Source organism: Rufibacter soli (genome assembly GCF_054781795.1).
Genome location: NZ_BAAGTS010000002.1, coordinates 2,292,433 through 2,746,225 on the forward strand (window position 1 = coordinate 2,292,433; position 453,793 = coordinate 2,746,225).

General features: G+C 49.8%; 376 protein-coding genes, 4 tRNA genes, 1 rRNA gene and 1 pseudogene (1 of these 382 cut by a window edge). 118 read left to right on the forward strand and 264 right to left on the reverse strand.

Annotation, left to right across the window (positions count from 1 at the left end; translation table 11 throughout):
- Both ACYVJQ_RS11445 and ACYVJQ_RS11450 read left to right on the forward strand, forming a co-directional pair.
- Positions 1-300, forward strand: the 3' end of a protein-coding gene (locus tag ACYVJQ_RS11445; protein WP_460893208.1) for a cellulose synthase family protein. 1,161 nt of this gene lie to the left of the window's left edge; 300 of the gene's 1,461 nt are visible here — the last part of the coding sequence; its start codon lies beyond the left edge, outside the window; the stop codon is at positions 298-300.
- Positions 297-1,679 carry a hypothetical protein gene (locus tag ACYVJQ_RS11450; RefSeq protein WP_460893209.1) on the forward strand — a complete coding sequence of 461 codons (1,383 nt, stop codon included), beginning with the start codon at positions 297-299 and terminating at the stop codon, positions 1,677-1,679. The genes ACYVJQ_RS11445 and ACYVJQ_RS11450 overlap by 4 nt, the downstream gene beginning before the upstream one ends.
- Positions 1,680-1,822: 143 nt before the next feature.
- Here ACYVJQ_RS11450 and ACYVJQ_RS11455 read toward each other — a convergent pair whose 3' ends face one another.
- From ACYVJQ_RS11455 to ACYVJQ_RS11490, 8 genes are all read right to left on the reverse strand, one after another.
- Positions 1,823-2,521, reverse strand: coding sequence for a DUF2461 domain-containing protein (locus ACYVJQ_RS11455; RefSeq protein ID WP_460893210.1), 699 nt, complete (start codon positions 2,519-2,521; stop codon positions 1,823-1,825).
- Positions 2,522-2,707: 186 nt separating this feature from the next.
- Positions 2,708-3,394, reverse strand: coding sequence for a TIGR04283 family arsenosugar biosynthesis glycosyltransferase (locus ACYVJQ_RS11460; protein ID WP_460893211.1), 687 nt, complete (start codon positions 3,392-3,394; stop codon positions 2,708-2,710).
- Positions 3,395-4,009: a TIGR04282 family arsenosugar biosynthesis glycosyltransferase gene (locus ACYVJQ_RS11465; protein WP_460893212.1), complete on the reverse strand. Its 615-nt coding sequence runs from the start codon at positions 4,007-4,009 to the stop codon at positions 3,395-3,397.
- The gene (locus ACYVJQ_RS11470; protein WP_460893213.1) at positions 4,002-4,529 is read right to left on the reverse strand and encodes a rhodanese-like domain-containing protein; all 528 of its coding nucleotides are present in this window, start codon (positions 4,527-4,529) and stop codon (positions 4,002-4,004) included. The genes ACYVJQ_RS11465 and ACYVJQ_RS11470 overlap by 8 nt, the downstream gene beginning before the upstream one ends.
- On the reverse strand, positions 4,529-5,581 hold the full coding sequence (gene arsS / locus ACYVJQ_RS11475; RefSeq protein WP_460893214.1) for an arsenosugar biosynthesis radical SAM (seleno)protein ArsS: 1,053 nt from the start codon (positions 5,579-5,581) through the stop codon (positions 4,529-4,531). The genes ACYVJQ_RS11470 and arsS overlap by 1 nt, the downstream gene beginning before the upstream one ends.
- 116 nt (positions 5,582-5,697) lie before the next feature.
- Positions 5,698-6,033 carry an arsenosugar biosynthesis-associated peroxidase-like protein gene (locus ACYVJQ_RS11480; protein WP_460893215.1) on the reverse strand — a complete coding sequence of 112 codons (336 nt, stop codon included), beginning with the start codon at positions 6,031-6,033 and terminating at the stop codon, positions 5,698-5,700.
- Between the two features lie 140 nt (positions 6,034-6,173).
- Positions 6,174-7,010, reverse strand: a complete 837-nt coding sequence (locus ACYVJQ_RS11485) for an anti-sigma factor (protein ID WP_460893216.1) — start codon at positions 7,008-7,010, stop codon at positions 6,174-6,176.
- A 2-nt stretch (positions 7,011-7,012) separates the two neighbouring features.
- Entirely contained in the window at positions 7,013-7,558 is a 546-nt protein-coding gene (locus ACYVJQ_RS11490; protein WP_460893217.1) for an RNA polymerase sigma factor, read from the reverse strand.
- 220 nt (positions 7,559-7,778) lie between these two features.
- Here ACYVJQ_RS11490 and ACYVJQ_RS11495 point away from each other — a divergent pair, with 220 nt between their 5' ends.
- A complete protein-coding gene (locus ACYVJQ_RS11495) occupies positions 7,779-9,158 on the forward strand; it encodes an NAD-dependent succinate-semialdehyde dehydrogenase (protein ID WP_460893218.1) in 1,380 nt (459 codons plus the stop codon).
- Here the strand turns inward: ACYVJQ_RS11495 and ACYVJQ_RS11500 are convergent.
- The 3 genes from ACYVJQ_RS11500 to ACYVJQ_RS11510 all read right to left on the reverse strand — a co-directional run bounded on the left by ACYVJQ_RS11500 (position 9,149) and on the right by ACYVJQ_RS11510 (position 13,054).
- Positions 9,149-9,913 (reverse strand): YdcF family protein, encoded by a 765-nt coding sequence (locus tag ACYVJQ_RS11500; RefSeq protein ID WP_460893219.1) that lies wholly within the window; start codon positions 9,911-9,913, stop codon positions 9,149-9,151. The two genes, ACYVJQ_RS11495 and ACYVJQ_RS11500, sit on opposite strands and share 10 nt — an antisense overlap.
- Before the next feature lie 85 nt (positions 9,914-9,998).
- Positions 9,999-10,223 carry a DUF2905 domain-containing protein gene (locus ACYVJQ_RS11505; RefSeq protein ID WP_460893220.1) on the reverse strand — a complete coding sequence of 75 codons (225 nt, stop codon included), beginning with the start codon at positions 10,221-10,223 and terminating at the stop codon, positions 9,999-10,001.
- Positions 10,224-10,579: 356 nt separating this feature from the next.
- Positions 10,580-13,054, reverse strand: a complete 2,475-nt coding sequence (locus ACYVJQ_RS11510) for a type IA DNA topoisomerase (protein ID WP_460893221.1) — start codon at positions 13,052-13,054, stop codon at positions 10,580-10,582.
- A gap of 311 nt (positions 13,055-13,365) precedes the next feature.
- On the opposite strand from ACYVJQ_RS11510, the gene ACYVJQ_RS11515 reads away from it, so the two are divergent.
- Complete coding sequence (locus tag ACYVJQ_RS11515) at positions 13,366-14,736, forward strand: hypothetical protein (RefSeq protein ID WP_460893222.1); 1,371 nt, start codon at positions 13,366-13,368, stop codon at positions 14,734-14,736.
- Between the two features lie 105 nt (positions 14,737-14,841).
- On the opposite strand, the gene ACYVJQ_RS11520 is transcribed toward ACYVJQ_RS11515, so the two are convergent.
- From ACYVJQ_RS11520 to ACYVJQ_RS11575, 12 genes are all read right to left on the reverse strand, one after another.
- Positions 14,842-15,501 carry a carbonic anhydrase gene (locus ACYVJQ_RS11520; RefSeq protein ID WP_460893223.1) on the reverse strand — a complete coding sequence of 220 codons (660 nt, stop codon included), beginning with the start codon at positions 15,499-15,501 and terminating at the stop codon, positions 14,842-14,844.
- A 16-nt stretch (positions 15,502-15,517) separates the two neighbouring features.
- Positions 15,518-17,077, reverse strand: coding sequence for a SulP family inorganic anion transporter (locus tag ACYVJQ_RS11525; RefSeq protein WP_460893224.1), 1,560 nt, complete (start codon positions 17,075-17,077; stop codon positions 15,518-15,520).
- A 341-nt stretch (positions 17,078-17,418) separates the two neighbouring features.
- The gene (locus ACYVJQ_RS11530; RefSeq protein WP_460893225.1) at positions 17,419-18,804 is read right to left on the reverse strand and encodes a sensor histidine kinase; all 1,386 of its coding nucleotides are present in this window, start codon (positions 18,802-18,804) and stop codon (positions 17,419-17,421) included.
- Positions 18,801-19,484 (reverse strand): response regulator, encoded by a 684-nt coding sequence (locus tag ACYVJQ_RS11535; RefSeq protein WP_460893226.1) that lies wholly within the window; start codon positions 19,482-19,484, stop codon positions 18,801-18,803. The genes ACYVJQ_RS11530 and ACYVJQ_RS11535 overlap by 4 nt, the downstream gene beginning before the upstream one ends.
- A 51-nt stretch (positions 19,485-19,535) precedes the next feature.
- Complete coding sequence (locus tag ACYVJQ_RS11540) at positions 19,536-20,243, reverse strand: hypothetical protein (RefSeq protein WP_460893227.1); 708 nt, start codon at positions 20,241-20,243, stop codon at positions 19,536-19,538.
- Between the two features lie 9 nt (positions 20,244-20,252).
- Positions 20,253-20,612, reverse strand: a complete 360-nt coding sequence (locus tag ACYVJQ_RS11545) for a hypothetical protein (RefSeq protein WP_460893228.1) — start codon at positions 20,610-20,612, stop codon at positions 20,253-20,255.
- 2 nt (positions 20,613-20,614) lie between these two features.
- The gene (locus ACYVJQ_RS11550; RefSeq protein WP_460893229.1) at positions 20,615-22,060 is read right to left on the reverse strand and encodes an FAD-dependent oxidoreductase; all 1,446 of its coding nucleotides are present in this window, start codon (positions 22,058-22,060) and stop codon (positions 20,615-20,617) included.
- Between the two features lie 180 nt (positions 22,061-22,240).
- Entirely contained in the window at positions 22,241-23,752 is a 1,512-nt protein-coding gene (locus ACYVJQ_RS11555) for a polyamine aminopropyltransferase (RefSeq protein ID WP_460893230.1), read from the reverse strand.
- 12 nt (positions 23,753-23,764) lie between these two features.
- Entirely contained in the window at positions 23,765-23,983 is a 219-nt protein-coding gene (locus ACYVJQ_RS11560) for a DUF350 domain-containing protein (RefSeq protein ID WP_048920834.1), read from the reverse strand.
- 5 nt (positions 23,984-23,988) lie between these two features.
- Positions 23,989-24,159, reverse strand: coding sequence for a hypothetical protein (locus tag ACYVJQ_RS11565; RefSeq protein ID WP_460893231.1), 171 nt, complete (start codon positions 24,157-24,159; stop codon positions 23,989-23,991).
- A 12-nt stretch (positions 24,160-24,171) separates the two neighbouring features.
- Positions 24,172-25,488, reverse strand: a complete 1,317-nt coding sequence (locus tag ACYVJQ_RS11570; protein WP_460893232.1) for a DUF4178 domain-containing protein — start codon at positions 25,486-25,488, stop codon at positions 24,172-24,174.
- On the reverse strand, positions 25,475-26,122 hold the full coding sequence (locus tag ACYVJQ_RS11575) for a hypothetical protein (RefSeq protein ID WP_460893233.1): 648 nt from the start codon (positions 26,120-26,122) through the stop codon (positions 25,475-25,477). Before ACYVJQ_RS11575 ends, ACYVJQ_RS11570 begins: the two co-directional genes overlap by 14 nt.
- Positions 26,123-26,591: 469 nt before the next feature.
- On the opposite strand from ACYVJQ_RS11575, the gene ACYVJQ_RS11580 reads away from it, so the two are divergent.
- Entirely contained in the window at positions 26,592-29,156 is a 2,565-nt protein-coding gene (locus ACYVJQ_RS11580; protein ID WP_460893234.1) for an XrtN system VIT domain-containing protein, read from the forward strand.
- Positions 29,153-30,511, forward strand: coding sequence for an exosortase N (gene xrtN, locus ACYVJQ_RS11585; RefSeq protein ID WP_460893235.1), 1,359 nt, complete (start codon positions 29,153-29,155; stop codon positions 30,509-30,511). The genes ACYVJQ_RS11580 and xrtN overlap by 4 nt, the downstream gene beginning before the upstream one ends.
- On the opposite strand, the gene ACYVJQ_RS11590 is transcribed toward xrtN, so the two are convergent.
- The 4 genes from ACYVJQ_RS11590 to ACYVJQ_RS11605 all read right to left on the reverse strand — a co-directional run bounded on the left by ACYVJQ_RS11590 (position 30,469) and on the right by ACYVJQ_RS11605 (position 33,481).
- Entirely contained in the window at positions 30,469-31,695 is a 1,227-nt protein-coding gene (locus ACYVJQ_RS11590) for a Bcr/CflA family multidrug efflux MFS transporter (RefSeq protein ID WP_460893236.1), read from the reverse strand. The two genes, xrtN and ACYVJQ_RS11590, sit on opposite strands and share 43 nt — an antisense overlap.
- Positions 31,696-31,950: 255 nt before the next feature.
- The gene (locus tag ACYVJQ_RS11595) at positions 31,951-32,412 is read right to left on the reverse strand and encodes a hypothetical protein (RefSeq protein ID WP_460893237.1); all 462 of its coding nucleotides are present in this window, start codon (positions 32,410-32,412) and stop codon (positions 31,951-31,953) included.
- Positions 32,409-32,936 carry a hypothetical protein gene (locus tag ACYVJQ_RS11600; protein WP_460893238.1) on the reverse strand — a complete coding sequence of 176 codons (528 nt, stop codon included), beginning with the start codon at positions 32,934-32,936 and terminating at the stop codon, positions 32,409-32,411. Before ACYVJQ_RS11600 ends, ACYVJQ_RS11595 begins: the two co-directional genes overlap by 4 nt.
- On the reverse strand, positions 32,933-33,481 hold the full coding sequence (locus tag ACYVJQ_RS11605) for an RNA polymerase sigma factor (RefSeq protein ID WP_460893239.1): 549 nt from the start codon (positions 33,479-33,481) through the stop codon (positions 32,933-32,935). Before ACYVJQ_RS11605 ends, ACYVJQ_RS11600 begins: the two co-directional genes overlap by 4 nt.
- Before the next feature lie 329 nt (positions 33,482-33,810).
- Here ACYVJQ_RS11605 and ACYVJQ_RS11610 point away from each other — a divergent pair, with 329 nt between their 5' ends.
- A complete protein-coding gene (locus tag ACYVJQ_RS11610; protein WP_460893240.1) occupies positions 33,811-34,410 on the forward strand; it encodes a hypothetical protein in 600 nt (199 codons plus the stop codon).
- 148 nt (positions 34,411-34,558) lie between these two features.
- Here the strand turns inward: ACYVJQ_RS11610 and glgP are convergent, their stop codons facing one another.
- On the reverse strand, positions 34,559-36,256 hold the full coding sequence (gene glgP / locus ACYVJQ_RS11615) for an alpha-glucan family phosphorylase (RefSeq protein WP_460893241.1): 1,698 nt from the start codon (positions 36,254-36,256) through the stop codon (positions 34,559-34,561).
- A 353-nt stretch (positions 36,257-36,609) separates the two neighbouring features.
- On the reverse strand, positions 36,610-37,113 hold the full coding sequence (locus ACYVJQ_RS11620) for a cupin domain-containing protein (RefSeq protein ID WP_460893242.1): 504 nt from the start codon (positions 37,111-37,113) through the stop codon (positions 36,610-36,612).
- 291 nt (positions 37,114-37,404) lie between these two features.
- Between ACYVJQ_RS11620 and ACYVJQ_RS11625 the strand changes: the two genes are divergently transcribed.
- The gene (locus ACYVJQ_RS11625; protein ID WP_460893243.1) at positions 37,405-38,034 is read left to right on the forward strand and encodes a tetratricopeptide repeat protein; all 630 of its coding nucleotides are present in this window, start codon (positions 37,405-37,407) and stop codon (positions 38,032-38,034) included.
- Positions 38,035-38,346: 312 nt separating this feature from the next.
- On the opposite strand, the gene ACYVJQ_RS11630 is transcribed toward ACYVJQ_RS11625, so the two are convergent.
- Both ACYVJQ_RS11630 and ACYVJQ_RS11635 read right to left on the reverse strand, forming a co-directional pair.
- Positions 38,347-39,471, reverse strand: a complete 1,125-nt coding sequence (locus tag ACYVJQ_RS11630) for a site-2 protease family protein (RefSeq protein ID WP_460893244.1) — start codon at positions 39,469-39,471, stop codon at positions 38,347-38,349.
- Complete coding sequence (locus tag ACYVJQ_RS11635; protein ID WP_460893245.1) at positions 39,461-40,105, reverse strand: HAD family hydrolase; 645 nt, start codon at positions 40,103-40,105, stop codon at positions 39,461-39,463. The genes ACYVJQ_RS11630 and ACYVJQ_RS11635 overlap by 11 nt, the downstream gene beginning before the upstream one ends.
- Positions 40,106-40,179: 74 nt before the next feature.
- Here ACYVJQ_RS11635 and ACYVJQ_RS11640 point away from each other — a divergent pair.
- The 5 genes from ACYVJQ_RS11640 (at position 40,180) to ACYVJQ_RS11660 (ending at position 42,900) form a co-directional block, all read left to right on the forward strand.
- Positions 40,180-40,253: transfer RNA gene (locus tag ACYVJQ_RS11640), tRNA-Ile, on the forward strand.
- A gap of 158 nt (positions 40,254-40,411) precedes the next feature.
- The gene (locus ACYVJQ_RS11645; RefSeq protein WP_460893246.1) at positions 40,412-41,767 is read left to right on the forward strand and encodes a hypothetical protein; all 1,356 of its coding nucleotides are present in this window, start codon (positions 40,412-40,414) and stop codon (positions 41,765-41,767) included.
- A gap of 161 nt (positions 41,768-41,928) precedes the next feature.
- Complete coding sequence (locus tag ACYVJQ_RS11650) at positions 41,929-42,153, forward strand: hypothetical protein (RefSeq protein ID WP_460893247.1); 225 nt, start codon at positions 41,929-41,931, stop codon at positions 42,151-42,153.
- Positions 42,153-42,335: a helix-turn-helix domain-containing protein gene (locus ACYVJQ_RS11655; protein ID WP_460893248.1), complete on the forward strand. Its 183-nt coding sequence runs from the start codon at positions 42,153-42,155 to the stop codon at positions 42,333-42,335. The genes ACYVJQ_RS11650 and ACYVJQ_RS11655 overlap by 1 nt, the downstream gene beginning before the upstream one ends.
- A 10-nt stretch (positions 42,336-42,345) precedes the next feature.
- Positions 42,346-42,900 (forward strand): hypothetical protein, encoded by a 555-nt coding sequence (locus tag ACYVJQ_RS11660; protein ID WP_460893249.1) that lies wholly within the window; start codon positions 42,346-42,348, stop codon positions 42,898-42,900.
- Positions 42,901-42,931: 31 nt separating this feature from the next.
- On the opposite strand, the gene ACYVJQ_RS11665 is transcribed toward ACYVJQ_RS11660, so the two are convergent.
- The 9 genes from ACYVJQ_RS11665 to ACYVJQ_RS11705 are packed head-to-tail and all read right to left on the reverse strand — an operon-like array spanning position 42,932 to position 50,388.
- Positions 42,932-43,432 carry a hypothetical protein gene (locus ACYVJQ_RS11665; RefSeq protein WP_460893250.1) on the reverse strand — a complete coding sequence of 167 codons (501 nt, stop codon included), beginning with the start codon at positions 43,430-43,432 and terminating at the stop codon, positions 42,932-42,934.
- The gene (locus tag ACYVJQ_RS11670) at positions 43,429-43,635 is read right to left on the reverse strand and encodes a hypothetical protein (protein ID WP_460893251.1); all 207 of its coding nucleotides are present in this window, start codon (positions 43,633-43,635) and stop codon (positions 43,429-43,431) included. The genes ACYVJQ_RS11665 and ACYVJQ_RS11670 overlap by 4 nt, the downstream gene beginning before the upstream one ends.
- A gap of 11 nt (positions 43,636-43,646) precedes the next feature.
- Positions 43,647-44,237, reverse strand: a complete 591-nt coding sequence (locus ACYVJQ_RS11675) for a hypothetical protein (protein WP_460893252.1) — start codon at positions 44,235-44,237, stop codon at positions 43,647-43,649.
- Positions 44,238-44,240: 3 nt separating this feature from the next.
- Entirely contained in the window at positions 44,241-44,603 is a 363-nt protein-coding gene (locus ACYVJQ_RS11680) for a hypothetical protein (protein ID WP_460893253.1), read from the reverse strand.
- Position 44,604: 1 nt separating this feature from the next.
- Positions 44,605-44,946, reverse strand: coding sequence for a hypothetical protein (locus ACYVJQ_RS11685; protein WP_460893254.1), 342 nt, complete (start codon positions 44,944-44,946; stop codon positions 44,605-44,607).
- A gap of 54 nt (positions 44,947-45,000) precedes the next feature.
- Positions 45,001-46,521, reverse strand: a complete 1,521-nt coding sequence (locus tag ACYVJQ_RS11690; protein ID WP_460893255.1) for a hypothetical protein — start codon at positions 46,519-46,521, stop codon at positions 45,001-45,003.
- A complete protein-coding gene (locus ACYVJQ_RS11695; protein ID WP_460893256.1) occupies positions 46,518-48,134 on the reverse strand; it encodes an Ig-like domain-containing protein in 1,617 nt (538 codons plus the stop codon). Before ACYVJQ_RS11695 ends, ACYVJQ_RS11690 begins: the two co-directional genes overlap by 4 nt.
- Positions 48,134-48,820, reverse strand: coding sequence for a SprB repeat-containing protein (locus tag ACYVJQ_RS11700; RefSeq protein WP_460893257.1), 687 nt, complete (start codon positions 48,818-48,820; stop codon positions 48,134-48,136). The genes ACYVJQ_RS11695 and ACYVJQ_RS11700 overlap by 1 nt, the downstream gene beginning before the upstream one ends.
- Positions 48,820-50,388: a hypothetical protein gene (locus ACYVJQ_RS11705; RefSeq protein ID WP_460893258.1), complete on the reverse strand. Its 1,569-nt coding sequence runs from the start codon at positions 50,386-50,388 to the stop codon at positions 48,820-48,822. The genes ACYVJQ_RS11700 and ACYVJQ_RS11705 overlap by 1 nt, the downstream gene beginning before the upstream one ends.
- A gap of 333 nt (positions 50,389-50,721) precedes the next feature.
- Here ACYVJQ_RS11705 and ACYVJQ_RS11710 point away from each other — a divergent pair, with 333 nt between their 5' ends.
- The gene (locus tag ACYVJQ_RS11710) at positions 50,722-51,030 is read left to right on the forward strand and encodes a hypothetical protein (protein WP_460893259.1); all 309 of its coding nucleotides are present in this window, start codon (positions 50,722-50,724) and stop codon (positions 51,028-51,030) included.
- Between the two features lie 230 nt (positions 51,031-51,260).
- Here the strand turns inward: ACYVJQ_RS11710 and ACYVJQ_RS11715 are convergent, their stop codons facing one another.
- From ACYVJQ_RS11715 to ACYVJQ_RS11770, 12 genes are all read right to left on the reverse strand, one after another.
- Entirely contained in the window at positions 51,261-53,519 is a 2,259-nt protein-coding gene (locus tag ACYVJQ_RS11715) for a tape measure protein (RefSeq protein ID WP_460893260.1), read from the reverse strand.
- Positions 53,516-53,842, reverse strand: a complete 327-nt coding sequence (locus ACYVJQ_RS11720; protein ID WP_460893261.1) for a hypothetical protein — start codon at positions 53,840-53,842, stop codon at positions 53,516-53,518. The genes ACYVJQ_RS11715 and ACYVJQ_RS11720 overlap by 4 nt, the downstream gene beginning before the upstream one ends.
- A gap of 8 nt (positions 53,843-53,850) precedes the next feature.
- A complete protein-coding gene (locus ACYVJQ_RS11725) occupies positions 53,851-54,261 on the reverse strand; it encodes a hypothetical protein (protein WP_460893262.1) in 411 nt (136 codons plus the stop codon).
- Between the two features lie 4 nt (positions 54,262-54,265).
- Positions 54,266-54,682 carry a phage tail tube protein gene (locus ACYVJQ_RS11730; protein WP_460893263.1) on the reverse strand — a complete coding sequence of 139 codons (417 nt, stop codon included), beginning with the start codon at positions 54,680-54,682 and terminating at the stop codon, positions 54,266-54,268.
- 12 nt (positions 54,683-54,694) lie between these two features.
- On the reverse strand, positions 54,695-55,144 hold the full coding sequence (locus tag ACYVJQ_RS11735; RefSeq protein ID WP_460893264.1) for a hypothetical protein: 450 nt from the start codon (positions 55,142-55,144) through the stop codon (positions 54,695-54,697).
- Positions 55,141-55,494 carry an HK97 gp10 family phage protein gene (locus ACYVJQ_RS11740; protein WP_460893265.1) on the reverse strand — a complete coding sequence of 118 codons (354 nt, stop codon included), beginning with the start codon at positions 55,492-55,494 and terminating at the stop codon, positions 55,141-55,143. The genes ACYVJQ_RS11735 and ACYVJQ_RS11740 overlap by 4 nt, the downstream gene beginning before the upstream one ends.
- Positions 55,495-55,821, reverse strand: coding sequence for a phage head closure protein (locus tag ACYVJQ_RS11745; RefSeq protein WP_460893266.1), 327 nt, complete (start codon positions 55,819-55,821; stop codon positions 55,495-55,497). It lies immediately after the preceding gene.
- Positions 55,821-56,426 carry a head-tail connector protein gene (locus tag ACYVJQ_RS11750; protein ID WP_460893267.1) on the reverse strand — a complete coding sequence of 202 codons (606 nt, stop codon included), beginning with the start codon at positions 56,424-56,426 and terminating at the stop codon, positions 55,821-55,823. Before ACYVJQ_RS11750 ends, ACYVJQ_RS11745 begins: the two co-directional genes overlap by 1 nt.
- Positions 56,426-56,653, reverse strand: a complete 228-nt coding sequence (locus tag ACYVJQ_RS11755) for a hypothetical protein (RefSeq protein WP_460893268.1) — start codon at positions 56,651-56,653, stop codon at positions 56,426-56,428. Before ACYVJQ_RS11755 ends, ACYVJQ_RS11750 begins: the two co-directional genes overlap by 1 nt.
- Complete coding sequence (locus ACYVJQ_RS11760; RefSeq protein ID WP_460893269.1) at positions 56,650-56,856, reverse strand: hypothetical protein; 207 nt, start codon at positions 56,854-56,856, stop codon at positions 56,650-56,652. Before ACYVJQ_RS11760 ends, ACYVJQ_RS11755 begins: the two co-directional genes overlap by 4 nt.
- Positions 56,857-56,945: 89 nt before the next feature.
- The gene (locus tag ACYVJQ_RS11765) at positions 56,946-58,157 is read right to left on the reverse strand and encodes a phage major capsid protein (RefSeq protein ID WP_460893270.1); all 1,212 of its coding nucleotides are present in this window, start codon (positions 58,155-58,157) and stop codon (positions 56,946-56,948) included.
- A gap of 1 nt (position 58,158) precedes the next feature.
- Entirely contained in the window at positions 58,159-58,818 is a 660-nt protein-coding gene (locus ACYVJQ_RS11770; protein WP_460893271.1) for an HK97 family phage prohead protease, read from the reverse strand.
- A gap of 273 nt (positions 58,819-59,091) precedes the next feature.
- Between ACYVJQ_RS11770 and ACYVJQ_RS11775 the strand changes: the two genes are divergently transcribed.
- The gene (locus tag ACYVJQ_RS11775; RefSeq protein WP_460893272.1) at positions 59,092-59,310 is read left to right on the forward strand and encodes a hypothetical protein; all 219 of its coding nucleotides are present in this window, start codon (positions 59,092-59,094) and stop codon (positions 59,308-59,310) included.
- Positions 59,307-59,528, forward strand: a complete 222-nt coding sequence (locus tag ACYVJQ_RS11780) for a hypothetical protein (RefSeq protein ID WP_460893273.1) — start codon at positions 59,307-59,309, stop codon at positions 59,526-59,528. The genes ACYVJQ_RS11775 and ACYVJQ_RS11780 overlap by 4 nt, the downstream gene beginning before the upstream one ends.
- A 175-nt stretch (positions 59,529-59,703) precedes the next feature.
- On the opposite strand, the gene ACYVJQ_RS11785 is transcribed toward ACYVJQ_RS11780, so the two are convergent.
- Complete coding sequence (locus ACYVJQ_RS11785; protein WP_460893274.1) at positions 59,704-60,027, reverse strand: hypothetical protein; 324 nt, start codon at positions 60,025-60,027, stop codon at positions 59,704-59,706.
- 37 nt (positions 60,028-60,064) lie between these two features.
- Between ACYVJQ_RS11785 and ACYVJQ_RS11790 the strand changes: the two genes are divergently transcribed.
- From ACYVJQ_RS11790 to ACYVJQ_RS11800, 3 genes are read left to right on the forward strand one after another with little or no spacing between them, the layout of a single operon-like run.
- Positions 60,065-60,502 (forward strand): hypothetical protein, encoded by a 438-nt coding sequence (locus ACYVJQ_RS11790; protein WP_460893275.1) that lies wholly within the window; start codon positions 60,065-60,067, stop codon positions 60,500-60,502.
- Position 60,503: 1 nt separating this feature from the next.
- Positions 60,504-60,644 carry a hypothetical protein gene (locus ACYVJQ_RS11795; RefSeq protein ID WP_460893276.1) on the forward strand — a complete coding sequence of 47 codons (141 nt, stop codon included), beginning with the start codon at positions 60,504-60,506 and terminating at the stop codon, positions 60,642-60,644.
- 11 nt (positions 60,645-60,655) lie between these two features.
- Entirely contained in the window at positions 60,656-60,862 is a 207-nt protein-coding gene (locus ACYVJQ_RS11800) for a hypothetical protein (protein WP_460893277.1), read from the forward strand.
- A gap of 181 nt (positions 60,863-61,043) precedes the next feature.
- Here ACYVJQ_RS11800 and ACYVJQ_RS11805 read toward each other — a convergent pair whose 3' ends face one another.
- From ACYVJQ_RS11805 to ACYVJQ_RS11990, 38 genes are all read right to left on the reverse strand, one after another.
- Positions 61,044-61,562 (reverse strand): hypothetical protein, encoded by a 519-nt coding sequence (locus ACYVJQ_RS11805; protein WP_460893278.1) that lies wholly within the window; start codon positions 61,560-61,562, stop codon positions 61,044-61,046.
- Positions 61,563-61,597: 35 nt separating this feature from the next.
- Positions 61,598-62,347 (reverse strand): phage minor head protein, encoded by a 750-nt coding sequence (locus ACYVJQ_RS11810; protein ID WP_460893279.1) that lies wholly within the window; start codon positions 62,345-62,347, stop codon positions 61,598-61,600.
- Positions 62,348-62,534: 187 nt separating this feature from the next.
- On the reverse strand, positions 62,535-62,741 hold the full coding sequence (locus ACYVJQ_RS11815) for a hypothetical protein (RefSeq protein ID WP_460893280.1): 207 nt from the start codon (positions 62,739-62,741) through the stop codon (positions 62,535-62,537).
- A gap of 13 nt (positions 62,742-62,754) precedes the next feature.
- Complete coding sequence (locus ACYVJQ_RS11820; protein ID WP_460893281.1) at positions 62,755-64,095, reverse strand: phage portal protein; 1,341 nt, start codon at positions 64,093-64,095, stop codon at positions 62,755-62,757.
- Positions 64,092-65,333: a phage terminase large subunit gene (locus ACYVJQ_RS11825; RefSeq protein WP_460893282.1), complete on the reverse strand. Its 1,242-nt coding sequence runs from the start codon at positions 65,331-65,333 to the stop codon at positions 64,092-64,094. Before ACYVJQ_RS11825 ends, ACYVJQ_RS11820 begins: the two co-directional genes overlap by 4 nt.
- Positions 65,334-65,810 (reverse strand): terminase small subunit, encoded by a 477-nt coding sequence (locus ACYVJQ_RS11830; RefSeq protein ID WP_460893283.1) that lies wholly within the window; start codon positions 65,808-65,810, stop codon positions 65,334-65,336. It lies immediately after the preceding gene.
- Positions 65,811-65,843: 33 nt separating this feature from the next.
- On the reverse strand, positions 65,844-66,164 hold the full coding sequence (locus ACYVJQ_RS11835; protein WP_460893284.1) for a hypothetical protein: 321 nt from the start codon (positions 66,162-66,164) through the stop codon (positions 65,844-65,846).
- Positions 66,165-66,408: 244 nt separating this feature from the next.
- A tRNA-OTHER gene (locus ACYVJQ_RS11840) sits at positions 66,409-66,538 on the reverse strand.
- Positions 66,539-66,809: 271 nt separating this feature from the next.
- Entirely contained in the window at positions 66,810-67,115 is a 306-nt protein-coding gene (locus ACYVJQ_RS11845; protein ID WP_460893285.1) for a hypothetical protein, read from the reverse strand.
- Between the two features lie 175 nt (positions 67,116-67,290).
- On the reverse strand, positions 67,291-67,611 hold the full coding sequence (locus tag ACYVJQ_RS11850) for a hypothetical protein (protein ID WP_460893286.1): 321 nt from the start codon (positions 67,609-67,611) through the stop codon (positions 67,291-67,293).
- Between the two features lie 2 nt (positions 67,612-67,613).
- Positions 67,614-67,961: a hypothetical protein gene (locus ACYVJQ_RS11855; RefSeq protein ID WP_460893287.1), complete on the reverse strand. Its 348-nt coding sequence runs from the start codon at positions 67,959-67,961 to the stop codon at positions 67,614-67,616.
- A gap of 6 nt (positions 67,962-67,967) precedes the next feature.
- Complete coding sequence (locus ACYVJQ_RS11860) at positions 67,968-68,240, reverse strand: hypothetical protein (RefSeq protein ID WP_460893288.1); 273 nt, start codon at positions 68,238-68,240, stop codon at positions 67,968-67,970.
- A 197-nt stretch (positions 68,241-68,437) separates the two neighbouring features.
- Positions 68,438-68,758: a hypothetical protein gene (locus ACYVJQ_RS11865; RefSeq protein ID WP_460893289.1), complete on the reverse strand. Its 321-nt coding sequence runs from the start codon at positions 68,756-68,758 to the stop codon at positions 68,438-68,440.
- A 219-nt stretch (positions 68,759-68,977) separates the two neighbouring features.
- On the reverse strand, positions 68,978-69,403 hold the full coding sequence (locus ACYVJQ_RS11870) for a hypothetical protein (RefSeq protein WP_460893290.1): 426 nt from the start codon (positions 69,401-69,403) through the stop codon (positions 68,978-68,980).
- A 65-nt stretch (positions 69,404-69,468) separates the two neighbouring features.
- The gene (locus tag ACYVJQ_RS11875; protein ID WP_460893291.1) at positions 69,469-69,714 is read right to left on the reverse strand and encodes a hypothetical protein; all 246 of its coding nucleotides are present in this window, start codon (positions 69,712-69,714) and stop codon (positions 69,469-69,471) included.
- A 1-nt stretch (position 69,715) separates the two neighbouring features.
- Positions 69,716-69,889, reverse strand: coding sequence for a hypothetical protein (locus ACYVJQ_RS11880; protein WP_460893292.1), 174 nt, complete (start codon positions 69,887-69,889; stop codon positions 69,716-69,718).
- Entirely contained in the window at positions 69,886-70,065 is a 180-nt protein-coding gene (locus tag ACYVJQ_RS11885) for a hypothetical protein (RefSeq protein WP_460893293.1), read from the reverse strand. Before ACYVJQ_RS11885 ends, ACYVJQ_RS11880 begins: the two co-directional genes overlap by 4 nt.
- Before the next feature lies 1 nt (position 70,066).
- Positions 70,067-70,444 (reverse strand): hypothetical protein, encoded by a 378-nt coding sequence (locus ACYVJQ_RS11890; RefSeq protein ID WP_460893294.1) that lies wholly within the window; start codon positions 70,442-70,444, stop codon positions 70,067-70,069.
- Between the two features lie 10 nt (positions 70,445-70,454).
- Positions 70,455-70,904: a hypothetical protein gene (locus ACYVJQ_RS11895; RefSeq protein ID WP_460893295.1), complete on the reverse strand. Its 450-nt coding sequence runs from the start codon at positions 70,902-70,904 to the stop codon at positions 70,455-70,457.
- Positions 70,901-71,113 (reverse strand): hypothetical protein, encoded by a 213-nt coding sequence (locus ACYVJQ_RS11900; RefSeq protein ID WP_460893296.1) that lies wholly within the window; start codon positions 71,111-71,113, stop codon positions 70,901-70,903. Before ACYVJQ_RS11900 ends, ACYVJQ_RS11895 begins: the two co-directional genes overlap by 4 nt.
- Positions 71,110-71,346, reverse strand: a complete 237-nt coding sequence (locus ACYVJQ_RS11905; RefSeq protein WP_460893297.1) for a hypothetical protein — start codon at positions 71,344-71,346, stop codon at positions 71,110-71,112. The genes ACYVJQ_RS11900 and ACYVJQ_RS11905 overlap by 4 nt, the downstream gene beginning before the upstream one ends.
- Before the next feature lie 2 nt (positions 71,347-71,348).
- Positions 71,349-71,792, reverse strand: a complete 444-nt coding sequence (locus ACYVJQ_RS11910) for a hypothetical protein (RefSeq protein WP_460893298.1) — start codon at positions 71,790-71,792, stop codon at positions 71,349-71,351.
- Complete coding sequence (locus ACYVJQ_RS11915) at positions 71,785-71,991, reverse strand: hypothetical protein (RefSeq protein WP_460893299.1); 207 nt, start codon at positions 71,989-71,991, stop codon at positions 71,785-71,787. Before ACYVJQ_RS11915 ends, ACYVJQ_RS11910 begins: the two co-directional genes overlap by 8 nt.
- The gene (locus ACYVJQ_RS11920) at positions 71,967-72,785 is read right to left on the reverse strand and encodes an adenine nucleotide alpha hydrolase family protein (protein WP_460893300.1); all 819 of its coding nucleotides are present in this window, start codon (positions 72,783-72,785) and stop codon (positions 71,967-71,969) included. The genes ACYVJQ_RS11915 and ACYVJQ_RS11920 overlap by 25 nt, the downstream gene beginning before the upstream one ends.
- Positions 72,782-73,042 (reverse strand): hypothetical protein, encoded by a 261-nt coding sequence (locus ACYVJQ_RS11925; RefSeq protein ID WP_460893301.1) that lies wholly within the window; start codon positions 73,040-73,042, stop codon positions 72,782-72,784. Before ACYVJQ_RS11925 ends, ACYVJQ_RS11920 begins: the two co-directional genes overlap by 4 nt.
- On the reverse strand, positions 73,011-74,462 hold the full coding sequence (locus ACYVJQ_RS11930) for a toprim domain-containing protein (RefSeq protein WP_460893302.1): 1,452 nt from the start codon (positions 74,460-74,462) through the stop codon (positions 73,011-73,013). The genes ACYVJQ_RS11925 and ACYVJQ_RS11930 overlap by 32 nt, the downstream gene beginning before the upstream one ends.
- Positions 74,463-74,718: 256 nt before the next feature.
- On the reverse strand, positions 74,719-75,405 hold the full coding sequence (locus tag ACYVJQ_RS11935; protein WP_460893303.1) for a Lin1244/Lin1753 domain-containing protein: 687 nt from the start codon (positions 75,403-75,405) through the stop codon (positions 74,719-74,721).
- 9 nt (positions 75,406-75,414) lie between these two features.
- Positions 75,415-75,627 carry a hypothetical protein gene (locus ACYVJQ_RS11940; RefSeq protein WP_460893304.1) on the reverse strand — a complete coding sequence of 71 codons (213 nt, stop codon included), beginning with the start codon at positions 75,625-75,627 and terminating at the stop codon, positions 75,415-75,417.
- Between the two features lies 1 nt (position 75,628).
- Positions 75,629-75,880 (reverse strand): hypothetical protein, encoded by a 252-nt coding sequence (locus tag ACYVJQ_RS11945; RefSeq protein ID WP_460893305.1) that lies wholly within the window; start codon positions 75,878-75,880, stop codon positions 75,629-75,631.
- The gene (locus ACYVJQ_RS11950) at positions 75,858-76,490 is read right to left on the reverse strand and encodes a phage replication initiation protein, NGO0469 family (protein WP_460893306.1); all 633 of its coding nucleotides are present in this window, start codon (positions 76,488-76,490) and stop codon (positions 75,858-75,860) included. The genes ACYVJQ_RS11945 and ACYVJQ_RS11950 overlap by 23 nt, the downstream gene beginning before the upstream one ends.
- A 92-nt stretch (positions 76,491-76,582) precedes the next feature.
- Entirely contained in the window at positions 76,583-76,780 is a 198-nt protein-coding gene (locus ACYVJQ_RS11955) for a hypothetical protein (RefSeq protein ID WP_460893307.1), read from the reverse strand.
- Positions 76,777-77,079 (reverse strand): hypothetical protein, encoded by a 303-nt coding sequence (locus ACYVJQ_RS11960; RefSeq protein ID WP_460893308.1) that lies wholly within the window; start codon positions 77,077-77,079, stop codon positions 76,777-76,779. Before ACYVJQ_RS11960 ends, ACYVJQ_RS11955 begins: the two co-directional genes overlap by 4 nt.
- The gene (locus ACYVJQ_RS11965) at positions 77,076-77,315 is read right to left on the reverse strand and encodes a hypothetical protein (protein WP_460893309.1); all 240 of its coding nucleotides are present in this window, start codon (positions 77,313-77,315) and stop codon (positions 77,076-77,078) included. Before ACYVJQ_RS11965 ends, ACYVJQ_RS11960 begins: the two co-directional genes overlap by 4 nt.
- Before the next feature lie 89 nt (positions 77,316-77,404).
- Positions 77,405-77,959 carry a hypothetical protein gene (locus ACYVJQ_RS11970; RefSeq protein WP_460893310.1) on the reverse strand — a complete coding sequence of 185 codons (555 nt, stop codon included), beginning with the start codon at positions 77,957-77,959 and terminating at the stop codon, positions 77,405-77,407.
- A 49-nt stretch (positions 77,960-78,008) separates the two neighbouring features.
- Entirely contained in the window at positions 78,009-78,371 is a 363-nt protein-coding gene (locus tag ACYVJQ_RS11975; RefSeq protein WP_460893311.1) for a hypothetical protein, read from the reverse strand.
- A 130-nt stretch (positions 78,372-78,501) separates the two neighbouring features.
- Positions 78,502-78,837: a hypothetical protein gene (locus tag ACYVJQ_RS11980; protein ID WP_460893312.1), complete on the reverse strand. Its 336-nt coding sequence runs from the start codon at positions 78,835-78,837 to the stop codon at positions 78,502-78,504.
- Between the two features lie 2 nt (positions 78,838-78,839).
- Positions 78,840-79,607 carry a phage antirepressor KilAC domain-containing protein gene (locus tag ACYVJQ_RS11985; RefSeq protein ID WP_460893313.1) on the reverse strand — a complete coding sequence of 256 codons (768 nt, stop codon included), beginning with the start codon at positions 79,605-79,607 and terminating at the stop codon, positions 78,840-78,842.
- 56 nt (positions 79,608-79,663) lie between these two features.
- Positions 79,664-79,888, reverse strand: coding sequence for a hypothetical protein (locus ACYVJQ_RS11990; protein WP_460893314.1), 225 nt, complete (start codon positions 79,886-79,888; stop codon positions 79,664-79,666).
- Positions 79,889-80,053: 165 nt separating this feature from the next.
- On the opposite strand from ACYVJQ_RS11990, the gene ACYVJQ_RS11995 reads away from it, so the two are divergent.
- Complete coding sequence (locus ACYVJQ_RS11995; protein WP_460893315.1) at positions 80,054-80,704, forward strand: S24 family peptidase; 651 nt, start codon at positions 80,054-80,056, stop codon at positions 80,702-80,704.
- A 22-nt stretch (positions 80,705-80,726) separates the two neighbouring features.
- Complete coding sequence (locus ACYVJQ_RS12000) at positions 80,727-81,323, forward strand: hypothetical protein (protein WP_460893316.1); 597 nt, start codon at positions 80,727-80,729, stop codon at positions 81,321-81,323.
- A gap of 371 nt (positions 81,324-81,694) precedes the next feature.
- Here ACYVJQ_RS12000 and ACYVJQ_RS12005 read toward each other — a convergent pair whose 3' ends face one another.
- From ACYVJQ_RS12005 to cysM, 3 genes are all read right to left on the reverse strand, one after another.
- Positions 81,695-82,126: a transposase gene (locus tag ACYVJQ_RS12005; RefSeq protein ID WP_460893317.1), complete on the reverse strand. Its 432-nt coding sequence runs from the start codon at positions 82,124-82,126 to the stop codon at positions 81,695-81,697.
- A gap of 741 nt (positions 82,127-82,867) precedes the next feature.
- Complete coding sequence (locus ACYVJQ_RS12010) at positions 82,868-84,370, reverse strand: T9SS type A sorting domain-containing protein (protein WP_460893318.1); 1,503 nt, start codon at positions 84,368-84,370, stop codon at positions 82,868-82,870.
- Between the two features lie 877 nt (positions 84,371-85,247).
- Positions 85,248-86,126 (reverse strand): cysteine synthase CysM, encoded by an 879-nt coding sequence (gene cysM, locus ACYVJQ_RS12015; RefSeq protein ID WP_460893319.1) that lies wholly within the window; start codon positions 86,124-86,126, stop codon positions 85,248-85,250.
- A 393-nt stretch (positions 86,127-86,519) separates the two neighbouring features.
- Between cysM and ACYVJQ_RS12020 the strand changes: the two genes are divergently transcribed.
- The gene (locus tag ACYVJQ_RS12020) at positions 86,520-87,203 is read left to right on the forward strand and encodes a phosphatase PAP2 family protein (protein ID WP_460893320.1); all 684 of its coding nucleotides are present in this window, start codon (positions 86,520-86,522) and stop codon (positions 87,201-87,203) included.
- A gap of 402 nt (positions 87,204-87,605) precedes the next feature.
- Here ACYVJQ_RS12020 and ACYVJQ_RS12025 read toward each other — a convergent pair whose 3' ends face one another.
- Positions 87,606-88,964 (reverse strand): T9SS C-terminal target domain-containing protein, encoded by a 1,359-nt coding sequence (locus tag ACYVJQ_RS12025; RefSeq protein ID WP_460893321.1) that lies wholly within the window; start codon positions 88,962-88,964, stop codon positions 87,606-87,608.
- Positions 88,965-89,002: 38 nt separating this feature from the next.
- Positions 89,003-91,807: a TonB-dependent receptor gene (locus ACYVJQ_RS12030; RefSeq protein ID WP_460893322.1), complete on the reverse strand. Its 2,805-nt coding sequence runs from the start codon at positions 91,805-91,807 to the stop codon at positions 89,003-89,005.
- Between the two features lie 413 nt (positions 91,808-92,220).
- Between ACYVJQ_RS12030 and ACYVJQ_RS12035 the strand changes: the two genes are divergently transcribed.
- The 6 genes from ACYVJQ_RS12035 to phoU all read left to right on the forward strand — a co-directional run bounded on the left by ACYVJQ_RS12035 (position 92,221) and on the right by phoU (position 98,183).
- Positions 92,221-93,438: a porin gene (locus ACYVJQ_RS12035; protein ID WP_460893323.1), complete on the forward strand. Its 1,218-nt coding sequence runs from the start codon at positions 92,221-92,223 to the stop codon at positions 93,436-93,438.
- A gap of 47 nt (positions 93,439-93,485) precedes the next feature.
- Complete coding sequence (locus ACYVJQ_RS12040; RefSeq protein ID WP_460893324.1) at positions 93,486-94,391, forward strand: phosphate ABC transporter substrate-binding protein; 906 nt, start codon at positions 93,486-93,488, stop codon at positions 94,389-94,391.
- 27 nt (positions 94,392-94,418) lie between these two features.
- Positions 94,419-95,624, forward strand: coding sequence for a phosphate ABC transporter permease subunit PstC (gene pstC, locus ACYVJQ_RS12045; RefSeq protein WP_460893325.1), 1,206 nt, complete (start codon positions 94,419-94,421; stop codon positions 95,622-95,624).
- 3 nt (positions 95,625-95,627) lie between these two features.
- Positions 95,628-96,512, forward strand: a complete 885-nt coding sequence (gene pstA, locus ACYVJQ_RS12050; protein ID WP_460893326.1) for a phosphate ABC transporter permease PstA — start codon at positions 95,628-95,630, stop codon at positions 96,510-96,512.
- Positions 96,513-96,585: 73 nt separating this feature from the next.
- A complete protein-coding gene (gene pstB / locus ACYVJQ_RS12055; RefSeq protein WP_460893327.1) occupies positions 96,586-97,338 on the forward strand; it encodes a phosphate ABC transporter ATP-binding protein PstB in 753 nt (250 codons plus the stop codon).
- Between the two features lie 131 nt (positions 97,339-97,469).
- Complete coding sequence (phoU, locus tag ACYVJQ_RS12060) at positions 97,470-98,183, forward strand: phosphate signaling complex protein PhoU (RefSeq protein ID WP_460893328.1); 714 nt, start codon at positions 97,470-97,472, stop codon at positions 98,181-98,183.
- A 566-nt stretch (positions 98,184-98,749) separates the two neighbouring features.
- On the opposite strand, the gene ACYVJQ_RS12065 is transcribed toward phoU, so the two are convergent.
- The 4 genes from ACYVJQ_RS12065 to ACYVJQ_RS12080 are packed head-to-tail and all read right to left on the reverse strand — an operon-like array spanning position 98,750 to position 104,379.
- Positions 98,750-99,058: a rhodanese-like domain-containing protein gene (locus ACYVJQ_RS12065; protein ID WP_460893329.1), complete on the reverse strand. Its 309-nt coding sequence runs from the start codon at positions 99,056-99,058 to the stop codon at positions 98,750-98,752.
- The gene (locus ACYVJQ_RS12070) at positions 99,055-100,881 is read right to left on the reverse strand and encodes a T9SS type A sorting domain-containing protein (RefSeq protein ID WP_460893330.1); all 1,827 of its coding nucleotides are present in this window, start codon (positions 100,879-100,881) and stop codon (positions 99,055-99,057) included. The genes ACYVJQ_RS12065 and ACYVJQ_RS12070 overlap by 4 nt, the downstream gene beginning before the upstream one ends.
- A gap of 3 nt (positions 100,882-100,884) precedes the next feature.
- A complete protein-coding gene (locus ACYVJQ_RS12075) occupies positions 100,885-101,676 on the reverse strand; it encodes a PASTA domain-containing protein (RefSeq protein WP_460893331.1) in 792 nt (263 codons plus the stop codon).
- Between the two features lie 3 nt (positions 101,677-101,679).
- On the reverse strand, positions 101,680-104,379 hold the full coding sequence (locus ACYVJQ_RS12080) for a D-alanine--D-alanine ligase family protein (protein WP_460893332.1): 2,700 nt from the start codon (positions 104,377-104,379) through the stop codon (positions 101,680-101,682).
- A gap of 363 nt (positions 104,380-104,742) precedes the next feature.
- On the opposite strand from ACYVJQ_RS12080, the gene ACYVJQ_RS12085 reads away from it, so the two are divergent.
- The 13 genes from ACYVJQ_RS12085 to ACYVJQ_RS12145 all read left to right on the forward strand — a co-directional run bounded on the left by ACYVJQ_RS12085 (position 104,743) and on the right by ACYVJQ_RS12145 (position 121,106).
- On the forward strand, positions 104,743-105,333 hold the full coding sequence (locus ACYVJQ_RS12085) for an HD domain-containing protein (RefSeq protein WP_460893333.1): 591 nt from the start codon (positions 104,743-104,745) through the stop codon (positions 105,331-105,333).
- A 150-nt stretch (positions 105,334-105,483) separates the two neighbouring features.
- Positions 105,484-106,611, forward strand: coding sequence for an ankyrin repeat domain-containing protein (locus ACYVJQ_RS12090; protein ID WP_460893334.1), 1,128 nt, complete (start codon positions 105,484-105,486; stop codon positions 106,609-106,611).
- Positions 106,612-107,070: 459 nt separating this feature from the next.
- Positions 107,071-107,832, forward strand: coding sequence for an SDR family NAD(P)-dependent oxidoreductase (locus ACYVJQ_RS12095; RefSeq protein ID WP_460893335.1), 762 nt, complete (start codon positions 107,071-107,073; stop codon positions 107,830-107,832).
- A 249-nt stretch (positions 107,833-108,081) separates the two neighbouring features.
- Positions 108,082-109,782 carry an arylsulfatase gene (locus ACYVJQ_RS12100; RefSeq protein ID WP_460893336.1) on the forward strand — a complete coding sequence of 567 codons (1,701 nt, stop codon included), beginning with the start codon at positions 108,082-108,084 and terminating at the stop codon, positions 109,780-109,782.
- Between the two features lie 10 nt (positions 109,783-109,792).
- Entirely contained in the window at positions 109,793-110,683 is an 891-nt protein-coding gene (locus ACYVJQ_RS12105) for a bile acid:sodium symporter family protein (protein ID WP_460893337.1), read from the forward strand.
- 60 nt (positions 110,684-110,743) lie between these two features.
- Entirely contained in the window at positions 110,744-112,534 is a 1,791-nt protein-coding gene (locus tag ACYVJQ_RS12110) for a SulP family inorganic anion transporter (RefSeq protein WP_460893338.1), read from the forward strand.
- Between the two features lie 307 nt (positions 112,535-112,841).
- Entirely contained in the window at positions 112,842-113,633 is a 792-nt protein-coding gene (locus tag ACYVJQ_RS12115; protein WP_460893339.1) for a glucose 1-dehydrogenase, read from the forward strand.
- Between the two features lie 66 nt (positions 113,634-113,699).
- A complete protein-coding gene (locus tag ACYVJQ_RS12120) occupies positions 113,700-114,266 on the forward strand; it encodes an NADPH-dependent FMN reductase (protein WP_460893340.1) in 567 nt (188 codons plus the stop codon).
- 154 nt (positions 114,267-114,420) lie between these two features.
- Positions 114,421-115,920 (forward strand): MFS transporter, encoded by a 1,500-nt coding sequence (locus tag ACYVJQ_RS12125; RefSeq protein WP_460893341.1) that lies wholly within the window; start codon positions 114,421-114,423, stop codon positions 115,918-115,920.
- 10 nt (positions 115,921-115,930) lie between these two features.
- The gene (locus ACYVJQ_RS12130) at positions 115,931-117,091 is read left to right on the forward strand and encodes a M20 aminoacylase family protein (protein WP_460893342.1); all 1,161 of its coding nucleotides are present in this window, start codon (positions 115,931-115,933) and stop codon (positions 117,089-117,091) included.
- 173 nt (positions 117,092-117,264) lie between these two features.
- Positions 117,265-119,049 (forward strand): SulP family inorganic anion transporter, encoded by a 1,785-nt coding sequence (locus ACYVJQ_RS12135; protein ID WP_460893343.1) that lies wholly within the window; start codon positions 117,265-117,267, stop codon positions 119,047-119,049.
- 128 nt (positions 119,050-119,177) lie between these two features.
- Positions 119,178-120,443 (forward strand): amidohydrolase, encoded by a 1,266-nt coding sequence (locus ACYVJQ_RS12140; RefSeq protein WP_460893344.1) that lies wholly within the window; start codon positions 119,178-119,180, stop codon positions 120,441-120,443.
- A gap of 18 nt (positions 120,444-120,461) precedes the next feature.
- Positions 120,462-121,106: a trimeric intracellular cation channel family protein gene (locus tag ACYVJQ_RS12145; RefSeq protein WP_460893345.1), complete on the forward strand. Its 645-nt coding sequence runs from the start codon at positions 120,462-120,464 to the stop codon at positions 121,104-121,106.
- 224 nt (positions 121,107-121,330) lie between these two features.
- Here the strand turns inward: ACYVJQ_RS12145 and ACYVJQ_RS12150 are convergent, their stop codons facing one another.
- Positions 121,331-121,672: a hypothetical protein gene (locus ACYVJQ_RS12150; RefSeq protein WP_460893346.1), complete on the reverse strand. Its 342-nt coding sequence runs from the start codon at positions 121,670-121,672 to the stop codon at positions 121,331-121,333.
- 9 nt (positions 121,673-121,681) lie between these two features.
- On the reverse strand, positions 121,682-122,962 hold the full coding sequence (locus ACYVJQ_RS12155) for a hypothetical protein (protein ID WP_460893347.1): 1,281 nt from the start codon (positions 122,960-122,962) through the stop codon (positions 121,682-121,684).
- A gap of 527 nt (positions 122,963-123,489) precedes the next feature.
- Between ACYVJQ_RS12155 and ACYVJQ_RS12160 the strand changes: the two genes are divergently transcribed.
- The 3 genes from ACYVJQ_RS12160 (at position 123,490) to ACYVJQ_RS12170 (ending at position 126,698) form a co-directional block, all read left to right on the forward strand.
- Positions 123,490-124,356, forward strand: coding sequence for an alpha/beta hydrolase (locus ACYVJQ_RS12160; RefSeq protein ID WP_460893348.1), 867 nt, complete (start codon positions 123,490-123,492; stop codon positions 124,354-124,356).
- A 323-nt stretch (positions 124,357-124,679) separates the two neighbouring features.
- Positions 124,680-125,273, forward strand: coding sequence for a hypothetical protein (locus ACYVJQ_RS12165; RefSeq protein WP_460893349.1), 594 nt, complete (start codon positions 124,680-124,682; stop codon positions 125,271-125,273).
- A 216-nt stretch (positions 125,274-125,489) separates the two neighbouring features.
- Positions 125,490-126,698, forward strand: a complete 1,209-nt coding sequence (locus ACYVJQ_RS12170; protein WP_460893350.1) for a phosphoglycerate kinase — start codon at positions 125,490-125,492, stop codon at positions 126,696-126,698.
- Positions 126,699-127,002: 304 nt separating this feature from the next.
- Here ACYVJQ_RS12170 and ACYVJQ_RS12175 read toward each other — a convergent pair whose 3' ends face one another.
- From ACYVJQ_RS12175 to ACYVJQ_RS12185, 3 genes are all read right to left on the reverse strand, one after another.
- A complete protein-coding gene (locus tag ACYVJQ_RS12175; protein WP_460893351.1) occupies positions 127,003-128,916 on the reverse strand; it encodes a RecQ family ATP-dependent DNA helicase in 1,914 nt (637 codons plus the stop codon).
- An 871-nt stretch (positions 128,917-129,787) separates the two neighbouring features.
- Positions 129,788-130,603 carry a hypothetical protein gene (locus tag ACYVJQ_RS12180; RefSeq protein WP_460893352.1) on the reverse strand — a complete coding sequence of 272 codons (816 nt, stop codon included), beginning with the start codon at positions 130,601-130,603 and terminating at the stop codon, positions 129,788-129,790.
- 1,028 nt (positions 130,604-131,631) lie between these two features.
- Positions 131,632-132,321: an ABC transporter ATP-binding protein gene (locus ACYVJQ_RS12185; protein WP_460893353.1), complete on the reverse strand. Its 690-nt coding sequence runs from the start codon at positions 132,319-132,321 to the stop codon at positions 131,632-131,634.
- 238 nt (positions 132,322-132,559) lie between these two features.
- Here ACYVJQ_RS12185 and ACYVJQ_RS12190 point away from each other — a divergent pair, with 238 nt between their 5' ends.
- The 3 genes from ACYVJQ_RS12190 (at position 132,560) to ACYVJQ_RS12200 (ending at position 135,830) form a co-directional block, all read left to right on the forward strand.
- Positions 132,560-133,606 carry a glycoside hydrolase family 113 gene (locus tag ACYVJQ_RS12190; RefSeq protein ID WP_460893354.1) on the forward strand — a complete coding sequence of 349 codons (1,047 nt, stop codon included), beginning with the start codon at positions 132,560-132,562 and terminating at the stop codon, positions 133,604-133,606.
- A 74-nt stretch (positions 133,607-133,680) separates the two neighbouring features.
- The gene (gene sucC, locus ACYVJQ_RS12195; RefSeq protein ID WP_460893355.1) at positions 133,681-134,880 is read left to right on the forward strand and encodes an ADP-forming succinate--CoA ligase subunit beta; all 1,200 of its coding nucleotides are present in this window, start codon (positions 133,681-133,683) and stop codon (positions 134,878-134,880) included.
- A 110-nt stretch (positions 134,881-134,990) separates the two neighbouring features.
- Positions 134,991-135,830: a transglutaminase-like domain-containing protein gene (locus ACYVJQ_RS12200; protein WP_460893356.1), complete on the forward strand. Its 840-nt coding sequence runs from the start codon at positions 134,991-134,993 to the stop codon at positions 135,828-135,830.
- 162 nt (positions 135,831-135,992) lie between these two features.
- Here ACYVJQ_RS12200 and ACYVJQ_RS12205 read toward each other — a convergent pair whose 3' ends face one another.
- Positions 135,993-136,412 (reverse strand): organic hydroperoxide resistance protein, encoded by a 420-nt coding sequence (locus ACYVJQ_RS12205; RefSeq protein WP_460893357.1) that lies wholly within the window; start codon positions 136,410-136,412, stop codon positions 135,993-135,995.
- 180 nt (positions 136,413-136,592) lie between these two features.
- Here ACYVJQ_RS12205 and ACYVJQ_RS12210 point away from each other — a divergent pair.
- The 4 genes from ACYVJQ_RS12210 (at position 136,593) to ACYVJQ_RS12225 (ending at position 138,269) form a co-directional block, all read left to right on the forward strand.
- Positions 136,593-136,664, forward strand: a tRNA-Arg gene (locus tag ACYVJQ_RS12210).
- A gap of 172 nt (positions 136,665-136,836) precedes the next feature.
- Entirely contained in the window at positions 136,837-137,157 is a 321-nt protein-coding gene (locus ACYVJQ_RS12215) for a hypothetical protein (RefSeq protein WP_460893358.1), read from the forward strand.
- A 306-nt stretch (positions 137,158-137,463) separates the two neighbouring features.
- On the forward strand, positions 137,464-137,940 hold the full coding sequence (locus tag ACYVJQ_RS12220) for a hypothetical protein (protein ID WP_460893359.1): 477 nt from the start codon (positions 137,464-137,466) through the stop codon (positions 137,938-137,940).
- A gap of 77 nt (positions 137,941-138,017) precedes the next feature.
- Complete coding sequence (locus ACYVJQ_RS12225; RefSeq protein WP_460893360.1) at positions 138,018-138,269, forward strand: hypothetical protein; 252 nt, start codon at positions 138,018-138,020, stop codon at positions 138,267-138,269.
- Between the two features lie 212 nt (positions 138,270-138,481).
- Here the strand turns inward: ACYVJQ_RS12225 and ACYVJQ_RS12230 are convergent, their stop codons facing one another.
- On the reverse strand, positions 138,482-139,069 hold the full coding sequence (locus tag ACYVJQ_RS12230; protein ID WP_460893361.1) for a YqaE/Pmp3 family membrane protein: 588 nt from the start codon (positions 139,067-139,069) through the stop codon (positions 138,482-138,484).
- Positions 139,070-139,333: 264 nt separating this feature from the next.
- Positions 139,334-140,428 (reverse strand): PAS domain-containing sensor histidine kinase, encoded by a 1,095-nt coding sequence (locus tag ACYVJQ_RS12235; RefSeq protein WP_460893362.1) that lies wholly within the window; start codon positions 140,426-140,428, stop codon positions 139,334-139,336.
- 118 nt (positions 140,429-140,546) lie between these two features.
- Between ACYVJQ_RS12235 and ACYVJQ_RS12240 the strand changes: the two genes are divergently transcribed.
- The gene (locus ACYVJQ_RS12240) at positions 140,547-141,026 is read left to right on the forward strand and encodes a response regulator (protein WP_460893363.1); all 480 of its coding nucleotides are present in this window, start codon (positions 140,547-140,549) and stop codon (positions 141,024-141,026) included.
- A gap of 528 nt (positions 141,027-141,554) precedes the next feature.
- On the opposite strand, the gene ACYVJQ_RS12245 is transcribed toward ACYVJQ_RS12240, so the two are convergent.
- From ACYVJQ_RS12245 to ACYVJQ_RS12265, 5 genes are all read right to left on the reverse strand, one after another.
- Positions 141,555-141,947: a response regulator gene (locus ACYVJQ_RS12245; RefSeq protein WP_460893364.1), complete on the reverse strand. Its 393-nt coding sequence runs from the start codon at positions 141,945-141,947 to the stop codon at positions 141,555-141,557.
- 165 nt (positions 141,948-142,112) lie between these two features.
- On the reverse strand, positions 142,113-143,303 hold the full coding sequence (gene nhaA, locus ACYVJQ_RS12250) for a Na+/H+ antiporter NhaA (protein ID WP_460893365.1): 1,191 nt from the start codon (positions 143,301-143,303) through the stop codon (positions 142,113-142,115).
- A gap of 167 nt (positions 143,304-143,470) precedes the next feature.
- On the reverse strand, positions 143,471-145,003 hold the full coding sequence (gene treF, locus ACYVJQ_RS12255; protein WP_460893596.1) for an alpha,alpha-trehalase TreF: 1,533 nt from the start codon (positions 145,001-145,003) through the stop codon (positions 143,471-143,473).
- Between the two features lie 277 nt (positions 145,004-145,280).
- Complete coding sequence (locus ACYVJQ_RS12260) at positions 145,281-145,967, reverse strand: potassium channel family protein (RefSeq protein ID WP_460893366.1); 687 nt, start codon at positions 145,965-145,967, stop codon at positions 145,281-145,283.
- 9 nt (positions 145,968-145,976) lie between these two features.
- The gene (locus tag ACYVJQ_RS12265; RefSeq protein ID WP_460893367.1) at positions 145,977-147,800 is read right to left on the reverse strand and encodes a TrkH family potassium uptake protein; all 1,824 of its coding nucleotides are present in this window, start codon (positions 147,798-147,800) and stop codon (positions 145,977-145,979) included.
- Positions 147,801-147,952: 152 nt separating this feature from the next.
- Between ACYVJQ_RS12265 and ACYVJQ_RS12270 the strand changes: the two genes are divergently transcribed.
- Positions 147,953-148,249 (forward strand): sll1863 family stress response protein, encoded by a 297-nt coding sequence (locus ACYVJQ_RS12270; protein WP_460893368.1) that lies wholly within the window; start codon positions 147,953-147,955, stop codon positions 148,247-148,249.
- A 192-nt stretch (positions 148,250-148,441) separates the two neighbouring features.
- Here ACYVJQ_RS12270 and ACYVJQ_RS12275 read toward each other — a convergent pair whose 3' ends face one another.
- On the reverse strand, positions 148,442-148,852 hold the full coding sequence (locus ACYVJQ_RS12275; protein ID WP_460893369.1) for a response regulator: 411 nt from the start codon (positions 148,850-148,852) through the stop codon (positions 148,442-148,444).
- Positions 148,845-150,704: a PAS domain S-box protein gene (locus ACYVJQ_RS12280; RefSeq protein ID WP_460893370.1), complete on the reverse strand. Its 1,860-nt coding sequence runs from the start codon at positions 150,702-150,704 to the stop codon at positions 148,845-148,847. The genes ACYVJQ_RS12275 and ACYVJQ_RS12280 overlap by 8 nt, the downstream gene beginning before the upstream one ends.
- Positions 150,705-151,187: 483 nt before the next feature.
- On the opposite strand from ACYVJQ_RS12280, the gene ACYVJQ_RS12285 reads away from it, so the two are divergent.
- Entirely contained in the window at positions 151,188-154,010 is a 2,823-nt protein-coding gene (locus tag ACYVJQ_RS12285; RefSeq protein ID WP_460893371.1) for a S8/S53 family peptidase, read from the forward strand.
- Between the two features lie 109 nt (positions 154,011-154,119).
- On the opposite strand, the gene ACYVJQ_RS12290 is transcribed toward ACYVJQ_RS12285, so the two are convergent.
- Positions 154,120-156,393: an aconitate hydratase gene (locus tag ACYVJQ_RS12290; RefSeq protein ID WP_460893372.1), complete on the reverse strand. Its 2,274-nt coding sequence runs from the start codon at positions 156,391-156,393 to the stop codon at positions 154,120-154,122.
- Between the two features lie 151 nt (positions 156,394-156,544).
- Between ACYVJQ_RS12290 and ACYVJQ_RS12295 the strand changes: the two genes are divergently transcribed.
- A complete protein-coding gene (locus ACYVJQ_RS12295; protein ID WP_460893373.1) occupies positions 156,545-157,792 on the forward strand; it encodes a peroxiredoxin family protein in 1,248 nt (415 codons plus the stop codon).
- A gap of 128 nt (positions 157,793-157,920) precedes the next feature.
- Here ACYVJQ_RS12295 and ACYVJQ_RS12300 read toward each other — a convergent pair whose 3' ends face one another.
- Positions 157,921-158,457, reverse strand: a complete 537-nt coding sequence (locus tag ACYVJQ_RS12300; protein ID WP_460893374.1) for a GNAT family N-acetyltransferase — start codon at positions 158,455-158,457, stop codon at positions 157,921-157,923.
- A gap of 166 nt (positions 158,458-158,623) precedes the next feature.
- The gene (locus ACYVJQ_RS12305) at positions 158,624-159,601 is read right to left on the reverse strand and encodes a polyprenyl synthetase family protein (RefSeq protein ID WP_460893375.1); all 978 of its coding nucleotides are present in this window, start codon (positions 159,599-159,601) and stop codon (positions 158,624-158,626) included.
- A gap of 104 nt (positions 159,602-159,705) precedes the next feature.
- Between ACYVJQ_RS12305 and ACYVJQ_RS12310 the strand changes: the two genes are divergently transcribed.
- Complete coding sequence (locus tag ACYVJQ_RS12310; RefSeq protein WP_460893376.1) at positions 159,706-160,563, forward strand: alpha/beta hydrolase family protein; 858 nt, start codon at positions 159,706-159,708, stop codon at positions 160,561-160,563.
- Positions 160,563-161,048, forward strand: coding sequence for a 2-amino-4-hydroxy-6-hydroxymethyldihydropteridine diphosphokinase (gene folK / locus ACYVJQ_RS12315; RefSeq protein ID WP_460893377.1), 486 nt, complete (start codon positions 160,563-160,565; stop codon positions 161,046-161,048). The genes ACYVJQ_RS12310 and folK overlap by 1 nt, the downstream gene beginning before the upstream one ends.
- A 670-nt stretch (positions 161,049-161,718) precedes the next feature.
- Here the strand turns inward: folK and ACYVJQ_RS12320 are convergent.
- The 3 genes from ACYVJQ_RS12320 to ACYVJQ_RS12330 form a co-directional block, all read right to left on the reverse strand.
- Positions 161,719-163,626 (reverse strand): polysaccharide biosynthesis protein, encoded by a 1,908-nt coding sequence (locus tag ACYVJQ_RS12320; RefSeq protein WP_460893378.1) that lies wholly within the window; start codon positions 163,624-163,626, stop codon positions 161,719-161,721.
- Positions 163,627-163,665: 39 nt separating this feature from the next.
- Positions 163,666-164,541, reverse strand: coding sequence for an ACP S-malonyltransferase (gene fabD / locus ACYVJQ_RS12325; RefSeq protein WP_460893379.1), 876 nt, complete (start codon positions 164,539-164,541; stop codon positions 163,666-163,668).
- Between the two features lie 153 nt (positions 164,542-164,694).
- Positions 164,695-167,412, reverse strand: coding sequence for a T9SS type B sorting domain-containing protein (locus ACYVJQ_RS12330; RefSeq protein ID WP_460893380.1), 2,718 nt, complete (start codon positions 167,410-167,412; stop codon positions 164,695-164,697).
- 348 nt (positions 167,413-167,760) lie between these two features.
- Here ACYVJQ_RS12330 and ACYVJQ_RS12335 point away from each other — a divergent pair, with 348 nt between their 5' ends.
- From ACYVJQ_RS12335 to ACYVJQ_RS12350, 4 genes are all read left to right on the forward strand, one after another.
- Positions 167,761-168,453 (forward strand): succinate dehydrogenase cytochrome b subunit, encoded by a 693-nt coding sequence (locus ACYVJQ_RS12335; protein ID WP_460893381.1) that lies wholly within the window; start codon positions 167,761-167,763, stop codon positions 168,451-168,453.
- A 9-nt stretch (positions 168,454-168,462) separates the two neighbouring features.
- The gene (locus ACYVJQ_RS12340) at positions 168,463-170,376 is read left to right on the forward strand and encodes a fumarate reductase/succinate dehydrogenase flavoprotein subunit (RefSeq protein ID WP_460893382.1); all 1,914 of its coding nucleotides are present in this window, start codon (positions 168,463-168,465) and stop codon (positions 170,374-170,376) included.
- 122 nt (positions 170,377-170,498) lie between these two features.
- Positions 170,499-171,251: a succinate dehydrogenase/fumarate reductase iron-sulfur subunit gene (locus ACYVJQ_RS12345; protein WP_460893383.1), complete on the forward strand. Its 753-nt coding sequence runs from the start codon at positions 170,499-170,501 to the stop codon at positions 171,249-171,251.
- 184 nt (positions 171,252-171,435) lie between these two features.
- Positions 171,436-171,960: an NADPH-dependent FMN reductase gene (locus ACYVJQ_RS12350; protein WP_460893384.1), complete on the forward strand. Its 525-nt coding sequence runs from the start codon at positions 171,436-171,438 to the stop codon at positions 171,958-171,960.
- A gap of 195 nt (positions 171,961-172,155) precedes the next feature.
- On the opposite strand, the gene ftsZ is transcribed toward ACYVJQ_RS12350, so the two are convergent.
- The 13 genes from ftsZ to mraZ form a co-directional block, all read right to left on the reverse strand.
- Positions 172,156-173,658 (reverse strand): cell division protein FtsZ, encoded by a 1,503-nt coding sequence (gene ftsZ / locus ACYVJQ_RS12355; RefSeq protein WP_460893385.1) that lies wholly within the window; start codon positions 173,656-173,658, stop codon positions 172,156-172,158.
- A gap of 25 nt (positions 173,659-173,683) precedes the next feature.
- Positions 173,684-175,009 carry a cell division protein FtsA gene (gene ftsA / locus ACYVJQ_RS12360; protein ID WP_460893386.1) on the reverse strand — a complete coding sequence of 442 codons (1,326 nt, stop codon included), beginning with the start codon at positions 175,007-175,009 and terminating at the stop codon, positions 173,684-173,686.
- 8 nt (positions 175,010-175,017) lie between these two features.
- A complete protein-coding gene (locus tag ACYVJQ_RS12365; RefSeq protein ID WP_460893387.1) occupies positions 175,018-175,779 on the reverse strand; it encodes a cell division protein FtsQ/DivIB in 762 nt (253 codons plus the stop codon).
- The gene (gene murC, locus ACYVJQ_RS12370) at positions 175,766-177,175 is read right to left on the reverse strand and encodes a UDP-N-acetylmuramate--L-alanine ligase (protein ID WP_460893388.1); all 1,410 of its coding nucleotides are present in this window, start codon (positions 177,173-177,175) and stop codon (positions 175,766-175,768) included. Before murC ends, ACYVJQ_RS12365 begins: the two co-directional genes overlap by 14 nt.
- Positions 177,172-178,278: an undecaprenyldiphospho-muramoylpentapeptide beta-N-acetylglucosaminyltransferase gene (gene murG / locus ACYVJQ_RS12375; protein WP_460893389.1), complete on the reverse strand. Its 1,107-nt coding sequence runs from the start codon at positions 178,276-178,278 to the stop codon at positions 177,172-177,174. Before murG ends, murC begins: the two co-directional genes overlap by 4 nt.
- Positions 178,271-179,434 carry an FtsW/RodA/SpoVE family cell cycle protein gene (locus ACYVJQ_RS12380; protein ID WP_460893390.1) on the reverse strand — a complete coding sequence of 388 codons (1,164 nt, stop codon included), beginning with the start codon at positions 179,432-179,434 and terminating at the stop codon, positions 178,271-178,273. Before ACYVJQ_RS12380 ends, murG begins: the two co-directional genes overlap by 8 nt.
- A complete protein-coding gene (murD, locus tag ACYVJQ_RS12385; RefSeq protein WP_460893391.1) occupies positions 179,431-180,780 on the reverse strand; it encodes a UDP-N-acetylmuramoyl-L-alanine--D-glutamate ligase in 1,350 nt (449 codons plus the stop codon). The genes ACYVJQ_RS12380 and murD overlap by 4 nt, the downstream gene beginning before the upstream one ends.
- A 59-nt stretch (positions 180,781-180,839) precedes the next feature.
- A complete protein-coding gene (gene mraY / locus ACYVJQ_RS12390; RefSeq protein WP_460893392.1) occupies positions 180,840-182,057 on the reverse strand; it encodes a phospho-N-acetylmuramoyl-pentapeptide-transferase in 1,218 nt (405 codons plus the stop codon).
- Between the two features lie 86 nt (positions 182,058-182,143).
- On the reverse strand, positions 182,144-183,607 hold the full coding sequence (locus tag ACYVJQ_RS12395) for a UDP-N-acetylmuramoyl-L-alanyl-D-glutamate--2,6-diaminopimelate ligase (protein WP_460893393.1): 1,464 nt from the start codon (positions 183,605-183,607) through the stop codon (positions 182,144-182,146).
- The gene (locus ACYVJQ_RS12400; protein WP_460893394.1) at positions 183,546-185,699 is read right to left on the reverse strand and encodes a penicillin-binding protein; all 2,154 of its coding nucleotides are present in this window, start codon (positions 185,697-185,699) and stop codon (positions 183,546-183,548) included. The genes ACYVJQ_RS12395 and ACYVJQ_RS12400 overlap by 62 nt, the downstream gene beginning before the upstream one ends.
- Complete coding sequence (locus ACYVJQ_RS12405; protein WP_460893395.1) at positions 185,689-186,120, reverse strand: FtsL-like putative cell division protein; 432 nt, start codon at positions 186,118-186,120, stop codon at positions 185,689-185,691. Before ACYVJQ_RS12405 ends, ACYVJQ_RS12400 begins: the two co-directional genes overlap by 11 nt.
- 39 nt (positions 186,121-186,159) lie before the next feature.
- Positions 186,160-187,086 (reverse strand): 16S rRNA (cytosine(1402)-N(4))-methyltransferase RsmH, encoded by a 927-nt coding sequence (gene rsmH, locus ACYVJQ_RS12410; RefSeq protein ID WP_460893396.1) that lies wholly within the window; start codon positions 187,084-187,086, stop codon positions 186,160-186,162.
- Between the two features lie 7 nt (positions 187,087-187,093).
- Complete coding sequence (gene mraZ, locus ACYVJQ_RS12415; RefSeq protein WP_460893397.1) at positions 187,094-187,561, reverse strand: division/cell wall cluster transcriptional repressor MraZ; 468 nt, start codon at positions 187,559-187,561, stop codon at positions 187,094-187,096.
- A gap of 329 nt (positions 187,562-187,890) precedes the next feature.
- Here mraZ and ACYVJQ_RS12420 point away from each other — a divergent pair, with 329 nt between their 5' ends.
- The 4 genes from ACYVJQ_RS12420 (at position 187,891) to ACYVJQ_RS12435 (ending at position 193,210) form a co-directional block, all read left to right on the forward strand.
- On the forward strand, positions 187,891-188,319 hold the full coding sequence (locus ACYVJQ_RS12420; protein WP_460893398.1) for a hypothetical protein: 429 nt from the start codon (positions 187,891-187,893) through the stop codon (positions 188,317-188,319).
- A gap of 84 nt (positions 188,320-188,403) precedes the next feature.
- Positions 188,404-190,617 (forward strand): TonB-dependent receptor, encoded by a 2,214-nt coding sequence (locus ACYVJQ_RS12425; RefSeq protein ID WP_460893399.1) that lies wholly within the window; start codon positions 188,404-188,406, stop codon positions 190,615-190,617.
- 173 nt (positions 190,618-190,790) lie between these two features.
- Complete coding sequence (locus ACYVJQ_RS12430) at positions 190,791-191,141, forward strand: heavy-metal-associated domain-containing protein (RefSeq protein WP_460893400.1); 351 nt, start codon at positions 190,791-190,793, stop codon at positions 191,139-191,141.
- Between the two features lie 194 nt (positions 191,142-191,335).
- Positions 191,336-193,210: a M1 family metallopeptidase gene (locus ACYVJQ_RS12435; RefSeq protein WP_460893401.1), complete on the forward strand. Its 1,875-nt coding sequence runs from the start codon at positions 191,336-191,338 to the stop codon at positions 193,208-193,210.
- A gap of 108 nt (positions 193,211-193,318) precedes the next feature.
- On the opposite strand, the gene ACYVJQ_RS12440 is transcribed toward ACYVJQ_RS12435, so the two are convergent.
- The 13 genes from ACYVJQ_RS12440 to ACYVJQ_RS12500 all read right to left on the reverse strand — a co-directional run bounded on the left by ACYVJQ_RS12440 (position 193,319) and on the right by ACYVJQ_RS12500 (position 206,003).
- Entirely contained in the window at positions 193,319-194,023 is a 705-nt protein-coding gene (locus ACYVJQ_RS12440; protein ID WP_460893402.1) for a fatty acid desaturase, read from the reverse strand.
- 202 nt (positions 194,024-194,225) lie between these two features.
- Positions 194,226-195,071: a 4-hydroxy-3-methylbut-2-enyl diphosphate reductase gene (locus ACYVJQ_RS12445; RefSeq protein WP_460893403.1), complete on the reverse strand. Its 846-nt coding sequence runs from the start codon at positions 195,069-195,071 to the stop codon at positions 194,226-194,228.
- Positions 195,072-195,076: 5 nt separating this feature from the next.
- The gene (locus ACYVJQ_RS12450) at positions 195,077-195,784 is read right to left on the reverse strand and encodes a lycopene cyclase domain-containing protein (protein WP_460893404.1); all 708 of its coding nucleotides are present in this window, start codon (positions 195,782-195,784) and stop codon (positions 195,077-195,079) included.
- Positions 195,781-196,311: a hypothetical protein gene (locus ACYVJQ_RS12455; RefSeq protein ID WP_460893405.1), complete on the reverse strand. Its 531-nt coding sequence runs from the start codon at positions 196,309-196,311 to the stop codon at positions 195,781-195,783. The genes ACYVJQ_RS12450 and ACYVJQ_RS12455 overlap by 4 nt, the downstream gene beginning before the upstream one ends.
- A 1-nt stretch (position 196,312) precedes the next feature.
- A complete protein-coding gene (locus tag ACYVJQ_RS12460) occupies positions 196,313-197,158 on the reverse strand; it encodes a phytoene/squalene synthase family protein (RefSeq protein ID WP_460893406.1) in 846 nt (281 codons plus the stop codon).
- Complete coding sequence (locus ACYVJQ_RS12465; protein WP_460893407.1) at positions 197,158-198,675, reverse strand: phytoene desaturase family protein; 1,518 nt, start codon at positions 198,673-198,675, stop codon at positions 197,158-197,160. The genes ACYVJQ_RS12460 and ACYVJQ_RS12465 overlap by 1 nt, the downstream gene beginning before the upstream one ends.
- A 150-nt stretch (positions 198,676-198,825) precedes the next feature.
- Entirely contained in the window at positions 198,826-199,341 is a 516-nt protein-coding gene (locus ACYVJQ_RS12470; protein WP_460893408.1) for a sigma-70 family RNA polymerase sigma factor, read from the reverse strand.
- Between the two features lie 453 nt (positions 199,342-199,794).
- Positions 199,795-200,709, reverse strand: coding sequence for a MerR family transcriptional regulator (locus ACYVJQ_RS12475; protein WP_460893409.1), 915 nt, complete (start codon positions 200,707-200,709; stop codon positions 199,795-199,797).
- Positions 200,710-200,738: 29 nt separating this feature from the next.
- Positions 200,739-201,188, reverse strand: coding sequence for a sterol desaturase family protein (locus ACYVJQ_RS12480; RefSeq protein ID WP_460893410.1), 450 nt, complete (start codon positions 201,186-201,188; stop codon positions 200,739-200,741).
- A gap of 147 nt (positions 201,189-201,335) precedes the next feature.
- Positions 201,336-202,148 carry an enoyl-CoA hydratase/isomerase family protein gene (locus tag ACYVJQ_RS12485; protein ID WP_460893411.1) on the reverse strand — a complete coding sequence of 271 codons (813 nt, stop codon included), beginning with the start codon at positions 202,146-202,148 and terminating at the stop codon, positions 201,336-201,338.
- A gap of 207 nt (positions 202,149-202,355) precedes the next feature.
- Positions 202,356-204,464, reverse strand: coding sequence for a ComEC/Rec2 family competence protein (locus ACYVJQ_RS12490; RefSeq protein ID WP_460893412.1), 2,109 nt, complete (start codon positions 204,462-204,464; stop codon positions 202,356-202,358).
- Complete coding sequence (locus ACYVJQ_RS12495) at positions 204,457-204,888, reverse strand: GNAT family N-acetyltransferase (RefSeq protein ID WP_460893413.1); 432 nt, start codon at positions 204,886-204,888, stop codon at positions 204,457-204,459. The genes ACYVJQ_RS12490 and ACYVJQ_RS12495 overlap by 8 nt, the downstream gene beginning before the upstream one ends.
- A 71-nt stretch (positions 204,889-204,959) precedes the next feature.
- Positions 204,960-206,003 (reverse strand): PhoH family protein, encoded by a 1,044-nt coding sequence (locus ACYVJQ_RS12500; RefSeq protein ID WP_460893414.1) that lies wholly within the window; start codon positions 206,001-206,003, stop codon positions 204,960-204,962.
- A gap of 112 nt (positions 206,004-206,115) precedes the next feature.
- Here ACYVJQ_RS12500 and ACYVJQ_RS12505 point away from each other — a divergent pair, with 112 nt between their 5' ends.
- The 4 genes from ACYVJQ_RS12505 to ACYVJQ_RS12520 all read left to right on the forward strand — a co-directional run bounded on the left by ACYVJQ_RS12505 (position 206,116) and on the right by ACYVJQ_RS12520 (position 208,099).
- Positions 206,116-206,895, forward strand: a complete 780-nt coding sequence (locus ACYVJQ_RS12505; protein WP_460893415.1) for an SAM hydrolase/SAM-dependent halogenase family protein — start codon at positions 206,116-206,118, stop codon at positions 206,893-206,895.
- 170 nt (positions 206,896-207,065) lie between these two features.
- The gene (locus ACYVJQ_RS12510; RefSeq protein ID WP_460893416.1) at positions 207,066-207,356 is read left to right on the forward strand and encodes a putative quinol monooxygenase; all 291 of its coding nucleotides are present in this window, start codon (positions 207,066-207,068) and stop codon (positions 207,354-207,356) included.
- Between the two features lie 81 nt (positions 207,357-207,437).
- On the forward strand, positions 207,438-207,977 hold the full coding sequence (locus ACYVJQ_RS12515; RefSeq protein ID WP_460893417.1) for an iron-sulfur cluster co-chaperone HscB C-terminal domain-containing protein: 540 nt from the start codon (positions 207,438-207,440) through the stop codon (positions 207,975-207,977).
- 41 nt (positions 207,978-208,018) lie between these two features.
- A tRNA-Leu gene (locus tag ACYVJQ_RS12520) sits at positions 208,019-208,099 on the forward strand.
- A gap of 580 nt (positions 208,100-208,679) precedes the next feature.
- Here ACYVJQ_RS12520 and ACYVJQ_RS12525 read toward each other — a convergent pair.
- The 9 genes and pseudogenes from ACYVJQ_RS12525 to ACYVJQ_RS12565 all read right to left on the reverse strand — a co-directional run.
- Positions 208,680-209,651: pseudogene (locus ACYVJQ_RS12525) on the reverse strand (recombinase family protein); the annotation flags it as partial.
- A 359-nt stretch (positions 209,652-210,010) separates the two neighbouring features.
- On the reverse strand, positions 210,011-211,162 hold the full coding sequence (locus ACYVJQ_RS12530; RefSeq protein WP_460893418.1) for a phospholipase D-like domain-containing protein: 1,152 nt from the start codon (positions 211,160-211,162) through the stop codon (positions 210,011-210,013).
- A 53-nt stretch (positions 211,163-211,215) separates the two neighbouring features.
- Complete coding sequence (locus ACYVJQ_RS12535; protein WP_460893419.1) at positions 211,216-211,563, reverse strand: hypothetical protein; 348 nt, start codon at positions 211,561-211,563, stop codon at positions 211,216-211,218.
- A 17-nt stretch (positions 211,564-211,580) separates the two neighbouring features.
- Entirely contained in the window at positions 211,581-212,126 is a 546-nt protein-coding gene (locus tag ACYVJQ_RS12540; RefSeq protein WP_460893420.1) for a DUF4365 domain-containing protein, read from the reverse strand.
- 48 nt (positions 212,127-212,174) lie between these two features.
- Positions 212,175-215,414: a DEAD/DEAH box helicase family protein gene (locus ACYVJQ_RS12545; RefSeq protein ID WP_460893421.1), complete on the reverse strand. Its 3,240-nt coding sequence runs from the start codon at positions 215,412-215,414 to the stop codon at positions 212,175-212,177.
- Entirely contained in the window at positions 215,414-218,365 is a 2,952-nt protein-coding gene (locus tag ACYVJQ_RS12550; RefSeq protein ID WP_460893422.1) for a site-specific DNA-methyltransferase, read from the reverse strand. The genes ACYVJQ_RS12545 and ACYVJQ_RS12550 overlap by 1 nt, the downstream gene beginning before the upstream one ends.
- A 1-nt stretch (position 218,366) precedes the next feature.
- On the reverse strand, positions 218,367-221,201 hold the full coding sequence (locus ACYVJQ_RS12555; protein ID WP_460893423.1) for an SNF2-related protein: 2,835 nt from the start codon (positions 221,199-221,201) through the stop codon (positions 218,367-218,369).
- 104 nt (positions 221,202-221,305) lie between these two features.
- The gene (locus tag ACYVJQ_RS12560; protein WP_460893424.1) at positions 221,306-221,680 is read right to left on the reverse strand and encodes a hypothetical protein; all 375 of its coding nucleotides are present in this window, start codon (positions 221,678-221,680) and stop codon (positions 221,306-221,308) included.
- Between the two features lie 327 nt (positions 221,681-222,007).
- The gene (locus tag ACYVJQ_RS12565; protein WP_460893425.1) at positions 222,008-225,487 is read right to left on the reverse strand and encodes a helicase-related protein; all 3,480 of its coding nucleotides are present in this window, start codon (positions 225,485-225,487) and stop codon (positions 222,008-222,010) included.
- 735 nt (positions 225,488-226,222) lie between these two features.
- Between ACYVJQ_RS12565 and ACYVJQ_RS12570 the strand changes: the two genes are divergently transcribed.
- The 3 genes from ACYVJQ_RS12570 to ACYVJQ_RS12580 are packed head-to-tail and all read left to right on the forward strand — an operon-like array spanning position 226,223 to position 235,518.
- Positions 226,223-230,086, forward strand: a complete 3,864-nt coding sequence (locus ACYVJQ_RS12570) for a DEAD/DEAH box helicase (RefSeq protein ID WP_460893426.1) — start codon at positions 226,223-226,225, stop codon at positions 230,084-230,086.
- Positions 230,073-234,836: a DarT ssDNA thymidine ADP-ribosyltransferase family protein gene (locus ACYVJQ_RS12575; RefSeq protein WP_460893427.1), complete on the forward strand. Its 4,764-nt coding sequence runs from the start codon at positions 230,073-230,075 to the stop codon at positions 234,834-234,836. Before ACYVJQ_RS12570 ends, ACYVJQ_RS12575 begins: the two co-directional genes overlap by 14 nt.
- 4 nt (positions 234,837-234,840) lie before the next feature.
- Positions 234,841-235,518, forward strand: a complete 678-nt coding sequence (locus ACYVJQ_RS12580; protein ID WP_460893428.1) for a macro domain-containing protein — start codon at positions 234,841-234,843, stop codon at positions 235,516-235,518.
- 123 nt (positions 235,519-235,641) lie between these two features.
- Here the strand turns inward: ACYVJQ_RS12580 and ACYVJQ_RS12585 are convergent, their stop codons facing one another.
- Complete coding sequence (locus tag ACYVJQ_RS12585; protein ID WP_460893429.1) at positions 235,642-236,733, reverse strand: hypothetical protein; 1,092 nt, start codon at positions 236,731-236,733, stop codon at positions 235,642-235,644.
- A gap of 206 nt (positions 236,734-236,939) precedes the next feature.
- Positions 236,940-237,509 (reverse strand): recombinase family protein, encoded by a 570-nt coding sequence (locus ACYVJQ_RS12590; protein ID WP_460893430.1) that lies wholly within the window; start codon positions 237,507-237,509, stop codon positions 236,940-236,942.
- Between the two features lie 642 nt (positions 237,510-238,151).
- On the opposite strand from ACYVJQ_RS12590, the gene ACYVJQ_RS12595 reads away from it, so the two are divergent.
- From ACYVJQ_RS12595 to ACYVJQ_RS12610, 4 genes are all read left to right on the forward strand, one after another.
- Positions 238,152-238,442, forward strand: a complete 291-nt coding sequence (locus ACYVJQ_RS12595; RefSeq protein ID WP_460893431.1) for a hypothetical protein — start codon at positions 238,152-238,154, stop codon at positions 238,440-238,442.
- 5 nt (positions 238,443-238,447) lie between these two features.
- Positions 238,448-239,038, forward strand: coding sequence for a hypothetical protein (locus ACYVJQ_RS12600; RefSeq protein ID WP_460893432.1), 591 nt, complete (start codon positions 238,448-238,450; stop codon positions 239,036-239,038).
- A gap of 87 nt (positions 239,039-239,125) precedes the next feature.
- Complete coding sequence (locus ACYVJQ_RS12605) at positions 239,126-239,737, forward strand: hypothetical protein (protein ID WP_460893433.1); 612 nt, start codon at positions 239,126-239,128, stop codon at positions 239,735-239,737.
- Positions 239,738-239,992: 255 nt separating this feature from the next.
- Positions 239,993-240,358: a hypothetical protein gene (locus tag ACYVJQ_RS12610; RefSeq protein WP_460893434.1), complete on the forward strand. Its 366-nt coding sequence runs from the start codon at positions 239,993-239,995 to the stop codon at positions 240,356-240,358.
- 20 nt (positions 240,359-240,378) lie between these two features.
- Here ACYVJQ_RS12610 and ACYVJQ_RS12615 read toward each other — a convergent pair whose 3' ends face one another.
- Positions 240,379-240,633, reverse strand: coding sequence for a hypothetical protein (locus ACYVJQ_RS12615; protein ID WP_460893435.1), 255 nt, complete (start codon positions 240,631-240,633; stop codon positions 240,379-240,381).
- A 109-nt stretch (positions 240,634-240,742) separates the two neighbouring features.
- Positions 240,743-240,937 carry a hypothetical protein gene (locus ACYVJQ_RS12620; RefSeq protein ID WP_460893436.1) on the reverse strand — a complete coding sequence of 65 codons (195 nt, stop codon included), beginning with the start codon at positions 240,935-240,937 and terminating at the stop codon, positions 240,743-240,745.
- Between the two features lie 120 nt (positions 240,938-241,057).
- Here ACYVJQ_RS12620 and ACYVJQ_RS12625 point away from each other — a divergent pair, with 120 nt between their 5' ends.
- Positions 241,058-241,453, forward strand: a complete 396-nt coding sequence (locus ACYVJQ_RS12625) for a hypothetical protein (protein ID WP_460893437.1) — start codon at positions 241,058-241,060, stop codon at positions 241,451-241,453.
- On the opposite strand, the gene ACYVJQ_RS12630 is transcribed toward ACYVJQ_RS12625, so the two are convergent.
- Positions 241,440-241,766, reverse strand: coding sequence for a hypothetical protein (locus ACYVJQ_RS12630; protein WP_460893438.1), 327 nt, complete (start codon positions 241,764-241,766; stop codon positions 241,440-241,442). The genes ACYVJQ_RS12625 and ACYVJQ_RS12630 overlap by 14 nt on opposite strands.
- Before the next feature lie 262 nt (positions 241,767-242,028).
- Here ACYVJQ_RS12630 and ACYVJQ_RS12635 point away from each other — a divergent pair, with 262 nt between their 5' ends.
- Entirely contained in the window at positions 242,029-242,445 is a 417-nt protein-coding gene (locus ACYVJQ_RS12635; RefSeq protein ID WP_460893439.1) for a hypothetical protein, read from the forward strand.
- Between the two features lie 326 nt (positions 242,446-242,771).
- The gene (locus ACYVJQ_RS12640; RefSeq protein WP_460893440.1) at positions 242,772-244,373 is read left to right on the forward strand and encodes a hypothetical protein; all 1,602 of its coding nucleotides are present in this window, start codon (positions 242,772-242,774) and stop codon (positions 244,371-244,373) included.
- Positions 244,374-244,967: 594 nt separating this feature from the next.
- Here ACYVJQ_RS12640 and ACYVJQ_RS12645 read toward each other — a convergent pair.
- The gene (locus tag ACYVJQ_RS12645; protein ID WP_460893441.1) at positions 244,968-245,279 is read right to left on the reverse strand and encodes a hypothetical protein; all 312 of its coding nucleotides are present in this window, start codon (positions 245,277-245,279) and stop codon (positions 244,968-244,970) included.
- Between the two features lie 10 nt (positions 245,280-245,289).
- Complete coding sequence (locus tag ACYVJQ_RS12650) at positions 245,290-245,682, reverse strand: hypothetical protein (RefSeq protein ID WP_460893442.1); 393 nt, start codon at positions 245,680-245,682, stop codon at positions 245,290-245,292.
- Between the two features lie 582 nt (positions 245,683-246,264).
- Between ACYVJQ_RS12650 and ACYVJQ_RS12655 the strand changes: the two genes are divergently transcribed.
- Positions 246,265-247,743, forward strand: coding sequence for a recombinase family protein (locus ACYVJQ_RS12655; protein ID WP_460893443.1), 1,479 nt, complete (start codon positions 246,265-246,267; stop codon positions 247,741-247,743).
- 516 nt (positions 247,744-248,259) lie between these two features.
- Here ACYVJQ_RS12655 and ACYVJQ_RS12660 read toward each other — a convergent pair.
- Positions 248,260-249,096: a hypothetical protein gene (locus ACYVJQ_RS12660; protein ID WP_460893444.1), complete on the reverse strand. Its 837-nt coding sequence runs from the start codon at positions 249,094-249,096 to the stop codon at positions 248,260-248,262.
- Positions 249,097-249,099: 3 nt separating this feature from the next.
- The gene (locus ACYVJQ_RS12665; RefSeq protein WP_460893445.1) at positions 249,100-249,924 is read right to left on the reverse strand and encodes a HipA family kinase; all 825 of its coding nucleotides are present in this window, start codon (positions 249,922-249,924) and stop codon (positions 249,100-249,102) included.
- Positions 249,925-250,814: 890 nt separating this feature from the next.
- Here ACYVJQ_RS12665 and ACYVJQ_RS12670 point away from each other — a divergent pair.
- From ACYVJQ_RS12670 to ACYVJQ_RS12680, 3 genes are all read left to right on the forward strand, one after another.
- Positions 250,815-251,867, forward strand: coding sequence for a LamG-like jellyroll fold domain-containing protein (locus tag ACYVJQ_RS12670; RefSeq protein WP_460893446.1), 1,053 nt, complete (start codon positions 250,815-250,817; stop codon positions 251,865-251,867).
- Positions 251,861-253,858: a glycoside hydrolase family 127 protein gene (locus ACYVJQ_RS12675; RefSeq protein WP_460893447.1), complete on the forward strand. Its 1,998-nt coding sequence runs from the start codon at positions 251,861-251,863 to the stop codon at positions 253,856-253,858. The genes ACYVJQ_RS12670 and ACYVJQ_RS12675 overlap by 7 nt, the downstream gene beginning before the upstream one ends.
- A gap of 148 nt (positions 253,859-254,006) precedes the next feature.
- Positions 254,007-256,769 carry a DUF5695 domain-containing protein gene (locus tag ACYVJQ_RS12680; RefSeq protein ID WP_460893448.1) on the forward strand — a complete coding sequence of 921 codons (2,763 nt, stop codon included), beginning with the start codon at positions 254,007-254,009 and terminating at the stop codon, positions 256,767-256,769.
- Positions 256,770-256,942: 173 nt separating this feature from the next.
- Here ACYVJQ_RS12680 and lacZ (ACYVJQ_RS12685) read toward each other — a convergent pair whose 3' ends face one another.
- Positions 256,943-260,116: a beta-galactosidase, LacZ type gene (lacZ, locus tag ACYVJQ_RS12685; RefSeq protein WP_460893449.1), complete on the reverse strand. Its 3,174-nt coding sequence runs from the start codon at positions 260,114-260,116 to the stop codon at positions 256,943-256,945.
- Positions 260,117-260,257: 141 nt separating this feature from the next.
- Complete coding sequence (locus tag ACYVJQ_RS12690; protein ID WP_460893450.1) at positions 260,258-262,471, reverse strand: S9 family peptidase; 2,214 nt, start codon at positions 262,469-262,471, stop codon at positions 260,258-260,260.
- Positions 262,472-263,016: 545 nt separating this feature from the next.
- On the opposite strand from ACYVJQ_RS12690, the gene ACYVJQ_RS12695 reads away from it, so the two are divergent.
- Positions 263,017-264,525, forward strand: a complete 1,509-nt coding sequence (locus ACYVJQ_RS12695; protein ID WP_460893451.1) for a glycoside hydrolase — start codon at positions 263,017-263,019, stop codon at positions 264,523-264,525.
- 266 nt (positions 264,526-264,791) lie between these two features.
- Here the strand turns inward: ACYVJQ_RS12695 and ACYVJQ_RS12700 are convergent, their stop codons facing one another.
- The 4 genes from ACYVJQ_RS12700 to ACYVJQ_RS12715 form a co-directional block, all read right to left on the reverse strand.
- Positions 264,792-265,781 carry a glycoside hydrolase family 43 protein gene (locus tag ACYVJQ_RS12700; RefSeq protein WP_460893452.1) on the reverse strand — a complete coding sequence of 330 codons (990 nt, stop codon included), beginning with the start codon at positions 265,779-265,781 and terminating at the stop codon, positions 264,792-264,794.
- 120 nt (positions 265,782-265,901) lie between these two features.
- A complete protein-coding gene (locus tag ACYVJQ_RS12705; protein WP_460893453.1) occupies positions 265,902-268,019 on the reverse strand; it encodes a family 43 glycosylhydrolase in 2,118 nt (705 codons plus the stop codon).
- A 288-nt stretch (positions 268,020-268,307) separates the two neighbouring features.
- Positions 268,308-273,509 (reverse strand): LamG-like jellyroll fold domain-containing protein, encoded by a 5,202-nt coding sequence (locus tag ACYVJQ_RS12710; protein ID WP_460893454.1) that lies wholly within the window; start codon positions 273,507-273,509, stop codon positions 268,308-268,310.
- Between the two features lie 535 nt (positions 273,510-274,044).
- Entirely contained in the window at positions 274,045-279,000 is a 4,956-nt protein-coding gene (locus ACYVJQ_RS12715) for a glycosyl hydrolase (RefSeq protein ID WP_460893455.1), read from the reverse strand.
- 767 nt (positions 279,001-279,767) lie between these two features.
- Here ACYVJQ_RS12715 and ACYVJQ_RS12720 point away from each other — a divergent pair.
- The 3 genes from ACYVJQ_RS12720 (at position 279,768) to ACYVJQ_RS12730 (ending at position 283,990) form a co-directional block, all read left to right on the forward strand.
- Complete coding sequence (locus ACYVJQ_RS12720) at positions 279,768-280,769, forward strand: glycoside hydrolase family 43 protein (RefSeq protein WP_460893456.1); 1,002 nt, start codon at positions 279,768-279,770, stop codon at positions 280,767-280,769.
- A gap of 181 nt (positions 280,770-280,950) precedes the next feature.
- The gene (locus ACYVJQ_RS12725; RefSeq protein ID WP_460893457.1) at positions 280,951-282,990 is read left to right on the forward strand and encodes a DUF2264 domain-containing protein; all 2,040 of its coding nucleotides are present in this window, start codon (positions 280,951-280,953) and stop codon (positions 282,988-282,990) included.
- Between the two features lie 118 nt (positions 282,991-283,108).
- Entirely contained in the window at positions 283,109-283,990 is an 882-nt protein-coding gene (locus ACYVJQ_RS12730; protein WP_460893458.1) for a glycoside hydrolase family 16 protein, read from the forward strand.
- Positions 283,991-284,149: 159 nt separating this feature from the next.
- On the opposite strand, the gene ACYVJQ_RS12735 is transcribed toward ACYVJQ_RS12730, so the two are convergent.
- From ACYVJQ_RS12735 to ACYVJQ_RS12860, 26 genes are all read right to left on the reverse strand, one after another.
- Complete coding sequence (locus tag ACYVJQ_RS12735; RefSeq protein ID WP_460893459.1) at positions 284,150-285,301, reverse strand: glycoside hydrolase family 88/105 protein; 1,152 nt, start codon at positions 285,299-285,301, stop codon at positions 284,150-284,152.
- A 70-nt stretch (positions 285,302-285,371) separates the two neighbouring features.
- The gene (locus ACYVJQ_RS12740) at positions 285,372-286,736 is read right to left on the reverse strand and encodes a BNR repeat-containing protein (RefSeq protein ID WP_460893460.1); all 1,365 of its coding nucleotides are present in this window, start codon (positions 286,734-286,736) and stop codon (positions 285,372-285,374) included.
- 53 nt (positions 286,737-286,789) lie between these two features.
- Complete coding sequence (locus ACYVJQ_RS12745; RefSeq protein WP_460893461.1) at positions 286,790-287,992, reverse strand: glycoside hydrolase family 43 protein; 1,203 nt, start codon at positions 287,990-287,992, stop codon at positions 286,790-286,792.
- Positions 287,989-291,048: a beta-galactosidase, LacZ type gene (gene lacZ, locus ACYVJQ_RS12750; RefSeq protein ID WP_460893462.1), complete on the reverse strand. Its 3,060-nt coding sequence runs from the start codon at positions 291,046-291,048 to the stop codon at positions 287,989-287,991. The genes ACYVJQ_RS12745 and lacZ (ACYVJQ_RS12750) overlap by 4 nt, the downstream gene beginning before the upstream one ends.
- Positions 291,049-291,570: 522 nt before the next feature.
- Positions 291,571-292,809 (reverse strand): DUF2264 domain-containing protein, encoded by a 1,239-nt coding sequence (locus ACYVJQ_RS12755; RefSeq protein ID WP_460893463.1) that lies wholly within the window; start codon positions 292,807-292,809, stop codon positions 291,571-291,573.
- Positions 292,810-293,033: 224 nt separating this feature from the next.
- Entirely contained in the window at positions 293,034-294,782 is a 1,749-nt protein-coding gene (locus ACYVJQ_RS12760) for a RagB/SusD family nutrient uptake outer membrane protein (protein ID WP_460893464.1), read from the reverse strand.
- A gap of 14 nt (positions 294,783-294,796) precedes the next feature.
- Positions 294,797-297,925, reverse strand: coding sequence for a SusC/RagA family TonB-linked outer membrane protein (locus ACYVJQ_RS12765; RefSeq protein ID WP_460893465.1), 3,129 nt, complete (start codon positions 297,923-297,925; stop codon positions 294,797-294,799).
- A gap of 16 nt (positions 297,926-297,941) precedes the next feature.
- Positions 297,942-299,636 carry a RagB/SusD family nutrient uptake outer membrane protein gene (locus ACYVJQ_RS12770; protein ID WP_460893466.1) on the reverse strand — a complete coding sequence of 565 codons (1,695 nt, stop codon included), beginning with the start codon at positions 299,634-299,636 and terminating at the stop codon, positions 297,942-297,944.
- A 14-nt stretch (positions 299,637-299,650) separates the two neighbouring features.
- Positions 299,651-302,770 (reverse strand): SusC/RagA family TonB-linked outer membrane protein, encoded by a 3,120-nt coding sequence (locus tag ACYVJQ_RS12775; RefSeq protein ID WP_460893467.1) that lies wholly within the window; start codon positions 302,768-302,770, stop codon positions 299,651-299,653.
- Positions 302,771-302,953: 183 nt separating this feature from the next.
- On the reverse strand, positions 302,954-303,232 hold the full coding sequence (locus ACYVJQ_RS12780) for a hypothetical protein (protein ID WP_460893468.1): 279 nt from the start codon (positions 303,230-303,232) through the stop codon (positions 302,954-302,956).
- Positions 303,233-303,382: 150 nt separating this feature from the next.
- Positions 303,383-304,000 carry an RNA polymerase sigma factor gene (locus tag ACYVJQ_RS12785; protein ID WP_460893469.1) on the reverse strand — a complete coding sequence of 206 codons (618 nt, stop codon included), beginning with the start codon at positions 303,998-304,000 and terminating at the stop codon, positions 303,383-303,385.
- A gap of 786 nt (positions 304,001-304,786) precedes the next feature.
- On the reverse strand, positions 304,787-306,001 hold the full coding sequence (locus ACYVJQ_RS12790; protein ID WP_460893470.1) for a DUF4861 domain-containing protein: 1,215 nt from the start codon (positions 305,999-306,001) through the stop codon (positions 304,787-304,789).
- 92 nt (positions 306,002-306,093) lie between these two features.
- Entirely contained in the window at positions 306,094-306,885 is a 792-nt protein-coding gene (locus ACYVJQ_RS12795) for a gluconate 5-dehydrogenase (protein WP_460893471.1), read from the reverse strand.
- Positions 306,886-306,896: 11 nt separating this feature from the next.
- On the reverse strand, positions 306,897-307,739 hold the full coding sequence (gene kduI / locus ACYVJQ_RS12800; RefSeq protein WP_460893472.1) for a 5-dehydro-4-deoxy-D-glucuronate isomerase: 843 nt from the start codon (positions 307,737-307,739) through the stop codon (positions 306,897-306,899).
- A gap of 94 nt (positions 307,740-307,833) precedes the next feature.
- Entirely contained in the window at positions 307,834-308,901 is a 1,068-nt protein-coding gene (locus ACYVJQ_RS12805; protein WP_460893473.1) for a LacI family DNA-binding transcriptional regulator, read from the reverse strand.
- A gap of 873 nt (positions 308,902-309,774) precedes the next feature.
- Complete coding sequence (locus tag ACYVJQ_RS12810) at positions 309,775-310,182, reverse strand: ester cyclase (RefSeq protein WP_460893474.1); 408 nt, start codon at positions 310,180-310,182, stop codon at positions 309,775-309,777.
- A gap of 13 nt (positions 310,183-310,195) precedes the next feature.
- The gene (locus tag ACYVJQ_RS12815; RefSeq protein WP_460893475.1) at positions 310,196-310,984 is read right to left on the reverse strand and encodes an MBL fold metallo-hydrolase; all 789 of its coding nucleotides are present in this window, start codon (positions 310,982-310,984) and stop codon (positions 310,196-310,198) included.
- Between the two features lie 135 nt (positions 310,985-311,119).
- Positions 311,120-311,992, reverse strand: a complete 873-nt coding sequence (locus ACYVJQ_RS12820; RefSeq protein ID WP_460893476.1) for a helix-turn-helix domain-containing protein — start codon at positions 311,990-311,992, stop codon at positions 311,120-311,122.
- Positions 311,993-312,563: 571 nt separating this feature from the next.
- Positions 312,564-312,791 (reverse strand): hypothetical protein, encoded by a 228-nt coding sequence (locus tag ACYVJQ_RS12825; protein WP_460893477.1) that lies wholly within the window; start codon positions 312,789-312,791, stop codon positions 312,564-312,566.
- Positions 312,792-313,400: 609 nt separating this feature from the next.
- Complete coding sequence (locus ACYVJQ_RS12830) at positions 313,401-314,147, reverse strand: alpha/beta fold hydrolase (protein ID WP_460893478.1); 747 nt, start codon at positions 314,145-314,147, stop codon at positions 313,401-313,403.
- A 200-nt stretch (positions 314,148-314,347) separates the two neighbouring features.
- The gene (locus tag ACYVJQ_RS12835; protein ID WP_460893479.1) at positions 314,348-315,691 is read right to left on the reverse strand and encodes a family 1 glycosylhydrolase; all 1,344 of its coding nucleotides are present in this window, start codon (positions 315,689-315,691) and stop codon (positions 314,348-314,350) included.
- 5 nt (positions 315,692-315,696) lie between these two features.
- On the reverse strand, positions 315,697-317,238 hold the full coding sequence (locus ACYVJQ_RS12840) for a GMC family oxidoreductase (protein WP_460893480.1): 1,542 nt from the start codon (positions 317,236-317,238) through the stop codon (positions 315,697-315,699).
- A complete protein-coding gene (locus ACYVJQ_RS12845; RefSeq protein ID WP_460893481.1) occupies positions 317,238-317,855 on the reverse strand; it encodes a gluconate 2-dehydrogenase subunit 3 family protein in 618 nt (205 codons plus the stop codon). The genes ACYVJQ_RS12840 and ACYVJQ_RS12845 overlap by 1 nt, the downstream gene beginning before the upstream one ends.
- 6 nt (positions 317,856-317,861) lie before the next feature.
- Positions 317,862-318,737: an SDR family oxidoreductase gene (locus tag ACYVJQ_RS12850; protein ID WP_460893482.1), complete on the reverse strand. Its 876-nt coding sequence runs from the start codon at positions 318,735-318,737 to the stop codon at positions 317,862-317,864.
- Between the two features lie 304 nt (positions 318,738-319,041).
- Positions 319,042-322,677 (reverse strand): M1 family aminopeptidase, encoded by a 3,636-nt coding sequence (locus ACYVJQ_RS12855; protein WP_460893483.1) that lies wholly within the window; start codon positions 322,675-322,677, stop codon positions 319,042-319,044.
- A complete protein-coding gene (locus ACYVJQ_RS12860) occupies positions 322,674-323,603 on the reverse strand; it encodes an ABC transporter ATP-binding protein (RefSeq protein ID WP_460893597.1) in 930 nt (309 codons plus the stop codon). Before ACYVJQ_RS12860 ends, ACYVJQ_RS12855 begins: the two co-directional genes overlap by 4 nt.
- Positions 323,604-324,006: 403 nt before the next feature.
- Between ACYVJQ_RS12860 and ACYVJQ_RS12865 the strand changes: the two genes are divergently transcribed.
- From ACYVJQ_RS12865 to ACYVJQ_RS12875, 3 genes are all read left to right on the forward strand, one after another.
- Positions 324,007-325,047 (forward strand): sensor histidine kinase, encoded by a 1,041-nt coding sequence (locus ACYVJQ_RS12865; RefSeq protein ID WP_460893484.1) that lies wholly within the window; start codon positions 324,007-324,009, stop codon positions 325,045-325,047.
- A complete protein-coding gene (locus ACYVJQ_RS12870; protein WP_460893485.1) occupies positions 325,016-325,744 on the forward strand; it encodes a LytR/AlgR family response regulator transcription factor in 729 nt (242 codons plus the stop codon). The genes ACYVJQ_RS12865 and ACYVJQ_RS12870 overlap by 32 nt, the downstream gene beginning before the upstream one ends.
- Positions 325,745-326,404: 660 nt before the next feature.
- A complete protein-coding gene (locus ACYVJQ_RS12875; protein ID WP_460893486.1) occupies positions 326,405-327,679 on the forward strand; it encodes a hypothetical protein in 1,275 nt (424 codons plus the stop codon).
- A 340-nt stretch (positions 327,680-328,019) separates the two neighbouring features.
- Here the strand turns inward: ACYVJQ_RS12875 and ACYVJQ_RS12880 are convergent, their stop codons facing one another.
- The 14 genes from ACYVJQ_RS12880 to ACYVJQ_RS12945 all read right to left on the reverse strand — a co-directional run bounded on the left by ACYVJQ_RS12880 (position 328,020) and on the right by ACYVJQ_RS12945 (position 346,260).
- Positions 328,020-328,607 (reverse strand): LutC/YkgG family protein, encoded by a 588-nt coding sequence (locus tag ACYVJQ_RS12880; RefSeq protein ID WP_460893487.1) that lies wholly within the window; start codon positions 328,605-328,607, stop codon positions 328,020-328,022.
- Positions 328,600-329,985 (reverse strand): lactate utilization protein B, encoded by a 1,386-nt coding sequence (locus ACYVJQ_RS12885; RefSeq protein ID WP_460893488.1) that lies wholly within the window; start codon positions 329,983-329,985, stop codon positions 328,600-328,602. Before ACYVJQ_RS12885 ends, ACYVJQ_RS12880 begins: the two co-directional genes overlap by 8 nt.
- Positions 329,982-330,725: a (Fe-S)-binding protein gene (locus ACYVJQ_RS12890; RefSeq protein ID WP_460893489.1), complete on the reverse strand. Its 744-nt coding sequence runs from the start codon at positions 330,723-330,725 to the stop codon at positions 329,982-329,984. Before ACYVJQ_RS12890 ends, ACYVJQ_RS12885 begins: the two co-directional genes overlap by 4 nt.
- Positions 330,726-330,728: 3 nt before the next feature.
- Complete coding sequence (locus ACYVJQ_RS12895) at positions 330,729-332,120, reverse strand: FGGY-family carbohydrate kinase (RefSeq protein ID WP_460893490.1); 1,392 nt, start codon at positions 332,118-332,120, stop codon at positions 330,729-330,731.
- Between the two features lie 110 nt (positions 332,121-332,230).
- On the reverse strand, positions 332,231-333,505 hold the full coding sequence (locus tag ACYVJQ_RS12900) for a sugar isomerase (protein ID WP_460893491.1): 1,275 nt from the start codon (positions 333,503-333,505) through the stop codon (positions 332,231-332,233).
- 268 nt (positions 333,506-333,773) lie between these two features.
- Positions 333,774-335,900, reverse strand: coding sequence for a bifunctional aldolase/short-chain dehydrogenase (locus ACYVJQ_RS12905; protein WP_460893492.1), 2,127 nt, complete (start codon positions 335,898-335,900; stop codon positions 333,774-333,776).
- Between the two features lie 100 nt (positions 335,901-336,000).
- The gene (gene rhaT, locus ACYVJQ_RS12910; RefSeq protein WP_460893493.1) at positions 336,001-337,053 is read right to left on the reverse strand and encodes an L-rhamnose/proton symporter RhaT; all 1,053 of its coding nucleotides are present in this window, start codon (positions 337,051-337,053) and stop codon (positions 336,001-336,003) included.
- A 382-nt stretch (positions 337,054-337,435) separates the two neighbouring features.
- Positions 337,436-338,950, reverse strand: a complete 1,515-nt coding sequence (locus ACYVJQ_RS12915; RefSeq protein ID WP_460893494.1) for a sialate O-acetylesterase — start codon at positions 338,948-338,950, stop codon at positions 337,436-337,438.
- Between the two features lie 103 nt (positions 338,951-339,053).
- Positions 339,054-339,992 (reverse strand): glycoside hydrolase family 43 protein, encoded by a 939-nt coding sequence (locus ACYVJQ_RS12920; protein WP_460893495.1) that lies wholly within the window; start codon positions 339,990-339,992, stop codon positions 339,054-339,056.
- Between the two features lie 118 nt (positions 339,993-340,110).
- Positions 340,111-341,412, reverse strand: a complete 1,302-nt coding sequence (locus ACYVJQ_RS12925; RefSeq protein ID WP_460893496.1) for a rhamnogalacturonan acetylesterase — start codon at positions 341,410-341,412, stop codon at positions 340,111-340,113.
- 166 nt (positions 341,413-341,578) lie between these two features.
- Complete coding sequence (locus ACYVJQ_RS12930) at positions 341,579-342,727, reverse strand: glycoside hydrolase family 88/105 protein (RefSeq protein WP_460893497.1); 1,149 nt, start codon at positions 342,725-342,727, stop codon at positions 341,579-341,581.
- A gap of 79 nt (positions 342,728-342,806) precedes the next feature.
- Positions 342,807-343,640 (reverse strand): rhamnogalacturonan acetylesterase, encoded by an 834-nt coding sequence (locus ACYVJQ_RS12935; protein WP_460893498.1) that lies wholly within the window; start codon positions 343,638-343,640, stop codon positions 342,807-342,809.
- Between the two features lie 62 nt (positions 343,641-343,702).
- Positions 343,703-344,491: a rhamnogalacturonan acetylesterase gene (locus tag ACYVJQ_RS12940; RefSeq protein ID WP_460893499.1), complete on the reverse strand. Its 789-nt coding sequence runs from the start codon at positions 344,489-344,491 to the stop codon at positions 343,703-343,705.
- Entirely contained in the window at positions 344,491-346,260 is a 1,770-nt protein-coding gene (locus ACYVJQ_RS12945; protein WP_460893500.1) for a rhamnogalacturonan lyase, read from the reverse strand. The genes ACYVJQ_RS12940 and ACYVJQ_RS12945 overlap by 1 nt, the downstream gene beginning before the upstream one ends.
- 574 nt (positions 346,261-346,834) lie before the next feature.
- Here ACYVJQ_RS12945 and ACYVJQ_RS12950 point away from each other — a divergent pair.
- Together ACYVJQ_RS12950 and ACYVJQ_RS12955 are read left to right on the forward strand one after the other, a co-directional pair.
- Positions 346,835-348,283, forward strand: a complete 1,449-nt coding sequence (locus tag ACYVJQ_RS12950) for a glycoside hydrolase family 28 protein (protein WP_460893501.1) — start codon at positions 346,835-346,837, stop codon at positions 348,281-348,283.
- Between the two features lie 112 nt (positions 348,284-348,395).
- Entirely contained in the window at positions 348,396-349,487 is a 1,092-nt protein-coding gene (locus ACYVJQ_RS12955; RefSeq protein ID WP_460893502.1) for a PKD domain-containing protein, read from the forward strand.
- A 74-nt stretch (positions 349,488-349,561) separates the two neighbouring features.
- Here the strand turns inward: ACYVJQ_RS12955 and ACYVJQ_RS12960 are convergent, their stop codons facing one another.
- Both ACYVJQ_RS12960 and ACYVJQ_RS12965 read right to left on the reverse strand, forming a co-directional pair.
- On the reverse strand, positions 349,562-352,513 hold the full coding sequence (locus ACYVJQ_RS12960) for a glycosyl hydrolase 115 family protein (protein WP_460893503.1): 2,952 nt from the start codon (positions 352,511-352,513) through the stop codon (positions 349,562-349,564).
- A 301-nt stretch (positions 352,514-352,814) separates the two neighbouring features.
- Positions 352,815-354,611 (reverse strand): rhamnogalacturonan lyase, encoded by a 1,797-nt coding sequence (locus tag ACYVJQ_RS12965; RefSeq protein WP_460893504.1) that lies wholly within the window; start codon positions 354,609-354,611, stop codon positions 352,815-352,817.
- Positions 354,612-355,232: 621 nt separating this feature from the next.
- Here ACYVJQ_RS12965 and ACYVJQ_RS12970 point away from each other — a divergent pair.
- A complete protein-coding gene (locus ACYVJQ_RS12970; protein ID WP_460893505.1) occupies positions 355,233-356,489 on the forward strand; it encodes a glycoside hydrolase family 28 protein in 1,257 nt (418 codons plus the stop codon).
- A gap of 454 nt (positions 356,490-356,943) precedes the next feature.
- Here ACYVJQ_RS12970 and ACYVJQ_RS12975 read toward each other — a convergent pair whose 3' ends face one another.
- From ACYVJQ_RS12975 to ACYVJQ_RS13010, 8 genes are all read right to left on the reverse strand, one after another.
- The gene (locus tag ACYVJQ_RS12975) at positions 356,944-359,862 is read right to left on the reverse strand and encodes a glycoside hydrolase family 2 protein (RefSeq protein WP_460893506.1); all 2,919 of its coding nucleotides are present in this window, start codon (positions 359,860-359,862) and stop codon (positions 356,944-356,946) included.
- 246 nt (positions 359,863-360,108) lie between these two features.
- Positions 360,109-361,521 (reverse strand): family 43 glycosylhydrolase, encoded by a 1,413-nt coding sequence (locus ACYVJQ_RS12980; protein ID WP_460893507.1) that lies wholly within the window; start codon positions 361,519-361,521, stop codon positions 360,109-360,111.
- The gene (locus tag ACYVJQ_RS12985; protein WP_460893508.1) at positions 361,518-364,400 is read right to left on the reverse strand and encodes a glycosyl hydrolase; all 2,883 of its coding nucleotides are present in this window, start codon (positions 364,398-364,400) and stop codon (positions 361,518-361,520) included. The genes ACYVJQ_RS12980 and ACYVJQ_RS12985 overlap by 4 nt, the downstream gene beginning before the upstream one ends.
- Before the next feature lie 277 nt (positions 364,401-364,677).
- Positions 364,678-365,694, reverse strand: a complete 1,017-nt coding sequence (locus ACYVJQ_RS12990; RefSeq protein ID WP_460893509.1) for a GntR family transcriptional regulator — start codon at positions 365,692-365,694, stop codon at positions 364,678-364,680.
- Between the two features lie 702 nt (positions 365,695-366,396).
- Positions 366,397-367,608: an acetate/propionate family kinase gene (locus ACYVJQ_RS12995; RefSeq protein WP_460893510.1), complete on the reverse strand. Its 1,212-nt coding sequence runs from the start codon at positions 367,606-367,608 to the stop codon at positions 366,397-366,399.
- Positions 367,609-367,619: 11 nt separating this feature from the next.
- Positions 367,620-369,725 carry a phosphate acetyltransferase gene (pta, locus tag ACYVJQ_RS13000; RefSeq protein WP_460893511.1) on the reverse strand — a complete coding sequence of 702 codons (2,106 nt, stop codon included), beginning with the start codon at positions 369,723-369,725 and terminating at the stop codon, positions 367,620-367,622.
- A gap of 39 nt (positions 369,726-369,764) precedes the next feature.
- Positions 369,765-370,193, reverse strand: a complete 429-nt coding sequence (locus tag ACYVJQ_RS13005) for a hypothetical protein (protein WP_460893512.1) — start codon at positions 370,191-370,193, stop codon at positions 369,765-369,767.
- Between the two features lie 214 nt (positions 370,194-370,407).
- A complete protein-coding gene (locus ACYVJQ_RS13010; RefSeq protein ID WP_460893513.1) occupies positions 370,408-371,061 on the reverse strand; it encodes a dienelactone hydrolase family protein in 654 nt (217 codons plus the stop codon).
- A 622-nt stretch (positions 371,062-371,683) separates the two neighbouring features.
- Between ACYVJQ_RS13010 and ACYVJQ_RS13015 the strand changes: the two genes are divergently transcribed.
- Positions 371,684-372,046 carry a hypothetical protein gene (locus tag ACYVJQ_RS13015; RefSeq protein WP_460893514.1) on the forward strand — a complete coding sequence of 121 codons (363 nt, stop codon included), beginning with the start codon at positions 371,684-371,686 and terminating at the stop codon, positions 372,044-372,046.
- 164 nt (positions 372,047-372,210) lie between these two features.
- On the opposite strand, the gene ACYVJQ_RS13020 is transcribed toward ACYVJQ_RS13015, so the two are convergent.
- The 3 genes from ACYVJQ_RS13020 to ACYVJQ_RS13030 all read right to left on the reverse strand — a co-directional run bounded on the left by ACYVJQ_RS13020 (position 372,211) and on the right by ACYVJQ_RS13030 (position 373,636).
- Positions 372,211-372,606 carry a cupin domain-containing protein gene (locus ACYVJQ_RS13020; protein ID WP_460893515.1) on the reverse strand — a complete coding sequence of 132 codons (396 nt, stop codon included), beginning with the start codon at positions 372,604-372,606 and terminating at the stop codon, positions 372,211-372,213.
- 157 nt (positions 372,607-372,763) lie between these two features.
- Positions 372,764-373,201 carry an RrF2 family transcriptional regulator gene (locus ACYVJQ_RS13025; RefSeq protein WP_460893516.1) on the reverse strand — a complete coding sequence of 146 codons (438 nt, stop codon included), beginning with the start codon at positions 373,199-373,201 and terminating at the stop codon, positions 372,764-372,766.
- A 39-nt stretch (positions 373,202-373,240) separates the two neighbouring features.
- Positions 373,241-373,636 carry a group III truncated hemoglobin gene (locus ACYVJQ_RS13030; protein ID WP_460893517.1) on the reverse strand — a complete coding sequence of 132 codons (396 nt, stop codon included), beginning with the start codon at positions 373,634-373,636 and terminating at the stop codon, positions 373,241-373,243.
- Positions 373,637-373,964: 328 nt separating this feature from the next.
- On the opposite strand from ACYVJQ_RS13030, the gene ACYVJQ_RS13035 reads away from it, so the two are divergent.
- Positions 373,965-375,221 carry a PQQ-dependent sugar dehydrogenase gene (locus ACYVJQ_RS13035; protein WP_460893518.1) on the forward strand — a complete coding sequence of 419 codons (1,257 nt, stop codon included), beginning with the start codon at positions 373,965-373,967 and terminating at the stop codon, positions 375,219-375,221.
- 121 nt (positions 375,222-375,342) lie between these two features.
- Here ACYVJQ_RS13035 and ACYVJQ_RS13040 read toward each other — a convergent pair whose 3' ends face one another.
- The 11 genes from ACYVJQ_RS13040 to ACYVJQ_RS13090 all read right to left on the reverse strand — a co-directional run bounded on the left by ACYVJQ_RS13040 (position 375,343) and on the right by ACYVJQ_RS13090 (position 390,469).
- On the reverse strand, positions 375,343-376,257 hold the full coding sequence (locus ACYVJQ_RS13040) for a DUF5777 family beta-barrel protein (RefSeq protein WP_460893519.1): 915 nt from the start codon (positions 376,255-376,257) through the stop codon (positions 375,343-375,345).
- Complete coding sequence (locus ACYVJQ_RS13045; RefSeq protein ID WP_460893520.1) at positions 376,254-376,832, reverse strand: YceI family protein; 579 nt, start codon at positions 376,830-376,832, stop codon at positions 376,254-376,256. Before ACYVJQ_RS13045 ends, ACYVJQ_RS13040 begins: the two co-directional genes overlap by 4 nt.
- A 6-nt stretch (positions 376,833-376,838) precedes the next feature.
- Positions 376,839-377,228, reverse strand: a complete 390-nt coding sequence (locus ACYVJQ_RS13050) for a hypothetical protein (protein ID WP_460893521.1) — start codon at positions 377,226-377,228, stop codon at positions 376,839-376,841.
- Positions 377,229-377,280: 52 nt separating this feature from the next.
- On the reverse strand, positions 377,281-377,745 hold the full coding sequence (locus ACYVJQ_RS13055; RefSeq protein ID WP_460893522.1) for a CHRD domain-containing protein: 465 nt from the start codon (positions 377,743-377,745) through the stop codon (positions 377,281-377,283).
- 191 nt (positions 377,746-377,936) lie between these two features.
- Positions 377,937-379,277, reverse strand: a complete 1,341-nt coding sequence (locus ACYVJQ_RS13060; protein ID WP_460893523.1) for an outer membrane beta-barrel protein — start codon at positions 379,275-379,277, stop codon at positions 377,937-377,939.
- Positions 379,255-379,821, reverse strand: coding sequence for an RNA polymerase sigma factor (locus ACYVJQ_RS13065; protein WP_460893524.1), 567 nt, complete (start codon positions 379,819-379,821; stop codon positions 379,255-379,257). The genes ACYVJQ_RS13060 and ACYVJQ_RS13065 overlap by 23 nt, the downstream gene beginning before the upstream one ends.
- A gap of 258 nt (positions 379,822-380,079) precedes the next feature.
- The gene (locus ACYVJQ_RS13070) at positions 380,080-383,058 is read right to left on the reverse strand and encodes a PAS domain-containing sensor histidine kinase (protein WP_460893525.1); all 2,979 of its coding nucleotides are present in this window, start codon (positions 383,056-383,058) and stop codon (positions 380,080-380,082) included.
- 336 nt (positions 383,059-383,394) lie between these two features.
- Positions 383,395-384,693 carry an amidohydrolase family protein gene (locus ACYVJQ_RS13075; protein WP_460893526.1) on the reverse strand — a complete coding sequence of 433 codons (1,299 nt, stop codon included), beginning with the start codon at positions 384,691-384,693 and terminating at the stop codon, positions 383,395-383,397.
- Positions 384,694-384,750: 57 nt separating this feature from the next.
- Positions 384,751-387,804, reverse strand: a complete 3,054-nt coding sequence (locus ACYVJQ_RS13080; RefSeq protein WP_460893527.1) for an amidohydrolase family protein — start codon at positions 387,802-387,804, stop codon at positions 384,751-384,753.
- 268 nt (positions 387,805-388,072) lie between these two features.
- On the reverse strand, positions 388,073-389,623 hold the full coding sequence (locus tag ACYVJQ_RS13085; RefSeq protein WP_460893528.1) for an amino acid permease: 1,551 nt from the start codon (positions 389,621-389,623) through the stop codon (positions 388,073-388,075).
- 225 nt (positions 389,624-389,848) lie between these two features.
- The gene (locus tag ACYVJQ_RS13090) at positions 389,849-390,469 is read right to left on the reverse strand and encodes a hypothetical protein (protein ID WP_460893529.1); all 621 of its coding nucleotides are present in this window, start codon (positions 390,467-390,469) and stop codon (positions 389,849-389,851) included.
- 183 nt (positions 390,470-390,652) lie between these two features.
- Between ACYVJQ_RS13090 and ACYVJQ_RS13095 the strand changes: the two genes are divergently transcribed.
- From ACYVJQ_RS13095 to ACYVJQ_RS13115, 5 genes are all read left to right on the forward strand, one after another.
- Positions 390,653-391,912, forward strand: a complete 1,260-nt coding sequence (locus ACYVJQ_RS13095; protein WP_460893530.1) for an exonuclease SbcCD subunit D C-terminal domain-containing protein — start codon at positions 390,653-390,655, stop codon at positions 391,910-391,912.
- Positions 391,913-392,245: 333 nt separating this feature from the next.
- The gene (locus ACYVJQ_RS13100) at positions 392,246-395,536 is read left to right on the forward strand and encodes a T9SS type A sorting domain-containing protein (protein WP_460893531.1); all 3,291 of its coding nucleotides are present in this window, start codon (positions 392,246-392,248) and stop codon (positions 395,534-395,536) included.
- Between the two features lie 371 nt (positions 395,537-395,907).
- The gene (locus ACYVJQ_RS13105) at positions 395,908-397,515 is read left to right on the forward strand and encodes a catalase (RefSeq protein ID WP_460893532.1); all 1,608 of its coding nucleotides are present in this window, start codon (positions 395,908-395,910) and stop codon (positions 397,513-397,515) included.
- A 227-nt stretch (positions 397,516-397,742) separates the two neighbouring features.
- Positions 397,743-398,678, forward strand: a complete 936-nt coding sequence (locus tag ACYVJQ_RS13110; protein ID WP_460893533.1) for a pyridoxal-phosphate dependent enzyme — start codon at positions 397,743-397,745, stop codon at positions 398,676-398,678.
- 187 nt (positions 398,679-398,865) lie between these two features.
- Positions 398,866-399,924: an NAD(P)-dependent alcohol dehydrogenase gene (locus tag ACYVJQ_RS13115; RefSeq protein WP_460893534.1), complete on the forward strand. Its 1,059-nt coding sequence runs from the start codon at positions 398,866-398,868 to the stop codon at positions 399,922-399,924.
- Between the two features lie 96 nt (positions 399,925-400,020).
- On the opposite strand, the gene ACYVJQ_RS13120 is transcribed toward ACYVJQ_RS13115, so the two are convergent.
- Positions 400,021-400,983: a WD40 repeat domain-containing protein gene (locus ACYVJQ_RS13120; protein WP_460893535.1), complete on the reverse strand. Its 963-nt coding sequence runs from the start codon at positions 400,981-400,983 to the stop codon at positions 400,021-400,023.
- Positions 400,984-401,417: 434 nt separating this feature from the next.
- On the opposite strand from ACYVJQ_RS13120, the gene ACYVJQ_RS13125 reads away from it, so the two are divergent.
- Positions 401,418-402,209 (forward strand): transporter, encoded by a 792-nt coding sequence (locus tag ACYVJQ_RS13125; RefSeq protein WP_460893536.1) that lies wholly within the window; start codon positions 401,418-401,420, stop codon positions 402,207-402,209.
- A gap of 213 nt (positions 402,210-402,422) precedes the next feature.
- Here the strand turns inward: ACYVJQ_RS13125 and ACYVJQ_RS13130 are convergent, their stop codons facing one another.
- From ACYVJQ_RS13130 to ACYVJQ_RS13150, 5 genes are all read right to left on the reverse strand, one after another.
- On the reverse strand, positions 402,423-403,334 hold the full coding sequence (locus ACYVJQ_RS13130) for an EamA family transporter (RefSeq protein ID WP_460893537.1): 912 nt from the start codon (positions 403,332-403,334) through the stop codon (positions 402,423-402,425).
- A 3-nt stretch (positions 403,335-403,337) separates the two neighbouring features.
- On the reverse strand, positions 403,338-404,183 hold the full coding sequence (locus ACYVJQ_RS13135; RefSeq protein WP_460893538.1) for a universal stress protein: 846 nt from the start codon (positions 404,181-404,183) through the stop codon (positions 403,338-403,340).
- A gap of 118 nt (positions 404,184-404,301) precedes the next feature.
- On the reverse strand, positions 404,302-404,691 hold the full coding sequence (locus ACYVJQ_RS13140) for a hypothetical protein (protein WP_460893539.1): 390 nt from the start codon (positions 404,689-404,691) through the stop codon (positions 404,302-404,304).
- Positions 404,692-404,807: 116 nt separating this feature from the next.
- Positions 404,808-405,872 (reverse strand): DUF6687 family protein, encoded by a 1,065-nt coding sequence (locus tag ACYVJQ_RS13145; protein ID WP_460893540.1) that lies wholly within the window; start codon positions 405,870-405,872, stop codon positions 404,808-404,810.
- Between the two features lie 105 nt (positions 405,873-405,977).
- The gene (locus ACYVJQ_RS13150) at positions 405,978-406,286 is read right to left on the reverse strand and encodes an HNH endonuclease (protein ID WP_460893541.1); all 309 of its coding nucleotides are present in this window, start codon (positions 406,284-406,286) and stop codon (positions 405,978-405,980) included.
- 161 nt (positions 406,287-406,447) lie between these two features.
- Between ACYVJQ_RS13150 and ACYVJQ_RS13155 the strand changes: the two genes are divergently transcribed.
- Positions 406,448-407,671, forward strand: a complete 1,224-nt coding sequence (locus tag ACYVJQ_RS13155) for an MFS transporter (protein ID WP_460893542.1) — start codon at positions 406,448-406,450, stop codon at positions 407,669-407,671.
- 103 nt (positions 407,672-407,774) lie between these two features.
- Here ACYVJQ_RS13155 and ACYVJQ_RS13160 read toward each other — a convergent pair whose 3' ends face one another.
- Entirely contained in the window at positions 407,775-408,980 is a 1,206-nt protein-coding gene (locus ACYVJQ_RS13160; protein ID WP_460893543.1) for an alpha/beta hydrolase family protein, read from the reverse strand.
- 187 nt (positions 408,981-409,167) lie between these two features.
- On the opposite strand from ACYVJQ_RS13160, the gene trxA reads away from it, so the two are divergent.
- The 5 genes from trxA to ACYVJQ_RS13185 all read left to right on the forward strand — a co-directional run bounded on the left by trxA (position 409,168) and on the right by ACYVJQ_RS13185 (position 415,283).
- A complete protein-coding gene (gene trxA / locus ACYVJQ_RS13165) occupies positions 409,168-409,476 on the forward strand; it encodes a thioredoxin (RefSeq protein ID WP_460893544.1) in 309 nt (102 codons plus the stop codon).
- Positions 409,477-409,795: 319 nt separating this feature from the next.
- Positions 409,796-411,661 carry a M61 family metallopeptidase gene (locus tag ACYVJQ_RS13170; RefSeq protein WP_460893545.1) on the forward strand — a complete coding sequence of 622 codons (1,866 nt, stop codon included), beginning with the start codon at positions 409,796-409,798 and terminating at the stop codon, positions 411,659-411,661.
- Between the two features lie 89 nt (positions 411,662-411,750).
- Positions 411,751-412,065: a hypothetical protein gene (locus tag ACYVJQ_RS13175; protein WP_460893546.1), complete on the forward strand. Its 315-nt coding sequence runs from the start codon at positions 411,751-411,753 to the stop codon at positions 412,063-412,065.
- Positions 412,066-412,131: 66 nt separating this feature from the next.
- A complete protein-coding gene (locus tag ACYVJQ_RS13180) occupies positions 412,132-414,447 on the forward strand; it encodes a TonB-dependent receptor (protein WP_460893547.1) in 2,316 nt (771 codons plus the stop codon).
- Complete coding sequence (locus tag ACYVJQ_RS13185; protein WP_460893548.1) at positions 414,447-415,283, forward strand: DUF4249 domain-containing protein; 837 nt, start codon at positions 414,447-414,449, stop codon at positions 415,281-415,283. Before ACYVJQ_RS13180 ends, ACYVJQ_RS13185 begins: the two co-directional genes overlap by 1 nt.
- A 127-nt stretch (positions 415,284-415,410) precedes the next feature.
- Here ACYVJQ_RS13185 and ACYVJQ_RS13190 read toward each other — a convergent pair whose 3' ends face one another.
- Both ACYVJQ_RS13190 and sppA read right to left on the reverse strand, forming a co-directional pair.
- Complete coding sequence (locus ACYVJQ_RS13190) at positions 415,411-416,226, reverse strand: purine-nucleoside phosphorylase (protein WP_460893549.1); 816 nt, start codon at positions 416,224-416,226, stop codon at positions 415,411-415,413.
- A gap of 189 nt (positions 416,227-416,415) precedes the next feature.
- Complete coding sequence (sppA, locus tag ACYVJQ_RS13195) at positions 416,416-418,182, reverse strand: signal peptide peptidase SppA (RefSeq protein ID WP_460893550.1); 1,767 nt, start codon at positions 418,180-418,182, stop codon at positions 416,416-416,418.
- Positions 418,183-418,511: 329 nt separating this feature from the next.
- Here sppA and ACYVJQ_RS13200 point away from each other — a divergent pair, with 329 nt between their 5' ends.
- Positions 418,512-419,090: a hypothetical protein gene (locus ACYVJQ_RS13200; protein ID WP_460893551.1), complete on the forward strand. Its 579-nt coding sequence runs from the start codon at positions 418,512-418,514 to the stop codon at positions 419,088-419,090.
- 65 nt (positions 419,091-419,155) lie between these two features.
- Here the strand turns inward: ACYVJQ_RS13200 and ACYVJQ_RS13205 are convergent, their stop codons facing one another.
- The 5 genes from ACYVJQ_RS13205 to ACYVJQ_RS13225 form a co-directional block, all read right to left on the reverse strand.
- Entirely contained in the window at positions 419,156-420,436 is a 1,281-nt protein-coding gene (locus ACYVJQ_RS13205; protein ID WP_460893552.1) for a replication-associated recombination protein A, read from the reverse strand.
- Positions 420,437-420,540: 104 nt separating this feature from the next.
- The gene (locus ACYVJQ_RS13210) at positions 420,541-420,879 is read right to left on the reverse strand and encodes a hypothetical protein (protein WP_460893553.1); all 339 of its coding nucleotides are present in this window, start codon (positions 420,877-420,879) and stop codon (positions 420,541-420,543) included.
- Positions 420,880-421,086: 207 nt separating this feature from the next.
- Positions 421,087-421,716, reverse strand: coding sequence for a hypothetical protein (locus tag ACYVJQ_RS13215; RefSeq protein ID WP_460893554.1), 630 nt, complete (start codon positions 421,714-421,716; stop codon positions 421,087-421,089).
- Positions 421,717-421,765: 49 nt separating this feature from the next.
- Positions 421,766-422,383, reverse strand: a complete 618-nt coding sequence (locus tag ACYVJQ_RS13220) for a NuoI/complex I 23 kDa subunit family protein (protein ID WP_460893555.1) — start codon at positions 422,381-422,383, stop codon at positions 421,766-421,768.
- 4 nt (positions 422,384-422,387) lie between these two features.
- Positions 422,388-423,491, reverse strand: coding sequence for a complex I subunit 1/NuoH family protein (locus ACYVJQ_RS13225; protein WP_460893556.1), 1,104 nt, complete (start codon positions 423,489-423,491; stop codon positions 422,388-422,390).
- 288 nt (positions 423,492-423,779) lie between these two features.
- Between ACYVJQ_RS13225 and ACYVJQ_RS13230 the strand changes: the two genes are divergently transcribed.
- Positions 423,780-424,382, forward strand: coding sequence for a DUF1801 domain-containing protein (locus ACYVJQ_RS13230; protein WP_460893557.1), 603 nt, complete (start codon positions 423,780-423,782; stop codon positions 424,380-424,382).
- 133 nt (positions 424,383-424,515) lie between these two features.
- Here ACYVJQ_RS13230 and ACYVJQ_RS13235 read toward each other — a convergent pair whose 3' ends face one another.
- From ACYVJQ_RS13235 to murI, 4 genes are all read right to left on the reverse strand, one after another.
- Positions 424,516-424,911 carry a flavodoxin family protein gene (locus ACYVJQ_RS13235; protein ID WP_460893558.1) on the reverse strand — a complete coding sequence of 132 codons (396 nt, stop codon included), beginning with the start codon at positions 424,909-424,911 and terminating at the stop codon, positions 424,516-424,518.
- A gap of 84 nt (positions 424,912-424,995) precedes the next feature.
- The gene (locus tag ACYVJQ_RS13240) at positions 424,996-426,177 is read right to left on the reverse strand and encodes a glutathionylspermidine synthase family protein (RefSeq protein WP_460893559.1); all 1,182 of its coding nucleotides are present in this window, start codon (positions 426,175-426,177) and stop codon (positions 424,996-424,998) included.
- 165 nt (positions 426,178-426,342) lie between these two features.
- Positions 426,343-426,972 carry a hypothetical protein gene (locus tag ACYVJQ_RS13245; RefSeq protein WP_460893560.1) on the reverse strand — a complete coding sequence of 210 codons (630 nt, stop codon included), beginning with the start codon at positions 426,970-426,972 and terminating at the stop codon, positions 426,343-426,345.
- A gap of 88 nt (positions 426,973-427,060) precedes the next feature.
- The gene (gene murI, locus ACYVJQ_RS13250; RefSeq protein ID WP_460893561.1) at positions 427,061-427,879 is read right to left on the reverse strand and encodes a glutamate racemase; all 819 of its coding nucleotides are present in this window, start codon (positions 427,877-427,879) and stop codon (positions 427,061-427,063) included.
- Between the two features lie 154 nt (positions 427,880-428,033).
- On the opposite strand from murI, the gene ACYVJQ_RS13255 reads away from it, so the two are divergent.
- Together ACYVJQ_RS13255 and ACYVJQ_RS13260 are read left to right on the forward strand one after the other, a co-directional pair.
- On the forward strand, positions 428,034-428,435 hold the full coding sequence (locus ACYVJQ_RS13255) for an SPW repeat domain-containing protein (RefSeq protein WP_460893562.1): 402 nt from the start codon (positions 428,034-428,036) through the stop codon (positions 428,433-428,435).
- A gap of 130 nt (positions 428,436-428,565) precedes the next feature.
- Complete coding sequence (locus tag ACYVJQ_RS13260) at positions 428,566-430,467, forward strand: ABC-F family ATP-binding cassette domain-containing protein (RefSeq protein ID WP_460893563.1); 1,902 nt, start codon at positions 428,566-428,568, stop codon at positions 430,465-430,467.
- A gap of 209 nt (positions 430,468-430,676) precedes the next feature.
- On the opposite strand, the gene ACYVJQ_RS13265 is transcribed toward ACYVJQ_RS13260, so the two are convergent.
- The 4 genes from ACYVJQ_RS13265 to ACYVJQ_RS13280 form a co-directional block, all read right to left on the reverse strand.
- Positions 430,677-431,357 (reverse strand): hypothetical protein, encoded by a 681-nt coding sequence (locus tag ACYVJQ_RS13265; RefSeq protein ID WP_460893564.1) that lies wholly within the window; start codon positions 431,355-431,357, stop codon positions 430,677-430,679.
- Positions 431,358-431,444: 87 nt separating this feature from the next.
- Positions 431,445-432,659, reverse strand: a complete 1,215-nt coding sequence (locus ACYVJQ_RS13270; RefSeq protein ID WP_460893565.1) for a CaiB/BaiF CoA transferase family protein — start codon at positions 432,657-432,659, stop codon at positions 431,445-431,447.
- Between the two features lie 159 nt (positions 432,660-432,818).
- Positions 432,819-434,390 (reverse strand): T9SS type A sorting domain-containing protein, encoded by a 1,572-nt coding sequence (locus tag ACYVJQ_RS13275; RefSeq protein ID WP_460893566.1) that lies wholly within the window; start codon positions 434,388-434,390, stop codon positions 432,819-432,821.
- 1,162 nt (positions 434,391-435,552) lie between these two features.
- On the reverse strand, positions 435,553-437,124 hold the full coding sequence (locus tag ACYVJQ_RS13280) for a T9SS type A sorting domain-containing protein (protein WP_460893567.1): 1,572 nt from the start codon (positions 437,122-437,124) through the stop codon (positions 435,553-435,555).
- A gap of 577 nt (positions 437,125-437,701) precedes the next feature.
- Between ACYVJQ_RS13280 and ACYVJQ_RS13285 the strand changes: the two genes are divergently transcribed.
- Entirely contained in the window at positions 437,702-439,237 is a 1,536-nt protein-coding gene (locus tag ACYVJQ_RS13285; RefSeq protein ID WP_460893568.1) for a DEAD/DEAH box helicase, read from the forward strand.
- A gap of 92 nt (positions 439,238-439,329) precedes the next feature.
- Here the strand turns inward: ACYVJQ_RS13285 and ACYVJQ_RS13290 are convergent, their stop codons facing one another.
- The 4 genes from ACYVJQ_RS13290 to ACYVJQ_RS13305 form a co-directional block, all read right to left on the reverse strand.
- Positions 439,330-440,268, reverse strand: coding sequence for a 1,4-dihydroxy-2-naphthoate polyprenyltransferase (locus ACYVJQ_RS13290; RefSeq protein WP_460893569.1), 939 nt, complete (start codon positions 440,266-440,268; stop codon positions 439,330-439,332).
- A 10-nt stretch (positions 440,269-440,278) separates the two neighbouring features.
- Positions 440,279-440,770, reverse strand: coding sequence for a glutathione peroxidase (locus ACYVJQ_RS13295; RefSeq protein ID WP_460893570.1), 492 nt, complete (start codon positions 440,768-440,770; stop codon positions 440,279-440,281).
- Between the two features lie 206 nt (positions 440,771-440,976).
- Positions 440,977-442,773 carry an arginine--tRNA ligase gene (gene argS, locus ACYVJQ_RS13300; protein WP_460893571.1) on the reverse strand — a complete coding sequence of 599 codons (1,797 nt, stop codon included), beginning with the start codon at positions 442,771-442,773 and terminating at the stop codon, positions 440,977-440,979.
- A 7-nt stretch (positions 442,774-442,780) separates the two neighbouring features.
- Positions 442,781-443,761: an arginase gene (locus ACYVJQ_RS13305; RefSeq protein WP_460893572.1), complete on the reverse strand. Its 981-nt coding sequence runs from the start codon at positions 443,759-443,761 to the stop codon at positions 442,781-442,783.
- Between the two features lie 83 nt (positions 443,762-443,844).
- On the opposite strand from ACYVJQ_RS13305, the gene ACYVJQ_RS13310 reads away from it, so the two are divergent.
- Entirely contained in the window at positions 443,845-445,245 is a 1,401-nt protein-coding gene (locus ACYVJQ_RS13310) for a type III PLP-dependent enzyme domain-containing protein (protein ID WP_460893573.1), read from the forward strand.
- Positions 445,246-445,332: 87 nt separating this feature from the next.
- The gene (locus tag ACYVJQ_RS13315; RefSeq protein ID WP_460893574.1) at positions 445,333-445,497 is read left to right on the forward strand and encodes a hypothetical protein; all 165 of its coding nucleotides are present in this window, start codon (positions 445,333-445,335) and stop codon (positions 445,495-445,497) included.
- Between the two features lie 151 nt (positions 445,498-445,648).
- Here ACYVJQ_RS13315 and ACYVJQ_RS13320 read toward each other — a convergent pair whose 3' ends face one another.
- Entirely contained in the window at positions 445,649-446,194 is a 546-nt protein-coding gene (locus ACYVJQ_RS13320; RefSeq protein ID WP_460893575.1) for a D-glycero-alpha-D-manno-heptose-1,7-bisphosphate 7-phosphatase, read from the reverse strand.
- A 130-nt stretch (positions 446,195-446,324) separates the two neighbouring features.
- Between ACYVJQ_RS13320 and hemG the strand changes: the two genes are divergently transcribed.
- The 3 genes from hemG (at position 446,325) to ACYVJQ_RS13335 (ending at position 449,587) form a co-directional block, all read left to right on the forward strand.
- Complete coding sequence (gene hemG / locus ACYVJQ_RS13325; RefSeq protein WP_460893576.1) at positions 446,325-447,665, forward strand: protoporphyrinogen oxidase; 1,341 nt, start codon at positions 446,325-446,327, stop codon at positions 447,663-447,665.
- 24 nt (positions 447,666-447,689) lie between these two features.
- Positions 447,690-448,421: a polyprenol monophosphomannose synthase gene (locus ACYVJQ_RS13330; RefSeq protein WP_460893577.1), complete on the forward strand. Its 732-nt coding sequence runs from the start codon at positions 447,690-447,692 to the stop codon at positions 448,419-448,421.
- 203 nt (positions 448,422-448,624) lie between these two features.
- Positions 448,625-449,587, forward strand: coding sequence for a TerC family protein (locus ACYVJQ_RS13335; RefSeq protein ID WP_460893578.1), 963 nt, complete (start codon positions 448,625-448,627; stop codon positions 449,585-449,587).
- Between the two features lie 187 nt (positions 449,588-449,774).
- Here the strand turns inward: ACYVJQ_RS13335 and ACYVJQ_RS13340 are convergent, their stop codons facing one another.
- Complete coding sequence (locus tag ACYVJQ_RS13340; RefSeq protein WP_460893579.1) at positions 449,775-451,778, reverse strand: transglycosylase domain-containing protein; 2,004 nt, start codon at positions 451,776-451,778, stop codon at positions 449,775-449,777.
- Between the two features lie 226 nt (positions 451,779-452,004).
- On the opposite strand from ACYVJQ_RS13340, the gene purB reads away from it, so the two are divergent.
- A complete protein-coding gene (gene purB, locus ACYVJQ_RS13345; protein WP_460893598.1) occupies positions 452,005-453,357 on the forward strand; it encodes an adenylosuccinate lyase in 1,353 nt (450 codons plus the stop codon).
- 352 nt (positions 453,358-453,709) lie between these two features.
- Here purB and rrf read toward each other — a convergent pair.
- A 5S ribosomal RNA gene (rrf, locus tag ACYVJQ_RS13350) occupies positions 453,710-453,793 on the reverse strand; the annotation flags it as partial.

Genomic DNA, 453,793 nt, shown 5'->3' on the forward strand with positions numbered 1-453,793 from the left:
CTGGGCTTGTCTCTGCATAACACGGTGGCCGTACTGGAAGGCTACGCAGGCCGAAAAACGCCTTTTGTGCGGACTCCAAAATTCAACCTCACAGACCATAAAACCAACTGGCGGCAGAACCGGTACCGGCTAACCCAGATTTCTCCGTTAATCTGGGCCGAGGGGTTGTTGTGCGCCTATTTCATAGGCGGTATTTATTTGGGCTTCGCACGCGGCGATTACGGGTTTCTGCCTTACCACTTAATGCTTCTGCTGGGTTTCGGGCTGGTGTTTCTTTATTCGCTGCGGCACCGGTCATGAATAGTCGCGCGGGTATTTCCTTGACTTTGCCTGCCTGGCTGCTGTATGGCTCTGTAGCGGTTTCGGGGCTAGCCGTGTATACGCTGGGCTACCACACGCCCCGCTCCCATTTTGGGGAACTGGTGCTATGGTTTGCGGTGGCGTTTCTAGCCTATTTTTTGCAAATCAGGTCTAAACTGAGTGTAAGGCAAGGCATAGGACTGGCACTGGCGTTAAGGTTTATATTGTTGGTGGCCACGCCGCCCCTCTCAGATGATTATTTCCGGTTTCTTTGGGATGGGCACCTGCTGCAGAATGGGCTTAACCCCTACCTAAGTTTGCCCAGCTCCTGGATGTCAAGTGGACAAGCCCTTCCTCCAGGCCTCATTACGGCCTTGTACAAAGGCCTCAACTCTCCGCATTACCACAGTGTGTACCCACCCGTGAGCCAGGCAATCTTCTGGCTCAGCACCTGGTGGTCAGACGCCACCCTCCCAAGCATTATTATCATGCGGGTTTGTCTGCTGTTGGCCGAGGGAGGTACTTTATGGCTCCTGCCTAAGGTATTGCAGCGGTTGGGCCTTCCGGCCAGGCAGTCCTTATGGTATGCCCTCAACCCTGCCATCATCCTTGAACTTACCGGCAATCTTCATTTTGAGGCCGTCATGGTTTTCTTTCTGGTGGCGGCGCTGAATCTATTGGCTTCCAACCGCTGGAAAGCGGCCGCTGTGCTCTTTGGGTTGGCTGTGGGAAGCAAGTTGGTACCTTTACTGTTGCTGCCGCTGCTGCCCCGGTACCTGGGTTGGCGCAAGGCCATTTGGTTTGGCCTGTTGGCCGCGCTGGTGGTTTTGCTTTTGTTTGCCCCCTTTCTCAGCCAGGACCTGCTCCTGCATTTGAGCTCCAGCCTGAACCTCTACTTTCAGAAGTTTGAGTTCAACGCCAGCGTTTACTACCTGTTGCGCGCCCTGGGAAGCTGGGTTGCCGGGTATAATCTGATAAGCTTTTTAGGACCTGCCTTGTCCTTCCTTACCTTTCTGGCGGCCCTCTGGTTCGGCTTTTTTTTCCGGCGGCCGTGCCATGACCTACGGTGGCTTCTATTTTCCAGCTTGGCGCTTTTTACGCTGTACCTGCTTTTTGCCACCATTGTTCACCCCTGGTATGTTAGCACCTTAGTGGCCTTGGCAGCCTGTACCCGATTCAGGTTTCCTATGGTGTGGTCTGGGATGGGCGTGCTTTCCTATGCGGCTTACCAACAGGCGTCTTATCAGGAGAACCTCATGCTGGTGGCGCTGGAATACGCAATAGTGCTTGGGGCCTTGGGGTGGGAACTAATGCGTTATAAAAGCAATTCCCAGCCCCTGCCGGAGGATGGAGCAGCAATACCTAGATCTCCTGAGTAGCTGAAAGTCTTCGGTTAAATTTCTTGTCCCACTAAATTTCATTTAGGCTTTAAACGACAGAAGCGTTTCCCTAAAGTAAGGGAAACGCTTCTGTCGTTTTCTGTTTTGGGCCTAGTTTTGCGAAAACAGGCCCAAAACAGAAATTACACCTCTTCGGCTTTCAGCTCCTTCAACTCTTTCATGGGTCTCAGGAAAAAGTCATTGAGAGGTTTTACGGCTTTCATGGCTGCCAGGCACTCGTCATACAGACGCTCACTGGTCACCACGTCATCTGTTAGCATGTAGGTGGTGTTCCAGCTTTTATGGCGGAGCAGGTCGATGGCGGGGTTGTCACTTTCGTATCCTTTGGGAGTGGTCTTGAGTTTATCGCCGCCCAGGCCACCGAAGTATTTTTTGAAATCAGGGCTATTCAACAAGGCTTTCAGTTCCTCATAGTTGTAGTCTATTTCCTGCCGAATGGCTTTTAACTCAGGGGCCGGGGGCATCCAGACGCCACCAGCCAGGAAAGACCCGTCATTGGGGCTGATGTGCAGGTAAAACCCAGGGTTAATGGTCTTGCGGCCGCCTTCGGCCATGTAAGCACAGATATGGTCTTTGTAAGGGCGCTTGTCATGCGAAAACCTCACGTCACGGTAAATCCGGAACATTAGGTCTTTAGGCTGCTGGCCCTCCAGGGCGGGTTCAAAAGCAGCGGCGCCTTCCAGTAAGGTAGTCAGGAAGGAGATAAAATCTTTTCGAGCGTCCTCATACCGGGAGCGGTTCTGCTCAAACCATTCCCGCTGGTTATTCTGGCGCAAGTCACGGACGAAGTCTAGGGTAGATTGATCTAGGTATTTTTTCATGCGGTCTTATGTGGTTGGCTTTGTGCCGAGAAAAGAACAAGCCCAGGGGCGAGTAAGTTCTGCGCAAGTTATCAAACCCTTTTGTAAAAAGGGTACTGGCGGCATCTGCCGACAGCCGTGCCCAAAGGTTGGACCTGTTGATTTCCGTTTTGAGGCTGTTTTCAGAAAAACGGGCCCAAAACAGCCTTAGGCCACCAGGGCCCTATACACCTTCATAAGCCTCTGCTGCGAAGCGCCCAGAAAGAAGAGCAGCATGACTAGCCCGTAGGCCATTTGCAGCCGCAGGGTTCCGTTCTGCTCATACCTGCGCGCAGAAACCAACACCTCCTGGGGCAATACCTGGAATTTGCTTTGCCGGCTTAGGCGCCTGATAAGGTCATATTCTTCCATCACCAGCAGGTGTTCTTTATATCCGTTCAGGTTTTGGAATAATTGGCGTTCCGTAAAAAGCGTCTGGCCGCCACCCCTGAATACGAGTCCGGGAAACCGGGTGAAATAGGAATTCAAAAGCAGGAATGTGTTTTGGGTTTGGAAACGGCTTCGGAAACAACCGCACTGCTTACCGGCCGTTACCGCCTTTACCACCGCCACATCAAAGCCGGCGGGAGGCCAGGAATCTGCATGGATGAAATGGAGAATATGGCCGCTGGCCGCATGGGCGCCCACATTCATTTGCCGGGCTCGGCCTGGCGGGCTACAGGCCAGGACTTCCGCGCCCGCTTCCTGGGCTCTTTGTACGGTTTGGTCCTGGCTTCCGCCGTCTACCACAATCACTTCCTGCAAGAAGCCTACAGATTGCTGCAACAGGTGCGTCACCAAAGGCCCTATCAGGTTCTCTTCATTAAGGGTGGGTATAATGACGCTTATCTTCATTTAAGCCACCGGTTGAGACAATTGGGGCCAATGCTTAAGATCCTCGGCCTCGTCTATGTCTGCCAATACCGGAAACTGGGCTACCTGAAGGTGCAAATTAGCAGCGGTCTGAAGGGTTTCCGGTAAAACGGCTGGTGTACTCCAATGAATGCCCGTGAATAACTCGGGTACCAGAAAATTGAGGCCCAGCAGGTAGTACCCGCCGTCCTGTGCCGGCCCCACCACTACGTCATGGGTTTCTAGTTGCCGGTACGCTTCTTCTATAAGCGTAGCGGAAATATCAGGGCAGTCGCTGCCAATAATCACGATGGGCGAAAACCCTTCCACCAACCCTTTGGCAAAGAGATGGTGCATCCGGTAACCCAGGTCAGGGACCTGGGGCTGTTCCTGTGGCACAAAGCCTTGCCGGGTCCAGGCATCTTCTCCTGGAAGGATTTCATCTGCGTAGCAAATCCATTTGGTGGCTTGTACCGGGGCGGCGGCGGCCTGCGTGAGCTGTAGCAACTGCTTATAAATATGCAGAGCCTGCTCATCTCCCAGGGTTTTGGCCAGGCGGGTTTTCACTTTGCCCAGCTGGGGCGTGCGGGCAAACACCAACAGCAACCGATTATTCATAGACTTTTTCTCCTTTGTTTAGCCAGACACCCCAGGTTCTGGAATAGGCATGTACCTTTTGGGTGGGGCCTTGTGCATTGACAATGGGTTTCCCCTGGTTTACCCACTCAAAAATACCGCCGTACAGGTTATAGACGTTTTTAAACCCCAGCGCCTTTAACCTTTCTCCTACCCGCTCGCTTCGGTACCCTACGCTGCAGTACACTACCAAAGTTTTGTCTTTGGGCAGCCTTTTCAAGTCTTGGTCCTTGAGGGCATCATAATTGATAAAGGTAGCGCCTTGTAAATGGCTTACCTTGAATTCTTTAGGAGACCGGGCATCCAGGACCAGGATATCTTCTGGCTGGGTTTTAAGCTTGGCAGAAAGCGCTGCCGGGGAAAGGGTGGGCACGGTATTCTTGTACAGCGAGGAGAGCATGAGCGCATAACCTTTGCTGGTTTCCTGCGCGAGGGCTGGGCTTGCCAGAATCAAAGGCAAGGTTATCAGAAAAGGCCACGTGAAAGCAAGAAATCTTTTCATCAACTAACGGTTTCTCCCCCACAACTAGAACCTGCCCCAGCGGTACAGCCGTAGCAATGTTGGTTAATTACAATGGTCCTTTGGGTAAGACTAGCCAAATCAAAATCCTGGATATGCCGGGGAGCGGTGGCAGCCACCGGTAAATCCAGCATCTGGTTGAAGTCACAGTCATACAAGGTTCCTTCCCACCCCACTGAAAGCGTGTTACGGCACATGACCTTGGCGGCCGCCGCCGGGTTGTAGGCATTGACCAACTTTTCCATGTACCCTTCATAATTGCCAGAGGAAATAAGGTAGTCCAGGTAACGGCTAATAGGCAGGTTGGTGATGGCAAACAGGTTGTTAAAGACAATATTGTAACCTTGCAGCAACCGGCGCTTGAATTCTGATTCCAGGGACTGCTGGCTTCCTGGCAAAAAAGCCCCGGCCGGATTAAACACCAGATCTAAGGTCAGTCCGCTTCCTTCCTGGCCATAGCCCACGGCGTTAAGCATCTGCAAGGCCTTGATGGATTTCTCAAATACGCCTTCGCCGCGTTGGGCGTCTGTACGCGAAGCGGTGAAATAAGGCAGGGAGGAGACTACCTGAACTCGGTGTTGCCTAAAGAATTCTGGCAAATCATGGTATTTTTTGTTGGCTAAAATAATGGTCAGGTTGCACCGTACCATTACTTGCCGGCCCAACTTAGACAGTTCTTCCACAAACCACCTGAAATGAGGGTTCATCTCTGGGGCGCCGCCGGTTAGGTCCACCACCGGAATGTCGTTCTGGGCCAGCGCATCCAGGCATAACTGCATGGTTTCGCGGGTCATGATCTCCTTACGGTCCGGCCCCGCGTCTACATGGCAGTGCTTGCACACCTGGTTACACATTTTGCCCAGGTTAACTTGCAATATGGAAATTTGCGTGGGTTTTAAGGGCCACAATCCGCTCTCCTGCAGCCGCTGCCCAAAGGCCGGAAAGGCTTTGCCCTGCGGAAGCGGCTGCGAGAGCACGTCCAGCTGAAAGGCTGCGTTTGCCAGTACACTATGTTGCGCGGCTAGGGATTTCATTGGGTAATGTGCTAATTTTTAATGTGCTGATGTGCTGGCGGGAATAGGTGTGATCTGAATAGTTGGCTAATATCAAAAATAGCATATCAGCACATTATTTAATTAGCACATTACCCTTACATCATCACTTCTTTGGCTTTGTTCATCATCTGGACGCCATGCACCAGGGCGGCCCCGCCTTTTATGGCGGCGGCTACGTGAATGGCTTCCATCATCTGCGCCTCATCTGCACCTTTCTCCAGAGAACCGGTGGTATAGGCATCTATGCAATAAGGGCACTGCACGGCATGAGCCACTGCCAGGGCTATGAGGGCTTTCTCTCTTTCGGTGAGCGCCCCTTCTTTGAAGACCTCTCCGTAATAGTCAAAGAACTTGGAAGCTAACAGGGGCTGAAACTCAGCAATATTGCCAAACTTGGCTAGATCCTTAGGATCATAATAGGTCTTATCCATAACTACACGTTGTAAAGAGGTACAAATAAAAGCAAACTACTTTTCCGTTTTGAGGGTGTTTTTCAGAAAAAGCCCTCAAACCAGCCAGGAAGAATTCTTTAAAGGAAAACAAGAGAAATAGAAAAGGAGTTCTTAGGAGATTAGCGCGTGGCGTTTCCCATGGCATACATCTCATCCAGGGTAGGGTTTACGCTACCGCCTTCAGGTTCAAGGGTCACGGCAAAGGCCTGAGCCTCTTCTACCTGTTTCATGCGGTGCAGCGTTGGATCAGATGATTTCACTACCCCTGCATCTATCGGTTTGCCCTGGGCCAGGGCCCAAAGCTGGTACTGTTTCCCGGCGGGGGCGGCAGGCAATTGGGTAGGGTCCAGGTAAACTTCCTTCGTTTCCTGGTTCCAATATACCTTGGCCTGGGCCTCGGTGTGCTTGGGTACCCCTTTTAATTGCACGGCCAGGGTGCGTGGATTACGGAGCATCCCCAATTGGTTCTCAGACTGTAGGCTTCTCTGCTCCAGGTGGTTTACCTGCAAAGCATATTGCCGCACCGACTGTTGCGTACTGGCCAGCTCATTTTTGGTTTGGCGCAGGTTGTTGTAGAGGTAAACGTTAATGGCGGCACTGATTACCAAAAGGATAACGGCTGCTATCTGCCACCAGCGCTGGGCTGGAGCTTCTACTTCTTCTCTTTCTCGGTTCACCAAAGGCACCACCTTGGCCTCTGCCCCCGGAGCACTTTCAACTACAGGGGCGGTGCCAGCCTGTATATGCTGTATGATTCTTTCTTCCAGTTCAGGCCGTGGGGCCCGGGCGTGGATCACCGCATAGGCTTCCATGGCCCTCAGGCACTCTTCCAGGGCAAGGCGCACATCGGGGAATTGGGCAGCCATGTCCTCCACCTCCTGGCTTTCAGCCGGGGTGAGCCCGCCGGCAGCGTACAACTCCAGTGCTCCTGAATCTATATACTCCTGTGTATTCAACTCTATTTAATTAGTTTGCTCAAAAACTTGATGGCATTGCGGGCCCTGGTTTTCACCGTTCCCAGCGGAATCTGCAACTCGTCTGCCACCTCGCTTTGCGTATAGCCGTTAAAGTACATCAAATCTATGATTACTTTTTGGTCTGGGCTCAATTGTTCCGTCATTTCCTGGATACCAATGTGGTCTGGTTTGATCCCATCTGAGCTTACCATATGGGACGTCACAGACTTTTCCATGGGCTGTGTTCTGGAACTTACGCGATATTGTTTTGAGCGGATTTTATCAATAGCCAGATTTCTGGAGATGTTGAGCATCCAGGTGAAAAGGCGGCCTTTCTGCTCATCATAGGTAGAAAAGGCAGACCAGATTTTCACAAAGCTCTCCTGCAGCACATCCTCGGCCACTTCCTCCTGCTTGACAATACGCAGGATAACCCCGTATAAGGCAGCAGAGTAATTTCTGTAAAGAAGCGTGATGGCCCGCTGGTCCTGAGCCCGCAATTGGGCAATGAGCGCTTCTTCAGATGAATTATGTAACGTTGTATCCAACAAATAGAATGCGTTAAGCCAAATAGAATAGATTGGCGGTGTAGACTAAGCAGGGGCTAGAAACAAGTCATGCCTTTCATTTCTCCTTAACACGCCAAAGATGAGAATGTTTAAATAAGAAACAGCATTGTTTGTAGACAAACCGCGTATTAATACGGAAACCACCCCGGCATGTTACCAGACAGACCTAAAGAAATCACAAATAAAAAACAATTTTAAAATGCCTATCCAAACCCTCAACCCCTATACCAATAAAGTAGAGAAAACCTTTGAGCCAGCTACCGCCCAGGAAATAGAGGCTGTGCTCCAGAATGCGGCTTCCACCTTTGAATCATGGCGCGCCACGTCCTTTGAGGAAAGGAGTGCCCTCATGCAAAAGGCCAGCGATGAGTTGGCAGGAAACACGGAACATTACGCCCGCCTAATCTCCCTTGAAATGGGTAAACCCCTAAAGCAGTCCAGGGCCGAGGTCCAGAAATGTGCCAAGGTCTGCCATTACTACGCCCACCACGCCCAGGAATTCCTGAAAGACGAACTCATCCCCACCGGGGCCCTACGCAGCTTTATCTCGTTTGAGCCGCTGGGACCGGTTTTGGCGGTCATGCCCTGGAACTTCCCTTTCTGGCAGGTCTTCCGGTTTGCCGCCCCTGCCCTTATGGCCGGCAACGTGGGCCTGCTCAAACACGCCTCCAACGTTCCGCTTTGCTCTTTGGCAATCCAAGAGGTATTTGAGAAAGCTGGTTTCCCTTCGGGCTGTTTCCAGTCGCTTCTCATTGATTCTAAAGCGGTGGAGCAACTCATTAAAGACGAACGCGTGAAAGCCGTCACATTAACGGGCAGCGAGGCTGCGGGCGCCAAGGTGGCATCAGTGGCGGGTCAGGAAATTAAAAAGACGGTACTGGAATTGGGCGGCTCAGACGCGTTTGTAGTCTTAGCGGATGCCGACCTGGAAGCCGTTGCCCAGAAGGCGGCCCAGGCCCGGCTCATCAACACCGGCCAAAGCTGCATTGCCGCCAAACGCTTTATTATAGAAGAACCCATTGCCGAGGCGTTTCTAAGCCATTTTTCCAAAAACCTGCAAAAACTGCGCACCGGTAACCCGCTAGAGGACGAAGACATTGACTATGGCCCACTGGCCCGCGTAGACCTGGCGCAGGAACTTACCGAACAGGTGGAGCGCTCTTTAAAAGCTGGGGCCAAACTTTACCTGAAAGGCGGCCAACCCGACCATGACAAAGCACTGTTCCACCCAGCTATTCTCACTGATATAAAACCGGGCAACCCAGCGTATGAGGAAGAGTTCTTCGGGCCGGTGGCGCTGGTGTTTGTGGCCAAGGATGCCGACGATGCTGTCAGGATTGCCAACGACTCTCCTTTTGGCCTGGGTGGCTCCATCTGGACCAATGATATTCAGCGGGGTCAGGAACTAGCCAGAAAGGTAGAGGCCGGGGCCGTATTTGTGAACGCTATTGTGGCCTCAGACCCGGCACTTCCATTTGGGGGCGTGAAAAAATCTGGCTACGGCCGCGAGCTGTCTTATTTGGGCATCAGGGAATTCGTGAACCAGAAAACCATTTGGGTAAGTGAGCCTCAGGAATAACCTAGCAACTTATAGGTGAGATACCCCACCCATTCATGAATAAGGCGTGACCATTTTAAAAGGGACTCAGGATCAGGAATCACTAAATCATCCAGGTGGAAGGACCGGTCGTGAGTATGGAAATCGACGGGAAAGGTACTGAAGGCTAGCCCCAGTTTCTCAAAGCAACCCTGGGCACGGCGCATGTGAAACGCCGAAGTAATTAGTAGTAATTTCTTTAGCTCAGGATGCTTCTGGAGCAGTTCTTTGGTGTAAAGGGCGTTCTCATGGGTATTGCGGCTGCGCTCCTCCAGTAGAATATCCTGGGCAGGTACCCCGGCGTATAGCGCCGTCTGCTGCAGATTACTGGCTTCGGTGCGGGTTACCTGTTTCAAAGCCCCAGAGCCACCCGTGATGATGACCTTCCGCACCTTCCCCATTTTATAGAGCTGAATGGCATCCAGAATGCGCTCAGACCCCTCGCGGTAATGCACCCGGTCATGCGGCGATTTGTTGACCTCAGTTACCCCGGTGAGCACAATGGCCGCATCATACACGGGCACGTCCTTCATGAGCACCGGTTCCGGCTCCCAAGCCAGCATAGCTTCATTAATCAGAAACGGGTTGGTAAAGAAAAGCAACAACCCTATACCCACCGCAATGAAAATCGTGTTTTGGGGCCGTTTTTTCAAAAACAGCCCCAAAACGAAAAACGCGATAATCCAGAGTAAAGGAGAAGCCAGGTATTGTAATAGCTTAGAAAGCAGAAAGAACATAGTAATTCAATAAAACATCTTGGCCCGGCATCTGTCTCTTACAAGTACCAGCGGGATTTTGGCGGAAACAACTTTATATAAAAGGTTATCCAAAGAAACGCCGGAGGAGCCAAAGGGCCAAACTCAGCAACAAACTCACCAACAGCATGGAGGTGAGTGGGGCGTAAAACCTAAAGCCCGGCCTCTCTACCCTTATGTCGCCGGACAGTCGGCCAAACCAATCTAGCCTAGGCCCAGCCAACCAGAGTACTAACCCAAGTAGGACAATGGCTGCGCCTATGATCACTAGATATTTACCGAGGGGTTGCATAGGTGTAATAAAGCTGGAATAAGTAAGTGTAGTTAGGTTTCTAAACCAGAGGAATCCTGGGATAAACTGTTTTAAAACATCCTCTCTAATATCCTGAATAGCGTCCACTAAACGCAGACTCTCCCCTTGAGGGGAGCGCAGAGGGGTGTCTACAAAGGAGAGCCTATTTTGCCGATCAGCTCAATAAATATCCATATCGAATTTCTTATAAAAGATTGCCAAGAATACGTGCATCAGCAAATGCAAACACCCCTCTGCGCTCCCCTCAAGGGGAGAGTCTGCGACTTCAACGGTATTTTACATTTGGCAGGCTGGGAAGTGCAGCTAAAGCGATACACCTCCCTATCAGACTTTACTTAATCAAAGAGATACACCACCTTATACTCCTCATTCAGTTTTAATGCGGCTTCAAACTTGTTGCCGGTTTTGGGGGATGTAAAGCCTTTGATTTTAGGCGTTTTGCCTTTCAAGATCAGGGCCTGGATGTTGCTATCAGATAATGCCTTGCCATGGATTTCAAAGGGCACCATGAACTGGCACCCGTCCCGGAAGCGGCTGCACCCGTAGGCGGTTTTGCCTTTGAGCATTTGGCCCTGGCTGCATTTGGGGCAGATTAGCACCACTGGTTTCTTTTCTTTCGCTTCTGCTTTCTCTGCCTGCAGTTCATGGTTTGAAGACAGCACCAAAGCACCGTCAAATTTCTCGCCGGTTTCCTCGTCCACCAAGCCTTTTACCACCGGGGTCTTGCCTTTCTTTAGCAGCGCCTGCACTTGTTTCTCCGTGAGCGGTTTTCCTTTAAAGGACATGGGCAACCTAAACTGGCAGCCTTCCCGGAAGCGGACGCAACCGTAGGCCTGGCTCCCTTTCAGGATTTTACCGGTACCGCAGGCAGGGCAGTTGCCTAAGGAGCCGTCAGTGGCAGCCAGCGAGCTTTTAGGCTCTTTTTTGGTTTTTTCCCCTTTCTTGGCCGGTTCGCTTTCCGTTGGTTTGCCGGCTACTTCGGTGGGTTGAATGGTCACGCGGTTGTTGTCCTGCTTTACTTCCTGCACCATTTCCCAGACCAGTTGCTTAAGCTCATGCAGGAATTCTTCCGCCGCGAACTCGCCAGCCTCAATCTGCCTTAGTTTCTTCTCCCACTGACCCGTCATTTCCGCAGACTTGAGCGTGGGGTTTTTGATTACTTGAATCAGGTCAATGCCAGTCTGGGTAGGCAGAATCTTCTTTTTCTCTTTGCGTATGTAATTGCGTTTGAACAGCGTCTCTATAATAGCCGCGCGGGTAGAAGGCCGACCAATGCCGTTTTCCTTCAGGGCTTCCTTTAGTTCATCGTCTTCCACTTGCTTACCGGCGGTCTCCATGGAGCGTAGCAAAGTAGCCTCGGTATAATCCTTGGGCGGACTAGTGGCTTTGCGCTCCAGCAAGGGCTCATGAGGACCGCGCTCGCCGGCTTCAAAATGAGGCAAGACCGCCAACACTTCCTCTTCTTTTTCCTCGCCATCAGCAGCAGGTTTAGCAGCTGGTTTTGGGGTGGTGGCCAGAGGTTCTTCGGGCCCGTAGACTACACGCCAGCCCGGGTCCAAAATTTGCTTGCCTTTTGCCCTAAAAGCATGCTGCGCCGCCTCACCATTTACCACTGTGTTGCTGACAATACAGTCTGGGTAAAAGGCGGCAATAAACCGTTTGGCAATGAGGTCAAAGACCTTAGCCTCGGTACCGTACAATCCACGGGCATCGGTACCGGTAGGGATGATGGCGTGGTGATCCGTGACTTTGTTATTATTGAAGACCTTCGCCGATTTCCTGATCTTCTTGCCCAACAATTCCTGCGTGAGGTGCTGGTAGTTATGTAGTCCGCTCAGGATACCCGGAATCTTTGGGTACTGGTCATCGGGTAGAAAAGTGGTGTCCACACGGGGGTAACTCACTACCTTTTTCTCATAAAGGCTCTGAACCGTTTTAAGGGTCTCATCTGCTGATAAGCCAAACTTGTTGTTGCATTCAATCTGCAGTGAAGTCAGGTCAAAAAGGCGGGGCGAGCTTTCGGTGCCTTTCTTGGTTTCTACGTCCTTCACCTCAAATTCAGAAGGCTTGATCTGCTCCAGCAGGGCCATAGCCTTGGCTTCCTCTTTAAACCGGCCCGAGGTGCTGCTAAACGTCACGTCACGGTAAACGGTCTTCAGTTCCCAGAAAGGCTCTGACTTGAAATTCATGATTTCCAAGTGCCGGTGCACAATCATGGCCAGCGTTGGCGTCTGCACACGGCCCAGAGAAAGCAGTTGCCGGCCCTGCGCGTATTTCATAGTGAACAGGCGCGTGGCATTAATACCCAGCAGCCAATCACCGATGGCGCGGCTTTTGCCGGCCTGGTACAACTGGTCAAATTCCTTGCCCTCGCGCAGGTGCTGAAACCCTTGCCGGATAGCGTCTTCGGTCAATGACGAAATCCAGAGACGCTTAAATGGTTTGCGGTATTTGGCCTGGTGCAAGACCCAGCGCTGAATCACTTCTCCTTCCTGCCCGGCATCCCCGCAGTTGATTACTTCCTCGGCCTCGTTCAGGAGTTTTTGTATGACTTTGAACTGCTGCTCCACACCCTTGTTGCCTATCAGTTTAATGTCAAACCGTTCGGGCAGCAAAGGTAGATCTGGCAGGTACCAGCGTTTCCAGTTGGGGTTGTAATCATCTGGCTCATTGAGTTGGCAGAAGTGCCCAAAGGTCCAGGTTACCTGGTACCCGTTGCCCTCAAAGTAGCCGTCACGCTTTGTTTTTGCGCCAATCACGTGGGCAATTTCACGGGCTACACTAGGTTTTTCGGCGATGCAGAGTTTCAAGGCTATTTTGGGAAAATCAGGTCAAAAACAGAAGGCAAAGGTACGCATTTATGGCCGCTATCGCTAACCCCAGGGGATGTTGTCAGATATAGGAAGTTATTAATATATTAAGAATTCCCTAATAATCTAACGCTTTCCATTATCATTTCATTATCAAACATTTACCCTTATTTCAACACTTACCAACGGCTCCTGCTCTTTTTCTTTAAATGGATTTTAGAGTTAACCAAGGCAAAAGGGGCTCGTATAAAGTAACCGGTGCCTTTGGTGGCATCTACGAAATCCATCATTCACCTTAACTAAAAACAACTATGAGAAATCACGAGAATTCAGGGTACGATAATTTCAACACGTACCGCTCTGGACACGAGAACACCAACCGTAGCGAGTGGGGTAGTATGGGCAACCGTACCGAAGGATATGGCAACAAAGATTACCAGTCTTACGGGGGCAGCAATAACCGTGGCAACTCCGGTGATAGAACCGAAAGCCCTTATAGCAGCCACTCTTCTAACTACGGCGGTAACCAATATCGCTCTGGCAACCAAGACCCCTACAGATCACAAGATCAAAACAGATCCAGCATGGGAGGCCAGCAAGGCAGCACCAGCGGCTGGAGCGGACACTCTATGCAAAACAGAGGCGGCTCTTCCAACATGGGGGGCTCATCTTATGGCTCAGGCTCTTCAAACATGGGAAGCTCTTCGTATGGATCAGGTTCTTCCAATATGGGAAATTCATCATACGGATCTGGTTCTTCCATGCGCGGTCAGGGCAGCATGAACCAAGGTAGCTCCGGCTCCTACGGATCTGGTTCTTCTTCCAGCTACGGCTCTCCTCGTAGCAGCTCTGAGCATTCTTATGGCTATGGCCAAGGCAGCTATTCCAGCGGCGCCGGTTCTACGCCGTCTTCTAACATAGGTACCTATGGTGGCGCCCGTTCAGGCTACGCCGGGTCTTCCTCTGGCATGAACCCACAAGGCGGCGCCATGGACAGAGGCAATGCCTACAGCAACTACGGCGGCTCTAATGACTACCGCGGCTCTGGCTCAGGATATGGTTCTTCTGGCCAAGGTTCTTCTAACTATGGAAGCGCCCGCGGCGGACAGTCTTCTGGTTCTTCCAACTACGGAGGTTCTTATGGACACAGCGGTTCTTCTTATGGCTCCGGATCCGGCTCTTCTTACGGACAATCGTCCAGAGGTGGATCTGGCTATGGCATGGGCCAAGACTCAGGCAGCCGTCACATGTCCAATAACTGGGACCGTGACCGTTACAACAGCGGCTCTTCCAACATGTACGGAACCAACAACCAAAGCAACCACCGCAGCAACAACAGCTGGATGGACGATGATGAAGACCATGCCCGTTTCAGCCATGGCAACGCCAGTGAAAACCGATACTCAGACGACTATTCCCACCCGAGCAACGCGGGACGTGGCAGCAGCATGAGCAGCATCCATGATGAGGATAGATACAGCTATACCCGCGACAACGATAATAACCGTGACCGCGAAGACGAAGGATTCTTTGAAAGAATAGGCCACGGCATTAAAGACGCCTGGAACAGCATTGCCGGCGACGATGATGACCGCGATGAATATGGTAACTCCCGCAGAAGCTCTTCAGCGGGCAGCCCTCCCTATAACTACGGATCTGGGTCTAACAACGCAGGTTGGTAATCCTTTCAGGATGTAATAAAAAGAAAGCCCCGCCAAAATGGCGGGGCTTTCTTTTTATTAAACCAAACTAAAACTAAAAAACTAAACGAAAGGGTAAGGTGAGATTTATTGCATGCCGTAAATGTGCTCAAACCGTTTTATGAGGTTGGTCTGCACATTGAGGTTATGAAGGATACCATCATGCAGGTCATACACCAAGCCATGCAATTGCGGCGGCTCTTCGTATTTCATGGCATTCTGGATGATAGAGGTTTTGGAAAGGTTGATCACCTGCTCTATCACGTTCAGTTCTACCAATCTCCTGAATCTTTTCTGCTCATCAGTGATCATGTTGAATTCGCTTTCATGCAGCCTGATCACATCCTTGATATTGGTAAGCCAGTTGTCAATCATTCCAAACTGCTTGTCACTGATGGCGGCGGCTACGCCTCCACAGCCGTAATGGCCTACCACCATGATATGTTTCACCTTCAATACCTCTACGGCGTACTGCAACACAGACAACAGGTTCACGTCTGTGTGCACCACCATATTAGCGATGTTGCGGTGCACAAACATCTCGCCGGGCTCTGTGCCGGCAATCTCATTGGCAGGTACGCGGCTGTCTGAGCAGCCAATGAATAAGTACTTGGGGGCCTGCCCTTTGGAGGAGCGCTCAAAGAAACCGGGGTCAGATTCATTCTTTTGTTCCACCCACTTGCGGTTGCCTTCAAAAATGCGTTGAATATCTGGATGTTCCATCTGCGTTTGATCTATAGGTGCCATGTTATTTAAAGTAAATTTAGTGTCCGTTGGAAGAGACCACTGAAGGGATATCCTGCAGGGTTAACCTGATATCGCGTTCATGGGCTACTGTTTTAAAATTCTGGATGGCCTCCAGCACATCATAATCGATGTAGGTAGACTGAGAGCCGTCAATCAACACCTCACTGTTTTCGGGTAAGTGGTCCAGGGTGAGGGCCACGCTTGCTTTGTTCAGAAAGGTGACGTTCTCGCTCAGCTTGATATGGATTTTCTCCTGCCCTCCGTCTTTCGTTTTCTTATAGAAGTAAGGAGATTTGTAGTTCGCCTTCAGGATGTAGAATATGCCCACAACCAAGCCTATGGATATACCTTTGAGCAGGTCTGTGAACAGAATGGCCAGGATAGTGATGATAAACGGCAGGAACTGGTCCAGCCCTAACTTCCACTGCGTTTTGTAGAGAACCGGCTTCGTTAACTTAAAGCCCACCATCAACAACACCGCCGCCAGGGCCGCCAAAGGCACCAGCCTTAACACGGTGGTCAGGAACAGCACGCTCAACAACAGGAAAACCCCATGTAAAAAAGAGGACAGTTTAGATTCGCCGCCGGCATTCACGTTGGCCGATGACCGTACAATCACCGCCGTAAGCGGAATACCGCCTATCAAGCCACTTAACATATTGCCTAGGCCCTGAGCCTTCAGTTCCCGGTTGGTGGGGGTGCGGCGCTTGTGCGGGTCTAATTTATCTACCGCCTCTACACTTAGCAGACTTTCCAAACTGGCCACAATGGCCAGGGTAATGGCCAGCACCAACACCTCTGGGTTAGAAATAGCCGACCAATCCGGGAACCGCAGTTCTGCCAGTAAAGAGGACGGGCTTGAGATATCTGGCAACTGTACCAGGTGCGAGGCCGCAATAGTCAGCTCCGGGAAACTTGCCTGGAATAACAAATTCAAACCAATGGCCACCAGCACGGCTATCAAGGCGCCGGGCACCAGTTTCAAGGCCTTATTGGCCTGCACAAAAGGTCGTTCCCACAGAATAAGGATAGCCAAGGATACTACGCCTACTATCAAGGAACCTATCTGAAAACGGCTCAAGGCATAGCCAATCTCAGAAAAGGTATTGCGGCCATCAGACTGCAAAAAGTTAAGGTCACCCAGGAAATCTTCGTCGGCGCCCAGGAAGTGCGGTATCTGCTTCAGGATCAGGATCAACCCGATGGCTGCCAGCATACCTTTGATTACCGAGGATGGGAAATACAGCCCAATGATACCAGCCTTCAGATAGCCTAAAATAATCTGGAAAACACCGGCCAGCACTACGGCCAGCAAAAAGGCATCAAAGCTACCCAGGGTGGTAATACCGTTCAAAACAATGACGGTAAGTCCGGCGGCGGGACCACTCACACTTAACTGCGAGCCACTTGCCCAGGATACTACCAAACCTCCTATGATACCGGCAATAAGCCCTGAGAACAAGGGAGCCCCAGAAGCCAGTGAAATGCCCAAACAGAGGGGCAATGCCACCAGAAACACCACCAATCCGGCAGAAAGGTCTTTTCCTACTGTGTTAAATAATCCTTTTTCTTTCATATGCGCGTGTCTTCTTTGAGAAAACGTAGTCCAGTAACTGGAGGAGTTACCTTTACTTAGTTTTCACAAAGGTGCCGCCGCGCCATTAAGACGGTATTAAAACCAGATTAAAATCTGATTAAAATTGAAAGTTTGTGGAAGAAAAACCCTTTTAGGACGAAAACTGATAATGAACGAACCGCAATTATACCAGGCACTGCGTTCTACAAAGTCGCCCTTTCCGTTTTAAGCCTGTTTTTAGGAAAACGTGCCTAAAACGTCTTTACTAATTATGCCCTGCGTTTTGAGCCTGTTTTTTAAAAAACAGGCTCAAAACGCAGGGCATAATAACATCAGGTAGTTTACACTTTTACCGTTCTGTACAACTTAGGTAAGGTGATGGCAACTTCGGTGCCCTGGTTCAATTGGGAATGCACGGCAATGGTGCCTCTATGGGAATGGATAATCTTTTCGGCTAAGGGAAGCCCTATGCCGTGGCCTGAGATTTCACGCACGTTTTCGGCCCTGAAAAACGGCACAAACACCTTGCGCACATCATCTGGTCCCATGCCAATGCCCTGGTCCCGTACCCTGAATACAAGTGACTGCGGCAGCACCTCAATAGAAGCAGAGATGGTGGGTTTTTCGCCGGAGAATTTGGCTGCGTTTTCCAACACGTTTACGGTGGCAATTAACAGGAGGGCTTCATTGCCCTGGATAAGGAGCTCTTTTTCATCTTCGGGCAGGTTGGTGAATTCCACGTCCAGCACCATGTTGGGCTGGCGTTTGCGGGCCTCGGCGCAAGCCTGCCATACCAACTCATCCATGCGCAGCTCCGTCATCTGTATCTTAGAGGAATCTGAGCTGGCCTGTACCATTTGCAGTAACCCATTACTCAGTTGGGTAAGAAGACGGGCATCATCCAGAATGGAATGGAGCACCCGCTCGTATTCCTGGGCGGACCGGTCTTTCATCAAAGCCACCTGCAGTTCGCCAATCATGGCCGTCAGTGGGGTTCTTAGTTCATGCGAGGCGCTGGAGACGAAGGTTCGCTGCGCCTCAAAGGCGGTTTCCAGGCGGTCCAGCAGGCTGTTGAACGTCTGGGCCAATTGTGCTACCTCATCAGATCCCTCGGCCTGCGAGAGCCGCCGATGCAGGTCTGAGGCTTTGATCTTCTCTACCTCAGACACCACCTTAAGGAAAGGACGAAGCGCGGCCCTTGAAAAGACCATGCCACTCAAGACCACAATAATTACGGCCACCACAAAGCCCGTAATCAACAACGTGCGCAAATGCTGTAGCTTGTTGAGGTTGTACAGGTCAATGGAAGAAGCGAACACAAAGAAATAGGATTTCCGGTGGAGATACTTAATACCCACCAATTGCCGGTCCCCTATCTCCAGACGCACCTCTCCCTCCCGGCGCAGGGTTTCAAGCAGATGGTGGGAAAGATTAACCTGCTCATCGCCTTCACTGAAAACCAGTTTGCCTTCATGGGTATATACGCTTACAACCTCGCGGGGCAACATCTGGTAATACAGGCGCTGGTCCAGGGCGTGCTGCTGGGGGTTTACTGTATCAGCATCCAGCACATAATGCGCGGTGGCGTAGGCCCGGTTTAAGATACGGCCGTAATAATCTGTCTTGCGGTAAAGCGAACTGAAATAGTACACCGACAAGCAGAAGAACAGCAGGATCACCGTGAAAATGGCCGTAAACTGCAGGGTAAGCCTGGTCTTTATTTTCATTTTTCCTCCATCTCCTTCAGCACGTAGCCCATACCCACCAGCGTATGGATGAGCTTGGGGTTAAAGTCTTTGTCAATCTTCTTGCGCAGGAAATTAATATACACATCAATGACGTTGCTGCCCGTGTCAAATGAGGTTTCCCAGACCTGCTCAATGATATCTACCCTGGAAACCACCCGCTCTTTGTTGCGCAACAGGTATTGAAGCAAGGAAAACTCACGGGCTGTTAGAAAGATGGCCACCCCTCCCCGGTGCACGGTCTTTTTCTGCACATCCAGTTCCAGGTCGGCAATCTTCAATACCTCGGTGCCTACGCTTTCCTGTGACCGCCGGGTAAGTGCCCTTAGGCGGGCCAGCAGTTCCTGAAACTCAAACGGCTTCACCAGGTAATCATCGGCTCCAGAGTCCAGCCCCAAAATCTTATCTTCGGTGCTGCCAAGAGCGGTAAGCATAAGAATAGGCAAAGTGAGGTTCTGCTGCCGGATGATCTTGCACACCTCCACCCCATTCATACGCGGTAGAATCACGTCCAGAATGATCAGGTCATACTCGTTTTCGGTGGCCAGCTTGGCGCCATAGAACCCGTCATAGGCCTGTTCCACCTCATGCATTTGCTCCTCCAGCCCTTTCTTGATGAAAGCGCTTACTTTAGGTTCGTCTTCAATGAGGAGTATTTTCATGGGGCTAAGTTAGCAACAGGAACAGCAAAAACAGAAGCAGAAGCTAGAGACTTACGTTTTAAGTGGGCTGCCCGATGATCTCCAGATAAAACCGTCCAGAATGTAATGGGTCATCTGAGGAAGCGCCAGGAGCGGTACCAACACAGAAAGCAGTAATTTATCTTCTACCTGAGGTAGCATCTGAAAGAAGGTAAACACCTTTGGGTGATCTCGCCAAACCAAAGCATCCCACAAACCTTCCTCTATATACGCCAAGGCCACCACCAAGCCTACAAAAAAACCAATTCCCACCAACCCTAGAGACCAACGCTCCTGCCAGGCTGATTTTCTTTCTAAGGTCTTTGCTTGCCGTTTGTGGCCGTAAATCCAAACCAGGGCCAGGTAGGGAATTCCGTGCGAAATCACGTTGAAAGAGGTAAAGATCAGGTCGCCGTTATAATAAACTATACCAATGTACCAGGCTAGGAATGTTCCTAGAATAACCAGATTACGGGGAGCGTTAAAGGTTCTGGTTTGGTAAAACACATAACCCTCCTTTAGCAGGAATACCCCAAAAACCAGCCCATTAAAAGCGGCAATGTAAGGAGCAGCCTCAGGGAAGGACAGGTCCACAAAATCATTATCAATAAACCAATTGAAATCCCGTTCTCCCTCCACATGCCAGAATAACAGTGGAAGTAAAGTGGCCGCATAAATGCAGAAAGTATCCAGGTGGCGTTCCCAGGCCGGTCGTTTCTCCAGCCTGGAATAAAGGCGCATAAACCCATATTACTGCCTGATAAAATGAAAAACCGCCATGTACGCCAACACACTCCAGAAAACTCCTCCGCCCAACGTATAAAGGAGCATGCCGCCTATCCAGGCACCAAACGGGGCCCACACCAACAATTGCCGCTTCTGCGCCAGAGTTTCTTTTTCCAGATAGGTTCGGAACAAGGTGCTGTACACGTGCCCCACGTCAATTAAGAGGATAAGCAGGACCCAGGCAGGCACTGGTAGGTTGTGCACATGCTGCTGGAAAAAACCGGGGAAAAGAACAATGGCCAGCAGACACAGAAAGGGTGGCGACAGGATAAAGACCGTGTCTACCCAAGTAGAGTGAAGCCATGGCTGTTTTGATGGTTGCATGGTTAAGACAAGAGTTGTTGGGCCGCTTTTATGCCTTGGTAAAAAGCCTCCTCAAAAATTGAGATCCCGCTCAGGTCTGAGTGCGCAAAAGCGATTTTCCCTTCCAGAAGCGCTCCCGCTTTCTGCCTGTCCTCTCCCCAAATAAAGCCTGGCACCGGTTTTATCATGCCATGGCCCCACACCCACACGTTTAGCTCCTCAACCTCTTCCCTTATAGTAGGGTGCGCCTTTTCTAATTCCTGAAGAACCTGCTCGGCCCATTGTTCCTGCTTCTTCATGAAGACTGCTTGCCGGCCTGCAGTTGAGGAATCTGCCAAGGGTAAATAAAAGGTAATGACCTGCTTTTGGGGAAACCCTTCTACGCTTTGTTGCTGGGCATTCACATACCCCAATGACTGGCTGCCATAAATCACATTATCCCAACTAAGAGCAGTTCCTTTCCCTTGCGGAACTTGTTTTAAAGTAAGGTTGGCCACCACCCAGGGCGTATAGGTAAAGGACTTTTTGTTGCCTGTTGGTGAAATCTGGGGCAGGTTTTTTAAGAGTTTTTCCCTGACAAATTGCGGCGTAGCCATAACACATTTCTGCGCGATCAGGCGCGTGGCCTGGTCGTTTTGCAGATTAAGGTAATCAATAATGACTTTGCCGTTTGAGAATCCTACATGGTATACCAAAGATCCGGTTCTAATGTCAGGACCGGCCTGATCCCGTAGCTTTTCCGCTAGCCAATGGTTTCCCTCAGGCCAGGTAAGGACCCGGTCAGCGTCTGAGTTTGCTGCTTTTGCTTTCCGGCCGGCAAAGTAATGGATACCGGCCCAGGCGGAGGTCTGTTCTAAGGTAGCCCCGAAATCGTCCAGGCAGCAATATTCCACATACCAGCGTAAGTAGGGAGAGGTAAAGTCTTGCTGAATCATCCACTCCTGCATGGTAAGCGCATCCAGTTTCCGGAAGCTGGCATCTTTAGAAGAATGATCCAGAGGGATGTCAAAAGCGAAGCGACCATCCGCTCCTTTTGCTTTCTTCATTTCCTCCATAAGCGATAGAAACCTCTCTATCTGTTTTAAATCTGCCTGAGGCACTCCCCAGGCAGGCACTAATCCTTCCTGCCAAAAGCCATTGATAAAAAGCCGTTCCTCCGGGTCAAAATTGAGATGGTATTCATTGTACACCGGCAAACCGGCCTCATCAAAGCTGGTGATCACCTTGGTCTCCGCCAAAAAATCTAAAAGATCTTTATTGTCATTATTGGGCAAGGGCAAATAATGGGCTCCCCACGGAAAAGCGCTTTGCTCATTTCTCCCTGACTGGCTATTACCGCCGGTTCTGTCTTCCAATTCTAACAAGCATACCTGGGCCGTTCCGTTTTTTCTAAGCCACCGGGCTGCCGACAGACCGGAGATGCCTCCCCCAATGACCACTGTGTCTACTTCTTCAATGTAAGAAGGCACAGTGTTAATACCTTTTCTTAGCAAATGACCCGCTTTGAAAGAAGGGCCGAACAGCCGTCCGGCGGGAGCCTTTTTAGTTTCTCCTACGCAACTAACTAGGGAGGGACCCACCAGGACCAGTCCTCCCAATGCCAGGGCACCTTGCTTAAAAAATCTTCTCCGCTCTTCCCGTTCCCGCATTTAGTTAATGTAAGTAGCCCATTCGTCTTCAAAATAGCGGACCAGGGCCTGGTTGTTCAACTTATTGATTTCGGTTTGGCGGGCGGGCATGTCTTTAGGAAAGGTGCGCATCTGTTCAAAGGTGGGGCCGTCCAAAAACTTAAGCTGCGCCATAAACTGACCATTCACCTGCACCTTTTGCTCCGGTGTTACCAGCACAAATCCCCAATCCCCAAAAGAAGGGACATGGGCGTGATACGGAAGCGTGGCAAACCCGCAACTAGTTAAAGTATTCACCACGCACCAGTACGCATTGGGGGCCACAAACGGGGAAGTGGCCTGAATCACGGCCGCTCCGCCGGGTGCTATGGCCTGGCGCAATACTTTGTAAAAGGTGTTAGTGTAAAGCTTTCCTATAGAATAATTGGCGGGGTCTGGGAAGTCAATCACCACAAAATCAAACTGCTCCTTGTTGTTTTTGAGCCACTGGAAAGCGTCTGTGTTAATGACCGTTACTTTTTTAGACAGCAGGGCCTGCTGGTTAAGGTTTTTTAAGACTTCATGGCTAGTAAAGAGCTCGGTAACGGCTTTATCTAAATCTACAAGCACTACTTTCTCAATGCTGGGGTACTGCAGAACTTCCCGCACCGCCAAACCATCTCCCCCACCCAACACCAGTACCCTTTTTGGGTTGGCTACTGAGTTCAATCCCGGGTGTACCAAAGCCTCATGATAGCGGTATTCATCAACGCTGCTGAACTGAAGGTTCCCGTTCAGGAACAGCCGGAAGCCTTGGTCATTTTTGGTGAGCACAATCTTTTGATACGGTGACTGCACTGAGTAAATGATCTTATCTGCGTAAGAAAGGCTTTCGGTGAAGGCCAGAATCCGGTCACTCATGATAAAACCAGCCACTAAAGAAAGGATGGCCGCCGCGCAGGAAGCCCTGAGATAATAAATGCCCCTAAGCTCTTTTGTGAAGTAGAAACACAACCATAAGGCCACACCCGCATTGAGCAAACCAAAGAAATAGGAGGTCCGGAGCAGCCCGAGATGCGGCACTAAAACTAAAGGGAAGATGACAGACGCGAGAAGGGCCCCTATATAATCAAAGGTGAAAATTTTGGATACCAGTTCCTTGAACTCAAACCGGTCCTCCAAGATACGCATGATCAACGGGATCTCCAGACCAACCAAAATTCCCGTGAGCGACACCAACAGATAGAGCACCATCTGAAAAGAGGCAACCCGGTCAAACAATAAAAACAGGATAGTAGAGCTGAAACCGCCCACCAATGCCACCAACACCTCTATCTGGATAAACCAGGCAATCAGGTTCTTGTTAAAGAACTTTGAAAGGTAACTACCTATGCCCATAGAGAACAGGTACAACCCAATAATGGTGGAGAATTGCGTGACAGAATCTCCTAAAAGATAACTGGCCAAGGTACCCGCCACCAACTCATATACCAACCCGCAGGTAGCCACCACAAACACTGAAAAAAGCAGGAGGGCCTGTACGCTAATTCGCATGTAACGTTGGGCTTAACCGTGTACAGATGCGCCAATGATAATGGCAATGGCAATAATGAAGGCCGCAAAAATGGTGGCCAGCGCCATGTTCTGTTTCTCCAGAATCTCCTTCCAAAGGTTTTCTGGGGTTACCTTCTCCAGTAGCCAGAAGGTGAAAAACAGAATAGCAATCCCAATAAAGGAATAAAGCAAAGAAGCCGAAACCAGCTTGTAGTTGATGAGTGATTCCATAGTTTTTATTTGTGGTAATAACGGTGGGTGCGATAAGTGCCAGTTCTGGAGCCGCCGGCCTCAGACTCTTCTTTATCGTCTCCCAAAAAACGGGTGCCTGATAGGCCGGCATAGGTGAAAAAGCCTACTACCAATGCCAGGTAACCCAAAAACAGAAGCTTTAAGCTTTTCTTCATAATGGGGTATAGCTATTCGTCATAAGGAGAGTAATCACTGCTCATCCAGCGGCTTCGTTCAAAGGAATATTCCCTAAACCCCTGTACCGCTGGCACTGCCGCCAACAATAACAATGAAATCCAGAAGTTAGACCAGATGGGCACATCCTGCACCAAGCGTAAATGGAATGTATCTGGTACCCCACTCTGGAACGGCTGCATGTCACGTGACGGTTGCAGGTAAACCTGATAAGTGCCGCTTGGAATGGCAGAAAGAATCTGGTCCGTATCTGGGCTGCCCTCGCTCCAGCTTTCGCCTCCTTCCACGCCATTGTAAAACTCCACGCCCACTTCTACATAATATTCGCGGCCGGTTTTGGTATTCAACAGGGAGATACCGGTGGCAAACCAGGAGTTTTCAACCGGGGCCCGCAGGCGCACTTCCAGGTTGGTGCTTCCTAATAACGAGGACTCTATATCAATAGTAGGGCCAGGAAGGGCCATTAAAGTGCCTTTGCCTTCTTCTTCCGTGAGCAGGTAGGTTTTATCTAACAAGACTTTATTCTGGTGAAAGACAGAGAGAAGCACCTGAATACCAAGTAACACTGCAGCCGCCACCAAGGCCAGATTTCTGACTTTAGGAAAGGGAAAATCCTGGGAGAAGGGTTCAGCGCCGCCTACCCCAATCTGGTAGGGCATGGGACCATCTAGGGAGAAAAGTTCCTGCACTAGTTCAGGCTCCATGTGCTCGCCAAACATGTAGCTTTGCTCCTCTCTGCCAATAGACATGGTTAGCATGTAAGGGGCCGCCACATATTCACTATACTGGTTTTCATCTTCCGTGATCTGCCAGAAAAACTCGCCGCTGGCATGAGTAACCGTAGTACGGTATTTATTATACAGCTTGAAGTTTTTGTCCAGGTATCTTATATCTGATGAAATGTGTTTGTTGCCATTTATGAAATCAGAGATAAACCGGAAAAAGGTCCAGTGACCGTCAGATTCTGCCAGAAAAGCATACCCCTGCACCGGATTGAACAGCACATATTCGCGCCACCGGTATTTTAGATTACGTTCTTTGAAGACCAAAAACCCCACCACTGCATACAGCACCCCATTTATTCGGCCCTTTCTGCCAATGGGCAATAGGGGCTCCTGCTTTTCTCTGCCAACAGATTGAATGGGAACAAGCCCCTTCTCCTGCAGTTCTGACAAATGGGAACAGTGCGGGCAAACCACGTTCTTAGCCTGGGCATGCGTGATTAGGTGCAGTTTCTTTTTACAGGAAGGGCACGCCACCTCTAGGGTACCGGGCAGCTGCTCCTTCTCTATTAACTTAAAGCCATTCATTGTGCGTGCGGGTCCCTTGTAATGACATTTCGTTTAACTCCACATAAGTGCCCAGGTAGGCATGTGGCGCCCTGGAATTTGTAACCTGAAGAATTCCCATCTGCCCATCTGTCCGGAACAGTTCTACCGAGGCAAAACCCAACTCCTGCAGCCCTTGTTCGGGCACCTCTCCCTCCCAGAAAATTTGCTTTACTTTATCTTTCACCTCAATACTAAGCATAACGGTCCCTATAGTAGCCGTATCACCTATTTTTAGGGAACCCACCGGGGAAAGGCAGGTGTAATTGGACTCCTGGAAAAAGCTATAGTTGCCAGCCCAATCGCCTAGCCAGCCGGTAAGACCGGTCTCATACAGAATAAACCAGTGGTTGCGGTACCCTTCCTGAAAGAAGTACTGGATTCGGCCTATCAACTCAAATTTTTCCTCTGCCCTGGAACCTGTCACGCCTACCCGAAGAATGCTCATGACTTCCCGCATTGGGACCTCCTTTTGCGGAACGGCCCCAGGCACCATGGTTTTTCTTACCACAGACAAGCAGGAAGGGCATACCTGGGCCAGGCTTACTTCAGTCCGGAAAACCAAAGGAGTTTGACACGAAGGACAAGGGAAAGGGGTGGCTAGGGGGGCCATCATAGAATAAAGAAGCGGGCTAAAAAATGAGTTAGCGGTAAACTGTTTTAAGGTTGATTTCAGGAAAACATGCTAAAAACGGAAAGTTATATCACGTAGCCAGCTTTGAGAAACCAAATTACAGCTTACATTCCATTTTCCAACTATTTACCTGTCCCTTCTTCTCATAAAGGGTTTCTACTGTTTCGGGTCAGCAACAAACAGCCTGGAAAAGAATGGTTCCCGCAACGTGGAAATCTGGTTTAGTCCTCTTTTTCTAAAAACACCTATAAACAGGAAATGCTTTAGGAAGTAATAATTGCGTACCATTCCTTCTTCAAAAAATTTGTAGGCAACCTATTGCATGCTTCAAAAGTATATCTAACTTTGAAACACAAAGTACTTTACAATCAATACACTTTCATACTCACCTCTACCATAAATCACTATCCTTTATTTATAGGCCTAATCTCCAACCAAAATTTTTTTAACTATGAACTTTGAAATACAAAGTACTTTACAAGAAAATAAACTAGATATTATCCCCCAACGTCTCTCCCTCAAACCGCTCCTGGTCACGGGGCTTGTCTGCATTGTGGTCTCCTTCAGTATTTTCCTGTTGCAGGACCTTGACCTGTTAACGCAGGTAGACAATGCCGAAGGGATGTTTCTATTCAACTACCTCATTGCGGCCGGTTACTTTTTAACTATTCTCCTCCGGAAGCGCTTCAGCAAAAGCAAGCCTCTTCCCTTTCTGGACCACCTAATGCTTTTTCTGGTTTTGGGGTTGATTAGTGACTTTGCCCTGAACAAAAGCATGTCCATTTTTCAACCGTCGGTGCCGTGGTTTTCCGGGTGGCTGGTAGTGGTGTCCTGCGCCATGGTGGCGTTTCCTTTCCGGCAGTTTTTACCCAAGGCCTTGCAGTATGTGATGGTGTTTTTGCTGGGCACGGGCGTGGTGCTGTTTGGGTATTTTGCACTGTATCTTTTGCCGTTTTATGCCATTGGGGCTGTAGGAGCTATTGCGCTGGGGATAGGCCTGCACATTTTTATTCCGCTGGCGGCCGTGCTTTGCCTGTTGTGGACCGCCCGGCGGTTAGCCAAAAAAGACGAGACTATTAAAAGGGTTTTCGCGGTGGGCGTGCTGGTGCCAGTGCTATTTTCCCTGGTGTATTTGAGCGTTTGGCAAGCCGGACTGGAAAAGATAAACCGATTACTGGGTTCTTATCAGGTGCAGGACCAGCAGGATTTGCCACGGTGGGTTTTTCTGAGCCAGCGCGTACCGGCCACTCCCATCTTTGAGCGACTGGTGCAGACTGATTTGGTGTACCAATCAGCGTCTACTGACGGTTTTGACTTCTTTGGCATGCCCAACCGAACCTTTTCCGAACTGCAGCGCCATGACCCATTAGTGATGTTGGCCACCCGCCTGTTCCGGAAACCCGAGTTAACCACCCAGGAGCGCATCAAAATCATGGAAAGTCGTCTGCAGTTGCGCCATCAGGCGCAGGAACGGCTGTGGTCGGGTACGCACCTGTCTACCAGTAGTGTCATTACCCAGGCCCAGATTTTTCCCCAGTACCGACTCAGCTACACCGAGAAAATCCTGAATGTCTATAATAACCGGCCCGGCAGTTGGGGTCAGGAAGAAGCCATTTATACCTTTCACCTCCCCGAGGGCAGCGTAGTTACCTCCCTCTCCCTCTGGATCAAAGGCCAGGAAGAAAAAGGCTACCTCACCACCCAGAGCAAAGCCGAAAAGGCCTACAAAACCATTGTGGGCGTGGAGTCCCGGGACCCATCGGTGGTACACTGGCAGGAAGGCAATACGGTGAGCGTGCGCGTATTCCCCTGCACGCCCCAGGAAAGCCGCCAATTCAAAATAGGCATCACCTCCCCGCTGCGGTTGGAGAACGGGCAATTGCTCTACCAGAATATTCCCTTTGACGGACCATCGGCTAGAAGCGCACAGGAAACAGCGGTAATCCGGGTTGAAGACCCAGGCGCCAAAATAGAGGCTCCCCAGGATTTCACGCTTATCGGCGCCAACCGATATGAGCGCCATGTCTCCTTTGATCCTGACTGGAATTTCAAACTTCCAGCTCCGCCCTTAAGTACCCAAGGCTTCTCTTTTGCCGGCCATACGTACCAGATGGCGCCTTATACCCCAACCTTTGCTCCATTCAGCCCTACCCGTATTTACCTGGACCTGAACAAGGCCTGGACCGAAGAAGAATTCACCGCAGTTTGGCAGGCCGCTAAAAAGGCAGAGGTCTTCGCCTTTACAGGGACAGAAATGACCTTGCTCACAGACCAAAACCGGCAGGAGATTTTCCGGCAGGGCCAAACGCTTACCTACTCGCTGTTCCCCTTGCATTTGGTATCAGAGCCCGAAAAAGCCTTGATCATCAGCAAGGGCACCGAAAACTCGCCTAACCTCAAGGATTTGCAAGGCAGCCGTTTTGCAGACGATTTTGCAAAAACGTCCCCACAACGCCAACCCATCCGGTTTTTCCAGGTGGGCACCCTTACCTCACCTTACATTAAAACCCTCAAGGAACTCAGCGTTATCCAGCATACCCATGGTACCACTGCTGATCTGGCTACCATGCTCCGGCGGCAGCGCTTTCCGGAGCCGCAGCAAAATGACAATACCGTGGTGCTGGAAGATGCAGAAGTAACCATTACCCGCACCAGCCAGCCAGAAACAGATCCCACAAAGGCGACAGCCCCAACTTCAGACCACCTGCTACGGCTCTTCGCTTATAATCACCTCTTGCAGCAAATAGGTCCCAAGTATTTCCAGAAGGAGTATCTGGAAGAGCACCTGATAGAGGAGGCGACCCAGGCCAATGTAGTGAGTCCGTTGTCAAGTTTAGTGGTGCTGGAAACCAAGGAAGACTATGAGCGCTTCGGGATCACGGAAAGCAAGAACAGCCTGGGCAATGCCAGTTTGAAGTCTTCGGGCGCCGTGCCTGAGCCGCACGAATGGGTGCTGATCATTCTGGTTATTGTAGTGGTGGCTTTCACATTGTTGAAGCAACGATTGATTTCATGAATAGGTCCCTTTTCTCTTTAATGCACATCCTGCAGGCCCGGCGTCTTTCCCTGGCGCTGGGCCTGGGGTATGCACTGGTAGCCGCCATCTTCCTGAAGGAGTATCTACTCTGGGACTTGCCATGGCTTCTAAGCCTGGCGCTAGTTCCGCTGGTGGCGCTGCCGGCCCAATCTCTGGCCCGGGACTGGCCTTTGTTCCTGGGCGCGGCCGCCCTTGCTGATCTGGCGGCCTATACCCAGATTGCCACGCTCTACTTTTTTGCCATGCTGTTGACCGGTTGGTGGGCGCTGCAGACCTTGGGCGGCAGAAACGGGCTTTACCCACTGTTGTTGCTGTTGATTGCCTCCCCGCTTTTCTCTTACCTGGCCGATGTCTGGAGTTTTCCATTGCGGTTACAGCTTAGTCAGGCCGCGGCCCATTTGCTGCAGTTTATCTACCCCAAGGTAGAGGCCGCGGGTAACCTTATTCTGGTGGAAGGCAAGGAATTCTCAGTGGACCCTGCCTGTGCCGGGCTGAGCATGTTGTCTTTTTCGCTGCTGTTAGCGGTTTTTTTGATGGCACGGCTGGCGCAGCAAAATTCCCTGCCCGGTTGGGCGCACGGCGTTTTACTCTTGCTCATGCTGGGGTTGAATTTGGCCTGCAACCTGATCAGGATTCTGCTATTGGTGATTTTTCAAATCGGGCCTGATCAGGTAATGCACGAGGTAGTGGGTCTGTTGTGCCTTCTCATATATGCGGTGGTTCCCTTTTATTTTGGCAGTAGGTTTATGGCCCGTTTTTTCCAAAACAGCCTCAAACCAGAAAAGGCCACATCCCCTGCCCTTCCTCCCAGACAATGGAAATTACATGTTTTCCTGCTGTTACTACTCACTGGGGCGGGCCTTAGGATTATGTGGAAAGAAGTGATTCCGCAGCCGGCCGCGCCTTTGCAGGTAGCTGGGTTCCAGACCCAGGTGCTGCCTGACAACGTGCACAAGTTCACTAACGCCCAGGCGCTTATTTACATGAAACCCGTGCGGGGCTTTTACTCTACAGAGCACCACCCGTTAATCTGCTGGGAAGGCAGTGGGTACCAGTTCAGGAAAGTGCGCCAGGTACAGGTAGCTAACCGGCAGGTGTTCATGGGTACGCTGGTGCGGGGCAAAGACCGCCTGCAAACCGCCTGGTGGATGGACAACGGGCAGCACCAGACCATAGCGCAGTCAGATTGGCGCTGGCGCATGTTCAAAGGCGAACCGGCCTTTCACCTGGTCAATATCACCACGGTCTCTGAACCAGAACTTCGTCGGCAAATAGTTGCTTTGTTTTCCGGTTACAGCTCTGCCACTGTGCCGGCCAGAACCGCTTCCTGGTAATTGGCGGCGGCCCGCTGGCCCATGAAAAAGAAGAGAATGCCTAACAGAGTGCAGGACGCCATTATGCCCACCATAGGCAAGGCCGTTCCGTCATGGAAAAGACTTACTGATCCAGAGACCAACGCTCCTATGCCCATCCTGAAACTCCCGCCCAGTGCCGAGGCACTTCCGGCAAACCGTGAAAACGGGGCCAGTGCCAACGCTGAGGCGTTAGGGGCGGTAAGCCCCTGCCCTAACAGGAACAGGAACAACACCACAATAAGGCTGTTTTTCCCGTACCACCCCAAATACATGCCTAACACCATAAAGGCCCCAATCACCAACTGGTACACCAAAGCGATGTTGATGATCTGCTCACTTTTCAGGCGCCGTAGCAACAAGTGGTTGAGCTGGGGGGAGCCGATCATGGCCACCGACAAAATGGCGAAGATCCAGCCGTATTCCTGCTCACTCACCTTGTAAATGTTCATGAACACGTCTGGTGAACCAGAGATGTAGGCAAAGGGAGCCGCCGAGGCAATACCCCCCACCAGGGTAAACACCAGAAACTGCGGATTGCGTAAAACGGCCAGGAAATTACGGAGCACCGGTTTAGGCTTCAAGGACATGGAAGGATCTGGCTGCTTGCCTTCCGGTAGGGCAAAAAAGACGCCTATCAGCATGACCAACGTAATTACGGCCAGGGCAATGAAAACTGAGTGCCACCCAAACGCCGCCGTCATATACCCACCCACGGTAGGCGCCACCATAGGCGACACGGCAATGACCAGAATAAGCCAGGAAAAAACCTTGGCCGTTTCTGTCACCGGGAACAGATCGCGCACCAGGGCTTGGGCAGCTACCATCCCCGCGCAACCTCCTACCGCCTGCAAAAACCGCATGAAAATAAGCATGTCTGCCGAGTTGGTGAAGGCGCAGCCAATAGAAGCGGCAATGTACACGCCCAACCCCGCGTACAGCGGGTACTTGCGGCCAAACCGGTCCAGCAGCGGACCATACAGCAATTGGCCCACTGAAATACCTACCAGATAAGCCGTAAGGGAAAGCTGGACCTTGGCAATGGTAGTATTCAGATCTTTGGCAATGGCCGGAAAACCCGGCAGGTACATGTCAATGGAGAAAGGACTGATTGTGGAAAGGGATCCCAGAATCAGGATGATGATAAAATATTGTTTACGCGTCATGAGGAAAGGCAAACCGCAAAGGTACTACACCAGCCTCATTTAGGCCCAGGCCGTTTCCCTTTTTTCAGGCTCAAAAGTATACCTAGCCTATACTTGCCTGGGTGGATTTGTGTTTCCTTTTTATCCTGGGCTGCTCCAGAAATGCTGAAAGGTGCAGGCAAAGCATATAAAGGCCACTCCACCCGGACCTTGGAGCCTTTTGGTCTAAATGCGTTTCGGGCCTGTTTTCTGAAAAACAGGCCCGAAACGCATTTTTTATTTTACTGCATTGGTTTGGCGCTTTCTTACCTCATTCATGACCCGGCGTCGCATCTGGGCCTCAGACCTGAACATGGCCATAATCTGTTGGGGCGTCAGCACGGTCCTGAATTCCTGGTAGTAATTCTTCCGGAGGGTGCTCATTTTAACGGCATTGTCCAATTGGGCCACCACCAGCTTATCAGCCTCTTCCGCGGTCAGGTCTTTAGGTGATTTGCCGGGCGGCAGCGTGGGCCTCCCAAAATGGATGGCGGCCAGTTCAGCGTCATAGCGTTGGTAAATGGGACTCAGGGCTTTCAGCTTATCCTCGGGCAGGCCCAGGTGTTTCTGGATCTCCAGGAGTTTAGCCTGCGTGACTCTTTCCCGCAGCTTCGCGTTCCGACTCAAGTCCTGGGCCGGGGCCTGAAAAGAGAACAGAAGGGTGGCACTGATAATTAGTATTCTAAATAAAGGGTTCATTGTTCTATGGTTTCTCCGTAAACGAATTCCTCAGATTCAGCCAGAGCGGCCAACTGCTGCAGGTCATCATCTGAAATGGAAGCTAAAAGTTGGTCCAGGGTTTCTGTTTTTTCTGGCTTGGCCTTTGGGGGCACCGGTGCAGGTAAAGCCAATTTGGCTGGTTTCTTTGTTTGGGCCGGTTCAGAAACCGCTGCCACCTCTGGGCTGGCCACTACCGGAGGCGAAGGGGTGGTTTCCGTTATTTCCGGGGCCTGCGGTACCGTCATGGCTGCCGGGGCCACCTGGGCTACATGAGGGGTCTGGTTCCGGGAAGCTGGCAGGAACAGGTAACCCGCCAAAAGCAGCAGCACCACGCTGGCCGCTATGGAAAGCACTTGCCATGAGACTATGGAAAAAGCACGGGTGCTATGGGAGCGCCTTTTGGCCTCCGCCAGGGTTTGGGCCGAAATCTCCTCAAAGAATCCGGAGGGCACCTGGTACGGCATATTTTTGCCTATTTTGTTTAAATCAAATTCTTCTTTCATATTTCCTGCATCATAAATTCCTTGACCTTACCGCTGGCGTAGTGGTAATTGGTCTTAAGCGTAGAAACAGAGCTATCCAGTATCTGGCTTATCTCTTCGTAAGGCAATTCATCATAGTAGCGCAGCGTAAAAACTAAGCGTTGCTTTTCGGGGAGTCGTAAAATGGCTTCTTGCAGCCTAACCAAAATCTTATCGCCGTCCTGGGGGCAGGAGTCATGCAGGGTATCTACCAGTTTCTCATTGATCTCTTCCTTAGACACCAAAAACCGTTTCCGTTCCTTAAACACCCGCAGGCATTCATTAGTAGCAATGCGGTAAAGCCAGGTATATAATTTACTGTCGCCGGCAAAATTGTTCAGGTGCTTGTACACGTTGATAAAGGTTTCCTGCAGGAGGTCTTGCGCATCTTCATGGGTAACCACCAACCGCCTTATATGCCAATAGATCCGGGTCTGGTACTGGTTCATTAACATGGTGAAGGCTTTGTCTTTGGTGCGGGGGTCATGAAACAAGGACAATATCTCCTCATCTGTCGGTTCTGTCATTCCATCTGGGTGGTGTAAATTTCAACCATGCTTCTTAGAGGCGTAAAAAGCGCAAAAGTTAAATAACGAGCAATAAAATCAATTTATCCCGGCGTTTTCACTATACAACACATTAAATATCAATCTTTTGCAGATGGTGAGAAATATTTTTTTGAAAGCCTTTTAACTTTCTCAGCTTTCGTGGCTCTTAGTGACATGTTCCGGAACTTCCCTTTACCATCGGCTGGAAAGGGAAACCAAGCGGAGCAGCCCTGCTTGATGGTTGCTACCCTTGTGAACCGGCCACTAGTGCGCTTTTAACCTTATATTTTTAACCAAAACCTACTAACATGAAGAACTTGAGACTCACTTGGGGGATGCTGGCTTTTTCAGTGTTCCTGACTTTCACCGCCTGCCAGAAAGAAGAGCTGGAACCCACCACAGAGCTAACCGGCACTGAATTCCAGTTGGCAGATTTACCTGACCTAGAAGCCCCATCGGTAACTGGCCAAACTGAAACAGACGAATTTAGGTGCAAGCCTGGCGACTCCACCAGGGTACACGCCTTGGTTACCATCCTCAAGCAGCTTAACCTGGATGAAAACCAAAGGAAAGCCATTAAAGGATTTGCCCGCCAGCACCAGCAATGCGTGGCTGAGCACCTGATCAGAATTAACCTGCTGCACAAAGAGCTGCTGCAGAAAGCCAACCAGGCCCGCGAGGAAAAGCTGAAAGCGTTTAAGGAAGGAAAAATTACCAGAGCCCAGCTAGAGGAAAGATTGACCGCCATTAGAACCGCGGTGCAGGAAGAGCTGGCCAAACATGAGGTGAAGCAACTGCACATGCGCGCCGTACGCAAATGCAGGCTGGAATTGGTTTCCAAAATTGAGTCAGTCCTGAACCAGCAACAGCTCCAGAAATGGAATACCTGGAAGGCCAGCCTAATTTAATCTAAACCCTTTATTTCCATACACAAGAAGAGCGAAGCCTAAGGCTTCGCTCTTCTTGTTTTCACGGGTTTCTCATGTCACTTCTGCCGCCAGAGACTAATTGGCCAAACTTTGATTTTTTTAAGCCTGAAATATCCCTCTACCCTACTTAGGGGGTAGGCACGTCCCTTTTAGTTGGATAAGTAGCCGCGGCCATTTCCTGGTACAAGATGCGGTAGTACTCATCGGCCATGCGTTCAGAACCGAAATAGGCATTTACTTCCTTCATGCTGTTCTGCATGATTTCCGCCCACTTGTCCTTGTCCTGGTAATAGGTGGGGATCACCTCATTTTCCAGGATTTGCATCATGTTATCATAATCTTTCTGGTCCTGCTCATAGTCCGGCAGCGTAACGTCTACAATGGGGAACAGGAAGCTGTTATGGCCGTGCTCCCCAAATTCAGGCAGCCAACCGTCCTGCACCGAGAAGTTGATGGCCCCATTCATAGCCGCCGTCATGCCACTGGTACCGGATGCTTCCCGCGGCCGGCGGGGAGTGTTGAGCCACACGTCAGCGCCTTGCTTCAATTTAGCTGATAGGTCCAGCTCATAGCCTGTCAGGACGGCCACGTTGCTTTTATGCCGGGAAATTTCCACCAGCTTGTTAAACAGGTTAATGGCGCCAAAGTCAAACGGGTAAGGTTTCCCGGCCCAGATGACCTGCACGGCCTGGCCTTCGCGGTTAATGAGTTCAAAGAACCGGTGGAGGTCAAGTAGCAGCAAATCAGCCCGTTTATAGCCGGCAAAACGGCGCGCCCAGACAATAGTGAGCACCTCAGGCTTGAAAAGCTTGCCGGTTTGGTCGGCCACTACGTCAAACAAAGGCTTTTTCATTTCGGCCTTCAATTCCAGCAAACGGGTTTTATCCTGGGCCTCCAGAGCTTGGGCGAGGGCAGGGTTTTGCCAATAGGCTATGTTCTGGGCGTTGGTAATGGACTTAATCTCACAGACCCCGTCAAAGCCGTACCACATTTCCTGGGCCACCTCGCCGTGCAGTTTGGAAACGCCGTTGGCCACCTTGGCCAGGCGCAGGGCGGCAAGGGTATAGTTTAAAATGCCGTCATGGCAACCCACCAACTGGCAGGCCTCCTCTACCGGCAACGTCCCGAAAAAGGACATCTGATTCAGCAACCCTACCTCCTGCTCTTCGTTTCCGGCTTTCTCTGGGGTGTGGGTGGTAAACACAAAGCGTTTCTTCACCTCCTGCACATCCCGGTACTTGTCAAACAAATGGAACACCAGGGGCAGGGCGTGCGCCTCGTTCATGTGGTACACCGCGGCCCCGCCCAGAGCTTCTACCACCTTAGCGCCCCCTATGCCCAACACAATGCTTTGGGCAATACGGGCGGGCAGTTCAGGGTCATACAGCCGGTGGGTGATGGTGCGGCTCAGGTAATCGTTTTCGGGGATATCAGTGGTCAGGAAATACATGGGCGCCGTCCCGAAGGTCTCTGCCGGAAGCACCAGCGCCTTCACCCATACGGGGTTGTTATGGATGGTCACCTGCACCGTAATACCGGTATCTTCCAGAAAGGTGTAGTACTTTTTCTGGAACTGCACCCGCATGGAGGTATCATCGTTCCGGACCTGGTCATAGTAACCATACTTCCAGAGGATGCCAATGCCAATCAGGTTCTGGCGCAGGTCAAAGACGCTGCGCATGTGGGAGCCCGCCAGGTAGCCTAAGCCCCCGGAATACGTTTTCAGGGCCTGGTCAATGGCAAATTCCATACTGAAATACGCCACGCGCTCACTGTACTTCTCATTGATGGTATACGGATGATACCACTTGCTGTAATTTCCCATAATCCTTACTTCCTTTTTACGACCCGGCAGCTGCTATTTGTCACGCTGCCCGCCAGGCATTTACCGGCCAGCCGGTAGATGCTCCGCTAAATATCAATTGAAATTAATGATAGAAATTATATGCAAGAGAAGCAAACCCGATAGGACAGCACTCTTCCATTCGGCCACCTTCCTATTTGACCCTTCAGCTTAACTCTTTCTGTTTTATCAGGCAATGCCTCCCCAAAGGGTGGAAAATGGATAATAAACCGCCAAAAATCAAGGCAAGCATACCGAAAAAACCCGTTTTGAGGCCGTTTTCTGAAAAACGGCCTCAAAACGGGTTTTAGAAAAATAACGAAATACTTTCCGGTTTACCGGCCGAAGTCATCCTGTACCCGCACAATATCCTCTTCATTAGACGGATGCTCTGCGTCTGTATGCTGCCAGATTTCAGCCAGCACGGCCCAATCTTCCAGGCCTACTAGCCGGTGACGTTCAGATTGCCGCAAGGTGATTAAAGCACCGGGCTCCAGGCGCTGCAACTCCCCTTCCTGATCATTAGGGCTGGTCACGACCCCTACTTTTCCCTTGATCACTTTCCAGATTTCGGCGCGGCGGTGATGGTACTGCCAGGAAAGGCGTTTCTGCGGGGCCACTACCAGAATTTTAGGGCTTAATTTACCTGAGATTTTCAGGTCTTCTATGGAGATGCCCTCAAAATACGTATTGGCGAACTGCTGGGCCTGGCTCTCGTCTATCACAAAGAAACCTCCCCAGGGCCTGGTCTGGTCTTGGCTGGCTATCTTGAAACCTTTGTTGGTCAACTCTTCTTCTATTTCCTGAAACAGGGCTTGTTTCTGCTGGTCTAGGGACATAGGATCTTCAAAAACTAGTGATCTCAAATGTAGACCGAAGCTGGCACTTCCTCAAATAAACTTGCCAAAAATGCCAGTTGGCCTTTTGGCACAACGGTTGCCCAACCTTTTCCTGCCTTGTGAATTCTATCTTCCTTAATACTATTTAGCAGTGCCCAATTTGGCCTTCCGTAACCCATCTGTCTTATACTTTCCCAATTCTATATTGCTTACAAAACATTTTTATAATAATTTTAGTACTTAAATATGTCTATATAGTATTTAAATCAATATTCTATCTTTACAGCCCATATGAGAAACCTTTCGCTGCTATTCTTCTGCTTTTTAATTCTTAGTAGCCAGGTAAAGGCCCAGACTGTGGCCAGCCTTTCCAAAAAAGCCATTGAAAGTTTCAACAACGCTGATTACAGGCAAGCCATCCAGGCGTACACCAAGGTGATTGAGGCCAACCCCAAGGATTATATGGCCTACCAGTACCGCGGCGAAGCCAAGTCTAACTTGGGGGAAGATAAAGCGGCCATCCTTGATTTTGATGAGGCCCTCCAGTTAAATCCCTCCTTAGCCTCGGCCTATGGCTTACGCGGCGATTCAAAAGCTTTTGTTGGTAATGACAAAGGCGCCATTGAAGACTATACCCTGGGTTTAAAACACAACCCCAAAGACATTCTCCTGTATTTTCACCGGGCCACCGCTAAATTCAACCTCCAGGATTACAAAGGTACTATTGAAGATTACACCGCCTTTCTGGCCCACAGCGACGAGTGGTACAGCGTCACTGAACTATCAGATGCCCTTATTAACCGCGGCCTGGCTAAAGAGAAACTGTCTGACCAGGCTGGAGCCTGTGCCGATTGGGAAAGCGCCCTGGTGCTGGGCGGCTACGACGCCCTTGGTTTCCTGAAGAAGAAATGCGGCAAATAGATTCTTGAAAAGAGGGTCAAATCACCATTTGATAAGGATTAAGCCTAGCCAATTAACCCTCCTTGTTTAAGATATTCTCAAAATCCTGACTTCCGTGTCTTTCTGCTTGCGGATGAAAACCAGCAGGTAGGATGATGGTGGATTGGTTATCACTTTCCTTACCAGATTGACAGATAAGCCAAAAGCGTTTCGGGCCCGTTTTTCAGAAAACAGGCCCGAAACGCTTTTACATTTAATTTCTTTTTAGGGAAAGGCTATTGTGAAGCTCTTGCGTTTCAGGCCCGTTTTTCAAAAAACACCCTTAAAACGCAATTAATCAATCACAAAAGGCGCCGGGCTGAAACACAGCACAAATACCAGCAGGGCCAACCAGCCCAGGAAAATACGGCCCTTGCCTAGTGGGCGCTCATCGGGGCAATGCGGGTGAAAAATACCCATGGCCCGCGCCAGCACCAGGCCAAACACCAGCCAGCCGTGATAGCCGCTCACCTGGGGCCACAATAACTGCACGGCCAACTGCGCACTAAATACCCCTGCCGCCACCAGCACGCTGCGCTTTACCTCCGGAAACATGGGTTTAAAGACAATAAGCAGGTACAGCACATACCCTCCCCACAGCCACCAATATTCCAGCAGGTCCGTGTCCAGGGGAATCAGGCCCAGGCCGGCATAGAAAATGAACAGCGTGAACAGCATAGGCGAAAGCCGGTTAAAGCGTTCGTACCCCATCATGCCGTACAGAATATGCCCCCCGTCTAACTGCCCGATGGGCAGTAGGTTGAGCGCCGTAAAAAAGAGCGCCAAAAACCCGGCAAACAGGAACGGGTAATGGATAATCTCATAGCGGTTGGGCAGCAACGCCGGGTCCGCTACCACTTGCTCGAAAAACCAGAACAACAGATTACGGCCCAAAGACAGGTTCCCGGCCTCCCGGTACACGTACTCCGCGTAACGGCTGCCAAGGAACTGGTATTCCGGGTGAATCTGGTAAATATAGTCGGTGGGGGGCAAATGGGTGAACCCGTACCAGAGCAGCGGCACTGCCACTGCAAAACCCGCAAACGGACCGGCAATACCAATGTCAAAGAATTCCTTGCGGGAAAAGATGCGCTCCTTGATCCTGATAAAAGCGCCCATGGTGCCAATACTGGAGGTGACCCCTAGCCACATGGGTATGTAATACGGCAGCGTGACCTTTACCTTGTAGTACCGCGCCGTGAAGTAATGCCCGAACTCATGTACCGTAAGCACCCCCAAAAAGGCCAGCGAAAACGGCAGCCCCTGCAGGATCTGGTCCCAGGAAAGCGAACCCGCCCAGGTGAAGCCCTGCTGGTCAAAGAAGTAAGACTTCCCGAAGCGCCACTCGGCCCCGGCCAGCGTGGTGGTGACCAGCGTGACCAGAAACAGGAGCGCGTGCAGCAGGTGCCTAGGCTTCATGGGCCGGCAACGCGTCTTTCAAGGCCTGGTTTATAGTAAGCGGCGGCGCCAGATGTATGGTCTGCAACCCTACTTCTTTGGCCCCCACAATGTGCTGGATGCTGTCATCAATGAAGAGGGTTTCCTCGCGGTGCAAACCATTCTCTTCCAGGATATGTTCAAACACAGCCGCGTCTGGCTTGCGCTTGCCCACCAAATGCGAGTAATAGGCTTTCTCAAAGAGGCTGTCCAGGCTGGGGATATGGAAACTGGTGGCCATAATCTCATTAAAGGCCAGCATGTGAATGGCGTTGGTATTACTAAGCAGAAACAACCGGTAGTGCTTGCTCAAGGCCCGTAGCAGTTCAATGCGCTCCGCAGGGATGTCCAGGAGCATGGCATTCCAGGCCTCGTCAATCTGGGCGTCTGTGGCGGTGATGCCGTATTCTTTCCGGAGGCCTTCGCGGAAGTCTTGGGAGGAAATGTCGCCGCGCTCATAGAGGTCAAAGAGTTCTGACTGAGCTTTTTGGCTGAAATCTACGGTAGTATCTGCCGGCGCGAAGGTGCGCAGGGCGTCTGTACTCTTGGCGTAATCTATGTTGATGATGACGCCGCCTAAATCAAAGATGATATTCTTAATGGAAGAAAAATTCACAGATAGATGGGGTTTTGTTTTGTGTTTTGATCTGCAAATTTGTAAAATTGCACTCCCAAATCAAAGATTTGGCCGGGCCTATAGCTCATTCGGTTAGAGCAACTGACTCATAATCAGTAGGTGCTTGGTTCGATTCCAAGTGGGCCCACCCATAGTAAACACCCTAGGACACAAAATATCCTAGGGTGTTTTGTTTTCAGGCAGTTAGCGTATATTTGTATACACCCAACGGCATTCCCTGCGGGTAAAAGTTTAGCAGCTTGCGACACACTTTTATATACACTTGCGACACACTATTTCCTGACTATGCTTTCCGTTAAGTTCTACCTCCACCCCAAGGCCAACAAAGAGGGGTACCGGCCTTTAAATATTATCGTCCACGCGGACGGTTTTTTCCGCCCAGGCCTTAAAATGGCCATCGGCGAGAAGGTAAAAACGGAGAATTGGAACCACGAAAAGCAGGTGGTGAAGGCAAAAGGCAAAAATTCCTTGGAGATCAACGCCCGGCTGGAGCGCATCGAGGCCAAGGTGTCCAACCGCTTCCGGGAACTGCTCGACGCCGGCACCGTGCCCACCAAGCGGGACCTGGAGGAACTGGTGCGCCCGGCCACGGCCCTGAAGAAAGCCAAGGCCCTGGACCCGCAGACCCCCAGGGAGACATGGGTGGCCTGGAGCGCCTGGTACCTGGAGGAGAAGAACCTGGGCAACAAGAGCGGCAAGGTGGAGGGGCACAACTACGTGCGCAAGGGCAAGCAGGTGGTGGAGTGGCTGGAGAAGTTCGACCCGGCCCTGAAGATGCGGGAGCTGGCCGACAAGCCCGGCGGGGTGATGGGCCGCACCGGTGAGTACCGCAAGTGGCTGCTCAAGAACAGCGCCGTGCAGGACGTGACCATCAACAAACACATCTCCATCATCAAGGCGTGGCTCACCTACCTGGGCCTGCCCACCGACAACATCAAGAACCGGAAGGCCCCCAAGCCCGTGAAAACCGCCCTCAGTTGGGCAGAGGTGATGCAGCTCTATCATAAGGAGTACGCCAACCCGCGCATGAGGATGGCGGTAGACGCCTTCGTGGCCAATACCCAGGTAAGCCTACGCTTTGAGGATATGCTCAAACCCAACGCGGCCTCCATCCTGGAGATGCACGCCGGGAAGCGCGGCAAGGTGACCGCCATCAACCTGAACCAGGGCAAGACCGGGGATCTGCTGTGCGTACCCCTACCCCCCATGGCGCTCTCTATATTAAGCCGGTACAACTTCCAGTTCCCGGTGCATGACCTGGTGACCAAGGACAAAGAGGGCCGGCCCCGGCGGAATGCCAAGAGCGGGGAGGTGAACCCCTCCACCTACAACACCTTATTGAAGGCGGCAGCTAAGGAGGCGGGGCTCAAGCGGCAGGTGCGCACGGTGAAGGTGACGGGCGGGCACGTGGAGGAAGGCTTCAAGGAGGTGCACGAACTCATAAGCTCCCACATGGCGCGGCACACGGGCTTTACCCTCGTGAAGATGGCCAGCAAGGATAACGACCTGGCAGACGCGCAACTGGGGCACGCCAACGACAGCCCCTACATGCACCATTCGCCGGAGGTGCTATTAGAGGCGCTGCTTTCTGCGTGGCTGGAGATCGAGAAAGCCCCTGAGAAAAAGGAGACGGGCCTGTAAAAGAAAACCCCACCATCATGGCGGGGCCTTCACGCATACGGAGGCGGACCTCCGTTTCCACACAAAGATACGGGTTAATACCTATTAGTAGGTAATTTAAGGAAGGGTTTGCTTTTCTTGTTAGCGTTCGCTATCTTTAGGTATACTAAAAACATATAGTCATGGAAGAAGAGAAAGACCCCTTTGTTGAGAAGCACCTGAACAAAGTGCATCAACTACAGGACCATTATAGAAACCTGGCCCTAATGAAGAAGATAGAAATCTCTACTTCCGGTTACGGTGGTGTGTTGCCTAGTGGGGAGGTAGTAGACAGAAGGGAACACCCTGCCGCTATTCCTTTGCAAGCCAATAGTATGTTTGGGGTACCTGAGCCAAAAGATTTATAATGACTAAGGAAGAACTACGCACCCTGCGCACCACCCACGGCCTCACGCAGCGGCAGTTGGCGGACGGGCTGGGGGTCAAGGTCACCAAGATAAGCGAGTGGGAGAACGGGCGCTACCAGACCATCAGCCCCGCCTACCGGAAATTACTCACAGACTACTTTGATAAATTGGAAACTAAATAAATACGTAATTATGGATTCATTATTAAACTTTATTCAAGAAAACCGCATAGCTGGGGGATTAACAACTGAAACTGCAATAAAGATTGAGCAGCTTTGGAATAAATATAAACTGCCAAAATTAGAACAAGGTTGTTCTATAATTTCTGCTGATTTTGGGGTGCTCGGCTCTCTGAGTATCAGAAGATTGACAGGATTCGACGAGGCAGTTGAATTTAAATATGAAAGTGGGAACTATGATTACGTTTCTGTAAAAGCCAACCAAACTACCATATTTTTGTGGACTGACTACAAAGATATTGAGCCATATAACAGGAATGGAGGCTTGTATGGGGATGGCTCTTCGTTTGATTTTTTAGGAAAGCCCGTAATTGAAAAGGACGATTATAGGGAGTTTATTTCTAGAAGTGAGCATATGTCTAATATCAGCTTTGCCGTTTGGGGTTATAGTTTTAATAACTTTTACAATACAGTACGTTTCGGACTTTGCATTAAGACCGACAAAGTAGAAGAGTTTCTGATTAGCTTACGAACCCTAATAGGGAAAAAAGAAAGCCCCAGCCAATGACCGGGGCCTCAAAGCGTAGGTATGAAGAAACTCAGGGGGTAAGGTTCACAATCAGGATATAGCCCAGTACGCCCACGTACCCCAGCCCCGTGAGCCCGAGCCAATAGGTGAACACCCGGCGGTTGACCTCTTCCGGGGCCAGGTGGAAGCGGGTAGCCAAGGCCTGCATGGTGCGGTCAGTCTTTGCCGCCCTCGGGTCTTTGCTTACGTACCACCTGTCCAGCCCGCGGGCAAGGTTCAGCCCTTGGGTGAACCGGAAGCCGTACCACGCCCACGTGAACAGGAAGAAAGCGCATGCCAATAATATTGCATGCAAATAACTCCCGTCCAACAGCAGGGCGAGCACCGAGGAAGAGGCCAGCCCCATCAAGACCCCGGCCATCTCCCACGCGTTGGCGGCGTGGAACCGCTCTTTCAGCGTGTCTTTGCTGCCGTCTGCCTGTATCTGGGCATGGTCCTCCCCTATCTCCCCTTCCGTGTAACTGTAGGCCAGGAAGAGGGCCAGGGCCTGGGCGGCTAGAAGCCAAATCATGGGCGGGAGGTCAGGCGCACCACGTAGCCCACCACAATGGCCACCGCAGCCCCCAGGATAGGAAGCCACAGGTTCCCGTGCCCATTGTACCCAAAGGTGACCACGCCTAACAGGGCGGCTATAATACCCCCTAAAATGATATGCCAGATAATGGCACCGGGATAGCCGAAGCCAGGGAAAAAGATTTTGTGTAAGATGTTCATAGTGGTAAGGGTTAAAGTTGAATCAATCCGTTGTAGAATTTCTGGGCATAGCCCGCAATCAGTTCCGCTTTGTCTTTGCCGTTGATAATGTACCTGGCGCCCACAAAGTCCGTTTGGGTATCGTTGATATAGGTAAGCAGCTTGCGCCCCGTGTAGAGGCCCGTAACCATGCCGTATAAGGTAGCCCAGGCACTAGGACCCACCTGTAAAAGCAAGTCAGGGAAGTTCACAAAGTCCCACCCCATCTTATTTGAATTGGTCAAGGCCCGGTAATTGGAGTACCAGGTGTTCTGCACGTGCCCCCGGCCATAGAATAGGTGGTTAGGGGTGGTGTAGGCCACCCGCTTGCCCGGCCCCTGCCCCACGTCCAGCATCTTGCCGTAGTCGTGTGCCTTACCCAGGCCGTACTCCCTAATGGGTTGCATGGTGGCAGCGGTCTCATGGAATACCGTGGCCAGGATATAGGCGAGATGGCGGTAGTCCAGCCCCGCATACTTCCGGTACTCGTTTATCAAGGCGTTAATGTTGTCCACCTGGGGCTGCGTGAACTTGCCTTTGAATAAGCTTGCCCGGATGCTGTCAAAGAATCTGTCTTTTACCATGGTCTATTCTATGGTTTGGTTGGTAGGCGTCTTCATCCTTTTCACGGCCTCAGCGCCAATGATGAAGCCCAATAGAAGCACGTACTCTATCTCACTCAAGGGTATGGTGGTGATTTTGAAGGCGGGCTTGATGCTCACATTATAGTGAGTGGAAACAAACACGAACAGGAAGGCCCAGTGGATGGTGTACCGTGACAGGTTGTTGATGGTATAATAGCCTGTTTTGTGGTCCATCAAACAGTCAAAGGTGATGTTCTTGGCCAGCCGAAAGAAGCCCCACAGGTACAGCAGCCCGGTCAGGCAGGCCAGCACGAGGAGCAGCACCATGTAGCGGGAAAGGGTGAAGTCTTGAAACAGGTCTCTCATATTATCCTAGCCATGCAATTATCTTCTCAAAGAGCCAATACCCCCCGGCCCCGGCGGCCCCGAGCGCGGCCACCCCGCCCACGATGGTGGACTTCTTGGCGTTTATCCAGGCGATGACCGTCTCAATGTTGGCCACCCGCTTCACCAGCCCGATGTTGCCCATCTCGTCGCCTATGATGGCGTTGTAGATCTGGTCCAGCTTGTTCTTCACCTGCCCGGTGGAGGCCTGGTACACGCTCACGAGCCCCTCCAAGTCACTTATCTTCTGCTCGCTCTTAGACGCTCTGTCTTCCAGGTATTTCACCTTCTCTTCAAGCCGTACTATTTTCGCGCTGTCGGGCATATCTGGCATATAATATTTTATAGGGGGACTATTTCTTTTCGTTTCAACCCCACCCTACAGGGTATGGGTCAGGGTGCGGTAGGCGCTGGACCCGTTCTTGTTCACGGCCTTCACCCGCACGTAATAGGTCTGGCCGGGGGTCAATCCGTAGAAATAAGTATAGGTAGAAGGCAGCTTGAAATTCTGCATCAACCGGCTAGGGTCGGGGTAAAAGGTTCCCGCGCTTACGAATTGAGTGAAGGCGGCATCGGTGGCCAAATCAATCCTCCACTCCCTTATCAACTGCAAGTCCTGCAACGTGTAGCCCACGCCGTTCAACTCTTTCGTAGGCATCCTGAACCCAAAAGAGGTACTGGTATTGTTCAGCACCATCAACTCAGGCGGCTGTGGGGCCGGGCCTGCATCGGCGTCAAAGTCCACCAGCGAATACATCAGATCCGCATCGTTGTGCGTGTTCTCATGTCCGAAAATGACAAAGTTTTTTTTCGGCCCCAATACCACTACACATTGATATCCCAAAGCCGGGTTACCGCCCGTTTCCCCGTTCCAGTTGTAATAAAACAGCTCAGAGGGCGGCAAGGTGTTATTTATAAACATCTCCCAGGTGATACCCCGGATATGGCTTATAAACTTGGTGCCCCGGTCCTGGTACATAAAGCCCGCCGTGCCGTCTAAATCACGGTACAGGTGAATAACCGTAGGCGCGTCAAACAGCGGCGTGTCATGGGTGAAGGCGGTTTCGGCCCACGTAACCCCACCGTCCGTAGACTTGAACCCTACCACCGTGGCCCCTTGGTCAAAGCGCAAAAGGGCCATTACCCTGTTTTGGCCCATGTGCAGGACCTGGATTTCAGAGAACCCGCTTCTTTCGTGGATTTTATGGAACGTCCACGTCTGGAAATAGTCGGTGGTCTTGATGCACCAGCCCCGGCCCGGCGAACCTGCCGTATAGCCGAACTGGAAGAACCCTATAAGGTACTCCCCCGGCGCATCCCCCTTGGTGATGGGGCCGAACGTGCTGCAAGACTGCGTGACCTCTGGCACGTTGTTGGCGCCGGGGTCGGTGAACAGGTATCTTCTAGAGCCCCAATTCAGGTTATCATCATTGGCAATCCTTAAGAAAGGCTCGGCATTCCCCGGTGTTTCCGGGGCGGTAGAAATATACCGTATGGCCACGGGGCTTTTAGAGGAGAAATACACATACTTCCCGTTGTCCATCGCGCCGCCGTAGCAGTCACTTAAATCGCGGTCAGGCTCGGTGTCAATGGTGGTTTTTTCAGAGAACGTATCCGTACTAGGGTAATAATGAAATTGCATCGTGTCACCCTTGTACATGTGGGCGTAGGAGTGCGAACCGTCCGGCTCCGTCTGGCTGATACCTTCTCTACAGATGTAGGTGATCCTATCCGCCCCGGTCTGCATGGCAAACCCGAAGGCGGTATACCTCTCCGTCTGCTGCTGCGAATAGGGCACCACGCGCACGTTTTTCGTAAAGTCACCTCCTATGGGCGCGGGCGGTTGGGAAAGGGTCGCGCTCTGGCCCTTTCCTAGCAGGCTTATAATAGTGCTTCTCATACCGTGATAGATGGGTATTTAGCCAGTAACTCGTCTACGATAGACTGTATTTCTACCTCGCTTATGCCCTCTTTCAGTAGCCTATGCTCCGCTAACATATAATGGGCAGACAGTCCGGTGGCCTCGTATAGATTGATAGCCCACGTACTCTCCAAAGCCTCAATCTGACCTTCTTTCACCTTGGTCTTGTTCACGAATATCTTACCCGTAGCCGTGGCTCCTTCCAGCGCCCCGAACTGGTGTACCATGACCATCCACTTGTTCAGGGTAATATCAGATTCGGCTTCCAGCACGGTATTGGCGCCCCCCATAATGTAGGGTTTCAGGCCGTTTATCCCGTACGCAACCGGGTTGGATTGCTGCATATACCGGTAAGCCCCCGCCGTTAGGTGTTTGCATACCGTGATGATGGTCATGGGCTTAATGGCCTGCTCCCCGGTGTTCCAATGCAGTTTATCTCCCGGTCTGATTTCAATGGCTTGGTAACCATCTAAGGCGTTTGGTACTACCTTTGCCCCCGTTCCGCTTGGGTCTACCACCAAGTCCGTGAACTCCGTAGAGGTGGCCGTTTTGTTGTTGATGGAAACTATCACCCTATCCGCCCCGGTGCCTGTAGTGGTGATATTGGCGTCCTCCATGGTGTAATCAGAGTAGTAGCGGCGGGACTCAATCCCCCCCGCTGGCGGGTTCTCCGTGGCTTCGGTGGAAGTGCGGGTAAAGGTCATGGCGGTCTCCGCGTTCTGCGCGTCCTTGGCCTTCAGGGTGATGGTGGAAGAACCCGGCGTATTGTAGTTTATCACCAGATTGTCCGCGTCTATGCCCGCCGTGATGGCCGTGGGGTTGGAGGAGGTGACGGTGTAGGTCAGCGCCCCACCCTCTGGGTCGGTGAACTTCCCGGCCAAAGGGATGCTCTCGGTCTCACCCTCGCCCATGGAGGCGTTGGCGATCTGCTGCGCAATAACCGGTGCCCCGTTCGTGGCCGGTGGCTCGGTGGTCGTGGTGGTGCTGTAGTCACTCAGTAGCTTCAGGGTCACCCCATCCCAGGCCAGGCCCACCAGCGTGCAGGAGTTCGCGGCGGGGTTCACCGGAACGGAGGCCCCGTTAATGGTCAGCGTGCGGCTGCCCGTGGCGTCCTGGTAAAAGAACAGGGTGGCGTGGGCGGGCACGGTGTCGGCGGAATAGGCCAGGTTGATGTTGCCGGAAGCGGTGAGCTTGGCCGTGGTTCCCTCAGAGCTAGACCATGCAGGATTCAACCCGGAAAGGTTTTTCAAAGCCGGGTTAATGGCCTGGTAAACCGCATCGCTGCTTGCCGGGTTGCTGCTACCCTCCGTCACCACATTATCTATAAGCAATATCTCCAGCGTGGCATCCGTGCCCGTCAGGCTGGCGCCGGGGAAGTCAAAGGAGGTGAGCACGTCCACCAGGTAGTGGTCCCCGTCCACCACCTGCGTCACGGCGGGGAAAGCGGCAGAGGGCTTGTAGCTCACCCACCCGTTCCTGGTATTGTTGGTCTTGTAGAGGGCCTTCAGGTTACCCTTCCAGCTTTGGTTGGCCAGCGTCAGGGTGGCGCCGTTGTAGTGGATAATGCTCAGGCCGGTTTGTAGGATTGCCATTATGCGAGGATGTTAAGGGTTCCGTTGGTGAATGTCTTATGGTAGGTGGTGCCGTTGTAGACGATGCCGCAGACCTGCCCGATGTAGGGCGCGTTGAAGTCCACCTGCCCAATGGCCGTGCCTCCCGCGTAGAGCTCCATGACCGCCGGGAAGGGATCGCCGCCCGGCTGCGGCGCGTTGAACTTGAAGACCACCCCGGCCTGGGCCGTAAGCGTCACCCCCTCTGCTTGCTGTCCCGTAGTCAAAGAGGAGTTGTAGGTCGGTTCCCCCGCCGGTTGGGTCAGGGTCACCGACTTGGAGAAGGTGGCCCCTGTGCTGTCTTTCACGCCCACGCTGTAGGTGCCAGAAGCCAGCCCCGAAAAGGTGCCGGAGCCCTGGTAGGCCCCGCCGTTCAGGTTGTAGGTATAAGGGCCAGTCCCGCCGCTGCCCGTGGCGGTGATGGAACCGTTGGTGCCGCCGTTGGTGCTCACGTTACTCTGGGTGGTGGAAACGGAAAGGCCAGGGGCAGGAACCGCTTCCCCTATAGAGGCATCAATGAGGGCCTGAATCCAGGCCTTGAGGGTGGCCACCTGTAGTTTCTTATTCTTCTTGGCCGGGTCCGGCTCCGAGAAATCCACCACCTCTATCAGGTCATCATCTGCCAGGTTCAGCAGTTCCGGTAATTCGCTTATGCTTAGGTCTTCCATTATACTCGCTCCAGGGTTCTAAATGCTCCGTTCTCTAATTTGCGTTTTCCCCTTGCCTCCAGCACGCGGTACACGCGGGGCCCCAGCGGGGTCACCAGCTCCAGCAGGGTGCCGGTATGGGTGGCCATCCGAAGGTCCATGCTCAGGCCGCCCCACATGAACAGCCGGCCTCCGTCGTAAGGCTCCTGGATGGTGTTGAAGTAGCTCACCACCCCCTCCAGGGAACCGCGCAGCAGGTGCGAGGGGCGCGAGTAGTTGTAGGCGATATTGGCGGCCAGTAAATTCGCCAGGTTGTTGCTGCCCCCCTGCCCCTTGAGGTGCCAGCCGGTGGACTGCTTCCCGGCCACGGCCAGGTAATTGCCGTGCACCAGCCGGAAGTTGGCGGTGGGCTGCGTGTCGGTGAAGTAGACCTCCCGCACCGGGGGCGAGAAGCTGTAACGTTTGGGGTTGGTGACCGTGACGGTGTTCTCCTCATAGGGGTACACGCCCTGGGGCAAGGCCTGCAGCCGCGCCCCGTACAGGCGGAAGTCGGCCAGATCCACGTTATTGGAGGCCTCCAGGACCTCCAGCCGGTAGTTGCCGTCCGCCGGTACGCCCGGTATAATCAACTCAAAGGCGTCCTTGGCGGGCTGGTCGTTCACGTGGAAGGCGTACTCCCCCGCGCTCTGCCAGCCCAGGTTGGTGTAGGTGTGGGTGCCGTCGGTCAGGCGGAAATATAAAATAGGGTCGCTCAGGGTATCGGGCACCGCCTCCACCTTGTAGCTCAGTTTCACATACAGGGTGGTATCCATCTCGTAGGCCAGCGGAAAAGACGGGCTTACCCATCTATTGGCCGCCCCCTGGTCGATGGGCGTGGGCCCCTGGAAGGAGACAGACCGCTTGTCCTTGCCCTCCACCGCGTGGGCGTAGGGTACCGGGGTATTGTCTGGGCCTAGGGCGACCCAGCCTTTCAGCAGGCCGCTGCCTGTGAAGTCCACGGGCCGCAGGTCGCCGCCGGGCACCAGGTTCTCCAGTATCTGCAGCTCCGAGCGCACCACCGTGTGCTTGTAGGCGGGGATGATCTCCCGCTGCTGGGTGCCGCCGATCCACTGCAGGCCGCCCGTGTTGGGCAGGGCCGTGGCGATGACGGGGCTTACTAATTGGTAGGATTCGAAGGCGCGGTCCTTGGTGTAGGTCACCGCCCAGACCGTCCCCCGCTTGGCGTCCACGCACTCCACGTAAAAGCGCCCGTTCGCCTGGTAGATGCGAGCCCCGAAGGTCTCCAGCACCTGCCGCAGGGCGGTCTCGCAGTCCACGGGCAGCCCCTTGGCGTCCAGGAAGGCGGAAGTAGGCAGCTCCACCTGAAAAAGCGGGTCAGAGACAATGGGGTTCGGGTCTTGCAGGTCGGTGGTCTCCACCATGGAATCCTCGTACACGTCCACCAGGCTCACCAGCGGCAGGCCCAGGTCCAGCCGGTCCAGGCAGTCGAAGATCACGTCCAGGGCGCGGCGTTCCCCGGTGAAGGGGTTCCCGTTCGGGTCGGTGTACGGGTAATGCTTGAGTGTTCCCAGCCCGTCGGAGGCCGTCACCTGCACCTCGTAGGGGGGGGCGATGAACGGCTCGTTGTACACGTCCGGCAGGATGAAGCCCCGCCAGAACAGTTCTCCCCCAGAGGTGATGTCCACCCGGTGCTCCCGCTCGTCGGCGGAGTAGAAGCCCAGGAACTGGGACGCCCTTTCCGAAAGCAGCGACAGGGTGCACTTGGATTCCGCGATGGCCTCGTATTTATCGGGGCTAGGGTCCGGGTAGTCGATGACCACCGGGGAGCCGCCCCCGCAGATGTCCTCCGGGGTGCCTTCGTAGTTGCGCTGGTGGATGGCCAGCCCCAGGGGCCGGGCGTCCACGTCATCAAAGGCCAGCACGTGCCTCGGGCCGTAGGTCTCGGCCACCCGCACCACGTAGGACAGGGAGGCCGTGCACCAGTATTCGGCTTCGTACAGCGGGTTCTCGTCCCGCACCTGCAGCGTTCCCGCGCCCGCGTAGGCGGCCAGGGTGGGGCTTTGCTGCCACAGTTCCCCGTCCACGCTCCAGCGCAGGTAGGGGCTGGAAGAGTTGGCGGTGCCGGTCACCGTGCCCAGGCCGTAGATGCCGGGGGCCGGGGTGGTCACCACCGACGTGATGGAAAGGTCGCAGACCGGGCGCACCACGCAGTCCACCTGTACCCCCTCTAAGTTAGGGGAGACGGATTCCAGGTCGGCTTTGTCGCGCGCGAACAGCGTGTAGGTTCCGTTGGGCACGCCGGTGAAGGTGACGTAGCCCGCGCCTATGATGTCCTGGTACTTGGGCGGGTTGCTCACCAGGTGGACGCGGGTGTTCTCGGCGTCCGATTCCACCAGCACGGTGATGACCCCGCCGCTCAGGGCGCAGGTCACGCTTTCCAGGGTCAGCAGCATGGTCGCCATTACCTGCCGGCCACGTATGCCTGCTTGCGCAGGACGCCCACTAAATCGGTTCCCTTGATGGTCCAGGTGATCTCCTGAGACTGCGCGTTCCCTGGCCCCTGGAAGGTGCTGCGGGAGGAAGGGGGGGAGTAGGAAGAGATTCTTCCCGTGCCCCCTCCGGTACCTATCCCGCTGGTTCCTTTGGCGCTGATACTCTTGACTATCCCGCCCAAAGCAACCAGGGCCACCCCGGCGGCAATGGCGGTCACGGGGTTGCTGAACAGGGTATCTAAGGCGAGTTTACCCACCCCGAGGGCAATCAACTGCTGCCCAAACTGAGACATAAAGTCCCCTATGATGCCTAATATCCCCTTAAAGAAGGATTCCAGGCCCCCAAAAGAGCCGGTGAACACGTCCCCCAGGGTTTCCCCCAGGTAGATCAGGCTTTCAACGGCCATCCCCTGCAGGGCTAGGGCCAATTCTTCCCCCGTGGCGTACATCCTCCCAGCAAATTCCCTTGCACGGGTTTCCGCATCGCTTAAAGGCAGGTCATAGGACTGGGTTTGGGGGGCATTCTCTTGGGTGATTTTCTCAGGGGGGAAGTCTTTCATTTCCTCCCGTGCTTTCTTGATCTCCTCGGTAACCCTGGTGAAGGAATCCGCCAAAAGATCTATCCCCTCTCTGGAATCAAAGGCCTTTAGCATCTCCAACTCTGCCCGGAAATTCTGCACGGCGGCGGAACCGGGCTTGAAACCGGCCTGGATAAGTTCTTTGATGCCCCCGTCCAGGGTGCCGATGCGCTGCCCCACGTAGTCGTAGGACTTACCCAGGGCCTCGGCATACAGCTTGTTCAGGCTTAGTTCCTCGTTCAGGTCCTGTAAAACCTTCTGTTGGTTGCGCTGGGCGTCCCCTAACTCCTGGTATTTCTGGATTTCGGCCTCTTTGGCGGCTATCTGGGCGTTGATGCCCTCAATTTCCCCCGCTGAGGTAGCGGTCAGTTGGTCTTCCTTTAGGTTAGAGAGGTCTTTCTGCAGGTTGGTCAGGATGCCGAAGGCGGCTACCTGCTCAGAGGTGGCGTTCTTGGCGGCCTGGCCTACCGAATTATAGGTTTCCTTCAAGGTGTTGAGCTTCCCGTTCACCGTTTCATAGGCGGTCAGGAGTTTCACCAGTTCCTTGTTCAGGTCCCCCGACATGAAGGCGTTGTTGGCAATGGCAGGGGAGTTTAATTGGCCCTGCACCCTGGCAATTTCCTTGGTGATGTTCTGCAGGGCCTGTTCCAGCGGGGTCTTTTTGGCGTCAAAGGCCGAATCCAGTGCGGCCTGCACGTCCCACCCGGCCTCCTTTGCCTGCGCGGAAAGGGCCTTGAACTCGGTGGCCAGGGCTTCGGCATAGGAGGAAACGGCTTTGGAGGCTCCTTCTTTGGCTAACTGTTCATTGGAGGCGATGGCCTTGCGGGCCCCTTCCACCAAATCGGCCAGGGCACCCACGAAGAAGTTCAGGGGGCCGCTGGTGCCGTCCCCTATGGTTTTGAAAAGGTTGGTAAACGTGTCGCCCAGGTTGCTGATCCTTCCCCCCAACGTACCGGAGATACCCGCCATGGCCCCGGAAACACCTTCCGCCTCCCCTAGGGAGAGCACGTAGGCTTTGATGGCGCTGTCGGTTTTCTGTACCTCGGTGGTGACCCCCTTGAAGGTGAAGGCGACCTTATCCCCCTGGGCCTTGGCGGTGACCCCGAACTCCTTGAGGCGCTCAAATTCGCCCGTCAAGGCGTCCAGCATGGCCTCGGTGAGCTGGTCAAAGTCTTTCCCGGTGGAGGCGGCCAGGTCCCCTAACTTGATAATCTCGTCGGAGGTGGGCTTAATGCCCCGGTTCGCCAGCTTGACGAAGGATTCAGACAGTTGCTCCACGCTGAAGGGCGTCTTGGCGGCAATGTCCTGTATCATGAGCATGGCGTTCTGGGCCGCGCTCTGGCTTCCTAGCGTATTGGTGAGCACCGCCTCCATCTTCTGGAAGTTGGCGGTGGTGTTGATGATCTCCCGCCCGATGTTGAGCAGGGCGTCCACGGAGAAGGCGGCAACCATGGCCACCCCTACCCCCTTGGCGATATTGCCCAGGCTGTTGAAGCCCTTGCCCATATCTGAGGTGCCCCTTTCAACACTACCCGATGTTCGCTTTACATCGCCCTCAAAGCCCCTGACAGAGGAAGAGGCCTGTTTCAGGCCCCGGTCCAGGTCGGAAATCTCTGCTCCAATAACGACGTTCAGCTCACTAATATTCATTCGCTTATGGGTTTCTGAAAGGTGATCTCCCTTCCTAGTCTCTTGCTTATGCGCTGCCTAAAAGCCTCTATCTCCTCAGCGGTGGTGTGCTTGGGCCTCGGGTCGATCTCTGCCAGGGGCATGACGTGCGCCGGGGTTTTCCAGGACCGCTGCGGGTTCCAGGCAGTGGCGTTGATGGTCCAGGTCAGAAAGCGGGTATGCTCGAACTCATACTCCCGCCGTACCTGCCACCCCTCGTACATCTCCCAGAACTCCCCCCAGCTCAGGTCCCAAAGCTCCCAGGGTTTGAGGTTCAGTTGCCCGAACCCGATCCTGCGGACCAAGGCCCAGTCTAGGCTGCGCTCAGGCTGCTCTCCTCCGGCTTTGGGCTGTCGTTTGGGCTTGGGGCTTCCTCCTTCTTCACGATGAGGTGGGTGATGTTGCGCCAGGCGGCGGCGTCCAGCACGTCCAAAAGGTCGCCCACGTCTTCCAGACTAAGATCAAAGGGCAGTTTCTCTACCCGATGTCCCTCTTTCAGGGCGGAATAAAGCAGGTGGCGTAAGGTGGCAGGGGTGACTTTCTGCTCTGCGAACCGGTTGGTTAGCTTGCCTTCCTCGTTCTCATAGATGGCGAACAGGTCATTGTAGCCTTTAAGCTCGCAGCCCTCCAGCTCACAGAAGACCTGCGTCTGGTTAAGGGAAAAGCGGATGGGGTATTTCACCCCCTCCACCGTGATGTGCCCAAACCCTCTAGTGGTATTCATAAGGTTACACTACAGGGGTTTTGGTCAAAGGACCTGTTCCTCTCAATGAGGTAGTCCACGTTTGGGTGTCCGTCTGGGAAGTGCTTGCGCCTAGCCCGTTATGGAAGGCACTACCGGCGTACAGGAAGCTGCCGATACGCATGCTTACCTCCACGTTGTCAGGGCTGATGAAGTCATCAAAGGCGTCGTGGAAAGTGTAATTCGTGGCGGCGTCTGCCTCGGTGGCCTCCCGTAGAAGCGCGTCCAGGCTCATGGTCCAGGACTTGCGGCCCTTGCTGAACTCAGCCCATCCACCGGAAGCGGCACAAACCGCGTCCAACTCCTCAGCCGTAAGGTCTAAGGTGGCTGTTTGCTGACACCCTACCACAACACCGTTTTTAGTAAGGACAATGTCCTGCGCGGTCAATACATTTACTGCCATTTCTTTATTCTTTTAGGTGGTTACTGTTTCAAATACTATGTCCCTGAATCTCAACAGGCGGCGGAAGACGATGAAGTCATTCTCCTGCTCAGTCAATGGGGTGCTCAGTTCCAGCACGTGGCTGGTGACCTTGAACCCCTCCAACTCGTTGCCTGGGAAGGTCTTCAAGGGGGCCAAGGCCTTTATAACCTGCTTTGCCATGTCATTCACCTCGCTCGTCTTGGCCAGGTTGCCCTGGTAGGCTTGCACGACCTCCACCAGAATGGTGCACTCAGCAGAGGGACACGAACCGGTGTTTCGCTCGGCCACCGTCTGCTGGCTCAGGAACACATAGGGCCGGGTGGCGTTGCTCGGGATGAAGTCCGCGTACACCTGCGCGTAGACCGGCCCAGCCGTGAACACTTGGTTCCTCAGCAGGGCTAGGTAGGCGGTTCTCAGGGTCTGTTGCGGGTCCTCTGTCATGGGGTGTTCAGTATGCGTCTAAGGTTCTCCAGGAACCGCTGCCTCTCGGCCTCGGCGGCAGGGTACAGGTAAGGCTTGGCGCGGCTGCGGAAGGTGCCGAACTCCACGAAGGGGGCGTATTCCACATTGGTCCCCACGGTGCGGTTCCACCTGCCGTATTCCTGCCGGACAATGGAGCTTCTGAGCCGGTTGGTCTTCACTGACTTGTTGATGGTCAGGTTCTTTTTGGCTCCGCTTTCCACCATGAGGGCGGCGCGGTCCAGCTCGTTGGCAATGGCCCCTAGCTTCTGCAGCCGGAACTTCCCTATCTGGGCAATGGCTTTCTCCATGCCTTTGAGTTGCAGCTTCATCTAGATGCTGTCTATGGCCGTAATCAGAAGCTCGGTCTGGCGGTTGTCCACGTCCTCCACGCTTTTGATGGTGAGCCTTTTGTTCTCCCACAGGATGAGCATGTCCTCCGTGGGGGTGAAGTCGCTTTGGTACCTCATGGTGACCTCGTAGGGCTTGCCGTTCAGGATCTGCCCTGCCTGCAGGCCGCGTACCCCGCGCATGGGGGTGACCTTGGCCCAGAAGGGCTTTGAGTCTCCCTCGGTGCCGGTGATGTCCCCTTTCAGGTCCACCTCTCCCACGGTCTGGGAGGTGAAGACAATGCGCTCGGTCATTCTGCCGGTCCGCATTAGAATAGGACCTTCGCCCGGTAAGGGTTGAGCAGGGCTTTGGCATCCTGCGGCAGCTCTGCCACGATGGTGCCTATGACCGTGTTCTCCCGGTTGTTGTAGAGTTCCAGGGCCGTCTTCAGGATGGCCAGTTGGATAGGGGCCGGCACTTTGCTTTCCTCAAATCCTGCGGTATAGGTGACGGTATATTCCTCCTCAAAGGCGGCGGGGTCTGCATAGGCCCCGAAATACCCGTAGTCCTCCTTGAAGGTGTTGTTCACGCTCATGCCCTTCAGGTACTCAGCGTACCAGAGGGAGCCGAACTGGTCCAATGAAACCGCGTTCCCTTCCGCGTCTTCTGCTGCCGTTACCTTGATGTTAGGCCCATAGGGAAGCCGGTCAGGCCCTTGCCAACCCGTGCGGGAGGTCTTCACCTGCAGGGTCTTGGGGCCCAGGGAAAGGCCCGCGTACTGCTCACACCACTGCCGGGCCGCCGTTACCAGCGTGGACAGCAGAATCCCCTCAGCCCCGGCCATGTCCGCGTCTATCTTGCAATAGGAGGCGGCCAGTTCCAGGGAAACGGGTTCTTGCGCGGGTGTTAAGTCAGTCAGGACCGTTACTTCCATCACTTGGTCTTTCTAGGGGCTTTTTCTTCCTTGGTAGCGCGTTTCGCTCCCGGCTTGTCTTCTTTCTGGTCCACGGTTTCTTCTGGGAGTGCGGCGACATAGCCTTTGGCGGTTAGTTCTTTGAGCCGTTCGGCGGTCAGGGTCACCACGTTGGTGGCCTGGTCCTTCGGGTCGTGGGTGGTCCCTTTCACCTTGTCATGGAACCGTTTCAATACCTGGGCCCTCATTTCTTGGGCTTGGTTTTGGTGTTCCTGAGCGCGGTCATGTCGGTGCCTTCCTTCGGGGCATCGGCAGGGGTTTTCTCATCGATGATGTCCACCAGGCCGGCCTTCTTCAGGTCCTGGGCAAGCTGTCCCTCCACATTGGCGGTCTGCCCGGTTTCCAGGAGCCCGTAGGAGCCCGCGATGGTTGCTTTTGCTTTTATCTTCATAGGGGTAGGAATTTGAGCCGGGCGAAGGTGATGGACCTTATTTAACTGGAATGCCTACCAGACCCTACCCTTTAGCAATTCAACTCAGATTAAGCGGCGGCCAGAGCAGTCTTGGCGGCGGCGAAGGTGCCTTTCACGAAAGAGGCCGGGCGGATGCTGGCAAGGCCCAGACGCTCCTCAATCACGATGGTCACCATGTTGCGGATAGCATTGTCTCTGTCCTGGTCGTAGAAGCGCACGTTCAGGGCTTTTCTGTCGTACAGCTCGGCCCCGTTGCGGAAGTCCCCTATCAGGAAGCTACCGGCGGTGATGGAATCCGACACGATGATCGGCAGGCCCCACACGCGCGGGATGCTGTTCTCGTTGGTGAAGTTGGAGTACAGATAGGCACCCTGGGTGTCTTTGGCCATCTCCAGGATTGCCACGTCCACCGGGTTCAGCATCACGGCAGAGGCAGAATAACGGCCTACACGGATCTGGGCCATGGCGGCACGGAGCACGTCCACGTTGTTGGCGTTGGCCACGGTGCCCATACCCGTAGGGCGGGCGAAGGCGGCAGCGTCCAAGGTGATACCGCGCAGGTTGGTGGCGGTGCCGTCCCCGTACAGGATCTGGGTATCTTCCACCAAGCGCAGGTCCTCAGCGCCACGGGTGGTGATGTAGTTGGTGATGAACGGAACGTCCTCGATCATCTCCTCAGAGATGCGGATATGGCCCGCAATCTTCTGCACGTTGGTAGTCTGGTATGATAAATCATAGTCTACCTGCGGCTTCAGGGCACCTTCTGCCACGGTGGCGAACGCTCCCTCTCCGCCGTTCTCACGCACGTAGGCGATTACCGGGGAATTGGTCGGGCGCACGGTCAGGAAGTCGCGCACGTGGTTGTAATAGGCCTGGCGGTTGATGATACCGGGCTGCACGTTGGGCTGGATCACCCCGGCACCTACGTTAGTGCCTAACAGCATGTCACCCACGGCTTTCATGTCGAACTCCAGGTCCACGGAACGCTTCTGGCGCAACAAGTCGCGGTTGGCTTCCATGCCTTTGGCCAGCAAGTCACCTAATGACTCGCTTTTCTCACCGCCGAAACCGCCGGTTTTCTTGATCTGCGTCTGTAGCTCGTCAAAGCTCTTCTGTGACAGCTCACGCTCCTTCTGCAGGGCGTTGGCTAACTCACTTTTCAGGGCGGCGTCAATGGCCTTCCCTTTTTCTTCCACGGCCAATAGAGTCTGCTCATTCGCTTTCTCTACCATCTGCTTGATGTCCTTGCCGAGGGTCTCTAATTGTTCTTTTACTTCCATTTTAGGCTAGTTTTAGTCCTTTTTTGAATGAATTGATTAACTCAAGGTCGCTCGGCTCGGCAACGGGGGGAGTGGGTAGGTCCGGCTCTCCCTTTTCGAGTGATGTCAACAGTGTTTCTATGGATTTCAGGCGCACGTCAGAGTAGCCCACGTTGTACATTTTCGTGAGCCAGTCTAGTACTTCCTTCGTGTCTTTCAGGGATTTGAGTTCTGCCAACGGGGTCAGGGGGTTGGCGCCCCAGGCGGTGAGGGTGGAATACTCCCACAGCTTGTACTCGGTGATGATGCGGGTGTCTGAGGGGTCGCGCTTCATGACGTTGAAGCCGATGGAGTGCTCCAGGGTCTTGCCGTGGTCGGCGTACAGCTTGTAATCCTCGTAGGCGTCGCGGCCTATCTCTTTCTTTAGGTTCAGCTTGGAGCGCATCAATAGCCCCACCTCGTCCTGCGAGCCTTCCAGGGGCACCCCCAAGAGGAGCTTGCTGTCATGGTTGAGGAAGTGCTTTACCCGCTTGAAGTTCTCGTTGAGGGTCTTGGTGAAGGCCCCCTTTTGGCTAATGTCGCCGTCTGAGTCCTCATTCCCGAAGGCGTTGACATAGATGGACACTACGCCCGTTTCGTCTATGTCCTTCACCGCATAATCAAGGGATTTGTATTGAATCATTCGCGCGCGTTTTTGCCTGTTATTACTAACAAAATTGCAAAATCGCTTGCCTTAAAGCTATACTTTATGTAACTTGTAATATCATATTGATATTGATACTTTTATGAGCGACAAAAAGAGCCAATTCCCCCCAATGATAGCGCCCTTTACCCTTGCCCCAGAGTTGCGAAAACACGTGGACCAACGGCTTCAGGAACTAGGCATGAAGCAGGGTGAATTTATGAGGTATCTGATATTGGAAGACAAGCGGAACACCACTAAAGAAAAAGCAGCATGAGGACAGCTAAATACATTGCCCTTGCCTTACAGGTGGTCACCATGGCTGTGGGTATTTACACTGGTAATGATGGGTATATAGCCGGTAGTTACAGCTTCTGCGCGGCGGTCTTGGTTCTCACAGGGTTGGAGAGGCAAGCAGACAAGCCGGTAAAGATCAGTTTCAATAGCTCACCATTGGAACCCTTGGACAAAGACCGGTATAGGAAGAAATGAAGCCCCGAAAGAAGCCTAGCTACGAGCAGGTGGAAGCCGAGCGGGACGCCGCCCTGGCCGAGTTGACACGGGTCAGGCGCATCCTGGAGGTGCTAGGGGCAGACGCCTCCTTTGAGAAGCTCCAAGGCAACCCCGCGAAGATGGACGCCCTGCACAAGGCAGAAGAGGGCACCGAGTACCATGTGGACAATGAAAGGCAGTATAAACTATTCGACTAATGACGGCACACGGCAAGTTCAAGAAACACAGTTGGTTTATTGGGATAGTGAGAAGATTCCAATGGGTTGGATTTATTATTTCCACTGATAACGCAATAACAAGCAACGATTACCTATTGATGGAATTTCGCTTTCTGTGGCTAAGGTGCTGGTATACCTACGAGTTAAACAAAGCCTAACCCTTCTCCTTCAGGTGCTGCTCCACCCGCTCATTGGCAGCGGTGAGCCTATCCACGGCCTCTGTGAGGCGCTGGAAGGTGGCAGTACACACGCGAAGGTCCGCGGCGCAGGTGGACAGCACCGTCTGCACCGTGCCTAGCTGGGAGTACCGCAGGCGCTTCTCCTCCTCGGTCTCGGCTATGTCCCCTAGGGCCTCCGTGATGGTGGCCAGGTAGGCCTCAATGCGGGCCATCTGCTCCCGTGCCTTCTCCATGTCGGGTAGGTTGCACCACCGCTCAAACGCCTCCCGGTCAAATTCCCCGTGCTCAGTTTCTTGCATGGGGCAAAAGTAAAGGATAAACCGTAAAGAAATAACAATGGATAACCAACCTCCCATACCTCCAACAAAACCTATCCCTCCTCAGGGCAGGATTATCAAAGAGTATGACCCAAGGCCTTTGCTTTATTTCTGCTTTGGGGGGCCGGTAGTGGTAATTGCTGTAATTGCCATATTTCACCTCTTAACCAATAACAACGTTATGAAAGCAGATGAAGCAGTAATGTTAGCTCAAGAAGCCACTAAGAAAGCTAACCTAATCCATGAAAAGAACTTGGAATCGCTTTTCCCAATTATCAAAGAAGCGGCTGAGAAAGGTTCTTTGACGGTAACTATAGATGAAAGGATAGATGACTTTATAGTAAAGAGGTTGAAAGGACTTGGATATACCGTTACCTTTGGCTCACAGTATAATGAAGGATATACCGTTATTTCGTGGGGTAATGTACCAATACCTAGAGGCCCGCTAAGAAACTAACATGAAGAAAGACCGCCGCGACTGGCAAGACGCCGACCACGCCGGGGAGCGCCTGAAGCGCAACCTCACCATCGGGGCCGTGGTGCTCGCAATAGTCGCCGCGTGGAAGCTCGGGGAATGGCTCTGGGAAAGGATTTTTTAGTAACTTGGGAGATGCCACAATTCAGAATCAAGAAATACCCGAAGGGCTATGTGGTGGAAGTGGAGAGGGAACGGGGGCGGTTCTTCAAGAAAAAGTATTGGGAGCACTACATAGCCGTTTCCGGTATTGACGCCTTGCCTTGGTATCATTCCAGCTTTGAGGCGGCAATGTCTAACCTGCTCTTTGAGGTGAAGAGGCACACGCTGGAGAACTCCTAAAAGCAAAGCCCCAGCCGTAGCCGGGGCCTGAGCCACAAGCTCTTAACGCTCCCTAAGCGTGGTGGGTGCTGACCGCTAACCCGTAGCCGCAAAGCACAGATAGTTCTACCTCCTTCCTAAAGTGAAACATGGTAGAAGATAGCAAAAAAGGAGCGATTATTCAAGTAATACTTTAAGTAAATTACTCCACCACCTCCAGCACGTTGCCGCTGAAATCCACCTTCGCCGTCACGCTGTTGAGCACCTTCCCCCCGTAGGCGTTGGTGCCCCGGAACTTGGTAGTCACCAGCAGATAATCCCCTTTGTCCAGATAGCTGGTCTCCTCATGCTCGTAGCTGGAGGGGTCGTGCATGTTCTTCTTGATGAGCTTCTCCAGGTTGCGGTGGGCACCCGACCAACTGCTGAACTGCTTCTTGATGAGTTCCTCGCTGTTCTGCCTGGTGGTGGGGCTTCTATCCGGCACCACATCCCCCACGGTGGTATCCACGGCTAAGGCCTGGGCCAACAGCGCATCCTCTGCCGCCTTGATGCTGTCCCGTTGGTGGGCGGTTAGCTTAGGGTCATAGAACCCGTTGGCCGCCGAGGGCTTGAAGCCTGGGTCTGGGTTCAGGTGCCGCGAAAGGGACAGTAGGCCGCCGATGATAAGAACGGCGAAGAGGGTCAATACCCACGTCTTTGTGTACCACTTCTTTGTCTCCATGTCTTTGGGGTTAGGTTACCGCCAAATATAGGAAATTACTTTGATTCGTAGATTTGGGTGCAGCGGCACTGGATTACCTGGGCGGCGCTGCCTTGTGGGTCCCCTGGGTACTGTAACTCTTCCCCCCCTACCTTGAACGGCTTGTCGAGATCCACCATCTGCCCGTCTGCGGAAGCGTGGTCGGGCCTAGTCCTGTTCCCACGGGTGGCCAGCCATACCTTGTTGAGGCTTAATCCCGTGCTCTGGGCCCCTAGGAGGCTGCCCTGGTTGCTGCTGGAGATGATCTCAGTCCTCGCGATGACCGTAGCCCGTTGGGCATTGATCACCTCGAACTCATCCTTCATCAGCTTCACCGTATTGGGGATGCTCAGGCCGTCCCCCGCCGCCTTCTCCAGCACGTTCCTTACCTTCTTGAGGGTGGTCTCGGTGATGTTGACGATGCGCTCCCCGGCCTTCTCCAAGGCAAAGGTGCGCATGAACCGGGTCCAGACGCTCTCCTCGGCGCTAGCCTTGGTCTCGTAGTCGGTCTCGTGCCCCTTTAGGCCCGCGTACTGCTCCTTGGCGAACGCTACCCCCACGAGCACATAGACCTCCACCATGGCCTCCTGGATGGGCTGCTTGGATAGGGCCTTCTCCCAGTCTTTCCCCTGCTCCACGGCCAGGATGACCGGGGCTATCTGCTTGGTGAGGGCAGAGAGGAAGATGGTGTGGGCGCGGTCAAAGAAGGTGTCCCGCTTGCGGTCCGTGGCCTTCCAGAGATAGGCTTTCTGTTCCTCGGTTCTCATGCGTCTAAAGGCATCCGTTTAACCTCAGCCCGTTTATATTTCAAGGGACTGCACATAAAGCAAGAGCATGGTTTCCCGCTTGTTCTATAAGCGTGAAATTTGCCCTCCTCATTATGAAGGTTTAGGTTCACAAGCCTACGCTTATATTTCAACATCTTGACTTCATGCCTTCTCGCTCTGTCCATAGCTAATTCCTTTGGTATTTCTTTCGTTTGGGCATCCTGAGCAGCCCCGGCTTCTGCTTCCAGCGGTAATACTCCTCAATGTAGAGGCACTCGCGGGGCTTCCCGATCACGTCCCGGTAGTGGAACATGACGCCAAAGCCCACGGAGAAGGTGGCAGGGCGTGGGTCTTTCTCGGTATAGGGCAGGTACTCACAGGGGTCAAAGCGCATACATAAAGATACGCTATTCCCCGTAATCGCTTATCCCGGCGGCCTTCAGGCGCTTTACCTCTTCCTCTATGTCGGTGGGGCGGGTCAGGTCGTTCAGGTCACGGATAGGCACCAGGTTGTTGGGCACCATGTACACGTCCATGGCGGCGTCCTCCGGGTTGCCGGTGACCTTCTGCTTGTCTATCACCTTCACCCACCAGGAGGCGGCCATGATCTCGGCCAGTTCCTTCTTGTTCTCCTGCAGCACGTCAATGCCGCTCACGTCATAGTCCAGGTACAGGTCCTCCCCGTAGCGTTTGGTGAGCCAGGCGTTCAGCCCGTCCCTCCACCTAGCCCGGCGGGGGATGGCGCAGTTGGTGTACACCCGCTTGTCCGCCGCGTCCAGGTTGTTGTAGGTGCTGCTCTCGTTATCGTTGAGCAGTTGGCTAGGGAAACCGTCATAGACGTTGCAGAGCTGCCTAAAGGAGTGCAGCATCCCCTCCAGCGTGGCCAGCTCCACCGGGCTAAGGCCCAGGTCAATCTTGCCGAGCTGCTTGGAGTGGAACACCACCTGCCCGGTCCGGCCTACCCCGTTCTTCTGCTTCCACGTGCGGTCCAGATCCTGGGCCTGCGTCTGCGTCCATTGGGCGTCCGCGCTGTCGGTGGCGTAGACAATAGCCTTCACCCCCTGGTTCTTGTAGGCCGCGTTCATGCTCATGGTGCCGTCGTTGGAGAGGCTCACCTGCCTAGCCGCCGCCTTTAAAGGGCTCATGCCGTACAGGTCCTGGCCGGCCCCGGAGTGCGGGTTGAAGTTGCGGAAGTGCAGCACCTCCTCCTTGGGGATGCCCTTGTAGTTCTCGTTGTCGAAGATGTACTTATAGCCCTTGATGGGCTGCATGGGGCCACCGGAGACGATCTGCACCATATCGGCCTTGAGTACGTTCAACTCCACCGCCTTGCCTTTGTTGGGGCCGTTCTCCAGCCACGGGGCGTAGATGTAGGCGTTCCCCACGGTGTCCTCATAGATGGAGAGCGCCCGTAGGTCCAGGGTGTTCACCAGGTCCAGCAGCGGGTGCTCCTGCACGATGTCCCAATCGTCTGCCCCCTTCTTGCGGTAGAGCTTCCAGGGGATACTTGCCTGCAGGGTGGCCCGGTAGTTCACGATGCTGTACACGTCGGCGTTGAAGGCGAACCCGTTCTGCAGGTAGGAGGTGTGGCTGTCCTCCATGTACACGGGCATGTCCACGCCCAGGTAGCGGTACAGCTCCCGGTCAAAGAGGTTCAGCCCCATGGTGGAGGCGGCTTTCTGGATAAGGGGGAAGTCATAGCCCTTGGAGAAGGGGTTGATGGTCTTGAGTACTTGGGTCAGGGTCATATGGAGAAGTGTTCTTGTTTAGTGGTAAGCATTAAATCAGTCAGCGCCCACACGAGCGCGTCTACCCTGTCCGGGCTTTTCTCGCCTTCCTTCGCGGCCCAGGTGGTCATCTGCAGCTCCAGCTTGGCCAGGCTCTTGTAGTGTTTCACCTTCCCCTGCTCATAGAGGGCCACCACGGGTTCCGCGCGGGTGACCTTGCCCCGGCTGGCGTGGACGCTCTTGTAGGAGATGGTGCGGTCTGCGTTTCTAAGGATGGTCTCCACCATGTCGCCGCCGTTGTTAACCTCGGCCACGATGCGGTCCGCCTGGTGTGCCCTGTAGGCCTGTATGGCCATGCCCGCCATGACGTTGGGGCTATACTTGCCAGATACATCTTCCAGCACATAGGCAATACCCTCAAAGTCGATGCCGGCCACGATGATGCCGGTCTCGTCGCTGTCTTTGTTGGCGGTCACGGCGGGGTCCACGGCCACCACTATGCGCTTGAGGGGCGGCAGGGAGTGCACCCGGTTGCGCTCAATCAGGGCGAACTTCCAGAGGGCGTTCTCCTCATCATCATCTGCCCAATGGCCCAGCACGACATGGTTGTATTTCTTGAGGTTGGTGAGCCTGAGCTTTTCCACCTCTTCTAAAAAGGATTGGTCAAGGTTCTCAATGTTATCCTTGTAACTGGTATGGATGTAGGTGACACCATCTACCACGCCATTGAACCCATCGGGTATTTTGTTTGGCTCAAAGAATCGTTTGTAAATCCAGTGGTGTTTCTTGGCAGGGTTAAGCAGGAGGATAACACGGTTGTGCACCCCCTTCTGCCGGATGGATAGGTTTATTTTGTCAAAGGTCTCCTCATCTGGGATCTCTTCACTTTCATCATTAACCCAGGCTGTAACGCCTTGTATACTTTTCAGGGCAGCGGTTTGCACACCTGAGCTGGTCTTGATGCCTTTGAAGATTATGGAACTATTAGTGGTCTTGTTGACTACCTCATCATTGGTGATCTCAAATTTATCCCCGGCCTTGAAGCGGTCAATCTTATCGTTGAACTCCGGGATAATGGAAGTTTTGGCACTGGTGAGGGTGTAGCGGGTGAAAAGCACTTTCTGCCCTTCCTCAAACGTCAAAAGGGTAAGGAAACTCCCTACCCCGAAACTCTTACCCGAACCTCTGCCCCCGGTGACTATGAAGAAGCGTGTGTCTCCATTGAAAAGGGGGGCGTACACCTTCTTGAGTGTAACCATCTATTCAAACTTTACCAAGTCCCTCAGGTTAAATGATTCCCCTTTTGTAGTTAGGTCTGTCTCTGTCTTATCCTTCCAACCCATGTTCTTCAGGGCAAAGATGGCGCCCGTGGGGCTTTGCATGTGAAGGGCTTTCTCATAACCGTGCTCTACCCTTGCGCGGCCCTTTTTTATTATGTACGAAAACTCTTCCCGCTTCTCATAGTCATCCAAAGAGGCCCGGCTGCCAAAACCAAGGTAAAGGGCTAACCCAGTAATAGTAGCGGGTTCAGGAAGCCTATCCCAAACCTTCTCTTTCCTTTTGCTTTTCTTACCGGTCTTTGGGTCTTTTACCTCAACTTCCACTTCATGCCACTCCCCCTCTATATACACAAAGTACCCGTCCACAGCTTCCATTAGCTGTTCAGGGGTGTCATAATGGGGCGGCCTACCTCCATTATTGCCTACTGCGTACCTGTTCTCTTTCGGTGCTGCCATGGTTTCATTCTCCTGCCGGGGCGGGTGGTGGGGTTAGGTTAGAACCGGAGCACTCTGCACTTCTCTTATCCTTTCGTAGTAGGGGGCCATGGCGTTCTCTCCCACCAATTCCCGAACAATGGATTTCCACGCTTTCAGTTCTTCGTCTTTCCGCAGCAGGATGGCCTTATATTCATTCTTGCGGGCAGCGATATTCTTAATCTGGGTGTGTTGGTCGCTGCTGCCGGAAAGCAGCAGTAGGGCGGTCTTGAGCTTAACCTGCACCGCCTTTACGTCATACAAGGGGGTAGCCGCCAGCTCTTTAGCCAGGTACTCCGCCACTTCATCAAAACCTTCTGCCGAATATAAGCTCATATCACTTTGTTGTCTTAATGGGTTCCCCTGCCCCCTCCTTCCCGTTGCCAAGCAAAATGAACTCACCCGGTGGGATAAGGATACAGCAGCGGGTCGGTCAGGGGTCCTACGGGGTCAGAAGGCCGTCTGCCTTTCTGGTTGGTGGTTGTAAGTACTGTCACGCACCCACAACCTCCTTGGTCTTACCTTATGCCAAGGGTCGCTGCCACTACGGGCTAGCTGCCTTCAGTCCAAGCCTGAATTGTCTAACTGGGGGAATCGAACCCACGCCACCTACTGAGGTAGGTTACACGTTTCCCTAGCCTAGTTCTCACGTAGGTTAGGTGTGTGTCGCCAGGGGTCACCTAGCCGCTCTACCACTGAGCTACAATCAGATGTTAGGTCGGGCGTCTCCCTTCCTGTTGTGACCGGGGGCAGCGCGAACCACCCCCGGCCTGACTCTATGCTGTTCCGATGGTAAGCAGTTGAGTACATTATACCCCTTATGCGCTTGAATCAGAGGCGGGAGCATTAAATTAACGCTTGAACTAAAGGCAAGTAAGTTACACAATATTACCGTTATATCCAAGTATATGTTACCTGAGACCCGCCTTTTATTTCCGTTAGGGCAAAGGGCCTATATTCCGGAGTTATGGGGCGTTAGGCCTATGCGGTCAGTTCCTCCACCTCGGATTCACCTAATGCATCTAACAGGTTATCGGGGTATTTGCCGAATTTGGTGTAATAGGCACCCATATCGTTAACAGAACACCTTTGGTTTGTCATTACATCTTTGTCATCAAGCAAATGCATTACTATTTCACCTTCTTCATATTTGGCATCAATAGAATCCTGCCATTCTTTGCAGCCCTCATATAAATCTTGCATAGTGTCAACAGTTGCTCTTTCCTGTTGCATGACTATCTCTTGGGTGTCTCTTTCTTTCCCTGTGATAAAAATATGTACTCTCATAAATCATTAGGTTAATTGTACTTCATGCCCCTTTAATTTGCTGTGGGCATACCCGCGTTTATGTGCCTTTTGTCCATTCCATGTCTTTCCGCAATCGAGACATTTAGCACCCGCGACAAGTGGTAGTTTTTCCATTAGGTTTTATTTGTTGAATGTGCCATTAGCAATATCATCTTCAATGGTGCGCGGTGAAAGGCGGGGTGATAACTCCCTTCATCCAACACTTGGAGCATTCCCCCTTAAATCTTCTTATTTCTTCCCATGGCGTGGATTCTAAGCATGATTCGCATTGCGAGTTCATATATAGGGATGATGCACTTTCTCCAACTGTATTAAGCATGGGTGCTTGCCCTTTTGCCATGTCATAAGCCCGGATGACCTTTGTTTTCACGTCATCTGCAATTGGCTTATCCACTGCCAGATATAGGGCTTTCAAGGCGTCAAGCATTTCGTTTTCAGCCTTGGCAAATTCAGATACTTTAATTGTCTCTTCCATTTTTATCTAGTGGTTAATTTCCTCTTCTTATCCTTTTCCATGCACATTTTACATTTCTCATAAGGATCTAACCCTCTTTCAGGCTTTTGTAGCCACCCTCTTGTTTGATTCATACATAGGCTAAAGTAGTAACCAGAACCTTCGTCATGGGTGAAGTAGTGGGCCTTGTTTTTTACCCCATTCCAACTCCATCCTTCATCTTTAAGCCTTGCGTTTTCAGCCAATTCCTTCAACTCGTTTATCTGACACTTATGCCTGAACGCCTCACATCTATCAGTACAAACTGGACATCTATCGGTAGTAAATTCGGATACGCATTCCCCCATCGCTATTCTTTCTGTATTATCCATTTGGTTTTATTTCCAGTTTCTGAACCCAGTTGGTGGGTAAATCCATGTAAAATCCTTTTCATACCCTTTTCGCAAAGTATCAGAGTGGAAATACCATTTCTTATCAATAAAATGGTAAAAGGCAATACATAAGACACCTTTAGAATCAATAGTTATTACATCTTCGCTGTATTCTTCCATATCTTCCTTCTCGCTTACAATTCTCCTTTCGGGCACAATTGTATTCTTATGCAACTGAATATGTGCGCCTATTGCAGGTAATACTTTTTGCTCTTCCATAATAGCTTTTGGTTTTATTTATACTTAACTGGTTCGTTTGGTGCCCATGTAGATACACAACCAGTTTTATCTATAGTAACCACATAACAGTTATCTATTTTATCAAAGTATTGAATTACCCCTGTAGTGGTCAAGTCACCAAAGGAACAGACCTTGGTTCCTTTCCTAAGCCTTTTCTCGTTCATATCATTTGGTTTTTATTGCGGCTTGACTGCTTTTGAATCAATCTCCAAGTTGCATTGACAGTGAAATGCATTTTGCGTTCTGTAGTTTGGAGGAAAATAGCCAGATGCCAGCATATAAGGCTGTGAAGGCTCTGAAACCACTAGAGTTACTACTTGTGTTTTTTTTTTTGCCAATTCATACCGCACAAATTCCTTTATCTGGTTTTCTGTCATGTCTGCCCCTATGAGCAGGGTTTCCCCAATTACCCTCGTGCCATCTTGTTTAATGGTGTAGTTAACAGGGTAATACTTGCATGGGTCGATTAATAGCGACCAATTTATATGGTGTTTCATGGGTTTTGTATCAGGTTTATCTTTAGTTATTAGCGTACTTGATGAACATCTGATTGATTGCAAAAGGCCACCCTTTGAGCATAGCCAAACAGGTTAAGAGTTGACTATCTATATGCTCAGAAGTTGAGATGTGCCCCTTTAGCCAAATGCGCTCATGCAGGGTTAAATCCTTATAAGTAAAAGGCTTCATAATCATTAGTTAAAGGTTAAACTCACTGCTCAACCCCACTTCAGGGGGTTCAGGCTTCTCTTCCAGACGGCGAACACGACGAAGAGCGCGGCCCCTATCCAGAGCCCGTATTCCAGGAGCACCGCTGTCCAGTCCTTCTTCTTGGTGGTGTTGGTGGCGGTTGCTGTTGCGTCCCCTGAGGCGGTTCCCCCTTGCCCGGCGGTGTTGGCTACCGTGGCGTTGGAGACCGCAGACCCCTTGACCTTGCTTTCGTCATTGCCGGCCTGACTGTTGGCGCCTATCGTGCTTCCCCCGGTAGCGGTCTGTTGGTTGACGTTGATAACCGCATTCTTGTATTTGACCTTTCCTCCTCCCCCGAAGATCCGGGAGAAGAGGCCTGTCTTGGTGGGTGTCAGTTGCTGACGTTCCAGGCTGTCCAGGGCGAGTTGCACCACGTGGGGCGGGAGACTGTCCACCGGCTGGGGTTTGGCGGTCTTGCAGGCGCAGAGCAGGCAGAGGGCGAGGAAGAGGGCTAGCTGTCTCATATCAGGTCTTCCTCAGTGGCCTCAGATAGTTTAATAAGAAACTCGCCTGTTTCCTTTAGCTTATCTTGATGAACGGTAAACCGGAACTCATTCAACTCAATGCCTTTCACCACCTCGCCTGAATTGGACAGGTTATAGGTAGGCTTGTGGGTTATAATAATAATTTCATTTAGCTGCACCAAGTCGCTTTTGGCGTTCTTCTGGTAGTAGATATTTGTTCTAATTGAGGCTAATTCGTTCATCTTATTTCATCTGGTTAGTGGTGGCAAATTGGGAGGCCCGTCTCAGGCTCTCCTCTTCTTTCCCCTGGCAGCCGGGGCACGGGCCGCACTTCTTGGCGGGCGGGGCGGTGATCGTCAACTCCCGGAACTCCTGGAATTTGGCCTTAATGATCTCGGTGGCTTCGGGGTTGGTCATTGGGCGGTTTCCTCCTTACCTGAACTGAGGAACGGGATCTCCGTGCTCTTGCCCTTGTACTTGGCGTACTCCAACTCCAGCTTCGCGGTGCGGATAATGGTGCTGGAGGTCTTGGAGATGGAGTTCAGCCTATCCAGCTCCTTCTCGCTCTTCTCCCCGGAGTAGAACAGTTCCAACTCACTTATCAGGTTCTCCCGTAGGTTCCTGACGTTCTTGATCTCTTTTTTCTTTTCGTTTTTCATCTCTGATAATCCTGTTGGTTTTAATGATGGTTCTGGTGGCTTCAATTAGTTCTGGGTATTGGCGCACGTCTGCGGGGGTGAGGCCGGTGTGGTGGCAGAGTTGGCGGGCTACATAGTTATCGGTCAGTTTCTCCTTCGCCCGCCTTATGGATTCCCCGCTCTGCCTTGACCTTCGGGCTTTGACCTCTGGGTTTTGCACCCATTCCCGGCTGCACTCCTTGCACCTGCCGAAGTGCCCGTCTCTGAGCCTCCGGTCCTTGAAGAATTCCGTTAGCGGCTTCTCTATGTTGCACCGGATGCAGACCTTGTTCATCTCTTTGGGGTTAGGGGTTAACTTTTGGTTTCATGCCTAGGACCATCATCCCGGCATCTCGTTTATGGCTTTCCGTTTTTAGCGTTTTAAGGCCCGTCAGGCTCTCGAAGTACTCCGGGGTTGTCTTGGTATTGGTTGGGGGCTTCAAGTCGTATGACAGGCCTAAAACCTTGCAAAAAGCCTCCCAATCTTTGGAGTAGGCTTTCACATACCCTACCCCCTGGTCTTTGCGGCTGCTGTTCTTGCTGGCAAAGAAGGCGTTGCCCCTTACCAGCCTCGCGTCCTCAATGATGAAGTGGGGCACGGCCCGCTCTGACTTGCAGGTCTCCACGAACTCCCTGAGAGATAGCATGGCCTCGGCGTGTGACTTGTACTGGTGCAGCTTCAGCACCTTGTGGTGGCTGTACCAGATGCCTACCCCCGTGGTGCTGCCGGGGTCTATGCCGATGAAGATGCTCATATGAAAAGGGCTTGGGTGACGTCCTGCATCCTGGTTTCCTTTTTCAGGGCCTTGGCCAGCTTGTGGCACCGCCCGGTGTAGGGGCTCCGGTAGCGTCTCTCGGTCAGGTCAAACCCCCAGCGCCAGAGGAAGAAGGTGAAGACGGTCTTCTCGGTGGGCACCCACCCGTTGGCGAACAGGAACCCCTCAAAATAGCTATGCCCGTTCATTGCTGCACCTCCCTTTCTTCCATGATGATGAGGGTGCCGTCCGTGTCGAAGGCGTGGCACTTGGGGCAGTAGTGCTTCCCGCGCCGGGTCACGTGCCAGCCGCTTTCCTGGATCTGGTCGGTGAGGCCGGGGCGGCTCTCCCACGCGGTCAGGGTCATGCCCGACTCCTCCATCTGCCACGGCTCTGCGCAGTTGTCGCAGGTGGCCTGAAATACTTTGACTTCTCGTATCATAACTATGCTGCTTGGTTAAGTGGTTGCTGTTTGGTTTGGTGGTACTTGGTGAGGTTCTGCCAGAGGGCCGGGTCTTTCTTGAGGTTGTGCCTTCGGGCGAACTGGGCAATGGCGCCGGCGGTCCGGTAGAAGTCCTGCGCCAGCGTCTTGTTGGAGCAGGAATGGTACAGGCGTTTGAGGCGCTCGGTCTCTTCCCGCGTAAAGGGGCGGTAGTGCCGTAGCCTCCGGCGCTTTATCCCAAGCTGGTAGGCCTTTGCCCTCAAGGATTCGCAGGAGCGGTTCATCTGGCGGCTCAGTTCCTTTACCGGGGTTATCGGGTACAGCCTTTTGAGGGTCTTGACCTCTTCCGGGGTGTACTGCCCCTCTTTCAGGGTGTGGCGCTTATACACGCCCTTGGCTTTCCGGTTCCGGGGCATGGTGTTCAGGTGGTGGGCTGTCTCAGTCATTGTCTTCGTCATAGGGGTCACGGGCAAAGTTTCGGCAGAAGCCTCCCTGTTTGGCGCGGGCGGCGGCGATGGCGTGGGCCAGGGCCTTGACGCTGGCCAGGTCGTCGGCGCTCAGGTGCGGGTGGGCCAGGGCGAACGCGGCCAGGTGCTGGTCAATCTCGGGGGCGGTCATATCTAGCGGTGGCAGAATACGCCGCACGTCTTATGGTCAGGGATATTCTTGTATTGGCTCTTCATCTCTTCCAGCCCGAAAAGGGCTATCTCCTGCTCACACTCATTGGCGATGGTTTGGTACCCAGAAGGGAAACAGGCGTTGATGCCGAAGAACTTCCTCTTCCCAGACTTGGTAAAATGACGGGTACCAATGTCGTTTAGCTTTACCTCAAAGGCCTGGTCTTCCAGGAACCCCTCACGGTTAAAGAAGTATTTGGCCTTGGCCTCTTTCTTTCCCCTGAAGAAGCACTTCCGGCATCCTCCCCGCTGCATGTAAGGGGGGAAATGCGGTTCCAGCCCTTTCTCCTGCAACAGTTCTATGCAGTCTTGCCTGGTGTGGCCGTCTTCTGCCAGAGGCGTGGTATATTGCACATTTGGTAGAGTTGATAGGTTACCAACCCTATCCAGGATTTCATCTGCGTTGAGACCTATCATCAGTTCAGAAGAGCCTTGGGTGCGCAGGTATTGGTCTATTGGCGCTATCTTAAGCATCCTAGTGCAGTACCGGGCATTCACATTAGGAAAATACCCATAGGCCAGGGCTACGTCTTCCAGGGTGCTGCAATCCTGACCTTTGGCATGGATGCTAGGCTTTACTCGTACCATCTGGAAGTCCCCGTTATGGATCACCTTCATGGCGGCTTCCACGAAATCCCAACGCTCGTACATCTCAGGCTCCTCGTCCCCGGTGTCGCAGACGATGGCGGTTGCGCCCTTGCCGTACAGGAGGCACATGGTGGTGGATTCTACCCCACCGGAAAAACTGATAAACTTCTTCATCTGCTCTCGGTTTTGTCGTGGTCGTTTCGGGCCTTCCGCTCGGCGGTGACCAGGGCCAGCCCCTCGGGCAGGTCGGGCCGCTTCTCGCGGTAGTACCATTCCAGGCGCTCCAGTTGGTCGGCGGCGTAGTGGCGCAGGGAGCGGCGAAGGCTCTCTTTCATGCCCTCGGAGTAGTCGGTGTGGTTGGTGTTCAGCATGGCTTCCTTGGTTTTAGGTGGATAAAAACTATACAAGCGGTTGATGCTCCAATTCCTCATAGCGTCTGGTGTAGGTGTTGAACTTGAACTCCGCAAAGCCCACCTTCCCGATGAAGTCAAACTTCACCTTCTGCACGTACACCCGGGTGGTGTGCTCCTCAAAGTCCCGGTACACGCTCAGGCCGTTGTAGGTCTTGTTGTAGAAGTTGGCGCTGCCCGAGATGCTGTACATGGTGGGCACGGCGAACTTCCCGCTGCTCTCGCTCTTGACCATCTTGGTGGGGTGCGCCACCAGGAACACATGCACGTTGTAGAGCTCCGCGAAGTCCACGATGTGGTCATAGATCTTGCTCACGTACTCCGTCTCGCTCATGGCACCGGGGCGGGAGGACTCCACGCAGTTGTAGGGGTCAATGGTGAGGCTGCGGATGCCTTTCCGGAGCACCATCTCCCGGCCCTTCTCCAGGATGCCCTCAATGGTGGGCTTTATCTCCCGGCGGTCAATGAAGAAGAAGCGGTCCCGCATAAACTCCTTTGCCGCGTCCTTCTCCCCGGGCGTCATACGGTCCAGCGAGTTCTGGAAGGGCTTCCCCACGAAGCGGTGGGCGATGCGGGTGTAGTGCAGCGCGGCGCCGCCGTTCTCGGCGGCGAAGATGCCATGGACCCATCCGTGCACCCGGGCCAGCCGTTCCAGGATCTCGTCCAGCACCTCGGTTTTCCCGTGGGAAGGGATGCCGGTGATGGTGGTCACCTCCCCTCCCCGGAAGGAGATAAGGGTGTCCAGCTTGCGGTAGCCGACCTTGTCCCCACTCGGGAACCCGTTCTCGTAGTAGTCGTCAAAGGTGGCCTCCACGCTCTCCAGGGTAATCACCCCCTCAATCGGGAAGGTGCTCACGTTCTGGAACATCTCCTCAATGTAGTCCTCCCCGTGCTTGAGCAGCACCTCGTTCATGTCCTTGCAGCCTTCCGGGTAGTCCACGTAGTAGCAGCGGTCCTTGCCCAGCCGGCGGGCCAGCTCGTTTCTCAGGGCAATCCCGGGCTCGTCGTTGTCGGTGGCCAGCACGATCATGGTCTTGTCCTGGAAATACCGGGAGCAGTTGTCCAGGTACTCCATCTTCATGTCCCCCTTGCTGGCCCCGTTGGGCACGGAGATGCAGGGCTGCTTGGTGGCCTGCCACACACTCATGGCGTCTATCTCCCCTTCCACGATCACGCAGTGGGTGAAGCCCTCTATGGCGTCGATGTTGTAGAACACCAGCTCGGCCTCCGCCTCCATGGTAAAGGTCTTCTTAGCCTTGTTGTCCTCCCGGTAGTCGTAGCGGCTCTTCACGTTCACGATCTCGGTGTTCTTGATGTAGGGGAAGGCGATGCAGGGCACCTTCTTGCCGGCCTTGTGGATATATTTCTGCACCGGGCTGATGAGGAACTTCTCCAGCGTGGCCCGGGTGATGCCCCGGGTCTTGCCGAACCACTCCACCATCTTCTCGGTGGCGGGCTGCGCCTCGAACTCAGGTTTTTTGTAGACCTTCCCGGGCTCGGTGCCCTTCTTGGCCAGGCTCCCCTTCCAGGGGCAGTAGTGGCAGTTCCACACCTGCGTGTCCAGGTTGACGCTCAGGGAGGTGTCGCGCTTGTTGGAGCGGGCGTCCTGGCATTTGGGGCACGTGGTTTTGATCTGTCCGGACACCTTACCTCTGAGGTTGATGCCGGTTTCGTTCCAGTCGCGGTAAATCTCCATCTCACATTACCATTCCGGCCAACTCTCCCGTTCTGATCGCTCCCGTGGGGGCGTGGGGCAGCAGCTTGCGGAATCCCTTTTCCGCCGCGTCCACCACCCAGCTGTTGATGGCCCCGTAGTCTGATTTATAGGTGGTGCCCTTTGCCTCCTTGTGGTTAGCCAGCTTCTCCAGCATCCACTCCGTTTTGTCTTTGCCGTGTTTATCCAGTAGGGTTGAATATTCTTTTTCAGTTAAAAAAACCCCGGGTGTATATTCTTCTTTCTTTTCCTTTTCTTTCTTTTCTTTGCTAGGTAATGCTATAGCATTGCTAGACCTTTGCTTAACCTTTGCTTTTGCTTCGCCACCTTTTCGGCCTGCTTCCACTCGTTTTAGCCTTTTCTCCTCCATTTTATTCATTCTCCTTAATAGGGAATCAGAGTAGAACCCGTATTCGTTTTCATCAAAAAGCTCAAGTGAATGGCACCTCTTTAAAAAGGTGGAAAGCTTATCTTTGCCAATGTTCAAGCTGAGGGCTAGCCCTGCTATGGCATTGGTAGGGTAATGGTAGTCTGTCCGCTCCCTGAGTATTTCAATGATGGCCCAATAAAGACCGTACCCCTCCCATCCAAACTCAAGGCGTAGCTCCAGAATCTTATCGTCATTCCTGGCGTTTGCGTCATGTGAAAAATAATATGGTTCGTTTGCCATGGTGTCTCCTTATGCTGCTGTGTCAAACCTTGAATTGTATTCCTCTGCCAGTTGGTGGGCCTTCTCAAAATCATCCGGAGTGGTCCCGCGCTTGATGTAGGCCCCGCGCATCCAGCGGAATCCCTCCTGGTAGAAGCGCCTGTTCCAGTTGGGGGGCACATACCCCTGCATCATGATCTCCGTCACCCCGAAACTCAGGTTAGTCCGTGCTTTTGCTGGCATGTCACTTGGTTCTATAGGTGGCTGAATGGTCTATGCCGGCAGCCTTGCGTTCGGCTATCTGGCGGTCAATGCTGGCCTCCACGGCCTTGTATTTCTCCCGGGAAACCTCTGAGATCACCAGCACCGTCTTGCCGTATTCCAGGCGGGTGAAGAGGGTGCGGTGGTCCTTCAGCTTCCGGAAGAGGTCCACCCGCTGACCGTCATAGGCCAGCGAGCGAACCTGGGCCTCGTTAGAAAGGAAGTCCGGTGTCATCGTCTTCGCTCTCCATTGAACTGCCCACCACCTCCATGTGCTGCGGGTGCTGCTGGGCCTTGTATTCCTTGCTCTCCTTCACCGCGTCCTGCAGGAACTCGGGCAGGGTAGCGAACTTAGCCATGTCAAACTCCGCCACGCTGAACTCAAAGGAGTCATTAATCTGGTCCGGACAGGTAAAGCCCTTGGGCATCTTAGAAATGGAGCTAATCACCGCGTAGGGGTTGCCCGCCTTGCTCTGCTTGTGAATGATGTTGAGCATACAGGGCACCCCCAGCAGCTTGGTGATGTCAAAGGATTTGGCCTCTGCCTCCGTGAAGACCTGCCCTCTCCAGCTTTCCAGGTCTTTTCTTAGGGAGGATTTCTCGTGCATGGACAGGGTGTATTCCTTGCTCACGATGTAGGGCTGCTCCCCTTCCCCTTCTTTGAACTCCTTGGTCTCAGTGGGTAGCTCAAAGGAGAGGCGCACCTTGTTGAGTTCTTTCTCCGTGCCCTGGATGTTCTCCAGGCGGGTGCCGATGTGCACCATGGAGTAGCAGCGGGCCATGTAGTTGCCGGCCTCTACCGGGGTGTAGGACTTGGTGCCGTTGGATGTTGCGATAATTGCCATTGTGTGGGTGGTTTATTGGTTAAAGGTGGATTGCTGTTTCAAAATCTGGACAAGCGTACTGAGCTTGCATCGGAGGGAGGCGGTGGGCACTTTCATGTGGCGCCCTGGCTTTTGGTGAGCATGAGGGAGTAGTCCACTTCCCTGCCGTCTGCCTCTATGGCGATAAGGCTGGTCAGGCCTAGGCTCTTGGCCTTTCTGATGGCGGCCTTCCATGAGTAGGAGGCCCACCGGCTCTGGGGCCGGTAGACCACCTCTCCCTCTTTGGTGGTGAAAACTGCGTACTGGCTCATCCGGTCTTCCTGAGTGGGGTAAGGTTCTGTTTCGGGGCGGCGGGCAGTTGCTTGGGCTTGCGGCGCACGGCGTCCAGGCTTCGGGTTATCTCTTCAAAGGCGGTCTCCACGGCCTCCTCCATGGTGGGGCAGGCAAAGGGGGCGGTGGTGCGCACCTGCCGGTTCACGGTCACGGAGAGGCGGGTGAAGTGGCAGGTGCAGGCGGCTTCCCTACGGGTCCAGGTGCAGGCCTCGCAGGCGGTGTAGCCGGGCACGTCCTTGGCCAGTTGGTGCAGGCGGTTGGTCAGGGCGGCGCTCATGCGGCTTGCTCTTTAAAGGTGGCCTCTACATCAATCCCGCCATGCTTCTCAATCACCTCCTGGATTATACTGCAGGGCACATATGGATAAACCGTGTCTGTCAAGTCTTCTTCATTCTCAGCAAACTCTGCTATCACACTTTCCTCAGAGGAGGGGAAGCCTATTTCCATCCTGCTATAATGGTCAGAGGCGGTTCTGGGGTTGCAATAAGCCCCCCGGTTACCCTGAACTGACATACTAAACCCATCTTTGCAAACTATTCTGGGCCTTAGCGCCCAATCGTCTCCAGTAAATGTTTGTGCTACAAATTCTTCTAGGTTCATAACTAGGCTACATTAAAAAAGAGTGAATACTGCCCCTTCTCGTCGGTGAGGGGAATGCTGGCGTCCTGTTCCCTGCCCTTTTCGTGCAGTCCTCCGTAGGTCCGTTTCATGTTTACCTGAGTGTCCTTGGCCGGCACAAGCGACAGAGACTGCATGCGGTCGTTGGGTCGTTGCCGGAACCTGCTTTTAAGGCAGTCCTGAATGCAGATTTCCGTGATAAGGTCAGAGGGCAACAGGTTGTAAAACAGCACCTCCTGCAGGCCCAAATCTTCCGGTGTCAATTCTTCCACAGCGGTGCGGAAAGAGGCCATGTGCCCGTTTTCTGTCGCTTCCAGGTAGACGTACATGTGGGTCTGGTTGCGGTGCCAGAAGCCCAGTATCGGGTATTCTTTGCCCGGCACAAGGCCATTGCTGGCATCGTTGGCGCGTATCCTGTCCCCCGGCTCAAACCCGTGCCTGTTTTCCAATGGGTTGCCCTGGTGCGATTTGTACATAAGGGGCGGCTCTGTAATTCCCCCTTCCTGCCGGTCTGAATGATTGATGTAAAGAGCTTCCATATGCGTATGTGAATTAATGGTGGTATAGCTTAGGGGCGGGTATGGGGGGTTAGGCGAGGTGCTCCACCTGCAGTCGGTTGCGCTCCATGAAGGCCAGTACGTCCCCGTAGGTAACCTTTCCCTCCGTGCGGGTGAGCCGGAAGCAGTCGCCCTCGGGCTTGCCCAGGAGCACGGCCACGTGGGAGCGGCTGCAGCTCCAGAGGGTGGCCACCTCGGCCTGGGTGAGCGTCATCCAGGTGGGCATGCCGGCGCAGTGGTCCTCGTTGATGAGGCGCTTCTCGCTCTCGGAGAGGTAGAATCCCCGGATCTTGCCCTTCTTGAGGTGGTTGACGATGGTGAGGCGGTTCTTCTGCCTCAATGCGGCCATCTCGTTTATCTGCAGGCCGATGCGGCGGGAAAGTAGCTGGGTCATGGGGTTGTAGCTTAGGGGAGTGAACATCTTGTTTAGAATAAGCCGGTTAGCTGCACGGCGAGGCAGAACATGAACAGGAAGAAAAGCACGACGATGGCGGCGGTTTTTAGGGCTTTCATGGGGTTAAGAGTTAAAAGGTTGGATCAAATGCAGGGAAGTACTCACGGGCTTCATAAGCAATGCAATGCTTTGGCATCACTTGGCTTTCCTCAAATTGCTCAGGGTATCTCTCTACAAGGCCGTACACCTCAGCGCCGGGGGTGTGTATCTTCTTCTCAAGTTTGGTGCACCAGTAGCCTTTGTGCTCCCCTGTATTGTTCTGCAGATGTATGCAGTCATTGGCGCAGGCGGGGCGGGTTTCCTCATTCCCAAAGCAGATAGGCTCATGCTTGGCGATGGTGTGCTTGGTGAAGGCCTTCTTGCTGCAGTGCTCGCAGTAGTAGATTTTCTTTAGTTTCTCAATCATGGCTAGGCTACTTTGGGTTTAAGTCCTTTTTTCTCGAATAGGTCATGTAGGAAAGCACGGCCCTTTTCGGTCCACATCAGTTGTAGGTGGGTCACCATTACCCCAAGGGAATTGGGGCGGGGTACTTTCTTGTGGAAGGTGTAGCCGTGGCCCAGGTACTTGGAGCATAGGTGCCATTCATCCCCTACCTTGCGCTGCACTCCCCACTTTTTCAGGAGGGTATTAAGGGCGCGGGCCGACATATTAAAGTCCTGACCCATAGAGGTGGCGGCGTGGCCGTTCTCGCTTTGTAGAACCTCGTTGTAGTAGGCTACCATCGGGGCTTGCTGCTTCACGGTGCCTTCCAGGAGCAGGGCTTTCTCTTTGTAGATCTTCGCTTCCTCTAAGGCTAGCTGAAATCCTTCTGCGATCATCTCCTCTTTAGACTTAGGCTGCAGGTGCACTTGCCCGGTAGTCAGGAGTTCCTCAATTTTTGAGTCTACCCAAACTGAGAAGGTAGCAGACAGCCATTGGGCATATCTAAGGGTTAGCTTTTGGCAGAACCATGTGCCGGCATTATTGCCCCCGTTCTGGGTGAAGAAAAGGTCAGTATGGGATTTCCCCACACTGGATGCCAAGGCGCCCAAATATTCTAGGGTTGAAGGGAGCCTTAAAAATTCAGCAGGCCTCTTCCCAAAGGGTTTTGCCATTTGGGTAGCGTTTACCATTATTTCACCACCTAGTGAGAAGGTGATTGGCTGCTCTTGGTATTGGAATACTTGTGTAAGCATGGCTAAAAATTGATTTGTTGTATAATGTTTATCTTGCTTTGCATTTAGGAGATAGGCTATGCGACAGCTTTTAAGGCATCCAACCTATTCTGTTCCTCAAGCCGCTTTGCCTTGGTCTCCTCGGCTAGCTTGATGACTTCATCCCAAATCGGAGAGGTGGTGACTTCATTTAGCACAACCTGATTGGCGTACTGCTTAGACCTCTTGGTTTTCTTAGCTAGGATAATGGTGTAATTCCTCGGCATCAATTCCCGAATGGTCACTTCTTTGTCTCTTTCCATTGGTTTACATTTGGTATATTTGTTATTGACGATTAGTATACTACAAACATACGCTCAGTTGACAGAAAAGTCAATAGATTGAACGAAAATAATTTATCAATTGAACGAACTTTTACCTAAATGACTGTAAATCAGCGACTAAATTTTCTGATAGAAAGCCTAGGAATGAACATCAATAGCTTCAGCAAGTATGTTGGGGTGAATGAAGGGACTACTAGGAACTATATTGACAGAGGAAGCAAGCCTGGGATTGAGTACTTAGAGAAAGTATTTCGTTCAGTTGAGGGATTAAATGCTTCTTGGTTATTAACTGGGGAAGGTGACCCTTTTATAAAAGGAGGGAACAGTAAAGAAAAAGATACTCAACTGCAGGTCTTCACCAACGGAACGGAGAAACACCATGAACTGCAGCACATACCCTTATATGATATAACCGCCTCAGCGGGATTGAATGCACTATATAATAGCTCTAATAATATCTTAGATTACATCCAAATACCGAACCTCCCCCGCTGCGATGGCGCCATCTACGTGAAGGGAGACAGCATGTACCCGCTGCTGAAGCACGGAGACATGGTCGCCTTCCAGCGCCTAGTAGATTTGCCCGATGAAATAGACTTCGGCAATATGTATGTGGTGGACATGAGCACGCCCAACCTGGAAAGGGTTTATGTGAAGTATGTGCAGAAGTCTGAGCTAGGGGACAAGTACGTGAAACTCGTCAGCTACAATGAGAAGCACCACCCGCCCAAAGACGTGCTGCTGTCCAAGATAAGGGCCATGGCGGCGGTCAAGGCCAGTATACGTTTAGCATAACAACTTTTAACCAATATTATATATGAAAAAGCTATTGTTACCCCTTTTGCTTCTTCCCCTCTCTGCCTTCGCGCAGGACACCCTATTCGTAAAGGGTGGGACCAAATTCCCCGTAACCATTCAGAAGGTGGATGACGGCAAAGTATACTATACTGCCAACGGCGGGGCCGGCTCAATGCCGATTGCAAATCTAGAGCGCTATTATTGGTCAGAAGCGGGTTCCATTCCGCAGCGGAAAGACAACGTGGTTTATATTGAGACAGAAGACAGCCCAGAGGAAGCCTTTGTTAAAATGGGGAAGATCCTAGCAGAAGAAAACTTCACCATTATTACTGCTAATAAAGAGATTGGCATAATCAATACCGCTTCAAAGCCACTTACCGGGGTGGTTGGTGCCGCCCTAAACGCCAATGTCCGCACGAAACAAGGGAAAACTATCATAGCCATGACCGGGATATACGATGGCACTGATGTCACCCTTTATGGTGTTACATCAAAACAAGAGTCTGAGATATGGTACGCCACCTCTAATATGAATACTATGTCAAGGGCTTGGGATGAAATGGAGAGGATAGCAAAGGCATACTCTGGCGGTAAGATTACCTATGGCAAGAGGTAGAAAAGTTAAACTTGAATACCACCTTGCGACACACCATAAAATTATAAACTCTGATAATCAGCACATTAGCTAAGTGAATGTGATTCCAAGTGGGCCCACGTTGACTCAGAAGCACTTATCTCCAAAAGAGGTAAGTGCTTTTTTGTTTTGCTTAAATTCCAGATCCGTCATTCCCCATCTCTCGTTGGGACAGGTCGCGACCTGTCCGTGTTCCAGCAGGACGGCGGCTCCTTTACCCTCTTGAAACCAATGATCGCGGGAATGCGTGGTTCAGATATGCGTGCGGACAGGGTACCGAAGGTTCAGGAATGCGTGGTTCAGATATGCGTGCGGACAAGTCGCGATCTGTCCCTACGAGATCGTGAATATGATTACCTTCTGAAAATATCATCCTGCCATTTTGCCGGATTGGTTTCAATGTAGGTCTTAATGTTCTGGTACGCTTGTTCATGGCGAAGGATGTGGTCATGGAAGGATCTTAGCCAAGTAAACGCAGGCATACCGGCCAGGCGAATATGTTTTGAGGTGGTGCTTTTGTAAGCCCCCATGAGTTCAGAAATAGATTTAATCTTTGGATTTTCAAGAGAAAGTAGGGGTCTACTGGCACTTGTCTCCCCTTCTTCCCTATCCCATTGCTGATTAATTTCTACCAGCCCATGCACATGGTTGGGCATGACTACAAATGCATAGGAATACACATACCGGTACCGCTCCATGACCACCTGCCACTGTTTTTCCGCTATAAGGCCTAAGGAATTTAACACCATCTCCCCTTCCACCACTTCGCCAAAGACACAGGCCATGTCTTTCACGCACGAAGTCACAAAATAGATCGCCTCCCTGCTATAATCAAAGCCGGGCAGACGGTTATGTTCGGGTTGATTTCATAAAAACAGGGCAAAAACGGAAGCACAAAAGACCAAAGTATACGGCACCCTCACCCCATCGATCCATTTCCTTCGGCCCAGTGTAGGGACAGGTCGCGACCTGTCCACCTGCGGTTCAACCCCCTAGCCGCCACCTATGCATCGGGTGAGCATGATTCTCGGGAACGAAGGAAGATCAGGAACGCGAAGGCAAATAGATACCCGGGAATGCGAAAAGATCAGGAATAGGGAAAGATCAGGAATGCGATAGCAATGCGGGGATGGACAGGTCAAGCCCTGTCCGTACGGAGGAAGGGTAATGTTTTAGGACAGTTTTTGGAAAAAAGGGCTTGAAACAGAATTGACCTGCAAGCGCATGTCATCCCCCCCCTACCTCTTAAAAGGGAGACAAGGAAGAGGGAATTGCCGTGCAGACAGGTCAAGCCCTGTCCGTACGGGTCTGGGTTAGTTTTCAGTTTTGGGGCCGTTTTCTGGAAAACAGCTCCAAACAGGACTATGTTTCTGTATTGATGGGCACCTTAAGACGCCTGCGCCAATGAAAGGCGGAATGAATGTCTAAAAGACTTCCGCCCAGCCTAAGCTAGACAAATTTATAAAAGACAGGGTGCCGACAACTGTAGTAGTTGCCGGCACCCTGTCTTTTAACTACTCAAATGTTTACCGCTTTTTAAGTAATTTAACAGAACTCATACCTGACTTGCTGATTTTACGAGCCAGATACATTCCTTCTGTCAAGCCACTTCCATCTACTTCAATCTCAATCGCTTCATTGGCTTTGGCTTTGCCAGATCTCAGTTTTTTAATCAGGGTTCCGTTCAAATCATAGAGGTTGATGACGTAATCTTCGCTCCTCGCAGATTTAAACTGGATGGTGGTTCTATCACTAAATGGAATAGGATAAGCCACCAACTTGCTATCCTTTGCAAGGCCCACCGACGCTGGTGCTTTGGCTGTCACCGAGGAGGATGTATTGGTTGAAGCTGTGGGGCAACTATTAGACATGTAGTTCAAACAAGTGGTAGGATCTGAAGTACAACCATTAACGGTAACAGTTATGCTGAAGCCTCTACCTGCTTGTAAACCTCTAATTTCTAACTTCCCGTTATTGGTGTTCAAAACAGGGCTTTTTGTTCCGGAAACACCTGTTTGCGTTAAAGAATAAGTTGCTCCTGAAATAGGACAGAGTATGGTCACATAAGGGCTCCTTACGGTATCGCAAAGGGTTGCCTCTGTTACGGTCACCACTGGTCTTGCCACTACCGTTGGTTGATTGAGCGTGGTAGAATAATTTGCTGTACATCCGTTGGCATCAGTTATAATTACTGAGTACGCTCCTGAACTAAGGCCAGTGCGGTCTTGCGGGTCATTTGTTCCTGGCAGGTCAGCCCAGTCATAAGTAAAGGGAGCTATGCCGCCAAAAACAGAAAGATTAATAGCCCCATCATTAGTCCCATTACAAGAAATTTGTGTAACAATGGCACTGGCAGACAAACCTGTAGAAATTGCAATGGAAGGCAAGGTTCCGCATTTGGGAGCGATGAGTTCAGGGTGTAACGTTAAAGTTTCACAAGTACTTTTTTTCGCAGCGTCTGTCCAGGCTAAATACAGGCCGGTTAATTCTAGAGTTTGGCCACATAAATAAGTAATTTGACCTGTAGATGATATTGGGTTAGGTCCAGTTCCGGTTAACTTCACAACATTAAAGGGCATTTCTGTGATAGTATCTTTGACAATTGGGCCATTACAACCTCTAATGTAGGTAGTGCTGTAAACGGTGTTATCACTATTTTTAATTACTAAAGTCCCCCAGAAAGCAAAGCTAGTACGGGTAGAACCTGTCTTGTTGTCAATGGCTAATAACAATGGGGCAGTAATGGTTTGACCTTCTGTACAGGATTGACAGGCAGCAACATCTAACCTGGCACTTACCAGTTCCAAATCTTTAGAGGTACATCTATCAGCAGAAGGTAAAGTTACCTGGGCAAAAGAAGTCCCGGCCAATAATAAGAGTGCAAATACTGCCATTACAGCACGCAAAAATTTAGTTGTCGGTATTCTTGAAATAGAACTAGCTAAATCCTGTTCTTTCAATAACGGCAATCTACCTCCATCATCTGAAGCAGTAAAATATGTAAAGGAAGGTAAGGAAATGTTTTTCATGATAATAGTGCATTAATTTCTCAAGGCAAATAAGTTAATACCAACAATTCACTTACCTTAAAAGCAGTACTTCATTTATTTAGGCAATAGCATTTACTTCATAGCTTTTTTAAAAACTATTAGCTAGCTGAAGTATTTCAGCTTGTTTATGCCTTTAAATACAAATGAAATCCGACTGCCCTAGTAAGACCCTGGCGTAGGAAAAATTATTTCAATGGCAAAAGTGGGACAATGGTGAATGGCAATAGAAAGGGAGAATAGAAAGAAGAGGGAGGCAGCAGAAAACCTATTCAATGAGAATAAATTATCGTTTTTGTCTTTTATTGACAAAAGATAAAAAGTTTATCTGTACAGGATTAAAGGATGATTTTTGAAGCTTCTTTAACTATATAATAACAAGTTAATGTTCTCAACTATTTAAAATATCTGACAAACAGATTTACAGGTAGAACTTAAAAAGAACTATATCTATATAGCTTAAGCCTATTAGAAGCAATCTTCTAATCTTTCTTACGAAGGGGGCGTGTAAGAAATCGCATCAATTAAAGTATAAATACTTAGGTACTTAATTTATACTCTTATACCCAAATTATGTTCAAGGTAAAGTGTTAAATAATCTAAGATTGCAGCAAGTTAATCTGACGGAGTACATTAATCTCTTTTACTTATTTTTGAAAGAATAATTGAGACTTTACTTTATACCAGAGTAGTGGGCAAGGGCAAATCACCCTAATCAAATTTGGTAGACTTGCTTGTACTTCTCCTAATGTTCACCAATGCCAAAGAAGGGCTAGGGCTTAAGGCAGGAACAAGGATGGAAGCGAGATTGCGTCCAGACAATTCCTAACCAGTACCACAAGCCTGCCCGCCCCTTTCATTATCCAAAAAGATTAGTGCTCAAATACCGGTCTCCCCTATCGCAGACAATAAATACCACCACCCCAGATTCCAATTCCTGGGCTAGCTGAACCGCCGCGTGCAGGGCGCCGCCGCTACTCATGCCGCCCATAATACCTTCTTCTTTGGCCAGCCTTCGGGTCATGGCGGTGGCCTGTTGTTCACTCACGTCAATGATGCGGTCTACGCGCTCCTTCTCGTATATTTTGGGTAGGTACTCCGGGGACCAGCGCCTGATGCCCGGGATGTTAGAGCCTTCCGAAGGCTGGGTGCCCACAATCTGGATAGCAGGGTTCTGCTCTTTCAGATACCGTGACACGCCCATAATGGTACCGGTGGTTCCCATGGCACTGACAAAGTGCGTGACGGCGCCCTTGGTATCGCGCCATATCTCGGGGCCGGTGGTTTTGTAATGGGCCAGGTAATTGTCTGGGTTGGCGAACTGGTTTAACAGGTAATAGCCTTGGGTGGCGGCCATTTCCTCGGCTAGTTCGCGGGAGTATTCTATGGTTTTGGCCGCCGGGGTGAGGATTACCTCTGCCCCGTAGGCTTCCATGGCTTTCACTCGCTCCATAGAGGAATTTTCTGGCATGGTGAAGGTAATCTGCACGCCCAGGGCCTGGGCCACCATGGCTAAGGCAATGCCGGTGTTGCCGCTGGTGGCCTCTACCAACCGGTCCCCTTCCTTGATTTCGCCGCGGTCGCGGGCACCTTTGATCATGGAATAGGCAGCGCGGTCTTTCACGCTGCCGGCTGGGTTCTGGCCTTCCAGCTTCCCATAAAGCTTCACTTTCTTGTTGGGGTTGATGGTCTGGATCTCTACCAGCGGGGTGTTGCCAATCAGGTCAAATAAAGTCATGTTCGTTTTCTTAGAAGGGTGAGGCCTACTATAGCATACGGTAAAAGCATCAAACTATTATAAGGTCAAGCCGCGTGCCATTATGGGTAAAACCTCAAGCCAACGCAATGTCTTTGGCAAAGCCAAGCTTTCTACCAGCCACCTTTTTACGCAAGTGGAGTTTTCTTAGCCGTATAAGCCAATTCCCAGGAAAAGGTTTGCCATGTTTTCTGGTTTGCCCGGTAGGAAACTTGCCCTATACAAGCAAGAATCTGCTTCCAAATTAAATGACTAAGCCCAGAAGTGTCCTTTAAAAACCACCAACCCACGTAAGTCCCGTTTAAAGAGGAAGCAATATTTTAAGCGGACCTACCACCCAAGATGAAAGGATCTAAAAAGCCACTGCGTCCTTTTATGTCCCCGCCTCCCTTTAAAGAGACCACCCTTGGTCTGGTCTCTTTAATCTGCCTGCTCACGTTCCATAAAATACGGATAGCGGTGCTGGTTCACCAAGACACTGCGTTTGATGCGCGTTTGTTTGCCTGGATACCTCAGATCTCGTCACCGGGCCTTACGCTGTTCATGCGGAAAGTTACTTTTTTTGGCTCTTCTGAGTATTTCATGGTGGCGCCGCTGGTGCTGGTGTTCCTCTTCTCCTTTTACCGGGGCATGCGCTGGTACGCCCTCAGGGTGCTGGTAATTACGGGTAGCGCCGTCCTTCTGCACCAAATTCTTAAACATAATTTTAAACGCATCCGCCCGCCCGAAGGTCTGCAGGAATACACGGGTTTTGGGTTTCCCAGTGGCCATGCCATGATCTCAGCGGCCTTTTACGGGGTGCTCATTTACCTGGTATGGTCCACGGGTTTAAACAAGGGTAGGCGCTGGGTACTCACTTGCTTGCTCACGGCTTTTGCCTTGCTGATCGGCTTCAGCCGCATCTATTTAAAAGTACACTACCCCACAGACGTACTAGCCGGTTTTACGGTGGGGGTATTCTGGCTTCTGCTTTCTATTTACCTGCTGGATAAAGCCGAAGCCCTTTACCGCCACCTGAAGTCGGGAACTAAACATGCGCCTAAACAAAGTAAAAGGTAAAAACAATGTGCTTTTCTGTTGTCCCAAGTAGGCACTAGCTACTAGCAAGACCCTATAAGTCTAGCCTATTTAAAAGACCGAAAAGCTGTAAAACTAGACCTTTTCTTCCAGATGGATGGAAGGTTGACTTTACGTTTTAAGCCTATTTTTTCAAAAACGGCCCTGAAACGGAATTACGCCAGTAGGTGTACCTTAGTAAGGATTACTCTATTCCCTTTAGAAAATAAGGCCCTTTTAGGTGCAGTATGTTTTAAGGCTGTTTTTAGAAAAACAGGCTTAAAACAGAAAAACCCGCCATTGCTGGCGGGTTCCTTTGCGACATGAGAGACTAAGTCATGCGCAAAGTGATAGCCCATCCTTTTCTTCTCACCAATCCAGACGGGCAATCTTATCTTCTTAGACTTAGTACACAGTGTTTTTAGGGTCAAAATTGGCCCAGCCCTCGGTCCAGTCCTGGCCATTGGCGAAGGCGCCCAGGTAGGCGCCGTTGGTAAAGAAGCTGTTAAGGCCGGTAAACGAGGCGCCGGTCTGCAACTGGGTACCAATGGAAAAATTGGGGCGGGTGGTTTGGTTGAAAGACCCGGCAATGCCCAGGGTGGCATTATCGGTAATTACCTGGTTGCTTTTACCGGAGGCGTTGAACCAGGCCGCTACGTCATAGGTACTTCCAGATTCAACCGTCAAAGCGTTGCCGGTGCCAGAAATAACCGTGTTCTGGATCTTCAATGACCCCGCCGTGGCGTTGGCCTGAGATTTAGCCCCGTCCAGCAGCAAGCCTACCGGCCAGCCCGCAAACAATGAGTTATACACCGAGATGCTGCTGTTTCTTCTGATGTGCATGGCCCGCTTGAAATTTCCGTTCACGGTGGTGCCTGAGGTGGCCTTAGGACCAAACAAGCTCACGTTAGAAAACACGGCGGCCGTTTTAGGGGTGTTGTCACTGCCCTGGGCATCTCCGTCAGACTCAAATCCGTTAGACCCCGAGGCATCGGCCACGGCCGGATCTGAAATGCCCAGCACGTACTGCATGTTGCCGGAATAACCGTTATCAGTGTCAAACATATCATCTACCGTTTTGTAGGCAATCAGGTATTTGGCATTCACGGTGCCGCCAAACATCTCAAAAGAATCATCGCCGGAATAGGAAACCTGCACGTGGTCTATGGTAGTGCCGCTGCCTACGCCGCCCAGGGTAAGGCCATTGATCTCATTGTCTGGCTGAAAGGCAATGCCCGGGAACTCAATGCGCACGTAGCTCAGCACCCCAGAATTATCTGCCGCGTTGGTGCCGCCGTAAGGCCGGTCTACCCCACCTTCAATCTTGGCGTTGTCACTTGGTAAATTAGTGGGGGCTGCGCCCAGCAGGATAATGCCGCCCCAGTCACCGGCGGCTCTGCTGCCAACGGGCTGGTTAGAGGTGAATACAATAGGTTTCTGGGCTGTGCCTTTGGCCATGATTTTACCGCCCCGCTCTATGATAAGGGTTGCCATTGACGCTTTGTCGCCTTTGATGATGGTGCCGGGCTCAATGGTGAGCGTAGCCCCAGATTTTACATAGACAAAGCCTTTCAGGAGGTACTTTTTATTGGTGAAAAAGGTCACATTAGATTCAGTGGAGCCTTGCACGGTCATTTGGCCGTTAGACTCTGAGGTAGTGAATTGAACCTGGGGCTCAACGCTTCCTCCCTCCTCCTCGTTGCCGCATGCGTACGTGGCAAACAGCAGGGAAAACAACAGGGCAATCTGGGGTAATCTTTTCATGGTTCTACGGTTAAATGGGTGTTGCATAAAGGGGTTGGTTAGAATTTGTAAGTGAGGCCTAAAGAAGAATAAGCACCTTTCTGGTAATCCTGGATGGTTTCATCTGCCCCTGAGATGCGGGCATCATCATTAGAGTCCTGGATCAGGCGCACTTTCTGGTTGAGAATGTCCTGGATACCGCCTTTCAGCTCAAAGTGGCGGCCCAGGCCTTTGGTAAAGGAAAGGTCCAGTACGTTGCGCGGCATTTCATACACCATGGGGTTGGCGTAAGAGCCCACGGCCCAAATGCGACTGCCCACCACGTTGTACAGCAGGTTTACCTGTAGCTGGCGATCACTGTCCTGGAAGTAAAGCCCGGTGTTGACCACGTAAGGCGATTGCCCCATCATGGCGCGGGACGTGTAGGTAAGCCCGGCGGCGGCATCACCGGTCAATTCTACCTTGCTCTTGATCAAAGAGGCGTTCAGCAGCACAGACACCTTGTCCAGAACCTTAGACCCCGTGAGGCCCTCCAGAGATTTCCGGACCTCGGCTTCCACGCCGTAGGTTGTGGCCGAGGGGGTATTGGTATAGGTAAGCGAGTTGCCGATGTTGGTGATCTCAAAGTACTTCTCAATAGGGTCTACAAAGTATTTCCCGAACACGCCTACAGAAAGTACCTCGGTGGGCGATGGATAAAACTCATACCGCAGATCCGCATTATAGATGGTGGCCGTTTTAAGGGGCGCGCCCTTCTCTTCAAACAAGGTGAGGAAGTTGTAGTAGCTGAACGGGGCTATCTCTCTGAACTGCGGACGGTTCAAGCTGATACTGGCACCCGCCCTGAGCATTGATTTCAGGTTGAAGGCATAGGTAAGGTTCAGGGAAGGCAGCACCCGCACCACTTTATCATCAAAGGTGTAGGCATTGCCCAGGGCGTTGGTGCTTTTCAGGTTCTGGTGGTTGAACTCTACCCGGGCCCCGCCGGCTAAAGAGAGCTTAGGCGTGACAGGCAAAGCGCCACCCAAATACCCGGCCACCAAGGTATTAAAAGCGGCATAAGAATCAGTGGGGTTGGTGCCTTCTACAATCTCCCAACCGGTGGTGTTGTTGATGTTCTGCGGGGCGAACACCTGGTTCAGGGGCAATAAGGGCAGGGTATTGTCAAAGGAACCGGGATTGGACGGACGGTAAGACAGGAAGCGGGCTCCAAAGTCGCGGTTCTTCCGCTCGGCATAAAACCCTGCCCGCAACTTAGGGGCATTCTCAGACAACGAGTCTGCGGGGTTGAATTTGTGCTCTACCTGCCCCATGGCGGTGTACACGTGCTCATTGAGGTCTGAGTAAAAGCGGCCGGCGTCATTTAAAGAAGGCGTGAACTTGTAGGCTACCTCAAATGGGTTGTTAGACCCTATCTCGCGTTGGGTTCTTACGCGGCGGTAATCTGGTTCATTGCGGTTGGTGTAAGAGTAGCCCCCGGTCCAGGTGGCGGTGGTATGCAGATCATTGAAGTCATGGGTGCCCTGCAGTTGACCGGTGTAAATGGTGCGGCTCTCATACCTAAGCGCGTAGTTCTGCTGCTCCAGGCCGTTGAAGTTCTCCGTGCCCTTCCGGAAGAGAATAGAGTTGGCCCCTGTTTGGTTAAACAAGTTACTGAACTCTATTTTGTTGCGGTTGTTGAACCGGGCGGTCCAGTTATGCAGTACACCCAGGCGGGAATTTTGGCTGGAGGTTTCATCCTGGTAGTTGAAATCCTGGGGGCTTCGGCCCGTGGCCGGGTCAAACTCCTGGTATTTAATGCGGCGGCCACTAGTGAATTGGCGGGTATTGCTGTAAGATATCGCGGTCACGTTGCTTAATCTTACGTCTTTCACGTGCAGCAGCCGGGTCATGCCCAGGGAGAACCTCAGATCTGGGGCCGCTTTCCCAGGGTTGCCGGTCCAGCTATTGGAAAGCTCGCGGCCCAGCGCCGTCAGTTCATTGCTGTTGTTGACCTTTCTTAGATCACCCGGAAAACTGCCGGGCAAGCTTCGGGTCCCGTTATCAAAGCCCAGGAAATCTGTCTTGCCGGCCGGCGGAGCCAGGAAGTTGCCAAACGTGGTGTTGCCCCGATAAGCGGCAGAAACCCCAATGGAAGTGGTGTTTTCATCTGCGAAGTTCTTGGTAAAAACCTTGATCACGCCCCCGGCAAAATCTCCCGGCAGCTCTGGGGAGCCGTTTTTGTAGATGAGAAGGCGGTCAATAACGCTGGTAGGCAAGATATCAAAAGAGAAAGCGCGGCTGTCTGGCTCGGTGCTGGGCGTAAGCGCATCATTAAGCATCACCGAGTTGTAGCGTTCGTTCATGCCCCTGATCACAATGTACTTGTCATTCATGATCGTGACCCCTGGTATGCGCTTCACGGTTTCGGCGGCGTCCCGGTCCAGGGATTTGGTGATCTGCTCGCCAGAAACCCCGCTTACCACCACCTCACTCTGCTTCAGTTCTGTGATCAAGGACATATCGGTGCCCGTCTGGCGGGTGCCTACAATGGTCACGGCGTTCAGAGAGGTGCTGGCGGTTTCTTCTATGTCAAAATCAACGGTAGTGGTTTGGCCAGCGGTTACCTGAATATTGTCATAGGTGGCTTGCTTATAAGACACATAAGACACTACTATCTTATAAAGGCCGGGCTGTATTTTAAGGCTGTAGGCGCCGTCTATATCTGTAGAGGCGGCGGTACCAGACCCGGTGATAAAAACCACCGCTCCTATGATAGGCTCTTGGGTCTTTTTGTCTTTTACTTTTCCGGTAAGGGTGCCCTGCTGGGCGAAACTTAACCCTGCGGTTAACAGAAGCGACAAGGTGAGTAATAAGGTTTTCATGGGGTAATGATTAGTCTCGCTGCAAAAGTAGACCGGCTGTTTAACCCCATTATTACTTAGGTATTATCGTATTATTACCGTTGGCCCCTGAATGTTACGGCTAGGTTATTTACCGGCCCCAATCGCCCTAAAACTACCTCAAAGCCGGTGTTGGGGCATTTTTATTGGTGATTCCCTGCCCGCCCCCCTTTTCTCCCAGTGCGGTTTTGATAACAATTCCTTAACGCACCCATAATCTTGAGGCAATACTGTTAGTCTACTTTTGTACCGTGCTAAAGCAAAGGAATCTTGGCTGCTGACTACGGGCGAGAAATCTTTAGAAGACCGTCTTAAAAACAGATCTTTTAAACCCTTACCCTTTAGCCCCTGAGCCTGACTAACTCAGCAAGTGCTACATCCTTTATTTTTTACTTATGTTCTCACCCATAAGAAAAATTACGCAGCCTAACCGCAGGCATGGCCTATATGCCTTTCTATTGGCGCCGCTCATACTTGTATCTGGCGCTGTGTCTGGTCAGTCAGTTAACGCTACTAAAGGCGGCAAAGGCCTCCAGTTCATCTCCGCTGACTCAGTTTTCTCCACCAAGATCAACCTTCGCGTGCAAACCCTTTATGTGGGGGACTATGACCTTACCACCAAGGATTATGAAGACCAGGTGCAAATAAGAAGAGCCCGCCTAAAGCTGGAAGGCTTTGCTTACCGGCCAGATTTTGAGTACAAGGTGGAGCTTGGCTTGAGCAACGCAGACCTGGCCGGTGGTACCAAGGCTAATAGTAATACCGCTAATATGGTATTAGATGCTTATGTCAAATGGAATATCTCTCCGCAGCTAAGCCTGCTGTTTGGACAGACCAAATTGCCAGGAAACAGAGACCGCGTCATCTCTTCCCAAAAGATGCAGTTTGTAGACCGTAGTTTATTGAATGCGCGCTACAACCTTGACCGCGACGTAGGCCTTCAACTGCACCATGAGTTTTCCCTTGGGCCCGTAGTAGTGCGTGAAAAAGGGGCCATCTCCATGGGCGAAGGAAGAAACATCACCGTTGCCAATGCAGGGGGCTATGACTACACCGGCCGGTTGGAGGTACTCCCCTTTGGGGAATTTAAAGGTGAAGGCGATTATGTAGGATCAGACTTGGCCCGGGAACAAACACCTAAGTTGGCCCTGGGGGTCACGTATGATTTCAACAAGGGAGCCTCTCGTGAGCGAGGGCAGCTGGGAAACTTCTTCAGCCAGCAGCGCAATTTAAAGACCTTCTTTGCTGATGCCATGTTCAAGTACAAGGGCTTTTCTGCCATGGCGGAATATGCCAACAGAAAAGCCTCAGACACGCCTATAGTGGAAACAGATGCCCTCACCGGCGACGTCACCAAAACATTCATCACCGGAACCGGGTACAACCTACAGGCAGGTTACCTTTTCAAGAACAATGTTGAGCTAGCCGGTAGGTTCACCTACATAGACCCTGCAACTATTATCCAGCGCGAAGACAACAGGCAGTATACCTTGGGTCTCTCTAAATACATTTTAGGCCATACCGTAAAAGCCCAGACAGATGTAAGCCTATTGCGCGAACAACACGCCTGGACGAACCTTATGTACCGCTTCCAATTTGAAGTTGGCTTTTAGTAGTACTATTCTTTCCCCTTAACCTACACCTCACGCAATAGACCATTATGAAAAACAACCTGCTCCATTTCCTCAACCTTAAGACTGCCCTCTTTCTGGGTGCCACCTTATTTGTAACCGCCTGCGGCGGCGGAAGTGATACCAATAAAGAAGGCAGCGAAAGCGGCCAAGCTGCTACCTCCACTACCTTGTCTATCACCATTAAAGGAAGTGACACCGTGCTGCCTTTGGCGCAGCAGGAAGCTGAGAAGTATATGGCCAAGCACCAGGGGGCCTCTATTACAGTGGTAGGCGGTGGAACCGGCGTGGGCTTATCTGCGCTGCAGGAAGGCACCACTGATATTGCCATGGCCTCACGCGGCCTTAAAACCGAAGAAAAGCTGAAGCTCAAAGGCGCCAAGAAAGACGTAAAAGAAGGCCTAATTGCGTATGATGCCCTTTCTGTGGTGGTGCACCCCAGCAACCCGGTAAACCAATTAACCCGCGAGCAGCTGGAAGGCATTTTCACGGGCAAAATCTCTAACTGGAAAGAAGTAGGCGGCAAAGATGAAAAAATTGTGGCCTATTCCCGGGAGACCAGTTCTGGTACGTATGAGTTCTTCAAAGAGCACGTAATGGACAAGAAGAACTACGCCAATGGTATTCTCATGATGCCCGCCACCGGCTCCATTGTACAGTCGGTGAGTCAAACCACCGGCGCCATTGGCTACATCGGGCTGGCCTATGAAACCAAGGAGGTAAAGGCCTTGAAAGTATCTTACGACCAGGGCAAAACTTTTGTGGCCCCCAGCGTAGAATCTGCCAAAGACAAGACCTATCCTATTTCCCGCCCGTTGTTTTTCTTCTATGAGGCTTCCGTAGAAAGTAAGATCAAGCCTTTCCTGGATTACGTACTCTCTGAGGAGGGGCAAAAAATAGTACAGGAAACCGGTTACATCCCGTTGAGCAAATAAGTAAAGGCACCCTTAACCCCAGACCCTGTGAATAGGTTCTTTCAAAACCCAGGCGAGAAAATTATTGAGGCCCTTATTACCATCAGTGGCACCGTTACCAGTTTAACGGTGCTATTGATTGTGTTCTTCCTGTTCAAAGAAGGCTTGGGGGTTTTCAGCCAGACACCGTTGGCCGAAGGGTCTGTGATAGCGGTACATTCGCAGAACCCGGTGAAAGAACTTTCTGCCCGGGAAGTGAAAGAGATTTTTGACCAGGAAATCACCAACTGGAACCAGGTGGGCGGCTCCAATGCCCCCATCAAGGTCTTCGCCCTGGACAACATCACCGACTATTATACTGAGGACCAGATTGGAGCCAATTTTGAATTCCTGCCGCAACGCATCAATGAGGTAGTAGCCAAGGACCCCAACATTCTCGCCTATTTTCCAGATGAGTACCTCGCCAAAGACTTTTCGGGCCGGCGTCTGGAACTGGACAAGATCTCGGTTTGGAGTTTCCTGACCGGCACCCAGTGGTACCCCACCATTGAGCCCGCCGTACAGATGGGCGTGCTTTCCCTTATCATGGGCACACTGCTGGTGAGCTTTGGGGCTATTCTCATTGCCTTGCCGCTGGGTCTGGCCACCTCTATTTACCTGGCGGAGATTGCCTCCCCTAAGCTACGGGGTTTCCTTAAACCAGTGATTGAGTTGCTGGCCGGTATCCCGTCGGTGGTGTATGGTTTTTTTGGCCTGGTGGTGATTGTGCCGCTCATTCAAGATGTCTTTGGGTTACCCGTGGGAGAAACTGCCCTGGCAGGCAGCATAGTGCTAGGCATTATGGCCCTGCCTACCATTATCTCGGTGTCTGAAGATGCGCTACGTACTACGCCAAGAGCCATGAAGGAAGCCAGCCTGGCGCTGGGTGCCTCCAAGTGGCAGACCATTTACAAAGTCATGATCCCCTACTCCATCTCAGGCATCTCTACCGCCGCCATTCTGGGTATTGGCCGCGCCATTGGCGAAACCATGGCGGTGCTCATGGTTACCGGAAACGCCTCCGTAATCCCCACCACGTTCCTGGAACCAGTGCGCACCATACCTGCCACCATTGCCGCCGAACTGGGTGAGGCGCCGCAGGGTGGTATCCATTACCAAGCCTTGTTTGCACTGGGTTGTATCCTGTTCCTCATGACGCTGGCCATTAACCTCACGGTTGACCTGGTATCGGCTAAAAAGAAAGCAAACAGATAGGCTATGGCATTAGAAAACACAACCAGAACCCAAGCCGGAAAGCGTCGCTCACAAGCCGCAGCCTTCTGGATTTTCAGGCTGCTCAGTTTCCTGGTGGTCGCCATTTTGGTGGTTATTTTGGGCTTTATCATTGTGCGCGGCATCTCGGTGATTAGCTGGGAATTCTTGTCCCAGGCTCCCCGCGAGGGAATGACCAAAGGGGGCATTTTCCCGGCCATTGTGGGTACTTTTTACCTGGTGCTGGGCAGCATGCTCTTCGCCTTTCCTATTGGCATCCTGTCAGGCATTTACATCAATGAATACGCCAAAGACAGTTGGTTCAAGCGGTTTGTGAAACTCATGACCAATAACCTGGCGGGCATTCCGTCCATTGTATTCGGGTTGTTTGGCATGGCCCTGTTTGTGAACTACTTTAAATTTGGGGACTCCATTCTGGCCGGCTCGTTGACCCTGGGGCTGCTGGCCTTGCCCGTGGTGATCAGAACCACAGAGGAAGCCTTGAAATCGGTTGACAATTCCTTCCGGATTGGCAGCTTGGCGTTAGGGGCCACCAAGTGGCAAACCACCAGCCGGGTAGTCTTGCCCATGGCCTTCCCCAACATCATTACTGGTTTGATTCTGTCTATTGGCCGGGTATCTGGCGAAACCGCTCCTATTTTGTTCACGGTGGCGGCGTACTTTCTACCCAAGCTGCCCAACAGCATCTTTGACCAGGTCATGGCCCTGCCGTACCATTTGTATGTGATCTCCACCAGCGGCACCAACATTGAGGCGTCCCGGGCCATGGCCTACGGTACGGCGTTTGTGCTAATCATGATTATTCTTCTGGTCAACCTGCTGGCCAATTGGCTGCGCCGATATTTCAGCAAAAAAGTAAAAATGAACTAACCCGTTTTGAGCCTGTTTTTCTAAAAACATGCCCAAAACGCAAAACAGCCCTGGCTGCCTGCTACTTGAACTTATGAATAGTGTAGAAACCAAAGACCTTCACCTGTACTACGGCGATTTTCATGCCCTCAAAGGCATTACCATGGCCATGCGCAAAAACCACGTCACGGCCTTGATTGGTCCCTCGGGTTGCGGAAAATCTACGTACCTGCGGTGCTTTAACCGCATGAACGACCTCATTGACGGGGTTAGGATTGAGGGCCATATTCTCATAGACGGCATAGACATTTATGAGAAGAACATTCAGGTAGATGACCTGCGCAAGCACGTGGGCATGGTGTTCCAGAAACCTAACCCGTTCCCTAAATCCATCTTTGAAAACGTGGCGTACGGCCTGCGGGTGAATGGCACCAAAGACAAGCAGTTTATTGAAGAACGCGTGGAGCGGTCCCTCAAGCAGGCGGCCCTTTGGGACGAAGTAAAAGACAAGCTCAAGAAATCGGCTTTTGAGTTATCTGGGGGCCAGCAGCAACGCCTTTGTATTGCCCGGGCGCTGGCCATTGAACCATCGGTGCTTTTGATGGATGAACCTACCTCGGCCCTGGACCCGCTTTCGACCGCTAAAACCGAGGAGTTGATCCATGAGTTGAAGGAGCAGTACACCATTGTGATTGTGACCCACAACATGCAGCAGGCTGGTCGGGTAAGTGACCATACGGCCTTCTTCTACCTGGGCGAACTGGTGGAATACGCGAAAACCAAAACCATCTTCACCAACCCCAAAGACCAGCGGACCCAGAATTACATTACCGGTCGGTTTGGTTGAGTTGTAAAGAGGCAAAGCTGTTTTAGGCCTGTTTTTCGTAAAACGGCTTTAAAACGTATCTTTCAAAAGATCCCTAGCCAACTTTTCTTGTAGTAGCCCAGACAAAGATTGATCCCAAAAGAAACCCAGAGATGAACCAATTAGATAAAGAACTGTCCCAAATAAAAACCAAGCTGGAGGAGATGTGGTCCTTGGTGGAGTTTCAGATGCTGGGTTGCAAAGAAGCGCTCCTTACCTCTAATCTGGAGTTGGCCAAAAAGGTGATCAAGAAGGGCAAGAAAGTGAACGCCTATGATATCAAGATAGACCGCATGTGCGAAAACTTTTTCGCGCTTTACAACCCGGTGGCCGTGGATTTACGGTGGGTGCTGGCTATCCTTAAAATCAATGCCAACCTGGAACGCATAGGCGATTACGCCGAAAGTGTGGCCCGCATGATCAAAGAAGCCAAAACGCCCATTGAACCCACGCTCCTGGAGAAAAGCCGGCTTCTGGATATGTTTGAGGGCACTGAAACCATGTTAGCCAATGTACGCCAAGCGTTTCTCTCCGAAGACACCGACCTGGCTCGGGAAGTCTTGAAGCAGGACAAAGCCCTGAACAAGATCAATATGAAAACCGACAAGATGCTGCTGGACTACTTCAAATCTCACCCAGACAATATTCCGCAGAGCCTCAAGGTATCTGGCATCATCAGGAAACTGGAACGAGTAGGTGACCAAACCACCAACATTGCCGAAGAGATTGTTTTCTACGTAGACGCCAAGGTCTTAAAGCACAAAGACAAATTCAAAAAGAAAGGCGATAAGGATAACAACGGTGATGATAACAGAAAAACCAAATAGCCTTTCTGCCTGAAGTAGGCCTCCGAGACTTGATGCAGTTTAGTGTTTCACTTGTGATTGCTACTGGGGTAAGCGTGCACAATTGTCCGAAAGCAGAATGCATCCTGCACTAGGTTTCTATCCGCTATCTTGGAAGCTTGACTTCTTATGCACTTCCCGGGAACGTATACTTCCACCTTATCAACCTGAAGGTACCACCTACCTCTCTATCATCGAGAAGGCTCCCCCCTCTATGTCATCCTGAAAGGATCTTGTGGGCGAACTAGACAAGCGTTTACTTTAAGGCCATTACCGTTCGCTACCGAGATCCTTTCAGGATGACAAAGAAAGAGAAAGCACTCCCTTTAAAGAACCCATAATCATAAACAAGAAGGCCTCTCCAGTGAGAGGCCTTCTTGTTTATATCTGAAAGAAAAGTTACTGTGTCCAGTTCAAATCAGAATTCCTGATTGTCCCCCTTTGAAGGGGGACAGAATGCTCTCCTGATTCCTTGGCATATAGAGGCACTTTATCTCTTTCCGTTTTAGGCCTGTTTTTAGAAAAACACCGCTAAAACAGCTTTTGGCTTATTGGGCTTCGTTATAGGCCAGCATGCCGCCTTCTACGTTGCGCACGTTTTTGAAACCTTGCTGTTGCATAATGGCCTGGGCGGTAGCAGAACGTTTGCCGGAGCGGCAATGCACCAAAACTTCCTGGTCTTTGAACTCCTCCAGTTCATGGATGCGCTCGGGCAAAGAACCTAGCGGAATCAGTTTACTGCCAGCAATACTTTGCTCTTCGTGTTCCCAGGGCTCGCGCACGTCAATGATGATGGGCGTTTCATGGTTAGCTAAACGTTGCTTTAATTCGGCGGCGGTGATGTTAGACGTAATCATTTGGTAAGGATTAATTTTAAGGTTATATGTTGGCTTCCGGTAAAGGCTTTTACGAAATAAATACCCGGAGAGAGAGAATCTGTCAATGACAGGCGCTGCCGGGCCGGGGTTTTGCCCCAGGTTTGCACCAATTGCCCGGTCACGGTATAAAGTTGGGCCTGGTCAAACGCCTGGGTCAGGTAAAAGCTATTCTCTGTGACGGGGTTAGGGTACAGACGAATCTGGTTGGCGGTCAGTTCTTCAGGCGAAGCAGTAAGCGTACCCACCATTACAGGCCTGATCAATAGGGCACCTTCCAGGTTAGGAACGGCATCCCAGGCGGTGGCTCCGTTCATGGCGAAGAGTTTACCGGGCGCGCTTTCGTTCAGGTCATACCCTACGTTCACGAAGATGGAACCGGTGGGCTGGCGGTACCCCACGTAAAAGCGGCCCGAAACCGGTACTTGCTGTTCCAGGGCAATATCCAGCCAGTTATTCAGCCCGGCGGTGGCAGGAACGGTGAAGCGCTGCTCATACAGGGGCTGATCAGCGGGTTTGCCGTTGTTGTCTGCCCATACGCGCAGGTGCAGTTCAGTGCCCGGGGTGTTAGTGGTCGTGAAGAAGATGCGCACCATCTTCAGCCGGTCAGGCTGGCTCAGCTCAAACTGGTAGGCCAGCTGTACGGCCGTGCTGGACGGGTAACTGAACCCCGACTCAGCGGTACCGTCATCATAGGCGTAATAGTCCAGCAGGTCTGTCTGGCGCCGCAGGGTATCATTGTAGCTGGTGTAGAAGTTGGGCTCTTTGGTGTTCAGGAACAAAACCGTCTGAAGGGAATATGGCTGCTGCTGGCTGCTTAAAAAGTCTCTGGAGGGCGCAGCGGCAATGGTGGTTCTGGAACCCGCGTTCAATGGGGCACTGCCGCGCAAAAAGGTATCTACCAGTCCTGTGCTTAAGTTTCTGGCAAAAGCCCGCCAACTGATGGCTGCGGGCGAATTACTTAAATTCACCATCTCTGAGCCTACTTGTGGCCTTACTTCCCCCGCAGGGTTCACCAGGAATTGCCAGAGCGGCATGGCCGTATAGCGCTGCAGCAACGAAGGCAAGCGCTGGGTCAAAGCCACATCTGCGGTTTGCAGTTGGTTCATGCGCCGGTTGCGATCCAGATACACATAGTCCAAGTGCCAGACATCGCGCAGTCCGTTCTGGCTGCCGCCGCTCACCCACCGGAACTGAAACCCATTATAGAGGTACTTGCTTTCTTTGAGCGCTATCATCACCGCCGCAAAATCGGTGCTGCGGCCAGTGCCTTTCTGGGTCCAAACGGGGATCCAGGTGCCGTTGGCCTCTTTGAATTGCAGTTGCAGGTAAAATTGGGTGGCACTGGAGAAATTGGGGGCATCCATCTTGCCGCCGGCCTGCCAGTAGAAACTGAGGTATACAGAATCCTGCGGCTGGGCACTGGCCAGGTACAAGGCCTTAGAAGTGAGGGTGTCTGTGGGGCCTACGGCGTTGGCGCTTCCATAGGGTTGCCCGGCGGCGTTAAGGCCGTCAAAGGACGCGGCGAACACCGTGGGGGGCGCAGACGCATAGCGATCGGTAATGGAAACTCCTCCCCTGTCAACCCAGCGGCTGGGGTCGGGAGCGCCTTCGCCCTTGGCGAAATCATCAAAAAAGGGAAGGGAAAGCGTGTCACCTGGGCCCAGGGGCTGCGGGGTAATAACAGGTTTGCCTGCAGAGGCTACTGCCGGGACCGGAACCTGATGCAGGGGGCTAAGAACCTGCGCATTGGCTGACCATCCAACGGAGAAAAGTATCAGAATGATGGTCAGCCAATGCCGCATAGGTTAATCTCTGATGGGGGCTACCGGTTGAGGACCGGCTACCCAAAGGTCTATTAATTCACCGGTTCTGATCATGGCGCCTTCGCCAGCCACCGGCCGTTGCTTCAATACGGTACCATCGGCTTCGCCGTTGGGCGCGGCCATGTAAATAACGGTTCCAATCTGCAGACCTTGTCCGGTTACCAGCATGGTGGCCTCGTCTACCGGCATGCCTACCAGGGCCGGAACTTCCAGTTCGGTGTTACCTAAACCGTCACCAACCTCCAGGTCTACGCGAGAGCCTTTGGCTACCGGGTCACCGGGTTTAATCTCCCGGCCGTTCACAAACTGGCGCAAAACAGAATTCTGGGCCAAATCTGGGACGTACTTGATCTCGCCCATGTTCAGGTCATAGCTCTTCAGGATCATCTCGGCGTTTTTCACCGACCCATCAATCAGCTTCGGCATCTTGATGAGCGGCGGGTTCTTCATGTTGATGCTGATGTAGATCTTACGTCCCTGCTTTACCTTTTCGCCGGCTTTAGGCTCCTGGGTAATCACTGTGAACGGCGCCATGCCCTGCTGGTAGGTAGAATCGTTCACGTAATAGTTCAGGTCTTTGTCGCCCAGGAAATCCTCCAGTTCTTCTACGCTCATGCCCGTGATTTTGGGCACGGTAATAGTTTCGCCGTGGTTGGTAGTGCTGGGCAGGTACACAAAGAAGAAAACAAACAACAACACCAGCACAATGGTCACCATGATGATGATATGCTTGAACAGGTCTCCCAGGGTCTGGGCTTTCAGAAAACTACTCATTACTTAAGAGATAACTTTTTTGGTACGCTCCATGCCAAACTGCAGGATGCGGTCAATGAAATCATAGGGCTTGTACCCGTTAATGGCGGTCTGGTGGAAGATACACGTGGCCGGGGTCATGCCGGGCAGCGAGTTCACCTCAATAACAATGGTTTCTACCTTGCCGTCTGCAAACACGCGCACAAAGGCATCTATGCGCGCGTAGCCTTCAATGCGCAGAATCTCGGCTACGCGTTTCAAATCCTGCTTTACCAGATCAGAGATGCGCTGGCGCTCTTTAGGGTCTTTGGCATAGCGGGCCGGAGTGATGTTCTGCCCCTCGCCGGCCAAAAACTTCTCTTCCAGGCTCAGTACCTCTCCTTCGGCCAACGCCTCAGAAGCCTCAAATATTTCATACTGGGTACGTCCGTCGGGCCCGTAGCTGGTGAGCAAGCCACCGGTAATCTCCAGGAAGTGCTTGGCTCCTTCTTTAGAAATAAGGTTCTCAATCAGGAAATAGCCTTTCAACGGCACCTCTTCCTTGAAGCTCAGCTTGAGCACCCGCGCCGGGTTCTCAGGAATCTCAATGGAGTTCCGGAAAATCAGTTCGGCGAAGGCTTCCAGTTCCTCCCGGTTTTTGATCTTTTTCACCGCCGAGGAGCAGCCATCATCGGCTGGTTTGGCAATGAACGGATAGGCGAAACTCTGCTCAATCTGCTGGAAAAACGCCTGCGGATTTTCCTGGTAATCTTTCTTGAAGGCCAGCATGTGCTCGGCTACGTGCACGCCGTTCTCCCGCAGGATGCGGTTGGTCTCAAACTTATTAATGGTCACCTGACTGCTCTGGATGCCTGACCCGTTGTACGGGATATGGAATTTCTCCAGCTCGGTCTGCAGTTCCCCGTCTTCGCCTGGGCGGCCATGCAAGGCAATAAACACGGCGTCTACCAGGCTTCGCAACTGGTCATAGATGAGGCGCTGCGGTTTCTGCAAGGAGTTACCGGCGTACAGGCGTGTAATGCCAGAGGCCTCTTCCTTGATCTGGGCCAGCACCGGGTGCGAGGGTATGCCCGCCTCGGCGGCCTCAATCTTCTCCCGGATATCATCAGCGTTGTCCTTCAACATGATGTTGATCGGAATCTGGTATAACTGGTGCGAGTCCTGGTCGCCGGTCAGGAAAATAGGAATGGGCTCGTATTTGGTAGACGAAGAAAGCTTCTCATAGATATTACGGCCGCTTTCCACAGAGATATGACGCTCTGAGGAATAACCACCCATGATCACACCTACCCGCAGTTTGTCCTGCCGGTGCGCGCGCTCATCGGCCATGGCCGCGTCTAAGGTCTTCATCAGGCCTGTAAGGTGCGCCGTGTTCTTGCCCGCCTTCACCCGTTCGGCCAGAGACGTTCTAATGATGTAAGTCAGGAACTGCGATGGGTTCAACCCAATCTCAGCGGCCTGGTGGAAGAAGAACGAAGACGGCAACATACCCGAGGTGGTGTTGGGGTCATTCAGGAAAATCTCGCCGACCTCATTGATAAAGCCATCCAGACGCGCATAAACGTTAAAGCCCAGGCTGGTATACAGGCGCTCGCATTGCTGCCGAATCTCCTGAATCTGCTCCGTAGGTAAGTCAATAGGCGTAATCTTGCGGCTCAGGCCGGGCAGGTATTTAGAGCGATAGTCAAAAACTTCGCCGCCTTTTCTGATCTCAGTGGGAGGCAACGCAATAGGGTGCCCCTGCTGGTCCTGCACCACAATGCAGGAGAACTCGCGGCCATTGATAAAGGCTTCTATCAATACCTGCGTCTCACTCTCCACATTGGTGAGGGTAACCGTTTCGGGTCCGTTTTTAGCAAAAGTGCCCGAAAGTAGCGCCAGCAGTTCTTCCGGTGCATACACTAACTGGCCGTCCTGGGTTTGGACCGGCAAACCAATGCCTTCCCGGATGTCCGTTAGGGTTTTGATGAAGTTCAGCTGGTCTGCAGAGCTCTTGCTGGTCCAGTCGTTTTTCTGGATGGTGAGCGAGAAAAGGCTGCGGGCCACCGCTTCTTCAAAAAGTTGCAGGTTTTTCTCTTTGATAATAGACACGCCAATGGAAGAACCCTGGTGCGGGGCCTTCAAAACTAGCGGCAAGCCGAGGTCAGCCACCAGGCTGTCTAGCAAGGCGGCGCGGTCTTGGGTGGCGTGCCAGTCTTGCAGGCTTAAAATACGGTAATCTGGCGTGGCGAAGCCGTGCTGCTTGAGCAGGGCCTTCTGGGCAATCTTGTCAATGCCCAATGCCGAAGCCATAATACCCGACCCCGAATACGGGATACCATACCATTCCAGCAAGCCCTGAATGCTGCCGTCTTCACCGTATGGCCCGTGCAGGGTCAGGAACGCGAAGTCAAACAACTCCTTGAACTGGTGCGGGTGAATGCGCTCGCCCACCCTAGAGGCAATGTCATTGAGTTCCTCCTCTGAGAGTTTGCCCAGACTTTCCAGGTACATCTGCAGGCCGTGCTCGGTGTGGGGCACCACGTCTACAGGCGGGTAAAAGTCCCTTATGGTGCCTTTGTAGATGAAATGCCAGTCCAGCAGAATGAAGTTCCCCAGGCTGTCAGCAAACACCGGTACGGCCTCAAACAGGGATTTATCTAAATTATCGAAGACGGTGCGACCGCCGGCGAAAGAGATTTCGCGCTCCCGGGACGGGCCACCAAAGATGATTCCAATTTTCATTAGGGCAAAGATACTGGTTTTTGCGTGTTTGGCGCTAGTAGTGACAAACGGTTCCTTGCAGGAAACGGGAAAGAGTTGACTGAGTTGGCAAGAAGGCGTTTTAAGCCTGTTTTTGGAAAAGTAGGCCCAAAACAGAAAAACACTTTATTACCAAGTAACTATATTGTATATTAGGTAACCTGAGAACAGGTTTTTATTATCCCTAAGAATGCCTTTAAAGAAGTTCAAACCGTCCAGGCCTTTAGAAATTAATTGGTTAACTCCTTCATACGGCGCTGCCTTACCAACAGTAAAGGCTATTACGCATAAGATATAGTAGGCAAGGTTATTTTATCATTAAAACCAACACTAACCCAACTTAAAATGCTAGATGAAAGATTACAAAAGCAGATTGAGTTTATTAAGGAAATAGACAAGGTCAAGTACATTCAGCGGAAGACCAAACTATTCAACAGTAACCGCAATGAGAACGATGCGGAGCACAGTTGGCATCTGGCCCTTATGGCTCTTGTGTTGAGTGAACACGCCAATCAGGCCATTGACCTGCTCAAGGTCTTGAAGATGGTATTGATCCATGATCTGGTGGAGATTGATGCAGGAGATACTTTCCTGTATGACTCCCATAAAAGCCATTCCAATACCGAGGAGGAAAGACTCGCTGCCGCCCGCATCTTTGGAATCCTGCCCCAGGAACAAGCCGTGGAAATGATAGCTATTTGGGAGGAATTTGAAGAAGGCCAAACACAGGAGGCGAAGTTTGCCAGGGCCATGGACCGGTTAGAACCTTTGCTACAGAACGCCTCCAACAACGGCGGCACCTGGCAGGAGTTCGGGGTAGACTACCCAAAGGTGTACGAAAAGAAAAAAGTTATCAAAGAGGGCTCAGAAATCCTTTGGGATTTTGCCGATGAACTGCTTAGGGATAGCGTTGAAAAAGGACTTTTGAAAAAATAATCCGGAAGCTGAAAAGCATTTCCGTATCCTGCCCTAAGGATGAAACAAGAATTCTTCTACTTGTTAAAACTTGCCTGGATATGAGGGGTTGTGTCACCACCGGTTCACCTAAAATTTAATTTTAAAACAAAAAGTTTATATATTTCTTCCATGAAAACATCATGGGGAATTCTTCTGCTGATAGCAGCTCTATTCTATACAACCTCACTTTACGCCCAAACCGGACCTTGGGCCAAGTATGACCAGGAGATGAAAGATGCCGCCTTATATAGGGAGGCCAGTGCGGGCAACTTGGAGGAAGTGAAAAGTATTGTGGCCGGCGGTGGAAATATCCATTATGTGACTACCCAAACCAAGTACACCATTTTAATGGCCGCCGCCGGAAGCGGTAAAATTGAAGTGGTACGCTACCTGCTTGACCTGGGCGCCGACCCTACTCCCAAAGATTGGTGGAACTATACCGCCCTGGACAAAGCCCGGTTTGCGGGAGCCAAAGATATTGAAGCCCTGCTCCAGGCTAAAATGGCCGGAAATCAAACCAAAACCCCAGAAGTCCAACCTCAACCCAAAGACGACAAAAAGGACGATAAAAAAGAGGGAAAGGAAGAAGACAAAAAAGACAATAAGGAAGAAAACCAACCCGCCAATGGTACCCCTCCACCCCCAAAAAGTGGGCCAATCACCGGCAGCAAGTGGGCAGCGTTCGGTTCATATTCTGTAGGTGACTCTGTGCTCTACTGGGTGCCTACCGGTTGGCGCCGCGCCGTCATTAAAGAAGTTGGTGTACAAGTACCCACCGGCAAAATCTCCATAGATTATTCTTATAAAAAATACTTGGTAGACCCAGATGCCTATGCCCTGGGCAACGACTGGTATGAGTGGAGCGGTGTAGTGAAAACCAACCGCCAACCCTTCTGGACCAATTGGTTTATTGGGGAGTGGCAGGTAGGCGAAGTGCAGGCGCACAGCAATGAGGTAAAGGCCGGTAAAGAGACAGACACGTACTATTTTCAAAAGGCCTCTGAAAAGTTACAGGTGTTTGCCAACAACACCTACCGCTGGCAGTTGATGGATGGGAAAACCGTCATCACCGGCAAATGGAAACCCATCCCCAATGAGCCAGGTATAGTGCTCCTGAAGGCCTACCGCGGGTTTGACTGGTCTCTGCGCAACTCTACCGGTGTGCATGACTTTTCTATCAGAAAGCTGGACATGATCAACCTGAAACCCTCTGCCCAGGTTATGTCAATCAACGGTCAGCGGAAAACTACGGAGTAAGGGAAGTTTTCTGAAAGGATGGCTCTTACCAAAAAAACGGTGACTATAACGCCCAGGTGAAAATAAGGTAGTGACCTTCCAATCAAATAGCCGAATTGATAGCCAGTTTTACTAATTGTGATTTTCCGGCTGTGCCAGAATGGCAAAGCTCGGATCCTAACGGCCTATCTTCCTAGCTCAATGGTGTCTGCATGTTAGCATCGGAATTACCTTTTTCTCCGCATTCATTTTTCTCTAAAAGTTTGGGTAAGAAACCTTTCCATTAAGCCTTCAAAGGATATTCTTTCATCGTGTTTGAATTTGATTTCACCCACTTTCTTAGAAGGGTGGATAAGTTATGGGGCATTAAATCTTCATAAGACTCAATTAAAAATCCATTCAGTACCATTCTGCAACGTTCCATTTCCCGCCTCGTACTTAATAACCTAGTCCTTAGCCTAGTAATCTTAAATTACTGTTATGAAAAGGTTAGAAAACAAGGTATCCATTATTACTGGTGGTGCCGGCAGCATTGGGCAGGTTACCGCCAGGTTGTTTTTGGAGGAAGGCGCCAAGGTTATGTTGGTAGATCTTAAGGAAGATGCGCTACAGGCGGCGGCCAGGGATTTAGGTAGTGATAAGGTGAAATTTGTGACCGCCGATGTCTCTAAGGCGGAGGACGTAAAACGCTACGCGGAGGCCACGGTCAGGGAATTCGGGAAAATTGACGTGTTTTTTAACAACGCCGGTATTGAAGGCGTGGTCAAACCCTTGGTAGATTATCCAGAGGAAATGTTTGACAAGGTAATAGCCGTAAATGTGAAGGGCGCCTGGCTGGGCATAAAGTATGTTTTACCCCAAATGAATGACGGCGGCAGTATCATCAATACCTCTTCGGTGGCCGGTATAAACGGCAGCCCCAACGTAAGTGCCTATATCACAAGTAAACATGCCGTAGTGGGGATTATGCGGGCCGCGGCCGTAGAAGCAGCACCCCGCAAAATACGGGTTAACTCCGTCCACCCCTCCCCGGTAGATAACCGCATGATGCGGTCTCTGGAGGAAGGCTTTGCCCCAGGCCACGCAGAAGCCGCCAAAAAAGAACTGGAAAAGACCATCCCGCTAGGCCGTTATGCTGAACCGGAAGAGATAGCCAAACTGGTTTTGTTTCTTGCCAGCGATGACAGCCAGTTTATTACCGGCACCACCCAGGTGATAGATGGCGGGCTAAGCGTGCAGTAGTCCTTCTTTCGCCTTTCAGCCCGCGGAAAGTTTCTTTGCAGGATGGTCGGTCACTCAAAAGCAGCCTTTACCTATTCCTACTTTTTGCCTTCTTTTCAAAAAACAGGCTTAGAACAGGAATTGCAGTTTAGCCCTCTTTTTCAAAAAACAGGCTTAGAACGGTAAGTTGTGGCTATTATCAATCTGCGGCTGTTGGTGGTGTATGTTATTCCAGAGATTCTCCTTCAGGTACTTAACTAAAACCTAAACATGGACCAACAGCGCCAACCCAACTTCCTGCTTATTGTCATAGATGACATGGGGTATTCAGACTGCCAGCCCTTTGGCGGTGAGATAAGGACCCCGCATATTCAGGAGTTAGCCCACAACGGGGCCTGTTTCCGGCATTTCCACACCTCTGCTCTGTGCGCGCCCACGCGGGCTATGTTGCTTTCAGGTTGTGATAACCATGACGCCGGGTTGGGCCATATGCCCACCGCCCATGCCACCAACCAGTACATGCAGCCCGGCTATGAAGGGTACCTAAACAGCGATATCCTTACCATCCCTGAAATTCTGAAGGAGGCCGGGTACCATACCTATATGGCGGGCAAGTGGCACTTAGGCGAGCACGAGGACCGCCGGCCCCACGCCCGGGGCTTTAACCGCACCTTTTCTTTTTTGGGCGGCGGGGCCAGCCATTTCAATGACCAACGCCCACTAAGTCCATCAGAGCTACCCCATACCAAATACACCGAAGACGGCAAAGTAGTAGAAGAACTCCCCCAGGATTTTTACTCCTCTAACTACTACGCAGATAAAATGATGCAGTATGTAACGGAGCAGTCAGATGATCGCCCGTTTTTTGCCTACCTCGCCTTCACGGCGCCGCATGATCCCTTGCAGGTGCCAGATGAATGGCTAAACAAATACAACGGCGCCTATGACGGCGGTTATGAGGCTATCAGGGAAAAGCGCCTGCAACGCATGAAGGAACTGGGGCTCGTGCCCCAGGAAACCACGCCAAACGAAGGAAGTGACCATTTCAAAAAATGGGAAGAGCTCACCCCAGAGGAGCAGAGGGAGTCGGCCCGTAGAATGGAGATTTATGCCGCCATGCTGGAAAACCTGGACTGGAACCTAGGCCGTCTTTTTGACCGGCTCAAAGAACTGGGCAAGTATGATGACACCCTTATCTTCTTACTTTCAGACAATGGTGCCAACCCCAAAGAGCCCTACTTCTACGCCCCCAATACCAAAGAATCTATTGCCCGGGATTTTGATAACCGCCTGGAGAACTACGGAAAAATAAATTCATTCATTTCCATTGGTGGGGCCTGGGCCGAGGTGGCCAACACGCCCCTCTCCTACTTCAAGCTTACCACCTATGAGGGCGGCACGCAAACCCCGCTCATTGTTTCGGGCAAACGCATGCACAAGCGTGGCGTGGTGACCAATGAGATGCTGCATGTCACTGATATTCTGCCCACCATTTTAGATTATGCCAATGTAGCCTACCCCCAAACCAACAAAGACCTAAAGCCGCTTTATGGCACCACGTTGAAACCCTGCCTACAGGAAGAAACAAAGCAGCCGGTGCGCAACGCCTTTGCCGTGCTGGGGTTTGAAATTGGCGAATGCAAAGCCATTCTCAAAGGCGATTGGAAGCTTATTTTTATGCCCCCTCCCTATGGTAAAGGCGACGAATGGCATCTTTACAACCTGAAGGAAGACCTGAAAGAAGAAAATAACCTGGCCGCTCAGTTTCCAGATAAGGTCAAGGAATTAAAGGCGGAATGGGAAGCGTACGCCCTGGCGGTGGGCTACATTAAATCAAATGGTGAATTGGCGGTGAAAAAACTCGGGTCTGAGGAGTTCTTCCGTTTTGACCCTAAAAACCGGCTCAAAACTCCTGATACGGCCACCAATGCCACCTTTAAGGAAGACTCCCCCACCAGGCAGGTAGATTAACCTCACGGCCATGTTTGAGATGTTCATCAGGCTCACGGGAATCGTCCTCCCCTTATTTGTCTTTTTGACTATGTTCAACGTGGGCCTCACCCAGAAACCCAGGAATATCCTAAAATACCTGCGGGACCGGGGCTTTTGCCTGCGCATGCTGGCCGCTAATTTTATTTTGGCGCCACTCCTTATGTGGGGGTTGCTGGAGGTATTCCCCATTGATCCTTACTTACGTGTAGGCCTTACCATTTTCAGCATCTGCGCCGGAGCTCCCTTCCTCATCAAACTCACTCAGTTGTCTGAACATGATTTGGCACTTGGCGCCAGCACTATGATCATTTTGGTGTTAGCCACCGTTCTGGCGGCCCCCTTGCTTTTACCTATCATCGTGCCCCAAATTGAAATAGAGGGCGGTACCATTGCCTGGACCTTAGTGAAACAACTGATACTGCCTATTATACTGGGAATGATTCTGGCTAAGGTACTTCCAGGCCTTACCCAGTCGGTGCAACCCTGGGTAGCCAAAATAGCTAACTGGACGCTCTATTTGATGTTAGTTTCCACCATGGTGGGGTACTTTCCAGAAACAAAGGAAATAATGGGGCAGGGCGCGATACTCCTGGGGGTGGTTTTCATTTTGGGCGCTTTCGGGATAGGGTACCTGTTGGGAGGACGCCACGAAACGGAACACCTGCAGGATATTGGGGCCTTGGGCACGGCCCAGCGAAATACAGCTGCCAGTATGCTTATTGCTGCCCAGAATTTTGGGCAGCACCCCCAGGTTTTGGTGATCATCACTATTGCCAATACCATAGGCATTGTCCTGCTTCTGGTAATTGCCAAATACCTCTCAAAAGATAATAAAGTGGGCCTCTACCCCTACTCAAGAACACCTCATGTAGATACCTGATGGGTTTGGTTTTCATAAAAACAATACAGCTAAAAGCGTTTATAAGCCTCTCAATTAGCCATGGAACCCTCTCCCGAAATCATACACAAAGGAAAAGCTGTAAAAGCCCCCGAAGACACCTTGCCAGGCGAGGTGGAGTTAAAACACACCGTTCAAGCAACCCGCCAACAGCAGTCTAAAGGTTCTACTTTTAAAGACGATGCCAATGCCGGCCTAACAGTGGCCATGAATGAAATTCCGGACGGCATGGCGTGTGGTCTGCTGGCGGGCGTTAGTCCCATCATGGGCCTTTTTGCCGCCGTTTACGGAGGGATTTTAGGAGGGATTTTCAATAGCTCCCGCTTGATGATTGTCTCCACCACCAGCGCCGCCGCTTTTCTATTATACCAACTCACGCAAACCTATCCAGAGGCCCAGCGCATAGACGCTTTAATCTTATTGGTACTTCTCTCTGGCGCCATGATGGTAGTCATGGGCCTTTTAAAGCTGGGCAATTTGGTGCGGTTTGTCTCTTATTCTGTGATGACCGGTTTTCTGGCCGGCATTTCCATTCTTACCATTCTAAGTCAACTGCCTACCCTATTTGCCATTCCGGCCCAAGGGTCTAACAAGATTCTGCAGACGGTAAATTTGATGGAGAACCTCAACCTTACCAATTGGCACGCCCTGGTCCCAGGCCTGGCTACTATCCTGTTTATGGTGGTGCTTCCCAAAACACCCTTAGGCCATAAATCGGCCATTGTGGCCATTGCGCTCCCTTCGCTTTTGATATTCTTTATGAACTGGTCTGACGTGGAAGTGGTCACCGACGTGGGCGAGATCCCCACTGGGTTGCCTCCGCTCCGTCTCCCTGACTTTTCTATACTGCAGCCTGCTCTTTTAAGTGGGGCCCTTTCTTTGGCCTTGATTACGCTTATTCAGGCTGCCGGGGTAAGCCAGAGCGTGCCCAACCCAAACGGCTCCCGTTCCAATACCTCAAAGGATTTCATCAGTCAGGGCATTGCCAACATTGCCTCGTCGTTGTTTGGGGGTATTGGGGTGGGCGGCTCCTTGGGCTCTACCTCTTTAAACATTGTTTCAGGGGCCAGGAGCCGATGGGCAGGTATTTTTTCTGGCTCCCTGGTGCTCCTGCTGGTTTTATTGTTGCCTGGTTTGGTAGGCAACGTGGCGATGCCGGTGCTGGCTGCCATCATGATTTTTGCCATGGCCAGCTCCCTCAAATTTGAAGAAAACAAGCAGGTTTGGAACGCCGGCTGGTCGGCCCGGATAGGTCTGCTAGTTACGTTTCTGGTCACCTTGTTTTTCCCGATTCAATACGCCGTGCTGGTGGGGGTTTTGCTTTCCTTCTTCCTTTATTTCATCACTTCCTCTAAACTGGTAAAACTGCAGAGAAGGCAACTGTTAGAAAACGGGGCCTTTGAAGAAATAACAATGCCGTCAGAAATTGAAAGTAATACAGTGCACCTTTTCGCCGTAGACGGTGACCTGCATTTTGCCGGAGCCCGCATGCTGGAAACCCAGTGGCCCAACCTGGCACCGCAAACCCAGTATCCAGTTATTGTATTGGAATTAAGAGGCCGCAACAACATTGGCGCCACCCTTACCGAAGTGATAGAAAGTTTCTATGATAAAATCACAAAAGCCCAGGGCAGGTTTTATCTCACTGAGTTAGGGGAAAATAGTTACGCCGCTTTCCAGACACAGGCGGCCTCAGAGGTGCTAAAAGGGATAAGAATGAAACGAAAAGAACCTATTGTGGGAGAAAGCACCCGCCTGGCCATTCTGGAAGCCCAGGATTGGCTCAACAATGGGCACGCTCCTACTGAATCCCCTGATTCTTTAAGTGCTTAGGCGGGTTCTTTCAAGTTGCTTTTTCATGAACATGAGATTGGTCAAAATAACCAAGACCAGCATTGGGCAAATGACTAAGAACTATACTAATGGTAACACGTTTTAAATTAAAACAGGCTGTGGGATTGGCATTTACCTTTAAAAAGGAATTGGCGGGTTGCTTTCCTAACTATACCTAACGGCAGCATAATAGAGGCAGATGACCATTATTGCTTGCTTGAATTTGTGTCTAGGATTTGTAAATAAAGTGCTGCACTTGACTTGCCAGATAATAGCCAGAAAATTCACTTAACCACTCACAAAGGCCATGACAACATTAGAAAACAAAGTTATTGTGATCACCGGGGCTGCGATGGGCCTGGGGCTGGCAGCAGCGCAGGAGGCAGCCAAACAAGGCGCTCACCTTGTGTTAGTTGACTACAATGAAAAAGCCCTGGAAGAAGCCAAACAATCCCTTATAAAGCAAAGCTCCGGTTCAAAGATTATAACCGTGATAGCCGATGTGTCCAAAGAGGAAGAAGTGAAGAATTATGTAGCCGAAACAATGAAGGCCTTCAACAGAATTGACGGCTTTTACAATAATGCCGGCATTGAAGGCAAGCAGGCCCTCATGACCGAATATGATGTAGAGGTATTCAAGAAGGTAATTGACATCAACCTAATGGGGGTCTACTATGGAATGCGCTATATCCTCCCAATCATGCAAAAACAAGGCTATGGCCGAATAGTCAACGTGGCCTCTGTAGGCGGGATTAGAGGCGTTCTGAACCAGACACCCTATGTGGCCAGCAAGCACGCTGTATCTGGTATGACCAAAAACGCGGCCCTTGAATTTGGTCGGCATGGCGTCATAACCAACGCCATAGCCCCTGGCGCTATCTTAACGCCCATGGTGGCCGAAGCCTTTAAGCAGGTAAACCCAGATGACCCCAAAGCTGCGGAAACAGAATATGCCCAAGCGAACCCCACAAAGCGCCTGGGTTTACCGGAGGAAGTGGCCAAAGTAGTGGTCTTTCTTTTAAGCGAAGACGCGTCTTACGTGAATGGCCAAACCATTGCTATTGATGGCGGCGAGTCCAATACCTATGGCTTTGTTTAAACCATGCCGCCAGAACCTTTGGCTAGAAATAAACCTCAATCCCTTCATTAACCAAATACCAATCACATGGCATCATATAAAATAGCTGTATTCGTTGGCAGTCTTCGCAAAGAATCTTATAACCTTAAAACCGCCAAAGCCCTCATAGGCCTTGCCCCGGAATTTTTATCCATGGAGCTAGTCAGCATAGCCAATCTGCCTATGTTCAATGAAGACCTGGAGGGCACCCCGCCGCAGGAATGGCTGGACTTCCGGGAGAAAATCAAGGCTTCTGACGGCGTTCTCTTTCTTACCCCAGAGTATAACCGTTCTGTTCCGGGAGTCTTGAAAAACGCCCTAGATGTGGGCTCCCGTCCTTTCGGAAAAAACTCCTGGGACGGAAAACCCGGTGGGGTGGTGAGTGTTTCCATTGGAAACATCAGCGGTTTTGGCGCTAACCACCATTTGCGGCAGTCTCTGGTCTTTGTGAACGTGCCCACCATGGCGCAACCTGAAGCCTATATAGGCGATGCTGCCAATTTATTTGACGAGGCCGGCAACCTCACTAATGACTCTACCAAGGAATTCCTGCGGGGCTTTATGGAGGCCTTTGAAAAATGGGTGCAGACCAATGCCAAACAACGCAACGCTTGAACCGCATTAGCAAAAAAGTCAGGGTCTTCCCAGACTAAGCTGTTGACTAGGGAGCCTCAATCTTTCTGGAAACGTGAGATGCAACAACCCCGCTTTTCCCAGTTATGAAAGGCCTCTTTGGAATGATTGAATCATAAATTAATCGAAATTCAGCATGAAGGCAGCGCAATACCAGGGAAATGACAAATTGCTGTTCGGGATTATCCTGGGCGTGCTGGCTTTTTGGCTGTTTGCCCAAACCACCCTGAATATCAACGTGGTCATGGCCAAAGACCTCCAGATGGAGACGGCCACCATGAACATTGCCGTATCCATTACCTCTCTGTTTTCGGGTATCTTCATAGTAGTCATGGGTGGCCTCGCGGACCGCGTGGGAAGGATGAAAATCATCAAAATAGGGTTTGTCTTTAGCATCATAGGTTCCTTGTTGGTGGGCATAACCCCAGCGGGGGCATTGGCCGCCCCGGTGCTTATTGCCGGGCGCATCCTGCAAGGTTTGTCCGGGGCCTGCATTATGCCAGCTAGCCTGGCTTTGTTGAAAGCCTATTGGGACGGAGCGGCCCGCCAGTGGGCCATCAGTCTGTGGTCTATGGGCTCCTGGGGCGGCTCTGGTTTCTGTGCCCTTTTTGGGGGCCTAATGGCTGAGAACGTAGGGTGGCGGTATATTTTCTTTGGCTCCATCGTCATCTCCTTGTTGGGAATGTGGATGATCAAGGGCACCCCAGAAAGCAAAGCACCCACCACCGGTGAACAGAAGAAACAGGACGTGGCGGGTATTCTCACATTTATGGTAGTGATGATCGCGCTTCAGGTATTGGTAAGTCAGGGCAGTAACCTGGGCTGGACCAGCGCGGCCTCGCTCCTGTTGTTTGCAGCAGCCATTGGGTTTGGGATAGCCTTTTTCAGGATTGAGAAGGGCAAAGACAACGCCTTCATTGATTTCAGGCTTTTCAAAAACTCTACCTATACAGGGGCCACCATATCTAACTTTCTGCTCAACGGCGTGGCGGGCATGCTAATTGTTTCTTTGATGCTTCTTCAGGTGGGCGGAGGCCTTTCTGCCCAGACGGCCGGGCTCCTTACGCTGGGGTATGCCATAGCCATTGTGGCTTTTATCAGGATAGGGGAAAAATTATTGCAACGCTTCGGCCCGCGCAAGCCCATGATCTGGGGCTGTATCATTGTGGGAATATCCATTGCCCTGCTGTTGCCTACCAATGTCATGACAGACACCTATAAAATCCTGGCGGTCATCTCCTACACCTTATTCGGCATTGGTTTGGCTTTTTACGCCACGCCTTCTACAGACGCTGCCCTTTCCAATTTACCTGAATCCCAGACAGGAGCCGGCTCAGGCATTTACAAAATGGCCTCCTCACTGGGCGCCGCCTTTGGGGTAGCTATTTCAGCTGGAATCTTCGTGGGGCTTAGTGCCATTGATACCCCAGGCAGTATCCTTGACAACGTGATTACCTTCTCTGGCAGACAAGACAATGTGGCTATTCGTGAGGCCGCTATTTACGCTCTGCTCTTCAACTTGTTTATGGTCTTGGTGGCCATCATCTCTATTATGAAGACGATACCCTCCAAAAAAGAACCTAAGGAACAGGCTTCACTAAACACACAGGCTGTAGAAACGCCTCCCACCGCTTAAATCACAAAGCATGAAAACGAACATTTTGGAAGGTACCAAAGCAATCCATCAGGAGATGAAAGAGTGGATGGACCATCTGCACCAGTACCCAGAACTGGCTTTACAGGAAACAGAAACGGCCAAATTCATTGCAGAAAAGGTAAAGTCTTTTGGTTTTGAGGTGGCCGAGGGAATAGGCAAAACAGGACTTGTGGCTTCCCTGACCCTAGGCGACGGTAAAAAGTCCATTGGACTCCGGGCCGATTTTGACGCCCTGCCTATCCAGGAAGACAACCAACTGGCGTACAAAAGCAGGGAAGAAGGCAAAGCACACCTGTGTGGTCATGATGGCCATACCACCATGCTGCTAGGCGCCGCTAACTATTTATCTCAGACCAAAAACTTCAACGGCACGGTGCGCCTGATCTTCCAACCCGCTGAGGAAACCATGCAGGGCGGCCCGGCCATGATAAAAGATGGCTTGTTTGAAAAGTTTCCGGTTGATGCAGTGTATGGCATGCACAACATGCCGGGGCTGGAGATGGGCAAACTCTACTTCCGGGAAGGGGAAACCATGGCTGCCGTAGACAATTGGGAGATTGAACTAACTGGAAAGGGAAGCCACGGTTCCATGCCTGAGTTAGGCATAGACCCAATTGTATGTGGGTCCTCGCTGGTGATGGCCTTGCAAACCATTGTCTCGCGCAACGTGTCGCCGTGGCAGAACTCCGTAGTGACGGTGGGCGCTTTCCTTTCGGGCAATGCCGGAAATGCAGTGCCCCAGAATGCAATTCTGCGCCTAAGTATCAGAAACATGGACCCCAAATTACGGGAAAAGGTGTTGGACAGGGTCCGGACTATTACCAAGGCCCAGGCCGAGGCTTTCAATTGCCTATATGATATAAAAGAAGGCATACCAGGAGCCGTTTTGGTGAACACTCCTGAAAACACGCAATGGGCCGCCAAGGTAGCCAAAAATGTTTTTGGGGAGGAAAAAGTAATAGACACGCTACACCCGTACATGGGCAGTGAAGACTTCGCTTTCATGTTGCAGAAAAAACAGGGCACCTACTGTATGCTAGGTAATGGTGACACCCCCATGGTGCATCATCCGCAGTACATTTTCAACCAGGAGATCTTACCAATTGGGGCAGCCTATTGGGTAGGGTTAACCGAGGCATATTTACAATAAGTCATCTGAGGCTAGTTGGAATGCCAAGCACAAAGGCAAAGGATTAGCCTAAAATCGTATTTCCTTAACTCTAAAATATCACCTCCTAACGCTCTCTAGCGGAGTAAAAACTTAATAAACACTGGTCTCCATTGATATGGATAGGTAAGTACCGCAAATGAACAGATTGTACCATGCAGGAAGCTACCACTGAAGAAAAGCCCTTAACACCTGATGAGGAATTTCACCTCCCGGGTCTTTCAGTGCTGCGCGAGGCGGTACAAAACGTCTCCAAGAAAGTACCGCCCCGTAATAAGCTCCAGCAAGACGGCATTGCGGGCATGACCACCGCCGTCTCTAGTCTCCCAGACGGGATGGCTAATGGCCTTCTGGCGGGGGTTAATCCCATTTATGGCCTCTATGCCTGTATTGCGGGGCCGGTTGTAGGAGGTCTTTTCTCTAGTACCCAACTCATGATGATCACCGCCACCAGCGCCTCGGCTATTATGGCGGGCCAGACGATCAGTGGCGTGGCTGCGGGTGAGCGGGACAGGGTTCTGTTTCTGCTAGTAGTTCTGATTGGTGTTTTCCAGGCGGTACTGGGGCTGCTTGGTCTGGGCCGGCTTACCAGGTTCGTTTCATTTTCAGTGATGATTGGGTTTCTGACGGGGATATCTGTCTTACTGGTTATGAGCCAGTTGCCTACCGCCTCCGGCTATAGCCCTGAAGGTACCAACAGTCTTTTACAGACCTATGACCTGCTTAAGCATCTCAATCAGGTACATTTGCCTTCGGTAGCCATGGCTGTCCTTACTATCCTGCTGGCCATTGGTTTACAAAGGACCCGCCTGAAAAAAATCTTCGCACTGGTTGCCATTGCCGTTCCATCTCTGCTGGTGTATTTCTTCAAGATAGAAGGCGTGAAAGTGGTGCAGGATATTGGCGATATAAGCGGAAGCAGCCTTGGCTTTGCCCTCCCCTCTTTTTCAGCGTTCAATTTTGACACAGTGGTGGGTGCCTTGGCCGTAGCCATAGTAATCCTGATTCAGGGGGCCGGGGTGAGCCAGAGCGTACCCAACCAAAACGGGACCGGAACCAGCACCTCACATGACTTTGTAGCCCAGGGGGCAGCGAATATGGCGGGTGGGTTTTTCCAGGCCCTGCCCGTAGGCGGATCTTTAGGTACAACAGCCATTAATGTGCTGGCCAGGGCCCAAACCAGGTGGGCCAGTATTTTCTCAGGGGTCTGCATGGCCATTATTGTGATTGGGCTGTCTGGGGTGGTAGCCCAAACAGCCATGCCCGCCTTGGGGGCCATGCTGATTTTGGCTGGTATTCGGAGCATCAAGCTATCTGATATTGTCTCTACCTGGAATTCTGGCTGGAGTTCCTGGCCTTCTTTCCTGGCGGCGGGGGTTACTTTTGGGGCCACATTGATCTTGCCTATTCCTACGGCGGTGGGCATTGGCGTACTCCTTTCGGCTTTTCTTTTTGTGACACAATCCTCCACAGAAGTACTTCTGGTAGAACTTAAAAAGCGGCCTGACGGGAAAATTGAGGAACAGAAGCCTCCTAAAACCCTTCCTGCCAACCAGGTGACGGTCTTAAACGTGTACGGCAATTTGTTTTACGCGGGCGCCAGAACCCTGGAGCACCTTTTGCCAAAGCCCGCCGGAAGCCAAAACCCCGTGGTGATTCTTCGCCTGCGCGGACGCTCTACCCTGGGAGCCACCCTGGTCTCTGTTTTGGCCAACTATGCCTCTCTGCTCCAAAGCGCCCAGGGCAAACTTTATTTGACGGGGGTGAGCGAAGAGGTTTACCGGGAAGTGATGCATTCCAACCTGCTGCGCATTAACGGGCCGGTAAAAGCATTCAAGGTCATGCCCGTTTTAGGCAGCTCAACCCATGATGCCGTGGTAGAGGCGGAAGCCTGGCTTCTAGAATGCGTAGAAAAACAAACGACAAAACAGATCCGCTAGCTTGGAGGTCTCCCTTATTTCCAGGTTTTCAAATTAAAAGCCCCCTGCCCCTCCTTCCATATTGAATTGCCCTCGTACATAATTTAAATGCCATCATCTTTCTTTTTCAAGACTGAAAACCTTTCGTTATGGACATTTCTCACATAAAAACCTTCCTGGATAAAATAGACGGGCCAGTAGATCAACTCCTTCCAGAACTGGAGGAAATCTACAAAGACATCCACCAGAACCCCGAGCTGTCCATGCAGGAATTCAGGACGGCCAAGCTGGCGGCAGATTATCTAGTCAACTACCAATTCCAGGTCACCACGGAGGTAGGGGTAACGGGCGTGGTAGGTCTTCTGGAAAACGGGGAAGGCCCAGTGGTGATGCTGCGCGCCGACATGGATGCCTTACCGGTGGCAGAGGCCACCGGATTGCCTTATGCCAGTACCAAGGTGGCCAGAGATCCGGAAGGCATTGAGGTGGGTGTATCCCATGTCTGCGGGCATGACCTGCATGTCACCTGGCTTATGGGCGTGGCCCGGCTTTTATCAGAACACAGAGACCTATGGAAAGGTACGCTTATGGCTGTATTCCAACCGGGAGAAGAGGTAGGTCGTGGGGCCCAGAGCATGGTGGATGCTGGCATGATGCAGCGTTTCCCTAAACCAGACATTATTCTAGGCCAGCACGTGATGGTAGGCGAAGCGGGTACGGTGGGGCACCGGAGCGGCACTATTTTATCTGCCGGCAACAGCTTAAAGATTAAATTATTTGGGCGGGGCGCGCATGGTTCACAACCACAAACCTCCATAGATCCCGTGGTTATGGCAGCGGCTACCACCATGCGCCTGCAAACCATCATATCAAGGGAAGTGGCGCCCATAGAAAACGCAGTGTTGACTGTTGGGGCCTTACAGGCAGGCACCAAGGAAAACATTATTCCGGAAGATGCCACGCTTAAATTGAACATCCGCACTTTCAATGAGAACGTGCGGGACCAGATTCTCACCGCGGTAAGGCGGGTGTGCTGCGCCGAGTGTGCCGCTTCTAATGCACCCCGGGACCCAGAATTCACGGACTTAGACAGTTACCCACTCACCGAGAATGATGCTGCCGCCACCGCAAAAGTGGCCGAAGCGTTTCAAGCCTATTTTGGCGAAAAGTCCTATGAAACCGCCCCGGCCTCGGCCAGCGAAGATTTCAGCGTTTTTGGTAGAAACTGGCAGGTGCCCTATGTTTTCTGGTTTGTAGGCGGCACAGACCCCGCTCTTTACCGAGAGGCGAAAAAGAATAACCAATTAAATGCCATACCCAGTAACCATTCCCCTAAATTTGCGCCCGTAATTCACCCTACCTTAAAAACCGGATTACAGACCATGTTGGCCGCCGCTGCCGCCTGGTTCCAGTAGCCGGTACTGGGCCACAGAATGGAGAAACTACATACCCTGTATTATGTGCTTGATTTGGCGGGCACTTTTGCCTTCGCTATCAGCGGGGCCGCCGCTGCCAGAAAACGTAACCTGGACCTGTTTGGGATCTGCGCCATTGCCTTTATCGTGGCCTGCGGCGGAGGGATCATCCGGGACCTATGTATTGGGGCCATTCCTCCGGCAGGGTTAACCAACTGGCTTTATTTAGGGGCGGCCTTGACTGCTACCGGGTTGACCGTAAAATTCTTCCCGGTGGTACAGCGGCTTACCCGGCCAGTACTGCTTTTTGATGCCGTAGGACTGTCTTTATTTGCGGTGACTGGGGCTGAAAAGGCCTTGCACTATGGCCATAACGGCCAGGTAGCGGTGCTGCTGGGCATTACCACGGCTGTGGGCGGTGGCGTGGTACGGGATGTGATGCTGAACAGGGTACCCGTAATTCTGGAAAAGGAAATTTACGCCTCTGCGGCCTTGTTAGGAGCTTTGATTGTAGTGGTGGGCACCCACCAAACCTGGATCTCCTATAACTTTGTAACCATTACTGCCTTGCTGGTGTGTTTTACCTTTCGCCTTCTGGGTCTTTATTACCACTGGAATCTCCCAACTCCAGGAGAAACCACTTCAGACCAGGAAAAAAAGTAGTCGTTTTTAGCAAACGGTAACCCTTATTTTTCTCCTTTCCATTTTTTACCTGGCTATCATTGTCTCATGTAAAAGGCCTTTTTTCTGTTTTGAGGCTGTTTTTGGAAAAACAGCCTCAAAACAGAAAAAAGGCTTTCATGGCATATTCCGCCATTAAGTCTCTTTCAAGCATGCTTAACTCTTTGAGCAAATAACCGATAGAGAAGAAATGGGGATAGGCATACTTATTTCACGTTTTTGTTCCCGGCATTGGGAAAGGTGAGAAAGGTAATACTCGTGGCAGGGAGCTGCACCTGGCCCGCTTTGATGGCTTTCCCTTGCAGGGTAGGCAATTCATTGTTAGGCCGTAGCTGCAGGTCTTCCCCGTTTAGTTGAACGGTGGTGCCTTGCAGTTCTTTTGAGGTTAAGGTATACTGTTCCCCATCTGAAGGGATGGAAAGAGTGTTGCCGGCCTGATTGGTGTTAATGACCAATAACGTGATTCCTCCTTGGTGCCCTTTCATATCATGGGCGAATAAGTAAACTCCCGGAGCCCCGGTGCCTGCCTCATACACTTCTTTGCCCATGAGCCTATTTCACAAAAAGGCCGTCCAGTAGTTTGGTTTGGGCAAATGGGTGTCTTGGTCTATTAAGCTGTACTCGCTGGCTACCAAGGTATTGTGCATAATCACTTTCACCCCTTTTTTAGCCAGATAACCCATTTGGTACACATACCGGAAACAGTCAAGAAAAGTAGCCGCGAAGGGGTCTCCCCCACCGGCGGCCTGACCGGTTTCTGTGATCCAGACGGGCTTACCCGGCATGTATTGGTCCCGTAGTTTCAAGTAGTAATCTGCGGAAAGATCGGTCCTTTGCAGCCAGGCTGAGTCAAGCGCATTTTCGGCTTTTATGGAAAAGGGGCCGCTGCGGACCATGCGCATGGACGCCGCCCCGTAAAAATGGTAAGAAAACACATCAAACACCGGTTTTGGCTCGGCAGCCAACATGGCTTCAGACGAGAGGGTTTTCACGCCTAGTTCTGCGAAGGAGACTCCTGGTATGCCTTCCCCTACTGAACCTGGGCCCAAGGTCAGCATGCCGGGCACTTCCCGTTTTGCCCAGGAAGTGAAGACCGCAACATCTTTGGCAAAATCATTGGCGCTATAATTTTTGTTTATTTCGCCTCCGGCGGTGGGCATGGTGGGTTCATTGAACAGTTCAGCAGCGGCAATTTGCCCACCCAGGCTTTTTGTGTAGTTGTTTAGTTTCTGGGCTTCTTTGGGTGTCCAAACACCTTGGGCATCGCGTACCCCGTTAGACACGGCAAAGGAGGTGACCAATTTCCCGTTGGTGGCTTTTAAGAAATCAATCATGCCTTTCCACTGGCGGCGGGTAAGTACGTTTACAAAACCATCCGGGGCCGTGGTAGGTGGGGCCTCATTGTCCTGGAAGTAAACGGCGTTGGCCCAGGTACCGCTCACCCGTACATACGCCGGGGCCAGGCCTTGGGCCAGGACCCTAAGCCTTTTATCCGTCAGGTCAATGGGTACCAGTTTGCGGTATAACTGCTCGTTTTTTTGGGAAACATCATAGGTAGACACAGCTTCTGAGGAGGGCAGACTGTCCATCATTTTATAGGGTTTCCAGAATTCGCCTCCTATCAATTCCACCATTTCTACATTATATGACTGGAAGCGCTCATCTACCTGCCCAAGATGTTTCATTTCCTGTGGCTTAATGGCTAAAACGGGGCCATGGCTGGCATCAGGCTTGTTGCCGGCATCCTCAGTGCTGGTGTTTTTCTTGGAACTGTCTGAATTGCAAGCCACCAAAACCACCAAGCCCACTACTACTAAAAGCGGAGTAAATTTCATCATGCGCATCTCCTTGTATTTTTAGTTTAAATCTCAAATTGCCGGATCTTGCTTTCCTTTGGTCTACCTCCTACTTTTTGTTTTATTTAATAGCAAAAGCCTACTTAAAAGGAATGCATGGTGAAGGGATTGAAAGTGGATGACTTTAGGACCTAAAGAATTTTTAAGTATGGACTAAAGAGTTATTTAGGAAAGGTCTAATTGCCTTTATCTTCAACTCTTTACGCGGCTAAACTTTCCAGGTTGGAAGTCAACTTCCAATCTAGTCTTAGTGCTCACGGGATGATTCCAATGCCGTGTAGAGTAAAGTGCCCAGGACGAAATCATGATGGCCTAAAAGAAGAAAGAATGGTTTCAGACAAAGCCAAGGTATGAGGTTTGCGGGTGTCTATTTTTCTAAGGAAACAGGATGGTAGGTCCGTTAAATCTTGTTACTTTTCAGGCTTTAAGGTAAACTTCTACTGGGCTTTTTGGCCTAGCCTTTCGTTTTAGATTTTGACCGTTTCATAACAGAATTACAGCCCTATACCATGAAAAATATTCTGGTCCTTTTCCTCTTTTCCTTAACTGCAAGCGTAGTTTCAGCCCAAGCCTTGTCGCAGAAAAGCAAAAACAAGCCTTTTGTCCTGGGGCAGGTAGAGGAAATTAAATCAAAGGTGTTGGGTGAAAACCGGGTCCTTAATATTTACCTACCCGAAGGATACCAACCCAATGACACCACCCGCTACCCGGTAATCTACCTTTTGGATGGGTCTGCTGACGAGGATTTTATTCATGTGGTAGGGCTAGTGCAGTTCAACAGTTTTGAATGGGTGAACCAGGTGCCCAAATCTATTGTGGTAGGCATTGCCACTGTAGACCGCCGACGCGATTTTACCTTCCCCACCACCATTGAAACAGACCGCAAGAAGTACCCTACCACCGGCCACTCAGACAAGTTCATCTCCTTCCTGGAAACCGAGCTTCAGCCCTATATAGAGAAGCAGTACAAATCAAATGGCAGTAAAACTATTATAGGCCAATCTTTGGGCGGGCTCTTGCTCACCGAGATCCTGTTCAAAAAGCCAAGGCTATTCCAAAAATACGTTATCATTAGCCCCAGCCTTTGGTGGGACAATGGGTCCCTGCTGGATGTGAAACCTGCCATCTCTTCCCCTTCTTTCACCCAGGCTACCCAGGTGTACATTGGCGTTGGCAAAGAAGGGCTTACCCCCACGGCTATTCCCCGGGTAATGGAAGTAGACGCGAACGTGCTGGCAGACAAAATAAAAGCCGCCGGCAAAGGCCAGGTCACTGTGTACTTTGACTACCTGCCCCAGGAAGATCACGCCACCATCATGCACCAAGCCCTTTCCAATGCCTTTAAGGCTCTTTACCCTCAGCCAAAAAAGAACTAGCCTGTCCTACTTCTCCCGCCAGATGGGGTAAAGAGATAAGGCGAATAAGCGTGCACCTTAAATTTTTATCTAATCCAGAAAGGCCCAAATGGGTCGGGAAAGCTATGCCGTTTTCTTCTAGAAAAGGATGAGAATCCGCTCACCCCACTTCCGGCATGGCCTGAAAATTTTTGCTGGTCGTATGTTTTTTTCAAGTGCGAATTCTATATTTGAAACGCAAATCCCCCCATCCCCATCGTATAAAATTGTATCGTGAATCTCCCAGATTCACTGGTGCTCTGCTTACATTTTTAGTAACCGTACCCTTCACCTAAAAGCCCTTTATGAAAAAAAAATTACTGATCCCATTCCTGTTTTTTGCCGGTATGACCGCCTCCTTCGCCCAAACCGTAGAAACGCCTGCGCCTGAAAAAGTCTATCGCCCTGTGCGCTTTCTGCTAAGTGGGGCCTTTGAGTTTGGGGGAGACAAAGTGGCCGAAACGCAGTTCACCAACGGCGAGACCCAATCTACCAGAGCCGGGCAGGGAGTTTCCGTTCATGCTGGGGGCCAGTTTGCGTTTCCTAACCTGGACCGGTTTCTGGTGCGGGCCACGGTAGGCTTTAAGTATGTGACCACACAGGCAGACAACGCCCACATACGGCTCAGCCGAATCCCGTTGCATTTAACCGCCAATTACATGGCCACCGATAAAATCAGGTTAGGCGCCGGTATTGCCTCCCACCAAAGTATCACATTCAAGACAGATGGCCTGGGGCAGGATTTTAAATTGAAAGGCGGCACCGGGGCCATTTTTGAGGTGGCCTATGGCGTGGTAGGTATCTCCTTCACGGCCATGAGCTATAAAGATGAGTTCCAAAATTCCTATTCGGCCAACGCCATTGGGGTAACCCTTTCCGGGGTCTTTCCTAAAAACTAAACCGCTTCTACCAAAACAGAACGTAAGGAAGTCTTTTAAGTAGCCTTACCCTTTAATGCAGGGCGTTTTGAGCCTGTTTTTTGAAAAACAGGTTCAAAACGCCCTGCTCTTTTCTGGCCAATCCACCCGCCGCACTCACATGTAAATAGAATTACTATATTTGCTTTGCACCTGTTTCAGGTTTAATTCCGTAGCTAGTACCTAATCTGACTGAATATGATAACCATTGACCAATACAACTTCCAGGGCAAGCGAGCCTTGGTGCGGGTGGATTTTAACGTGCCATTGAACAGCAAATTTGAAATCACCGACGACACCCGCATACGCGCTGCCGTTCCCACTATTAAAAAGATTTTGAACGACGGCGGGTCAGTGGTCCTGATGTCGCACCTGGGCCGGCCCAAGGGAGGCCCCGAGGAAAAATATTCCCTCAAACACTTAGTGAAGCCCCTGGAAGATATTTTCCTGACCAAGGTGAATTTTTCCCGTGACTGCGTAGGGGCCGACGCTCTGGAAATGGCCACCAACCTGCAGCCCGGTGAGATTCTATTACTGGAGAACCTGCGTTTCCACGCCGAGGAAGAGCAAGGCAACCAGATTTTCGCTGAAAAACTGAGCCTGCTGGGCGATGTATACGTGAACGATGCCTTTGGGACTGCTCACCGTGCCCACGCCTCTACCGCCATCATCGCTGACTATTTCCCGCATGACAAAGTGTGCGGTTCTGTGATGCAGGCCGAGCTGGAGAATGCCCAGAAAGTATTAAGCTACGCAGACCGGCCTTACACCGCCATTATGGGCGGGGCCAAAATCTCAGACAAAATCCTGGTGATTGAGCAACTCCTGGACCGGGTAGACAACCTGATCATTGGTGGTGGTATGAGTTACACGTTTGCCAAAGCCCAGGGCGGCACCATTGGCAACTCTTTGCTGGAAGCCGACAAACAGCAACTTACCCTTGATCTTTTAAAGAAGGCCGAAGAAAAAGGCGTAAAGATTTACCTGCCCACCGACTCTGTCATAGCCGATGCCTTTGACAATGACGCCAACACCGATATGGTGGCCAGCGGCGCTATTCCGGATGGCTGGATGGGCCTGGACATAGGACCAGACACCCGTGACACTTTCGCCGAAGTAGTACGCAATTCTAAGACCATTCTCTGGAACGGCCCCATGGGCGTTTTTGAATTCCCTAACTTCGCTACCGGAACCAAAACCATTGCCGAAGCGGTAGTTCACGCCACCAAAAACGGAGCCTACTCCCTCATTGGCGGCGGTGACTCAGCAGCAGCCATCACCCAAATGGGCCACAGCCATGACGTGTCTTACGTATCTACCGGCGGCGGTGCCTTGCTGGAGTACATGGAAGGAAAAGAACTACCTGGCGTTACGGCCCTTCAGTTTGAAGAAACACCGTTAACCTAAGCGAACTACTCTAGAAAACAAAAGGGGCGGCCATTTTGGCCGCCCCTTCTGTTTTAGGCCTGTTTTTAGAAAAACAGGCCTAAAACGCAAACCCGCTTACTAAGCGCAGCCTCTCCCCTTGTTAGGAAAGTTTGCATTAAATAATTGGCTTAATCCCGCTCCGTTTACCCTTCTTTTCTCAACTACCTTTCGGCTTTGCGTTTTGAAGCCGTTTTATGAAAAACAGACCCAAAACGCTTTCTATTACCTAAAGGAGAACGTTAAAATTTTAATTCTACTTAACATATATTTTAAACCATTGACATTAATATTCTATTCGTTCCAGGTTTCCGTCAGGGGTATAGCGTAGTTGGTTATTTTCCAGCATTTCCTGTAACAGATGGCCAAGTAATTCCTGCTCAGAAGAACTAAAATGGATGGCGATGGATTTGGGGTGCAGCGGCGTTTCTTTGAGGTGGCTCAGTACGCGGGCTTCCAGGTGCAGTTTATTTTCGCCTAATTTCTTCTTTTTCTTCTGGGCAAGGCAATAATCACAGATGCGACAATCGGCCTGGGCCGTCTCTCCAAAGTAAGCCAGAATTTGACTTGTGCGGCAAGCCTTGGCGTTTTGCATATACCCTATCACACTGTGGGCTTTCTCCACAGCCCGTTCCCTGAACTGCGTGAGTCGTTTCTGGTCTAGCGGCAAAGTGGCGGCATCAAACCGGGGGGTTAAAAACTGCACCTGCGGGCCGTCATGCTGCGCTTCATACACCAGCACCTTGCGCTGGTGCAGGTGTAGCAATTGCTGCCGAACTGTTTTCTCAGGAAGGTTTAGGTGTTTGGAAAGGCCTGCCTCTGAGATCTTCACGAAATCCCGGAACATCTCGCCGCCATACAACCGCAGCAACCCTTTAATAAGCGGTTCCAGCGTTTCATTCAGTACCTGAAATTCATATAAGGCCGTGTTGCCCAGCAGGAAATTCACTTTGGAAGGACTGTAAAAGCCCTCATTTAGCTGGAACAAGCCTTCAGACTCCAGCTGTTTTAAAGAATGGTGTACCTCTACCGGGGCCAACTGATACGTGCGGCTAAAATCGGCGAGGTCAAAATCGAAGGACTGAAAAGCGCCGCTGCCAGTGGCCAGCTGGTAGTAATTGGCCAGTGCCTGGTAGACGCGCTTAATGGTGTCAATGGGTGGGTAAGCTTCCTGGGTTTTCTTTAGGAGCAAGGAAGTGTCTTCGGGGCCCAACAAGACCGTGGCATAACTGTATTTGCCGTCGCGGCCGGCGCGGCCGGCCTCCTGGTAGTACGCTTCCAAAGAATCTGGCAGGTCCAGGTGCACCACCAATCTAACGTCCGGCTTGTCAATCCCCATCCCGAAAGCATTGGTGGCCACGATTACCCGCACGCGGTCTTGCAGCCAGTCGGTTTGGGCGGCGGTACGGGTTTGGTGGGGCAAGCCGGCATGGTAGGCGGCCGCCTTGATGTTCTGCTGCTTCAGCCAGTCGGCCAGCTCCTGGGTGCGGCGGCGGTTGCGCACGTACACTATGGCCGTGCCCGGCATTTTCTGGAGAATTTCCCGTAAGCGGCCTTCTTTGTCTTCGGTGGTCAGCACCGAGTAAGACAGGTTCTTCCGGGCAAAGCTCTGCTGAAAAACCTGCAGCTTTTTGAACTGCAGCTTCTCCTGAATGTCGGCTTTCACTACCTCGGTAGCCGAGGCCGTGAGCGCCAGCACCGGCACCTGAGGCAGCACCTCGCGCAGCTTGGCAATCTCTAAATAGGGCGGCCTGAAATCATATCCCCACTGCGAAATACAATGCGCCTCATCCACGGCCAACAGACACACGTTCATGCGCTTTAAGCGTTCCAGAAACAGCTCGGTCTGCAACCGCTCCGGCGATACGTACAGGAAGCTGGTTCCGCCAAACACGCAGTTGTCCAGAATGAGGTCCCGCTCCCGTTCCGGTTGCCCCGCATGCAAGGCCGCCGCCGAGATGCCCCGTTTCCGGAGATTCTCCACCTGGTCTTTCATGAGGGCAATCAAAGGGCTTACCACCACGCAAACGCCGCCCATGGCCAAGGCCGGTACCTGAAAGCAGATGGATTTCCCGCCACCGGTAGGTAAAATTGCCAAGGTATCCTGGTTGGCCAGAACCGCCTGAATAATATCTTCCTGCCCCGGCCGGAACGCCTCATGCCCCCAGTATTGCCGTAATATCTCTTGTATGTCTGCCATAGCCAGGCCAAAAGTACGAAAATGTTGAATGGGGGTTTATGGGTTTTACTTGCTGTAGCTTGTGGCTGTTGTTTTCTTGGTAAGTTGATAAAGAATTTGCTTAAGCCTAGGATTGACTGTTTGTCTATGGCTTCATGGGCTGTGTTGTTTCATCTTCTCTCTCCGAGCGCTCACGGCCGCGAGGCCCCGCCTTCCGCCCTCGCGCTGTACCCTCTCACCTGGCCCCGCAGGGCCTGCCGCTCATCGCGGCACCGGGTCGAGTGCTAGGCGCTCAGCCGAAAGGCTGGAATCGGGAAGGCGTGGTTGCCAGGGAGAAGGCCTATAAAGGCGGTATTCCCTCTCCCTGGAGGGAGAGGGTCAGGGTGAGGGGGCAGCAGTGGTTCTATCGCCAAGGCTTTCCAAGGTAGAAACCGCTTCCTGAAAAAGAAATTGTTGCCTAGCTAAGGCCATAATATATGGCAACCTCTCCCCCCTCATCCTAGCCTTCTCCCTCAGGGAGAAGGGACTGCTACATTACGTTCTAGGCACGTTTTTGAAAAAATAGGCCCAAAACGCACCACTACCTCACCTTACCGAATACCTTTTACAAAACGCAGACTCCCCCCTTGAGGGGGGCGAAGGGGGGTGTTTACATCAGCAGATATCCCCCTGGTTCAAGTTTCCAACTTGGACCTACTATCGGGAAGTTTCCAACTTCCTTGAGGCCCCGGCCTCATTACAAGCATTTCGTTCGCCTTTGAAGGGATAGGCAGCTCCTCCACTTCCTCATAGTAAATCCATTTCCGGCACGTTTTTGCCAAAACAGGCCCAAAACAAAAAACCCGACCTAGAGGTCGGGTTTCTGTACATTCAATAACTCAATTTATAAAAATTAGGCAGCGGCAGCTTGTTCCTGCTCACGGTCCTCAATCACCTTTCTCAGCTTTTGGATAGATTGCTTAGCGCGCTCTTCGTCCAGTTTGTTGATGTTCAGGAGCATTTTAGTTTTCTCCTGACGGGTGATTACTGGGTTATTCAGTAAGCGGATGATTTCCTCTTTCTGCTTGGCCGTTGCATATTTTACCATTGCTTCATCCTGGGTAGCTTCCGGAGCCGAGGCAGGGGCTGCAGCGGGGGCTGAAACCACCTCAGGGGCATGGTCTACCGGAACTGCTTTCATGGTCTTGGCAGGGGCTGCTGGTTTAACAGCGTTATCGGTCTTTTGTTCAGACACGTTTCCCTGGTAGTCCATTTCCTCTGCAGGAGTTGGCTCATAGCCGGCAGCCCTGATAATCCAGGCTAGGGCGTTACGGTAGGCTTTACCAATAGCGCGGGTCTGCGCCATAGACGCAATCGCGTATTCCTGGTAGTATTTGCGACCCTGCTCTTTGTTGGAGCAGATGGCAAAACCAGCGCCCACAATTTGCTCCGTGCGGAGGTTCAGCAAGTTCACCTTGGCCAGGTACTTGATCTCTGCGCTGTCGCTCATGTTGGTCAGCTCATCTACTACCGGAAGTATCCCCAGTCTTGAACCGGCATACTGCCAGCCCTCCACGTTCACGTACTCCTTGCCTTGTATGTTTTGGAACAGACGGTTCTCCTTGATGAACTTGGCCAAATCAACAGCCAGGTGCATGGTTTCGTCTGAGCGGGAGATATCAAAACTCTCGATTTTGCTTTTCTTCACCACTTTATCCTCGTTATTCATTTGATTCACCTTCGTCTGCATATATCCTTTAGTTTCAGTTCAGGATAATAACAGACCTATGTTTAGAATAGTGCCATCAAACGCTATTTTAACATCAATTAATACTACTGATTATCAAGCATTTACAAGATTTTGCTAAATTATTTTTAGCAATTGATAAAACCCTGTAAATCAACGGATTGTATTCAGAAATTAATGAAAGAATTTGGGGTTTGATGGAGCAGGATTGAAGGTCTGTTTATTTCAATGTCTACTAACCATCTGGTGATTAGCAAAGCGGGATTTGACCCAAAAAATATTCTAAGTCTGTGACAATGGCCCCTGCTGACCTGCTTAATGACCACGGCGTCAAGGTGTAACGCCACTACAACACAATCACGGAGTATCATTACAGGGAACAAGCCCCCTAGCAGCTGGAAATAAGGACAGGTCAAGCCCTGTCCTACACAAACGAGATCTAATACCTTACTGCCTAGGTTAAGGCCTTTGGCACAGGCACTCGTAGGAGCTGCGCGCACTACGAGGTCTTTGGCGCCAGGGCAGCTCTGCCAGCAAGCATTTCAGTACCTTCTTCCGCCCGCAGGGCGATGTAGGCCTTGAAACGGACCAGGCAGCAGTAGGCTCCTCTGCCCTGGACCTTGCGGAGGGCCGCCACCGCGTAGCCCGAAGCATGGGCAGGGGCAAGCAATGGCTGAACATGCAGCAGTGGCGTAAGCTTCCTATGGAATAGAGGACTTTTACCCGGTGGTACCTTTCTGAAGCCCCGCCTGTCTGAGCGGCAGCGAGTTCGGGGCTTCTTGATTCTTTTGGTTACTTTTCTCATCAAGGAGAAAAGTGACAGACGCGGGTAGGCCGCCACTCCAGCCTGGAGGCTTGGTAAGGAAGAATTAGAAAGCTAAGGCTTTGTAACAGATAGAAAGGCAGTCTGAGTCGTTGGCCCCTATGAACACCAACAACGGCGAAAAGTCGTTGGCCCCTAGAAACACCAACCATAGCGAGTTTAAAAACCTAACCTAAGAAATCCCTTCCTACAACACTTCTTCTGGCTGCAGCAAATACCCGTCTTTCATGGTAAGCTTGCGGTCCGCCATATCAGCGAGGGCAGGATTGTGGGTGACGATCACAAACGTCTGGCCCAGGTCTTTTCTAAGGTTGAAGAAAATCTGGTGCAACTCATCGGCATTTTTGGAGTCCAGGTTGCCAGAAGGTTCATCGGCGAAGATGAGTTTGGGGGAATTGATGAGGGCGCGGGCCACGGCAGTACGTTGCTGCTCACCACCACTCATCTGCGAAGGCTTGTGGTCCAAACGGTCGGCCAGGCCCAGCATGGTGAGTAATTCTTTGGCGCGGGTCTCCACCTCTTTCTCATCGCGGTCCGCCAGGAAACCAGGCAAACAGACATTTTCCAGGGCAGTGAACTCAGGCAGCAGGTTATGGAACTGGAAGATAAAGCCAATGTTGCGGTTTCTGAACCGGGCCACCTCTTTGTTGCTCATGCCAGAGATCTTTTGGCCGTGCAGGTACACCTCGCCGGCGTCTGGCGCGTCTAAAGTGCCCAGCAAATGCAGCAGCGTGCTTTTCCCGGCCCCGGAGGCACCCACAATGGCCACCACTTCGGCTTCGCCAATGGAGAGGTCAATGCCTTTCAGGACAGGTAATTTTCCGTATGATTTAAACAGCCCGCGGGCCTCCAACAAAACTGGTTTCTCTGCGCTCATGTACTACAAAACAATAAGGAAGGCAGGTCATTTGCAACCTACCCGTGAAATTAACCCCTCCCCCCTCAACGGCCGGGCGACTTTTAAAGTTATTTCCAGCGCTAACCCATCTTAGTAGCAGAGGACCCCAAGAGCTGTTTTAGAGCCATTTTCCGGAAAACAGGCCTAAAACAGCTTCACTCCTTTTCTGGCCGAAAACCGGCAAAACCCGTATCTTTCTGGATATAACTCTGTGCCTATGAAGTCTTTCGGTTGGTTAGTGTACGCGTGCCTAGTGCTGCAACTGGTAGCCTGCCAATCGGCACCCTCGCAGCCTATGCCTAAAATGCCGCTGTTACGGGGCGTGAACTGGGTGGCAGCTGATACTGTGACGAAGGAGCAGTTGCAAAGCCTGAAGGATCATGGGGTGGAATGGATAGCGCAGACGCCGTTTGGCTGGCAGAAGGCCCATGACCAACCCGAGCTCACCTTCAGCAGCAACCGCGGGTATTGGGGAGAGCGGGACGCCGGACTCATCCAGACCACCTTGCTGGCCCGCTCCCTGGGCATCAAAACCCTGCTCAAGCCGCACATCTGGCTCAGGAGTAACCAAAGCGGCGCCTGGGTGGGCACTATCAAAATGACTTCAGAGGAAGACTGGCAGACCTGGTTTAAAAATTACCGCACCATGCTGCTCCACTACGCACGGCTGGCAGATTCCCTGCAGATAGAAGCCCTTTGCATTGGCACCGAACTACACCTCACCGTCACCGAAAAACCAGAGGAATGGCGCAAGCTGATCAAAGAGGTACGGCAGGTGTATGGGGGCAAGCTCACGTACGCCGCTAACTGGAACGAGGAATATGAAGACGTGCCTTTCTGGGATGACCTGGATTTTATAGGCGTGCAGGCCTATTTTCCGCTTAGCAAAGCAGCCGCCCCTCCCCTGACCACGCTGCTGGACTCCTGGAAACCCCATGTGCGGGCCCTGGAGAAACTGCAGCGCAAGTTCAATAAACCTGTGGTGTTCACCGAGGTAGGCTACCGCAACATTCCGCATGCAGCCGCCGAACCCTGGACCTGGCCCGCCCGCGGCGAACAGACGGAGCCCGAAGATCCTGCCACGCAGGAACGGTTGTATGAGGCTATGTACCGCACTTTCTGGCATAAACCCTGGTTCAGAGGCACGTTCATCTGGAAATGGTACCCCACGGTACGCGCTTCGGGCCGGGCCCGCCGCGATTTCACGCCCCAGGGCCTGCCCGCCGCCAGGGTAATGGCCCGTTATTACCAGCAAGGCAATTAAACATATCTGGGGCAACTTTGAAAAGTAAGCCGTAAACCTTACTTTCGTGCACCTAAAATCATCAACCTAACCTCATGAATATACACGAGTACCAGGCGAAAGACATTCTGAAGCGCTACGGCGTAAGAATTCAGGAAGGCATAGTAGCAGAAACCCCTGAAGAGGCGGTAGCGGCTGCCAAGCGTTTAACCGAGGAAACCGGCACTGGCTGGCACGTAATCAAAGCCCAGATTCATGCGGGCGGCCGTGGTAAAGGCGGTGGGGTGAAACTAGCCAAGAACCTGGAGCAGGTGAAGGAAATTGCTGGTCAGATCCTTGGCATGCAGTTAATTACGCACCAGACCGGTCCAGAAGGAAAGAAAGTAAACAAGGTTTTGGTAGCCCAGGATGTATACTACCCTGGAGACTCAGAGCCCAAAGAATATTACGTTTCTATCTTGCTAGATAGAGCCAAAGGACAGAACGTGATCATGGCGTCTACAGAAGGCGGTATGGACATAGAAGAAGTGGCTGAGCACACCCCTGAGAAAATCTTCAAGGAGTGGATTGACCCAGCAGTTGGTCTTCGTCCGTTCCAGGCTAATAAAATTGCGTTTGCCTTCGGTTTACAGGGCGAGGCTTTCAAGGAGTTCACCAAGTTCCTGAACAGCCTTTACAACGCTTATGTGGACACAGACGCTTCTATGTTTGAGATCAACCCGGTGTTGAAGACCTCAGACAACAAGATTCTGGCAGTAGACGGGAAAGTAGACTTAGACGACAACGCCCTGTTCCGTCACAAAGACCTGGCTGACCTGCGCGACTTAGCCGAAGAAGATCCTTTGGAGGTAGAAGCCAGCAAAAGCAACCTGAACTATGTGAAGCTGGACGGTAACGTAGGCTGTATGGTGAACGGTGCTGGTCTGGCCATGGCTACCATGGACATTATCAAGCTTTCGGGCGGTGAGCCGGCTAACTTCCTGGACGTAGGAGGTGGAGCCAACGCGCAGACCGTAGAAGCCGGTTTCCGTTTGATCCTGCAAGACCCTAACGTAAAAGCCATCCTGATCAACATTTTTGGGGGTATTGTACGTTGCGACCGTGTAGCCAACGGGGTGGTGGAAGCCTACAAGAACATTGGTACCATTAACGTGCCTATCATTGTTCGTCTGCAAGGCACCAACGCTGAGGAAGGCGCCCGCATCATTGATGAATCTGGTTTGAAAGTATACTCTGCCGTGTTATTGAAAGACGCTGCACAGAAAGTGAAAGACGTATTGGCAGAAATGGCCTAATCGTCCAGATATTTTTACTAAAAAGCCTTCTCAGCAATGGGAAGGTTTTTTTTTATATACCCCAGGCAACCTTTTGGCACGAAGGGATATCTCTTAATAAAATACATCCTATGAAAAAGAATATCCTTGTTACCCTTTGCCTGACGGCCCTAATGCACACAGGTAGCAATTCTAAGTTGCTTGCCCAAGCCAGCCTGCCTGAGACCAAAGTACTTACCTTTGACCGGGCTTCGCAGATAAACCCTACTTACCAGCATAGCACTCCAGACAACGCTTACCTCACCAAGTTGCGCACCACTTACGGGTTAGACAAAGTGGTGGGCAAAAAAACTGATTTTGATAAGGTGAAAGCCATATGTGGCTGGGCCAGGCAACGGTGGGAGCATAACGGAGACAACACTCCTCTCAAAAACGACCCTATCTCCATTTTGGAAGAAGCCGCAACCGGAAAACAGTTTAGATGTGTGGAGTATGGCATTGTGGTGAGCGGCGCCCTAAACGCCATTGGCATTCCAGCCAGAACCCTGGCCCTGAAAATGGAACATACAGACACCATTGCCTACGGCGCGGGCCATGTAGTGGCAGAAGCCTACTTACGCGACCAGAAAAAATGGGTAATGGTAGATGGGCAGTTTGACGTGATTCCCATGCTCAAGAATACCCCCTTGAGCGCCGTTGAACTGCAACAGGCCCTTTCTGCCGGCGCGCCAGACCTGAAAGTGGTATCTTTCTCTGGCACGAAAGCGGCAGAGTACTTCTCCTGGATTGCCCCTTACCTCTTTTACTTTGACACCAAATTAGACAACCGTTATGGCGTACAGCGGATCTTGGGCAGTATCATGTTGGTGCCCAAAGGCGCAAAAAACCTAACCGTATTCCAGAAAACCATGCCTATCCAGAACATGGTCTACACCCATTCCCTGGCAGATTTTTACCCCGACCTACCCTAACCCTGCTTGGTCATTTATACCCTTGGTAATCATAAACAAAAGGTCCCTCCCACTCCTTTGCAATAGGAGAAATACTAGGATTAAGGCCTAACGCAAACGGGCACCTCTTTTAAAAAGAGGCGCCCGTTTTTCATTTCTCCAGCTTAGGCTGGCCCAAACTGTTTAGTCCAGCACGTTCAACTGTACGTCTATATTGCCTCGGGTACCCACAGAGTAAGGACAAACTTGGTGGGCCTGCTCTACCAGTTCTTGTGCTTTGGCTTTGTCCACGCCATCAATCTTCACATCTAACTGTACAGCCAGCCCAAACCCTGCGTTATCAAATTGGTCTAGGCCCACATGGGCCGTTACCGTAGATTTTTCATCCAGGCGTATTTTCTGCTTACCGGCCACCAGCATTAAGGCACTCTGGAAACAGGCCGCATACCCCGCCGCGAACAATTGCTCAGGGTTGGTGGCGTCCCCTTTTCCGCCTAAGCCTTCTGGAAGCCGCACAGGCATGTCTAAAATACCATCGCTTGATTTTACATGGCCGGTGCGGCCTCCGGTAGCGGTTACCTCCGCTGTATACACTCTTTTCATAGTCGTTCTGATTAGAAATTAAAAACCTGTTCTCTTCTAAACTCATTTACCTTTAAATTGTTCTTTGCCCTAGCCAAAGACTTTTGGGTTTTAAAGGCGTTTTTGGCAAAACAGGCAAAAAACGACAAATGCCCCTTTTAAACTACCCCGGCATTTCCTACATTTGCACTCGCAATACCAGGCCGCGTAGTACAACGGATAGTATTGGAGTTTCCGAAGCTCTCGATCCAGGTTCGATTCCTGGCGCGGCCACAATGAGTAAAAAGCCCTCTCAGCTGGATGTTGAGAGGGCTTTTTGTTTTAAACAGATAAGGATATAAGCCTTTTTCCATATATTGTTAAGGAATTATCTTTCACGGTCAATAGCTCTGAACGCTCCTTGCACCCGGCATAAGAAAGTTCTTACGCATCCATAACAAGTACCATGTCAGAGAAGGAGATCGGGACGGAGCAGCTGCGGCTATTCTTAGAGGAATTTAACAGGCTGCAGGAAGAGGAAAAGGAGAGCATGCCTTTTCTGCTGCAGAAAATAGAAAGTGTGTTGCAGGTGCTGCGCTCCTTGGGCACAGATGGGTACACCGAGGACCAGACCCATCACATTGTGAACTACTGCAAACTCAAAATGAAGTACGCCCGCAAGCAGATTGAGAACGGAGACGTGGAAGAAGGATTGCAGTTCGCCAAGTCCGTTATCAGTTATTACCTCAAAGAAGCCAGTTCCCCTGAAACTTCCCTGGAAATTTAACGCACTCTCTTCGCCCTATTACAAGGAATATCCTTTCCCAAAGTACCTTGTTTTGGAGAGCACACAATCAGGTAAACTAGCCGCTACAACAAGTATTGGTGGCTTAAAGCTGGCTTGTTTCACTTTTTGCGCCTTTGAATAACCATCTCCTCAGCAGGAAGCTATTGATGCTTCAGGGAGCAACTGTTGGTTATGTTTTTCCTTACCCTACCCTTTTTCAAAGTAGATACTTTTCAATAAATTGTTGAGCTTTTTATCTACTCAAATGCCAGTTTAACTGAAACCCATTCTTAAAACCTACCCTTTATGAAAAAAGCGTTACTCCTATTAGTTGTTTTACTCAGCTTTAATCAAGTGTTTGCCCAAAGCCGGCCAGACTCCATTGAAGTGAAAAAAGGCTTCTCCACGGTGTTCAGGCAACACGGCCAGAACCTTACTCCCAAGCAATTGTTGGCGGCCACCCAATCAAACCCAGAGGCCTACAAAGAAATGAAAATTGCCAAGGGCAAAGCCGATGTAAGCTCAGTACTGGGTTTTGCTGGCGGTATGCTGGTAGGCTGGCCCCTGGGATCTGCCATAGGTGGTGGGGACCCTAACTGGACCTTGGCCGGTGTGGGCGCTGGCTTGATTGCGGTGAGTATTCCATTTTCAGTGGCTTACAACAAACACGCTAACAATGCCATCAATACATACAACCAAAGCAACCCACAAGCCTTTCTCCCTTCCCATGAGATCAAATTTGGGTTCACCGGCAATGGCGTGGGAGTAAACCTTAAATTCTAAAGCTAACTGCGCCATCCTTTTGGTTTGCCCGTTTAATAAAGGTAAGGAACCTATTTTCTCACCTCAGCTGTACGGCCATGAACCTTCTTACCCTAAATCTAACCGACAACATCAAGATAGAGGTAGATAATACGTACAGCGGCGTGGAAACCGTGAAATACAACGGCGAGGTGGTATCAGAAAAAAGGTCGCTGGCCGGGGAAAACCACCTGTTTGAGCGGGACGAAAACGGCGAAACCGTGCATTATGAGGTAAGGATCAGCATCAAAAGATTATCCCGGATTGGTATTGATATCTACCGTGATAACAAAATGATTTTGATGTGTTGAGGTAGAGGTGCCTTTGGCTTACTCCTCTTAAAAAAACACCTCGTTAAAAAACAGCAACCTGGATTAAATTCTGTTTTAAGCCCGATTTCCAGAAAACAGGTTCAAAACAGAACCTAGCCGCTAATCAATTAAAACACCTGCAAGCCAAAAACCAGAAATCCCTACCTAATAACGGTAGGGATTTCTGGTTTTTGAAAACACTTTCTATCAATCTATATAGAATCAGTGACCACCAACAGCGCGAAAATAACCCCTGGGAGCCAGAACAGTAGGGTCAGCAGAATACTGATCCAGAACCGGCTGCCCAGACCTTCATGCAGATAGACTGCCAGCGGAGGCAACAGAATAGCCAAAACCAACTTCAGGCCCAGGCTTACATCACTTTGCTGCAGGTTCTTCTTCCACTCCCGTTTCAGGTCTTTCTTCTCGGCCTTAGACAGGTTGTTGAATTTTTCGTGGGCTTTCTCCAAGGAAATGGCTTTATCCATAACCGGGGCGGTTTTAGGAGATATGGCTAGTGCCGGCGCGGGGGCTTTTGTTTCCATCAAGACGGGTCGGGGAGCTGCCGTACTGGCTTCTAAGGTATTTTCTTCCGCAACCAGGGCGGGTGTAGGAGCCACAGTGGCCTCTGCTAAAGTATTGTTGTCTGGTGCCACGGTGGGCTCTGCTTTCACTACCGCTTTGGTATAAGGCTCTGGCTTTACCGCCGAGAATCTATAATACTCTGCGGTACTACAGGCAAACAGGAACTGACCTAAGCACAGTACCATTATGAACCGGAGTAAATGTTTAAGCTGCATAACGTTAAGTAGTAATATTTAGTAAAACGATAATCCTCAAATGAATCAAACTTTCCTATGCCCGCTCCACACCTACTCTGGCGGTGGCATATCCAGAAATTGCCTATAAGGATTCTTACTAGTTATCTCTCTACTTTGTTCTATTAATTACGGCTAAAATACAGCTTCAAGTCAATTCATTAACTATCCTCCAAACCAGCAGAGAAGCTATTTTAAGCCTGTTTTTCTAAAAATAGGCTTTAAACAGTGGCCTTAGGACACCTATCAATTTTGGGGGATTTCCACGTAAAAGGTAGAACCTTGGCCTTCCTGGCTCTCAAACCAAATTTTTCCTTCGTGCAGGTTCACTATGTTCCTGATGATAGACATGCCCAGCCCTACGCTTTTCTCCCCGCGCAGGCCTTCCCGGCGGGCTTTGGTGAACTTGTCAAACAGATAGGGCTTGAGGTTTTCCGGAATCCCTATGCCGTTGTCTGCCACGGTGATGAGAATGGTGTCTGTCTTGGGTTGTAAGGTAACGGTGATGGTGCCATTCTCGCGGGTAAACTTCATGGCGTTAGAAACCAGGTTGTTTAGTACCTGCATGAACTTCATGACATCCAGATAGACAAATACGGGGTCTGAGGGCAGGTTAGCGGTAAAGTTTTTAGCCAGCAGCGTGTCTCCAAATTGCTGGTAATTATCCATCATGATGCCCAGTTTCTGGGTGATATCTACCCGCTCTTTGTGTAGTACCACCTGTGAGGATTCCAGAAATTCATTATCCACGAAATCCCGGATAAGGTCTGAGCCTTTTGTGGCGTTTTCCTTGATGTACCGGATCAACTCCAGCGTCATGGGGTTAGCTGTCTTCAACTCCGCTTCCAGCAGCTTTATCATGCCCTCAATGTTATTGAACGGGGCGGCCAGGTCATGCGAAAGAATCTCCAGGGTGGAATTCTTCTTGGAGTTAAACTTAAGAATGTTGTTTTGGTATTCTTTCCGTTTGGTGATGTCTTCGGCGTAGCCTGTCACATAGCGGGTATTTTCTGCTACTACCACGGTGCAACAAAGGCAGATCCACTTGAGCTCCTGGCCCGGCACTTGCACCCTGAACTCAATTCCGCTTTGCCTAAGGCTGTGCTGAAGTTGTCGGTATTGGTCAGAGAGAAAGTCGCGGTCTTCGGGGTGCACCCTTTCTAGTAAGCCTGTGGCAACATGCCGTACCTTTTCAAGGTCTATCCCAAACATTTTTGTAAAGGCCTGGTTGGCGTATTGAAGGGAGTTCTGGCCGCATTGGTACACAAAATAAGCCTGCCCGAAGGCTTCTGCCGCTTGCTCTACCATAGCGCCGATAAAGGAAGCATCCGTAGTTTTCATTTTTAGATTTTAGTAAGGTAAATTCCTGAGAGAACCCATTGAAACGTGTACTATAAAAATATGTTACTTTATCTATATAGCCCAGGCCTAACATTTGATAGTAGGAAACCGGGAAATAATGGCTATCTTCGTTATTGTAACCGTTAGTAAAGCCCCCACCACCATGCCTGCTATCCAAAAACAAAACCCAAATTACCAGGAAACAGGCGAGATTCTGGTAATTGATGATGACTCGTCCAGCCTGTTTCTAATAGAAGACCTGCTTCAATCACTGGGGATGGGCGGCAAGGTAACCACTGCCACAAATGCCGCAGACGCTTTGGCCCTGATCAAAAGCCGCATTGGCACCAACAAGTTTCCTGAGTTACTGTTTCTTGACATAAAAATGCCCGGCATTGACGGCTTCGGGTTTTTGGAGCAGTTGCGCCACATGTACCATCCCAACCACGCAGAGCCCAAAGTAGTGGTGCTTAGCTACTATGGAAACAGGGTTTACCAGGAACAGGCCGCGCAATTTGGGGTATCTGCTTATTTACGTAAACCGCTAACCAAGGAAAAGGTTATGGACGTAATGGATCTTCATACGTTTAACAACTAATTCTCAGGAGTAGCCACTTACCGGTGACCTGTTTAGTTACATGAAGTAAGCTATACTGGGATTGGGGTCCCGCCCTAACCTGGGCTGGTAGACTTACTAGAAAATTTTTGCCTCCCTTACCCCTTCTTAAACGGCATCAGTCTTTTGGTGCACGCTTTCATTCTGGCCTCCACCCAACCTTTCAACAAAGAACCTTTTATAGGCTATAAAGTAAACGTCTGGTGGAACGTGGCCCAGGCAGGAACATTTATGTTGCCGGGCACGCTGTTTAATATCTGTTTAATTCTTTATCTTAGAATCCACGCTTAACCTATCCAACTATGGCCAAAGGAAAATCACCCTCAAAAGAAACAAAAAAGAAGGAACCAGCTAAAAGCCTGAAAGAAAAAAGAGCCGAAAAACAACAGAAAAGAGACTCTAAGCGGGATTAGTTTCGCGTTTCAGGCACCAGGGCCCCGGCCGTAGCTTTACAAGAGAAATCTTGCCAAGCCTACCGCCGGGGCCCTTTTGGTACGTTTACAGTTGGCGCTACAGCTCCTTAATCACCTCGCGGAAATCTTGTTCGCTCAAGGGTTTGGTCAGGTGCCGTTTTATGCCCAGGGCCTGCATCTGGTCCAGGTCTGAGGCGTTGGATGAGGTAGACAGCACCACCACCTTGGTAGTTATTTCTTGGGCCATGGGAAGCTTGTTAAACTCCTCCAGAAACGAAAAGCCATCTAGCACCGGCATGTTAATGTCCAGGAGAATTAAGTTGGGATATGCTTCCGGGCCGGTTAAGCCCTGAAGATAGGCCAGACCCTCCAAGCCATTTGCGGCTACAATAATCTGGTCTACCAGTCCCGTCTCCTCAATGACGGTCTGGTTAAGGAAATTGGTTATCTCATCATCTTCTATCAGAAGTATGGACTTGATTCTTTTCACGGGTACTAATTAGGTGGGGGACTTAGTATATATTGTAAAGAAAGTACATTACCCGTAAAAATGCCTAAAAGCGGGGGCATTTTACTGCATTTTAACTAAGATTTTAAACCCCGGACCCAAATTAAGATATCAGGGTCTTTTAGAAGTGTATTTTTCCCCGTTCCCTTATCCTTTTCTGGCAGAGGCCTGCCCGCCACCGTATTTTTTCAAGACCAGATACCCCACCACCCCGCTTAAGACTGAAGCGGTTAAGATGGCAAACTTGGCATTGGTTTGGTAAGCTACTTCTTCAAAGGAAAGTAAGGCAATGAAGATGGACATGGTAAACCCTACCCCTGCCAGCATTCCCGCGCCCGCCAAATGCCCCCAGGACACGCCCTCTGGTAAAGAACTCAATTTCACCTTACAGGAAAGCCAGGATAGAAGCAGTATTCCCAGCGGTTTGCCCAGGCAGAGTCCCAGTAAAATACCCAACCCTAAAGGACTTCCCAATCCTTCTACCATGCCGGCCTCAAACCGGATGTTGGTATTCACCAAGGCAAAAATGGGCATGATGAGAAAATTCACCGGACGCACCAAGGCGTGCTCCAGCCTTTCCAGCGGTGACTCTTCGGCGGTTTGGTTAGTGGGTATGGTAAAGGCCGTCAACACCCCGGCCAAAGTGGCGTGTACCCCCGAATGGTGAATAAAATACCACATAGCCAAGCCGGGTACCAGGTAAAAAATGAGGTGTTTAACACCCAGGCGGTTAAGCATTACCAGCAGAATCATCACGCCCGCCGCATAAAGCAGGTAATTTACGTGTAGCTCTGAAGAGTAAAAGATAGCAATGACCAGAATGGCCACCAGGTCATCTACTATGGCCAGCGCCGTTAAAAATATCTTTAGCGCCACTGGCACCCGGCTTCCCAAAATGGAGAGAATACCAATAGCAAAGGCAATGTCTGTGGCCATGGGAATACCCCACCCACCGGCCGTGGGGCTACCCAGGTTCACCAGCGCATAAATAGAAGCCGGCACCACCACCCCACCCAGCGCAGCAAATACCGGCAAAGACGCCTGACTCAACGAAGACAGCTCCCCTTCCACCAGTTCCCGTTTAATCTCAAGGCCCACCAGCAAAAAGAAAATGGCCATCAAGCCGTCATTCACCCAAAGCAGGACGGAGTATTTCAGCCCGATCGTCTCAGAAGCATAGCCTACCTCCAGGGCCAGAAAACGTTCCAGGTCATCACCGGGGGCTGAATTAGCCACTAGCAGGGAAATAGCCACAAAGGCCATCAGGAGAAAACCTCCCGCTGAGGAAGACTGGAAAAACCGTTTGTAGGCGTGGACATTGATAAGCTTGCTGAGCATAGGCGTTTATATACTTTCTGAGGAGGATCACTTGTGGCTAAGATAGCAGTTCTATTTTTAAGTGGTTTCAAGCAAGACTGTTCCCGCAAGCTGGCGTTGCTGTTTTGAGGCCAGTTTCGCAAAAACAGGCTAAAAACAGTTTTTGAAAAAGAGGTGAATGGCCGGTTTTACTTTTTCGGCATTTGATTCAAAAGCTTTAGCAAAACCCCGTTTGTCCAGCCAAAACCATCCTGGTTGGGGTACTCGCCGCCACCGCCTTGGCCAGCAGGCTGCTCTACATTGTATTTTTCAGTGAGCTTTCCGGTTTGCTGGTATACGTCCAGGTTCTGCCGAACCCAGTTCTGGGCAATGGTATGGGCCAATTTGTTTTGCCCATAGGCTTTAAGGCCCTGTATGCTCATCCATTGCAGGGGTGCCCACCCGTTGGGCGCATCCCATTGCTGCCCCGAGGATACCAATGTTGCCGGCAAACCACCTTGCCGTAGAAAATCCCGTTCCAGCTTCTTAGCCACGCCCCTGGCCTGCGCTTTGGTGGCCATACAGAAAAACAAGGGTGCTACGCCCGCTAACGTGGGGTGCACAGATTGTTTCTGCCGCACAAAGTCATAGTCATAGAAGAAATTGTCAGAAGCATTCCAGCACAGGGCCAGCAGCGCTTTCTTCCTTGTTTGGGCTTTTTGCCGGTATGCCTGTTCCTGGTCCTTGTTGTTTTGCAGGTGGGCCATATCGGCAAGCAGGATTTCCACGTGGTAGAGCAGGGCGTTCAAGTCAACGGGGATCAGTTCTGTGGTCCTGATGGTCTCCAAGGAGGCGCCGTCCAAAAACCAGCGGCTGCTGAAATCCCAGCCAGACTCGGCGGCGGCCCGAAGGTTTCGGTAAACCTCCTTGGGGTCTCTGCCTGAAGCCTTAGCCACCGCCACGTCTTCTTTGTAGGCCTCTGGGCGCGGCGAGGGGTCATCATCCCAATAGCGGTTTAGGATACTTCCGTTTGGCAGCAGGACCACCCGCCGGAAGGCTGGTTTTTGGGTGGTCAGGTCTGCAGCACCGTCCATCCAGAAAGCATATTCCTTTTCCAGGGCGGGGGCATAGGTTTTCAGGACTTCAGGGCCTTTCTGTTGGGCCAGCACCCGCAACATCAAGGCAAAAAACGGAGGCTGTGACCGGCTCACGTAATAGGTGCGGTTTCCGTTGGGTATGTGCCCTACGGTTTTTATGAGGTAGGCAAAATTATCTACCATGTGCTGGATGAGCTGGGTTTGTTGACTTTCCTGCAGGCCCAGCATGGTAAAGTAACTGTCCCAGTAGTAAATTTCCCTGAACCGGCCTCCAGGCACCACATACGGGTGGGGCAAGATAATAAGGGAGCCTTGTGTTTGCTGCGGTTGGCGGGTTAATATCGGCCACAGGGCCTGAATGTGGGCGGCTACCGGCTGAGAGGGATCTGCCTGGTAATCATTGCCCGGGGTGGCCGGTGACTCAAAGTGGCGCAGCACAAAGGCTTTCAGGTCAAACCCGGGCTTGTTTTTCTCCTGCTCATACGCGCCAAGAATCTGGGCGGGGGCAGACCGGGGTACGCAGTCTGGGAAGGTTTTGGAGTCTAGGAACACGGGTGCCAATTGTACCTGCCGAAACAAGTCTCCTAGTTCCTGGTGCGGCCTGAACTGCGCCCGGCCTGAAAGACCCAGCGCCAGAAAAAGCACCAACAAAAAAAGGTTTCTACGGAAATTTAAGGCAAGGCGGGCGTACGGATTGACCATAGAATAACAGTTGGGGAACACCTGTCATTACGCAGAAATCTCCGGGAAAGGATATAAAACTACCTCCATGGCCTGTTGCCTGCCTCTCCTTCAATATGTTTTGGCGCCCGTCATGGTACGCCTATTTCCAGCGCAATGGCCTACCTAAAACGTTTTAAGGCTGTTTTTAGAAAAACAGCCTTAAAACGCAAAATAACAAACAGGTTCCCTAAAAGGGATATTAGCGTTCATGCAACAGACGGTCAATATCCTGAATCTTCCCGAAGATCACCAGAATATCGCCGGCCTCAAACACGGTTTCCGCTTTCACTACGCCCAATACCGTGGCCTTGGGTTGCGTTTTGCCAAACAGGTTCTTGGTCTCGCGGTGGCGCAGAATAGTAAGCACATTCACCTGGTACTTTGCCCTGAAATTGGACTCTGCAATGGTCATACCCACATAACGATTAGGCACCGTGGCTTCAATGATGTTGTAGTCCTCGGTCAGGTCAAAGGAGTCAATCACGCCGCGCATTTCCAGTTTCTTGGCCAAGCGCTCAGCGCTTTCCTGCTCTGGCCTGATAATTTGGTCTACCCCAATAGCTTCCAGTACCGTTTGGTGCAATGGTGAAATGGCCCGGCTCATGAGCCTTTTCACGCCTAATTGCTTGAAAATAGCGGTGGCCATAACAGAGGCGCCAAAGTCTTCGCCAATCCCCACCAGCACCACATCCGTCTCGGCAATGGGCAAGGTAGCCAACGAGGGCATATCACTGGCATCCAGGCAAATGGTGTGGGTCACGCTGTCTTTGTAGGCTTCTACCTTGTGCATGTCCTTGTCTACGGCAATCACCTCATGGCCCATCTCTGTTAACCGCATGGAAAGGGAAGAACCGAAATACCCTAATCCTACTACTATATAGCGCATACTTCTTTTTTAGGTAATGATAATGGTTTCTTTAGGGTAGCGATACCGCAGCGAGCCCACCTTCCGCAACAGACTCACAATCAAGGTAAGCGTGCCAACCCTCCCTAAAAACATAGTGATAATAACTACCACCTTGCTTGGGGTGCTCAACAGGGTGGTAATGCCTAAGGTAAGCCCCACCGTACTAAACGCCGAGAAGCACTCAAACGCCACGGCGGCCAGCCCCAGGTGCGGGTCAAAGAAGGTGATAAGGAAAACGGCCATGCCGATGACCAGCAAAGACAACAGAATAATGGCAAACGCCTTGTACACTGACTCCTGCTCTATTTCTCGGCCAAAGATTTCTACCCGGTCCTTGCCCCGGGCCAAACTTACAATATTAAGAATTGCCAGCGCGAAGGTAGTGGTTTTAATACCCCCGCCCACAGACGCCGGCGACGCCCCAATCCACATGAGCAATAGGTAAAGGAGCACGGTAGGCGCCGTCAGGGCCGCCAGGTTTACGGTGTTAAAACCAGCGGTGCGCGGGGTAACCGCCCCAAAAAAGGACCCTACCAGTTTACCCCAGATACTATGCCCGGCCAGGGTGTTATTCTTCTCCAGTAAAAAATACAGGAAGGTGCCCAGTGCCAGTAACACCAACGTGGTAATCACCCCCAGGAGGGTATTCACATTCAAGACCCTGGGGGCGTGTTTGGCCCGGTTGCTGGTGCCTAGCCGTTCTATCTGGGCCAGAACCTTATACCTAAGGTACCTGCTCAGGTTAAAAACAATAGGGAATCCTAAGCCGCCGGCAATGATAAGCCCGGCAATGATCAACTGCAAGGGATAGTTGAACCTCACCACCGGGTCGTATAAGCCCAGGCTAAGGGTAGAGAAGCCAGCGTTGCAAAACGCCGAGACGGCATGGAAAACCGAGAAGCTGGCCTTGTCTGGGAAAACCGCGTCTGGCACTCCCTGCAAGGACCAGAACACCAATAGAGCCCCCAACAACTCCACCCCCAGAGTAAAGCTCACAATCTTAAACAGCGTTCTGGTGATCTGCCCCAGGTTGTCTTCATTGAGCCAGTCTTTCATGAACAATGACCCCTTGAGTGAAGAGCCTTGGAAAAAGATCCCAAAAAAGCTGGCAAATGTCATGATCCCCAATCCGCCCACCTGGATGAGGATAAGAATGATCACTTTCCCCGCCGGGGTGAAAACAGTGGCCACGTCTAGGGTTACCTGACCGGTAACGCACACCGCACTAGTGGCTGTGAACAGGGCATCTACAAAGGAAATCTCTTCATAAGTGGCTTGGGGCAACAGGAGCAAAAAAGTGCCTACCGCAATCAGAAACAAAAAGCTAAGCACAAACATCTGCGCCGGGTGCAGGGTACCCCGGTAGAAAAGAAGGGTCTTTTTAGACAGCTCTATGAAGAAAACATAGAAGATGATAAAATAGATAGGCTGTTCGCTGTCAAAGAAATGCAGGAGACTGCTGGCATGGGTAACCTGGTTATCTAGCACCAGGCGCGCCACCAGCACCAGGAACATGAAGGTTAGCAGCAGGCCTTCAAAGATAAGGGATGGCCTGTTGGCCCTACTTTTTAACATTACGCCCCCTCTTATGGCTACGCTGACCAGTACCACCAGAAAATAAAAATGGTAGAAATAGTGGAGGTATCTTAGTTCAGAAGGTACATGCTCAAACCCAATGTCATACAAGAATACCAATAGCCCCGCAGTACTGAAGTAAAGCAGGAACGTATCTAACACGCCTACAATGCGCGGCGTGTTATAAAAGGCGGCCTGCAAGGGTGTAAGGGAAGACTTATTGTTTTTCAGCTTCATAAAATTGTAATCTCAGACACCGCTGTCCTACCCACTTCACCCTTCTGGTTCTCCCAAACGCCCCTTGTATACGCAACAAATGTACAGAAGCCCAAACATTTTCTGCTCACCCAAGTACTTAAAAGGCAAATCAACCTTACTTTCCTAAATTTATGGATACCTACAACCTGAAGCCTGAGAACATGCGAGCCCCCGAGCACCTGAACGAAAAAGAGATACGGCAGAGCTTAGAGGAACTGGACGCCAAGATAAAGGTGCTGCAAGGCAGGGCAAACGCCACCACCGCAGATTCACCGCACACCTACCATGAGCATATTGCCGCCCTGGAAGCCAAGCGCGCCCTTATTGCCCAAAAACTGGAAAACTCCTCCAGCGCCACAGACAGTACCTGGCAGGAAATTAAAAACAGTCTGGATGATTTGGCCGAAGGGATAAAAAAATTATTCTAACGGCAGAGGCCCTGGCTGTTTTAGGCCTGTTTTTCAAAAAACAGTCCTAAAACAGCCAGGGCCTTTCGTTTGCGTGCCAGGTGCGTGAGGTAACTAGTGCAGGTGAATCTACCTAGCCTACACCCTGAAATCCATTACAGATACGCCTGTGTTTTAAGCACATTTTTGGTAAAACAGGCTTAAAACGTAGGCTTATCGGTTGGCGTAATGTTCAGAAATAATGTTGAGGATATCTGGCGTAAGGGGCTTGGAGAAAAAGTCGTTTACCTCAGAGAGGTTGCGGGCATGCAGGATGTCGTTCTTATCTACCGCTGATGACAGCACGAAAAGCAAGCACCGTTTGGTTACCTCCTCCGGGAATTTTTGGTATTCCTCAATAAACTCCCAGCCATCCATGCCGGGCATATTAATGTCCAGGAAAATGATATCCGGAAACTCCTGCGGCGTCTCTTTTACCAGTTGGTTCAGGTTTTCCAGGGCGTCTTCGGCCCATAAATAACTGTTGATGGTGTCTGCAAAGTGCTGGCTCCTTATCACGCTTTCGCATAAGAAGTTGTGGATCTCATCATCGTCAATTAAAAAAACTTTCCTGTACTTACTCATGCGTTAGGGGGTACTTGAAAAAAACTTTGAACGTTGATCCCTGGCCTACTTCACTGTCAACGTCTACCCAACCTCCAATGGTCTCTATCTGGGTTTTAATCATGTAAAGGCCCAATCCTTTTCCCTCAATGTGAGGGTGGAACCGGCGGTAAAGTCCAAACACCTTTGAGCCCTGTTTACCCAGGTCAATGCCTGTGCCGTTGTCCTGAATCTGCAGGCATAAAAATTCGTTTGAAAATACTGTTTTAATGCCAATTTGCAAACTGCAATCTTGCCGCCGGTATTTAATGGCATTGGTAATCAAGTTCAAAAGTATACTGTGTACGTAGCCTTTGTAAGCCAGTACCTTTCTACCCGCAGAAAAATCTACCGAAAGTTTACTAGACGCATGGTACAACTGTAAAGCCACGCTTTCCTGCACATCTTGCAGCACTTCCTGTAAATCTACCTCCTCCAGGGGCTGGTCTACCTTGCTCCGGATGGTGAGAATCTCATTGAGGTCCCTAATGGTGGAGTCCAGCTTGTGCGAGGTTCTTTCCAGCTTATTGATGAGCACCGGGTTTACCGGGTCCAGCAGGTTTCGGCGGTTATACAGACTGGTAAGCCCCATGATATTGGCCACCGGGGCCCTTAGGTTATGGGAGACAATGTAGGCGAACTGCCTCAGGTGCTCATTTTGCCGCGCCATTTCCTCGGTGAGGCTTAGTTTCTCGGCCTCGGCCTGTTTCCGGTCTTTTATTTGCCTGATGGAGATAAAACTGAAATTCTCCTGCTCAAAGCCAAAAAGGTTGAAATGCATTTCTACGGGGTGCTCCTGCCCTGCTTTGGCCCGCAGGTTGATCTCAATGGTTTTGTAGGCCAAGGGCTCTTCACCGGTACTCTGGCGGTCCCAGGCGTTGCGTGACAGCGAAGGGGCTACCTCAAAGATGGTGAGCGCCAATAGCTCTTCCTCTGTATAGCCCAGCAAGGCAATGGCGGCCTTGTTTACCCGCAGAATACGACCGTCTACCCTGGCCCAGAGAAAGGCCTCGGCGGCGTGCTCAATGGAAAGGTCAGCAAACTTCAGTTTTTCCTCTGTCCTTTTCCGCAAGGTGATGTCATTGGAGCTTCCGTCCAGGCGCTGCATGTTTCCATGCTCATCCAGTTTAGAAGAACAGCGGGCTATCAGCCATTTATCTTCGCCGGTTTTGGTTTTAATCCGGTACTCTACCTGAAATTGGTCACTGGATACTTTGAGTTTGGGAAGCGCCTCTTTAAATAAATGCTGGTCCAGGGGGTGTACCAGGTCAAACCACAGATTCTTGTCTGCATAAAACTCGTCTGGGGTATAGCCCAAAATGGTCTCACACTGTGGGCTCACGTAAATCATCTCCATGTTGGAGTTGAAGGAGAAAATAATGCTGGCAATATTGTTCAGGATAGATTGGGCCCGGCTCTCTAGTTCCAGCAATTGCTTTTCGGCTAGTTTTTTGGCTGTCAGGTCATGGACCACCACTAACCGGTAGTCTTTCTTTCCTGGCATTTCTAACGCATGCGAATGAACCTCTACCTGCAACAGGGTCCCGTCCTTTTTGCGGTGTTCCCATTCCCCGGCCTGGCTTAGGGTACCTCTTTCCTTTGAAACCACTTCCAGCAATCTGGGCAGGTGGCATTTCTGCCGCACGTCTTTGATGGTCATCTGGGTGAATTCTTCCTCAGAATAGCCATACAGACTTACGGCGGCGGCATTCACCATCACAAACCGAAGCGTTTGGGTATTGAAAACCCACATGGGCAGAGGGTTACTTTCAAACAAAAGTTTATAATACCCATCCTTCGGAATTTCAAAGGGTTCCTCTGAGAGAGACTTCATACGCGGTTGTTTTCTTGGTTTCTCTTCAAAAGGAAACCATTTGTCTTTTTTATTGGTAATACTGTCAACTACTTAAGCAGCGGGCATAACCTGCTACTCTCCTTCTTATAATTCAATAGAGCACCCAACTAAAAAGAAAGCTATTTTTTAATTTTACTTATAGGCAAAAGGTACCCCTTATCAAAACAATGAAAGAATTTACACGAGATCTAGCGCTCTAAAAACTCCCAAAAATGCCTAGGAACGTATAAAATAGGTAAGATTCTGCTTAAAAGCGACCACTTTCTGCCGCTAATCATAAATTATTTACAAATTCTTATTTAAACACAAAAAGTACTTTATAAAGAACAGCGCCCAACCAAGACTTATAGGCGGGCTTCCCGTAATTAAGCCTGTATCCCCTCCCTCATTTCCTAGTTTAGAATTGCCGCTTTCTTCAGCCAAAAAACTAATTGCCTTTGAAAAAAATTTACCTTTAGTTAAATGAAAAACTTTTACCTAGTTCTGTCCTTGATAGGCCTTTTACTGTGCTCCCTGGCCAGTAGAACCATCCTGGCCCAGTCTGCACCAAAAACAGAACCCTTTACCCTGGTGTTTAAACTAAAGCCAACCGCGGCCCAGGCCTTGGGTAAAAGCGCTGGTGCTTCCTTGGTGCAACAAGTGGTGCAACGGGTGGCCGCTACCCCGGCGGCCCAGAAGTTTCCGCAGGCCGCTGCCAGGGCACAGGGCAAAGCCCCCGGAAAAAATGCCGTAAACCTTTCCCTGATCTATCAGTTACGTTATACTCCCGGGCAGTCTTTCCTGCAGATAAAGAAGGACTTGCTAGCTACCGGGCTGGTAGAATATGTAGAACCCCTCTACGTGTATGAACCCCTGCATATTCCCAATGACCCCCTGGCAGATTCTGTGTCAGGTTCCCAGAACTACCTCAAAATCATTAATGCCTACAGGGCCTGGGACATTTCAAAAGGCGACAGCAACGTAGTCATTGGAATTCTGGACACGGGCGTACGCCTTACGCATGAAGACCTGCGGGGAAACCTTAAATACAATTACGCTGACCCCATTGACGGAATTGACAATGACGGAGACGGCTACGTGGACAATTTCAGGGGTTGGGACCTAGCTGACGGAGACAATGACCCCTCCGCCGATGCTAATGGCCACGGTACCACCGTAACTGGCTTCGCCGCGGCGCAAGCCAACAATGGCGTAGGGATTACTGGGATTGGTTATAAATGCAAATTCTTACCTATCAAAGTATTTTCTTCTCAGGCAAACGGCGCCTTTAGGGGCTATGAGGCTATTGTCTATGCGGCAGACCACGGCGTGAAGGTGATCAACCTCTCCTGGGGCGCCGCCAGCTTCTATTCTGCCTATGAACAGGACGTGATCAACTATGCTGCCATTAACAAAGATGTGGTCATAGTGGCCGCCGCGGGCAACACCAACGCTGAACTTGATTTTTACCCCTCCTCCTACCAGAATGTATTGTCTGTGGGGGCTTTAGATAAAAATGACGTGAAAGGAGCCTCGCATACCTTCAGCTTTGCCATAGACCTAGGAGCCTTAGGGGTAGACGCCTTTTCCACTAATAATGCCAGTGACTCCCGGTACGGGTCTGGTTCTGGTTCTTCTTATGCCTCGCCCCTGGTAGCGGGTGCCGCCGCGCTGGTTAGAAGCCGTTTCCCTTCTTTAACCGCCCTTCAGGTAGCGGAAAGGTTACGGGCCACGTCTGATGAAATCTATAATATACCCGGCAATGCTCCTTATTATGAGAAGTTGGGAAAAGGCAGGTTGAATGTTTACCGGGCCCTTGCAGAAACCACCACTAAATCTGTGAGGGTAACCGAAGTTAACCTGGTGAACGGTGGCGGTTTATTGCCCGGGGAGGAAGTACAACTGGCGGGGTCCTTTACCAATTACCTGCAGCCCTTGTCTGCGCTTACCGTCTCTATCTCTTCTGGTAGCCCGTACGTGAAGATTCTGCAAGAAAAGGCTAGCTTGGGTGTCATGTCTACCTTGGCCAGCACCAGTAACCAAGCCACGCCCTTCAAGATAAAAATTGACGCCAACACGCCTTCTAACACTACCATTGATTTACGCTTCAGCTTTTCAGATGGGTCCTACACAGACTTTCAATACTTGAAGCTGATCCTGAACCCGAGCTTCCTGACCACTGATGTCAATGATTTGCTGGTGTCTGTCATGAGCACGGGTAATATTGGGTACAACGGGTTGATTTATAGCCAAGGCAAAGGGGTGACGTACCGCGGCAGTTCTCCGCTTTTGGCAGAGGGCGGCTTGCTTATTGGCTACTCCCCTACCTATGTCTCTGATAACATCAGAAACGAAAAAGGAAGCACTGACAATGATTTTTATTCCGTTTCTACCCTCTTCCGGACGGTTAATTCCCCATACGCCGACTTTCATGCGTCTAACATGATGGAAGACTCATTGACCGCGACCAAAAACAAAAGCCTGAAAATACAGCAGAATATCTTTGCCTGGAAAGAAGCCCCTAACAGGGGATTTGTGCTGCTGGAATACGTGCTGACCAACCGTACCACAGCCCCCATTGAAAACGCGTATGCCGGCCTTTTCACTGACTGGGACGTTCTTGCGGCCTCCAAAAACGTGGTAGAATGGGACAAGCAGCTAAAACTGGGCTACATCAGACATATTACAGATACCACCCTTTGGACAGGCATCCAATTAATTACGGCGGGTGACCCTGGCTTTTATGCGCTGGAGAATTCTTCCGCCACCCCGGGCACCATCAACTTAAGTGACGGTTTCTCGGCGCAGGAAAAATACCTGGCCATGTCTGGGGGGGTACAACGGGAAAAGGCGGGGTTTGACGCCGGCAAAGATGTGTCTATGCTTCTTTCCAGTCCTATTAAGAAATTACCCCCTAATGAGCATGACACCGTCACATTTGCCATTGTTGCGGGCACCACTCGTTCAGAAATCACGCAAAGCGCAGCAGCGGCCTTACGGAAATACCAGCAATTGCAAACCACCCGTACGGTCACTTCCTCCCCTGGTTTGTTACCGGCCAATGGTATCACCGTTTACCCTAACCCATCACAGGGGCAGGTAACCGTTACCTTGCCTACGGCTATGCACCAGACCGCGGTTACCGTGCAGCTGGTGAACAGCCAAGGCGAAGTTTCCCCGCAGGGCGTTTTCCAGCGCGCAGACAAGGTATCCTTTGACTTCTCCCATCTGGCCTCTGGTATCTACTATCTGCGGTTTACCTCTGCTGCCGGCACCGTCACTAAAAAGCTCATGCTTTCTAAATAGAAATTCCGTTTTAAGCCCGTTTTTTGAAAAACGGGCTCAAAACGGAAAAGGGTATAAAAAAGGAAAGGCGGCCATGGGGCCGCCTTTCCTTTTTTATGAATTGCCCTGTTTAGGCATTTTGCTGCAAACGGATCAGGTTAAGGGCAGACCCGGCTTTAAACCATTCAATCTGGCCTTCATTGTAAGTGTGGTTAGCCTCAAAAGTATAGGTAGAGCCATCTTTGTGGGTCAACTTCACTTTCAAAGGAACGCCTGGAGCAAAAGAAGTCAGTCCGATGATGTCAATTACGTCTTCCTCCTCAATGCGGTCATAATCCTCTTTGTTGGCGAAGGTAAGCGCTAGCATCCCCTGCTTCTTAAGGTTAGTCTCGTGGATACGGGCAAAAGATTTCACTAATACCACTTTCACGCCCAGGTGACGCGGCTCCATGGCGGCATGCTCTCTGGAAGAACCTTCACCGTAGTTTTCGTCTCCTACTACCACAGACCCTAAGCCGGCCGCTTTGTAGGTACGGGCCACCTGAGGAACTTCCTCGTAACCGCTTCCGCGAGTCAGTTGGTTTTTCACTTTGTTGGCCTCACCGTTAAAGGCATTGATAGCACCAATCAACATGTTGTTGGAGATGTTATCTAAGTGCCCACGGTATTTCAGCCACGGACCAGCCATAGAGATATGGTCAGTAGTACACTTACCTTGTGCCTTGATCAACAGTTTCAACCCTGTCAGGTCTTGTCCATCCCAGGCCTTGAAAGGCTCCAGCAACTGCAGACGGTCTGAGGTTGGATCTACCACAATGGAAACTGCGCTTGGGTCTTCAGCAGGGGCAATGTAACCGGCGTCTCCCACAGCAAAACCATTTACCGGCAATTCAATACCCATAGGCTCATCCAGTTTCACCTGCTCACCGTTTTTGTTGGTAAGGGTGTCTGTGAGTGGATTGAAGGTAAGGTCACCGGCAATAGCGAAGGCGGTCACAATCTCAGGAGAGGCCACGAACGCGTGGGTGTTGGGGTTACCGTCATTCCGCTTGGCGAAGTTACGGTTGAACGAGGTGATGATGGAGTTTTTGCGCTTAGGATCGTCGGTGTGACGGGCCCACTGCCCAATGCAAGGTCCGCAGGCGTTAGCCAATACTACCCCACCAATCTCCGCGAAAGTATCTAGTAAACCGTCACGCTCAGTAGTGAAACGAACTACCTCAGAGCCTGGGGTGATGGTGTATTCTGCATTTACCGCTAATCCTTTGTCTGTGGCTTGCTTGGCCACGGAGGCAGCGCGGGTAATGTCTTCATAAGAAGAGTTAGTGCAGGAACCGATCAAACCAACTTCCAGTTTGGCTGGCCAGTTGTGCTCACGCACAGCAGCGGCAAACTGAGAGATAGGCCAGGCGGCATCTGGAGTGAACGGTCCGTTCACGTGTGGCTCCAAGGTGCTCAGGTCAATCTCAATCAGTTGGTCATAGAAAGAAGCCGGGTCAGCGTACACCTCGTCATCGGCACGCAGGTGTTGGGCAACCTGGTCGGCGGCCTCAGCAATCTCAGCGCGCTCAGTACCTACCAGGTATTCTTTCATTTTCTGGTCATAGGCGAACACGGAAGTAGTAGCTCCGATTTCAGCACCCATGTTACAGATAGTGGCTTTACCGGTACAAGACAGGTTGTTGGCACCCTCGCCAAAATATTCTACAATGGCCCCGGTACCGCCTTTCACGGTCAAGATACCAGCCACTTTCAAGATCACGTCTTTGGCAGAAGTCCAACCACTCAACTTGCCGGTCAGTTTCACGCCAATTACTTTCGGGAATTTCAGTTCCCAGGCCATACCGGCCATCACGTCTACGGCATCGGCACCGCCCACGCCTATGGCAATCATCCCCAGACCACCTGCGTTAGGCGTGTGGGAGTCAGTACCAATCATCATTCCGCCCGGGAACGCGTAGTTCTCCAGTACTACCTGGTGAATGATACCCGCACCTGGCTTCCAGAAGCCCAGGCCATATTTGTTAGACACGGAGGCCAGGAAATCATAGACTTCTTTGTTTTCTGTGTTGGCTTCAGCCAAATCCTGGTCTGCACCTACGCGGGCCTGGATTAAGTGGTCACAGTGTACGGTAGAAGGAACAGCAGCCGTAGTGCGGCCCGCCTGCATGAACTGCAACAAAGCCATCTGGGCGGTAGCATCCTGCATGGCCACGCGATCTGGGGCGAAGTCAACGTAAGACTTACCTCGCTCATAGCCTTGCGTAGCAGCACCGTTATATAAGTGGGCGTAAAGAATTTTCTCTGTCTGAGTTAAAGGTCGGCCTACCGCCGTACGTGCCGCTGCAATCCGGTCACCCAGCTGCGCATACACTGCCTTGATCATTTCTACATCAAATGCCATAGATCTGCGTTGTATTTTTTAGTTCTTGCTTAACGTCGCGCACAAAAGTCGCAAACAAAACACTTCTACACAAACTTTTAAATGAACAGCGTCCGTAAAGGTTTTTAGCGGCCTTTGCCACTTATTCCACCCGGAGCCGTAGATTTGCAGCATGAACAAGAAATCGTTTTTTAAATATTCCTTTTTCACGCTATTAGCGGCGGCCATGGGCCTGCAGGGCTGTTCGTCGCCCTCCACCTCAAGTGAGTTAAAGACAGGCCCTTGGCGCGGCACCATTGCGGTGAACGGACAGGAGATGCCTTTTAACTTTACCGTTTCTGAGGAAGGCGGAAAGCAGGTAGCTCATCTCATTAACGGAGATGAGAAAATTTTGATTGATGAAATTTCCTACGCCCAGGACAGCGTGCGCCTGCAGATGCATATTTTTGACGCCGCCCTCATTGCCAAAGTAGACGGCAACAAGCTAACCGGCCGTTGGGAGCGGAAAGATGTAGCCGAACCCTACAGCCTGCCCTTCTCTGCCGAGCACGGGAAAACAAGCCGTTTTTCTGAAAACCCCGCCAAACCAGCCCTCAACGTAAACGGCAAGTGGGAAGTAAACTTCACTGAAGAAGACGGCCAGACTTACCCTTCCATTGGTGAGTTTGTGCAGAAAGGCAACGCTCTTACCGGCACTTTTCTCACCACCACCGGCGACTACCGGTACCTGCAGGGCCAGGTTTCTGGCAATGAACTTAAGCTCTCTGCTTTTGACGGTGCCCACGCCTACCTATTCACGGCCACGGGCGGAGCAGACAGCACCTTAACTGGGCACTTCTATTCGGGCAAAGCCGGCCACGAAACCTGGACCGCCAAGCGTAACCCAGACTTTAAGCTGGCCTCAGCCGATACCCTCACCCACCTGAAGCCCGGCTATGACCGTTTAGACTTTTCCTTCCCAGACCTGACCGGCAAGAAAGTGTCCCTCACAGATCCTAAATTCAAAGGCAAAGTAGTGGTGGCGCAGATCTTCGGGTCCTGGTGCCCTAACTGCATGGATGAGACGGCATTTCTAGCCCCCTGGTACGCCAAAAACAAAAGCCGCGGTGTAGAGGTGGTTGGCCTGGGCTATGAAGTGAGCCCTGATTTTGAGAAGGCCAAAACCCGCATTGAGAAAATGCGTGACCGGATGAAGGTAGATTATACCCTGCTGGTAGCAGGTACCAAAGACAAGGAACTGGTGGCAAAATCTTTACCGGCTCTCAACCATGTGCTCTCCTTTCCTACCACTATCATCATAGACAAGCAAGGCAAGGTGCGCAAAATCCATACAGGCTTCTCGGGTCCCGGCACTGGCAAATACTATGAGGAGTTCGTGCAGGATTTCAATAAAACCATTGACCAGTTGCTGGCCGAGTAAAGTCACTATAGACTAAAAGAAATGGCGTCCTTTTTAAATAAGGACGCCATTTTTATTTAGGGTTGTTTCCAAAGACAAGTATCGGTAGTGAGGCCACTCATATTAAATCTTCTCTAGGCATTCCATTTTCATAAACCAGTAGAGTTTTCCGGTTCAGGCTTGGTTACAAACAAAAGCAGTCCCTCCTCACCTTCTGAGGCATTTGTTTTCCTTTTAGTGTGCATCCCTAATTTTTGAAGAAGCTGGATAGACCTTGTGTTTTCAGGGTCCACAATGGCTGAAACGGTAGGGAAACGGAGATGGCTTTTAGCATATGAGAGGACTTCCCTTGCTATTTCAAAGGCGTAGCCCTGGTGATGGAAAGTAGGTAAGAAAGCAAACCCTATGTCTGGATGCTCCAAAGTGTCTCTTTTCATAATCCCACACATGCCAATAGGGGTTCCTTCTGCCTTGGTTTCTACCATAGACAACCCAAAGCCATGTTCCCGGTACCCTTTCAATGGCCCATTCTCCAGATAAAAAACTGCCTGTTGGGTAGTATGGATATTTCTATCCCCTATAAATTGTAACCAACTGGGCGTATTCACCAATTCTACAATGAAATCAGCATCCTCCAGGGTAAACTCTCTGAGGGTTAATCTTTCAGTTTCTAAAAGGTAGGCCATGCTGCTATGGTTGAAAGGTACCTTACAAAAATTCAGGATCTTGGATCAAGCTATATAGAGCCTATGGGTAAACAACCTCTTTTGAAGAAACTCATTGCAAAAGTCTGGGAAAGCCCATTATACACCAAGCCGTTCTTTTCAAAAGTGAATAGAAATACAGGACTTCTTACTTTTCCCGCTCTATAGTATACCGGATAAGTTGCTCCAGGGAGTCACGGGAAGGAGAGGCGGGGAAGGTACGAAGGAGTTCCAGAGCTTCGGCGTAGAAGGCTTCCATGCGCTGGATAGAGTATTCCAGCCCCCCAGAGCTTTTCACGAAGGCAATGACTTCGTTAATTTTTTCGGCTTTGCCGTTGTTGTTCTTGACGTTGTAAATCACGCGGCGCTTGGTCAGCCAATCGGCTTGCTGCAGAGCGTAAATCAGAGGCAGGGTCATCTTCTTCTCCTTGATGTCAATGCCCACGGGTTTGCCAATCTCGGCGGTGCCATAATCAAACAAGTCATCTTTAATCTGGAAGGCCAGGCCCACTTTCTCGCCAAACAGCCGGGCTTTCTCCACGGTTGCCTCATCGGCGCCCGCCGAGGCCACACCTACGGCACAGCAAGAAGCGATCAGCGAGGCCGTTTTTTGCCGGATGATGTCAAAATACACCTGTTCGGTGATGTCCAGGCGGCGGGCCTTCTCCATTTGGAGCAGCTCCCCTTCGCTCATCTCACGCACGGCGTTGCTCACGATTTTGAGCAGTGCAAAATCATTGTTGTTAAGGGAGAGCAGAAGGCCTTTGGAAAGCAGGTAGTCGCCTACCAGCACGGCAATCTTGTTTTTCCAGAGGGCATTCACAGAAAAGAAGCCGCGGCGGTAGTTTGAGTCGTCCACCACGTCATCATGCACCAGAGTGGCGGTATGCAGCAGTTCAATGAGGGCGGCTCCGCGGTAAGTGGCCTCTGAGGTCTGTTCCTGCATGAGCTTGGCCATAAAGAAAACGAACATGGGCCGCATCTGCTTCCCTTTGCGTTTCACTATGTAGCCCATAATCTTGTCCAGCAACAAAACATTGGATTGCATAGACTGCCGGAACTTCTTTTCGAACTCCTGCATCTCGGCTGCAATTGGGGCCTGTATCTGGTTTAAAGGGCTGCTCATTTTGGTGGCACAATAATACGAGCCTCTACCCTCGAAAGCAAACTCTCCATTTGGATTTGCCGTTATTCAGGCGTTACTTCGGCGGCTTTTCAACTTTTGCATGTATGGTACAGCGCACAGACTTTCTCCTCTCCTCTCCGCACGGCCGTGATTTTGCCGTTGATGCCCGCTGGGAAGCCGACGGCCAGCCCAAACCGGTAGTGGTGTTCGTGCACGGGTTTAAGGGCTTCAAAGATTGGGGTCACTTTAACCTGTTGGCAGATTACTTTGCCCACCACGGTTTCGTGTTCGTGAAACTCAACCTGTCACACAACGGTGTGGAGCCAGACGGCACTGACCTCACCAACATGGAGGCCTTCGGGAATAACAACTTCTGCATTGAGCTGGATGACCTGGGCGCCCTAATTGACCATCTTAGAAATAACCCTTCTGAAATACCTGCCCAGGAAATAGACCCCGATTACCTGTTCCTGATAGGGCACAGCCGGGGCGGCGGGTTAGTCTTGCTGAAAGCGGCGGAAGACACCCGCCTCACAGGCGTGGCCACCTGGTCTGCCATCAGCGATATTGACCAGCGGTGGTCTCCCGAGGTGATGGAACAATGGAAGCGAACCGGGGTACAGTACATTGCCAATGCCCGCACCGGCCAACAAATGCCGCTGTACTATCAACTGGTAGAGAATTACCTGGCTAACCGCGACCGCCTGAACATTGCCAAAGCCGTAGAGAAGATACAGATCCCGCTGCTTATTATTCATGGCGAGCAGGATGAGACCCTGCCGGTGCAAATGGCCCATGACCTACACGCGCACAACCCATTCGCGGAACTGTATTTACTCCCGGAGGGCGACCATTCCTTTGGCGGCAGGCACCCTTATGAACAACCGCACCTTCCAGACTTGGCCAAAGCAGCCGCCGATAAAACCATCCAATTCTTCCAGGAAGCCATAGCCCGCTCGTAATGACCTCTCTTTTTCTACTGCTGGGCAGCAACCTGGGTGACCGTACCTTTTACCTTTCAGAAGCGTGTTCGCGTTTAGAGGCTGTTTTTGGGAAAACGGCCTTAAAATCCAGCCTCTACCAAACGGCTGCCTGGGGCGTGGAAGACCAACCAGCCTTTTTGAATCAAGTGCTGGTTTTTCACACAGACCTACCTGCCCAGGAAATTTTGGCTGTCACCCAGAAAGTGGAGCACGACCTGGGCCGGATCAGGAAGGAACGTTGGGGCGCCCGCGTCATTGACATTGACCTGCTTTTTTATGGGCAGCAAATCCTGGAAACTGACACCTTATACCTTCCGCACCCCCAACTGCACCTCCGGCGCTTTACCTTGGTTCCCCTGACAGAGGTAGCCCCAGATTTTGTACATCCGGTTTTAGGTAAGACGGTGGCTGAGTTGCTGGAAGATTGCCCTGATTTGCTGGAGGTAAATGTAGTTCAAGCGTGACCCTTTGATGCGTAATAGAATTGTCCGTTTTAGGCCCGTTTTTAGAAAAGAAGGCTTAAAACGGGTTTGATCTGCAGAAGCGCATCATCCCCTACCCCCTTCAAAAGGGGATGAGAAAGAGGGAAATGCATTGAATCAGAAAAACGTGCTCTCCTGTGTACCCCCCCCTTCGCCCCCTCAAGGGGAGAGTCTGTGTTGAATAAGCGGCATTGCGTTTCAGGCCTATTTTCCCAAAAACGTGCTCTAAACGCTATCATCCATTTCTCTACGCATTCCCTCGATTCCAGTCTTTACTTCGAGCGCCTCGCTTGTGGCCCTGCAGGGACTTTACTAAGAGAGAACTACAACTCGGCCGCAAGGGCAGTGCGAGGGGGAAAGACGGGGCCCCGCGGCCGTGAGCGCTCGGAGAGAAGAGAAGAGATGAAACAACCAAGCATAAGGACTTAAGGCAACAGCGCTCACCACGCCAGTAGCAGGCGGAAATGCGTGCAAAAATCAAATGGAAATGGAGAGGCAGTTTAAGTCGTTGGGGAGAACAATGGCGAGGAAGGCCATAAACGCATTTGGGATTTATGATCCCCCATAAAAGCAAACGAACTAAGGCTAACTAATTAAAAATGCTAGTTAGCCAACATCCTGAAAATCAATTTAATCCAGAAAATCCTGCTTCTTACTTCCTCACATCAAACTTTTGATACACTGAGTTCTGACTCACATACTCTGGTACCAAAAGCTTCATTTTCTTAATTACCTCCACATTGTCCTGCGAGGTGAATAAACCGATCAGGACCTGAATTTCTTGGAGCACCTTCTCGCTTTGTGGGGTGGGCAAATTGGCTATTCTGATTTTGGGATGTTCCGTGGCCTGGACCGCTTCGTTTTCATGAAAAAGCTCTTCCTCCAGTTTTTCCCCAGGCCGTAAACCGGTGTAGACCAGTTGGATATCCTTCCCGAGGGTGAGCCCAGACAGCTTGATCATTTTTTTGGCCAAGTCCACGATTTTGATGGAATCGCCCATGTCAAAAATGTAGATCTCGCCGCCTTTGCCCATCGCCGAGGCCTCCAGCACTAATTGACAGGCCTCCCGAATAGACATGAAATAGCGGGAAATGTCTGGGTGAGTCACGGTGACGGGACCGCCTTCCAGAATCTGTTTCCTAAAGCGCGGAATCACGGAACCGGTACTGCCTAACACGTTGCCAAAACGGGTGGTGATGAAGCGGGTCTGGTCGTTGCCTGAATCCCGGAGGTAATGGTCCATGGCATGCACGTACATCTCGCAGAGGCGTTTTGAGGCTCCCATCACGCTGGTGGGGTTCACGGCTTTATCGGTGGAGAGCAGCACAAACTTTTGGGTCTGGTATTTCACCCCCAGGTCGGCGAGAATCTTGGTACCCAAGATATTGGTATTAAGCGATTCAGTGGGGTTCTCCTCCATGACGGGCACATGCTTGTAAGCTGCGCAATGGAAAACCACATCCGGCTGAAACGTCTGGAACACCGCCTCCATGCGGTCCTGGTTGCAGATATCGCCTAGAATCACTTCAAAATTCAGCTTCACATACAGCTCCGTCAGTTCCAGTTCCAGGTCATACAGCGCAGACTCAGCCTGGTCTACCAACACCAGTTGGCGAGGTTTGAACCTGATCAGTTGCCTTACCAGTTCGCTGCCAATGGAACCGGCCGCCCCGGTCACCAGAATAGTACGGTTCTGGAGCTCCTTGTGCAGCAGCGGCGAATCAATTTCGGCGGAAGGCCGGCCTAAAACGTCTTCAATCTGCACTTCGCGTATCTGCTTAAAACTAAGCTCACCATTAATCCACTTATAAACCGGGGGCACCACCAGTACTTGCACGCCCGCATTCAGGCAAGCCTCCACCAGTTGCCGCCGCCGGGCTGTAGATAGCTTTTGAACCGCCAGAATGAGCAGGTCTACCTTAAGGGTGGCAAGCTGCGCGGAAAAATTCTCCTGGGGCTTATGAATGGGCACACTATTGATGGACAGGCTTTGTTTGGCTTTGGCATCATCCAGAAAGGACACTATATTATAATAGGTGCCCATGTCCTGATGCAGGGTGTTAAGCGTGATGCTGCCTACTTCGCCGGCCCCAAAAATAACCACGTTCACCTTGGGTGAGTTGGTATGGTTCCACTCATAGTGCATGATTTTGGCCCACACCCGTACCAGAGAAAGCGCCAGAATGCTGCCCAGGTAATCAATGAGCAGCACCGAGATGGGAATGAAGTTCTGGTAACCCAACCCTTTATTGTACACCAACTGGGCCGCCACCAGCACCAAAGAACTCCCTGAAAGAGCCACAAACAGCTTCCGCAGGTCGTCCAAGCTGGTGTAGCGCAGAATGCCGGCGTAGGTTCTGGTGTAAAAAAAAGCCGCTGCCCGTACCGCCAATACAATAGGCAGCATCTGGGCAACGGACAGTTCTGTGTATTTCTGGAAATCAAAGTTAAAGCGCAGCAGGTAGGCCATCAGGAAGGAGACGGCGCACAAAGAAATATCCAGGGCAAACACCAATTGCTTTGGCATTTTCTGACCGAAAAACTCTTTTACCTGCCCCATACGTCTGGTGTTCTGTTTCGCTTCTCCCGCAATATTGGCTTAGCTAACCTGCCCTACCTCAGCGTTCTTGTCAATTTTCTTCACCAGGCCTTGTAACACCTTGCCTGGCCCGCACTCTATAAAGAGGGTAGCGCCGTCTGCGATCATCTCTTGCACAGACTGGGTCCAACGCACGGGGGCGGTCAACTGCTTGATCAGGTTCTGCTGGATTTCCTGGGGGTCTGAATGCGGCTTGGCGTCTACGTTCTGGTACACCGGGCAAATGGCCGGGCTGAACGTGGTCTGCCGAATAGCCTCCTCCAGTTCCGCCTCGGCGGATTTCATCAAGGGTGAATGGAAGGCCCCTCCTACCGGCAATAGCAAGGCTCTTTTAGCCCCGGCAGCTTTCAGGCGTTCGCAGGCTTCCTCCACACCGGGCACCGACCCTGAGATCACCAACTGCCCTGGGCAATTATAATTGGCGGCCACCACCACGTCCTTCACCTCGGCGCAAATCTGCTCTACCTTTTGGTCTTCCAGACCTAGAATGGCCGCCATGGTGGAGGGTTGCTCCTCGCAGGCTTTCTGCATGGCCAGGGCGCGCTTAGACACCAGGCGCAACGCATCTTCGAAGGCCAGCACTTTATTGGCCACCAGGGCAGAGAACTCGCCTAAGGAGTGACCAGCCACCATTTCAGGGGCAAAGTCTGAGGCTACTGCCGCCTGAATAACCGAGTGCAGGAAGATAGCGGGTTGGGTTACCTTGGTCTGTTTGAGCTCCTCATCCGTGCCACTGAACATAATATCTGTGATTCGGAAACCCAAAATCTCATTGGCGCGCTCAAACAGGTCTTTGGCGACAGGGTATTGGTCATAAAGGTCTTTGCCCATGCCCACAAACTGGGAGCCCTGGCCCGGAAAAACGTATGCTTTCATAGTCGTAGCTGTAGATTATCGTTTTGAGCCCGTTTTTACAAAAACAGCCCCGAAACAGGTTATATCAAAAGTAAGACGGCAAATATATAAAAATGGTGCCCATTCCCGGAGGTACAGGCACCATTCTTCAGTATTTAAATGCAATACAACGAATTAGCGCAGAATTTCAACCCATCCTTTATAAGTGCGTATTTCTGGCACCCTGCCGTAGAACTCCACCTCTACCTGGTAGAAGTAGGTTCCCTCAGAAAGGGCTTTGCCGTTGTTATCCACCCCTTTCCAGCGCAGGCCAGGCTCAGCGCTGCTTTCGTAGACCTTATTTCCCCAGCGGTTGTACACCTTAAGAGTGGCTTTCTTGATGAAGGTGGCTCCCTGTTTTGGAGTAAACTCATCATTGCTGCCGTCATTGTTAGGGGTAAAGATGTTAGGCAACACGAACACGATACAGTTGTCTTCGCACTCAATATTACTGCGCTCGCTTTCGCTGCCGTTCTTGTCTATGGCCGTTACGTAATAGCAACCCGCAAATGAAGGAAGGTTCTGGTGCAGATAAGCCATGTCCTTTATAGTGGCGATCAACTTGAATTCCTCGGCATCGGTCTCCCTGAAGTACACCCTATAGAAATCTATGTCTGAAGTCCTACAGCCCGTGGGCAGGGTCCAGGAAAGACGGTTCTGAATGGGCGTCACACCGGCCACGAAATTCTCGTCACAGTCATTCTCCACCGTCAATATTGGGACACAGGGCCTTGTGAAACAGGTAATCTGGCTGTTATTGAGAATCGGGTCTGGCAGCAGCGGGTTCTGGAAAGTACCCTTGGTAATCACGTAGGCACAATATTCCTTGCCTTGCTCTATGGGTACCTGTTTGGAGAACGTTCCTGAGGTAGGCCCTGCCAGAACACTGTCATATTTCTGGAAGACTGCTGAGTTAGGCAGTTTCAGGTAAATGACGTGGTACAAAGGCTTGGCCGTGGTGCTGGCATTGTTCCAGGGCACATTGTAGGTCCAGTTCAATACCATGGTAGGCCCGTTAGCCACCGCTTTTAACCGCACGCTGGACGCCGAGGAAGAATCAACCAAAACCGTAGGCGATCCCGTGGTGCCGGAATGGTAGAACTCCACTCTATAGGCATACGCAGTGTCCAGGGTATTCAGGCTATTGTCGGTGAAGACCGTGTCATCCAAGTTATTGGTAGAAAATACCTGGGTGAAATTGCCTTGTGGGTTGCGGCTTTGGCCCATGGTACGCAACAGGCGGTACTGCAAAGGAGCCGTCAACGTACTTACAATGGCCTTAGGTTTATTCCACTCCACCCTGATTTTGCCGGTAGTCGTGCTGGTTTCCAACACGCTCACTTTGGTTAGGGAGATAGACTCCAGGGTGGCGCACAGTTCATTAGAGGCAATACTGCTTCCGCCGCCCGGTTCCGGGAACTCGGCGTAGATGCGGTAGCAATAGGTTTTGTTGCGTTCCAGGCCTTTCCCTCCGTTATTATCCAGGAACGTGGTCACGCCCGCGCTCACCTCTCCTACCCGCACGTACCCAGCAGAGGCCGGAATACCCGTCTCACATGGGCCTGGCTTGAAATTGGAGGGCCCTTCCCGGCGGTAAATATACATTCTGGTTGCATTGGGGCAGGTGTAGGCAGACCAGTTGAGCCTGATACTACTGCTGGTTTGCGGCACCGCCGATACCAATACCGGAGGCGGCCCCACCACGGTGATGCGCCAAGGCTTGAGGTCCGTCAGGATGATCCGGCCGGCCGGAGGTCTGTCTTCCGCCCTGAACACCACCTGGTACGGTGATCGTCGAACGTCCAGGCAGGTAGTCTGCCAGGTAAAAATGTGGCTGGTGTCACTCTGGGGCCTGAAGGTGGCCGGCGGCAACATGCTGCCAAAGGCGGTCACAATTACCGGGTCTTTGTCTGGGTCACGCACTTTAATGATGTCTCTGAGCAACGTGCCTGCCACCACGCAGGTATCACGGGGCACAATGAGCACAGGTGGTCGGTTGGGGTCATCGCGCACAAACACCTGCATGTCCCTAATCACGGTGCCAATGAGCCGCCCATTCCGCCACTCTTCCACAATAAAGGCGAAGTTGAATTCACCCAGGGTATTAGGCGTATTCCAGGTGATCTGCCCAGTGTTGCGGTCTATGGAGAAGCCGGCAGGGCCGCCGGGTTGGGCGGCCCCCAGGAATTGGTCCAGGCTTCTGTACCCTGGCGCTGTTTGGCCAATGGGGTTTCCGCAGGCGTCCCGGCCGGCATCTACCCTAGAGGGGAGCAGTTTAAAGGAAAGGCTGTCCCCGTCTGGGTCATAGGCCCCGGGGTTGTGCACGAAGATCTGTCCGCGCACCGCCACGTCTACCGGGGGTACTTCCAGCACCGGAGACCGGTTGATGATGGGGAATAAACGGTCAATGGTAAGGGTAGACTGCAAAAAGAAGGTTTGCTGCACCGAGTTGGAGATGTTGACTACGCCCCCGTTCCGGTTTTCACCCACAAACGTGGCCGTAAAGGTGCCCCCGCCTGAATAGATGTGTTCAAAGAAATAGGTATTGACAAACGTGTTGTTCTGTCCGTTCTGGAGCAGCACCCGGCTGGCCCTGGGAACGGTCTGGCTGGTACAATCGCCAAAATAAAGGGTAGCCTCCAGGTCTTCAAACGGGGGCGGCGCCACGCTATAGGTAACCAGCTTAAAGAAAAACCTGAGAGGGTTCTTGCCGGCCGTGGTGTCACTCTTTATAAATATGTTGCCCGCGCGTAAGTGGGTAGCCTGTGCCTGTGGCGCCAGGAAGAGGGAAAAGAGAATCAGCCCCCCCAGCACAAACAGCCAAGCTTTTACCTTATGTAAATATTGAGGCATATAGTAGAGTTTTGCATGTAGAAGCAAAGATAGAAGAATCTCTATCCTGACCATGGACTTAACCAACAATTACGTGGTATCCTGGTTATAGAGATATAGGTTTATGGCTATAACGAAATCCAGGTTTCACTGTTGTAATCTTAGAGGTCAAATAATGGTTTAACCTCATTTTTTCAAAAACATGCTTAAAACCCCAGTGCGGAAAGCGCCCAAGAGTCCTTTTTTAGCGCTCAATTTAGATTTATTCAAAATAAAAAAGACCAATTGCTTGAGAAAGCCCCCGCATGTACCTTTGGAAAGATTTAACCATCCCCAACACACCTAATTTCTCAACCTTAACACAACAAAATGAGTTGGTTCTCTAAAACGTTATCCAGTAGCATAGGCCGAAAGTTTCTGGTGGCCATCACTGGTCTGTTTCTCATCTCCTTTTTGGTGGTACACCTGGTGGGTAACCTCCAGTTGTTCAAAGATGACGGAGGTAATGCGTTTAACATCTATTCGCATTTCATGGGCACAAATCCCCTCATCCGGACCATGGAATTTGTATTGGTGGCAGGCTTCCTGCTTCATATCTATGAGGCCTTGGTCCTTACCCGCCGCAACCAAAGCGTACGGCCGGTAGCCTATGCCTATAACCGTCCCCAGGATAACAGCAACTGGTCTTCCCGCAACATGGGTTTACTGGGTACCGTGATCCTGGTGTTTTTGATTATTCACCTTTGGAACTTCTTCGTTCCGGCCCGTTTTGGCGGCTTAGAGGGCGTGGTAGTAGACAATGTTGAGTATGACAACCTCTACCAGAAAGTAGTACAATCCTTCCACATCTGGTGGTATGTCCTGATCTATGTGTTGGCCCAGATTGCCTTGGGGTACCATTTGTACCACGGCTTCCAGAGCGCTTTCCAGACCCTGGGGTTGAACCACAAGAAATATACTCCTGCCATTCAAATGTTTGGGGCTTTCTTCTCTGTGGTAGTGCCCGGCCTTTTTGCCGCTATGCCTCTTTATTTTTTCATCAAAGACGTTGTTTTGTCATAAGCGAACGGTATGATCCTAGATTCCAAAATTCCTGAAGGGCCATTGGCCGATAAATGGGAAAAGCATAAATTCAATGTAAAGCTGGTAAACCCGGCTAACAAGCGTAAATATGATGTGATTGTGGTAGGAACCGGACTGGCCGGAGCTTCTGCCGCCGCTACCCTGGCTGAGCTGGGCTATAACGTGAAGGCGTTCTGCTACCAGGACAGCCCGCGCCGCGCCCACTCCATTGCCGCTCAGGGGGGTATCAACGCCGCCAAAAACTACCAGAACGACGGAGACAGTATCTTCCGTTTGTTCTATGACACCATTAAAGGCGGTGACTACCGCGCCCGTGAAGCCAACGTGTACCGCCTTGCCCAAGTGAGCGTGAACATCATTGATCAGTGCGTGGCACAAGGCGTTCCCTTCGCCCGTGAATATGGTGGATTGCTGGCTAACCGTTCCTTCGGGGGCGCCCAGGTAAGCCGGACCTTCTATGCCCGGGGCCAAACCGGCCAGCAGTTGTTGCTAGGTGCCTACTCTGCCCTTAACCGCCAGATTGCCTACGGTAAGGTAAAGATGTACCCACGCACCGAGATGCTGGACCTGGTAATGGTAGACGGCAAGGCCCGTGGTATTGTAACGCGCCACCTGGTAACCGGTAAAATTGAGTCGCACAGCGCCCACGCCGTTATTCTGGCAACCGGTGGCTATGGCAACGTATTCTACCTTTCTACCAACGCCATGGGCTCTAACGCCACGGCGATTTGGAGAGCACATAAGAAAGGGGCCTTGTTCGCCAACCCTTGCTTTACCCAGATTCACCCTACCTGTATTCCCGTATCTGGCGACTACCAGTCTAAGCTGACGCTGATGTCTGAGTCCCTCCGGAACGACGGCCGCGTTTGGGTTCCTAAAGCCGTAGGTGATAACCGTGCCCCTGGAGATATTCCGGAAGAAGAGCGTGATTACTTCCTGGAGCGCAAGTACCCTTCCTTCGGGAACCTGGTGCCCCGCGATGTGGCTTCCCGTAACGCCAAACTGGCCTGCGACGAAGGACGTGGCGTAGGAACTACCAAACTGGCCGTGTACCTGGATTTTGCTGACGCCATCAAGCGCGAAGGCCTGGACAAGGTAAGCCAGAAGTATGGTAACCTGTTTGAGATGTATGAGAAGATCACCGGGGAGAATCCGTATGAGCAACCCATGCGTATTTACCCAGCCGTACACTATACCATGGGCGGCCTGTGGGTAGATTATAACCTCATGACCACTATTCCAGGTCTGTACGCCACCGGTGAATGTAACTTCTCAGACCACGGCGCCAACCGTTTAGGGGCCTCTGCCCTTATGCAAGGCCTGGCCGATGGTTATTTCGTGATACCTTACACCATTGGTGATTACCTGGCGCAGAACCCTACTTCCCGCATTGAAACCAGCCACCCAGCCTTTAAAGAGTCAGAGGCCGCGGTAAGAGCAGATGTAGACCGTTTGCTGCAAGTAAAAGGTACCAGAACCGTAGATGATTTCCACAAGGCCCTGGGCCATATCATGTGGGATTACTGCGGCATGGCCCGTAACGCCGAAGGACTGCAGTATGCCAAGCAGGAAATCAGAAAACTGCGTGACGCTTTCTGGAATGATGTGAAGATCCTGGGTACAAACGAAGAACTGAACGTGACCCTGGAGAAAGCCGGCCGCGTGGCAGACTTCCTGGAACTGGGCGAATTGATGGTAGATGATGCCTTGAACCGCAACGAGTCCTGCGGAGGTCACTTCCGGGAAGAGTACCAAACCCCAGAGAACGAGGCCCTGCGTGATGACGAGAACTACACCTACGTAGCCGCCTGGGAGTACACTGGCCCTAACCAACCAGAGGTACTGCACAAGGAAGACCTGAGGTTTGAGAACGTGAAGCTGACACAGCGGAGCTATAAATAATTATGAAGCAGGAAAGAAGAATTACGGGTCCTTAACTGGGCTCCTTCTTCCCTTCCTGGTTCAACATTCTTAATTCTTAATTAGAAAAAGAGATGGCTGGTAATAATCCTAACAGCAAACCAATGAACCTGACGCTTAAAGTGTGGAGACAGCAAAACTCCCAGGCGGCTGGTAAGTTGGAAACCTACCAAGTAAAAGATATATCTCCTGAAATGTCCTTCCTGGAGATGATGGACGTGCTCAATGAGGGCTTGCTTCTTAACGGCGTAGATCCGGTGGCCTTTGACCATGACTGCCGCGAAGGCATCTGCGGTATGTGCAGCTTGTATATTAACGGTAGAGCCCACGGGCCAGAGCGTGGTACCACCACCTGCCAACTGCACATGCGCAAGTTCTCTGACGGGGATACCATCACCATTGAGCCCTGGAGAGCCGCTCCGTTCCCGGTTTTGAAAGACCTTTGCGTAGACCGTTCGGCGTTGGACCGTATTCAGCAGGCGGGTGGCTACGTATCTGTGAACACCGGTGGCGTACCAGATGCCAACGTGATTCCTATTCCAAAATCCATTGCAGACAAGGCGTTTGATGCGGCTACCTGTATTGGTTGTGGTGCCTGCGTGGCGGCCTGTAAGAATGGTTCTGCCATGCTCTTTACCTCGGCTAAGGTATCACAGCTTGCTATGTTGCCACAGGGTAAGGTAGAGCGTAAAACGCGTGTAGAGAACATGGTGGCCCAAATGGATATTGAAGGCTTTGGTTCCTGCACTAACATTGGCGCCTGCGCAGCAGAATGTCCGGTTGGCATCTCTCTGGAGAACATTGCCATGCTGAACCGTGAGTACTATGCGGCTTCTTTCACATCTGAGAACGTATAACTGACTCTGATAACAAAAGAAAAAGGCGAGGCTCCCGGGCTTCGCCTTTTCTGTTTTAGGCCTGTTTTACTAAAAACGGGCGTAAAACAGAAAACCCAGGCCTTACCTGTTTGCCCTTCCATGAAAAGAAATAAGGCGTAACTTTAGCGCTGCTTTTTGGTTCTACCAGCTTACCTTCTTTCTGATGATACTGATTATCTCCGGCACCAATCGCCCCGACTCCGTCACCCTCCAGATTGCCAGGCTCTACCAGCAAATGCTTGCCGATCAGGGCCAGCTATCTCAGGTCCTGGACTTGCAGGACCTTCCCCTGGACTTTGCCTCGCCTTCGCTCTATAAAAGTGAATTATACTCCCAAGCGTTCCTGGATTTACGCCAGCAGGTGGTGGATGCCGGTAAGATAGTCTTTATAGTACCTGAATATAACTGCTCCTACCCGGGGGTCCTCAAGGCTTTCATTGACGGGCTGGAGTACCCAGACGCCCTGCGCCGCAAAAAAGGTGCTCTGGTAGGGCTTTCTACGGGCAGCCAGGGCGGCAACATAGCCCTCAGCCACCTCACAGATGTGCTGCACTACTGCGGGTTACACGTGCTGGCACAAAAGCCGCGTTTGCCATTCATTCACAAACACCTGCAAGACGGCCAATTCACCAACCCGCTTTACCGCCAGTTGCTGGAGGAACAGATTGCGGAGTTTTTAACTTTTTAGGTTTTATTGCCGGTAGTTGCCAAAAGACTACAGCCACCAAAAGGTTTTAAGCCCGTTTTTGGAAAAACAGGCTTAAAACGCTAATACCTTGAATTCATCTCGCGTCCATACTCCCAACAAAAGCTGGTACAAAAAAGAAGCCCTGAAACGTTTTCCGTTTCAGGGCTTCTTTTTATAAAACAGGCTTAAAACGCCTTAGTCTACATTGTCATGCAAAAAGCGGTTATCGCCTAGTAGTTCATTGTCATCGTTGAGATTGAACCGGGAAATCTGCTGCTCAGCCGAAGGGACCACATTCTCCAGTTGCACGTTTCTTCTCAAATAGGCGGGCACTTCCAGCTTTTCTTTGATGGCGGCATCTGTATTGGCATCCAGGCTAAGTCTACGCAGACGCTCTCTCCGTTCGTTGATTTTGTTCTGGGAGGCCTCGCTAACCTCTTGAACCGCGGTGGCCGCCACTACCTCTTCTTCAAAGGTGGGGGTGAACAGTTCACTGGTGGAGTCCAGGTCAAAGATAATCTTGTTTTCAGTGACCGGAGCTTTACGCACAGGCTCATTGGCAACCAATTGGGTGGCAGAAGCCGGCGGGGTTACTGAAAAAGTAGTAGGGGCAACGGGGGCTACAGGCTCAGCAGCATATTCTCTCACGGCCTGAGGCGCAGTGGCACCTACTACCGGTCCTCCCGCCTCAAAAGTCTTTTTTGGGGCCGGAAGGCTTACCATTTCACGGGCGAATCCCGTGGCAATCACCGTTACTCTAATGCTGGCACCCAACGTAGAATCAATGCCGTGGCCAAAGATCACCTCAGAGTCATCACCGGCTTTCTCTTGGATATAATCTGTGATCTCTGTCAGCTCATCCATCTCCAGTTCCGCCTGGTCACCAGACATAATGGAAAGAAGGATTTTCTGGGCCCCATGGATATCAGTGTTATTGAGCAACGGAGAAGAAAGAGATTCTTCGGCGGCACGAAGGGCGCGGTTCTCACCTTCGGTAATGGCAGAACCCATCACAGCGGCACCGGAGTCTTTCATGACCGTTTTCACGTCTTCAAAGTCAACGTTCACCTCAGAGGTAACCGTAATGATCTCAGCGATAGACTTGGCGGCAGTGGTTAACACGTTATCTGCTTTGGCAAACGCTGCTCTAATGGGCAGGTTCCCGAACATCTCACGCAGTTTATCATTGAGGATCACCAGCACGGTGTCACAGTTCTCGCTCAGTTCTTTGATACCGTTGTCAGCGGCGGTACGCTTCTTCCGGCCTTCAAAGGCGAATGGAGCGGTCACTATGCCCACGGTTAATATATCCAGCTCTTTGGCTACTTTGGCAATGACTGGGGCGGCACCGGTTCCGGTTCCTCCGCCCATACCCGCGGTGATGAACACCATCTTGGTATGAGCGCCCAGCAATTCCCTAATCTCTTCTTTGCTTTCCAGGGCAGCCTGCTTGCCCCGCTCAGGATTGGCCCCTGCCCCCAGACCTTCGGTCAAGGTGGTTCCAATCTGGAGTTTATTGGGCACACTACTGCTTTTCAACGCCTGTTCATCAGTATTACACACCACGAACTCCACGTCCTTAATGCCTTGGTTGAACATGTGGTTCACAGCATTGCTTCCCCCTCCGCCAACACCAATCACTTTAATGATTGACTTGGAGTGCGATGGCACATCAAACTTGTACGATGAAAAACTCATGTTATCTCTCCTGAAAATTTACGCGTTAATAGTTTTGTTGCTTATCGTCAAAATCATCAATAAGCATACTCTTGGTCCGGTCCAGAATCTTAGAGAAGAAACCTGGGCCGCTGTTTGATTTCTGCACCGGTCTTACCTCATTCACCACCTTGTTTCCAACATTGGCCATCTCGGTGTAGCGGTTCACGCGCTCATCCAGAGCCTGGTAACCGGCTAACACCAACCCAACGGTGGTGGCATACATAGGGCTCTTCACAGAGTCAATTTTGCTTTTACCCAGATGCTCATTAGGATAACCAATGCGGGCATCAAGACCGGTGAGGTACTCTACCAACTGCACCAGGTTCTGTAGTTGAGCACCGCCTCCGGTGATCACCACGCCTGCCGCCAACTGGTTGGCATACCCGCTTCTAACAATTTCAGAGTAAACGAGTTCAACAATTTCCTCCATTCTTGCTTCTATAATATAAGCAAGGTTTTTCAGGGAAATTTCTTTGGGAGTACGGTCACGAAGGCCCGGGATGGAAACGATCTCATTCTCAGAGGCTTCGTCGGCGATGGCTTTGCCAAAGCGCACTTTCAGCTGCTCTGCCTGGTTCTGCATAACCATGCAGCCCTGCTTGATATCTGAGGTGATGATGTTGCCACCGAACGGAAGCACCGCGGTATGCCGGATGATGTTGTCTTTGAAAATGGCCAGGTCTGTGGTACCACCCCCAATGTCAATCAGGGCCACACCCGCTTCCCGCTCTTCTTCGCTTAACACAGACATACAAGACGCCAGGGGCTCCAGAATAAGCTGGTCAATCTCCAGACCGGCTCTGCTGATGCACTTGGTGATGTTGTTTACTGCGTTGGATTGAGCGGTGATGATGTGGAAGTTGCCTTCCAGACGCACGCCTGACATACCCACAGGGTCCATGATACCGTCTTCGTAATCCACCTTGTAGTCCTGGGGCATGACATGGATGATCTCGCTGCCAGGAGGGGTAACCAAACGGTACATATCATTGGTAAGACGGTTCACGTCTTCCACGGTGATTTCGCTGTCAAGGGAAGTGCGCGTGATGCTGCCGTTATGCTGCAGGCTCTTGATGTGCTGCCCGGCAATACCCACGTTCACTACTTTGATATCAATGCCAGATTGCTCCTCTGCCTGTCTAATTGCTTTGCGGATGGCCTCAACGGTTTTGTCAATGTTACTCACCATGCCGCGCACCACCCCCTCAGAAACCGCTTTCCCCAAGCCCAGGATCTCCAGCTTGCCGTACTCGTTCTTTCTACCTACCAGCGCGCAAATTTTGGTTGTTCCAATGTCTAAGCCTACAACTATTTTGTCGTTCTGCGTCATATTGTTGTCTATTCACAAATAATCTGATCCTTGTATTCGATATTTAATCGACTATACTTATCCCACCCCACTACCGGCATCACCTCTTTATAGAAGATGAATAGCCTTTTAAATTTCTCTTCTACCTGCACAGGTTTGCCAAACTCTATCTGCTGGTCCCCCACCTGCGTCAGAAAACTCACCTTTCCGTTCCGGTCAATGTCCATGTGGGCCAGCTGAGCGTTCCAGAAAGGGTCTTTCTCAATGTACTGCAGCAAAGACAGGTATGGCCTGCCTACAGAGTCCTGAAAAAAAGAACCTTCTCCAGCAGTGGTGGCGGCCGTCACCGTCACGGGCAGAACATGCGCGGTGTACAAAGTGGACAAGGGTAGCTGGTTGCCTTCCTCGTCTAAGTACACATCTTTCTTTGAACTCAGGAGACGCGCAATGGGCCGGTTTTGCTGAATGATAATATTAATATTACCCTCCAGGTCCCGGGAGACCTCCGCCTGCCTCACAAATTTATGCGATTTAATCCGCATTTCCAGTTGCTTGAGGTCAATCTCCTCTTTTTTCCTTCCGGTCAATGGCTGGGTTCCGTTCCTGGTGAGCAGGGCGGTTACTTCCGATGCACTAAGAAAGTAATTGTTGTACTCATTATCAATTTTAATATTGACTTTTTTACATATTTTACCCTCTTGCCGGGCTTTGGAGAAACCCGCCAGAAAAATAAAACCGGCCAGGCAAAAAACCGCGAATAGAAGCGCCTTTACTTTCCTATTCCAATACATGTGCCTTCTCCTCCAACAGTTTTTTTATACCAGGTACCAATATATCAATATCACCGGCGCCTATAGTAGCCAACACCTTAAAATCCAAGTCCTTATCTAAGGCCTCCAACACCTGGTCACGGGCTAGCATCATTTTGGTGCCCACTTGTAATTTGTCATAAATCATTTTAGCCGTCACGCCGGGCAAGGGCAATTCCCGGGCCGGGTAAATATCCAGGAGCCAGACTTCATCTGCCAGGCTCAGGCTTTGGGCAAAACCGTCTACAAAGTCACGGGTGCGGGTAAACAAATGCGGTTGAAAAATGGCCCTAACCTTTTTGCCGGGGTATAACGCGCGTACAGATTTCAGAAAAGCTTCTATCTCACGGGGGTGATGCGCATAATCGTCTAAATATACCCTTTTCTCTGACACAAAAACCTTTTCAAAGCGTCTTTTTACGCCCGTATAAGCCACAATTCCTGAATGAATTTTCTCTACCGGAACACCCACCAGCGAAACTGCCTGAGCCGCGGCCACCGCATTCTCTACGTTGTGGAAGCCCGGCACCTGCAAAGCAGTTTCAGGGAGTAGTAAGTTCCGGCCTTTGGCCGAAAATTTCATGGCGCCATGCGCTATCTCCACCCCCGTGGCGCATAGTTCCTCATTCTCAAGACCGTACCGAATCACCGTCACCGAAGGATCCACCGCTTCGGCCAGGCTTTGGTCGGCGGTATGGTTCAGGAGCAGGTAACCGTTGGGCTTAATCTGCCGCACAAATTGTTTAAAGGAATCTACCAAGGCCTCCTTGGCCCCATAAATATCCAGGTGATCAGGGTCCGTAGAAGTAACCACCGCAATGTCTGGGTAAAGGGTTAGGAAAGAACGGTCGTATTCATCGGCTTCCACCACGGCCAGGGCCCGCTCCTCCTCCTGGTTGGGCAACAACAGGTTGGACCCTAAGTCAGTGGAAATGCCTCCCAGAAAGGCTGAAGTAGAAACGCCGGCGTGGTGCAACAGGTGCGCCACCATGGAAGAGGTAGTGGTTTTTCCATGGGTTCCGGCCACGGCTATCAGGTATTGGTCCTTCGTCAGTAGCCCCAGCACCTGGGAGCGTTTCATGAGAGTGTACCCTTCCCGCTCCAGGTATTGCCGCTCTGCGTGAGAGGCCGGCACAGCCGGGGTAAGCACTACCAGCGTTTCCTGCCTGTTTTTCTTAAAAGAGGCAGGAATCAGGTCAGTACTGTCTTCAAAATGGATCTGGGCTCCTTCCTCCCCCAATTTCTGGGTTAAAGGGGTTGGGGTTTTGTCATAACCAGCCACGGCAAAGCCCTTGGCCAGAAACCAGCGGGCCAGGGCGCTCATGCCAATCCCTCCTATGCCCAGGAAATAGATATGCTTGTATTGGTGCAGGTTCATTTGATCAGTTTCAGCAGTTCTTGCACGATGTCTTCGGTGGCTTTGGGCCGGGCCAGTTGCGCAATGTTATGGCGCAGCAACTCCTGCTTTTCAGGGTCAGCGGCCAAGGCAAAGGCGGTGTCCCAAAGTTTTTGCCCTGCTTCCAGGTCTTTCACCAGTACCGCGGCCTCTTTTTGCACCAAAGCCATGGCATTCTTGGTCTGGTGGTCTTCCGCCACGTTGGGCGAGGGCACCAGGATGGAAGGTTTCTGGGCCAGGCATAACTCAGAGATGGACAACGCGCCGGCTCGGGAAATCACCACATCAGCGGCAGCGTAGGCCAGATCCATGCGCTTGATGAAATCAAAGGCTTTGATCTGGTCTTGGGGCAAGGATTGGGTGGCCGTCTGGGCCTGCGGGTAAAAGTTTTTCCCGGTTTGCCAGATCAGGTTATAGCCAGCTTTCTGAATTTTCTGCAAAGCTAGTTCAGTGCTCTGATTCAGGGTGCGCGCCCCTAAGCTTCCGCCAATCACCAGAAAGGTTTTGCGTTCTGGGTCAAGCCCGAAAAAAGCCATCGCCTCCGGGCGCTTTCCTTCCAAGTTGGCTATGTCACGGCGAACGGGATTACCAGTGAGCACCAGTTTGGCGCTGGGGAAATACTTGTACATGCTGTCATAGGCCACACATACTCTATCTACCTTTTTGGCCAACAGCTTATTGGTGATGCCCGCGTGGGAGTTCTGCTCCTGGATAAGGGAGGGAATGTTCATTTTAGTGGCGGCGTACAGCAACGGCCCGCTGGCGTAGCCTCCCACCCCTACCACTGCATCGGGCTTGAAGTCTTTGATGATCTGGTAGGATTTGCGCACGCTGGAAATCACTTTCAGGGGGAAAGACAGGTTGTCTACCGTTAGGCGGCGCTGCAACCCGCTGATCCAGAGCCCAATGATTTTATAGCCAGCCTCCGGTACGCGGCTCATCTCCATCCGGCCTTCGGCGCCCACAAAAAGGATCTCTGCCTTGGGGTGCAGCCGCTTGATCTCATTGGCAATGGCCACGGCCGGGTAAATATGCCCCCCGGTGCCTCCGCCACTGATAATGAACCGATAGGTTTTCTCAGGCATGGGTCAAGACGTTTGCAGGTTTATTTACTGAGGAGGCCGCCTCATTTTTGGCTTCATACTCGCTGCGGCTTACGCTTAGGATAATTCCAATGGAGATACCCGTGAAGATAAGCGAGGTGCCTCCCATACTAAGAAGGGGCAACGGCAAACCAGTGATTGGTCCCAACCCTACGGCCACGCCCATGTTCACCATGGCCTGGATAACCAGACTGAAACTGATTCCCGCCGATAGTAATCCGCCGAAGGCCCCCAAACTATTGGTCACGGCCATCATGCCCCGGTACAGGAACGCCAGGTACAGGAAGAGCACCACCGCCCCTCCCACCATACCATATTCCTCAATGATTATGGCGTAAATAAAGTCTGAGTACGGGTGAGGCAGCACATTGCGCTGGTCTGAGTTTCCGGGGCCTTTCCCCAGCACCCCTCCCGTGGCGATGGCAATGTAAGATTGCTCCAGCTGGAAAACCGTCTCGTTGGGGTCCATGAAATTCTCAATACGCGTAATGGCCGTCTGCATCCGTTGCCCCAGGGTTAAGGCCACCGACCCAAACAACGCTCCCACCAGGATCATGGTGAAAATAGGTTTCATGGGCACCCGACCAATGAACATCAACAGAATACAAGTCAAAAACAGCAGCAATCCTGTGGAGATGTTACTCATGGCAATGAGCCCACAGATAAGGCCGCTCCAAAGGAATAGGGGAATTAGCGTCTGTTTAGACTCAATGTTCATCTGCCGTTTGCTCAGGATACTGGCCAGGTAAGAAATAAGGGCCAACTTGGCTAAATCTGACGGCTGGAACGTCTGGTTGATGATAGGAATAGTCAACCAGCGGGAGGCCTCGTTGATATTGGAGCCTTTGAGATAGGTATAGATAAGCAAGGGAACCGAGAAAATCAGGGCTACCAGACTCAACTTGGCATAATAGCGGTAGTTGATTTTATGTGCCAGCCACACAAACGCCAACCCGATAAGGATGAGGGTGGAGTGTTTGAACAGGAAGAACTCCGTATTGCGAGACATTTTGTAGGCCAGGGTGCCCGTGGCCGAGTACACCACCGCAATACTGATCAGGGCGAAGGAAATGACGATACCCCATAGGATGGGGTCGCCTTTCAGGTTGTCATGCAGCCAGTTTTTAACGGTATTCATATCTGTTGTTGCTGAAGGGTTGCCACTGCCTCCGCGAAGGAGCGGCCCCGGTGTTCATAATTCTGGAATAAGTCAAAGCTGGCGCAGGCCGGGGAAAGCAAAACCACATCTCCGGGCTGAGCAAAATCCTTGGCCAGCCGCACGGCTTCGTTCACATCCTGGGTTTCTACCAGGTTAGGGCAGATTTGAGAAAAAGAGGCCACAATCTTGCTGTTGTCTACGCCCAGGCAGACAATGGCCTTCACCTTTTCTTTCACCAGGGGTAGCAAGGGTGTATAGTCATTACCCTTATCAGTACCGCCCACTACCCAAACAATCGGGGCCTTAATCCCGTCCAGGGCGTACCACACGGCTTCCACGTTGGTGGCTTTGGAGTCATTGATGAAGCGAACGCCGCCAATCTCGCCAACCGGTTGCAAACGGTGCTCGGCATTCTGGAACGTGCCTAACGCAGCTTCAATGGTAGCCGGTTCTATACCTACCAGCAAGGCCGCGCCTACCGCCGCCATGGTGTTGTATTGGTTATGTTGGCCAATCAAGGGAGATTTGGAAGTGTCTACTTTAGCCCTGATTTTGGAAAAACGGGCTATAATCGCTTTATCCTCCAACTTTATGGCCAGGCTCTCCTGCTCTTTCAACCCGAAAGGAACCGGTGTACCCGCCACTTCGTGGGTTGTCAGGTAATTCTGGATTTGAGCGTCGTCCTGGTTGAACAGGAAGTACTCGCTAGCGGTCATGTTTTGCGCCACCCTAAACTTGGCGGCCGCATAATTGCCCATCTGGTATCCGTAACGGTCCAAGTGGTCTGGGGTAATGTTGAGCAGAATAGCAATGTCCGCCTTGAACTGGTACATATTGTCCAGCTGGAAACTGCTCAGCTCTACCACATAATACTCGTAACCGCCCTCCAGCACCTTGCCCGCCAGGCTTTCACCCACGTTACCGGCCAGGGCCACTTTCAAACCTGCGCTTTTCAGGAGGTGATAAGTCAGGAGCGTAGTGGTGGTTTTACCGTTGGTACCAGTAATGCAAATCATCTTGCCCTGGGCATAGCGCCCGGCAAACTCAATCTCTGAGATGACCGGAATATTCCGCTCCAGCGCTTCCTTGATCACGGGTGCTTTTTCCGGAATGCCCGGACTTTTGATGATTTCCTGGGCCGCATAGATCTGCTCCAGCGTATGCGTTCCTTCCTCAAAAGGAACCTGCGCTTGGGCCAGTTGGGTCCGGTATTTTTCTGCAATGGTGCCCTGGTCAGAGACAAACACATCAAAGCCCTTTGCCTTTGCCAACAAGGCTGCCCCAACGCCGCTCTCCCCTGCTCCTAGTATGGCTATTTTTTGCATTGCTTGTTTTGGTATTTTCTGTTTTAGGCTTGTTTTCCGAAAAATAGGCTCAAAACGCCTTATCTCAATTTCAGGGTCACCAGGGTCAAGATGGCCAGCATAATGCCCACCGTCCAGAATCGGGTCACGATCTTTGATTCATGGTAGCCCAACTTTTGGTAGTGGTGGTGCAACGGCGACATTTTGAAGATTCTTCGGCCCTCTCCGTATTTCTTTTTGGTGTACTTGAAGTAACTCACCTGAATCATAACAGACAGGTTCTCTACCAGGAAGATGCCACACAGAATAGGAATCAATAGCTCTTTTCTCAGGATGAGGGCCAAAACAGCGATGATTCCGCCAATAGAAAGGCTACCGGTGTCACCCATGAACACCTGCGCCGGGTAGGAATTGTACCAGAGAAAACCCACGCAGGCTCCCACAAAAGCAGTACAGAAAATAACGAGCTCCCCGGTGTTGGGAATGTACATGATGTCAAAGTAATCGGCGAAGATGGCGTTACCAGAAACCCAGGCAAACACGGCCAGCGTAGTGCCAATGATAGCCGAGGTACCGGCGGCCAGACCGTCAATCCCGTCGGTGATGTTGGCGCCGTTGGATACGGCCGTGATGATGATGATCACCAATGGGATGTAAAGGAAGCGGGCATAAGACCCTAGCAAGGGACTCGCGAAGCTGAAGAAATGGTGATAGTCCAGTTCGTTGTTTTTGGTAAAAGGAACGGTGGTGATCATCTTGCGCACATCTTGGTATGTGCCGGCCACGTCAATGGCGGAAAGACCTTTGGCGGTCAGGTACTGGCGCACCACTACGTCTTCAGAAAAGAATAAAGTGAGGCCCACGATCAGCCCCAGGCCTACCTGGCCCATGATCTTGAAACGGCCGGCCAGGCCTTCTTTGTTCTTCTTGAACACTTTGATGTAGTCATCCAGAAAACCAATGGCCCCTAACCAAATGGTGGAAACCAACATGAGCAGAATGTACACGTTGTCCAGGCGGGCCAGCAAAACGGTAGGCAAGACTATGGCCAACAGAATGATAAGACCACCCATGGTAGGCGTGCCTCTTTTCTCCAACTGCCCTTCCAGGCCCAGGTCCCGGATAGATTCCCCTACCTGCTTGCGTTGCAGCACCCGGATAAGGCGCCCTCCAAAGATCATAGCGATCAACAAAGAGAAAAGCGCCGCCAGCCCAGCCCGAAACGAGATGAACCGGAACACCCCGGTGCCCAGGATATCAAATTGCTTGTCTAAATAATCAAATAAGTAGTAGAGCATCTGTTTGGATTTAGGGGAGGAATAAGCGGCAGAACCTCTGCTGGCATTCCTGGATTATAAGTTTAAGGTCTCTTTAGGTCAGTTGGTTATTTCTGCAACAATTCAAAGGTCTCCAGCAAAATCTGCTTGTCATCAAACGGCGACCGTACGCCTCTCACCTCTTGGTAAGTCTCATGGCCTTTGCCGGCCACCAGAATAATATCCTCTGCTTCGGCTAGAAGCACCGCGGTTTTAATAGCCTCACGCCGGTCTACCACCGAAAGCGACTTTTTAAGATCGGTCATTTTTACGCCAGCCTGCATCTGGTTCAGGATTTCCTGGGGTTCTTCGTCGCGGGGATTGTCTGAGGTCAGGATCACGCGGTCACTCAGGCGGGCGGCAATGTCTGCCATGACGGGGCGCTTGGCCGCATCGCGGTTTCCGCCACACCCCACAATGGTGATCACTTTCTGCGCTGGTTTCCTTATCTGCTGAATGGTCTGCAATACATTTTCCAGGGCGTCTGGGGTGTGGGCATAGTCCACAATGCCCGTGATTTGGCCAGAAGAAACTACATAGTCAAACCGGCCAGCCGCCGAAGTAAGGTTGGAAAGGCTGGATAACACCTCCATTTTGTCTTCGCCCAGCAAAACCGCTGCACCATACACGGCCAAAATATTGTAGGCATTGAACGTACCAATCAACCGGAACCACACTTCCTGGCCATCAAGCTCCAACTGCAGTCCCTGAATGGTATTGTCCAGCAGCCGGGCCTTGAAATCGGCTTCCTTACGAAGGGCGTAGGAGTATTTGGTGGCTTTGGTGTTTTGAAGCATGACCATCCCGCGCTTGTCATCTGAGTTCACCAGCGCGAAGGCCTTTTTGTTGAGGTGATCAAAGAACAGCTTCTTGGCCCTGATGTACTCGTCAAAAGTACCGTGGTAGTCCAGGTGGTCATGGGTGATATTGGTGAACACGGCCCCGGCAAACTGCACGCCGGTTACGCGGTGTTGCACCAAGGCATGCGAACTCACCTCCATAAAGGCATGGGTACAGCCGGCGCTTACCATCTGGGCCAATAAAGCCTGTAGGGTAATAGCATCGGGGGTGGTATGCGTAGCAGGAATGACCGTCTCGTTGATCTGGTTCTGGACCGTAGAGATTAACCCGGCGTTGTAGCCCAGATCCCGGAACAGCTTGTGTAGCAGAGTCACGCAGGTGGTTTTACCATTGGTGCCGGTCACCCCTACCAGTTTCAGTTTCTGGGATGGGTTTCCGTAAAAGGCAGCCGCTACCAAGCCCATGGCCTCAGCGGCATCTGCTACCTGTACAAACGTAACCGAGTCTGGGACGTTTTGAGGCAGTTTTTCGCAAAACACCGCTGAAACGCCCTGCGCCACAGCGGCATCAATATAGTCATGGCCGTCCCGCAGGGTGCCCTTGATCGCAAAGAAAGCCACGCCCGGACCCGCCTGGCGAGAATCCATGGTTAACGCAGAAAGCTCGGGGTTAGAGGGCCCGAGCAATTGCGTTGGCTGGAGTACCTGAAGAAGGTGTTCTAGTTGCGCCATTTCTACTAAGTGTAAGAGTAATAATTGATCCTTTGGCAATGGGCTCTCCGGGGAGAAGGCTTTGGCTCTGCACCCGCCCCATGCCTATGGCCCGCACCTTGATGCCATGGTTTCCCAGCAGGTACAAGGCGTCTTTCAAAGTCATGTCGGTTACGTCAGGTACCTGGCCCATCTTCACGGGCACCGGTTTCAGGGCAACAGATTGTTTCTGGGTGTCTACCCGTACCCAGTCTTCCTCTGGGCTAATAGGGTGGGCACTTACTCCCAGTTTGTTGCAAAGCAAGGTCAGTTCCTCCTGGCTTCCGGCATGCAGGGCCGGTAACTTAGGCTGCACCCCGGCCGGTTTACGCACCATAGGAGCATGAATGGCCAGATCCTGGGCATAGGCTTTATCAGCAAGCTCCCTGAAAACCGGGGCCGCTACGTCACCCCCGTACTGAGCATTTTTCTGTGGGTTGTCAATGATGACAATACAGCTGTATTTTGGTCTGTCTGCCGGGAAATAGCCCACAAACGAAGTAGAGTACTTACGGGTGTATTTTCCGTTGATTACTTTACGGGCCGTACCCGTTTTACCAGCCACCTTGTAGTCAGTGCTGCGCACGTTTTTACCAGTTCCTTTCTCTACCACGCCTTCCATCATCTGGCGGAGCTGGCTTAAGGTTTCATCAGAGCAGATCTTGGGGATCAATACTTTGGTATCAAACTGCTCAATGATCTGGTCGGCGCGCTTAATGCTTTTCACGATCATGGGCTGCACTTTCACGCCGTTGTTGGCCACGGCATTGTAGAAAGCCAGCGTCTGCAAGGGAGAAAGCTTCAACTCATACCCAATAGACATGGTGGAAAGCGACGGACGGCTCCAACTGCGGTCTTTAGGCGATTTGATATACGGCACGGCCTCCCCGTTCATCTGGAAACCAAGCGGTTGGTGCAACCCAAATTTGTGCAGGTAATCCACAAACTTTTGGGGGTCTTTCTCAAAGGTCTGTTGAATGAGCTTGGCCACGCCTACGTTAGAAGACTTCTCAAATACCTGTTGCAGCGTGATTTTGCCGTACCCGTGCGTATCTGTTTTCACGGCACCGCCAATACGTTCAGAACCAACCCCAGTGTTTACGGTATCTGTTAACTTCATATCCGTCTCTTCCAGCAGGGCCATCATAGAGGCCAGCTTAAAGGTAGAACCTGGCTCGGTCCGGCCCTGGTTCCCCACGGCGTAGTTGTAATCCTCCACGTACACGCCTTCGCTCTGGCGGCCCAGGTTGGCAATGGCTTTGATGCGGCCGGTGCTTACCTCCATCAGAATCACGCAGCCGTGGGCCGCGTCATTGAGGGTCAAAGCGCGGTTCAGGGCATTCTCTGCTACGTCCTGTAGGTTAATGTCAATGGTGGTCTGCACGTCAAAGCCTGGCATAGGCTTCACCTCGGTGCCGTCATTGATAGGTTTGTTACCGCCGGCCATGCGCTCAAACAGGGCCTCACCGTCTTTGCCAGACAGGTGGCGGTTAAAGCTGAACTCCAGCCCCGCCCCTTTGCGGTTCTCATTGATAAATCCAATGGTACGCTTAGCCAATGACCCAAACGGCATGAACCTACGGTCCAGCTTTTCAAAGATCACGCCTCCTTTGTTTTTCCCGGCTCTGAAAATGGGCCATTTGGCCATCATCTTCTTGTCCTGGTAATTGATAAGGCGGCTGTTCAAACGCACGTATTTGCGGCTGGCGCTGCGAGCATTCTTTATTTTCTGCCGGTAGTATTCGGCCGAGCGGTCCCCATAAAAGCGAGAAAGCTGGATAGCCAGCGAGTCAATACCCTTGGCGAAGATATCATCCGGGGAAATGGTAGGATCAAAGGCCACGCGGTAAAACGGCAGCGAGGTGGCCAGGATACGGTCATCATCTGAGTAGATGTTCCCGCGGGTAGCCGTTACGGGCTGGTAATGGAAGCGTTTCTCGTTGGCAATCTCGCGCCAGCGGTCTCCTTCCTTGAACTGAATGTGCCCTACTTTAAATATAATCGCGAACCCAAAAAGACAGATAGCCAAAAAGGCTATCCTCACCCGCGTGACGATAGACTTCTTAATATTCATCTTTCCTGATAACTACTTGAATGGGGGGAGTGGAGCTTTCCACCAGACCAGAGGCCGCCACGTTGCGGGCTACCTCAGATTGCTTGCTGGCCTCCATATATTCAGACTTAAGCGTGGTATAATCCGCACGAAGGTCTTCGGTCTCTGATTTGGTTTTGTCAATGCGGCGCAGCGTGCGGTCTGCGTAATGGGTATTACCGATATAAAACAGGGTGATCCCCATCAGAAACAGCACCTTCGGCAAATAGCGCACCGGCAGACCGTCGGCAAAAAACCAGTCTACTTTGGTATAGCGCTCCAGCAGCTCAAAAAGACTGGTGCCTTTCTGGCGCGGCGGGCGCGGCTTCTCAACCTTAGGCACCTCCCGCAGGGTGTTTGCCTTCGGCCGATTCACTTGCGGACGTACCGTATTCACTGCCATGATCAAATCGTAAAAGTGTCTTCTATCCCTTCTTCCTCTCTACTTTTTTGACGATTCCTGCGTCTCCCTTTTTACGGCCACCCTGAGCTTGGCGCTCCGGGACCGGTTATTTTCCTGCAACTCCTGGGCGCCGGGTACAATAGGCTTGCGCGTCACAGAGTCCAGGGGTTTGATTTCATGCCCGAAGAAGTCCTTCTCTACCTCGCCAAAGAACTTGCCCTTGGCAATGTAGTTTTTCACCAGCCGGTCTTCCAGCGAATGGTAAGAGATCACTGACAGCCTTCCGCCGGGTTTCAATACCTCTACCGCCTGCTCCAGCATCTCTTCCAGGGCCTTCATCTCATCATTCACCTCAATGCGCAAGGCCTGGAACACCTGGGCCAGGTACTTGTTCTCCTTGCCCCGGGGCGTGCAGCCGGCAATGGCCTTCTTGAAATCACTGATGGTCTCAATGGGTTGCACGTTTCGGGCAGAGACAACTTCACGGGCCAGGGTCTTGGCGTTCTTCACCTCGCCGTACATGCCAAAAATGCGGTGCAGATGCTCCTCTGAATACTCATTGATCACCTGTTTGGCACTCACGGGGCTGTCCTTGTCCATGCGCATGTCCAGAGGACCTTCAAAACGGGTGGAAAAGCCGCGCTCGGCGGTGTTGAACTGGTGGGAGGAAACACCCAGGTCTGCCAGGATGCCGTCTACTTGCTTTACGCCGTACAGGCGCAGGTACTTTTTGAGGTACCGAAAGTTAGCCTTTACAAACGTGAATTGGTCAGATATTAGCTTTTCGGCTTGTTGCTCGGCATCCGTATCCTGGTCAAAGGAATAGAGCTGACCGCCCTGCATCTTGCTCAGAATATGGGCAGAGTGGCCGCCGCCGCCAAAGGTGACGTCTACGTAAATGCCGCCGGGTTTTATGGCCAACGCATCTACCGATTCCTGTAACAACACGGGTTGATGGTACTGCATGGGCGGATTAGTCTATTATGGGGGAACTCGGTTGGTCACCGAGGAACTTCTGCGCCAACTGGGAGAAGTTTTGCTGGTCTTTGATTAAGAAGGCGTCGTACTTGTCTGGGTTCCAGATCTCCACACGGTTGCCCAGCCCTATCACAATGGCGTCTTTCTCAATCTCGGCGTAACGCACCATGGTGCGCGGCAAGATAAAGCGGCCGGCAGCATCCAGTTCAATCTCGGTGTTACCCCTAAAGAAATTCCGTTGGAAATGGCGGTACTCCTCATTGAACTCGTTTAGGCTGGCCACCTTGTCATAGATGGTTTTCCATTCGGTTTTAGGGTACAGCACCAAGCAAGGCTCAAAGCCCCGGGTTAACACCACCTGGTTCCCGCACTCATCTGGCAGGTTGGCCTTGATTTTAGCAGGCAACACCAATCGTCCCTTCGGGTCTAGCTTACATTCGTATTCGCCGGAGAGGAAGTTCATGGTTCTGGAGGTGGTGACGAGAGTCTTTGGTACAAAACAAAAGTACTAAAGGGTAAGGCAAAGTCAACCACGGTCTCCCACTTTTTCCCACTTTGTGGATAAATCATGGTTATCCACCCCACTTATACACATTATCCACATTCTTGCTCCCCCATTTTGGGAAAACTTTTGGATAACCATTCTGGAATATTTCTTAAAATATGCGTGAAAAACACTCAATCAACTGATTATCAATTAGTTGTGTTTTAATCCTCTAATCACAGAGGCGTCATTTAGCAAAGTGGTGGAAAGGTGGCAGAAAGTGGGTCAAAAAACCATATCTTTGTGCCATGCGGGTAAAACTCTCACATTTGGTGCTTTTACTTCTGGTTTTTAGCCTGCTCACGGGTTCTGTGGGTGTGGCGGCAACCCAGCGTTTCTGCGCCATGTTGAGTACCACTGCGGGGGCCGACCAGAAAATGGAGGACATGAAATGCTGCTCTAAGAAAGCCGCTGACTCCTGCCCTGAAAAGGCGCCCCGTTTTATCAAGAAACCGTGCTGTACGTTTTCTACCACCTACCAGAAGCTAGAGGTGGTTTCTTCCGCGCCTTCTTCAAAGGTGCAATTCCCGGTAATCCTTTCTGTACCGACTAGTTTCTTTTCACAGCCTGGTTTTTCGGCTCTTGCCACCCAGGTAGCCTGGCCGTTGTATTCTGATTCTTCCCCGCCATTGGCTGGGCGTCAGTTACTTCAGCGCCTGCACATTCTTAATATTTAGGTTCTTCTTTTCCAGACCTGGCGGTAGCCCACCTTCCTGTGCTGCTGCCCCTGAAAAGATGTTTATACCTAAATTACCATTCCCATGTCTTTTAATACCCGTCAGGCGTTTAGCGCCATGACACTTTTTTGGTTGCTGGTTCCTTTCATAGGAATGGGACAGAACCTTTCTGGCCGCGTAGTGGATGCGGCAAATGCTCAACCCCTAATAGGCGCCTCGGTTATCTGGCTGGGCACCAACGTAGCCACCATCACCGATGCTAACGGCCACTTCTCCCTTCAGCCAGCCCCTGCTGGGCAAAAGTCCTTGGTAGTGGGCTACCTGGGCTATAAAACCGACACGGTGCAAGTGGCGGGTCAAGCGAGCCTTACCGTGAAATTGCAATCCATTACCTCCATCCAGGAAGTGACCATTACCGGCAAGCAAGACCGGTATTCGGCGCTCAGCCCTACCAACTCGCAGGTGATCACAGCCATGGATTTAACCAAATCAGCGTGCTGTAATCTGGCCGAGAGCTTTGAAACCAACGCTTCGGTGGAGGTTTCCACCTCAGACGCGGTCTCCGGGGCCAAGCAGATTCAGATGCTGGGCCTGGATGGCTCCTATACCTTAATGACCACCGACAACGTGCCTGCCCTGCGCGGGCTGGCTACCCCTTACCGCTTGAACTATCTCTCTGGTACCTATATAGAGGCCATTGACATTATCAAGGGAACGGGCTCAGTGTTGAACGGTTATGAATCCATCTCGGGTCAGGTGAACGTGCGGTTAAAAGACTCCGAGAAATCTGACCGCCTATACGTGAACCTGTACGGCAACAGCCTGGCCAAATGGGATGCCAACATAAACACCTCTTTTACCCTCACTCCCAAGCTGAGCACCGTGCTTATGTTGCACACAGACCAATTGGCCAACCGCGTAGATGACAACAAGGATGGTTTCCTGGACCTGCCGCTGGGCAAGCACTATAACGTGTTCAACAAGTGGAAATTCAATAGCAAAAAGCGTATTGTGGCCGAAGTAGGCCTGCAGGCCTTACAGGAGACCCGCACCGGTGGTCAGGTAAACTTCCGTGCGGGCATGCCCCAGCAGGAAGGCAGCTTCTACGGTACCCAGTCTGAGACCGAGCGGGTGAGTGGCTTTTCCAAAACCTCCTACACGTTCAAGAACCGGCCTTACCAAAGCATCGGGTTGATCTTATCGGCGGGACGCCATCAGTTTGATTCGCATTACGGGCCCAGAACCTACAATGGTTTCCAGAACAGTGGCCTGGCTAACCTCATTTTCCAGTCGGCGTTTGGAAATACCGCCCATACCTATAAGACCGGGCTGAGCTACCAGGTGGAAAACTATCAGGAAACTCTGGCTGGGCAGGAACTCAAGCGCCAGGAGCGGGTGCCGGGCGCCTTCTTTGAGTACGTGTACCAAAACAGCAAAAACCTGACGCTGGTAGGCGGCCTGCGCGCCGACCACCACAACCTGTACGGCTGGGTGTACACCCCGCGCTTCAACGTGAAGTATGATTTCAACCCTAATTCCATTGTGCGTCTGGCGGCGGGCAAAGGCTTTAGGGTAGCCAACCCCATTGCCGAGAATGTGGCATCGTTGATCAGTAACCGCGAATTTATTTTCCAGGAGAACCTGCAACCCGAGAAAGCCTGGAACCTGGGCGGAAGCTTTACCCAGTACTTTGAGGTGGGCGAGCGCAAAGGTGCCTTCATCACGGATTACTATTATACCACGTTCCAGAACCAGGTGGTACCCGACATGTACAGCAGCCCTAATCAGGTGGTGTTTTCCAACCTGGAGGGCCGTTCGTTCTCCAAAAGCTTTCAGGCGGAACTGCAGTATGAACTCACCGAGCTATTGGACGTGAAGGCAGCCTACAAATACTTTGACGTGCGCTCTACCTACAACGGACAACTGGAGTCGCGCCCGTTCATCCCTAACCACCGCGCCTTCCTGAACCTGGGCTTCGCGACGCCCTTTGACAAATGGCGCGCCGACCTGACCGCTCAATGGTTTGGCCCCAGAACGGTGCCCATGCTGGAGCAACAACTGGAAGGAAACCTGCGCACGCGAACTGTTAGCCCTTACGCGTTGTTTAATGGGCAAATCACGCGGGCTTTCAAACGCTGGGAAGTATATGTGGGCGGCGAGAACCTGTTGGGCTATAAACAAAAAGACCCTATTATTGCCGCCGACAGGCCCTTCAGCCAGGACTTTGATGCCAGCATGGTTTGGGCCCCTATCATGGGCCGGGTTATCTACGGAGGCCTTCGGTTTACGATTAAATAATTGTCTATTGTTAGTTGTTGATTGCTGATTGTTGAATTTAACCTGCAGAGAAAAGAACAATTAGCAATCAACAATCAACCATAAAACCCGTTTCTGGCCCGATTTTGGCAAAACAGGTTCAAACAGAAAAACCAACTTTTACCTTATACCTTTAACCCTTAACAATTTTAAAAATGAAGACCCTTAAACTCTGGATGCTTTCTTTCGTTTTAACCGCTTCCGCTACCCTTAGCTTTGCCCAGGACGGCACCAAAGGCCAGGAAGTGAAAATCAAGACCTCGGCGGTATGCGGTATGTGTAAAGCCACTCTGGAAAAAGGACTGGCCTATGAGAAAGGCGTAGAGAAAGCTACCCTTGACGTGGACTCTAAAATCCTGACGGTACGGTTTAACGGACAGAAAACCTCTGCGGATAAACTGAAGAAAGCGGTTAATGAATTAGGGTATGACGCCGATAGTTCTCCTGCTACTCCCCGCGCCTATGAGCGCCTGGATGAGTGCTGCAAGAAAGACGCCGTCCACTAAGCGACCTTCTTTATACTTTAAAAGCCTGCCTTACCGCAGGCTTTTTTCGTGGAACCTGTTTTAGGCCTGTTTTCCGAAAAACGGGCCTAAAACAGGTTTTCCTTTTCTTATACCCAAACCGCTGCTTCCAGAAAAACGATACCTTTACGAAAGCACAATTACTTGCTTCTGATCACTAGACCTAACCGTTTCTTATGAAACTCGCCCAACCGCTTCTCCTGCTAGCTTTTGCCCTGGGTAACTTTGCCGCCCTAGCTCAGCCATCGCTGCCCATGCCCCGCAACATTGCAACAGCTTACCAGAAAGGCACCCGCAGCCTGGACGGCACGCCCGGCCAGAACTATTGGCAGAATACCGCAGACTATACCATTAAGGTAGACTATGACCCCACCTCGCGCCGCTTGGCCGGTACCGTAGACATTGACTACAGCAACAACAGTCCAGACACCCTTAGGCAAATTGTGTTCAAGCTGTATCCCAATCTGTACCAGAAAGGTGCCCCGCGGGCCGGCCGTATTGAACCAAAAGACGTGAGCGAAGGCGTGCAGATTGAGCGCCTCACCGTGAACCAGGAAGCACAGGACGTACAGAAGCTCCGGCAGGATGGCACCAACCTTACCCTGCGCATCAAGCCCTTACCGCCCAGGCAAAAAGCGAAGTTCTCCATCACCTACCACTACACCCTCAACCAGGGTTCCCATAACCGTACCGGGCAGGTAGACTCCCTGGGGTCAGCTTTTGTGGCGTATTTCTTCCCGCGCATTGCCGTGTATGATGATGTGGACGGCTGGAACCGCACGCCTTACCTGGGCCCGCAGGAATTCTACAATGACTTCTGCCAGTTCACCACGGAGATCACCGTGCCGAGGGATTTCGTGGTTTGGGCTACCGGTGACCTGACCAACGCTCAAGTGGTACTCTCTAAAAAATACGCCAAACGCCTGCAGGAAGCTGAGAAAAAAGACAAGGTCATAGCGGTTATTGATGCCAAAGACCTAAAAAAAGGCGGCATCACGGCAGGCAAGGCCCGCAATACCTGGAAATTCACCGCTGAAAACGTGGTGGACTTCGCGTTTGCTACCTCTAGCCATTACCTCTGGAACAGCACCAGCCTGGTAGTAGACCCCAAAACCAAGCGCCGCACCCGGGTAAACGTGGCGTTTAACCCCGCGCACCATGACTTTGTGGAGGTGATTGACTTCTCCCGCAAGACCGTGGAGGCCATGAGCTACACGTTCCCAAAATGGCCCTTCCCCTACCCCCACATCACCGTCTTTGATGGCCTGGACCAGATGGAATATCCCATGATGGTGAATGATAACCCCGTGGAAACCCGCGAGGACGCCATCATGCTCACCGACCACGAGATCTTCCACACCATGTTCCCGTTCTATATGGGCACCAACGAAACCAAATACGGCTGGATGGACGAAGGCTGGGCCACCATTGGCGAATGGCTTATCTCCCCCATTATTGACCCCAAGATCAAAGACGATTACGGCGTGCAGCCCTACGCCCTGGCCGCCGGCACCGAGGCCGACATGCCCATCATGACCTTATCCACGCAACAAAACGGCACGCCTTTCTTTCTGAACTCTTACCCCAAGCCCGCCATGGGATACCTCTACGTTAAGCAATTGCTGGGTGATGAGTTATTTACCAAGGCCCTGCACCACTACATCCAGCAATGGAACGGCAAGCATCCCCTGCCCTGGGACTTTTTCAACGCTATGAACGCTGGCGCGGGCCGCAACCTCAATTGGTTCTGGCAACGCTGGTTCTTTGATGCTGGTGTGCCAGACTTAGCCATTGCCAACGTACAGCAACAGGCCGGCCAATACCAGGTAACCGTGGAGGCCAAAGGCACCAAACCAGTGCCCGTAGAATTACAGGTGACTTATGCAGACAACAGCACGGCTACCATTAGGCGGGAAATCTCTGTCTGGGAAAAAGGCAATCCCACGGTGCAGGTAGAGTTCAAGGCAGACAAAGCCGTAAAGAAACTGGAGCTGAAAGGCCTGCATATTCCTGATGTGAACCCGAAGGACAATGTCTACGAGGTGAAATAAAGACAAGAGCACCAGAAACAGGAATCCCGTTGACAGAGCAAGTCGAAACCTCTCTTTCAACGGGATTCCTGTTTTACGCCTGTTTTTGAAAAAACGGCCTTAAAACGGTTATTGGCTTTTGGTTAGCCGGTCTTTCTCCTGGTACAGTTTCCACCAGGGAAGGTAAGGCTTGTCATGGTGCTCATAGTGGTAGCCAAAGAAATAGCAGCTCAAAAAGGCCCAGAGATGGTTTCTGGGTTGAGTGGAGGATTTATGAGGGTTGTCTGTACTGTGTTCGCCCTTATGCGGTAGGTACGTCCCGAAGTAGAATAGCTGGAATGTGGCCAGCACTGCAGGCAGCATCCAGAACAAAATGATATTCTCCACCGGAAACCAAAGCTGCAGCACGTTATAGGTCACGGCCATGAGCACTACCTGCACAACCGTAATGTACTGCCGGGCAAAACTCAGGAACCACAGAAAGAAATTACCGCTGTGGTAATCTGGGTCCTGGTCGGTGGCTACGTGACGGTGGTGAAGGTGATGTTTGGGGTACAGCCGGCCATAGTAGTTAAAGGCGAAAAGTCCGGCGGTGAGGGTACCAATAGCCATGTTCAATCCCTTCTTGCCGGGGGCCACCACGCCGTGCATGGCGTCATGGGCGGTAATGAAAAGGCCCGTGTAGAGATGCATCATCACCAGCACGGCCGCATACGTGAGCGGGGAGAGCCAACGCACCGGCCAAAGCAGCAGAAACCACAACAGGCCTCCCCACGCCACCAGGATAAGCAGCGCGATCAGGATTCCGGCATGTTTTCTGAAAAAGAGGCTCAAAACAGATTCAGTTCTTTTAATTTGTTTGTTGGCAGTCTGCAGGTGGAGTTACAACTCTACCTTAGGAGATGGGGCAAGTTACCAGCTAATGATAGGTTTTGTTTCATATGGTGCTAGAAGATCTTTCCTGTTTTGAACCTGTTTTTCAGAAAACAGCCCTCAAACGTAAAGTTCCCCAATTCCACTGACTGTACCTGATACCTCAAAAAGCCAACAGCGTATCCCGCACTTCTTCCATCAACCACATAGGCGTAGAAGTGGCCCCGCAGATGCCAATGGAATCTCCATCATTAAACCAGTCTGGTTGAAGCTCCTCTACCTTTGAAACGAAGAACGTGTTGGGGTTGGTGTCTTTGCAGACCTGGTAGAGTACGCGGCCGTTAGAAGATTTGGTACCGGACACGAAGACCACTTTGTCAAACTTCTGGGCGAACTGGCGCAAATCCTTGTCACGGTTGGAGACCTGGCGGCAGATGGTGTCATTGGCGGAGACATCATAGCCCCGCGTTTCCAGTTCGCCTTTGATGCGGTAGAAGCTGTCGGTGCTTTTGGTGGTTTGGCTGTAAAGTGTGATGTTCTGGGGCAATTCATGGCGCAGCAGCTCGTCCAGGTTCTCGAAGACCACGGCCTCATTGCTGGTTTGCCCCAGCAGGCCCAAAACTTCGGCGTGGCCGTGCTTGCCGTAGATAAAGATCTGTTCCTTTTTATCAAAGGAGGTTTTAATGCGGTTCTGCAGTTTAAGTACCACCGGGCAAGAGGCGTCCACCAGGGTAAGGTTATTCTCCAGGGCCATTTGGTAAGTAGAGGGCGGCTCGCCGTGGGCCCTGATCAGCACGCTCTCATCCCGAAGGGTCTTTAGGGTGTCATAGTTGATGATGCGCAGGCCTTTTTTCTGCAGCCGTTCCACCTCCACGTCATTGTGCACAATATCGCCCAGGCAATACAGGTAGCCGCGCTCTTCCAACAGTTCCTCGGCCATCTGTATGGCGTAGATCACCCCAAAACAGAAGCCAGAATTTGAATCAATATGTACCCGTAACTGAAGCATATCGTCTAAACTAGTTCGCCTATGGGTTTGTTTACCCGGGCGCGTGATTTAAGCTTAAAAACTTCATAGAGCAGAATCACCAGCAGGAGCATTAGCATGGAGTACATGGTATCTTCTACCGGAATGGTGTAGAGCCGAAGGCCCACATTATGGGCATTGTTGTACCAGACCACGGGCAGGGCCGTCAGAACCCCGTTCACCAATAAAAACGGTACCAGATGCACCGCGTAGGCCAGAAAAAATCGCCCCAGTTTCTGGTACCTGAACACAGCCAAATATGCCAGCAACAGCACCGGCACCAGCAGGCAGGTCAACATGGTGTACCATCGGCCCCAGAAAAGAACCGCCACCGCCAAATTGCCTATAATCAGGCACCAGGTAAGGGCCGGGGCCAGGGGCTGGAGCCACTCCCGCCGCACGTAGGTGTTGAGACACTCATAGATAAAAACGCAGGCATAGGGCACCGTGACAAAGAACAGCACTTCCTCCAGGGGCAGGTTAAACAGGTAAATGCCCACCAGATATTTAGGGTTGAAGCCCCAGACGCCATGCTGGGTAAAGAGGATGTCCCAGGTGATAAAACAAAGGGCGCTCAGGGCCATGGCCGGAAAAAGAAAGCGCCAGTTGGTATAGAAATGTACCCGCCGGTCAAAAGACAGCACCAACGGGAAAAAGAGGGTGAAAAGGTTTAGGTAGAGGTAAATGTAGGTCATAAGTTCAGGTTTTCCACCCGTTTCCGTTCATCCCCGGAAACCAGGTCTTTCCGTAACAGGTAGTCGCGCATGATCTTCATGGATTCCAGCGGAATGCCCGACCGCGGGTGCTTGAGCATGGCCGCCATGAAAACCCTTTTGTCATCTTCCAGGTGGTGGCTCATGTTCAGGTACCTGGGAATGTTGTATTCAATGGAGTACCGCAGAAACCGTACCTCTGGGTCAGTATTGTCAAGGGCCACCGCCTGCTCAAACACCTCTGCCGAGGTGCGTAAAAACTTTATCTTGTTGTAAGGGCTCCAGGCGTGTTTAGCCATAATGGCGTTTGACACCGCTTTGTAACCCAACTTTAACGGATCCTTGCCTTTGTACTTTGCCATAAGAGCATGAAACTCCTCTGCGATGGCCTCATCTTTGGCGGCTTTCTGGTAATAGGTCACCAACGCGTTATGGCTGTAGGTTTCAGCGGATTGCCAGAAAGAGATAAATGAAAAGCAGAAGAATAAAAGCAAAGAAGTCAAGTACATGTTAAATGGTATTAAGCTGGTACCTAATATACGAACTTACCAGCAAAGTAAGCTTCGTTTTGTCAGGCACTCTTACGCGTTCCGCCAGAATATGGGCGGCAGGTACTTGCTTTATTTTCTTAAAGAGCTTTAAATAATAGATATACGCCAGATAAACGCCCAAGCGGGTATCACGGGGCAGTCCCAGAATGCCTTGGTAGGCCTGGTCAAAGTCCTGCTGGATATTGGCCTCAATTTCGGTTTTGTCCTGGTTGCAGAAGGTAAGGAAATCTATCTCGGGGAAGTACACCCTACCCCGGTCATGGAAATCGCTTTTGATGTCTCTAAGGAAGTTCACTTTCTGGAACGCCGCTCCCAGAGAGCGGGCTGGCGCTTTCAGGCGGTCAAATAGGGCCCGGTCGCCTTCGCAGAAAACCCGCAGGCACATCAACCCTACTACCTCTGCAGAGCCGTAAATGTATTCCTCATATAGGCTGCAGTCATAGGCGTGGTCTTCCAGGTCCATTTCCATGCTGTGCAGGAACGCTTCAATAAACTCCTGGTCAATGCCGTACTGGTGCACCACCATCTGGAACGCGTGCAGTACCGGGTTTAGGCTGATTTTTTCGGCCAGGGCCTGGGTGGTCTCAGTTTTGAACCGTTCCAGCAGCAGGGCCTTGTCATGCATATGAAAGGTGTCCACAATCTCATCGGCTAGCCGCACAAACCCATAGATGGCGTAAATGGCGTCATGGAATCGCGGGTGCAGCGTCTTAATGCCCAGTGTAAAGGACGTGCTGTAGCGTTTAGTAATGAGCTTACTACATTCCAGCGTGGTGTTATCAAAAAGTTTCTTGGCTGATAGCATCAGGCGGGGTGGGTTAAAGGGTGTTCCTGGGGGGCAAATTCCTTCACAATTTCAGTAGCCACCACCTGGCCCGAGATAAGGGACGGTGGCACGCCAGGGCCCGGCACAGTCAATTGGCCGGTGTAAAACAGGTTGCGTACTTTCTTGCTTTTCAGGCTGGGCTTTAAGACCGCGGTCTGCAGCAATGTATTGGCCAGGCCGTAGGCGTTGCCCTTAAAAGCGTGGTAATCCTTGATGAAATCCTGGTGGGCGTAGCTGCGCTTGAACACCACGTGCGGCCTCACCTCCTGCCCCGTGATTCGCTCCAGGCGCTCCATGACCAGATGATAATAATGCTCGCGCACGTCTGGGGTGTCTTGCAGGTCTGGGGCCACCGGTATCAACACAAAAAGGTTCTCCATCCCCGCCGGGGCCACCGATGGGTCTGTTTTGGAGGGCACCGACACGTAAAACAGTGGCTTGGTGGGCCAGGCCGGTTTGGTGTAGATCTCTTGGGCGTGCGGCCCAAAATCCTCGTCAAAAAACAGATTATGGTGCCTCAGGTTTTCCAGTTTACGGTTTACGCCCAGGTAGAAGATAAGCGAGGAGGGCGCCATGACGCGGCTGTCCCAGTATTTATCTGAATAGGTCTGAAATTCTTTGGGCAACAATTGGGTCTCCAGGTGGTGGTAATCGGCGCCACCTACTACCACTTCGGCCTCAAAGGTGCCCTGGTTGGTGACTACGGCCCGAATGGCATCTCCTTGCATTTCCAGGCGCTGCACTTCCTGCCCTAGTTTTATCTCTACTCCCTGTTCCTGGGCCAGGGCCACCATGCCTTCAATGATCTTGTGCATGCCACCCATGGGGTACCAAGTACCTAAAGATAGGTCTGCATAGTTCATGAGGCTATACAACGCGGGGGTGTTCTCAGGCAAGGCTCCCAGAAACAGCACCGGAAACTCCATGATCTGCACCAGCCGGGGGTGTTTGAAATATTTGCGCACGTGCTTAGCCATGGATTGGAACACGTCCAAGCGCAGCACGTCTACCATCAGTTTCAGGTCCAGGAATTCTGTGAGGGAGCGACTGGGTTTGTATACCAGGTTCTGGATGCCCACTTCATATTTATAGGCGGCTTGCTTAAGAAAAGTGCGCAGTTTTAGGGCTGCTCCCGGTTCCAGGGACTCAAACAGGGCTTCCAACTCGGGCATGCCCGCCGGAAGCTGCATGGTGTCGTTTTTAGCGTATAGAACCTGGTACGAGGGGTCTAACCTCTCTAAGTGATAGTAATCGGCGGTAGTTTTCCCGAATTTTTGGAAAAACTGCTCAAACACGCCTGGCATCCAATACCAGCTGGGCCCCATGTCAAAGGTGAAGCCTTCCGCGGAAAAAACCCGGGCCCTACCGCCCGGCGTTTCGTTTTTCTCCAACACAGTTACGGCGTAGCCCTGCTGGGCCAGGCAGGAAGCGGCCGCCAAGCCGGCAAAGCCGGCCCCTATGACAACTATTTTTCTTTTGGTTTCACCGATACTCACGCAGGTAGGGATTTGGAAAAGTCAGGCAGATGTACCTGTTTACGTATTTCACGCATAATATAGCTGAAACAAAATTCATAAAACAGTACCATAATCTGCCGGTAAAAGATAAACTAGAGCCAAAAATGGATCTAAAATACTGGTAACAGGTTAATCTCCTGAGGCATAGGGCGCCAGTTGCACCTTGAGTTCTTTGCGGGCCAGGTGAATACGGTTCTTCACCGTGCCAATGGGCAAGGAAAGTTTATCGGCTATCTCAGTGTACTTAAAACCAGTGTAATACATCATGAATGGCGTGCGCAGCTCTTCAGAAAGTTTTTCTATGGCCGCATAAATGTCATTCATGGCAAACGCCCCCGAGGCTCCGTTTACGGCCACCATGCGTTCGTCTCCGGGGAAGGACTGTGCATAGTCAGCCGTATCCAGGGAGCTGGAACGCTTGGTCACTTTGTTGTAATGGTTAATGAACGTGTTGCGCATAATGGTGTAAAGCCAGGCCTTCAGATTGGTGCCCACTTTAAACTTATCTTTATTGACAAGGGCCTTCAGCAGCGTTTCCTGCACCAGGTCTTTTGCATCATCACTGTCTCTGGTCAGATTATAAGCCGCTGGCCGGAGCGTAGGAACCAATTTTTCAACTACTGAAGAAAATTCTAACGCCGTCATTTGTTTAACTATTATGGTTAACTATTAAACAACAATACGAGGTTAATTTTAAAAAAGCCAATTTCTGTTTAATGTTTTTAGTTAAATATTAAACACAATTAAAAATTAACAGAATAGTTAAATGGATTGTGTGATTTATTACATAAAACCCCTCTATTTCTGAGAGAGACATTAAATATCACTAAGAGTAAAAGAAAAAACTCCCTGCCGTTTTAAGCCCGTTTTTGTAAAAACGGGCTTAAAACGGCAGGGAGGGAAAAGGATATAGGTAAATGAAGAAAGCTAAACCAAAGTGAGGTTAATAAGCTTGGAGATGCAACTTGATCATTAGGAGACTATTGGGTTTAAGGTCACTTGCCTGCTTCCCAACTGTTAAGTTAAGCCCACAAAAATCCATAAAAACCGAATTAAGGAAGCACCAGGCGTTTTGAGCCTGTTTTTCAGAAAACGGGCTTAAAACACCTCAGCCTCTGCTTTACTGGTGGCTACTTTCTGAATCCAGCACTCCAGGTCATCTATAGAGGAAGACAAACGCACGTTGCCGGGCATATCCTTTTCAGAGTGGCCATTCAATTGGGCCCCACAGACCAGTACTTCCTGGGCCGGCACTTCTTCTGCCAGTTGCGTTAAATATTCTAACACTGATACTTTAAGCACCGGGGTAGTCAATACGGTAAACAGATAGGTAGGCTTGTATTGCTGCGCCGCCCGGGCTAAGTCTGGCAAGGGCAAATGCTGGCCCAGGTACAAAGTAGAAAAGCCCGCCGACCGCAACAGGTAATGCACAAACAGCAAAGACAGCTCATGCAACTCGCCTTCGGGCAGGAAGAGAATAACTTTGGGCGCATCTTTGCCAGAAGCAACGGGCAGCGCATCAATGGCCACCAGCATCTTCTGCCTGATCAACTGGCTCATGAAATGCTCATGGGCCGGGGTGATGTTGGCCGTTTGCCAGAGCATGCCAATCTTATACAGAAAGGGATAAACCACCTGCCGCACAGACGCCGGGAACCCCAGCTGCAGAATGGCCCGGTGCAGCACCCGCTCAAAAAGCACCTCGTCCAGTTCCACCATGGCCACTATGAGCTGGTTGATGAACTGGTCCTGGCCCAGGTTGGTGTCGGTGAGTTTGAGCACTTCCTGGGCAATCTCTGTGGGGGGCAGTTGGGCTATCTTTGAGATCTTGTACCCCTCCTGGTACAGCAAGGCCACGTTGAGCAGGTTCTTAAGGTCGGCGTCATCATAGTACCGGATATTGGTGTCCGTCCGTTTGGGTTGCAGCAGGTTGTAGCGCTGTTCCCAGATACGGAGCGTGTGGGCTTTAATGCCCGATAGATGTTCCAACTCTTTAATAGAGTAGTAGGCCACAGGAGAAGAGTTAAAGAAGAAACGATGTATTAATGCTTCCGCGCGATCCTGAAAAATTTAGGGTGCACCCACAGCATGCCAAAAGACTGGGAGCCGTCACGGCCTTTGGTCTTGTGGTGTACCTTGTGGGCTATGTCCAGGGCCCTGAGATAGGTGTTAGACGTTTTCCCGAAGAGCCTGGCCCGCCGGTGAATATACAAGTCATGCACAAAAAAGTAAGCCGCCCCATACAAGGTGATGCCTACCCCAATCCAGAACCGGTAGTCCAGTGCTTCTGTACCATAGATGAAACAAAGCGCCGCAATCACCCCATAAAAGGCAAAGGACACATCATTCAATTCAAACAGGTGGTTGTGCTTCTTGTGGTGCGATTCATGGATGCCCCACAGAATACCATGCAAGACATATTTATGCACCGCCCACGCCACCAGTTCCATGGTTACAAAAGTCCCTAAAACAATAACCGCGTTGATCAGCATACTCTCTCAACCAGAAGGCTAGCTAATTGTTTGAATAAAACAGAAAGTTTAAAGATACGGAGATTTCCAGAGGATAGGATATGATTTTTAGCGGGCCGGTCTGCGGCCCAGGTTATTCAAAAATAATGAAGTGTCGGCGGGCGCCTTTTACCAGACAATATCCTGCTTGTCCAAAAATGCCTGGAAACCCCGTTGGCAGTCATGGGTGGTGCGGGAAAGAGCGTTGCGCTCAGCGCCGTATTCCAGGGCGTCTTTGAGCGGCAATTCCTGCACGTGGGCAATCATCTCTTTGATGGTTTCCATAGATTGTGCCGAGTTTTGGGTACATAGCCGCTGGGCCATTTCGTCCACCCTGGCATTTATGTTCTCCTCGGGCACCACTTCGGTCACCAGGCCTATTTCCCGGGCCCTTTCCGCGGAGATCAGGTCGCCGGTCAGGAGCAATTCCTTGGCTTTGGCCTCCCCTATTTTCCGGAGCAGAAAGATTTTCTCAATGGCTGGCAGGAACCCAATTTTCACCTCGGTGTATCCAAACCTGGCCGAGGGCACGGCATAGGTAAAGTCACATACTGTGGCCAGGCCACAGCCGCCGGCAATGGCGTGGCCCTGCACTTTGGCAATCACTACTTTTTTAAGGGTATAGATCTGGTAGAACAGCTGCATGAGGTGCGTAGAATCCTCCAGATTTTTCTGGAATGACTGGTGAGACAGTTGCTGCATATACTCCATGTCACCGCCGGCGCAGAACACCGGTCCGGCGGCCTGCAACACAATTACCTTGCACTGCTCATCATTCTCAGCGTAGTCTAAGGCCTCTTTCAGCTCGGTTACTACCTGCTCATTGAGCGCGTTGCGTTTCTCGGGACGGTTAAGTGTAACGTAGCCCACCCGGTCTGTGCAGACGTAATCTATATATTGTAACGCAATGGATTCTGAAGTAGTCATGGTCGTATTGGTCATATTACTTTGTACGAAGCAAGCCCATGAAAGATAGGTTTTGTCCTTCCCAAATTGAGTAGTCGCCGCCAGTTTCCACTCTTCATTTCCGGCCTCCAAAAGAAAAAAATGTGCCGTAAAAGAAAGCCGGTTCTTTACCTATTGAAAGGGCACTTTCCCGCGTTTCCGTTTTAGGTCCGTTTTTCAAAAAACAGGCCTAAAACGGAAATTTCATAACCTGATCTGCCAGGCTCCCTGTTCCTCCAGCACATGCACCTGATATCCGGCGGCGCGCAGTTCCGGCGCTTTGCGTTGCACGTACCACCGGGCGTTGGTTTGGTCCAGCACAATGGTTTTGGTAAGGAAAGTGGCTTGCAGTTGGTCCAGGGGGAGCCACACATTTTGTTGCAGCACCAGGGCATCCAGGGCGACCGGTCGGGCCAGGTCTTTGGGCAGGCGTTTCAGCCACAGCAGTTTTTTGCCGCGCCACACTAGTACCTTATTTCCCTCTGCCGTTCTGTGATAGGGAGTTTTCTGTTTTAAGCCCGTTTTTTGAAAATCGGGTCCAAAATGCAAGGTATCCCGCACGCCTTTGGCCCACCAATAGGGCTGCACCTGGTAAGCGAAAGCAGTAGCATTGGCATGGAACGCTGAATTTGCCAGAAACGTAACCTGCCTACCATTTACCAGGCTGACCGCACTACTCTTGCGAACGCTGTGCACCACCAATTCTTTTGTGCGTCCCTGCCGATGGGCCTGGGACATGACGGTGCCGGTAAAAAAAGCTAGGCAGAGCACTGAACCAGCTAGCCAACCCAGCCTCCGCCGGACCAGGAACAATACCCCAAACACTAGAAGCAGGTACAGCGCCACCACCTGACCCGGGGTGACCACAAAGCCATCTAATACCGCGTGAGGCCAGGTCTCTAGCCAAAGTAACAGTTCATTCAATAGCCAAAGTGTCCATTTCAGGAACCAGCCAATCACTGCCCCCAGATACGGCACCCAGAATAATAGCATAAACCCAATCCCCAGATACAACCCCAAAGACGTAGCCGGAACTGCCACCAGATTGGCCAACCAGAAATACACCGGAAACTGATGGAAGTAATATAGACTCAATGGAAACGTAGCCAACTGGGCCGCTACTGAGATAGCCAAAAGCTCCCAAACCCAGCGTACCACTTTTGTCTCGGGCCGCCAAAGGTTTAAAAACAGCGGTTGCAACAGCACAATGCCCGCCACCGCCAGAAAAGAAAGCTGGAACCCTACATCAAACAGAAACAAGGGGTCATACTGCAGAAGTGCCACCGCCACTACCGCCAAAGTATTCAACACAGAGGCTTTCCGGCGCAGCAGCTTCCCTACCTCCACCAACGTGAACATACACACCGACCGCAGTACCGAGGTAGACATACCCGTCACGAAGGCATAGAACCAAATAACACCTAAGATGATCAGCACCGCCACCATGCCACTAGTCCTCCCGCGTCTCAAAGGCTTGAGCAGGAAGAGCAGCACCCCGTACAGCAGACCCACGTGCAGGCCACTTACCGCCAGCACGTGCATGGTGCCCGTTCGGGCGAAGGCATTGCGCAGGGTGGCATCCAAATCATCCTGCACGCCCAAAATTAGGGCCTGGGAAATAGCTACTTCTCGGGGCGTGTCTATCACTTCTTTAAAAGCCCGTTCCAGCTGTTTTCTTACTCTAAGGCTCAAGGCCACCACCTGGCTAGGCGGCGCATACCCAACGGACTGCCATTTGTCTGGGGTTAGGTAGGCCTGCCATTGCACGCGCTTGAGGGCTAGGTACCTTTGGTAATCAAACTGATAAGGATTAGCCGGACCAGCGGGCGGGACCAGGGCCCCGGCAACCAGCAGTTGTTGCCCGTACTGCAGGCCGTCTGCAGCCGGAGAATGCGGAAAGAAAAGCGCGACCTGCCCTTGCGCAGGATACCACTTCCCCTTCGCCCGTACCGCCACCAGACGCCCCACCGTATTCACTGATGTTGGTTTCAAGGCCACCGCCTTCACTAGCGTGACTTTATAGTGGGTAATCTGGCTTGGGGCCACTGGTAGCGTTTTGAGGGTATTTTTCTGAAAACAGACCCAAAACGTAAGTAACATAAGGGCCAATAACCCAGCTGCTCCAGCCCTACGTCGCCTGTGGGCCAAGGGTCGTTTTCTGGCCCGCCACCACAACACCAGAAAAACAACCGCAAAAAAAGCGGCGGCCTCCCCTGCATAAGGAAAGCCGCCGCCTATGGCAAAATACAGCAGGAGCCCTGCCAAACAGCTTACCACCACACGCAAGGTGCCGGTGGCCACTGGGTTAGCCATTCCACTCCATTTTGTAGTGCTGGATATCGCATTCTGTGAACATAGGCCCGGACTTCACAAAGCCGTGGCGCTCATAGAAGGGCACCGCCCGTAGCTGGGCATGCAGGTAAATTTTCTTCCCCTGCTGGGTGGCCAGCAAATCTTCCATGATGACGTTCAGTAGGATACTGCCCACCTGTTGGCTGCGGTAAGGGGCCAGCACGGCAAAACGCTCCAGCTTTATGCCGTTCTCTGTCTGGCGCCAACGAGCCGCTCCTACGGGTTGATTATCTGCCTTGGCCAGGTAATGCGAGGCAGTAGGTTCATGGGCATCATATTCCGCGTCGGCGGGCACTTTCTGTTCCTGCACAAACACCTCTTCCCGTATTTTAAACGCGGCGGCCTGGTCTTCTGGTCTTTCTATTTTATGGGCCGTAATCTTCATGGCAATACCCTTAGGTAAAAGGAACGCGGGCCTGCTCCCCCAACAGGAAGGCAGGCCCGCGCCGTTAGAAATTAGTCATCGTAGCGTCTGAAATTCTGCCGGCGGCGTGGGGCATCCTGGTTGTTTTCTGCCTCCGCGTCCTCGTTCATTTCGCGCTCCTTCTGCTTGCGCTCATCATTTTTAGAATACGCTTCCACTATGTTTTTCACCAATTGGTGGCGTATCACATCTTGGGCGCTCATGTCTACAAACCCAATGCCTTTCACGTCACGCAACACAGACATGGCGTCTATCAAACCAGACTTCTGGTTACGCGGTAAGTCAATCTGGGTGCGGTCACCGTTGATCATCACTTTAGACGTGGGGCCCATACGGGTCATGAACATCTTAATCTGCATGGGCGTGGTGTTCTGGGCCTCATCCAGGAGCACGAACGCGTTGTTGAGCGTACGGCCGCGCATGTAGGCCAGGGGCGCTATCTCTATGATCTTATTCTCATAGTAGTACTTGAGCTTCTCCACGGGGATCATCTCCTCCAGGGCGTCATAGATAGGCCGCAGATACGGGTCTACTTTGTCTTTCATGTCGCCGGGCAGGAAACCAAGGCTCTCGCCGGCCTCTACCACCGGGCGGGAGATGATGATTTTCTTTACCTCCTTGTTTTTAAGCGCCCTTACGGCCATGGCCACCGAGATAAAGGTTTTACCCGTACCGGCAGGCCCCAGCGCAAACACCAGGTCATACTTAGAAACGGCCTCCACCAACTTATGCTGGCTAGGGGTTTTGGCTTTGATCACGCCGCCCTTGCTGCCATACACAATCACGTCCGGCGAGGTGATGACCACGTCGTCCTCAAAGTCATTGTCGGCGGTCAGGAATTTATGCACGCTCTTGTCTGTGATTTTCCCGTACTGGTGGTAATGCTCAATAAGGGAGGAAAGGATTTCGTGTATTTTGGTGATTTCAGGGGTTTGGCCCTGAATCTTTATCTCATTGCCGCGTGAAATGATTTTGCTGCTGGGGAAAGCGGCGGCCAATTGTTTTATATTCTGATTCTCCAGGCCCAGGAAATCTACTAAAGAGATATTCTCTAGGGTTATTGTCTTTTCTACCAAAGGCTAGTACTGTTTAAAATGTAGGTTTTAGAACCATTCTACTGAAAATATAGTAGATTTGTTATAAGACAAATATAGCGATATTAAAGTTCTTTTTTGACCGACCGTTCCCATGGGATTTATTACATTTTTGTCAGACTTTGGCACCAAGGACCACTACGTGGCCGCCGTTAAAGCTAAAATCCTGACACTCAACCCTGCACAAGTCATTGTTGATATTTCGCACCACGTAGAGCCGTTTAATATTGCCTATGGGTACCATGTCATCAATGCCGTATTCCGGGATTTCCCCGTGGGTACCGTGCACCTGGTTTGTGTAGACACCCATGGCACCCGTAGCGGCAGGTACCAGGTGGCCCGCCACCAGGGGCACTATTTTGTTTGCGCCGATAACGGGCTGCTTTCCCTGCTTACTGAAGGGGACCCCGAGCAGCTGGTTGACCTGCCTTACCTGAAAGAATCCTCCTCCCCTGCCCGTGACATCATGGCCCCGGCCGCCGCCGCCCTGGCCCAGGGAAGTTCCATGGCAGAGGTAGGCGAACTAGCCGACGGTATGGTGCAACTCATTAACCGTCAGCTACGGCTCAACGACCACTCCATTACCGGCCACGTGGTACACGTAGACCATTATGGCAACCTGATCACCGATATCTCCAGAGACAGCATTGACGCCATTGGCCATGGCCGCCGGTTCACCATTCAATTTAACCGCGAGGTGATTGACCGCCTAAGTACCCGCTACAATGAACCCGGCGAAGGCGACTGCGTGGCCCTTTTCAACCGGCAAGGGTACCTCACCATTGGTATCAACAAAGGTCATGCCTCAGAACTGCTGGGCATGTACTTTGACTCACCAGTAGAAGTGCATTTTGCACAGGAACAGGGAGAATAAGCAAGAATTTAGAAGTAGGTAGTAAGATTTTTCAGTGTTCCTGCCTCAACTTTCGGATATAGCGTCTGTTTCCGTTTTGAGCCTGTTTTTCAAAAAACAGGCTCAAAACGGAAACGAGTCACAAAAACCCTTCTCCTTCTTTTTTTCAGATTAACTAATTCCTTCTACAAATGCTCATCCGTGTAGTACGCATGACGTTTCACCCAGAGAACGTGCCAGCCTTTCTGGAGATCTTTAAGGTATCTAAAGTAAAGATTGCTGCTTTTCCGGGTTGCCGCAGCGTTGAGCTCCTCCAAGACTACCACCTGCCACACGTGTACAGCACCTACAGCCACTGGGACTCTGACGAGGCGCTGAACAATTACCGTAATTCGGAGCTCTTTGGAAGCGTCTGGAAGCCCACCAAGGCCTTGTTCGCGGAGCCGGCCCAAGCATTTTCCTTTAAACCTGCCGCAGTGTAATATTCCGTAACCTTGGCTGAATCTTCGGGCCATGTTCTTACGTCTAGTAACTATTGTTTACCTCTAGCCTCCCTTTGTACCGTGAACTACTTCCAATTCTATAATATGCCGGAAAGCTTTCTCTCTGACGAGAAAGCCATCCAAGCCAAATATTATGCCCTTAGCCGGGAGTATCACCCAGATTTTTACACCCTGGAATCACCTGAAAAACAACAGGAGATTTTAGAAAAGTCTACCCTCAATACCAACGCTTACCGCACCCTCTCCCACTTTGACAAGCGTATGCAATACATTCTGGAACAGCATGGCCTGCTGGAAGAGGGCGGCGACAATGATTTACCCCAGGACTTTCTCATGGAGGTTATGGAACTGAACGAGCAGCTCATGGACCTGGAAATGGACTATGATTCGGTGCAGTTTAAGATTGTCTCTGACCAAACCAACGAGATTGAGGGCGCTTTGAAGGCTGAAATCTGGCCCGTGCTGGAATCTTACAAAGATTTAGCGCCTGAGGCTCAGGCGGAAGCCCTGCAAAAAGTAAAAAATTACTACCTAAAACAGCGCTACCTCTTGCGTATAAAGGAATCATTGAATAAGTTTGCATCCTCTTCTGACAGATAAAGAGTTTCTCGCTTTGCTTTCAGGAGCTACCAACAGTAAATGCCCAGATGGCGGAATTGGTAGACGCGTTGGTCTCAAACACCAATATCTTTGATGTGCCGGTTCGACTCCGGCTCTGGGTACTCCAGCGGACTTGTTCACTATAGACAGTGACAAGTCCGCTTTTTTATTGCCGTAACTCGCTGTAATAGTGGTAATTAGATGATAAACTGAGTTAACCCTTTCGGTTCGATAAGTGTCATTTTTCTTGTCGTAGAAAATATTACCTCTGAAGGTGGTTTCCTGCACGCTACGTTTAACCGAAACACCCTCATTTTGCCACAGAAACGGCGATTTTCGCACATATTGGATGCACTTTTTTACCATTTCCTGGGGGTTCGATAAATTAATTCGCAGCTTTTCAAGCTCAGTGTCCAAAAACCCACGCTCAGATTCTAACTCTTGTAGTTTTTCCTTGAAAAGATCATTGGTGACCACACCCGAAAGCAGCTTTTCTGCCAGAAGATTGATTTTTTTCTTTACATCTACCAATTCGACCTCACGGCACTGAACCTCCTCTTTGTTTATTCTATTTAGTTCGACAAACACCTGCTCCAGCCTTTGGGTCAGCATAGTTGAAGTAAGTGTAATAGGGATTATGTTCCGCTGGTATTCAACAAACGCTTTATTGCAATGCAAGGCAGCTACATTAACCCTACACTCTTTATTATTGCAGATGTAATAATGCTTTTGCTTTTTCTTGTTTAAATAGCCAGTGAATTTATTTCCACAATCGACACACCTTAAAACACCTTTCAGTGGCAACCCAGTATTTACCGAAATATCTTTGTTTCTAGGGTATCCTCCCCTATCTAACACCTCCATTACCCTCTTGAACTCTTTTATAGAGATTAGCTTAGGGTGTTTACCTTCCGTAGGAACATAATCCAAGGAGTTTGAAACCATTACACCACAATAAAAGGGGTTTCTAAATATTTCAGCCCACCTCTTTGTATTGATCCTGATTCCTCTTAAGTGTAAGAATCTTTGGATTTCTATAGGAGAGTACCCCTTTAAAAGCATTTGAAAGCCCTCTCTTATGTTTTCACCTTCTTTTGTGATGTAGATCTCCTTTTTTGAGTCTCTTGCATAACCTCGTGGGCAATTATGCACCCAAATACCATTTTTAATCTTCTCCCTCATCTTCCTTTTAGTATCCAAGCTCTTATTTACGTTTGTAATATTCGCTTGAAGTAGGGTCATCGTCAGCATGACTTTACCCTCAAGTGATTCAGGATCGAAGGAATTTATTGCCGAAAAAACCTTAATAGAATGGCGTTGTAAAAGCGATATTATTTCAATAGCTTGTAAACCCGTTCTGGAAAATCGGTCATAATTAAAACAAATTATTGCTCCTATTTTGTTCTTTTCAGCCGTGACGTAATCAAGCATTGCCCTAAATTCTTTCCGATCCTCATCAGACTTTGCAGATTCAAAGACACCACCGAAATACTTTTTTATAGTGAATCCATTCTTTAAGGCAAAGCCTGTGCATTCTTTGTGCTGTGTATTAAGACTATCATTCGAAAGCTGCTCTTTAGATGACACGCGTGTGTATATAACTGCATTCTTTTCCTTACCAGTTACTTTATCAGCACTTGAAGGAGCAAACCTTTTGAAATAATTTTGATCCATATTCAATGATAAATTAGTATCAATTAAATGGTTCTTAAATACAACTTTCAATACTCTACAACCTATTTAGAAACATAGACCATTTCTTTGATACTACATCGGAAACTTTTATAGGTAACATACAAGAACTGGCAAAAGGATTCTTTAGGACGGTCATTTCGACACGTTCAGGTTATGAGCTAACCACCTATACGGACGAAACACTGTGAAATTTGGGATTCCACTGGAGTCCCTTTCACCTATTCCCTAAATTCAGAGGATAAGGAGGAATTTGAAAAAGATTACCAAAGCTCATTATGCACATGGAAGCGCTTTGAAAGGGCGATTGGCTTTTACATGAGAATGGGTTATGACTTGCACTAAAATGCTCGAAAAGCCTTAAGATAGTCAATGTTATCTAAGTCATGGTAGTCACGTTCCTCTTCGGGCAGGCCCTCGAAGATTTCATAGGCTTTTGCGGCAGAGTCCTGTCGATCAACACTATGTGTTCTCATCAAGCCCCTGTTGATGTGTGTTTTTAGTATCAAAGAAGGCGAGCGCCCCTTCTCTTTCCACTTCCTTATTAAATTAGTACTCACCGTAATAAGTTCATGTGCAGTATTGTCGCTTGCCGTAACTTGGTTTGATTTTTTTAACGATAGATATTTATTGTAATAGAAGTCAGTGTTATCTGGGGACAGGCTAATCGCTTTATCAAAGCACTTTATAGCTCCCAGATAATCCCCCAGCCACTGTTTGGCAAGCCCAGCCACATTGTGAAGATCGGCATTTTCACCTTCCAGCCTTAGGCCTAGTTCAGCCAATCGCAATTGCTCTTCGAACTGGCTCTGCCTGAACCTCACGTTAGCGAGAATATGGCAGGCGCCTGCCTGTGTCTTATCGGAAGAGATAAGATTCTGGAGAAGAACGGCTGCCTCTTCATATCTCTTGTGGCAGTACAGATCATCCGCCTGCAAAAGCAACTCCTCAAAGTTCAGGATCTTCTCAGCCAATCTTTGCTCATGGTCTACATACTCCCTCTCCTCTGCTGACGCATCGGAAATTCTACTTTGGTTCAGCAATACGCTGTTCTGTACCGTCTGGCATAATCCCTTTAGGCGGTTGAAATCAACAAAGAAGGATTTCGCCAGTTCATAATCTTCCACAGTTATGATATTCTCCTGATTAGTATGCTCGGCTTGGTAGGTCCAGTTATAGGAGCCTGTGACCGTTGTATTCCCATCGAAGATGCAGTATTTATTGTGCATGGTCTGGGCGGTAGAGGGAAAATATAGTCGACCTCCCCTGCTAAGGAACTCAGCCCACCGAAGAGATGCGTCAGAGTCAGAATTATTAATATGGTCATCTCGGATGATCAGCTCGACTGATACTCCCTCCGAGAGCTTCTCCAACAGCAGGCTGGATAGCCGCTTGTTGGTGAACCAGGCTACAGCGATCAGAATTGACTTTTCAGCCTTTGAAATATATTCTGTGATTTCCCCTTCTATCTGGGAGAAAGCCGCCTTAGCCATACGCTTTCCTCATTTGTAATCGTCCCTTTCAGTAATTCAACTTATAGACACTATCAGTTTAAGTGTTGTGACATACCGTCATCTTCGATAGCACCTATCTTTCTGAGGTAGATGATCTCCATCTCGAACACTTCCAGAAGTTCCTCCCGCGTCAGCTCAAGCCCTTCTTCCCAACAACCTTTCAGAATGTATTCCAGCTTCTTCTCTTCATCAACAGGGATAGGATAATCAACAATAGGCTTACTTTCGCTGGTCAGCCCGATTGAATGCTGGAATTCAAACTCTATATCCAGAATATCAATAATATCCTCAACCGTAAGCTTTGCCCTAAGGACTGGGCTAATATTCTGGTGTATGGTTTGAGCTGCATCTTCCTCTATATACTCTATCTCATTGTCCATAATGGTCACGTATTTAATTAAGATATTTCCAGTTCCTCCTCGCTCACGACTGTACCAGGGTTTTCTGGGTCAGTTGGCCTCAGCCCTCCCAGTTGATTCTCAATCCTAAATTGATCGAGCAGAGGCATATTCTTAGCGGAAAGGTTCAAGCCCCACTCAGGCTTACTTTTCTGGCCCAGCTCCATGTAATCCCTGTTTCTGAAGAGGGCGCTTTCCTCCAACCATGCGGTTGATGGTATCATGTAGGTCTGGGGCAGGGTGCCGTTCTGCAAAATCACCAGCCCTAGATAGAGGTTTTCCCGCAGTTGGTTTTCCCAAGCGTTTTTTGAAACGAACACATAGCTAGTCTTCTCACGCCTGATGGTCTTTACCTGAATGTCCACATGTCGGTTGTCGTTGACGCGCACAATGAAATCTATGCCCTTGTCGTCTACCTCCGATGTATAGGTGTCAAACCCTTTTAAGGTCAGGATTAGCTTAAACCAGTACTCACCGATCTTACCTACCTGAAGGTGAGTAAGGCCATCGTAAATCAAATCATGGAAGAGATTATAAGAGTTCATTTGGGAATATTCAAGCCATTTGAGCAATCATGCTAGGGCAACTCAATTTTATACTAGAGCCGCATCTAATGTAACCTTATCGATTAGCCTAGTGATATAATCTGAATTTTGATCTTCTTGAAAGAATACATGGTTATTGTTAAAATCACTGATTGACAGGTTATCCTTCCAGTTTACTTCAATCCATTTAGTATTAGAAATGATGAACGAGTTCAACACCAAATTTTCACCACTGACCTGAGGTTGCACTTTTTCAGCCAGGTACTTATAAAACTGAATTTTTGGATCCTTTATTCCTTTTGAGTTTCTGATACCCTTGGGATCTATAAACGTGAGGTACTGCTTATTTCCTTTTTTGATCCAAAGAATGAAATCAGGATAGAAGTTATTACCTTCCGCAAAAAAGCCAATACCTTTTTTACTTTGGTTACGCAATAAGAAAACCTCATCAAGCGCCTCTGATTCTTTGATTCCTTTTACCTGCGATTCAAAATCTTTCATGAATAGGTTCTCAGAATCATTAAGTGCCACTGGAAATACTTGAAGCTTGTTCTCATATCCTTTGCCTACATACACCAAGGGCTTGTACAAATGCATCAACTGATCAAATGCTTCAACTTGACTAGCAATTTGTATCGTTTTGAAAGCACTGTCCTTAAATTCAGTTTTTAGCTTCAAAAACTTCTTCTCTAGGTCTTCTACTTCTTCGTTTTTGTTAAGCCGAATGTCGTACTGTAGAATCAGGTTATCGTCTGTAGGTAAAAGTTTACGTGTTTCAATGTGCTCAGCGTTAAACCTGTTTTTAAAGTACAGGTAATACTGCTCAATGTATTTTTTGAGTAGTACGGTCACTAACTCCTGCCATACCATTACGTTTTTGAAGGCACTGAACTCCATTTTGTCTTGGGGTATGTAAACTCTATACCAAGCATTGCTCTGTATGATTTGTTGCAGGGAGGTCAACTCAATCTCAAGGTTGGGGTATCCTTTGGCAGCTTTGAAGTTCTGTATATCAAAATATACTTTAGTCCAATCAATTAGTGTGAAATGGTGCTTCTCTAAATAACAGACTTGTTTAGCTGTTTCTACCTTATTTGATTTAGTGCTTTCCAGCGAGTCAATTTTGGGATACCAATCAACTTCAACCTGTTTGTTATTGAAAACAGCAGTGTTCAACTCAAGCTTTACAATCTCCTTCCTTTTGAAGTTCTCCGATTCCTTAACCTGAATGAGCTTTAGACCGCTGGCTGCTATGTCTAATTTATTCTGCGTTGGTATGGTTATGGTAACCCAATCGCCTGCGTTTGTAGGCAAACCCTCTTCCTCCAATAGCTCTTTGAATTTCTCCATGTAATTAGCTTTAACACCAAAAATCTGAAGGGTTTCCAAAGGGCGTAGGTATTTTCTAATTGCTTTTAAGTTCTCTGGCCGCTGGTAATCATCTAACCCAAGAGACCGTTTCAGGCTGAACTGATAACCCTGCAAGCGAACCCCCCTGCCAAATAACTGAATAATTTGTGAGCCTTCTGATTTTCCAATGTTCATCAAACCCATAGAACTAACGCGCCAGGATGACCAGCCTTCGGAAAATTTCTTAGATCCAATCAAAAGGTTGATCTCTTGTTTGGGTTGAGCCTGATTTATCTGGGCAAAAAGCGACTCAGAGAAATCTTTGTCTGCACCCAGAACCCCATTGTTCATGGCAAGATCATGAAGTTTCTTTTCGTCACCAACATTGATTACACCAAAGTATTTATCCGTATCACCTACCCTCAAACCCAATTCACCAGATGCACCTTTCAAGTTATCCAGATAAAGATTTGAGCCAAGGTTATTGTTATGGAATACTTCTCTGTTGATGCCTTCAAAAATCTGTTCAGGCGTAAGTTCAAGTTCTTCTAAGTAGGCAAAACTACCTTCGAAAATACTGTAGCCTTTTCCATCCAACAACCCTGCTTTATTGATAAGGATAAGCTCAATATTTTTGATATACTCGTCTTTGTTCTTCAGGAAGTCAGTGAGAAAATGTACAATGTCAAGGACATCTGATGTATCCTTCTTGTTTTCGGTTCTTACCGCGTTTACGCTACTGCCTACAAATACCCAAAGTGGTTTGAAAAGCCTGAACTGTGTGGCGACTTCGGGCTTGTTTTTAAAAATGAGTAACTGTTGGTAATAAGAGAGAAGGTTGGCCGTTAGGTACTTGTTCTTGAAATCAAGATTATCTTCTTTCAAGTTGAGTATGCGGTAGTCTTTGCCATACCCATCCTCATAAAAGTATTTGTATGAGTAGTCAAACAATATGCTTTTGGCGTACTCCTGTGTAAGCTCTTCTTTCTTTCCTTTTGCTGCTGCACTAATTGCTTGCCCGAAAGTAGCGGAGTATTCAAACGCAAAACCTGTTGTGCTGAGTTTATCCCTAAATCTTTTCCATTGATCACCGCTCATACCACCGTGGCCTTCATCTATTAGAACCAAGTTGTGGGTTTCAAAACTATCTACTGCCACGGTTTTATCCCTGCTTTCTTCTGACAGTTTAGAAATCTCTATGATTTCCACTTCCCTGCCAGAAAACATGCCAGACTGATTCTTGGTGAAAATGTTTGCAGGAATACCAGATAGATTAAAATCATTCAAATGCTGCCTTGACAAAGGTTCATTGGGAGTAATCAGTAAAATCTTGCTTTCATGCCCTTTGCTGTGTTTTTGGGCATAATACAGGTACTGTTTAATATTTACATGCATTAAAAGCGTTTTGCCGCTTCCAGTGGCATTCCAAAATGCAAGTTTATTTAAGTCTGTTTCCTTAAAAGGACTAACCTCGTAAACTTTTTCACCCTTTTTCAGTTTCTTGCCAGACGCTATTGCTTCAACTTGTTTGGTATTGAATTTCTGAACGAATTGGTTTAAATCATGCTGAAGCAACTTTTTATTGCTAAAGAATTTATCTAGGTAAATCTCTGTAAACAACAGGGAGAGATATTGGAAGTACTTCCAAACAATCAGTTCATCACGACCATCCGATATTTCATGAGTATAACGTACGATGTTTTCATCATACTGCTGAAGCATTGATTCGTTAACATGTTCAGTAAGGTACAGATGAGCTTTTAGCTGCTCAAGAAACTTTGTATTTCCCTCTTCTGTGTACCCTTCGGCAGCGGAAAGTTTGAGCTCTTTGAATACTTCTAATCCTTCTTTGGAAACGATTTTAGCACCAATGGCATCTATACCAAAAAGCGATAAGACGTACTTATTGAGTACGATTTTATCATGAAAATTTGCCATTACAGTTCTACCTCGTTAAACATTTTCTTGAAGAAGGTTTCCTCAATTAGTTTGATTTTGAACTGTTCTCCTTCCGAGCGGAGGTTTTCAAGATGATGGTCACCGTTGATGTAAATCTGCTGGAACTCTTTGGTGCGTTGGCTGTCGTAGAATCTGCGCAATAGTTTTTCCACTTCATCATGGGTAGTTGTATCCAAGTCTCGCCATATCACAAGCGTTTTAACTCCTGTTCTGGTTATACCTTCTACTACTTTTATATCTTTTACTCGCTGAACCTTGCTTACATATAAGCCAATGAGATAATTGAACGTTTCAACCAAATCTACTTGGGTTGGTTTTAGTTCGTTGTTTTCGGTAACCTTTAATTGGTAATTAAATGGTTTTCGGAACATTTCAAGATTAAATAAGTGCTCACGGCTTTCCATTTCCAACATATATTGTAAAAGATATTCTTCTTCAACTTTACCTCTAAAATCTAATTCTATATTTGTTTTTAAAAATAGGTTATTAAGTGTATCCTCATAGCTTTCTAAAATCTGATACTTTACTATCTGCGAAATACCACCCTTGTCTTGAGGCTTGCCATTTTTCCAATTATCCGAATAAATAACTTTTTTGATTCTAGGTTTGGTAACTGTTTTAAAATACTCTCCTTGTTCTACAAGCAGATATTTAATATTTCTTTCAGCCCTATTCATTCTAATAACAGCATGCCCTGTTGAGCCTGAGCCTGCGAAAATATCCGCAACAATTGAATCATCATTTAGGTTGAATTTTAGCAAATACTCCATTAATGATGTTGGCTTAGGGTAATCGAACATACCTTCAAACCCTAAATCATTTAATCTGTTCTTTTCAAAGTCATTAGTTTTTACACCACATGATTCATCAATCAAATTACTTGGAACTGCAGCATCGTAATCAACTTTGTCATACCTAGGAGCAAACGAATCAGTTTTAAATATTACACGTGTACCAGCATCTAACTCTGATTTTAAGTTACTTGGCTCCCAAATGAAATTTGATTTTAATACTAAATCACTTTGAAAAACTCCATTCAACACCTCAACATCATGAACAAGCTCGACTTTATTAGTTTTTGTACCATATAATCCGCTTTTGTAAAATCCATCTTTAAGTTTACATTCAATCTTGTCTTTAGGGAATGTTAGTTCCTTATAATTATTATTCTTTTTTATGAGTGGATTATCATTCTCGGCTTCCGATTTAATCCCCACGTATCGAAAATTATTTTTATTTTTTTCATAGCACAAGACAAATTCAACAACTTTTTTTGACTTCTTAGACAGATTAGAAGGAGAAAGTGTTCTAGTCCATGAAAATAACTCAATGAAGTTTTCTTTGCTAAAAATCTGATCATTTAACTTTTTTAGGTTATTTAATTCATTGTCATCTATACTGATAAAAATATTTGCATCAAATGACATTATATCTTTTAATAGGAGAATTCTGTCCTTCATCATTGTAAGCCAAGAAGATGATTCAAAGTTGTCTTTATAAACAAATTTGCCTTGCGCCCTATCCTGCTCACTATTGTATGGTGGATCGATATAAATATTGCTAATACTTTCTTGATATTTCTCCATTAGGAGACTTGTTGCTTGAAAGTTCTCTGAATTAATCAATATACCATTTATTTGATCTTCCAAATCTTCAATTTGCCCAAGCAAACGGTCTTTAAAGTTCTCGTCAAAAAATTTGGTATCCAAAACCAAGAACTGCTCAAAGGTCAATTGTCCATCGTTTTGTATATCCACATCAAACAGACGTTTCCATTCAGCTAGTTGAGCTTTGTTTTGGATTATCTCAGGGTAAAATGAACTAGGTATCTTGTCCAGCGTAATGCAATAGTCGGTACGAATAACGAACTTCTTTTTCAACCAGAGCTTTTTCTGGAAGTTTTCTATTTGTGCCAAAAAGTCTATTACCTTTTGCGCTACTATTTTTATGGCTTTTACCTTGCTTAACTGTGCAACAAAGAAATCGGCTTGTATGGTGTTGATGTCATCCAGATACAAAACTTCATTCTTGATGTAAAAGTCTAGCTCACGAGATAAGAATCCACCTAGATCTTTATGAATGAAATAATCGAAACTGTTTTTAGCTACGTAATCATTAAGGTGCTTTTCTAGTAGCGTTCGTTTGCTGTTTTTCTCGGTTGAACTGAGGGTAAATACAGCAGCATAGCTACTTGGAGTTTTTTCGCTAAGTAATTCCAGTGCCTCATTTAGCAAAACATCTTGCTTCGATGCTTTCGTAGATGGTTCGTAAATAAAGTTGATGAGCAATTCATCTTTGTTTTCCTCTACAGGCTGGTCAATGCAAATTGCAAACCTACGATCCCCATCTCCCTGTGTTTTGTTGTTATTTTGCTCGGTGCTTACTTCCTTCAATTGAAAAGTAACCTTCTTGCCATTCGGAGTATGGAAACTGTAGTGCTTAAAGTTCTCCGACGATTTAATATAATACTGGTCGTGATTCGCCCAGTGCAGTTTTACCTCTTCGCCTTCGTAGGGTATAGCATATACATCTTTCTTGTATCTGCGCATAGAGATGAAATCGCCATCCTTATAATACCTGCGGAAGAAATTTGCCAGATGTGAAAAGACCTCCTGCTCCAGAACATCTGTATTCTCTGCAATTTTTAATCTTTCACGTAATCTGACATATTCTTCGTTTTGCTCTAAGTCGAACTTATATTTTATTGCCTGCTTCTCAATTTCTTTAAGCTCGTTTTCAATCTCCGCTTTATCAGATGATTGCGTTTCGCTTAATGCCTTCTTTATATCTTCAGGGAGCTGTTTGTCAATAAACTCATTTACCTGCTTGCGTTTTTGGTTCATGATACGATAAATACCAAAATCCAGGTCTGCTTTGTTCAGCTCAAATATATCGTTGAGTACGTCTTTTAATTGGTTGTAATTGTTCATTTTAAATAATTTCAAATGATACCGTGAATAGCTCTTCTTCCTTCACGGTTCGGGTTAGTTTGCCTTTTGCCTCAGCAATCATGTTGTCACGTTGCTCGTTGATCTCATCTTCACGGTCATAAATCTCTTGTCTCAAACGATTGTACTTCCGTCTGATTTTGGAGACCTTTTCCTGTAGCTCAATGAGTTCTTGAGCTAATATGTTCTCTTTGTGCTGCTCCCGATCTAGTTCACGCAGTTTTTGCCGCTCCTCCTTCAGGTCAATCTCCAGAGATTGGATTTTATCATCTGCCCATCGCTCAAACTTGGTAAACTCCCGCTGCATAAAGGCAGCGTCTGTTTTTTCAAGAAAGTCAAGTTTCTGTTTTTTGTTTTTCTGATGTTGCTTTTCCAGTTCATCTGTATCAAACTTGGCAAAAGCCTCCGTTTGGATGTTAACATTCAGAAGGTCTCGGAGATTTTGTTCGGAAAGAACCTTTTTGTCTTTAGTGGTACCAGTTAGAATCAACGTATCGTGTTGTTCTATCTCAGAAACTACCGCTAAATTACTAATCTTCAGCAAGCCTTTTGTACCCCTTAGTAGCTCTAATTCATTATACCGAATCGGGGAAGATGCTAAATCAAAGACTAAGTGCGCCTTATCGGTTTTTTCCACTTTGGCTTTAGCTAAAAGTTTTTGGGCTACTTCGCTCTGTACTCGGTAATGTTTAGCATCAGTGCGCTTTTTATTGAGGGTGTACCTGTCCCCAGAATCAATCAACTTAAATGTGAAATCTTCTGGTTCAAACTCAGCCAAATTGACCAAATAGAACCTGGTGATTTCCCAGAGCCATTTCTCAAATTTCTCTAAGAATGTTTTAGTTTGGGAGTAGGTAATTCTGAGCTTGTTAATGACACTACCTTCAAAGTTTTGGAAAAGAACGCTTTGAACCTCTTTGATGCGTTGGTCAATGGCATCCTTGAACTCTTCCTCTAGTGCTTTAAAGTAGGCAGCTATTTCTTCTTTAGTTCGGCATCTTTTATAGGCTTCTATCATGCGTTTCTCAAAATCAACGCCATTTTCTATACTGCCTAGTACATGGTCTGAGCACCCAAAAACACCCTGAAACAAAGTGTATTTCTGATTGAGTAGTTCAAACACCCTATTTTCAACTTCGTTATCGCTATTTAGGAAATTAACTACCACTACATCATGTAACTGCCCGTACCTATGGCATCTGCCTATGCGCTGTTCAATTCGCTGGGGATTCCAGGGTAAGTCATAGTTAACCACCATGCTGCAAAATTGCAGGTTGATGCCTTCGGCAGCGGCTTCTGTAGCAATCATGATCTGGTAATCATCGCTTTTGAAAGCGTCAACCAGAGCATTTCTAATGTCTACACTTCTTGAATTGGACAGCTTACCGTAGTTATTTTTATCAGCTACCCATTTTTGGTAAATAGCACTTGATAGCTCATCATTGTTGCTCCCGTTAAACAGCAAGATCTTTCCATTGTATTCTTCCTTAGAGAGACGCTCAAAAAGATACTGTTGGGTTCTGGTAGACTCTGTGAAGATCAATGCTTTTTGATTTGCACCTAGCTCCTTTAGCTTTGAAAAGCCTGTATCTAACGCTACAATCAGTTTCTCCCCTTTTTCATTGTGTTCAATGCTATTCGCTAGCTGCAAAAATCCCGTAAGCTGGGCTATTTCTTTTTCTATATTCTCTTTGTCCTGTTGAGTGATTTCTGCGACAACACCATCATTATCTATATCAGCCTCCTCACGTTCGTCTTCAAAATTTTCGTACTCTTGCTCAAACCATGATATGATTTCATCCTCAATCACTTTTGATGTGGTAAGCATGATATTTAAGCGTCTGATGAGCGCTTCCAATGTTTTACCAATGGCAAAGGAGGATGAACCAAGCAACTTGAACATAACCGACTCCATCAGGTGCCTTTGCGCCCTTGGCAACGCGTAGATGGTTTCAGTTCTAAGGTATTCTAGTACGTTATTATATAGCTGCGCCTCCTCTTTAGTTGGAACAAACTGCTGGGTAATTGGAATTCGTTCTCTATATGGCACGAATTCCCTAACATCCTGCCTTAAGGTTCTATGTACAATGGGCTTAAGTTTCTCTTTTAGCTCCAATAAATCGGCATCACCATTTACATATTGTTTTCTAAAAGTCTTGATATCGCCAAATACGGTTTGATCAATGATACCTACAAGCCCAAACAATTCTTCTAAGCGATTTTGTAATGGCGTAGCGGTGAGTAATATCTTTTTATAGTCTTTTATGGCATTCCTAATCTTACCTGCTATGCTTTCAGGGTTTTTATGAACGTTCCGTAGATAGTGTGCCTCATCCAGTACTATTAAATCCCATGAAGTAAGCTGGATAAAATCTGCTTGCTTGCTGGCATATTGGTAAGAGCAAATCTTAATGGTTTTGCCATCATCAAAAGGATTCTTTATCCCAGCCTTGTATTTAGCGTTGAAGTTTTTGCTTTCCATCACTTCTGACTTCAAATAAAACTTATCGGCCAATTCATTCACCCATTGCTTCCGCAAGGAAGATGGGCATATTATCAGGATCCGCTTCTTATTTTCAGCCCATTGCTGACTTAGCAAGATCCCAGCTTCAATTGTTTTACCTAGCCCTACTTCATCTGCCAAAATCGCCCCTTTCGAGTAGGGTGATTTAAAAGCAAACAACGCAGCTTCTACCTGGTGTGGGTTAAGTTCTACCTGAGCATCCATTAAGGTCACTCCGAATTTTTCTGATGAATCAGAAGTAGCTCTTTTCAAAAGCTCGTAAGCGTAGTATTTGGCTTGATAGGATGTAATCATCTAATAATTATAACTTCTTTAGGAACAAGGTTTAATGGTGTTGTGAAAGCGGCAGTTTAAGTTATTGACTAAAGCTCCCGCTTTCACCATGTCACCGTTTGTTTTTAATACTCCTCGTCTTCATCAAAATCATCTTCGTCAAAATCCTTATCCTCTATCTTCTCAATTGTTTCTCCGTCTTCATTAAAAAGATAAAAACCTTTAGCCAAACTAATTAGATCATCATCTTCTTCAATTTCATCATCGCCCCACTCGTTCTTTGTTTTGACTTTTATTAGTCGTCCATCACACTGAAGAGTAGCAGATTGCCACTTTTTCCCTATTGAAAACTGTTCACCAGGCTCAATCTCCATCATATGCATGTCATAGCCTTGCTGAAAACCAACAGCATCACTATCATAGTCCTCATCTTCCCCATATCCCATACTTTTTCTGGTCTGGTTAAAATTAGGCATCAATAAAATTGTAAGAGAATCCATGTTAAAGCTTTATTATTAAGTTGAAGTAATTCTTTTCGAGGGTTGATTATCTTAACCGAATGGCATGGAATAGCTAGGCTTAGTTGTGACTATACTGCACAACCAAGCCAGTCTAATGAAATTTGTTTGATGCGAATCGAATTAAAAAAAAGGTAAAATTTCTACTAAGCTTCATCTTTCGCAGAATTGCTAAAGCTTTGTTTTTTAAACCATATTAATCCCTTTCCAGGCCACAGCCTGATGCCCCAAAGTTGGAAGCTACATTGCGTATGCATCAATGTTTACTCCTTGGCCTCCATGGGAAAGCCAAAGAGTAAACATTGATGGTTAATTTGAAAGGGCAAGCGCTGACTCTATAGTTGGTGAAGTCAGAATAAACTCTTTATGTCTGTATGCCTTTAACTTCTGCTTATGATTATCAAAAACATGAGTCATACTCTGCTCTATTATTGATTTGTCAACTAGCTTCTGCGCCTTTTCAGTTTCAAACCACTCCTCTCCGAATAGATGTTCGGGGCTAATCTCAGTACCATCAGAAACTGAAATAAATGAACAAACACTGTAGTTTTCTGACCTTTCATTATTCACCACTACACTCGTAGCAGCAGAAGATGCAATTGCAATTGCATTGGTTGTGGAGGAGAAAGGAAGTTTAACGGAAGCATATCCTACTAAGCCGCCAAAAGATTGGTTCCGACTAATTTCCACCATATGGGTGAAAAAATCGTCTCCAAAACCGAAAAAGTAAATCCTATCACCTTCATTTTTGCCCGCCTTCCCTTGTTCAAAAACATACTTTTTGTTTTCAAATAGAGTATTTGGAAGCCTAGCTTCAGTAAGATCCATGTTTATGAATTCGAATACCTGATTGCCATGCTCTTTTAAACAACCCCCAAATGCCCTTGCTATAGAGTCGGCAAATTGTTTTAGGAAATTAATACTCCTTGGCGCGTAGAAGCTACTTATTTCCTCTAAAGGAATTCCTACACTTGGTGCTAAGTCCTTCTGCTCTAGCTGCACAAAGCTCAAGGCGGCTTTGATTCTATTCTCAGCGGCTACTAACCTATGATCTCTTAGGGTATCATCAAGAATTCCCATAATAGACTCAAAACTTTCCTCCTCTTGGGCTTTTCCTAACACACGGATTGTAGTATCATATATTAGAGCATCATGCAACTCTTCTTTTATACCGTTGAATTCAAGCTGTACTAGAAAATTCCGAACCATCTCATTGATCCTTTGGTTGAGACTTTCCAGTACGCGCTGGTCTGAAATTGAATTTGTCACGAAGAAATTGAAACAGTTTACCTCCTGCTCCTGACCGTATCTCCAAACACGCCCTATCCTTTGCTGCAACCTAGCGGGGTTCCATGGCATGTCAAAGTTGATGACATTATTTGCAAATTGGAGGTTTATGCCTTCGCCTCCTGCCTCAGTGCAGACCATGTATCGGACCTTTGTCCTGAATTTGTCAACTTGACCTTTCCTGTCTTCAACGTTTATTGACCCTTGGATCTCCGCAACATAATCTTTTCCACCTAATGCCTTCTTGATGATTTCAAGGGTTTTCACATATTGGGTGAATATGATAAATTTTTGACCAGTAAATTCAGGGGCGTTAATAACTTCAATAAGCTTCTGAATTTTGGTGTCGACATTTTTTTTCTCAAGCTCCTTCCCGAAGTTTACAATCTTCTCAAGGAACTCAATTTCATTCTTCACAATCTTAGAAGATTTCATTTCCTTCATCAGATTTGCGATATCCCTCTCTTCTTTTTCATCAATTTCCTCGTCAGCATCGAATAGAGGTTCATATCCTTCCTCCTCCAAAGCTTGGTTGAGAAGGTATTTGTATCTAGCCTGCATGGAACGGAAAACATTTTTCCAGCTTGAAGCCAACATTTTCCTATAAACTGAAATAACGAACCCTACTTGGGTCTGAATTTTTCCTGAAAGTTTCTTTTTCGCCTCGTCTAGTGCTCGGATATAATCTACTACCAGTTCACAGAAATGCTGTTCTTCGACGGTGAGTTCTACATCTATGGATTTTGTGGTGACATTCTTAAACAGGGGTTTACTGTCAAAGTCTGTCACACTCAGTTTATCATTCCGATAAACATAGTTTTGAATTATAGCTTGGGAGGCCACTTTTTTAAGAGATTCTTGTGTATCAGTGCCCTTTGGAAATTCTTCCTTATCAAGAAGGTGAAGAAGATTGAGGAACCTGCTCCTGTCACCACTATGTGGTGTCGCGCTTAAAAGCAGCAATTGGCCTACTTTATGGTTCGCCCTCATATCTCTAGTTAGCTTCCACCACTGCGTCGCGTCATTTGAAAACTTATGGCACTCATCTATAACGACAAGATCATAAGCTTCCATCATCCTCAGAATAGCTTCCTCGGTGTCGCCAACCACCATCCCATGGTAAGAAGCTATCATTCTGTTCTTACCGTGGAAACTGCCACTGAACGCTTCGGCACCACCTGTAGTATGCCATTTCCATACTTCGAAGCTCAAGCCGAATTTATCTTTCATCTCCTCATACCACTGCCATTTTAGCCCAGCAGGACACATAATCAACACCCTAGCCTTGTCTTCACCTATCCTCCTGATGGTATTTTGAATTACCAGCCCAGCCTCAATTGTTTTACCCAACCCAACATCATCTGCAAAAAGGAGGTTTCCACCATTAGGACTCGTAATTGACTTCTTCAACGCTAGCAATTGGTGAGGAACAGGCTTAATCCTGAAATCATAGAATTCGTTTGTTAAGCTATTCTGTGCATATAAGTAATGTGCCAAGAACTTCGCCTTTGTTCTATGGATAGTATCTCTTTCTCCACTACTTCCCTCTTCAATCATTTGTAGTGGATCCACAACCATATTCAGGTCAGAGCACTTCACCGTCTGAAAGTTGCCTCCAGTGAATACAACTTGCGCCGCATCACCAGTGACTTTAAATATTTCCCCAATACCAAACCCAGGATGGGATACTTTATCTCCTTGTTTTAACATGTTTGAGTTATCTACATTTTCAGATTTATTCCAGATGTTCTCAGCGGCGTTAACCATTATTGAAATCTGCGTGTTATCAGTTCTTCCCGTTTGGATGGTTACTGGAGATTCACTGTTAGTGTATCTCCATGCAGCAGCAGTAAAGTTCGCGCTAGTATTAAATATAGAGACTTCCCCATCGCCGAGATAAAAGACATAAAGCTTAAGGTGCATGATACCATCTTCATTGTTCACTCCCGCCAAGGTTCGGAAAGTACCGACAGTTTCAATTTTACTCCTTATAATCCCCCTTCTATATGGATTGCTGTTGAAGTTTATATCAGCTACAAACCGAACTTTTATATTATTCACTTTAGCTATGTCTGCCAGCAGCGAAGCCATATATTCATCTACATAGGCAGAACAAATCAAAATTTCTGTTGCCTTTGAAGCGTATTGTGTGAAAAGCTTTTCTGTTGGTGTTGGTTCGTTAACTACATTCATTTTAAAGAGCACTCCGCGGGGCGGATTTTTAAGTATTAGATTTGAATTATAAACAAAGGTGATATATGAATCATTATTACTTAAGTCTGCCCAAGACCAGTTAGGCTTCCCTCTTTTGATATTGTCAACTTTGGTGTAGGCTAGAATGTCATTCTCAAGCAAGGCCTGATCCAATCCGTTCAAAAAGGCTTTTTTTTTCCTTTTGTATCCCCATTGACTCCACAATAGGCTTGAGAATTTTCTGCGACAAAACCCTTTTGTGTTAATATCATTTACTGCAACTTTTATAAATTCCTCGAAATCATTCATTTACCTAAAAATAGAAAGAGTTTTGTCGCATAAATTAACAAGACAGGTTTATGCTATTTTTGTTAATTGGTACTTTTCCCCAATATAAATAAAGGCCTTTAATTTATGTATGAAAAACAAATATTCTAAAAGATACAACATAGAAGAACTAATAAAAAGGTATATTTAGAAACAGCTTTATAATACCTGATCAAACAATGGAACTTATCCTCAATGATAGCTACTGCCCAGAATGCCAACTCTACAATGAAGAAGTTGAGTTGCTGCTCAACAAAGATGATTTTATAAAATCCAAAAGCTTACCAGGAACCCAGTGGCAAAATAAGACTCGAAAAGCAATCTCTCAGCCTTGAAAGAATCTATATGATACTTAACTCCCTGACTGGCAGCCAATACAAAGGCTCAGCCTGTGTCAATGAGGGAATCTGGCAGCGCTGGTGCGAATACGCCCACAACTCCCAAAGCGGCAATAAAAAGCTAATTTAACTTTGCTCTACCCCTAGCTACGAGAGAAAATCCGCTTCTTCGCTTTGCAGACACTTCCCAGCAACCTTTCCAAAAAGGAAGTTGTGGCGATAAAATACCCATATATGCAGAAACTCAGGACCAGGGCCTATGGGCATAACTAAATCAAAATTTTTTGACTTTAGCAATAGTCCGAGGAAAAGGGAAACTACTCCCCACTATTACTATCATTTAAATAATAAATTAAATCTCAGAATCAGAAAGTAAAAAATGGAACGTGCAATAAGATTAAAACAAGCTTCTAATGCATTAGGAATTAGCGCTACCCAAATTGTTGAATATCTAAATTCTATAGGTAATTATATTGAAAATAAGCCAACCACTAAATTAAGCATTGAACACTTTCAATTAATAATAAATCAGTTTGGTGAAAAAATTTCTAACAAAGAAGAATTATACAAGGATTTAGCAAAACCAGTTGAATCTCAAATTAATCGCGCCCTTCCACCTGTTTCTAATTATGGATTGCTTAAAAGAGCATTTTCCATTAACAAAGACGGGAGTGTAAACCAAGATGTAAAGTCAGACAATCAAAACTCAACAACTAAATCCTTACAGACTAAATTACTACAAGATGAAGTAGTTAAAAGCCACAAAGATTTAGACCAAAGAACTATCTGGGATAAGTATATTTTAGCTCAAGAAAGAATTCTTGATTACCAAGCTTTGCCTATTGCCGTTAAGCCAGAATATGAGATTAGCGAATCAGGAAAATTAAAAATTGAAGTCGATCAAGATATATTTAAGGCGGCATTTGCCTCTGATATAAGAAAGGTATTCAACTTAAAAGAAGAAGAGTTTTCATTTGATCATGGCTCAATATTGCAATCAGTAGAAATCACTAAACATATCCAGCCAGAGAAATTAATTAAGCTAAGGGATGATGCTAAAAAATTCTATATAAACTTTAATGAAAACCCTGTGATCGAGGGTGAAATAACAACGAAAGAAAATCTCCTTACAATCATAGAAACCATCACTGGAGAGACCCAAGTTCGCAATAAATCTAAGAACAAGGGAATTCTTTATTTAACTACACATCAAAGGGAACAGCTTGACAAACACTCTAGTTTACTTTCGTTTGAATCCTGTATAGGAGCAGTATACCAATTAAGACCTTCCTTATCATACTATATATCTAGGTATTATAAGAACTCTGAAATTGAAGCTAATTTAGAATCAGAATCTGTTATTGTTAAAAACGGAGAACTCCATCCCAACCTAGTCAATAAATTACATAACGAGATAAAACTAAAGTTTGTAAGTTATCAGATAGAGTTTCAAATTATAGCTGATTATGATATCAGCACAAATCAAGAAATAAATAATAGATATAAACTAAATTTCAATAAAGGTGCAGGCTCCCTAACACCCAGTGCCAATCTCCCTGTACCAGCCCAAAATACTTTTTTATTTGAACTTGAAGCACCTACAAATGAGGAAGATTTTGATATAAATTTAAAGTACACCCTTATACTAAAAACTTTAAAAAGGTATTATAACGATTATGAAATCAAGTCAAACTATAAAACAAAATATTCATTTGAAAAATGGCGTTTAAACAGCTTTTTCAAATTATTTGATTCGGAAACAGAACAGTTCTGGAGAAACTTGTATAGCACAATACACGGAGATGAGCTACAAATTAGTCAAAGTTCAAATACAGTTTCATTTGACTTTGAAACTACCTCTGAGCTTAATTCCAAATTAGAAAAATTAAAAGCCGTCAAACACCTTGAATTAATCGATTATGGAGATAATCACAAATTTAAGTATAAAGTAAAATTCAAGAATGACTTACCAGATCTAGCAAGCAAGTTAAAGCAATCCATTCCCTCATTAACAACTCGGATTCTATCTTATGGGAGCAAGCTTCATTTCAGATTTTTTTATAAAACTGGAAATCGCCAGATAGCACTTGCAATAGTGAATGACGTCCTTGAAACTGAGATTAATTCTAATAAGTATTCTTATTCTGTAGATAATCTTTTCAAGGAGAAATATATATGTGAAGAAAATTTCGACTTAAAGGTAGAGGAAGAGACTGAAAAGCTCACAAAATTAAAAGGAAGAGAATTTTTTATCGGAGATAAGAAGGGTAAAAAGTCCATAGGCACCCTTCGCAAGGTATCTTATCCAAAACTTGAATTCTTAATAGAAGAAGGGCTGCCTGAAACCGTTGAAGCCCTTGAACAACATAAACTCAGAGCTGTTACTCCTGATTTAAAAGGCGATAGGGACAAAATTGCGAGATTGAGAGAGACGATGTTGAAGTTACAGTCGAAGGATCCGCTACCTAATGACAATGTAAAACGCTTCCTATTTGACTCTTCCAAAGCAAAACCAATCCAAGATATTGAGCTGATCTTAAATTCAAATAGTTCAGAATGGCAAGACTTTGAAAAACATATATATTCCAAATCATTAAACGATTCGCAGAAACAAGCTGTCTTCAAATCATTAAAGGGAGAAGAGTTAGTCCTCATACAAGGCCCGCCTGGCACAGGTAAATCAACCGCGATAGCAGAAATAATCTGGCAACATGTAAGGGTTAATCAAAAGGAACGACTTTTACTTACCTCTGAGACGAATCTTGCAGTCGATAACGCTATAGACAAATTAAAGAACCCTAATCACAACCTGGTAAAACCAGTGCGGTTCGGAAGTGACGAAAAGCTAGAGTCGGAAGGACTTTTTTACTCATTGGCAGAAATGGATAGATGGGTTGAAGGGTTGTCTGAAAATAACAATGCTATAAGGCATTGGTTGAATAATATCGCCTCAAGGATAAATAACTACTCAAATGAGTCAGCGCCGCTAGAGCGCTGGAAACAACACCTTACTAAGCCTCAAAGAGACACTAAATCACTTTTCAAATCAACTTATATCAAATTCGCGAATGTAATCGGGGCTACAGGAAGCTCAATTGGCTTTAAAAACTCTGAAGGAAATTGGACTGGTTTTTACCGATCGTATTTACAGATAGTTGCTGGTGATAATTATTTCGAGAAAGCTAAGAAAGGCAATTTTGAAATTAAATTTGATACAGTGGTAATGGATGAGGCGAGTAAGGCTACACCGCCCGAACTAGCACTGCCATTGATTTATGCAAAGAAATCAATTATTGTTGGAGACCACCGACAGCTACCTCCCTTATTAGATGGGGAAGAAATAAAAGAAAAGCTTCTAAGTATTGGGGAGTTTGAGCTGGCAAAGACATTATCCCGTAAGGAATTTGAAATTTCTCAGTTTGAAAGGCTATTCCTTAATATAGATAGTAGTATTAAAGGCACTTTTAATACACAGTACAGAATGCACCCAGCCATTAATGAAGTTATAAAGCAATTTTATATTCAAGACGGCGGTCTGAAGTGTGGGTTACCTTTAACTGAAGAAGGCCATAAAAGTTTTGAAAGTCCTTTCTCCCGATACCATGGACTTTCAAATGGAGGCTTTTTACTACCGCATATTCATACTGTGTGGGTTGATGTACAAGAGCCTGAAATGCTTGAAGGCACGTCACGCATAAATTATGGTGAGATCGACGCAATTAAGCGCGTGCTCGACTCCATAAAGAGTAGCGACGGCTATGATAAATTTACAAACTGGTTACAACCACAGCCGCTTGAAGAGAAACAAATAGGAATAGTTAGCTTCTATGGAAAGCAAATTAAACTACTCAACCAATTAGCTGAAGAATACAAGGACAATCTCCCCATCAGAGTCAGTACGGTGGATAGGTTTCAGGGCATGGAACGAAACATCATAATTGTATCCATGGTGAGAAGCAATACAATAGCAACGCACAAGGATCAACTGGCTAACTATGAAATTTATCCCCTCTTAGGCTATCCAACACAAGAAAGCTTAGGGTTCGCAGAATCGCCTAATAGACTTAATGTGGCGTTATCAAGAGCTAGAAGACTTCTTGTGATAGTTGGTAACAGCCAGCACTTCTGTAAAAAGCCCATTTACAGAAATGTATATGATTCAATAAAAAACTCACCACACGGATTAATCGTGGATTACAAGCACCTATCTAATTATTTAGTAGCTCAGAATGGAACAGTATAACAACATATCAAATACATCTTATACAATTGATTGGGAGGTTAAAGCTGTACCATATATAATTGAATATAAAGTAGCTTATCCTATAACAGAAATAGATGAAATACTGTGCCAAATACTTAGAGACTTTGATGGAAAAGTTACTAAGTCTGAACTTGGGGTAACATTAGGGTTTAATGTTTTAGAATGTGAAGAGACAGGTAAGTATTTAGACCAGGCGGAGGTAGAGATATATGAGAACTATCTAAAAGAATTATTCAAATATGGTTTGGCTGATGAGGTCGAAAATTTTATAAACCTAACAGATGGTGGTATTTTAGCATTAAACACTGGTCTTAAGTATTTGTCTTCAAAGGCAAGTACGCAATTATTTAGCAATATTGGCCTTTCAGAAACTCAACCGAGCTTTGCATTTACAGAATTAGGGCTTAGAAACGAATTAAATATATCTAATAACCTAAAAATCAACCAAACAGACACAACTATTGCTGAAGCGCTCAATCGACAAGTTTTCAACAATAATATTTACTTGGGTGAAATTACTGCATCAGAACCCCTGACTGTTGGGGCAAGCTATAAAACTATCAAAGTTGAATGTCGGTTTTCTAATGACCTTGGGAAACCTGAATTGCAATTTTATTACAATAATATTCTTACGGCAGGTCTTTCTGATGCGATTAATCTGCCCTCTAATGCCCATGTTAAAAATAGATTAATTAGAAGAGGCTTATTTGAATCTCTTAATCAAAATCCAAACTCAAAGTTAACTCCATCGGAAATTGCTTTGTATATCGAACTTTGGGATTGGAAAGAGTTGGTTAAAGATTCTAGGGTTGATTGGTCAGATCAGGCAATCTTTGAAATCCTTTCTGTTAAAGGTGATGGTGGTACTTGGCAAGATGTATCTAAGCATGCTCCAATAGAACACATTAAAACAGTTTTAAATACTTATGAGGAAAAATGGGACTGGACTGTATTAACAGAAAGGTTTGATATTTCATTTGTCTCAAATTATATCAAAGACTTTCCATGGAACTTTGAGCTAATATCCATAAAAGATCCATCATTAGTTTATCTCTTGGCTTCTGACCAAGAATGTATAGAGTTTGGATGGGATTGGGACGCTATATCTCTTACTTCGAGTGATGAAAATATTACTAAGTATGCCCACCTGTTGCCATTCAACTTTCACCTCCTAACTGAACATCGCAGCCATGTGCTTATATCAGGTTTGTTAAAAGACAGTCAGCTCTTAGGAAAACAGTGGAATTGGAATTACATCACCGATAAATTTGGCTTAAGTTTTCTAATTGATAACATCAATAAGTTCGATAAGTATCTAAAATGGGAAACTTTGCTCACTAGGGTGTTCACCAATGAATCCTATAAGCAAATCTGTCTAGCCAACAAGGAATTCGAGCAAGCGCTGAGACGTCAGCAAAACGAGCAGTTAAAGTATTATAGCATAGCTGAACAGAAGTTCTTCTGGGATTTTGAATCCATCCTTTTTTTCGAAGGCTTAAACTTAATAAGGTGGGAAGACAGTAGTTTTAGCAAGGGCTTTGAGAGTAATTCTAATATCAAATGGGATAAACAGTTGTTTGACACGTTCAAACATCATGTAAAAAGTGAGAAAGGGGTGGATGCCATGAGCAAAAACCTTAAAGATTATAAAGTGATTCAATCCTCCAACTTCGGTTGGAACTGGGATTTACTCTCAGGAAATGGTGCATTAATCAATAACTTACAATTTCTCACTCAGTTCATTCACCAGTTAAATTGGGAGATGGTTATATACTCTCTCAAACCTAACTTTCTTCAAGATTACCTAAGTGAAATCCATTCTTTAAACCTGCTTTCATCAAATCCCTTCGAACAATTCTGGCCAGTTGTAACAGAGAGAGTGTCAGAGGATTTTATTTTAAGCAACTTCTCAATACATCCATGGGATTATAAAAAAGTCTCTGATAAAAGTTATGGCTTTTTAGAGGCGTTATTAATCAAGTACCAACCTTATAGTAAACCTTTCAACTGGATCAAGCTCGTAAGAGTACTTCCTGCATATGTTTGGGAAGAAAATATTAAATTATTCAATGACAATTTGAATGTAGGAGATGACGAAAAATTACCAATATGGCATATACTATCTGAGAAAACAAATCTTGAAACTATACTTGAAAACCCTTTATTACCATGGGATTGGACGTTTTTAACAAAGCTTGTTATAGATATACTAAAAATCAATAGGCTTAATGATATACGATTTGTTGATAAGTGGGATTGGAAATTTATCTCAAGGACTTTTACAAAGGCACAGGTTCTTGAAGGGTTAAATTATAATGAAACACATTGGGATTGGGAGTACCTACTAGGGAATGTATTTACCCTCGACGATATTGATTCTAATGAAGATCTTAAACACAAGATTATAACGTGTATTAATAACACGGATACTGAAAGCCGAAGAAAAGCTTGGACTAAAATAACCCTAAAGTATCCTATCGGCTTATTATATCAAAGATTAGAAGAAACACAGAACAATTCAAGCTTTCATTGGGATTGGGATGCCATATCTTCGAATGAGCATATTCCAATTAACCAAAGCGGCATAAATAAATTTTTAAATAATTGGAATTGGTCATTGCTAACAACCAATCCATCAATCACAAAATTATTTGACTTTGATCAATGGGAGGATAAAGAACACTATAGCAGAAACGTGTTTAGATATTTAGAAACCTATCGTTCTAAATGGGACTGGTCAATTCTATCCAGGCACAAACACCTAACAAAAAATACTAAGTTCATCTCAAAGTTTAGAGATGAACCATGGGACTGGGACTTTATTAGTGAATTTGGCGGCTTATTCAGAGCGAAGGAAGAGTCGACTTTAATCTCTTCATTATCAAGGTATAGACAAGAATTAAATTGGGCCAAATACTCATTGAGAAATGATGTCAAGTTAACAGAATCACTAATTAGTAGGTTCTTAGATCAGGAGTGGGACTGGGAAAGCCTTTCTAACAATAGGCAACTTAAAGTCTCAGGCGATTTTCTAACTAAGGCTTCTGGAAAACCATGGAGTTGGCAAGCCATATCAAAACGAAATGATATTCTAATCAATAATCAAGTTATAATAGATCTTAAAAGCAAAGATTGGGATTGGGTTACTCTTTCTTCGCGCAAAGACATTGACTTCACAGAAGAATTTATTACTCAACTCGTAGACAAGGAATGGGATTGGCTGGAAATATCCCGAAACCCTTCATTCACACCTACAACTTCTGTTTTAGAGCTTGTCTCCAATAAGGGTTTAGATTGGGATTATTTATCTAAAAGAGAAGATGTAGTTTATGATATTTCTTTGCTTAAGCGCTTCAGTCAATATCTGAATTGGCATGCTGTCACCCGACACCCATCAGTATCCTTCTCTGATCAGAAAACTCTAAAGGAATTTGAGGGCCGCTGGGATTGGGCTTATATTTCTAAACATATAGACTCAAAGATAACCGATGAATGGCTTGAATTATTTAAGGATAGAATAGACTGGGCACAAATAAGTCAAAATAACTACTTAGTTTTCACAGATTCACTCCTTAATAAATTTAAAAATAACCTCAACTGGTCATTCATATCAGGGAACCCAAATATTGACTTCACAAAAGGGTTGGTTGAAAATTATGAATTTTTATGGGATTGGCATAAGCTCTTACATAATCCAGGCGCAAGAGAAAAGCTTGGAGATTATATTCAACAAAATATTGATTCAAAGCCAACTCTTAGGTTCCTGAGCCGAATAGATCAACAGAAATCTAGCTGGAAGGGATATATTTACCATTTTGCCCATATTGATAACGCAGTTGAAATAATTAAGACAAGAAATATAAGAAGCCGTAATTCAGCTAAACAGAGAAGTGATGCAGCAGGAAGCGTTGTACACCGACGTGGAGATGCACATGAATTTGCACGCTTTTATTTTCGCCCCCAAACCCCAACGCAGTTCTATAATCAGTTTTTGGGAAAGGATAAAAATTCAACTTACACTACGAGACGTCCCGACATCTATGGGATTTGGCACGATATGCAAGCCTCTTATTACGACAGTGCAAAAAATCTAGGCTTTCCTAAATGCCCCATACCGATATTCTTTCGATTTTCTTTAAAAGAAGTATTAGAAAAGAAATTGGGCACTTGCTATATGAGTAATGGAAATATGCAGACTAATCGTGCTAAACTTGGAAAGTTCTCTGAAATGGTTAACTTATTAAACTATGATAAGCTATTCATGCAATTTAATCCAAAAGATTGGCAAGATTACATACACTATTCCCAACAAGAATTTTTAATAAAGGAAGAGCTTAATTTTGAAGACTTAGATTCACTTGAAATTATTTGCGCAAGCGAAGCTGATAAAAATCTTCTAATAAAACTTATTGAAGGAAGTAAAATTGACTACAATATTATCAAAGTTGATAGTGGATTAAATATTTTTCACCATGATAATCCAAGGATTGATGTTTATGAAACAGAAGATGCCATCATTGCAAAAACTTCCTTTGAGGGGGAAGGAATAATTAAAATCACATCAAGTGATGTATTAGAACCTTCAAAAATCATTGAAGGCGATATATTAAAAGTCTCAGATTTCGAAATTGTATTTAAGAACCATATTAAACTTAAAAGAATGACATCAAAAGTTACATTTACTTTTGTCGATGAATCTAATAGGGAATGGTTCATTTATAAAAATTAGATCTATGCCTACAACTTTTATAAAAGGGAATATATTCAATTCTAAATGCCAAACGGTAGTTAATACTGTTAATTGCGTAGGTGTGATGGGTAAGGGTATAGCCAAAGTTTACAAGCTTAGGTATCCTCACATGTTTGAAATTTATAAGCAACACTGTCAAAATAAAATTATCGGCATTGGGAAGCTTTGGTTATATGATAAGCAGGAAGGCGCACCTTGGGTCCTAAACTTCCCTACGAAAGTCCACTGGAAATACCCAAGTAAGATAGAATATATTGAAAGAGGGTTACGAAAATTTGTTGAAGCATATAAGGCCAAAGGGATTTCTTCCATTGCCTTCCCACTTCTAGGTACCCATAATGGGGGTTTAGCAACCGAAGAAGTTAGAAGCATGATGTTTGAATATCTGGAGAAATGTGATATTGATATTGAAATTTACGATTATGACCCAAATGCAGCGGATGATCTGTTTGATGCTTTTAAAAGTAGATGGATGAACTTATCCCCTCAGGAAATTAAACAAGCCACAGGGATTCAGCCACAATATATTCGTAAGATCAATGATGTTTTGACTGATGCAAGAATTAACTCTATGATAACATTAGCCAATTATGATGGTATAGGAGATAAAACTCTTGAGAAGGCTTTTCACTTTGCAATGAGCAATGATCAACTCAGGTAATTTATTTAAAATTTGCCTCCTAAAAGGGTGGCCTATCTTCAACACAACTTATATTCCCTCACTCTGCTTACTTCTTTTAATTATTAATTTTTGCCATTATGTAGTCTTGCTTATTTAATAGTCTCAAACATTCAAATTATATATTTGCACCATATCTCCTTCCAGAAAGCATTGATATATTATTTTCAAAAGATCTCCTTTGTCTCCTCCTGTCGCATTTCGCCAATTTTGAACCACTAAATTGCGGTTTAAGCTCCCCCTATTCACCGCAGCAGGACTGAAAGGCGTTACAACGGTAAATTCTTTCCTTTCCCCTGGCAAGAACATTTCAAGTATAGGTTCAACATTACTCTCTGGATTAATCAGAGCCATCTCAAATGCCACCTTAGTTTTTCTCTGAACCTCATTTAATTCAGAGATAGCTCTCCATGTGAAGTACTTGTCTGGATCACCGCTTTGGATTTGAACTTCAACCTGCATACCCAAATCTTGGCACCGTCTCACAAATAAGTCGAACGCAGTGGGATTGTCTATAGAAACGTAGGTTCCAACTAAGTCTACTCCACTGTTTGAAAAGATACTTGATGTATTGAACAGAAGGCTTTGAGTATTAGGGTTAGCCAAGATGTGACTGATTAGATCATCATTTGCCTTAATGTTGTTTAAGCATATGTCACTTGAAGTGTATTTGCCATTAACAAGACTTCTTTGCATAGCATCAATCACATCAGCGTAATTTACCTCCGCAGAAATTAACGTATTTATTAGGAACTGCCTACCGCTTAACCTTCCATTCATTTCAAGGCACTCTTGAAGAGCGTCCAATTCTTCAGAACTCAGCATAGTTAACCACATACTACCTGCTTTTCTGTTCCCATGGTAAAACGGCACCCATGGCCGCCGCACTACTCTTACCCCAGCACCATTGACTGGCTGTCTAAGAACATCAATGTTTGCCGCAGCTATTTGAGGGTGATCCAGGATGTAACTAACAGGTGGGAAGGTTCCTATTATATATTTAGTGTGGTTACTTAAAGGGAGGAGATTTTTATAAGGATGTATTTCATATGGAGAATTTTGAGGTAACCGTCCTTGAGAAGCTAATAGTTGATTAATAAATTGAGCATTATCACCTTCAATGTCACCTTCAAGAATTATATTGTTTTGCGTAACAATACCTCTTGCTAATAGCAACGGCAGGTTTGGCTTCATCATAGTTTTGCAAGTTTTAAAAAACTACCAAATAAACGTTCAATAGTCTACCCTTGATTTACAGGGGAGGATGGGTATATCCTTGGCCACCTAAACCACATTTCTGCCATGGTAAATTGTTTGCGGGGAGGATTGTTTGGTTGGCACGAAAACAGAGACGCCCACCTTATTATAGGAAGGCATCGGTCTCTATCACTGCTTAGTCGGATTTAGGAGATATACTCCTCGATGGGCTTGAAGATCCCCCTCACCTCATCGGCGGCCTTGCGCTTGCGCATCTCGCGAATCTTGTAATTCTTGGTCTCACGTTTCACCTTGTCTTTTGAACCAACCTTGCGCCCGAGCTTCACTCCCGACTCCTTCTTGCGCTGCAATGCTGCTCGGGTCCTGTCTGAGATAAGGCTCCTCTCGAATTCGGCGAAACAGCTCAGGAGTTGGAACAGCAGCCTACCAGTCGCTGAACTGAAGTCAATTTTGTCACTGATCGATACAAACCCCACCCCTTTATTATATAGCTCCGTTATCTCCAAGATTAGTTCAGTGGAAGACCTTGCCCATCTGTCCAGTTTGTAAACATACACCGCGGTATACTCCCCCGCACGGAGCTTGGAAAGTAACTGCTGCTTAATAGGTCTGGTCTTGCGAGAGCTTTCCTCTTCCTCGTACAGATCATATTTTAGGCCGAGCCTTTCTGCATGCTCCGTTAAAATCTTTACCTGTGTGTCATTGGACTGGGAATGAGTTGAAATACGGCAGTAAAGGGCGATCCTGTTGTCCATTATTTTGTGGTTTTACCCTGTTAAATTTAAAAGACCGTCTTATCGGTAGTTACAAGAGTTATATGTTCCTCACTTCGATATTCTAGTAACGGTACGAATTTAACAAACCAAAATTTCAAAACCCATTAAAATAGAATTATTCCAGGATTTTAAAAATAAATCTTTATATTTTGGTTGGTTTACCGAATCTTCTTTATACACTGGTTCTATTGTCTTTCCTATACTCAGCTTGAGCAGGTAACCATCCTCTCGCCAAGTAGCCTAACAAGCTAAGTCGCCAGTGCGCCCAGAACTATTCCCAACTGAATGGTAACATATCCTTAACAATAACCTTACCTATGATTCATGTGGCCGCCAGTAGCTTTGTAACATTATTTATGGCTTGGACAATAACTATGAGGTTAATGCAAAAGGGCAGTAGTGAGCAGATTCTGATTTAAAGGCACGATATATAATATAGTGTTACCGAAATAGCTAAGGCAGCCAGGAGGTTATGGCATAATATGCTGGTATCAGTTTGGGCAAACTGTATAGCCATGACGATCCAATGCTTGACATCAAAAACTATGGAACATTAACTATACACGGGCTAGCTACCTTACGATTAGGTTAACGCAACCCAAAAAAGCTCAAAAAAAGAGAATGAAAAACAAAGCAGTTAAAACAGTGAGCAGAACAGGAGAAGTGCTTGAGGCAATGAAAGAGGAAGGATATATACATTTCGAATTCGCAGATGATGATGTGTTCCTGAAGGGCAAGACTTTCTATATGATTACAGCTTGGAACAAAACCCAAGTCCAGATTCAAAGGGTGCCCTACGAGGCTAAACTTCAACTGCTGGCTATCCCTGAGATAATTGAACACTTCCGCCCTATAAGGAGAAAGGAAAAGATCAAAAGCCTTCTTAAACATTTCAACAACCCTTTACCATAATTTTTATGTCATCAATGTACCATGAGAAGATAGACCAGCTTCTCCAGACTATCACCCAAGAGGCTTGGGGGAAATACACCGCTGAGATAGAGACTAATGCCCAATTGAAAATCAAGTCAAACTGGCAGTCAGAGCCAGTACTCAAAACCTTGAAAATCGGGGATATTGAAGAGTACTGCATTACAAGGTTAGCCAAACTCTATACGGCCCTAAAGGAAGGCTTTATTGTCATGGAAATCGGTGGAAAGATTGAGATAACAGAAAAAGGCGATGCTGCTATATCAACGCATCACGCTGCTTTAAAGGCGGCAAAAGAAACCTTATTCAAAATTCCTCTGACAAACAGCTCCACTTTCCAGACTTTGAAAAGGAAGGGTTATACCGCGTTCGGGCATCCAAATTATCCTGAGTTTTACTTTAAGGACAATACCTATTATTCTGCCCGAATTTCAGATAGCAGGGCAAACCAGGTCAATATCATCATCAAGCGCAAGCATATCATCAAGCCAAGGCAGGAACGAATAGAGGCATTTAAGAAGGAATTCCCACAGTTCTTCAGGAGGGAAAGGATCGATGGGCTACTCAAAGGCATTTAGTTATTAAACCGTTGTTTGCGGATCCATTCCCTTCGGGTTGTAAATCATCTGAGGGGCGGAACTCCCAACACCTTCACTATTTACAACATGATGGACCTAAGAGAAGAGATCTGCAATGAGACAGAGAATACCCATGCACTTAGCCTTTCCAAGAAACAGGTATTTGGAAAGCCTCATGACACTAGCCTGACAGAAAGCATTGGGATACCTATAAACGAAGGCAGATCTGGGCTAAGGGAGGCTAAAGTGGGAAGCAGGACTGAATTCACCGTTGGCTCCATGATTATACTGTTCGGTGATACCTCCCATAATTCAGAAGACAGGTCCCTTTCGTTAGAGATCGCGCCTGTTTCATTCAGGGGAAGCCAGCTCCGCCTGGAGAAGTTCCAGGAGACGGATGGGGTTGACATTTTCTCGGTTTCGGTCCCCTATCGACTGATCATGGGGATCAAGGAAATTGGCTTCTCCCCAGACGGTAATGATGTCTCTTGGATAGACATTCACCAGACGACCGACATGCTCGGAAACCCCATCCTCAGAGGCCAGTTGGTTTTGCGGACTTGGGATCACAATTTCAGGGAGTTAAACAGGCATGTGAGGATCATCAGGTACCTGGCGGGGATGGATATGGAGCAGAAAGGCCTTAACCCTCCTGAGGCTACCTTTGGCGGGCCACAGTTTACCCTCACCTTCTATTGACCGTCAATTCGGTCAGGCAGTACGCAATGGAGAGACTCACACTTGCCCTAAAGCCCAGAGACATCGATTACAATATTGGTAGGCGGGAAACGCCTTTGCCCTATTATCCTAATTGACAAGCTTGTATGAACGGCGGCTGACTATGTAAATGCCAAGGCAAATCAATATTGGACCCTACTTGAAGCCAAAACTCAATTACGAATTGAATTCCTATATATAGGTAAACATAAAACACCTAAAAATTACCAACCCTTTATGACCTGCCCTAAGACCTTCTCTCCGACCGAATATCTCGCACAGATCCGCAGATGCATGGGACAGGTGCCAACAGGGTTGGCCATAGAAGATACTCACCACGGTAAAGTTGTCATGCGGGAATGCGGTGACTTCTATGCCTTCCTCTGCGTAAAGCCAGTTGATTACGTGGAAGGAAAGTTCTCCCGCCGCCAGGTAATTGCCTTGCTGGCAGGGATGAAGGAGGAACTGGAGGGGCATTTCACCGTCCACAGGCTAGGCACAGGGCTTCCCTTCAGGGGAAGGGTGAATTTCACGATGGCACTGCGGCTCGCCAAAAAGAGCGTCAGGGGCCTGAGGATCGGTGAGTTGCTGAAGGGACTTTAGTACCTCCACATACGGACAGTTCATAAATCCCTGAACACTCCCCTGAGGGATAGATCCGTGATCATGGCCCTGAAGTCCAGCACCCGCTTGTCCTCTGCACCTTGCTCTTTAGCAGTGGCCACATTGATTAGCTCTATCACCACTTTATAATAGGTAAAGGCCAGCTTTGTGGTGTGGGGAAGCGTGGTCTTGGTGAGGAAGTCATAGGCGAAGGGGTTCACCCCCAAAGGATCCGAGAGGTCATCGATGATCCTCTGCACCACGGTCTCCATCATCTCCACCTCACATTCGTAGTCGTAAACGGTCCTGAGGCCTTTCTGCGCCTGCATGCAGACACTGAAAGTCGCGCTGCCATCCCTGTTTGTGAATAGTTGGCTCTTATAGTTATTTGCTGCCATCGCCCTGCCCTTTCTTTTTCTCCAACTGCGCGCGGCAGCTCTTGGCCAGCATATTGACCCCCATCTCCATGACATTGCTCTTAGACAGGTGGAACCCCAAGAATCGTAAAGACTCCCTGATGTAATTCACCTTGCGGTAAGTGCAGTCGTACACTTTGATTGACTTGAATTCATTCCTCATAGTTTATTGTAGTTTTCTGTATATATCCAGATCCAAAAACGGAAAATTTCTACCTGTTTTCCATTATTCTCCCTTTAGACACTGAAACGACACTTATATATAGAGGAAACAAACAACCCTATGGCGGTGATCTTGAACAACCAATTGCTCTATGGCAGCAGAGACCTGAACATCTACCAGACCTATGACAAAGGTAAAGGCTTGTATGGCATGTGCCGCTTCACCAAGAGTGGAGCAGAGTACCTTCCCGCCATCTACCACTACACCTTTGCCTTCGATCAGGATGGCACCTGTGTGGTGGTCACGCAGGATGGTGATTACCAGCGGGTGAACCTAGATTTTAAGACATTGGGAATAGCGGCAGATGATCAGGAGTGGCACCGCGGGTACATCCTGAAGAACAGCAGGTGCAATTGCGTCTCCGAAATGGAGTTTACCTGCTCCATCTGCGGCGGCCTCGGACTGATCCTCAATCCCTATGTCCTTCAACACAACAAAGGAATCATTGGCATGTGACGCTTTTCTCTTCCCAATCCTTGATCAACCTACTGATTTTCTCCTTCCTCAGCCAAGCCACCCCTGGGTCACCGTACGACTCAGTCATGTCCATTAAAATACATTTAGCCATATCCACCTGATCAGTAACCTCATCAAGAAGGTTCTTGCCTCCATCCTTCTTACTTGCGATTGGCAAAGGCAAGGTACCAGTGCGTACCAACAGCAGGTCATTCCTCTCATATTCTTCACTGAACCCATAGATAAGATCCTCTACTTTGCCAAAGGCATCATATATCTCATACAGGCGGTCATTTATCTCTTCTCTATCCATTGTCTGAATGTTTTAGTTACAGACCTTATATATTATGCGGGTTAGAAGTTTGAAAAAGCAATTCAATTTATTTTCAAGCGGGTCCCATACCCTGCCTACCTAAACTCAGGGTAAAACGCCCTACCTCTCCACGGATCAAATATTTCCCTTCCTCATACCAAACTTTTCCAAAATCGAGCATATAAGACCTGACAGGCAGTTAAACATCCGCAACAAATGGTACCATACCTGTCAGATGTTCAATATTTTAACTTAGAAAAACATGGAATTTATACAAGCGACCAAAGAGGAGATGGTCCAGATCAGGAAACAGCACGGTGACGACTACATTAAAGCGTTGCATGTACTGCTTGCCGAGAAGAACGGCCTGCACACGACACAAATCTACCAGAGCCTCCTGCCGCTACAGAAAGTAAAGGGGCAGTACTACGTGGTAGCCGTGATTGATGATGAGAGTAACTGCTCCCATGTGGGCTTCACGGAGTCTCCCTTCAGCTATTGGGTAAACCTTCTGAGCACACCCAACGACAACTCCAAGGTGACAACCATAAAGGAAATTTTAATCTTAGGGAAAGGCTTGGACAAGAAAGAGGCATTGCGCTTGGCAAGCGAGTACAAGAAGGGAAAGGTCCAGATAGCCCGCAGAAACAAGATAGGTAAACTACTGGCAGACCTATAAGATGGGAAGGCACCAATATAATGGTGCCTTTTTCTTTTTGATGCTTACGCTGTAGCTGCTTCATCCCTTCCTATCAATTAATCTAAATAGAGACATATAATCAGTAAGCTGTTTACTCTCTACTGGTGTCACCACCCTTGGGGTGGTGGTGACACTACATGACTGCATAGAGGTGAGGGATCATCTCTTTACCTATTATAACACATCATATCTACTTTTCACAAGCCCAAACCCCACCCACTATTATCTTCGTCTCTCCTATCAATAATGTCGATGAATATTTTTTTTGGGTACGGACACAACTTTCCCTCTTTCCGTGATATAAGATGAAACAGATAGGAAAGATGGAACACACACACGGACAAAGAAATCCAGAAACTAATAAATACTGGAATGCGGTAACACAGAAATGGCTGGTTAAGCCAGTACGCCCGACCACGAAGGGCGAGCATATAGGCAAGGCCAAGGGCAAAGCGGTTGGCAAGGCCAAAGGAAAGGCGAAAGGTCTCACCTACGCAAAGAGATTAGAGTCAATAAAGGCAAGCCATCCTGAGAGCTGGCAGAGTTACGGGTGGATACCTATTAACATTACAGTCGCAGACATAGAAGCCGAGGCTTCCAAACACTGGAAAGACTCAGAAACTAAATTCGAGATAGACAGGGCACTCGCTCTCTCTACGCTCTTGATCATTATGCGTTGCAAGGTGACCGATGTGCAGAAAAGGCGCGCGGCCTACGCGCAGGGATTCGCAAACCAGCATAGCAAGGACCTTGCATATTTTGTGGGTACGCACTATGAGAAGTACATCAGGTTTTTCAAAGACGCAGAATTCATCAGGGGTTATAGCAAAGGGCTGAATGAAGCACAGGAGAGCTTCTGCCCCAGAGTGTTCGCAAAAGCATATAAATGGCATCCGCGGCACCTAAGGAAAGATGGTGACCTACGAATGTTCTATAAAGTGGAATACAACAGCCCGCGGTTACTTTTGAGGCTCTTTAGGAAGAAGGAGGATCGCAAACAGCAGCAACTGAAAGACCAGTTCAGAATCAGGCTCAAGGAAAATGCCTACAGGTTAGCTGCTGATTTGGACGCGGATGGATTTACCCAGTGGGCATTGGCGAACCCTCAAGAGTTCCCAAACAAAGAGGAACTGAATAGCGCCATCGTACAAGTGCACGCCATGAAGGCGGGCGAGCTCGGCATCACCTCTACGGACACGTACGGGGAGCGCTTCCACAGTTCCTATACCCAGACCAAGCGGGAGCTTAGGGGATTCCAGTTCATAGGAGGGCAAAAGGCAATGGAGCTGGATCTGAAAGCCTCGCAGTTCTTCTTCTTCGCCTGTCTGGTGATGTACCCAGACCAGTGCCTGACGGTGCTCAGCAGGGGTATGTCCACTCTTAGGCTTAAGGAGGTCATGCACTCTATGAGAGTGTCCTATGACAGATATGCTGATGTCAAAGAGTTCGTGGATGCCTCCCTGACTAACTTTATCTATGATACTATCATGGAGAGATACGCGGGAACGTTGGACAGGGCAGCCGTGAAGGACATGTGTTTCAGGGCCTTGTTTAGTAGGTCGGGCCAGTCCAAAGACGCCAAGAAGGCTCTGCGGGGGCAGTACCCCAACGTGGTGAGGCTCTGCGAGAATATCAACAACAGGGCGAAGAAGGACGAGAAGGCCAACAGTATCGCTGGCAGGCCCGATGACCCGATCTACTCCATTCCCCAGATTTTACAGCGTTTGGAGAGTCGTATCCTGATCGATATGGTGGCGCTGCGGGTGGGAGACCACTCGGAGTATCCCTTCACCACCATCCATGATAGTTTCTTGGTCGCTGCTACGGACGCGCCAGTCTTTCGGGCAGTCATTGCGGACACCTTCACTGAGCTTGGCCTGCCCGTGCCGAAGACGGAGCAGAAATGATCCCTACGGTACTCCAAACCCTTTGGTTTGGAGTACTATACAAAATGCAATCGCACTATCCCTAACGAAAATTACAGGTTGTACTTGACCAATGGAATAGCTCTATAGTATTAAAAAGTACAATCATGTAAACGATTTATTAAGCCTTTTCAAAAGAATCTATTAGCAACCAGCTTTTATCATTGCTTCATGGACAACTCCTTGATCTTCGCCAAAATAATTTATCACCGTGTTTACACGATTAAAAATTGTCATCCTCCATAATTCGAATCTCAAAATACTAAAGGTCTTTTAAAAGATTTCCAATCCGCTTTTTCCTTACCTCCTGTATAGCCCAAGGCTTGATAGTAGACCATATAGAGTTACCAAAAACCTCGGGCCTAGCATCTATATAATAGCCGCCTATTCGATCCACAGTAGCGGTAATTTCCTGTAGCCGCCACATAGGGGCAAACTGTATAACAACAGAGTCTGTGTAGTTGAAAATGTCAACAAATAGCACTCGCCTGCCTTTTCCGTCAATTACGCGCTGCTCGTTACCATACTCTGCAACCAAGCCGCTATATATTTCATCTACTGTTTTCAACTCCATTATTAGATATTTAGTAAAAGTTTCCCGATCCGAGCTTTCCTAATTTCATAAATTGTCATAATAGACACATCAAGTCGTGTAAATAATGGATAATCAACAAAATTAATATTTACATATTCACCTGCAATTTCATGTATTAAATCCTTGAACTCTTGGAGCAGAGCCTTAGGGTAGAATATGACTTCAACATGATCACTATACTCACCTATTTCAATAGATTTGATACAGTTGCCATCATCATCTAACTCTTCCTCAAAATCTGTGTATACCTGGCAAAGCGCATCATATACATCTTCATTCGTCGCATTTTCCATGTTGCTGATTTTAAAGGTCTTTTAAAATTTTCCCTACTCTAAATTTCCTCAGGAAATTTCCGTGCTGTTTATTCATGAGGCGTCGTTCATCCTCATCAGGCTGCCATACGTACCCCCGCTTGATGTATATGTATTTATTTTTAGTAGGAAGGCCAATAATAGTGCTATAAAATACGCCATCCTTAAAGTAGTAACTGTAAAACTGTGGGCTGCCCTGTGGTGACTCTATTAGGATATATTTATTATACTCTAAGGTCTTTTGTTCGCTCCCATACATTTTAAGTATCCTCGAAAGCACTTTTCGCCTTAACTGCTCGTGCTCTTTTTTCTCTTCCTGCTGTTTCAATACTCCTTCTAGCTGTTCTAAAAATTCTTTAGAAACCTGCATTACTTGCGACTTCATTTTCTTGTGTCTAAAGTTAAAATGTGATGGCATATAACCCATCACTAAATTGCACTGCAAACATAAAAATAATTTTCAAAACCATCAATTTTAATCGTATACGCATATATTGCATATTTATGTTTATTACTTTTCATATATTTTAACTAATAGACAAGTATAAATATTATGCTTGTCTATTTTCGGACTATTGGGTCTTTATAGATCGTCTATCCAGATTAAAAAAACTTGAAAAAAAATGAAAAAGTTATCCACATCGCACTATTGCAACAGAATAGACTAAGGATTTAGAAGAGTTGAATAGCCACGTCAGGATTATAGCTAAATCAAAGCCACTCGTTTTATTGACTAGTACATCAAAATTAAGTGCCTACACATGGTAAAACAGGATTCGCTATAACTTCAGTTTAGGTAAGTTGACCTCATACTTAGGGCTTAAAAAAATATTTTCTTCACTTTTTAAAACAAACCCTAAATCAAAATCTATAAGTGCCAAATCCATTCTTACAGAAGTGGAAATCAGGGACGACATAGAAATACTTTTACATTTAGCAATTAGCGTAATTTTAGAGGAGGAGGAAGATGAAAGCACTTAAAAGGCATAAATGCTTAATTTGGTCAAGGGTATCATCTCAGCAGCAGCTTGAAAATGGGAGTTTGAATGCGCAGCTTACCTTATGTACAGAATACGCAAAAAAACTTGGTTTCAAGATCATAGATCACGAAACCGCGTTTGAGAGCGCAAAGGAAGAAAACAAAAGATTCCGTCAGATGATGAAAAAACTGACAGACGGTAAAAACAAGTACGATGCTTTGATTGTCTTGTCCGCCAGCAGATTTTCGCGCTACCTACCTATAGCTACCAATAAACTGATGGAGCTTAAGGCTAAGGAAATCTACTTGCACGTAGTAAGAGGTGCTATAACTTCAGAAGATGACAAGGGAGTTATCACCTTATATCAGGAATTTTTAAAAGCTAATGAGGAGAATCAGGAGCGTAAAGAGATTACGATTGTAAGCAGGTTGGCCAAATTAAAACAAGGTGTTACAACAAATAAACCCCCAATAGGCTATATACCTAATCCACATAAGGGAAAACTTGACATGAACCATGAACTATTGCCTTCGATTGTTCCATGCCCTGAAAAAGCTCCTTTAATTAAAAAAGCGTTTAAACTTTTTATTCAAAAAAAATCTTTGTCAGAAGTTACCGATGAAGTAAACAGCCTTGGTCTAAACTTAACTAGAAAGTACTTAGGTGAGTTATTGAGAAAGCCTATCTTCTGTGGCAGGATCGTTGACAAAACATTGGAAGATGCTGGCATACCTTTCATAATGGGAAAACACGAAAAATTAATAAGTGTTCATGAATTTGAATATGCTCAAAGGTTGTTAACTAAGAAAGCCCTGAAAAGAAAAAAGAGAACTCCCGAAGTCGACATTCCTTTGAATGGAATTCTTAAATGCTATATATGTGGAAAAAGTCTTACTGGATATATGACAAAGGGATTGCCTTATTATAAGTGTAACCACGGATGCAAATTAAACATTCCTGGTAAAGAGGTTCATTCCAAAAGTCTTCACCTATTAAGTAATTTGAACCTTAACATGAATCATGAGACTCAAATAAGTAATACAGTGCAAATTATGTTTGATGAAAAGTATTCGGACATTATCCAACAGAAACGAGTTAAACAAATAGAGTTGGCTAAGCTTGTTAATCGTATGGAGAACCTGCAAATATCAAAACTCGACGGTGATATTGATGAACGGACTTATACTAAGATCAAAAATCAGACTAATGCCAGTATTTTAAGATTAGAAAGTGAGATAAAGTCAATTAAGGTACCAGATATTAAAGATTTACACTCTAAAGTCTTTTCTCTTTTGTGTAATCCTTCTTCTTTATATCAAAAGTTAGAGGCATTTGATAAAAAACGTCTCTTGGAAACTATCTCCAAGGAAGGTTTGATCTATAATAAGCAGGGAAAGAATTTTGAGAGAATCAATTTAACAAATGTATATGTATTAACTAAATCCTCTTATATAGTTCAATCATAGTAGTGGATTATTAGTCACGTCACCTAATGGCAATTTAGGAACAAAAGAGAGGGAGAAGATAATTCTGCTCCCTCTCTTTTGTTTGAATGATTTATCTCTAAAATTATTCAAACCTTGCGCAAATGACTGTTAAGTCAGTATTCATGAAAAGGTATTCCTGATCATCATAAAATCTGATGATACTCTCAAGACCACAAAAAAGTTCTACATGAACTCGCTTGAGGTTACTCTAGTAGACTTGTTTTCTAATCCAAGTAACAAATTGATTTTTTCGCTGTTCCAAACCCGTATAAATGAGATAATTAATCAATAAACTGAGTTTATCCCATTAGTACAATAACGGCCATTTTATTGTCGTAGCAGATAATCCCCGTTAACCCAGTCTTATTAAGCTCAAAGCCATTCTTTATACTTATGAAGCTGAATTTAGGTATTCAAGAATGGCCAAAATTACTAGAGATTTGCTTTCAGTCTAATTAGACTGGGTTACATTTTTTATATCCAAATAAGAAACAATCAATTTATGTGTCGCTGTAGCATACTAACATATTTCTCTAAGTCATCTTCCTGTATGATTGAAACTAATTCGGATGAATCGTCTAATACTTTTAATGCATTTTCATAATTATGGTAGAAGGATCTATCTCTTGGCTTAGAGACTAAAATATGGAAACGACAATCTTCATCACTAGCTTGCTTTGAAAGCATATTGAATTTACTATAATACTCCAGAGACTTCTTCTCTATTCTATCTCTTTGGACCAAATCAAAACTGATAGGCTTAATGAGGTTATTTTTTTCATTCTTCCATTCATATTCAAATCCTAAAGAGACTCGATCACTACCTAAAATTCTTCCACGATGAATTTTCTCTACAAGATTTGGGCTTTTTCTTTCTAAAGCACCTTTAAAGCTATTTAGCAGATACTGCTCATCATGCTTTGTAGGCAATGGCTTTGTTATGTTATAATATTCAAAATACTTGTTGAACAATTTTTCAATTGCAACTTCAAAGGGCAAGGGAATGGTAAGAGACCGAGCAGACGAGGCTAATATGGTTGGTGATTTAAAACTTTTTAAAACATAATTAACGAATTCATTAAATCCATTCAATGAAAGACCCTCAATACGCTCATTACTTAGATTTTTATTCAAATTTCTTAAAATATACTTTAAGGCAAAATCATCAAAATCATGATAAGCACACTTAATCCTAGCAAAATTTTTAGGTCTTAAAAACCTAATTATTTCATCACTAGGTGAATAAAAAAACACTCCAATATTTAATGTTTCACCCAAAGGCAATGAATGAGTATACTGCAAAAAGGATATATAAACTTTAGTCTTTTCCATAAGTTAACTCAATGCATTTTTAAGTAACCGCACAAAGGTTCGGCTTGATGTTTTAATTTTATCGATATAAAAAACTAACATATCGAAGTCTTCATAAGGTGTTTGAAAGCCGTAACTTTGCAAGACGTTAAATTGAGAAAGGAGTAAATTCGTGTCAAAGTTTTGCAACCTCCTCTCAAATTGAACTAAAAAGTCAGCGTGCTGGTGCAATCTTCTAGTTTTCTTTAAGCAGTTAAAGCAAATATGGTTTACGTATTCATAAACCCAACTATGCTCATCATAGGCAGAGACAATAGACTCTGTTATTGACAAACTGTATTCATGATCTAGAAGGTATATCTTTTCTTGATGCCTAATTATATTGGCCTTGCCTTCATTCCTATCATTGTTGTGAATAAGATTATCTAGAGCAAATAATTCTCCAGTTAAATTATAAGATGAAAACAACCTAACATAATCTTCAGGTTCCATCTGGTTAACAGGAGTACCAGGAAGATAGGTCGTTCCAAAAAAGGCTCTGTTGTCCTTAGATCTTAAGATTTCAAAACAATCCTCAGACTGCTCTTTTAAGCTATCTAGAAATTCATCGTTATATAGGTCTATTAAAACTGGAGAAGGTACAGAGAGACCAAGTTGACTAGCTATAGTATTAGCAAAAAGTTCTTTAGCAATTGCGAATCGTTGATCGTTTTCTTCTCTTGTAAAGAGTTTCACAACATATGAAGTAAGATCAGCATTCTCATCAAGTACCGTAACAACCCACGGCTTTGTCCTACTTTCTGAAGAGTTGATTGGAAACTCCAACGATATTGCATCTAATTTCTGCATAGTTTACTGAACTGAAAGAGGGACATAAAAAGAGTTTGATGTTGCTATATATAGCAAATATAAGATTGGTTGTATAATCTTCTGGCTTCCTTGTGTTAATATATTAGAAAGAATTAACAAAGGCAGTGATTTAAAAATATGCTAACCCTTGATTATCAGCATCTCCTTTAAGCAAATCCTAATTATCCACTTAACCCTTATATTAATAATATTTTCTTTACTCTAACTCTTAAAAGGGGCTAGCTGGAAGCGCCCCTTTTATTTTGTAACTAAGGACAGGTTATTGCAGGTAGACCCTGAAATTTACCAGACATCACATTGAGTTCCCTCTTGGAATACTAAATTTGTTTGAATATTCTAAAGAGAAAATCATAATATAGGGAATCTTAAAATAATTATAAATAAGAAAATTATTACAGGTTTTATAAGTAGCTTTTCCAAGCCTAATAAAGTCAATTTAAATAAAAAGGTATTCATGATCATCATAAAATCTTACGATACTTTCTAGATCCTCAACAAAAAAGTTCGACATGAGTCCGCTTGAGGGTACAAACCCCTTTAGCAGTACGCTAAAGGGGTTTTTCATTTAAGGAAAGTTTTCCAACCTGCCTCCTTCGCTAAAAGTAAGTTTTGCGGTTCGACTTTGAGAAGGTCCCTTGCTTTCTTACCCCCTTTTCATAAATACTTTAGTTAAGATCATTTCGCGTGTTACAAATAAGATAGGACCTGGAATAGGCTTGCTTATTTCCTACCACTGCGGTTAAGCTGGGTTTGGCGTCGGAGCACCACTCCTATCCCAATGATTAAAAATACCAAAATGATTTTATTCCTACTTTGGGAAATGACCCAAAAAGCGTCAACTTAAGAACAGCTTTAATAACCCCCTTGTAATGTACTTAAAGTCATTGTTTATCTACCTGGTAATCTCTTTTCTAAGCTTGGGTGCTACAACAACGCTGGCTCAGAATGGAGATCAAATATTGGATGGGATAGGAGAAACGGGAATGGTGGCCCGCTATGTGTTCAACGGAGATACCAAAGACTGGTCCCGTAATAACTTACACGCCAAACCCCAGGGCACCGGCGTCACCTTTGTACATGATACCCAATTTGGAAAGGTGCTGTCCCTTTCTGGGCAAAACAATGCTTTTGTGACCATCCCAGGGGAAGCGATAGCAGATCTGGAATCCATCAGCATTTCAGGCTGGCTCTACTTGCGCTCCACGCAACCCGGACAGCTTTTCTTTGATTTCGGGAAAGACGCTAACCACCATTTTTTTGCGGCCCCGGTTGGCACCAAAGCCCAGTCAGGCCTCCAGGCGTTGATAACCGCAAAAAAAGGAAATAAAACCGGAGTGGTTTCTCCGGCTATAGAAAGGAACAAATGGGTGCATCTAGCTATTGTGGTAGATGTTCCGGCAAAGATTCTGGTCACATACCTAAACGGAAAGCGGGTAAGTGAAGCCAAAGATATTCCAGGAGAGTTAACAGAAGTCTTCGGTCAGAAACCCCACCTTTTTATCGGTAAATCAGAGGCGGCGGGAGATCCCACCTTGAATGCCTTGGTACGTGATTTTCGCATTTACCGCATTCCCCTCTCTGCCAGTCAGGTTGCCGGCATCTATAGCAATAGAGGCCTTAATGCAGGCTTAGTAAATACGTTTAAGGAAGTGGAGGATGATCTTCCCCGGTTCTCGTCTAGCCAGGCACAACTTTACAATACGTTTTTGGGGCAAATCTCTGATATAGAGGTGGAAACAGAAGCAGGGACTCTGCCGCGGTTACCAAGCTACCTGCCGGGCACCTACAAGAATGAGTTGAAAGGCCCTCCCGTGCGCGTACTATGGCCTGCCTCAAAAGACAATAGCTCAGTTCTCAAGCCTGGGCGTTATACCATTACCGGGCGGGTCCTGGAGCCGCTTTTCAGCCAAAGGCAGTGGTGACCGTGAAGGAGGCCCAGAAATCAACCACTCCAGACGTGAAACTGGCGGTTTTCAGTTTAGACCAGGTTACGCTAAAAACCAATGCCTATGGCCAGGAAACTAAGTTTATGGAGAACCGGGATAAATTTGTAAAAACCCTGGCTACAACTGATCCTAACTCCTTCCTGTATATGTTCCGCCATGCCTTTGGCCAGAAACAACCAGCCGGAGCCACCCCATTGGGCGTTTGGGACAGTCAGGATACCAAATTAAGGGGCCATGCCACGGGCCACTACCTTACGGCCATTGCCCAGGCCTACGCGGGTACTGGTAATGACCCGGCACTCCAGGCTACATTCTCCCAAAAGATGGAGCAGATGGTGAACACCCTCTATGACCTCTCTCTCTTATCTGGCCAGGCGCAGAAGGCAGGTAGACCACAGGTTTCTGATCCGGCTAAGGTGCCGACAGGTCCAGGAAAATCAACCTATGATTCAGACCTCAGTGAGGAAGGCATCCGGAGGGATTATTGGAATTGGGGCGTTGGGTATATCAGCGCATATCCGCCAGATCAGTTTATCATGCTGGAAAAGGGAGCCAAATATGGCGGGCAGAAAAACCAGATTTGGGCCCCTTATTATACGCTGCATAAAATTCTGGCCGGTTTACTGGATGTGTACGAGGTAAGCGGCAACAAAAAAGCCCTTGCCGTAGCGGCAGGCATGGGAGATTGGGTGTATGGCCGCTTAAGCCAGGTGCCTACGGATACGCTTATCAAGATGTGGAACACCTACATTGCCGGTGAGTTTGGTGGCATGAATGAAGCGATGGCCCGTATGTACCGCCTCACCGGGAAACCGACTCACCTCAAGGCCGCGCAGCTGTTTGATAACATCAGGGTGTTTTATGGCGACCCGGCCCACTCACACGGATTGGCCAAAAATGTGGACCTTTTCCGGGGGCTGCATGCCAACCAGCACATTCCGCAGATAGTAGGAAGCATGGAAATGTACCGTGCCTCCCACAACCCTGAGTACTACAAGATTGCGGATAATTTCTGGTACAAGACCGTAAACGAATATATGTACAGCATTGGAGGCGTAGCCGGGGCACGTAACCCTAACAACGCAGAATGCTTTATTGCGCAGCCTGGAACCTTGTATGAAAACGGCTTCTCTTCCGGAGGGCAGAATGAAACCTGCGCCACCTACAACATGCTCAAACTTACCAGAGACCTGTTTCTCTTTGAGCAGAAGGCAGAGCTGATGGATTACTATGAGCGCGGATTGTACAACCACATTCTGGCCTCCGTGGCCAAAGACAGCCCCGCCAATACTTACCACGTGCCACTCAGGCCAGGGTCTTTGAAACAGTTCAGCAACGGAGACATGACGGGCTTTACCTGTTGCAACGGTACGGCTCTGGAAAGCAGCACCAAACTGCAGAATTCCATCTACTTTAAAAGCAAGGACAACACGGCCTTGTATGTCAACTTATACGTCCCTTCCACCCTTACCTGGGCAGAGCGCAACGTTAAGGTAGAGCAGACCACCAACTTCCCGCATGAAGACCGCACCCGCCTGATCATTAAGGGGAAGGGGAAATTTGAGGTAAATGTGCGGGTACCCGGCCGGGCCACCAAAGGATTCTTTGTGAAGATCAATGGCAAGGAGCAGAAGTTGGAGGCTAAGCCCGGCAGCTATCTCCCTATTAGCCGTAGCTGGAAAGAAGGCGATGTCATAGAACTGAGGATGCCCTTCCAATTTCACCTGGACCCGGTGATGGACCAGCAGAACATAGCCAGCCTTTTCTATGGCCCCATCTTACTGGCGGCGCAGGAGCCTGAAGCCAGGAAAGAATGGCGCAAAGTGACCCTGCATGCCGATGACCTGGGGAAATCCATTAAAGGAGACCCGCAGCAGTTACAGTTCACCATTGACGGCACGGTCTTCAAACCCTTCTATGATACCTACGGGCGCCATTCTGTTTACCTGGATGTCACGCTTAAATAGAACAGCCGGTTAAATCCAGAATGTTTTTTTGATTTAATGGTCAGAAAACTCTCCCAGGCAGGTCTACCATAATAAGGCAGCACTCCATTCATGGTATTTCCAATGATGTGCATCTGCTATTCTTTCCTCCTCAACAAACTACACCAGCATGTTGTTGCTTCCCTGTAAACCCATTACCCCATCAAGAAGGCTGTTCATTGGACTCCTGGTTGGTTGCCTACTGCTGTTTTTCCCGCTTCATCTCTTTGCTCAATCCTGGAAAGACCTGGCCCAGCGGCCCTCCACCCTCGGTTTAGAGCAGGGTACGCTTTCCTTGCAAACCCCCGCCTTTCAGGTGGCCTTAGTGAAGGCTTCCCAAACGGTTTCAGGATTGCACCCAAAGGCAGAACCCGCTTTTGACTACACCCCCGGCGACAGGTTGAAAGAGCGCAGCAGCAATGGCATGTATCATTTGGGTGATCTGAATTTACGGCTTCGGCAGGGTTCCTCAGGACAATGGAAATCTTTCTCTACGGCCACCCTCCGTCAGCCGGTACAACCCTTAGCCGCCAAAGGCACGGTGCTGGCAGCCGCTGATTTGGCCAACACCTTGCCTCACGACATTCCCCTCCAGGTAAAACGGTTCTGGCAGCTGGAGCAAGGACAGTTGGTGCTCCGGTTTGAACTGACCAACCGCACCTCAGAACCAGTGGAAATAGGCGCCCTGGGCATCCCCATGATTTTCAACAACATTCTGGAAGGGAAAAACCTGGTCCAGGCCCATGCGCAAAACGTGTTGTATGACCCTTACATTGGCCAGGATGCCGGCTATTTACAGGTCACCCGCCTGCACGGCAAGGATTCTTCTTTGCTGGTTCTTCCGTATGGGCACACTCCTTTTGAGGCCTATAACCCGTTGAATGATGACCCCACACCCCGTGGAATTGCCTTTGAAGGCTTCTATGAATGGATGGTGCACAGCAAGGCCTACGCAGAGAATGAATGGAAAAAAGCTGACCCCTGGAACAAGCCCACCGCTGGAATTCTGAAACCAGGTGAAACCAAGAGCTATGGGGTCCGCTTCGTGCTGGCCGGCACGCCAGAGCACCTGGAAAAGACCCTGATACAATACAACCGCCCGGTGGCCGTGGGCATTCCTGGCTATGTGTTGCCGCAGGACACAGACGGAAAGTTGTTCCTCAACTACAAGAGTAAGGTGCACCACTTAAAAATAGAACCCGAAGGTGCTTTGGCCCTTAGTCCGGCAAAAGGCGCTAAAAACGGGTGGAAGGCGTACGCGGTCAAAGGCAGGAAATGGGGAAGAGCAAGCCTTACCATCCAGTACGAAGATGGGCTGGTGCAAACGGTAAATTATAAAGTGATCAAACCGGAGAAAGAAACCGTAGCGGCGTATGGAAACTTCCTGACCACCAGGCAATGGTTTGAGAAAGAAGGCGACCTCTTTGGCCGAAGCCCCTCAGTGATTAGTTACGACAATGAGAAAAAACAGCAGGTGCTGGAGGATAACCGGGTCTGGATAGCCGGCCTTAGCGATGAGGCAGGCGCAGGAAGCTGGCTAGGGGCCATCATGAAACAATCTGTCTTGCCAGATAAAGCAGAAATAGACAAACTCCAGCGCTTTGTAAATAAAACCCTTTGGGGTGGCATTCAGGTGGCGGAAGGACCCAATAAATTCGGGGTGCGGAAAAGCCTCCTGTATTATGCCCCTGATTCCATGCCCGCGGGCACGTACAACATTCCACCAACCCTCAAGGTGTGGTCTCTTTGGCCCAAAAAGGAAGCCTATTCCTTAGGACGCTCCTACAACTACCCGCACGTAACCGCGGCGCATTGGGTGCTGTACCGCTTGGCCCGTCATCACCAAGGGTTGGTCACGGCCCAATCCTGGAACTGGTACCTCCGCAACGCCTATGAAACGGCCATGGCCATGGTTCGCCTGGCTCCCCATTATGCGGAGTTCGGGCAGATGGAAGGCTCCATTTTTTACCTGGTGCTAAAAGATCTAAAAACCGAAGGAATGGATCAAATGGCCGGCCTGCTGGAAGCGGAAATGAAAAAGCGGGCCATCAGGTGGGCAGGGCTGCCCTACCCTTTCGGGAGTGAGATGCCCTGGGATTCTACCGGCCAGGAAGAGGTATATATCTGGTCGCTCTTTTTTGGGTACGAGGAGAAGGCAGAGGTTACCCTCAACGCTATCCTGGCCTATATGCCTACCATGCCCCACTGGGCCTATAACGGCAATGCAAGGCGCTACTGGGATTTTCTGTACGCAGGGGGTTTGCCCCGGGTAGAGCGGATGATTCACCATTATGGCTCCGGCCTGAATGCGATTCCGGTGCTAACGGAGTTCCGCAGGAAACCGGACAACTTCTACTTGCTGCGGGTGGGCTACGGAGGTGTTCTTGGGACCCTTTCTACCATTACGGAAGAAGGGTTTGCCCCCGCTGCCTTTCACAGCTACCCTTCCGCATTGCAAAATGATAGTTATTCCGGGGATTACGGTTCGGGCTTTTTTGGCTATACCGTTAACTCCGCTACCTATGTAACCAACCATCCTGAATTTGGCTGGCTGGGCTTTGGAGGCAACGTGACCGAAAAGAACAAGTGGGTAGAAGTGCAGCCCACTACTGCGGGCAGATCCAAGGTTTTTATAGCGCCTGCCGGCCTATGGATTTCTTTACAGGCTGGCAAGCTGAAAAAGATAGCTTATCACCCCTCTTCTGGCCAGGTGAAACTAACCCTGGAGGCAGCCGATACCTATACGCCAGAGGCGTTTCTTACCATAGAGCAACCTGGCGCAACAAATAAAGGCACGGATTATACTTTAAAAACAAAAGGCTCTAAACAGAGAGGTGGTTATGCAATTACCCTTTCTAAAGAAGAAACAGAAGTAACCTTGGACCGTCCCTAAAAACATGATTTCCTTACTTCCGTTTTGGGCCTGTTTTTCTAAAAACAGGCCCAAAACGGAAGTAAGGAAAGTAATTCTTCTCAGTGCTTTAAGACGACTTTATCTTGGAAAGCTAGTTTAAGGCAGTTTTACCAAAAACGGGCTTAAAACGCCTTTCCATGAAATTTACTTTTTCACCTGAGCCTGCGGCTGGCTATTCCCGTGATGGGCTTTAGTAAAAACTGTACCTCATAAGAAGCATAGGGAAGGCGGTACTTTTCAAGTGGCCAGGAACGCCAGCTGTCCACTCCACCCACACCCATCTGAGCGGCATCAATGTTGAGCTGGGTCTGGGGCCTTGGCTTCAACTCACCGGCGTGCCGCTGCTGTTTCTCATCGCCGTCATCCAGGTCCTGATCAAAGTAATGCAGGGCACTGATGCTGAGCGGCGTCTCTGCCATGACCAGCAGGCCGTTACCGGTACCATTGGTGACTTTGTACCACCGGATATCAGTCTTGTTCCCGGTTTCCTGCGGACGGACGTAAGGGAAATACTGCTCCGCCACGGTCTGCCTATACACGCCCAGGTGCGCACTGAAATTCCGGTCCTGGTAATTCTCATGTGGACCACGGCCATAGAACTCCACAGCATTGAAGCCTGCCGGCAGAATCCACTGCATCCCGAAACGGGGCATCATGGCTATTTTCTTGGTGGTATCTGCTTGCAAGTGCTGCCGCACCAGGATCTCTCCGGCACTGTTCACCCGGTACTGCAGGTGTAGTTGCCCAGACACCTCCGGGAGCGTATACACGGCCTCTACCGTCGCCACGTTATCTTTTACCGACGACGTCAGCTTTTGCAGTTTCGCCTGCTGCGGAGCTTTCTTCCAGGCTTTCAGTTTGGTTTGGAGCCCAGCCCCGTAGTCATTGTCATTGGGGGCGCGCCAGAAATTGCTTTTTAGGGTAGCCCCGGCCTCCAGGTAAGATTTGCCGTTGACCACGTACTGGTTTAACCAGCCAGTTTGCTTGTCAAAACCAATGGAGCCAGAGGCCAGGGGAATGGTAAGCGCACTGGCAGATTCTAGCACCTGCATGGCTACCTTTCCTTTTATAGCCAACTGCTGCGGAGCTTTCTTGCGCAGCGTCAATTGCTCTGTGGCAATGACATGACCGGCAGGTACCAGGGGTTCTGCGTTCTTCAGTTTATAGGTAAGATTCAGGAAGGCTTCACCAGAGGCGGGCAGTTTCACCGGAACTTTCACCTGGGCTGTTTTCTGGGGCCCTACCTCCAGAGTAGCTATCACCCCTGCTTTCTTTTTCACCCCCTCTACCACTAGTTCCCACTCCAGCTTTACGTTTTCTAGCCCGGTAAAAAGTTTCTCATTGTAAACGGCAATGGTAGTGGGGTTCACCAAGGTGGAATGAATGTCTTGGTACACCTTTTTCATCTCCCAGGCATGCGGATACGGCTGGCGGTTGGCATAGAAGATTCCGTTGCAGAGAAAATTCTTGTCTGAGGGCACGCCTCTGTCTTTGGGGCCGTAGTCGCCACCGTAGGTATAAATGGTGTCACCGGCGGCGTTCACCTCCTGAAAGGCCTGGTCCACGAAATCCCAGATAAAACCGCCTTGAAAGGCGTGCTTGTTCTCCCGGATCAACTGCCAGTAGTCCGTGAAATTACCCAGGGAATTACCCATGGCATGCGCATATTCACACATGATGAAGGGCCGTGCGGGCGTGGGATTGGCTTTGGCGTAGGCGGCCATTCCTTCGGGCGTGGGGTACATGGGCACGATGATATCAGAGTTCCACTCCCAGGTAAACGTCTTGTAATCGGCTACAGCCCGCTCGTACTGGACCGGACGGCTGGTATCGCGGGCTTTCATCCAGAGATAGGATTGGTAGAAGTTATACCCGTTTCCGGCCTCATTTCCCATACTCCACACAATAATGGAGGGGTGGTTCTTGTCGCGCTCCATCATGCGTTGTACCCGCATGAGGTGTGCCCCTACCCAGGAAGGTTTATTGGCGATTGTTTTGGTGATGTCATAGCCCATGCCATGGGTCTCTATATTGGCTTCGTCTACCACATAAAGGCCGTACTCATCACAGAGTTCGTACCAGTACTCATCATTGGGGTAATGGCTGGTGCGCACCGCGTTGATGTTGAACTGCTTCATGAGCTTGATGTCCCGCAGCATGGCTTCTTTGGAGATGGTCTGCCCGGTGATGGGGTCGGTTTCATGACGGTTCACGCCTTTCACCAGCACAGCTTTGCCGTTCACCAGCAGTTTCCCGCCTTTGATCTCCACCTCCCTAAAACCTACCCGCTGCGGGATGATCTCGGTAACAGCCCCTTTTTCGTCTTTCAGCCGGATGATGGCGTGGTACAAATTTGGGGTTTCGGCGGACCACAGTTTGGGAGCCGACACGGCCAGGTCAAAGACCGCAGAATCTGAGATAAGGGGAATCTGCTGCTGTTTGATGAGTCTCTTGCCGTCTAATAATTGAAAATCGGCAGAGATAGGTTGTGTAGGTTTCTGATTCAGCTTGAGTTTCACCCGGAGCGAGGCATTTTTATAGGCATCGTCCAAATCAGGGGTTAGCTCCACATCATACAGGTGCACCGGGTTCCGGGCCAACAGGTAACAGTCCCGCGTAATGCCGCTGATGCGCCACATGTCCTGGTCTTCAAGGTAGGTGCCGTCACACCAGCGCATGAGCTTGAGGACAATCAGGTTCTTGCCGGGCTTGAGGTAAGACGTGACGTCAAAATCAGAGGGTAATTTGCTGTCTTCGCCATACCCCACGTAGGTACCGTTCACCCACACCGCCAGGTTGGATTTGGCGGCCCCAATGTGCAGCACCACCTGCTTACCTTTCCAGTTCTGGGGCAAGGTAATCTCGCGGCGATATACGGCGGTGGGGTTTTCCTGCATGGGTACCACCGGCGGATTGGGTTGCATGAGGTAGGTAAACTCAAACCCTGCGCTGGAGTAGATAGGAAAGCCGTAGCCGTTCACCTCCCAGTTACCCGGTACTGGAAAAGTCTTCCATTGGCTGTCATTGAAATCAGAGGCCTCAAAGCGCGCCGGCAGATCAGCCGGGTTCTCCACCCATTTGAATTTCCAGTCGCCGTTCAGGCTCAGGTAATTGGCAGATTTCTTCCAGTCCATTTTCTGCAAGGCCGCCTCAGATTCATACACCTCATAGGAACTACGCATGGGCATGCGGTTTTCTTCATTGCGGCGCTCATCCAGCCACATAGGCACCTGCGCCTGCGCGCCTGACAAGCCGACAAGCAGGACAAGTGGGACTATTCTTTTGAAAAAGATGAGAATCAAGGAAAGGGAAAAGGGAGCAAACATATACACAGGTGAAAGTACTGGGGCTTTAAATTTAGTTATTGGGATTAAATGGAGTAAAAGGTGGTCTTCTTAAGCACTTAAAGGGGCATATTCTTCGTTCTTTCTTCCTTTAACCCAAGAGCCTACCAAGATCAGGAAGGCTTACCTGCCGCCCGGTGGGCAATACTGCTTTAGGTAATTGGTGAACAAGGTAGCCAGGTGCGTAGAGGTGCCCTCTCCTTCTGAGATGCTGTGCGAGCGGTTGGGGTATGGCATCATCTGAAACTGCTTGTTGTGTTTGATCAACTCGTTCATGAGCTGCTCGGCGTTGTTGTAATGCACGTTGTCATCACCGGTGCCATGGATGTAAAGCAGGTTGCCTTTCAGGTTTTTGGCGTGGGTGATGGGCGATCCATTCACAAAATCCTCCAGGGTTTCCTGCGGCAGTCCCATGTACCGTTCCTGGTAGATGTTGTCATAGGTTAGCTGGTTGGCCACTGCGGCCACTGAGATGCCGGTTTTGTAGATCTGCGGGTACTGGAACAGCAGGTTCAATGTGGCCGAGCCGCCGCCGCTCCAGCCCCAAACCGCCACCCGGGAAGTATCCAGGAAAGGCTGTTTCAGAATCTCCTGGGCCGCCATCGCCTGGTCCTTGATGTTCAGGACGCCTACTTTACGGTAAATGCTTTTGCGCCAGTCCCTGCCCTTCGGACCGGGCGTGCCCCGGTTATCCACGGACACGTACACGTACCCATCCTGGGCCATGTTGCCCTTGTACAGGTTGTTCATGCCGGTGCCGTAGGTGTCCAGCACCGTCTGGCCGGCGGGTTCAGTATAGACCTGAAACACCACGGGGTATTTTTTCTTCGGGTCAAAATTGGTGGGCTTGACTATCCAGGCATCCATCTCCACGCCTTCAGAGGTTTTCACCTTGAAGAACTCCACCGGCGAACTGGCTTTGTTGAATTGAGCCAAAGCCTGCTCAACCGCGCTGGTGCCGCCCAGGGCTTTATGGTCTGGTAGAGAAATGGATTCTGAGGCGTGTCTGGTGTAATGGTTAGAGAAACTGTGGAAGGCAAATTTGGCGTTGGGCGACATGGTGTATTGGTGCGTGCCCGGCTGCGAGGCAGGGGAAAGACGCTCCAGCTTGCCTTTTCCGTTCAGTTTTACGCGGTACAGGTATTTCTGCGTGGCATTCTCCGGCGAAGCCATCACATATACGTAGCCCTCTGGCTCGTTTACGTTTACAATGGACATCACGTCATAATTGCCTTTGGTGATCAGGGATTCCTTTTTGCCGTCTCGGCTCACGCGGTACAGGTGGCGCCAGCCGTCTTTCTCGCTCGCCCACAGAAACTCTTTTCCGTTGCTGAGCCAGTCCCAGCCGCCATTGTTGTAGTTGCTGTCCCAGGTAGAGATCACATCAATCCAGGCCTGGTCTTTCTCGGTGTGGATGTTGGTGGCTTTGCCCGAAGTGGCGTTGCAGAGAAATAACCTACTCTCATTCTGCTTGCGGTTCAATTGCTGCAGGATAACCTCATTGGCATTGGCGGCCCATTCCATGCGGGGCACGTAATTCTGGCGAGGGTCACCGGGAATGTCCATCCATTTGGTAGCGCCGGCAGCCACGTCAATTACCCCAATTTTATAAGGCGAAGGGGCTTCTCCCGCTGAGGGATATTCTACCGGCAACACTTTGGAATACACGCCATCAGTTAGGTTGAACATGAAGTAATCTTTCACGTCTGAGGCGTCTATCTGCCAGAAGGCGATCTTCTTGCTATCCGGGCTCCACCGGAAGCCGTCGCGGCAGGCGAATTCCTCTTCATAAGCCCAGTCAAAGGTGCCGTTGATGCGTTTGCGGGTGCCGTCTGTGGTGAGTTGTTTTACCTGATTCGAGGCAAGGTCCTCCGCGTATATGTTGTTCTCACTCACGTAGGCCACCTGCTGGCCGTCTGGCGAGAACTTGGCAAACATCAAGGAGGAAACTGGCCGCCCCGCACCTAATTGCTGCAGTTTTTTGGTCTGCCGGTCATACACCCAGTAGTCGCCGCGGGTGTGGTAACGCCAGACTTTCTGGGTGTTGGTAAACAGCAGCACTTTCTGCTCATCTTCTGAAAGGGCGAAACTACGCACCCGCAGAGGTCCGGTTTTCCCCGCGGGCACCAATTGATCTTTTGCCAGCAATACCTTTTTGGTTTTACCGGGAAAGGTGTAAGCAGTGAGGCTTCCCTCTTCTGGCACCACGTACGTATTTCCAGATTTTAGCCAGTAAACGCCCCCTCGCTGCTGCGCATACACACGCAGGCACAACACCAGAAGTAAAATCAAAAAGAGGGAAATCTGTTTCCCTACAGCACTACTAAACCTATTCATATCTCTATCAGGTGATTTGCCTGCAGTATCGTGTATTTATTAAGAGCTTCAAAGTCTCCAGATTAGACAAACTTTTGTTTTAAGCCTATTTTCCGAAAAACGTGCTTAAAACATCTTACTGAAAATCAGGTCTTTGCCAATTAGTGAACCGAAACCAAAGGGATCCATGGTCCTTTTTTAAGGTCGGAACCCTGTAAATAATGAATTGGCTTGACTAAGCTCTTTCTTGGAAGGTCTTTCCTAAAGGGCCAGGCTTAAAAGGGGAACCTGGATTCACTGTGTCTAATCACCGCAAGCTGTGGCTCTATCTGTAAGGCTGGTATAGTCAATAACAAACCGAATAAGGCCTTGTAAGGCTGGCCAGCACCAAAAAACAGGTGTCCTTTTTAGGCTGCCATTCTAAAGCCCAAAAGCGGGATGATTCTTCTCCCAAAAGATTAATTCTTATGAGTTTCAGGTTCTTTGCTAATAAAGCAGGTTTACTTTTACTGATGGGCGCTTCTCTTTCCTGCGTTGCACAAAAAGGAAGGAGCCCAGGAGAGACCGTGGTCATTACCCTTGACGCCCGCCAAAAGGCCCAGAACATAGATAATTTCGGTGCCTCGGGGTGCTGGTATGCAGAAGGCATTGGCAAACATTGGCCCCAGGAGAAAAAAGAGCGCATAGCCCAGCTGCTGTTCAGCAGGGAAATGGATAAGCAAGGTTCTCCCAAAGGAATTGGGTTGTCTACCTGGCGGTTTAACATTGGCGGTGGCACTACCGAACAAGGTGACAGCAGTGGGATCAAGGACGAACACCGGCGGGTAGAAAGCTTCCTGCGGCCAGACGGCACCTATGACTGGAGCAAGCAAGCCGGCTATGTCTGGTTTATGCGGAAGGCGAAACAATATGGCGTGGAAAAACTGATCGCTTTCTCCAATACGCCCCCCGTGCAGTTCACCCAGAACAAGCTGGGCTTTAAAACGGAGAAAGATTTCAGCTCTAACTTAAAAGCAAACCAATACGGGGCCTTCGCCGATTTTCTGACGGAGGTAACCCGCCATTTTGCGCAGGAAGGCCTACCGTTTGACTACCTAAGCCCCGTCAACGAACCGCAATGGGACTGGGCCGGCAAAATGGGCGAGGCAAAACAGGAAGGCAGCCCCTGGCGCAATGACGAGATCTATAAGTTGGTGCAATCCTTGAACGCCTCCCTGGAGCAAAAACAGCTTGCCACTAAAATACTCTTGCCCGAAGCGGCCATGCTCACCTATTTGTACGGCGGTTCAGGAAACAGTGCCCACCAGGTGCCGCAATTCTTTGACTCCAAAAGTCCCTATTACATGGGCAAGTTCAGCCACGTGCCCAAGCTGGCGGCCGGGCACAGTTATTTCACAGACGCCGGAGACAGCGCCATCCTAGCAGTTAGAAACAGAGTAGCAGAAACGGCCAGGAAACACGGGGTGGACTTCTGGCAAACAGAGTACTCCATGCTCGGCGATGGCTTTAAAGAGGGAGCCGCCGGCCGGCGCAGTGCCATGGACTGCGGGCTTTTCCTGGCCAAGCTCATTCACCTGGACCTTACGGTGGCCAACGCCACTGCCTGGCAGTACTGGAATGCCTTTGAGCCCGGTAACGCAGATTTTAACACCCGGTATTATCTTATTTCCTTACAACCCAACGCTACCCATACCGACGGCACTTTTCAGGATACTAAAAATCTTTGGGCCCTGGGCCATTACAGCCGCTTTATACGCCCCGGCATGCACCGCCTGCAGGTGGGCAGGAGCGACAAGCATACCTCCCTTGAAGAAGCCCAGAAGTTAATGGTCTCGGCTTACGCCGATGAAAAAGGACAAACCGTGCTGGTGGCCATCAATTACACCAACGAGGAGCAAAATCTAAAGCTTGATGTAAAGAGCATTACCAAAGCCAGATCCTACAGAAGTTATCTAACCACGGCAGAAAAGGACCACAACATGAAAGCGCTTCCGGCCCGGAAGGTCATAGAAGGGGTTCACTTACCCGCCCGGTCTATAACCACCGTAGTTTTTGAGAAGCGTAGCAAATTTTAGAATTGGAATTTTGGAGAGTTAAGGCCCTTTAGAAAACAAGGGTCCTAATCCAAGGAAGGGATTAGAGGTTTTCTGTTTTGGGGCAGTTTTCTGAAAAACGGCCCCAAAACAGAAAGAGTAGTTTTCTTCTACTTTGGCCTTAATTTATTGCGTGAGCATGTGCCTTGTGCAACTTAACTTTCTGTTTTCAAGACCAAGGAATCCAGTTTTAGGATGAATACTTTGGAAATAAAAGGAATGGGTAGGGTATTATTTTGGGAGGAATATTATCTCTTCTTAGTTAAAGGTTTGACACCCTTTGTGGTCATGACAATCCTTTTGATGGTTCCATCACGGTTATACTCCAGGCGGTCTATGCAAACTGAGCGGCTATAACTGTTACCATTCTCCTGAATGCCGCCGTTGTGGTAAAAGAAATACCACTGCTTTTTAAATTCCACAATACCTTGGTGGTTGGTGTTGCTGTTCCCCGCAATCTCATTCAGGATTCCTTTATACTGGTAAGGCCCCTCAATTTTCTCTGCCATGGCATATTCTATTTTCTCGGGGAACCCGGAGGCATAGGACAGGTAGTATTTTCCTTTGTACTTGTGTACCCAAGGAGCTTCTGTAAACTTAAAATCCGGGAAGGTTACTCTTTTGATTTCCCCGTCAATCTCTATCATGTTCTTTTTGAGTTTGGCGTAATAACACTCCCGGTTACCCCAGAAAATCCAGGCCTGGCCATCATCATCTATAAACACGGCGGGGTCTATGGTAGCCCAGGAATGCTTGGAGGCAAAACTGTCTTTGTTGGTCAATAATGGTTTCCCCAAGGCGTCCTTGAAGGGCCCTTCCGGACGGTCAGCAACCGCTACCCCAATCCCTGACCAATTGGTGCTGATGTACCAATAATATTTTCCGTCCCGTTCTATTACATGGCCGGCAAACGCGTCTCCGCTTTTCGCCCAGGTAAAATCCGTTATTTTCAAGGGCACAGGGTACTCTTGCCAGGTTTTCAGGTCGGTGGTAGAGTACACCAGCCAGTCCTTCATTTTATATCCTTTCTGTCCGCCTTCAAAGTCATGTCCGGCGTAAAGCCACAGCGTGTCTCCTTTTACCATTGGTGCAGGGTCGGCGGTGAATTTATCAGTGATAATGGGGTTCCCTTGGGCCACTAAAAGACCCGGTTTTGCCTGCGGAGATTGGGCCCTAACTTCCACCATTACCAGCTGGCAAAAGGCTATCAAAAATAATAGGGGACTACTTTTCTTCATTTCTTTAAGGTATTCAAATTAATCCTACTTCTTCTCAACCAGGGTAAAGCCATACCTACCCTTGATCAAAAGAACGGTATTCGGGCTATGGCAAATCTCCTCTTCCTCTTTCTTTGCGGCTTACCGCTTCACTGGCTTTATTCCTTCATGGGTGGGCATGACAGGCTTTATGGAACCGTCTTGGTTAAACTCCATCTTATCAATGCACACTTCCCGGTTAAAGCCTGCGGCCTGCCCCATGGTGATTCCTTTAGGATAGTTGAACCGGTGGTAGACGATGTACCACTCGTCTTTGCCAGGCACCTGAATCACAGAATTATGACCGGTGCCATATATACCCATGGCTGGGTTCTTGGCAAGGATCAGGTTGCTGGCCGGAACGGTCAGATTGCCCAAGGGGGAGGTAGCCGTGCCATACCGAACCCGGTAATTTTCGCTCCGGGTGTCGTCTTCAGACCAAAGGAAGTAATAGGTGCCCTTCCTGAAAAGCACATGGGTTCCTTCCCTGAAGGTTTTGTCCGGGGTGAGCAGCTTGAGGGTTTCAGGCTTTAAAGACACCATGTCTTCGTTCAGCTCGGCCCCGGCCATATAGCCGTTCCCCCAGTACAGGTAGCTTTTACCCGTTTGGGGGTCAGTGAACACATCTGGGTCAATTTGCTGGCCTCCTTTCGCCCCTGCCGGAAGTTTATCTATCAGTGGCTTGCCTGTATCCACAAAAGGACCGGTAGGATGGTCTGCCACCGCCACCCCAATTTTCTGGGCCGCCGTGAAATAGTAGAAATATTTGTACTGACCATTCACCTTCTTCTCCATGATGGCCGGCGCCCAGGCATTCCGTTTTCCCCAACTCACGTCTTTCGGCAAATCCAGAATCACTCCTTCATCTTTCCAGTCTACCAGATCACTGGAAGAAAAGGCTTTGAAATACGTACCAGACCAGCTATTGAAACCATCAGAGGTAGGATACAGGTAATATTTGCCTGTTTTCTCAGAGTATATAATATCCGGATCTGCATAGAATCCCTCCAGTACGGGATTATGGTCTTCACGGGCCATCACCGTAAAGGTTTGGGGTTGCTGGCCCTTCATCTCCACAGTATAGTTTACTCCTCCTTTGGTAAAATCAGCTGCAGAACGGGAAACCTTTACGCCTGGAAACGTGACGAACTTGGGGTTGAATGATCGTAGGTTGGTGCCAAGTTTTACTGGCAGGTACAAGGTCTTTTTAGCGGAGTCAAGAGCGATGTTCGTCTTCTTCAATTCTGTTGCCTGCGCAGACAACAGTACATCTTCTGCCTTCATCCACTTGCTGACCAGTGCCTCAGATTCCTTGGCCGTGATGGGGATGACGGTGCCGTGGCGCGGATGGAAGTTCATGGAAACATCTTGGTCTACCACGGTAAAGTTCTGCAGGTCGGTGGTTTTGGTGAACTGGTACTTGCCTTTGGTGTACACGTCATACATCAGGATATAGCCGGGCTCATGGATCAGCTTGAAAACCCCTGCCCCTTCCACCGGGTCTTTGGTCTGCTGCACATAACGATCCTGCAACACATACCCTCCGGTCAACTTATCTGAAACGGCAATCTTAATGCCGGAGCCCTGCCCCTCGGTTTTAAAAAACAGGTGGTATTTACCATCTTTCAACACAATATCCCCATCTATGGCCGCACCATTGGTAGGACTTACATAAAGCTGTTTGGGCTCGCTCTCCAGGTCAGTGAAATCTTTGTTGGCGTAGGCGTAGTAGATTTTGTCTGGGTCCTCGCTGTGTTTCATGGAGAAGTAAACCATGTACTTCTTGGCCGTAGGGTCATATATGGTCTGTGGTGCCCATACACGCAACAGCTTTTCGTTCCCCGGAAACCGTTTCTGGATGTTGACCACGCTGGAGGTCCAGTTCACCAAGTCAGTGGATTTAAGTAAGACCATGGCCCGGTTAGAGCTCCAGCCGTTAGCAGACACCATATCTGTCACCACCATGTAAAAAGTCTTTCCATCTGCCCCGCGCAGAATATGCGGGTCACGCACGCCCCCGGTAGAACTAATCTGGGCAGACGGAATAATGGGTTGGTTACCATTCAAGGCCCTGTAGTTATACCCATCTGTACTTAATGCAAACCTGATAGCTTCTTCCTGTTTGCTATTTCCGGTAAAGTAAGTAAACAGGTAGGCACTGTACTTCTCTGATGATCTGCTGTTTCTATTAACAGAGGCCTCTGCTGAGGATTTTGCCATCTGCTGAGAACAGGAAGAAACCAACAGGCTTAGGATGGTAAAAAGGCCTACGTATCCTTTTATTAAATCTTTGGCAAGCGGTGTATACATACGTTCTGGAAGGCCTATAGGGACCCTTGTTAAATATCACTGGTTTAGAGAATAGAGCCCCTATGGTTTCTATTTGGACACCCTAAGTAAACTTTGTCTTGAATTCTCTTCCCCCCGGTTTCGGTTACTTTTAAAAAGTAAGAGGCTGCCCGCAAAAACGGGCAGCCTCTTTTAGGACTTATACTCAGGTATCAACTTTTACTCCAGCACCAGTGATTTGGTAGAAACAAAGCTTCCCACCTGAACCTTCACGCTGTATATCCCTTTTTTAACCGTCTGTAACCGGAAGCTTTTCTGATACTGCAAGGTGTTTTTAGTTTCAGATACATTGGTCACTAGATTTCCGAGGTTATCATAAATTTGGATGCTTACCGAGCCCATTTGCGCTGAGCTGATGCGTACCTGAAAATCTCCCTGACTTGGGTTCGGGAAGATGATCACCGCCTCATTTTCATCAGAAGCATTGCCAAAGGCGTTGCGGTTGGTCACTACATCATTCTCACTGGCCCCGGACCAGTTTCCGGCTGCGTCACGCGCTTTGAGCGTAAATATATAGGTATCATTCCCCAAGGGGTATTCCGTGGTAAAGGAAGTACCAATCACCAATGCAGCATTCACTTTGGCGCCGTTCAGGAACACGTCATACCCGGTTACTCCTACATCATCTGTAGAGGCTTGCCAGATCAACTCTACCGCCCGTCTTTCTTTTTTCAGGGAAGTTAGACTGGTAGGAATGGAGGGCGGCGTGGTGTCTACTACCAGGAACTCCTGAGACACGGCAGCTGCCGGAAGGTACTTTTCATTCCCCGGCTGGGTGGCTGAAATAACTGTGGTTCCTACCCCTACCAGGTGCACCTTACCGTTCACAATGGTGGCTACTGCCGTATTGGAGCTGGAGAAGCTTAAGGGAAGTTCTGAAGAGACGGTGGCCGCCACAAAATCAGTCTCGCCAAAGCTTCTGGTGGTGGAAGAAGTGAACGTAATAGTTTGCTCCCGCTTGCTCACTACCAGGTCCTGGGTAAGATCTTCGGCCGGCGCGTAGATGTCATTGCCCGCCTGGCTAGCCGTGATCGTGGTCTCGCCGGCGCCCACTACCTGTATCAGCCCGTTTTCAACCACCGCTACTGCAGGATTAGAGCTGGCATAATTGACAGTGAGTCTGGAAGAAGCCGTTGCTCCTGCGTCAAAAGCGGCATCCCCTACCAGCTTTGGCGCAAGTGGCTGGAAGGTCAGCTTCTGTGCTACTCTGAGTTCTTTGTTTTCAAACAACTCCTGCACCTGGGAAGCGGTAATGGCGTGGTTGTAGATTCTGAAATCATCATAGGCCTGGTCACTGTAGGGGTCTGTGGCCCACTGTGATTTGCCTAGATAATTGGAAGCAGTGATACCCAAGTCTGAGGGCTTGACATTGGCAGTGCTATCGGTAAAGACAACCTGGCCGTTCAAGTAAAGCTTAAACGTAGATCCCTGCTGTGACAAGGTCACGTGCGCCCATTGGTTCAATGGTATAACACAAGGGATGATCTTATCATAGTTCTTCCCATTGTCTGACCGGATGATTTTGTACCGAACAGTGGTAGCATCATTCCTTGGCACAAACATCATATAGGTGCCAGTTCCTGACCCGAAATCAAACAAGCGGGTATTGTTTCCCTGATTGGAAGGAAGTTTAACCCACGCCGCAATAGTGAAATCGTTTAGCTCACTCACTACTCCCTCCTCTAATTGCAGGAAAGAACCTGTGGCCTTTACCAGGTTGACGGCGCTCCCGTTATTCTGGCCGGCGGCCCAGGTGGCGCCATCCTTCAGGGCGGCGTGGTATCCTCCCCAGGCGTCATAGGCTTTACTTCCACTGTTCTCCTCAAAAGAAATACGGAGGTGGTGCCCTGGCAACGGACTTCCAGAGAGGACAACTGATTCAGGGCTTCGTCCTTCCTCATTATGGGCTACAACTTTATAGAAATAGGTGAATCCATTTTGGCTGTTTTGATCTACAAACCTAGGTTCCTCCAGATCTGTGGCAACCGCCGTGTAAGCACCTGTTTCTGCTTCAGAACGAAGAACGTCATACCTGGCATTGTACTTCAAATCCCAGGTTAAGGTAACCTTTGAGTCTCCAGCTGAAATTCTAAGGTTTTTAACTACTGTTGGCACCTTCTCCACCAAGTTCTTATACAAGGTTACTTCTGCTTGTGACAGTAGCAGCCAATGTTGCGCGGTGGCGTCATTTCTGTTGATGAACGCGACTGCGCTGGTAGAGGTATTGTCCGTGGCCGCAAGGCAAAGCGGGTTCAGTTTTGCCTCCGGGCGCAGGATAGAGAAGGCTTCCGCGGTAAAGGCGTCTCCTTCTTCTCCAATCTCAGTTTTATACCGCACTCCCAGTAACTGGAAAGCGTTGGAGGAAGCAGGCGTTGCAACGGAAGTAAGTTTAATGCCATTTACTCCGGTAGCCTGGTAGGTAAAATAGTGACCAGTGGCTGCGTTCTGGATCTGGTAATAACCCGTGGCTGGAACGAATTTAATGTACCAGGCAGCACTATCAGAGGCTAACGCGACCGAAGGTTTTACGGCTTTGTTGATGAGCTGTCCGGCTGCGTCTTCCACCAGGAAAGCGGCGCCCAATCCCATTTTCTCATCCCTGGATTTAATGTAGTACTTCTCCCCATCCTTAGATTTAAAAGTATAGGAAGGGGTGGCAAAGCCACCGGTGGGGGGCAGACCGTCTTCTCCAAGCGCCTGATGGATCAAGGCATTGCCAATGTAGAGCAACTCACTGCCGGTATCCTCGTTCGCCCCATTGATTCCGTAGGGCCACATATGCACCGCATCCCCTTTCATCACTTCCGTAGGATTATTCTCTAAGAACTGCACCACCTTGTTCGCCCGCTCGCCCAACCATGTTCCTCTGGTACCTTCGGCTCTGAGTGGAGAGTTAGGGCCATACCACATGCTGTGCTGCCCTACCCCTATGGTGTGCCCCATTTCATGAAGGGCAGTACCGGTTCTCTGATAGCTGGCGTTTGCCCCAAATTGCATGTACCCACCATAACTGGCTTCGGCGGTAGGTGTACCGGCATTGTAGTTCACAGACAAACGGTGCCCCTGTATGCTGGTCAGGTTATTGAAATATGAAACCGCCGATTCCATGGCAGCCGCTATGCGCGGATGATTTGCCCCGCTATTCAGCACACTGGCGTTTAATTGGTAGGTTACAGTCCCTTTAGGGATGGTCACTACTTTAAGGACATCACCATAACCAACCGTATAGGTTTTTGAGATAGCGTAGGCCCGCATATAGTACACCGTACCTGGCTGCAGGTCTTCTAATCGGTAAATGAATCCATTGTTGGAGAAATATTTGGTAGTTCTGTTGTCTGCAATGGTAGGCTCGGGGTTCGTGCTCCAGCAGAACCCATGCTCCAACAGGTCCCCTACGGGCACGGAGATGGTGCTGCGGCCAAAAGCCATGGTGGCCCCACGCGCGAAATTTGGGTTGGTGGTGACCACAGGCGCTGGCCCAGTGGCATTGGCTAACCGATAGGCAAATACGGCGCCGTTCACTTCCGTCACCCCGTTCTTCAGCTCCGCAGATGTGGCGTCAAGGTTATTGGCCAGGGTCTGGTTTTTCTGAACAATCGCTAGAAGAAGGTTGGCGTCTTTGCCGCTGCCATCTCCCAGAACACCAGTTGCGTTGTCAATTACCGCCTGCAACTCACTATAAGCGCCAATAGACGCATTGGCAGCCCCAATTGCCTTTTGCAGTTGCAAAACAACGTCCGCTATTTCCTCTCCAATAGTAGCGTTGGTGATAGCCTGGTCCGCTGAAGTACTGGCACTGATTAGTCCTGCCCGTACGGGGTTCTGCATTTTTTCACCCAGCAAAACACTGGCAGAATCTTTCAGGGTTTGCAAGGTGGTTTTCATGGAGGCTACACTAAAACCGGTGTAGACCAATCTAAAATTATCAATGGCCGCCCAGTTGCCCTGTGAACCCAGCGTCTTAAACCCTATGGTAGCCGACCCATCCAGCACCATAAAGTTCACAGCATAATCTTTTCTATCAGTTACCTGGGTTTGGGCATCCTTGGCAAAGACAAAGGCACCGGGTTTCCCGGTTGATGCCTGGAGATGGTGCGCGGCTACTGTGAGCGTATAATTCCCGTTGGGCAGCCCAGTTACCATCTGGCTTATGGTAACATCGGGTAAAGGGGCGGCACTTACCCATCTCTCCAGATACGTAGTGCCATTTTTAAATGTCCCAAAACTGGTATTGGTTTGCGTAAACAGCCCGTTGTTGGTCCAGCCGGTGGTAGAATTCTCAAAGCTTGGGTTGACAATGGATTGGGTCATTTCCACCGGATCACCAGGATTCAGGCTCAGCTCAGGGGCATAGGCCCCCTCTGCATAGGTGGCCGAACTGATTTCCATATTGACCTCTCCATTGGGATAGTTTTTCCCGAAGAGGAACCTTGGCGAAGCATCCAATTTCTTTACGGCCAGGTCACTGATGGTGAACAAGCCCCAGTCACCAGTAAAGGTCAAATAATATTTTCCGGCCTCCTGGCTGGTAAACACAAAGTTATCTCTCTTTAAGGTTGCCGTTCCGGTGGTATTCAATACCTGGGAGGCAAGGCGGTCAGCGGCGGAGGTGGTCTTGCCTATCCCTACCCGCATGGAAGTTCCGCCAGTAGAATTTGACCAATACGCGTGCAGCAACGAGAAATTATAAGTGGTGTTCGCCTCCAGGGTAACCGGGTAACTGTACACGGTATTCCTGGTGGCCTCAGAATCCCACCGGATAAACATGACGCGGCCAAAGTAGGTCTGCCCATCCAACGTATGGCGGTTGGTGGTCTGGTTTACATCAATGTACCTCACCCCGCTGGTAGAATTAGCGGTGTTGAACAAGGTAGTGTTGGAAGACCCGGTATACGCCCACCCGTAGTCACTGGGCCGACCGGTGTTATTAGGAGCAATACCCGCCCAGTTAGGAATAAGGGTGGAGCCCACGGTGGGGAGGCCAGCCTCTACGCCGCCAACCAGGTCTCTGATGGTAGCTACCGGCTGGGTTTGAAGGAATACCCCATTCTGATAAATGTGCGCTGCCCCGTTCTGGACCGCCACCCGAATGGTTTGGTTTTTCCCGGCACTCGCGGTGGCCAATTGGCTGGCGGATGTGAGGGCGGAGGTCCATTTAAGGGTGGAGGCATCTAAGGATAACCTGAATCCCTGGGCCTTTGCATTACGGGCCTCCAGGTCCAGTCCTCGGCCGGTGGCAGAATTAACTTTTGCCACTACCTCCAGGGTGTAGTTCTCCCCTATAGAATAGGGCCTGATTACGGTGTCTGCTTGTGTGGGATTGGAGAAAACCCTCCCAGAGAGGAGGTTGCTATTAAGCACTCCCTTTTTGGGCAAATTGGGGGCTTGAGCCGCTGACTCTATCCTGCAAAAACAGGTTAGAGCGAGTAAGAAAAGTAAAAATTTACTCATTTGTTTGGCTTTAGGTGATTAAAAAAAATGGAGGAACAATTGAAGCTGGTGGCTTGTGGCAAAATGAAATGTCTCCTTTCTGTTTTGGAGGTGTTTTTTGAAAAACACCTCCAAAACGGCTGCGGCTAATTTTACCCGGGAAACAGCATGAGAAAGAGGTAAGGTGATTTAAAATTTTCCTTTCGCAGCTTTTTCAAAGACTATAACTAGAAGAGCTTCAGCAATTTGTTTTTAGACACCGGTTTCCATATTTTTTTAATCAAGAATAAGTTGGCTTTTGAGAATCTCACCTAATGCGAAAGGAAGTATCATGCAAACTCCTCACTTTTTACAAGTTGAAGTGAGGTCTCCAGGTTTGGCTTTGTTCTGTGATTTGGGCAAGACAAAAAAAAGAGGCTGCCTGAAACACAGGCAACCTCTTTTCAGAAATTATGCTCAACTAAAATTACTCAAGCAACAGCGTCTTAATAGAAACGAAGCTTCCTACCTGAACCTTCACGCTGTACAGACCTCTCTTAACGTTCATCAATCGGAAGCCTTTTTGGTATTTCAGCAAGTCTTTCATCTCTGATGTACTGGTCACCAAAGCGCCGAAGCTATCATAGATGTGAATCTGAACCGCCCCCATTTCCTGGGTACTGATCCGGACCTGGAATTCCCCCTGGCTTGGGTTAGGGAAGATGATCACCGTCTCCGTATCAGAAGCGCCGTTGCCAAAGGCATTTCGGTTAGAAGCTACATCATTCCCGCTGGCTTCAGACCAGTTGCCGGCGGCATCGCGGGCCTTTACCGTAAACACATTGGTAGTATTGCCCACGGGCAGTTCAGTGACGTAGGACGTTCCTGTTATCAACTCAGAGTTTGCTTTGGTGCCGTTCAAGTACACGTCATAGCCTGTAACCCCTACGTTGTCAGTAGCAGCTTGCCAGATGAGTTCCACTGAATGCTTTTCCCCTTTCAGGGAAGTTAGACCGGTAGGCGCGGTAGGCGGCGTAGTATCCAGCACCGTATATACCTTAGAAACGGCAGTTGCCGGAAGATAGGTCTCATTCCCGGCCTGGGTGGCTGTAATGGTGGTAGTCCCTACCCCCACTAACCGCACCTTCCCACCCATGATGGTGGCTACCGCTTCATTGGAGCTGGTATAGGTGATAGCAAGCCCTGAAGAAGCCGTGGCGGCATCAAAGTCAGCCTCACCCAGACTTCTGGTAGTGGCCCCGCTGAAGGAAATGGTCTGCTCCCGTTTCTCTACCCGTAATTCCTGAGTCTTTTCTGGGGCGGCGGCATAGGTATCATTCCCTGGCTGGCTCGCCATGATGATACTCACCCCTGCTCCTACCACTTTTATCAACCCATTCTCTACCACTGCCACGGCGGCGTTGGAGCTGGTATAGTTCACCGCAAGACCAGAGGATGCCGTTGCCCCGGCGTTGAAGGGGGCATCACCTACCAGTTTGGAAGGCAAGGCCGAAAATTGAATGCTCTGCGGGCTCTTCAATTCTTTCCCATCCACCAGGTCTTGTACCTGGGCATCAGAAATGGCGAAGCTATAGATCCTGAAATCATCATAGGTATGGTCACTGTAAGGATCACTGGGCCACTGTGACCTCCCCAGATAATTATTGGTAGTTACGCCTAAATCTGAGGGCTTCACCGTTGCATTGTTGTCCGTGAATACTAGTTGGCCGTTCACATAGAATTTGAACGTGGTCCCTTTTTGCGTGATAGACGCGTGCACCCACTCATTCACCGGGAAAGTATATGGGATATTGAGGTCATAGTTTCCACCGGGGTACGTGATTTTGTACCGCACGCTGGTCCCGTTTTTAGGAACCAGAATCATATAGGTACCTGTACCAGACCCAAAGTCAAAGACCCGGGTATTGTTGCCTTGGTTGGCAGGAAGCTTAATCCAGGTGGCAATGGAAAAATCATTCAGGGTACTGACCACGCCATCTGGCAACTCCACAAAGGCGTTGGTGGTCTTGGTGAGGGCTACCGCCCCCGGTTGTCCGTCTTTGCCCGCGGCCCAGGCGGCCCCGTTGGTGAGGGTGCCATGGTAGCCGCCCCAAGCGTCTGCCGCCAAGGCTCCAGTATTGTCATTGAAGCTGAGGTGCAGGTGCTGGCCAAACAAGGGGGTAGCGCTTAACACCTGCGTCTCCGGACTTCTACCCGCTGCGTTATGGGCCACCACTTTATAGAAGTAGCTTCTGTTGTTAGCCACCTGGTTATCTACAAACCGCAGGGTATCCACCTCAGAGGCAATAATTTCATACACTCCTGCCTCCGTCTCAGATCTGGCTATTTCATACTTCGCGTCATGCTGGAAATCCCAGGTGAGGGTTACTTTGGAGTCACCAGACGCAATGCGCGGGGCCAGGACCTGCGCGGGCGCCACCAATTCATTGGTTTTGAGCTGTAAAACCGTAGAGCCTTTACTCTCACCGGCCGAGTTAAGCGCCGTTACCTGGTAATAGTAAGTGGTATTGGGAGCCAGGTTTTCCTCTTGGTGGGTAAATAGGGTTGTTTTGGCCAATATGGTTTCAAAAGGCCCCGCCTCCTGGGTGGCTCTCTTCAGGTTGTACGAGCGGGCGTTAGGGGCAGCATTCCATTTCACTTTCAGAATGGTGGCAGAAACCACTTCGCCGGTCAGGCTGGTTGGGGGCACCGGCACGGTATCGCGCACCACGTCAAGGACCGCAGAATAAGTAAACTTATCTTTGGCTGTATTGAACGCTTTGAGCCTATATGAAGCCTTGTCATAGACATCATCTACAAAAGAAAGGGTGCCGTAGGGGGTATACTCCGTCTTCTCAAAGACAGGTACAAAATCTGGGTCTTTGCCATTGACCTTTCTTTCCAGCACATAAGCAGAGCCAAACTCTCCGTTGTAGTCCTTCCAGGTGAGGGTGACCTTTGAATAATCGTTGCTGTTGATGGCACTGCTGATAGGCGGCCCCACCAATTTCCAGGTATGCTGGAATTCCCCTTTTTTACTGAAGGCAAAGTTGGATTTGTTGGCAGCGTAATACTTACCGGCGGGCGTGAGCGTATCTCCCAGCACCAGGGCCCGCTTGTCCTGCACCCAGTCATAAAGGGCGTAGCGCTCCACAAAAGAGGCGGTATCCAGTACCTGCAGAATCCCTTTCAGGTCATTCAACTGCTTTTCAAACTGGCTTTTCTGGTCTGCGGGCCAGGTTTCTGTGGTCCAATTGGCCCCGTTGTTCCATTCCGTGATCCAGAGGGGGCGCTTACCCATGGTGTTGTACACACTGAGCAGACGATCATACCATTGCCGAGGGGTCATGCCGCCCCAGTAGCAATGGATGGCCACAAAGTCTACCCGGTAGTTTAATTCTTCCGCTTTTTTCAGGAAAGGAGGCAGCCACCCGTTAAAGGGATCAGAGGGAGCCGGGGAACCCAGGCGAAGCCCAGATTTCATCATGTCTGGCCATTGGGCCAAGGCCTGGTCTACAGTCATGTTGGCCTGGTCTGGCCGGTCTGGCTCATTGTTGCCCAGCAGGTGATTTACATTCTTCTTGGAGTTCAGCTCATTCCAGCCGGGCCAACCTGCATTCTGCCGGATAATGGCATAGTCATAGTTAGCGGCCGCATTGCCCCCCACATTCCAGTCATAATACCAGGTGGAATTTACTTTATCCGGTGACCAGCCCGCCTTTCCTTTTTTGCTGACCCAGTCCCAACGCATCACTCTGATAAAGGACACGGTTCCATCTAGGCCTTCAGGCATGGTATTGATGATCAGGTCGTCGTCATTGGCAATGAACACGCGGCTGAACCCAGAGCCGTCTGCGTTGCTCGCCAGGGTGGCCATGTAGCCTTTGCGCAGCTTAAATGATTTGATGGCATTGTTGAATTCGCCCAATGCCGTATGGTACGTATCAATGGCGTACTTTCTGGATTCTCCTGCCAGGTTGGGCTGTAAAAACACCTCCAGCGCTTCTTTGGAGGTAAGGTTGCCGTTAGGGATCACCACCGTGCCATTCTTATAGATGGCCACGCGCACATTGGAATTGTTTACCGCTGGGGCACCGTTCACTTTTACGTGCTGCAGCCAATTGGACAAAACCACCGCCGGCCGCACGTTATCAAAATACAGCCACGCGTTGTCAGAGGCCAAGTCCACAGACGAGTTTACAAACGGGGTCACGTCTGCGGTGAAGTGCAGCTCTGTTTTGCCTGAGACAATGAAATTGGTATTGAACGTGGTGGCGTAAGAAACCGAAGGGCCAGCCACGGAAACCTCCTGCCGGGGGCCGGCCACTATCGCCACTGGGGCATAGGCGCCGTCTTCATACGTCACTTCCTTGATCTCCAGGTCTACTGCCCCGTCTGGGTAGTTCTTCCCGAAGACGAACCTTGGGGCAAGATCCAGTTTTTTCAGGGACAATTCAGCAATGGAGAACAAAGCCCAGTCGCCGGTGAACGTCAGGTAATATTTGCCGGCCTCCTGGGTGGTAAACACAAAATTATCACGCTTTAAAGCCGCTGTTCCGGTGGTGTTGATCGCCTGGGAAGCAAGGCGGTCGCCTGCGGCGGTGGTTTTGCCTATCCCTACCCGCATAGACCTGCCACCAGTGGAATTTGACCAGTAGGCGTGCAGCAGCGAGAAACTGTAGGTAGTATTCGCCTCCAGGGTTACCGGATAACTGTAGACCGTATTCTTGATGGCATCGTTGTCCCACCGGATAAACATGACGCGGCCGAAATAGGTCTGGCCGTCCAGCGTATGGCGGTTAACGGTTTGGTTTACATCTATGTACCTCACCCCGCTGCCGGAGTTAGCGGTATTGAACAAGGTAGTGTTAGTAGTACCGGTATAGGCCCAACCGTAGTCACTGGGCCGGCCGGTATTGTTAGGGGCAATGCCCGCCCAATTAGAGACATAGGATGGCCCCGTGGTGGCGGTGGCTACTTCCACCCCACCGGCTATGTCTTTGATAGTGGCCAGAGGCTGGGTCTGAAGGTAAGTACCATTCTGGTAAATGTGCGCCGACCCGTTTTGGACCGCCACCCGGATGGTGTGCTCCTGCCCGGCCCCGGAAGCCGACAAGGGACTGACCGCGGACAAGGAAGAAGTCCAGTTAAGGGAGGCGGCATCCAGCGAGAGCCGGAACCCTTGGGCTTTCCCGTTGCGGGCCTCCAGGTCAAGGCCCCGGCCGGTGGCGGCATTCACTTGCGCCTTTACCTCCAGCGTATAGGTATCGCCTATCTCCTGGGGTTTCACCACCGTGTCCACGGCAGTGGGGTTGGAGAATGTTTTCCCGGTAAGCAGGGTTTTGCTTAGCGCCCCTTTGGTAGGGAGACTGGGGCTTTGCGCCGCTACCTCTAGCCTACTAAAGCAGAGGATAGCCAGCCAGAACAGTAAATTTTTTTTCATGCAATAGGGGTTTATAGAATAAAAAAATAAAACTCTACTTCTGTAAGCGGTCCTGCCTAAAGGCTCCTGCACCATGACTGTCCCTGGAACGCCTTTCAAACTGAACCTTACATCTGCTGTCAGGCAATTCTCATTCATAGAGAAGCCCCGGAATTGAAAATGCCTGGGCACCACTGGTCACCCATTTTCTGGGTGGCTGCCGCGGATTATAACTAGAAGAGCTTCAAGGATTTATTTTTAGACAAAAAAAATATCTTTTGTCTCGGAAATGATTTTCACTGATTTTACCAGCGGGTTGATCGGCTTATCTGAAAGCGTTGACCTGGAAGAAGGGCGATTAAAATAGCTTTCCGTTTTGAGCCTGTTTTCGGGAAAACAGGCTCAAAACGGAAAGCCAGGGCAAGCGCGGGTGCAGACTCTTTCCCAGAAAAGTAAACCGGTACAAACTTTCTAAAAAGGGATAAGCAGACTGTACAGCACAATCGTATTTAGAAATTGGCCTTCCTAAAGTGTGGCCGCGCAACTCAGAGAAACACCTAACTCCTTGCCCATCCAGCAGCGGTTCTATTGAGCTGCCAAAGGCGGCTTCCCATTTCTCCTTATGGCCAGCCTTCTGTTTTGAGCCCGTTTTCCCGAAAACAGGCCCAAAACAGATTTCCTTTTTACAATTTGTCCAAAAAGCGGTCAGGTAGACTCTAAAGGTATAAGCGTTATCCTATCCTTGAACAGAAGGGTGGTTAAAGTAAAAGGAACATTCCCTACAGATTATGAAAAAAGGTTGGTTGGCTTTTATAGGCTATTTGTTTCTCCCTTTAGCCGCCTTAGCACAGCAAAAAGGGGCCGGAGAAATCAGGAAAAATATCCCTCTGGATTCTATTGTCCTGAGCGACCCGTTCATCCTAGCCGATAAAAAAACAAACATGTATTACATGACCGGTACCGGAGGCATGCTCTGGGAAAGCAAAGACCTGAAAGCCTGGAACGGCCCCTTTAAAGTGGCAAAAACCGATCCTACCTCCTGGATGGGGCCTAAACCAATGATCTGGGCCGCGGAGATCCATCCTTATAAAAACAAGTACTATTACTTTGCCACCTTCACCAACCAGGCCGTCAAGATTGACACGGTCCAGGGGAATGTGATTGAACGCCGCGCCAGCCATGTATTGGTGAGCGACAAACCAAATGGGCCCTTCGTGCCCATGAAAGACCCGGTCTACCTGCCGGCCAATCAGCCAACCTTGGATGGCACCTTTTGGATAGACAAAGACGGCAAGCCCTATATGGTCTATTGCTATGAGTGGCTGCAGAACCTGAACGGCACAATTGAAAAGATAGAACTCAAGCCAGACTTAAGTGGCACCATTGGCAAAGGGAAAGTGCTCTTTCGGGCCTTTGATTCTCCCTGGAGCCGGGAAAAAGACAAGGAAGGAAAAGAAGGCCCCCATAAAGTAACTGACGGCCCCTATCTCTTCAAAACCGCCACCGGCCGGTTAGGCATGATCTGGACCAGTTGGATTCACGATGTGTACACCCAGGGAGTGGCCTACTCAAAAAGCGGCACCCTGGATGGCCACTGGACGCATGAAAAAGACCCGATCACCCCTCCCAATTTCGGGCATGGCATGTTGTTCCGCACCCTGGAAGGCAAACTGTTGATGGCTCTCCATAGCCACAGAAGTGTCAATGGCCGGTACCTCCGGATCCCCAAGCTTTTTGAGGTGGACCTATCCGGGGACAAATTAGTGGTGGGCAAGCCCTATACACCATGAGAAAAACCAAGCGCCTGCCCAAGTTTGAGGCTGCAGGCAAAAAAGCCAGCCACATTAAAACGCAGGAATAAAGGTCTTTCAAAGAATCAAAAATCACCTGAATCTCTACATTGGCGCCTTCCCCTAAATAAATAGCTGCTCGTTTCTTTCTTCCAATAGTTTAACGTCTCTCCCATTTTACATGAAGTATCTTTTTTCACTTCTGGTTCTTTTCTTGCTTTCCGGGCACCTGCTCCATGCCCAGCCCAGCGCTGATGCAGGAAAAGCAGAGAACGCCCTTAGAACTTTTAGTATTTCCAACCCAGACTTTACCACCAGCCCGCATACGGGCATGACCAGGAAACACTGGAAAGACGCCGCGCACCATCTCCTGTCCGGGGCGTTCCAGCATGTCAAGACCCTGGATGACCCTATGGTTTTCCCGAAACAACCGGGCAAAAGCTACCCGCGCGATGGCGTGCACACCAACACCGAGATGCTGGAAGGCCTTTGCCGCACCCTGTTCATGGCGGTGCCCCTGCTCAAGGAAAACCCAGACCTGCAGATCAACGGCGTAAAAGTAGCCGAGTATTACCGCCACCAGTTGGTACGGCTGAGTGATAAGGCCAGCCCTACCTATGTGAAACCACGGGCCAGCAACGGCGGGCCCAGCCAGATTCTAGTGGAGTTTGGTGGCCTGGCCGTGTCTCTTTTCTATGCCCCCGAAGTATTGTGGGCGCCCCTTACTCCCGCCCAGAAAGAAGCCCTATCCAAAACCATGCTCAGTTACGGAGATGGGCCTACCATTGGCTCTAACTGGCGGTTCTTCAATGTGTTCGTGCTCAGCTTCTTCAAAGAGCAAGGCTACCAGGTGAACGAAAAACTGCTGCTGGAATACCTGGACAAGTCCCTGGAACAGTACCGGGGACAGGGGTGGTACCATGACAGCCCCGCCTATGACTACTACAGCATGTGGGCCTTCCAGATGTATGGGCCTCTCTGGTCAGAGTTTTTCGGCAAGAAGCACTACCCTTCCTATGCCGCCAAATTCATGGCCAACTTCAAAGAGGTAAATGACAATTACCCGTATCTGTTTGGCCGTGACGGCAAGATGATCATGTGGGGCCGCAGCATTGCCTACCGTTTTGCCGCCACCGTGCCTTTCCCCCTCATGGGGCTGGCCCAGGAGCCGGGCACCAACTACGGCTGGATGCGGCGCATCGCCTCAGGGGCCATGCTGCAGTTCCTTCAGAACCCAGACTTCATGGCCGAGGACCATATCCCTACCCTGGGTTTCTACGGGGCATTTGAACCGGCCGTGCAGATCTACAGCGCCCGCGCCAGCGTGTTCTGGATGGGAAAGGCCTTTCTAGGTTTGGTGGTACCGGAAAACAATCCTTTCTGGACCGCGGTGGAGAATGAAGGGGCCTGGGAAAAAGAAATGGCCAAAGGCAAGGTCTACAACAAGTTTCAGGAGGGCTCCAAAATCCTGATCACGGATTACCCCAACATAGGGGCCGCCGAGGTGCGGGCCTGGTGCCATGAAACGGTAGCCAAGGACTGGCAATTGTTCCGGTCCACGGAGAATTACAACCGCCTCTCCTATAACAGCGCCTTCCCCTGGCAGGCCGACGGTCCCAAAGGCGAGGTGGCCATGAACTACGTCTTCAAAAACAAGAAAAATGAGTGGGAGGCCCTGCGCCTTTACACCTTCAAGAAGTTTGAAGGCGGCATCTATTACCGTGACGTGGTACTGGAGACCAATGACAAAATTAAGCTGAACCTGGCTGATATCACCCTACCCAACGGCATCCTAAGAATTGACCGCAACCTCAGCACCGAGGCCACCCGGGTACGGCTGGGGCACTATGCGCTGCCCCAATTGACCAGCCCCATTAAAATAGAAACTAGAAAGGTAAAAGGGCACCAGGTACAGGTAATGGACAACGGAGAATACCAGCTGGCCCTGGTGCCCCTCAGCGGCTGGGACGGCGTGGAAACGGTGCGCGCCACCGGACTGCACCCGGTCAGCAAAGAAAGCGCGGTGTTTAACGCCACCCACACGTTCCAGCCGGGTCCAAAGCCTACCTTGTACGCCACGCTCATGCTCTGGAAAAAATCTGGGGAGAAATGGACGGAGGACGAACTGGTACCCGTGAAAAAAGTAGAGCATTCTGAAAAAGAGAAAACGGTGACCGTTTCCTTTAGAAAAGGCGACAAAAAGGTTGTTCGGTTTGAATAACCCCGGAGGTTAACACCGTGGCAAATTCTTATCAAGCCTTACCCATTCAAATAGGCAATTATCCAAAGAGTGTGTGACAAAATCACCTCCCACTGCCTACAACTATATCAAGTGAGTAATGAAATTCAAGCACCAGTGGCGCCTCTTGGGGGTGGTATTAGCGGCAAGCCTTTTCTCCTGCAGCCAAAAGCAATTGGCCTACCAGCCCACCTCTCTTTCTCCTGCCGCGCCAGAGGGTTACCGCTTGGTATGGAATGATGAATTCAATGCCAAGGGAAAACCCGATCCGGCCAGTTGGGACTATGAAAAGGGATTTGTCCGGAACGAGGAGCTGCAGTGGTACCAAGCCCAGAATGCCAACGTAGGCAACGGGGTCCTCACCATTGACGGGAAGAGAGAACAAGTGAAGAACCCAGTTTATGAGGCGGGCAGCAGAGACTGGAAAAGAAACCGGGAGCACGCGGAGTATACGGCGGCCAGCATCCATACCAGCGGTAAAAGAGAATTCCAGTACGGGATTATTGAAGTAAGAGCCAAAATTGACACTGCCATAGGCATGTGGCCCGCCATCTGGACCCTAGGCGTTACTAAACGCTGGCCCGCCAACGGCGAAGTAGACCTCATGGAATATTACCGCGTGGACGGGAAACCTGCCATTCTGGCCAACGCTGCCTGGGCAGATGAGAAAATGAGGGCCGTCTGGGATGGGGAAAAAATCCCGCTCTCCCATTTCCTGGCCAAAGACAAAAACTGGCCAGATAAATTCCACACCTGGAAAATGGATTGGACCGAGACCTCCATCAAGCTTTACCTGGATGAAGAGTTGCTCAATGAGATTGACCTTACCAAAACCCTCAACGCAGACGGGTTCAACCCCTTCCACCAACCTCATTATATCTTACTGAATCTGGCCATTGGCGGGAATGGGGGAAATCCTGCCGGTACCCCATTTCCTAAAAAATATGAAGTAGACTACGTGCGGGTCTATCAGAAGAAATAGGAAGAGAAGAGTCAATGGGTTTCCCTGTAACTGGCTCCCTCTTTACCTCCTGAGGCTCCCCATATTACAGTGCGCCGTTACTTATCAAACAAAAGAAAACGCCCCTGTTTTGGCCTGTTTTTTGGAAAACAGGCCAAAACAGGGGCGTTTTGAAATTACTTAGTCCAGCAAGCGGTACATCTCTGCCGCGGCCAGCAGGAAGGCTCCCACCCCAAAGCCCGTGGTGGAATTGACATCCACTACCTGCCCCGGAATGGCCCGCTCCCCTATGGGCTGCACGTAGCCTAATTTACCGTTGGGCTGAAGGGCCGTGTTGGTGAGGTAATGATACCCTTTGGCGGCCACGGGCAGGTATTCTTTTTTGTCCAATAGGCCGTTGTTGATCCCCCACAGGAAGCCGTAGGTGAAGAACGCGGTGCCGCTGGTCTCCGGGCCGGGGGCATGCTGGGGATCTAACATGCTGCGGGTCCAATACCCCTCGGCCTGCTGGGATTGGGCAATGGCCTGGGCCATGTCCTTAAAACGTTTCTCGTACCCTTTCCGGTACGGGTCTTTTTTTGGCAGGTCCTGCAGCACCTTGGCCAGGCCGGCAAACACCCAGCCGTCTCCCCTGGCCCAGAAGTCCTTCTTGCCGTTGGCGCTTTTGTGTTTGGGGTACACGTACTTGGCATCGCGGTAATAGAGCTTTGCGGCCGGGTCATACATGATGGAGTCTGAAAAACGCAGGTACTCGTGCAACTTCTCCAGGTACTGTTTGTTGCCCGTTACCCGGTACAGCTTGGTCATGACCGGCATGACCATATAAAGGCCGTCGGCCCACCACCAGTAATCGTGGCGGGGGGTACTCATCTGGTATTCCATCACCTCGCGGGCGCGGGCTATCTTCCGGTCATCCTTGGCGCCGTCCAGGCAATAAAGGTCTACGTAGGTCTGGAAACAGATCTGCCAATCCCCGAACAGCACATATTCCTCCTTCTCGCCGTAGGTGTGTTTCCACTTGGACTTGTCCGTGGACTTGGCCCCCATCCATTGGTTTTTCTCGGCCCAGGCCTCTGAGTAATTCCGGTAATCTTCCTTCTTAGTCAGCTTGTAGGCTTCCATGTTGCCGGTATGGTAGGCGGCCACATCCCAGAAAGCCCAGCCGTGGTTTGGGTTGGTAGATTGCCAGTAGGTGTTGGCCTTATGCAGTTGGTCCGCTACTTCTTTTTTAGAGGCAGGCAGCAACGGATGCTTTGGCTTGGCCACCACGGTCACTGCCCCAAAACCGAGCAGCAGGAAAAGAAAGGTAAATAGGGTTTTCTTCTGGGTCATCTTTACTTATATGAGGGAATAAAATGCTGTTTTAGGGCCAATTCCTGAAAAACGGGCTTAAAACGGAAACTTAAAACGAAGGCTTCCACTCTACGACCTTGATAGGTTGAGGCCCCAGGCTGGAGCGGCCTTCGCCGTCTACCTGGTCCACGTTCTGGATAAAGAGATTCAATACCTGCTTTTCTTTCCAGAGTTCGGTGTCATAGGTAGGCTCCCAGGAACCCAAAGATTCCGGCGTGAGGTCCATAATGGACCATTTGGGGTCTGCCATTTTATTGATGACCAGGGCCGAGGCCTTGCTTCCTCTTTCCTCATCCCGGAAAAGCAGGAGGACCGAGGCCTTGTCTCCGGCATTCTTCACCAGTACCTGGGGCCGGGCAATAGGAATGCGTTTGGTGCCCACGCCGCTCAGGCTGAAGGGGGTTTTCCGGAAGTCCAACTCCAACTTCTGCCAGGCGGTGCCGGTATGGTACACCAGGTGGTACTGGGGAATGATGGAACCCGCCTCGCGCCAGTACGTGGCAATGAAAGGATTCCCGTTCTCGTCGGCGGCCATGGAGGTCTGGTTGATCAGCTCACTGTTCTGCGGAATCACCATGGCTTTCTCCGCGGTGGCTTCGGTGATGGGCAAAACATATTTCTCGCCGGTAGACTTCTCCCAGGTCTTGCCGCCGTCCAGGGAGCGGGCGTATGCCAGGTCATGGTTGCTGGCTACGTTCGGGCTTTCGCGCCACACCCAGGACACATGGATGGTGCCCTTCTTGTCCAGATAGGCCTGCCAGTAGGCATTGCGCTTCCGTTCCCCGTTAATGAGGTTGGCGTGCACCTGCGTCCATTGCCGGGTGTTGGTGTCAAAGCTGTTGATGACCATGTTACCCTGCCCCGATCCGCCGTCACGGTAGAAGAACAGGAGGTTTCCGTTGGGCAGCCGGTAGAACTCTGGGTAAGAAACGGCTTTCTCATTCAGCCCTGTCATGGGCATCTTCTCAGTGAGTTGCAGCGAGCCAGGGCTTACGCTGCGGGCGTAGTTCAACGGGTGGTTATGGTGGTCCCAGGAGACGTGCAGAAAGCCTTTGCCATCCACCATAAGGCTGATGGTGTTATGGGCATCTGCGGCATTTCCTTTCAGGTTAGTCTTCACCACCTCCCACGTTTCTGCCCCGCTTTTCCGCTTGGCCAGCATCACCGACCGGTCAGCGCCGTACCAGGCGGTGTATTGGGTACCCTTGAATGTGACCAGGGAGTTCTTACGGAAGGCCACCACATTCACTGAGTTGTTTGCCCACCCTCCTTCTGAAACCGTTGACACTTTAGGTGCATTGCCCAGGGAATCAGCACCTAGGTTAGAGGAACTGCACCCGTTCAACCCTAGCAGTACAGCAAGAATTACGGAGTGAATGAATAGGTGATGTGTCTTTATAATTTGATACAGCATGTAGTCACACGTAAGCCCTTCTTTGGAAAGGAATGGGCAAGGGTTTCTGAAGATTACCTGGAGGAGACTTTCTTCTTCTCTAAAGGGGCTTCTTTCCCTTTCTGTTTTTTATCAAAGACCTCCAGGCTCCACTCCTCCTGCCACCTAAGTACCGGTTTATCTCCTTCAAAAGAAAGCGGCAACCAAACGTAGCGTCCGTCTATGGGGTTTCTGGGGCGCCACCTGTCGGCCATGAAAATGAAGGCGTCTTTCTTCCCCTGCACAGGCAGGATGTAGGTTCCCTGCGATTCAAAGGTGAGCTGTGCCCCTTCGCCCACGCACGGATTACCCAAGGCCGTCCAGGGCCCCATAATTGACTCCGCCACAAAAGAGCGGGCGGCATTGGGGTTCCAACCGGTACAACCCGAGGTGATCATAAAGTACTTGCCGTTTCTCTTGCAGATAGCGGGGGCTTCATTGTGTCCGGTGGGGGCCAGCACGCTCCATTTCTTGGTAAAGGACAGGTAATCATCAGAGAGTTCTGATATATGCAGGGTCAGGTTCTCCTCTGAGGAATGAATGTGGTAAGCCTTGCCGTCATCATCTACAAACACGGTCATGTCCCGGGACATCTGCCCCTGTTCAAAATCGCGTCGTATAAACAGCCCGTCCTGCACTTCTTTGGTCCACTCAGGGGTCCACCATTTCAGGTGGGTGGCATCTACCTGCTTGTTTTTCAGGCTTACCGGCACATTAACCGGCCATTCCCCGGCATTAGGTCTGTAGGACTTTAGAAACGTGAACGGCCCCGTAGGGCTGTCACTGGTGGCTACGCCGGTTCTGGCGGCCTCATACCCTTTGCCTTTGAGCTCCAGGTGAAACCACATCACAAACTTTTTGGTCCTGGCGTTGTAGACCACTTTGGGTCGTTCAATAATGCAGCCTTTGATGATCTGGGAGGTGGTATCCTTCTCTTCCACTTTCAAGACAATGCCTTCGTTTTTCCAGGTGTTCAGGTCATTAGAGGAGTAAGCGCCTACCCCAAACAAGGTACTGTTGCCGCGCCGGCCTTCGGTTTTATGCTCCCCAAACCAATAGTAGGTGCCTTTGTGGAAAAGAATGCCTCCCCCATGGGCATTGATATGCTTCCCATCTGTATCGGGCCAGATTTCCCCAGACTTGATAGTAGCCTTGGAGTGCTGCTTTTTCTGAGCCAACAGGGGGTGTACCCCTGCCAGCACCAGGAAAAGCAGGATGAAAACAAACCGCCTTCTCATTTCTGGGTCAGCTTAGAAGTTTCCTTGGTAATGGGTCTGATGACGTAACTGTAGGAATATTTCTTTCCCTTAAGCAAATAAGGTTCGTGCGGCAGACGGCCCCAGCTGTCATCGCCCCCCAGGCCTCTTTGGCCTAAGTCAATGTGAAGGCTTACAAAATCCTGTTTCTTCAGGTCTACCGGGTGGCGGTTAATCTTCTTGGGCCCTTCGTCAATGTCCTCGGTGGTGTAGTTTAAGGCTGTGAAATTGATGGGCTGCAGGCCTTCCACTACAATTCCGTTGCCCGAATTGTTGGTCAGTTCTACCCAGCGCACATCTGTCTTATTGCCACTTTCCTGCGGACGGATGTAGAATTGATAGTATTGGTTCTCCACCTTGTCTTTGTAGAGGCCAACCAAGGATGAGGCCTTGCGGTCACTGTAATTCTCCCAGGGGCCGCGGCCGTAATACTGCAGGTTGTCATAGTCATCGTCCAGTTGCATGCGCATACCAAACCTGGGCATTTCAGGCATTTCTTTGCCGGCCATGTCTATGGAGGCCGTTACCTGCACTGCGCCATCGTTCTGCAGGAGATAGTCAACGGTATACGGAATCTTCTTGTCGGTCAGTTCATAGGTTACTTTGATGGGCTGTCCCTGAGCCTCCTTTTTGCCTACCTGCACATTCACCAATTTCATTTCCTGGTGCGCATTGCGCCAGGCGCCTAACTTCTGGGGCATGTTGTTCCCGAAGTCATTGTCAGTGGCAGCCCGCCAGAAGTAGGGTTCAGGGAATTTCTCTATGGCTTTGCGCCCGTTTTGGCTGAAGGAAGTTAATTTTCCGTCTTTCAGGTCAAACTCCCCAGAAATATTGCCAGAGGTAAAGCTCAGTTTCTCGTTTTTGGTTTTAATCTTAAGCTTACCGGCAGCGGCAGCCATGGTAAAATAACCGCCCTGGGTTACGGCAAACTGCTCCCGGGCAATTTCATGGCCAGCCGGCACAAACGGTTGGGCCGTTTTGGTGTAAGCGAACACATTGATGAAGTACTCCTCGCCAGGTTGGGCATTGATGGCTGGTACTGGAAGTGTCACTTGGGTTTGCTGCAAAGGAGCCGCCGTTACGGCAAAGTCCCCTTCTTGCTGCACCGCCCCGTTCTTAATCAACTGCCACTTAAATGCGTACTGGTTCAGGTCTGTGAAGCCAAACTGGTTCCAAACGGTGATAATACCTTTTGCAGCATTCTTGGCTTTAAACTGAACACCTGAATACACCTTTTTCACTTCATTAAGGCCTGGTTTAGGGGTTCTGTTGGCAGATACCACCCCATTGGCGCAGAAGTTTTCATCATTGTACAGATGCTTGCTGCCCAGGTCTCCGCCGTAGGCCCAGAAAACCTCTCCCTTGTCATTCTTGGTTTTGATGCCCTGGTCAACCCAGTCCCAGATAAAACCGCCCTGCATGTGCTTGCTGCTATTGATAATATCCCAGTATTCCTGGAAGTTACCATTGCTGTTCCCCATGGCGTGAGAATACTCGCACATGATATAGGGGCGCTCTTTTTTGGCGGCGGCATATGACTTCATGCTGTTTATTCCAGGGTACATGGGTCCCACTATGTCTGTGTTCCAGTCTTCACCGGCCTGCTCAAACATGACCAACCTGGAATTGTCACGGGTCTTTATCCATTTATAGGCATCATGAAACACCTGGCCGTTGCCGCACTCATTCCCCATGCTCCAGATGATCACAGACGCGTGGTTTTTGTCGCGCTCTAAAAGGCGCTCAATCCGGTCCAGGTGGGCGGGCGCCCACTCAGGCAAGTAGGCTGGGTGCTTGCTTTTATCAAAGCGGCCTTGCCACTCGGCTCCCATTCCGTGGGTTTCAATGTTGGCCTCATCTACCAGATATAACCCATACTCATCGCAAAGCTTGTACCACAGCGGGTCATTGGGGTAATGGCTGGTGCGTACAGCATTGATGTTGTAGAGCTTCATCAGCTCAATGTCTTTGATCATAGACTCCCGGGAAAGGGTGCGCCCGTGTTCGTCATCATGCTCATGGCGGTTCACGCCTTTTAGCAGAATGGGAACGCCGTTCACCAGCATTTGGGAATTTTTCAGCTCCACCTTCCGGAACCCGACTTTGCTGCCGGTCACACCTACGGTTTTGCCCTTGTCATCTTTTAGGGTAATCACCAGGTCGTACAGATTTGGGTGCTCTGCGTTCCATTGCAGCACATTGAGTACGGTGCCCTGAAAAGCTACCTGAAGCTTGCCTGTGCCTTTGGTAGAAATACTTTTCTCCTGGGTAAACACCTTGGTGTTGTTCTTGTCAAACAGTTCCACACTCACAGTGGCCTTGTCTGCGGTTTTAGTGGTGAATTTGCGCAGGTCCACCTCGGCGCTGAACAGCCCGTTCTTGTAGGCGTTGTCCAGGTCGGCTTTTACAAAAAAGTCCCAAAGGGTCAATTTGGGCAAGGCCTGCAGGTACACATCCCGCTCAAGGCCGCTTAATCGCCAGAAATCCTGGTCTTCCAGGTAGCTGCCGTCATGCCAGCGGAACACTTGCACCGCTAGTTGGTTCTCGCCGGGCTTCAGGAAACGCGTCACGTTGAACTCTGCCGGCGATTTGGAGGCTTTGGTCATACCCGCTTCCTGCCCGTTCACATATATGCGTCCGTACCCGGAGATTGACCCGAAGTTCAGCATCACCTCTTGCCCGGCCCAAGAGGCCGGCACCGTAAACGTGCGGCGATAGGTACCCACCGGGTTATAAGCCTGGTCTATGTAAGGTGGCTTGGCCGGGAACGGATACCGTACGTTGGTGTAGATGGGAATATCATGGCTTTCCAACTCCCAGTTAGAGGGCACAGGAATATTGGCCCATTTGCTGTCATCAAACCCCGGCTTAAAGAAATCCTGAGGGCGGTCTGCCACAGACTTTACAATTGAGAATTTCCAGGTCCCGTTCAGGGTCTGGAAATAAGGAGACTTGCTGTAGTCATTTTTACGGGCGTCTGCCGCATTGGTAAACAGCATAAAGTCTACCCGGGGTTTCTCTTTATTTCTTTCAAACACCTTTGGGTTTTCCCATTCATTGCCTGCTTGCTGCGCCAGGGCAACCGTAGACAGAAATACACAACAAAGGAGGAATAGATTTCGCAGGGGCATCATGTCAATTGTATTAAATGGAAACTTGTGTTTTGTTCTTTTGGTATGAAACAGGTTCTCCTGCCAGCACGGCAAACACCCGATCAGCGTCCCTCCAAACTTTGTAATTACGGGGCGCCAGCTTTGGAAGGCAGTCTCTACCTTTTCACTGGATAGAGTATAGAAGGAAGCCAATTGGACAAATACCAATGAAAATTTCTTGCATAGTGATTTCACTGGTGCTTATAACCACGCTTGTTAGAAACTTTTGCCTTTTGTTTGAGGCATCTTTTATCCTTAAAGCTGGCTGGCTTTCTTAAAAAGATATGCGTTTCTGTTTTAGGCCTGTTTTCAGAAAAACAGGCCTAAAACAGAAACGCATATTTTGAAATCACACTAAAACCATGGCAACAAACTGATGCCCTTCTGCAACTGTAGGCGGCGCTAGGGCTATTTTAATTCCAGCGCGTGGTCTCCCTTAACTGGTTGCCCGCTCCAGGCTTTTACAGCCGTCCAGGGGGCGGCGGGAGCCGTCCAGAATGGATCTGTGTCAGGCAAGCCAAGCGGCAAAAAGATAGTGGCACAGAGGTAAAGGCTGCCCGTGGTGATGTAGAAATCTGCTACGTCAGGCTGAAGCCCATATAAACCAATGTTCAGCCACCCTTCTTTGGTGAAGGTGGTGGGCGCCTCCATCGTCTTGTTGAGGACGGCTGTCAAGGCACTCCTCACCTGCCCCGGAGGCAGGGATTCTGGCAGCTGCCTGCGGTACGCCATATCTGCGAGATGGTGGAAAGCGCCACCCCGGTAGGCAATTGACCGGCCTATTACCGGGAAACTGCCGTCTGTATGGATGAGGCGCTCCTGGATTTCAGCGTACCGCTGGGTTATCTTGAGCAGATTGGACGCATACCAATTGTAGCTTTTCCGTTTTTGGTTTACCACCCCCACTATGGTGGCCAGGTAAGGTTGAATCACGTAGCTGTTGTAATAGTCCAGGGCAAAGTTCATCCCGTCTGAATAAAGGCCATCACCTACATACCAATGGTTGGCAAATTGCCTTACCCCGTATTCAATGCGCACCATGTCATACTCCAGGCCGTACTGCAGAAAGAAGGTTTCAATCATGCCCGTAAACAGGACCCAGTTGGAGAAAACGGGCACCGTAGCGCGGGTGGCCCTGAAAGCAGTAATTACCTGCTGCTTTACCGGGTTTTCCAGATGCTCCCATAACCAGGGGCACCGCACCAGGCCTAACGCCAGAAAAGAGGCATCTACCAGAGGTTGCCCTCCGTTCCACTCCAGGTAATCTTTGGCCGCAGGGTTTACTGCATTACCGATTGCCTTAATCGCCCATTGGCGGTATTGGCCTCTGAGTGCCACCTCCTCTTTTGATCCGCCCTCTGCGCTTAACCAAGGTCCTATGCCGCTCATTACCCGGCCAAACGCCTCCAGGTAAGATACCTTCTCGCGGGAGCTTTTATTGTCTATCCTGGCAGATAACTGGACCGGCATTTTTTCCTTCAGCCTGTCTTCCGCCAGGTTAGAAAGTACCGGCCGCACAATCCTATCCATCTGGGCCAGCCATACTTTTCTATCATTTGCTTTGGCGGCGTTTTTCTTTTGGGCTACTGCCGGAAGAACCAGGCAAAGTACCAGGCAGCAGGAAAGTAGTAATCGTGAAATTCTCATGTAGTGGGTAATTTTGGGGGTTAACCTAAACTGGTGGAATAAAAGTAGCGGATACCTGTATGGCTTCTTTTAACAGCCTTTTAGGTATCCGCGCCAGTTTACACCTATGAAGAACGGTGTGTATTCGTATTTAAGGTAGGCCAGCCTTTCGAAGAGGGCTTGGTTTAAATGAGCAGTTTTTCCTAAAACACCCTCAAACCAGTAATGCCCGCTGGCCCAGGAAATTAATACCCTGGATTCTGTAACATGTTAGGCATTTTGTTAATCTCAGTCTGTGGGATAGGGAACAGATACAGGGCTGGTCTGAAAGCATGCGTGCGAATAGAAGACTCCCTATTATACTTATAGGTGTCTGAAGGGGAAACCACCGTGGCACTGCCCGACTTCACAATCCTCATCACTTGGTTTTGCCTGGCTCCATTGGTATACATGCCTTCCAGGGTTTTCCAGCGTCGTAAATCCCAGAACCTGTGTGACTCAAAGGCCAGCTCTATCCTTCTTTCGTTTTGAATGACGGTGCGCATTTCATCTACGGTCATATTGGCCTTAAGCCCGTACATGTTATCGGCTCCTGGCTGTATGCCGGCCCTCCTGCGAAGGTCAATTAACTTAGGGTAGGCTAAAGTTGTTTGACCTGTTTCATTAATAGCTTCTGCGTAGTTCAACAGGATCTCAGCGTACCTCATCAAGGGCCAGCCCCTTTCAGTATTGGCATTTGAATTCACATCTGCCATTTTCCGGCTGTAATATCCAGTAGTGGTCCCATTGCCAAAACCGTCAGTAGGGGCATTTAAATAGGTATAGACAGGTTGTAATCTACTTGCACTGGCCAGATACACTTCAGATCCATTGTAAATAATGGAATTGTTGAATCTAGGGTCACGGTTCACGTAAGGATTTGTCTCACTATAACCAGATGTTGGATCTGTAATGGGCTTACCATTTGCCATTGGGAAGGCATCAACCAGATTTTGGGTAGGCATAGTGTACTTTGCTCCTCCTCTGGTGGAAGGGAAGAAATGGCCTTCAACATCTCTGTTTGCCGGCCGGTGCCTGGCAAAGATATACTCATTGTTCACCCGCTTCAGAAACACGTCATAAAATCCATAGCCTGGTGCCGTGGTGTTGTCAACGTGTAAGGAATAACGACCCATGTTGATTACCTCTTCTGCAGCTTGGGCCGCCTTTTGCCAACGAGCAACACTATAGGTAGGATAGCTGACAATCTTTGCCACCTCAGGACTATTGGTAACTGCCCCCCCATTGAACAGAGGGCTGGCCGCAAAAAGAAGAACCCTTGACTTAAGGCCTAAACAGGCGCCTTTGTCTGCCCTGCCATAGAATTGCTCCTGCAACACAGCATCCAGCATACCTGCTGCCGCGTCTAATTCAGATACCACATAGTTCACGCATTCTTCATAGCTGTTACGCGGCACATTAATGATATCTGTTCCGGTAAAAACCTGGTCTCCAATCAACGGAACCCCACCATAGGCTTTAATCAAGGTATGGTAATACCAGGCTCGCAAAAATCTGGCTTCCCCTAACATTCTGTTTTTGGTAGAGGGGCTTAAGGGAGATCTGCCAATGTTCGCTATCAGAAGGTTTACTCTCCTGATGTTGGCATAAGGCATAGCCCAAAAGTTATTGAATAAAGTTGTGGAAGAGTAGGTAGAAGGGTTTAAGGTTCCAGCATAAAGGATCACCGCCGCCTGCGTGCTACCTGAAAGGCTATACTCCGCGTCATCTGTGGGTTGGTTCAAGTTCCCGTGTGAATCAAATGAGCCAAAGTTAAATCCATACCCTACATCCTCATAAATTCTGGTTAGGAAAGCGGTCGTTCGGATACTGTCAGTAAATACCATTTCCTCAGAAATAGCCCCAGTATTTTGAGGTCCCAGGAATTCATCTCCGTCTACATCACAAGAGGTAAGAGCGGCGCCTAATAAGACCAATAAAAGTAACTTTTTCATGTTCATCCAGATTTTTAGAAGGTAACAGATAATCCCAGGTTGAAGACACGCTGCGGAGGATAGGTGATCCGGTCTCTACCGCTGGCAATTTCAGGGTCCATCTGGTATAAATCCTTGATTTTTGACCAGGTAAGCAAGTTGTTACCTGTGGTGTAGATTCTAATGTTTTGCAGTTTCATGCGTTGCACAAAAGAGGTTGGCAGAGTATAGCTGAATTCTGCCGTTCTCCAACGGATGTAGTCACCTGGGATAAACCAAAAGGTAGATACAGTGCTTCCTCTTGGGGTACTGATGCCCATGTTTTCTGACAAGACAGGATATTGGGCATTGTTGCCTAATTCTGGTGTCCAGGCGTGTTGGAAGATTTCTTGCATGTTAGAACCCAAAAACTGGATGTTCTCGGCCACTCCTCCTACATTGAAGTCTTTGGCACCCTGGAACATAGATTTCAAGCTGAATCCTTTGTAACCTACCCCAAATTCAAACGCGAAGGTAGTGGGAGGCACGTTGGCAGGGTTGCCTACGTAGGCCCGGTCAAAAGCATTGATGACGCCGTCACTGTTCATGTCCACGTATTTCAAATCTCCTGGTCTGGCGGTGCCAATCTCTACCTTAGGGCTTTTGGCAATGTCTTCTCTGCTTTCATAGAAAGTACCAGTCCAGACATAAGCCATCTGGGTGTTGATGTTGTTGCCAGTACGCCGTTGGTAAGGGAAGGCGGCCTGGGGCTCATCTCTGAATAAAATTTTATTGTCAGCCACAGAGTACATAGCGCGCAGGTTATAAGAGAAATCCTGCCCTATGTTATCTCGCCAAACCATCTCAAACTCATAGCCTTTATTCTCTACCCTGCCCAGGTTAAACGGCGGAGAGGTTTGACCGAAAATATCAGACACAGTACCTTCTGCCCCAGATCTGTAGGTTAGGATGTCATAGCGCTCATTTCTGAAATAATCCAGGTTAGTGGTTAGCCTGTCCTTGAAGAACCTTAGCTCCATGCCCACATCAAATTTCTTCTCCTTTTCCCAGGTTACGTCAAAATTGGGCAGAGCCCCTTCTACAATACCACCATAGTTATTGTGCTGTGTACCAAAAGAAGCGCTGCCTCCATTAGTATAGACTTGCTCATAGTAATAGGAGAATCCAGAGCCCAATCTGTCATTTCCAACCAGACCATAAGAGCTTCTAACCTTTAAGAAGTTAACAAAGGTTATGTTGTCCTTGAAGAAAGGCTCCTCTGAAATATTCCATCCCGCTGAAACCGCGGGAAAGAAACCGAACCGGTTAGCACTTGAAAAAAGTGGGGAACCGTTGTAGCCGGCGTTCAACTGGAAAAGGTATTTGTCTTTGTAGTCATAGCCTAAGCGGCCAGTGAAACCTTTGAACCCGATAGGTTTGTAATTCAAGTCACTTCTTCTACCCCCCCTAATGTCACTGCTCTGGTTCATAAGAGCCAAGCCATACACGTGGTGGTCGCCAAAGGTTCTATCATAATTTAAAATGGCCTGCATTGTAAGCACGCGGGTAGTGCCACCAGCATTATAATCATCAAAGAAACGCTGTAACCTATAAGTTCTATTAGGGTAAGAGGTGTACGTGTCTGTAGTTGGATTCCAGATGTAAGAAGGGAAAGTACTACGGGTCATACTGCGGGTATAACCGTAGGTGCTGGCGTAGGAAAGCGTTCCTTTAAAGGACAACCCTTTGGTGATAGCATCCAATTTATAATTAGCGCTACTCACCAGGTTCATGTTATTTTCATGGTTTCTGGAATAACCACCGTAAGCTAGCCTGGCAATGATACTGTTAGGTCCCTCATATCTGCCAGGATGCAAGCCCAACCGATAGGCTATACTCCCATCTGGGTTATAAGTGGGGTGGGCATAGGGTGACAACGAAAGGTAACTGCTATACTCATAGAACGGGTCATTATAACCCCATTGCGTTCCTGGCATAACCGGATTGTTGATCTCTCCAATGTTACCATACAGGTCCAGCCTAAGGGAAAAGTCTTTGTTAACGGCAATGTCAAGGTTAGAGCGGTAATTCATCCTTCTGTGGTAGTAGGAGTTATTTACGCCCGATTCCTTTCCAAAATTCTTTAGCATCCCACCTTGGTCTAGGTACCCCATTGACACGAAATATTTTACCTTTTCAGTGCCGCCTGAAACATCCAGGTTGGTTCGTGACTGTTTCGCGAAGTCATTGAATAAAACTTCCTTCCAATTTACATCTGGATAGAAATAAGGGTTTGAACCAGTCCTAAAAGCTTCTACCGCCTCATCTGAGAAAGCGGGAGTGTATGTTGTGCCATTGAATTCAGCATCATTCTTACGGGCCTGGTTATGAAGCAATGCGCTCTCATAAGAACCTAAAAACTTAGGAAACATGGTAGGCTGCTGCATGCTATATTCCGTCCGGATGCTGATTTTGGGCTTACCTTCCACTCCTCTGCGGGTAGTTACCAATAAAACGCCATTCGCTCCTTTAATACCATATACCGCCGTAGTGGAAGCGTCTTTTAGAATACTCACGCTTTCAATCTCATTGGCATCTAAGCGAGAGAATTGCTCATAGGTAAATTCAATATCATCTACTATAATCAGCGGCTGGTTATTTCCATTGTAAGAACTAATCCCCCTAATAAAGAAGTCTGCACCGTCTCCACCTGGTCTACCTGATTGCTGTTGAGAAAAGAAACCAGGCATTTTACCTACAAGCGAGTTCTGCAAGCTGGCGGAAGGGTTCTCTCTTATCACCTCTCCAGAAACCACACTCACCGCGCCCGTCATGGTAACTTTCTTCTGTTCACCATACCCAACCACTACCACTTCATCCAGGTTCTTGGAGTCTTCAGCCAAAAGCACTGTGACACTGGTCTGGCCAGCCACATTCACCTCTTTGGGTAGGTACCCAATCATGCTGATGACCAGGGTCTGACTACTTCCTTTCAAGGGCAAGGAGAAATTTCCATTTATGTCTGTCATGGTGCCATTGGTAATCTGCCCCTTTTCTACAATAGAGGCACCAGGCAACGGACCAGACTTATCCGTCACCTTGCCGGTGATGGCCTTGTTCTGGGCAAGAACAGCGTTGCTTACAAACAGTAAGGCAAATAATATATAGTATAAGTTTTTTTTCATAACGTTCAGTTAAGGATTACCAGCCGGGATTTTGTAACAGACGTAAATTTTTTGTCACCTCGTCATAGGGCAGAGGCATGAGGTATAACTTGGGAGTAAAGATGAGATTGGCCACATTTTCATAGGTATATGAAAACGTGTTGTCTGCGTTCTTCACGATTCTTACCCCTTGTACAGGACCATTAAGAACAGTCTCTGCGTCTTTCCAGCGGCGTAAATCCCAGAATCGGTGTTCCTCAAAAGCCAATTCTATCCTTCTTTCATTTTTGATGAGGCTTCTCATCTCACTTTGGGTAATACCTGCCTTTATTCCATACCTGTTGTTTGTTCCGGCCCGTATACCTGCCCGCCTTCTAATGGCTATGATTTCCGTTACAGCCTTTTCCGTCTCTCCTGTCTCATTCAAGGCCTCTGCATTATTGAGCAGTATCTCAGCAAATCTGAAGAGGTTGTAGTTATGGCTCTGGTTGGAGAAAACCGAACTGTTAGTAAAATCAGCCATAAATTTGCGCAGGTAGTATCCTGTTCTGGTTTGCACCGCTATGCCGCCCGGTCTGTCTTTTCCGCCATCATTGGTTTCCACTCCCCTGTTAAGCCATCTGGTGCCATTATAGAAAACAGTGGCCGCAAAACGAGGGTCTCTGTTGGCGTAAGGGTCATTGGCTTTATAAAGCGTGGCAGGGTCAGAGATAGGCAAACCATTAATGTCTGTAAAGGCATTCACAAAGTTCTGGGTAGGGCTGGTGCGGCCGTTGCTCGTTACTTGCCCCTGATACCCTACCGGGGAGTTAAGCTGCTCCAGGTCTGAGGTATTTCCCCGCTGCTTTTGCAGGATAACCTCATTGTTCTTTTTAGTGGTGAATAATCCTGCGAAAGATGTATTCAACGCGTAGTAGTTCAGTGCCTTCAACTCTTCTGCGGCAGCTATAACGCGATTCCACCTATTTGCTTCATAAGTGGGATACCCCGTCAATGCCTTTAACTCTGCATTGGCGGCAGTTCCGCCCCCATTGAAAAGCGGACTGGCAGCATAAAGAAACAGGCGACATTTTAAGGCAATAGGAGCCCCTTTTGAAATCCTTCCCCACTCCCCGGCCGGAATAGCCGATTCAAGCCTAAGATCTCCTTTTATGGCATCACATTCAGCGGCAATGTAGTTCACTACCTCTTCAAAGGTGTTGCGTGGTATTTGCAAGTCATCCTCTAAGGTAAATACCTTGTCACCTACCAAAGGAACACCCCCATAACGTTTTAGCAATTCAAAATAGAGCATTGCCCTAATGAACCGGGCTTCAGATTTCCAGGGTATTCTGGATGGAGCGCTCACCGCATCTGACTTTATATTGTCAATGTTTGCCAGAAAGATGTTTACCCCTCTTATACCATAGTAGCTGTTCCCCCAATACGGATCAGGGTTGTTTAAAACGCTAACTCTTCCGTTAGTATAGTTTTCTACTGGCATGTTAACTCTTGATGGGATCGCATCACCTGATGCCGCATCTAAATAGTCACCGTTTACCCGATTGAAACCATCTGGGAGGTAGTTATAAAGGTTAAATAAAAACCATTGCGGAAGCTGACCATTCAGGTCATTGGGGTCCCACATGTAGTCCCCTGTAACACGCTGTAAAGGTGTTGTCTCTGGGTCTTCACAGGCGCTGAAAATACTAAGTGAGGTTGCTAAAAGAGCGTATTTAAATATCTTCTTCATCTTCAGATCTTCAATTAAAGCTTAATATTTATTCCCATGTTCATCACGCGCTGAATGGGGTAGGTTCCAGGAGCTACTTCTGGGTCTCTCCTATCTAAATCGGTCTTTGTCAACAGATTTAATCCATTCGCAAACACCCTGATAGATTGAAGCTTCACTTTTCCTGCCACACTAGTAGGCAAAGTATAGCCAACCTCCAGGTTCTTCAACCGAACATATTCCCCTGAATGCACCCAAAAAGAAGAGGTAGCCTGGTTATTGACATTTGAGCCGATAGACAATCTGGGATAAGTAGCAGTAGCTGCAGTTGCTGGGGTCCATCTGCCTAGGTGATGTTGGTAGGCTTGTCCAAAACCACCGTTCTGGAATTCCCATTCATCAGAACCACTTAAATATATGTCTCTGTTTTGTACGCCTTGGATAAGTGCGCTGAAGTCAAACCCTTTGAAACTGAAACCAAGATCAACTCCATAATAAAATAAGGGTTTAGTATTGCCAATTGCTGTTTGGTCAAACTGGTCAATTACCCCGTCGCTGTTCAGGTCTCTATACTTGATATCACCCGCTTTGGGAGCATAGCCAGTAATGGTTGCGCTGTTCTTAGCCTCTGCATCTGATTGGAAGAAACCATCCGCAATAAAACCAAACCGCTGCCCTACCGGCTGACCTGTACGGTTCATCCAGTCATACTGTCTATAGACCTCATCCTGATAAATCACCTCAGACTGCAAGGAACTGGCGTTTCCAGAAATGTAGTAGTTAAATCCTTTCCCAAGAGTTTGTTGCCATGATACCTGTAGCTCTACTCCATTATACCTGTTCTTGCCAATGTTCTCATTAGGATAGGAATTCCCGATAAGTGCGGAGTTACGTCCTCTTTGCATGAGCAAATCAGAATAGCTGTTTCTGAAATACTCTACATTAATTCCTAACTGGTCATTGAGAAACCGGCTTTGGATGCCGAAATTGTATTTAATGGCTTTCTCCCAGGTGATGTTAGGGTTGGCCAATTGTTGCTCCGCCAGGGTTGTCTGGTTGCTTGGCGTGGTACCAAAAGGATAGGCGGCCCCATCAAAGTAATATTGCTTGTAGTTGAAGTACCCGGGCTCATCCCAACCGGTCTGCCCTACAGAGCCAGAAAGTTTCAGGAAACTCAACCAACCCACGTTTTTAAGGAAGTCTTCTTCAGATATGTTGTAGGCTAGGCCTGCTGCCGGGAAGAAACCACGCTTGGTACCACCTGGATACCGGTTTGAGCCATTATACCCAAACGCTACTTCCGCTACATATTTCTTTTTGTAGTCATACGCCAGCCTTCCTGACACTCCGGTAAATACCAACGGAAGGGTGATCCTTTGAGCGCCTGTAACGTTGTTGCTGTTTCCGCTTCCTAAACCATTAACAGAATTATCTCTATTACCTAAAAGGGTAGCGTTGATACCATGGTCCTCAAACTGCCGATCATACCCCAAAGCCAGTTCAAAGTAGTTTTGCCTTCCCTGGTAATCAATGAAGGTGTTGTTTACCTGGGATCCTGGGTTTCCATATCGCTGATAGCGCTCTTGTGGCGTACCTAAACCAAAGCCTTCATACACAACAAAGGGCTGCCATCTGTCATGGGTTTCTGATAATGTGGAGCTAAATGAGGCAGTACCTCTTATCCATAGCCCTTTTACTACATCGTCCAGCTCTCTCTTTAAATAGAAATCGGTTAAGATATCTCGCTTATAATTCTGGTAATTCCCATTGTAGAGAACTTGGGCAAGAATGTTATTCTGAAATTGCTGGTTACCGGCCAAAGTCCCATTGGGGTTGTAAACCGGGTATGCAAGACTTGGCGTATTTAAGATGGAATTGAAGATACCATTGGTTCTCAAGGAGATTCCACCACCTGCCGGCTCGTTCCCATCCATGATGCGCCCCAGCAAATAAATGCCAGCTGATAGTCTGTCGGTGATATTGATATCTACATTAGACCTAATCACATAACTTTTGAGATAGTTATTAGTCTCATAATCATTTGAGTCTGGCGCAGATTTAAATATCCCGGTTTGGTTAAAATGCTCTAAAGCAACAAAATACTTGGCAGTTTTACCCCCGCCTGCTACATTCAAGGTATACCGGTCAAATCTGGAAGACTTCCGCATTACCTCTTTCTGCCAATTTACATTAGGATACAGAAAAGGATTTGATCCTGAGCGGTACCCTTCCAACTGCTCAGGGGTATAGGTAGGAGCTAACCCATCATTCTGCCTAGCCTCATTGTATAGGGAGGCATAGTCAAAGGAATTAAGGGTTTGAGCCATTTTCAAGGGCTTTTGAATGGCAGTTTGCGCTGTAAAGGAGATGCGTTGCTTTCCTTCAAAACCTTTACGGGTAGTAATTAGAAGAGCCCCGTTTGAGCTCCTAACCCCCAGCATAGCCGTGGAGAGGGCGTCTTTCAGGACCGTCACCGATTCAATTTCTTCCAGGTCAAAAATGGTAAGGTTACGGGGAATTCCGTCAATGATTACCAAGGGTTCCTGGCCTCTTAGAGAAGTGCTCACGGCATCTGCCCCAGGCATACCAGAACTTTGCACTGTATAAAGCCCCGCTAAACGCCCGGTTAAAGCGTTTCTAACACTTGTCACGTTTGATTTTACCAAGTCATCTGTATACACCACATCCGTTGACGTGGCGGTTAGCCTTGGATCAGCCTCTACCTTATTTAGCAATCTAACTGGCAGGCGTTCTTTCAGGCCAGGGACTTTAGAGCTTACAATAACCCTTGGGGTGGTATCAGACTTCAGAGTGTACTGAGATATGATGTTGCCTCCAAGCTTGAAAGTCAATACATCTCCCTTTTCTGCATTGATTCTAAAGACTCCAATTTGGTCTGTAAACACCTGTTCAGACTTTTCCTGTACAAGCACCTCGGCTCCTACAATTGGCTTCTCATTGGTATCTAACAACAAACCAACTATCAATCCAGATTTTGTAGTGTCCTGCTGGAAAGAAGAAGGAATAGCATACTCATGGAGCGCTTCAGCTGCAAAACTGTTTTTGCCAGCCAAAAAGACAAGCAACAGCAAGAAGTACCTCCAAAGGGAGCTCTTAAAAATTTTAGGGTTCTTTACGAGTAGATGTATTTTCATGTGCCGTAAAATGAAGTAAAAGAAGTAGGGTAAAATCTGAAATACTTGCTTTGAATGAGCGTTGCCCGCCATTAACTACTATTGACAATCATGGTTTATGAGAACTGAAAGCGTTTGTAAGCAGATATTCCAAAGTTCTGCTGGCAATTGCCCGTTGGGAGGCCTAGGGAAAATTGCTTGCAGTTATGGGTGTGCCGTTTCTAGGTAAGCGGTTTGATTTTTTGATTCCTGAATCCTTGACCAAATGGAGGCCACTCTTTCCTTTGAAAGCCGGTTCTTTTCAGCATTTAACTGTAAGATACTTTCCCTTGCTTCTCCTATGGCTACTGCTTTATGAGGGTTGGTTTGTATAAATTCTTTCCAAAAAGCATTACTTTCCTGCTCCTCTCCCAAAACCCATCCCCAAAAGAAACTGTCCTCTATAAAGTCCTCTGATGAGTAGCTTAAATATTTATGAAGCATGTCCATCTTCCTTTTCCCTCTTTGTTATGATCACATAGAGATAGACAAGCCCTAGTTTGGACAGGTTAGTCCAATTATTTTCAGAAAAAACAAAAAGGGAAGCCAATTATTCTTCGGAAGATGTTCAAGTTATAACACCTGTAATAGGGCTTATCTTGATACGTGCAGATTCTTCACGTTCTTCCTAAGTACCACCAGGCCTCTGCTAACCACTTTGTACACATTATCAATGCTCAAATCCATTACCAAGGCTATCTCTTGAAAATTAAGGTTCTTATAAAATTTTAGGAGAATGGCTTTCCTTTGGTTTGCCGTCAATAAAAGTAACCCCTTCTTTAGGTTGGCTTTTTGTAGCATCTTGGTTTGATCATGCACCATCAAGAATTCTATTGATGGGTTAACTTCCATGCTCACCTTTTCCAAGTCTGTAAAGCCATCAAAAGTCACCTCCTTCTTTTTCTGAGAGGCTTTGTGGATTCTTCTTTTAATAGAGGCAAAAAGGTAAAAGCGGACAGAATTAGGAACAGAAAGGTTTTCTCTGTTCTTCCACAGATCTAAGAACAATTCATGAATGCAGTCTTCCAGCAATGCTTCATCCTCTGAGTACTTAAGGCCATAATTGAAGATTACCTGTACATATCTTTCATATAGCTCTGCAAAAGCATCTTCATCCCCCAACTGGAAACGTTTCCATACCAATTCCTCATTAATGGTGAATGAGTGACCTGTCTGACGTACATTTTCGGAGGAAGGAGGAGCTACCCGCATAAGTACAATTAATTAGATACTATGGAAACGTTTCCAGCTAAAACTTAAAAATTAGCAATAGCTCAACTGACTATTGCTTTTCATCAATACCCTTGATGATTTGAAATAAAAATAATGTCTTTTTAACATTTATGCAATACCTGTATAAAAAACACTTATTTTTTTTCTTCAGATTTCTAGAACGCAAATAATATCTAATCACTCCATTAAGGTTAATATTTGGGATTACATTATCTAGAAAGTGCCTCCATTCACCATTAAGCCACTTTTCTAATAGAGGTAAGACATCCTTCAAATCCTCTGAGAAAATCTCTATCTGGCTTTTTTCCATCAGATCCACAAGTGAGATTAAGACTGAGATGGGATTTAAAAGGTTAATTTTTATCAGAAGACTATACCACTGGCACCACTTTCCTCTTAAGTATCAGGTCCCTTCCGGTTTACCTTTCATTCTATGTAGACATTTCAAGGGTTCTAGCCATTCCTATAAATAGGTAAAAAAAGCAAACGCAAATTTTTAGAGTTTTTGTCACCGCTAGCTTCAACTACCTTTATTATAAGCTGTAACTACTGTACAAAAGTCATTTAATAGGAAATGACGGAGAACCAACTTAAGAAGCGAGACCGTGCACCTTAAATGTGGAGTTAAATACCCGGTGGGGTGGCATTTGCTTCAAAAACCCTATAAATTGTTCGCCTCCTGTTTTGGGGCCGTTTTTGGAAAAACGGCCCCAAAATAGGAGGCGAACAATTTAGTCTAATTAGATACCTTACGCCAACGCAGCTTTAGAAGGAAACTTCAAGGGGAGATGCCAGTCTTTTAGTAAAGGTTGACAAATACTGGTCCCACTCTTCTGCATTTTTAAATTGCCCACTCTTTAACCATCCAAAACCGGAATAGTAAGTTAATTTACCATTGCCAGGCTTAGCTACCACAAAAAGGTGACTCCTATCTTTGGCAGGAACCCGGTAATCGAGGAAATTCTGTACCTCCGTTGGGGCCATAACAATACCTGTCCCTAAAAAAGATTTATCCATAGGCTCCCAGTGCCGGAACCACCCTTCTTCCTTATTTCCTGTCACCTCACCTTTTTTATCATGTAGAGTAATTCCTACAGTAACATTAGGCAAAGGTTTGTTACTGGCAAGGGTTAGCTCAAAACGCGTCAAATTACTCCCTAGGTCCAAACTTACCAGTTTGGTTTCTGTAATTGTTCTATCCTTTGCTTTCCAGGGTGCATAGGTTAATTCAAATAGCGTCCTAATGGGCCCTTCCGCTATCTTTTTAAAAGAAATAAAGTTTCTGGATACATAAAGAGAATCTCCGTCCAAAACACCTATTCCCCCAATGCCGCGACTTGGGCCTACATGGTATGGATCATACCCTTCCCCCCTATCATTGTGGTAGAAATTAGGATCCTTTAGGTAGCCCTTATACCAGGCATCTATTATAGAATAGTTGACCCGTTTAAGCCAAGCATCCATTCCGCTGGTAAGGGTTCCTCCTGGAATATTCTGTTCTACCATCTTTTGGGCCACCGGTCCATAGGTTCTGAAGGCCACCCGGTCATTTTCCCAGGTATAATCATCTGTACGCTCCGGCACGAACCGTGAGAAAGTTCTTACCCCACTCTTTGGCCTGGATGCAGCCCCATCCTGAGAACCTATTACTATGAACTTTTTAGAAGCCCTGGCTTTGATATCTGTTTGGAAAATGATCTCGTCTACTATTCCGTCCTGATCATTATCAATGGTCTGGCTAACTAGTACTTTCTCCGTTTCGCCGTCTTTGATCAGGAGGTTTTCAATGCCAAACTTACTAGCCATTGCCCTTACCTCAGCCTCGGGAATAGCAATAGTCTCTGAAGTTCGGTCAAGGCCAAGTCTATTTTTCACGGTTATTACTTTACCCCCAGGAACTTGCTGACATGAGTTTGTCAGGGCCACGCCCCCAAAAAAGATGGCCCAAAGCAATCCCTTTATGTTGAATGAATTCTGCATTTAAAACTTCAATGAAAAATAAGTTGGTAATCTTATAGTAAAATTGGCTTCTGGGCTAAACCCAAACCCAAACTGAATATTGGTAGAAGTTGCTATTCTCCCATAGGTTTGCCAATGGTAGCTAGAATGCCTCCATCTACATAGAGAATCTGCCCATTTACAAAATTACTTGCCCGCGAGGCCAGGAAAACAGTAGCACCACCTAACTCATCTGGATCTCCCCATTTGCCGGCCGGTGTCCGGTTTACAATAAATTCATGAAAGGCATTGCCTGCCACCCTAAGAGGAGCGGTTTGTTCCGTGGCGAAATACCCCGGACCGATGCCATTCACCTGTATCCCAAATTTTGCCCATTCAGTTGCCATGTTTTTGGTAAGCATTTTTAAACCGCCTTTAGCTGCGGCGTAAGCACCTACATTTTGCCTTCCCAACTCACTCATCATGGAACATATATTGATCACCTTTCCTGCGCCGCGCGCAATCATTCCTTTTACTACAGCCTGCGTTACAATGAAAGGCGAGGTTAGATCTACATCTATCACCTCTTTCCAATCGGTGAGGTCCATGTCCACCAAAGGGATGCGCTTAATAATACCCGCATTATTAACCAAAATATCAATGGGCCCAACTTCTTGCTCTATTTGGCTCACCAAAGCCTTCACCTGCCCTTGGTTAGTCACATCACAGAGGTAACCGTAGGCTTTAATCCCCTCTTTTCTATATTCTTCAATGGCTTGGTCTACTTTTTTCTGGGAGGAGTTGCCATTCACTATAATAGTAGCCCCAGCCTGACCTAAGGCTTTGGCCATGGCCATTCCTAACCCCAATGTGCCTCCTGTTATCCAAGCCACTTTTCCGGTGAGGTCAAACATCTTTAATACCATATTTAAGGAGATTATCTTAAGTCAGTAATTTCACAATGATCCATGTCGCCATAGTCCAGGTTTTCGCCGGCCATGCCCCAGATAAAGGAGTAATTGCTGGTTCCTGCCCCTGAGTGAATTGACCAGGGAGGGGAAATGACAGCTTGGCCATTCTGCATCCAGAGATGGCGAGTCTCCGTTGGTTGACCCATGAAATGACAAACTGATTGCCCCTCTGGGACGTCAAAATAAAGATATACCTCCATCCTGCGGTCATGGGTATGTGCTGGCATAGTATTCCAGACGCTCCCATTTTCCAACTCAGTCATACCCATTTGAAGTTGACAAGTCTGGATGACACCTGAGATTAGAAGTTTGTTAATTGTTCTTTTATTAGCCGTTTCTAAAGATCCCAAATGTACCACCTCCGCCTTTTGGCGAGTAACTTTTTTATTTGGGTAAGCATGATGGGCAGGCGTGGAATTGAGATAAAATTTGGCAGGGTTGTTAGAGTCAAGGCTAGAGAAGTATACAGATTGAACTCCTTTGCCTAAATAAAGGGCTTCCTTGTTTTGAAGCTCAAACGTCTCATTGTCTGCTTTGACAATGCCTGCTTCCCCTATATTTATTATTCCTAATTCTCTTCTCTCCAGAAAATAGGTTGATTTGAGAATATCAATTGATTCCAACGGCACCTCCTTAGAAACAGGTACTACTCCGCCGGTAAGGTACCGGTCATAATGGGAGTAGGTAAAGTTTATCTTGTTTTCCAGAAATAGATTTTCAATTAGAAAATTTCTCCGTAATGTCTCCGTATCCATTGTCTTGGTTTCTGCGGGACTAACGGCATACCGCACATCATACCTGTTGCTCATATGGGTGATTCTGGAATTTAGATTAATGTTGAAGTTAATAGAAGACTTTCTCTTCTAGCCTAGTAAGCTTTAAAGTAATTGGTCTTTGAATTGGTTAGGTAACTAAAGAAAGTGGTGTATGGATTTCGCCTTTGGTTGCTTTTCCCCCGGTAGATTTCCTAACAATTAAGTCTATTGGCGTAGTCAGAGAAACACCTTCTCCTGGATTAACCTTTTGTTGGATAATGTCCATCATTAAAACCGCTACTTTCTCCCCTACCAGATGCGGGTGCTGTTCCACTGAAGTAATGGCTGGATCAATAATCTCAGAACGAGGGTCATTTGAATAGCCCGCCACTTTCAATTCTGAAGGAACCTTAATACCTAATTCCTTCGCATATTGCACCACAACTATGGCAGCAGTGTCATTACAGGCAAAAACAGCATCTGGGCGAGAATCTCCAAAAAATAGGACCTTGCAATCCTCCATGGTATTTTCCTTGGTGAGTTCATGAAAAAAAAGAAGGTTCTCTTGGGCCTTAATCCCATACTCTCTCATAGCGTCTAAGTAGCCAAAGAACCGGTCACGGTAGATACTGCACGTTAGGGGGCCTCCAATGTGAGCTATGTTTTGGCAGCCCTGCTCCAGAAGATGAAGCGTAGTTTTATACCCTCCCAGGTAATCATCTCCCTGAATTTTATGCACCGGGTAGTTCAAAGGCACCCTGTCAAAAAATACCAGTGGCGTATTGGCCTTAGTAAAAACATCAAATGGAGAGAAATCTTGGGTATGGAGCGTTGTAGACACAATTAATCCTTCTACTCGCGCGGCATACATGGCATTGACTAATGCCATTTCCTGCTCCACTGAGTCGTTTGACTGGCATACCATGAGATTATAATCAAACTCCTGTAATTTGTTCTGCACAGCAGTAATTACAGATGAAATGAAGTACATGGATATTTTAGGGACTATCAATCCTATAATGTTGGATTTGCTGTTTCGTAAACTTGCAGCAAGCGCATTATGCCGATAGTTTAGTTTCTTGACCACTTCCCGAACGCGCCTTTTGGTTTCCTCACTTTGGTGAGGATGGTCGTTCAATGCCCTGGAAACGGAAGATATGGAAAGCCCTAGTTCAGAAGCGATATCTTTAATGGTGTATTCAGGGCTTTTTTTCATTTAGCTAACAATCTATTTAAAATAGTACCTGCTACCCTTTAAGGTTTGTCAGGTTAATATATTTATAAGGCTCTCCTTGACTTCTTTCAGCCTTGGGTACAAAGTTCAGAAAGGAAAGCAGGCTCTTAATGGATCAGTTCTAACCAAATTCAGTAGATGCCTGTCTCAATTGAGTATGCCGTACCTTTCATTATTCAGCACGGCAGCTTCTTATCTGAAGTATTCACGTCTAGTTTGTCTACTAAGTTCTTATCCCCTCAAGTTTTTTTCCTTGAGGAGTTTACAAATCATGTGGCTTCCTTTCTAAAATTACTGATAAAATATTTTTATGACTCAAAAGGTATAGAGTTATTATATTTTACTTTTAGACAGTTTTCTTGGTCTTTTTCACTAGGTCAATTCAAATCTTTGGGAAAGGGCAACCCATTTGCCTCTCTAATCAAATAATATACCTTTCATACATAGGCAGTGGCCTCCATCTTATGTATAACGGTGCACCCATTTTGAATCTTCTCCTTTTAGGTGGAGCAAATGCTCAATTCTTTTAATGACTAATGGAATAAGTTGACTACTAAAGCTTTTTGACAAAAGTTTATTCGAAAGGAGCTAGTAAAGATTCTTGACAGTTCTATAGCTATCATCGCCTTGGAGAAATTGGCGACAAAAACCATTTTTAAGTCACATATCTACTACCAATGACAATTCAGCAATGAATGAGTTCGAGAAGTGATTGGCCTTGGGTACAGAAACAAAATAAGCCACTGAAATTCAGTGGCTTATTTTGTTTTATAAGTGACATGAAAGGTCGCGAGACGCTAATAAATATAAGTTAAAGAAATTTTAGGTTTGAAACCCTGCATTACCAGATCAATTTCACCTTTCTACCTGCGTTTTAATGTCAAATTGGTCAAAGTGGGCCCGCTTTTCAATGATTTTACCATCTTTGATGGTTAGCCACATGCAAAAAGAAAAGCGGACAAAGTTACCTTTAGGTGCCATGCCAAACACGGGGTTCTTGGTGTGCTTCCCTTCAAATATCATGTAGGCCGATACTTTATCCCCTCCGGCCAAAATTTCCAGAATACGAAAAGAAATGCCTTCAAACGCATCAAAGTTTTTCTTTTCGGATGCTACAAAGCCATTGGCTCCCAGTATTGGGCTGTCCACCTGAAAGTAAAACACAAAGTCTTCATGCAGGAATTCTGCCGCGGTATCATAATCCTCACGTTCAACTGCTTCGTAGAACTTATGGACTAGCTCAATATTATTTTTAACATTCATGTTCCAGGCGGGATTAAAGTAAGATCACTTCACCGTCTTCAGGAATGATGACATTATCCTGAATTCCGTTCTCCGCAACAAATTCTCTTAGCTCCTTTCTGCTCAGAATGCTGTGATTTACGCTTTCCATATGCATGGAAATGATAGTTGCATTAGGCAATAGTTGGCTGATTTTTAGGATGTCTTCTTTCCCCATGATGATGGCGCCTAATCCTTCATCCTCAAAACTTGCGAAGCCGGCGTTCACCACTACCACATCTGGTTGCCAGGTTTTCAAATTGTTCTCCACTTCATCAATCCAGATGGTGTCACCCAGGAAATAAATGGATTTTTCACCTTCAGCATTGAAGAAGAAACCAGAAGCTTTCCCTAAGACCTCGGCTAATTCAGGGATAGAATAGGCAACATCTGTTCCATGCTGGCAGTGTGTTTTCTTAAAGTGAAGACCTTCAAAGTTTGCGCTATCCCCCAATGCTTCTACATTGGTAAACCCTTGAGACTTAATGACGCTGGCATCTTCATCGTTTTGCGCCAAGATTTTTATGTCTTTAGGTAGCGTTTGCACGGCTACTTCATCCCAATGGTCGGGGTGCAAATGCGATACCAGAACAGCATCTACCTCAACCAGGCTTTCTGGATTTACAGGCATATCTACCAAGGGATTGCTTAAGTGCGAATTAGCTGTACCTGGAAACCCTGGGTACCGGCCTTTTTCAGCAAAAAAGGGGTCCATTAATATACGCTTGCCTGCATAGTTTAAAACGGCAGTAGCGTTTCTTACAAATTGGATATTTGATGACATATTTGTTCCACTTAGTTAATTGTTACATAAATACCTGATACAAAGGTAGCTTGGTAGTAATCTCAGGATTCTACCAGTTCTAGCTCTAATGCTACCATTTTGATAAGCACTTATCAACTAAGCAGAATTAATTAATCAAGATGAAACAACATTTTGATAGTCAGCAAGAAACTGAGACGTAGTCATGCCTGTCTGGGCCTTGAAGAAACGCATCAAGTGGTTAGGCTCAGAGTAACCTAGTGCAAAGGCGATTTCACTGATGCTTTTGTCTGAATAAATCAACTCAATTTTTATCTCTGTCAATAGCCTTTGCTTCAAGAGGTCCGTGGATGTGGTATTGAATTGCTTTTTTACAGCATTATTTAAAGTGATGCGACTAACTCCCAACATCTCAGCGTAATCGTTTATGCGTTGAGCTTGCTTAATATGGGACTCCATCAACTTTTTAAAGGCATAAGCGTGATTGGAAGCTTCTACCTGAAATGGCAATTTGTTTTGAAGCGCATACTCCCTGTTAAGGCGTTGCAGTAAATAATAAATCAAGGATCGAATAATATGGGCACTATCTAAATTTGGCTGAACAAGTTCTGCTTTGATTTCTATCAGAATGTTGCCAATACCTTGAAGTTGTTTCTCTGTAGAGTTGAGTATAAGTAAGTGTTCGTGCTGATAAAAATAAAGCAGGCGATAGGTAAATAATTTATCTGTAAAGAACTCATTTAAGAAGTCTTCCTGGAAGATCAGGATAGTAAAGTCTAATTGAGAGAGATCAACGTTCCATTTTTTCTTTTGGAATGGTGAAACAAATACTATAGTATTGTCTTCAATTGAAAGGCGTTGATTATCCAGGAAAAGGTACCCATTCCCTTTTTTAAAAAACAAGATTTCGAAATAGTCCGCATTATGGACAGAGGGAAGTAAATATTCTTCTGCCACATCACCACCATTGATGACGTTGATCAAAAAATCGACACCGCATTCGGTTTTATTGAACTTAATAGTTTTCAATCCAGGAGTAAATTTGTTTAGTTTTATTATGTAGCTAAACCTTAACAGGAGGTAAAAGTTACTAATTTATTGGCTTAACCTGAGTGTTTAATAGTTAAATGGCAAAAATTGGAATTAGTAACCTTTTCAACTATAGGTCCATCTTTTGGCCAATAGATTGATGTCTTTCACCTCCAGGGTAGGCTTGTCATAGCCTTGAAGTACGCTGATGATCATGGCCAAACCAACCTCTTTCAGGGTACTGGCGAAGTTGGGGGCAATTCCCCGGACAATAGGATAAAGGAAGACCGCAAATTTGAATATCGGCTTTATGTTCTTTTGGGCTGGCGTGGCTTCATCACACTCGGTCGGAAGATATAGACACTTATGAAAAGCAATTGAAACAATGCCTTCTCCGTCTTGCCCTTTAACCTGGCCCACATCATTCTTTATTTCTCTGAGCTGTCGGTTCCCTGTCCTTATACCTAGTCAAACACCATGGTAGGGTTGAGCCTTACCAAAGTCTGTGCGAAGTTCATGGTCATGTTATAGGTGATGCGGTGATACTCTTCCTCTTTCATTTCTACCGCTCTTAAACCGGCACTTTAGAGCAGGCCTCATACCCACTCAATTTATCCTCCGCGTTTTCCAGATGGAAGAAGTTAGGCACAATCAACTCCTCCAGTTTGGGGTGTGCTAATCTATAGGGCCTCCTGCTTACACTCAATACCTTCTCAACGGCAGAGTTATTCAAACACTCCAGAAGCACACCTTCTCCTACCATGCCTGTGGCGCCTGTGATTATCACTTTTTTTCTCATTTTTTTTATTAAAAACAATAAAAGAGGGGGTTCTGCAAAGCCATCATAACCTCTTTCATCATTTACTATGGTACTGGACCAACATCATTAATCAGTGGACTTAAACAGGCGCCACTGCCCATTTTATCCATTAAAATACATTTAAGAGCAAATCTGTTTACAAACTCCTCCAGCAACATGCAAAAGGGATTTTCTTTTATTTAGAATTCAAAAACAGTAGTAATTCCCTATAATGAGGTTTACAAAGTTGACTTTGAAGAATAAGAGACCCTTGCTATTTCCCCTAATTCCAGGCGAGGTGAAATCACTGCTAACTAATATATAGTTTATTACTTTGTAGAAAATATCGAAGTGTATGATGCCGTAGGAAAGCTATTGCTGCAAAGAGAATTAGATTCAATGACTTCCTTTATATGCTATTAAATCTAAACCCTTTAAGGCAATGTGACTCCTCTTTTAAAGTGCATACTACTAAGGAGACCCTGAAAAAGTGAGTGATACTATATTGGAAAAGCTTTCGACAAATTTCTGTTTGAGGCAGTCTTTAAAGGAGCTTTTAGGGGGCTTTTTCGGCAGTCTACTCCTAGTGGAGAGTTTTGAAGTAGAGGCTTACACCGCAATCCTTATCTGTTCTGCTATCCACCCTGGAGCTTCCATTGGGCTTAAATGCCCTATTCCTTTGGTTGTTACCAGTTTGGCCTGGGGGAAAACCGGCATCACCTCCTTTTTGACAAGGGTGATAGAAATAATAGGATCATCCTCTGAGGCAAGTACCATGACAGGAAGGCGGAGGTACGCAACTATATCAGTTATGGGATTCACCATTCCTTCTAATAACCACCATTTGCGGGTAGTATCATCCAGGGCAAGCTGATTGGCAATAGCTAAGTCATATTCCGCTTCTCCCAAAGGGGCCTTTATTATTTTGGCAATGACTTTTTTAGCTTCCTTTAGATCTGGCCTTTGCAGAAGGCGGGCTTTCTCAGCTGCGCTTAGTGGCTCAGTTGAAGGTGGAGATGGGGCTACCAGAATTAATTGCTGGACAAAACCTTTACTTGCATTAGCAGCAACCAGCAAGGCAATTTTAGCACCCATAGAATGGCCAACCAAACTACATTCTTTAATGCCTAAGCTCGCTAGTTGCTCTAGCACATAGGAAGCAAAGCGCTGAAGGGTAGGCTGAGCAAAACCTGTAACTCCTCCAAAGCCTGGCAAGGTGAGGGCCACGCAACGGAAATCCTCCTTTAGCATTTCTGCCACCCATTGCCAGCTATGGGCAGACCCACCAAAATAGTGCAGGAAAACCAACACGGGCCCCTTACTTCCCCACTGCTCTATACCCTTATTCCCTTCCATAACTGTATTATCCTTCCGTTAAGGACTTCATGCACTTAATGGCATATGAAGGCAACAAGTTTGGCAAAACACGAAATGGCATTTGGGCCACATCCCATTTATATCACAAATGCTACAACTTCTAACCCACGCCTAAATAGAATACTAAATACCGGTGCTTTGTTCTTTATAGATTTTACATCTGCAGGAATGGCCAGTGCTCAAATCTCCACTTTTAATTTTGCTGGTTGATTCGTCATTTCTAGCATTTCCCCGTGCGGCACAATTGTTATTTGCCCAAACTCCTTTAGTAACATTTTATAGGCCTCTGCCACAGGTCTTGGCTTCCTGTCTAAATCATATAAGCCACAGGCATTGACCGTTCCCTTTTTCTCTGCCAATCCTATATCCCAGTCAATTTGGTCAATTAGGCTGTACCAGTTAAACCCTAAGACAGGTACCCCGTCTGCCCGCATTTCCAGCACGTTCATCCATTGTTTCCATAACCAGGTAGGGGCCTTCTCCGCGTCAAAAACATTTGTTTCTGTGTGCATCACAGGCTTTTTATACCGTTGGTAATATTTCCTTGTGATCTGGTACCAGCCAAAGACATCAGAAGCGACGATGAATTCACCGTTGGGCAATTTTATCTTTTCATTTCTTCCGTAGTAGTCATTTCCCATGATCTGGTACCCCGGTGGCTCACCGCGCATAAACCATTCATATTCTTCCCGAGTCATGCCATGGTCCAGCAAATACATACACACGTCTGCATCTGGCGCATGGGCATATAACAGGTCCAGGGAAAGAAAGCGCAGCTTATTCTCCAGGGTAATCTGAGCTGATTTGGTGGCACAGGCCTCATGCAGGTACTCGGCACTTTCGCTTTGTACAATCACACAATCAGGCCGATGGCTTGCAATTTGGTGGTTACCCAAAATACTGGCGGCTACAATGTTCTTGATGGCCGTTACAAAGGAGGTGTCATCTTTCAATTGCTCATTCCAAACCCCATCTATGGCACTGGCTTTGGCGGTGACATAGATCTCATTGACGGGAGTATAATAGCGCACCCAAGGGTAGCGCTCCGCCACCGCACCCGCATATTTCGCGAAGTGGATAGGCATTTCTGGATTCTGGTAATTGCCAACCCAGTCTGGCACGCCAAAATGCATCAAATCCAGGATGGGCGTGATTTCCAGTCGCTTGATCTCCTGCATCGCTTCATCGGCGAAGCTCCAGTCAAATTCATCAGGCCCTTTCTGAATGGAGTAATACGGAAGGCCATACCGTAACACGTTAAGCCCTAATTCTTTCACCAGGCCTAAGTCCTCTTTGAACCGCTCATAATGGTTACACTCGGCTAATTGGTCACGGCGGGTCTTGCCATGGTCAATGGTAGGGTAAGAGCATTCAATACCGGTGGCGAACATAAAGTTTCTGGCTGTCTTTAAGGGAAAGCCGCTACCATCATGTCCGCTCCCTCCGCCGTATTGGTCTCCCTCATAGTTTGTATCACCGCCATGGGCTTCCTTCACTTTATCCAAAAAACTGATCTTTGCCATATCGTTTATCTTTTTGCCAGAAATAAATCTGCTGTGCGTAAGGAAAGTGCCATTATGGTTAACGCAGGGTTCACGGCCAGACTACTAGGAAAAACCGAGTTATCACAGATGTAAAGGTTAGGGATGTCAAAAGAGCGGCCTTGGGCGTTTACCACTGCTGCATCTGCTGAACGCCCCATGCGGCAAGTGCCAATGGTATGGGCAAACCGCTGAAAGGAGAACATGTTTTGGGCGCCTGCTTCCTTCCAAATCTGCCGAAGTACCCTTTCTCCGTGCCGGGTTATTCTTTTCTCGTTTTCACCTTGAGTGAAATGTACTCTTGGCTTTGGCAGGCCCATTTCATCTGCTTCACCAGACAACTCCAGGAAACTGTTTTCATTGGGCAGGCACTCACCGTGGATGTTGATGCCGGCTATGTGGTTGTACTGCCTCATTCGTTCTCTTAAATCGGTACCCCAAACGCCCGTGGCCCTGGTCAGTTGAGAGGCATAGGTAACCGGCATTACCCCAATGGATTGGATCAGGTACCCACTGGCAAAATCCGCGTCTTGGGGTTGCTGCATATCTTCAGAAATCAGCCCTCCGGGAATGCCCTTGTTGGGCCGCACTTCCTCTTCAAACTCACCCCAAACTTGCAAGGCGGTGTTGGCCATAAAATTCCGGCCCACTTGTGCGCTGCTATTGGACAGGCCGTTTAGGAGTAAGAGCCTAGGAGTTTCAATGGCCCCGGCGCACAGGAAAACGTGCCGGCACAACTGCTTCTCTTCCAACCCATTTTTCCGGTAGACAACCGCAGTAATATGGCCAGATTTATCCCGCTCTAGGACTGTGGCAAAACATTCGGGCCGGATTTCTGCTCCGAAATGTACCGCCAATGGAATATAAGTGACATCCATGCTGGCCTTGGCCCCTGTACTGCAACCCGCCTGGCAAAAACCCCTGTTGGTACAGGCGTGGCGCCAACCAATATGCTCTTGGTAATAGGCGGCAGTTAGTGCCGCATTGGCGGCAGGCGATGTTTTGATGCCTATTTTCTCACAGCCGCGTTGCATTAATTGGGCGGGCCCATTCAAGGGAAGCGGAGGAAGCGGATACTTTGATTTCCTGGGCGGTCCCCAGGGATAGGGCGAGGGACCCGAAATCCCCAGGAATTGCTCCAACTCATCAAAATAAGGCTCCAGGTCTTCGTAAGAAATAGGCCAATCCTGGCCCACCCCAAAATTAGTGTGTAGTAAAAAGCCTTCAGGAAGCGGACGCGGAGTGTAGGCGGTGTAATGCAAGGTAGAGCCCCCTATCCCAATCCCTGAATTATTCCTTCCGAAATGGACCGGGTCCTCCCCTGCGCTCAGCCGTTCAAAATTCCAGAAAAGCTTGCTTTGCTCTCTTTCATCTGTGGCAAATTCAGTGGCAGGGTTCCACTGTTTCCCTGCCTCCAGCGCCACTACCTTTAACCCTGCCTTGGCCAGCCGGGCTAACAGAGGCGCTCCACCCGCCCCGGTTCCAATTACCACGGCGTCCACCACTTCATTATGGGGGTAGGTGCGCATCAGGAGTTATTTTTAAGAAGATTACCGATAGGCTGTGGCTCCATTTCTTCCCGTTCATTAAGGCCAATCCTGGTCCAACCTTGGGCATCTGCCATCCCTACATACCCCATTTCCTCCTGTACCACCGGGTAACTGTAGAATATTTCAGTTGTCTCCGCCAGAAGTTCTTCAAAAAACCGTTTGGCTGGCAATCTCTTCCAAATCTCTCCTGGGGCAGTTCCATGTTGAATGGCCTGCAAGATCTCTGTCTGTTGCGCAGCGTTTAGGTCTTGGAACGGCTTTTTAAACAGGAGAGTAGCTGTTTCAGTAACTCCTTCTAAACCGGCAAGATACATTTGCTCATCAGGAGGCATACAATCATACCGCCAACCATCGCTTGCTTTGTCGGCTAGGCGCTCATCAATAAACCAGGCAATCTCCACTATTCTATTACTTGAATCCTGTGCCACTAGCCTATCACAGATCTGTGAAAGCCGTTCAAAAGCGGGCAACTCGAAGAACTTGGGGGTTGCAACCGCCTTTTTCAGGCGTTCCGTTAGCGCTTTCCTGGTTTGGGGGGTAACAGCATTGGTTGGCAGCAAACCCCTGACCGTTCCTGGAGGATAGAGCTCTTCCATGCTTTTCTACTTGCTGCTAGACAAGCGTCCACCTGTAACTTCCAACAAAGCACCTGTTATAAAGCTACCGTCATTAGAGGCAAGCAACACGTAGGCGGGGGCTAACTCCTCGGGCTGGCCGGGTCTGCCTAAGGCTACCTCATGGCCGAAGTTCTCTACTTCCTCTAGGGGCATGGTACCCGGAATATTAGGCGTCCAGACCGGGCCCGGAATAACCGCATTTACCCGAATATTTCTTTCCCCCAGTTGAAGAGCCAAGGACTTAGTAAAAGCATGGATGGCCCCTTTGGTAGCGGTATAGTCTACGAGCAATTGGTGCCCGGTTAAGCCCACAATACTGCCCGTATTTACAATGGCATCGCCTTCTGAGAGATGTGGCAATGCCGCCTGCGCCATAAAGAAATACCCGAAGATATTGGTCTCAAACGTGCGGCGTAACTGCTCCTCGGTTATATCCTCCAGTCTTTCCTGCGTTTCCTGAAAAGCGGCATTATTAACCAGGACATTTAACTTCCCATATGCCTGAACGGTTTGTTTGACAGCCTCAAAGCAGGCGGCCCGGTCCCGGACATCGGCTTTAATCTGCAGGCATTTCCTTCCCTTGGCCTCCACCAGCCTTTTAGTCTCTTCCGCGTCAGAATCATTCACGTTATAGACAATGGCCACATCTGCCCCTTCCATGGCGAAGGCTATGGCAACGGCCCTTCCAATGCCAGAATCTGCCCCTGTAATGATGGCGATCTTATCCTTGAGCTTTTCGGCGGCATTATAGTTGGAGAGATCGCTATCAGGCTGTTGTTTCATGTCTGATTGCTTGGCAGGATAAGGCAGCTTTTGGCCCTTTATCTCCTTTGCTTTTGGTCTGAATTCTTCCTGTTTCATAACCTTAGGATTAAGTTCTATTCATACAGAAAACCCAGGTTTTCCTCCACCATCTATATCTTGAGTTCTCTTGTTTTACCTCTCCTATGTACCAGGAGGGTTACCTATTAACTTATTACGCAGGGAATCAAAGAAGGGGGATAATCCTGCTGCCTATCAGAGGTTTAAATCAAAAAAAAGAGCCCTATCTCGTGACGAAGCAGGGCTTTAAAAGGGTTGCCAAACTTGGTCTATTTATTTTCTAGGTTTTAGGGCCACAAGGCCAGCAGGATTCTCCTACCAAATGGTTCTAAAAAGCATGCCATTATGGAATATCCTTACTTTTCACCTCCGCCAGGTTATCTCTTATATTCCAGTCAACCAGCAGGTGATTAGGATCAATGCCAGCCTGAGCAGGCTTGCCAGGCACCGTCACTGTGATGGTTTGTTGCTTGGAATCAATGTGGTGTTTCTGGAGGTAAAGCGGTTTGCCAAAGTCCTCTCCCGGCTTGAAGGGAGCGAACACCCCTACCTCTATCCACTCCTTGAGAGGAACCGCCTTTTCCAACCCCTTTTCACTTACGACTGTTTTAAGAGCCTGAATTTGAAGAGTCACTTGCCAGGTGCCGGCTTTGGTTTGCTTTGCAGTGGCCAGGTTTGTTTTAAGGTCCCAGAAGGTGTTGGCCTTAAAAAGGTCATGCAACAGGTATTGGAGCGAGTCTGGAGTAACCTCTTCCAATTCCTGGTAAAGGTCTAGGGAAGTGGCAAACGGCACCTTACCTGGGCGGTGGTTGGTTAATAGGTTCCGGAGCGCGCCGTTTACTTTGGCTTTCCCAATATACTCACTTACTGCATACAGTGCCATTGGACCTTTTCGGTAACTCTGGTACCAGTCGTCGGCTTGCAGCAGCGGTAAGGCCGCTTTGGTCTGCGGGTTCTCGTATTCCTCCATCAAAAAACGCAACAGCTTTTTCAAGTGCGCTTGGCCATATTTCTCCTCCAGCATGCCCATGGCCGAATACCACGCCAGGCTTTCGGAAATGAGCCCAGCACCCTCTACATAGGCTTGTTTGAGCTGGTTTCCCCACCACTGGTGCGCCACTTCGTGGGCCACTACGGCCGTTATTAGGTCAAAGCCCCGCTTGTCGGCTTCCGGGTTGAGGAGGAAAAAGCCCTCTTCTGCGGTTATGTTGATGGGCGCAGCGTGGTTCCCGAAACCGTACCCAGGATGGGCCACAAAGCGAAGCTGGCGGTGTGGGTACGGACCGAACTGCTTTGTGTAATAGTCCAGTGAAGCGATGGCGCTTTGGACCATCCGCGCTGGGTTCTCCTTAAGCCCTGGCGGATAGTACACCTGGACGGTCACCTCCTGCCCCGGGCCAGCCGATGGGTTTTGCCAATTCCCCTCCTTTACCGCATAGTTCCCCGAGAAGAACGCATATTCATTCCGAACGGGCGCATCTGAGGCGTACTGGAAGTAGCGGCGGCCGTCTTTGGTCCAGGTCCGGCGCAAGGTGCCGGGCGCTACCACCACTTGATTGGCCTCTGTCCCCACCACAGCCTCAAAGCTGATCTGCTCAGGAAACGGGGCATACCCACGGGCAGCTGCATCATAGAGTGAGGCGGTGGCGGGCCTCGGTGCCAAGCCGTATGCTTTTCGGGCGGCGGCCTCATCTAACTCCCGGTAGGGCTGATACCCGATGACAGGAAGCCACTCTAAATTGCGCAAGTAAATAATGTTTTCTCCTATCTCCGCATCGGATCCGTTATTGGCAAAGCCCTGCACTTTATAATTTACCTGAAAGCTCAGGCGCAGCGAATCACCAAGAGCAAGGGGCTGACCTAGGGCGTAAATCCTGAAGCCGTTTTTCTCGTCTACCAGCACTTCCTTGGCTTGCCTTCCAAAGGTTATTGCGTTTGTTTCTACATCCGCTCCCACAGCCAGAAAAATCGTGTCAATAGGGACTTGGCTTTTGTTCACCAACTGGTACTTGCCCTTTAGCTCTACCCTCTGTTGGGAAGGGTATAGCTCCACCTGCAGGTTTACGCCGGTCAGCTGGGGTTGGGGCTTGTTTTGGTATTGTTTATAACGCTGCTCGTAGTCAGCCCGCTGCGATGCTGAGGCCGAGGAATTGATATAGTCGTGCAGCACGTTGGTGTTATAGATGACAAAGCCGCCCAACAGGAGAATGCCTCCTGCCGCTACGGCCATCGCTACCGCCGTGGTGCGGGTAAAGCGCTGGCGGGCCAACTGGAGCCTTGCCTTGACACTTACCTCGCGGCCGCGCACCCAAAGGAGCTTTGCCCCTACCGCCAGCAGCAGCGCCCAGGCTACCCAGTAGGCTTTAAACCACAGCCACGGCGCCACCGAATTGGCAAAGCCACCCATAGTAGTGTAGCTCCACTTCGGGCTTGCCCCGAAAATAAGAAGCTTGTGCTCTAGCCCCAGTTTAGAGGCAAACATGAGGCAGCCAAAAACCAGCAGCGCCACTAAATGCCCCAGGTACTTTTGGTTCACCACCACGTGCACCACCAGTACTAGCAGGGCAAAGAGCAGGCATTCCACCAACTGAAACCCGAAGAGCGCTTTCAGGTTCAATCCTACCTCCACCGCAGCTCCGCCTATGGCAATCTGGGCCATTATTCCAGAAATCAACAGAAAGAGTAGGCCACTAAAAAGCAGGAGGCCGACCGCTAGAAACTTGCTCAGGAAAAGCACCCATTCCGGTACCGGGGTCGGGTTTGAGAGTTCATGCAGGCCGCTTTCCCTTTCGCGCCAGACCAGCTCCCCGGCGTAGAAAATAGTGAGCAGGAAAATCAGGATCCAGAACTTTCCGGGCTGGGTGAACGGGGCAGTAAGAATCGTTAAAAGTTGGTCGGTGCTGGCCAACAGGGGAACGCCTTTGCCTTTTAAATTCCCAGGCATCGCCGCCCCTACCACTACGGCAATTAGAAACAACAGCGGAAGCCCCGTCAATTTTTTTGCCTGCGCCCAGAATGAGGTGGTGGTGATAAGCTTTACCTGCTGCAGCTGGGTAGCAAAGCCGAAGGTTCCTCGCACGCGCGGCAACGGTTCGGTTATCTCCCATTTCAGCCAGGCCCGGGCTGACGTTCCTGTTTCTGGCCAATGGGTTGTTTTGCGTTTTAAGCCTGTTTTTGGCAAAACGAAGCTAAAACGGAAATACGTAAGCGCCAGCATGCCCAGCGCAATACATACCCATAAAATCCGGCTCACCAGAAACACCCCTTCCGGCAAAAGCAGGCGCGTATTCATCTCTATAGGACTCCATTCACTGCTATAGTGGCTCATGACGGGCGTGAATCCCATGGGGTCTACCAAGGTCCCCAGCCCCCATGGCCTCAGGGCCGCATCCAGCACCTGCCCTACCAGGTAAGCCATCACAAAAAGGATAACACCCCCCAGATAGCTGGCCATGGGGGTGCGCGAAAGCGCCGCCAGGGAGAACTGGATAGCCGTGGCGATAAGAGCGTTCGGTAACACCAGAAAGAAATAGGAACTCAGGTAAGATGAAGCCCTGAACGGACCCAAAATCTCAGCCTCCACCCCCGTGAACTGCATGGTGAGCAGGATACTAACCGGGATGGCAAATAAGATGAGCACATTAAGCAGGAGGGCCGCCAGGAACCGCCCGCCTAAATACTCCGCTTTGCTGGCCGGTGCCGTGTACATGAGGGAGAACATGCGCGTCTGCACGTCCCTTGCCGCGGCGTCGCCGGCTACGGCCCCGCCCATCAATAGCCAGAAAACACAGCATAACACGGTAACTACCGAAATAATGACGGGCGCATTGAGCTGGACGTACCCTTCCCGCGCATCATGAATAAAATTGCCCACAATGAACAGGAAAGCAAGCACGAACACCACCGTAAAGTACACCCACGTGGTTACCTGACGGAGTTGGTAGGTGAGCTCCAACTGGAAAATCTTCTGGAACTTCATAACTGTATCTCCTCCGCTTTCGGCTGCTGATTGGGTTGTCCGTAGCAACCCGTCATGGTGCTGAAATAGACATCCTCCAGGTCGGGGGCCACCTGTTCAAAACCGGGGCCGGGGTCTCCGTGACTATAAATGTGCACCACGCTGCGCCCGCCCAGGAGCTTGGCGGAAATGACCTGGTGCTCTTGCTCTATCTCCGGCAGCTTGTTTTTCTCTATCAGGGTTCGCCATACCTTCCCCTGGAGGGCGGCCACGGCTTGCTGCGTTTGGGCTTCCAGTAGAATCTGTCCCTTGTCAATGATAGCCAGGTTAGTGCACAGTTCAGACACATCTTCCACAATGTGGGTAGAGAGAATCACCACGCTGTTCTCCCCCAGTTCGCTTAGCAGGTTCAGGAAACGCACGCGCTCAGCGGGATCCAGTCCGGCAGTGGGTTCATCTACGATCAACAGCTTGGGATTGCCCAGCAGCGCCACTGCTACGCCAAAGCGTTGCCGCATGCCCCCCGAGTAGCCGCCCAGTTTCTGTTTGCGCTTGTCCCAAAGGTTAGTTTGCCGCAGCAAGGCTTCGATTACCTCGTTGCGCGCCGCGCGATTGGTAATGCCTTTGAGCACCGCAAAATAATCCAGCAGTTCCTGGGCCGTCGCTTTGGGGTACACCCCGAATTCCTGGGGCAGGTAGCCCAGCGTTTGGCGCACCTCCTCCTTCTGGTTCACCACATCCAGGTTCCCCAAAAAGATCTGGCCCTGGTCTGGCTCCTGCAGCGTGGCCAAAGTGCGCATGAGCGTAGATTTACCTGCCCCGTTGGGTCCCAACAAGCCGTACATGCCGGGCGGAATGGTTAATGTCACGTTATCCAAAGCCTGCACTCCGTTGGCATAGGTCTTAGAAACGTTGCGGATCACGAGGCTATCGTGGTGGTTTTGCATGTTTTCCATTTTTGTGGCTGTGAAGGTTATTAGAGGCCGTTCTATTCTTTGCTTTCTGTTTTAAGCCTGTTTTTGCAAAAAAGGGCTTAAAACAGATAAGGACCATACCTCAACTTACCTGTCCTCTTTAAAGGATATATAGGTTAAGGTATCACGGTATTGTCATTCCTTTGACGGAATAAAGAGAGTTATGACTTTCCCTTACCCGCTCCTCTTCAGTATAAAAGAACCACCTTCTTCACAAAGCGCAAAAACCAATATACCGTCGTTACAAAGCAATCTACGAAGGGCTGGATTTCATCTGTGAATGCGCTGGCAGGCTAGACTTTGTATTTCGTAGAGTAAGGAAAGGAGCTGGTCGAGTAGCCATGCTGGTGCTGTTGGGAAATGGTATCTTTGTTCTATGCAGAAAGTCAAAAATATCTTCTGGCTGATTCACCTCATCGTCTGGGTCCTATTCGCCTTTTTGGTGAGCCTGCAACTATACACCGATGACCATAAGTACTGGGTGCCCTTCACCATTGGGTTTATCCTGACGGCTTTGCTGGTGTTTTACACCCACTTCTTTCTTCTTACCCAATATTTAGGGAAGAACCAGAGGAGGGCCTATTTTTTTAGACTGGCGGCAATTGCCTTCATGGGTCCTCTGCCCTTCATAATTTTACACCCTAATAGACCAGATAGCTGGAACCTTATCTTAGGGTACTATCCCATGGTTATGCTCACCATTGTGCCCATTTTTCTCTTCCTCAGCTGGTTGGCCAGGGTAACAGAAAATCTGGTCCTCAACACCATCAAGAAAGAACAACTGGAGAAACAGGCCGTGGAGGCCGAACTGCATTACCTGAAATCCCAGATCAACCCGCATTTTCTGTTTAATACCTTAAACAACATCCACACGCTGGTCTATAAACAGGCCCCGGCCGCCCCGCAAGCCGTCATGCAACTGTCCTCGCTTATGCGGTATATGATTTATGAGTCTAACGCGCCCACTGTGCCGCTGACGCGGGAGATAAAGTATCTCCAAGACTATATAGGATTGCAGCAGTTGCGGTATAAAAACTCTCCTGTGGTAGACCTTACCATAGAGGGCGCCCCAGAAACCTGCCAGATAGCCCCGCTCCTGTTCATTCACCTGCTGGAAAATGCCTACAAACACAGCCCTGCCCGGTTGGAGCCCGATGCTATAAAAGTATGGGTGGAAATAAAGGCAGATTCACTCCATTTCCGTATTCAAAACCCCGTGGGCGGCAAACAGCAAAATTCCCTGGAAGAACCCGGCGGGATAGGGCTGCCAAATGTTAAAAAGAGACTAGCTTTACTGTACCCCAACCAGCATAGCCTGGAGATTCAAAACTCAGGCGAAACCTTTACGGTCAGTTTAGAAATTACCGGAACCCACGCGCACATCCATGAAAGAGAAACTCACCTGCTACATCATTGATGACGAGCCTTTGGCCCAGGAGATTCTGGAGGCGTACGTGGCCAAAGTCCCTTTCCTGGAATTGAAAGGCACCTTTATGAGCCCCCTGGAGGCCGCGGAAAATCTAAAGACCGACAAACCTGATCTGCTTTTCCTGGACATTAACATGCCAGACCTGGACGGGCTCAGCTTCATTCCTATGCTGAATCCTAAACCCATGATTATTCTCACCACGGCCTACGACCAGTATGCGCTCAAAGCCTTTGACCTGGAAGTGAAAGACTACCTGGTCAAGCCCTTCCCTTTTGAACGGTTCTACCAAGGGGTACTGCGGGTTTACCAGGAACACAGCGCCAAACAGCCAATTGAAAAGAAGGAAGTACAAGCCGAGCTCAGAAATGAGCAGGAGTATATCTTCCTGAAAGTGGGCCACCGCATCCAGAAAGTGGCTATCCGTGATATTTTGTTTATTGAAGGAATGAAAGATTACCTGCAGGTGCATACCACCCGCGAAAAGATCATGACCCTTACCAACTTCGCCAAACTGGAAGAGGTGCTCCCCGCCCGTCACTTTGCCCGTGTGCACCGCTCCTTTATGGTAGCCATTGACAAAATTGACCATATTGAAAAGAACAGGATCACCATTGCAGGCCAGATACTTCCTATCAGTGATACGTATGCCGAGGCTTTCTATAAAATGCTGAAGGGACTGTTATAACTGCGGATTTCAAATAAGGAATTTTCTAGAAACCAGGTTTCTTCCGCAACCTGGAAGGTCCAATAAGGCTTTTCCCTTTTTTGACTGTAAGAACAAATTGCCCCTTCCTGGCAGGCTGGCCGGTCAAGTCCTTACTCTTGCCTACTTCAAAGTATTCCTTAAGCAGTATAGCATTTGCAAGAAAGTATGTTCCTCTGAAAATAAAAATTCCAGTTTTAGGCCTCTTTTTTCAAAAACGAGCCTAAAACAGAAAACTAACCAAAAGCTAGGTTATTACTTTTTAAATAGGCTTCTGATTAATAAGTGATTTCATTTTGGTAAAACCCTTTAGTACAATGGGTTAAGTTTCCCCAGGTCCAATAGCCTTACGTTTACCAATTGCTTTTCCAACCTTAATCCCAAAATCCAATCCGCACTTTTGAAGATTTATAAGTCAGCAATGCTGGTTTATGGAGGTTTTCGCAGAGAAAGCAATGATGGCCTCTAATAGTCTTACTCACATTAGGAACTGCAAAAAACGAAGCCATTTCCCGGCAGGATTTTACTCCTACATTACCATAAAATATTTACTCTATCCATAAAAAAAAAGGAAGCCAATTTCCTACATTTGAAAGATTGACTCTTCCCTTTCTGGCAAACCAAATCCTACCAGCGTCTTTTATGAAAAGAATTTACCTTTTATTGATTCTCTTGATGTGCGTGGCAACCGCGAAGGCCCAGGATCCTTCCAAAAATTCAAACCTTCGGGTTTTTGTAGACTGCCAGGCTTACTGTGACCAGGATTATATAAAAAGGGAAATTACTTATGTAGATTATGTCAATGACCGGTTCCAGTCTAATGTGTACGTCTTAATCACAGCGCAAAGTACGGGTAGCGGTGGAAGGGAGTATAAACTCCAGTTTTCTGGGCAAGGCCGGTTTTTGGGCATGACAGACACGCTCTCCTACATCAGGCCGGCCACGGCCACAGATGATGAGGACCGAAAACAGGCCGTGGAGAAAATAAAGCTGGGGCTACTACCTTTTATCTTGAAAACAGACAAAGCCAAAGACCTGGTCATATCCTTTAAAGGCGAGGAAGCCACCGGCGCAGCCTCGGCCACCACGCCCTCAGATGACCCCTGGAATTTCTGGGTGTTCAACGTTAACCTTAGGGGCTATTTCTCTGGAGACAAGAACTATTCCAACAGCAATTTGAACGGGAGCCTATCTGCGGGCCGGGTAACAGACAAGTTGAAAACCAATTTCTCTGTAAGCGCAGACCAAAGCAAGAACCGGTATGGCGAAGGAGAGAATGAATTCAAGTTCTCTAACCGCAGCTACGATTTTAACAACCTAACCGTCTGGTCTCTCACCGATCATCTTTCCGCGGGCGGCTACCTAAGCGCCCAGCGGGCCGACTATTCCAACTATGACCTCACGCTGGCGGCCTCCCCAGCCCTGGAGTACAATTTCTTCCCCTACAAAAAGTCTAACAACAGCTTTGTGGGCCTCATGTACAAAGCCGGCCCCCGGTACTTCAATTACAAAGCGGAAACCATCTATTTCAAGATGAAAGAACTGCGGTTTCAGCAGACTTTGTCCCTTGATCTTAGCTTTAACCAGAAATGGGGCCAGATCAGCGGTTCCACTTCGTACAGCCAGTATTTCCATGATTTCGCCAAAGACCGCCTTTCTTTTTCGGGCTACGCCGATATCCGGATCTTCAAAGGGTTTTCGGTGAACGTGGGCGGGTATTACGCTTACCAACGCGACCAGCTCAACATCATCAAAGGTGATGTATCTGAAGAGGACCTCTTCACCAGGCGGAGGCAGCTTAACTCCAATTATGATTTCTTCTTCAACTTCGGGATCAGGTACCGGTTTGGCTCTATCTTCAACAATGTGGTAAACCCCAGGTTCCAGGGCGGCGGCGGGTCTGTCTTCTATTTCTAAGGGACCGGTTTTCAAAAATAAAAAGTGTAAGAGCATTCCTTGGGGTTGCCTTTTTGGATAGCAAACGTTTGGGCAACCACATGTAATTGTCCGTTCCTGGTTAGGCAGCGCAGTTTCCTATTTATATAAGTTTCTGCTGGTCTAACTGTAAACTTTTCCCCTCATCCTACCCTTCTCCCTCAAGGAGAAGGAACCTCGGCATTGCGTTTTGAGCACGTTTTTCAAAAAATGGCTTTAAAACGCAATTCAGCAGTCCGTAGCAATTCAATTATTCTGCATGCTCTTAGGACTGAACGGGAAGGCTGAAAACTCCTTCATAAAAGTGACTAAACCTACTGATTTACCCCAGCAAAAAAACCGTCAAGGTTCTGGGTCCGTGGGCACCTAATACCAGAGATTGTTCAATGTCAGCGGTTTTGGAAGGGCCGGCAATGAAGACGCCATAGCCGTAATCAGCATTGCCAATCTGGGTGTAGGCCTCGTGCATTAAAGGCACAATGCTATTTTTTGGCAGGACAATGGCCAAGTGTTGACAAATGAAGGGTACCACGCGCACGCCCAGCAATTCCTCGGTTACCCAAGCGCCGCCGTTTTCCGCTACTCCAAAATGGGCTTTCACTATAGCCAGGTCTACGTTCTCCAGTTGGTGCCGGTCCTGGTCCTGCAGAAGGGTAGCATCTGCATAAGAAGCTAATTCTGGCACCTGAGAGATGATACGGTGGTTCGGCTTGAAATCCTGGGACAGGAGCTCTTGCACTTCGTCAAAATCCTTTACCTGAAACACGCGGCTTCCAATACTTACTGCCACCTGCATAAACTTTTCTACCAGGTCTTCTGCCTCCAACCCGAAGGCGGGAACCTCTGGCATGGGGGTTAGAGCGGGTTGGTTATGGGCCACGGCGGCCAGTATTTGTTCTCTGCTACTCATTTTGGGTGCGGTTTTGGCGGTACCATTCCCCAAAAGACTGTTTGGGCGGTTGGGGCATTTCGCGCTGCTTGTACCACGGGTTAAAGGAATTACTCACCAGAAACGGAACGGTTTTCATAAACCACCTGCCGGCCTTGCCAGAGAGTTTAAATGTTTTGGGAGAGGAAAGCACTGTGGCCATGGCTTTCATGCTGGCCGCTTTCTGCGGGGTCACGTAGCCTTCTTTCACCACCACTTGCCGCCATTTGTACAACTGGTTATGAATGTCAATCTTGACCGGACACACGTTGGTGCAGGAGCCGCACAAAGTAGAGGCGAACGGCAGATCAGCATGTTTCTTCATGTCCAGGTTGGGGGCCAGAATAGAGCCTATGGGTCCAGCCACTGCGCTCTGGTAACTGTGCCCGCCGCTGCGGCGGTACACGGGGCAAGTGTTCATGCAGGCCCCGCACCTAATGCACTTCAAAGAGTTCCGGAAATCTTCTCTCCCTAATTGTACACTACGGCCGTTGTCTACCAGCACTATATGCAGCTCATGGCCGGGCCGAGGCCTTTTGAAATGGCTGGAATAGGTGGTGATGGGCTGGCCGGTAGCGCTTCTGGTCAATAACCGCAGGAAAACACCCAGATGCTCGCGCCTGGGAATCAATTTCTCAATGCCCATGCTGGCAATGTGCACGTCAGCCAGGTGCGCGCCCATGTCGGCGTTGCCCTCGTTGGTGCAAACCACAAACTCACCGGTTTCGGCTATGGCAAAGTTCACGCCGGTTAAGGCCGCCCGACGGGTCAAAAAGGTTTCCCTTAAATGTTGCCGGGCGGTCTCGGTGAGGATCTGCGGGTCAGACATGCCGGCTTCCGTACCCAAGTGCTCATGGAAGATATCGCCTATTTCCTCCTTTTTCAGGTGAATACAGGGAAGTACAATATGGCTGGGCGGTTCCTTGGCCAGCTGCACAATGCGCTCCCCCAAATCTGAGTCAATCACCTCTATGCCTTGCTCCTCTAGGTAATCGTTCAGATGGCATTCCTCGGTGAGCATAGACTTGCTTTTGACCATGCGGTTCACGCCGTGTTTCTGCAAAATGGAATGCACAATCTGGTTATGCTCCCGCGCGTCTGCCGCCCAGTGCACAATCACGCCATTGGCTTGCGCCTGGACCTCAAATTGGGTAAGGTACTGGCTAAGGTTAGAAAGTGTATGGAATTTGATTTGCGAGGCGGTCTCCCGAAGTAATTCCCAGTCTGGGATGGCAAAGGCGGCACGATCCCGCTTTTCTCTTATAAACCAGAGTGTCATATCGTGCCAGTCTACCCGGGGCTCGTCTTGGTTGAACACATCGGCTAAAGCCGAATGGTCTTTAGTAGGGGCTACTTTCATGCGGGCACCTGCGCGTTTAAGATTTCGGCAATGTGCATCACCTTCACGGGGCTTTTCTGTCTTCTCAAGATTCCCTCCAGATGCATCAGGCAGCTCATGTCGGCGCCGGTGATCACCTCAGCACCATTTTGGAGATGGTCGGTGACGCGGTCTTTGCCCATTTTCACAGAAACTGCCTCTTCGGTCACGCAGAAGGTGCCGCCAAAGCCGCAGCACTCGTCTTTTCTGGTAAGAGAGATCAGTTCCAAGTCCTGTACCATGTTAAGCAGCTTTTCGGGTTTAGAGAAAGGCGGTGCCACCAACTCTGACATTTGGGCCAGGCCCAACCCACGTTGGCCATGGCAACTCTGGTGCAGCCCTACTTTGTAAGGAAACCTGCCAGAAAGAGATTCTATTTTCAGGACATCCGTCAGGAATTCCACCAGTTCATATACCTTGCCCCTAATGGCCTGGGCCTGGTCTTCTTTCGTCTCTGAATGCAGATGGTCTTTCACGTGCAGCACGCAGCTGCCCGAAGGTGACACGATATAGTCAAACCCGGTGAAATTCTGGATAAAAAGGTCGTTGCAGTCTTTGGTGAGGTGCTCAAAGCCCGAGTTGGCCATGGGTTGGCCGCAGCAGGTTTGGCGTACAGGATAGACCACGGTCACCCCTGCTTTCTCCAACAGTTCTAACGTGGCCACGGCCGCGTTGGGGTAAAACTGGTCTACATAGCAAGGGATAAAAAGCCCTACGGTCATAAGTTAAGCCTCTTGGTGCGCGATGGCGTAATACTTTAGTTCAATAATATCGTTGGGCAAGGGCTTGGTGTTCCAGTGCTGATGAATGGCCAAGGCCGTACCAATGGCCGTAGCCTGCGCCATGGAAGCAGCATATACTTCCTTATCTGGGAAAGCAGCCGCCAACAGGTTCATATAGATGGCGTTCTTGCTGAAGCCGCCGTCCACGAAAATCCTCTTCACCCCCGTTCCTTCCAATACTAATCTGGAAGAGGCCACCTGCTGGGCCACCAGATCCATAATCAACTGATGGTAGGCCTCAATACCCGTAGCAAAAGAGGTCAGTTCCCGCTCCGCGAAGCCGGAGGTGGGCAAGGCTTTGCCGTCTGATAAGGTGGTGGCGCTGGGTTCTTGCTCGGCTGTTAATTTCTGGACAATATCTGCCTCATAGGCCACGGTCTTAAATACCCCCGCGCTCATGTTAAAATGGGTAGCAATGCGCTTTACCTGCTGCTCGTGTTCATAGCCGCCAAAGAACCTGGAAGCCTTCACGGGCTTGCCCTTGTATTGCAGGTAGCACAGGCAATCCTGTTTCAGCTCTTCACCAGTAAGTGGGGCGGCGTTGAAGGGGTTGAGCGTAATGCACCAGGTGCCGGTAGAGATAAGCGCGAAGGGCTCATGGAAATTGACCAGGTACGGAATCAAAGCCGCCGAGCTGTCATGCAGGCCAATGCCCACTTTATAGCTGTTTCCTGGAAAGCAGGCCGGAAGCACTTCATCCGCGCTTTTAAGGGGCGCCAATTTCTCCTTAATGCCTTCCTTTTTCACCCAGTCATGGTAATCGCCTTTGGCGAAATCCCAGAGGTTGGTGTGGCAGCCAATGCTGGTAATATCCGTAAAAAACTCCCCCGAGATGAGGTAGCTTAGGTACTGCGGCAGGTGCAGCGCATGTTTCATTTTCTGGAACACCGCTGGCTGCTCATGCTTAATCCGGTACAGCTGCATTCCCGAGTTCAGGCTGCCCAACACCGGCGAAGCAGTGGTTTTGGAGAATGCCTCCTCGCCGCCATACGTGGCATAGAACTGCTGTTGCAGGGCCTCTGGGTAGGGCTTTAGGTAATTGTAAAGTGGGGTCAACGGTTTGCCGTCCTCGTCCAAGTACACAAAGCTGGCCCCGTAGGTGGAGAAGTTGATGGCCTTTATCTCAAACTCCGTGCGCTTAAAAACATCGCGCAGCGAATCAAACACCGATAACCGCAGGCTTTCCAGGTTCTCGCAGGGCTCGCCGTCTTCGTCTACCGTTTCCAGAAACCGCGCCGACCGTTCGTACACTATTTTGTAGTGCTCGTCAAAGAGGAACAGTTTCTTGTTGGTCTTGCCTACGTCAAAAATGGCGACTACGGGAATTTTCTGCATGCCTGGCTGCTGAATGAACGATTGAGAGATTGAGTGAATGAGAGAAGAAAAGTGAAATACTCACTTCTTTCTCTCATTGCTTCTACATATTATTTCTAGCAGATAGAGCCTTATAAACCAGAAGAAACGGTTTTCAACCCTCTTTCCTGAATCAGGTTCTCGCGCACTTTCAGTTGGCGGTACAGTTGCAGGGCGTTGGCGGCCCCACCGGCGCGTACCTGTGCCTCGGCCACCAGTGCTCGAACATCCGTGCGGAAGGCATCTTGCAGGATTTCCTGGGCCCGGGCTACGTCATTATTTTGCTGGGCCTCCACCAGAGACGTTCTGTCTACCAGCAAGGCCTGCGCATAGGCAATCATAATGGCCTGCACTGACTGCAACAAATCTTCCAGCGGGTCTTTCAGGTTATGGGAGGCGTCAATCATCCAGCCCAGATCAGTGGCGTGGTTCATGCCGCGGGCGTCCATGCCTTCTACCAGTTCATTGAAGATCAGGAACAACTGGTAGGGCTTGATGCTGCCGGCCGTGAGGTCATCATCTGAGTATTTGGAGTCATTAAAGTGGAAACCGCCCAGCTTGCCTTCCATTAACAGCAAAGACACAATCTGCTCTATGTTGGCATTGGGCAGGTGATGGCCCAGGTCTACCAGGGTGTAGGCTTTGTCGCCGAGCTTGTTAGCCAGCAGCAAGGATTGTCCCCAGTCGCCTATGGTGGTGGAGTAGAAGTTGGGCTCAAAGGCTTTGTACTCCACGTACATTTTCCAGTGATCGGGCATGGCCGCATACACTTCCTGCAAAGACTCCAGGGTGTTCTGGAATGCCTTTCTAAAGTTCAACTGGCCCGGGAAACTGGAACCATCGGCCAGCCAAACGGTCAGGGACTCTGAACCCAGCGCGATGCCATGTTTGATCACCTCAATGTTGTGGTCAATGGCCTGCTGGCGCACGGCTTTGTCTACGTGTTGCATAGAGCCAAACTTGTAGCTCTTAGCCTGGTTGGGCTGGTCCTGGAAGGTGTTGGAGTTAACGGCGTCAAACTTGAGGCCGTACTGCGCGGTCAGGGTTTTGGTGGCCTGGTAATCCTGGGGAATGTCCCAGGGAATGTGCAAGGAAATAGCGCCACTGGAGCGATTCAAAGAATGCAGCAAACCCACATCCTCTATCTTTTCCTCCAGGCTGCGGGGCTCGCCGCCACCCGAGAAACGGCCAAAGCGGGTTCCGCCAGTGCCCAGCGCCCAGGACGGAATGGCAATCTGGAAATCCACCAGTTTCTGCAGCACCTCTTCCACGTTGGAAAGGCCCTCGGCCAGAAACTCAAACTTACGGGTATGCTCTGCCTGCTGGGCGTAGTTGAATTCGTCTATCTTGTATTTCTCTAATTGCATGGCGTTGTTTGTTAGTACCTTCCTCCTTCCCGGGTCAAGGCAAAGAAAGAATTATGTCAGAAGCGTTTTGGGCACGTTTTTAGAAAAACAGGCCTAAAACCCGGAATAGATCCTTTAAAAAATGGTGCCCTCTCCTGCCCTTTCAACAAGGATGTGAAGTACCAAACCTAACCACCCGCCAAAAGAAATGCATTGGTGGCAGGGTCAAAAAAATTCCTGTTTTGGGGCCGTTTTTCAAAAAACGGCCCCAAAACAGGAATGTACCAATTTACCTCGGGAAAGCCATTGCCACGCCGCCATCTACGTTGAGCATGTTGCCCGTAGATTTGCTGAGCAACCCGCCCACAAACGCGAAGCAGGCATTGGCAATGTCTTCTGGCAGAATGATCTGGTTCAAGAGCGTGCGCTTGGCATAATACGCCGGAAGCTCCTCCACGGTGATGCCATAGGCCTTGGCGCGGCCCTCGGCCCAGCCACCGGCCCAGATATTGCTGTCTGAGATCACCGCGTCTGGGTTCACCACGTTCACTCTAATGCCATCAGCGCCCAGTTCAGCGGCGTTCAGGCGGCTCAGGTGCAGTTGGGCGGCTTTGGCGCTGCCGTAGCCGGCGTTGTTAGGTCCGCTTACCAGGGCGTTCTTGCTCACAATGTTGAGGATATCCCCGCCAATGGCTTGCTTGCGCATGACCTCTACGGCGGCCTGGGTCACAAAGAACTGGCCTTTCACCAGCACATCATACAGCAGGTCCCAGTCTTTCTCTTCATGTGCCTCAATGGTTTTGGAGATAGACAGACCCGCGTTGTTGATGACAATGTCAATGCCGCCAAAGGCCAGGGCCGCGGTGGCAAACGCTTCTTCAATATCACCGCTGCTGGTAACGTTCAGAGTAGCAGTGGCATAGGAATCCTTGCCGTATTTCTTTTTGAACTCCTCGCCGGCGCTTTGCAGGCGCTCCTCATTCATGTCATTGAGAATGACCACGCCGCCTTCTTCCACAAACTTCTTGGCAATGGCCTTGCCAATACCGCCGGCACTGCCCGTGATCAAGGCAATCTTGCCTGAGAGGGCTTTGGGCTTAGGCATACGCTGCAGTTTGGCTTCTTCCAGCAACCAGTATTCAATGTCAAAGGCTTCCTGGCGCGGCAAAGAGGTGTACTCAGAGATGGCCTCGGCGCCTTTCATTACATTAATGGCGTTCAGGTAAAACTCAGAAGCCACGCGGGCGGTCTGCTTGTCTTTGGAGAAGGAGAACATGCCCACACCCGGGAACAGAATAATCACCGGATTGGCGTCCCGAATGGCCGGGCTGTTGGCGTGTTTGCAGGACTCATAGTAGTTTGTGTACATCTGGCGGTACTCGGCAAAGGCCGGGGCCAGACGCTCTTTCAGGGCTTTCACATCAGAAAAGTCCTCGCCGGGCTGCAGGGCCAGCACCAACGGGCTGATCTTGGTGCGCAGGAAGTGGTCTGGACAGCTGGTTCCCATGGGGGCCAGACGGGCCAGGTCATGGGAGTTGATGAACTCCAAGACGCGGGCATCATCCGTGAAATGGCCAATCATGTGGCGCTCACTGGAGCAGAAGCCGCGCAGAACCGGGGCCAGGGCCGCCGCTTGTTTCAGACGCTCATTGGCTGGCAGACTTTCCACTTTGGCTCCGCCGAAGGCCGGGCCCTTGATGGCGAAATTATCCTCCAGGTACTCGGCGCACTGCTCAATTACCTCCAGGGTATTCAGATAGCTTTCATAGGCGGTGTCACCCCAGGTGAACAGGCCATGGGAGCCCAGCATGATGCCTCTAATGCCAGGGTTTTCTTCCAGGCACTGGCGCAACTGCAACCCCAGGTCAAATCCCGGACGCTGCCAGTCTACCCAACCAATGGAACCGCCAAACAACTCCTGGGTAATTCTTTTGCCGTCTTTGGCTGCCGCAATGGCAATGGCCGCATCTGGGTGAAGGTGATCTATGTGCTTGAACGGCAAGAAGCCGTGCAGAGGCGTGTCAATAGAGGGGGCTTTTGAGGCTAGGTCAAAGATGCTGTGGTTGAACAATTCCACCATCTCATCTTCATGGGCTATGCCGCGGTACACATTCTCCAGGCTATGCAGGCGGTCTACATACAAAGCCGCCAGGCCACTTTTCTTCAACGTGCCCAAATCACCACCCGAGCCTTTGATCCACATCACCTCGGTCTCCTGACCAGTCAAGGGGTCTTTGGCTGTGGTCTTGCAAGAGGTATTGCCACCCCCGTAGTTGGTCAGGCGAAGATCGGCCCCCAACAAGTTAGACCGGTAAATCAGCAGCGCTACTTCGTCGCCCTCAAGTCTGGCCGCCTCGGCCTCGTCCCACAAATAGCTCACGTGCTTGTAGGTGGTTTTTGTCTTTACTTCTGACATATGCCTCAAATGAATGTGTTAATGATACTGGCCGTCCCCGTAGGGAAGACTTTTTAATTTTAATGTGTTTTTATAATATCAGGCTATAAATGCGTTTTGCTTATAGGGAATTTCCAATCCCTACCACCACAATGGAAGCCATAATAATAGCCACGCCCGCCACAATGGTTTGGAAGGTTTTGCGCTGCACCCCTTTCCACTCGCCCAGCAACATGCCCCACATATTGGAGATAAGGATGATGAAGGCCATGTGCAGAATCCAGGAACTGGCGCCGTTGCCCAGCTTGCTCTCGCCCATGCCGTAGAAGAAGAACTGCATGAACCAGGTAATACCGGCCAGCGCCGAGAACACGTAATTTCTAAGCAGCGGGGTGTTTTTCTTGGTATAATCCCCGAAGGTCTTGTTGCGGGCGTTCAATACCATGCACCAGATAAAGTTGGTGGTAAGGCCGCCCCAAAGAATCACCACAAAGGTCACGTTGTTCTGAAACAGCGGATTGCCCCCGTTTTGCACAGCCACCTCGGCCAGCGGCTTACCGGCCTCAATGCCGTAGTTGAAACAGGCGCTCAGAATACCCGAGATCACGCCTACCGTGAAGCCTTTCTTGAGGTCAAACTCTTTCACGCCAACTTCCTTTTGCTCGGTGGTGAGGTCTTTCTCCTTCATGGTACCGGCCTTTCCGCAGACGGCAATCCCGATGAGGCAGATGACAATACCGGCCAAAACCACCAACCCACCCGTGGTCTGCAGCATGCCCGTAAACGTCTCGCCTTTATCACTGCCCACAATGTCTCTGTAGATGGGTGGCACCAGGGCCCCAAACGCCGAAGAGAAACCCAGCATGAACGACATACCCAAAGAAACCCCCAGGTAGCGAAGACCCAGGCCGAACGTCAAGCCCCCAATTCCCCAGAGCAAACCCATGAGGTAAGTCCAGAAAACGGTCTCCTTGTCAGCGCTGCCAATGATGCCCATAAAGTCTGGCACCGTGAGGTAGGCGGCCACCAAAGGGGCGAGTAACCAGGAGAAAATTCCCCCCACTATCCAGTAAGATTCCCAGGCCCACCCTTTTACTTTTTTGTAAGGAATGTAAAAACTACCTGAGGCGAAACCGCCTATAAAGTGGAAAATAACGCCAAGAACCGCTTGCATAGATGGGGTTTAGGATGAATGATAGTCCAAGATAGAGGGATAAGAGAAAAACACTATCCTGTACTGTCATGGCACACCGCCCTTTTTCTTTACCCGGCAATAGACAGATTTGCGCCTTCGCTAATTACCGGGCTGCTTAAAGTTTAGCCCCAAGAAGATTTGGATAAATGACAAGAAACCAACAAGGGGCTGAAGGCTAGCGTTTTGGGCCTGTTTTTAGAAAAACAGGCCCAAAACAGGAAGAAACTGTACAGTCCAAGAGCCTACCTCTGCCCCGCAAGAATTACCTGCCTTGGCGTTCTTCGGGAATAAAAACGCTCCTTAAATTTGTGGTTTATTCCAATTATGACGGACCAGGGGAAAATGACATTTCCGCTGGATATTACTTTTTGGAACCTACCTTGGGTGAGGTACCCTGCTCCGCCGGTAAGTACTTTTTTAGATCGCGCAGGGCAATCACCTTGAACCGGTTATTCTTCATGTACTCCAAGTATTGGGTAAAGACGTCTGCTGAGGTAGTATAATCTGGGTGCCCGAGGTCAGGAACGCCATGAATGGTGAAGATCAGAATCTGGCCTGGCTGCACGCTTTTCAGGGCGGTCCATGTACGATTGGCTAGTTTATCAGTGGAGCCCATGGTAAAGCTGGGAAGCACGAGGGGGTTATCCTGGGCAGGGTTATAAAAAGTACTCCCGCCGGCCCGGGCGTATTGGTAGCCCATTTCCTGCAATACCACCTGAGATAAGGAATCTGACCTGTTGCCGGGGTACGCGAAGGAGATGGGCTTGGGAATGCCAAAGGCCTTGCACCGCTCCTCTATGTAGCTGATTTCCTGGCGCATTTGGTCACGGCTCAGCTTGGTCATGTTTTTGTGGTGACCGGTGTGGTTTCCAATTTCGAATCCCATTTGGTGCAGTTGGGCAATCTGGGGCCATTTCATGTAGAAAACCGAGTCTGCGGTGTTCCAATCCATTTCACAGACGGCAAACGTGGCACCAAACCCATATTTTTTCAGGAGGGGCGCTACTATGGTATAATGGCTTAGCTCAGCGTCATCAAAAGTGAGGACCACCACCGGTCTTTCGCTTTTGCGGTTACGGGCTTTGGCTGGGGAGGAGGCTTTCTTTTTGGTTGCAGAAACCTGCAGCGCTTTCATGGCCTGTGCGTACCGTTTCCCTAGTTCTCTAGCCGATGGCGTATCAAAGTGCAGCTTATCGCCTTTGTGGGTGAGTCCTTCAGCGGAAACCACCGCCGTGTGCCCCACTTTTATGGGTAATTGTTGAAGTTTTTCGTTGATATGGTTCTGCTTGTTGAAGTAACCAATCTCGCCGGCAATAAACGGTAAGTCTGGCTGCTGCAGGTCCACCCGCAACCGGTTAATGAGGGTAGTGAGCTTGTCCAGATAAACCACTGACCTGGCGGAGTCATTGTCAGATTCTCCCTGGTGCCAGAGAATTCCCTTTAAAACCCCACCCTGCTGGATAGCCAATCTGGCTCTTTTCAGGGCATCATCATAGGGGTGAAATTCTTTCAGGTACACCGCATTTGGCTCCCACACTTTGATGGGCGAGCCACCCAGGGCACTGGGGATTAGGCCAATAGTCAGGTTTTTATTTCCCGCCACCAGTTCCTTGGCGAAACTGAGGCCGGGCCCTACACCCACTACGGTCGGTTTGTCAAAATGCAGGGGATCTGTGGCGGGTACCCAGTGGTTTTCTTTGTCCAGCATTTTAATCTGAGGGTGCCCCTGCTGGCCTTCCGGGTCTACCGCTCCTCGGCCCGCCATGTTAGATTGCCCGATCAGGAGATAGACATGGAAATTCTGGTCTACCTTGGGCTTTTGCGCCAGCGCCAGGCCAGAGAACAACAGAAAACAAATACTAAAAAAGCTTTTCACCTTTATATGCGTTAAAACCAGATCCTACTCCTCATGGGTAATGTTGCTTCTCTAAGAACTTCCCATTTATTCTTTATCGCTCCTAAAGGTTGAAGCCCTTTTGTTACCGCAGCAACTTTTCAAATTCGGCTTTGGTGACTTTGAAAATGGTGCCGTGCCGCATGCCTTTGGGGAAGGAGATCTTATCTGAGATATCCTCCCACGTCTTCAGGTCCTCAGATTGCACGGCGCCCATGGCGTGGCTGGTATACTTGTCAAAATACACCAGCCATTTGTTTCCCAGTCTCAGGGTAGTGGGGCCCTCTGCCCAGTATTTACCCGTTATGGGTGCGCTGGCGGCGGTGTAAGGACCGGTCAGTTTCTTGCTGGTGGCTACTTTCAGGTTTTTCTGGGCGGGCTCCCGGGTCTCGTCTTTCAGGAACATCACGTAGCCGTCACGGTCTTTCACAATGCTGGCATCTATCACGTTGAAGCCGGGCTCATATAGCAACTTGGTGGGGCTAAAGGTTTTGAAGTCCTTGGTGGTGACGTAGTAGATGCGGTGGTTGTAGCCGGCATCCATCTTACTCTGCGTCTCGGGGTATAGCCCGGTGATGGTGGTGGCCCAGTAGATCATGTATTCTTTGGTGCGGGCGTCATAGGTGATCTCGGGGGCCCAGGTATTGCGGGCGCCTTCCTCATGCGCCATCACGGGCACAAACTTCTGCTCTGACCACTGCAGCAGATCTGGGGAACTGGCGTAGCCTATCCCCTTTTCGTTCCAGCTCACCGTCCAGACCATGTGGAATTTTCCGTCGCCGCCCCTAATGATACAGGGGTCGCGCATGAGTTTGTCTTTACCCGCTGAAGGCTTTAGGAAAATGGAATCGTTATTCAGGGCTTTCCACTGGTACCCGTCTAGGCTATAGGCCAGGTGCAGCCCGTCGCCGTTGCCCTTGAAGTAAGAAAACAGGAACACCTCCTCGGCTGCCCCCGGTTTTTGCAGTACCGTGCAGGAGAAAAGGGAAAGGACCAGTAAAAGAAAGCTGAGAAATGATTTCATATACAGTTACTAAGGGCAGCTAGCAGAGTTTGAGGGCCAATGAAGGAAAACCAGGGGCGTTTAACTCCGTCAGTTACCCTGGTCTACTTGTTGGTAAGAATCGCCTTTGGAATTTCTTTTAGTTGCCGTCTGGCTTTACCAGGCTGGCAGTAGGGCTGGCAGGCCACTGGAAGTTCTGGAAAGCATCTGGCTTTTTGGGGTCAAAGGCGGGCATCTCTACCAGGTACTTGGCAAGCTTCAGTTTATTGGCCTTAATACCTTCTGCCACAATCTTGGCAATCTGGTAAGCGCCATAGGTGTTAAAATGCGTGTTATCATTTAAGCCCTGCTCGGGGTAAATCACGAAGGCATTCTTTGATCCTTCCACCCCCAGCGCTTCATACAGGGTAGTAGTCATGGCGGTTAGGTCTATCAAGGGCACATTGGCTTCCAGGGCTACTTTCCTGGCCGCGTCTGGGTACTCCCCGTGTGAATTGGTCATCACGCCGTCTTTGAAAGACCGACGGGCCGTGGGCGTTAAAATCACCAGATGGCCGCCTTTCCCTTTTACCTCCTTGGCAAAAAGTTGCAGCCGTTCTGTGTAGGATTTGTAAGGGCCGGCATTGGGGCCTTTTTCCTTTTCGTCATTGTGCCCAAACTCCACAAACACATAGTCCCCGGGTTTGATCACGCTCAAGATCTTGTCCAGCCGCCGGCTACTGATAAAACTACCCAATGACAAACCCGATTCGGCATGGTTAGCAATAGCCACGCCCGGTTTGAAGAACCTGGGAATCATCTGCCCCCAAGACGCCCAGGGCTCCTCCTCCTGGTTTACCACCGTAGAGTTGCCTGCCAGGAAAACGGTGATCTGATCCTCCACCTTAGTAATCTCCACAGCCGCCAGGGCCGGCTGCAAAGCAAACTCCAGGGTAAGTTTATTATCCCAATCCAGTTTAGACTCTTCCCTTTGCTTCAGGCCTACTTTAGTGGTGGCGTTAATTTGCCGGTCTTTGATGTTCACGATGAACGTTTTGGTAGCAAATTCCCCTTGCCGGGTAGCCACCTTCTCCAGCATTAACCGCCTTGATTCGGCTTTTACCGTGGTGGTGGATTTTCCTTTGGCGTCACCCAGGGTCACCGTCACTTTATAATTGCCTTCGGGCACCTTCACCGAAAAATAAAAGGGCTTTTCACTGGTAACAAAATCGCGTTTCAGGGCATCTTTTCCCCCGCGGTCTACCTCCTTCACCGGCGTGCTGGCCTCAAAACCGAAGCCTTTACTGTCTGAGTAAGTATCTGCCGCAGAGACCCGGGTATAGCCTTTAGCTACCTCTTTGCCTCCGAAGTCAAATTTATAGTCAGTTTTTTGGGCAAAGGCCGCAGGCCCCAACAAAAGGAAGGCCATCAGGCAAATACCAGTTCTTTTCACGCTTTTCATAAGGCTTCTAATAATGTCTTGGGGGAAGGAAATCTCCTTGGATGGGATGATTCTGTTTTGGGCCTGTTTTTGGAAAAACAGGCTCAAAACAGCTTTTTGATTTTAAGGAAATAGGTATTGGTTAAAATATCCGTGACGGCAAACTGCCATAACGGAGGGCAACCGGTTATTTCATTTTCATGACCTCGGTGCCGGCTAATAGGAAGCATCCCAGGCCATAATCCTCAAAATCTGGCTTGCTGGTGTAGCTCACCGGCTGACTGTCTTTGGGTTCTTTGCCGGTCCCTTGCAGGTAGCCCAGGAACCCGTTGGGGTGAACGGCGTCTTTGGTCATGGCATTCCAGGCTTTGGCAATAATGGGGGTGTACTCCTTCTTATCCAGCAGCCCGTTGTTCACGCCCCAAGCCATGCCATACACAAACAGCGCCGTCCCGGAGGTTTCTTTTCCGCCAAAATGGTTCGGGTCATGTAAACTCACGTTCCAAAAGCCGTCTTCCCGCTGAAGCGGAACAAGTGCCTTCATCATTTCCAGATACGTTTTCTGGTATTCTGGGTAATTGGGGTGGTCTTTGGGCAGCATGCTCATTACGCGTACCAGCGCCCCTACTACCCAGCCGTTTCCTCTGGACCAGTAGATGTCTTTTCCGTTGGGCGAGGTCACCGGCGGCACAAAATCTTTATCTCTCCACCACAGGCCATGTTTCTGATTGTAAAGCCCCCCGCCAATCTGGTTTTTAGTGGCCAGATACATTTCGTGCATTTTTTGGTAGTAGCTGTCAGCACTTTCGGGGTACACTTGCGCTAACTGGGTGTATAGGGGCATAGCCATCATCAGGGCGTCAATCCAGTCCCAGTCGTTCACTTTGGTACTGTTCACCATGTTATCCATGGAGGCCTTGATAGCACGAATGCGCTCTGGTTTCGGGTCTATTTTATACAGATCAATGTACGTTTGGCCGCAGGTCTGGTAGTCAGCGTGGCGTACAAGGTCGCCGCCGGTTAGGCCCCATTTGTGTTTCTGGCCCCAATCTACTGCATAATCATAATACCGTTGCTGCGGGTCTGTGCGGTAGAGCTCCATAAGGCCAATGTAGTAGATACCGCGGGTCCAGATGTTGCTGGGGCGGGTTTTATTGGTCACAATCTCTTTGCCCGGGTCTGGCCACTTTTGCATGAAATAGTCATTAGTGAGCCGCAGGGTTTTCAGTATTTTTTTCTTCTTGGGTAAGCGCTCTGTCTGGGCCTGCGCCACGGTACAGAGAAACAGGACACTTAGCAGGAAAAAGCTTTTGAGGGAAGCTGCGCGATACGTCATTTAACTAGGCGTTTTATTTGTAAGGGGGAAAGGCTCTAAATTCTTTATTTAAATAATAGTATGCCCTGAAGTCATTTTCCTACAGCGGCAGCACATTGGTCTTGAACAACAGGTATTTGTTTAACTCCAGTTTTTTGTTCTGCCGGATACCCTCTGCCACGGCGGCCGCGTTTACCTGCGCGCCGGCCTGGATGGTGTGCGTGTTGTCTTTGGTATTGAAATAAGTGCTTCTTACTTTCTCCTCCCCTTCTTTTTCATACCGGTCACTGATGATTTTATTCAAATCAATGAAAGGAGCCTTGGTTTGGCTGGCGGCCTGAGAAGCCCAGAGACCATAGCCGTCCTGGTTGCGGTTGGCTTTGCCGTCTTTCCAGGTGTTTCTAGGCACCGGCGACAAGACAATGGCCGTGGCGCCTTTGGCCTGCACCTCAGTAATGAACTGCCGCAGGTACCAGCCATACGAGTGCACCACTTCTGGCTTTTTGGTGAGCAGGTTTTGGATCTCCTGCACGTCATCACTGTTATTTTTGATGGTGCCGCGGGCCCTTGTGGAATCATTGAGGGGGCTGCTGTCATTGTGGCCAAACTGGATCATGACAAAATCACCGGCTTTTACCTTAGGCAACACCTTGTCCCAGTGGCCTTGGGTCCGGAACGTACGGCTACTGGTGCCTCCCAGCGCGTGGTTTTCTACCGTAATCCTGGTGGTGTCAAAGTGGGCGCCCAGAAAACTGCCCCAACCCCAGAGACCGCCGTCTCCTTTGCCTTTTCCGTTCTTTACCGTAGAGTCCCCAATTAAATAGAGGGTAGGTTTCTGGCGCTCCGTTTTTAAAACCGCGCAGGATACAGAAAACAGGAAACACAGAAAAAGCAGACCGGCAGTGGAAATTCTAGACGTCAGGAGATGTGGCATGGTAGGCGGAGTAGGCTATTTATAAGGGAATGATTTTAAAGGGGTACTGGGAGGCAAAAAGGTTAGGCCTTCTTTAGGTATTTATTCAAGGGGTGTTTCTTGTTCATTTTCAACCCTTCTACCACTGAGGCCGCGTTGAGGCGGGCACCTGTTTGGTTGGTGTGGGTGTGGTCCGTAGGGAAAAGCGTTTTCACTTGCTCAGGCCCCATCTGGTTGTATTTGTCGGCGGTGATTTGGTTGAGGTCAATGAAAAGGATTTTCTCTGACTGCGCTACCTCAGCGGCCCACTTTCCAAAATCCTTGTTGGCCAATTGCACCTTGCCGTCTTTCCATTGGTTACGCGGGATCATGGAAGCAATAATGGGGGTAGCACCTTTGGCTTTGGCTTCCTGCACAAATTTGCGCAGGTACCAACCGTAGGTATGCACCGCTTCTTTTTCGCCGTTTTTCCAGGTAAGTTCTTTGGTTTCGGGCCCGGTGCCGCGCAATACGCCGCGGTACCCCGCTTTGCTGGTGTCTGGCACGCTGCCTTCATTATGGCCAAACTGCATAATTACAAAGTCGCCTTTCTTAAGGGTGGACAAGACTTTGTTCCAGCGGTCTTCTTTGATAAAAGTACGGGTACTGCGCCCAGCCATGGCCTGGTTGCTCACCGAGATCTTGGTAGTGTCCAGAAGCTCGGCAATATAAGAACCCCAGCCCCCAAACCCTTCACCAGTATTTCGGACGGTGGAGTCCCCGATGATGTAGAGGGTAGGCTTGGTTTTGGGCTTCTGGATAAAACCAACCAAAGCCGTGGCTGCTATTACTAAAAGTAGAAAGGGGGCGAGGATATTTTTTCTCTGTATCATTATTGAACGGCGGTTTTAGGCTTATTCACTTTAATCTGGGGGGACTTGACCGGTTTCATGCCCTCACCAATATGGAAACTGGGGTGCGGCGGCTGGTTATACCCCACGTTCTGCCAGGCAATGGCCATCCGGTATTGCGGATCATGCATGAGCGTGGTCAACCGGTGTTCCGAAGGAATGGTGGTGGTAAAAATCCGTAATTCCTGGTTGTCCTGGGTCCGGAAAATGACTTCCTCCCGCCAATCCCCCAGAATATCGGCGCTTAACGCAGGCGTGGATTTGGTACCATTGTTAGAGGCGCAGCCAATGGCGGTAAACAGCCGGCCCGCTTTGTATTTATCAATGCGGTTTCCGTTGAGCAGTTCCCTGGAGAGATCGCCGTCCCACCAAACCAGAAAGTTAGTGGAGGGTGGGTTCTCCCCAATTCTTTCGCCCTTTAAATTCAGCAGACCATTAGACCCCGAGAACCACATTTCAGCGCCGGGGTTACTGGGGTCAATATCGGCGGCCACGCCGCGGCCCACGTCCTGGCCTTCCAGCCCTTGCCAAAGAATTTCCCCGGTTTTGGCGTCATATACCGCCGCCCCTGGCCCGGCAGCGTTGTGCTCATTCTCGTGAATCCCGAACACCTCCAATCCAGGCCGCAAAGGGTCCAGGTCGCTTACGTGCAGGGCATCGCCGTGGCGCAGGCCCGTGGTAAACAAGCCCTGGCCGTTGTCATCTACCACCATGGACCCGTAAATGATTTCGTCCTTGCCATCCTGGTCTACATCGGCTATGCTCAACCCATGGTTGCCCATCCCGGAGTAAGGGTTTTTGCCATCCTGGGTGTCAAACACCCATCTGGAGGTTAGTTTTCCGTTGCGGTAATCCCAAGCGGCCAGCACGCTACGGCCGTAGTAGCCGCGGCACATGACCACACTGGGTAGGTTACCATCCAGATAGGCGGCTCCGGCCACAAATCGGTCGGCACGATTGCCTATGCCGTCATTGTCGCCGTTACCCCCTTTGCCGCCCCAGCCCCTTAGATTGCCGCGGCCGGGCAGATACTCTGAAGTGGCCATGGCTTCGCCGGTCAGGCCGTTGAACACGGTAAAGAATTCAGGCCCGTCCAAGATCCGGCCATTGGCATCGCGCCAGTCTTTGGTGGAGTCGCCAATCACTTTCCCCACGCCGTCCAGGGTGCCATCGGCGGTTTTGCAGGCCAACTCGGCTTTGCCGTCACCGTCCATATCAATGACAATGAACTGGGTGTAATGGGCGCCTTCGCGTATGTTCTTGCCCAGGTGAATGGTCCAAAGCAGGGTGCCGTCCAGTTTATAGGCCTGAAAAATGGGCTGATCTGTAACGCCCGGCGAAGGCGTGTCACGGCCTCTGCCGGCTTGGTGAAGAATGATTTCATAGGTCCCGTCCCCGTCCAGATCACCCACGGAGGCATCATTGGGCGTATAGCCAAGAGGGGTTTTCAAGGGGATAGACAGGTAGTTTTGGGCCCAAACCTTGGCAACTTCAGAAGCCTCTTGCTCTTTTCCGTTTAAGATCGGTTTTACAAAATAAAAGGGGTTTTGCTTCGCCCCGGCCTTTGCATCTATGTAGTTGGTGCTTTTGGCGACGGGGACCTTGTTGAGTTTAACGGGTTGGCCGTTACCGGTTTTGCGGTACACGTTGAAAGCCACTTCGTCTGGATCTGTTCCCAATAGGCGCCAGCTCAGATACACTGAATCGCCTTGGGTTTGCACGGCCACAAGCCCCCTGTTCAGATACTCCATTTGCTTTTGCGCCCACGCCTTCCCAGAGATCAGGAATACTGAACAAAAGGTAGCAGCAAGGATTAATAAGCGTTTTTGAAGCATGTGTCTTTTCTGTAATAAAAACGGCCCGATGGTATTTGTAAAAAAGAAGCCGGCTGAGCCACCCTCCTTTTGAATCAGTATGCAAGTTGCATGCCTTTTTCTATCCGGGAAGCAAAACACATCTATCGTTCCTTTTGCAAACCGCAGTTCAGAGTTCCGTTTTTAAATTTTGGACTAATTTTAAGGCTATCCTCTCACATAGCCATCCTGTAGCATCCGGTGCCTACTGCTTTTTATGCTCAGGTATTCAGGGGCCCCTCTTCCCTACTCTATTGCCTTTTATAAATCAACCTTCTAAACTACTTCGTGAAATATAATCTATCAGGAATTCTCTCTTTGGAAAAGCGGTAGGCACCGGATGCTACAGGATGGTTTGGCCTGGCAGTTCCTGTACATTTAAAACTGCAGACTAAAGATTGGATTACTTAAAAAACCAATCCTATGCCTGAAAGCCGCTGCAACCCACTTTTGTAACTAAAAAGCTCCTGACATGACCCATTTTCACCATCCCCTAAATCGCCGTGAAGCCCTGAGCCTTGGGGTGAAGTTGGCCGCCGTCACGGCTTTTGGCCTGGTTGCGGCTCCGCTTCCTTTGTGGGCGCAAGACAAAAAGAAAGAGGCCGCCGTGTTCAACGTGTTAGACTTTGGTGCCGTGGGTGATGGGAAAACGCTTGATACCGCTGCCATTCAGAAAGCCATTAATGAGGCCACCAAAGCCGGAAATGGGGCGCGGGTGCTGGTAAAAAGCGGACGCAAGTATTTGATTGGCACTCTGGAGTTGAAGCCCAACATTGATTTCCACCTGGAAGGAGACGCCGAGCTGCTGGTGAGCACCAACCCCAAAGATTACACCGCGGAGGCCGCCGCCGTGGTGGCCCGCAATGCCCACAACCTGACTATTTCCGGCACGGGCAGCATCAATGGCCGCGCCCTGGAATTCATGACCCATTTTGACGAAGCCAATGAATGGTGGATTCCCAAGGACTGGCGTCCCAAGCTTTTTATCCTGACCGCCTGCAACAACCTGAAGGTAAAAGACTTCACCATCAATAAAGCACCCAGCTGGAGCCTGCACCTGATGGGCTGCGAAAACGTGCTGGTAGACGGCCTCAAGATCAGCAACAACCTGGACGTACCCAACTGCGACGGCATTGACCCAGACCACTGCCGCAACGTGGACATCCGGAACTGCCATATTGTATGCGGCGATGACGCCATTGTAATCAAGGCCACCCGCCAGAACGAAAACTTCGGGCCCTCTGCCAACATTACCGTGCGGGACTGCGTGCTGGAAACCCAGGACTCTGGCCTGAAAATCGGCACTGAAACCACTCAGGATATCTACAACGTTAAGTTTGAGCGGATTGAGATTAAAACCGGTTGCCGAGGCTTAACCATTCAGCTGCGCGATGAAGGCAACGTGCGCAACATTGAGTTCAGTGACATCACCTTTGTGTCACGCTACCACTCCGCGCCGTGGTGGGGCCGTGGCGAGGCCATCTCCTTTACCGCTATTCCCAGAACGGCGGGCGGAAAAATTGGGGTCATTGAAAACGTGCGGGTAAAAAATGTGAAAGGGCGCGCCGAGAACAGCGTGCGCATTAACGGCACTAAAGAAAGCCGCATTAAAAACGTAACCTTTGAAAACGTAGACCTCACCTTTGACCGTTGGACCAAGTACCCTGGCAACCTGTTCGACAACCGGCCCACCACCGCCTACCCAGACATTGAGCCGCACACTAACCCCGGCTACTACATTAGGTTTGCAGACGGGGTCACGCTTAAGAATTGCAGCGTGAAGTGGGGCAGCAACGTGCCAGATTATTTCACCCATGCCTTAGAGGCCCATGACGTGACAGACCTGAAGCTCAAGAACTTTAAAGGCGAAGCCGCGCACCCAGAAAAGTACAAAGCCATCTCCATAGATAAGCAAGCTTAATCCCCGCTTCTTTCTTAAACCGGCAAACCCATCTTCCAGCTATTTTGAGCCTGTTTTCTGAAAAACAGGCTCAAAATAGCTTCCTTGTTTCAGTTGTTTTAAGCCACCTTCAATGTCTTTTTTATTCTCTGTTTCGCGGGTCTCTCTTGTGGCGCTGGCTTTGCTGGTTATCAGCAATTCTCAAAGCTGGGGGCAAGAGAAACGCAGCTATAAGATTTTTCAATTCCCCGCCAACATGATTCCGCGAGTAGACGGAAGCAAAGACGATTGGGCCATGGTGCCAGACGCCTATACCGTGGGCATGGACCAGCTGGTGGATGACACCAAAAAATTCCTGAAGCCGGACCCCAAGAACCTGGACGTAAAGGTGAAGGTGGGCTGGGTGAAAGGCCTGAACCGGCTGTACTTCCTCTATGAGGCTTATGACAATTACTGGAACTTTACCCACCCCGACCTGCAGAACGATATTTTTGAGATTGTGGTAGATGGAGACCAGTCCGGAGGCCCTTTGATTGACCGCTTTCACCCCAACAAAAACCTGGACCCCATGGAAGCTTATTTCTCTTTCCATGGCGTGCACGCCCAAAACTACCATATCTTCACCCCCGCCGAGGGGAAAGACTGGGCCCTAGCCTGGGGCAGCCAGCCCTGGATCAAGGACCTGCCCTATGCCAACTTCGCGTATGGGTACAATTTCAAACCAGGCCAGGCGGGCAAGCTGATTCTGGAATTCTGGATCACGCCCTTTGACTATGCCGGGACAGAAGGCCCCAGCCGGGCCGTGGAAACGAAACTAGAAGAGGGAAAAGACGTGAGTTTAAGTTGGGCCGTGCTGGACTATGATGACGTGAACAGCAAGGAGCATACCTTCTGGAACCTCTCCAAAGAACACACCATGTACGGCAACGCGTCTTTCCTGCTGCCTTTCCGGTTAATGCCCCTGGAAGATGCCTTCAAAAAGAAGTTGGAAGCCAAATGGTCGTTCAAGGTCACGGACATGAAGCGCCGCCTGGTTTCGTTTGTAGACGAATCAGAGGGGAATATCACCTCTTGGAAATGGGACTTCGGGGATGGCAAAACCTCTACCGAGCAGCATCCCAGCCACACCTATGAAAAGGCCGGCCTGTACGTGGTCACCCTCTGGGTAGAAGGTCCCGCCGGGAAATCACGACGCGCCAAAGTATGGGACGTAGCCGTGCGGTAATGCTGAGGTCATTTTCAAACTACTGTCATGAACCTACTTCTGATCCTCTGGCGGTACTCCTCTCCAGGAACTGGTTATTTCACCGTCTCCGGAATGATGGAATAAGCCTTTTTCAATCCTCCCAGATCAATAGTGATGTAATCCAGGACCACGCCGGGATCTAACAAGTAGATTTTAAGCGTGTGCTTGCCTGAGGCCAAAGCAGGGGATTTCACCTGACGTCTTGCCCGGTTTTCCAGCACATTCACTTTCCACTCCTCGCTTCGGCCTGCAGTCTTGAAGTCCACCACTTTTACCGGTCCGTCATCAATGGAAACGCCGTAGCGCATGCTAAAACCGCTTGTCACCGGGTGAGTGGGGAGCGTGAAAACAGAAACGGTTGGAGAAGCCTCCGTTAGCGAATAGAAATCATATTCCACGGCCGGAGCGTTTTCCTTGATTTTCTCAGGGTCCGTGATAATAGCACCCATTGAAAGTGGTGCCATCAGCGCTTTTCCGGTATGCCCCAGGCCAGTTACCGGTTCCCAGCTTCTGCCTTGTTTCTCTGTCTTGCGGGTAAAGTTACCCGCGAAGATGGATACATAGCCATTGTTTTCAATGAAGCCTTTATAGAAAGCCAGGTCAGAAGCTACAGGCCTGGGGGCCACGTTTACTTCTAGTTTCACTTTTTCACCCGCCCCTATAAAGGTGATAGACCCTTTGTCTGGATTTTTGGGTGCCTTGCTCCAATCAATGCTTACCCATAGGCGCTGCTGCTTCAGGCCCAGGGCAGAGGTAAGATTCCCCTTTTCATCTGACAGTTTAATCCATTTGTCGGAGGTGTTGGCTTTCCAGGAAACAGCTTGGTCTCCGGTCAGGAATACATCCACAAAGTAGCGTTGGTTGCCCCAGGGTTGGAACGTGGGAAGCGACAACGCCGGCCCTGATACCAGACTAGAATCTTTCGTAACAAAACCTTCAGGGGCAATACCCCATTTAGAGGCAGGGCTCAGCTTGATTTCTGGTAGCACCGGTGCCTGGTACACGGGCAGGTCGCGGGGTTTCATGGACATCATGCCGGCCCATTTTCCGCTAGCCAATTGTTGGTTGTAAAAGGCCGTTTCATTGACAATATCCTCGTAGGCTTGCCGGGAAAGCTGGGCATAATCTGCGGCACTGGCCCGCTGCTGTTTGGCGTAAAGGTGGCTCTTGTCCCGGTACAGGAACTTTTTGTTCATGAGCGAGGCGCCTACCACCGGGTAGTAGACCAATTGGTAAAAAGCATCCTGGTTTTTAGCACCTATCTGGGCCCGTAGCTCTTTCACCTTTTGCTCCAGGGCGTTATACCGATTCAGTCGCTGCTGGGCTTCATCCCCGTAATAGAAATGGTTATAGGCGGTATAGGTGGTTGGGGTGGTGGGCTCGGTGCGGCTCCAACCCATGAATTCGGGTTTGCGCTCAAAGGCCAGTTGGTAGTACTCCCACAAAACATTGCTGATGGCGGGAGCTTTCTCTGGCCCGAAGGTCTCTACCACCCACTCCTGCAGGTGCTTTTGCACGGAACTACTTTCCTGGAATGCCGGGGTGTTATAGGCCATGTCCAGGAACAGCTCCAGGTTATACTCCTGCGGCTTGAGGTCGCCCACGTTCAAGACCCACAACTGATCAGACTTCAAATTATAGGCTTTCATCATTTCTTCCCTTATGAGGGAAGGGTGCGTGGTGCTGAGCCAGAGGTAATCATGGGGACGGCCCCAGTAAGAGGCATGGTAATACACGCCTGACCCACCCTTCCGTTTTTGTTCCTGAGGGTTGCTCAACCGGTGCAGGTAGCCGTAGTTGTCATCGGGCCACACCAGGGTAATGTCTTCGGGTAACTTCAGGCCGTGGTCGTATATGTCAAGCACCTCTTTGTACGCCGTGAAGACCTGCGGCACCGCCTCTACGTTTGGATTGACGTGTTTGGCCAGCATAGCCCGCTGATCAGAAATAATGGTTTCCAAGATGGTGGCGGCGGCAGCCACGGTTTTGGCGCCCTGCATGCCGCTGTCATGCTCCCCGCGCATGCCCATGGTATAGATGGCGTCTACGTTTTTGGCCTCTTTCACCCGTTTTTCCCAATACTCCTGCACGTTTTTCTTATTACTGAAATAGTCAAAAGCCCCCATGTTGGCGGCCTTCCATTCGTCAACATTGTTACGGAGCATGGGCTCAGCGTGCGAGGTGCCCACCATAATGGCATAGGCGTCTGCCACCTTCGGGTTACCCGGATAATGGAAAAAGGCCTTGGTGCTGGGGTGCATGGCCGGCCAGATAAGATTTGCCTTCAGGCGCAGCAGCAACTCAAAGATTTTGGCGTAGGTGTTGGGCCCTATGTCTTTAATGTCCTGGTCCAGGTTGCGGGCAGCCCAAGGCTGCAGGCCCCAGTCTTCGTCGTTGAGGAAAATGCCCCTGAACTTAACGGAGGGTGGCCCTTGCACCAGTGAACTAGGCGTAACAAATAGTTCTGCTTTAGGGGCAGGTGCCACATCGGCCCACCACACCCAAGGGGAAACGCCCATCAGGCGGGACAGTTCAAACACGCCATAGGCCGTGCCCCGGCGGTCGCTGCCGGCAATGATTAAGGCCTGGGCTACATTGGCGAAAGGGTTCTCCACCACCGCAATCGTGTAACTTTCCCAGGCTCCCTTCACCCCTGCTACTGACAACTTCTTCTTTTCCACCAGCTCATCAATAAGCCCTGACTGCCCCAGCGTACCAATAATCACCGGTATGCCGGAAAGCTGTTTTAAGCCCGTTTTTCTGATTTCAGGGGTAAACCCGGTGACTGCTTTTATGTCTTCGCTCAAGGCCCGGGCCGCAATCTGGACCACCTCTGCATCTTGCCCATCTACATAAACGGCAGCGGCTTTTCCAGCCTGCACCAGCGGGAAAGTGCCCACCGACTTTTCAGAAATGATGTGAAGGCTTAGCTTGTTTTGCGCCTGCAGGCGAAGGTTTGCGATGACCGTGATAACTAAAAAGACCAGGGGAAAATATTTTTTCATATACATTTCAAAGGGAAGCACCTTCGCGCTAAAAACGGATTGGCTTTCAAACAAACAGACCTTTCAAAGCTAAGTGTCTAACTACCTGCAATAATACAAGGCTTGTAAAAAAAGTTATCCTGTACTTACATGTCCTCAGGTTTACTTAAGCCCTACCACCTTTTGTTTTTATCGCGTAAGGAATTACGGGTAGCCAAAAGATCTTTAAACCGAGACGCAGCCATTTCTGGTGGCCAATCTGGAAAAATATTTAGACACCATCAATGACTTTCCTATTGGAGCCATCCCTTTTCAAAGCCTCTTATTTACGGGTAGAATTGGCAGAACCGGGGGCAGAAGATGGGACCAGAAGAATAGCGGGAGTAGGAGGATTCGGCATGCCCTCGCCCACGTAAAAACTGGTATGCGGCGGTTGGTTGTACCCCACGTTCTGCCAAGCCACGCTCAGCCGGTATTGGGGGTCATGCATAAAAGTGTAAAAACGATGATTGGTAGGCACGGTGGTTGTGAATATAAGCAGTGCCTGGTTATCACGGGTGCGGTAAATGACCTCCTCCCGCCAATCGCCCAGGATATCTGCGCTAAGGTTAGGGGCAGACTTGGTGCCGTTGTTGCTGGCCGCTCCATATTGGTTGGCTGAGAGAATTCTATCCAACTTCTGGTTGTTGTAATCCCATTTCTCAATGGAAGTCCCGTTCAGGAGTTCGCGCTGCAGATCGCCATCCCACCAGCTCCCGAAGTTCATGCTTCTAGGCCTTACCGCAGAGATCTCTTTTCCCTGGGCATTGTATAAGCCTCCGCTGGCGCCCCAGGTTTCATACCCTTTGTGCCGCGGGTCAATGTCAGCGGCCATGGCCCGCCCGATATCACCGATGGTAGGAACGCCCCAGAGCTTTTGGCCAGTAGTGGCATTGCGCATCCAGAGACCGTTGCCCTGGTAGTGGCCCTGCGATTCATGGGCGGTCCAGGATTCCAGGCCAGGCCGGTCAGGGTCAAAGTCACCCACGTGCAGGGCGTCGCCGTGGCCCAGGCCGGTGCTGTAGAGGCCCGTTCCGTCATGGTTAACTGCCATGGAGCCATACAATACGTCATCTTTACCGTCAGAGTCAAGGTCAGCAATTGTTAAATTATGGTTTCCCATGCCTGCATAGGCCGTGTTGCCGGCGGTATTGGTATCAAAGACCCAGCGTTGCGTCAGTTTCCCGTTCCGCCAGTCCCAGGCGACCAACACGGTGCGCGTGTAGTACCCGCGGGCCATGAGCAGACTAGGATGCTGTCCGTCAAAATACCCAACGCCTCCCAAAAAGCGGTCTACACGGTTGCCATAGCCATCGCCCCAACTGGCTACATTGCCGCGGGCAGGCACATAGGCCACCGTGGCCATGTTGACCCCTGTTTGGCCGTTAAACACCGTCAGGTATTCTGGGCCGGTTAAAATGTAGCCCCCCTTGTTTCGGTGGTCAGCAGAAGCATCGCCAATGACTTTGCCTGCCCCGTCTATCGTACCATCGGCGGTTTTGCAGGCTACTTCCGCTTTGCCGTCACTGTCCAGGTCATACACCATGAACTGGGTATAATGGGCGCCGGCCCTTATGTTCTTGCCCAGGTCAATGCGCCAAAGCCTGGTGCCATCCATGTTGTAGGCGTCCAGGTAGACATTGCCGGTATAGCCCCAGTGGGAGTTATCGTGGGCATTGGACGGATCCCACTTTACAATGATTTCATACTCGCCATCGCCATCTAGGTCACCTACGCTGCAGTCGCCGGGGCTATAGGTGTAGTTGAAACCATCTGGCCCGGTACCACCGGCAGGTTGTTGCAGGGGCAGGCGCTTAAAAGGTTCTTGCCACACGGCGGCAGGCGCAGAGGCTGGCTGCTCCTTCCCGGCCAGCACTGGCTGGACCGTGTACGGCTCATTCTTGTTGGTTTGGTCTATCAGGTTGGTGGCCCCCGTTATGGGCGAAGCATTCACTTTATCCTTCCCCCGGTACACGTTGAAAGCGATATTCTTAGGATCAGTACCCAGCAGGCGCCAACTCACAAATACCTCCCCGTTGCCTGTCCTGACCGCTACCACCCCTCGTCCCAGGTTTTCCATGTGCCGTTGCGCAAACCCAGCCGTAAAAACAAAAAGGCACAATAGGAGAAGCCCTGTCTTCTTGCCTGGTGAACAAGCAGCAAGCAGGTTTTGCCCGGAGCAAATGATTTTCTCCTTTCTTTTAAATCCCTGACGATTTAGAAAAACACATACGCTTCGCACCATTCGGGAAGGATTTAAGGGGAAACACTATTTAAGATCAAGCGGAAGGCAAATGGTTTAAAAAGAAAGACACGGCACTTCTTTTCCCATCGCCAGTATCCAAGTTACTGGGTACTACCTTTATGGTCATCCTGCTGCATCCTGCACGTTTGCATATAAGGACCTGGAACCTCATCCTACTCTTTCATGCAAATCAATTCCTGTTTTGGGCCTGCTTTGGTAAAAACAGGCCCAAAACAGGAATTTTACCTGGCTATCTTAAAATTGACCCTACTAGTTGCCGTTTCCCTTGGCAGGACATGGCAGGATAGAAACCATCAGATTAATTCCTTATTTTAAAGCTGGTCCCTCATTTTCAGGAGCAAGGGATATTTGATAAGAAAAAGTGGCCGTGTTTTCAAGGTATAAGGCATTGCCTTGCTTTTTAGAGGCCTGAAATTTGTACCCCTATTCCCTGCTATGAAGAAATTACTTTTACTCCTTTCCTTAGTGGCTACGGTCTTCCAAGCCCAAGCAAAAGATTATATCATCACCAGGTATGGCGCCAGTACAGACAGCACCAAGCTGAATACCAGAGCCATTCAAAAGCTCATTGACAAGGTTCATAAAAAAGGGGGCGGCACCATTGTCATCCCGAAGGGGGTTTTCCTGTCTGGGGCCCTGTTCTTCAAGCCAAAAACGCACCTTAGGTTACTGGAGGGCGCGGTGCTGAAAGGCTCAGATGACATAGCCCAGTACCCCTTAATCCCGTCTCGGATGGAAGGCCGGAAACTGGATTACTATGCAGCCTTGGTCAATGCCTATCAGGTCAACAACTTCAGCATTACCGGCCCGGGCACCATAAACGGCAACGGGGAAAAGTTCTGGAAACAGTTCTGGGCGTACCGTGATTCCCTTAAAAAAGTAAATCAGGTAGCCACCAACCTTGACGTACACCGCCCCCGCCTGATCTTCATTTGGGGCAGCAATGACGTGACCATCCAAAACGTGAAAATGCGGAACGCTGGCTTCTGGACCACCCACCTATACCAGTGCAACAATGTGCTAATTGAGAACTGCGACATCCGGTCTCCCTTCAGGCCCGTACCCGCCCCCAGCACAGACGGCATTGACATTGACGTCTGTAAGAATGTGACCGTTAGAGGTTGCTACATCTCTGTGAATGATGATGCCATTGCCATTAAAGGAGGGAAAGGTCCTACGGCGCATAAACTGCCAGAAAATGGCGCGGTGGAGGATATCCTGATTGAGAACTGCACCTTCGGCGAAACGCACTCGGTCTTGACGTTGGGCAGTGAGAGTATCCATGCCCAAAGAATTACCATGCGCAATTGCAAAGTTGACAACAATGCCCCTCTCCTAAGGATGAAGATGCGCCCAGATACCTATCAGACCTTTGAGAACATCACCATAGAGAACATTACCGGCAAGTGTGGCTCCCTGGTAAACATGAGCCCCTGGAGACAGTTCTTTGACCTGGGCGGAAGCACCGAAAAACCATTTGGCACCATCAAGAACATTACCTTCGCTAACCTCCAGGTTCAGTGCAATAATTTAGGGGTGCTGGAAGGAAACCCCTCTGATGTAGTAAGCAATATCGTGTTCCGCAACAGCATCATTACGGCAGAAAAGCCAACCCTGAAAAACCTGTACCCCGGGGTAAAAATGGAGAACGTGAAAGTGAACGGCGCTGAATTGGTCCTGAATAAAAATTAAGGGCGGTACAGCCACCAATGTAATTCCAGACAGCAGAGGCTTCTGCTTCAAAAGAACTTAATAGACCGAAGGCAAAGACACTTTAAAGTCAGTTGTTCTAAAGCCTTCACTTTTATAAAAAAGGTGGTTGCTGTTTTCAGCCTGTTTTTTCAAAAACGGCCCTAAAACAGCAAGCACCTTTTTCTTTTAACCCTATTAAGCATGAGCCTTCCAGGCACTTCAGGTAAGAACGGTACAACTCTGAGTAAATTTATTTTGCCTTTGGTCTGTTTTAAGCCCATTTTTTCAAAAACTGCCCTAAACCAAGACTCCCCGCACTAAGAAGAACAAGGCTCTTCTTAGTGCGGGGAGTCTTAATGACCACCTTTTTATTGGTCACCCAAAACGAAAATGAATTGTTTCTGCCTAAGCCTGTACAGTAATCCCTTCCTTAAGAAAGCTTGCCGCCTTCGCTTTAAAATAACTCATTCACCACAGGGCGTTCAAATTGCTGGGGCGAGGTGTCTGGTTTGGGCAACCCGAAGTAGAAGTATAAGGTGCGTTTAATAGGTGCAGAAACTTTGTTCATCTCGCCGGCCGGGCCCAGGTTGCGGGTGTTGGCACTGATGTTCAGGGCTAGCTTGGTGCCCAGCGGCGGAATGTTATCCAGGAAAGACAGGTTCCCGATGGGCAGTTCAGGGTGCGGTTTTATGCCGGACAAGCCATAGAAATCAAAGCGGCGCACAAACAGGCCCTCCTGCGGCGAGGCTACGATGAATTTACCTTCCACGGTGTTAAACTCCATCCAGGCGATGTCCGCAAAATAGCCTTTGAACTCTGGGTATTGCCAGGGCGCACTGCCGGTTTGCACGTCATTGTAGTAATTCTCCCAGACGTTGAGCTCTACGCCTTGCGGACGGTTTTTCCAGACTCGATACGGGCCTTTGCCCAGCCACTTGGCACCAATGATAAAGTTCTCTGGATAGGTAAACGTAATGCCCGTGAACGGATAATCTCCCTGGAGACTGTATTCATAGTCCAGGCTTACCCAGCCGCTTCCGTGCATTTTCCATTTGGCGTACTTCAGGTCGCCGGTGTAGGTCACTTCCACCACGTGGCTGTCACCTTCTGCGTAGTGTTTTACGTTGGCCACTTTGGCGTTGCCGGCCACCATAATGGGCCCATCCCCGAAGTTCAGGTTCTTAGAGGTGCTGTTCAGGACCTCGGTTAAGGTGCCTTTTTTCTTGTTCAGCTTCACAGAGACCTCCCCGCCTTTCAGCATGATGGTAGAATCGGTTTCCGTAACTTCTACTTTCCAATCTGCCAGGTTGTTTTTCTTTTGCGCGGTTGTGTCTGCCTTGCTTTTGGCTTGCGCCTGCTCCTTGGTCAAAAGCACCAGGCCATCCAGCAACTGGTCATGGCTTTTGATGTTCCAGGTCCAGGTGTAAAGTTGCTCCTTGTGGTGGTCATAGGCCGTGAGCAAAAGCACGTCATAGTTTTTCCAGTCCGCAGGCAAGTTCAGCTTCAGGTTTCCCTTGGCGGTAGGCGCAATGGCCGGACCGGCCCCGGTTCCTTTCTTGCGGGTCATGGAACCGGCAAAGGTGTCGCCGGGCTTGCGGTAATCTGCTAATTCCCACTGGAACGTGCATTGGTTCAGGTTGGTGAAATGGAAACGGTTCTCTACCGGAATGGTGCCTTCAAACCCAGCCGGCAGTTTGTCCATTTTAATATGCACCGGCGAGTAAATCTCCTTGATGGCAAAGAAGCTTCCCTCCTTTTCGCGGTGCGGGCCCATTAAACCGTCTGGGGCATTTACCCGGTTCACGTCAATGATATTGTTAAGGTCCGTGCGCACTATGCCTTCATCGGTTAAGTCCCAGAGGAAGCCGCCGGCACCCAGTTTGCTGTTCCAGTGCAGTTCCCAGAAATCCGCCAGTGAGGTTCCGCCGCCGCCATCGTCCTGGGCGTGCAGAAACTCGGTGGGCATATAAATGTTAGGCCCTTTCAGGATATTTTGGGTGCTGTAGTAATCTTCATAATGGTTGCAGTCAATGCCGTTGAACGCGTTGCCAGGGCGATGGTGGGCATGGATCACGGGCCGTTTGGAGAGGTCATACAGGCCGTAGTCATCGTCCAGTTCCTTGTTGTGGCCACCTTCGTTGCCGTTGCTCCAGATGATGATGGACGGGTGGTTGGCATCCCGGATAACCATTTCCTTCACCAATTTGGCGCCGGCCTTGGTGCTGTAAGCCTTCTGCCAACCGGCCAGTTCATCCAGCACATAGAGCCCCAGAGAGTCACAGAGCTGCAGGAAGCTTTTGTCTGGCGGGTAATGCGAGCACCGCACGGCGTTCATGTTCATTTCCTTCATCAACTTCACGTCCATGAGGTCAATGTCGCGATTCACGGTACGGCCGGTCTCGGGCCAGAACACGTGGCGGTTCACGCCTTTCATCTTTATCTTGGTCCCGTTCAGGTAAATCCCGTCGCCTTCGCGCACCTCAATGGTCCGGAACCCGAACTTCTCTGCTGTCTGGTACAGGGTCTTTTTGCCCGCCTTAATATAGGTATTCACGGTGTACAGCGCCGGAGTCTCAGCGGTCCATTGCAGCGGGTTGTTCACCTGGGTTTTGACTTGCACCAGGGTATCTTTGCCGATAGTGGCCTTGCCGGTGCCTACCACTTTGCCTGCGGCGTCAACAATTTCAGCCACCACCTCATGCCCGGCCTGCGGGTTCACCAGATGCACGTTCATGGCAAAAGCGCCGCTTGCCTTGGCGTCAATAGCGGTATAGGCCACGTGCTCAGAAGGGAAAGCCTCTAAATACACTGGCCGGAAAATGCCCCCGAAGATCCAGTAATCCGCCAGGCGCTCCGCGTTGTTTACAGACGCATCCGCTGACATTTTGCTCACCGTCACTTCCAGCAGGTTTTCCTTGCCATACTCTACCTTGTCTTTGATGTTGTATTTAAATTGGTAGAAAGCCCCCTGGTGCACAGGCCCGGCCGATTTACCGTTGATCTTCACGTCGGTATCGGTCATGGAGCCCTCAAAAACAATGTACACGTCTTTGCCTTTCCAGTCTTTGGGCACCTGAAACTTGTGCTTGTACAAGCCTTTCTCATCTGCGAAGCGGAAGTTCTTGCCATAGGTCACATAATCGCGGCCGTAGTTGTAGGTCCCAAACCCCTGCTGCTCCCAGTGCGAGGGCACCTGAATGGTGGTCCATTTGCCGCTTTGCCGCCCGCCGGTTACCATAAAGTCCCAGGCTACGGTGTTTTTGTTGTCAGTACCAGACAGGTATTTCACCTCCCGTTTGACCGGGGATTTAGAGAAGGCTTCTGCCGCCAACAGCAACAGGACAAGGAGGAACGATAGCTTTTTTGTGAACATGCGTTTGTTACTTGGGGTAAGCATTTGGTGTCAGGCTAAAAGTAAGACACAACTCTGGCAAAGGTATCCTGTTCTATCCGGGTTGGTTTGTTTTTAGCCTAGGGCCTTTTCCTGGAAGATGGAGCAAACAAAAAAGGGGAGCAGAAGATAATTTTCTGGTTCCCCCTTTCTTTCCAAATCTAGCTAGCCTGGCTTATTTACATACCACACCCATCGGCTACCAAAACCTTTTGACCAAAAAATGGCCTATTTCTTGACTTTCACCTTATTAAGGGAGATAAAATAGCCGGTGCTGCCGTAGTTATTTTTCTTTTTGTCTGACCAGTTCCCGCGTTCCCCCATAACCTGTACAGTTAAGGTATAAGTGCCTTTAGGCAGAACCGGACTTTGGAACCGAAGCCCCGGGGAGGAATACTTGCTATAATAATCAATGATGGAGGACAGTACCGTTTTTCCTTTGCTGTTGCGGAGCGTTACCCGGGCATAGCCGCCATCTGGGCGGGACAGGCCAAATACGCCTATCTGAGTGCCAGTAAAAGTCACCGAAAAGGAAGCGTCTTTTGCCTCAGTACTACTCTCAGACAAAGTCTCAGCAGCGGTATGTTTCCATTTTCCGGTGTAGGTGATTTTCTTTTTGTCCGTGTTCTCAAGGGTCTTTCCCACGGCCTCCTGATTTGTGGCGACCCCGGTTTTAAGATTTACCTGCCAGGCTTGCTGGTACCGTGGAATAGAAAGGGAAGTGCCAGAAATAGTGAGTGGTTGCCACACATAGGTTGCCGCTGAGGCCTGCTTGGGATAAGACCATCGGTCGCCCATAAACATAAAGGTGGTGTCTTTGGAACCCGTGATGGGCAAAACAAAGGTAGTCTGGGAGTTCCAGGTAAGGGTGCCCTCCGGGGCGAAAAACCCACGCTTGGTCCAGGGTCCTTTTAGCGAAGTAGCGGTGTAGTAATCATTGTCATTGCGTTCCCAACTGGTGAGGTGCGAGCCAAGGAAATAATAGATACTGTCTTTCCTGAACAGGGCCGGTGACTCAAACCCAGACCCAAAGCCATTGTTCACGAGCTGCGTGGTGCTTTTGTAATCCTCACTAAGCTGGTAAATGAGACCTCCGTGAATCAACACATACCCTACGCCGTCCTGGTCCTGGAACGTTCCCATGTCCCATTTCCGGATGGGCTTTCCATTAAACAGCAAAGGTCCCTTAAACGTGTAAGGCCCGGCAACGGTATTGGCCGTGGCATAGCCAACAAACTGGTCTTTGTAGCCCAGCGTGTCTACGTGCATGTACATGACATATTCCCCGGTTTTGGGGCACTTCATCACTTTAGGCCGTTCGCCTACGCGGTTGGAACCCAGTTTGCCGGTAGGTTGAACCGGTAGGGCAATACTTTCAAATTTCCAGTTATAGAGGTCTTTTGAAGAATAGCAGTTGAAGCCAACAAAGGCATTGCTGGTGTCTGTATGGGCCTCACCAAAAAGGTAAAACTTGCCTTTGTCCAGAATGATGTTGGCACCATGGGCACTCACCACCTGGCCTTTGTCATCAAACCAGGGCACGCCCGAATAAATGGCCTTCATTTGCGCCACTACTCTCCCTTGGGCTGCAAACAGAAAAAGCAGCGCCAGGAAAAGCGAGAAGGATAACCGATGTCTCATTGGGCTGTTTTCTGGCCTCCAGTGGGCATTGAAACCGCAGACTTGGCAGCACCACTATAAGGCGTAAGGGTAACCGGACCTAACAAACCAGACGGCATGGGCTTCCAGACAGAGGCGTCAAAGGGTTTGTAGTTAATGTTCACGAAGTTGATTTCATGGTAATTGCGCCACTGGATTTTATTTTGGTCCATGTGCCTGATGCGGTTGGCCATCAAATTCGCTACTTCAATTTTCAAGGTGTTTTTACCGGGCTTCAGGTATTGTCCCACCCGGGCTTGGAAGGGAATACTGTTCAGGTAGCCTACCTCTTGCCCATTGATCCAGACCTTGGCGGTTTCGCTTACTTTTCCTAAATCCAGGACATATTCCTGGGCTTTTTTGGAGGGCAGATTAAAGGTGAGGTTGTATTCGCCGGTGCCCGAGAAGGCCTCGGCGTTTTTGTCAGCCAATTCTGTCCAGGATTTCAATTGGGTCAGTTTCTGGGCCGCCGGAAGCGCTGGTCCTCCCTGGGTAAAGGTCAAAGCCCACGTTCCTTTTATTTCCAGAGGCGTTCCTGCATTATCAAGGTACTGCCAAGCCAACACCTCTTTAGGGGCAGTGGCAGTAGCCTTAAGGATCAATGCTTCCCCAGACTTCATCTGCACCCTTACCATGGTTTTCTCCTTGCCTTTGCTGGAAGTTGCCTTTCCGGCAGCCCCGCTTTGAGGGTCCAGGATAACCACCGAAGAAGCGGCTAGATTCAAGGGAATGGTGCTATCAATGTCTTTGGCGGTATGGTTTACTAGGTAATAATATTTGCCGGTACCAAGATTCCTCCGGATGAATTTAAGGCCAGTATCGGTTAAAGCTTCGCGCTGGATATCCTTGAAGGCCAAGGCCTTGGAAATGTCTTGAGATAGCAAAATCTCCCCTTTCCCGGTTTTTAATTGCCTGATTCCGTGGCCGGCGTCTGTGAAGGAGAGTGACTGGGTTAGCCCCTTCAGCCTCTGCCTTCTTTTTTCCAGCTCCTGCAGGCCGGGCACATCAGTGGGTAATTGCTCTATAATCACCGTGCCGCCTTCTTTGGCCAGTTGGACGGCTCTCTCAAAGGTGGCTAGAGACATGTATTTGCTTTGGGGCAGCACCAGCACTTTATGGGTTGGGGCGGTGGCGGCGGTTACAATCTGGTTGCCTTGCACGCTGGCTTCCTGCAGCATTTTGTCTGAAACAAAATCAAGCGAATAGCCCGCCTCCATTAGTTGCTTAGATTGCTTGTAGAATTGGGTAGGGTGCAACCAATTATCTACCTCGTGCACGCCAATCATCATCTCCATCTTCTCCGGCTTGCCCCACACCTCATGAATGGGCCAGTAGACCAGTATTTCATTGTCTGCTTTACCTGACTGCAAAACAGACTGTACCCGGGTAATGTATTGGTTAAACCCGTTGAACTGGGGCCAGAGGCTGTTGGCTGGCGTCATGTTCAAAGATGCGTAAAACAACCAACCCGGCCAGGCCACTTCTTCGGGGGAGTACGTGACACCGTGGTAGAAAACATGGTTTACCCCAGATAGGAACACCTGTTCCACCTCAGGCTTCATTTGCGAATAAGAGGTTTTGAAATGCTCTCCCAGCCACGTGAAAGTCTCACTGGATACCAGATTCTTACCGGCTACATGCGCCGCTGAAGACGCGAACTTCAGCATGATGGGGTCTGGGTCCACATTGCGCACATCAGCACTGTCACGGCGCAGGCCAGGAATAGGGAAATAACTGGACCCGAAGGTCTCACACTCCGGAATGTCCACAGCGGCATATAAATCCAGGAGGTTACCCGGCGAGCCATGCGATTGGTTTTTGGTCAGGCTTTTGTGTTGGTGCGCCCACTCATTCCAGGGCCCGTAGAAATTATCATAGAGCATTTCGCCCATGGTCTCCCGGTAATCAGATTTGAGACGGGCAATGTGGTCTGTGGTTTCTTTGCTTACCAGTTCCCGCAGGTATGGGCGCATGTCATAGCCTCTGCGCTTCTGAAACTCATTAAAAAAATTAGCGGACCAGTCTGCGTTGTAGACTTCATAGCTGTCATTGTAAAACGCCCTTACCCCATGGTTGCTGCCATTAAAAGCCTGGCTAAACCGTTGCAGGTAGGCTTGCGTGGCTTCTTTGGAAAGGTGGTTTAGCGTATACCCCACCCCGCCCGGGGCCGCCCTTTTCACCGTCTGGCGGGTCTTTCCGTTAAAGGCGGCATAAATCTCCCAGATGCCGGCAGGCGCTTTCCAGGTAAGCTTTCCCTGGGGGCTCACTTTATCTGTCAGGTTGAGGATGGCTCCCTTGTCACTGTAGGCCATCACTGCCTGCAGCACCGCACCCATTTCCCTTTGTTTAGGATCACTTACCTCCAAGGTTTCCTGTAAAGCCTGCCCGCTGTTTAGGGCATACTTTTGCAAAATCAGCCTGGAAGCAGCGTGCTGAGGCGTTACCTGCGGTCCCCCGAACGGCCAACCGGTCCCCTGGGTCATGTCTACACCCATTTGGAGGCTACTGGCTTTCTTTACCGTGAAATCCAGCATACCCATCCATTGCGGCGACAGGAATTCAAGGTATTTGGCCTCATGTCCTTTGGCCCCGTAAATGGGCGCAATCTCTACTCCGCCAATGCCTGCCTTAGAGTACTCGGTAAGCAACCGGTCTATGTTCTTTTCATCCACCGCGTTGCCCATCCACCACCAGCGGGTCCAGGGACGGTTTTCTTTTTTCACCTCCGGCCATTGGGCTTCCTGCGTCTGCTTTGAAGCGCTTGCGTCTGCTCCTACAGAAGATACCTGCGGCTGCCGGCACTGGAGTAAAAGGCTACCGCACAAAACCAGGGAGGCGATAAATTTATATTGGTGGGTCATGCGAGGGAGTGTCATAAATAATGCAACCGAAAGGCCAGCTCTGAATTTGGCCCTACATTGGAATCTTGCTCTAAAGCTATACATCCTGAGGTATTCCATTATCCTGCTGTAACCTGCATGGGAAACTCCTTCCAATTAAGGAATCACCAGCCTTAGCTATTCAACAGAATGTATCTTGCCATTACCCAGTTTGCTTTACAAGTAAATAGGGTTAACTTCTTAAACCTTGGCATAAAAAAAGCGCACCCTGGGGTGCGCTTAAGTACTTGGGTTATTGTTAGAGTGAACTTCTTCTAATCAAAGTAAACGGATTATGGATTTTCTCCCTGAGCTTGTGTTTTACCATGTAGCCTGCCGTTTCGCCCATCAGTTCATGGTCCGTAGAAACCACCGTAATGCCATCATCCAGTATTCTCTTTAAAGGCGTGTCATTGTAGGAAATCAACCCAATATCTTTGCCCAGTGCCAAGTTTCTGGCCCGGGCATCTGTTATCAGATTAGCCAGGTCAGACTCTTCCAGTACCAGATAGGCGGTGCCCGGGGTGACTGCCTCATTCTCGGTAGAGCCTTTCACCTCATGCTCCATTGACATTTCTCGGCAGAATTGCCGGAACCCTTTTACAATCTCAAAGGGGTAGGAAATCTCCCTGGGGTAGATCAGCACAAAGCGCTTGTATTTGCTTAACAGATCAAGGCCTGAATGGAGGGCCACCCGAATATCGCGCTCAAAGTCCTGGTATACGGCGGCGCAGTTGCCTTTGTATTCCTTGGTATCTTTGTCTAACAAGACCAGTTTTTCTTCCGGAATCTGCTTCATGGCCTGGGTAAACATTTCCGTATTAGAGGAAATGTGCGGCATGATCACGAAGTAGTCATATTTATCCAGGTTTTCCTGAATAAGGCTGGCGCAGATCTTGCCATCATAATGGTGAATATGCAGATCCACGATCGCCTCCTCTCCCACCACTTTCAGGAAGGAATAGTATATGGCTTTTTTATAGGCGCTTAGCTTATTGAAGAGCAACAGCACACGGGTTTTGTCTACAGAGAAGCTTTTACTGATGTAGCAACCCTTTCCTTTCACAGAACTGATTACTCCTTTCTGGCGAAGAACTTTATACGCTTTCTCAATGGTATCCCGGGAGAGGTAATACATCTCACTGGTCTCATTGATGGAAGGAACCCGTTCGCCAAGCTTTAATTTTCCGGATTCTATGTCTTTGATCACGGCATTTACCACCTGCAGGTATTTAGGGGTGGCAGATGAGGCGTCAATTTTATCCAGCAGTTCCATGGAGGTGAGTTAAATAAATAGGTAACCAGCAAACGTAAACAGAGGGGAGTCATCTCTATTATCCGGAAATTCCAGAACCAACAGGCTTCCGCCTTATTTCTTCTCTTCCCCTGTATGTTTCTAATTTTTCCGTAAGCGGTTCACCAGGTTTTAATTAAGGATTATTCAATTTTATGGCTTTCAAATGAAATTTAAGAAATTCTTCTCCACTATACCTCTTTTTTATAAAAAATTTATAATTAAATTATTTCCTTTCTATCACCTGAATGTAAAAAACCGGCTATTCTTACCCCAAACTAACATTATGAACCTTTTGCAAGCGGAAGGAAAGTGCCGGAATACTTTCTTCTTTGAAGCTTGCCAAAGGCCTGTTTTCTGCTAGTACCCATCTATCTTCTCTCGTTTCTCTGAGTTCCTTGGATTCCTCCAACCGTGTTTCTTTAAAATAATCCAACTCTCCTACTACTTCTTTGCCGCCGAAACATTGCCCCGCCATTTTGGAAGGCCCGACTTTCTTAAATTAAGGCAAGTGATCTGCATCGTCTCTCCATGCCCTAGATCACCCAGGAATCACCTCTTTACCTAACCTAAAATTCAAAAGCCGTTTTGGGCCTGTTTTATGAAAAACAGGCCCAAAACGGCTTTTGAATTTAAATGAACCTAATTGGTCTCCCGAAGACTTCCTCCGGATTTCTGCTCTCCTTATTTTTCTTGAACCTCGGCCAAAAGCAGGCAGCATTGGTTGGCAATCTCCAGCTCCTCGTTGGTAGGGATTACCAGCACCTTGGTGGTAGAGGCAGGCGTGTTGATCTCCCGGAGGTTGGCACTTCTCAGGGCGTTTTGGGAAGCGTCCAGGTGAATACCCAGGAACTCCATATTCTGGCAAACCAGTTCGCGGGTAAGGGCATCATTTTCTCCTACGCCGGCGGTAAAGACCACCGCATCTACCCCATTCAGGGCCGCGGCATAAGAACCAATGTATTTCTGGATGCGGTAGGCGTACATCTCATAGGCCAGGATAGCGGCTGGATCACCGGCTTCGCGGGCTTTTTGCACTTCGCGCATGTCGCTGGAGCCGGTCAGGCCCAGCATACCGCTTTTCTTGTTCAGGAGGTTATCAATCTGTTCCATGGGCAGGCCTACTTTTGAGGCCAGATAGAACACCACTGAGGCGTCAATGGCCCCCGACCGGGTGCCCATGATCAGCCCGTCCAGGGGGGTGAAGCCCATGCTGGTGTCTATGCAAACCCCAGCTTTCACGGCGGCCATGCTGCAACCATTGCCTAGGTGAATGGTGATGACCTTGGCGTTGGGGTTATCCAGGTATTCGGCGGCTTTGGCGGCCACGTATTTATGGCTGGTGCCATGGAACCCATAGACCCGCACCCCGTGCTCTGTGTAAAAATTGGCCGGAATAGCGTAACGGTAGGCTTTTTCAGGCATGGTTTGGTGAAAGGCCGTATCAAACACCGCCACCTGGGTGGCCTTGTGGAATAGTTTTTCCGCCACCTCTATCCCCTGGAAGTTGCCGGGGTTATGCAGCGGGGCCAGATGAAACAGGTTTTTGATCTGCTCCTTCACATCGGGCGTAATGATAGTAGTATCTGAAAAGCGTTCGCCGCCGTGTACCACGCGGTGCCCCACCACATCTATCTCTGCGGGATCCTGAATAACGCCGGTGCCGGGCTCGGTGAGCAGTTTCACTACTTCCTGTAACGCCGCTTGGTGGTCTGGCAGGGAAAGCTCTTCGCGCACTGCCTTTTCTTGACCCCCGGTGAATACCTTGTGGGTAATGATAGAGCCAGGCAAGCCTATGCGTTCAATCAAGCCCACACAAATGGGCTGCTCAGCAGGCATTTTAAACAACTGGTATTTCAGCGAACTACTCCCGGCGTTTATGACAAAAATATTCATGACTGGTCTGCTTACGTGGTTTGGCCACTTTCCTGGCTTTGGATAGCCGTGATAATGACCGTGTTGAAAATATCCTCTACCGTACAACCGCGGCTCAGGTCATTGACCGGTTTGTTCAACCCCTGCAGCATTGGGCCAATGGCCAAGGCCCCGGTTTCACGCTGTACGGCTTTGTAGGTGTTGTTGCCCGTGTTCAGGTCTGGGAAGATCAGCACACTGGCCTTACCGGCTACCTCAGAATCAGGCATTTTCTGTTTGCCTACCTCCGGGTCTACCGCCGCATCATACTGGATCGGGCCTTCCACCTTCAAATCGGGCCGAAGCTGCTTGACCAGTTGGGTTGCCTGGCGTACTTTCTCCACCTCTTCCCCTACCCCCGAGGTGCCGGACGAGTAGGAAAGCATGGCCACCCGGGGCTCAATGCCAAACCGCATGCTGGTCTCTGCTGACGAGATGGCGATCTCCGCGAGTTGGGTAGCCGTTGGATTGGGGTTCACCGCGCAGTCGCCGAAGACAGATACCCGGTCTTCCAGACACATGAAGAACACAGAGGAAACCGTGGAGATGCCCGGCTTGGTCTTGATGATCTGCAGGGCTGGCCGTATAGTATGCTGGGTAGTATGGATAGCGCCAGAAACCATGCCGTCAGCGTCACCTTTGTAGACCATCATGGTCCCGAAGTAAGACACATCAGACATTAGGTCACGGGCCATTTCAGGGGTTACTTGCTTGGCTTTGCGCAGTTCATAGAGCGTTTCAACGTAGGCGTCAAACTGGGGCGCGTGGGGTGGGTCCAGGAGGGTAACCTTGGTTAGGTCAATATCCAGGCCAAGGCGCTTGAAGGAGGCAAGGATTTCCGCCGGATTCCCGAGCAAGGTAAGCTTGACAATATCCTGGGCCACCAGGCGGGCCGCCGCGCGCAGAATGCGGTCATCATTGCCTTCGGGCAATACAATGTGCTTGCGCTGGCGTTTAGCCCATTGTCCCAGCTGGTACTGAAACATGTGCGGCGTAATGGTTTCTGAATGGTAGGCGGCCATCCGGGCGTTCAGCGCACCGGTATTGACGTTGCGGTTAAAAGTGTCAATAGCCAGCTGTATCTTTTTGGTGTTGTCCTGGGTAATGCGGGCCTTGACGGCGGCAATCTGGGTGATGGTCTCAAACGTACCTGTTTTCACGCACATGATGGGCACCACATTCTGCAGGCCATTGATCAACCTGATGATGGGCTCCTCAGGCTCTGAACCGGCGGTAAGCACAATACCGGCAATGCGTGGGTAGCTGGAGGAAAGGTTGGCCTGCAGCGAACAGATAATGATATCGCCGCGGTCACCGGGTGTGACAATAAGCACGTTCTCCTTTAGGTAGTTGAGGAAGTTGGGCACCTGCATGGCCCCGGTCACAAAGTTGTCTACCTGGTTGGAAAGGTGGTCTTCCCCAAAGATCAGCTTACCGCCCAGACTCTGGAAAATATCTTTGATGGTGGGGTTCTGCAGCCCTTTGTCCATCGGGATTACCGACAGGATAATTTCCTCAGGCAACTGTTTACTGATCAGTTCCTGGACTGTTTCCAGATCAGAGGGATTCACTTTATTGGCCACAATGCCCAGCACCCGTATGTCGCGGGCCTCAAAATTATGCAGGAAACTAAGCGTGGCCTGTGCTACCTGGGCGGGGGTTTTGTTTTCGCCAGACACTACCAGAATAGCCGGCGTGCCCAGGTTCTTGGCGACCAGCACGTTCAGGTCAAACTCAAAGGCAGTGCCCTCCCCTACAAAGTCACTTCCCTCCAACACCGTAAAATCGCACTGGGCCTCCAGTTTCTTGAACTTGCTGATGATGGTGTCAATCATGAGGCCCTGGCTCTCATTCTCAAAATGCCGCATCACCTCAGTACCGGTAAAGGCATAGGCGTCTTCATAGGCAATGGGAAGGCCGAAATGGTGCAACAGCGCCTGGATATGGACATCCTTGCTTTCTGTGGCATCTGTATTGATCACTGGCTTGAAATAGCCAATCTTCTGCGCTCTCCCCAGCAACATGTTTACCAGGCCCAGGGCAATAATTGACTTTCCGCTGTAGGGCTCAGCAGAGGCTATGAATATGGAGTTGGTCATGACTGAATAAGGCTTTTACACCGGCAATAAAGGAGCAAATTAATTCTTAAGCGTGCTGTATTCGTCTTTTTCTTCCCTGGATAAATGAAAAACCTGAATTCTCAAGGCCCCCAAATCCCATTTCACCTGCGCCACCTGGGCCGCCAGCGAGGACTGCGCCTCCACAATAGAGAAATCCATTTTTTGGTCAGAATCTGATATATACGTTTCAAGGCGCTGGAGATACAAGCCCAGTTCTTTTTTTAGTGCCTCCTGCTTTTTAGCGGTTTTCATGCCTAAAAGTTGGATTTCAGAGACCTTGTCCAGGGTATCGCGCTGCACCATTGGCAACAGGGCCGTCGTGAGCAGTCTTTTCAGGAAGTCGGCTTCCCGGTCCAGAAACTCCAGCTCAGACACCCAAACTTTGGCGGCCAGGTACAGCTCCTGTAATTCTTCATTTAATTCTGCGTAGGCGATGGTATTTTTCATGGCATCAGGATTTAATGATGCAAAGCTAGGCCCCGGCCAGGTCTTATGAAGCAACGGCGGTCAAGCCAGGAGGTGATTCTCATCATTATTTTGGCCCCGCCAGCATTGGCGCCGGCGACACCAGGCTGCCCTAAAAGCAGGAACTCCGTTTCGGGGCCGTTTTTAGAAAAACGGCCCCGAAACGGAGCGCTCTCCCCCGCCTCTTGGGCGAAGGTTACCTAGTCAAGTATTGCTCAAACCACGAAGAGGCAATGCGGGCGGCTTCTTCCAGGGTTCCTTTCTCTTCAAATAAATGGGAGGCCCCGGGAATGATGAACAACTCCTTTTCGGCTTTTTTAAGGGCCCGGTAGGCTTGCTCGTTCAGGGAGATCACCTCTTCATCTTTTTCCCCCACAATTAGCAAGGTGGGAGCCAACACTTGCGGCAGCACCGACAACACCAGGTCTGGCCGCCCGCCTCTGCACACCACGGCCTTTACCTGGTTGCCCAGCTTGGCGGCCGCGCCCAGGGCCGAGGCCGCCCCGGTGCTGGCGCCAAAGTACCCCACGGGCAAGCCTTTTAACTGCGGAAGCCCCGCCAGCCACTGTGATATGGTGACCAGCCGCTGAGTGAGCAGGGGAATATCAAACCAGTTTTGGTAAAGCTGGTCTTCCTCCTCAGAAAGCAGATCAAAAAGCAAGGTGCCAAAGCCCAGGTCTTCCAGCACCTTGGCCACGTAGCGGTTGCGGGAACTGTGCCGGCTGCTGCCGCTGCCATGCGAAAACACCACCAACCCCTGGGCCGGGGAAGGTAAGTTCAAATTCCCGATGAGGGTGATCTCCCCCACCGGGATCTCAATTTCAGTATGGATAAGATAAGGTTGTGTCATAGACCAGGGCATGAAAAGGTGGCAGTGAGGCTGCGGTAACAACAGGCACCGTGGGGCGGTGAAAGGGGCATCATGCGTTTTAAGCACGTTTTCTGGAAAACAGCCTTAAAACGCTGTTCAAGCCAAATCCCACATCAGCCGGAGGCTGGATAGTTCCTGGTTTCCGACTTCCAGGCTTCCGACGGCATCGGCTATATAAGGGGGAGCAAATGGATCGTTGTCCTTACTTTTTACGGGCTCCTGAAAAAAGGGCTTACTAATGGGTTGACTTTAAGATAACATCACTCTTTTTCAGGTGACGCCGGTTTTGCGGCTTCTTTATTACCAAAGAGTAACTAGGGCTGAAAAAAGAAGCATATCCAGATCATAAACCAACTCAGCTGCATTGTAAAAGGCAGGTAGAAAGCCAGGGCGAGATTACTCTAAAGACGTAGAACTCCATCTTTCCCTATCGTCTGAAAAGAAATCACCACTTTCCGCAAAGGATTTTACTATTTTAGCCCCGTAAAAACAGGCCAGAAACACGCCAGTCTATTGGTAGATGTTTTCTTTTCAACGTTGATTTCAGATGATTCTTGCTGGAAGCCGTATATAAAATCGCCTAGAACTTTACCCTATTCTTATGAAAACCAGAACTTTACTAGTCATTTTAGTTGCTTGCTTCTTCTGCTGTTTTGCTTTACCCACGTTTGCCCAGGTAACCCACAATGATGTGGAGATGAAGCTGGAAAAAGAGTCTGTAGAAGCAAAAGAAAGAGCAGACAAGAAACAGGTAGAGGCCGCCAAGGATCTCAAAAAGCCTACCAGCGAAGAGGCCAAAACAGCCAAAGAAAACACCAAAGCCGCCAACCGCCAGGAACACGAGGCGGTGTATGCGGCCAAAGAAGCTTCCAGACAGGAAGCCAAAGCCCAGAAGACCAAAAATAACTCTGACAAGCAAGCCAGGAAAGCAGCCAAGGCTGCGGCCAAGCCCAATGATGAGTAATTTAGACAGTCTTAACAGAAAACCCCTCTTGCTTCCAGGAGGGGTTTTCTGTTTTAAGGGCGTTTTCAGAAAAACAGGCCTAAAGCAGGTTTTCTTCCCGATGGATAAAAACGTATTGTCTTGCGCTGGTCTACACAGCCTTTCTCTTTTTCAAAAGAAACAAGTTACTTCCCTCCCGCCAGGGTAAGCAGGAAAACAGATTCCTTAACGGCCAACACGCTATGCGGAATACCGGCATGCAGGGCCAGCAACTGTCCTGTCGTAAGCCGGGAAGTTTGGTTATCGGCAGTAAAATCCAGTTCGCCTTCCAGTACCTGCACGCTTAAAATGCCGGGCGCGGTATGGGTTTTCATGAAGGCCCCATCGTGCAGGGCAATGAGTACCAGACGCAGGCCGTCGGTTTTAAAGATGGTGATGGCGTTGCGGTCACTGTTCAGCCAGGGCTGTTCCTGCTTGATCTGGGCAATAAACCCGGGCAGGTCCATGACAACCTGGGCGGCATCCAGGGGCCTATCGCCTAAGGGGCGTTGGGGCGTGGCTTCATTTGATTTTTCTTCCATAGCGGCATTGGGTTAAGGGGCGCAGGAGGCGGGTACGCACAGGTGTACGTCCTGATTGCCTGCGCCGTTATCCTTGGCTTCCCATGGAAAGCACCTGAATAATTGTCTTTCTTTTAATGGGGGAAAGAATTTCTGATAAGGTGCCCAGGCGCGAAGTTTAGGCCAGATTGGTGATAAAGGAAGTACCTTCTTTCAGTTCCAGGGCCAGTTGCCGGACGGTGGTTTTCGCAAAGACGTCTTTAAGGGCCTCACGGGCGGCCTTGAACCGGTCATGCATGGGGCAAGGGTGCACTTCTGAGCATTGTTTCAGGCCCAGACCGCATTCCTTAAAGATAGTCATGCCATCAATGGCTTCTACTATCTGCAACAGGGGAAGCTCCAACTGGGCGTCAGTGAGGTAAAAGCCACCGTACGGACCTTTAAGGGACGAAATGAGTTGGTGTTTGCTAAGGACCTGCAGAATTTTGGCGGTAAAGGCCTCGGGCGCGTCTACCTCCCTGGAAATGTCCCTTACGTTCAGTTTCAGCCCTGCTTCGGTCCTGGAAGCCACAAAAACCACCGCCCTGATTCCGTACTTACATGCTTTTGAAATCATTTTGCGTTGTCTGTGGTAAAAAATCTAAGCGTCTTAACTCTAAACCAGGGTGACCGTATCTGCCCCCTTAATGCCTTCAATACGTCTTTCAAAGTTGGTGGCCATGATAAACCCGCGGGCTTTGGCCTCTTCGGCCACGGGCCCTTCAAAATACGTGTCTATGGTAGCGTTAAACAAGGAAAGCCAGCGCTTAAAATGCTCGCTTTCAACGGGCATGGTGGCGTGCTTGGCGAAAGGGTTGCCGGTATAACCGCGCTGCCCAAACAAGGCGGCATTCCAGAAGGTGTACATTTTCTCCAGATGTGGCTCCCAGTGGGTATTCAACCTGTATAGAAAGATGGGCGCGAGTAACTCGTCCTGGCGCACCAGACCGTAGAACTCATCTACCATTACTTTAATATCTTCTAGACCGGTAATGTCTTTTTTTAGTGCCATGGTACAAATGGTATTGCGTGAACGGGCTGTTACAGAGGCAGGCAAGTCGGCCTTTCCAGCCAACTGAATCAAAACCCCTGCTATGCAAAGGTACCAACAAAAATTAAAAAGGATAAGTTTATCTTAAATAGGGAATTCTGAAAACCGCCCAAGCTCCTTCTCCTTCGTCCTTCTTCTGGGTAAGAGGCCACCTACCCATGCCGGCAACCTTCCCAGAAGTAAACCTTTGCCAAAATTACAGGTTAAAAGGAAAGACTCTGTGCTCACAGAAGGATCACTTTGGCATTATGGTTTCACCTAGTCTCTTCAACCCACTAACCTCTATCCTATGCATTTACCACCACTTTCTTTTCTTCTTGTAGCTTTTCTGGCGCTGCTCTTCACGGGTTGCAACAACAAGGCCATCAACCAGGATACTGCCCCCGCATCCCCTACCGGCCAGGCCAATTGCACGCCCCTTGAAACCCGCGTGGCCAATGCCCCTGAGCAGAAACCGGCCTTTGAGGGCCAGACCCGCATCTGTGGCATAAAGTCCACTACTGCGTTTAAAGTAGACGTGCTGGCCAAGGGATTGGAGAAACCCTGGGCCGTTGAACCCCTCCCCGATGGCAACCTACTGGTCACCGAAAAGCCGGGCCGCCTCCGGATCATATCAGCCACGGGCCAGGTGGGGGAACCTATTATGGGCTTGCCTAAGGTAGACGCCCGCGGGCAGGGAGGTTTGCTGGATGTGGCACTCAGTCCTTCTTTTGCCACTGACCGTACCATTTTCTGGAGTTTTTCTGAACCCCGCCAAGGCGGAAACGCTACCAGCGTAGGCCGCGGGGTACTTTCTCAAGACCGGAAAAGCCTGGACCAGGTAAAGGTTATTTTCAGGGCCATGCCCACCTATGACGGCACCATGCACTTCGGGTCCCGGTTGGCGTTTGGCCCAGACGGAATGCTGTATATGACCCTGGGCGAGCGTTCAGACCTGGAGATTCGGCCGCAGGCCCAGCACATGGACAGCCACATGGGTAAAATCCTGCGCCTTACCCCAGACGGCGCGCCGGCCCCCGGCAATCCCTTTATGGGTCAGGCGGGCGCCCTCCCAGAGATCTGGACCGTAGGGCACCGCAACGTGCAGGCCGCCGCTTTTGACCCCGAAGGCAAGCTTTGGGTAGTGGAAATGGGCCCCCAGGGCGGCGATGAGCTCAACCTGATCCAAAAAGGCAAGAACTACGGCTGGCCCTTGGTCACCTACGGCGAGGAATATTCTGGCCAGCCGGTGCCTAACGCCGTCACCGCCAAAGCTGGTTTTGAGCAACCCGTGTATTATTGGGACCCAGTCATTGCCCCTTCAGGCGCGCAATTCTATACGGGCAGCGCGTTCCCAGAATGGAAAGGAAACCTGTTTGTGGGCGGCATGAAAGACCAACGGCTGGTGCGCCTGCGTATTGAGAACGGCAAGGTGACTGGTGAAGAGCACCTGCTCACCGAGCGCGGCCAACGTATACGCGACGTGCGCCAGGGCCCAGACGGCGCCCTCTACATTGTCACAGACCAAACCAACGGCGAGCTCTGGAAAATCTCCCCGGGCCAATAGGGAATCCTGGTTAAACGTCCCATAATATCCTCCAAAAATAGCGGCCTCCGTTTTAAGCCTGTTTTTCAAAAAACAGGCTTAAAACGGAGGCCGCACCACTATGGCACTACATTCACCTTTTCTATTTAACAGAAGCGGGGGCTTCCCACCCTTTCTTTTCCTTTAACCCAAACACCCGGGAGATGTTGAACCCAAAGTAGATATCGCCGTTGCTCCAGCTACCGGCGTTTTGGGGGATGAAGAACTTCTCAATCATGCCCTGGGCATTGGTGGCCATTAATTGGAACACGTGGCCCCCGGTTTCTATGTCTACCCCCAAAGACAGGGTGTTCCGGTAAGTATCAGCGGTTTCCCCGGGCAGAAGGTAGAAGTATTCGGCGTTAAAGGAGGTGCGCTTGGTGATCTTGAACTTTCCCCCCGCGCCTACGGCCAGTACGTTGGTTTCGCCGGAGGGCGTTTCCACCAAGTTACGGTGTACCAGGGCAGGCGAAACCTGTAGAGAAAGGCGCTCAGAGAATTTGCGGGCTATCAATACCTGGTAGGTATAGGTAAGACGATGGGCAAAATCATGGTTTGTTTCCTCTTCCGGCCATTTCAATGATTTCAGGGCCGTACTGGCAAAGGCGGTCACTGAAACCGGCAGCCCCGCCGGCTTTTGGTAGGCCACGCGGTACTTGAGAAAGCCGTCATACGTTTTTTCCAGGGAACTGCGGCCAATGCCTACGGTTAACCGGTCATTAACCCCGTATTCCAATCCCAGCCTGATGGTGGCCTGGTCTAAGCCCCAGAAGTTATAGGCCCCGCTGTTCAGGGTCCCAAATCGGTGGGAAATAAGAAACAGCAGCGTGCCTTGGCCATTGGTTTCCACGGTGTGGCCATTCACCAGCCGGGTTCCCTTAAACGTGGCCAGGGTGGGTTCTCCCTTACTGCTGTCCTGGGCCTCGGCTAACTTAAGCAGGTCATCCTGGGCCGCGGCGGTATGCGCCAACCCCAGGAGAAGCAGACCGGTAAAGATGACGTTTTTGATCCCTCTCATAGGCTTTTAGCGACGTAAGGCACATACAACATGTCTACTGTGATATCAATCTGTTTGGCAATATGCTCCTTTACCAAAGCCGGAATCTGGATATTGAATTCCTGGGGCGTTACGGAGAACGTAGACTTGCCCTGCACCTGGCCTCCTTTTATCTGCAGGGTACCATTGGTTCTGAGCAGCTTGTCCACGCCATGGATGGAAAGCACCCCTTCTATAACCACCTTGTAGAGGTTATCCTGCGCCAGGTTGACCTGTTGAATCTGTAGGACCTTCCCCTTGAAGGTGGCTTTAGGGTAAAGGTGCGACTCCACGTAGTTTTCATTGAAATGCTCCCGCATCAAGGCCTTCTTGAATTCAAAGGCTTTCATGGGCACGCTGAACACCAGATCACCGGTCTTAAAATCCAGGAAAGAAACCACCTGCCGGTTTTGTGCCTCTATGTCCTCTAAAGGGGCTTTAGAGAAAAAGGAGATAAAGCCTGTTTTGGTGTAATACCGGCTTTGGCCCTGGGCCAGGGGCGGCGCCCAAAACAGCCCCATCCCTATCAGCAGCAACATCATGCATTGGTATCTCATGGCAGTTTAGTTATTAGGCGCGCCGGCGTCTACCCACTTCTTGATCTTGGCTATAGTACAGTCAGAGAGCTTGGCGCTCCCCTGGGGCATTTGCGGGAAGCCTGGTGCATGGTTGATCACCCCCAAAAGCTTACCGTTATCTGCGTACTGCTTCAGGCGCGCATAGGTATCCAGCACCACCCCATTAGTGGCAATGGCAGTACTGTGGCAAGAGTTGCAGTTGGTGGCAATGATGCCGGCCACCGTGCCTGAATAGGTGATGTTATTGGTATCACACTGCAGCGGCTGCGGATTAGGGGTTGGCGTGGGCGTGACATCTTCTTCCTTGTCACTGGAGCAGGCATAGCTGAAAGAGAAAAGAAGGAAAACGAGGGACAAGCGCAAAGAGAGTCTCATAAGAATCAGGTTTTAAGTTATAGGTGCGTAATAGGCTGTTTCTTGTTTGTTGCTATTGCTGAACCACCTGGGTTCTGATCTCGCCGGCCGGAAACTGTGCGCTATGGACATTCACGTACCACATGCCAGCCAGTAGGTCTGTTTCCTGGTCTGCGGTAAGGGCCGGTGTCTGGCCATTAATGGGGCTGGTATAAGGGCCACTGATAGGAATAACCACCGGACCGCTTTTTCCTACTGCCTCTTTATGGAAGTGCATGTTGGTAGGCGTGATGCCCGCGAAGGTGATGGTGTAGGTAAGGATTTTGGTGTCTTTATTATAGGTGCCCTTGAACGTGCCTGTGGCCTGAGACGCATTGGCCGGCACTTCCTGGGCACCGGTAAGGGTACTATCTTTGAACATCACCTGGTTGGAAGGAACCTTGTCGTCATCATCGTCATCGTTACAGCCCACGGTAACAAGGGCGCACGCCAGAAATAGAACAGAAAATACCCGGAGAATTGGAGTTTTGGTTTTCATGACTATGGTTTTAGGTTAAATGGAAAAATACTTATTTCAGCAAAATCAAAATTCAGGCAACTCGTTGTATATTAGCAATTTACACATATTTCTTCTTATCGTTTTAGGCCTAATTGCCAAAAAATAGAGGCAACAAAGGGCCGTTCACACAATTTTGGTTGTGTTTTGTCATTGCCTTTAAGCGAAAAGAATTAAGGTTTTAAGGAGAATTTGTAGCCTGCCGTAAAAAACACGCCCGCGCTTGTCAGCCTCACTTTGCCCGCCCCAATTCCCTGAAGGGGAATCTTGACGAAGGGTTCCGCCCCCAGGGCTATGCCAGAAGGAAAGGCTCTGGAATAGTGAAGGGAGATATTCTGTACGCCAAACCAATGGCGGTTCTTATTGTCTACCTCCCAGTTATAGGTCTTGGCCCCGTACCCGTAGCCTGCCGGCGAACTGGAATAGTATTCTTCCTTAAGCATGAGGTAACTGGAAAGTCCCGCCGCTACGCCCACGCTGTGCTGGCCTTTTTCCCAAACCTGATACTGCAGATTCACCGGGATATCAAGTACTTGGCACGTAGCCTCCACGGTCTGGTAATCTATGTTGGCGTAGGCGCTTGGCCAGGTGTATTCTTCAGGCGGAGTTGTGTATTTCTTGTTGGCGTACATAACCCCAGTAACCAGGCTCCACTTCTTGGCCAACGGTACCGCCACCAACAGGCCCCAGTTCATGCTAACGGCCTGGGCGTCTTTTAATCTAACGGTCGTAAAATCAGGCGCGGCGGCTACCATCAAAGAAACGGAACGCAAAAACTGCGCTTGTTTGGCTTCTGGACTCGCTTTTTCTTCCCCGGCTAAGGTGTCTGGATTAGCCGGCTGCAGGACGTTTTGCACGGGAGTCGGGTTCAGAACCTTCTCAGCCAACATTGGTTCCGAAAGGCGGGAAACACTATCCTGGAGGCCAAGGGACACGAATTGGGTACCCTCCCTGAACGTGTTTGCCCGTTCTTCCTTCCCCTTCTCCTCCAGTGCTTTTGCCTCGGGGGCAGGCATTAGCCTTGGGGTTTTCTGATTCACCAGCCATCGTAGGCTTCTTTTTCCTTGATTAGTAACCTTCACTGGTGCCGTAGAGGGTACATCGGCTTCTATAAGATTGATACTTCTGGAATCTGCTTCCTGAGTAGTTGGCTTTAGCTGGGTTACCGGCTCTACTTGCGCTCGGTTGTCTGCCTGGGCTATTTTCTTCTGTAAAGAGGAATAGCTGGCTGGGGCTTGGTTTAACTGCCCTTCCTGCCGGGCTACGGGCAAGATAGCCTGGGTTTGGGGCTGTAACGACAGGTAAAACACCGGAACCAGGCCTATTCCCACTAAAAGTAAAAGCAGCAGGTAGCGGTAATACAGCCTGAACCAGCCTCCCTCCTGGCCCTGGACGGTATCCAGCATTTGGTCCATAGCCTGCCAGGCCTCCGGATCAAAGGGAGGAGTATACCGTTCAGCCGATTCCCTGAACAGATGGTCTAGTTCCTGATCAGACATATTGTTCAAATTCATCTACCTTGTTCTTTTTAAGCACTTCGCGCAGGTTAGCCCTAGCCTTTGAAAGGTTTGATTTGGATGTCCCAGCCGAAATGCCCAGTATCTCTCCTATTTCATCATGGGTATAGCCATCAATCACATATAAATTGAAAACGGTTCGGTAGGCCGGTGACAGCTGCTGGATTAAACCAATCAGGTACTCATAGTTGAGGCTACTGATGGTGTCTGCCGTGTCAGCTATGGGTGGGGCCGTCTCTATATCAGAGGCATGGTAATATTTAAGGTTATGGCGGTAGTTGTCCAGGGCGGTGTTGATCATGATGCGCCGTACCCAGCCTTTGAAAGGCTTGTCGTGGTTGTACTGCTTCAGTTTGGTGAACACCTTCATAAACCCGTCATTTAAGACCTCTTTGGCCTCTTCTGTATCTTTGCAATACCGTATACAAACGCTCATAGCATAGCCGTAGAAATGCTGGTATAGCTTTCTCTGGGCTTCGCGGCTGTTGTTTAAACACCCGGTCAGCAGCTCTTCCACTTGCTGGCTTTCGGTATAGCTCACTGTTTCCTTATTTGCGCCCCCATCACGTACTAATTTCGCGAATGGTTGCCTGCCTCCATAAAAAAAAGTAAACTATTTTAAAGATTTCCCCTATTGCTTTCTTGATGGGTTTAAAGTGAAATGGCTGAAGTTCTATCTCGGTCTGTTTAAGCTCAGAAAAAGCTGGTTAGCGTTTTAAGCCTCTTTTGCCAAAAACAGGCTTAAAACGCAAAAAGAGGCACAAGGCCTCTTTTTGACTAACTATAAGTAAATGTTCTTCTATCGGGAATTTTTGATAAAGACCTTAAACGTGGAGCCCTTGTCTGGTTCACTTTCTACAGTCACGTAGCCACCCAGCGCCTCGGCCTGGGTTTTGACCAGGTAAAGGCCCAACCCCCGGCCTGAGACATGGAAATGGAACCGTTTGTAGAGCCCGAAAAGGTTTTTGCCCTGTTTATCCAGGTCTATGCCCAGCCCGTTATCCGCAACAGAAAGGCAGAGGAGTTCTCCCTCCTGCAAGAGTTCTGCGGTGATGGAAAGCTGCATGGCGCGGTCAGGTGATTTATACTTTACGGCGTTGGTAAGCAGGTTAGACAAGATACTGCTCACGTAGCTCCTAATAGAGCCTATTTCCTGCACGCCGTTCAGGTGCACCTTAATGGCGCCGTAGCATTCCCCGGGCAAGACCTGCAAGACTTGGTCCACCACCTCTGGTAACGAGAACTTTTCGCGTTCTTCCAACACGCCCGCCTGCAAGCTCAACAGTTCATTGAGATCTCTGATGATGTTATCCAGGTTTTGGGCGGTTTGCTTCAGGCGCGCAGTGATGCCTTCCTGCAGCGTGGGGCTTTCTGTGGCGTTAAGCAGGGAAGTGAGACCCATGATATTGGCCACCGGAGACCGCAGGTTATGGGACACTATGTACGTGAACTGTTCCAGGTGGCGGTTGCGGCGCAATAATTCCTCGGTGAGTTGAGCCCGTTCCTCCTCCGCCTTTTTCTGCTCGGTGATCACGGTTTCAATGACAATGAATTTTTTATCACCGCCGCTTTGCTCATCAATGATGGGGGTCACGTCCAGTTTGGACCAGTACACCTCGCCGGCCTTGTTCTTGTTCTGCACCTCCTGCACAAAGGGCTTGTCAAACACCAGCTTCTCCCTAATGGTGGAAATTCTGTTGGCATTGGTTTCAGGACCGGCCAATAGATCGCCGGGTTTACGGCCCCGCACTTCTTCCAGGGTATAGCCGGTGATTCTGGTGAACCCTTCATTCACCCACTCCACCCGGGCCTCGTCATCTGTGATGTACACAGAGTTCACGGTTTTACTGGCCACCAACGAGAGTTTCTTTAGTTCTTCCTCTGCCTTCTTGCGGTCATTTATTTCCCTAAAGTACACGGTAAGGCCTTCTTCAGAAGGAAAGGCGCTCACATCCAACCACATACCCAGGGGGCTGGAAAATCCCTCAAAATGGACGGGTACCTTCTCTGCCAGGGCTTTCTCATACCAGACAAAGAAATTCCCGAACTGCTCCGGGTCATAGATGGCTCTGATGTCCTGGCCCAGCAGTTCTTCGGCCCTCACCTCCATGATTTCTTCAAATCCCTTATTCAGGTAGGTGAACCGCCAGGCGTGGTCCAGGGTAAAGAAGGCGTCTTTAATACTTTTAAGGGTAGAGTCAAGCCGCTTGGCCGTGGTCTCCAACAGGAACTGCTGTTTTTTAGAAGCCGTGATATCCTTGGCAATGCCATGGGCGCCCACCACTTCGCCGTTGATGACAATGGGCATGACCGTAAAGGTAAAATAGCAGGTGCCCCGGCCTGGTATGTAAAGCGGAGTCTCAGTAGTAACCGGCTCTCCGCGCATTACTTTCTCAAAATTGAGGTTATCTTCCTCCAAAGAATCCGGAGAGGATAAATCCCTGAATTCCATCTGCAGGAGGGTTTCCCGGGGTACCTGTAGCATATTCACTACGGCCTCATTCACGGAGGTAAACTTTCCTTCCTTGTTAAGTGAATAAACGGCGTCTGGGTTGTAGTCAAACAGAGCCTTGTACCGTTGCTCGCTTTCAGCCAGCAGCATTTCCTGCTTACGGCGCAGCGTTATGTCTCGGCTATTGACCACAATACCCTGAATGTTAGGCACATCCAGGCAATTGGTGACGTAAGATTCCAGCCAGCGCCATTCGCCTTGCCCTCCCATAAACCTGAAGGGTTTGGTATCTACCACCTCGCCTTTCAAGACCTGTTCTAAACAAGTCATCACCTCGGCATGATCCTCCGGGTGAATCATATCAAAGACGTTTTTACCTATAAAGTCTTCTTTAGGCACGCCAATCACCTTCTCAGAATTAGCACTGGCAAAAGTAAATATGGCTTCCTCAGAGAGGATGGCAATCATATCTGAGCCTCTGAGCAGGAGCGCTTGTAGACGGCTTTCGCTTTCCTGGATCTGTAGTTCCTGCTGGCGTATTTTGGTAACGTCACGCCCCATGGAATACCCCATTTTTTGACCCGGTGAAAAGGTGGAAACCCAGGACAGGTACACCAAAGATCCATTTTTATGAACGTACCGGTTGCTGAACTGGGTGGTCATGTCGCCTACCTGGATAAGCCTGGTATCTTCCTCCGTGGCGGAAATATCCTCTGGATGTATGAACTCACGGTAGTTACGCCCCACCATTTCTTGGGGGGAATACCCCAATACCGTCTCGGCGGCCCGATTCATGTAGATAATGGTACCGTCTAAGGCAAAAGACCCAATCAAATCAGCAGAATGGTCCAGAATGAGCTGGAAATCTATCAGGTCTTTTTCCAGGACCTGGTGTTGGCGCGCAATAATGGCTTGCGCCTCCTTTTCTTTCCGGAGGTCCCGGGCGTTCACGCTGGTATAAACCTTGCCAAAAGACACAAACTCCCGTGACATGAATTCCACCGGAATTTTCTCCTGGTTGAGGTGTAGCAGGTTAAGCTCGCCTTTGAAGTAACCTTCTTTACTCCTTTTAGCCAGCGATTCTTTCCACCGCAGGTCTGTGGGATCAATGCAGCCGGCCCGGCCCACCTGCAACACATGCTCCTTGGTTTGCCCCAAAAGATCACAAAAAGCCTGATTCACTAACAGAATACGCCCGCTGGGCTCAGACAGCAGCATAGGTTGGGAACTATGCTCCACTAAGGCCTCTAAGATTTCCAGCCTCACCTCTGTCTGAGGGGCCGTTTCTTCCTTATCCCCTGTGGTATTGCTTCCTGCTTCTTCCATTTATAAGATCAAGTATTGTGTAAGGTTTTAGGGGGATGCAAAAGTAGTTGAATTATAGAATTAATACTATTTTAGTCCTCAGTAAAAAAGTATTAATCAAGGCCTTGCCTTTTAGTAAACCAGAAATACATAACCACTCCCAATTCCCGGGATCGCTCCATGGCGTTACCGCTGCCAGCTGTTTTGCATGGGCCAAACCGTTCACTCCTGGAGACAACATTAACCGACAATTCAAATCTATAAGATTCTGTTTTAGGGCTGTTTTTGGTAAAACAGCCCTAAAACAGAAATGCCCCTTAAAATAGGGGCATTTCTGTTTACAGCCTATGCCAGGGGTTATTTTCCCTGTTCGTATTTGTTGTTGAACTTCTGGTAGAGGTACTGCTGCTTGTCTGTAAGATTAAGCTTGCGGCCCTGGATAAACGCGTGGCTGATCTTGTTGGTGCGCATGTCCAGGATATCTCCCTCAGACACCACAATGCTGGCGTCTTTGCCTACCTCCACAGAACCTACCTGCTTGTCTACCCCCAGAATTTTGGCGGCATTCAAAGTCACCGAAGACAAAGCCTGCTCTTTGGGCAACCCGAAGGCCACTGCCGTTCCGGCAATGAAGGGCAGGTTACGCGAGCCGTGCAGACTGGCGTCATAGTCCAGGCAGAACAGCAGGCCGGCCTGTTGCAGCAAGCCCGGCATCTTGTAAGGCAGATACACGTCATCGCCGGCGCGGGCCGGAAGGGCGTGCACCCCAGAGTAGATCACGGGAATGTTGTTCTCCTTCAGGAAATCAGCCACCACCAGCGCATCTCCGCCGCCCACGATCACCATTTCCTTTACGCCGGCTTTCTGCGCGAACCGTACGGCTTCCACTATCTCCTTGCCATAGTCGGCGTGGATAAACAGCTTTTTGGTGCCGTCAAACAAGCCGGTCATGGAAGCAAGCTTCAGGTTTTCGCGGTCGTTTTTCTGGTTGCGGTATTCCTTGGCTTCGGCCAGAAGGGCCTCCAGTTCCTGCAGACCGGTTTGCCGGGCCTGGCGGCGCTGGGCCACCTGCGGCGAATTATCTGAGGAAGCCGGCACCAAAGCAGGCCAGCGAAGGTGCACCCCGCCATCGGCTTTCACCAGGGCGTCTTCCCAGTTCCAGGCGTCCAGCTGCACCACCGACGAAGACCCGGAGATCATGCCGCCCACGGGTGTTACCTGGGCCATAAGCACCCCGTTGGAGCGCAGCGTGGGCGTGATGTCTGAATCTGTGTTGTAGGCTACCACGGCCCGCACGTTAGGGTTGAACAAACCTACTTCCTGCTGGTCTAAGGTAGCGCGCACCGATTCAATCTCCGTTAAGCCAATCTGGCTGTTGGGCAGGATCATGCCCGGGTAAATGTGCTTGCCGGCCACGTTCACCGTTTCATAGGTGGCGCCGTTGGGCTTGAAGCCCGCAGCCGGACCAGCATAGATGATTTTACCCCCGCTGAACGCCACGGCGGCGCCTTCCACTACCTGCCCGTTCCCTACGTGCAGGATGCCGCCGGTAAGTACCGTGGGGTTGGTTTGTTTATTGGCTGGCACCGGTACCTGGGCCCAGGCCGAAGAGGCACCCAGCAGCAGGGCTGCGGCCAGCGTTAATCGTTTTTGCATGTTGGTGGCAGTAAAGGATACCGCTGTTTTCTTAATTTTTAACATGGGGCGGTCTCCTTATTTTTGGTGATGATACTCAGATTCCTGTAACTGCTCCTGGGTGCCGTTGTCCAGGTCCTCGCAGTGCAGCACCTGGGCGCCACGGCGTGAAACCGGGGCAGCCTGGGTTTTCTCCCCGCGGGCCTTGGCGGCCATCATCTTATTAATGAGGCGCAGGCGCTCCTTCTCCTGCTCCAGCTGCAATTGCTTGTCCTGCTCCAGGTCAAAGTAGGCGATGCCGTCTACAAAAGTTTTCTCTGGGCGGGCGTAGATGGAGAGCGGGTGCTCGTTCCAGATCACCACGTCAGCGTCTTTGCCGGCCTTGAGGCTACCAATGCGGTTGTCTAAGTGCAGCAATTTGGCCGGGTTCAGGGTTACCATTTTCAGGGCGTCTTCTTCAGACACGCCGCCATACTTGATGGTTTTAGCGGCTTCCTGGTTGAGGCGACGGGCCATTTCGGCGTCATCTGAGTTGATGGCCGTGGTAATGCCCACGTTATGCATGATGGCGGCGTTGTACGGGATGGCGTCTTTTACCTCCATTTTGTAAGCCCACCAGTCTGAGAAGGTAGAGGCGCCAATGTTGCGCTCCTTCATTTTGTCAGCCACTTTGTAGCCCTCCAGAATGTGGGTGAAGGTATTCACCTTGAAGCCCATCTGGTCGGCCACTTTCATGAGCATGTTGATCTCAGACTGCACGTAAGAGTGGCAGGTGATAAAGCGCTTGTCATTGAGGATCTCTACCAGGGCGTCCAGTTCCAGATCGCGGCGCGGGGCCGGGGTCTTGGCTTGCGCTGATTTGGAGAGCTTGTTGTAGGCTGCCCAGCTTTTCTCATACTCCTTGGCACGCTGGAAGGCGTCTACCATCACCTGCTCCACGCCCATGCGGGTCTGCGGGAAGCGCACATTGTACTGCGGCGAGCGGTTAGACTGCTTCACGTTCTCGCCCAGGGCGAACTTGATGTACTGATCCGCGCCTTCCAGCATCAGCTTCTCGGGGGCCTGGCCCCAACGTAGCTTGATGATGGCGCTCTGGCCCCCAATTGGGTTGGCCGAACCGTGCAGCAATTGCGAGGTAGTCACGCCCCCGGCCAATTGGCGGTAGATGTTCACCTGTTCGTGGTTCACCACGTCAGACATGCGCACTTCTGAGGTTACGGCCTGGCTGCCCTCGTTCACGCCGTCCAGGGCAATGTGCGAGTGTTCGTCAATGATACCAGGGGTGACGTGCTTACCGGTACCGTCAATCACGCGGGCCCCGTTGGCCGACAAGTTCTTGCCCACCTGGGCGATTTTGCCGTTTTTGAGCAGCACGTCTGCGTTCTCCAGCTTACCTTCTTTCTCATTGGTCCAGACGGTGGCGTTCTTGATAAGCACGGTCTCGCCTTTGGGCAATTCGGTTCTTCCAAAGGCCGCGAACGGATAGGATACCTTGCCCAGGTTCAAAGCCTCATTAGAGCGGGAACGGGCGGAGTCACGTCTTGCTTGCTGGGTAGCGGCCTCAGATAGCACAGCCGTCCACTTCACGCTTTGGGCATCGGGCAACTGGGCCTCGCCCTGGAAGCCTTTACCAGTGTACCAGCCGCTGAGCCGGATGCTTTCCTTGCCAGACTTGGTGGGGGCAAAGGCCATGGTGAGCATTTCCCCGGTGAAAGAAAGCGAGCCTTTCACGGTATCTGCGGTCACCACCTTCAGTTCAGGCTTTTCTGGGGAACCGCTGATGAGCATACGGCGCTCAGGTTGGGAACCCACTTTTAGGGTGTATACCCCTCTGAAATCTGCCGGTGTCTCGCTGGTTTTGAAACCCTGGCCTTGTACCCAGTTTTCCAGAAGGATAGTGGTAGGGGCAAACAGGTTACCAGAGGCGATCACAAAGTTGGCTTGCATGCCTTCGCGCAGGCTACCCACGTATTTTTCGGCTTTGAGGAGCTTGGCTGGGGTGTAGGTAAGGGCCTTAAGCGCTTCCTGCTCAGGCAAACCGTACAGGGTGGCCTTGCGCAGGTTGGGCAGGAATTTGCTCTTGTCTTTCAGGTCTGCCGTGGTGAAGGCAATGGTCACGCCTTCCTTGGCCAGCATGGCCGGGTTGGCGGGCGCCATTTCCCAGTGTTTCATGTCCTCAATGCCCAGGCGGCGCGCCTCATAGGGGTCTTCCACGCTGTAGGCATCCGGGAAGTTTACGTTCAGGATGTAAGCAGCCTTGGTTTCCTTGATCTGGGGTAGCATCTGGTACTCGTCGCCCTGGCCCTTGAAAATGTATTGGTATCCAAACTCATCCCCCACTTTGTCAGCGCGCACGGCGTTGAGCTTGTTGCTCACCTCAAAGATCTGGGGCAGGCGGTTGGCCTCGGTGAAGGCCTTTAGGGAGATGTTCTGTTCCTTGTCTGGATTCTGGGTGTTCCACTTGGCGTCCAGGTAGGTCTGTCGCAGCAAGGCAATGGAACCCATAATGGACTGCGGATACTCTTGGGTAGAGGAGCCTTTGTCCAGAGACAGGCCGGCGGCGGCTTTGTCCAGCAGAATGACCTGGTTCTCGCGTTTGTTGGCCAGAGTCACCAGCGAGGCTGTGCCCCTAGCAATACCGTCCTGGTGCACAGAAAGCACCGCGCCGTAGCCCAGTTTGCGAAGTTCCTCGGCGGCCTTGGCGTCTACCTTGAAAAGCTCCACCGCGTGGGTCTCGGGCCGGATGGCCTGGTTCCAGTTGTAGGCGCCTTCTTTCTTAGAGTCTGGCTGCGGTACCCCGCCAAAGCTGAAGCTTCGGGCCGGCGGGGCCGGCACCCCGTAACTGGTGAAAGGGTCCACAAAGCCCGGGTACACGGTCTTGCCTTTAAGGTCAGTGACCATGGCGCCCTTGGGCACAGAAACCTTGGTACCAACGGCCACTACTTTGCCGTCTTTAATGACCAGCGTGGCGTTCTCTAGCTTGGTTTGGTAGTCCACGAAAATGGTGGCGTTGGTGAAGGCCCGCAGCCCGGACCTTTCATCATACACCCCATTGCGCGGGTACGTCTCCTGTGCCCGGCTCTGCAGCGACAAGGCCGCCACTGCCAGCACGGAGAGGATAACTTTTTTCATGAGCGTTTTGAAAAGGGTTTGTTTGTAGGAATAGTTCTGACTTGAAAAGTACAAAATGTTTGTTCCTAAAAAAAGCAGCAAGTGTGCAAATCACGTTTTAAGCCCGTTTTCCCAAAAACGGGCTTAAAACGCCAGAAAAGCCGAAACCAGGCAAGGAATGGTTTAGGGCTGTTTTCCAAAAATCAGGCTTGAAACGCCACTGGCCTAAAAAACAAGAAGCCCGTTCTGGGTAGAACGGGCTTCAGCAATATTAATGTACCTGAGTTAATTACAGGTTGTTCTCTTTTCTAAGTACACTGTGTTTCTTACCGTAGGTAAAGTAGATCACAATACCAATGGCCATCCAGCCCAGTAACCGGTACCAGGTCTCGGCGGGAAGGCCCGCCATCATACCAAGACACACCAGAATACCCAGAATAGGCACCAAAGGAACCAGAGGTGTTTTGAACGGACGCGGGCGGTTTGGCTCTTTCACGCGCAGGTACCATACCCCGGCACATACAATCACAAAGGCCAGTAAGGTACCGATAGACACCAGGTGACCCAGCTCATCAACCGAGAAAGCACCGGCCACAACCGCACAGATAACACCGGTTAAGATGGTGCTTACGTGAGGCGTTCTGAATTTAGGGTGCAGACGACCAAAGATGGGAGGCAGCAAACCATCATGCGACATGGTGTAGAAAATACGCGGCTGAGACATCAACATCACCAGCATTACAGAGGATAGACCGGCAATGGCGCCAATCTTAATCAGGTCACGCAGGAAAGTGTAGCCGGTTTTCTCAATACCTACTGCAATTGGCTCAGCCACGTTCAGTTGGCTGTAGTGCACCATGGCGGTCAAGATACCAGACACCAGAATGTACAGGATAGTACAGATCACCAAAGACCCCAGGATACCAATAGGCATGTCTTTCTGAGGATTCTTGGCTTCCTGAGCGGTAGTAGAAACGGCATCAAACCCGATGTAGGCGAAGAAGATTACGCCCGCGGCTCTGATTACCCCGCTCCAGCCATACTCACCAAAACCACCTTTGTTTTCAGGCAGAAAAGGAGTCCAGTTGGCAACGGCTTCTTCCTGGTGGCCAAACAGATAGTTGGCTCCGGCCAAAATGAACAGGATCACCACACCCACTTTTATGATAACGGCAATGTTGTTGAATTTGGCAGACTCGCTCATACCGCGAACCAATAAGATGGTTACCAGGGCAATAGCCACGGCAGCCACTAAATTGAAGATACCAGTGGCATGCGGCAAGGTGGCAATGTCCACTCCTTCGGTGGCCAAGGAAGAAGCTAATTGCTCGGTTACCCGCACCCAGGAACTGGTGTTAGGCAACTGTACCAGTTCCACGCCAGAGGCATTGCTCCACTCCGGCGGAACGTTCACGCCCAGGTCACGCAGAAAGGAAACCACGTACCCAGACCAACCCACGGCCACGGTGGCCGCCCCAAAAAGGTATTCCAGAATTAAGTCCCAGCCAATGATCCAGGCCACAAACTCACCCAGGGTGGCGTAGCCGTAGGTGTAGGCAGAACCGGCAATGGGAATCATAGATGCGAACTCGGCGTAGCAAAGACCCGCGAACGCGCAGCCTAAACCAGCCAGGATAAAAGCCAACACAATTGCTGGGCCCGTGTACTGAGCGGCGGCACTACCTGTGAGCACGAAAATACCGGTTCCAATGATGGCCCCTACCCCCAGGGCTACCAGGTTCACCGGGCCCAAGGTTCGTTTCAGGTTGTGCGCCCCCTCACTAAAGGCGTCTGCGCTAAGCTTGTCAATTGACTTCCTAGCGAAAAGTTGGTTTGCCATAAATGCGTAAAAGTTAGAAAAAAGTTTGTTTGTAGTTCGTTTGTAAAGGGATTGAAGGGGCTAATATAAATACTTTTCGCTATATGACATGCAGGCAAGGTTATTAATAGAGAATTTGATGATGCTGACTTCCGCCCGCCTATTTCCCGTTTTTGGCACATTTTTAAGAAAACAGGCCTAAAACGGCGACCCTCCAGATAGAAGCACCAGCTACTTGTGGATTCCTTATAATTTCAGAAAAACGCCTCCAGTAAGAAGCCCAGAGTACCCAAACCCTAGTTCAGCAAATACTCCTTTTTTGTTGCCTACCTTCGCCCCTAACAATGTCACCTGATAGGCTAAATCGTTTAATTTTTTCTTTTCATCCAAATCAAGGCGCGCATTTTCTTTGATAGTCTCCACCCCAACATCTACCCCCATTGATACACTTGAGTAAATCGCGCCATCTTCCTTATCATACCATTTGCAAGAAACCTTGGGCATAATGGCCCATGATTTTGTTTGCTCCAGCCTGAATTCATAAACAGAGCCTGAACCTATTGGACTAAACTCTTCCTTGATGTTTGTGTAGGAACAAGTCACTCCTAATTGTAGGTGTTTAGATACATCCAGCGTATACCCCAAATTAACGGCTCCAATAGTTCTGAAGCTTTCTCTACCCCAAGGTGATCCCCACCCCCCTGCACCGCCCATTCTATTGCTGATTTGCAGGATTGGGAAAAGCCCATAACTCACCTCAAGCGCATGTCTCCTTTCACGGGGCAGATCCTGCCCTACAAGCGCTGCAGGACACAAGAATGACATAATAAAGATTAAAACACACGTAATGAAGAAAGGATTTCTCATAGAAGGGTAGTTATATGTCCTTATCCCAAGTAATTTACATTTAATTTCAACTACACAAAATCGCCCTTTCACCATCATATCCTTGTCTTATGGCTTCTCCCAGTACCGCTATAATTCCTCCAGAAATTGTAAGCCCTTTCGTATCTTCGGGCAAGTAATTCAACTGGAGGGAGACAACGCGGCATGATACGGGTACTACACACAGCAGACTGGCATTTAGGGCAACGCTTGGCCAACTATGAGCGCACCGAAGAGCACCGGGCTTTTCTTAGCTGGCTGCGGCAGACCATCTGTGACCATAACATTGACCTGCTCCTCATTGCCGGCGATGTCTTTGACACCGGCTTCCCCTCCAACACCGCCCTTAAACTGTACTATGATTTTCTGCGCGAGGTAAAGGAAACCTGCTGCCGGGACCTGGTCATCATTGGGGGCAACCATGACTCCGTGTCTACCCTCAACGCCCCCGCTGAATTGCTTCGGCACTTTAATGTGCACGTAGTGGGCGGCGCCCCCACTAACCCCCAGGACCAGGTGATTGTCCTCACCGATGATGAGAACCAGCCCAAAGCCGTGGTCTGCGCCGTGCCGTTCCTCAGAGACAAAGACGTGCGCCTCTCGGTGCCTGGCGAGACCAGCGAGGAACGCGAAGCCCGCCTCAAGCAAGGCATCTGTGACCATTACACCCAACTGGTGCCCTTAATCCAGGAATTCAAGCAGCAAGGCGTGCCCGTTTTGGCCACCGGCCATTTGTTCGCCGGGGGCGGAAGCGCCTCAGACAGCGAGAAGGAAATCCACGTGGGCAACCTGGGCCAAATCTGCGGGGACCAGTTCCCCACCGAATTTGACTACGTGGCCCTGGGCCATCTGCACCGTCCGCAGGTAGTGCATAAATTAGAACATATCCGGTACAGCGGCTCCCCAATCCCATTGAGCTTCTCAGAGATCACAGACCAGAAACAAGTGGTGGTAGTGGACTTCGCCGAAGGCCAACTGGTGAACATACAGGAAATTGCCGTGCCATGCTCCCGTAAGCTGGTGCGGTTCAAGGGCACCATTGAGCAGGTTTCCACTAAAGTGCTTGCCTATGACAACGGTGATTTACCCTTACCGGCCTGGGCCGAGGTGCAGCTGCAGTACGAGCACAACCTACAAGACCATACCCAGCGCCTGCTGGAAACCTTTCAGCAGAAACCTCACCTGGAGTTACTCATCCACCGCCCGTTACGGACCATAGACTCCCAGAGCCTTGACCAGCAACTGCCCCAGGAACAGGACCTGGCCGATCTGAAGCCCAAAGACGTGTTTCTGAAAAAATGCGAAGAAGCCCTAACCGAAGACTCTTTCCAAGACCTGCTTTCTACCTTTGACGAATTGTTGGAATTGATGCCGCAACAGGAAGAATCTTTGCTGGTAAAGGAAGAAGCCCTGGGCAAGCCATAAACAATCACCACTCCATTTTCTTTATTCCCCATCATTAAGACCCAGTCAGTAAGCCCTGGCTGTTTTGAGGCCGTTTTTCAGAAAACACCCTCAAAACAGCCAGGGCTTTCCCCTCTATTCTAATTCGTTAGCCGCCGTTTCTCCTCTCCCTTATCCTTGTTCTTCCTGGCAAAACCAGAGTTGTCTACGCGCCTTATATTTAACCTGTTATATATAGCACTTCCATATTACTTACATCTAAGTATTGGTTCCGCTTGGGCACAACTATAATTTTAAGGTTTTAAAAACACCTAAAAAACAGTCATTTACCTAAACCGTCTATCTCTTTCTTATATGAGGAAAATTCTACCCACGCTCTTCTTCCTGCTGGTTTCCCACTTGGTATCTGCGGCCACCTGGTACGTTAGGTCTGGGGGTACCGGTAACGGAACAACCTCCACCACCGCCTTTGGTACTATTAACGCCGCCATCACCGCAGCCAGCAGCGGTGATATTATTGACATTGGGCCCGGCACCTTTGCGGAGCGGCTCAGGATCACGAAATCGCTTGAACTGAAAGGCAATAACGCTGGAGTAGCCCCCTGGAACTGGAGCAACCCCGCTACCACTCTCCTTCCTCCTACTACTAATTTTGCCAGTGCTTTAGAAGGAAGCCTGGTGTATATTGAAGCCAATGGGGTAGTGATAGACGGGCTGGAGTTTGAGGGCGTCAATAATTCCTTATCTGATGCGGCCCCCAGGGTGATTAATAGTGCCAACTCCCGGTCCGGATGGGGCATTGTGGTGCCTACGGCCGCCTATAACACCTTCAAATTCCGGAATAACCGGTTCCGCAACCTCACCAACCGTGGGATAGCCCTTGGCTCCACTGATATTCAGAATTCTTTGGTGGAAGTGAAAGACAACGCCTTTGTAAACATTACCGGCGTTAACAACGTGGTAGCTTTCTCCATTCTGGCCACCAATTACCTCCCTACCATCACCGGTAACAGAATCACCAGCTCAAATGCAGGCCCCCTGCTGCAGTTCAGCGGCAGCGCCAATACTACAGGAGTAGCCACCGTTTCTGATAACCAGATGGAGACGCACGTAATTGGCTTGGCTTTTAGGGGCTTCAGTAACGGCATCGCCCCTGCCCTGTTGGTTCAGAACAACACCATTACCGGCATCAACTATGACTTGTGGTCGGCGGAGGGGTATACCAAACCCACCTCACTGGAATTTACCGGCATGGATTTCTCTAACCTGTTGGGAGACAATGCCATCAGGATTGAGGGAAACACCGTGCGGGAAGCCCGCTCAGCGCTCTATTTCCTCAACAACGTGAAAAGCTCCACTAACCCAGACCGTATTCTGGTAAAGCAGAACCTCCTATTGAACAGTAACTTTGGGGTTTATATGGATGCCGCCACCACAGGCAATTCCAGAGTGGTGGTAGACGGGTCTATTGTACGGGACGGCAAGGTTACCGGCATGCAGGTAATGGGCACCGGCACGTTTGAAAACGACCTGGCCCTAAGAAACGGGGTAGTACTGGAACATGGACCTACCGGCCTTGAAACCTACACCAATGCACTTTACTTATCCGGGGCCAAGGCTATCCTGTCAGAACTGAATAACACCAAGATCAGCTCTGCGCGCTATAATTTCATTGTGTTTGACAACAACGCCATGGCCGGCAAAGAGGTAGACGGCAACAACGTGACCTATGACGGGACCGTGAACGGATTCACGTTTTATAACTACAAGCCTTCGGCCGTGAAAAGCGCCGCGCTGCGGAAGGCGGTGAAAGAAAGAATCCAGGACAATGATCAGCCTACCTTTTCAGGAAGCGGCAAGGTGCTCATTACGGTTGTCGCCAACTCTACCTGGTATGTGGCCACCGGCGCCACGGGTAACGGCACGTCCATAGGGAACGCCTCTGGAACCATTGCAGCAGCTATTACGGCAGCCAGCGCTGGTGATACCATTATGATTGGGGCGGGGACCTTCGCTGAGCGACTGAAAATCAACAAATCACTGGTCATAAAAGGAAGCAACGAAGGCACTATACCGGCCAACTGGAATTTACCGGTCACCAAGATCATTCCGCCTTCCACCAATTTTGAGTCTACCGTAGTTGGCTCCCTGGCAAACATAGAGGCGAACAACGTAACTATTGAAGGTATTGAGTTTGACGGCGTCAACAACGCCCTTTCAGATGCCGCCCCCAGGGTGATTAACGGGGCCTCGGCCAGGGCCAGCTGGGCTATTGCGGCCACTGAGGGCCAGGGGAACCTGCAGATCCTTAGAAACAAGTTTCAAAACTTTGCCAGCAGAGCGGTGGTTTTGTCATCTTCCACCTTGCAGAGTGCGCCGGCAGTAGTAAAGGACAACCACTTTACCAATATCACGGCCATCAATAACGGAACAGCCTTTGCCGTGCTCACCACCAATTACGTTCCGCAGGTATCCAATAACAAGGTTTTGAACTCCAATGCCGGCATCCTGCTGCAGTATAGCGGCGTAATTGCCCCTACTACCAAGGCCACCTTGGTTTCCAATGAGATGGAGGTCCATTACCTGGGTCTGGCGGTGAGAGGCTTCAGCGGGGCGGTGGCACCGGAGCACCAGATTGCCAGCAATACCGTTAGACAGGCCAATTACAGCACCTGGACCGCCGAGGGCTTAACCAAGCCTACCACCAATCAGTTAGACGGCATTGACTTGTTCCAGCTGTTAGGCAACAACACCATTCTGGTGGAAAACAACACCGTAGACGGGGCCCTGGACGGCATCCTGATCAGGACCGTTCCTAAATCTGCCACCAACCCAGACCGCTTGCTGCTGAAGGGCAACACGCTGACCAATAATGATGCAGGTGTTTACTTAGTGGCCTCGGCCGGCGCAGACACCCGGGCCGTGGTAGACGGTGGGCTTATCAGAGATTCTAAGTTTGTGGCATTGAATATTCAGGGCATTAACACAGACAACACCGCGGCCCAGAACTTCAATGAGGTTGTTCTGCGCAACGGAGTGGTGATGGATCACCCGGCCCCTATTACTACAGACTATAATGAAGCCATTTACCTGAAAGGAGAAAAGGCGGTTCTGGCCGAGCTGAACAACACTAAAATCAGCACCGCCAAATTCAACTTCATCACCTTCGCGAGCAATGCCATGGCTGGCAAAGAGGTAGACGGTAACAATGTGACCTATGACGGCATCGTGGGTGGCATGACCTTCAATAATTATAAGCCTTCTTCGGCCACCAACCTTACCTTGCGGTCTGCGGTGAAAGACAGAATCCAGGACGGGGATAAGCCTAATTTCACTGGTAGCGGCATTGTGCGCATTAGTCTGGTGGCGGGTCTGCAGGAAATGGAGGAATATGCCTCTGTACAGGTGTTCCCTAACCCTTCTTCCAGCGGGTTCATTCACATTCACCTCTCTGGCATTAAGGCCAGGCAGGTAGAAGCAGCCCTGTATTCACTGGCTGGGCAGGCTTTAAAGACCCAAGTGGGTACGGTATCACAAAACAAAGCCCAATTACAGCTTTCCACCAACCGCTTGGCCAAAGGCATGTACCTGCTTAAACTGTCTGACGGTACTGCCGTGAGCACCAGAAAAGTTGTGGTGGAATAACAGATTAGACTTAACAGGATTCAGCAAATTAATAGCCTGAATCACCTGATTAGCCAGCGGACAGAAAGCCCGGATGAAAAATCATCTGGGCTTTCTGCTTTTCTGATAAATACGGTTGTTTCTTTTAAGCTTTCTCTCTAGCCCTTTTCCTGTCTTACACCAAACTTAAACCTCTTTATCATCATAGAGACCGCCTATCATGGCATAGTATTAATCAATTTGATCTATAGCAACTTAGAAGGCACCTTTGAGTATAAGATGTAAAAGGGAAAACCATAGCACTATTTTTGGCAGCCTCCCTTTTCTTCTGATCAAAAAGACTTTTACAGAGTATCTGGAACACTTTCTTTCATCCTCTAAACAAACCAAATATGGTGAACGACAATCAAGAAAAACCAGGCCACAAAGGTCAGGGAAAAGGCGAGGCGTCTAATCTAACTACCCGCCAGGGGCATCCGGTAACCGACAACCAGAACATCAGGACCGTTGGAAACCGGGGTCCGGCCACTATGGAGAATTACCACTTCATTGAAAAGATCAGTCACTTTGACCGTGAGCGCGTGCCGGAGCGTGTGGTGCATGCCCGGGGTGCCGGTGCCCATGGCGTGTTTGAGGCCTACGGAAAAGTTGGTGATGAGCCTATTGCCAAGTATACCCGCGCCAAACTGTTCCAGCAAAAAGGAAAACAGACCCCGGTGTTTGTGCGCTTCTCTACGGTAGGCCACGGTACGCACTCCCCAGAAACCCTGCGCGACCCCCGCGGCTTTGCGGTGAAATTCTACACCGAAGACGGAAACTGGGACCTGGTAGGCAACAACCTCAAGATATTCTTCATCCGGGATGCCATGAAGTTCCCAGACCTCATTCACTCCCAGAAGCCAGACCCGGTCACCAACATCCAAAGCGGCGAGCGTATCTTTGACTTCATCGCCAATACCCCAGAGTCTACCCACATGGCCACGTTCCTGTTCTCGCCATGGGGCATTCCGGCCAACTACCGGCAAATGCAGGGCTCCGGCGTGAATACCTATAAATGGGTAAACGCCGACGGCGAGGCCGTACTGGTGAAATACCACTGGGAACCGCTGCAAGGCATTAAAAACCTGACCCAACCAGAAGCTGAAAGCATTCAGGGCAAAAACTTCAACCACGCTACCCAGGATCTGTATGAGGCCATCCGGGACGGCAACTTCCCTGAATGGGAGCTCTGCGTGCAGATCATGAGTGATGACGAGCACCCCGAACTGGACTTTGACCCGCTGGATGACACCAAGCTGTGGCCTATGGACCAGTTCCCGTTCCTGCCGGTGGGTAAAATGACCCTGAACCGCAACCCGGTAGATTATTTCAATGAGGTGGAGCAGTCTGCCTTCGGGACCGGGGTTTTGGTAGACGGCCTGGACTTCTCCGATGATAAAATGCTGCAGGGCCGTACCTTCTCCTACTCAGATACCCAACGGTACCGGGTGGGGGCTAATTACCTGCAACTGCCTATCAACGCCCCTATCAACCAGGTGCACACCAACCAAAGGGGCGGTCAAATGTCCTATACCACTGATTTCGGGAAAGGACAGAACCCGCATATCAACTATGAACCTTCCTCTTTGGGTGGGCTGAAAGAGTCGCCGAAGGAGGGCAAGGACTATACGCCGCGGTATGAGGCCAATCTGGTGCGCCAGAAAATAGACCGGACCAATGACTTTAAGCAGGCCGGGGAAACCTACCGCAATTTTGAGGATTGGGAGCGCGATGACCTCATCAATAACCTGGTAAATACCCTGGCTACCGCCGATAAAGTGATTCAGGACAAGATGATTGAGCACTTCACGCTAGCCGATGAAGACTATGGTCGCCGGGTAGCCGAAGGCCTGGCCAAAACCTCCAAAGCCAAGGATGACAAAGGCCCCATTGGCGCCACCTCTCCCGAAGCTGGCGTGCAGGAGGCCCTTAAGTCAGGTCATTCCGCTGATCCTTATTAAGGAGTTTTAAAACTCGCTATGAAAAGCCACCTCTCTTGAGGTGGCTTTTTTATTGACTGTGTTTGCCTTTAATGAATTGTAGGGCAATCCCTGGTGGTTGCCCTAATACGGTACCCAACCCAAAGGGCAACCACCAGGTATTGCCCCTCCTTTTTATTTTCAATTCTCCTGGCCTGGGATTTTGGCATTTTTGTTTCCTTTGCAGGGTAGCCCATCTAATTAACGCCATGCAAAAAGAAGACCTGCTCCAGACCCACGCCAGAATCGCGCCTTATATTCATCGCACCCCGGTTCTTACCTCCAGGCTGCTAAACAATATAGCGGGCGCCGACCTGTATTTTAAGTGTGAGAACTTCCAGCGCATGGGGGCCTTTAAAATGCGGGGCGCCATGAACGCTGTGCTGCAGCTTTCAGAGGAACAGAAAAGCAAAGGCGTGGTCACCCATTCTTCCGGCAACTTTGCCCAGGCCCTGGCGCTGGCGGCACAGAGCGTAGGCGTGAAAGCCTACATTGTGATGCCTGAGAATGCGCCGCAGGTGAAGAAAGACGCGGTGAGAGGCTATGGCGGCCAGATTATTGAGTGCGCCTCTACCCCCATTGCGCGGGAAGAGGTGGCCGCTCAGGTAGAGCGCGAGCCGGGGGCTTTCTTCATCCACCCTTCCAATGACCTGAACGTGATTCTGGGGCAAGGCACCGCCGCCCTGGAACTGCTGGAAGACCAACCAGACCTACGCTTTATTTTCTCGCCGGTAGGCGGAGGTGGTTTAATTGCCGGTACCGCTTTGGCGGCGCATTTTGCTGGGAATAACTGCCAGGTAATTGGCGGCGAGCCCTTCGGTGCTGATGATGCTTACCGGTCTTTGCAAAGCGGCCAGATAGAATCAAATGACACAACCCAAACCATTGCGGATGGACTAAGAACCCAGCTGGGTGATATCAACTTCCCCATCATCCAAAAGCACGTGCAAAAAATCATTAGGGTAGAGGAAACAGAGATTATTGCCGCCATGAAGCTAGTGTGGGAACGCCTGAAAATCATTATTGAACCGTCCAGCGCCGTGGCTCTGGCCGCCCTGCTGCGGGAAAAAGAGGCCTACGCCGGCCAGAAAATAGGGATCCTTCTTTCCGGGGGAAACGTAGATGTGCAGCACCTTCCGTTTTAGGGCCGTTTTTGAAAAAAATAGGCTTAAAACAGAGAAAGGCAAAGGACCAGACAGTATCCTTGAGAACAGCGATTGAGCCACAGCTGGTTACTTGCAGAAAAACAAGACATTGTTGGAGGAAGGCATCTTGAATGTAATCTTCCCGTATCTTTCTTACTAAGATGTCATTCCCATTAACCAGATAACTATGATTGCAACTAAAGGATACGCCGCTTTTGACCCTAATTCGCCTTTGGCCCCTTTCAACTTTGAAAGACGTGAGGTAGGGCCGCATGATGTTATGATTGAGATTCTGTTCTGTGGCGTTTGCCACTCAGACTTACATACCGCAAAAGGCGAATGGCCCGGGGTGATGTACCCGGTGGTACCAGGCCACGAGATTGTGGGCCGTGTGGTTCGCGTAGGCGAGCATGTCTCCCGCTTCAGAAAAGATGACCTGGCCGGGGTGGGCTGTATGGTCAATTCCTGCCGTACTTGCCCCAGTTGCCAGGAAGGCCTGGAGCAATACTGTGAGGTAGGCAATATTGGTACCTACAACAGCCCCGAGGCCGGCATGGACTCCCCTACTTTTGGCGGCTACTCCAACAAGATTGTGGTCAATGAAGATTTCGTCCTGAAAATACGCGAAGACCAGGACCTGGCCCGCGTGGCGCCGCTGCTGTGCGCCGGTATTACCACCTACTCCCCGCTACGCCAATGGAACGTGGGTCAGGGGCACCGCGTAGCCGTAGTGGGTCTGGGCGGACTAGGCCACATGGCCGTGAAAATAGCCGCCGCCATGGGTGCCGATGTCACAGTGCTCAGTACCTCGCCCAACAAGGAAGCCGATGCCAGGGCGCTGGGGGCCCACAATTTTGTGGTGACCAAAGACCCGGAGGCGTTAAAAGCCGCCCGCAACTCCTTTGACTTCATCATCAATACCGTCTCTGCCAAGGTAAACCTGGACGAGTACGTGAACCTGTTGAAGCTGGACGGCACCATGATCCTGTTGGGCGTTCCGCCGGAGGCGTTGGCCCTGCACCCCGGCTCCCTTATCTTCAAGCGCCGCCGTATTGCAGGTTCCCTGATTGGTGGCATTGCCGAAACCCAGGAAATGCTGGACTTCTGCGCCCACCACAAAATCTTGTCAGACATTGAGGTGATCAACATTGCCCAAATCAATACCGCCTATGACCGCATGCTGGCCGGTGACGTGAAATACCGGTTCGTGATTGACATGGCTACCCTGGAAGATACCAGCGCCTAAAAACCAGCTTCCTATAAACCAGAAGAGCCGGCCCTTGATTGGGCCGGCTCTTCTGGTTTAGGGCCGTTTTAAGAAAAACAGGCCTGAAACGCAAAACTACAGGAAAGACATAAGCTGGATAGCCTTTGAAAATTTAGGTGCCAGCACCACATTCTTGTCATCCCGCGAAATGAAGGCCCTGGCAGTTGCGTCTCCTTTTGACACCGAAGTATTGGTATCAGTATCCAGGTCCAGTACCTTAAAGTTGGCCACGCCCGCAGAGGATTGGTACAGTAACTTATTGCTGTGGTTGAAGAAGGCCATGCCGCTGGCCTTATCGCCGGCACCGTTCCGGCCAATGGATTTCACCTGTTTCATGTCTGGCAGGCTGTAAATCCGGACAATTTCCTCGGCCTGACTGAAGCCTACCGCCAGCAGTTTGTCATCGGCGCTAATGGCCAGGTCTGTGGGAGTGGCGTAATTGGTGTTGAACATGTTAATGAGTTCGCCGTCTTTGGCAGCAACCTCATAGATACGGCTGGCAAACCACACAAAAAACCGGTCCCCTTTGTTATTGAAAAGGATTCTTGATTCGCGGGCCGCATATTTAGGCTTACTGATAAACTCCCAGGTGTCTGTGTTATAGATCCTGATCTCATTGTTCATCAGCAGGGCCACCAGGCGGTTACCGGCCATAGCTACTTCTTTGACCGGGCTAGGCAGGCCGGTAATGGTTTTGAGAGGGCTCAAGCCAATTACTTTGGTTACTACAATAGTCTTGTCCTGACCACCCGTGATAATGTACCGCCCGTCTTTAGAATACGCGCAGGCCTGGGCACCGCCTTTATGCAATGATTTAAAACTAAGCGGATAGGTTTTGTTCACGTCCCAGAGATACAGGGTACCTGTGTTGTCTACTGAGATTAGTCTACTCCCGTCTGGAGAGAAGTTCGCCCCTTGAAAGATCAGATCTTCCCGGTGCTTTAAAAGGGCGGTGGTTTTCAGCTTAGTCTGCGCTATGGCAAAACTTGAAAGTAATGTGCAGAAAACCAATACAATAACACCTCTAGCCTGTCCCATATAACCGATCTGATATAAATTTTAACTATACAAAGTTGTGGTATAAATTTTATTTCCGCAATACCTAAAAATAACTAATCGCAAAAATCGGGCCTTAAAACGCCAATCAGAAAACTTTTACTTGACACAATTTTAAGGCGCCTTCTGCCATAGGTAGCGGACTAGCCTTACAAAGATAAATTACCACCCTAGACCTACCTTTTTTGGAAAACAGCCTTGCTTAAATTAGTAATCTAAAGTGACATTTCCATTTAGCCCCAATTACCAATTATTTAAGGGATCAGGTTGGTGCTGGAAATAGGGTTTCTGGCAAGGAATCCACACGAAAACACCGCATAAATACGGTTTCTGGGCTAATGCACTGCTTTAGCCAAGTCCTGCAGCCAACCTCCTGCCTTGCGCCCCGTACCCTAACCAGCATCTTTGAAATTACTATGAAAAAAACAATTCTCCTCCTGGTTTTTGGCTTGTGGCAAGTAGCAGCCCTGGCGCAAGAGACCACATCTTCTAACCCTGAATTTGAGACCGACCGCGCCGACCGGACCGATGCCTCCAGTCTGGTACCCAGAGGGTATTTCCAACTGGAAACCGGGTTCCAATTTCTGAAATCAAAGCAAGAAGGCCTTGAAAACAGGCAGTGGCTGTACCCACAAGCACTGTTCAGGACCGGAATTTTAAAGGCGGCGGAGCTGCGCCTGGAAGCCACCTACCGCACCGAGGAATACCGGGCGGGCAAGGCCCTGCTGCAGCAAGATAAAGGTCTGAGCACTGTGCGGGTGGGTACCAAGGTAAAGGCTATTGGGTCTCAAGGGGCCCGGCCCGAGGTATCTGTGCTGGCAATGCTAGAGCTGCCTTTGGCCAAAGATGCCTTTGAACCTAGCAAGGTGGCCCCTGAAATCAAGCTTCTGTTCACAAACAACCTTACAGACAAATGGAGGTTGCAGTACAACGCGGGTTTCAGGCGGGAACCAGAAGAGGGCGAGATGGAAAACAAGGTTTTGTTCAGTGCTTCGCTGGGCGGTAAGCTAAGCGAGAAACTTACCCTTTTTGCCGAGTTTGCCGGTGAAAAGCCCAAGGGCAGCTCCACGGAGAATGTGGTAGATACCGGGTTCCAGTACCTGCTGCTGCCTAACCTGCAACTAGACGCCATTGTAGGCAAGGGAGTATCCTCCCAAGCCCCCGACTTGTTTATGGGCGGTGGCCTGAGCGTTCGGCTTCCCAAGTAAAACTTTCCGCGACCTATTTGGTGGTCATGTAGCAAAAAGCCGTTTTGGGCCTGTTTTTTCAAAAACAGGCCCAAAACGGCTTTTAAGTCAAATTCATAGCCTACAACCAAAGGGTACAGGCCAACCACAGCAAGATAAAGCACATCGTGACAGCTACTTAAGCGCCTTAGAAAGTCTGTAGAAGAGCGCATCTTACCATAGCAATCCCAGAAATCAATGGTTCGACTTTAAGGTAATCAAGACCACGGCCAATACCAGTAGGACCGCAGCAATGAGGGTGTTGCCAGTGATGACCTCTTGGGCGAAAGCCCATCCTAACAGCACCGCAATCACAGGGTTCACATAGGCATAAGTGGAAACCTGGGCCGGCGGTGCTACCCTGGTCAGCCAGCTGTATGCCGAGAATGCAACCAAGGACCCAAAAACCGTGAGATAGCCCAAAGCCAGCCAAGAACGCTGGCTCACGGCGGTCCAATTGGTGGTTTGCCATTCGCCGGTGATGCTGCCGGCCAGCAATAGCAAACCGCCGCCGCAGAGCATTTGCATACCCGTGGTGAGAATGGGCGAAGATGGCAATTTGGCCCTGGAAGAGAACAAAGAGCCCCAGGCCCAGGCGCCCGCCGATAAAAAGATAGCAGTACTGCCCAGCAGGTCTACCCCACCTTCCAGGTTAAAGGGGTTCACCAGCACGATCATGCCCACTACCCCCAAGAGTAACCCCAGCAGTACCCCTTTAGCCGGAGCCTTCCCGTTTCTGCCCAACCACTGGAGTACCACCACCCACAGAGGCTCAGTGGTAACCAGCAACGCCGCCACCCCAGAGGCTACCCGCTGTTCGGCCCAGACTACGGTGCCGTTACCCACCAACAGCAAGGCCGCCCCAATAACAGCCGTATTACGCCAGTGCAGCCAAGATGGGACCGGCGCGCCGCGCCATCTGGCCCATCCAAAGAGCAACAGGCCCGCCGTCAAAAACCGCAGCCCGGCCATTAAAAAGGGTGGCAGGGTTTCAATGGCAAAGACAATGGCCAGGTAAGTAGAACCCCATATAATGTAAATCGCGGCAAAGGCCGCGATTTTAAGCCAACCGGTAGCCGGGGCCCCGGAAGAAGAGAATGAATTCATAGATTAAGACAAGGCCTCTTCGTGCAGGACCAGAAGGGGTAATTTGGTTTGGTAAGTCATTTTTTCGGCCAGGCTTAAGCCAAAAAGGTCTTTAAAGAAATTGCGCCGTTTTTTAAGAATGGCCAGCAGGCTGGCGTTAGACTTGCTCAGGTACTCTTTCAGGCCGGTGTCTTCTTCAGGGTGAATGATGGCCTGGAACCGGACGGGGTGCCCTCCCAGCGTATGACGGAGGTCGTCCATGAAGGCCTGTGCCTTGGCGGCATCTTCCTCTTTAGAAACATGCACTACTTCCACCTCTGCCTGAAAGAAAGAGGCCAGCTGCAGCACCAGGTTCAGCGCCCGGCCATCTTCCGGCATATAATCAGAGGCATACACAAACCGATGGATTTCTGGGAAAGGCGCGCGGGCGGGAATGGCCAGCACCGGGCACTTCACCTGGGAGATCACACTTTCAGTATTACTGCCAATCATGATTTCCTCTAAGGTGTTGCCGCCTCCTGTTGTGCCTAACACTACAAAATCATAGCCTTCTTCCTTCACCAACCGCTCTACGGCATCGGCGAGAAACGCTTCCTGCACTTTTGAGTCCATTACGAAGGTGCCTCCTCCTTCGCCAGAGAGGTTTTGCAGGTGCATGGCCAAGGATTGCAGCTTATCGCCGGCTACCCGGCGCTGCTCGTCTAATACCTGACTAGCCATGAGGGCAGATTCTGTGGTATCCATCATGGGCAGGTGCAGCACATGCAGCAAAGTCAAGGAGGCTCCGGTTTTGGAGGCGATGTGGGCCCCATATTCAGCGGCTTTGTTGGAGGTCTTGGAGAAATCTACAGGGCAGAGAATCTTTTTCATAGGGCAGTAAGGCTTTTTCAGGCCCAGGTTTACTGGGACCTGGTACCATTCAAAACGTGAATATCGCTTTTGGGTTATATTTCCGCCATTGCCCGCTTCCCTTAGCCAGAAATCAGGTCTATTGTTCAGAAAGCCAGGTCAGGGCATCTACCGGCGAGTCAAAGATATTCAGGGGAATCTTGCTTTCGCGGGCCAGGTCAACGGCCATGTCACTTCCTGGGTGGCTAAAGGTATGGACCTCGGCAATGTGCCGCACCCCGGCGTCTACCATCATTCGCTGCACTTTTAAAAAGGTTTCCTGCGCGGCAGAAGAACATTCCCCCAATTCCCTGATGTCACACAGAATGGAAAAGCCCGGCTGAAGGATGGCCAGCGCCTCCCTGATATGCGCCACGTACCCAACGGTTTCAGGTTGCTGTTGCCAGGTGCCCGCTATATCCATGTACAACCTGTTTTCCTCCTGCCCTACCCTTAGCTGATAGAATTGGTTTTGAGCGATTGTCACCATACCCGTATCCATGATTCTAAATGTCACATTATCTTAGCTGGGAATACTGAGGCAATGTATAACTAGCCTTAAAGTTAAGGAGATACCGCTATTTATTGCTATGCCTACAGAAGTATCTATTGCACTTTTTTAACAAACTCCTTCATCTCTTGCCAGGTCCATCGGGTTTTAGGTTCCACATCAGAAAAGATCCTTTCCAGATAGGGAATCACAATGCCAGTAAAAGTTTCCGGGGAAAGGGATGAGCGAAGGAGTGGCCGGTCTATTGGATTGCCATACCGCTGGGCTTTGCTAAGTTTCCTGTCCTGCAGCCGCAGAATAGGGCCGGTATCGGTGACGCCGTCCGCCACCCAGGTAAATCCAGAGGTTTCCTGGGCATTCAATTCCTGGGCCAGCGCCTGCAGGTTAGGTCGCGGCAAGGTGGGCCTTGATTCCAGGTCTACCCAGGTGGTGTACTTGCACTCCAGCTCATACCGGTTGCCCGCGTAACAAGACAATACCAGATCATACCCGGCCGTAGGACCGAACAAGGCATAGTAATGCACCGGTTCTGGGGTGTGGATGACCACCAGACCCAGGTTTCCATATGGGATTATTTGGGTCTGCGGGCCATGCATCTGGGCATACCCCGCCAACACCAAGTCATATTCGGGCCGCCAGATTTTTTCAAACAACCCAGGCTGCCGCAAGACCGCCGTCAAGGCTTCCAGGAAATAGATAAACTTAGGCACTGAGGCCACTACCTCGTTCTCTTCCAGGTCTTCGGCCCCAAAGGGAGGGTAAAACCTGTTTCTCTCTTCCTGATTTATCCAGCAGACCAATTGCAGGGCTTTTTCTGCCATAGGCGCTTCCATATCCAATTCCCGAAAATCACCGATCACCGCCATTTGCCGAAGGGTCTGTTCCTGTTCCAGTGCCAGCGTAGGGTGAAGCAGAGCCCAAACCCCTACCAGGGCATCAGTGTCAAAATGGTTGGCGGTTACGGAGTGGTAGGTATCCAGCGCTGTCCATTGTTGCTTGAGCGCCTGCAGCACCATGCCTGCGCTGGTATCTTCACGCAGGGCCGCGGGAGTGGGCGCCTCGCGCCAATGCGACAGCACCAAGCCGTTGGGGTGGAAACTGTCTACCACCACGGCGGGCGTCTGTTTAAGCTGGGGAAAAGGCAAATAGGTAAATTCCATGGGTTTTGGGAACAAGCGTTAAGCTAAGCAATTGGGTATGGGCCCACCAGTCATTCTATTTTGGGCCTATTCTGCAGAAAACGGGCAAGAAACGCAAATGGCTACCTACTTTCTTTTGCCCCGGCGGTTGGTGATTTTGTCTAGCCGCTTGGTGCGCACCCAAGCCAGGTATTTCTGGAGGCCCTCAGAACTGCGCAGGGCCTGAATGGAATTGTAGAGCACTGCCAGTTCTTTGTTGGTATAGGTAAGGTGCACGGTACTGTGGCAAGGCTGGCACAAGGGAACCGTAGGGCCGTGTTTGCCCCCTTCCTCCCGGGGGATTAAATGGTGCAGAGAGGTAAACCCCACTTCGCGCTCACAGAGGGAACAGACGGGGTCTGCACTTTGCTGGTCCTTGCGTACTTTCTTTGCCATTGCTTCTGTAGCCTACCGGCGGCTTTGGTTCTTTAGATGCCTGTGCGGTTTTTCCTGTAAACGCTTACCTTCACGGGAGAAAGATGTAACGGCGCAGGAACCAATGGGATTCGCCCACGTATTATTTTTCACTTTCCTGTCTATTCCACTCAGCTTTTTACATGTCGCTTTCTTCTTCTGATTCCTCTCCAGCACCCGCCCTGCGCGAAAGCTGGCTGCTGTTTATTCTGGCGGCCATCCAGTTTACGCACATCATGGACTTTGTGATTATGATGCCCCTGGGACCGCAGCTCATGCGGGTGTTCCAGATAAGCCCCAAGGAGTTTGGCCTGCTGGTATCTGCCTATACGTTCAGTGCCGCCACGTCTGGCCTGCTGAGCGCTTTCTTTATTGACCGATTTGACCGCAAGAATGCCCTTTTGGCCCTTTACCTGGGTTTTACGCTGGGTACCTTTGCCTGCGCCCTGGCCCCTACCTTCAGTTTTCTGCTGGTGGCGCGTATTCTGGCCGGAGCCTTTGGCGGGGTGTTGGGAGCCTTGGTCCTGGCCATCATTGGCGATTCTATTCCTGAGGAACGGCGCGGCGCGGCCACGGGCAAGGTGATGGCGGCTTTTTCCATTGCCTCTATTGGCGGCATTCCGGTGGGGCTATACTTGGCCAGCCATGCCAGCTGGCACGCGCCGTTTTACTTGCTCACCGGGCTAAGCTTGTTGGTGCTGGTGCTTGCGTGGCGCATGCTGCCTTCAATGCGGCAACACCTGCTTCACCACGTGCCGCAACACCCTGGCAAGGTACTTTTAACCATTTTTAGCCAGGCCAATAGTCTGTGGGCCTTTGCCCTGATGGTAGTGCTGTCTTTTGCAGGCTTTACAGTAGTGCCTTTTCTGAGCCCCTACATGGTGGCCAACGTGGGGTTTGAGGAGGCCGAACTCAGCTATATCTACCTGTTTGGCGGGCTGGCCACGGTGGTAACCTCGCAGTGGGCAGGTAGGCTTTCTGACAAGTACGGCAAGAGCAAGGTATTTATGGTGGCGGCCCTGTTGTCTATTATCCCCATTCTTTTGGTGACCCACTTGCCTCAGGTGGCGCACTGGCAGGCTTTTGTGGTGACCACGCAATTCTTTATCTTCTTTGGGGCCAGGTTTGTGCCGGCCATGTCCTTGATCACCTCCAGCATTGAACCCCGCCTGCGCGGATCCTTCATGAGCGTGAACTCCTCGGTGCAGCAGCTGGCCTCTGGCCTGGCGGCTTTCCTGGCGGGGCTCATCATCACCACTACCCCGGGTTCCCCTGCCTTGCATGGTTTTGGCACCGTAGGCATTATTGCCACGGTTTTCACTTTGCTTTCTATGTGGGTGGTGACCAAACTTAAACGGGTCAGCTAATTTGTGTTTTAAGGCCGTTTCCTGAAAAACAGGGTCAAAACGGAAAGGCCCGGACTCCTCCTCAGAGTCCGGGCCTTTGTGTGCATATACACATCTGTGTTTTCTACTTTTTCATCGCCTCCATCCAGGGTATCAGGTCCTTGATCATGGGTTCCAGGCTACTGAAGTGGGTTCCCCCCGAAATGGAGACCAGTTTCAGGTCTGGGGCCCCGGCCGCCTTCATGGCTTCATAGGTAACCTTTGTGTTTTCATAGGGCACCATGGTATCGGCGGTGCCGTGGTAGAGCCGGGAGGGAGCTTTAGGGACCCAGTTCTTGAGGCTGTTCTGTTTCAGGGCCGCTTTGAGGGCTTGCTCGCCATTGCCGCGCAGGCCCGCCAGAAACGCGGGGTTGAAGAGTTGGGCAGGATCCTTGGCCAGGGCGCTGTTGATGGTACTGCTGGTACGGGTACCGTCAATCAGTTCCTGAATGCGGGTGGCGTAGGGTTCCTGGAAAAAGTCAGTGAGCGGGCGGTTCCAGTTGTAGGTGCGGTTGTAGGCCTGCAGGAGAAACGCCAGGTTGGCCGGGTAGTCATAAGTCTCGCCGGAAATCACCCGCGCCATCATGCCTTCCAGGTCATAGCCCCCGGCCCCTGCGCCCGAGGCAGTCACTGTGAGTACGTGGCCCGGGTTCTCTTCTATCTCTTTTTGGGCGGACAGGGTTACATACCCACCCTCAGAATAGCCCGCCAAAAACAATTGGCCCGAGGTCTTGATATTGTTTTTCTGGAAGAAGTCTTTGCCCGCCTTGATCATATCTACCACCACCGTGCCCGAGTGTTTGGCGTCATAATACGGGTGCAGAATCTGCTTAGACTCGCCGTAGCCCAGGAAATCTGGCACCAGGGTAAGATAGCCGGCAGCCCCGAAGGCCTCAAACCCGGTAAAGGAGCTCAACTGGAAATTGCTGGGCGCATATTTTTGGTCAAAGGTGGTGCCGTGGTGGGCACTAAGCATAGGCGCCGGCGAGGTCAGTTTCAGGGGTACCACCATCAAGCCAGAAGCCCGCACCTCTTTGCCGTTATAGTGCGTGAGGTAAATCATGCGGTACACTTCCACGTCATATTTGACCAGGGCAGCCAGGTCTGCCTGACCGTTGGAGATGGCTATTTCTTTGAGCCCGGCAGCCGGAAGCGTGGCGAGTTTTTCTGCGGAAACCAGGGTTTCCTTGGGGGCTTGCTGTACTTGCTGGTCTTCCAGTACCTGGTTGTCATTGCAGGAAGAGCACCAGGTGGTAAAGGCCAGCAGCAGGATATATAAAGTCGTTTTCAAGGCAGGTAAGAATGTAAAAGTCTATGTAGGTAAGAAGTTAAGGCCAGTGAAAGTTCCGGCCAGGGGCCTGGTTCAGGCTTATTTTTCCAAAAACAGGCCCAGAACGGAAACCGGTGCCCGGCAGGCCACCCTACATCTGGAAACCGCTTTCTGCGTATACCCTCCTGTAACCTTACAAGGAAAAACCATGCCTAAAAAATCTTTCCAGGAACTCATCAACAGCCCGGGCATGCCGGTGCTGGTAGACTTCTACGCCGACTGGTGCGGCCCCTGCAAAACCATGTCGCCTATTCTGCAGCAGGTGGCCCAGCAGTTTGAAGGTAAGTTAAAGGTGATCAAGATAGACGTAGACAAAAACCAGGCGGTGGCGCAGCAGTACCGGGTGCAGGGCATCCCCACGCTCCTGCTTTTCCACCAGGGCAAGCAGCTTTGGCGGCAATCTGGCGTGGTACCGGCCACTCAATTAAGCCAGGTGGTGCAGCAGCACCTCCCCTAACCTAAAGCTGTTTCGGGCCTGTTTTTGAAAAAACAGGCCCGAAACGCAAATCGGCCTCGCTTAAGCTAAAACCAGCAACGGTTGGAAGGGCAACAGAGGAATCCCCTTGGGGCCGCTACGTTCTAGGATTTTTTCTATTGCCTGCAGACCAGAAATTTGGCCTTGGTTCTTAGCCCCGCCTGTAATATTTCCGCCTTTTCCCCGACAAACAAGAGAGCCCTGAGGTTTTCTCCCCTGGGCGGAGCGGGATTCTTTCTTGCCGAAGTACCTAAACCCGATTACTTTCGTTTTATTAGCATTTCCAGATATTAAAGATACTATGCTCAAAAGATCCCTCGCGGCGTTGGCGTTTGCCACGCTCCTGCACTCCCCCCTCCTGGCGCAAGACACGGCTACCCCTTCCTATAAATTCTCCCTGGACCTGAACCAGGTAAAAGACGATAAGCTCAAGGTGTCTCTGGTGACCCCAGACATGAAGGAGGATGAGGTAATCTACCACATGCCCAAGATGGTGCCGGGTACCTACGCCGTGTATGATTTCGGGAAGTTTGTCTCTGACTTCAATGCCTTTGACAAGAAGGGCAAAAAGCTGAAGGTAGAGCGCCTGGACCAGAACAGCTGGAAAATCAACAAAGCCAAGAAACTGGCGCTCATTACCTATCTGGTAGATGACACCTGGGATACCCCCCGCAAAGATGACATCGTGTTTGAGCCCGCCGCCACCGACATTGAGGATGGCAAGGTGTTTTTGGTGAACACGCACGGCTTCTTCGGGTATTTTGCCAACCGCACCAAGGAGCCTTACCAGATCACCATCATCAAACCGCAGGACTTCTACGGAGCCACTCCTTTGCGTGCCACTAGCAGTACCCCCACCACAGACGTGTACCAACTGCACAACTACAATGACCTGGTAGATGCGCCCATGCTGTACAGCAAGCCAGACACGGCCATGCTAAAAGTGGGCAACGCTGATGTGCTGATTGCTACCTACGCAGCCGGGGGCGGCCAACGGTCAAAAGATCTGGCCAAGAACGTAAAGACCATTCTGGAGGCGCAGAAAAACTACCTGGGTGGCACCCTGCCCGTAGACAAATACGCCTTCCTGATCTATATTGATAACAAGCAGAACCGCACCGGGGCCTATGGTGCCCTGGAACACTCCTACTCCTCGGTGTACTATTTCCCGGAGATGCCGCCGGCCATGCTGGCAGACCAAGTCCGCAATATCTCGGCCCATGAGTTCTTTCACATCGTTACACCGCTCAACATCCACTCAGAGGAGATAGGAAACTTTGATTTCAGCCACCCCAAGATGTCTAAGCACCTCTGGATGTATGAAGGCGTAACCGAGTATTTTGCCCACCATGTGCAGATAAACCAGCACCTAATCGAGCTACCGGCCTTTCTGGAGGAGATGCGCTCTAAGATCATTGCCTCGCAACAGCAGTACAATGATGGCCTGGCCTTCACTGAGCTCAGCCTGGGCGCCTTGGACAAATATGAAAAAGAGTACGGCAACGTGTACCAGAAAGGCGCCCTCATTGGCTTGGCCCTGGACATAAAGCTGCGTGAACTTTCGGGGGGCAAATATGGCATCCGGAACCTGATGAAAGACCTGAGCCAGACCTACGGCAAAGACAAAAGCTTTAAGGACGAAGAACTGTTTGACAAGATCACAGCCCTCACCTACCCAGAGATCCGGGACTTTTTCCGGCAATACGTAGAAGGCACCCAGAAACTCCCGTATCCTGAGATCTTCCAAAAGGTGGGCATTCTTTACCAGCCGGCCGGTGTGCAGAAACGCATCTCTTTGGGCAGGCCTACCATTGGGTATGACCAGGCCTCGGGCCACCTGGTGATTGCCAGCGTAGAGAACCTAACCGCTTTTGGCAAGCAGATGGGCTACAAGGCCGGTGACCAGCTATGGCAAGTAAACGGCGAGGACCTCACCCTTCGCAACGCCCAGGATCTGATCAACAAACACGTGATAAACGGGAAAGAAGGCAGCATGCTCACCATAGTGGTAGGCCGAAAAGACGCCAACGGCACCGTGAAGCCCGTGGAATTGAAGGCCAGGCTGGTTCCCTCAGACGAAAACGTGTCGCACTTGCTTACGCCAGACCCTAACGCCACTGAAGCCCAGAAAGCTTTACGGCAGGCCTGGTTGTATTCTACCCTTTAAACATCTCTTCATTTAGCCCTTTCTGTTTTGGGCCTGTTTTTTGAAAAACAGGCCCAAAACAGAAAGGGCTTTTTAGATACCTTTACGCCATGAACTCAGAAATCCGGCAGAGACTACTTGCCCTCCTGGACACTGCCCACGCGGCCGTGGAAGCGTCTTACCCTACTACGCCCGTGTACCCGGGCACGCCCGACTACCTGGAGAAACGCCGCCTGCTGCTAACGGACCTTTCCCTACACATGGCGCAGGATGCCCTGACCGGTGACTTTCCTAAACCCGCCCAGGTACGCCAGCATTTATTTGCCATTACCAAGCTGTACGCAGCGCTTTTCCCAACTGAGGGGTTTGATGCCGCGGCCCAGGTCCTTTCGCCGGAAACCCCTGAAAACATATCAGCGGGTTAGGCGTTATGTTCTCAGTTATTGCCCTTTAAAGACACGCAGGTTCCGCTCGCTCCTCAACTCCAACTTATGTCTTTTGCCTTGCGCCTAGTGCTCAGTTTCGTCTTCCTTCTTTGCCTGGGCTCCACCCTTTCGGCCCAGGACAGAGTGACCCTGAGCGGCACTCTTAGGTCTGCGGCCACCGGTGAGACCCTGATTGGCGCGGTTGTGACCCTTGAGGGCACTTCTACCGGCGTGGAAACCAACGTAAACGGCAACTACGCCTTGCGGCTGTTACCGGGTACCCACCGTATTCAGTTCTCCTACCTGGGCTTTCAGCCCCAAACCAAGGAGTTGGAAATAACCAAAAACACCCGGTTAGATGTTGAGTTACTGGATGCCTCAACCGCTATCTCAGAGGTGGTAGTGGAATCTGAGCGCAACTCGTTTCAGGAGCGCCTATCCACCCCCCAGATGAGCATGGAAACCCTTTCCAGCCGGGAAGCCAAACTATTGCCCGCCCTTTTTGGCGAAGTAGACATCATCAAGACCCTGCAATTGAAACCGGGTATCCAGAGCGGCGGCGAGGGAAGCAGCGGCCTGTTTGTGCGGGGCGGCAGTTCTGACCAGAACCTGGTGCTGCTGGATGATGCCCTGGTCTACAACCCCAGCCACTTGTTTGGCTTTTTCAGTGTCTTCAACCCAGATGCGGTGCGGGGCGTGGAACTGTACAAAGGCGGTTTTCCGGCGCAATTTGGGGGCCGGCTTTCCAGCGTGCTGGACGTGAAGCTCCGCGAAGGGAACCGCAAGGAATATGACGTTTCTGGCGGTATTGGTTTGATTGCCTCCCGCCTGACGGTGGAAGGGCCCATCAAGAAAGACAAGTCCTCTTTCCTGGTCTCGGGGCGGCGCACGTACGTGGATGTCTTCACCCGCCTAATCAACAATGCCAAAGAAGATGACCCGGACTTCAGCCCCATCCCGGACTATTACTTCTATGACTTCAACGCCAAGGCTACTTTTGAACTAGGCCCCAATGACCGCCTCTTCCTGAGCGGCTACTACGGCCGTGACTTTTTCACCTTTGATGACGAGAACTTCAACTTCAATTTCAATTGGGGCAACCGGGTGGGTTCGGCGCGGTGGGCGCACCAGTTTTCGCCCAGGTTCTTCGTGAATACCACTTTCTCGGCGTCAGATTATGAATACCAGATCAAAAACGAACTGGATATTTTCCGGTTCAGCCTTACTTCCAACATCTCAGACCTTAGCCTAAAGTCAGACTTTGAGTACATTTCCTCAGAAAAGCATCACCTGCGGTTTGGCGCGGCCTTCACCCACCATTCTTTTACGGTAGGCCGCTTGGAGGCCAATAGCCAGGACGGCTCGGTAAACGTGAACGCGGGGAATGCATACCGGGGCCAGGAATATGGCGTGTATGTCTCAGATGACTGGACCTTTACCCCCTCGCTTACCGCCAGCTATGGACTACGGCTTTCTGGGTTTGTGAATGACGGCAAGAATTTCCTAGGGCTGGAACCAAGGGCCGCCGTCAGTTACCGGCTCAATGAGACCCTCACCCTAAAAGGAAGTTACACCCGTATGTTCCAATACGTGCACCTGGTCTCCAACTCGGGCGCTTCGTTGCCTACGGATATCTGGTACCCCTCCAGCCCCGGCGTAAAACCGCAACGATCAGACCAGGTGGCGCTGGGCCTTACCAAACTACACAAAGAGAAGTATCTTTTCAGCACGGAAGCCTACTACAAGAAAATGAACCGCCAACTGGACCTCCGCGACGGGGCCCAAATCTTTGGGAACAATGAACTGGAGCAGGAGTTTGTGTTTGGGACCGGCGAGAGTTACGGGCAGGAATTCTACATGGAGAAAAAGGAGGGCAAGACCACCGGTTGGGTGGGCTACACCCTTTCCTGGACCAACCGTACCTTCCCAGACATTAACGAAGGCAGAACGTTCCCCACCCGGTTTGACCGCCGCCATGACCTGTCTATAGTGGCTATTCATGAGTGGAGCAAACGCATCAGTGCCACGGCTACTTTTGTGTACGGTACCGGTAACGCGTACTCGTTGCCTGTGCAGCGTTTCGTCTTCCAGGATGTGCCTGGCGAGGATTACACCATCATTCCTGTCTACCCAGACCGCAACTCCTTCAGGCTGGCCGCTTACCACCGCATGGACCTGGGCCTGGTCTACAAACTACGGCCAAGAAGGGGCAGCTCAGACCTCACCTTTAGCGTGTATAACGTGTACAACCGCCGTAACCCCTATTTCGTCTATTTTGAAACCCTCAAAGACGAAAAGTCTGAGCAGATCACGGGGTTTGTGGCCAAGCAGGTTTCGTTGTTTCCCGTTATTCCATCGGTTACCTATAATTTCAAGTTCTAATGGGTGTACACCATTTTTCAAGGTCCTTACTTCTGATTCTGCTACTGGCGGGGTTGGTCTCTTCCTGTGACATGGAGCAGGAGATTGAGGTGAAGTTGCCGGTGTTGCCTGCCCAAATGGTGGTGGAATGTTACCTGGAAAACGGCCAACCCATGCGCCTGGTGCTGTCTGAATCTGCGGGTTACTTTGACCAACCGCAGGCGGCGCTGGTAAAGGGCGCCACCGTCTCCATTACCAAAAACAAAGAGGCTCCTATCTTTTTAAAGGACACCTTGTGGGTAGATGAACCCAATGAAAAAGTCTACACCCATTATAACAGAAGAATTGTGACTGCCGCCCCCGGCGATGTCTTTACCCTCCAGGTCACAGACGTGAAGGGGCGTCGCCTCACGGGCACTACCACCGTGCTCCCGCCCGTGCCCTTTGACAGCATCGGCTGGAAATTCAATGACAAGCCAGACAAGAGCAAAGAAGCCTACTTGTTGGTGCGCTGGAAGGATGAGGGGGCCACCCAGGACTTTTACCGCCTGCTGGCCCACAAGAAGGACAGTACCGGCCTAGACAGCCAGTTAGACGCTGAACTGAATGACCGCCTACGGAACGGCATGAAAATCACCTTTACCACCACCTACCGCTTTAAACCCAATGACACCCTCACGGTCAAGCTGTTCCATATAGAAGAGCCGTATTATAATTTCATCAGTAGTGTGGAAGATGCCCGTAACGCCAACGGCAATCCCTTTGCCCAACCGGTTACCATTAAATCTACGGTAGCGGGCGGCTTTGGCGTATTCACATTCTTAAATTACCAGTCCAGGCAAATCATCCTCAAATAAGCTTTGGCCTGTTCTTTCCTTAAGGTAGATAGGATAGCGCTGGGCCAAAAAAAAGCCGGGTCACCCTTTAGAGGTGACCCGGCTTTTTTGCTGAACCTTCCCAAACTCAGAAGAAAGTTTTCTGTTTTTAGTTTTGCCGCTTGATCAGTTCTGTGATCAATAGCGTCATTTTAGGTTCTGCCTTGGCGGCAGCCTCCAGAATGTCTTTTAGTACCACCCGCTGGATCTTTTCAGGCGAGCAAAGGTCGGTGATGATGGAGACGGCAAAGCAAGGCAGGCCCATGTGCACGGCGGCAATTACCTCTGGAATGGTGCTCATGCCCACGGCATCGGCACCGATGCTGTTGATGTACTTGTACTCGGCTCTGGTTTCAAGGGTGGGGCCGGTAACGCTGGCATACACGCCGGTCTTGGCATTGAGGCCATGTTCCGCAGAGATTTCCAGGGCCTGAGCCACCAGGTTCAAGTCATAGGGCTCGCTCATGTCTGGGAAGCGTGGCCCCAGATCATCCAGGTTTTTACCAATAAGCGGGTTAGGCAACAGGTTGATATGGTCTGTGATCACCATCAGGTCAGACAGTTCAAAGTCTTCCTTGAACCCGCCTGCGGCGTTGGAGATGAAGAGTTTCTGAATGCCCAGCAACTTCATGACCCGCACCGGGAACACGACCTGTTGCATAGTGTAGCCTTCATAATAGTGGAAACGGCCCTGCATGACCACCACCCGGCGGCCACCCAGTTCCCCAAAGATCAATTTACCCGAATGGCTCTCTACCGTAGACACCGGAAAATGCGGAATGTCTGCGTAGTCCAGGCTGTAGGTAATGTCAATGTCTTTGACCAGGGCGCCCAGCCCGGTTCCCAGGATAATCCCGAACTCAGGCAGGAACAGATTGGTTTGCTGCCGGATAAAGTCTGCGGCTTCTTGTAGGGTATTACTCATGTTCATTTATAAAAAATACATTTCCGTTTTGAGGCTACTTTTCTAAAAATAGGCGCAAAACAACTTGGTTGAGGGACGGCGCAAGGTCGCAAAAAAAACGCCAAAAAAAAGAGAGATATGTCATTTTGGGTCACAAAAAAGGCCACCCAAGGGCAGCCTTTTTTGTGACCCAAAATGGGCAGGCAGCTCTTATTGGATGTCCAGTTCAAACGGCATGCGGGCCTGTATGCCCTGCAATTGCATTACCCGCTGGTACTGTTGGTAATACGGCAGCAAGGTGCCCAGCTCTTTCTGCATGGAGTAGGCCCGCACTTGTGATTCTGTGTCTGAGAACAGGTTTTCCATAAAAGATTTCTGGGCCGGAAGGGTACGCAACCGGTATTCGCCCTCTTTCAGTTTGGCTTTGCGGGCGGCAATGGCAATGGCTTGCTCCATGCCTCCCAGCACGTCTACCAGCCCGTTCTGCTTGGCCTCAAGACCAGACCAAACGCGGCCCGAAGCCAACTTCTTCAATTGCGCCAACGGCATTTTTCTGGATTGGGCGGCCTTGGTGGTGAAGTCTTCATAAATACGGTCAACCTCCCGCTGGATGGTCATTTTCTCATAAGGGGTCATGGCCCTGGTAATGGTAGGCACATCTGAGAATTTACCGGTGTTCACGCGGTCTGTGGTAATGCCCAGTTTATTCTTGAGGAAGTTCTCTGAGTTAACCAGAATGCCAAACACGCCAATGCTACCGGTAATGGTGGTAGGGTGCGCCACAATGGTGTCACAGGCCATGGCAATGTAATATCCGCCAGAGGCAGCCACATCAGACATAGAGGCAATGATGGGTTTTACTTTTTTGGTGAGCATGACCTCGCGCCAGATCACGTCTGAGGCCAGCGAGCTTCCGCCTGGAGAGTTTATGCGCAACACCACCGCTTTCACGTTTTTATCTAACCGCGCTTTTCTAATGGCTTCAGACATGCCCTTTCCGCCAATGGTGTTGTCATCTCCCTTGCCGCCCACAATATCACCGGAGGCGTAGATCACAGCAATGCGGTTACGGGAAGATCCGCTTTTCTTTTCCGGGTCGGCTACTTTCTTGTAGGTGCCCAGGTTTACCATTTCCAATTCCTTGTCTTTCTCCACCCCGGTCTTGGCCTTCATGAAATCAGTGGCTTGGTCATAATACCCCAGGTGGGAAACCATGCCCAGGGCAAGGGCATCTTTGGCGTTGTGCACCAGCATGGAGTCTGAGATGTTTTTCACCACTGCAAAGTCTTTCTTGCGGGCGGTGGCAATGTTCTTCAGCATGAAATCATTCAGCGAGTTCAGGAATGAGGTAGTCTGCGCCCGGCTGGGGTCACTCATCTTGTCTAGCAGGAACGGCTCCACGGCGCTTTTGTACTCGCCTACTTTGAACACATACGGTTGCAGTTCCAGCTTCTCCAGGGTGCCTTTAAAGAACATCACCTCAGAGCTCAGGCCATTCAGTTCAATGGTGCCTTGCGGGTTGAGGTAGAAACGGTCTGCCACCGAGGCCAGGTAATAGGCTTTCTCACTGGAGAACTCACTGTAAGCCACCACAAACTTTTTGGATTTCTTGAAATCAAGCAGGACGTTTCTGATTTCCTCTACAGAGGCCATGCCGGCCTGTAGCATATCCAGGTTCAGGAAAATGCCCTTGATGTTGTCATCTCCTTTGGCTTTTTTGATGGAGGCTTTAATCTCATCCAGGCCAATGCCCTGTTCCCCAAACACATCGCTTAAGCCAAGCTCAGCAAACGGGCTGCGGGGCGCGCGCTCCACCACCGGTTGGCTTAATTTGATCTCCAGCACAGAGCCTTCCTCAATAGAGACTTCATCCTCTACTGAGGCAGCGGCTATCCCAATCAGGAGGAGCACGCCCACCCCCATAAATAGAAACAATCCTACTATGGTGGCCAATACAAACTTTAAGAATTGTCGCATATCAAATATAAAATCACCCCAGAACCCGCAGGGCTCCAGCTTTTGGTAGTAAGGTATTGGTCGTAATTTAGGAAGAAGACTTACACTTTCAGATAAATTATGTTAAAAAGATAGACGCTCCCACACACTTGCCTACTGCAGATAAAGAACCTCCACGAAATCGTTTCCATTGGCCGGTTCCCGTTTTAAGCCTGTTTTTGCAAAAACGGCCCTAAAACGGAAAAGCTTAGAAGCAGGCGGCTTGGACTAATTAAAGGAGAAACCAACGCTCACTATTGCTGGTACTCAAGATTACCTTGCCCCACGCGCTTTCCCGTATACATCAAAACATGAAAAAATGGATCTTTCTGTTGGTGTTCTCCTTTGCCTCCCTGCTCACCCAGGCCCAGGGAAAGCATAACCTCAACGTGAAATACTTCGGGCTTACGCTGCACCCCAAGGGCGACAACAACGCGGAACTTATGCCCCTTAACCCCGACGGCAAGGGCTACCTGGTGCTGAACGTGGGGGGAAGCGTGGGGTACGAGCATTTTCTGGTGCCGGGCAAAATCTCCCTGAAAGCCATTCAAGCCCTCTACGCCGACTGCGCCCTGCGCTTTGCTGGCTTTACCCACCTGGGCGTGCGGGCCGTCATCTTTGACATTGGCCGGCATTCCCTTAACGGGGGCCTGGGTCCCACCCTTGTGTTCCGGCGCAATTGGTCAGAACTAGAGGGTTATACCCTCTCCTCTTCTTTTTTTGGGGGAAACCCGCAAGATAAGTGGCAATACAAAATGGTCTGGTACGCCGGCGAACTGGAATACAACTACCGCCTCACTCCCCGCACCGACCTTTCCACCTCCTTCGTGCCCGGCTACCCCAATATTATGAGCCTCTCCTTTGGCGTGCGGTATTGGTTGAAAGATTGAGAGATTGAATGATTGAGAGAATGAATAAATATTTTCATTCTCTCAATCACTCAATCTCTCAATATTTAGTACCCGTACCAGTCACCCCATTGGTTGCGTAAATTCTTGCGCATTTCGTTTTCGCGGGCGTTGTTGCCGGGATTGAAGAAGACGGTCCCTTTGAGCTCGTCGGGCAGGAAGTTCTGGGCCACGAAATTGCCTTCATAGTCATGGGAGTATTTGTACTCGTTGCCGTAGCCAATCTCCTTCATGAGCTTGGTAGGCGCGTTACGTAGGTTCAAGGGCACCGGTGGACTTCCCTGTTCCCGCACCATGGCGCGGGCCTTCCTGATGGCTTTATAAGCGGCGTTGCTCTTGGGAGAGGTGGCCAGGTAAATGGCGCATTGGGCCAGGATGATGTCACACTCGGGGTACCCGATCACGTTCACCGCCTGGAAGCACTCATTGGCCATGATGATAGCCGTGGGATTAGCATTTCCGATGTCTTCAGAGGCCATGATGAGCATGCGGCGGGCAATGAACTTGGGGTCTTCGCCGCCTTCTATCATGCGGGCCAGCCAATAGATGGTGGCATTGGGGTCTGAGCCGCGCATGGACTTGATGAACGCCGAAATAATATCATAGTGCGCCTCGCCGCCTTTGTCATACAGGGCCAGGTTCTGCTGGGCAATCTGCTTCACCATTTCATTGGTGATGACCAACTTCTCTTGTGGGTTGCTGGTACTGCCGTCAATGACAATTTCCAAGAGATTGAGCAATTTGCGGGCATCGCCGCCCGAGATGGTGAGCAAGGCCTCATACTCCTGCACCTCAATCTCGCGCTTCTTCAGGATTTCGTCTTCGGTGAGGGCTTTTTGCACCAGGTCTACCAGTTCCTTCTTCTCCAGTGACTTGAGAATGTACACCTGGCAGCGCGACAGCAAGGCGGGAATCACCTCAAACGAGGGGTTCTCTGTGGTAGCGCCAATCAAGGTGACGGTGCCTTTCTCTACGGCCCCTAAAAGCGCGTCTTGCTGAGACTTGCTAAACCGATGGATTTCATCTATGAACAGAACCGTGCCCTGACGTTTGCGGGCCTGGTCTATTACGTCACGTATGTCCTTCACGCCGGCGTTTATGGCGCTCATGGCCACAAACGGGACTTTGAGCTGTCCGGCAATAATACCGGCCAGTGTGGTTTTACCTACGCCGGGAGGTCCCCAGAAAATCATGGAAGGCACCATGCCGGCCTCAATGTAGCGCCGCAGCACTCCTTTGGGCCCTACCAGGTGTTGCTGCCCGGCGTATTGGTCCAGGGTGTGGGGGCGCATGCGCTCCGGCAAAGGGGCTTTGGTAGTTTGGAACATGAAGGTAAAGGCTCTGAAAAGGGAACAACCTACTAACGGTGAAACCCGCCGCGAAGATACTGGGAATTGCCTTCCGTTTCAGGCCTGTTTTTCAGAAAACAGGCTTAAAGCAGCTTGGCTATATCTACCGCCACCGCGTACGTGAAGAGGATAAATAATATGAGAAAAAACAGGTACCCCACCAGATAAAAAGCCTTTTGCTTTTGGTAAGGCTCTTTGGCCAGAAAACTCTTCACTAGAAAAATAAGACCAACAGGAGTAAGCACCACCGCCAGCAAGGCAGGCACACTAATGGTGACATCTCTTATGGTTCCTTCCAGTTGAAGGGCGGGCAAAGCCAGCACCATGAGAATGGTAAAGGCCGTCAGGTAAAGGATAACCCTAAAGATTAACTTCGCTTTTCTCAAGTTCTTGGCACTGGCTATCTCTGTAGGTATTTTCATTCAACTTGGCAAAAGGGTTTTAAAAATAAGGGCTGGTTTGCGAGGTCAATATTGTGGATTTTCTGTGCAGGGAAAGTCTGTAACCTCCCCGCTTATCCAATTCACCCACAAGGTCCTTTCAGGATGACCAAAAATTAGAAGGCAAACCATTATCCCTTTAAGGATTACCTGTTTTGGGCCTCTTTTCAGGAAAACAGGCCCAAAACGCTACGGCCTTGGGTTGGGTGAAGTGGGCTCTTTAAGGAGCTTGCCGTTAAATAAATGGACCTGCTCCAGCACATAGGTTTGGTCATCATGCTGCACGGTCTTCGGTACCAACCTATACTCAATATGTTTTTCACCTAGCACTTTTTGGGCGGCAGTAGAGGCCTTATTCAAATCCAGATCTATTTTTTTGAACCTCCGTACCTCTGCCTGCATGTCTTTCACCAGAACGGTCCGCCACCGAGGTGTTCTAGTTACGCCGGTTTCATAGTATTGGGCCACCAGTTTCTCAGAAGGGTTTTGGACAGATTGGTAAATGATCCGGTCTTCTTTGACGTCTCCTAGAAACTTAAGGCTCAGGAAAAAGGCAATACCCACCGGCAAAAGCAGCACGTCTGAGTATATCAGCAAGGGGGTAGACTTTTTCAGCTTGACCATTAGCAGATAGTAAACGCCTTCCACGTACAGAAACAGCAAGGCTAAAAGCAGCAGCAATAGCAACAGGTGCCCTTCTAGCAGAAACTGCGCCCTGGTAGACCTGGGCTCATACCAGGCACCGGCCCCCATCTGAATCAGAATTAGTCCAATTGCTACCGCCCCCACCAAGAGGACTTTCGGCTTTGCTGTTTTCAATCTCTTTTGGTTAATCTTCTTTGGTCTTGTGAATGTGTCTTATTCACCGCTACGGGTTTGGCTGTTGCCTAGCTTTCAGGGCCTCGGCCTTCGCTTTGGCTACGGCTTCCTGTTGGTCAGCCCACAGGCGTTTCTTCTCCTCAGCCTGTTCTGGGGTAAGGTCAGTGAAATGGTAAATCATGTTTTTGATGTCTACCTCCGGAAAGTCATAGACCTTGGTCATGGTGAGGCAGTCTGTGGGGCAAACGGTGGTGCAGAGACCACAATAGCAGCACTTGGCCAGGTCAATATCAAATACCGGCGCGAAGAGCCGTTTCTTGGTCCCGTCTGAGGTTTCGCCTATGTCTTCAGTGGCTTTTACAGATTTAATGGTGATACAGTCAACGGGGCAGATTTTGGCGCAGAGGTCGCAGACAATGCAGTCCTCTATCTCATTGTGCAGGCGGTAGCGGCCGTTCTCCGGCACGGGCAGGGCCTCATACGGGTATTTCAAAGTCACCAAGCCGGTCTGCTGCGCGAAGTAGTTGGGGTCGGCAATGTCCAGGGGCGCGCGCCGATGCCGGGCCTGGAGCATGTGCTTAAACGTAAGCGCCATGCCCTGCCAGAGCGATTGCGCGTCTCGCCAGAAGCCGCGTCTTTGTAAGCTGCCTGTTGTTTCTTTGCCCATTTGCTTAGATCATGAATAAACGCCACACCGCCGCCAGCAGCACCAAGACCAATGCCGCCGGGGTTAGCAGTTTCCAGCACAGGTGCATGAGTTGGTCTACGCGTAGCCTTGGATATGTCCAGCGTAGCCACACCTGCACGGTCATTAAGAGCAATGCCTTGCTCACCAGCCAGAAAAACGCCCAGAGGTGACCGCTCCAACTGCCCAGAATCCCCGTGGTCCAATCGGCTAGCCGCACCGAACCTATATTGGGGAAGGGCGTATTCCAGCTGCCTAAAAACAAAATCACCGCCACCAGACTCACCAGCAGCATCATGGCGTACTCAGCCAGGAACAGCGCGGCAAACCTAAAGCCACTGTATTCTACGTGAAAACCCGCCACCAGCTCAGACTCAGCCTCAGGGATATCAAAGGGCGCTCGGTTACACTCGGCCAGCGACGCAATAAAGTAAATGATAAAACCGATACTGAGCAGCGGCATGCGCACAATGTTCCAGGTCAGAAACCCGCCCACCTGCGTTACGTCTACGCCCCAGGCCTTCAGCCCGAACAGGTAATTGCTTTCCTGCCCGTACCCGGGAAATTGCCGCAGGTGCAGCCCCTGCTGGAAACTGATTTCCTGCAAGTCCAGGCTCTGGCTAATGATCACCACACTCAAAATGGCCAACCCCGCCGGAATCTCATACGACACAATCTGCGCCACTGACCGCATAGCGCCAAGCAACGCGTATTTGTTATTGGAACCCCAACCCGCCATCAAGAGCCCCACCACATCCAGAGACACAATGGCCAGCAGGAAAAACAGCCCTAAAGCGGTACCTGAGGGAATTACAGTTGGGGTGAGCGGCACCACAGCAAAACCTGCCAGCACGGCGGCAAATATGACCAACGGGGCCAGTTTGAACAGCCACTTATCGGCGGCAGCCGGCACTATGTCTTCTTTCTGAAGGAGCTTAAGGAGATCGGCGGCAAACTGGAGCGTGCCGTAGGGGCCGGCCTCGGTGGGGCCCAGCCGGTCCTGGATAAAGGCAGACAGCTTCCGTTCGGCGTAGAAGATGACCACTACCGCACCCAGAATCAAGAGAAGGACAAACGGCAAGGCCAGCATGCGCTCAAAGGATTGTTCTGACCAAAGGTACTTATTTATTTAGTTGATAGTTCCTGGCAATGGCTGGTTCGTTTCAGGCCTGATTTTTAAAAAACGACCTTAAAACGAACAGGTCCCAAATGCGGGCTGGGCGGTTCTGGCTAGGCCTTGAAAAAGACACTTTCAAGATCTGGAATATCTCCCTATTTTAGCCAAGCGTTCGGGCTTTCTGAACCTAAAAACTGTTTTAAGGCCGTTTTTCAGAAAACAGGCCCAAAACGTAATAGAACCCTATAATACGGTATTTCCATGGCCACTGAGAAACTGACTCCTGCCCAGCAGGAAGAGAAAATAGACGCCTTTTTCACCAATGCTCCGGCCTTTGCGAAGCCTATCTGCGAGAAACTGCGATTGGCCATAGACGAAGCAGATCCGGCTTTGAAGCCTTCCTGGAAATGGGGTACACCGGTGTATGAGAAAGCCGGCGCCAGCATGGTATGCGCCATTAGCGTGCACAAGCAGCACGTAAACCTCACCTTCTTCCAGGGGGCGCAGGTGCCAGACACCTATGGGGTTTTCACGACCGGCCTGGACGGCAAAAACATGCGCACCATCAGGTTCACTGAGGTTGGCCAGGTAAAGGAAGAACAGATAGTAGAATACGTGAGAGCCGCCACCCTGGTAAAACCCGACAAATCCGGCAAATCTACAGAACGGAGCGTGATTGAAATTCCGGAAGACCTGAAACAGGCGCTGGCCCACGCAAAGCAACTAGAAAAATTTGAGCAGATGGCCTACACGCACCGCAAAGAGTATGTGCGCTGGGTCTCTGAAGCCAAACGCCAGGAAACAAGGGATGGCAGGATTACCAAAACGGTGGAGCGTATTACCGAAGGCAAGAAATTTAGCTGATTCCGGCCAGCGTGTCTTTTATTTCCCGCAGGAACTCGCGGTGGTCCCCCAGGTGGTAAATGCTAGTCTCTACCTCCTCGGTGGAGGCGTACAGGCTACTGCCGTATCTCATGTTCAGGTACTTGGCCGTCAGCTAAAAAGGAACCTCAAAACCATCAGGTAGTTCAGAGTCGGTGCCCACGGCCAGTAGGAAAATGGTTTTGCCCTGCAATTTCCGCCCCAGGGGCTTTTGCACCGTCACCAGATCTGTAAGGCGGTCAAAAAAGGTTTTCAGGAGGCCGCTCATGGCGTACCAATACACGGGCGTGGCCAACACGATCACCTGGTGCTGCAGCACCTGCTCTATAATTTTCAGGAACTCATCTTGCGGCGGATAGTCATTCTCATACCGGTAAGGACCTATTTGGTAGTCCAACAAATCCAGGAGTTGGTGCGGGGTGCCGTGAAAAACCGTCCGGACCAGGCGGTGCGTACCACTGTCTTTGCGGGCGCTGGCGAGCAGAATGAGCGGTCTTGATTCCTGAGGCATGGGTAATGTGTCTAGGCTTTGTTTCTACCGGTCTACCCCGGCTTTAGTTACGCCCCGCCAAGCAATTGGGATTACCTCCTGCCCTTATTCTACCACGTGCCCCACAAACTGAGATAGGTTAGTAATAATGCCGCGTTCGCGCCGGAAGCCAATGGCGCAGCCTTCGCCGGCCCAGAAAACGCCTGCCTGGTAGCGGTAGCCATGCGTATCCTGGGGCATTTCGGCCCAGGCCTGGTAAATGCGCGGCTGGCTTTGGAATTCTCCTGAGGTAGAGGACACGTCGGTATTCTCCCGCACCTCTATGTTCTGGCCTTCGCGGCCGAAGAAAGGTTTCTCTACGGCTTTGCCTTCAAAGGGAGTAAACTCGGTGCGAAGCAGCAAGGGGTGGTACGGGAACTGCTGCCAGAGCCAGGCCAGAAAACCTTTGCTCTGGAAGACCAGGGAATAGGCCGGGTTGGCAATAATGACGGTGCGGCTGTACTGCAACTCAATGATGTCGGCGCAGAGCGCGGGCTCCAACTCAGCCAGCAATTCCCAGGGCACTAGTTTGAAGAGAAACGGGAAACGGCGCCACTGCTCCGCCCCTATCTGGGCCCAGATGCCGCGCTCGGCCCCTAGCGTAGCCACTTCCATTTCGTCGGCGGCGCAGATGTGGGTCTCAAAACCGGCCTCCCGCGCGGCCTGAGCCAGCACCTCACAATTGGTATAGTCTTCCTTGCTTCCCCCTAGGTACACCAGCAGCAAGGCCGGCTCCAGTTCGGCGTTCAGGCCCTGCCAGGTCTTGAACTGCTCCACCAGCCCTTCATACAGTCCGTTGGCTTGCTGGCTCTCGTTCTTGCCGGCAGCGGCCAGGCTGGCCCACTGCACCACTGCGGTCTCGGGAATGGAGGTGGCCGTATCTGCGTTGAACTCCAGTAGTTTTACGCCTTCAGGGGTTTGCGCGAAGTCAAAGCGGCCATACAAGTGCCAATGCCGGTCATCTTCCCAGGAGTGCCGTATGGCTTTCCACAGCTTAGGCGGAATACCAATCTTGCGCATGAACTCCTCCGGCAAACCTTCCGGCACGGCCTCTACCATCATTTGGTAAAGCGTGGTGGCCGCCTCCAGAAGGTCATCTGCCGCGGCCTGGGAAAGCACTACCGCTTCTCCAGATAGGTAGGTCTGGCACTCTTCTTCTATAACCCACTCCCACCCCATTTGCCTGACCATTTGGGAAACATCGCCGTGGTGCGGCATTAACTTAACGGGAAGAAAGGCTTCTGACATAACTAGTTATTTAAGAAGGAAATCAATGTGGAGGTAGGCAAGACCTGTTTTAAGCCTGTTTTATGGAAAACGGGCCTAAAACAGCAGGCACAGGACTTTAAAGGTTCTGGAGGCCAGGCCTTTTCAAGAATTTAAACTAAAACCGAAAATCAGGTTAGGATTGTCTTAACCGCCAAAACGGCCAGATCTGCCGCCAAACGTACCGGAACGGCTGTTGGTAGGCCGCGATGACCGTATATTGCCGCTGGAGGTTGGGCGGCTGTAGGCCCCGGTGGTGCCTCTGAACGCCTGGGCCCCTCTAGACCGCTCAGCGCTGGTTTGTTGCCGCCAGGCCTCATTGCGCTGAATGGTGTTGGGGTTGGCGTAGTAAGCGCGGTTAGGCGAAAGCATGCGTCCGGCCATATAGCCCAAGCTGCTCCACATAAGCACATTCATCATACTGAACCCTGACCCGTTCTGCGGGTTGGCCTGGGAGTATTCCTGCATGCGCTTTTCCAGCTCCAGGCCCTGCAGCGTATCTACCTTGCCGTCATTGTGCTTGAGAATGGCCATTACCTGCCCGGCGGGCGCAGGGCGCTCATCAGTGATCTTCCATTCCTCGGGGTTTACCTCGGTCATCTCAGTGATCATGCCCTGGCTGTAGGCCGGAACCTCTTCGCCGGCGTTCCATTCTGTAGAGGCTTCATTCTGGGCCGAGCGGTTGTCTGAGCAGGAAGACAGCCCCAGGCAGGCGGCGGCGCTCACCAACAGCACGTTGCGGGAGAAATCACCAATAAGGAAATAACGTTTTTTCATAGTGAGGAGGAGAATAACCGTAAATGGCAGGTTTTGTAAAGATAAACGAAAAACCGGAGAGAATGATTGTATGGATTCTGCCCGGTGCTTACTCCCACAGTGGGTAATGGTCCAGGTGCACCTTCTCCTGGAAGAAAATCTGCGTGGAGGCCTCAAACGACACAGTATAGTCAGACACGTAAAAGTGCGGTGGCCCCAGCAACCTTTCTGCCCCAATTCCTACCTCTGCCAGCACCTGCCCCACATGGCGAGCCACCAGTTCTGAGGCATCCAGCACCTCTACGCTGCCGCCGTAAAACGCGGCAATCTGGTCTTTGATCAAGGGATAATGGGTACAACCCAAAATAAGGGCCTCTATGCCTTGCAGCGCCGGGTCTGACAAATACGTCTGGATCACGCTTTCTGAGATGGTATTGTTGAAGAACCCTTCCTCTATCATGGGTGCCAGCAAGGGCGTGGCCAAAGACCTAAGCTGAATGTTGCGGTTCAGGTCGTCAATTTTCTTCTCATAGACATTTGAGTTGACCGTCTGTTTGGTGCCAATCAGGCCAATGGTCTTGCCAGCAAACTTTTCGCCTACGTAGGCCACCACAGGGTCAATCACGTTCAGGACAAGGGCCTTGCTGCCCACGTATTCGCGCACCAGTTCATACGCCGCCGCCGACGCCGAATTGCACGCAATCAGAATAATCTTACAATTCTTCTTCAGGAGCAGGTCACAGATTTTGACGGCGTAAGACTGAATGGCCGCCGTTGACTTATCGCCGTAAGGCAGGTGCGCCGTGTCACCAAAATACACCAACTGCTCCAGCGGCAACTGCTTTTTAATAGCGTTAGCCACGGTTAGGCCGCCAATGCCACTATCAAAAATCCCAATGGGCCGCGCCCAATTCTCAGCTTTTATCATGATCTTTTCTTAGCACCAACTACGTGTTTACCTGCACCACCGTAGAAGTACCCATATTACTAAAATACAATATCAAAATGCACTTTTCCGAAACAACGGCCTTTTTAAACCGTAAAAGTGCATACAAGTTGAAACTAAAAAAGGAGGATAAAAAATGAAAGTATTATCAACCCGCGCCCACGGTATCATGGATTACCTGGTGGGTATGCTTCTGATTGCGGCTCCGTTTATTTTAGACTTTGACCGCGGCGGCGCCGAAACCTGGGTTCCTATTATTGTAGGGGCCGTGATTATCCTGCAGGCTTTGATGACTAACTTTGAGGTGGGCATGTTTAGAATGCTCTCTATGAATATGCACCTGAACATGGACTACCTGATTGGTATTTTCCTGGCGGCTTCTCCCTGGATCTTCAATTTTGATGAATATGTCTATTTACCGCACTTAATTGTAGGTATCATGATTGTCCTGGAAGCCATGATGACCAGTGTAGTCCCGGAACATGGGGCTGCCACCCGTCACCCATACAGAGGCGGCAATGTGCACCATACCCATTAAGGCTAAAAAACTAATTTAGTGGAAGGCAAAAGAAAAAGGCCGGGAAAATTCCCGGCCTTTTTCTTTTGCCTTGAGTATTTGCTGGGCCCGGTTCTGGTTTGCGCTTTTTGGTTTGCGTACCTTTGCGTTTATGAATTACCTTTCAGCAGACTCTATCTCTAAAAGCTTCGGTGACCGCTGGCTTTTCCAGAACCTCACCTTTGGTATAAACCGTGGGCAGCGTATAGCCCTTATTGGGGCAAACGGGGCAGGCAAAACCACCTTGCTTCAAATCCTGGCAGGCTCCATGCCCCCAGACAACGGCACCGTGAGTGTGCGCAAAGGCATACGGGTAGGCTTTCTATGGCAACAGCCTTCGTTCCCGGCCGGGGCCACCGTACAGGAAGCCATTTTCTCGGGCCAGACGGCAGTACTGGACGCCATCAGAGACTATGAGGCCTGCATAGCCGACCCTAACACCTCAGACAACAAGATGCACGAGGTGATGGAGCGCATGGAAAACCTGCACGCCTGGGAATATGAAGTACGCACCAAGCAAATCCTGGGCAAACTGGACATCCAGAACCTGGATGTGCAAGTGGAGCACTTGTCTGGCGGCCAGAAGAAACGCGTGGCCATGGCCCGGGTCCTGATTGAGGAGCCAGATCTGCTGATTCTGGATGAGCCTACCAACCACCTGGACCTGGAAACCATTGAGTGGTTTGAGAACCTGTTAACCACGGAACAGACAACCCTTTTAATGGTCACCCACGACCGGTACTTCCTAGACCAGGTGGCCAATGAAATTGCCGAACTGGACCGCGGGCAGGTTTATTCCTACAAAGGCAATTACAGCTACTACGTAGAGAAAAAAGCCGAGCAAGAGGAAGCCAACGCCGCCGAAATGGGCAAAGCCAAGCAGCTCCTGAAGAAGGAACTGGAGTGGATGCGCAAGCAGCCCCGCGCCCGTGGCACCAAATCAAAGTCACGGGTAGATGCTTTTTATGACCTCAAGGAGAAAACCAGCCAGAAAGATACCCGCACGGCCTTAGAACTGTCCGTGAAGAGCACCCGCCAAGGCAACCAGATTCTGGAAATTGACCATTTAAGCAAGCGTTTCGGGGAGAAAGTGGTGCTAGATGACTTCAGCTACGTGTTTAGAAAGAAGGACCGCGTAGGCATTGTAGGCCCTAACGGCGCGGGCAAGACCACCTTCCTGAACATGCTAACCGGCAAACTGGCCCCAGACAGCGGCGAGATTATTGCCGGCCAAACCACCGTTTTTGGGTATTACACCCAAACCGAGCTGACCTTCAATGAAGACCAACGGGTGATAGACGTGGTAAAAGAAGTAGCCGAAGTGGTGGAGACCGGCAACGGCGAGGTGATCACCGCCAGCCAGTTTCTGCAGCATTTCCAGTTTCCGCCGGCCCAGCAATACACGTTTGTGAAAAAGCTGAGCGGCGGTGAGAAACGGCGCCTGCAATTGCTGCGCGTACTTATCAAGAACCCCAATTTCCTGATCCTGGATGAACCTACCAATGACCTGGACATCCAGACCCTGAATATCCTGGAGGATTTCCTGCTTAACTTTGGCGGTTCTTTATTGATTGTGTCCCATGATAGATACTTCATGGACCGCCTGGTGGAGCACTTATTCGTATTTGAGGAAAACGGCCACCTGCGCGACTTCCCGGGAAACTACACAGATTACCGTGAGTGGCTCAAGGAACGCGAAAGCCTGAAAGGCACCGAGGAATACAAGGCCGCCGCCAAGGCTGCCCAAGCCGCCGCCAGCGCGCCTATTGCTACCACCCCTTCTGTAGAGGCTACCCCCAAGCGTAAGGCCTCTTTCAAGGAAAAGCAGGAGTATGAGTTCCTGGAAAAGGAGATTGCTGCGCTGGAGCATGAAAAGGAAGCTTTGGTCACTGAGATGAACGCCGGCGACGCCAACCACGTGCGCCTGAGCGAGATAGCGGAACGCATTCAGCAGGTAGACCACGCTCTTGAAAGCAAAACCGAGCGCTGGTTGGAACTAGCTGATTTCATGTAAGCAAACAACCAACCGGTACCCGGTTATAAAAGGCCGGTGGCGTTTTGGGCCCGTTTTCTGAAAAACGGCTTCAAAACGCCACCGGCTTATTTCTATTGGAATACGCGAAAGAATGAGTTTTCTGTTTTAGGCCTGTTTTCTGAAAATCGGGCTTAAAACAAAAACTACTTCCTGCACAGCATTTTTGTATGGCAGGGTGCTCTTATTCCTTAGTATACATGCGGTACCCGCTGGTAACTAAACGAGAAGCCTACTTTTTGGGGCGTACTTACCTGTTGCTCCTCTAGCTTCTGTTTTACCGTGATTTTCCTTATTTCGTCTACGTCTGGCGCTACCAGGTCATTATTAACAGAGGCAATCATGGCGCTTTCCACCAGCAGACGCAGAATCTTGGGATCAAGCTTGTTTTTGGCCATGTCATTGTAGGTAAGGTCTAACTGCTTCACCCCTTCCAGGTAAAAGTGGTTGTCTATGTTAATCAGGACTCTGCCCAGCAGATACCCGGGGTCATTAAGGCGGTTGTATTTAATGGAGTCTGCCATGAAATTATAGGCCATGATGTGCCCAAAAAACCGCCGCCGGAAATCTTCTTCCACATACCGGCTTTTCATGAGTTCATGGTCTTCTGGCAGGGTGATGATATTGGAGTGCATGATGAAAATAAGCAGGTCACCGGAGAACTTTACATGAAACTCAAATTCATTAATGCTGCGGTATTCAATCACCACGGTGTTGTCCACCTCAGAAACCCGCTGTTTTAAGATGTCTACCAACGTAACGGAGCAGGCCCTTAACTGGTCAAAGGCTTCTTTGGTGTTTCTGAAAATAGCCTGTTTGGTAGTAGACTTCTGGCGTAACCCTTCATAAATAGCTTCAATTCTATCTTCCATAATTATACGTTTCGTGAAAGTTTACCACTGGCCCAGAACCCGGCAAAGTATCCTGTATTGTACCCCGGGCAGCGCCTTTAGGTTGCCTTAAATAACCTGGCCGCCTTGTATCACCCTTTGCTTTTCCAGGGTCTGCAGCTCCTGCTCAGTGAGCCCGGCCCATTCCTGAAGCACCTGCCAGGTGTGGGCCCCCAGGGCCGGTGGCGCCGTCAAAGGCACCACTTCCTGACCTTCTACAGCAAAGGCATTTTGCCGTATTCCTGCCGCCTGACCGCTTTTATTCTGCAATAACTGGTCGCTTGCCCCTGGTTGGCTCAGGGCCTCTGGCACCGTGTGTACCGCGCCCGCAGGCACGTTCTGCCTGATAAGCTGTTCCAGAAGCTCGTCTCTGGTATGTAAGGCCACTTGTTCTTTTAGCGTCAGGTTTAGGGCTGCTCTGTGGCTTACCCGGGCACTATTTGTAGAGAATTCGACTTGCAGGGCTAATTCGGGTTGCCCTAATATAGTACAAAGTGCGGAGAATTGGCGATCATCCCCAATAGCTAACACCAACTCCTTATGGTCGGCGGTCTGGAAGACGGTACCATAGGGCACAATGTTGGGGTGCTCAGAACCCATCCGCTCCGGGGCCACTCCTGCCACCAGGTAATTGGTGGCTTGGTTAGCCAAAGAGGCAATAGCCGCCCGTAGCAAAGACACTTCCACCAATTGCCCCTTTCCTGTTTTTTCCTTTAGATACAAAGCGGCCAACAGGCCTTCTTTTAAATGATGGGCCGCCAGCAAGTCTATCAGCGCCACCGGCATTTTCTGGGGTGGGCCTCCCTTCGCCCCGTTCAGGTACATAAAACCGGCTTCTGCCTGCAGGACTGCGTCATAGCCTGCCCGGCCTACCTCCTGGCCATAGCCGGTGATACTTCCGTACACCAGACTAGGGTTAATCTTGACCAAAGCAGCGTAGTCAAAGCCTAGTTTTTCAGCGTCGCCGGGTTTGAAGCTAGCCAGCACTACGTCTGCCTGCCGGATTATCTGGTACACCGCCTCTTTCATAAGGGCGTGCGAAAGGTCCAGGCAAACCGACTCCTTCCCCCAATTGGCAGTAGAAAAGTAAGCTGATACCGTGGTTGCCTTTTCTTCTGTAGCCAGTTTCCAACTTCTAGTCACATCGCCGCGGGTTTTGGCATTCTCAATTTTAATTACCCTAGCTCCCATTTCCGCGAAGAACTGCCCCACGCTGGGTCCCGCCAAAACGCTGGCTAACTCTACTACCACCAAATCATGAAAAAGCCCTTTGCCAGTTGCCATACGTTTTAAAGCTGTTTTTTCAAAAGTGGGCAAAAAACGCAGAAATGAAAATTCTAAAACCCATCCGCCGGAATTTTCTTCATCTGCCAAGGAATAAAAAAGAGGCGGTAGCTATTAGCTACCGCCTCTTTTTTATGGACAAGACTATTTAATTGCAATTTACTGGATCACGACCCGCTGGGTGGCATTTTGACCGTTAGCAGTGACGGAGATCAGGTAAATACCGGGCCTCAGGTTCAGGCTAGAAATGTTCAGTGTGGTTTCTGAACGTCCTGTGCCTATTTCCTGGCTGAACATCTGCCTACCGGTCATGTCCAGCAACCTTACTAGGCCGGCACCTTTGGTGGTTTGGCCCAGTGAAACCGTAAACTCACGGTTGGTGACTGGGTTTGGCGCTATGGTCATGTTTCCGGTACCGCTCGCGCTGTGGTTCACAGCTATCACCTTGCTGTGCTCTGATTTTTTGTCAAGGTCCACCTGGTTGAGTCTGTAGTAGACGGTGCCGGAGGTTTTGAACCGGTCAGAGTAGGAGTAGTGCTTCACGACGGTGGAATTGCCGGAGCCTTTCACCTCGCCTACCTTCGTGAAGGTCTTGCCGTCCAGGCTGCGCTCTACCTCAAACTTGTCGTTGTTGCTCTCGCTGGCCGTACTCCAGGTCAGTTCCACGGCACCGTTGCGGGATATTCCCTCAAAACTGGTCATCTCCACTGGGAAAGGTGAGCCTAGTCCGCAGTCTGACACAATCATGGTAGCCTCTGCAGTAAGGGTTCCACATTGGTTGGTAGCGGTGACGGTAATGGTCTGCGGTTGGCCCAATTGGTTTTCCTCAAACACGGCGACTACTGTCACAAACCCTTCGCCTTCTTCCAGCACGATGAAGCCCTCTGGCACATTGAATGAATAGGTTGCTCCAGCCACCAGGTTCTCCACTCTAATGGTAGTGGGTTCGTCTGAGAGGTTACAGATAGAGTCTGGGGCGGCAAGGGATACTAATGGATAGGGACATACCCCGCAGTTCTCGTTTGTTTCCACAAAAAGCGAGGCAGATGCCGTACCGCAGAATCCTGCCTTGTAACCGCCCAGCCCAGTTCCGTTGTTTCCATTTCCGCTTACTTCTGTATTATCAGAGACATAGAGCACCACTTCTCCGTCTATAGGCCCGGGGGCAACTTGCAACTGGTCTGTGTTTTGCCCGCTAATAATTTGCCAGCCTTCCGGAACCACCCAATTGTAGGTGAATTCACCAGTGGCATTTGCGTTGCCGTTGCCTTTCTTCACTACAGCCTTATATAATTGGGCATCGCCTACGCAAACCGAATCTGGACCATTGATAAAGGCTTCAAAGTTTTGGCCTGGTTTTACGGGAATGGTAGCTACCATGGTACCGCATTTGGCTTCGTTTACTTTAACTACCAGGGTGCCGGCTTTCTTCCCTACTTTCACCCGGATCTTGTTAGTGCCTTGCCCTTCCAGAATCACCCAGCCAGCTCCTTCTGGGTCACCGGCGGCGGCCCTTGGAGGGGCCCATTCATAAGAAGTATAGACTGGGGCAATTTGGTAGGTAATGGTGGTATCACCAGCGCAAGGATGCTGCTGCGCTGCCCCATTGGCCCCGTCTCCGGTGATAGGGCGCACGGGGTTATTACAGGGGCCCTGGGCAAAGGTGGCAGTAGAAAACCCGGAAAATAGAACCAACAGCGTGCTGGCCCATAAGCGTATAGGTATTTTCATGACTGAAAGAATTTTAAAGGTAGGATGATGGCAAACAGTGGTTGATCAAAACACCCTTAGGGAAAGGGACGGAAGGGGCGGGAAAAGCCTGAATTATTCCAACGTTCTAAAAAATATAGGCAATAGGAGGCCTGCCTATGATTACAAAGGCTTTTCTATCTTAGTAATACCTAAGAATTATCTTATTGAAAGTGAAGAATCAGAGACCCTAAGGGAAAGGGGGCGGGAGAGAATATTTCTAAAGTCTAATAGGAAGCGAAATAGGACTAGTTCTTCCTTTTATGTTTAGACCTCTGCGAGTGAGAATGTACCGTTTTTTCCATACGCACCTGTGTTAAAATTAAATCAATCAAGATTTTAAGTTTCAATTGATCTATTATCTATAACGAGACCTATACCCGTCTGTTTCGCCACAATGGTATTATCCTGATATAGTAATACCAAATTCTTCCTTTAATTCAAATTGCAAAATCTTCTACCCTAACTATTTAACCAAGCACACTCAAGGAATTAAGCAGGTTTTAAAGGGTAAAGAGGCGAAAGATTTCAAAATAGCTTTGAAGGATGGCTCCAGCGCCAAAACCTCTTTTCCAGGCACCATTTTTTGACCTACAATAAAGTGATCAACACTATTCACGCCTTCTATAAAGACCCAGTTACTTATCCTGGTCCTCTGAGACTAGCATCTATTGAAAGGGGTTTGAGTTGTCTTACCATTCTTTCTAAGCTGTATACCAGCTACTTGGGATTACCCTACAACCGTTCCCTCCAGGTACTAATGATTTGAAAGCTTAATTACAAAGAGATTAATCTTCCAATCACAGGGCAGGAAGAATTGGTCCGCGATATGGATTCAAGCACTACGCCTACTTTGCAAACTCAATAGGTACATCAATGACTACTATCTTTACCCTAATAATGTATGCGGTGACAGACGGTTTATATCAAGCACGAGGGGAATGACCTACGGCCCACGGCCCTCCACTCTACTCGGCTTCCCCAAGATCATCTTATCTCTATTTTCTATATAACTGTTTCTTAGCGGTGCCTATATCAGAAATTTTTCATCAAGATTCAGGTTGGATCCACTTTGCCCAAATGCAAAAAAAAGGCAGCGACTTGGTAGTCGCTGCCTCTCTCCTCTTTTCAATCAACTTAAGTCTTACTGCACTACAATTCTTTGGGTAGTGTTTTTACCGTTTGTGGTGACAGAGATCAGGTAGATGCCTGGTTTTAAGTTAAGTGAACCAAGGTTCAGGTTAACTTCAGCGCTTTCGCTGCTCACCTGTTGGGTGTTAAGCGTACGGCCTGCCAGATCAATCACTCTAATGGTAGCCGCTCCTTTTACTCTATCCTGGAAGCGAACTGTCACGTTACCGTCTGTCACTGGGTTAGGATACACACTCATACCGCTGGCAGAAGATGAAGAAGCACTGGCGCTGTGATTCACGGCGATCACCTTGCTGTACTCTGATTTTTTGTCAAGGTCAACTTGGTTAAGTCTGTAGTAAACGGTACCGGAAGTTTTGAAGCGATCACTGTAAGTGTATTTTTTCACTACAGTAGAGTTTCCAGAACCTTTCACCTCGCCTACCTTCGTGAAGGTCTTGCCGTCCAGGCTGCGCTCTACCTCAAACTTGTCGTTGTTGATCTCGCTGGCTGTGCTCCAGGTCAGTTCCACGGCACCGTTGCGGGATATTCCTTCAAAGCTGGTCATTTCCACGGGGAAAGGTGAGCCTAGTCCACAGTCAGCTACAATCATGGTTGCTTCGGCAGTTTCAGTTCCGCAGTCATTGGTTGCGGTTACGGTGATGGTCTGCGGTTGACCCAGTTGGTCTTCTTCAAATACGGCTACCACTGTTACAAATCCTTCACCTTCTTCCAGCACGATGAATCCTTCTGGTACGTTGAAGGTGTATGTCACTCCTTCTTCTACTTGACCAACTTTGATGGTGGTAGGCTCGTCAGCTAGGTTACAGATGGTGTCCGGGGCAACCAAGGTAACTTTAGGGGCTACACACACGCCGCCACCGCAATTCTCGTTGGTCTCTACTAGTATCTGGGCTGAGGCTAATCCGCAGTATCCTGCTTTGTAACCACCTACTCCGTTTCCATTGTTGCCGTTTCCGCTTACTGCCGTGTTGTCACTTACATACACGTTCACTTCGCCGTCAGTAGCACCAGGGATTACAACAATTTGGTCAGTGCCTTGTCCGCTTTGGATGGTCCAGTCGGCAGGAACAGTCCAGTTGAAGATAAACTCGCCTTTCAGATTGCCTTTACCGTTATCTTTCTTTACAGAGGCAGTGTAGGTCTGTGGTTCTTTCACGCAGATGGAGTCTGGACCAGAAATCACTACTTCAAAGTTTTTACCAGGCTTTACAGGTAGAGTGGCTACTTTGGTTCCACAGATAGGGTCATTTACTTTCACCTTCATGGTTCCGCTTTTCTGACCAACTCTTACGGTTACACAGTTAGTACCTTGTCCAGAGATGATTTCCCAACCTACTGGCGGCTCACCGGCGTGGGCTCTTGGAACATCCCATTCAAAGGAAGTGTAGTTGCGGTCATTCTCAATGCAGTAGGTTTCAATGTCACCAGGGCAGGGATGCTGGTTGCCGGTAATTGGTCTGGGTTGTGACTCATTACAAGGGGCTTGCGCCTGGGCCAGATTTACAAAAGCGAAAAGTACAAGCAATAGGGTGCTAGCCCATGAAAGTATAGGTTTTTTCATGATTGAAAAGATTTAATTAAAAAAAGAAGACGTAAGTGTAACTAGTTGTTGATCAGGGTTAACCTTTAAATAGAAATGGCATCTTGGTTAATTCTGACAGGTATTATGAAGAAAAACATTGAAGGGAAGTATAACTGCTCTCATATGCGATTCGTAGTTTTAATTTAAGGTCACTTGCTTTGTTATTTCCTATTTTTGAATATATAAGCTTTAACGACCAACCCTCCCATCGGTTACAACAAATTGCACTTTCAATTAATGTTACAAATAACTTCTTTGTTATATACAATTTTACCATGCATTTCAATGATATTTAGGCCATTTTAACATATATAGCTCCATTTTTATATTAAAGGTTATTGCATTTTTATAATAAATTAATTTTTAATTTTTGTACTTCAAATTAAAGCATAGTGCAATTACCATACATTCAAATCTATATATAGTGTTTTCAAAACTATCTTGGCCTTTCTGCAATAATTACCCATCTCTGAATTAGGGTAAAAGATTATCTTTCCCGACCTTTACCTAGTTACCGGCATTGTTTTCCGGTGGCATTGAAGAAGATACAGATACAATGAGTGTTACATTTGATGATTTTAACCTACAGCCTGACCTGCTAGATGGTATCAGGTCTATGGGTTACAAACAAGCTACCCCTATCCAGGCCCAGGCAATTCCCTTTATATTAGAAGACAAAGACCTGATTGCCTGCGCCCAAACCGGTACCGGTAAAACGGCCGCGTTCCTGGTCCCTACCTTAAGCAAGATATCAGAAGCCAAGTATGACTTCACCAGCACCTTGGTGTTGGTACCAACCCGTGAACTGGCCAAGCAGATTGATGACCAGGTAGAAGGCTTGAGCTATTTCACCGGCGCCACCTCTATAGCTATCTATGGCGGCAACAACGCCCAGAACTGGGACCAGCAGAAGAAAGCCCTCACCAGCGGCGCTGATATTATAGTAGCAACCCCCGGCCGGCTTATTGCACACATGCAGATGGGCTATGTAAAGCTGGACCAACTGAAATACCTTATCCTGGATGAGGCCGACAAGATGCTGGACATGGGCTTCATGGATGACCTGATGAAGATCATCTCCCAACTGCCCAAAGAGCGCCAGACCTTGCTTTTCTCGGCTACCATGCCGCCTAAGATCAGGACCTTCGCCAAACAGATTTTACAGAACGCAGAGGAAATAAGCCTTTCCATCTCTAAGCCGGCGGCCAACATTGACCAGCAGATCTACCTGGTATATGACAACCAGAAACTGCGCGTGCTGCAGCATATCTTAAAAGACGCCAAGGTACAGACCATGATCTTGTTCACCTCGCGCAAGAACGCGGTGAATGACATTGTGCGTTCCTTACAGAAGATGGGCTTTGAGGCCGAAGGTATCAGTTCAGACCGTACCCAGGATGAGCGTGAAGCCACCCTGCAGCGCTTTAGAAACAAGCAACTACAGGTGTTGGTAGCCACAGACGTAATGTCCAGAGGGATTGACGTAGACAACATCAGCCACGTGGTGAACTTTGACGTACCCCAAGACGCTGAGGACTATGTACACCGCATTGGCCGTACCGCCCGCGCCGGCACCAATGGCATGGCCATCACGTTTGTGAATGAGCAAGACCAGGAACGTCTGGTGAAGATTGAGAAACTGATTGAGCGAGAGCTTCCTAAACTTCCTTTACCGGAAGGTCTGGGCGAAGCCCCAGCCTTTAACCCAGAGGCCAATCGCCGGAAAGGCGGCCGTGGAGGTTCTTCCTCTGGTGGCAGAGGCGGTTCATCTGCTGGCAGAAGTGGCGGTGGCCGCAGTGGTTCAGACAGCAGCCGTTCCGGTGACAGAAGACGCGAAGGAAGTGGCAGTGGAGACCGTAACCGCAGAAGAGATGACCGGCCCAGAGGCGAAAAGCCCGCCGGCGCCCCGGCAGAAGGAGCACAGACCCGTCCACCCAGAGCGGAAGGCCAGCCCCAAGCGCCCAGAGCAGAAGGGGAGGAAATAAAAAGAAAGAAAAAGCGCCGTAAAAAGCCAGCTGACAGAAAGCCAGTAGAAGGAGCCAGCCAGCAAACGGCTACTCCCCCCGCAGCGTCTGGGTCTTCCCCAGAGTAGAATTAAGTATATAATGTAAAAAGCGTTTCGGGCCTGTTTTTCAAAAAACAGGCCCGAAACGCTTTTATAGTAATAAGGGAGTAATGCTGCAGTTATCTATCAAGTAAGAGTCCCACGCCTAGCAACACCACAAACAACAGCGTTGACAAAGACATCTGCTTTAGCAGCGGGTCAAGCTCTGCCGGGGTTTGCCGGCGCTTCACCTCACGGCCATTGTAATAGAGCATAGGTAGCGCGCCCACAAAGAGCCACGGCCATAAGGTGGCATTCTCCCGTGTCGCAACAAAGATAACGGCACAGGCTATGCCCGAAAGCAGCAGAACCCAATGGTAGGCCCTGGCCCGCAACGCACCCAACCGTACCGGCACAGAACGCTTACCGGCCAGTTCATCAGACTTCAGGTCCCTTACATTATTGACGTTGAGCACCGCCGCCGAAAAGAAGCCCAAACTGGAGGCCGGCAAGAGCAGTTCCCAGAACAGACGCTCGGTCTGGAGAAAATAGGTTCCTAGTACCCCTACCCAGCCAAAAAAGAAGAATACTGAGATATCGCCCAACCCGGCGTAGCCATACGGTTTACCCCCGTTGGTATAGCCAATGGCGGCCCAGATGGCTCCCAGCCCCAAGGCCAGAAAAAGCAAAAACAGGTACAGACCAGAAGAACCCAGCGCCACCCACAAAAGCGCCAGACCAGATACCAAAGACAGCAGGCTGAATACCACAATGGCGGTTTTCATTTGCGCCGGTGTGATTTGCCCGGCCTGTACGGCGCGCTTAGGTCCTTCGCGGTGCTGGCTATCAGCGCCGTGTTTGCTGTCACCATAGTCATTGGCCAGGTTAGACAGAATCTGGAGGAACAAGGTGGTGACCACGCATAGCACCAGCACGGGCCAGCGGGAAAGGTGATCGGCGGCAGCCAGAAAACCGCCCATTCCAATGCAAGACAAGGCCAGCGGCAAGGTCCGTAGCCTAAAGGCCGAGATCCAGGTGCCGGCTGCCGGCCGTTTCGGGCCTGCTTTTTCTAACTCCACTTAAAAACGATTAGCTGTTGATGTCTCTGAGAAGTTCCTCGCTGAGCGGGGATACTTTGGAAGGATAAAACTTCAACACCTTGCCATCTTCCCCAATGAGGTATTTGCAGAAATTCCAGTTAGGAGCCTCAGAATTGCTTCCGTTTTCCTCTTTAGAGGTTAACCATTTGTAGAGGGATTGCTGCTCCTTGCCGGTGACGGCCGCCTTTTCAAATAATGGGAACGTTACCCCAAAGTTCTTTTGGCAGAACTGAGCAATTTCCTGGTTGCTGCCTGGCTCCTGGCCGCCAAAGTCGTTGGCCGGGAAACCCAGCACCACCACTTTGTCACCGTGCAGTTTGTGGAGTTTCTCCAGGTCCTCATATTGGGGCGTGAACCCACATTCAGAGGCTACGTTCACCAGCAATAGTTTTTTTCCCTTGTAAGCCTTCAGACTGGTATTTTTCCCGTCAATGGTTTTCAACGGAATATCATAGATAGAAGAAGCAGCGGTTGTTTCCATAGTAGTTTTGGTTAGTGAATCCTGAGTGGGGCCAGACTGCGCGGAGCAGGCGGCCAAAAAGGAAAGTGATAAACTAAGCAGAAGCGTATACATTGTGTTCAGGTTTATACTCTTAACCATAGGTCAGGAATTTTGTTGGGGAACTGGCCCAGAATTATTGGCTGGAAGGAAAGAACATGCTGCGCTCTCCTTCCAGCCAATAGTATTTACATTCTTTCCGGAACGGTGATTCCCAAGAGACCCATCATCCGCTTAATGGTCTGGGCCACGTGGGCAGACAGCGCAATCCGGAAACTGAGCATCTGGGGATTGGTTTCCTGGAAAATGGGCACCTCGGTATAGAAGCGGTTGTAGGTCTTGGCCACGTCAAAGGCGTACTGCGCAATGACAGAAGGGGCAAAGTTACGGGCCGCCTCCGCAATGATGGAGTCTGCGTAATTCAGCAGGATCAACGCTTCCCGTTCCGTTTCATGTAGCACCTCCACCTCAGTGAACGTGTCTGGGGTCCAGGAAATACCCAGTTCCTTGGCTTTGCGCTGTATGGCCGCAATACGCGCGTGGGTGTACTGGATAAACGGACCCGTGTTGCCTTTAAAGTCAATAGACTCTTCGGGGTTGAACAACATCCGTTTTTTAGGGTCTACCTTCAGCAGGAAGTACTTGAGCGCGCCCATGGCCAGGGTGTGGTATAGTTTCTCCGCCTCTTCCTTAGAGAAACCGTCAATCTTGCCCAGTTCATCGGTTTTCTGGCGAGCAGTGTCAATCATTTCCTGCACCAGTTCATCAGCGTCTACCACGGTTCCCTCGCGGGATTTCATCTTGCCGCTGGGCAGGTCTACCATGCCGTAAGACAAATGGAAGATGCCGTCGGCGTATGGTTTCTGTAGTTTCTTCAAAATAGCCTTGAGCACCTGAAAATGGTAGTTCTGCTCGTCGGCTACTACATACAGAGACTGGTCATAGTGAAAATCCTGGTACTTAAGTTCGGCGGTGCCAAGGTCTTGGGTAATGTACACGGAGGTACCGTCGGCGCGGAGCACCAGTTTCTCGTCCAGGCCTTCCTCGGTGAGGTCAATCCACACGGAGCCATCTGGCTTTTTATAGAACACGCCTTTGGCCAGGCCTTCCTCTACGCGGTCTTTTCCCAGCAGATAGGTACCAGACTCATAATAGAACTTGTCAAAGTCTACGCCTATGTTCTGGTAAGTGGAAGTAAAGCCTTCATACACCCAGCCGTTCATTTTCTCCCAGAGGGCAAGGGTCTCGGGGTCGTGCTGCTCCCACTTCTGGAGCATCTCCTGGGCTTCCAGCATGAGTGGGGCCTGTTTTTTAGCCAGCTCTTTGTCTAGGCCTTGGGCTACCAGCGCGTCTATCTCCTGCTTGTAGGCCTTGTCAAATTCCACGTAGTACTTGCCCACCAGGTGGTCACCTTTGAGGCCGGCACTTTGCGGGGTCTCGCCCTGCCCGAACTTCTCATAGGCGATCATGGACTTGCAGATATGGATACCGCGGTCATTGACCAGGTTTACTTTCACCACATCAGCTCCGGCGGCTTTCAATATCTCAGCCACCGAGTAGCCCAGGAAGTTGTTGCGCAAATGGCCCAGGTGCAAGGGCTTGTTAGTGTTAGGCGAGGAATACTCTACCACCACTTTCTGTTTTGGGCCTGTTTTGGCAAAAACGGCCTCAGAACCCGACACCTGCCCGGCAAACTCCTGGAGCCAGACGCTGTCTTTGATTTCTATGTTGAGGAAACCCTTTACCACGTTAAAGCCGGCTACCTGCGGGGCCTGTTGGGTCAAGGCCTCCCCCAGCCCCTGCCCTATCTGCTCAGGGCCTTTGCCCAACGCTTTGGTGAGCGGGAAAGTGACAAAGGTAAAAGTTCCGGCAAACTCCTTTCGGGTAGGCTGCAGGTTAATCTGTTCCTCGGGAAGCGTGTATTGATACGTGTCTAGCAAGACCTGGCTCAGGGCCTGGGCAATCTGGGATTCAAGTTGTTTCATCTGAATATTAAGCAATGGACCCCGTGTTGGCTTCTTGCGCCAGACGGGACTGAATAGCTTCAGTGGTGTATTCTAAAATATCAAAGGCATTTTGCGCCATAATGTTCTCGGCATCCAGGGTGGGGTTGATTTCCACCATCTCAAAGCAGACCACCTTGGGACTGCTCACCAGGTGGTGGCACAGTTCCTTGGCCTGTTCTACGTTCAACCCTACCGCCACAGGCGTACCCGTCCCCTTAGAGAATTTGGAGTCAAGGCTGTCTACGTCAAAGGAGATGTAGATAATGTCACAGTCGCGCAGGCGATGCAGGGCCTCCTGGGCCACTTGCTCCACGCCCTTGGCGATCACCTCTGGGTAGGTAAAGTTTTTGATGTTGTATTTGTCAAACAGGTACACCTCTGGCTTCTCGTAGCTGCGGGTCACTATATAGACAATGTGTTCGTGCTTTAGCTTGGGCGTCTCGGTGCCTACCCGCTTGAGAGATTCCCAGAAAAAGATGGTCTCCGGGGTGGGGTCGTTGACCTTGCAGTCCAGGTTGTCCTCGCCTAAGGAAGCGGCCAGCGGCATGCCGTGCATGTTGCCAGATGGGGTGGTGTACGGTGAGTGGATATCAGCGTGGGCGTCAACCCAGATCACCCCCAAGGTTTTGTCTGGATAGGTGGCCTTAATACCAGCCAAAGTACCACCAGCGTTGGAGTGGTCACCAGCCAGCACCAGCGGGAACATGCCTAATTCCAGGGTTTGCTCTACTGTGTTACTAATACGTTTGTAAGTCTGCAGGATGCTGTCAATGTACTTGGCATGCGGAAAGAGGTTTTTCTCAAACATGACGTCATTGAGGTTGGGAACCTCTACGGCCGTAAATCTTTTAAAATAGTCTGAGCCTTTGTTTAGGCAGGCAATTTTAAGCGCGTCTACCCCTAAACTAGCCCCGCGGGTTCCGGCGCCAAGCTCAGATTTCACCTCTATCAGTCTGATTTTTTTCATGCCAAACGGAAACTAGTTTTTGCAAAGATGGTAAAAGAGAACCAATATTGCACGTTATTGCTTTCCGTAAGCACAACCTTATAATGGATAAATACACAGACCTCATTCACCAAACCTTTGACTTCCCCACCGAGGAATTCTCAGTTACCAATAACGAACTTTCTTTCAACGGAATACCCATGATGGAGCTGGTGAAGCAGTACGGCACGCCGTTGCGCCTCACCTACCTGCCAAAGATCAGTTCGCAGATTCAGAAGGCCAAGATCCTGTTCAAGGAGTCTATGGCCAAGCTGAATTACCAGGGCACCTACACCTATTGCTACTGCACCAAATCCAGCCACTTCTCTTTTGTGCTGGAGGAGGCCCTCAAGAATGACATCCACATTGAGACTTCGTCTTCCTTTGACATGCCTATTATTAAGGCCTTATATGAAAAGGGGAAGGTGACCAAAGACATCTTTGTGGTCTGCAACGGGTACAAACGCGACCTGTACCGCGACTACATTACGGGCATGATCAATGACGGCTTTAAGAACGTTACCCCCGTGCTGGATGATCTGAACGAAATTGACCACTACCAGGGCTACGTGGAAGGCACCTGCCAGGTAGGCATTCGGTTGGCCTCTGACGAGGAGCCTAAGTTCCAGTTCTATACCTCGCGGTTGGGTATCAACTACAATGACGTGGTGGGTTTGTATGAGACTAAAATCAAAGACAATCCCAAGTTCAAGCTCAAGATGCTCCATTACTTCATCAACACGGGCATCAAAGACACGTCCTATTACTGGTCAGAGCTGAGCCGGTTTGTGCACAAGTACTGCGAGATGAAGAAGATCTGCCCCGATCTGGACACTATTGACATTGGCGGCGGCTTCCCTATCAAGACCTCCATCCAGTTTGACTACAACTACCGGTACATGATTGAGGAGATTCTGCGCACCATCCAGAATATCTGTAAAGCCGAAGGCGTGCCAGAGCCGAATATCTTCACCGAGTTCGGGATTTACACCGTGGGTGAAAGCGGCGCACACGTGTACTCCATCCTGGACACTAAACTGCAGAACGACAAGGAGCTTTGGTACATGATTGACGGCTCTTTCATTACCAACCTGCCAGACACCTGGGCCCTGAACCAGCGCTACATCCTGCTGGCCCTCAACAACTGGGACAAAAACTACCAACGCCTCAACATTGGCGGCCTCACCTGTGACAGCCAGGATTACTATAACTCAGAGATGCACAGTTTCCAGGTGTTTTTGCCCAAGGTGCAGAAAGAGCAGCCTGAGCCGCAGTATATAGGCTTCTTTCATACGGGCGCTTATCAGGAAAGCCTGAGCGGGTACGGCGGCATTAAGCACTGTCTTATCCCCTCACCCAAGCATGTGATCATTGACCGCGAAGCAGACGGAACGCTTAAATCATGGGTTTTTGCCGAAGAGCAGAACGTGGATTCTATGTTGCAGATATTGGGTTATAAGCAATAAAAAAATAATTTACTGGAATTATCTTTTATTGCTAAACAAAAGCAGTAGATTTGAAGTAGAATACCTCAAATGTTGTACTATAATAATATGAAGAACCTTTTTCTAATCGCTGCCATCTGTACTTTAGGCTTTGCTTCCTGTAAATCATCTACCTGCCCAGCTTATGCTCAAAAATCTGTTCAACCAGGTGAGCAAAAAGTATTGGTGAAAGCCGTTGCCAAAGCGCCTGCTACCAGCAGCGTGAACGGCTAAGGTTCTCTGCATCCTATATCATCATGAAGAACCGGGAGCTGCTCCCGGTTCTTTCTTTGTTTACGCCTATCTGGTTTACTTTAAACCAGATAGGCGTTTTCTTTAATTCATATCTTAAAAGCGTTTTGAGCCTGTTTTTCAGAAAACAGGCTCAAAACGCTTCTTTTGTTTGGGCCATTATCCAGTGGGCGGCCTCTAGCAAATCTTTCTTCTGGAGTGCAAAGGTGCCCGGGGCATGGGGGCCCACCAAGATAGCCGGCACGTCTACTTTCTGGGCGGCTTTCAGGTCGCGCAACTGGTCGCCCACCAACCAGCAAACAGCCGGGTCTAAATTGAATTTTGCGAGGGCTCGCTCCAGCATCAGGCTGTCCGGCTTCCGCGATAGGGACTCAGATTTGGAGGGATGGCTAGGGGCCATATACAGCGCATCTATCTCATGGCCGCAGGCCTCTTGTAGCACCTGGTGGCAGGCCAATACGTCTTCTTTGGAGTAAAGCCCTTTGGCTATCCCTCCTTGGTTAGTGATGACAATAAGCAGGTACCCGGCTTGCTTGAGCAGGGCCAATGCCTGCGGTACGCCGGGGGCAACCTCAAAATCCTGGGTCCGCCAGGTATAATCGCCGCGTTCCACATTTAAAACCCCGTCCCGGTCCAGGAAAATAGCCTTTCCTATATCTGCCTTAGTCTGTTGCTCCATGGGCCTAAATTAAGTAGAACCTATGATCCTTTCCCTCAATAAAAACCTGTAATGGGCTATTTTCTCTAAAATGGATGTAAAACGTGTTTTCCTGGGCTGCGTACGTTAGTGCAGTATCAATAGAGTTTACATGCGGGTAGCCATCATTGGAGCGGGAATATCTGGATTGGCATTGGCTTACTACTTACAGAAGCTAGGGGTACGCTATGACCTTTTTGAGGGCGAAACAGACGTAGGCGGTCTTATCAAAACAGAATCGAAGGGACCCTACCTCCTGGAGTTGGGTCCTACTTCCCTGCATATGACCCTTGAGGTGGAGGAACTCGTGCAGGAGTTGAAACTGGAAGATCAGGTGCTGACGGCGGCCACTAGCAACCAGGATATTTTTATCAGGAAAGAGGGCCAGTACCACGGCATGCCTTCCACCCTCAGGAAACTTCTGCTGAACCCCTTCTTCCACTGGCGCACCAAACTCAAGATCACGCAAGAGGTTAAACGCCCTCCCCAGGAGTTTCCCAATGAAACCGTGACCCAGTTCTTTACCCGCCGGTTTGGCCAGGAGGTGGTAGACTACGTGGTGCAGCCCTTGGTCACCACCCTGTACGGCGGCGACCCAGAGAAACTCCTGGTGGACAAGACATTTCCCTACCTGAAGGAGTTGGAGCGCGAACATGGCTCCGTGCTACGGGGGTTAGACCTGGAGGAGCAACTGAATGCAGAGCCGGTCTTCACGCTGGCAGATGGGCTGCAAACGCTGCCCCACGCCATCGCCTCCAAGCTAGTTTCCTTGCATGTGGCACATAAGGTAGAGATGATCCATAGAACCAAGGGGAAATATCTGCTCAGTATCCAGCATGACGTAGAAAGCCTGGCCGATGAGGAGTTTGACGCCGTGGTGATTGCCCTGCCGGCCCACGCCGCCGCCGAACTGCTGGATTTCACCTCCCCCGGGCTGGCGGCTGCGCTCCATAATATTACGTACTTACCTTCCACGGTGGTGCATACGGCCTACCGGAAACATTCGGTGGGGGTTCCGTTGGAGGGGTACGGTGCCTTTCACCCCCAGAAAGAAAAGCCTTTTGCCAGTGCCGCCATTTGGCGCAGCTCTCTGTTCCCCAACGTGTGCCCCGATGATGAGGTGCTCTTTTCGTCCATGATCTGCCCCGGCCTGGCCCAGGATGAAATCCCCCTGCCCCAGGACGAGGTGCTGCTGCGGGTACATGAGGAACTAAAATCAAATTACAACATCTCCTCCAACCTGCCGGTATTCCAGCATGTGCATCATTGGCCCCAGGCTTACCCGCAGCCAGATATCTTCATTACTGATGCTCACCTTCTGGCCAAAGCCCTGGAAGAGGAACAGCTCTACGCCTGCGCCAACTGGATTGCGGGCCCTACTGTGCGGGACAGCATTACCTACGCCAAAGACCTGGCCCATAAAATTTATTCCCAGCGGGCTTCCCTCCTATAATACCTTATAAGCTATATTTGGGGGATGAAAGAGTCTGTGGTGGTCATCCCGACCTATAATGAAATAGAGAATATTGAAGCCATTATCCAAAAAGTTTTCTCACTGCCACACCCTTTCCATGTTCTCATTGTAGACGATAATTCACCTGACGGCACCGCCCAGGCCGTGATGCGTTTGCAGGCCCACTACCCAGACCGTCTGTTCCTGGAGCAGCGCAAAGGCAAGCTTGGGCTGGGTACCGCCTACATTCATGGGTTCAAGTACGCGCTAAAGGAAGGCTACCAGTACATCTTTGAGATGGACGCCGATTTTTCCCATAACCCCAATGATCTTATTGCCCTTCACCAGGCATGCTCGGTAGAAGGCTTTGATATGGCCATTGGCAGCCGCTACAGCAGCGGCGTAAACGTGGTGAACTGGCCCATGAGCCGCGTGCTGCTCTCCTACTTTGCCAGCCGCTATGTACGGTTGATTACGGGCATGCCCATTCATGATGCCACCGCCGGTTTCAAATGCTACACCAGACAGGTTCTGGAAACCATCAAGCTAAACAAAATCCGGTTCATTGGCTATGCCTTCCAGATAGAGATGAAATTCCTGACCTATAAATATGGGTTCAAGATAAAAGAGGTGCCCATTATCTTCACAGACAGAACCAAAGGACAGTCTAAGATGAGCAAAGGCATTATCAGGGAGGCTTTTCTGGGGGTTATCCAGATGAAACTAGACAGCTATTTCAGGTACTTCACTAGATAGTCTACCCTTCTCTTTTTAGTCCGTTTTAAGCCTGTTTTTAGAAAAACAGGCTTAAAACGGAAATATGACCATAGGCTCCCTTATGGTTTTGCAGTTGTTTCGCCGTATCTTTCCCCCTTATGGCAGGGTAATTACCCCATACAGAGGCTGGGAAGAGGGGAAAACTAGGGCGCTTTCGCCGAAATCTTTAACTTTTACAGACATTGAAAACTGATATCATTTTCTGGGTAGCCTTCAACGCCTTTGTATTGGTATTGCTGGTGCTTGACCTTTTTGTGTTTCACCGCAAAACACATGTGGTTAAAATAAAGGAAGCCTTATTCTGGAGTGCCTTCTGGATTCTGCTTTCTCTTGGATTCAACGTTTTGATCTATTTTTGGGAAGGCAGCGGCCCTGCCCTGGAGTTCCTCACGGCCTACCTGATTGAGAAGTCCTTGAGCGTAGACAACCTGTTTGTGTTCATCCTGATTTTCAATTACTTCCAGGTACCAGCCAAGTACCAGCATAAAATCCTTTTCTGGGGCGTTTTGGGGGCTTTATTTTTCCGGGGCGTCTTTATCCTGGTAGGGGTTACGTTGCTGGCCAAGTTCCATTTCATTATTTACATTCTGGGCGCATTCTTGGTGTTTACCGGTATTAAAATGGCTACCTCCGCCGGCGGGGATGACATTGACCCTGATGCTAACCCCGTGGTGAAATTCATAAGCCGGTACATGCCAGTCACCAACAGGCACTATGAAGACAAGTTCTTTGTAAAGATTGACAAGACGCTTTTCGCTACCCCGTTGTTTCTGGTCTTGATCATGGTGGAGACCACAGACATTGTCTTTGCCGCAGATTCTATCCCCGCTATTCTGGCCATTTCCAAAGACCCGTTCATTGTGTACACCTCCAACGTGTTTGCCTTGTTGGGCTTGCGGGCGCTTTATTTCGCCCTGGCGGGTATCATGCAGCTGTTCCATTACCTGCATTATGGTTTGTCGCTTATACTGGTCTTCATTGGCGCCAAGCTCATGCTGTCAGATTTCATCCATATCAACATGCTGATTGCCCTGGGGGTGGTGGCCTTTATCTTGGTAGCCTCTGTGGTGCTTTCCCTGCTGTTCCCTAAAAAAGATGCCCCGCAGGTGCCACTCATCAACCAGGAAGAGGAACCTGAGAACTAAGTAACATACTTCTGTTTTAAGCCTGTTTTCAGGAAAACAGGCTTAAAACAGGTATTTAACTACTATCTCATTTCTGCCTTTTGTAAAGAGCCTCCAGATTTTCCCTTAGGCAAAGCTTTCCCTAAACAGAATCGGCCCGTGTTATGGTAACACGGGCCGATTCTGTTTAGGGAATAATAAACGCTTCTTAGAAATCCAGTAAATCTATGGGGGCTAGCTGCAAGGTGTCCATGATCTGAGTGGTGTCTGGTTTGGCGATGATAAAGTTTCCTGCCCTGCCACTCAGGTTCAAATAGGGAGCCACGTTGTTATGGTCATTTGAGCTGATTAGACCCCGCTTGTACATGAGCCCTGAAATTAGCTTGAAGAAGTACCTTGGGTAGGCTCTAAGGTCACCATACTGGTCAAAATAGGTTCTGTACTGCTTGGGCTTGGGTACTATGCTGGCCAGGAACAGACATTCATTAATGTTTAACTGGTTAGGCACCTTTGAGAAATAGAATCTGGCTGCCTCCTTCACCCCATACACATTGGGTCCCCACTCAATAATGTTGAGGTAAACCTCAAACATGCGTTGCTTGGTGGTAATCTTTTCATTCTCTAGAATCCAGACAATGAGTGCTTCCTCCACCTTTCTGGTTATAGTTTTCTTCCTGGTCAGGAACGCATTTTTAACCAACTGCATAGAGACCGTGCTTCCGCCCCGCACAAAAGATTTCTCTTTGATATTGGTAATCAGGGAATGGCGGAATGCCCCTTCATGGAACCCTTTGTGCGTCATGAACCTGGGGTCTTCAGCGGTTAAGATGGCATACTTCAGGTAATTAGGTATTTGGTTGTATGGCGTAAAGTCTGGGTTGGAAGGCCCTACCATAAAGGTTCTGGCTACTTTGCCGTTCTCATATACCGTATGGGTAAACTCAGTGTTCAGCTTTCTTAAATCTACGGGGCCGTACTGCGTGATATTGAAATCTGGGGAAGCATCCAGGTCAGATTCAAATTTCAGGCTGTCTACCTGCGCCATGTCTACGTAGAAATTCATGCGGTACTTAAAGCTTCCGGTTGCTTTCATACCCTGGAAGGTGTCAAACAAGCCGGGTGGCATGGACTCAAACAAGTCGTTGGCAGGTATTTCAGGGGAGTCTATCTTAATGCCTATTTTACGGTTTGGCCTGGTTTCATACGTGGCCTGCGGATGGAACACGGCTTTATTAATGCGTACCTCTGAGCCTTGGCCTAAGGAATAAAAATGATCGCCAAGCGTGATGACATATTTGAGAGCACCATCTTTAACCGTCACATCTTCATCGGCAATCTTAGGGTGGTTCAATACCAATCCATGGGCGCTGGACTCTCCCTTGATGGTTAATTGGTTATTCTTAAAAACTTTGTCTGTGATACTAAGGCTGAGGGTATCAAACCGCACGGTGGCCCCAAACTTCTGTTGGATATAAGGGACTTCTATTCGGCCCGATTTCCCGTCACCGTACATCTTAGCTGAAAGCAAGTACTTATTAGGGTTAATGACTCCGCGCACGAACATATTGTTGGTGACAGAATCTGTGGTAATGGTCATACGGCCATCAATCTGCCCGTCTTCCATTACTAGATCAGGTAACAACATTTTAATAGTTCGGCCATCATTTTTAAACAGGACCCCTAGGTTCCGGAAATTCACCCCGTCTGGCACATTCTCAAAAGCAGTCTCAATTAATTGATTTAGCAGAGTACCGTAATTAGACCTTTTCGCTGAGGAATCTACGGCAGCGCCTGTAGGCTTTTTCCTATAGAGAAAGGAATAGTTGTCTACGCTATCTTGTTTAATAGCCGTGATGTTGCCGTTGGCCACGTTAAATTGCTTGAAGACCAATCTACCCAAGAACAGAGACCTGAAACTCACCGTAGCCTGCACGGTATCTACCTGCATGAGTTGGGGCTGATTATTAGGAAGGAAGGATATATCTGTCACCAGGACGGTATTAAGATCCAGAAACTGGGCGCGGCCTATATGTAATTTGGCCGGATATTTATTCTCTACTTTTTGGATAACCTTTTTAACAGCAAACTGCAGGAGCCGCTCGCGGTTAAGTAGGAATATGGTAAATGAAATAGCGAGTAAACCAAAAAACACCCCTGCTCCAATAATGAGCTTCTTTCTATTTCTGGCAAAAAAATCTGTGAATTTAGACAAAGTACTAAGTTACCGTTAGTTGTATTGGGCGTTCAACTATCAAGTATTGCGCCAATCTGCAAAACTAATGCAATACATGATACATCAAAACCCTGTGGTAGTGCAACTGAATAAATACGGAAAGTATTGTGTAAGGTTAGCTACAGCCAATGTCTTTAAATGCCTCCTGCCCTTTTACTTTAGAGGTTCTCCTACTACCTTTATACCTGTCGTTAAAATTTCAACCATGAATTTATCTGCCCTTACTGCCATCTCTCCTATTGACGGTCGATATAGATCACAAGTAGAAGAGTTAGCCCCTTACTTTTCTGAATTTGCGTTAATCAAGTACCGACTGCTGGTAGAGGTAGAATACTTCATATCGCTTTGTGAGCTTCCTCTTCCCCAACTGAAAGAATTTGATAAAGCCTTATTCCCAGCCATGCGAAAGGTGTATGAGAATTTCTCATTGGAAGATGCCCAGAAAATAAAGGAAACAGAGAAGGTCACTAACCATGATGTAAAAGCTGTTGAGTATTTCCTCAAAGACCAACTGGAAGCATTAGGCGTTGGCGAAATGAAGGAGTTCATCCATTTCGGGCTAACCTCACAAGACATCAATAACACTGCCATTCCTTTATCCTTACAGGAAGCGATCAAAACCTTTTACCTTCCAGGATTACATAGCCTACTAGATTCCTTATCTGTTTTAGCCGACTCCTGGAAAAATATACCTATGCTCGCGCATACCCATGGACAACCTGCCTCACCTACCAAGTTAGGTAAAGAAATACAGGTATTTGTAGAGCGTTTAGAACAACAATTGTTTTTACTAAATCAGATTCCGTTTACGGGTAAATTTGGCGGAGCCACCGGTAATTTTAATGCCCATTATGTGGCCTACCCTTCTATTGATTGGGTAACATTTGGAAATGACTTTTTAAGGGATAAACTCCAATTGAAAAGAAGCCAAGTGACTACCCAAATAGAACATTATGACCATTTAGCAGCCCTTTTTGATAACATCAAAAGGATAAACACTATTCTAATAGACTTCTCCAGAGATATCTGGCAGTATATCTCCATGGGCTACTTTAAGCAGAAAATAAAAGCAGGTGAAATTGGGTCTTCAGCAATGCCACATAAGGTGAACCCCATTGACTTTGAAAATGCCGAAGGAAACCTAAGCATGGCAAATGCGATATTCGCTTTCCTTTCAGAAAAGCTACCCATCTCCAGACTGCAAAGAGACCTTACTGACTCTACCGTTCTAAGGAATATTGGGGTTCCTGTCTCCCATACGTTAATTGCCCTTAAGTCATTGCAAAAGGGAATTAATAAGCTTCAGCTAAATGAAGAGGCAATTAAACACGACCTGGAGGAAAACTGGGCCGTGGTAGCTGAGGCAATCCAAACAGTATTAAGAAGAGAGGGTTATCCTGCCCCCTATGAAGCTTTAAAAGGTTTGACTAGGACTAATGAAAAAATAACAGAACAGTCCATTCAAAATTTTATAGAAACCTTAGAAGTAGTTGATAGTGTTAAGAATGAATTAAAGAAGATCACACCTTTTACCTTTACAGGAATAACTCTTTATTAGAATGAACACTCTATAAACAAGAAGACCTGGCTATTAGGATAGCCAGGTCTTCTTGTTTATAGAGTGTTATTATTATTTAATTGTATAGTTGAAATGGTGAAGCGCTCGAAGTGTTATAGCTATTTTATTTAAGTGGACGTCCAACAAAATGAAAGTATATGGACCTAAATCTCAATTTCAAGCTTCCTTTTATTAGTCCGCTCTTATAAAGGTTAGATTATAAAAAAACCTTACTTAGTTAACTAGAGGGGAAGCCATAAGGTAATAGTTATCCCCTCTCCCTTGCCCTCTCGCTTCCTCCCGAACGAGGGAAGGCCCCGTTCCATTGCTGGGCGGGGCCTTCGTTGTTGGGGGTTGGCGGCTACCTACTCTCCCGCGTGTGACCGCAGTACCATCGGCTCGGCGGGGCTTAACTTCTCTGTTCGGAATGGGAAGA

What these genes read in the sequence shown, in the direction of transcription:
- pstB (WP_460893327.1), top strand. Translation starts at nt 96,586, where the DNA reads ATGAATAGTGTAGAAACCAAAGACCTTCACCTGTACTACGGCGATTTT.
- ACYVJQ_RS12935 (WP_460893498.1), bottom strand. Translation starts at nt 343,640, where the DNA reads ATGCCACATCTCCTGACGTCTAGAATTTCCACTGCCGGTCTGCTTTTT.
- ACYVJQ_RS11645 (WP_460893246.1), top strand. Translation starts at nt 40,412, where the DNA reads ATGCTTTCCGTTAAGTTCTACCTCCACCCCAAGGCCAACAAAGAGGGG.
- ACYVJQ_RS12295 (WP_460893373.1), top strand. Translation starts at nt 156,545, where the DNA reads ATGAACAAGAAATCGTTTTTTAAATATTCCTTTTTCACGCTATTAGCG.
- ACYVJQ_RS12760 (WP_460893464.1), bottom strand. Translation starts at nt 294,782, where the DNA reads ATGAAAAAGTTACTTTTATTGGTCTTATTAGGCGCCGCTCTTACCTCT.
- ACYVJQ_RS12870 (WP_460893485.1), top strand. Translation starts at nt 325,016, where the DNA reads ATGAAAGAGAAACTCACCTGCTACATCATTGATGACGAGCCTTTGGCC.
- murG (WP_460893389.1), bottom strand. Translation starts at nt 178,278, where the DNA reads ATGCCTGAGAAAACCTATCGGTTCATTATCAGTGGCGGAGGCACCGGG.
- ACYVJQ_RS13070 (WP_460893525.1), bottom strand. Translation starts at nt 383,058, where the DNA reads ATGGAAGAAGCAGGAAGCAATACCACAGGGGATAAGGAAGAAACGGCC.
- ACYVJQ_RS12310 (WP_460893376.1), top strand. Translation starts at nt 159,706, where the DNA reads ATGGTACAGCGCACAGACTTTCTCCTCTCCTCTCCGCACGGCCGTGAT.
- ACYVJQ_RS12950 (WP_460893501.1), top strand. Translation starts at nt 346,835, where the DNA reads ATGACCCATTTTCACCATCCCCTAAATCGCCGTGAAGCCCTGAGCCTT.
- ACYVJQ_RS11725 (WP_460893262.1), bottom strand. Translation starts at nt 54,261, where the DNA reads ATGAATACCACTAGAGGGTTTGGGCACATCACGGTGGAGGGGGTGAAA.
- ACYVJQ_RS11580 (WP_460893234.1), top strand. Translation starts at nt 26,592, where the DNA reads ATGAACTTTGAAATACAAAGTACTTTACAAGAAAATAAACTAGATATT.
- ACYVJQ_RS13110 (WP_460893533.1), top strand. Translation starts at nt 397,743, where the DNA reads ATGCAAAAAGAAGACCTGCTCCAGACCCACGCCAGAATCGCGCCTTAT.
- ACYVJQ_RS11540 (WP_460893227.1), bottom strand. Translation starts at nt 20,243, where the DNA reads ATGCGCCTTTATTCCAGGCTGGAGAAACGACCGGCCTGGGAACGCCAC.
- ACYVJQ_RS11835 (WP_460893284.1), bottom strand. Translation starts at nt 66,164, where the DNA reads ATGAGCTTATATTCGGCAGAAGGTTTTGATGAAGTGGCGGAGTACCTG.
- ACYVJQ_RS12660 (WP_460893444.1), bottom strand. Translation starts at nt 249,096, where the DNA reads ATGGAAAAGACTAAAGTTTATATATCCTTTTTGCAGTATACTCATTCA.
- ACYVJQ_RS11825 (WP_460893282.1), bottom strand. Translation starts at nt 65,333, where the DNA reads ATGGTTACACTCAAGAAGGTGTACGCCCCCCTTTTCAATGGAGACACA.
- folK (WP_460893377.1), top strand. Translation starts at nt 160,563, where the DNA reads ATGACCTCTCTTTTTCTACTGCTGGGCAGCAACCTGGGTGACCGTACC.
- ACYVJQ_RS11555 (WP_460893230.1), bottom strand. Translation starts at nt 23,752, where the DNA reads ATGCGAATTAGCGTACAGGCCCTCCTGCTTTTTTCAGTGTTTGTGGTG.
- ACYVJQ_RS12480 (WP_460893410.1), bottom strand. Translation starts at nt 201,188, where the DNA reads ATGCTGATCAACGCGGTTATTGTTTTAGGGACTTTTGTAACCATGGAA.
- ACYVJQ_RS11465 (WP_460893212.1), bottom strand. Translation starts at nt 4,009, where the DNA reads ATGAATAATCGGTTGCTGTTGGTGTTTGCCCGCACGCCCCAGCTGGGC.
- ACYVJQ_RS12670 (WP_460893446.1), top strand. Translation starts at nt 250,815, where the DNA reads ATGTACTTAAAGTCATTGTTTATCTACCTGGTAATCTCTTTTCTAAGC.
- ACYVJQ_RS12110 (WP_460893338.1), top strand. Translation starts at nt 110,744, where the DNA reads ATGGAACCCTCTCCCGAAATCATACACAAAGGAAAAGCTGTAAAAGCC.
- ACYVJQ_RS12275 (WP_460893369.1), bottom strand. Translation starts at nt 148,852, where the DNA reads ATGAGTAAGTACAGGAAAGTTTTTTTAATTGACGATGATGAGATCCAC.
- ACYVJQ_RS12860 (WP_460893597.1), bottom strand. Translation starts at nt 323,603, where the DNA reads ATGCAAAACCACCACGATAGCCTCGTGATCCGCAACGTTTCTAAGACC.
- ACYVJQ_RS11800 (WP_460893277.1), top strand. Translation starts at nt 60,656, where the DNA reads ATGCCACAATTCAGAATCAAGAAATACCCGAAGGGCTATGTGGTGGAA.
- ACYVJQ_RS12000 (WP_460893316.1), top strand. Translation starts at nt 80,727, where the DNA reads ATGAAAAAGCTATTGTTACCCCTTTTGCTTCTTCCCCTCTCTGCCTTC.
- trxA (WP_460893544.1), top strand. Translation starts at nt 409,168, where the DNA reads ATGCCTAAAAAATCTTTCCAGGAACTCATCAACAGCCCGGGCATGCCG.
- ACYVJQ_RS11470 (WP_460893213.1), bottom strand. Translation starts at nt 4,529, where the DNA reads ATGAAAAGATTTCTTGCTTTCACGTGGCCTTTTCTGATAACCTTGCCT.
- ACYVJQ_RS12970 (WP_460893505.1), top strand. Translation starts at nt 355,233, where the DNA reads ATGAAGAAATTACTTTTACTCCTTTCCTTAGTGGCTACGGTCTTCCAA.
- ACYVJQ_RS12290 (WP_460893372.1), bottom strand. Translation starts at nt 156,393, where the DNA reads ATGGCATTTGATGTAGAAATGATCAAGGCAGTGTATGCGCAGCTGGGT.
- ACYVJQ_RS11575 (WP_460893233.1), bottom strand. Translation starts at nt 26,122, where the DNA reads ATGATGGCCCCCCTAGCCACCCCTTTCCCTTGTCCTTCGTGTCAAACT.
- ACYVJQ_RS12535 (WP_460893419.1), bottom strand. Translation starts at nt 211,563, where the DNA reads ATGGACAATGAGATAGAGTATATAGAGGAAGATGCAGCTCAAACCATA.
- ACYVJQ_RS12005 (WP_460893317.1), bottom strand. Translation starts at nt 82,126, where the DNA reads ATGGCCTGTGTCTTTGGCGAAGTGGTGGAAGGGGAGATGGTGTTAAAT.
- ACYVJQ_RS11965 (WP_460893309.1), bottom strand. Translation starts at nt 77,315, where the DNA reads ATGTCAGTTCAGGGTAACCGGGGGGCTTATTGCAACCCCAGAACCGCC.
- ACYVJQ_RS11960 (WP_460893308.1), bottom strand. Translation starts at nt 77,079, where the DNA reads ATGAGCGCCGCCCTGACCAACCGCCTGCACCAACTGGCCAAGGACGTG.
- ACYVJQ_RS11715 (WP_460893260.1), bottom strand. Translation starts at nt 53,519, where the DNA reads ATGAATATTAGTGAGCTGAACGTCGTTATTGGAGCAGAGATTTCCGAC.
- ACYVJQ_RS13045 (WP_460893520.1), bottom strand. Translation starts at nt 376,832, where the DNA reads ATGAGATACCAATGCATGATGTTGCTGCTGATAGGGATGGGGCTGTTT.
- ACYVJQ_RS11855 (WP_460893287.1), bottom strand. Translation starts at nt 67,961, where the DNA reads ATGGATAATACAGAAAGAATAGCGATGGGGGAATGCGTATCCGAATTT.
- ACYVJQ_RS12900 (WP_460893491.1), bottom strand. Translation starts at nt 333,505, where the DNA reads ATGCAATTAGAGAAATACAAGATAGACGAATTCAACTACGCCCAGCAG.
- xrtN (WP_460893235.1), top strand. Translation starts at nt 29,153, where the DNA reads ATGAATAGGTCCCTTTTCTCTTTAATGCACATCCTGCAGGCCCGGCGT.
- ACYVJQ_RS12690 (WP_460893450.1), bottom strand. Translation starts at nt 262,471, where the DNA reads ATGAATAGGTTTAGTAGTGCTGTAGGGAAACAGATTTCCCTCTTTTTG.
- ACYVJQ_RS11990 (WP_460893314.1), bottom strand. Translation starts at nt 79,888, where the DNA reads ATGGAAAGAGACAAAGAAGTGACCATTCGGGAATTGATGCCGAGGAAT.
- ACYVJQ_RS13230 (WP_460893557.1), top strand. Translation starts at nt 423,780, where the DNA reads ATGGCCACTGAGAAACTGACTCCTGCCCAGCAGGAAGAGAAAATAGAC.
- ACYVJQ_RS12990 (WP_460893509.1), bottom strand. Translation starts at nt 365,694, where the DNA reads ATGGAACTGCTGGATAAAATTGACGCCTCATCTGCCACCCCTAAATAC.
- ACYVJQ_RS12435 (WP_460893401.1), top strand. Translation starts at nt 191,336, where the DNA reads ATGAAACTCGCCCAACCGCTTCTCCTGCTAGCTTTTGCCCTGGGTAAC.
- ACYVJQ_RS13315 (WP_460893574.1), top strand. Translation starts at nt 445,333, where the DNA reads ATGAAGAACCTTTTTCTAATCGCTGCCATCTGTACTTTAGGCTTTGCT.
- ACYVJQ_RS12225 (WP_460893360.1), top strand. Translation starts at nt 138,018, where the DNA reads ATGAACCTTCTTACCCTAAATCTAACCGACAACATCAAGATAGAGGTA.
- ACYVJQ_RS12975 (WP_460893506.1), bottom strand. Translation starts at nt 359,862, where the DNA reads ATGTTCACAAAAAAGCTATCGTTCCTCCTTGTCCTGTTGCTGTTGGCG.
- murC (WP_460893388.1), bottom strand. Translation starts at nt 177,175, where the DNA reads ATGAACCTGCACCAATACAAGCATATCTATTTCCTGGGCATAGGAGGG.
- ACYVJQ_RS12980 (WP_460893507.1), bottom strand. Translation starts at nt 361,521, where the DNA reads ATGAGACATCGGTTATCCTTCTCGCTTTTCCTGGCGCTGCTTTTTCTG.
- ACYVJQ_RS12115 (WP_460893339.1), top strand. Translation starts at nt 112,842, where the DNA reads ATGACAACATTAGAAAACAAAGTTATTGTGATCACCGGGGCTGCGATG.
- ACYVJQ_RS13080 (WP_460893527.1), bottom strand. Translation starts at nt 387,804, where the DNA reads ATGAAAAAAGTTATCCTCTCCGTGCTGGCAGTGGCGGCCTTGTCGCTG.
- ACYVJQ_RS11790 (WP_460893275.1), top strand. Translation starts at nt 60,065, where the DNA reads ATGGATAACCAACCTCCCATACCTCCAACAAAACCTATCCCTCCTCAG.
- ACYVJQ_RS11665 (WP_460893250.1), bottom strand. Translation starts at nt 43,432, where the DNA reads ATGATTTGGCTTCTAGCCGCCCAGGCCCTGGCCCTCTTCCTGGCCTAC.
- ACYVJQ_RS12905 (WP_460893492.1), bottom strand. Translation starts at nt 335,900, where the DNA reads ATGTCAGAAGTAAAGACAAAAACCACCTACAAGCACGTGAGCTATTTG.
- ACYVJQ_RS12090 (WP_460893334.1), top strand. Translation starts at nt 105,484, where the DNA reads ATGAAAACATCATGGGGAATTCTTCTGCTGATAGCAGCTCTATTCTAT.
- ACYVJQ_RS12625 (WP_460893437.1), top strand. Translation starts at nt 241,058, where the DNA reads ATGGCGGTGATCTTGAACAACCAATTGCTCTATGGCAGCAGAGACCTG.
- ACYVJQ_RS13085 (WP_460893528.1), bottom strand. Translation starts at nt 389,623, where the DNA reads ATGGCAAACCAACTTTTCGCTAGGAAGTCAATTGACAAGCTTAGCGCA.
- ACYVJQ_RS11600 (WP_460893238.1), bottom strand. Translation starts at nt 32,936, where the DNA reads ATGAAAGAAGAATTTGATTTAAACAAAATAGGCAAAAATATGCCGTAC.
- ACYVJQ_RS12630 (WP_460893438.1), bottom strand. Translation starts at nt 241,766, where the DNA reads ATGGATAGAGAAGAGATAAATGACCGCCTGTATGAGATATATGATGCC.
- ACYVJQ_RS12080 (WP_460893332.1), bottom strand. Translation starts at nt 104,379, where the DNA reads ATGAAAATTGGAATCATCTTTGGTGGCCCGTCCCGGGAGCGCGAAATC.
- ACYVJQ_RS12025 (WP_460893321.1), bottom strand. Translation starts at nt 88,964, where the DNA reads ATGAAAAGATTACCCCAGATTGCCCTGTTGTTTTCCCTGCTGTTTGCC.
- ACYVJQ_RS12595 (WP_460893431.1), top strand. Translation starts at nt 238,152, where the DNA reads ATGAAAAACAAAGCAGTTAAAACAGTGAGCAGAACAGGAGAAGTGCTT.
- pta (WP_460893511.1), bottom strand. Translation starts at nt 369,725, where the DNA reads ATGACCAACTCCATATTCATAGCCTCTGCTGAGCCCTACAGCGGAAAG.
- ACYVJQ_RS12265 (WP_460893367.1), bottom strand. Translation starts at nt 147,800, where the DNA reads ATGAAGCTGAAAAACAATAAGTCTTCCCTTACACCCTTGCAGGCCGCC.
- ACYVJQ_RS12160 (WP_460893348.1), top strand. Translation starts at nt 123,490, where the DNA reads ATGAAAAATATTCTGGTCCTTTTCCTCTTTTCCTTAACTGCAAGCGTA.
- ACYVJQ_RS12305 (WP_460893375.1), bottom strand. Translation starts at nt 159,601, where the DNA reads ATGAGCAGCCCTTTAAACCAGATACAGGCCCCAATTGCAGCCGAGATG.
- ACYVJQ_RS12430 (WP_460893400.1), top strand. Translation starts at nt 190,791, where the DNA reads ATGAAGACCCTTAAACTCTGGATGCTTTCTTTCGTTTTAACCGCTTCC.
- ACYVJQ_RS13210 (WP_460893553.1), bottom strand. Translation starts at nt 420,879, where the DNA reads ATGAAAATACCTACAGAGATAGCCAGTGCCAAGAACTTGAGAAAAGCG.
- ACYVJQ_RS12855 (WP_460893483.1), bottom strand. Translation starts at nt 322,677, where the DNA reads ATGAAGTTCCAGAAGATTTTCCAGTTGGAGCTCACCTACCAACTCCGT.
- ACYVJQ_RS11880 (WP_460893292.1), bottom strand. Translation starts at nt 69,889, where the DNA reads ATGACCAACCCCGAAGCCACCGAGATCATTAAGGCCAAATTCCAGGAG.
- ACYVJQ_RS11975 (WP_460893311.1), bottom strand. Translation starts at nt 78,371, where the DNA reads ATGACCCAGCTACTTTCCCGCCGCATCGGCCTGCAGATAAACGAGATG.
- ACYVJQ_RS11695 (WP_460893256.1), bottom strand. Translation starts at nt 48,134, where the DNA reads ATGGCAATCCTACAAACCGGCCTGAGCATTATCCACTACAACGGCGCC.
- ACYVJQ_RS12555 (WP_460893423.1), bottom strand. Translation starts at nt 221,201, where the DNA reads ATGATTACATCCTATCAAGCCAAATACTACGCTTACGAGCTTTTGAAA.
- ACYVJQ_RS12095 (WP_460893335.1), top strand. Translation starts at nt 107,071, where the DNA reads ATGAAAAGGTTAGAAAACAAGGTATCCATTATTACTGGTGGTGCCGGC.
- ACYVJQ_RS12850 (WP_460893482.1), bottom strand. Translation starts at nt 318,737, where the DNA reads ATGAAACAGGAAGAATTCAGACCAAAAGCAAAGGAGATAAAGGGCCAA.
- ACYVJQ_RS11830 (WP_460893283.1), bottom strand. Translation starts at nt 65,810, where the DNA reads ATGGCAGCACCGAAAGAGAACAGGTACGCAGTAGGCAATAATGGAGGT.
- ACYVJQ_RS12620 (WP_460893436.1), bottom strand. Translation starts at nt 240,937, where the DNA reads ATGAGGAATGAATTCAAGTCAATCAAAGTGTACGACTGCACTTACCGC.
- ACYVJQ_RS12700 (WP_460893452.1), bottom strand. Translation starts at nt 265,781, where the DNA reads ATGAAGAAAAGTAGTCCCCTATTATTTTTGATAGCCTTTTGCCAGCTG.
- ACYVJQ_RS12610 (WP_460893434.1), top strand. Translation starts at nt 239,993, where the DNA reads ATGACCTGCCCTAAGACCTTCTCTCCGACCGAATATCTCGCACAGATC.
- ACYVJQ_RS12135 (WP_460893343.1), top strand. Translation starts at nt 117,265, where the DNA reads ATGCAGGAAGCTACCACTGAAGAAAAGCCCTTAACACCTGATGAGGAA.
- ACYVJQ_RS12075 (WP_460893331.1), bottom strand. Translation starts at nt 101,676, where the DNA reads ATGAGTAGTTTTCTGAAAGCCCAGACCCTGGGAGACCTGTTCAAGCAT.
- ACYVJQ_RS11985 (WP_460893313.1), bottom strand. Translation starts at nt 79,607, where the DNA reads ATGCTTACACAAGTATTCCAATACCAAGAGCAGCCAATCACCTTCTCA.
- ACYVJQ_RS12035 (WP_460893323.1), top strand. Translation starts at nt 92,221, where the DNA reads ATGTTCTCACCCATAAGAAAAATTACGCAGCCTAACCGCAGGCATGGC.
- ACYVJQ_RS11865 (WP_460893289.1), bottom strand. Translation starts at nt 68,758, where the DNA reads ATGAAACACCATATAAATTGGTCGCTATTAATCGACCCATGCAAGTAT.
- ACYVJQ_RS12740 (WP_460893460.1), bottom strand. Translation starts at nt 286,736, where the DNA reads ATGCTGTATCAAATTATAAAGACACATCACCTATTCATTCACTCCGTA.
- ACYVJQ_RS12920 (WP_460893495.1), bottom strand. Translation starts at nt 339,992, where the DNA reads ATGAAATCATTTCTCAGCTTTCTTTTACTGGTCCTTTCCCTTTTCTCC.
- ACYVJQ_RS12715 (WP_460893455.1), bottom strand. Translation starts at nt 279,000, where the DNA reads ATGAAAAAAAATTTACTGTTCTGGCTGGCTATCCTCTGCTTTAGTAGG.
- ACYVJQ_RS11535 (WP_460893226.1), bottom strand. Translation starts at nt 19,484, where the DNA reads ATGAAAATACTCCTCATTGAAGACGAACCTAAAGTAAGCGCTTTCATC.
- ACYVJQ_RS11780 (WP_460893273.1), top strand. Translation starts at nt 59,307, where the DNA reads ATGAAGCCCCGAAAGAAGCCTAGCTACGAGCAGGTGGAAGCCGAGCGG.
- ACYVJQ_RS11795 (WP_460893276.1), top strand. Translation starts at nt 60,504, where the DNA reads ATGAAGAAAGACCGCCGCGACTGGCAAGACGCCGACCACGCCGGGGAG.
- glgP (WP_460893241.1), bottom strand. Translation starts at nt 36,256, where the DNA reads ATGGGAAATTACAGCAAGTGGTATCATCCGTATACCATCAATGAGAAG.
- ACYVJQ_RS11560 (WP_048920834.1), bottom strand. Translation starts at nt 23,983, where the DNA reads ATGGAATCACTCATCAACTACAAGCTGGTTTCGGCTTCTTTGCTTTAT.
- ACYVJQ_RS12405 (WP_460893395.1), bottom strand. Translation starts at nt 186,120, where the DNA reads ATGGCAGTGAATACGGTACGTCCGCAAGTGAATCGGCCGAAGGCAAAC.
- ACYVJQ_RS12880 (WP_460893487.1), bottom strand. Translation starts at nt 328,607, where the DNA reads ATGAGTAGCAGAGAACAAATACTGGCCGCCGTGGCCCATAACCAACCC.
- ACYVJQ_RS12840 (WP_460893480.1), bottom strand. Translation starts at nt 317,238, where the DNA reads ATGCGCACCTACCCCCATAATGAAGTGGTGGACGCCGTGGTAATTGGA.
- ACYVJQ_RS11480 (WP_460893215.1), bottom strand. Translation starts at nt 6,033, where the DNA reads ATGGATAAGACCTATTATGATCCTAAGGATCTAGCCAAGTTTGGCAAT.
- ACYVJQ_RS12565 (WP_460893425.1), bottom strand. Translation starts at nt 225,487, where the DNA reads ATGAATGATTTCGAGGAATTTATAAAAGTTGCAGTAAATGATATTAAC.
- ACYVJQ_RS12330 (WP_460893380.1), bottom strand. Translation starts at nt 167,412, where the DNA reads ATGCCTCAATATTTACATAAGGTAAAAGCTTGGCTGTTTGTGCTGGGG.
- ACYVJQ_RS12805 (WP_460893473.1), bottom strand. Translation starts at nt 308,901, where the DNA reads ATGAAAAAAAGCCCTGAATACACCATTAAAGATATCGCTTCTGAACTA.
- ACYVJQ_RS12575 (WP_460893427.1), top strand. Translation starts at nt 230,073, where the DNA reads ATGGAACAGTATAACAACATATCAAATACATCTTATACAATTGATTGG.
- ACYVJQ_RS11760 (WP_460893269.1), bottom strand. Translation starts at nt 56,856, where the DNA reads ATGAAGATAAAAGCAAAAGCAACCATCGCGGGCTCCTACGGGCTCCTG.
- ACYVJQ_RS13265 (WP_460893564.1), bottom strand. Translation starts at nt 431,357, where the DNA reads ATGGAAGATAGAATTGAAGCTATTTATGAAGGGTTACGCCAGAAGTCT.
- ACYVJQ_RS12885 (WP_460893488.1), bottom strand. Translation starts at nt 329,985, where the DNA reads ATGAAAGTAGCCCCTACTAAAGACCATTCGGCTTTAGCCGATGTGTTC.
- ACYVJQ_RS13240 (WP_460893559.1), bottom strand. Translation starts at nt 426,177, where the DNA reads ATGTCAGAAGCCTTTCTTCCCGTTAAGTTAATGCCGCACCACGGCGAT.
- fabD (WP_460893379.1), bottom strand. Translation starts at nt 164,541, where the DNA reads ATGAAAGCATACGTTTTTCCGGGCCAGGGCTCCCAGTTTGTGGGCATG.
- ACYVJQ_RS12400 (WP_460893394.1), bottom strand. Translation starts at nt 185,699, where the DNA reads ATGAATATTAAGAAGTCTATCGTCACGCGGGTGAGGATAGCCTTTTTG.
- ACYVJQ_RS13030 (WP_460893517.1), bottom strand. Translation starts at nt 373,636, where the DNA reads ATGGCACTAAAAAAAGACATTACCGGTCTAGAAGATATTAAAGTAATG.
- ACYVJQ_RS12545 (WP_460893421.1), bottom strand. Translation starts at nt 215,414, where the DNA reads ATGGCAAATTTTCATGATAAAATCGTACTCAATAAGTACGTCTTATCG.
- ACYVJQ_RS11910 (WP_460893298.1), bottom strand. Translation starts at nt 71,792, where the DNA reads ATGACTGAGACAGCCCACCACCTGAACACCATGCCCCGGAACCGGAAA.
- ACYVJQ_RS12830 (WP_460893478.1), bottom strand. Translation starts at nt 314,147, where the DNA reads ATGGAAGGGAATAAGGGTATAGAGCAGTGGGGAAGTAAGGGGCCCGTG.
- ACYVJQ_RS11900 (WP_460893296.1), bottom strand. Translation starts at nt 71,113, where the DNA reads ATGAACGGGCATAGCTATTTTGAGGGGTTCCTGTTCGCCAACGGGTGG.
- ACYVJQ_RS13235 (WP_460893558.1), bottom strand. Translation starts at nt 424,911, where the DNA reads ATGCCTCAGGAATCAAGACCGCTCATTCTGCTCGCCAGCGCCCGCAAA.
- ACYVJQ_RS11730 (WP_460893263.1), bottom strand. Translation starts at nt 54,682, where the DNA reads ATGGCAGTAAATGTATTGACCGCGCAGGACATTGTCCTTACTAAAAAC.
- ACYVJQ_RS13025 (WP_460893516.1), bottom strand. Translation starts at nt 373,201, where the DNA reads ATGATTTCAAAAGCATGTAAGTACGGAATCAGGGCGGTGGTTTTTGTG.
- murI (WP_460893561.1), bottom strand. Translation starts at nt 427,879, where the DNA reads ATGATAAAAGCTGAGAATTGGGCGCGGCCCATTGGGATTTTTGATAGT.
- ACYVJQ_RS12085 (WP_460893333.1), top strand. Translation starts at nt 104,743, where the DNA reads ATGCTAGATGAAAGATTACAAAAGCAGATTGAGTTTATTAAGGAAATA.
- kduI (WP_460893472.1), bottom strand. Translation starts at nt 307,739, where the DNA reads ATGAGCAACAGGTATGATGTGCGGTATGCCGTTAGTCCCGCAGAAACC.
- ACYVJQ_RS12960 (WP_460893503.1), bottom strand. Translation starts at nt 352,513, where the DNA reads ATGAAAAAATATTTTCCCCTGGTCTTTTTAGTTATCACGGTCATCGCA.
- ACYVJQ_RS12460 (WP_460893406.1), bottom strand. Translation starts at nt 197,158, where the DNA reads ATGCTATCAGCCAAGAAACTTTTTGATAACACCACGCTGGAATGTAGT.
- ACYVJQ_RS12150 (WP_460893346.1), bottom strand. Translation starts at nt 121,672, where the DNA reads ATGGGCAAAGAAGTGTATGAGGCAGGCACCGGGGCTCCGGGAGTTTAC.
- ACYVJQ_RS11500 (WP_460893219.1), bottom strand. Translation starts at nt 9,913, where the DNA reads ATGTTCTTTCTGCTTTCTAAGCTATTACAATACCTGGCTTCTCCTTTA.
- ACYVJQ_RS12645 (WP_460893441.1), bottom strand. Translation starts at nt 245,279, where the DNA reads ATGGAAAATGCGACGAATGAAGATGTATATGATGCGCTTTGCCAGGTA.
- ACYVJQ_RS11995 (WP_460893315.1), top strand. Translation starts at nt 80,054, where the DNA reads ATGAACATCAATAGCTTCAGCAAGTATGTTGGGGTGAATGAAGGGACT.
- ACYVJQ_RS12230 (WP_460893361.1), bottom strand. Translation starts at nt 139,069, where the DNA reads ATGCAGCTTAAACATTTACTCCGGTTCATAATGGTACTGTGCTTAGGT.
- ACYVJQ_RS13145 (WP_460893540.1), bottom strand. Translation starts at nt 405,872, where the DNA reads ATGGAATTTACCTATTTGCCTTTTCCCCAGCTTAAACAGACGCCCGCC.
- ACYVJQ_RS12725 (WP_460893457.1), top strand. Translation starts at nt 280,951, where the DNA reads ATGAAGTATCTTTTTTCACTTCTGGTTCTTTTCTTGCTTTCCGGGCAC.
- ACYVJQ_RS12930 (WP_460893497.1), bottom strand. Translation starts at nt 342,727, where the DNA reads ATGACGTATCGCGCAGCTTCCCTCAAAAGCTTTTTCCTGCTAAGTGTC.
- ACYVJQ_RS12940 (WP_460893499.1), bottom strand. Translation starts at nt 344,491, where the DNA reads ATGATACAGAGAAAAAATATCCTCGCCCCCTTTCTACTTTTAGTAATA.
- ACYVJQ_RS12285 (WP_460893371.1), top strand. Translation starts at nt 151,188, where the DNA reads ATGAAAAACTTTTACCTAGTTCTGTCCTTGATAGGCCTTTTACTGTGC.
- mraY (WP_460893392.1), bottom strand. Translation starts at nt 182,057, where the DNA reads ATGCTCTACTACTTATTTGATTATTTAGACAAGCAATTTGATATCCTG.
- ACYVJQ_RS12655 (WP_460893443.1), top strand. Translation starts at nt 246,265, where the DNA reads ATGAAAGCACTTAAAAGGCATAAATGCTTAATTTGGTCAAGGGTATCA.
- ACYVJQ_RS12720 (WP_460893456.1), top strand. Translation starts at nt 279,768, where the DNA reads ATGAAAAAAGGTTGGTTGGCTTTTATAGGCTATTTGTTTCTCCCTTTA.
- ACYVJQ_RS11685 (WP_460893254.1), bottom strand. Translation starts at nt 44,946, where the DNA reads ATGCCCGACAGCGCGAAAATAGTACGGCTTGAAGAGAAGGTGAAATAC.
- ACYVJQ_RS11690 (WP_460893255.1), bottom strand. Translation starts at nt 46,521, where the DNA reads ATGAGAAGCACTATTATAAGCCTGCTAGGAAAGGGCCAGAGCGCGACC.
- ACYVJQ_RS11455 (WP_460893210.1), bottom strand. Translation starts at nt 2,521, where the DNA reads ATGAAAAAATACCTAGATCAATCTACCCTAGACTTCGTCCGTGACTTG.
- ACYVJQ_RS13130 (WP_460893537.1), bottom strand. Translation starts at nt 403,334, where the DNA reads ATGAATTCATTCTCTTCTTCCGGGGCCCCGGCTACCGGTTGGCTTAAA.
- ACYVJQ_RS11605 (WP_460893239.1), bottom strand. Translation starts at nt 33,481, where the DNA reads ATGACAGAACCGACAGATGAGGAGATATTGTCCTTGTTTCATGACCCC.
- ACYVJQ_RS13075 (WP_460893526.1), bottom strand. Translation starts at nt 384,693, where the DNA reads ATGCAAAAACGATTAACGCTGGCCGCAGCCCTGCTGCTGGGTGCCTCT.
- ACYVJQ_RS12420 (WP_460893398.1), top strand. Translation starts at nt 187,891, where the DNA reads ATGCGGGTAAAACTCTCACATTTGGTGCTTTTACTTCTGGTTTTTAGC.
- purB (WP_460893598.1), top strand. Translation starts at nt 452,005, where the DNA reads ATGAATTTATCTGCCCTTACTGCCATCTCTCCTATTGACGGTCGATAT.
- ACYVJQ_RS12100 (WP_460893336.1), top strand. Translation starts at nt 108,082, where the DNA reads ATGGACCAACAGCGCCAACCCAACTTCCTGCTTATTGTCATAGATGAC.
- ACYVJQ_RS12340 (WP_460893382.1), top strand. Translation starts at nt 168,463, where the DNA reads ATGATCCTAGATTCCAAAATTCCTGAAGGGCCATTGGCCGATAAATGG.
- ACYVJQ_RS13205 (WP_460893552.1), bottom strand. Translation starts at nt 420,436, where the DNA reads ATGTTCCAAACTACCAAAGCCCCTTTGCCGGAGCGCATGCGCCCCCAC.
- ACYVJQ_RS11655 (WP_460893248.1), top strand. Translation starts at nt 42,153, where the DNA reads ATGACTAAGGAAGAACTACGCACCCTGCGCACCACCCACGGCCTCACG.
- ACYVJQ_RS12615 (WP_460893435.1), bottom strand. Translation starts at nt 240,633, where the DNA reads ATGATGGAGACCGTGGTGCAGAGGATCATCGATGACCTCTCGGATCCT.
- ACYVJQ_RS13295 (WP_460893570.1), bottom strand. Translation starts at nt 440,770, where the DNA reads ATGGAAACAACCGCTGCTTCTTCTATCTATGATATTCCGTTGAAAACC.
- ACYVJQ_RS11735 (WP_460893264.1), bottom strand. Translation starts at nt 55,144, where the DNA reads ATGACAGAGGACCCGCAACAGACCCTGAGAACCGCCTACCTAGCCCTG.
- ACYVJQ_RS13005 (WP_460893512.1), bottom strand. Translation starts at nt 370,193, where the DNA reads ATGAAAAATACCATCGCCTACGCAGAATTAAATGAAGAATTACAGGAG.
- sppA (WP_460893550.1), bottom strand. Translation starts at nt 418,182, where the DNA reads ATGCGACAATTCTTAAAGTTTGTATTGGCCACCATAGTAGGATTGTTT.
- ACYVJQ_RS12810 (WP_460893474.1), bottom strand. Translation starts at nt 310,182, where the DNA reads ATGAATGTTAAAAATAATATTGAGCTAGTCCATAAGTTCTACGAAGCA.
- ACYVJQ_RS12485 (WP_460893411.1), bottom strand. Translation starts at nt 202,148, where the DNA reads ATGACCAATACGACCATGACTACTTCAGAATCCATTGCGTTACAATAT.
- ACYVJQ_RS12865 (WP_460893484.1), top strand. Translation starts at nt 324,007, where the DNA reads ATGCAGAAAGTCAAAAATATCTTCTGGCTGATTCACCTCATCGTCTGG.
- ACYVJQ_RS12665 (WP_460893445.1), bottom strand. Translation starts at nt 249,924, where the DNA reads ATGCAGAAATTAGATGCAATATCGTTGGAGTTTCCAATCAACTCTTCA.
- ACYVJQ_RS12320 (WP_460893378.1), bottom strand. Translation starts at nt 163,626, where the DNA reads ATGGGGCAGGTAAAAGAGTTTTTCGGTCAGAAAATGCCAAAGCAATTG.
- ACYVJQ_RS13280 (WP_460893567.1), bottom strand. Translation starts at nt 437,124, where the DNA reads ATGAAAAAACCTATACTTTCATGGGCTAGCACCCTATTGCTTGTACTT.
- ACYVJQ_RS12845 (WP_460893481.1), bottom strand. Translation starts at nt 317,855, where the DNA reads ATGGAAGAGCTCTATCCTCCAGGAACGGTCAGGGGTTTGCTGCCAACC.
- ACYVJQ_RS12755 (WP_460893463.1), bottom strand. Translation starts at nt 292,809, where the DNA reads ATGAGAATTTCACGATTACTACTTTCCTGCTGCCTGGTACTTTGCCTG.
- ACYVJQ_RS12140 (WP_460893344.1), top strand. Translation starts at nt 119,178, where the DNA reads ATGGACATTTCTCACATAAAAACCTTCCTGGATAAAATAGACGGGCCA.
- ACYVJQ_RS13185 (WP_460893548.1), top strand. Translation starts at nt 414,447, where the DNA reads ATGGGTGTACACCATTTTTCAAGGTCCTTACTTCTGATTCTGCTACTG.
- ACYVJQ_RS11765 (WP_460893270.1), bottom strand. Translation starts at nt 58,157, where the DNA reads ATGGAAGTAAAAGAACAATTAGAGACCCTCGGCAAGGACATCAAGCAG.
- ACYVJQ_RS13040 (WP_460893519.1), bottom strand. Translation starts at nt 376,257, where the DNA reads ATGAGAGGGATCAAAAACGTCATCTTTACCGGTCTGCTTCTCCTGGGG.
- ACYVJQ_RS11750 (WP_460893267.1), bottom strand. Translation starts at nt 56,426, where the DNA reads ATGGAAGTAACGGTCCTGACTGACTTAACACCCGCGCAAGAACCCGTT.
- ACYVJQ_RS11970 (WP_460893310.1), bottom strand. Translation starts at nt 77,959, where the DNA reads ATGGAAGCTCTTTACATCAATCATTCAGACCGGCAGGAAGGGGGAATT.
- ACYVJQ_RS12495 (WP_460893413.1), bottom strand. Translation starts at nt 204,888, where the DNA reads ATGAAGATTACGGCCCATAAAATAGAAAGACCAGAAGACCAGGCCGCC.
- ACYVJQ_RS12955 (WP_460893502.1), top strand. Translation starts at nt 348,396, where the DNA reads ATGTCTTTTTTATTCTCTGTTTCGCGGGTCTCTCTTGTGGCGCTGGCT.
- ACYVJQ_RS11815 (WP_460893280.1), bottom strand. Translation starts at nt 62,741, where the DNA reads ATGCGCTTTGACCCCTGTGAGTACCTGCCCTATACCGAGAAAGACCCA.
- ACYVJQ_RS13330 (WP_460893577.1), top strand. Translation starts at nt 447,690, where the DNA reads ATGAAAGAGTCTGTGGTGGTCATCCCGACCTATAATGAAATAGAGAAT.
- ACYVJQ_RS12650 (WP_460893442.1), bottom strand. Translation starts at nt 245,682, where the DNA reads ATGAAGTCGCAAGTAATGCAGGTTTCTAAAGAATTTTTAGAACAGCTA.
- ACYVJQ_RS12790 (WP_460893470.1), bottom strand. Translation starts at nt 306,001, where the DNA reads ATGCAGAATTCATTCAACATAAAGGGATTGCTTTGGGCCATCTTTTTT.
- ACYVJQ_RS13320 (WP_460893575.1), bottom strand. Translation starts at nt 446,194, where the DNA reads ATGGAGCAACAGACTAAGGCAGATATAGGAAAGGCTATTTTCCTGGAC.
- ACYVJQ_RS12590 (WP_460893430.1), bottom strand. Translation starts at nt 237,509, where the DNA reads ATGGACAACAGGATCGCCCTTTACTGCCGTATTTCAACTCATTCCCAG.
- mraZ (WP_460893397.1), bottom strand. Translation starts at nt 187,561, where the DNA reads ATGAACTTCCTCTCCGGCGAATACGAATGTAAGCTAGACCCGAAGGGA.
- ACYVJQ_RS13105 (WP_460893532.1), top strand. Translation starts at nt 395,908, where the DNA reads ATGGTGAACGACAATCAAGAAAAACCAGGCCACAAAGGTCAGGGAAAA.
- ACYVJQ_RS11675 (WP_460893252.1), bottom strand. Translation starts at nt 44,237, where the DNA reads ATGGTAAAAGACAGATTCTTTGACAGCATCCGGGCAAGCTTATTCAAA.
- ACYVJQ_RS11460 (WP_460893211.1), bottom strand. Translation starts at nt 3,394, where the DNA reads ATGAAGATAAGCGTCATTATACCCACCCTTAATGAAGAGAACCTGATA.
- ACYVJQ_RS11860 (WP_460893288.1), bottom strand. Translation starts at nt 68,240, where the DNA reads ATGGAAGAGCAAAAAGTATTACCTGCAATAGGCGCACATATTCAGTTG.
- ACYVJQ_RS12065 (WP_460893329.1), bottom strand. Translation starts at nt 99,058, where the DNA reads ATGATTACGTCTAACATCACCGCCGCCGAATTAAAGCAACGTTTAGCT.
- ACYVJQ_RS11755 (WP_460893268.1), bottom strand. Translation starts at nt 56,653, where the DNA reads ATGAGGGCCCAGGTATTGAAACGGTTCCATGACAAGGTGAAAGGGACC.
- ACYVJQ_RS12730 (WP_460893458.1), top strand. Translation starts at nt 283,109, where the DNA reads ATGAAATTCAAGCACCAGTGGCGCCTCTTGGGGGTGGTATTAGCGGCA.
- ACYVJQ_RS12235 (WP_460893362.1), bottom strand. Translation starts at nt 140,428, where the DNA reads ATGAAAACTACGGATGCTTCCTTTATCGGCGCTATGGTAGAGCAAGCG.
- ACYVJQ_RS11740 (WP_460893265.1), bottom strand. Translation starts at nt 55,494, where the DNA reads ATGAAGCTGCAACTCAAAGGCATGGAGAAAGCCATTGCCCAGATAGGG.
- murD (WP_460893391.1), bottom strand. Translation starts at nt 180,780, where the DNA reads ATGCAAAAAATAGCCATACTAGGAGCAGGGGAGAGCGGCGTTGGGGCA.
- ACYVJQ_RS12635 (WP_460893439.1), top strand. Translation starts at nt 242,029, where the DNA reads ATGGAATTTATACAAGCGACCAAAGAGGAGATGGTCCAGATCAGGAAA.
- ACYVJQ_RS11700 (WP_460893257.1), bottom strand. Translation starts at nt 48,820, where the DNA reads ATGGAAGACCTAAGCATAAGCGAATTACCGGAACTGCTGAACCTGGCA.
- ACYVJQ_RS11530 (WP_460893225.1), bottom strand. Translation starts at nt 18,804, where the DNA reads ATGAAAATAAAGACCAGGCTTACCCTGCAGTTTACGGCCATTTTCACG.
- ACYVJQ_RS13135 (WP_460893538.1), bottom strand. Translation starts at nt 404,183, where the DNA reads ATGAAAAAGATTCTCTGCCCTGTAGATTTCTCCAAGACCTCCAACAAA.
- ACYVJQ_RS13220 (WP_460893555.1), bottom strand. Translation starts at nt 422,383, where the DNA reads ATGGGCAAAGAAACAACAGGCAGCTTACAAAGACGCGGCTTCTGGCGA.
- ACYVJQ_RS12300 (WP_460893374.1), bottom strand. Translation starts at nt 158,457, where the DNA reads ATGGCCTACCTTTTAGAAACTGAAAGATTAACCCTCAGAGAGTTTACC.
- ACYVJQ_RS13170 (WP_460893545.1), top strand. Translation starts at nt 409,796, where the DNA reads ATGCTCAAAAGATCCCTCGCGGCGTTGGCGTTTGCCACGCTCCTGCAC.
- ACYVJQ_RS12745 (WP_460893461.1), bottom strand. Translation starts at nt 287,992, where the DNA reads ATGAGAAGGCGGTTTGTTTTCATCCTGCTTTTCCTGGTGCTGGCAGGG.
- ACYVJQ_RS11930 (WP_460893302.1), bottom strand. Translation starts at nt 74,462, where the DNA reads ATGGTGGAGTGGTTCGGCAAGACCCGGGGCATCACCCGGGCCACGCTG.
- ACYVJQ_RS12175 (WP_460893351.1), bottom strand. Translation starts at nt 128,916, where the DNA reads ATGGCAGACATACAAGAGATATTACGGCAATACTGGGGGCATGAGGCG.
- ACYVJQ_RS12215 (WP_460893358.1), top strand. Translation starts at nt 136,837, where the DNA reads ATGTCAGAGAAGGAGATCGGGACGGAGCAGCTGCGGCTATTCTTAGAG.
- ACYVJQ_RS11745 (WP_460893266.1), bottom strand. Translation starts at nt 55,821, where the DNA reads ATGCGGACCGGCAGAATGACCGAGCGCATTGTCTTCACCTCCCAGACC.
- ACYVJQ_RS13155 (WP_460893542.1), top strand. Translation starts at nt 406,448, where the DNA reads ATGTCGCTTTCTTCTTCTGATTCCTCTCCAGCACCCGCCCTGCGCGAA.
- ACYVJQ_RS13115 (WP_460893534.1), top strand. Translation starts at nt 398,866, where the DNA reads ATGATTGCAACTAAAGGATACGCCGCTTTTGACCCTAATTCGCCTTTG.
- ACYVJQ_RS11805 (WP_460893278.1), bottom strand. Translation starts at nt 61,562, where the DNA reads ATGGAGACAAAGAAGTGGTACACAAAGACGTGGGTATTGACCCTCTTC.
- ACYVJQ_RS12260 (WP_460893366.1), bottom strand. Translation starts at nt 145,967, where the DNA reads ATGCGCTATATAGTAGTAGGATTAGGGTATTTCGGTTCTTCCCTTTCC.
- ACYVJQ_RS13255 (WP_460893562.1), top strand. Translation starts at nt 428,034, where the DNA reads ATGAAAGTATTATCAACCCGCGCCCACGGTATCATGGATTACCTGGTG.
- ACYVJQ_RS12585 (WP_460893429.1), bottom strand. Translation starts at nt 236,733, where the DNA reads ATGATGAAGCCAAACCTGCCGTTGCTATTAGCAAGAGGTATTGTTACG.
- ACYVJQ_RS11650 (WP_460893247.1), top strand. Translation starts at nt 41,929, where the DNA reads ATGGAAGAAGAGAAAGACCCCTTTGTTGAGAAGCACCTGAACAAAGTG.
- ACYVJQ_RS12350 (WP_460893384.1), top strand. Translation starts at nt 171,436, where the DNA reads ATGATACTGATTATCTCCGGCACCAATCGCCCCGACTCCGTCACCCTC.
- ACYVJQ_RS13140 (WP_460893539.1), bottom strand. Translation starts at nt 404,691, where the DNA reads ATGGTGACAATCGCTCAAAACCAATTCTATCAGCTAAGGGTAGGGCAG.
- ftsZ (WP_460893385.1), bottom strand. Translation starts at nt 173,658, where the DNA reads ATGAGTTTTTCATCGTACAAGTTTGATGTGCCATCGCACTCCAAGTCA.
- ACYVJQ_RS11495 (WP_460893218.1), top strand. Translation starts at nt 7,779, where the DNA reads ATGCCTATCCAAACCCTCAACCCCTATACCAATAAAGTAGAGAAAACC.
- ACYVJQ_RS12125 (WP_460893341.1), top strand. Translation starts at nt 114,421, where the DNA reads ATGAAGGCAGCGCAATACCAGGGAAATGACAAATTGCTGTTCGGGATT.
- arsS (WP_460893214.1), bottom strand. Translation starts at nt 5,581, where the DNA reads ATGAAATCCCTAGCCGCGCAACATAGTGTACTGGCAAACGCAGCCTTT.
- ACYVJQ_RS13245 (WP_460893560.1), bottom strand. Translation starts at nt 426,972, where the DNA reads ATGAAAAAACGTTATTTCCTTATTGGTGATTTCTCCCGCAACGTGCTG.
- ACYVJQ_RS11980 (WP_460893312.1), bottom strand. Translation starts at nt 78,837, where the DNA reads ATGATTGAGAAACTAAAGAAAATCTACTACTGCGAGCACTGCAGCAAG.
- ACYVJQ_RS11955 (WP_460893307.1), bottom strand. Translation starts at nt 76,780, where the DNA reads ATGAGCCAGTACGCAGTTTTCACCACCAAAGAGGGAGAGGTGGTCTAC.
- lacZ (WP_460893449.1), bottom strand. Translation starts at nt 260,116, where the DNA reads ATGTTTGCTCCCTTTTCCCTTTCCTTGATTCTCATCTTTTTCAAAAGA.
- ACYVJQ_RS11670 (WP_460893251.1), bottom strand. Translation starts at nt 43,635, where the DNA reads ATGAACATCTTACACAAAATCTTTTTCCCTGGCTTCGGCTATCCCGGT.
- ACYVJQ_RS11925 (WP_460893301.1), bottom strand. Translation starts at nt 73,042, where the DNA reads ATGAGGAATTGGAGCATCAACCGCTTGTATAGTTTTTATCCACCTAAA.
- ACYVJQ_RS12185 (WP_460893353.1), bottom strand. Translation starts at nt 132,321, where the DNA reads ATGAGCGCAGAGAAACCAGTTTTGTTGGAGGCCCGCGGGCTGTTTAAA.
- ACYVJQ_RS12965 (WP_460893504.1), bottom strand. Translation starts at nt 354,611, where the DNA reads ATGGAAAACCTGGGACGAGGGGTGGTAGCGGTCAGGACAGGCAACGGG.
- ACYVJQ_RS12600 (WP_460893432.1), top strand. Translation starts at nt 238,448, where the DNA reads ATGTCATCAATGTACCATGAGAAGATAGACCAGCTTCTCCAGACTATC.
- ACYVJQ_RS12425 (WP_460893399.1), top strand. Translation starts at nt 188,404, where the DNA reads ATGTCTTTTAATACCCGTCAGGCGTTTAGCGCCATGACACTTTTTTGG.
- ACYVJQ_RS12395 (WP_460893393.1), bottom strand. Translation starts at nt 183,607, where the DNA reads ATGGCGCAACTAGAACACCTTCTTCAGGTACTCCAGCCAACGCAATTG.
- ACYVJQ_RS11785 (WP_460893274.1), bottom strand. Translation starts at nt 60,027, where the DNA reads ATGCAAGAAACTGAGCACGGGGAATTTGACCGGGAGGCGTTTGAGCGG.
- ACYVJQ_RS11620 (WP_460893242.1), bottom strand. Translation starts at nt 37,113, where the DNA reads ATGTCCCTAGACCAGCAGAAACAAGCCCTGTTTCAGGAAATAGAAGAA.
- ACYVJQ_RS13180 (WP_460893547.1), top strand. Translation starts at nt 412,132, where the DNA reads ATGTCTTTTGCCTTGCGCCTAGTGCTCAGTTTCGTCTTCCTTCTTTGC.
- ACYVJQ_RS11810 (WP_460893279.1), bottom strand. Translation starts at nt 62,347, where the DNA reads ATGAGAACCGAGGAACAGAAAGCCTATCTCTGGAAGGCCACGGACCGC.
- ACYVJQ_RS11565 (WP_460893231.1), bottom strand. Translation starts at nt 24,159, where the DNA reads ATGAAGAAAAGCTTAAAGCTTCTGTTTTTGGGTTACCTGGCATTGGTA.
- ACYVJQ_RS13310 (WP_460893573.1), top strand. Translation starts at nt 443,845, where the DNA reads ATGGATAAATACACAGACCTCATTCACCAAACCTTTGACTTCCCCACC.
- ACYVJQ_RS11905 (WP_460893297.1), bottom strand. Translation starts at nt 71,346, where the DNA reads ATGATACGAGAAGTCAAAGTATTTCAGGCCACCTGCGACAACTGCGCA.
- ACYVJQ_RS12550 (WP_460893422.1), bottom strand. Translation starts at nt 218,365, where the DNA reads ATGAACAATTACAACCAATTAAAAGACGTACTCAACGATATATTTGAG.
- ACYVJQ_RS11875 (WP_460893291.1), bottom strand. Translation starts at nt 69,714, where the DNA reads ATGAACGAATTAGCCTCAATTAGAACAAATATCTACTACCAGAAGAAC.
- ACYVJQ_RS12010 (WP_460893318.1), bottom strand. Translation starts at nt 84,370, where the DNA reads ATGAAAAACATTTCCTTACCTTCCTTTACATATTTTACTGCTTCAGAT.
- ACYVJQ_RS12220 (WP_460893359.1), top strand. Translation starts at nt 137,464, where the DNA reads ATGAAAAAAGCGTTACTCCTATTAGTTGTTTTACTCAGCTTTAATCAA.
- cysM (WP_460893319.1), bottom strand. Translation starts at nt 86,126, where the DNA reads ATGACTTTATTTGACCTGATTGGCAACACCCCGCTGGTAGAGATCCAG.
- ACYVJQ_RS11770 (WP_460893271.1), bottom strand. Translation starts at nt 58,818, where the DNA reads ATGATTCAATACAAATCCCTTGATTATGCGGTGAAGGACATAGACGAA.
- ACYVJQ_RS11595 (WP_460893237.1), bottom strand. Translation starts at nt 32,412, where the DNA reads ATGAACCCTTTATTTAGAATACTAATTATCAGTGCCACCCTTCTGTTC.
- ACYVJQ_RS12605 (WP_460893433.1), top strand. Translation starts at nt 239,126, where the DNA reads ATGATGGACCTAAGAGAAGAGATCTGCAATGAGACAGAGAATACCCAT.
- ACYVJQ_RS12380 (WP_460893390.1), bottom strand. Translation starts at nt 179,434, where the DNA reads ATGAATACCGTTAAAAACTGGCTGCATGACAACCTGAAAGGCGACCCC.
- ACYVJQ_RS11545 (WP_460893228.1), bottom strand. Translation starts at nt 20,612, where the DNA reads ATGCAACCATCAAAACAGCCATGGCTTCACTCTACTTGGGTAGACACG.
- ACYVJQ_RS13125 (WP_460893536.1), top strand. Translation starts at nt 401,418, where the DNA reads ATGAAAAAAACAATTCTCCTCCTGGTTTTTGGCTTGTGGCAAGTAGCA.
- ACYVJQ_RS11520 (WP_460893223.1), bottom strand. Translation starts at nt 15,501, where the DNA reads ATGGCACCTATAGATCAAACGCAGATGGAACATCCAGATATTCAACGC.
- ACYVJQ_RS11895 (WP_460893295.1), bottom strand. Translation starts at nt 70,904, where the DNA reads ATGAGCATCTTCATCGGCATAGACCCCGGCAGCACCACGGGGGTAGGC.
- ACYVJQ_RS12070 (WP_460893330.1), bottom strand. Translation starts at nt 100,881, where the DNA reads ATGCGGCATTGGCTGACCATCATTCTGATACTTTTCTCCGTTGGATGG.
- ACYVJQ_RS11845 (WP_460893285.1), bottom strand. Translation starts at nt 67,115, where the DNA reads ATGAGAGTACATATTTTTATCACAGGGAAAGAAAGAGACACCCAAGAG.
- ACYVJQ_RS12530 (WP_460893418.1), bottom strand. Translation starts at nt 211,162, where the DNA reads ATGGCTAAGGCGGCTTTCTCCCAGATAGAAGGGGAAATCACAGAATAT.
- ACYVJQ_RS13090 (WP_460893529.1), bottom strand. Translation starts at nt 390,469, where the DNA reads ATGAGAAATCCTTTCTTCATTACGTGTGTTTTAATCTTTATTATGTCA.
- ACYVJQ_RS13270 (WP_460893565.1), bottom strand. Translation starts at nt 432,659, where the DNA reads ATGGCAACTGGCAAAGGGCTTTTTCATGATTTGGTGGTAGTAGAGTTA.
- ACYVJQ_RS12450 (WP_460893404.1), bottom strand. Translation starts at nt 195,784, where the DNA reads ATGACCTACATTTACCTCTACCTAAACCTTTTCACCCTCTTTTTCCCG.
- ACYVJQ_RS12835 (WP_460893479.1), bottom strand. Translation starts at nt 315,691, where the DNA reads ATGGCAAAGATCAGTTTTTTGGATAAAGTGAAGGAAGCCCATGGCGGT.
- ACYVJQ_RS12895 (WP_460893490.1), bottom strand. Translation starts at nt 332,120, where the DNA reads ATGCAGAAAATTCCCGTAGTCGCCATTTTTGACGTAGGCAAGACCAAC.
- ACYVJQ_RS12145 (WP_460893345.1), top strand. Translation starts at nt 120,462, where the DNA reads ATGGAGAAACTACATACCCTGTATTATGTGCTTGATTTGGCGGGCACT.
- argS (WP_460893571.1), bottom strand. Translation starts at nt 442,773, where the DNA reads ATGAAACAACTTGAATCCCAGATTGCCCAGGCCCTGAGCCAGGTCTTG.
- ACYVJQ_RS12190 (WP_460893354.1), top strand. Translation starts at nt 132,560, where the DNA reads ATGAAGTCTTTCGGTTGGTTAGTGTACGCGTGCCTAGTGCTGCAACTG.
- ACYVJQ_RS11505 (WP_460893220.1), bottom strand. Translation starts at nt 10,223, where the DNA reads ATGCAACCCCTCGGTAAATATCTAGTGATCATAGGCGCAGCCATTGTC.
- ACYVJQ_RS12640 (WP_460893440.1), top strand. Translation starts at nt 242,772, where the DNA reads ATGAAACAGATAGGAAAGATGGAACACACACACGGACAAAGAAATCCA.
- ACYVJQ_RS12470 (WP_460893408.1), bottom strand. Translation starts at nt 199,341, where the DNA reads ATGACGGCGTTAGAATTTTCTTCAGTAGTTGAAAAATTGGTTCCTACG.
- ACYVJQ_RS13060 (WP_460893523.1), bottom strand. Translation starts at nt 379,277, where the DNA reads ATGAATTTGAACAATATGTCTGATCAGGAACTAGACCATCTGTTCAGG.
- ACYVJQ_RS11660 (WP_460893249.1), top strand. Translation starts at nt 42,346, where the DNA reads ATGGATTCATTATTAAACTTTATTCAAGAAAACCGCATAGCTGGGGGA.
- ACYVJQ_RS12270 (WP_460893368.1), top strand. Translation starts at nt 147,953, where the DNA reads ATGGATACCTACAACCTGAAGCCTGAGAACATGCGAGCCCCCGAGCAC.
- ACYVJQ_RS12560 (WP_460893424.1), bottom strand. Translation starts at nt 221,680, where the DNA reads ATGGATTCTCTTACAATTTTATTGATGCCTAATTTTAACCAGACCAGA.
- ACYVJQ_RS12775 (WP_460893467.1), bottom strand. Translation starts at nt 302,770, where the DNA reads ATGAAAATACATCTACTCGTAAAGAACCCTAAAATTTTTAAGAGCTCC.
- ACYVJQ_RS13175 (WP_460893546.1), top strand. Translation starts at nt 411,751, where the DNA reads ATGAACTCAGAAATCCGGCAGAGACTACTTGCCCTCCTGGACACTGCC.
- ACYVJQ_RS12165 (WP_460893349.1), top strand. Translation starts at nt 124,680, where the DNA reads ATGAAAAAAAAATTACTGATCCCATTCCTGTTTTTTGCCGGTATGACC.
- ACYVJQ_RS13225 (WP_460893556.1), bottom strand. Translation starts at nt 423,491, where the DNA reads ATGCTGGCCTTGCCGTTTGTCCTTCTCTTGATTCTGGGTGCGGTAGTG.
- ACYVJQ_RS12445 (WP_460893403.1), bottom strand. Translation starts at nt 195,071, where the DNA reads ATGCTTCAGTTACGGGTACATATTGATTCAAATTCTGGCTTCTGTTTT.
- ACYVJQ_RS12785 (WP_460893469.1), bottom strand. Translation starts at nt 304,000, where the DNA reads ATGCGGGTAGCTCCTCCTTCCTCCGAAAATGTACGTCAGACAGGTCAC.
- ACYVJQ_RS12280 (WP_460893370.1), bottom strand. Translation starts at nt 150,704, where the DNA reads ATGAAGTCTCTCTCAGAGGAACCCTTTGAAATTCCGAAGGATGGGTAT.
- pstA (WP_460893326.1), top strand. Translation starts at nt 95,628, where the DNA reads ATGGCATTAGAAAACACAACCAGAACCCAAGCCGGAAAGCGTCGCTCA.
- ftsA (WP_460893386.1), bottom strand. Translation starts at nt 175,009, where the DNA reads ATGACGCAGAACGACAAAATAGTTGTAGGCTTAGACATTGGAACAACC.
- ACYVJQ_RS13120 (WP_460893535.1), bottom strand. Translation starts at nt 400,983, where the DNA reads ATGGGACAGGCTAGAGGTGTTATTGTATTGGTTTTCTGCACATTACTT.
- nhaA (WP_460893365.1), bottom strand. Translation starts at nt 143,303, where the DNA reads ATGCTCAGCAAGCTTATCAATGTCCACGCCTACAAACGGTTTTTCCAG.
- ACYVJQ_RS11450 (WP_460893209.1), top strand. Translation starts at nt 297, where the DNA reads ATGAATAGTCGCGCGGGTATTTCCTTGACTTTGCCTGCCTGGCTGCTG.
- ACYVJQ_RS12120 (WP_460893340.1), top strand. Translation starts at nt 113,700, where the DNA reads ATGGCATCATATAAAATAGCTGTATTCGTTGGCAGTCTTCGCAAAGAA.
- ACYVJQ_RS13285 (WP_460893568.1), top strand. Translation starts at nt 437,702, where the DNA reads ATGAGTGTTACATTTGATGATTTTAACCTACAGCCTGACCTGCTAGAT.
- ACYVJQ_RS12765 (WP_460893465.1), bottom strand. Translation starts at nt 297,925, where the DNA reads ATGAAAAAAAACTTATACTATATATTATTTGCCTTACTGTTTGTAAGC.
- ACYVJQ_RS12105 (WP_460893337.1), top strand. Translation starts at nt 109,793, where the DNA reads ATGTTTGAGATGTTCATCAGGCTCACGGGAATCGTCCTCCCCTTATTT.
- ACYVJQ_RS11890 (WP_460893294.1), bottom strand. Translation starts at nt 70,444, where the DNA reads ATGAACAAGGTCTGCATCCGGTGCAACATAGAGAAGCCGCTAACGGAA.
- ACYVJQ_RS13095 (WP_460893530.1), top strand. Translation starts at nt 390,653, where the DNA reads ATGATACGGGTACTACACACAGCAGACTGGCATTTAGGGCAACGCTTG.
- ACYVJQ_RS12365 (WP_460893387.1), bottom strand. Translation starts at nt 175,779, where the DNA reads ATGTATTGGAATAGGAAAGTAAAGGCGCTTCTATTCGCGGTTTTTTGC.
- ACYVJQ_RS11950 (WP_460893306.1), bottom strand. Translation starts at nt 76,490, where the DNA reads ATGGCAATTATCGCAACATCCAACGGCACCAAGTCCTACACCCCGGTA.
- ACYVJQ_RS11630 (WP_460893244.1), bottom strand. Translation starts at nt 39,471, where the DNA reads ATGAAGCCTAGGCACCTGCTGCACGCGCTCCTGTTTCTGGTCACGCTG.
- ACYVJQ_RS11820 (WP_460893281.1), bottom strand. Translation starts at nt 64,095, where the DNA reads ATGACCCTGACCCAAGTACTCAAGACCATCAACCCCTTCTCCAAGGGC.
- ACYVJQ_RS13275 (WP_460893566.1), bottom strand. Translation starts at nt 434,390, where the DNA reads ATGAAAATACCTATACGCTTATGGGCCAGCACGCTGTTGGTTCTATTT.
- ACYVJQ_RS12490 (WP_460893412.1), bottom strand. Translation starts at nt 204,464, where the DNA reads ATGGCTAACCCAGTGGCCACCGGCACCTTGCGTGTGGTGGTAAGCTGT.
- ACYVJQ_RS12510 (WP_460893416.1), top strand. Translation starts at nt 207,066, where the DNA reads ATGCTCATCCGTGTAGTACGCATGACGTTTCACCCAGAGAACGTGCCA.
- ACYVJQ_RS12505 (WP_460893415.1), top strand. Translation starts at nt 206,116, where the DNA reads ATGGGATTTATTACATTTTTGTCAGACTTTGGCACCAAGGACCACTAC.
- ACYVJQ_RS13100 (WP_460893531.1), top strand. Translation starts at nt 392,246, where the DNA reads ATGAGGAAAATTCTACCCACGCTCTTCTTCCTGCTGGTTTCCCACTTG.
- ACYVJQ_RS12345 (WP_460893383.1), top strand. Translation starts at nt 170,499, where the DNA reads ATGAACCTGACGCTTAAAGTGTGGAGACAGCAAAACTCCCAGGCGGCT.
- ACYVJQ_RS12570 (WP_460893426.1), top strand. Translation starts at nt 226,223, where the DNA reads ATGGAACGTGCAATAAGATTAAAACAAGCTTCTAATGCATTAGGAATT.
- phoU (WP_460893328.1), top strand. Translation starts at nt 97,470, where the DNA reads ATGAACCAATTAGATAAAGAACTGTCCCAAATAAAAACCAAGCTGGAG.
- ACYVJQ_RS12170 (WP_460893350.1), top strand. Translation starts at nt 125,490, where the DNA reads ATGATAACCATTGACCAATACAACTTCCAGGGCAAGCGAGCCTTGGTG.
- ACYVJQ_RS12815 (WP_460893475.1), bottom strand. Translation starts at nt 310,984, where the DNA reads ATGTCATCAAATATCCAATTTGTAAGAAACGCTACTGCCGTTTTAAAC.
- ACYVJQ_RS12890 (WP_460893489.1), bottom strand. Translation starts at nt 330,725, where the DNA reads ATGACCGTAGGGCTTTTTATCCCTTGCTATGTAGACCAGTTTTACCCC.
- ACYVJQ_RS12770 (WP_460893466.1), bottom strand. Translation starts at nt 299,636, where the DNA reads ATGAAGAAGATATTTAAATACGCTCTTTTAGCAACCTCACTTAGTATT.
- rsmH (WP_460893396.1), bottom strand. Translation starts at nt 187,086, where the DNA reads ATGCAGTACCATCAACCCGTGTTGTTACAGGAATCGGTAGATGCGTTG.
- ACYVJQ_RS12995 (WP_460893510.1), bottom strand. Translation starts at nt 367,608, where the DNA reads ATGAATATTTTTGTCATAAACGCCGGGAGTAGTTCGCTGAAATACCAG.
- ACYVJQ_RS11850 (WP_460893286.1), bottom strand. Translation starts at nt 67,611, where the DNA reads ATGGAAGAGACAATTAAAGTATCTGAATTTGCCAAGGCTGAAAACGAA.
- ACYVJQ_RS12945 (WP_460893500.1), bottom strand. Translation starts at nt 346,260, where the DNA reads ATGGAGTATCTGAACAGGGGGCTTGTGGCCGTGCAAACCCAAGGCGAT.
- ACYVJQ_RS13015 (WP_460893514.1), top strand. Translation starts at nt 371,684, where the DNA reads ATGAAAACCAGAACTTTACTAGTCATTTTAGTTGCTTGCTTCTTCTGC.
- ACYVJQ_RS13260 (WP_460893563.1), top strand. Translation starts at nt 428,566, where the DNA reads ATGAATTACCTTTCAGCAGACTCTATCTCTAAAAGCTTCGGTGACCGC.
- ACYVJQ_RS12240 (WP_460893363.1), top strand. Translation starts at nt 140,547, where the DNA reads ATGGCTATCTTCGTTATTGTAACCGTTAGTAAAGCCCCCACCACCATG.
- ACYVJQ_RS13010 (WP_460893513.1), bottom strand. Translation starts at nt 371,061, where the DNA reads ATGACACAACCTTATCTTATCCATACTGAAATTGAGATCCCGGTGGGG.
- ACYVJQ_RS12040 (WP_460893324.1), top strand. Translation starts at nt 93,486, where the DNA reads ATGAAAAACAACCTGCTCCATTTCCTCAACCTTAAGACTGCCCTCTTT.
- ACYVJQ_RS11570 (WP_460893232.1), bottom strand. Translation starts at nt 25,488, where the DNA reads ATGAATGGCTTTAAGTTAATAGAGAAGGAGCAGCTGCCCGGTACCCTA.
- ACYVJQ_RS12020 (WP_460893320.1), top strand. Translation starts at nt 86,520, where the DNA reads ATGTCCCCGCCTCCCTTTAAAGAGACCACCCTTGGTCTGGTCTCTTTA.
- ACYVJQ_RS12455 (WP_460893405.1), bottom strand. Translation starts at nt 196,311, where the DNA reads ATGTACTTGACTTCTTTGCTTTTATTCTTCTGCTTTTCATTTATCTCT.
- ACYVJQ_RS13200 (WP_460893551.1), top strand. Translation starts at nt 418,512, where the DNA reads ATGAAAAAATGGATCTTTCTGTTGGTGTTCTCCTTTGCCTCCCTGCTC.
- ACYVJQ_RS12780 (WP_460893468.1), bottom strand. Translation starts at nt 303,232, where the DNA reads ATGCTTCATAAATATTTAAGCTACTCATCAGAGGACTTTATAGAGGAC.
- ACYVJQ_RS12335 (WP_460893381.1), top strand. Translation starts at nt 167,761, where the DNA reads ATGAGTTGGTTCTCTAAAACGTTATCCAGTAGCATAGGCCGAAAGTTT.
- ACYVJQ_RS11945 (WP_460893305.1), bottom strand. Translation starts at nt 75,880, where the DNA reads ATGACACCGGACTTCCTTTCTAACGAGGCCCAGGTTCGCTCGCTGGCC.
- ACYVJQ_RS12130 (WP_460893342.1), top strand. Translation starts at nt 115,931, where the DNA reads ATGAAAACGAACATTTTGGAAGGTACCAAAGCAATCCATCAGGAGATG.
- ACYVJQ_RS11590 (WP_460893236.1), bottom strand. Translation starts at nt 31,695, where the DNA reads ATGACGCGTAAACAATATTTTATCATCATCCTGATTCTGGGATCCCTT.
- ACYVJQ_RS12680 (WP_460893448.1), top strand. Translation starts at nt 254,007, where the DNA reads ATGTTGTTGCTTCCCTGTAAACCCATTACCCCATCAAGAAGGCTGTTC.
- ACYVJQ_RS11515 (WP_460893222.1), top strand. Translation starts at nt 13,366, where the DNA reads ATGAGAAATCACGAGAATTCAGGGTACGATAATTTCAACACGTACCGC.
- ACYVJQ_RS11935 (WP_460893303.1), bottom strand. Translation starts at nt 75,405, where the DNA reads ATGGCAAACGAACCATATTATTTTTCACATGACGCAAACGCCAGGAAT.
- ACYVJQ_RS13305 (WP_460893572.1), bottom strand. Translation starts at nt 443,761, where the DNA reads ATGAAAAAAATCAGACTGATAGAGGTGAAATCTGAGCTTGGCGCCGGA.
- ACYVJQ_RS12180 (WP_460893352.1), bottom strand. Translation starts at nt 130,603, where the DNA reads ATGAATAACGAGGATAAAGTGGTGAAGAAAAGCAAAATCGAGAGTTTT.
- ACYVJQ_RS12875 (WP_460893486.1), top strand. Translation starts at nt 326,405, where the DNA reads ATGAAAAGAATTTACCTTTTATTGATTCTCTTGATGTGCGTGGCAACC.
- ACYVJQ_RS13020 (WP_460893515.1), bottom strand. Translation starts at nt 372,606, where the DNA reads ATGGAAGAAAAATCAAATGAAGCCACGCCCCAACGCCCCTTAGGCGAT.
- ACYVJQ_RS13150 (WP_460893541.1), bottom strand. Translation starts at nt 406,286, where the DNA reads ATGGCAAAGAAAGTACGCAAGGACCAGCAAAGTGCAGACCCCGTCTGT.
- rhaT (WP_460893493.1), bottom strand. Translation starts at nt 337,053, where the DNA reads ATGCAAGCGGTTCTTGGCGTTATTTTCCACTTTATAGGCGGTTTCGCC.
- ACYVJQ_RS11775 (WP_460893272.1), top strand. Translation starts at nt 59,092, where the DNA reads ATGAGGACAGCTAAATACATTGCCCTTGCCTTACAGGTGGTCACCATG.
- ACYVJQ_RS12735 (WP_460893459.1), bottom strand. Translation starts at nt 285,301, where the DNA reads ATGACCCAGAAGAAAACCCTATTTACCTTTCTTTTCCTGCTGCTCGGT.
- ACYVJQ_RS11610 (WP_460893240.1), top strand. Translation starts at nt 33,811, where the DNA reads ATGAAGAACTTGAGACTCACTTGGGGGATGCTGGCTTTTTCAGTGTTC.
- ACYVJQ_RS12985 (WP_460893508.1), bottom strand. Translation starts at nt 364,400, where the DNA reads ATGACCCACCAATATAAATTTATCGCCTCCCTGGTTTTGTGCGGTAGC.
- ACYVJQ_RS13055 (WP_460893522.1), bottom strand. Translation starts at nt 377,745, where the DNA reads ATGAAAACCAAAACTCCAATTCTCCGGGTATTTTCTGTTCTATTTCTG.
- hemG (WP_460893576.1), top strand. Translation starts at nt 446,325, where the DNA reads ATGCGGGTAGCCATCATTGGAGCGGGAATATCTGGATTGGCATTGGCT.
- ACYVJQ_RS12705 (WP_460893453.1), bottom strand. Translation starts at nt 268,019, where the DNA reads ATGGCAAAATCCTCAGCAGAGGCCTCTGTTAATAGAAACAGCAGATCA.
- ACYVJQ_RS11625 (WP_460893243.1), top strand. Translation starts at nt 37,405, where the DNA reads ATGAGAAACCTTTCGCTGCTATTCTTCTGCTTTTTAATTCTTAGTAGC.
- ACYVJQ_RS13050 (WP_460893521.1), bottom strand. Translation starts at nt 377,228, where the DNA reads ATGAGACTCTCTTTGCGCTTGTCCCTCGTTTTCCTTCTTTTCTCTTTC.
- ACYVJQ_RS12030 (WP_460893322.1), bottom strand. Translation starts at nt 91,807, where the DNA reads ATGAAAACCTTATTACTCACCTTGTCGCTTCTGTTAACCGCAGGGTTA.
- ACYVJQ_RS11525 (WP_460893224.1), bottom strand. Translation starts at nt 17,077, where the DNA reads ATGAAAGAAAAAGGATTATTTAACACAGTAGGAAAAGACCTTTCTGCC.
- ACYVJQ_RS12925 (WP_460893496.1), bottom strand. Translation starts at nt 341,412, where the DNA reads ATGAAAAGCGTGAAAAGAACTGGTATTTGCCTGATGGCCTTCCTTTTG.
- ACYVJQ_RS12205 (WP_460893357.1), bottom strand. Translation starts at nt 136,412, where the DNA reads ATGAAAAGAGTGTATACAGCGGAGGTAACCGCTACCGGAGGCCGCACC.
- sucC (WP_460893355.1), top strand. Translation starts at nt 133,681, where the DNA reads ATGAATATACACGAGTACCAGGCGAAAGACATTCTGAAGCGCTACGGC.
- ACYVJQ_RS12825 (WP_460893477.1), bottom strand. Translation starts at nt 312,791, where the DNA reads ATGAGAAAAAAAGTGATAATCACAGGCGCCACAGGCATGGTAGGAGAA.
- ACYVJQ_RS12540 (WP_460893420.1), bottom strand. Translation starts at nt 212,126, where the DNA reads ATGAACTCTTATAATCTCTTCCATGATTTGATTTACGATGGCCTTACT.
- ACYVJQ_RS13035 (WP_460893518.1), top strand. Translation starts at nt 373,965, where the DNA reads ATGCATTTACCACCACTTTCTTTTCTTCTTGTAGCTTTTCTGGCGCTG.
- ACYVJQ_RS13190 (WP_460893549.1), bottom strand. Translation starts at nt 416,226, where the DNA reads ATGAGTAATACCCTACAAGAAGCCGCAGACTTTATCCGGCAGCAAACC.
- ACYVJQ_RS12795 (WP_460893471.1), bottom strand. Translation starts at nt 306,885, where the DNA reads ATGGTATTAAAGATGTTTGACCTCACCGGAAAAGTGGCTTGGATAACA.
- ACYVJQ_RS12155 (WP_460893347.1), bottom strand. Translation starts at nt 122,962, where the DNA reads ATGATGAAATTTACTCCGCTTTTAGTAGTAGTGGGCTTGGTGGTTTTG.
- ACYVJQ_RS11940 (WP_460893304.1), bottom strand. Translation starts at nt 75,627, where the DNA reads ATGCCAGCAAAAGCACGGACTAACCTGAGTTTCGGGGTGACGGAGATC.
- ACYVJQ_RS12580 (WP_460893428.1), top strand. Translation starts at nt 234,841, where the DNA reads ATGCCTACAACTTTTATAAAAGGGAATATATTCAATTCTAAATGCCAA.
- ACYVJQ_RS12200 (WP_460893356.1), top strand. Translation starts at nt 134,991, where the DNA reads ATGAAAAAGAATATCCTTGTTACCCTTTGCCTGACGGCCCTAATGCAC.
- ACYVJQ_RS11920 (WP_460893300.1), bottom strand. Translation starts at nt 72,785, where the DNA reads ATGAAGAAGTTTATCAGTTTTTCCGGTGGGGTAGAATCCACCACCATG.
- ACYVJQ_RS11680 (WP_460893253.1), bottom strand. Translation starts at nt 44,603, where the DNA reads ATGAGAGACCTGTTTCAAGACTTCACCCTTTCCCGCTACATGGTGCTG.